The organism is Pseudomonas farsensis (genome assembly GCF_014268805.2).
In the GTDB taxonomy this organism is placed as follows: Bacteria; Pseudomonadota; Gammaproteobacteria; order Pseudomonadales; family Pseudomonadaceae; genus Aquipseudomonas; species Aquipseudomonas farsensis.
Genome location: NZ_JABWRF020000001.1, coordinates 803,896 through 1,247,500, shown reverse-complemented (window position 1 = coordinate 1,247,500; position 443,605 = coordinate 803,896). Strand labels below are relative to the sequence as shown.

The 443,605-nt window shown below is 62.8% G+C and carries 365 protein-coding genes, 17 tRNA genes, 1 other RNA gene and 5 pseudogenes (1 of these 388 cut by a window edge); 150 read left to right on the top strand and 238 right to left on the bottom strand.

Annotation, left to right across the window (positions count from 1 at the left end):
- Window positions 1–450: 450 nt before the first annotated feature.
- Together rhtA and HU719_RS05470 are read left to right on the top strand one after the other, a co-directional pair.
- Complete coding sequence (gene rhtA / locus HU719_RS05475; protein WP_186534814.1) at window positions 451–1,338, top strand: threonine/homoserine exporter RhtA; 888 nt, start codon at window positions 451–453, stop codon at window positions 1,336–1,338.
- A gap of 187 nt (window positions 1,339–1,525) precedes the next feature.
- Window positions 1,526–1,807: a hypothetical protein gene (locus HU719_RS05470; protein ID WP_186518263.1), complete on the top strand. Its 282-nt coding sequence runs from the start codon at window positions 1,526–1,528 to the stop codon at window positions 1,805–1,807.
- 48 nt (window positions 1,808–1,855) lie between these two features.
- On the opposite strand, the gene HU719_RS05465 is transcribed toward HU719_RS05470, so the two are convergent.
- Window positions 1,856–3,664, bottom strand: a complete 1,809-nt coding sequence (locus HU719_RS05465; RefSeq protein WP_186534813.1) for an aminopeptidase P family protein — start codon at window positions 3,662–3,664, stop codon at window positions 1,856–1,858.
- 192 nt (window positions 3,665–3,856) lie between these two features.
- Between HU719_RS05465 and HU719_RS05460 the strand changes: the two genes are divergently transcribed.
- Complete coding sequence (locus HU719_RS05460) at window positions 3,857–4,969, top strand: DUF3182 family protein (RefSeq protein WP_186534812.1); 1,113 nt, start codon at window positions 3,857–3,859, stop codon at window positions 4,967–4,969.
- Window positions 4,953–5,723, top strand: coding sequence for an alpha/beta hydrolase family protein (locus tag HU719_RS05455; RefSeq protein ID WP_186518257.1), 771 nt, complete (start codon window positions 4,953–4,955; stop codon window positions 5,721–5,723). The genes HU719_RS05460 and HU719_RS05455 overlap by 17 nt, the downstream gene beginning before the upstream one ends.
- On the opposite strand, the gene HU719_RS05450 is transcribed toward HU719_RS05455, so the two are convergent.
- Window positions 5,702–6,082, bottom strand: a complete 381-nt coding sequence (locus HU719_RS05450; RefSeq protein ID WP_186518255.1) for an antibiotic biosynthesis monooxygenase — start codon at window positions 6,080–6,082, stop codon at window positions 5,702–5,704. The genes HU719_RS05455 and HU719_RS05450 overlap by 22 nt on opposite strands.
- An 85-nt stretch (window positions 6,083–6,167) precedes the next feature.
- Here HU719_RS05450 and soxR point away from each other — a divergent pair, with 85 nt between their 5' ends.
- The gene (gene soxR / locus HU719_RS05445) at window positions 6,168–6,614 is read left to right on the top strand and encodes a redox-sensitive transcriptional activator SoxR (protein WP_186534811.1); all 447 of its coding nucleotides are present in this window, start codon (window positions 6,168–6,170) and stop codon (window positions 6,612–6,614) included.
- Window positions 6,615–6,625: 11 nt separating this feature from the next.
- Here the strand turns inward: soxR and HU719_RS05440 are convergent, their stop codons facing one another.
- Window positions 6,626–7,189, bottom strand: coding sequence for a helix-turn-helix domain-containing protein (locus tag HU719_RS05440; protein WP_186534810.1), 564 nt, complete (start codon window positions 7,187–7,189; stop codon window positions 6,626–6,628).
- Between the two features lie 85 nt (window positions 7,190–7,274).
- Between HU719_RS05440 and HU719_RS05435 the strand changes: the two genes are divergently transcribed.
- The 7 genes from HU719_RS05435 (at window position 7,275) to HU719_RS05405 (ending at window position 14,455) form a co-directional block, all read left to right on the top strand.
- A complete protein-coding gene (locus HU719_RS05435; protein WP_186534809.1) occupies window positions 7,275–8,216 on the top strand; it encodes a DMT family transporter in 942 nt (313 codons plus the stop codon).
- Window positions 8,217–8,397: 181 nt separating this feature from the next.
- On the top strand, window positions 8,398–11,313 hold the full coding sequence (locus tag HU719_RS05430) for a monovalent cation/H+ antiporter subunit A (protein WP_186518249.1): 2,916 nt from the start codon (window positions 8,398–8,400) through the stop codon (window positions 11,311–11,313).
- Window positions 11,313–11,657: a Na+/H+ antiporter subunit C gene (locus HU719_RS05425; RefSeq protein ID WP_186518248.1), complete on the top strand. Its 345-nt coding sequence runs from the start codon at window positions 11,313–11,315 to the stop codon at window positions 11,655–11,657. Before HU719_RS05430 ends, HU719_RS05425 begins: the two co-directional genes overlap by 1 nt.
- Entirely contained in the window at window positions 11,654–13,333 is a 1,680-nt protein-coding gene (locus tag HU719_RS05420; RefSeq protein ID WP_186534808.1) for a monovalent cation/H+ antiporter subunit D, read from the top strand. Before HU719_RS05425 ends, HU719_RS05420 begins: the two co-directional genes overlap by 4 nt.
- Entirely contained in the window at window positions 13,330–13,818 is a 489-nt protein-coding gene (locus HU719_RS05415) for a Na+/H+ antiporter subunit E (RefSeq protein ID WP_186518246.1), read from the top strand. The genes HU719_RS05420 and HU719_RS05415 overlap by 4 nt, the downstream gene beginning before the upstream one ends.
- Window positions 13,815–14,093, top strand: coding sequence for a K+/H+ antiporter subunit F (locus tag HU719_RS05410; protein ID WP_186518245.1), 279 nt, complete (start codon window positions 13,815–13,817; stop codon window positions 14,091–14,093). Before HU719_RS05415 ends, HU719_RS05410 begins: the two co-directional genes overlap by 4 nt.
- A complete protein-coding gene (locus tag HU719_RS05405; protein WP_186518244.1) occupies window positions 14,090–14,455 on the top strand; it encodes a Na+/H+ antiporter subunit G in 366 nt (121 codons plus the stop codon). Before HU719_RS05410 ends, HU719_RS05405 begins: the two co-directional genes overlap by 4 nt.
- A gap of 3 nt (window positions 14,456–14,458) precedes the next feature.
- Here the strand turns inward: HU719_RS05405 and HU719_RS05400 are convergent, their stop codons facing one another.
- The 4 genes from HU719_RS05400 to HU719_RS05385 form a co-directional block, all read right to left on the bottom strand.
- Window positions 14,459–14,668 carry a hypothetical protein gene (locus HU719_RS05400; RefSeq protein WP_186518242.1) on the bottom strand — a complete coding sequence of 70 codons (210 nt, stop codon included), beginning with the start codon at window positions 14,666–14,668 and terminating at the stop codon, window positions 14,459–14,461.
- Window positions 14,665–15,135 (bottom strand): hypothetical protein, encoded by a 471-nt coding sequence (locus HU719_RS05395; protein ID WP_186518240.1) that lies wholly within the window; start codon window positions 15,133–15,135, stop codon window positions 14,665–14,667. Before HU719_RS05395 ends, HU719_RS05400 begins: the two co-directional genes overlap by 4 nt.
- Window positions 15,136–15,630: 495 nt before the next feature.
- Complete coding sequence (locus HU719_RS05390; RefSeq protein WP_437179654.1) at window positions 15,631–16,857, bottom strand: methyl-accepting chemotaxis protein; 1,227 nt, start codon at window positions 16,855–16,857, stop codon at window positions 15,631–15,633.
- Between the two features lie 527 nt (window positions 16,858–17,384).
- The gene (locus HU719_RS05385; RefSeq protein WP_186518236.1) at window positions 17,385–17,789 is read right to left on the bottom strand and encodes a TraR/DksA family transcriptional regulator; all 405 of its coding nucleotides are present in this window, start codon (window positions 17,787–17,789) and stop codon (window positions 17,385–17,387) included.
- Between the two features lie 263 nt (window positions 17,790–18,052).
- Here HU719_RS05385 and HU719_RS05380 point away from each other — a divergent pair, with 263 nt between their 5' ends.
- A complete protein-coding gene (locus HU719_RS05380) occupies window positions 18,053–22,558 on the top strand; it encodes a DUF6543 domain-containing protein (protein WP_186534806.1) in 4,506 nt (1,501 codons plus the stop codon).
- 45 nt (window positions 22,559–22,603) lie between these two features.
- On the opposite strand, the gene HU719_RS05375 is transcribed toward HU719_RS05380, so the two are convergent.
- The 7 genes from HU719_RS05375 to HU719_RS05345 all read right to left on the bottom strand — a co-directional run bounded on the left by HU719_RS05375 (window position 22,604) and on the right by HU719_RS05345 (window position 33,081).
- Window positions 22,604–23,377 carry an enoyl-CoA hydratase gene (locus tag HU719_RS05375; protein WP_186518232.1) on the bottom strand — a complete coding sequence of 258 codons (774 nt, stop codon included), beginning with the start codon at window positions 23,375–23,377 and terminating at the stop codon, window positions 22,604–22,606.
- Between the two features lie 13 nt (window positions 23,378–23,390).
- Window positions 23,391–24,518: an acyl-CoA dehydrogenase gene (locus HU719_RS05370; protein WP_186518231.1), complete on the bottom strand. Its 1,128-nt coding sequence runs from the start codon at window positions 24,516–24,518 to the stop codon at window positions 23,391–23,393.
- Between the two features lie 8 nt (window positions 24,519–24,526).
- Window positions 24,527–25,720: an acetyl-CoA C-acyltransferase gene (locus HU719_RS05365; RefSeq protein ID WP_186518230.1), complete on the bottom strand. Its 1,194-nt coding sequence runs from the start codon at window positions 25,718–25,720 to the stop codon at window positions 24,527–24,529.
- A 12-nt stretch (window positions 25,721–25,732) separates the two neighbouring features.
- Window positions 25,733–26,500 (bottom strand): SDR family NAD(P)-dependent oxidoreductase, encoded by a 768-nt coding sequence (locus HU719_RS05360; RefSeq protein ID WP_186518229.1) that lies wholly within the window; start codon window positions 26,498–26,500, stop codon window positions 25,733–25,735.
- A gap of 292 nt (window positions 26,501–26,792) precedes the next feature.
- Window positions 26,793–31,304, bottom strand: a complete 4,512-nt coding sequence (locus tag HU719_RS05355; protein WP_186534805.1) for an NEL-type E3 ubiquitin ligase domain-containing protein — start codon at window positions 31,302–31,304, stop codon at window positions 26,793–26,795.
- A gap of 51 nt (window positions 31,305–31,355) precedes the next feature.
- Complete coding sequence (locus HU719_RS05350) at window positions 31,356–32,399, bottom strand: AraC family transcriptional regulator (protein ID WP_186518227.1); 1,044 nt, start codon at window positions 32,397–32,399, stop codon at window positions 31,356–31,358.
- Between the two features lie 121 nt (window positions 32,400–32,520).
- Window positions 32,521–33,081 carry an NADPH-dependent FMN reductase gene (locus HU719_RS05345; RefSeq protein ID WP_186518226.1) on the bottom strand — a complete coding sequence of 187 codons (561 nt, stop codon included), beginning with the start codon at window positions 33,079–33,081 and terminating at the stop codon, window positions 32,521–32,523.
- 158 nt (window positions 33,082–33,239) lie between these two features.
- Between HU719_RS05345 and HU719_RS05340 the strand changes: the two genes are divergently transcribed.
- Entirely contained in the window at window positions 33,240–33,458 is a 219-nt protein-coding gene (locus HU719_RS05340) for a hypothetical protein (protein ID WP_186518225.1), read from the top strand.
- Between the two features lie 36 nt (window positions 33,459–33,494).
- On the opposite strand, the gene dnaQ is transcribed toward HU719_RS05340, so the two are convergent.
- From dnaQ to HU719_RS05325, 3 genes are all read right to left on the bottom strand, one after another.
- On the bottom strand, window positions 33,495–34,250 hold the full coding sequence (gene dnaQ, locus HU719_RS05335; RefSeq protein ID WP_186518224.1) for a DNA polymerase III subunit epsilon: 756 nt from the start codon (window positions 34,248–34,250) through the stop codon (window positions 33,495–33,497).
- An 84-nt stretch (window positions 34,251–34,334) separates the two neighbouring features.
- On the bottom strand, window positions 34,335–34,781 hold the full coding sequence (gene rnhA / locus HU719_RS05330) for a ribonuclease HI (RefSeq protein ID WP_186534804.1): 447 nt from the start codon (window positions 34,779–34,781) through the stop codon (window positions 34,335–34,337).
- Between the two features lie 13 nt (window positions 34,782–34,794).
- Complete coding sequence (locus HU719_RS05325) at window positions 34,795–35,568, bottom strand: methyltransferase domain-containing protein (protein ID WP_186534803.1); 774 nt, start codon at window positions 35,566–35,568, stop codon at window positions 34,795–34,797.
- 80 nt (window positions 35,569–35,648) lie between these two features.
- On the opposite strand from HU719_RS05325, the gene gloB reads away from it, so the two are divergent.
- From gloB to HU719_RS05290, 7 genes are all read left to right on the top strand, one after another.
- Window positions 35,649–36,428, top strand: a complete 780-nt coding sequence (gene gloB, locus HU719_RS05320) for a hydroxyacylglutathione hydrolase (RefSeq protein WP_186518220.1) — start codon at window positions 35,649–35,651, stop codon at window positions 36,426–36,428.
- 100 nt (window positions 36,429–36,528) lie between these two features.
- The gene (locus HU719_RS05315; protein WP_186518219.1) at window positions 36,529–37,953 is read left to right on the top strand and encodes a lytic transglycosylase domain-containing protein; all 1,425 of its coding nucleotides are present in this window, start codon (window positions 36,529–36,531) and stop codon (window positions 37,951–37,953) included.
- A 275-nt stretch (window positions 37,954–38,228) separates the two neighbouring features.
- Window positions 38,229–40,058, top strand: a complete 1,830-nt coding sequence (locus HU719_RS05310) for an extracellular solute-binding protein (RefSeq protein ID WP_202883357.1) — start codon at window positions 38,229–38,231, stop codon at window positions 40,056–40,058.
- Window positions 40,055–41,884, top strand: coding sequence for an extracellular solute-binding protein (locus HU719_RS05305; protein WP_186534802.1), 1,830 nt, complete (start codon window positions 40,055–40,057; stop codon window positions 41,882–41,884). Before HU719_RS05310 ends, HU719_RS05305 begins: the two co-directional genes overlap by 4 nt.
- Before the next feature lies 1 nt (window position 41,885).
- Window positions 41,886–42,959, top strand: coding sequence for a microcin C ABC transporter permease YejB (locus HU719_RS05300; RefSeq protein ID WP_186518217.1), 1,074 nt, complete (start codon window positions 41,886–41,888; stop codon window positions 42,957–42,959).
- 1 nt (window position 42,960) lies between these two features.
- Window positions 42,961–43,980: an ABC transporter permease gene (locus HU719_RS05295; protein ID WP_186518216.1), complete on the top strand. Its 1,020-nt coding sequence runs from the start codon at window positions 42,961–42,963 to the stop codon at window positions 43,978–43,980.
- A gap of 1 nt (window position 43,981) precedes the next feature.
- Window positions 43,982–45,583, top strand: coding sequence for an ABC transporter ATP-binding protein (locus HU719_RS05290; RefSeq protein ID WP_186518215.1), 1,602 nt, complete (start codon window positions 43,982–43,984; stop codon window positions 45,581–45,583).
- Between the two features lie 135 nt (window positions 45,584–45,718).
- On the opposite strand, the gene HU719_RS05285 is transcribed toward HU719_RS05290, so the two are convergent.
- Window positions 45,719–46,180, bottom strand: a complete 462-nt coding sequence (locus HU719_RS05285; protein ID WP_186534801.1) for an MAPEG family protein — start codon at window positions 46,178–46,180, stop codon at window positions 45,719–45,721.
- Entirely contained in the window at window positions 46,177–46,530 is a 354-nt protein-coding gene (locus HU719_RS05280; RefSeq protein ID WP_186534800.1) for a DUF2834 domain-containing protein, read from the bottom strand. Before HU719_RS05280 ends, HU719_RS05285 begins: the two co-directional genes overlap by 4 nt.
- A gap of 106 nt (window positions 46,531–46,636) precedes the next feature.
- Between HU719_RS05280 and HU719_RS05275 the strand changes: the two genes are divergently transcribed.
- Window positions 46,637–47,485, top strand: a complete 849-nt coding sequence (locus HU719_RS05275) for a helix-turn-helix domain-containing protein (protein WP_225917107.1) — start codon at window positions 46,637–46,639, stop codon at window positions 47,483–47,485.
- Window positions 47,486–47,488: 3 nt separating this feature from the next.
- Window positions 47,489–47,596, top strand: a pseudogene (locus tag HU719_RS23550) (GFA family protein); the annotation flags it as partial.
- A 338-nt stretch (window positions 47,597–47,934) separates the two neighbouring features.
- Here HU719_RS23550 and HU719_RS23835 read toward each other — a convergent pair.
- The 4 genes and pseudogenes from HU719_RS23835 to HU719_RS05260 form a co-directional block, all read right to left on the bottom strand.
- Window positions 47,935–48,372: pseudogene (locus tag HU719_RS23835) on the bottom strand (methyl-accepting chemotaxis protein); the annotation flags it as partial.
- Window positions 48,373–48,471: 99 nt separating this feature from the next.
- A pseudogene (locus HU719_RS23830) lies at window positions 48,472–49,233 on the bottom strand (PAS domain-containing protein); the annotation flags it as partial.
- A gap of 44 nt (window positions 49,234–49,277) precedes the next feature.
- Window positions 49,278–51,059 carry a sensor domain-containing diguanylate cyclase gene (locus HU719_RS05265; RefSeq protein ID WP_186534797.1) on the bottom strand — a complete coding sequence of 594 codons (1,782 nt, stop codon included), beginning with the start codon at window positions 51,057–51,059 and terminating at the stop codon, window positions 49,278–49,280.
- A 279-nt stretch (window positions 51,060–51,338) separates the two neighbouring features.
- Complete coding sequence (locus HU719_RS05260) at window positions 51,339–52,256, bottom strand: LysR family transcriptional regulator (protein ID WP_186534796.1); 918 nt, start codon at window positions 52,254–52,256, stop codon at window positions 51,339–51,341.
- Window positions 52,257–52,529: 273 nt separating this feature from the next.
- Between HU719_RS05260 and lysA the strand changes: the two genes are divergently transcribed.
- Window positions 52,530–53,759, top strand: a complete 1,230-nt coding sequence (lysA, locus tag HU719_RS05255; protein ID WP_217843694.1) for a diaminopimelate decarboxylase — start codon at window positions 52,530–52,532, stop codon at window positions 53,757–53,759.
- A 176-nt stretch (window positions 53,760–53,935) separates the two neighbouring features.
- On the opposite strand, the gene HU719_RS05250 is transcribed toward lysA, so the two are convergent.
- From HU719_RS05250 to HU719_RS05185, 14 genes are all read right to left on the bottom strand, one after another.
- Window positions 53,936–54,631 (bottom strand): response regulator, encoded by a 696-nt coding sequence (locus tag HU719_RS05250; RefSeq protein ID WP_186518196.1) that lies wholly within the window; start codon window positions 54,629–54,631, stop codon window positions 53,936–53,938.
- Entirely contained in the window at window positions 54,628–57,282 is a 2,655-nt protein-coding gene (locus HU719_RS05245) for a DUF4118 domain-containing protein (protein ID WP_186534794.1), read from the bottom strand. The genes HU719_RS05250 and HU719_RS05245 overlap by 4 nt, the downstream gene beginning before the upstream one ends.
- Window positions 57,283–57,333: 51 nt before the next feature.
- Window positions 57,334–57,897, bottom strand: a complete 564-nt coding sequence (kdpC, locus tag HU719_RS05240; protein ID WP_186534793.1) for a potassium-transporting ATPase subunit KdpC — start codon at window positions 57,895–57,897, stop codon at window positions 57,334–57,336.
- 12 nt (window positions 57,898–57,909) lie between these two features.
- Window positions 57,910–59,964 carry a potassium-transporting ATPase subunit KdpB gene (kdpB, locus tag HU719_RS05235; RefSeq protein ID WP_186534792.1) on the bottom strand — a complete coding sequence of 685 codons (2,055 nt, stop codon included), beginning with the start codon at window positions 59,962–59,964 and terminating at the stop codon, window positions 57,910–57,912.
- A gap of 10 nt (window positions 59,965–59,974) precedes the next feature.
- Window positions 59,975–61,669 carry a potassium-transporting ATPase subunit KdpA gene (gene kdpA / locus HU719_RS05230; RefSeq protein ID WP_186534791.1) on the bottom strand — a complete coding sequence of 565 codons (1,695 nt, stop codon included), beginning with the start codon at window positions 61,667–61,669 and terminating at the stop codon, window positions 59,975–59,977.
- A 9-nt stretch (window positions 61,670–61,678) separates the two neighbouring features.
- Window positions 61,679–61,768, bottom strand: a complete 90-nt coding sequence (kdpF, locus tag HU719_RS05225) for a K(+)-transporting ATPase subunit F (protein WP_186518185.1) — start codon at window positions 61,766–61,768, stop codon at window positions 61,679–61,681.
- Between the two features lie 345 nt (window positions 61,769–62,113).
- Window positions 62,114–63,166, bottom strand: coding sequence for an AI-2E family transporter (locus HU719_RS05220; RefSeq protein WP_186534790.1), 1,053 nt, complete (start codon window positions 63,164–63,166; stop codon window positions 62,114–62,116).
- Window positions 63,167–63,178: 12 nt separating this feature from the next.
- Entirely contained in the window at window positions 63,179–63,973 is a 795-nt protein-coding gene (locus HU719_RS05215) for a DUF4892 domain-containing protein (protein ID WP_186534789.1), read from the bottom strand.
- 102 nt (window positions 63,974–64,075) lie between these two features.
- A complete protein-coding gene (locus tag HU719_RS05210) occupies window positions 64,076–64,930 on the bottom strand; it encodes an alpha/beta fold hydrolase (protein ID WP_186534788.1) in 855 nt (284 codons plus the stop codon).
- The gene (locus HU719_RS05205) at window positions 64,927–65,715 is read right to left on the bottom strand and encodes an alpha/beta fold hydrolase (protein WP_186518177.1); all 789 of its coding nucleotides are present in this window, start codon (window positions 65,713–65,715) and stop codon (window positions 64,927–64,929) included. Before HU719_RS05205 ends, HU719_RS05210 begins: the two co-directional genes overlap by 4 nt.
- A 90-nt stretch (window positions 65,716–65,805) precedes the next feature.
- Window positions 65,806–66,198 (bottom strand): hypothetical protein, encoded by a 393-nt coding sequence (locus HU719_RS05200; RefSeq protein WP_186518175.1) that lies wholly within the window; start codon window positions 66,196–66,198, stop codon window positions 65,806–65,808.
- A 95-nt stretch (window positions 66,199–66,293) separates the two neighbouring features.
- Window positions 66,294–66,752 (bottom strand): phosphohistidine phosphatase SixA, encoded by a 459-nt coding sequence (gene sixA, locus HU719_RS05195; RefSeq protein WP_186534787.1) that lies wholly within the window; start codon window positions 66,750–66,752, stop codon window positions 66,294–66,296.
- Window positions 66,749–67,096: a DUF4389 domain-containing protein gene (locus HU719_RS05190; protein WP_186518171.1), complete on the bottom strand. Its 348-nt coding sequence runs from the start codon at window positions 67,094–67,096 to the stop codon at window positions 66,749–66,751. Before HU719_RS05190 ends, sixA begins: the two co-directional genes overlap by 4 nt.
- Window positions 67,097–67,112: 16 nt before the next feature.
- Window positions 67,113–68,138 (bottom strand): NAD(P)H-dependent glycerol-3-phosphate dehydrogenase, encoded by a 1,026-nt coding sequence (locus HU719_RS05185; protein ID WP_186518169.1) that lies wholly within the window; start codon window positions 68,136–68,138, stop codon window positions 67,113–67,115.
- A gap of 175 nt (window positions 68,139–68,313) precedes the next feature.
- Here HU719_RS05185 and HU719_RS05180 point away from each other — a divergent pair, with 175 nt between their 5' ends.
- From HU719_RS05180 to fabB, 5 genes are all read left to right on the top strand, one after another.
- Window positions 68,314–70,428 carry a TonB-dependent receptor plug domain-containing protein gene (locus HU719_RS05180; RefSeq protein WP_186534815.1) on the top strand — a complete coding sequence of 705 codons (2,115 nt, stop codon included), beginning with the start codon at window positions 68,314–68,316 and terminating at the stop codon, window positions 70,426–70,428.
- The gene (locus tag HU719_RS05175) at window positions 70,428–71,318 is read left to right on the top strand and encodes an ABC transporter substrate-binding protein (RefSeq protein ID WP_186534786.1); all 891 of its coding nucleotides are present in this window, start codon (window positions 70,428–70,430) and stop codon (window positions 71,316–71,318) included. Before HU719_RS05180 ends, HU719_RS05175 begins: the two co-directional genes overlap by 1 nt.
- Window positions 71,315–73,243: a response regulator gene (locus HU719_RS05170; RefSeq protein WP_186534785.1), complete on the top strand. Its 1,929-nt coding sequence runs from the start codon at window positions 71,315–71,317 to the stop codon at window positions 73,241–73,243. Before HU719_RS05175 ends, HU719_RS05170 begins: the two co-directional genes overlap by 4 nt.
- Before the next feature lie 203 nt (window positions 73,244–73,446).
- The gene (gene fabA / locus HU719_RS05165) at window positions 73,447–73,962 is read left to right on the top strand and encodes a 3-hydroxyacyl-[acyl-carrier-protein] dehydratase FabA (RefSeq protein ID WP_186518163.1); all 516 of its coding nucleotides are present in this window, start codon (window positions 73,447–73,449) and stop codon (window positions 73,960–73,962) included.
- 11 nt (window positions 73,963–73,973) lie between these two features.
- The gene (gene fabB / locus HU719_RS05160) at window positions 73,974–75,194 is read left to right on the top strand and encodes a beta-ketoacyl-ACP synthase I (protein WP_186534784.1); all 1,221 of its coding nucleotides are present in this window, start codon (window positions 73,974–73,976) and stop codon (window positions 75,192–75,194) included.
- A gap of 392 nt (window positions 75,195–75,586) precedes the next feature.
- On the opposite strand, the gene HU719_RS23825 is transcribed toward fabB, so the two are convergent.
- The 7 genes and pseudogenes from HU719_RS23825 to HU719_RS05130 all read right to left on the bottom strand — a co-directional run bounded on the left by HU719_RS23825 (window position 75,587) and on the right by HU719_RS05130 (window position 82,096).
- Window positions 75,587–76,327 (bottom strand): methyl-accepting chemotaxis protein, encoded by a 741-nt coding sequence (locus HU719_RS23825; protein WP_422631685.1) that lies wholly within the window; start codon window positions 76,325–76,327, stop codon window positions 75,587–75,589.
- Between the two features lie 114 nt (window positions 76,328–76,441).
- Window positions 76,442–77,212: pseudogene (locus HU719_RS23820) on the bottom strand (MCP four helix bundle domain-containing protein); the annotation flags it as partial.
- 92 nt (window positions 77,213–77,304) lie between these two features.
- A complete protein-coding gene (locus HU719_RS05150) occupies window positions 77,305–78,321 on the bottom strand; it encodes an amidohydrolase family protein (RefSeq protein WP_186534782.1) in 1,017 nt (338 codons plus the stop codon).
- Between the two features lie 54 nt (window positions 78,322–78,375).
- On the bottom strand, window positions 78,376–79,101 hold the full coding sequence (locus HU719_RS05145) for a dienelactone hydrolase family protein (RefSeq protein WP_186534781.1): 726 nt from the start codon (window positions 79,099–79,101) through the stop codon (window positions 78,376–78,378).
- A gap of 62 nt (window positions 79,102–79,163) precedes the next feature.
- A complete protein-coding gene (gene htpG / locus HU719_RS05140) occupies window positions 79,164–81,071 on the bottom strand; it encodes a molecular chaperone HtpG (protein WP_186534780.1) in 1,908 nt (635 codons plus the stop codon).
- A 93-nt stretch (window positions 81,072–81,164) separates the two neighbouring features.
- Window positions 81,165–81,623, bottom strand: a complete 459-nt coding sequence (locus HU719_RS05135) for a PaaI family thioesterase (protein WP_186520226.1) — start codon at window positions 81,621–81,623, stop codon at window positions 81,165–81,167.
- On the bottom strand, window positions 81,620–82,096 hold the full coding sequence (locus HU719_RS05130) for a PaaI family thioesterase (RefSeq protein WP_186534779.1): 477 nt from the start codon (window positions 82,094–82,096) through the stop codon (window positions 81,620–81,622). The genes HU719_RS05135 and HU719_RS05130 overlap by 4 nt, the downstream gene beginning before the upstream one ends.
- Window positions 82,097–82,230: 134 nt before the next feature.
- Between HU719_RS05130 and HU719_RS05125 the strand changes: the two genes are divergently transcribed.
- On the top strand, window positions 82,231–82,518 hold the full coding sequence (locus tag HU719_RS05125; protein WP_186520228.1) for a hypothetical protein: 288 nt from the start codon (window positions 82,231–82,233) through the stop codon (window positions 82,516–82,518).
- Window positions 82,519–82,585: 67 nt separating this feature from the next.
- Here HU719_RS05125 and HU719_RS05120 read toward each other — a convergent pair whose 3' ends face one another.
- The 11 genes from HU719_RS05120 to sdhC form a co-directional block, all read right to left on the bottom strand.
- Window positions 82,586–83,335 carry a DUF599 domain-containing protein gene (locus tag HU719_RS05120; RefSeq protein WP_186534778.1) on the bottom strand — a complete coding sequence of 250 codons (750 nt, stop codon included), beginning with the start codon at window positions 83,333–83,335 and terminating at the stop codon, window positions 82,586–82,588.
- A gap of 220 nt (window positions 83,336–83,555) precedes the next feature.
- Window positions 83,556–84,869, bottom strand: coding sequence for a branched-chain amino acid transport system II carrier protein (gene brnQ, locus HU719_RS05115; protein WP_186534777.1), 1,314 nt, complete (start codon window positions 84,867–84,869; stop codon window positions 83,556–83,558).
- A 519-nt stretch (window positions 84,870–85,388) separates the two neighbouring features.
- Window positions 85,389–86,273 carry a succinate--CoA ligase subunit alpha gene (sucD, locus tag HU719_RS05110; protein WP_003254203.1) on the bottom strand — a complete coding sequence of 295 codons (885 nt, stop codon included), beginning with the start codon at window positions 86,271–86,273 and terminating at the stop codon, window positions 85,389–85,391.
- On the bottom strand, window positions 86,273–87,439 hold the full coding sequence (gene sucC / locus HU719_RS05105; protein WP_186520231.1) for an ADP-forming succinate--CoA ligase subunit beta: 1,167 nt from the start codon (window positions 87,437–87,439) through the stop codon (window positions 86,273–86,275). Before sucC ends, sucD begins: the two co-directional genes overlap by 1 nt.
- Before the next feature lie 172 nt (window positions 87,440–87,611).
- Entirely contained in the window at window positions 87,612–89,048 is a 1,437-nt protein-coding gene (gene lpdA / locus HU719_RS05100) for a dihydrolipoyl dehydrogenase (protein WP_186520232.1), read from the bottom strand.
- 95 nt (window positions 89,049–89,143) lie between these two features.
- Complete coding sequence (gene odhB / locus HU719_RS05095) at window positions 89,144–90,367, bottom strand: 2-oxoglutarate dehydrogenase complex dihydrolipoyllysine-residue succinyltransferase (RefSeq protein WP_186534776.1); 1,224 nt, start codon at window positions 90,365–90,367, stop codon at window positions 89,144–89,146.
- A 42-nt stretch (window positions 90,368–90,409) separates the two neighbouring features.
- Window positions 90,410–93,241, bottom strand: coding sequence for a 2-oxoglutarate dehydrogenase E1 component (locus HU719_RS05090; RefSeq protein ID WP_186520234.1), 2,832 nt, complete (start codon window positions 93,239–93,241; stop codon window positions 90,410–90,412).
- A gap of 245 nt (window positions 93,242–93,486) precedes the next feature.
- Complete coding sequence (locus tag HU719_RS05085) at window positions 93,487–94,191, bottom strand: succinate dehydrogenase iron-sulfur subunit (RefSeq protein ID WP_186520235.1); 705 nt, start codon at window positions 94,189–94,191, stop codon at window positions 93,487–93,489.
- An 11-nt stretch (window positions 94,192–94,202) separates the two neighbouring features.
- Window positions 94,203–95,975, bottom strand: a complete 1,773-nt coding sequence (sdhA, locus tag HU719_RS05080; RefSeq protein ID WP_186520236.1) for a succinate dehydrogenase flavoprotein subunit — start codon at window positions 95,973–95,975, stop codon at window positions 94,203–94,205.
- Between the two features lie 3 nt (window positions 95,976–95,978).
- On the bottom strand, window positions 95,979–96,347 hold the full coding sequence (gene sdhD, locus HU719_RS05075; RefSeq protein WP_186520237.1) for a succinate dehydrogenase, hydrophobic membrane anchor protein: 369 nt from the start codon (window positions 96,345–96,347) through the stop codon (window positions 95,979–95,981).
- Entirely contained in the window at window positions 96,341–96,727 is a 387-nt protein-coding gene (gene sdhC / locus HU719_RS05070; protein WP_186520238.1) for a succinate dehydrogenase, cytochrome b556 subunit, read from the bottom strand. Before sdhC ends, sdhD begins: the two co-directional genes overlap by 7 nt.
- Before the next feature lie 352 nt (window positions 96,728–97,079).
- Here sdhC and gltA point away from each other — a divergent pair, with 352 nt between their 5' ends.
- The 3 genes from gltA (at window position 97,080) to HU719_RS05055 (ending at window position 99,949) form a co-directional block, all read left to right on the top strand.
- Entirely contained in the window at window positions 97,080–98,369 is a 1,290-nt protein-coding gene (gene gltA, locus HU719_RS05065) for a citrate synthase (protein WP_186520239.1), read from the top strand.
- A 152-nt stretch (window positions 98,370–98,521) separates the two neighbouring features.
- Window positions 98,522–99,280, top strand: a complete 759-nt coding sequence (locus tag HU719_RS05060) for a hypothetical protein (protein ID WP_186534775.1) — start codon at window positions 98,522–98,524, stop codon at window positions 99,278–99,280.
- Window positions 99,281–99,313: 33 nt separating this feature from the next.
- Window positions 99,314–99,949 carry a hypothetical protein gene (locus tag HU719_RS05055; RefSeq protein WP_186534774.1) on the top strand — a complete coding sequence of 212 codons (636 nt, stop codon included), beginning with the start codon at window positions 99,314–99,316 and terminating at the stop codon, window positions 99,947–99,949.
- Between the two features lie 46 nt (window positions 99,950–99,995).
- Here HU719_RS05055 and HU719_RS05050 read toward each other — a convergent pair whose 3' ends face one another.
- From HU719_RS05050 to HU719_RS05010, 9 genes are all read right to left on the bottom strand, one after another.
- Window positions 99,996–100,601 carry an START domain-containing protein gene (locus HU719_RS05050; RefSeq protein WP_186520257.1) on the bottom strand — a complete coding sequence of 202 codons (606 nt, stop codon included), beginning with the start codon at window positions 100,599–100,601 and terminating at the stop codon, window positions 99,996–99,998.
- 33 nt (window positions 100,602–100,634) lie between these two features.
- Window positions 100,635–100,889, bottom strand: coding sequence for a YkgJ family cysteine cluster protein (locus tag HU719_RS05045; protein WP_186520259.1), 255 nt, complete (start codon window positions 100,887–100,889; stop codon window positions 100,635–100,637).
- Between the two features lie 107 nt (window positions 100,890–100,996).
- The gene (locus tag HU719_RS05040; RefSeq protein WP_186520242.1) at window positions 100,997–101,443 is read right to left on the bottom strand and encodes a hypothetical protein; all 447 of its coding nucleotides are present in this window, start codon (window positions 101,441–101,443) and stop codon (window positions 100,997–100,999) included.
- Window positions 101,444–101,509: 66 nt separating this feature from the next.
- Complete coding sequence (locus HU719_RS05035) at window positions 101,510–102,952, bottom strand: aminotransferase-like domain-containing protein (protein ID WP_186520243.1); 1,443 nt, start codon at window positions 102,950–102,952, stop codon at window positions 101,510–101,512.
- A 199-nt stretch (window positions 102,953–103,151) separates the two neighbouring features.
- Window positions 103,152–103,961 carry an OmpA family protein gene (locus HU719_RS05030; protein WP_186534773.1) on the bottom strand — a complete coding sequence of 270 codons (810 nt, stop codon included), beginning with the start codon at window positions 103,959–103,961 and terminating at the stop codon, window positions 103,152–103,154.
- Window positions 103,958–104,278 (bottom strand): DUF4398 domain-containing protein, encoded by a 321-nt coding sequence (locus tag HU719_RS05025; protein ID WP_186520258.1) that lies wholly within the window; start codon window positions 104,276–104,278, stop codon window positions 103,958–103,960. The genes HU719_RS05030 and HU719_RS05025 overlap by 4 nt, the downstream gene beginning before the upstream one ends.
- A 197-nt stretch (window positions 104,279–104,475) precedes the next feature.
- Window positions 104,476–105,285, bottom strand: a complete 810-nt coding sequence (locus HU719_RS05020; RefSeq protein ID WP_186534772.1) for a substrate-binding periplasmic protein — start codon at window positions 105,283–105,285, stop codon at window positions 104,476–104,478.
- An 80-nt stretch (window positions 105,286–105,365) separates the two neighbouring features.
- Window positions 105,366–106,295 (bottom strand): electron transfer flavoprotein subunit alpha/FixB family protein, encoded by a 930-nt coding sequence (locus HU719_RS05015; protein WP_186534771.1) that lies wholly within the window; start codon window positions 106,293–106,295, stop codon window positions 105,366–105,368.
- Complete coding sequence (locus HU719_RS05010; RefSeq protein ID WP_186520247.1) at window positions 106,296–107,045, bottom strand: electron transfer flavoprotein subunit beta/FixA family protein; 750 nt, start codon at window positions 107,043–107,045, stop codon at window positions 106,296–106,298.
- 540 nt (window positions 107,046–107,585) lie between these two features.
- Here HU719_RS05010 and HU719_RS05005 point away from each other — a divergent pair.
- Window positions 107,586–109,268, top strand: coding sequence for an electron transfer flavoprotein-ubiquinone oxidoreductase (locus tag HU719_RS05005; protein ID WP_186534770.1), 1,683 nt, complete (start codon window positions 107,586–107,588; stop codon window positions 109,266–109,268).
- Window positions 109,269–109,338: 70 nt separating this feature from the next.
- On the opposite strand, the gene HU719_RS05000 is transcribed toward HU719_RS05005, so the two are convergent.
- The 3 genes from HU719_RS05000 to HU719_RS04990 all read right to left on the bottom strand — a co-directional run bounded on the left by HU719_RS05000 (window position 109,339) and on the right by HU719_RS04990 (window position 111,848).
- The gene (locus HU719_RS05000) at window positions 109,339–110,664 is read right to left on the bottom strand and encodes an MFS transporter (protein WP_186534769.1); all 1,326 of its coding nucleotides are present in this window, start codon (window positions 110,662–110,664) and stop codon (window positions 109,339–109,341) included.
- Window positions 110,665–110,715: 51 nt separating this feature from the next.
- Complete coding sequence (locus HU719_RS04995; protein ID WP_186534768.1) at window positions 110,716–111,201, bottom strand: histidine kinase; 486 nt, start codon at window positions 111,199–111,201, stop codon at window positions 110,716–110,718.
- 170 nt (window positions 111,202–111,371) lie between these two features.
- A complete protein-coding gene (locus HU719_RS04990) occupies window positions 111,372–111,848 on the bottom strand; it encodes a sigma-70 family RNA polymerase sigma factor (RefSeq protein WP_186534767.1) in 477 nt (158 codons plus the stop codon).
- Window positions 111,849–112,065: 217 nt separating this feature from the next.
- Here HU719_RS04990 and HU719_RS04985 point away from each other — a divergent pair, with 217 nt between their 5' ends.
- From HU719_RS04985 to HU719_RS04975, 3 genes are read left to right on the top strand one after another with little or no spacing between them, the layout of a single operon-like run.
- Window positions 112,066–113,244 (top strand): efflux RND transporter periplasmic adaptor subunit, encoded by a 1,179-nt coding sequence (locus tag HU719_RS04985; protein ID WP_186534766.1) that lies wholly within the window; start codon window positions 112,066–112,068, stop codon window positions 113,242–113,244.
- Window position 113,245: 1 nt separating this feature from the next.
- Window positions 113,246–115,210, top strand: coding sequence for a MacB family efflux pump subunit (locus HU719_RS04980; protein WP_186520253.1), 1,965 nt, complete (start codon window positions 113,246–113,248; stop codon window positions 115,208–115,210).
- Between the two features lie 3 nt (window positions 115,211–115,213).
- Window positions 115,214–116,617 (top strand): efflux transporter outer membrane subunit, encoded by a 1,404-nt coding sequence (locus HU719_RS04975; protein ID WP_186520254.1) that lies wholly within the window; start codon window positions 115,214–115,216, stop codon window positions 116,615–116,617.
- 477 nt (window positions 116,618–117,094) lie between these two features.
- Here HU719_RS04975 and pvdP read toward each other — a convergent pair whose 3' ends face one another.
- The gene (gene pvdP / locus HU719_RS04970) at window positions 117,095–118,717 is read right to left on the bottom strand and encodes a pyoverdine maturation tyrosinase PvdP (RefSeq protein ID WP_186520255.1); all 1,623 of its coding nucleotides are present in this window, start codon (window positions 118,715–118,717) and stop codon (window positions 117,095–117,097) included.
- A gap of 148 nt (window positions 118,718–118,865) precedes the next feature.
- Between pvdP and HU719_RS04965 the strand changes: the two genes are divergently transcribed.
- Window positions 118,866–119,798 carry a siderophore-interacting protein gene (locus tag HU719_RS04965; protein WP_186536114.1) on the top strand — a complete coding sequence of 311 codons (933 nt, stop codon included), beginning with the start codon at window positions 118,866–118,868 and terminating at the stop codon, window positions 119,796–119,798.
- Window positions 119,799–119,825: 27 nt separating this feature from the next.
- Here the strand turns inward: HU719_RS04965 and HU719_RS04960 are convergent, their stop codons facing one another.
- The 12 genes from HU719_RS04960 to HU719_RS04905 form a co-directional block, all read right to left on the bottom strand.
- Window positions 119,826–121,220 (bottom strand): aspartate aminotransferase family protein, encoded by a 1,395-nt coding sequence (locus HU719_RS04960; RefSeq protein ID WP_186536115.1) that lies wholly within the window; start codon window positions 121,218–121,220, stop codon window positions 119,826–119,828.
- Window positions 121,221–121,707: 487 nt separating this feature from the next.
- A complete protein-coding gene (locus tag HU719_RS04955) occupies window positions 121,708–123,039 on the bottom strand; it encodes an ATP-binding protein (protein WP_186522082.1) in 1,332 nt (443 codons plus the stop codon).
- Window positions 123,036–123,719 carry a response regulator gene (locus HU719_RS04950; RefSeq protein ID WP_186522081.1) on the bottom strand — a complete coding sequence of 228 codons (684 nt, stop codon included), beginning with the start codon at window positions 123,717–123,719 and terminating at the stop codon, window positions 123,036–123,038. Before HU719_RS04950 ends, HU719_RS04955 begins: the two co-directional genes overlap by 4 nt.
- Before the next feature lie 89 nt (window positions 123,720–123,808).
- Window positions 123,809–125,752 (bottom strand): hypothetical protein, encoded by a 1,944-nt coding sequence (locus HU719_RS04945; protein WP_186536116.1) that lies wholly within the window; start codon window positions 125,750–125,752, stop codon window positions 123,809–123,811.
- 21 nt (window positions 125,753–125,773) lie between these two features.
- Window positions 125,774–126,166: a hypothetical protein gene (locus HU719_RS04940; RefSeq protein WP_186536117.1), complete on the bottom strand. Its 393-nt coding sequence runs from the start codon at window positions 126,164–126,166 to the stop codon at window positions 125,774–125,776.
- Window positions 126,167–126,450: 284 nt separating this feature from the next.
- A complete protein-coding gene (locus HU719_RS04935) occupies window positions 126,451–127,065 on the bottom strand; it encodes a hypothetical protein (protein WP_186536118.1) in 615 nt (204 codons plus the stop codon).
- Between the two features lies 1 nt (window position 127,066).
- Entirely contained in the window at window positions 127,067–128,113 is a 1,047-nt protein-coding gene (locus HU719_RS04930) for an N-acetylmuramidase family protein (RefSeq protein ID WP_186522074.1), read from the bottom strand.
- Window positions 128,114–128,354: 241 nt separating this feature from the next.
- An RNA gene (ffs, locus tag HU719_RS04925) (signal recognition particle sRNA small type) lies at window positions 128,355–128,451 on the bottom strand.
- A 276-nt stretch (window positions 128,452–128,727) separates the two neighbouring features.
- Entirely contained in the window at window positions 128,728–131,082 is a 2,355-nt protein-coding gene (ligA, locus tag HU719_RS04920; RefSeq protein WP_186536119.1) for an NAD-dependent DNA ligase LigA, read from the bottom strand.
- Between the two features lie 114 nt (window positions 131,083–131,196).
- Complete coding sequence (gene zipA / locus HU719_RS04915) at window positions 131,197–132,087, bottom strand: cell division protein ZipA (RefSeq protein WP_186522072.1); 891 nt, start codon at window positions 132,085–132,087, stop codon at window positions 131,197–131,199.
- A gap of 195 nt (window positions 132,088–132,282) precedes the next feature.
- Window positions 132,283–135,771 carry a chromosome segregation protein SMC gene (gene smc / locus HU719_RS04910; RefSeq protein WP_186536127.1) on the bottom strand — a complete coding sequence of 1,163 codons (3,489 nt, stop codon included), beginning with the start codon at window positions 135,769–135,771 and terminating at the stop codon, window positions 132,283–132,285.
- A gap of 3 nt (window positions 135,772–135,774) precedes the next feature.
- Window positions 135,775–136,434 carry a GntR family transcriptional regulator gene (locus HU719_RS04905; protein WP_186522068.1) on the bottom strand — a complete coding sequence of 220 codons (660 nt, stop codon included), beginning with the start codon at window positions 136,432–136,434 and terminating at the stop codon, window positions 135,775–135,777.
- 258 nt (window positions 136,435–136,692) lie between these two features.
- On the opposite strand from HU719_RS04905, the gene xdhA reads away from it, so the two are divergent.
- The 4 genes from xdhA (at window position 136,693) to guaD (ending at window position 142,796) form a co-directional block, all read left to right on the top strand.
- The gene (gene xdhA / locus HU719_RS04900) at window positions 136,693–138,147 is read left to right on the top strand and encodes a xanthine dehydrogenase small subunit (RefSeq protein ID WP_186536129.1); all 1,455 of its coding nucleotides are present in this window, start codon (window positions 136,693–136,695) and stop codon (window positions 138,145–138,147) included.
- Window positions 138,140–140,539 (top strand): xanthine dehydrogenase molybdopterin binding subunit, encoded by a 2,400-nt coding sequence (gene xdhB / locus HU719_RS04895; RefSeq protein WP_186536131.1) that lies wholly within the window; start codon window positions 138,140–138,142, stop codon window positions 140,537–140,539. The genes xdhA and xdhB overlap by 8 nt, the downstream gene beginning before the upstream one ends.
- A gap of 94 nt (window positions 140,540–140,633) precedes the next feature.
- Window positions 140,634–141,479: a xanthine dehydrogenase accessory protein XdhC gene (gene xdhC, locus HU719_RS04890; protein ID WP_186536133.1), complete on the top strand. Its 846-nt coding sequence runs from the start codon at window positions 140,634–140,636 to the stop codon at window positions 141,477–141,479.
- A gap of 12 nt (window positions 141,480–141,491) precedes the next feature.
- Window positions 141,492–142,796, top strand: coding sequence for a guanine deaminase (gene guaD / locus HU719_RS04885; RefSeq protein WP_186536134.1), 1,305 nt, complete (start codon window positions 141,492–141,494; stop codon window positions 142,794–142,796).
- 147 nt (window positions 142,797–142,943) lie between these two features.
- On the opposite strand, the gene HU719_RS04880 is transcribed toward guaD, so the two are convergent.
- Window positions 142,944–143,699, bottom strand: a complete 756-nt coding sequence (locus tag HU719_RS04880) for a GntR family transcriptional regulator (protein WP_186522784.1) — start codon at window positions 143,697–143,699, stop codon at window positions 142,944–142,946.
- A 354-nt stretch (window positions 143,700–144,053) separates the two neighbouring features.
- Here HU719_RS04880 and HU719_RS04875 point away from each other — a divergent pair, with 354 nt between their 5' ends.
- Entirely contained in the window at window positions 144,054–145,403 is a 1,350-nt protein-coding gene (locus HU719_RS04875; protein WP_186522786.1) for an NCS2 family permease, read from the top strand.
- 583 nt (window positions 145,404–145,986) lie between these two features.
- On the opposite strand, the gene uraH is transcribed toward HU719_RS04875, so the two are convergent.
- Complete coding sequence (gene uraH, locus HU719_RS04870) at window positions 145,987–146,340, bottom strand: hydroxyisourate hydrolase (protein WP_186536135.1); 354 nt, start codon at window positions 146,338–146,340, stop codon at window positions 145,987–145,989.
- A gap of 386 nt (window positions 146,341–146,726) precedes the next feature.
- Between uraH and puuE the strand changes: the two genes are divergently transcribed.
- The 7 genes from puuE (at window position 146,727) to HU719_RS04835 (ending at window position 153,875) form a co-directional block, all read left to right on the top strand.
- Window positions 146,727–147,653: an allantoinase PuuE gene (gene puuE / locus HU719_RS04865; protein WP_186536136.1), complete on the top strand. Its 927-nt coding sequence runs from the start codon at window positions 146,727–146,729 to the stop codon at window positions 147,651–147,653.
- On the top strand, window positions 147,653–148,168 hold the full coding sequence (gene uraD / locus HU719_RS04860) for a 2-oxo-4-hydroxy-4-carboxy-5-ureidoimidazoline decarboxylase (RefSeq protein ID WP_186536137.1): 516 nt from the start codon (window positions 147,653–147,655) through the stop codon (window positions 148,166–148,168). Before puuE ends, uraD begins: the two co-directional genes overlap by 1 nt.
- Before the next feature lie 62 nt (window positions 148,169–148,230).
- Window positions 148,231–148,734 carry an ureidoglycolate lyase gene (locus tag HU719_RS04855; RefSeq protein WP_186522801.1) on the top strand — a complete coding sequence of 168 codons (504 nt, stop codon included), beginning with the start codon at window positions 148,231–148,233 and terminating at the stop codon, window positions 148,732–148,734.
- Between the two features lie 131 nt (window positions 148,735–148,865).
- Complete coding sequence (locus HU719_RS04850; RefSeq protein ID WP_186536138.1) at window positions 148,866–150,182, top strand: urate hydroxylase PuuD; 1,317 nt, start codon at window positions 148,866–148,868, stop codon at window positions 150,180–150,182.
- 328 nt (window positions 150,183–150,510) lie between these two features.
- The gene (locus tag HU719_RS04845) at window positions 150,511–151,866 is read left to right on the top strand and encodes a nucleobase:cation symporter-2 family protein (protein WP_186522805.1); all 1,356 of its coding nucleotides are present in this window, start codon (window positions 150,511–150,513) and stop codon (window positions 151,864–151,866) included.
- Between the two features lie 101 nt (window positions 151,867–151,967).
- Window positions 151,968–152,753 (top strand): outer membrane protein OmpK, encoded by a 786-nt coding sequence (locus HU719_RS04840; RefSeq protein ID WP_186536139.1) that lies wholly within the window; start codon window positions 151,968–151,970, stop codon window positions 152,751–152,753.
- 339 nt (window positions 152,754–153,092) lie between these two features.
- Window positions 153,093–153,875: an outer membrane protein OmpK gene (locus HU719_RS04835; protein WP_186522809.1), complete on the top strand. Its 783-nt coding sequence runs from the start codon at window positions 153,093–153,095 to the stop codon at window positions 153,873–153,875.
- A gap of 148 nt (window positions 153,876–154,023) precedes the next feature.
- On the opposite strand, the gene HU719_RS04830 is transcribed toward HU719_RS04835, so the two are convergent.
- A complete protein-coding gene (locus tag HU719_RS04830; protein WP_186536140.1) occupies window positions 154,024–154,938 on the bottom strand; it encodes a DUF808 domain-containing protein in 915 nt (304 codons plus the stop codon).
- 134 nt (window positions 154,939–155,072) lie between these two features.
- Between HU719_RS04830 and HU719_RS04825 the strand changes: the two genes are divergently transcribed.
- Window positions 155,073–155,684 carry a TetR/AcrR family transcriptional regulator gene (locus HU719_RS04825; RefSeq protein WP_186522813.1) on the top strand — a complete coding sequence of 204 codons (612 nt, stop codon included), beginning with the start codon at window positions 155,073–155,075 and terminating at the stop codon, window positions 155,682–155,684.
- Between the two features lie 129 nt (window positions 155,685–155,813).
- Here the strand turns inward: HU719_RS04825 and HU719_RS04820 are convergent, their stop codons facing one another.
- Window positions 155,814–156,254 (bottom strand): GlcG/HbpS family heme-binding protein, encoded by a 441-nt coding sequence (locus HU719_RS04820; RefSeq protein WP_186536142.1) that lies wholly within the window; start codon window positions 156,252–156,254, stop codon window positions 155,814–155,816.
- A 256-nt stretch (window positions 156,255–156,510) separates the two neighbouring features.
- Here HU719_RS04820 and gcl point away from each other — a divergent pair, with 256 nt between their 5' ends.
- The 6 genes from gcl (at window position 156,511) to HU719_RS04790 (ending at window position 163,859) form a co-directional block, all read left to right on the top strand.
- Complete coding sequence (gene gcl, locus HU719_RS04815; RefSeq protein WP_186536144.1) at window positions 156,511–158,286, top strand: glyoxylate carboligase; 1,776 nt, start codon at window positions 156,511–156,513, stop codon at window positions 158,284–158,286.
- A gap of 57 nt (window positions 158,287–158,343) precedes the next feature.
- The gene (hyi, locus tag HU719_RS04810; RefSeq protein WP_186536146.1) at window positions 158,344–159,126 is read left to right on the top strand and encodes a hydroxypyruvate isomerase; all 783 of its coding nucleotides are present in this window, start codon (window positions 158,344–158,346) and stop codon (window positions 159,124–159,126) included.
- A gap of 161 nt (window positions 159,127–159,287) precedes the next feature.
- Window positions 159,288–160,181, top strand: a complete 894-nt coding sequence (locus HU719_RS04805) for a 2-hydroxy-3-oxopropionate reductase (protein WP_186523337.1) — start codon at window positions 159,288–159,290, stop codon at window positions 160,179–160,181.
- A 243-nt stretch (window positions 160,182–160,424) separates the two neighbouring features.
- Entirely contained in the window at window positions 160,425–161,840 is a 1,416-nt protein-coding gene (gene pyk / locus HU719_RS04800) for a pyruvate kinase (RefSeq protein WP_186523334.1), read from the top strand.
- 268 nt (window positions 161,841–162,108) lie between these two features.
- Window positions 162,109–162,984, top strand: a complete 876-nt coding sequence (locus HU719_RS04795) for an urea transporter (protein ID WP_186523332.1) — start codon at window positions 162,109–162,111, stop codon at window positions 162,982–162,984.
- Between the two features lie 44 nt (window positions 162,985–163,028).
- On the top strand, window positions 163,029–163,859 hold the full coding sequence (locus HU719_RS04790) for an ion transporter (RefSeq protein WP_186536148.1): 831 nt from the start codon (window positions 163,029–163,031) through the stop codon (window positions 163,857–163,859).
- On the opposite strand, the gene HU719_RS04785 is transcribed toward HU719_RS04790, so the two are convergent.
- Window positions 163,847–164,626: an RHS repeat-associated core domain-containing protein gene (locus HU719_RS04785; protein ID WP_186536150.1), complete on the bottom strand. Its 780-nt coding sequence runs from the start codon at window positions 164,624–164,626 to the stop codon at window positions 163,847–163,849. The two genes, HU719_RS04790 and HU719_RS04785, sit on opposite strands and share 13 nt — an antisense overlap.
- Before the next feature lie 180 nt (window positions 164,627–164,806).
- Here HU719_RS04785 and HU719_RS04780 point away from each other — a divergent pair, with 180 nt between their 5' ends.
- Both HU719_RS04780 and HU719_RS04775 read left to right on the top strand, forming a co-directional pair.
- Window positions 164,807–165,805 carry a sulfate ABC transporter substrate-binding protein gene (locus HU719_RS04780; protein WP_186523328.1) on the top strand — a complete coding sequence of 333 codons (999 nt, stop codon included), beginning with the start codon at window positions 164,807–164,809 and terminating at the stop codon, window positions 165,803–165,805.
- 348 nt (window positions 165,806–166,153) lie between these two features.
- The gene (locus HU719_RS04775; protein WP_186523609.1) at window positions 166,154–168,175 is read left to right on the top strand and encodes a mechanosensitive ion channel domain-containing protein; all 2,022 of its coding nucleotides are present in this window, start codon (window positions 166,154–166,156) and stop codon (window positions 168,173–168,175) included.
- A gap of 377 nt (window positions 168,176–168,552) precedes the next feature.
- Here the strand turns inward: HU719_RS04775 and HU719_RS04770 are convergent, their stop codons facing one another.
- Together HU719_RS04770 and HU719_RS04765 are read right to left on the bottom strand one after the other, a co-directional pair.
- Window positions 168,553–169,479: a class I SAM-dependent methyltransferase gene (locus HU719_RS04770; protein WP_186521988.1), complete on the bottom strand. Its 927-nt coding sequence runs from the start codon at window positions 169,477–169,479 to the stop codon at window positions 168,553–168,555.
- 89 nt (window positions 169,480–169,568) lie between these two features.
- Window positions 169,569–170,465, bottom strand: a complete 897-nt coding sequence (locus tag HU719_RS04765; protein WP_186521987.1) for a DMT family transporter — start codon at window positions 170,463–170,465, stop codon at window positions 169,569–169,571.
- 131 nt (window positions 170,466–170,596) lie between these two features.
- Here HU719_RS04765 and HU719_RS04760 point away from each other — a divergent pair, with 131 nt between their 5' ends.
- The 3 genes from HU719_RS04760 (at window position 170,597) to HU719_RS04750 (ending at window position 173,775) form a co-directional block, all read left to right on the top strand.
- Window positions 170,597–171,034, top strand: coding sequence for an Lrp/AsnC family transcriptional regulator (locus tag HU719_RS04760; protein WP_186521985.1), 438 nt, complete (start codon window positions 170,597–170,599; stop codon window positions 171,032–171,034).
- A 460-nt stretch (window positions 171,035–171,494) separates the two neighbouring features.
- Entirely contained in the window at window positions 171,495–173,030 is a 1,536-nt protein-coding gene (locus HU719_RS04755; protein ID WP_186521983.1) for an NCS1 family nucleobase:cation symporter-1, read from the top strand.
- Between the two features lie 16 nt (window positions 173,031–173,046).
- Window positions 173,047–173,775 carry an aspartate/glutamate racemase family protein gene (locus HU719_RS04750; RefSeq protein ID WP_186521982.1) on the top strand — a complete coding sequence of 243 codons (729 nt, stop codon included), beginning with the start codon at window positions 173,047–173,049 and terminating at the stop codon, window positions 173,773–173,775.
- Window positions 173,776–173,947: 172 nt separating this feature from the next.
- On the opposite strand, the gene HU719_RS04745 is transcribed toward HU719_RS04750, so the two are convergent.
- Window positions 173,948–174,607, bottom strand: coding sequence for a histidine phosphatase family protein (locus HU719_RS04745; RefSeq protein ID WP_186521981.1), 660 nt, complete (start codon window positions 174,605–174,607; stop codon window positions 173,948–173,950).
- 202 nt (window positions 174,608–174,809) lie between these two features.
- Between HU719_RS04745 and HU719_RS04740 the strand changes: the two genes are divergently transcribed.
- Complete coding sequence (locus tag HU719_RS04740; RefSeq protein WP_186537140.1) at window positions 174,810–175,691, top strand: hypothetical protein; 882 nt, start codon at window positions 174,810–174,812, stop codon at window positions 175,689–175,691.
- Entirely contained in the window at window positions 175,691–176,377 is a 687-nt protein-coding gene (locus HU719_RS04735; protein ID WP_186521979.1) for a hypothetical protein, read from the top strand. Before HU719_RS04740 ends, HU719_RS04735 begins: the two co-directional genes overlap by 1 nt.
- 13 nt (window positions 176,378–176,390) lie before the next feature.
- Here the strand turns inward: HU719_RS04735 and HU719_RS04730 are convergent, their stop codons facing one another.
- From HU719_RS04730 to ccmA, 12 genes are all read right to left on the bottom strand, one after another.
- Window positions 176,391–176,729 (bottom strand): FKBP-type peptidyl-prolyl cis-trans isomerase, encoded by a 339-nt coding sequence (locus HU719_RS04730; protein ID WP_186521978.1) that lies wholly within the window; start codon window positions 176,727–176,729, stop codon window positions 176,391–176,393.
- 77 nt (window positions 176,730–176,806) lie between these two features.
- Entirely contained in the window at window positions 176,807–177,745 is a 939-nt protein-coding gene (locus HU719_RS04725; RefSeq protein WP_186537139.1) for a 2-hydroxyacid dehydrogenase, read from the bottom strand.
- A gap of 75 nt (window positions 177,746–177,820) precedes the next feature.
- Entirely contained in the window at window positions 177,821–178,231 is a 411-nt protein-coding gene (locus HU719_RS04720; RefSeq protein ID WP_186537138.1) for a hypothetical protein, read from the bottom strand.
- Between the two features lie 12 nt (window positions 178,232–178,243).
- A complete protein-coding gene (gene ccmI, locus HU719_RS04715; protein WP_186537137.1) occupies window positions 178,244–179,428 on the bottom strand; it encodes a c-type cytochrome biogenesis protein CcmI in 1,185 nt (394 codons plus the stop codon).
- Entirely contained in the window at window positions 179,421–179,897 is a 477-nt protein-coding gene (locus tag HU719_RS04710; RefSeq protein ID WP_186521970.1) for a cytochrome c-type biogenesis protein, read from the bottom strand. Before HU719_RS04710 ends, ccmI begins: the two co-directional genes overlap by 8 nt.
- Complete coding sequence (locus HU719_RS04705; RefSeq protein ID WP_186521969.1) at window positions 179,894–180,430, bottom strand: DsbE family thiol:disulfide interchange protein; 537 nt, start codon at window positions 180,428–180,430, stop codon at window positions 179,894–179,896. The genes HU719_RS04710 and HU719_RS04705 overlap by 4 nt, the downstream gene beginning before the upstream one ends.
- Complete coding sequence (locus tag HU719_RS04700; RefSeq protein WP_186537136.1) at window positions 180,427–182,415, bottom strand: heme lyase CcmF/NrfE family subunit; 1,989 nt, start codon at window positions 182,413–182,415, stop codon at window positions 180,427–180,429. Before HU719_RS04700 ends, HU719_RS04705 begins: the two co-directional genes overlap by 4 nt.
- Entirely contained in the window at window positions 182,412–182,867 is a 456-nt protein-coding gene (gene ccmE / locus HU719_RS04695) for a cytochrome c maturation protein CcmE (protein ID WP_186521965.1), read from the bottom strand. The genes HU719_RS04700 and ccmE overlap by 4 nt, the downstream gene beginning before the upstream one ends.
- Window positions 182,864–183,040, bottom strand: a complete 177-nt coding sequence (gene ccmD, locus HU719_RS04690) for a heme exporter protein CcmD (RefSeq protein WP_186521963.1) — start codon at window positions 183,038–183,040, stop codon at window positions 182,864–182,866. Before ccmD ends, ccmE begins: the two co-directional genes overlap by 4 nt.
- Window positions 183,037–183,804, bottom strand: coding sequence for a heme ABC transporter permease (locus HU719_RS04685; RefSeq protein WP_186521961.1), 768 nt, complete (start codon window positions 183,802–183,804; stop codon window positions 183,037–183,039). The genes ccmD and HU719_RS04685 overlap by 4 nt, the downstream gene beginning before the upstream one ends.
- Before the next feature lie 46 nt (window positions 183,805–183,850).
- Window positions 183,851–184,519, bottom strand: coding sequence for a heme exporter protein CcmB (ccmB, locus tag HU719_RS04680; protein ID WP_186521959.1), 669 nt, complete (start codon window positions 184,517–184,519; stop codon window positions 183,851–183,853).
- The gene (gene ccmA / locus HU719_RS04675; RefSeq protein ID WP_186521957.1) at window positions 184,516–185,148 is read right to left on the bottom strand and encodes a cytochrome c biogenesis heme-transporting ATPase CcmA; all 633 of its coding nucleotides are present in this window, start codon (window positions 185,146–185,148) and stop codon (window positions 184,516–184,518) included. The genes ccmB and ccmA overlap by 4 nt, the downstream gene beginning before the upstream one ends.
- A gap of 186 nt (window positions 185,149–185,334) precedes the next feature.
- Here ccmA and fliK point away from each other — a divergent pair, with 186 nt between their 5' ends.
- The 6 genes from fliK (at window position 185,335) to dsbG (ending at window position 193,737) form a co-directional block, all read left to right on the top strand.
- The gene (fliK, locus tag HU719_RS04670; protein ID WP_186521955.1) at window positions 185,335–186,903 is read left to right on the top strand and encodes a flagellar hook-length control protein FliK; all 1,569 of its coding nucleotides are present in this window, start codon (window positions 185,335–185,337) and stop codon (window positions 186,901–186,903) included.
- Window positions 186,900–187,241, top strand: coding sequence for an EscU/YscU/HrcU family type III secretion system export apparatus switch protein (locus HU719_RS04665; protein WP_186537135.1), 342 nt, complete (start codon window positions 186,900–186,902; stop codon window positions 187,239–187,241). Before fliK ends, HU719_RS04665 begins: the two co-directional genes overlap by 4 nt.
- Window positions 187,242–187,302: 61 nt before the next feature.
- Window positions 187,303–190,023 carry a dermonecrotic toxin domain-containing protein gene (locus HU719_RS04660; protein WP_186521953.1) on the top strand — a complete coding sequence of 907 codons (2,721 nt, stop codon included), beginning with the start codon at window positions 187,303–187,305 and terminating at the stop codon, window positions 190,021–190,023.
- Between the two features lie 417 nt (window positions 190,024–190,440).
- Complete coding sequence (gene dsbD, locus HU719_RS04655) at window positions 190,441–192,153, top strand: protein-disulfide reductase DsbD (RefSeq protein ID WP_186536498.1); 1,713 nt, start codon at window positions 190,441–190,443, stop codon at window positions 192,151–192,153.
- Window positions 192,153–192,977, top strand: coding sequence for a TlpA disulfide reductase family protein (locus tag HU719_RS04650; RefSeq protein WP_186536497.1), 825 nt, complete (start codon window positions 192,153–192,155; stop codon window positions 192,975–192,977). The genes dsbD and HU719_RS04650 overlap by 1 nt, the downstream gene beginning before the upstream one ends.
- Window position 192,978: 1 nt before the next feature.
- Entirely contained in the window at window positions 192,979–193,737 is a 759-nt protein-coding gene (gene dsbG, locus HU719_RS04645; protein WP_186536496.1) for a thiol:disulfide interchange protein DsbG, read from the top strand.
- Window positions 193,738–193,771: 34 nt separating this feature from the next.
- On the opposite strand, the gene imm45 is transcribed toward dsbG, so the two are convergent.
- The 4 genes from imm45 to HU719_RS04625 all read right to left on the bottom strand — a co-directional run bounded on the left by imm45 (window position 193,772) and on the right by HU719_RS04625 (window position 212,244).
- On the bottom strand, window positions 193,772–194,095 hold the full coding sequence (gene imm45 / locus HU719_RS04640) for an Imm45 family immunity protein (RefSeq protein WP_186536495.1): 324 nt from the start codon (window positions 194,093–194,095) through the stop codon (window positions 193,772–193,774).
- Between the two features lie 28 nt (window positions 194,096–194,123).
- Window positions 194,124–194,447, bottom strand: coding sequence for a hypothetical protein (locus HU719_RS04635; RefSeq protein WP_186536493.1), 324 nt, complete (start codon window positions 194,445–194,447; stop codon window positions 194,124–194,126).
- Window positions 194,444–199,030, bottom strand: coding sequence for an RHS repeat-associated core domain-containing protein (locus HU719_RS04630; RefSeq protein WP_186521767.1), 4,587 nt, complete (start codon window positions 199,028–199,030; stop codon window positions 194,444–194,446). Before HU719_RS04630 ends, HU719_RS04635 begins: the two co-directional genes overlap by 4 nt.
- Before the next feature lie 266 nt (window positions 199,031–199,296).
- On the bottom strand, window positions 199,297–212,244 hold the full coding sequence (locus HU719_RS04625) for a non-ribosomal peptide synthetase (RefSeq protein ID WP_186536491.1): 12,948 nt from the start codon (window positions 212,242–212,244) through the stop codon (window positions 199,297–199,299).
- A gap of 319 nt (window positions 212,245–212,563) precedes the next feature.
- On the opposite strand from HU719_RS04625, the gene HU719_RS04620 reads away from it, so the two are divergent.
- The gene (locus HU719_RS04620; RefSeq protein ID WP_186521763.1) at window positions 212,564–213,091 is read left to right on the top strand and encodes an RNA polymerase factor sigma-70; all 528 of its coding nucleotides are present in this window, start codon (window positions 212,564–212,566) and stop codon (window positions 213,089–213,091) included.
- 208 nt (window positions 213,092–213,299) lie between these two features.
- On the opposite strand, the gene HU719_RS04615 is transcribed toward HU719_RS04620, so the two are convergent.
- The gene (locus tag HU719_RS04615; RefSeq protein ID WP_186536489.1) at window positions 213,300–214,313 is read right to left on the bottom strand and encodes a GNAT family N-acetyltransferase; all 1,014 of its coding nucleotides are present in this window, start codon (window positions 214,311–214,313) and stop codon (window positions 213,300–213,302) included.
- 65 nt (window positions 214,314–214,378) lie between these two features.
- On the bottom strand, window positions 214,379–215,179 hold the full coding sequence (locus tag HU719_RS04610; RefSeq protein ID WP_186522339.1) for a substrate-binding periplasmic protein: 801 nt from the start codon (window positions 215,177–215,179) through the stop codon (window positions 214,379–214,381).
- A 171-nt stretch (window positions 215,180–215,350) separates the two neighbouring features.
- Between HU719_RS04610 and HU719_RS04605 the strand changes: the two genes are divergently transcribed.
- A complete protein-coding gene (locus HU719_RS04605; RefSeq protein ID WP_186522341.1) occupies window positions 215,351–215,902 on the top strand; it encodes a 3'-5' exonuclease in 552 nt (183 codons plus the stop codon).
- A 73-nt stretch (window positions 215,903–215,975) separates the two neighbouring features.
- Entirely contained in the window at window positions 215,976–216,260 is a 285-nt protein-coding gene (gene ppnP, locus HU719_RS04600) for a pyrimidine/purine nucleoside phosphorylase (protein WP_186522343.1), read from the top strand.
- A 179-nt stretch (window positions 216,261–216,439) separates the two neighbouring features.
- On the opposite strand, the gene HU719_RS04595 is transcribed toward ppnP, so the two are convergent.
- The gene (locus HU719_RS04595) at window positions 216,440–217,132 is read right to left on the bottom strand and encodes an alpha/beta family hydrolase (RefSeq protein WP_225917106.1); all 693 of its coding nucleotides are present in this window, start codon (window positions 217,130–217,132) and stop codon (window positions 216,440–216,442) included.
- Window positions 217,133–217,181: 49 nt separating this feature from the next.
- Between HU719_RS04595 and ccoN (HU719_RS04590) the strand changes: the two genes are divergently transcribed.
- The 23 genes from ccoN (HU719_RS04590) (at window position 217,182) to HU719_RS04480 (ending at window position 245,421) form a co-directional block, all read left to right on the top strand.
- A complete protein-coding gene (gene ccoN / locus HU719_RS04590) occupies window positions 217,182–218,606 on the top strand; it encodes a cytochrome-c oxidase, cbb3-type subunit I (RefSeq protein ID WP_186536488.1) in 1,425 nt (474 codons plus the stop codon).
- 13 nt (window positions 218,607–218,619) lie between these two features.
- Complete coding sequence (gene ccoO, locus HU719_RS04585; RefSeq protein WP_186522348.1) at window positions 218,620–219,228, top strand: cytochrome-c oxidase, cbb3-type subunit II; 609 nt, start codon at window positions 218,620–218,622, stop codon at window positions 219,226–219,228.
- A 5-nt stretch (window positions 219,229–219,233) separates the two neighbouring features.
- Window positions 219,234–219,425: a cbb3-type cytochrome oxidase subunit 3 gene (locus HU719_RS04580; RefSeq protein WP_186522350.1), complete on the top strand. Its 192-nt coding sequence runs from the start codon at window positions 219,234–219,236 to the stop codon at window positions 219,423–219,425.
- Window positions 219,422–220,363, top strand: a complete 942-nt coding sequence (gene ccoP / locus HU719_RS04575) for a cytochrome-c oxidase, cbb3-type subunit III (RefSeq protein ID WP_186536487.1) — start codon at window positions 219,422–219,424, stop codon at window positions 220,361–220,363. Before HU719_RS04580 ends, ccoP (HU719_RS04575) begins: the two co-directional genes overlap by 4 nt.
- A 222-nt stretch (window positions 220,364–220,585) precedes the next feature.
- Window positions 220,586–222,763, top strand: a complete 2,178-nt coding sequence (locus HU719_RS04570) for a type VI secretion system Vgr family protein (protein ID WP_186536486.1) — start codon at window positions 220,586–220,588, stop codon at window positions 222,761–222,763.
- Complete coding sequence (locus tag HU719_RS04565; RefSeq protein WP_186536485.1) at window positions 222,763–223,650, top strand: DUF4123 domain-containing protein; 888 nt, start codon at window positions 222,763–222,765, stop codon at window positions 223,648–223,650. Before HU719_RS04570 ends, HU719_RS04565 begins: the two co-directional genes overlap by 1 nt.
- Window positions 223,647–226,304 carry a T6SS effector BTH_I2691 family protein gene (locus tag HU719_RS04560; RefSeq protein WP_186536484.1) on the top strand — a complete coding sequence of 886 codons (2,658 nt, stop codon included), beginning with the start codon at window positions 223,647–223,649 and terminating at the stop codon, window positions 226,302–226,304. Before HU719_RS04565 ends, HU719_RS04560 begins: the two co-directional genes overlap by 4 nt.
- Window positions 226,304–227,419 carry a DUF6708 domain-containing protein gene (locus tag HU719_RS04555; protein WP_186536483.1) on the top strand — a complete coding sequence of 372 codons (1,116 nt, stop codon included), beginning with the start codon at window positions 226,304–226,306 and terminating at the stop codon, window positions 227,417–227,419. Before HU719_RS04560 ends, HU719_RS04555 begins: the two co-directional genes overlap by 1 nt.
- 397 nt (window positions 227,420–227,816) lie before the next feature.
- The gene (gene ccoN, locus HU719_RS04550) at window positions 227,817–229,259 is read left to right on the top strand and encodes a cytochrome-c oxidase, cbb3-type subunit I (RefSeq protein ID WP_186522363.1); all 1,443 of its coding nucleotides are present in this window, start codon (window positions 227,817–227,819) and stop codon (window positions 229,257–229,259) included.
- Window positions 229,259–229,867: a cytochrome-c oxidase, cbb3-type subunit II gene (gene ccoO / locus HU719_RS04545; RefSeq protein WP_186522366.1), complete on the top strand. Its 609-nt coding sequence runs from the start codon at window positions 229,259–229,261 to the stop codon at window positions 229,865–229,867. Before ccoN (HU719_RS04550) ends, ccoO (HU719_RS04545) begins: the two co-directional genes overlap by 1 nt.
- A gap of 5 nt (window positions 229,868–229,872) precedes the next feature.
- Window positions 229,873–230,073 carry a cbb3-type cytochrome oxidase subunit 3 gene (locus HU719_RS04540; RefSeq protein WP_186536482.1) on the top strand — a complete coding sequence of 67 codons (201 nt, stop codon included), beginning with the start codon at window positions 229,873–229,875 and terminating at the stop codon, window positions 230,071–230,073.
- Complete coding sequence (gene ccoP, locus HU719_RS04535; protein WP_186536481.1) at window positions 230,070–231,059, top strand: cytochrome-c oxidase, cbb3-type subunit III; 990 nt, start codon at window positions 230,070–230,072, stop codon at window positions 231,057–231,059. The genes HU719_RS04540 and ccoP (HU719_RS04535) overlap by 4 nt, the downstream gene beginning before the upstream one ends.
- Before the next feature lie 777 nt (window positions 231,060–231,836).
- Window positions 231,837–233,252: a cytochrome c oxidase accessory protein CcoG gene (gene ccoG, locus HU719_RS04530; protein ID WP_186537465.1), complete on the top strand. Its 1,416-nt coding sequence runs from the start codon at window positions 231,837–231,839 to the stop codon at window positions 233,250–233,252.
- 15 nt (window positions 233,253–233,267) lie between these two features.
- Complete coding sequence (locus tag HU719_RS04525; protein WP_186537466.1) at window positions 233,268–233,795, top strand: FixH family protein; 528 nt, start codon at window positions 233,268–233,270, stop codon at window positions 233,793–233,795.
- 49 nt (window positions 233,796–233,844) lie between these two features.
- Window positions 233,845–236,310, top strand: coding sequence for a heavy metal translocating P-type ATPase (locus HU719_RS04520; RefSeq protein WP_186537467.1), 2,466 nt, complete (start codon window positions 233,845–233,847; stop codon window positions 236,308–236,310).
- The gene (ccoS, locus tag HU719_RS04515; protein WP_186537468.1) at window positions 236,292–236,504 is read left to right on the top strand and encodes a cbb3-type cytochrome oxidase assembly protein CcoS; all 213 of its coding nucleotides are present in this window, start codon (window positions 236,292–236,294) and stop codon (window positions 236,502–236,504) included. Before HU719_RS04520 ends, ccoS begins: the two co-directional genes overlap by 19 nt.
- Window positions 236,497–237,180 (top strand): sulfite exporter TauE/SafE family protein, encoded by a 684-nt coding sequence (locus HU719_RS04510; RefSeq protein ID WP_186537469.1) that lies wholly within the window; start codon window positions 236,497–236,499, stop codon window positions 237,178–237,180. The genes ccoS and HU719_RS04510 overlap by 8 nt, the downstream gene beginning before the upstream one ends.
- A gap of 130 nt (window positions 237,181–237,310) precedes the next feature.
- On the top strand, window positions 237,311–238,192 hold the full coding sequence (locus HU719_RS04505) for an IS5 family transposase (RefSeq protein ID WP_225917103.1): 882 nt from the start codon (window positions 237,311–237,313) through the stop codon (window positions 238,190–238,192).
- Window positions 238,193–238,570: 378 nt separating this feature from the next.
- The gene (locus HU719_RS04500) at window positions 238,571–241,096 is read left to right on the top strand and encodes a glycosyltransferase family 2 protein (protein WP_186537490.1); all 2,526 of its coding nucleotides are present in this window, start codon (window positions 238,571–238,573) and stop codon (window positions 241,094–241,096) included.
- Window positions 241,097–241,271: 175 nt separating this feature from the next.
- Window positions 241,272–242,252, top strand: coding sequence for an IS5 family transposase (locus HU719_RS04495; protein WP_217843713.1), 981 nt, complete (start codon window positions 241,272–241,274; stop codon window positions 242,250–242,252).
- A 286-nt stretch (window positions 242,253–242,538) separates the two neighbouring features.
- Window positions 242,539–243,921, top strand: a complete 1,383-nt coding sequence (gene hemN, locus HU719_RS04490; protein WP_186522885.1) for an oxygen-independent coproporphyrinogen III oxidase — start codon at window positions 242,539–242,541, stop codon at window positions 243,919–243,921.
- Window positions 243,922–244,087: 166 nt separating this feature from the next.
- Window positions 244,088–244,822 carry a Crp/Fnr family transcriptional regulator FnrA gene (gene fnrA, locus HU719_RS04485; protein ID WP_186522886.1) on the top strand — a complete coding sequence of 245 codons (735 nt, stop codon included), beginning with the start codon at window positions 244,088–244,090 and terminating at the stop codon, window positions 244,820–244,822.
- A 50-nt stretch (window positions 244,823–244,872) separates the two neighbouring features.
- A complete protein-coding gene (locus HU719_RS04480; RefSeq protein ID WP_186522887.1) occupies window positions 244,873–245,421 on the top strand; it encodes an adenine phosphoribosyltransferase in 549 nt (182 codons plus the stop codon).
- Window positions 245,422–245,833: 412 nt separating this feature from the next.
- On the opposite strand, the gene HU719_RS04475 is transcribed toward HU719_RS04480, so the two are convergent.
- Window positions 245,834–246,253 carry a DUF2628 domain-containing protein gene (locus HU719_RS04475; RefSeq protein WP_186520872.1) on the bottom strand — a complete coding sequence of 140 codons (420 nt, stop codon included), beginning with the start codon at window positions 246,251–246,253 and terminating at the stop codon, window positions 245,834–245,836.
- Window positions 246,254–246,573: 320 nt separating this feature from the next.
- Here HU719_RS04475 and HU719_RS04470 point away from each other — a divergent pair, with 320 nt between their 5' ends.
- Genes HU719_RS04470 through HU719_RS04460 form a run of 3 tightly spaced genes read left to right on the top strand, consistent with a single transcriptional unit; the run spans window position 246,574 to window position 252,043 of the window.
- Window positions 246,574–247,812 carry an exonuclease SbcCD subunit D C-terminal domain-containing protein gene (locus HU719_RS04470; protein WP_186520873.1) on the top strand — a complete coding sequence of 413 codons (1,239 nt, stop codon included), beginning with the start codon at window positions 246,574–246,576 and terminating at the stop codon, window positions 247,810–247,812.
- Window positions 247,809–251,453 carry an SbcC/MukB-like Walker B domain-containing protein gene (locus HU719_RS04465; RefSeq protein WP_186536615.1) on the top strand — a complete coding sequence of 1,215 codons (3,645 nt, stop codon included), beginning with the start codon at window positions 247,809–247,811 and terminating at the stop codon, window positions 251,451–251,453. The genes HU719_RS04470 and HU719_RS04465 overlap by 4 nt, the downstream gene beginning before the upstream one ends.
- Window positions 251,450–252,043 carry a glutathione S-transferase N-terminal domain-containing protein gene (locus tag HU719_RS04460; protein WP_186536626.1) on the top strand — a complete coding sequence of 198 codons (594 nt, stop codon included), beginning with the start codon at window positions 251,450–251,452 and terminating at the stop codon, window positions 252,041–252,043. The genes HU719_RS04465 and HU719_RS04460 overlap by 4 nt, the downstream gene beginning before the upstream one ends.
- A gap of 183 nt (window positions 252,044–252,226) precedes the next feature.
- On the opposite strand, the gene HU719_RS04455 is transcribed toward HU719_RS04460, so the two are convergent.
- The 10 genes from HU719_RS04455 to HU719_RS04410 form a co-directional block, all read right to left on the bottom strand.
- Window positions 252,227–253,357: a lactonase family protein gene (locus HU719_RS04455; RefSeq protein WP_186536616.1), complete on the bottom strand. Its 1,131-nt coding sequence runs from the start codon at window positions 253,355–253,357 to the stop codon at window positions 252,227–252,229.
- A complete protein-coding gene (locus HU719_RS04450; RefSeq protein WP_225917102.1) occupies window positions 253,323–253,610 on the bottom strand; it encodes a DUF5629 family protein in 288 nt (95 codons plus the stop codon). The genes HU719_RS04455 and HU719_RS04450 overlap by 35 nt, the downstream gene beginning before the upstream one ends.
- A gap of 67 nt (window positions 253,611–253,677) precedes the next feature.
- Window positions 253,678–256,071 carry an efflux RND transporter permease subunit gene (locus HU719_RS04445; RefSeq protein ID WP_186536617.1) on the bottom strand — a complete coding sequence of 798 codons (2,394 nt, stop codon included), beginning with the start codon at window positions 256,069–256,071 and terminating at the stop codon, window positions 253,678–253,680.
- On the bottom strand, window positions 256,068–257,084 hold the full coding sequence (locus HU719_RS04440; RefSeq protein ID WP_186536618.1) for a WD40/YVTN/BNR-like repeat-containing protein: 1,017 nt from the start codon (window positions 257,082–257,084) through the stop codon (window positions 256,068–256,070). Before HU719_RS04440 ends, HU719_RS04445 begins: the two co-directional genes overlap by 4 nt.
- A gap of 271 nt (window positions 257,085–257,355) precedes the next feature.
- The gene (gene pepN, locus HU719_RS04435; RefSeq protein WP_186536619.1) at window positions 257,356–260,013 is read right to left on the bottom strand and encodes an aminopeptidase N; all 2,658 of its coding nucleotides are present in this window, start codon (window positions 260,011–260,013) and stop codon (window positions 257,356–257,358) included.
- A gap of 12 nt (window positions 260,014–260,025) precedes the next feature.
- Complete coding sequence (locus tag HU719_RS04430) at window positions 260,026–260,856, bottom strand: DUF2797 domain-containing protein (RefSeq protein WP_186520879.1); 831 nt, start codon at window positions 260,854–260,856, stop codon at window positions 260,026–260,028.
- The gene (locus HU719_RS04425) at window positions 260,853–261,113 is read right to left on the bottom strand and encodes a YeaC family protein (protein WP_186520880.1); all 261 of its coding nucleotides are present in this window, start codon (window positions 261,111–261,113) and stop codon (window positions 260,853–260,855) included. The genes HU719_RS04430 and HU719_RS04425 overlap by 4 nt, the downstream gene beginning before the upstream one ends.
- Window positions 261,114–261,126: 13 nt before the next feature.
- Window positions 261,127–261,993, bottom strand: a complete 867-nt coding sequence (locus tag HU719_RS04420) for a rhomboid family intramembrane serine protease (RefSeq protein ID WP_186536620.1) — start codon at window positions 261,991–261,993, stop codon at window positions 261,127–261,129.
- Entirely contained in the window at window positions 261,990–262,961 is a 972-nt protein-coding gene (locus HU719_RS04415; RefSeq protein ID WP_186520882.1) for a metallophosphoesterase, read from the bottom strand. Before HU719_RS04415 ends, HU719_RS04420 begins: the two co-directional genes overlap by 4 nt.
- Window positions 262,961–263,851, bottom strand: coding sequence for an NAD(+) kinase (locus tag HU719_RS04410; protein ID WP_186520883.1), 891 nt, complete (start codon window positions 263,849–263,851; stop codon window positions 262,961–262,963). Before HU719_RS04410 ends, HU719_RS04415 begins: the two co-directional genes overlap by 1 nt.
- A gap of 44 nt (window positions 263,852–263,895) precedes the next feature.
- Between HU719_RS04410 and HU719_RS04405 the strand changes: the two genes are divergently transcribed.
- Window positions 263,896–264,873 (top strand): DUF1853 family protein, encoded by a 978-nt coding sequence (locus tag HU719_RS04405; protein ID WP_186520884.1) that lies wholly within the window; start codon window positions 263,896–263,898, stop codon window positions 264,871–264,873.
- 209 nt (window positions 264,874–265,082) lie between these two features.
- On the opposite strand, the gene HU719_RS04400 is transcribed toward HU719_RS04405, so the two are convergent.
- Window positions 265,083–266,702 (bottom strand): WG repeat-containing protein, encoded by a 1,620-nt coding sequence (locus tag HU719_RS04400; protein WP_186536621.1) that lies wholly within the window; start codon window positions 266,700–266,702, stop codon window positions 265,083–265,085.
- A gap of 175 nt (window positions 266,703–266,877) precedes the next feature.
- Between HU719_RS04400 and HU719_RS04395 the strand changes: the two genes are divergently transcribed.
- Window positions 266,878–267,423 carry a cytochrome b gene (locus HU719_RS04395; RefSeq protein WP_186536622.1) on the top strand — a complete coding sequence of 182 codons (546 nt, stop codon included), beginning with the start codon at window positions 266,878–266,880 and terminating at the stop codon, window positions 267,421–267,423.
- Here HU719_RS04395 and HU719_RS04390 read toward each other — a convergent pair.
- From HU719_RS04390 to HU719_RS04380, 3 genes are all read right to left on the bottom strand, one after another.
- Window positions 267,414–268,307, bottom strand: coding sequence for a 1-aminocyclopropane-1-carboxylate deaminase/D-cysteine desulfhydrase (locus tag HU719_RS04390; RefSeq protein ID WP_186536623.1), 894 nt, complete (start codon window positions 268,305–268,307; stop codon window positions 267,414–267,416). The two genes, HU719_RS04395 and HU719_RS04390, sit on opposite strands and share 10 nt — an antisense overlap.
- A 16-nt stretch (window positions 268,308–268,323) precedes the next feature.
- Window positions 268,324–272,241 carry a dermonecrotic toxin domain-containing protein gene (locus HU719_RS04385; protein ID WP_186536624.1) on the bottom strand — a complete coding sequence of 1,306 codons (3,918 nt, stop codon included), beginning with the start codon at window positions 272,239–272,241 and terminating at the stop codon, window positions 268,324–268,326.
- Window positions 272,242–272,313: 72 nt separating this feature from the next.
- Entirely contained in the window at window positions 272,314–274,350 is a 2,037-nt protein-coding gene (locus tag HU719_RS04380) for an NADPH-dependent 2,4-dienoyl-CoA reductase (RefSeq protein WP_186520889.1), read from the bottom strand.
- A gap of 201 nt (window positions 274,351–274,551) precedes the next feature.
- On the opposite strand from HU719_RS04380, the gene HU719_RS04375 reads away from it, so the two are divergent.
- Together HU719_RS04375 and HU719_RS04370 are read left to right on the top strand one after the other, a co-directional pair.
- On the top strand, window positions 274,552–275,670 hold the full coding sequence (locus HU719_RS04375; RefSeq protein WP_186536625.1) for a nitrilase-related carbon-nitrogen hydrolase: 1,119 nt from the start codon (window positions 274,552–274,554) through the stop codon (window positions 275,668–275,670).
- 4 nt (window positions 275,671–275,674) lie between these two features.
- Window positions 275,675–276,715: an AraC family transcriptional regulator gene (locus tag HU719_RS04370; RefSeq protein WP_186520891.1), complete on the top strand. Its 1,041-nt coding sequence runs from the start codon at window positions 275,675–275,677 to the stop codon at window positions 276,713–276,715.
- Between the two features lie 210 nt (window positions 276,716–276,925).
- Here the strand turns inward: HU719_RS04370 and HU719_RS04365 are convergent, their stop codons facing one another.
- The 21 genes from HU719_RS04365 to leuC form a co-directional block, all read right to left on the bottom strand.
- Complete coding sequence (locus HU719_RS04365; protein ID WP_186520892.1) at window positions 276,926–277,762, bottom strand: DUF2242 domain-containing protein; 837 nt, start codon at window positions 277,760–277,762, stop codon at window positions 276,926–276,928.
- Between the two features lie 189 nt (window positions 277,763–277,951).
- Window positions 277,952–278,028 (bottom strand) — tRNA-Asp (locus tag HU719_RS04360).
- A 141-nt stretch (window positions 278,029–278,169) separates the two neighbouring features.
- A tRNA-Asp gene (locus HU719_RS04355) sits at window positions 278,170–278,246 on the bottom strand.
- Window positions 278,247–278,329: 83 nt separating this feature from the next.
- Window positions 278,330–278,406, bottom strand: a tRNA-Asp gene (locus HU719_RS04350).
- Window positions 278,407–278,485: 79 nt separating this feature from the next.
- Window positions 278,486–278,561 (bottom strand) — tRNA-Val (locus HU719_RS04345).
- A gap of 209 nt (window positions 278,562–278,770) precedes the next feature.
- Window positions 278,771–279,541: an SDR family oxidoreductase gene (locus HU719_RS04340; RefSeq protein WP_186536939.1), complete on the bottom strand. Its 771-nt coding sequence runs from the start codon at window positions 279,539–279,541 to the stop codon at window positions 278,771–278,773.
- Window positions 279,541–280,752: an O-succinylhomoserine sulfhydrylase gene (locus tag HU719_RS04335; RefSeq protein WP_186536940.1), complete on the bottom strand. Its 1,212-nt coding sequence runs from the start codon at window positions 280,750–280,752 to the stop codon at window positions 279,541–279,543. The genes HU719_RS04340 and HU719_RS04335 overlap by 1 nt, the downstream gene beginning before the upstream one ends.
- Before the next feature lie 14 nt (window positions 280,753–280,766).
- Window positions 280,767–282,272 carry an amidophosphoribosyltransferase gene (gene purF / locus HU719_RS04330; protein WP_186521297.1) on the bottom strand — a complete coding sequence of 502 codons (1,506 nt, stop codon included), beginning with the start codon at window positions 282,270–282,272 and terminating at the stop codon, window positions 280,767–280,769.
- Between the two features lie 42 nt (window positions 282,273–282,314).
- On the bottom strand, window positions 282,315–282,869 hold the full coding sequence (locus HU719_RS04325) for a CvpA family protein (RefSeq protein ID WP_186521299.1): 555 nt from the start codon (window positions 282,867–282,869) through the stop codon (window positions 282,315–282,317).
- A 154-nt stretch (window positions 282,870–283,023) separates the two neighbouring features.
- Window positions 283,024–283,680, bottom strand: coding sequence for an SPOR domain-containing protein (locus tag HU719_RS04320; protein WP_186536941.1), 657 nt, complete (start codon window positions 283,678–283,680; stop codon window positions 283,024–283,026).
- Window positions 283,664–284,971, bottom strand: a complete 1,308-nt coding sequence (folC, locus tag HU719_RS04315; protein ID WP_186536942.1) for a bifunctional tetrahydrofolate synthase/dihydrofolate synthase — start codon at window positions 284,969–284,971, stop codon at window positions 283,664–283,666. The genes HU719_RS04320 and folC overlap by 17 nt, the downstream gene beginning before the upstream one ends.
- Window positions 284,971–285,864 carry an acetyl-CoA carboxylase, carboxyltransferase subunit beta gene (gene accD / locus HU719_RS04310; protein ID WP_186536943.1) on the bottom strand — a complete coding sequence of 298 codons (894 nt, stop codon included), beginning with the start codon at window positions 285,862–285,864 and terminating at the stop codon, window positions 284,971–284,973. The genes folC and accD overlap by 1 nt, the downstream gene beginning before the upstream one ends.
- A gap of 218 nt (window positions 285,865–286,082) precedes the next feature.
- Entirely contained in the window at window positions 286,083–286,703 is a 621-nt protein-coding gene (locus HU719_RS04305; protein WP_186536944.1) for a phosphoribosylanthranilate isomerase, read from the bottom strand.
- Between the two features lie 59 nt (window positions 286,704–286,762).
- On the bottom strand, window positions 286,763–287,617 hold the full coding sequence (gene truA, locus HU719_RS04300; RefSeq protein ID WP_186521309.1) for a tRNA pseudouridine(38-40) synthase TruA: 855 nt from the start codon (window positions 287,615–287,617) through the stop codon (window positions 286,763–286,765).
- A 128-nt stretch (window positions 287,618–287,745) separates the two neighbouring features.
- Complete coding sequence (locus HU719_RS04295; protein WP_186536945.1) at window positions 287,746–290,370, bottom strand: FimV/HubP family polar landmark protein; 2,625 nt, start codon at window positions 290,368–290,370, stop codon at window positions 287,746–287,748.
- A 72-nt stretch (window positions 290,371–290,442) separates the two neighbouring features.
- The gene (locus HU719_RS04290) at window positions 290,443–291,447 is read right to left on the bottom strand and encodes an aspartate-semialdehyde dehydrogenase (protein ID WP_186536946.1); all 1,005 of its coding nucleotides are present in this window, start codon (window positions 291,445–291,447) and stop codon (window positions 290,443–290,445) included.
- A 164-nt stretch (window positions 291,448–291,611) separates the two neighbouring features.
- Window positions 291,612–292,724, bottom strand: a complete 1,113-nt coding sequence (asd, locus tag HU719_RS04285; RefSeq protein ID WP_186521315.1) for an aspartate-semialdehyde dehydrogenase — start codon at window positions 292,722–292,724, stop codon at window positions 291,612–291,614.
- Between the two features lie 64 nt (window positions 292,725–292,788).
- The gene (gene leuB / locus HU719_RS04280; protein WP_186521317.1) at window positions 292,789–293,871 is read right to left on the bottom strand and encodes a 3-isopropylmalate dehydrogenase; all 1,083 of its coding nucleotides are present in this window, start codon (window positions 293,869–293,871) and stop codon (window positions 292,789–292,791) included.
- A gap of 53 nt (window positions 293,872–293,924) precedes the next feature.
- The gene (locus tag HU719_RS04275; protein ID WP_186521319.1) at window positions 293,925–294,689 is read right to left on the bottom strand and encodes a class I SAM-dependent methyltransferase; all 765 of its coding nucleotides are present in this window, start codon (window positions 294,687–294,689) and stop codon (window positions 293,925–293,927) included.
- 40 nt (window positions 294,690–294,729) lie between these two features.
- The gene (gene leuD / locus HU719_RS04270) at window positions 294,730–295,374 is read right to left on the bottom strand and encodes a 3-isopropylmalate dehydratase small subunit (protein WP_186521321.1); all 645 of its coding nucleotides are present in this window, start codon (window positions 295,372–295,374) and stop codon (window positions 294,730–294,732) included.
- Complete coding sequence (leuC, locus tag HU719_RS04265; protein ID WP_186536947.1) at window positions 295,371–296,804, bottom strand: 3-isopropylmalate dehydratase large subunit; 1,434 nt, start codon at window positions 296,802–296,804, stop codon at window positions 295,371–295,373. Before leuC ends, leuD begins: the two co-directional genes overlap by 4 nt.
- Window positions 296,805–296,935: 131 nt before the next feature.
- On the opposite strand from leuC, the gene HU719_RS04260 reads away from it, so the two are divergent.
- Together HU719_RS04260 and HU719_RS04255 are read left to right on the top strand one after the other, a co-directional pair.
- Window positions 296,936–297,814: a LysR family transcriptional regulator gene (locus HU719_RS04260; RefSeq protein WP_186521325.1), complete on the top strand. Its 879-nt coding sequence runs from the start codon at window positions 296,936–296,938 to the stop codon at window positions 297,812–297,814.
- A 60-nt stretch (window positions 297,815–297,874) separates the two neighbouring features.
- The gene (locus tag HU719_RS04255; RefSeq protein ID WP_186536948.1) at window positions 297,875–301,171 is read left to right on the top strand and encodes a PAS domain S-box protein; all 3,297 of its coding nucleotides are present in this window, start codon (window positions 297,875–297,877) and stop codon (window positions 301,169–301,171) included.
- Window positions 301,172–301,227: 56 nt separating this feature from the next.
- On the opposite strand, the gene HU719_RS04250 is transcribed toward HU719_RS04255, so the two are convergent.
- The 13 genes from HU719_RS04250 to uvrB all read right to left on the bottom strand — a co-directional run bounded on the left by HU719_RS04250 (window position 301,228) and on the right by uvrB (window position 309,498).
- A complete protein-coding gene (locus HU719_RS04250) occupies window positions 301,228–301,674 on the bottom strand; it encodes an Hsp20 family protein (RefSeq protein ID WP_186521328.1) in 447 nt (148 codons plus the stop codon).
- A 129-nt stretch (window positions 301,675–301,803) separates the two neighbouring features.
- The gene (locus HU719_RS04245; protein ID WP_186521330.1) at window positions 301,804–302,775 is read right to left on the bottom strand and encodes a tRNA dihydrouridine synthase; all 972 of its coding nucleotides are present in this window, start codon (window positions 302,773–302,775) and stop codon (window positions 301,804–301,806) included.
- A gap of 52 nt (window positions 302,776–302,827) precedes the next feature.
- Window positions 302,828–303,262 carry an acyl-CoA thioesterase gene (locus HU719_RS04240; protein WP_186521332.1) on the bottom strand — a complete coding sequence of 145 codons (435 nt, stop codon included), beginning with the start codon at window positions 303,260–303,262 and terminating at the stop codon, window positions 302,828–302,830.
- Window positions 303,263–303,305: 43 nt separating this feature from the next.
- Window positions 303,306–304,139 (bottom strand): alpha/beta fold hydrolase, encoded by an 834-nt coding sequence (locus tag HU719_RS04235; RefSeq protein WP_186521334.1) that lies wholly within the window; start codon window positions 304,137–304,139, stop codon window positions 303,306–303,308.
- A gap of 26 nt (window positions 304,140–304,165) precedes the next feature.
- Window positions 304,166–304,705: a TetR/AcrR family transcriptional regulator gene (locus tag HU719_RS04230; protein WP_186536949.1), complete on the bottom strand. Its 540-nt coding sequence runs from the start codon at window positions 304,703–304,705 to the stop codon at window positions 304,166–304,168.
- Between the two features lie 168 nt (window positions 304,706–304,873).
- Window positions 304,874–304,949: transfer RNA gene (locus HU719_RS04225), tRNA-Glu, on the bottom strand.
- A gap of 43 nt (window positions 304,950–304,992) precedes the next feature.
- Window positions 304,993–305,068: transfer RNA gene (locus tag HU719_RS04220), tRNA-Ala, on the bottom strand.
- Window positions 305,069–305,135: 67 nt separating this feature from the next.
- Window positions 305,136–305,211: transfer RNA gene (locus HU719_RS04215), tRNA-Glu, on the bottom strand.
- A gap of 43 nt (window positions 305,212–305,254) precedes the next feature.
- A tRNA-Ala gene (locus HU719_RS04210) sits at window positions 305,255–305,330 on the bottom strand.
- 53 nt (window positions 305,331–305,383) lie between these two features.
- Window positions 305,384–305,459: transfer RNA gene (locus tag HU719_RS04205), tRNA-Glu, on the bottom strand.
- 71 nt (window positions 305,460–305,530) lie between these two features.
- Window positions 305,531–305,606: transfer RNA gene (locus HU719_RS04200), tRNA-Ala, on the bottom strand.
- Window positions 305,607–305,819: 213 nt separating this feature from the next.
- Entirely contained in the window at window positions 305,820–307,301 is a 1,482-nt protein-coding gene (gene gltX / locus HU719_RS04195) for a glutamate--tRNA ligase (protein WP_186535354.1), read from the bottom strand.
- Between the two features lie 181 nt (window positions 307,302–307,482).
- Complete coding sequence (gene uvrB / locus HU719_RS04190) at window positions 307,483–309,498, bottom strand: excinuclease ABC subunit UvrB (RefSeq protein WP_186535352.1); 2,016 nt, start codon at window positions 309,496–309,498, stop codon at window positions 307,483–307,485.
- A gap of 288 nt (window positions 309,499–309,786) precedes the next feature.
- Here uvrB and HU719_RS04185 point away from each other — a divergent pair, with 288 nt between their 5' ends.
- Both HU719_RS04185 and HU719_RS04180 read left to right on the top strand, forming a co-directional pair.
- A complete protein-coding gene (locus HU719_RS04185) occupies window positions 309,787–310,983 on the top strand; it encodes an amino acid aminotransferase (RefSeq protein ID WP_186521105.1) in 1,197 nt (398 codons plus the stop codon).
- Between the two features lie 61 nt (window positions 310,984–311,044).
- Window positions 311,045–311,120, top strand: a tRNA-Asn gene (locus tag HU719_RS04180).
- Between the two features lie 43 nt (window positions 311,121–311,163).
- Here HU719_RS04180 and HU719_RS04175 read toward each other — a convergent pair.
- The gene (locus HU719_RS04175) at window positions 311,164–312,369 is read right to left on the bottom strand and encodes a benzoate/H(+) symporter BenE family transporter (RefSeq protein ID WP_186521106.1); all 1,206 of its coding nucleotides are present in this window, start codon (window positions 312,367–312,369) and stop codon (window positions 311,164–311,166) included.
- A gap of 101 nt (window positions 312,370–312,470) precedes the next feature.
- Here HU719_RS04175 and pdxR point away from each other — a divergent pair, with 101 nt between their 5' ends.
- Window positions 312,471–313,967, top strand: a complete 1,497-nt coding sequence (gene pdxR / locus HU719_RS04170; RefSeq protein ID WP_186521107.1) for a MocR-like pyridoxine biosynthesis transcription factor PdxR — start codon at window positions 312,471–312,473, stop codon at window positions 313,965–313,967.
- Between the two features lie 15 nt (window positions 313,968–313,982).
- Here the strand turns inward: pdxR and HU719_RS04165 are convergent, their stop codons facing one another.
- The 16 genes from HU719_RS04165 to HU719_RS04090 all read right to left on the bottom strand — a co-directional run bounded on the left by HU719_RS04165 (window position 313,983) and on the right by HU719_RS04090 (window position 327,129).
- Window positions 313,983–314,543: a DUF1285 domain-containing protein gene (locus HU719_RS04165; RefSeq protein WP_186535350.1), complete on the bottom strand. Its 561-nt coding sequence runs from the start codon at window positions 314,541–314,543 to the stop codon at window positions 313,983–313,985.
- Window positions 314,544–314,554: 11 nt separating this feature from the next.
- Complete coding sequence (locus tag HU719_RS04160) at window positions 314,555–315,160, bottom strand: DUF4823 domain-containing protein (RefSeq protein ID WP_186521109.1); 606 nt, start codon at window positions 315,158–315,160, stop codon at window positions 314,555–314,557.
- 66 nt (window positions 315,161–315,226) lie between these two features.
- Window positions 315,227–316,195, bottom strand: coding sequence for a GTP 3',8-cyclase MoaA (locus tag HU719_RS04155; protein WP_186521110.1), 969 nt, complete (start codon window positions 316,193–316,195; stop codon window positions 315,227–315,229).
- Window positions 316,196–316,277: 82 nt separating this feature from the next.
- Window positions 316,278–316,913 (bottom strand): TetR/AcrR family transcriptional regulator, encoded by a 636-nt coding sequence (locus HU719_RS04150; protein ID WP_019473685.1) that lies wholly within the window; start codon window positions 316,911–316,913, stop codon window positions 316,278–316,280.
- Window positions 316,914–317,291: 378 nt separating this feature from the next.
- On the bottom strand, window positions 317,292–318,074 hold the full coding sequence (locus tag HU719_RS04145; RefSeq protein WP_186521111.1) for a TatD family hydrolase: 783 nt from the start codon (window positions 318,072–318,074) through the stop codon (window positions 317,292–317,294).
- A 31-nt stretch (window positions 318,075–318,105) separates the two neighbouring features.
- Window positions 318,106–319,092 (bottom strand): DNA polymerase III subunit delta', encoded by a 987-nt coding sequence (locus tag HU719_RS04140; RefSeq protein ID WP_186535341.1) that lies wholly within the window; start codon window positions 319,090–319,092, stop codon window positions 318,106–318,108.
- Complete coding sequence (gene tmk, locus HU719_RS04135) at window positions 319,085–319,717, bottom strand: dTMP kinase (RefSeq protein WP_186521113.1); 633 nt, start codon at window positions 319,715–319,717, stop codon at window positions 319,085–319,087. The genes HU719_RS04140 and tmk overlap by 8 nt, the downstream gene beginning before the upstream one ends.
- A 9-nt stretch (window positions 319,718–319,726) precedes the next feature.
- On the bottom strand, window positions 319,727–320,872 hold the full coding sequence (mltG, locus tag HU719_RS04130) for an endolytic transglycosylase MltG (RefSeq protein WP_186535339.1): 1,146 nt from the start codon (window positions 320,870–320,872) through the stop codon (window positions 319,727–319,729).
- Window positions 320,873–320,875: 3 nt separating this feature from the next.
- Window positions 320,876–321,691 (bottom strand): aminodeoxychorismate lyase, encoded by an 816-nt coding sequence (gene pabC / locus HU719_RS04125; RefSeq protein WP_186535337.1) that lies wholly within the window; start codon window positions 321,689–321,691, stop codon window positions 320,876–320,878.
- Window positions 321,691–322,935: a beta-ketoacyl-ACP synthase II gene (gene fabF / locus HU719_RS04120; RefSeq protein ID WP_186535329.1), complete on the bottom strand. Its 1,245-nt coding sequence runs from the start codon at window positions 322,933–322,935 to the stop codon at window positions 321,691–321,693. The genes pabC and fabF overlap by 1 nt, the downstream gene beginning before the upstream one ends.
- A gap of 153 nt (window positions 322,936–323,088) precedes the next feature.
- Window positions 323,089–323,325, bottom strand: coding sequence for an acyl carrier protein (gene acpP / locus HU719_RS04115; protein WP_186521117.1), 237 nt, complete (start codon window positions 323,323–323,325; stop codon window positions 323,089–323,091).
- A gap of 204 nt (window positions 323,326–323,529) precedes the next feature.
- Window positions 323,530–324,270, bottom strand: a complete 741-nt coding sequence (gene fabG, locus HU719_RS04110; protein WP_186521118.1) for a 3-oxoacyl-ACP reductase FabG — start codon at window positions 324,268–324,270, stop codon at window positions 323,530–323,532.
- 16 nt (window positions 324,271–324,286) lie between these two features.
- Complete coding sequence (gene fabD, locus HU719_RS04105; protein ID WP_186521119.1) at window positions 324,287–325,225, bottom strand: ACP S-malonyltransferase; 939 nt, start codon at window positions 325,223–325,225, stop codon at window positions 324,287–324,289.
- A gap of 166 nt (window positions 325,226–325,391) precedes the next feature.
- On the bottom strand, window positions 325,392–326,402 hold the full coding sequence (gene plsX / locus HU719_RS04100) for a phosphate acyltransferase PlsX (protein WP_186521120.1): 1,011 nt from the start codon (window positions 326,400–326,402) through the stop codon (window positions 325,392–325,394).
- A 3-nt stretch (window positions 326,403–326,405) separates the two neighbouring features.
- Entirely contained in the window at window positions 326,406–326,588 is a 183-nt protein-coding gene (gene rpmF / locus HU719_RS04095; RefSeq protein ID WP_003247154.1) for a 50S ribosomal protein L32, read from the bottom strand.
- 13 nt (window positions 326,589–326,601) lie between these two features.
- Window positions 326,602–327,129, bottom strand: coding sequence for a YceD family protein (locus HU719_RS04090; protein WP_186521121.1), 528 nt, complete (start codon window positions 327,127–327,129; stop codon window positions 326,602–326,604).
- Between the two features lie 223 nt (window positions 327,130–327,352).
- Between HU719_RS04090 and HU719_RS04085 the strand changes: the two genes are divergently transcribed.
- Window positions 327,353–327,931: a Maf family protein gene (locus tag HU719_RS04085; protein WP_186521122.1), complete on the top strand. Its 579-nt coding sequence runs from the start codon at window positions 327,353–327,355 to the stop codon at window positions 327,929–327,931.
- A 46-nt stretch (window positions 327,932–327,977) separates the two neighbouring features.
- Here HU719_RS04085 and HU719_RS04080 read toward each other — a convergent pair whose 3' ends face one another.
- Genes HU719_RS04080 through rluC form a run of 3 tightly spaced genes read right to left on the bottom strand, consistent with a single transcriptional unit; the run spans window position 327,978 to window position 330,604 of the window.
- Window positions 327,978–328,967, bottom strand: coding sequence for a S49 family peptidase (locus tag HU719_RS04080; RefSeq protein ID WP_186535319.1), 990 nt, complete (start codon window positions 328,965–328,967; stop codon window positions 327,978–327,980).
- Window positions 328,968–328,969: 2 nt separating this feature from the next.
- A complete protein-coding gene (locus HU719_RS04075) occupies window positions 328,970–329,647 on the bottom strand; it encodes an HAD family hydrolase (RefSeq protein WP_186521124.1) in 678 nt (225 codons plus the stop codon).
- Window positions 329,648–329,650: 3 nt separating this feature from the next.
- Window positions 329,651–330,604, bottom strand: a complete 954-nt coding sequence (rluC, locus tag HU719_RS04070) for a 23S rRNA pseudouridine(955/2504/2580) synthase RluC (RefSeq protein ID WP_186521125.1) — start codon at window positions 330,602–330,604, stop codon at window positions 329,651–329,653.
- 782 nt (window positions 330,605–331,386) lie between these two features.
- Here rluC and rne point away from each other — a divergent pair.
- Window positions 331,387–334,614 carry a ribonuclease E gene (rne, locus tag HU719_RS04065; protein ID WP_186535317.1) on the top strand — a complete coding sequence of 1,076 codons (3,228 nt, stop codon included), beginning with the start codon at window positions 331,387–331,389 and terminating at the stop codon, window positions 334,612–334,614.
- Window positions 334,615–335,018: 404 nt separating this feature from the next.
- Here rne and murB read toward each other — a convergent pair whose 3' ends face one another.
- From murB to HU719_RS04025, 8 genes are all read right to left on the bottom strand, one after another.
- Window positions 335,019–336,038, bottom strand: a complete 1,020-nt coding sequence (murB, locus tag HU719_RS04060) for a UDP-N-acetylmuramate dehydrogenase (protein ID WP_186522644.1) — start codon at window positions 336,036–336,038, stop codon at window positions 335,019–335,021.
- A complete protein-coding gene (locus tag HU719_RS04055; protein ID WP_186535315.1) occupies window positions 336,035–336,499 on the bottom strand; it encodes a low molecular weight protein-tyrosine-phosphatase in 465 nt (154 codons plus the stop codon). Before HU719_RS04055 ends, murB begins: the two co-directional genes overlap by 4 nt.
- Window positions 336,499–337,263, bottom strand: a complete 765-nt coding sequence (gene kdsB, locus HU719_RS04050; RefSeq protein ID WP_186522640.1) for a 3-deoxy-manno-octulosonate cytidylyltransferase — start codon at window positions 337,261–337,263, stop codon at window positions 336,499–336,501. The genes HU719_RS04055 and kdsB overlap by 1 nt, the downstream gene beginning before the upstream one ends.
- Window positions 337,260–337,445, bottom strand: a complete 186-nt coding sequence (locus HU719_RS04045) for a Trm112 family protein (protein ID WP_049861532.1) — start codon at window positions 337,443–337,445, stop codon at window positions 337,260–337,262. Before HU719_RS04045 ends, kdsB begins: the two co-directional genes overlap by 4 nt.
- Before the next feature lie 43 nt (window positions 337,446–337,488).
- Window positions 337,489–338,493, bottom strand: coding sequence for a tetraacyldisaccharide 4'-kinase (gene lpxK, locus HU719_RS04040; protein ID WP_186535313.1), 1,005 nt, complete (start codon window positions 338,491–338,493; stop codon window positions 337,489–337,491).
- Window positions 338,493–338,927, bottom strand: coding sequence for a biopolymer transporter ExbD (locus tag HU719_RS04035; RefSeq protein ID WP_186522638.1), 435 nt, complete (start codon window positions 338,925–338,927; stop codon window positions 338,493–338,495). The genes lpxK and HU719_RS04035 overlap by 1 nt, the downstream gene beginning before the upstream one ends.
- Entirely contained in the window at window positions 338,924–339,559 is a 636-nt protein-coding gene (locus HU719_RS04030; RefSeq protein ID WP_186522637.1) for a MotA/TolQ/ExbB proton channel family protein, read from the bottom strand. The genes HU719_RS04035 and HU719_RS04030 overlap by 4 nt, the downstream gene beginning before the upstream one ends.
- 179 nt (window positions 339,560–339,738) lie before the next feature.
- Window positions 339,739–341,931 (bottom strand): DNA internalization-related competence protein ComEC/Rec2, encoded by a 2,193-nt coding sequence (locus HU719_RS04025; RefSeq protein WP_186535311.1) that lies wholly within the window; start codon window positions 341,929–341,931, stop codon window positions 339,739–339,741.
- Between the two features lie 143 nt (window positions 341,932–342,074).
- Here HU719_RS04025 and HU719_RS04020 point away from each other — a divergent pair, with 143 nt between their 5' ends.
- Entirely contained in the window at window positions 342,075–342,716 is a 642-nt protein-coding gene (locus tag HU719_RS04020; RefSeq protein WP_186535309.1) for a DUF2062 domain-containing protein, read from the top strand.
- Here HU719_RS04020 and HU719_RS04015 read toward each other — a convergent pair.
- The 3 genes from HU719_RS04015 to HU719_RS04005 all read right to left on the bottom strand — a co-directional run bounded on the left by HU719_RS04015 (window position 342,600) and on the right by HU719_RS04005 (window position 345,076).
- Window positions 342,600–343,379, bottom strand: coding sequence for an ABC transporter permease (locus HU719_RS04015; protein ID WP_186522632.1), 780 nt, complete (start codon window positions 343,377–343,379; stop codon window positions 342,600–342,602). The genes HU719_RS04020 and HU719_RS04015 overlap by 117 nt on opposite strands.
- Window positions 343,376–344,308 (bottom strand): ABC transporter ATP-binding protein, encoded by a 933-nt coding sequence (locus tag HU719_RS04010; RefSeq protein WP_186535307.1) that lies wholly within the window; start codon window positions 344,306–344,308, stop codon window positions 343,376–343,378. Before HU719_RS04010 ends, HU719_RS04015 begins: the two co-directional genes overlap by 4 nt.
- A 144-nt stretch (window positions 344,309–344,452) precedes the next feature.
- Entirely contained in the window at window positions 344,453–345,076 is a 624-nt protein-coding gene (locus tag HU719_RS04005; protein WP_186535305.1) for a glutathione S-transferase, read from the bottom strand.
- Between the two features lie 422 nt (window positions 345,077–345,498).
- On the opposite strand from HU719_RS04005, the gene HU719_RS04000 reads away from it, so the two are divergent.
- The 4 genes from HU719_RS04000 to HU719_RS03985 all read left to right on the top strand — a co-directional run bounded on the left by HU719_RS04000 (window position 345,499) and on the right by HU719_RS03985 (window position 350,017).
- Window positions 345,499–347,946, top strand: a complete 2,448-nt coding sequence (locus tag HU719_RS04000) for an acyl-CoA dehydrogenase (RefSeq protein WP_186535303.1) — start codon at window positions 345,499–345,501, stop codon at window positions 347,944–347,946.
- A 166-nt stretch (window positions 347,947–348,112) separates the two neighbouring features.
- Window positions 348,113–348,523: a PA2817 family protein gene (locus HU719_RS03995; protein ID WP_186522623.1), complete on the top strand. Its 411-nt coding sequence runs from the start codon at window positions 348,113–348,115 to the stop codon at window positions 348,521–348,523.
- 157 nt (window positions 348,524–348,680) lie between these two features.
- Window positions 348,681–349,226 (top strand): fimbrial protein, encoded by a 546-nt coding sequence (locus tag HU719_RS03990; protein ID WP_186522621.1) that lies wholly within the window; start codon window positions 348,681–348,683, stop codon window positions 349,224–349,226.
- Window positions 349,227–349,288: 62 nt separating this feature from the next.
- On the top strand, window positions 349,289–350,017 hold the full coding sequence (locus HU719_RS03985) for a fimbrial biogenesis chaperone (RefSeq protein WP_186522619.1): 729 nt from the start codon (window positions 349,289–349,291) through the stop codon (window positions 350,015–350,017).
- A gap of 9 nt (window positions 350,018–350,026) precedes the next feature.
- Here the strand turns inward: HU719_RS03985 and HU719_RS03980 are convergent, their stop codons facing one another.
- From HU719_RS03980 to HU719_RS03960, 5 genes are all read right to left on the bottom strand, one after another.
- Window positions 350,027–351,457, bottom strand: coding sequence for a hypothetical protein (locus HU719_RS03980; protein WP_186535301.1), 1,431 nt, complete (start codon window positions 351,455–351,457; stop codon window positions 350,027–350,029).
- 59 nt (window positions 351,458–351,516) lie between these two features.
- Entirely contained in the window at window positions 351,517–353,715 is a 2,199-nt protein-coding gene (locus HU719_RS03975; protein WP_186535299.1) for an autotransporter outer membrane beta-barrel domain-containing protein, read from the bottom strand.
- Between the two features lie 138 nt (window positions 353,716–353,853).
- Window positions 353,854–359,814, bottom strand: coding sequence for an RHS repeat domain-containing protein (locus HU719_RS03970; RefSeq protein ID WP_186535297.1), 5,961 nt, complete (start codon window positions 359,812–359,814; stop codon window positions 353,854–353,856).
- A 45-nt stretch (window positions 359,815–359,859) separates the two neighbouring features.
- Complete coding sequence (locus tag HU719_RS03965) at window positions 359,860–362,832, bottom strand: hypothetical protein (protein WP_186535295.1); 2,973 nt, start codon at window positions 362,830–362,832, stop codon at window positions 359,860–359,862.
- An 85-nt stretch (window positions 362,833–362,917) separates the two neighbouring features.
- Window positions 362,918–364,777, bottom strand: a complete 1,860-nt coding sequence (locus tag HU719_RS03960; protein WP_186535294.1) for a hypothetical protein — start codon at window positions 364,775–364,777, stop codon at window positions 362,918–362,920.
- 256 nt (window positions 364,778–365,033) lie between these two features.
- Between HU719_RS03960 and HU719_RS03955 the strand changes: the two genes are divergently transcribed.
- The 4 genes from HU719_RS03955 (at window position 365,034) to HU719_RS03940 (ending at window position 374,639) form a co-directional block, all read left to right on the top strand.
- A complete protein-coding gene (locus HU719_RS03955; protein WP_186535292.1) occupies window positions 365,034–365,492 on the top strand; it encodes a hypothetical protein in 459 nt (152 codons plus the stop codon).
- A gap of 38 nt (window positions 365,493–365,530) precedes the next feature.
- Window positions 365,531–370,714 carry an RHS repeat domain-containing protein gene (locus HU719_RS03950; protein WP_186535290.1) on the top strand — a complete coding sequence of 1,728 codons (5,184 nt, stop codon included), beginning with the start codon at window positions 365,531–365,533 and terminating at the stop codon, window positions 370,712–370,714.
- A gap of 282 nt (window positions 370,715–370,996) precedes the next feature.
- Entirely contained in the window at window positions 370,997–373,513 is a 2,517-nt protein-coding gene (locus HU719_RS03945; RefSeq protein ID WP_186535288.1) for a fimbria/pilus outer membrane usher protein, read from the top strand.
- Between the two features lie 43 nt (window positions 373,514–373,556).
- Window positions 373,557–374,639, top strand: coding sequence for a fimbrial protein (locus tag HU719_RS03940; RefSeq protein WP_186535286.1), 1,083 nt, complete (start codon window positions 373,557–373,559; stop codon window positions 374,637–374,639).
- A gap of 171 nt (window positions 374,640–374,810) precedes the next feature.
- Here the strand turns inward: HU719_RS03940 and HU719_RS03935 are convergent.
- From HU719_RS03935 to HU719_RS03915, 5 genes are all read right to left on the bottom strand, one after another.
- Window positions 374,811–374,886, bottom strand: a tRNA-Gly gene (locus HU719_RS03935).
- 81 nt (window positions 374,887–374,967) lie between these two features.
- Window positions 374,968–375,043 (bottom strand) — tRNA-Gly (locus HU719_RS03930).
- 4 nt (window positions 375,044–375,047) lie between these two features.
- Window positions 375,048–375,123, bottom strand: a tRNA-Glu gene (locus HU719_RS03925).
- A gap of 92 nt (window positions 375,124–375,215) precedes the next feature.
- Window positions 375,216–375,291: transfer RNA gene (locus HU719_RS03920), tRNA-Gly, on the bottom strand.
- 2 nt (window positions 375,292–375,293) lie between these two features.
- A tRNA-Glu gene (locus HU719_RS03915) sits at window positions 375,294–375,369 on the bottom strand.
- Between the two features lie 359 nt (window positions 375,370–375,728).
- On the opposite strand from HU719_RS03915, the gene HU719_RS03910 reads away from it, so the two are divergent.
- The gene (locus HU719_RS03910) at window positions 375,729–376,496 is read left to right on the top strand and encodes a hypothetical protein (RefSeq protein ID WP_186523620.1); all 768 of its coding nucleotides are present in this window, start codon (window positions 375,729–375,731) and stop codon (window positions 376,494–376,496) included.
- A 392-nt stretch (window positions 376,497–376,888) separates the two neighbouring features.
- Here the strand turns inward: HU719_RS03910 and HU719_RS03905 are convergent, their stop codons facing one another.
- The gene (locus tag HU719_RS03905; RefSeq protein WP_186523398.1) at window positions 376,889–377,371 is read right to left on the bottom strand and encodes a GAF domain-containing protein; all 483 of its coding nucleotides are present in this window, start codon (window positions 377,369–377,371) and stop codon (window positions 376,889–376,891) included.
- The gene (locus HU719_RS03900) at window positions 377,372–378,259 is read right to left on the bottom strand and encodes an ATP-binding protein (protein ID WP_186523399.1); all 888 of its coding nucleotides are present in this window, start codon (window positions 378,257–378,259) and stop codon (window positions 377,372–377,374) included.
- Between the two features lie 51 nt (window positions 378,260–378,310).
- Between HU719_RS03900 and HU719_RS03895 the strand changes: the two genes are divergently transcribed.
- Entirely contained in the window at window positions 378,311–380,665 is a 2,355-nt protein-coding gene (locus HU719_RS03895; protein WP_186523400.1) for a hybrid sensor histidine kinase/response regulator, read from the top strand.
- Here HU719_RS03895 and HU719_RS03890 read toward each other — a convergent pair.
- Together HU719_RS03890 and msrB are read right to left on the bottom strand one after the other, a co-directional pair.
- On the bottom strand, window positions 380,655–381,143 hold the full coding sequence (locus HU719_RS03890) for a glutathione peroxidase (RefSeq protein ID WP_186536656.1): 489 nt from the start codon (window positions 381,141–381,143) through the stop codon (window positions 380,655–380,657). The two genes, HU719_RS03895 and HU719_RS03890, sit on opposite strands and share 11 nt — an antisense overlap.
- Before the next feature lie 14 nt (window positions 381,144–381,157).
- Window positions 381,158–381,553, bottom strand: a complete 396-nt coding sequence (gene msrB, locus HU719_RS03885) for a peptide-methionine (R)-S-oxide reductase MsrB (RefSeq protein WP_186536655.1) — start codon at window positions 381,551–381,553, stop codon at window positions 381,158–381,160.
- Window positions 381,554–381,719: 166 nt separating this feature from the next.
- On the opposite strand from msrB, the gene HU719_RS03880 reads away from it, so the two are divergent.
- Together HU719_RS03880 and htpX are read left to right on the top strand one after the other, a co-directional pair.
- Window positions 381,720–382,931 carry a pyridoxal phosphate-dependent aminotransferase gene (locus HU719_RS03880; RefSeq protein WP_186523407.1) on the top strand — a complete coding sequence of 404 codons (1,212 nt, stop codon included), beginning with the start codon at window positions 381,720–381,722 and terminating at the stop codon, window positions 382,929–382,931.
- Between the two features lie 236 nt (window positions 382,932–383,167).
- Entirely contained in the window at window positions 383,168–384,055 is an 888-nt protein-coding gene (gene htpX, locus HU719_RS03875; protein ID WP_186523409.1) for a protease HtpX, read from the top strand.
- A 46-nt stretch (window positions 384,056–384,101) separates the two neighbouring features.
- Here the strand turns inward: htpX and HU719_RS03870 are convergent, their stop codons facing one another.
- The gene (locus tag HU719_RS03870; RefSeq protein ID WP_186536654.1) at window positions 384,102–384,749 is read right to left on the bottom strand and encodes a thiopurine S-methyltransferase; all 648 of its coding nucleotides are present in this window, start codon (window positions 384,747–384,749) and stop codon (window positions 384,102–384,104) included.
- A gap of 102 nt (window positions 384,750–384,851) precedes the next feature.
- Between HU719_RS03870 and HU719_RS03865 the strand changes: the two genes are divergently transcribed.
- Complete coding sequence (locus tag HU719_RS03865; protein WP_186536653.1) at window positions 384,852–385,604, top strand: DODA-type extradiol aromatic ring-opening family dioxygenase; 753 nt, start codon at window positions 384,852–384,854, stop codon at window positions 385,602–385,604.
- A 233-nt stretch (window positions 385,605–385,837) separates the two neighbouring features.
- Here the strand turns inward: HU719_RS03865 and HU719_RS03860 are convergent, their stop codons facing one another.
- Together HU719_RS03860 and HU719_RS03855 are read right to left on the bottom strand one after the other, a co-directional pair.
- The gene (locus HU719_RS03860) at window positions 385,838–387,529 is read right to left on the bottom strand and encodes a DEAD/DEAH box helicase (protein ID WP_186518016.1); all 1,692 of its coding nucleotides are present in this window, start codon (window positions 387,527–387,529) and stop codon (window positions 385,838–385,840) included.
- A gap of 444 nt (window positions 387,530–387,973) precedes the next feature.
- Window positions 387,974–388,729 (bottom strand): spermidine synthase, encoded by a 756-nt coding sequence (locus HU719_RS03855; RefSeq protein WP_186536652.1) that lies wholly within the window; start codon window positions 388,727–388,729, stop codon window positions 387,974–387,976.
- A 115-nt stretch (window positions 388,730–388,844) separates the two neighbouring features.
- Here HU719_RS03855 and HU719_RS03850 point away from each other — a divergent pair, with 115 nt between their 5' ends.
- Entirely contained in the window at window positions 388,845–390,191 is a 1,347-nt protein-coding gene (locus HU719_RS03850; RefSeq protein WP_186518020.1) for a class II 3-deoxy-7-phosphoheptulonate synthase, read from the top strand.
- Window positions 390,192–390,310: 119 nt separating this feature from the next.
- On the opposite strand, the gene HU719_RS03845 is transcribed toward HU719_RS03850, so the two are convergent.
- A complete protein-coding gene (locus HU719_RS03845) occupies window positions 390,311–391,060 on the bottom strand; it encodes a sulfite exporter TauE/SafE family protein (protein WP_186518159.1) in 750 nt (249 codons plus the stop codon).
- Window positions 391,061–391,175: 115 nt separating this feature from the next.
- Here HU719_RS03845 and HU719_RS03840 point away from each other — a divergent pair, with 115 nt between their 5' ends.
- The 3 genes from HU719_RS03840 to HU719_RS03830 all read left to right on the top strand — a co-directional run bounded on the left by HU719_RS03840 (window position 391,176) and on the right by HU719_RS03830 (window position 393,203).
- The gene (locus tag HU719_RS03840; protein ID WP_186536651.1) at window positions 391,176–392,132 is read left to right on the top strand and encodes a LysR family transcriptional regulator; all 957 of its coding nucleotides are present in this window, start codon (window positions 391,176–391,178) and stop codon (window positions 392,130–392,132) included.
- Between the two features lie 55 nt (window positions 392,133–392,187).
- Complete coding sequence (locus HU719_RS03835; protein WP_186518025.1) at window positions 392,188–392,643, top strand: MarR family winged helix-turn-helix transcriptional regulator; 456 nt, start codon at window positions 392,188–392,190, stop codon at window positions 392,641–392,643.
- A 131-nt stretch (window positions 392,644–392,774) separates the two neighbouring features.
- Window positions 392,775–393,203, top strand: coding sequence for an organic hydroperoxide resistance protein (locus HU719_RS03830; protein ID WP_186518027.1), 429 nt, complete (start codon window positions 392,775–392,777; stop codon window positions 393,201–393,203).
- A gap of 83 nt (window positions 393,204–393,286) precedes the next feature.
- On the opposite strand, the gene HU719_RS03825 is transcribed toward HU719_RS03830, so the two are convergent.
- A complete protein-coding gene (locus HU719_RS03825; RefSeq protein ID WP_186518029.1) occupies window positions 393,287–393,859 on the bottom strand; it encodes an elongation factor P in 573 nt (190 codons plus the stop codon).
- A 48-nt stretch (window positions 393,860–393,907) separates the two neighbouring features.
- Window positions 393,908–395,035, bottom strand: a complete 1,128-nt coding sequence (gene earP / locus HU719_RS03820) for an elongation factor P maturation arginine rhamnosyltransferase EarP (RefSeq protein ID WP_186536650.1) — start codon at window positions 395,033–395,035, stop codon at window positions 393,908–393,910.
- 127 nt (window positions 395,036–395,162) lie between these two features.
- Here earP and HU719_RS03815 point away from each other — a divergent pair, with 127 nt between their 5' ends.
- Both HU719_RS03815 and HU719_RS03810 read left to right on the top strand, forming a co-directional pair.
- Window positions 395,163–395,555, top strand: coding sequence for a hypothetical protein (locus tag HU719_RS03815; RefSeq protein WP_186536649.1), 393 nt, complete (start codon window positions 395,163–395,165; stop codon window positions 395,553–395,555).
- A 2-nt stretch (window positions 395,556–395,557) separates the two neighbouring features.
- Window positions 395,558–396,040, top strand: a complete 483-nt coding sequence (locus HU719_RS03810; RefSeq protein WP_186536648.1) for a GreA/GreB family elongation factor — start codon at window positions 395,558–395,560, stop codon at window positions 396,038–396,040.
- A gap of 184 nt (window positions 396,041–396,224) precedes the next feature.
- On the opposite strand, the gene HU719_RS03805 is transcribed toward HU719_RS03810, so the two are convergent.
- Window positions 396,225–397,103, bottom strand: a complete 879-nt coding sequence (locus HU719_RS03805; protein WP_186518036.1) for a LysR family transcriptional regulator — start codon at window positions 397,101–397,103, stop codon at window positions 396,225–396,227.
- Window positions 397,104–397,209: 106 nt separating this feature from the next.
- On the opposite strand from HU719_RS03805, the gene HU719_RS03800 reads away from it, so the two are divergent.
- The 3 genes from HU719_RS03800 to HU719_RS03790 all read left to right on the top strand — a co-directional run bounded on the left by HU719_RS03800 (window position 397,210) and on the right by HU719_RS03790 (window position 401,184).
- Window positions 397,210–398,400, top strand: a complete 1,191-nt coding sequence (locus HU719_RS03800; protein WP_186518037.1) for an MFS transporter — start codon at window positions 397,210–397,212, stop codon at window positions 398,398–398,400.
- 109 nt (window positions 398,401–398,509) lie between these two features.
- Window positions 398,510–398,887 carry a hypothetical protein gene (locus HU719_RS03795; protein WP_186518038.1) on the top strand — a complete coding sequence of 126 codons (378 nt, stop codon included), beginning with the start codon at window positions 398,510–398,512 and terminating at the stop codon, window positions 398,885–398,887.
- Window positions 398,888–399,048: 161 nt separating this feature from the next.
- The gene (locus tag HU719_RS03790; protein WP_186536647.1) at window positions 399,049–401,184 is read left to right on the top strand and encodes a TonB-dependent siderophore receptor; all 2,136 of its coding nucleotides are present in this window, start codon (window positions 399,049–399,051) and stop codon (window positions 401,182–401,184) included.
- A gap of 105 nt (window positions 401,185–401,289) precedes the next feature.
- Here the strand turns inward: HU719_RS03790 and HU719_RS03785 are convergent.
- Window positions 401,290–401,379 (bottom strand) — tRNA-Ser (locus tag HU719_RS03785).
- A 289-nt stretch (window positions 401,380–401,668) separates the two neighbouring features.
- Here HU719_RS03785 and HU719_RS03780 point away from each other — a divergent pair.
- The 3 genes from HU719_RS03780 (at window position 401,669) to HU719_RS03770 (ending at window position 404,329) form a co-directional block, all read left to right on the top strand.
- A complete protein-coding gene (locus HU719_RS03780) occupies window positions 401,669–402,355 on the top strand; it encodes a crotonase/enoyl-CoA hydratase family protein (protein WP_186536646.1) in 687 nt (228 codons plus the stop codon).
- A gap of 201 nt (window positions 402,356–402,556) precedes the next feature.
- Window positions 402,557–403,279 (top strand): lysophospholipid acyltransferase family protein, encoded by a 723-nt coding sequence (locus tag HU719_RS03775; protein WP_186536645.1) that lies wholly within the window; start codon window positions 402,557–402,559, stop codon window positions 403,277–403,279.
- Between the two features lie 78 nt (window positions 403,280–403,357).
- Window positions 403,358–404,329 (top strand): magnesium and cobalt transport protein CorA, encoded by a 972-nt coding sequence (locus HU719_RS03770; RefSeq protein ID WP_186518043.1) that lies wholly within the window; start codon window positions 403,358–403,360, stop codon window positions 404,327–404,329.
- Window positions 404,330–404,335: 6 nt separating this feature from the next.
- Here the strand turns inward: HU719_RS03770 and HU719_RS03765 are convergent, their stop codons facing one another.
- Window positions 404,336–405,070, bottom strand: a complete 735-nt coding sequence (locus tag HU719_RS03765) for an amidotransferase (protein ID WP_186518045.1) — start codon at window positions 405,068–405,070, stop codon at window positions 404,336–404,338.
- Between the two features lie 528 nt (window positions 405,071–405,598).
- On the opposite strand from HU719_RS03765, the gene HU719_RS03760 reads away from it, so the two are divergent.
- Window positions 405,599–406,402 (top strand): cytochrome c, encoded by an 804-nt coding sequence (locus HU719_RS03760; protein ID WP_186536644.1) that lies wholly within the window; start codon window positions 405,599–405,601, stop codon window positions 406,400–406,402.
- Window positions 406,403–406,489: 87 nt separating this feature from the next.
- On the opposite strand, the gene HU719_RS03755 is transcribed toward HU719_RS03760, so the two are convergent.
- The 4 genes from HU719_RS03755 to HU719_RS03740 form a co-directional block, all read right to left on the bottom strand.
- Complete coding sequence (locus HU719_RS03755; protein WP_186536643.1) at window positions 406,490–406,822, bottom strand: ribonuclease E inhibitor RraB; 333 nt, start codon at window positions 406,820–406,822, stop codon at window positions 406,490–406,492.
- A gap of 178 nt (window positions 406,823–407,000) precedes the next feature.
- A complete protein-coding gene (locus HU719_RS03750) occupies window positions 407,001–407,237 on the bottom strand; it encodes a hypothetical protein (RefSeq protein ID WP_186518053.1) in 237 nt (78 codons plus the stop codon).
- A gap of 139 nt (window positions 407,238–407,376) precedes the next feature.
- Window positions 407,377–409,434, bottom strand: a complete 2,058-nt coding sequence (locus HU719_RS03745) for an LTA synthase family protein (RefSeq protein ID WP_186518055.1) — start codon at window positions 409,432–409,434, stop codon at window positions 407,377–407,379.
- Between the two features lie 163 nt (window positions 409,435–409,597).
- A complete protein-coding gene (locus HU719_RS03740) occupies window positions 409,598–409,789 on the bottom strand; it encodes a PLDc N-terminal domain-containing protein (protein WP_186536642.1) in 192 nt (63 codons plus the stop codon).
- A 126-nt stretch (window positions 409,790–409,915) separates the two neighbouring features.
- Between HU719_RS03740 and HU719_RS03735 the strand changes: the two genes are divergently transcribed.
- Window positions 409,916–410,854: a ZIP family metal transporter gene (locus tag HU719_RS03735; protein ID WP_186518059.1), complete on the top strand. Its 939-nt coding sequence runs from the start codon at window positions 409,916–409,918 to the stop codon at window positions 410,852–410,854.
- Window positions 410,855–411,071: 217 nt separating this feature from the next.
- Here the strand turns inward: HU719_RS03735 and HU719_RS03730 are convergent, their stop codons facing one another.
- Both HU719_RS03730 and HU719_RS03725 read right to left on the bottom strand, forming a co-directional pair.
- Window positions 411,072–411,602 carry a hypothetical protein gene (locus tag HU719_RS03730; RefSeq protein WP_186535817.1) on the bottom strand — a complete coding sequence of 177 codons (531 nt, stop codon included), beginning with the start codon at window positions 411,600–411,602 and terminating at the stop codon, window positions 411,072–411,074.
- Window positions 411,603–411,662: 60 nt separating this feature from the next.
- Window positions 411,663–412,184, bottom strand: a complete 522-nt coding sequence (locus HU719_RS03725; RefSeq protein ID WP_186518063.1) for an ankyrin repeat domain-containing protein — start codon at window positions 412,182–412,184, stop codon at window positions 411,663–411,665.
- A gap of 269 nt (window positions 412,185–412,453) precedes the next feature.
- Between HU719_RS03725 and HU719_RS03720 the strand changes: the two genes are divergently transcribed.
- Complete coding sequence (locus tag HU719_RS03720) at window positions 412,454–412,726, top strand: DUF3509 domain-containing protein (RefSeq protein ID WP_186518160.1); 273 nt, start codon at window positions 412,454–412,456, stop codon at window positions 412,724–412,726.
- Window positions 412,727–412,776: 50 nt separating this feature from the next.
- Here the strand turns inward: HU719_RS03720 and HU719_RS03715 are convergent, their stop codons facing one another.
- The 3 genes from HU719_RS03715 to aroC all read right to left on the bottom strand — a co-directional run bounded on the left by HU719_RS03715 (window position 412,777) and on the right by aroC (window position 415,632).
- On the bottom strand, window positions 412,777–413,313 hold the full coding sequence (locus HU719_RS03715; RefSeq protein WP_186535816.1) for a cupin domain-containing protein: 537 nt from the start codon (window positions 413,311–413,313) through the stop codon (window positions 412,777–412,779).
- Complete coding sequence (locus HU719_RS03710; RefSeq protein WP_186535815.1) at window positions 413,313–414,458, bottom strand: MFS transporter; 1,146 nt, start codon at window positions 414,456–414,458, stop codon at window positions 413,313–413,315. The genes HU719_RS03715 and HU719_RS03710 overlap by 1 nt, the downstream gene beginning before the upstream one ends.
- Before the next feature lie 82 nt (window positions 414,459–414,540).
- Entirely contained in the window at window positions 414,541–415,632 is a 1,092-nt protein-coding gene (gene aroC / locus HU719_RS03705; protein WP_186535813.1) for a chorismate synthase, read from the bottom strand.
- A 153-nt stretch (window positions 415,633–415,785) separates the two neighbouring features.
- Between aroC and HU719_RS03700 the strand changes: the two genes are divergently transcribed.
- Together HU719_RS03700 and HU719_RS03695 are read left to right on the top strand one after the other, a co-directional pair.
- A complete protein-coding gene (locus HU719_RS03700) occupies window positions 415,786–416,748 on the top strand; it encodes an alpha/beta hydrolase (RefSeq protein WP_186535811.1) in 963 nt (320 codons plus the stop codon).
- A gap of 126 nt (window positions 416,749–416,874) precedes the next feature.
- Entirely contained in the window at window positions 416,875–417,657 is a 783-nt protein-coding gene (locus HU719_RS03695) for a hypothetical protein (protein WP_186518074.1), read from the top strand.
- Window positions 417,658–417,829: 172 nt separating this feature from the next.
- Here the strand turns inward: HU719_RS03695 and prmB are convergent, their stop codons facing one another.
- On the bottom strand, window positions 417,830–418,738 hold the full coding sequence (gene prmB / locus HU719_RS03690; protein ID WP_186518078.1) for a 50S ribosomal protein L3 N(5)-glutamine methyltransferase: 909 nt from the start codon (window positions 418,736–418,738) through the stop codon (window positions 417,830–417,832).
- A gap of 179 nt (window positions 418,739–418,917) precedes the next feature.
- Between prmB and HU719_RS03685 the strand changes: the two genes are divergently transcribed.
- The 5 genes from HU719_RS03685 (at window position 418,918) to HU719_RS03665 (ending at window position 421,755) form a co-directional block, all read left to right on the top strand.
- Complete coding sequence (locus HU719_RS03685) at window positions 418,918–419,508, top strand: cysteine hydrolase family protein (RefSeq protein ID WP_186535809.1); 591 nt, start codon at window positions 418,918–418,920, stop codon at window positions 419,506–419,508.
- Window positions 419,509–419,598: 90 nt separating this feature from the next.
- The gene (locus HU719_RS03680; protein WP_186535807.1) at window positions 419,599–419,913 is read left to right on the top strand and encodes a hypothetical protein; all 315 of its coding nucleotides are present in this window, start codon (window positions 419,599–419,601) and stop codon (window positions 419,911–419,913) included.
- Between the two features lie 242 nt (window positions 419,914–420,155).
- Window positions 420,156–420,716: a Smr/MutS family protein gene (locus HU719_RS03675; protein WP_186518084.1), complete on the top strand. Its 561-nt coding sequence runs from the start codon at window positions 420,156–420,158 to the stop codon at window positions 420,714–420,716.
- A gap of 69 nt (window positions 420,717–420,785) precedes the next feature.
- A complete protein-coding gene (gene folE / locus HU719_RS03670) occupies window positions 420,786–421,331 on the top strand; it encodes a GTP cyclohydrolase I FolE (RefSeq protein WP_186518086.1) in 546 nt (181 codons plus the stop codon).
- Window positions 421,332–421,389: 58 nt separating this feature from the next.
- Window positions 421,390–421,755 (top strand): glutaredoxin family protein, encoded by a 366-nt coding sequence (locus tag HU719_RS03665; protein WP_186518088.1) that lies wholly within the window; start codon window positions 421,390–421,392, stop codon window positions 421,753–421,755.
- Window positions 421,756–421,858: 103 nt separating this feature from the next.
- Here the strand turns inward: HU719_RS03665 and HU719_RS03660 are convergent, their stop codons facing one another.
- Window positions 421,859–422,461 carry a glutathione S-transferase family protein gene (locus HU719_RS03660; protein ID WP_186518090.1) on the bottom strand — a complete coding sequence of 201 codons (603 nt, stop codon included), beginning with the start codon at window positions 422,459–422,461 and terminating at the stop codon, window positions 421,859–421,861.
- 147 nt (window positions 422,462–422,608) lie between these two features.
- On the opposite strand from HU719_RS03660, the gene HU719_RS03655 reads away from it, so the two are divergent.
- Complete coding sequence (locus HU719_RS03655; protein ID WP_186518092.1) at window positions 422,609–423,799, top strand: benzoate/H(+) symporter BenE family transporter; 1,191 nt, start codon at window positions 422,609–422,611, stop codon at window positions 423,797–423,799.
- 185 nt (window positions 423,800–423,984) lie between these two features.
- On the opposite strand, the gene HU719_RS23815 is transcribed toward HU719_RS03655, so the two are convergent.
- A complete protein-coding gene (locus tag HU719_RS23815; protein WP_422631713.1) occupies window positions 423,985–424,848 on the bottom strand; it encodes a methyl-accepting chemotaxis protein in 864 nt (287 codons plus the stop codon).
- Window positions 424,846–425,070 (bottom strand): annotated as a pseudogene (locus HU719_RS23810) (HAMP domain-containing protein); the annotation flags it as partial. The pseudogene HU719_RS23810 and the gene HU719_RS23815, both read right to left, overlap by 3 nt.
- Window positions 425,071–426,308: 1,238 nt before the next feature.
- On the opposite strand from HU719_RS23810, the gene HU719_RS03645 reads away from it, so the two are divergent.
- Window positions 426,309–427,310: an NADP-dependent oxidoreductase gene (locus tag HU719_RS03645; protein WP_186535803.1), complete on the top strand. Its 1,002-nt coding sequence runs from the start codon at window positions 426,309–426,311 to the stop codon at window positions 427,308–427,310.
- A 171-nt stretch (window positions 427,311–427,481) separates the two neighbouring features.
- On the opposite strand, the gene pyrF is transcribed toward HU719_RS03645, so the two are convergent.
- Window positions 427,482–428,183, bottom strand: a complete 702-nt coding sequence (gene pyrF, locus HU719_RS03640) for an orotidine-5'-phosphate decarboxylase (protein WP_186535801.1) — start codon at window positions 428,181–428,183, stop codon at window positions 427,482–427,484.
- Between the two features lie 184 nt (window positions 428,184–428,367).
- Here pyrF and HU719_RS03635 point away from each other — a divergent pair, with 184 nt between their 5' ends.
- Window positions 428,368–428,535, top strand: a complete 168-nt coding sequence (locus HU719_RS03635) for a DUF2897 family protein (protein WP_186518104.1) — start codon at window positions 428,368–428,370, stop codon at window positions 428,533–428,535.
- 49 nt (window positions 428,536–428,584) lie between these two features.
- Here HU719_RS03635 and HU719_RS03630 read toward each other — a convergent pair whose 3' ends face one another.
- Window positions 428,585–428,923: a ComEA family DNA-binding protein gene (locus HU719_RS03630; protein WP_186535799.1), complete on the bottom strand. Its 339-nt coding sequence runs from the start codon at window positions 428,921–428,923 to the stop codon at window positions 428,585–428,587.
- Between the two features lie 295 nt (window positions 428,924–429,218).
- On the opposite strand from HU719_RS03630, the gene HU719_RS03625 reads away from it, so the two are divergent.
- A complete protein-coding gene (locus HU719_RS03625) occupies window positions 429,219–430,082 on the top strand; it encodes a phytanoyl-CoA dioxygenase family protein (protein ID WP_186535797.1) in 864 nt (287 codons plus the stop codon).
- 39 nt (window positions 430,083–430,121) lie between these two features.
- On the opposite strand, the gene HU719_RS03620 is transcribed toward HU719_RS03625, so the two are convergent.
- From HU719_RS03620 to HU719_RS03560, 13 genes are all read right to left on the bottom strand, one after another.
- Complete coding sequence (locus HU719_RS03620) at window positions 430,122–431,990, bottom strand: acyltransferase family protein (RefSeq protein ID WP_186535795.1); 1,869 nt, start codon at window positions 431,988–431,990, stop codon at window positions 430,122–430,124.
- A 108-nt stretch (window positions 431,991–432,098) separates the two neighbouring features.
- Window positions 432,099–433,124, bottom strand: coding sequence for an MraY family glycosyltransferase (locus HU719_RS03615; protein WP_186535793.1), 1,026 nt, complete (start codon window positions 433,122–433,124; stop codon window positions 432,099–432,101).
- A 2-nt stretch (window positions 433,125–433,126) separates the two neighbouring features.
- Complete coding sequence (locus HU719_RS03610) at window positions 433,127–434,083, bottom strand: UDP-glucose 4-epimerase family protein (RefSeq protein WP_186535791.1); 957 nt, start codon at window positions 434,081–434,083, stop codon at window positions 433,127–433,129.
- Window positions 434,080–434,850, bottom strand: a complete 771-nt coding sequence (locus tag HU719_RS03605) for a glycosyltransferase family 2 protein (RefSeq protein WP_186535789.1) — start codon at window positions 434,848–434,850, stop codon at window positions 434,080–434,082. Before HU719_RS03605 ends, HU719_RS03610 begins: the two co-directional genes overlap by 4 nt.
- Window positions 434,847–436,271, bottom strand: coding sequence for a mannose-1-phosphate guanylyltransferase/mannose-6-phosphate isomerase (locus tag HU719_RS03600; RefSeq protein ID WP_186535787.1), 1,425 nt, complete (start codon window positions 436,269–436,271; stop codon window positions 434,847–434,849). The genes HU719_RS03605 and HU719_RS03600 overlap by 4 nt, the downstream gene beginning before the upstream one ends.
- Window positions 436,272–436,301: 30 nt before the next feature.
- The gene (fcl, locus tag HU719_RS03595) at window positions 436,302–437,276 is read right to left on the bottom strand and encodes a GDP-L-fucose synthase (RefSeq protein ID WP_186535786.1); all 975 of its coding nucleotides are present in this window, start codon (window positions 437,274–437,276) and stop codon (window positions 436,302–436,304) included.
- 3 nt (window positions 437,277–437,279) lie between these two features.
- Entirely contained in the window at window positions 437,280–438,398 is a 1,119-nt protein-coding gene (gmd, locus tag HU719_RS03590; RefSeq protein WP_186518120.1) for a GDP-mannose 4,6-dehydratase, read from the bottom strand.
- 81 nt (window positions 438,399–438,479) lie between these two features.
- A complete protein-coding gene (locus HU719_RS03585) occupies window positions 438,480–439,847 on the bottom strand; it encodes a capsular polysaccharide export protein, LipB/KpsS family (protein ID WP_186535785.1) in 1,368 nt (455 codons plus the stop codon).
- Complete coding sequence (pseI, locus tag HU719_RS03580; protein ID WP_186535784.1) at window positions 439,844–440,920, bottom strand: pseudaminic acid synthase; 1,077 nt, start codon at window positions 440,918–440,920, stop codon at window positions 439,844–439,846. Before pseI ends, HU719_RS03585 begins: the two co-directional genes overlap by 4 nt.
- On the bottom strand, window positions 440,917–441,435 hold the full coding sequence (gene pseH, locus HU719_RS03575; RefSeq protein WP_225917101.1) for a UDP-4-amino-4,6-dideoxy-N-acetyl-beta-L-altrosamine N-acetyltransferase: 519 nt from the start codon (window positions 441,433–441,435) through the stop codon (window positions 440,917–440,919). Before pseH ends, pseI begins: the two co-directional genes overlap by 4 nt.
- On the bottom strand, window positions 441,432–442,511 hold the full coding sequence (gene pseG / locus HU719_RS03570; RefSeq protein ID WP_186535783.1) for a UDP-2,4-diacetamido-2,4,6-trideoxy-beta-L-altropyranose hydrolase: 1,080 nt from the start codon (window positions 442,509–442,511) through the stop codon (window positions 441,432–441,434). Before pseG ends, pseH begins: the two co-directional genes overlap by 4 nt.
- Window positions 442,511–443,308, bottom strand: a complete 798-nt coding sequence (locus HU719_RS03565) for an SDR family NAD(P)-dependent oxidoreductase (RefSeq protein WP_186535782.1) — start codon at window positions 443,306–443,308, stop codon at window positions 442,511–442,513. The genes pseG and HU719_RS03565 overlap by 1 nt, the downstream gene beginning before the upstream one ends.
- Window positions 443,305–443,605 carry the 3' portion of an aldo/keto reductase gene (locus HU719_RS03560; protein WP_186535780.1) on the bottom strand. 1,331 nt of this gene lie beyond the right edge of the window, so 301 of the gene's 1,632 nt are visible here — the last part of the coding sequence; the start codon falls outside the window, past its right edge; the stop codon is at window positions 443,305–443,307. The genes HU719_RS03565 and HU719_RS03560 overlap by 4 nt, the downstream gene beginning before the upstream one ends.

Sequence of the window (443,605 nt, the reverse complement as noted above, 5' to 3'; positions counted from 1 at the left end):
CACACGAATTGCTTGATTCAATTTGTTAAAGAGCGGTTGGTTAAGAGCTATTCGTCTCAACCGAGGCGCACATTCTACGCCTTCCTCATCTACTGTCAAGCGTTTATTTTGAAGTTTTTCGTTCAACTTCAACCGCTTAACTCGCTGCGATCTCTCGTAGCGGGAGGCGAATTCTACAGCGTTACAACCTGCTGTCAACCACCTTTTTCACCGCTGCCGATCAGAAGACCGAAGCACCACCAGGACCTTTCGTTTCGCTTAACTCGTTGATTTTCAAGGAGTTTCGCGTTCCGTTGTCGCTGGAAGTGGGGCGCATTATAAGGGAATCTGAAACGGCGTCAACCCTTTATTTCAAATACCTGCAGATCCCCATCATCCTTGCGCATGCGCAGGCAAACTGCGCACTATATTGCTCACACCGCACGCATAACCACGGATCACGCCCCTCTGATGAACACCCCGCACCGCAGCCTGGCCTCTACCCTGTTCCCCATCGCACTGCTGCTCATTGCCATGGCGTCCATTCAATCCGGTGCATCGCTGGCCAAAGGCATGTTCCCAATCGTGGGTGCCCAAGGTACTACCGCGCTGCGACTGATCTTTGCCAGCGTACTCATGCTGTTGATCCTGCGCCCTTGGCGCGCGCGGCTCGATGCCAGCACGCTGCGCAACGTGATCATCTATGGGATGGCGTTGGGCGGCATGAACTTCCTCTTCTATATGTCATTGCGCAGCGTGCCCCTTGGGGTGGCCGTGGCCCTTGAGTTCACCGGCCCCCTGACAGTCGCGCTGCTGGCCTCGCGCAGGGCACTGGACTTTGTCTGGATCGCACTGGCCGTTGCAGGCCTGTTGCTGCTTATCCCTGTTGGGCAGACAGATACCGGGCTTGACCTGGTGGGCGCCCTTTACGCGCTGGGCGCGGGCGTGTGCTGGGCGCTGTACATTCTATATGGGCAGCGCGCAGGCGCCGAAAATGGCATCCAGACGGCAGCGCTGGGCGTGGTGATCGCAGCGCTGTTCGTGGCTCCCATCGGGATCGTCCATGCAGGGGCGGCGCTACTGAGCCCCGCCCTGCTTCCCGTCGCGCTTGCAGTAGCGATTCTTTCAACCGCCCTTCCGTATAGCCTGGAGATGGTGGCACTGACGCGCATGCCCGCGCGCACCTTCGGCACGCTGATGAGCATCGAGCCGGCCTTCGGCGCGCTGTCAGGCTTGTTGTTCCTTGGCGAAAAGCTCACGCTGTGGCAATGGCTGGCGATCCTGGCCATCATTTGCGCATCGGTTGGGGCAACGCTCTCGATGAAGCGCGATGCTGTACCACCGGTTGCGGCCGACTGACTTGAGAAATGCTTGCATTTGAGTCACAGCCGCCTTGTACCTAGGGTCGTGGCTGACTTAAGCTGTCACATAATCATAATCAAGACGCTATCTACTTGGTGACAAAGGGATGCTGAGGAATCTCAAGGAAGACTCGAAGCGCTGACGACAGGCCCGCCTATACCGCCGGGCCTGCATAAGGACAGGAATGAAACGTATTTTGCTCATCCTGGCCATCTTGGCTATTGCTGGATGTGCCGCGACAGCCAAGACCGAGGTCAAACGAGGGAAAAAGGGCCTGCATATCAATTGCTCGGGCCTCTCTTCATCGTGGGACAAGTGCTACAGCAAGGCCGCCAGCTCCTGCACCGGCAAGGGCTATAAAGTCATTGCCCGCTCCGGCGACACCGACGAAGAACCCGGTGACTACATTTTTGGTATCAACCCAGCTGGGTATACCAGCCGCAGCATGATTGTCATCTGCAAATAACAGCAAAAAGGGCGACCCACGGGCCGCCCTTTTTTATGCGCTACGCAATCAGATTGCGCGGGTGCGCTGCTCCAACCATTGCAAGGCGTCACCTGCCAACAACGGGGCCAGCCGCTCGCGCACAGTGTTGTGATAAGCGTTGAGCCAGGCGATGTCTTCGCGCCCAAGCAGCTCCGGCAGCAGGCAGCGCGTGTCGATGGGGCACAGGGTCAAGGTTTCGAACTGTAGAAAATCACCGAACGCAGTGCTGCCCGCTTCGCGATTGACCACCAGGTTTTCGATGCGTACCCCCCACTGCCCGGGCCTGTAGGTGCCCGGTTCGATCGAACTGATCATACCCGGCTGCATCGCCGTCTGTGGCGTCGCCGCCGCTTGGTAGGCAATTACTTGCGGGCCCTCATGCACATTCATGAAGTAGCCCACGCCATGCCCTGTGCCATGACCATAGTCCACCTCATCGGCCCAGATGGGCGCACGTGCGATGGCATCCAGCAACGGTGAAAGAATGCCCCGTGGGAAGCGCGCCCGGGATAGCGCGATCATGCCCTTGAGCACGCGGGTGCAGTCAGCCTTCTGTGCATGGCTGGGCTCGCCAATCGGCACCATCCGCGTGATATCAGTGGTGCCGCCCACATATTGGCCTCCCGAGTCGATCAGCAACAGGCCGTCGCCCTCGATCACCGCATGGGACTGCTCGGTGGCCCGGTAATGAGGCATGGCGCCATTGGCGTTGAACGCCGCGATAGTGGAAAAGCTCAGCGACACGTACCCCGGGCGTCGAGCACGTGCGGCAGTCAATTGCTCGTCAACGCTAAGCTCGGTGATGCGCTGGGCACCCAAATTGGCTTCAAACCAGGCGAAGAACTCACATAACGCCGCGCCGTCCTGCTCCATAGCCTGACGAACATGTACCAAATCCGCTTCGTCCTTGCGCGACTTGCGCAACGTGGTGGGGTTGATCGTCTCAATCAGGCGCACGCGTGTATCGACAGCCTCCAACAGCCCACGAGTGACCCGCGCCGGGTCCAGCAGGAGCGCGGTATCAGGCTCGATTGCCGCCAGCGCGGCCGTTACCGTTGCATACCCACACACCTCAATGCCATCTGCCGCCAACACCTGGCGCAGATGCTCATCGACCTTGCCCTCGCCCACGAACAGCAAGGCACGCGTCTGACTGATCAATGCGAAAGCAACGAACACCGGATTGTACGAAACATCACTGCCCCGCAGATTGAACAGCCAGGCAATGTCGTCGAGCGTGGCGATGAAGTGCCAGTCGGCGCCTTTTTCGCGCAGCGTGGCGCGAAGCTCGGCGAGTTTTTGTGCCCGATTGACCGATGCATGCGGCGGCAGATGCTGATACACAGGGTTGCCTGGCAGCGCCGGGCGCTCAGGCCAGGCTTCGGCAAGCAGGTCGAGGTGTGTCAGCAACCGTACCCCGCGCGTGCTCAAGCGGCTCTCGAGCTGCCGCGCTGGCGCCAATGCCATTACCGCCCCATCGACTGCGACCACGCCGTTGGCCGGTGCGTGCTCGCCCAGCCACTCCAGGGCTCCTGGCTGCCCCGGGCGCAGCTTCATCAGCTCGATGCTGCTGCCCGCAAGCTCGTTCTCAGCCTGTTCCCAGTAACGGCTATCGACCCACAGCCCAGCAAACTGCGCGGTCACGACCAAGGTGCCCACCGAACCCTGAAAGCCCGACAGCCACTGCCGGCCTTGCCAATAGCCCGGCAGGTACTCCGACAAATGCGGATCGGCCGAAGGTACCAGCAGAGCATCGACGCCCTCACGGGCCATCAGCGCACGCACTCGGCTCAGGCGGGCCGGGACACTTTGCGAAACGGTGGACTGACTGTTCATGCGCTCTCCTGCGGCTAATCTCGACGGATCCAGACCGCCGATAATGAAACAGCCGCCCAGCGCCCGCAATCACGCAGGCGACATCAACGCCCGCTTTTGCCACACCCCGCCAGCGACCGCCGGTCAACCGTGCTGAACTTGGCTGCGCGCAGGCCTTCACAACTTTACCCAGGCCGCCCACGAGAGACCGTCATGCCCAGCCCCGACGAGCCAAAAACCGCCGTGGTGCTGCTCGACATCCGCGAGCACACTCCTGAACATGAACACGCCGTGCACCTGAAGCTGGCCGAGCGGCTGGCGGCGCTGCTGGGGATCGAGCACATCGAGCACCCGGCGACGCGGCAAGGCGCCCACTGCTTCTACTATATGCCTACCGACACACTGATCGATGCTCACCAGCAGCACGAACTGCCCATACGCAGCGACCAGGACCTGTTTGGCGGCAAGGTCAGCCAGCCCTACATGGCGACCAAAGCCATCTCCCACCCTCTGCCCGCCGGCGGCAATTCCCCTGCCGGCTGGACCGACAGTTTTGCCCGCCAGGCCAGTGACGCCCTGCTGCGCGGCTATAGCGTGTTTTCCAAGGCCGATGCCAGGCATGCCGCCAGCTTGCTGCTGCGCGATGGGCCGGTGCGGGTAAAGCCGGTGCTGGCCAAGGCCGGCCGCGGCCAAACGGTGATAGACCACATTGAGCAGCTCGAACCCCTGCTCCAGCAGATGGATGACCACCAACTTGGGGTTTGGGGCCTGGTTCTGGAGGAAAACCTCGTTGAAGTACAGACCCTCAGCGTTGGCCAGGTTCGCGTCGCGGGGATGACCCTGAGCTACCACGGCACGCAGCAGTTGACCCGCGACAACCAAGGTTGCGAAGTATACGGCGGCTCCGACCTGATCGTGGTGCGCGGGGGTTACGACGCCTTGCTGCAGTTGCCGCTGGAGGATCACCTGCGCTTGGCGGTCACCCAGGCGATGGCATATGAACAGGCCGCCGAGCAGCATTTCCCCGGTTTTATTGCCTCGCGCCGCAACTACGACATTGCCCGCGGGCGCAACCCGCAAGGCCACCTGCGCAGCGGCGTGCTCGAACAATCGTGGCGCATCGGCGGCGCCAGCAGCGCCGAGGTGCTGGCATTGCAGGCGTTCCGCGACGAGCCGAGCCTGCAGCGGCTGCGTGCCTCCACCCATGAAATATTTGGCGCTGCGCAACTGCCCGCCGACGCCACGCTCTTTTATCAAGGGGACGACAGTGAACTTGGACAGCTCAGCAAATTCGCGCGGATCCGCGAACATGACCATCGAGAGTGAAAACATCGACCTGCAAGTGCAAGGTGAGAGCATCGCCTGCACCCTGGTCAGCCCCGGCAGCCGCATGCCTGGGATCTTGTTCGTGCATGGCTGGGGCGGCAGCCAGCAGCGCGACCTGGCGCGGGCCCGACAGATCACCGGGCTAGGTTGTGTGTGCATGACCTTCGACCTGCGCGGCCACGAGAAAACCGCAAGCCAGCGGCTGACGGTCACGCGCGAACAGAACCTCGACGACCTGCTGGCCGCGTACGATCTGCTGGCCAACCACCCCTCCGTCGACCCTGCAGCGATTGCAGTTATCGGCAGCAGTTACGGCGGTTATCTGGCGACCTTGCTGACTGCTCGGCGTGCAGTGAAGTGGCTGGCGCTACGGGTGCCGGCATTGTACTGGGACGATGAATGGAACATGCCCAAGCAAAGCCTCGACCGCCAACGCCTGAACGACTACCGCCAACGTGCGCTGAGCCCAAGCGACAACCGGGCTCTGGCGGCCTGCGCCGAGTTCAGCGGCGACGTACTGCTGGTGGAATCGGAACAGGATGACTATGTGCCGCACAGCACGCTGATGAGCTATCGCTCGGCGTTCGGCAGTGCGCACTCGCTGACCCACCGCATCGTCGACGGCGCCGACCATGCGCTTTCCAGCGAACAGAGCCAGAAGGCCTACAGCGCGATGCTCACGGCCTGGATCAGCGAAATGGTCATCGGCGCCCGGCTCGACCGCTACCCGCATTATGCGCCTTGGTATGCCTGAGCCGTGCCGACCTGGCAATGTAGCCCGCCATCAGCGCCACGCACCAGGCTGCGCAGAGCCTGGTAGGCGGCGAAGTTCACCCCGCGCGCCTGATGCTGACGCAGCAATGCCATGAAAGGCTCCTCGACGAACGCATGCGAGGCTGCAGCCCACGCGGTGCGCGAACGCCACTGCAAATACTGTAAAACCCTGCAGCCGTCCTCGCTGGCCTGGACACTCACCCCTTCCAGCCCCTCGCAGCGCTGCGCCAACTGCTCGCTGCGCGACACCAATGCCTGGGCCAGCGCCGCCTGACGCTCCGGCGGCACGTCATATTCGATCATTTGGGTGAACCACAGGGAATGGGCGTAGTGCGACATGGTCCGTCTCCTCGCTTGGGGCAGTTGCAGCCAATTGGCGGGCAGGGTAAAACCTCTAGCTAACTCAAGGTCAAGGACAATCTGCATGAAGACGCCCCCAGGTGAAGAACGAATGCTCAGTGTTGGCCAATTGGCGGCACGCAGCGGTGTGGCGGTGACCGCCCTGCACTTCTACGAAACCAAGGGGCTGATCCACAGCACGCGCAACAGCGGCAATCAGCGCCGCTACCCCCGTGCAGTGCTGCGCAGGGTTGCGGTGATCAAGACCGCGCAGCGCCTAGGCATCCCGTTGGCCGAAATTGCCCAGGCGCTGGCCGCCTTGCCCCGCGACCACACGCCAAGCGCCGAGGACTGGCAACACCTGTCGCTGCACTGGCGTGCCGATCTTGACCGGCGAATAGAAGAAATGACCATGTTGCGCGACCAGCTCGATGGCTGCATCGGCTGCGGCTGCCTGTCACTCAAGGAATGCCCGCTGCGCAACTATCACGACCGTCTGGCCGAGCACGGCCCTGGGCCACATCCGGCCTGAGCAGCCCAGGCTCAGATCACCACGTTGCGTACAAACCGCACGGGCGTCTGGCCATCATTGCGATAGGCGTAGCGGCAGTCGCTGGCAAACACGTGAAACTGGCCGCTCTGCAGATGGTGTTCAGTGCCCTCGATCAGCAAGGTCAATTGCCCCTCGCTGACGTAGATCTGTTCGCTCCAACCTGCCGCATCGGCTTCGCTGAGGTAGTACTCGCCAGGGGCCAAGGTCCACTCCCACAGCTCGACTTCACGCCGCGCCGGACTGCGCCCAAGCAACATCGCGCGGCTGCCAGGCTGCTCTCCGGCCCAGGCCAGTTCGTCGATGCGGCTGAGGTCACGCTGATCAGGCGCCTGAATCAAGGTGCTGAAGGCCACATCGAGGGCGTCGGCGATCAGGTCCAAGGTGGTAAGGCTCACGTTGTTCTCGCCGGCCTCGATGGCCACCAGCATGCGCCGACTGACCCCGGAGCGCTCGGCCAGCGCCGTCTGGCTCAGCCCGGCATCACCACGCAGGCGGCGTACGTTCTGGCTGACGTGTTGCAGCACCGAGGCGCGGTGCGCGGAGTCTTTGTGCACTATATTGCTCACAGGCTGGAGTTTGCGCAGTATACTGCCCACTTTGCGGCGAATTGTGCGCCGCCCCAGCCGAGCACGCAAGCGCATGAGCCAGACCATCCCGGGCAAACCCACCGTCACCTTTCGCCTGAGCAAGGCCGAACTGGTGCTGGTGTTCATCACCATGCTCTGGGGCGGCACTTTCCTGATCGTGCACAATGTCATGACCGTGAGCGGGCCGATGTTTTTCGTCGGTTTGCGCTTTGCCGCGGCCGCCCTGTTTGTCGGCGCATTGTCCACTCGCGCCTTGCCAGGCCTGACGCTTACCGAACTCAAGGCCGGGATGCTCATCGGCGTCACTATCATGCTGGGCTATGGCCTGCAGACCATGGGCCTGCAAACCATCAACAGTAGCCAGTCGGCGTTCATTACCGCACTCTATGTGCCCTTCGTGCCACTGCTGCAATGGCTGGTGTTGGGGCGCCGACCAGGGCTGATGCCAAGCCTGGGTATCTGCCTGGCGTTCGTCGGCCTGATGCTACTGGCCGGCCCTGAAGGCGGCACCTTGCATTTCAGCGAAGGCGAAGTGGTCACGCTGGTCAGCGCCGTGGCAATTGCCGCCGAAATCATCCTGATCAGCCGCTATGCCGGCAAAGTGGATGTACGCCGGGTGACCGTGGTGCAACTGGCGACAGCGTCGGCGCTGGCGTTTCTGATGATCGTGCCGACCCAGGAGCGCTTGCCCGATTTCTCCTGGCTGCTGCTGGCCAGCGCTCTTGGCCTGGGGGCGATGAGCGCGGTGATCCAGGTAGCGATGAACTGGGCACAGCGATCCGTCTCCCCTACCCGCGCGACGTTGATCTACGCAGGCGAGCCTGTCTGGGCCGGGGTAGTCGGTCGTATCGCCGGCGAGCGCCTGCCCGGCGTCGCCTTGTTCGGCGCGTTGTTGATCGTGCTGGCGGTAGTGGTCAGTGAACTGAAGGTGCGCCGGCAGGGTAACCCGGGCACCGCAGAGGACGAGCAAGCGCGTCAGCGCGAGGCTGGGTAGTCCTGCGATCGATACGCCAAGCCTGGCGCCGGTCGTGCATTCCTTCACCGTGCTTTGTAAAAAACTGTTATAAAAAAACAGCTTGTCACAGCATATTTGTAGGATTTCGCAACCGCTTGCGTGTTGGTGATACCTCCCCCGGCACGTATGATCCTTGGCAAACCTTCCAGATCAAACCGCTATGTCATTGATTGTGCTATTGCTTCTGCCCTTCGTAGGCAGCTGCCTGGCGGCCGTCCTGCCGCACAACGCACGTAACGCCGAGTCCATTCTTGCCGGGCTCGTGGCCTTGGTCGGCACTGTCCAGGTCGCGTTGCTGTATCCGCAAATTGCCGATGGCGGCGTTATCCGCGAAGAAATCCTCTGGTTGCCGAGCCTGGGCATGAATCTGGTGCTGCGCATGGACGGCTTCGCGTGGCTGTTCAGTTTGCTGGTGCTGGGCATCGGCACCTTGGTGTCGCTGTACGCCCGCTACTACATGTCGCCGCAAGACCCAGTGCCGCGGTTCTTCGCGTTCTTCCTGGCGTTCATGGGCGCCATGTTGGGTGTGGTGATCTCTGGCAACCTCATTCAGTTGGTGTTCTTCTGGGAACTCACCAGCCTGTTCTCGTTTCTGCTGATCGGTTACTGGCACCACCGCGCCGATGCGCGCCGCGGCGCCTATATGGCGCTAATGGTCACCGGGGCGGGCGGTCTGTGCCTGCTGGTCGGCGCCCTGCTGCTTGGCCATGTGGTCGGCAGCTATGACCTGGACAAGGTGCTCGCAGCTGGCGACACCGTTCGCCAGCACGCGCTGTACCCGGTGCTGCTGCCACTGATCCTGATCGGCGCGCTGAGCAAGAGCGCGCAGTTTCCGTTCCACTTCTGGCTACCTCACGCCATGGCTGCGCCCACGCCGGTGTCGGCTTACCTGCACTCGGCGACGATGGTCAAAGCCGGCGTATTTCTGCTGGCGAGGCTGTGGCCGGTGCTCTCGGGTAGCGAGGAATGGTTCTGGATCGTTGGCGGTGCTGGCGCCGCCACGTTGCTGCTTGGCGCCTTCGCCGCCATGTTTCAGAACGACCTCAAAGGCTTGCTGGCGTATTCCACCATCAGCCATCTGGGCCTGATCACACTGCTGCTGGGCCTGAACAGCCCCCTGGCCGCCGTCGCCGCCGTGTTTCACATCCTCAACCACGCCACGTTCAAGGCCTCGCTGTTCATGGCCGCAGGCATCATCGACCACGAGAGCGGCACCCGCGACATACGCCGCCTGAGCGGGTTGTTCCGGTTGATTCCGTTCACTGCCACATTAGCCATGGTCGCCAGTGCCTCAATGGCAGGCGTGCCTTTGATGAACGGTTTCCTCTCCAAGGAAATGTTCTTTGCCGAGACCGTATTCATCAGTTCCACTGCCTGGGTCGAAGCAGCGCTGCCAGTAATCGCCACACTGGCGGGGACTTTCAGCGTTGCCTACGCGCTACGTTTCACCGTCGATGTGTTCTTCGGCCCCCCCGCGAAAGACTTGCCGCACATCCCCCACGAACCGCCACGCTGGATGCGCGCACCGGTCGAGCTGCTGGTGCTGACTTGCCTGGTGGTGGGTATTTTCCCGGCGCAATCAGTCGGGCCATTGCTGGCGGCGGCGGCATTGCCGGTAGTCGGCGGCACGCTCCCCGAGTACAGCCTGGCTATCTGGCACGGCTGGAATGCGCCGTTGATCATGAGCCTGGTGGCCATGTGCGGCGGCGTGGTGCTTTATCTGCTACTGCGCAAGCAACTGCGCCTGGGCCGCTTCCCCTACCCGCCATTGATCGAGCGCTTCAACGGCAAGCGCTTGTTCGAGCATGGCCTGGTGCGCCTGATGCTGCTGGCCCGGCACATCGAGGACCGGCTGACCTCACGGCGCCTGCAGATGCAGCTGTTCATGCTGGTGCTGGCGGCGTTCCTGGCAGGCCTCACCCCTCTGCTGTACAGCGGCCTGAGCTGGGGCGATCGCCCCAAGATTCCGGGGTCCGGCGTGTTCGTCGCGCTATGGCTGATCGCCATTGCCTGCGCCATCAGCGCCGCCTATCAAGCCAAGTATCACCGCCTGGCCGCGCTGATCATGGTCAGCGTGTGCGGCCTGATGACCTGCATCACTTTCGTCTGGTTCTCCGCCCCTGACCTTGCGCTGACCCAGTTGGCGGTCGAGGTGGTCACAACAGTGCTCATCCTGCTTGGCCTGCGGTGGCTGCCACGGCGGCTCGAGGGGGTTTCACCACTGCCAGGCAGCCAGGACCGCGCACGCCTGCGCCGGCTGCGCGACCTGGTGCTGGCGGTGCTGGTCGGCGGCGGCATGGCCCTGCTGTCTTACGCCATGCTGACGCGCCCGACGCCAAACGTCATTTCGTCGTTCTACCTCAGCCGCTCGCTGCCTGAAGGTGGCGGCACCAATGTCGTCAATGTGATGCTGGTCGACTTCCGCGGCTTCGACACCCTGGGTGAAATCACCGTACTGGTTGCCGTGGCGCTGACCGTCTTCGCCCTGTTGCGCCGCTTCCGCCCCCCGAAAGAAAGCATGCAGTTGCCCGCCCAGCAACGCCAGCTGGCGCCAGATGTGGTCACTGACCTGGTCAACCCACGCCATGCCACCGACACGGCGCTAGGCTTCATGATGGTGCCAGCAGCGCTGGTGCGCCTGCTGCTGCCGATTGCCCTGCTGGTGTCGATGTACCTGTTCATGCGCGGCCACAACCAGCCAGGCGGCGGCTTTGTCGCAGGCTTGGTGATGTCGGTGGCGTTCATCCTGCAATACATGGTCGCTGGCACCCAATGGGTCGAGGCGCAGATGAGCCTGCGCCCGCTACGCTGGATGGGTACCGGGCTGCTCTGCGCCACCCTCACCGGTGCCGGCGCCATCCTGCTTGGCTACCCGTTCCTGACCACCCACACCGCCCATTTGAACCTGCCGCTGCTGGGCGATCTGCACGTGGCCAGCGCGCTGTTCTTCGACATTGGCGTTTACACAGTGGTGGTCGGCTCGACGCTGCTTATCCTGACCGCACTGGCGCACCAGTCGGTGCGCGCTTATCGTCCTGGCAATCCTGCCAAGCCCAGCCAAGCAGGAGCCGCCTGATGGAAGAAGTCATCGCAGTCGCCATCGGCGTACTGGCCGCCTCCGGGGTGTGGTTGATCCTGCGCCCACGGACCTACCAGGTGATCATGGGCCTGTGCCTGCTGTCGTACGGGGTCAACCTGTTCATCTTCAGCATGGGTAGCCTGTTCATCGGCAAGGAGCCGATCATCAAGGACGGCGTAACCCAGGACCTGCTGCACTACACCGACCCGCTGCCACAGGCACTGGTGCTCACCGCAATCGTCATCAGCTTTGCCATGACCGCGTTGTTCCTGGTGGTGATGCTGGCCTCGCGCGGGCTGACCGGTACTGACCACGTTGACGGCCGGGAGCGTGATGAATGAACGGCATGAGCCAACTGATCATCGCCCCCATCCTGCTGCCCTTGATCACTGCGGCACTGATGCTGCTGATTGGCGAGAAACACCGCTGGCTGAAGGCACGGCTCAACCTGCTGTCCACCTTTGCCGGCCTTGGCATCGCTGTATCGTTGCTGTTATGGGTGCGTAGCCAGGGGCAAGCCGAGTCCATTGGCGTGTACCTGCCCGGCAACTGGCCAGCGCCGTTCGGCATCGTGCTGGTGGTCGACCACCTCAGCGCGCTGATGCTGGTGCTCACTGGCATCGTCGGCAGTTGCGCCATGCTGTTCGCCCGAGCCCGCTGGGACGGCGCTGGCGCCAGCTTCCACGCGCTGTTCCAGATCCAACTGATGGGCTTGTACGGCGCCTTCCTCACCGCCGACCTGTTCAATCTGTTCGTGTTTTTCGAAGTGTTGCTGGCGGCCTCCTACGGCCTGCTGTTACACGGCTCGGGGCGGGCGCGGGTAAGGGCAGGCCTGCATTACATCGCCGTCAACCTGTTTGCCTCCTCGCTGTTTCTGGTGGGCGCGGCCATGCTCTACGGGGTTACCGGCACCCTGAACATGGCCGACCTGGCCCTGAAAATACCGCTGGTACCTGAAGGCGACCGTGGCTTGCTGCATGCCGGCGCTGCGATTCTGGCCATGGCGTTTCTGGCCAAGGCCGGTATCTGGCCGCTGAACTTCTGGCTGGTTCCGGCCTATTCATCGGCCTGCGCACCGGTGGCCGCGTTGTTTGCGATCATGACCAAGGTTGGGCTATATGCCGTGCTGCGCCTGTGGAGCCTGCTGTTCTCCGGCCAGGCAGGGGCGTCTGCGCATTTTGGCGGCGACTGGCTGGTCTATGGCGGGCTGGCAACGCTTGCGGTGGCGGCGGTGTCGATCCTTGCCGCGCAGCGCCTGGAGCGCATGGCAGCGCTGAGCATCCTGGTATCGGCTGGCACGTTGCTAGCTGCCATCGGGTTCGGCCAGTCGGTTCTGACCGGGGCCGCGCTGTTCTACTTGGCAAGCTCCACCCTGGCACTGTGCGCACTGTTTTTGCTGGCCGAGTTGATCGAGCGCTCGCGCTCAGCCAATGAAGCGCCCCTTGAAGATGAAGAAGGCGCGATGCCGCCTCTTCTCGAATCACTGCACCCGCCGAAGGGCATCAACCTGGACGATGAGCAAAAGGCAGTAATTGGCCAGATCATCCCGTGGACCATGGCATTTCTCGGCCTGAGCTTTATCGCCTGCGCCCTGCTGATCATCGGCATGCCGCCGCTGTCGGGGTTCATCGGCAAGCTCAACCTGATCAGCGCACTGTTCAATCCATTGGGCCTGGGCGTACCGCGCGAGCAGCCTCTCGGGGCTGCCGGCTGGGCCCTGGTGAGCATGCTGGTGCTGTCGGGCATGGCGTCGCTGATTGCCTTTGGCCGCGTGGGCATCCAGCGCTTCTGGAAGCCCGAGGAGCGCCCGTCGCCGCTACTGCGTGCCTATGAATGCCTGCCGGTCGCGGTGTTGCTCGGCTTGTGTATCTTCCTCAGCCTCAAGGCCGAACCGCTGCTGCGCTACACCCAGGACACCGCCGCCGGCTTGCAGGCGCCTGAGGACTATATCAACGCGGTGATGGCCACACGGCCGCTGCCTGGGCCCACCACCGCCAAGAGCGAGGTGCAGCCATGAACCGCTTGTTCCCCGCGCCGCTGCTGTCGGTGGCTCTGTTTGTTCTGTGGCTGCTGCTCAACCTGTCCGTCAGCCCTGGCAACCTGCTGCTGGGCGCCGCACTGGGCGTGCTTGCGCCGATCCTGATGGCGCCGCTACGGCCGCAGCACGCCCATATACGGCGCCCGCTGGTTGTTACGCGGCTGATCGCCAGGGTTGGGCTGGATGTCATCGTGTCCAACCTACTGGTGGCCCGGGGCGTACTGCGCGCAGGCAGCCGCCCGCCCCGCTCGGCATTCGTCCATATTCCGCTGGCGATGCGCGACGCACACGGCCTGGCAGCGCTGTCGATGATCACCACGGTGGTGCCCGGTACGGTCTGGTCAGAGCTTGCCCTGGACCGTAGCGTGCTGTTGCTGCACGTGTTCGACCTGGAAGACGAAGCGGCCTTCATCGAGCATTTCAAGCACACCTACGAACGCCCGCTGATGGAGATCTTCGAATGAGCGGCCTGCTTGCCAACGCCATTCTTGCCAGCCTGTTCATCTTTGCCACGGCCATGGCCCTGGCACTGATCCGGCTGTTTCGCGGCCCGTCGGCCCAGGACCGAGTGCTGGCACTGGACTACCTGTACATCCTGGCCATGCTGATGATGCTGGTGCTAGGCATACGCTATGCCAGTGACACCTACTTCGAGGGGGCGCTGCTCATTGCACTGTTCGGCTTCGTCGGGTCGTTCGCCTTGGCCAAATTCCTGCTGCGCGGCGAGGTAATCGAATGAACGGAGCAGTTCAACTGCCGTTTTGGCTTGAGTTCTCGGTAGCAGCCCTGTTGCTGATTGGCAGCCTGTTCGCGCTGATCGGCGCGCTTGGCCTGGTACGGCTGAAAGATTACTTCCAGCGCATGCACCCGCCAGCCCTGGCTTCCACCATCGGTGCGTGGTGCGTGGCACTGGCGTCGATCCTGTATTTTTCGGCGCTCAAGCAAAGCCCTGTCTTGCACGCTTGGCTGATCCCGATCCTGCTGTCGATCACGGTGCCGGTGACCACCCTGCTGCTGGCACGGGCTGCGCTGTTTCGCAAGCGCACCTCCGGGGAAGCGGTGCCGGACGAAGTCAGTAGCGGCAATGACCGCGGTAACTGACGTTCACCCCTGGCTCAGGCGCTGCAGTTCACGGCGCACCATGGCCGCAAACGGCGGCGGGCTCAGCTGATAGATCTGCCCCGCTACCCACGCCAGCCAGTCGCCTTGCAGCTCATCGCGGCGCGCCAGCAGGCGCTCGGCCTGCTGCACAGCCTGGGCCTGGTACTGACGATGCAGGTCCGCCCGCGAACCCCGAGGTAGCGGCTCGCTCACTCGCTGGCCTTGAAGGTCGTCAGCTCGCCTTTGCGCCATTTGGCGACTTTGCCGGTTACGGCCTTGAGCAACTTGCCCAGGCCCTCTGGCACTTGCTGGTGCGCTGCGAACACCAACATCACACCGTGGCCCTCGCGGAACACGATGCCATCGCCCTCGGGCACCGAAACGAACGCGTAGTCGCCCTGCCCATACACATTGAACTTGATATCGCGATAACGCAGTTCCAGCTTGCCGCCTTCACGGCTGGGCAGCACCGCGGCTCGGAAGTGGTCGCCAACCTTCAGCTCAAGGCGTGGCTTGTCATCGACCACCAGCGCCTCTTCGGTGTCGATTTCGGCCATGTACAGCCCGTCAGGGCTTTGCTCGGTGACGTAGACGAAACGACCTTGAAACAGCTTTACCAGCTTGGCGCGCAAATCGCCCAGGGCGAACAACGCATGGGTATCAAGAGTACTGACTGCCAATGAAAACTCCTCACATCAATAGCATGCGGCCACTCCCCTGCGCCTGCTGCGCGGAGGTGACCATCACTTCAAGTCAAAGACCCGGGAACCACGCGACAAAGACTCCAACCAACGCAGTCGGCACGGCAACCGGAAATTGTTCTCCAGTCCATCGCCTTGTTGCGCGGGGTACTCTTGGGCGTGATTCGGTATCAGGGATACGTCATATCTGACGGAAAATCGGCCAGCAGAGATGCGGCAGACTGCGTCAGCGCTGTTGGCATGACGGGCCGCGATCTACATATACGTATTACAGGGGAGCAAATATGCACGAAAACAGTGAAATCCGTCGAGAGCCACGACACATTTCATGTGCTGCCAGGCCTCGATTCATCGTTATTCCGGCCGGCATCGCGTTTTTTCACGTCGCCGACAGCGACACCGGCAGGGTGCTCGGCTTTCGCAGGCGCCATCAGGACGCCTGCGAGCTGGCCCGTCATCTTGAGCGATGAGGGCTTAGCCAAGCCCGGACTCGGGCCGATAGCCCAGGCGCAAGCCACCCCAGTGGCGGCCCTTGACCATGATCGGCACCGACAGGTCGTGCATCAGCTCACCGGTGTCGCGGGTGTAGGTTTGCAGTAGCACCCGTTGTTGGTGGCTGCCGCAGCGAACCCCGGTACGGTCATCGAAGATGCGCTTGCTGCGGTTATGCGCCGTGTCATGCACCGTATCGCCCGTCAGCGGCTGATTGAACGCGCTGTTATGGGTGGGCACATAGCCCTGCTGGGTGCAAGCGATGGCGTAGACCAGGCCGTCATGCTGGCTCAGCAGCGGCTCCTGAATCGACGGCAGTACCGTGTCGGTGTAATGATCGAAGCAGGTGGTAAAGCGTGGCGGCTGCATACCCTGGATAGGCCGGTACTGGCGGTCGAACAGGTCTTCCAGCGTTACCCTGCCCTGTTCGACATCAGCCTCGAAACGCTCGGCAATCTGCCGCGCGCCCGCCTGGGCCAGCTCGAACACGCGCTGGTGATAGGCATCGAGCCCCACCTCGGCCAGGCGCTCGCTGAGGCTTTCGACCTGCCCTTCCATTTGCACCGCGGCCTTGGCCAGGCGCCGAGTCTGCTGATCGCTGACTTGCAGGTCGCTGCGCACCTGGGCCACCGCCTGGAACAGGGTATCGAGCTGGGTACGGTTATTCTCGGTGCCATCGGCAATTTCGCTCACCTGGCCCTCGACACTGGCCGCCAGCCCTGCGATCTGCGCCAGCTGCGCGCCGGTTTCTTCCACCTGCACAACGCCACTGCCCAAATCGTCAGCCAACTCGCGTATCTGCGCAACGACCTGCGCGGTGCGCGCCTGGATGTCTGCCACCATTTGCCCGACCTCCTCGGTGGCGCTGGCAGTGCGCCCGGCCAGCCCACGCACCTCATCGGCCACCACGGCGAAGCCGCGGCCATGGTCGCCGGCACGGGCCGCTTCGATGGCCGCGTTCAATGCCAGCAGGTTGGTCTGGCTGGCAATGGATTGAATGACCAAGGTCACTCGGGCAATGTCTTCACTGCGCTGATGCAGCGCTTCGATCAGTTCGCGGCTGGAGCTTGCGCGCACGCTGAGGTCGCGCATGCGCTGGATCGACTCAGCCAGCACCGCGCTGCCGGTCACGCTGCTGCCGTGGGCCGACCGCGCAGCTTCCAGCGCCTGCTGGCTGAGCCTGGCGCTGGCCTGCTCGGTAACGATCATGACTTCGGCACTGCCGACAATTTCTTGTGCGGCGCCCAACTGCGACTCAACCCGCGCCGCCAGTTGCTGCACGGCATGGGCCACCGAGGCTGCCGACAGGGCATTGTGGCTGGTGCCTCGGGCCAGCTGGCGGATCAGTTCATCGTGGGCCGATGGCGCCGGCTGGGCGACAGTGGGTGAGGCCTGGCGCACTCGCGGCAGCCACAGCACCAATAGTGCCACGGGTATGGCAAGGTAGAGCGCCCCTTCGACAAAGGCACTGGCGCACAACAGTGCGCACATCGCAACGCCCTGCAAAACGGCAAGGTTACGTGCAGACGCCGGGCGCGGCAGCTCGGCAGCCGGCAGAGTTCCTTCTCGCATCATCGGGTGATCCATCCGCATGTCGTTATTGTGACGCCATTAAACGCCACTACAACGCCACTATCCATACTTCCTTGGATGTAAGGCGGTCACGCTTGATGCAAGGCAAGAAAACACAAAGGCCCCAGGGATCGCTCCATGGGGCCTCGTGTACAGCGGACCGGTCAGATTTGGCGCTGATGGCGGTCGAGCTGTTCGTGGCGTTCCTGCGCTTCGATGCAGTACTTGGTGGTCGGGCTGATCAGCAGACGCTGCAGGCCGATAGGCTCACCGCTGTCATCACACCAGCCAAAGCTTTCGTCGCCGATACGGCCGAGGGCCATTTCCAGCTGCGGCAGCAGGCGTTGATCGCGCTCGATGGCGTTCACCAGCCAGTGCCGCTCCTCTTCGACCGAAGCCACGTCCGCCGGGTCGGACGGAGTGTCCAGGCTCTCGATGGTGCTGCGGCTCAGCTCGATGCGCTCATGGGTTTCGACTTTCATCGCCTGCAACAGCGCGGTGAAGAACGCCAACTGTTCGGCATTCATGTAGTCATCGGCCGACATGGCCAGCAACTGTTCCTTGGTCATCGATTTCTCTATGAAAAAATGTGCATTGGGCGTTTCGGGTGCCATCGGCGACGCATCACCGACCGCGGAATTTTTCAAGCGCCAATCGGCACTCTTTTACAGGGGGCGGCAGTCTAAGGTGCCGGGCGACATGGGGCAACATAAATGACAGCGCTTCTGACCGAATACCGCCTATTTCACCCCCCGGTCGGCGTTAACCGGCTAGCACCAAGGGCAGGCAGAACCGGCATCTGATGGCGCTTTACCCGCAATGGATAGAGCCCATGAACGATAACCTGCACCAACGCCTGGCCCAACTCAGCGCCCTCGATTGCCAGGTCGCCAAACGCTTCAACCAACGCCCTGTGCTGCTCGATACCGCCGCAAACCTGCTGATGGAGCAATGGCAGAGACGCCAACGCGGCAGCTCGCACAACCTGCGCACGCTTTACCTTGCCACCCCCACAGTGGACGGTGACCTGTGGGTTCGCCCGCTGGCCGAGGTGCTGGTCGAGCGGTATTGCCAAGGTGAAACCTTGAACCTTACCGCCCAAGCCGACTTCGTCACTGCCACCCCTCAGCCCGACCAGGCTGCGCAAGTGGACATCGACCTGCATGCATTGGAGGTGCTGATCAACGAAACCGCGCCGGTGCTGCTTGAGGCCTATCGCGAGAACTTGACCGCGTTCTGGAGTGAATTCAACGCAAGCGGCGAAACACCGTGGCAGTGGTACGCAACCTTTCTGCGCGGGCAACTGGACACCAGCATTCGCGCCAGCACGCACCTGCCGAGCGCAGCCCAGGCCGCAGCGAAAATGGTCCATGACTACCCCAGCGCCGCCGAACGCAGCACATGGCCTAACACCCAGGGCTTGAGCGTAGCGCGGCTGAGCATCGATTTTTCTGCCGACGGCGAACTGGACGTCGACCTCACAAGCGCCCTGCTGATCGAGCGTAGCGAAGAAGGCCCATCGCCCCAGGTAGTCTTGGTGTTCACCCTCACCGGCCGGCTGCTCAGCTTCACCTCGCGCGAGGCGATGCTCGCTGCGCTCAGCCGCAGCTGGCCTGAGGATGCCGTCGCCAGCCCGCGCCAGGTCAACATCGAGCCCCTGGCAGAGGACGTGTTCGAAACCATGGCCGGCGGCGTACTGGACCAGCAGCTGCACCTTATCGAACAGATCAGCGCTTCGTACCGCAGCCGCGCCCAGGCCGTTGCCCTGGGCCTGGACCTGGATCGCCTCAGCTCGATGATCGAGCAATGCGACAAAAATGAGGCAAGCCGCCGCGAACCACTGTCCCGGCAATTGCCAGAATGGCTACGCAATGCGTCGAGCCAGTCGCTGCTGCGCTACAGCAACCTGCTCATTGACGTCGCCCAGGGCTATCACGACAGCGACGGGCGCTTTTGGCTGGACGACGTCGACACCGCCGAGGCTTTCGTCAACCGGCAACTGGCCGCGCGTTTCAGCGTTGACCACCAGAGCAGCACACCTGCGCCGGAAACCGTTGAAGTGGTCAACTACGTGGTCACCGCTGCGGCGCTGCCAGGTGCCGAAGGGGCCGTGGTGTCTGGGGCGGTCGAGCCCGTTACCTATTCCCTCGCCCAGCTTGCAATCGCCAACATCGGGCTACTCAAACCTGGCCGGGTAGAACTGCGCTCGACCACCGACACACCGCTGCCTGATTGGCTGAACGAAACCTACATAAGGCGCCTGGTCAGCGAGCTCGATGCCGCCACCCGCTACCCAGCCATGCTGCGGGCGAAGCTGCTCGACGCTAAAGACGAACGCGCCGTCCGCGAGCGGTTGCTGGCCGAGCAACTGCAGTCGCAGTTGCCTGCCCTGGCCATGGAGTTGCATATGCGCGGCAAGCTCGACGATGGCGACGCCGCACGCCGCATCAGCGAGCTGTTCACCGCTGATGCCGGGCAACGCTGGGTGATGCGCGCGCTTGGCTTCATCAAGGCCCCTGGCGCTGACATCGACCACCCGCGCAATACCTGGTTGATCGAGGCGCAGCATCCGGGGGCCGGCCCGGTCCTGCTGTACAGACCACTGCATGAGGACTCGCTGCTGTCCTTCCGTGATCGCCTGGCGCTGTTCGTCGCCATCAGCACGCCAGGCGACTTGCAGGCGGACATTCTGGAACGTTTGCCAGCCGAAGACCGGCGTTTCTATAACCATGGGGGCTTCCAGGAACCGCACCTGTTCGTGCCGCTGGATGACACCAGCGCAATCCCCTTCGGCACACCTGCCCCGGCCCGCATAGCGGTCAACGATGCGTTACTGGCGCCGGCCAAAGGCCTGTATCTGGCCTGCGTAAATGAAGCCATCGCGCGGTTTTCCGAACACGCCACCAGCACTGCGCAAGCCCGCTGGGACAGCTGGAAAACCCTCGGCTGGCTGCTGTTTAACAGTTTGTTGCCACTGGCGGGCAGCACCCTTGGCAAAGTGGCCTGGCTTGCTCAGATGGAAGTGGCACTGGCCGAGTACGTCAACACAGATGCCGAAAGCGACCCGCTGCAACACCGGCTGACGATGATCAACCTGCTGCTGAACATCGCCATGCTGCTGTTTACTCACTCGATGTTCCGCCTGCAGCTGGAACACGGCGAGGTGATCGAGCCTGAAGTCGAACCCGCGCTCCCCGCTACCCCCAATGAGCCCGTGCCCGCGCTGACAGTGAGCACCACTGACAGCATGACCCACCTGGACTTCAGCTGGACCAGTGCCGGCCAACAACTTGGCGCCGTGCACCGCGCCGCACTGGATGCGCTTCAGGCCAGCGTCAAAGCCGAGGTGCTCAGCTCGCCTATTGAAGTGGGCAACCTGCGCGGCCTTTACCTGTATGGGGCCAGCGCGTACACACTGCTCGATGGCAAGGTATTCGAGGTCGCGCTGGACCGTACTCAGGACAAGGCGCGTATCATGGGCCCAGACAAGAGCCTGGGGCCTTGGCTGCGCATGGATGAGGCTGGCCGCTGGCAATTGGACCTGCATCTGCGCCTGCGCGGGGGGCAACCACTGTCCAGCAGACTGCGCAAGTTGGCGCTGGACAAAAACGCTGCCATGGAGACGGTCAACGGGCAACTAAAAGCCGAAAAAGAGCTCATGGATGCCAAACACAAGGAAATGCAGACCATAGATAATCTGGTCGGTGCCAGCAGCGATGATGCCACCTTGCAGCGCCTGCAAACCAAGATGCAGGCGATTTCGGTGTTCTGGAATACGCATCTGGAACACCTCAAGCAGCGCAACCAACTGCAGCCCGTCAAAGACTTCAAGCAGGTGCACGCGTACGCCCTGTACCAGGACGGCTATTGCCAACGCACGTTGCACAAGATCCTTCACGAGCGCTATCGCCCGCAACGCGAGCAACTGTTAGAGATTGGCCGCCAACAACAGCGCGGGGTAGAACTCACCGCAAGCGATGTCCGCATCGTCAAAGAGCGCCTGGACAACATCGCCCCCCTGCTCGACGACATGCTTGCCAACAACACCGTCTTGCAGCAGATCCGCGACGAGCTGGGCAAGCTGGCCAGTACCCAGCAAGCTGACATCAAGCGCTGGCATGAACTATCTGCGACCACGCCCGCCAGCCCGACCAAGGAGCTGGTGCTGCGCTTCCTGCGCCTTGAGGGCATGCTCAACCGCGTCACCCTGGTCCATGGCATAAGCGACGAGGCGGTGCCATGGCGCAAACGATTCTGGGGCAGCATAGAGATGGCCATCGCCCAGCGCGCCCGGCTGTACAAGCTCACCGATGCCGACGAGGAAGTCAGTGCGCGGCTGCTGCGCAGCATCAGGGAGCAATTCAAGGCCGGCGAGCGGCAATTGGCGGTACTTGCATCGCTGCTGCCGGCAGAGGCCGCCCAGGCGACCCTGTTGCAGATGAAAACGGAAGTCGAATGGCTGAGCGGCCAGACCGAACATGACTTGGCCGAGCTACCGGACTACCCACCAACTTGCACACTCACGCAACTGCGAAGCAAGGTACCGGGGCTGATCGAAACCAGTGACCACGGGCTGCTACTGGCCGAACCACGCGCAGACGATGCCAATACGGTTGACGTTCCAGGCCCCGATAACAAGAGCGCCTCACGCACCTACCACCTCAAGCACGGCAGTTGGGTCGAGGTGCAGACGGCAAAGCCAGCGCAGCCGGCTGCCCCGCAGGCATCCCTCAAGCATCTGCTCAAAGGCAGCACCACCCTGCTTGCCAATGCCAATGCCGAGCTTGGCAAACTGCGCAAGAACATTACCCGCTACCTGCCGGTGGAGCTTGAAGAGTCGCTGCAGCACCACCGCGATTTGCTTGGGGCCAGGGCAAATGCCATCGAGGCGCGCCTGACCGCCGATAATGAAACCGATGAAGCCGCCCAGGGGCTCGACGCGGAAGGGGTGGCGCGCAGCTTGCGCGAATTGTCCGCAACATTGCAGACCCAAGCCACTGAACTGCGCATAGAGGCTGCGCTCAAGCAAGCGCCGCGCATGGGTGAGGTGCAGTTTCTGCTCGAGCACAAACAAGTGCAGATCCAGCCAGATCGCATGCGGGTGCTCCTGACCAAGGTTGCCGGACGCCCGGCTGACTTCATCGACGAGTACAGCATCAGCCACAACGGCCAGGTGCTGTGGTATGCGCACTTCCACTACCCGGCGCAGAATACCGCGCGAGAAGGCTTCACCGAAGGGCACCTCAAAACGGCCGAACAACGGCTGATAAAGGGCCCAGAAGTGTATTACTACGGCATCACCCACGCTGCCGCACAGAAAGTGTTCTTCAACCTCTGAAGGCCATCACGCCGGGCGTGACCATGCCGCGCCCGGCCCTCCCCTTTAGCGGTCCTTGAACTGCGCCTCGCGTTTGGCAATGAACGCGGCCATGCCTTCTTTCTGGTCTTCGGTGGCGAAGGCTGCGTGGAACACACGGCGCTCGAAACGCACGCCCTCGCTGAGGGTGACTTCGAAGGCGCGGTTGACGCTCTCCTTGACCATCATGCTCACCGGCACCGACTTGGCAGCGATGCTGGCGGCGACTTTCAGCGCCTCTTCAAGCAGCTCTGCCTGCGGTACGACGCGGGCTACAAGGCCTGCGCGCTCGGCTTCTTCAGCGCCCATCAGGCGGCCACTCAAACACAGCTCCATGGCCTTGGCCTTGCCCACCGCGCGGGTCAGGCGCTGGGTGCCACCCATGCCCGGCAGCACGCCCAGGTTGATCTCAGGCTGGCCGAACTTGGCGTTGTCGGCGGCCAGGATGAAGTCGCACATCATGGCCAGTTCACAGCCACCGCCCAGGGCAAAGCCCGACACTGCGGCGATGATCGGCTTGCGCCGGTTGGCGATGCGGTCGGCGTCGCTGAACAGGTCGTCGACGTAGATTTGCGGGTATTGCAGCTCGGCCATTTCCTTGATGTCCGCGCCAGCGGCAAAGGCTTTGGCGGAACCGGTCAACACCACGCAACCAATATTGGCATCACGCTCGAGCTGGTCGAGCGCCTGGTTGATCTCGGCGACGATCTGCGCGTTCAGCGCGTTCAGCGCCTGCGGGCGGTTGAGGGTGATCAGGCCGACCTTGCCGTGGATGTCCAGCAGGATGGTTTCGAATGCCATGCGGGTTGCTCCTTCAAAGGTTGCGCGCAATGACCATGCGCTGAATGTCACTGGTGCCTTCGTAGATCTGGCACACCCGCACGTCGCGGTAGATGCGTTCGAGCGGGAAGTCGCTCAGATAGCCATATCCGCCGAGCGTCTGCAAGGCATCCGAACAGACCTTTTCGGCCATTTCCGAGGCAAACAGCTTGGCCATCGACGCCTCCACCAGCGCCGGGCGCCCGGCATCGCGCAAGGCCGCGGCGTGCAGCACCATCTGCCGGGCAACGGCAATGCGCGTAGCCATATCGGCCAGGCGGAAGGCCACTGCCTGGTGCTCCACCAGGGGTTTGCCGAAGCTCTGGCGCTCTTTGGCGTAGTCGCGCGCCACCTCGAACGCCGCGCGGGCCATGCCCACCGACTGGGCAGCGATGCCAATACGCCCGCCCTCAAGGTTGGCCAGGGCAATCTTGTAGCCTTGGCCTTCGTCACCCAGGCGATTGGCCAGCGGCACACGGACGTTGTCAAAGACGATCTGGCAGGTATCGGAAGCATGCTGGCCCAGTTTGTCTTCAACACGCGCCACTTGGTAACCAGGGCTATCGGTGGGCACGATGAAGGCGCTGATACCGCGCTTGCCAGCCTCGGGGTCAGTGACGGCAAACACGATCACCACCCCGGCGGTCTGCCCGGAGGTGATGAACTGCTTGCTGCCAGTGAGCACGTAATGGTCGCCATCGAGCCGGGCACGCGCTTTGAGGCCGCTGGCGTCGGAACCGGCCTGGGGTTCGGTCAGGGCGAAGGCACCGAGCATGCTGCCGGTGGCCAGCGGCGTTAGAAACTGCTGTTTCTGCGCGTCCGTGCCAAAGCGCAGGATCGGCACGCAACCCACCGAGTTGTGCACGCTCATGATGGTCGAGCAGGCGCCATCGCCGGCGGCGATTTCTTCAAGGGCCATGGCATAAGCCACGTAGCCGGTGTCGCTGCCGCCCCACTGCTCCGGCACCAACATGCCAAACAGGCCCATCTCGGCCATTTCTGCGATGGCCTCCTTGGGAAAGCGGTGCTCTTTGTCCCATTGCTCGGCAAAGGGCTTCAGGCGCTCCTGGGCAAACCCGCGCACAGCGTCGGCGATCTGTTGTTGTTCGTCAGTTACCAGCATGCTTCACCTCAGTACAGGCATTCAACGGCCATGGCCGTGGCCTCGCCGCCGCCAATGCAGATGGCCGCCACGCCACGGCGCAGGTTGTTCTGGCGCAAGGCCGACAGCAGCGTCACCAGAATCCGCGCGCCCGAGGCGCCAATCGGGTGGCCCAGAGCGCACGCACCGCCATGGATGTTGACCTTGTCGTGGGGCAGGTCGAGCTGCTGCATGGCCGCCAGGGTAACCACAGCAAACGCCTCGTTGATCTCGAACAGGTCGACATCGCCAAGCGCCCAGCCGGTGCGTTGCAGCAGTTTTTCGATGGCACCGATGGGGGCTGTGGGAAACAACGCAGGCGTGTCGGCAAATGCCGCATGGCCATGGATCAGCGCCAGCGGCTTCAAGCCCCGTTGTTCCGCCTGCGAGCGGCGCATCAGCACCAAGGCAGCGGCGCCGTCGGAAATGGAACTGGAGTTGGCTGCCGTGACCGTGCCGCCCTCGCGGAACGCCGGTCGCAACTGGGCGATCTTGTCCAGCCGCGCCTTGGGCGGCTGCTCGTCGTGCTCGATCAGGCGCTGCTGCTTGCCTTCGGTCACTTGCACCGGGGCGATCTCGGCCGCAAAACGGCCACTGCTGATGGCCTGCTGGGCACGGGTCAGCGAGGCGATGGCGAAGGCGTCCTGGGCTTCACGGCTAAAGCCGCCATTCTGCGCGCAGTCCTCGGCAAAGGTGCCCATCAGGCGGCCTTTGTCATAGGCATCTTCCAAGCCATCCATGAACATATGGTCAATGACCTTGCCATGGCCCATGCGGTAGCCGCCGCGGGCCTTGTCCAGCAGATACGGAGCGTTGCTCATGCTCTCCATGCCACCGGCGACGATCACCTCGGCGCTGCCGGCCAGCAACTGGTCATGGGCGATGATGGCCGCCTGCATGCCAGAGCCGCACATCTTGTTCAACGTGGTGCACGGGGTGTGCTTGCCAAGCCCTGCGCCCAGCGCCGCCTGGCGCGCCGGTGCCTGGCCCAGGCCTGCGGGCAGCACGCAACCAAACAACACTTGGTCGACGCTGGCGGCATCGATGCCGGCGCGCTCGACGGCGGCGCGGATCGCCGCGCTGCCCAGTTGCGGCGCAGTGAGGCTGCTGAGGTCGCCCTGCAGCCCGCCCATGGGCGTGCGCACGGCGCTGACGATTACGATGGGGTCATTGGCCAATGTCATGTGTTCGCTCCTTTACTTGGCTGCCATGCGCAGCGCGCCGTCAAGGCGGATCACCTCGCCGTTGAGCATGCTGTTCTCGATGATATGGCGGGCCAGGGCTGCGTATTCCTGCGGGCGGCCGAGGCGCGGCGGGAACGGCACACCGGCGCACAGTGAAGCGCGTACTTCTTCGGTCATGCCGGCCATCATCGGGGTTTCGAAAATACCTGGGGCGATGGTCATCACACGGATGCCGAAGCGCGCCAGCTCGCGGGCTGCGGGCAGCGTCAGGCTGGCGATGGCACCTTTGGAAGCGGCATAGGCGGCCTGGCCGATCTGGCCGTCGTAGGCGGCGACCGAGGCGGTGTTGATGATCACCCCGCGCTCGCCACCTTCATTGGCCGGGCCTTCGGCCATGGCCGCAGCGGCCAGGCGCAGCAAGTTGAAGCTGCCAATCAAGTTGACGTTGATGACCTTGGCAAAGCTGCCGAGTGCGTGCGGGCCATGCTTGCCCAGCACTTTCTCGGCGCCGACGATACCGGCGCAATTGACCAGCCCGTGCAGGCTGCCGAACGCTTCGAGGGTGGCATCCACCGCCGCTTGGGCAGCCTGTTCATCACTGATGTCGGCCACGGCAAAACGGGCGTTGCGGCCCAATTCTTCGGCCTTGGCCTGTACAGCCGCCGCATTGAGGTCAACCAGCATGACCCGGGCACCGGCCTCGATGAGCATCTGGGCAGTCGCAGCACCCAGCCCTGAGGCGGCGCCACTGACGATGAAATTGTGCTGAGCGATAAGCATGTCGAAGCTCCCATTGATGCCGCGCACACCAGGCTGCGCAGCTTACGGTCGGGCGATCTGGCTGGATGCCAGGCATGCTTCGATGTTCACGCGGCCAGGGCGGCCGGGCAATGGCCAAACCGATCAATTGCCATGATCGGTTTGGCCGGCCTGGCTCAAGACTGGTCAGGCTTGGCCTTGAGGGCAGAGGTAACTGCGCAACTTGCGCGCAACACTGGCAGATAGCGTGTTAGTGGCACAAAGCCCGCGCGCTACAAGAGGAATGCCTGGGTCAGAGAAACTGTGTAGATTTCTACGCCGTGAGTGCTTCGCGGGTCAGGCGCAGGATCAGGTCCTGACGGGCTTTGTTGCGGTCCGCCGCCAACTGGTTGGCGCGTGTGACGTACTGCTTGTCGTCCAGTTTTTCACGCTCGTCATCGAGCTTTTCCAGGCCGTCCCAAGACGCTTGCTCCGCCGCTGTGAAAGCCTCGGTATGCTGCGCCTCCAGGTACTGCACCCAGAAATCGCGCTGGCTGATGTACTCCGCCAGACCTTTACCGGCCTCCTCGCTGCGCACCGTTGCAGCTGCTGCATCCAGCTGCGCGCGGGTGACCCCGGCGATGGCGCCGAACTGCATGGTGCGGGGCTGCCCCGGCAGGTCCAGTTCGTCGGCAAGCCCGGTGCGGTAGGCCAGGCTGACCTCGATTTCATCTACCTCACGCCCTAGTGCACGAGCCGATGCCATGGCCTCCGTGGCGATGCGCTCGACACGGTCCAGGCGAAACAAACGCCGCGCCAAACTCAAACGCGCCGCCTGGGCCTGCTCGACCGACGCGTCGTGCAGCGCTTTGGCGACCAGCCCACGCACCTCCAGCACGCTATAGCACGACAGCACGCTGTCCACACACGTGCGCGGGTTGGCGGCCAGGCTGAACAACTCCTCGCGCAGTGCAGTGTCGCCGCGCGCTTGCGCCATAAGGCCCCAGACCCGTTCGGCCAGGGCCGTTTGAGCTTGCCGGTAGTCGCTGGTGCAGGTGAGCTCAGCCATCATCTGCATGAAGTGCTCGCTGCCAGGCTCAGCCTGCAAGGCGTCCCACAACGCCCCACGTATTTCGGTGTCGGCCTCGTCCAGACCACTGAGCCACAGGCTGCGCGCCTCTACTACCGTGGGAACGTCACTCGGTACTGCCAGTTCGTCCACGGCTGGCGCTCGCAGTTGAGCGGTGATGGCCGGTGGCAGAGGATTACCTGACAAACGCAAGCTCTGGCGTAACGACGGTGTGGCATTGAGCCAGATCTGTGGCATGGTCGAAATACTGTTGTTGCGCAGGTCGGCGGTTTCCAGGAAACCACACCACTCAAGCCCAGACGGCATGGTCAGCAAGCCGGTGCTACGCAGGTTCAACCTGCGCAGCCGCGACAGGCGCCCGAATTCCAGACTGATCGCGCCGAGCGGGTTGTAGCTCAGATCAAGCTCATGCACCCCGCTAAGTTCGCTCAATAACGCCGAACTGGTCGCCGTGATGCTTAGCTGGTTACGAGCCATGCGCAATATCCGCAAGCGCGGTGCACGCAAGAACATCGAAGGCCAGGTAGTCAGGGCGTTGTTGCTCAGGTCCAGCGCCCGAAGACGGCGAAAAGCCCGAGGAAAGCTTGCGGGTATGCGGTCGAGCCCGAGCCCCACCAGTGTTAGCGTGGTGATGTGGCTGAAGTCACAATCTGCGGGCAGTTCCGGCAAACTTCCAATATGCGAACCGATCAAGGTCAAACGCATCCCTAGTGCTGGGCCATGTGCGTTTGGGTCCAGCTCGCCAATCATCCGCCAGCAACGTCGAAATTCATTGGCGCAACGCCGGCGTGCAACGACGACACTCACCACTGCACTATCGCTGACCCAGGTTTGCAGTGCGACATCCAGGCGTCGATATTGTTGCTCCTGGATGAGTAGGTTGGCGAACGCCGAACGCGGCCGCGTCATCAGTGCGTTCACGTACCCCTCAACTTCCTGGTTAGTGAAGCCGGGATATAGAGCACGCACACGATCACGCAAACGCAGCAGGGTCCCGAACCCCGATCCGCGCCCGCTCATCTGATAGCCAACGCGCCCGTCAGGCAGGCGCTGCATGGGGCTGGGCTGCACGCCCGCCTCACGCAGCCCGGCATCGTTGAGCAGCCCCGCGCGGGTGGCTGGCAGCCAACGCTGCAAGTCGGCGTGCACCCGCGCAGCACCCTCGGCCCCGTCCCAGCCAAGCGCCTGCAGGCGGCTATCAGGGAGCACCGCCAGCAGCACCTCGGCCAGCCCGCAAGGCTCTGCGGGCTGCATCTCAAGCGCCTGTCCATTGCTGCCATAAAGCGCAAAGCGCCCTTCGCGGCGCACCATCACGTTGAGCGTGGCCTCTGCTTGCGGCGCCGGGTCATACCGCGACAACAGGCGACCGGCAATTGGGTCGTCACGCAATTCGAGATTGACTGAAGCGGGCCAGTTGGCGTGCCGCCGCAGGAGGCTGAACACCACTTCCACCGTCTCGTCGCGATAGCTGTGCTCAAGGAACAGGCTCTCGCGTATGCGCACCAGCTTGGCCTCCAGCAGCAATTGCCGCGCCTGCTGGCTCAACGCCAGGGGAATACGTGACTCGCTTGACATGCGCAGGCGCTGCGCCGCGTCTGCCCGGTCCAGCAGGTGCAGCGCATAGGCATCCGGCAGGCCTGGGAAATCACGTTTGACCAGCCACAGCAGGTCGTCTGCACCGGCCGCGCTGCTGGCAAAGTGTTCGAGCAGCGCCTCGCCCAGGGCTGGCGCGTTTTCCAGCAGGTGTTCAGCCTGCTCGGCCCAAGGCGTGCCTAGCAGTGCCTCACGTTCAATGCACCAGTCAAACAGTTCGCGGTCGATGCCCGCAGCGACGCCTGTGCCAAGCTGCTCGAACAGGGCGCTGATACGGGCATCGATGGCAAAACGCTGCAACGTATCACGCAGCGCCACCGGCAACGGTCGGCGTTCGACCAGCAAGCCACGCAGGGCATCTTCATCCACATCCGCCACCCGCAGGATCTGCTCCACTCGCGACGCCTCAAGTGCCGCCGACGCAGGCCATAGGCGCCCAAGCAACAGGCTGGCGCCCTGCCATTCCAGCGGCCGTTCATGGCTCAAGCACCAAGCCTGCTCGCCATTGGACTCAAGCTCGGGGGCAAAGGCATCGTCGCGCGTTGGGTGCACTAACTGCCAACTGCTGCGCTGCGCAACCGGGCGCACCTGATAGCGATGGCCCTCATGCTCCCACCAACGCCGGTCGCCATCTTCGAACAGACCGTCGTCACACAGCGGCGCATCGGCCACCTGAACACCTGATCGATAGGGAACCAAGGTGTTGGCATAAAACCGTTGCTGGCCCTGGGCGTTGAGCACCGGCTGCAATTCGTCGACAAATGCACTTCGGGCGAAACTACGCGCCGCCAGCGTCGCGCCGCCGGCTACCGCGGCCGTCACCACCACGGTTTCAGCTACCCCCAGGAAGTGCTCCAGCGCTTCGTGTTGATGCCCCAAGCCCCAGTCCTCGACGCCTTCACACACCTGCACCAGGGTTTGGCGGACCATATCAGCCAGCAGCAAAGCGCCCACCACCGGCACGAACAGACCTGCCAGGTTGAGCAATGTCAGGCCCACGGCCTCCAAAGCCTCCGTCCGTTCGGTAGTGGCGGTACGGTCTGCTTGCGCAGTCGGTACTGCTAACTCGGCAGCATTCTCCTTGATACGCTGTACATGGCCACGCGCCACACCGACAAATAGATCGCCGTCAATTGCCTGCACGTTCGCTTGCATGTCAGGCACCGAGTCCATCAGGCGCGTTGCTAGTGTGGTCATGAAGGCGGCGCGTTCCTTTATCGCAACCCGTCTCAGCACGGCGGCGCTGAACGCGGGCTGCGCCATCTTGACTGCCAGGTGTCGGTTAGCAGCCGAAAAGTCCCGAAATTGGCGCAGGGGCTGTTCGTGGTCATCAGGCATATACAGCACAACACCCATGAGCTGCGGCATTGAAGTAACCGGGCCACGAGTACCGCCCAACCAAGTGCCGCTGATGCTGAACGCCAGTGCACCATCCAGCGCACACCCCAGCAATCGCAAGGGGCCGCAGAGCACCTGCTGGCCGAGGCTGTGGGTTATGGCCTTGCCGTCGGCGGCAGTGCGCAACATGCTCAGGTCGAAAGCACTGTGCTGGCCCTTGATAGCAGCAACCTCAACGTCGAACCCCAGCTGCCGCCGCCTGTCATCGGCCAGGCTGGTTGTGAATGCGTCATCCAGGACGCTGTCCAGGTGGGCGCGATACCCGGCGCCGACGTCAACCTTGCGGCAGACTTCGGCGATTTTTTGGCTCGCACTGGACACTACCCGTTCCATCTCACCCGATACCGGGTCAGCCGGGTGCACCAAGGCGGTTTCCTCGAAGAAGGATTCGTTCTCCTTGAAATTCTGCATCAGGTGCTGCAACGCCGGGGTGCGTACGAAGTAAGCGCTGAATTCCTGCACCTGGCCTTGAAAAACCTTCAGCCGCCGCCGCTCATCGCGCCATTGGGCAGTGCGCAGATCGACAGCAATGCCAAGCTCGGATGCCAGCGCGGACTCAAGCGCAGCAGTTGCGTAGTCGTCGAGGGGTTTTAGCGGCTTGAGCGCTTCGTGCACTTGCTGCTGGGAGACGCGCAGCGCCGCTGCCTGTTCGCGCAAAAGCCGAACTTGCGCAGCGCTCGCGCGTTTGAGCCAGTCAGGCAGAATTTCAGCAATAAACTGATCAGTGGCATGGGTGATTTTTTCGGATTCCGCGGGGTTGGTCATGGCAGCAGTCTCGGGCTGAAAAGCCCGGCAGATTGCCCCTGCCCTCCCCATTCAACGAGCCGGAAGTACCTCCCGGTGCAATGCATCCGGTGCATGGATCAGCGCTCGATAAGCTCCGGGATTGCAACCGAACCATTTGCGAAACGCCTTGTAGAAAGAACTGCTGTCGGCAAAGCCGAGGCGCTCGGCGACTTCGCCAAGGCTAGGCTCGTTCTGCGCCAGCCAGGCGACGGCCAACTCTCGGCGCACGCTGTCCTTGAGCCCCTGGACGGTCTGCCCCTCGTCGGCCAAGCGCCGGCGCAGGGTAGCCGGCGACACACATAATTGACGCGCAACCGTGTCGACGTCCGGCCAGGTGCAGGGGTCGCCACGCAGTAAGTCGTTGCGGATGCGCCAGCCAAAGCTGGTTGGGTCGCGGTATTTGACCAGGATGTTGCCAGGTGCTTCGGCGAGAAAACGCTGCAGTTCTTCGGGCGCACGCCGCAGCGGCATGTCCAGGCAATCAGCGGCGATGATCATCCGCGTGCGCGACCGGCAGAAATGCAGGGTCTGCGAGAACATTACCCGGTAATCGTCGCAGAACTGTGGCTCGGCGCAGCGCAGTTCGACAGCCATGATCGGCAGGCGCCGCCCGGCGAGCCAGCAGCCCACGCCGTGCACGATCATCCACAAGGTGAAATAGGTGAAGGCGCGGCGTGGCGCCTGGCGGGGCTCGCTGATGACAATTTCGGCAAGACTTTGCTGGCGCACCAGGGCCGGCTGCAAATCTTCGAGCATCAACCCGAGAAAGGTCAGCGCGGTATCCAGGCCTTCGCCCAAGGTCGGCTGGGCCATCGCTGCCCGGCACAGGAACGCCAGGCTGCCGCGGCGGAGGCCGCGGGGGTCCATGGCGAAGAACTCGTCATTGCAATACCGGGCCAGCAGGCGCCAGAGCCTTGCATAAGCCTCGGCACTGACCCGCGCCTCGGGAAGCTCAAGCCGCTCGGCATCGATCCCGGCGCGTGCCAGCAACGCAGCGGCCGCCTGAGGCTCAGGACACGCCTGCAGCAACGCCTCACGTACCAGGTGCATGGAGATGGTGTCTTTTTCGCTCATCGGCCGTTCCTTGAAACATTCACCTCAAGCCTGCGCGGTTTTAGCTCGCCTCGCATGCTCAAGGGGATGCATCTTAGGCCGGTCGGGTACGCACAGCTAGCGGCGGAGCCGGGTACAGCCTTTATACCGAGCGGTTCAGCTTCACCCAAGAGGCGAATTTGTCGATGAACGCCTGCAGAAACGGCCGGGTCTTTTCGTTGAGCTTGTCGTGTTCGTCGAACAACGACGCGGCACCACCGATATAGGCCTCGGGCATTTGCATGCAGGGCATATCCAGAAACACCAGTGACTGGCGCACGGCATGGTTGGCGCCAAAGCCGCCAATCGCCCCAGGCGAGACACTCACCACGGCGGTCGGCTTGCCGCTCCAGGCACTTTTGCCGTAAGGCCGCGAGCCCACATCGATGGCGTTTTTAAGGCAACCAGGCACCGTGCGGTTGTACTCGGGCGTCACGAACAACACCGCGTCGCTTTTGCTGATCTCGTTGCGAAAGCGCTGCCAGGCCGCAGGCGGGGTGTCGGTTTCAATGTCCTCGTTGTACAACGGCAGGTCGCCGATCTCGATGATCTTCAGGGCCAGGCTGGACGAAGCCAGCTCGGACAAGGCGCGGGCCACCTTGCGGTTGTAGGAGTCTTTGCGCAAGCTGCCGACGACAACCGCTACCGAATAAACCTGACTCATGGGGAATGCATCCTCTGCGAAGTAAAGGGACGTCAGTAGTTATAGATGACCGTTCCTCGGTGCTTTGGTTTTTTTCCATACAGCAGAAAACTTCCCGCACCTATTGCTGGTCTATGGCTACAGACATTTCCTACACGTTTCAGAGGGTTCCACCCAAAATGGCAGCAGTAATGGTCGGCCAGTTCCACGCCCGCGACGCCGAAGGCCGTATCTACCCCGTGCATGAATTCCAGGAGTCCACGCTCCAGGCAGATGGCAGCACCCTCGGTGCGCCGATCACCACCTATCGCCTGGCCATTGGCGACCGGGTCAATTATCTGGGTGAAGACCGCTTCGAACTGGCCCAGACCGGAATCGAGATCGTCCGTATTCCCTGAGCCTGCTTCAAGGGCCTGCGCGGCAGGCCCGGTGCATCAACCGGCAGCAGGCTCGGTCAACGCCTGCCACATCGACGGCCCGCCGGCCGACTTGGCCACCGCCGCCAGACGCTCGGCATGGGCCTGCAGTTCTTCCTCGCTCGCCATGATCACCCGCCCCGGTGTGCGCCCGGTAATGCGGCGAATCTCGCTGCCGCGCGCGGCTTGGCCGTCCTCACCCACCGCGCCGTCAGCGGCCAGGGACAGGCTGGTCTGCCCACCGGTCATGGCTAGATAAACGTCAGCCAGCAGTTCGGAGTCGAGCAAGGCGCCGTGCAGCTCACGGCCGGAGTTGTCGATACCGTAGCGTTTGCACAGCGCATCCAGGCTGTTGCGCTGCCCCGGGTGGCGCGAGCGCGCCATCATCAGGGTGTCGAGGATCGGGCAGTGCTGGGAGATATCGGCGCGGTCGCGCTGGCCGATCAGGGCAAATTCGTTGTTGATGAACCCAACGTCGAACGCTGCGTTGTGGATGACCAGCGTGGAGCCCTGGATAAATTCGAAGAACTCGTCGGCCACCTCGGCAAAACGCGGCTTGCCAATGAGGAATGCGTCGGTGATGCCGTGCACGTTGATCGCGCCTTCATCACTCTCGCGGTCTGGCTGCAGGTAGACGTGAAAATGCCGCCCGGTCAGGCGCCGGCCCATGACTTCGACACAACCGATCTCGATGATGCGGTGGCCTTCGCCCACCGGCATACCGGTGGTTTCGGTATCGAGCACTACGAACCGTTTGTCTTGCTGCTGCTCCACGCGGTACTCCAACTGCTGCTGCCTGAATTCTAGGCCGGGAGTATAACTCAGCGGCCAGTAGCTTGGCGCCGCCTCGCGGCTGCCCTAGCGCTGTTTGCGCACTTCGTCGACGCCGCGGTTGGCCAACTGGTCGGCGCGTTCGTTGCCTGGGTGGCCGATATGGCCGCGGACCCACTTCCAGGTCACCTTGTGACGGTTGACCTGTTCATCGAGCATCACCCACAGGTCGGCGTTTTTCACAGGTTCTTTGGACGCGGTTTTCCAGCCGCGTTTCTTCCAGTTGACCATCCACTCGTTGATGCCTTTCATCACGTACTGCGAGTCGGTGGTCAGCACCACGTCGCATTCGCGCTTGAGCGCCATCAGCCCCTGGATGGCAGCCATCAGCTCCATACGGTTGTTGGTGGTTTCGCGCTCGCCGCCCCACAGCTCTTTTTCGACGCCCTTGCAGACCATCAACACGCCCCAGCCGCCGGGGCCAGGGTTGCCCTTGCAGGCACCATCGGTGTAAATCTCGACGCTATCGCTCATGTACCACTCGTGTTCAATGCTTGTCAGTGTCAGGGTGGGTAGCGCTGCGGTTGACCTTGGCCAGCGGCAGCGGCAGCAGCTTGCCCATGGGTTCGCGGCGCGCTGGGCGCAGCGGGCGCAGGCCCACGACCATCTTGCGCGCCACCAGCACGTAAACGCCGCCGCCGGCACTTTGCCAGCCACCAGCAACCCGCTCCCAGCCCGCCAGGCGCTGTTGCCAGGCAGGCGATGCAAGCGGCGGACGATAGCACCCGTACCTGCGTTTCTCCAGCGCAAAGCCCAGCAGGTTGAGCCAGTCGCCCACCCGCGACGCCGAGATGCAGCGCGCCTTGCGCAGCGCCCCGCGGCTGAACAGATGGCGCATGCCCCAGCTGCTCCAAGGGTTGATGCCGACAATCAGCAGATGCCCCCCAGGGCGCACCGAACTTGCCGCCTCGCGCAGCAAACCGTGGGGCGACAGGCTGAAGTCCAGGCCATGCTGCAGCACTACTACATCGGCGGCATGCTCGGACAATGGCCAGGCTTGTTCCTCACAGACGATCTCGACACCCGGCAACGGCGCGCCAAGGCGCACATTGCGCTGCACCTGTGGTGCGCTGGGCGGCGCCTCGCTGCCGGGGCCGTAATGCACCAGGTAGCCGCCAAAGAAGCGCCCGAGCTCTTCGGCCAGCAGCTTTTCTTCTTCTTTGAGCATCAGTTGGCCCAACGGCCCGTCGAACCAGTCACGGGCCAGACGAATCAGCTCGACCCACTCGGGGTCGGCCTGGGCGAAGGCTTGATCGGTCATTGCGTTCTCCCTCGGAAGGTTCTCCGGCCGCGCCATCGCGGCTAAGATGAAGCCATGTCCAGGCTTGGCGAATCCGCACCATGATACAGATCGTTGCCCTACCCGCTTTCTCCGACAACTACATCTGGTTGTTACAGGATACTGCCAATCGCCGCTGCGCGGTGGTCGACCCCGGTGATGCCACGCCGGTGCGCCAGTGGCTGGCCGACAACCCAGGCTGGGTGCTGGAAGATATCCTGATCACCCACCATCACCACGACCACGTCGGCGGCGTCGAGGCGCTCAAGGCACTGACCGGGGCACGGGTATGCGGCCCGGCCAATGAAACCATCCCGGCCCGGGACCTGGCCCTTGAAGACAACGCCTGCGTCCAGGTGCTGGGCATGCAGTTTGAAGTGATCGCCGTGCCCGGCCACACCCTTGGCCACATTGCCTTCTACACCGAGCAAACCCCTGCCCCATTGCTGTTCAGCGGCGACACGCTGTTCGCCGGGGGCTGTGGACGGCTGTTCGAGGGCACCCCTGAGCAGATGCACCATTCGCTGCAGCGCCTGGCTGCCCTGCCTGCTGCAACGGCCGTGTACTGCGCCCACGAATACACCTTGAGCAACCTGCGCTTTGCCTGCGCCGTAGAGCCTGAAAACCAGCGGCTGCAGCAGCGCTTTGCCGAGGTGACCCAGCTGCGTGCCGACAACCGCATCAGCCTGCCTTCAAGTATTGGCCTGGAGCTGCAAACCAACCCGTTTTTGCGCACCGCTGAAACATCCGTTAAAGAAAAAGCAGACGAATGGAAGGGGCATTGCAACCCAACCCAAGCCACTGTTTTTGCTGCCTTGAGGTCATGGAAAGACGGGTTCTGATAACCCCAAGATATATCGAGAGGTTGCAGCAAAGGTTGACCCGGAGGGGGCCGGTTCCTAGAATCGCCCAACTTTTTTGCCCGGATAACCCTTCCAGCCGATGTCTTCCCGTAGCCGCAGAACCTCTCATTCGGTCGCCCTGACGCGACTGGCACAGATCAGTGCACTGGCGCTGGCCGCCACACTGGTGGGCTGCCAGAGCACCCGTCAGCTCGACGAATCCGACAGTGTTCGCGCACACAGCTATCAGGCGCGGATCAAACACAAGCCGGCGCCGGTAGTGGTCAAGGCCAAGGAGCAACCGCAGGCGCCGCAAGACGTCTGGGAGCGTATGCGCCAAGGCTTCGCCCTGCAGGAAAACATGGACGTCAACCCGCGCATCGAGCAGCAGCGCCTGTGGTTCGCCAGCAACCCGTCGTTCCTCGAGAACGCCGGCGAGCGCGGCAGCCTCTACCTGCACTACATCGTCGAGCGCCTGGAAGAGCGCAACATGCCGCTTGAACTGGCCCTGCTGCCCGCCATCGAAAGCGCTTACAACCCGATGGCCTACTCGCGAGCAAGCGCTGCGGGCATGTGGCAGTTCATGCCGGCCACCGGGCGCCACTTCAACCTGCGGCAAACCAATTTCTACGATGGCCGGCGCGATGTCACCGCCTCGACCAACGCAGCGCTGGACTACCTCAACCGCCTGCACGACATGTTCAACGGTGACTGGCTGCTGGCGCTTGCGGCGTACAACTCAGGTGAGGGCACGGTCAGCCGCGCCATCGAACGCAACGAAAAACTCGGCCTGCCCACCGACTACTGGAACCTGCCACTGCCGCAGGAAACCCGCGACTACGTGCCCAAGCTGCTGGCCCTGTCGCAAGTGGTCAACACCCCGCAGGCCTACGGCGTGAACCTCAACCCGATCGCCAACGAACCGTATTTCGAAGCCATTGCCATCAACGAGCGCCTCGACCTGTCGCGGGTCGCAGCCTTCGCCGATATCGACGAAGACGAGCTGATCCAGCTCAACCCGGCCTTCAAAAAGCGCATGACCGTGGACGGCCCCAAGCAACTGCTGGTGCCCACCGCCAAGGCGCAACTGCTGTCTGCGCGCATGTCCAACCTCAAGCCTGAGGAACTGGTCAGCCTGCAACCGAACAAGGCCGTGTTCCAGGCAGCGCTTGCCGAAGCCAAGGCGCCGGCGGCGCGCAGCTACCGGGTCAAGCGTGGCGACAACCTGGGCAGCATCGCCAAGGCCAACCGAGTGTCGGTCAAGCAGTTGCAAAGCTGGAACAGCCTGCGCGGCAACAGCCTGCGCGTTGGCCAGGTGCTGGCCCTGCGTGGCGGCAGTGCAGCCGGCAACCGGGTAGCGGACGCAAAACAGCGTTCTACCCAGTACAAGGTGCGCAAGGGCGATTCTTATTACCTGGTGGCCAAGCGTTTCAACGTCGAGATGAAACACCTCAAGCGTTGGAACCCCCGCAGCGGCCACGCCCTCAAGCCTGGGCAAACCTTGACCGTCTATCTGGGTCACTGATCGGAACCGGCCCCAGCGCCACGATCTCCTGTAGGAGCGGCCTTGTGTCGCGAATGGGCTGCGTAGCAGCCCCACTATTTCGGCCTCATGCAAAATAGTCGGGGGAGCTACGCCCCCTTTCGCGACACAAGGCCGCTCCTACACGCTGACCGCGTGAGGTTAGAATCGACATCCAAGCCCTTGCAGCGAAACGCTTGCCGGCACTCTTTTTCCAACCCAGACAAGCTGTTACTGTACTCCGACCCAAGCCCAATGCCCCTGGATCGGATGCCGACTTGATACGTCCCCTCCTGCTGTCTCTCAGCCTGGCCTTGAGCTTCCCCGCCGTCGCGATGGTGAGCGAAAGCCACGGATACGCGCAATTCGGCACGCTCAAGTACCCGGCCACCTTCACCCATTTCGATTGGGTCAACCCGCAAGCGCCCAAGGGCGGTACCTTGCGGGCCATGGCGTTCGGCACCTTCGACACACTCAACCCTTACACGTTCAAGGGTTCAAGCCCGGTCACTACGCCCAATTTCCTGCAGTACGGCATCAATGAGCTGAACGAGCCACTGATGGTTGGTACCGGCATGTACGACCCCTCAGGTGATGAGCCAACCTCAAGCTACGGCCTGATCGCCCGTTCGGTCGAGTACAGCGAAGACCGCAGCTGGGTGGTGTTCAACCTGCGCCCCGAAGCACGCTTTCACGATGGCACGCCGATCACCTCGGCTGACGTCGCGTTCAGCTACCGTACCCTGCTCAAAGACGGCCACCCGCTGTATCGCACCAACCTGCAGGAAGTGCAGCGGGTCGATATTCTCGGCCCCCTGCGCATCCGCTTCGTGTTCAAACGCGCCGGCAACCCGCTGTTGATCCTGCGCCTGGGCGAAATGCCGGTGCTGCCCAAGCACTACTGGCAAAAGCGCGATTTCAAGGCCACTACCTTCGAACCACCGCTGGGCAGCGGCCCGTACCGCATCACCGAGGTGCAGCCCGGCCGGCGTGTGGTGTTCGAGCGGGTGAAGAACTACTGGGGCAAGGACCTGGCGGTCAACCGCGGCAAATACAACTTCAAGCGTGTCGAGTATGAGTTCTACCGTGACGCCACGGTGGCCTTCGAAGCGTTCAAGGCCGGCGAGTTCGACATCTACATCGAGCACCAGGCCAAGAACTGGGCCAATGGCTACAACTTCCCGGCCATTCGCCGTGGCGAAGTGATCAAAGCGCAGATCCCGCACCAGATCCCCACTCAGACCCAGGGCCTGTTCATGAACAGCCGCCGCGCGGCCTTCCATGACCCGCGCGTGCGCCAGGCGCTGGGCCTGATGCTCGACTTCGAGTGGGCCAACCGCGCGCTGTTCAACGGCGCCTACCGGCGGGCCACCAGCTACTACCCGAACAGCGAGTTCACCGCCAGCGGCCTGCCCACCGGCAAGGAGTGGCTGCTGCTCAAGCCGTTCCGTGACCAACTGCCCCCGGCGCTGTTCACCGAGCCCTACCAGGTCAGCCACACCGACGGCAGCGGCGTCAGCCGCGCGACCCTGCGCAAGGCCCTGGCGCTGCTGGCCGAGGCCGGCTGGAAACTCAACGGCCAGCGCCTTGTCGACAGCAACGGCAAGCCGTTCACCCTCGAGTTGCTGCTGGTGAACCCGAACCTCGAACGCATCCTGCAACCGTATGTCGAAAACCTCGGCAGCATCGGCATCGACGCGCGCCTGCGCACCGTCGACCGTGCCCAGTACAAACAACGCCTCGACCAGTTCGATTTCGACATGATTCTGATGACCCTCAACCAGACCCTGAGCCCGGGCCTTGAGCAGTGGCTGTATTTCCACTCAAGCCAGGCCGCCGTCAAAGGCAGCAAAAACTACGCAGGCATTGACGACCCCGTGGTCGACCACCTGCTCGACACCTTGCTGGCTGCGCGCACCCGTGACGACCAGGTGGCCGCCGCACGGGCCCTGGACCGGGTACTGTCGTGGCACAACTACATGATTCCCAACTGGTACCTGGACAACCACCGCCTGGCCTACCGCAACCGCTTCGGCTTCGTCGCCACCCCGCCCTACACCCTCGGGCTGAACAGCTGGTGGATCAAGCCTTCGGAGAAAGCCCAATGACCTCGACGCTGCGCACGCTAACCGCCAGCCTGCTGCTTGCCTGTATCAGCCTGCCCACCCTGGCGGCCCCGCAACACGCGCTGACCCTGTATGACGAGGCGCCGAAATACCCGGCCAACTTCAAGCATTTCGACTTCGTGAACCCCGACGCGCCCAAGGGCGGCACCTTCCGCCAGGCAAGCTTCGGTGGCTTCGACAGCCTTAACCCGTTCATCAACAAAGGCGTGGCCGCAGACAACCTCAGCATCATCTACGACACCCTGATGCGCCAGAGCCTGGACGAGCCGTTCACCGAGTACGGGCTGGTGGCCAGCAAGATCGAAAAGGCCCCCGACAACAGCTGGGTGCGCTTCTACCTGCGCCCCGAAGCCCGCTTTCACGACGGCCACGCGCTGCGCGCCGAAGACGTGGTGTTCACCTTCAACACCCTGATCAAGGACGGCGCGCCGCTGTACCGTCAGTATTACGCCGACGTGTCCGAAGTGCTGGCCGAAGACCCGCTCAAGGTGCTGTTCAAGTTCAAGCACAAGAACAACCGCGAGCTGCCGCTGATTCTCGGGCAACTGCCGGTGCTGCCCAAACACTGGTATGCAAACCGCGAGTTCACCCGTGGCAACCTGGAAATCCCGCTGGGCAGTGGCCCGTATAAAGTCGCCGAAGTGAAGGCTGGGCGCTCGATCCGCTACGAGCGGGTCAAGGACTACTGGGGCAAGGATCTGCCGATCAATCGCGGCTTCTACAACTTCGATGCCATGACGTTCGATGTCTATCGCGACAACAACGTGGCGCTTGAAGCGCTCAAGGCCGGCGCTTTCGACTATGAACTTGAGGTCAGCGCGAAGAACTGGGCGACGGCCTACAATACCCCCGCCGTGCGCGAGGGCCGGCTGATCAAGGAAGAGCTGCCCAACGGCAACCCGGTGGGCATGCAAGGCTTCATTTTCAACCTGCGCAAACCGGTGTTTCAGGACGTGCGGGTACGCCAGGCGCTGAGCCTTTTGTTCGACTTCGAATGGACCAACAAGCAACTGTTCAATGGTGCCTACATACGCACCGGCAGTTACTTCGAAAACTCCGAAATGGCCGCCCGCGGGCTGCCCTCGCCAGCCGAGCTGAAAATCCTCGAACCGCTGCGCGGCAAGGTCCCCGACCAGGTGTTCAGCGAAGCCTTCCACAACCCGGTCACTGACGCCAGTGGCATGATTCGCGAGCACCAGCGCCAGGCCTACAAGCTGCTGCAAGAGGCGGGCTGGAAGATCGTCGACGACAAGATGGTCGACAAGGACGGCAAGCCGGTGAACATCGAGTTCTTGCTCGCGCAAACCCAGTTCGAGCGCGTCCTGCTGCCGTTCAAGCGCAACCTGGCAGACCTGGGCATTGGCCTTGAAATCCGCCGCGTGGATGTCTCGCAGTACATCAACCGCCTGCGTTCGCGCGACTTCGACATGATCGTCAGCGGCTTCCCGCAATCCAACTCGCCGGGCAACGAGCAGCGCGAGTTCTGGTCCAGTTCTGCCGCCGACAACCCCGGGAGCCGCAACTTCATCGGCCTGCGCGACCCCGCCATCGACCAGCTGGTCGAACAGTTGATCAACGCCGATTCGCGCCAGAGCCTGATCGACCACTGCCGCGCCCTCGACCGGGTGCTGCAATGGGGCTACTACGTGGTGCCCAACTGGCACATCAAGACCAACCGCGTGGCCTACTGGAACCACATCGGCCACCCGCAGAAGTCGCCCAAGTACGACGTTGGCATCGACACCTGGTGGGTAAAGCCCGATGTCACCCCGGCGCCAAGCGCAGCCCCAGCCGGCGAGGCCAACTGACATGCTGGCCTACATCCTGCGCCGTCTGCTGCTGATCATTCCGACCTTGTTCGGCATCCTGGTGATCAACTTCATCATCGTCCAGGCCGCCCCCGGCGGGCCGGTGGAGCAGATGATCGCCAAGCTCGAAGGCTTCGACGGCGCCACCAGCCGCATTGCCGGTGGCGGCGCCGAAGTGTCGGTGGCCGGCTCCAACTACCGCGGCGCCCAAGGCCTGGACCCGGCGCTGGTGGCGGAAATCGAGCGCATGTACGGCTTCGACAAGTCCGCCCCCGAGCGCCTGTGGATCATGGTCAAGAACTACGCCCAGCTGGACTTTGGCGACAGCTTCTTTCGCGATGCCAAGGTCATCGACCTGATCGTCGAGAAAATGCCCGTGTCGATTTCCCTCGGGCTGTGGAGCACGCTGATCATGTACCTGGTGTCGATCCCGCTGGGGATCGCCAAGGCCGTGCGCCACGGCAGCCATTTCGATGTGTGGACCAGTTCCGCCATCGTCGTCGGCTATGCCATCCCGGCGTTCCTGTTCGCCATCCTGCTGATCGTGCTGTTTGCCGGCGGCAGCTATTTCGACTGGTTCCCGTTGCGCGGGCTCACCTCCAACAACTTCGACGAGCTGTCCACCACCGGCAAGGTGCTGGACTACTTCTGGCACCTGGTGCTGCCGATCACCGCGCTGGTGATCGGTAACTTCGCCACCATGACCCTGCTGACCAAAAACAGCTTCCTCGACGAGATCAACAAGCAGTACGTGGTCACCGCAAAGGCCAAGGGCCTGAGCCGCAACCGGGTGCTGTATGGCCATGTATTTCGCAACGCCATGCTGCTGGTGATCGCTGGGTTCCCGTCGGCGTTCATCGGCATCTTCTTTACCGGCTCGCTGCTGATCGAGGTGATTTTCTCACTCGACGGCCTGGGCCTGATGAGTTTCGAGGCGGCGATCAACCGCGATTACCCGGTGGTGTTCGGCACCTTGTTCATCTTCACCCTGCTGGGGTTGGTGGTGAAGCTGATCGGCGACCTTACCTACACCTTGGTCGATCCGCGTATCGACTTCTCCAGCCGGGAGCACTGACATGGCCCTCTCCCCCCTCAACCGCCGGCGCTTCGAGCGTTTCAAGGCCAACCGTCGCGGCTGGTGGTCGCTGTGGCTGTTCATCGTACTGTTCGGCCTGAGCCTGGGTGCCGAGCTTATCGCCAACGACAAACCCGTGGCGGTGCGCTATGACGGCGAATGGTATTTCCCGGCATTCAAGCGCTACCCCGAGACCACCTTCGGCGGCGAGTTCCCGCTGGAGGCCAACTACAAGAGCCCGTACATCCGCGAACTGCTGGCGAAAAAAGACGCCTTCGTGCTGTGGGCGCCGATCCCGTTCAGCTACCAGAGCATCAACTACGACCTGAAAGTCCCGGCACCCGCGCCGCCCTCGGCAGATAACCTGCTGGGTACCGACGACCAGGGCCGCGATGTGCTGGCACGGGTGATCTACGGCTTCCGCGTCTCGGTGTTGTTCGCCCTGACGCTGACGATCGCAAGCTCCATCATCGGCGTGATTGCCGGCGCCCTGCAGGGCTTCTATGGCGGCTGGGTAGACCTTGCCGGGCAGCGCTTTCTGGAGATCTGGTCGGGGCTGCCGGTGCTGTACCTGCTGATCATCCTGGCAAGCTTCGTACAGCCGAATTTCTGGTGGTTGCTGGGCATCATGCTGCTGTTCTCGTGGATGAGCCTGGTGGATGTCGTGCGCGCCGAGTTTTTGCGTGGGCGCAACCTTGAGTACGTGCGCGCGGCGCGGGCCCTTGGCATGCGCAATGGCGCAATCATGTACCGGCACATCCTGCCCAACGCGATGATTTCGACCATGACGTTCATGCCGTTCATCCTGACCGGCGCCATCGGCACCCTGACCGCCCTGGACTTCCTCGGCTTCGGCCTGCCGGCAGGTTCGCCGTCGCTGGGCGAGCTGGTTGCCCAAGGCAAGTCCAACCTGCAGGCCCCGTGGCTGGGCATCAGCGCCTTCGCCGTACTGGCAGTGATGCTGAGCCTGCTGGTATTCATCGGCGAGTCCGCCCGCGATGCCTTCGACCCGAGGAAATGACATGAGCCAAAGTACCCTGATCGAAGTGCGCGACCTGGCAGTGGAGTTCGTCACCGGCGACCAAGTCAACCGCGTGGTCGACGGCATCAGCTTCGACATCCGCAAAGGCGAAACCCTGGCATTGGTGGGCGAAAGTGGCTCGGGCAAGTCGGTGACGGCGCACTCGATCCTGCGCCTGCTGCCCTACCCGCTGGCGCGCCACCCGAGCGGCAGCATCCAGTACGAAGGCAAGGACCTGCTGCAACTGGGCGAGAAGCCCATGCAGCGTATCCGCGGCAACCGTATTGCGATGATCTTCCAGGAGCCGATGACCTCGCTGAACCCGCTGCACAGCATTGAAAAGCAGATCAACGAGATTCTGTTGCTGCACAAAGGCCTGACCGGCAAGCAAGCTACCGCGCGCACGCTCGAACTGCTCGACCTGGTGGGTATCCCTGAGCCGCATAAACGCCTCAAGGCCCTGCCCCATGAGCTGTCCGGCGGCCAGCGGCAGCGGGTGATGATCGCCATGGCGCTGGCCAACGAGCCTGAACTGCTGATTGCCGACGAGCCCACCACCGCGCTCGACGTGACCGTGCAGTTGAAGATTCTCGACCTGCTCAAGGAACTGCAGGCACGCCTGGGCATGGCCCTGTTGCTGATCAGCCACGACCTTAACTTGGTACGCCGCATCGCCCACCGTGTGTGCGTAATGCAAAGCGGCAAAATAGTCGAACAAGCCGATTGCGCCACGCTGTTCAGCGCGCCGCAGCACCCGTACACGCAAATGCTGATCAACGCCGAACCCAGCGGCGCCCCGGCTGCCAACCCGCAAGGCGCGCCGCTGCTGGAGGTCAAGGACCTGAAGGTGTGGTTCCCGATCAAGAAAGGCCTGCTGCGCCGTACCGTGGACCATGTGAAGGCGGTGGACGGCATCAACTTCAGCCTGCCCCAAGGCCAGACCTTGGGTATCGTCGGTGAAAGCGGCTCAGGCAAATCCACCTTGGGCCTGGCCATCCTGCGGCTGATTGCAAGCCAGGGCGGCATTCGCTTCCATGGCCAGGCGCTGGAGGGTTTGAACCAGAAAGAAGTGCGGCCCCTGCGCCGTGAAATGCAGGTGGTGTTCCAGGACCCCTTCGGCAGTTTGAGCCCGCGCATGTGCGTGGCGGATATCGTCGGCGAGGGCTTGCGGATTCACAAGATCGGCACGCCCGAAGAGCAGGAGGCGGCGATTATTGCCGCGCTGGAGGAAGTGGGGCTGGACCCGAAGAGCCGGCATCGTTACCCCCACGAATTCTCCGGCGGCCAGCGCCAGCGCATTGCCATTGCCCGGGCGTTGGTGTTGAAACCTGCGCTGATTCTGCTGGACGAACCCACCTCGGCGCTGGACCGCACGGTACAGCGGCAGGTGGTAGAGCTGCTGCGCAACTTGCAGGTGAAGTACAACCTGACCTATCTGTTCATCAGCCATGACCTGGCGGTGGTCAAAGCATTGAGCCATCAGTTGATGGTGATCAAGCAGGGGCAGGTTGTCGAGCAAGGGGATGCCGGGGAGATATTCAGGGCGCCTCAGGCGGGGTATACCCGACAGCTGCTGGAGGCGGCGTTCTTGTGCGCTTCCTGAGCTTGAGATACTAGTCAACCGGCCTGTAGGAGCGGCCTTGTGTCGCGAAAGGGGTGCGAAGCGCCCCCAGGTTTTGCGCTCCACCCTCATATCGCCGGGGCTGCTACGCAGCCCTTTCGCGGCACAAGGCCGCTCCTACAGGGGGAGGCGGGACATTCCATGGTGGTGCAAGCTTGTGGTGACCTCATCGCCCACCAGCCCACCCAACCCGATCAAGCACGCCACCCCAATCGCGTAACACAGCGTCCGCCAAGGTTGTAGCCCAGCGAGATAGGTCACGGTATGCAGCACCCGTGCAACCGTGAACACACCACAAAGCCAGGCCATGGTCACCCCAGGCACGTGCAACGCAACCGCCAGCCCGCCCAACGCCATGAACAACGGGATGTTCTCCAGATCATTGCGCCAAGCCTGCATCCCTCGAAGAACTTCAGGCCGCTCCGCAACCTGCGCAGGGCGGCCAAAAACCGCCGCATCCTCCACATTCACAAACGCCCGGAACCGCATGCGGAAATACCCCTGATAACAAGAAATCGCCAGCATCTTGATCATCAACAGCACCACACACCCCGCGTACATCGCCATGGCCAAACTCATGCTGCATCCCTGCGGGCAAAGCCCTTGACCACGATGTACAACAGCGGCCCCATCGAAACGAACGCCGCCGTCAGCAGCAGATATGGCAGCACGCCAACCCACGACCCGCCCCGGGCACGATGGTCGCTCACCATCCACATGCAGCCCAACCCGGCCATCACATACAGGTCGATCACAACCTGCGCCGTGTCGGGCCGGGCCATCAGTTGCAGGCCGAAGGCGATGAGCGACTGCTGGGCGATGAGCATCGTCCAGCCGGTATAAGCTGCGAACCCAAGCAGTACCAACAACGCCAGCCAGCGCCCTGCCGAATACCGCCTGAGGTTTTCTGTTGCCGTGCCATCGTTCATGCTCGCCTCCTTGGCCAACCTCCCTGCACACTAGTGGTAGAGTCTCCCCGCCTCAATGACCTCACAGGTCATGGACGCTTCCCCCAAGGACAGCCAGAGTCGAAGCATGAGCACTCTCCCCTTTCATCCTGCGCACCCGCCTGCCGCGACCGAAGCGGGCGAGCACCTGCGCCGACTGCGCCAGCAAGCCCGGCTCAGCCAAATGGACCTGGCGCTGCTTGCCGGCGTGTCACAGCGCCACCTGAGCTGCGTGGAAACCGGCCGCGCCAAGGCCAGCCCGAGCACCCTGCATGCGCTACTCAGCGCCCTGCAAGTGCCACTGGAGCAATGCAACGCAGTGTTCCTCGCCGCAGGCTACGCACCGCGCTATGGCGCCTGCGCGCCCGACGCCCCGGCACTGAAGATGGTCAACGACGCGGTGCGGCATATCCTCCAGGCCAACAACCCCGCGCCAGCCATCGTCATCGCCAGCAACTGGGACATCATCGCCGCCAATACCAGCGCTGGCCTGCTGTTCGCCATGGCCGGCGTACCGGCAAACGGCCATGCGGGGTTGAACTTGCTGGACACCCTGCTGCGCCCAGGCGGGCTGGGCGACCACTTGGTGAACGCCGATGAGATTCGCGCTATTGCTTGGCAGCGGGCAGCCAGGGAGGCGTTGGGCAACGCTGAACTGGCAGACCGACTCAAAGGTTTGCCGGTGCCGACTGCGGTAGCGGCGGATGGGCAGTTGGCACCGGTTGTGTTGACCAAGGTTCGCGTCGGTGGCTCTGAGTTGCGGTTTCTATCCACCTTTACAACCTTCGGCATGCCGCTGGACATCACCGTTGCCTCACTGCGCATCGAGCATCTGCTGCCAGCGGACGACGACACCTGGCACGCCATGCGCACAGCTTATGAAGGTTGGCAGTCAGGCCAGGATGAAGCCGCGCTTATCCCAACGCAGGGGAACTAGTAGATGAGCGAACGCTACCAAGGCAGTTGCCTATGTGCCGCCATCGGCTATGAGCTGCTGGCAACACCAAAGGCTGTTAGCCACTGCCATTGCAGCCAATGCCGCAAAGGAGAGGTATTCAACATGCCTGTCAGTCAGACCCCGGAGCCGCTCCTACCAAGGCCTGACCTTGATTCCAACGGGAGATTCCATGATTTTGCGCAAGCCTGTGCCTGCCTCATCGCAGGCTGGCGCCAGCTCCCACAGGATCTGGGCAAGGCCGTAGTATCGCGATTTTACGCGGTCTCTGTGGGAGCTGGCGCCAGCCTGCGATGAAGCCGGCACAGGTCTGCACCTGACTGTGCGGCAAAATTCAGCGTGGGAGCGGGCTTGCTCGGAATGCCGAACCACCGCGATGGCTCGCAAAGCGAGCCCAATGGTTTTTCACTGGCCCGGGCGGGCCACACCTGTCACGCGAGGTCCTGGCTCACCCGGCCCACCGCCTCGACCACGCGCCGCGCCCCAGACTGGATCGCGCCAATTGCACCGCCGGCCTGGGTGGCCAGTTGCAGGCCATGGGCCGCTTGCCCGCGGCTGCTTTCGATCTCGTTCACCGCCTGGTTGGCCAAGGTCTGGTTATGCGCAACCACCGCGACGATTTCCTCGGTCGCGCTGCTGGTGCGCGCGGCCAGTTGACGCACTTCGTCGGCAACAACCGCAAAACCTCGGCCCTGCTCGCCGGCACGCGCCGCTTCAATGGCGGCGTTGAGCGCCAGCAGGTTAGTCTGCGCGGCGATGCCGCCAATGGTCTGCACGATCGAACTGATCACCACCGATTGCTTGCCCAGCGCATCGATGGTGGTCCCCGCCGAATGCAGCTGGGCGCTGACCGCCTGCATGGTCTGCTCGACCTGCTGCACCACCGCGACGCCCTCGCTGGCACCGGTGTCGGTGGTCTGCGAAACCTCCAGCGCCATCTGCGCGGCCTGCTTGACCGCCTCCTCGCGCTGCACCTGATCGGTCACTACCGAGGCAAATTTCACCACCCGCAGCAGCCGGCCCTGGGCGTCGATCACCGGGTTGTAGCTGGCTTCAAGCCACACATCACGGCCCTGGCTGTCCAGGCGCAGGAAGCGGCCGGTCATGTACTGGCCGGCATTGAGCGTCCGCCACAGGTCGGCGTAAGCCGGGCTGTTGACGAAATCAGGGCTGCAGAAAATCCGGTGGTGCTTGCCCACGACCTGGTCCAGCCGATACCCCATGGCGGCGAGGAAGATCGGGTTGGCATCGAGCACCTTGCCGCTCAGGTCGAACTGGATCACCGCCGTGGAGCGCAGCAACGCCTGCAGCAGCGACTGGCTCTGCTGCCCGGCATCCAGCTCCTGGGTGACATCGCGGCCTTGGCCGACGACCTGCGCCAAACGCCCCTGGGCGTCCATTTGCGGGTACCAGCTCAGGCGCAGCCAGGCATCACGGCCATCGGCGTGGCGCAGCAGGTAATCACCCTGCTGCACCTCGCCGCGGCCCAGCGCTTGCGCCAGCGTGCCGTAGTGCGGCTGCGCCAGCCAATGCGTCAATGCCTTGCCGGCCATGGCTTCTTGCGCCAGCCCCAACGCCGCAGCAGTTGCGGCGTTGCCTTGAACCACGCGCATGCTGGCATCGAGCAACAGAAAAATCCCGGCTTGCTCCTGCTGGGCCAGACGTTGACGCAAAACGACGAGCTCGGCTTCACGCGCAGCGAGCGTGGCCTTCAATTGCCGGTTGAACATGACACACCTGCTTGAGGAGGGTAGATCGAAATGAAAACGGGAGTTCAGGCCACCGACCCTATGCGCCGGGTAGCACCAAACCAATGTTCGAAGGTTGCCACCGGCATCGGCCGGCCCAGATAAAAACCCTGTGCCTCATGGCAGCCCCAGGCGGCCACCTGTTCCAACTGCGCGGCACTTTCGATGCCCTCGGCAGCCACCCGGTAGCCCAGGCGCGAGGCCAGCTCTACCAATGAACGCACCAACTGGTTATCACGGGCATCGACGCAGCCCTTGTGCACCAGCGAGCGGTCCAGCTTGACCAGCGTGGCGGGGATGCGGCTGAGGTAGGCCCAGTTGCTGTAACCGGTGCCGAAGTCGTCAATGGCGATATCGATACCGGCCAGGCGCGCACGTTGCAGTTGCTGCTGCACTTCTTCGAGTTGCTCGATCAGTGCGCTTTCGGTGAATTCCAGCTGCAGCCGCGCCGGGTTGATGTCCAGGCGGTGCAGTTCGCCAAGCAGTGCATCCATGAAAGCCGGGCTTTCAAGGTCACGGGCCGTGATGTTCATGCCGATGCTTAAATCCAGCATCTCGGTCTGCTGCAACAAACGCAGCACCGCACGCATCACCCACAAGCTGATCTGGGTGATCAGCGCGGTCTTTTCGGCCAAAGGGATGAACTCCGCCGGGGAGATCTCGCCCAGCTCCGGGTGGTGCCAGCGCAATAGCGCCTCGGCCGAACGGCAATCGCCGCCGGGAAGGTGCAGGCGTGGCTGCAGATGCAGGCTGAGTTCGCCGTCATGCTGCAAGGCCACGGTCAGCGCCGCCAGCAAGGTAAAGGCGCGGCGCTGGGCGGCGTCAACCTCTGGCTGGTACAAGGCGCAGCGGCCGTGGCTACGGCGTGCGGCATCCGCTGCACTGACCACCCGGCGCAGCCACTCCAGGCCTTCTCGATCATCGCTGCGCGCACTCAGCGCGGTAATGCCGATGCCGGCATCGAGCAGCACAGGGATCTGGTGGCACTGCACCGGCGCCTGTAACGCTTCGATAATGCCCGCACACAGTGGCTGAACCTGTTCGGGGTCGTCGACGATGGTGGCAAAACGCGTCGGGCTGATCTTGTACAGCGACTGGCTAAAAGGCAGCTGCGCAACGATGCGCGCCTTGACCTGCAACGTGAGGTCGTGGGCAAAGTTGTAGCCCAGCGCCTGGGTGATGTCGTTCAAGGTTGCGGCGGGCAGGATATCGATGGCCAGCAGGGTCAGGGCCTGGCCGCGGTCGAAATGGGCCTCGACGTCGCACTCCAGCTTGAGCCGGTTGAACAGGCCGGTCGGTTGGTCGAAAAAGTTGCTGCGCCGCACACTGGCGAGGATTTTCATCACCATGTCGGCGAACGCGACCAGCATGGCCTTTTGCTCTGGCGCCATCGGTGGGCGTGGCACGGTATCGATGATGCACAGGCTGCCGATGGCTATACGCTGCTCGACCACCAGCGGCGCCCCGCAGTAGTAGCGGATACCCGGCTCGCCGGTTACCAGCGGATTGTCGGCAAAGCGCGGGTCCTCGCACGCATCGGTTACCTCCAGTGGCTGGGCCTGCAGGATGGTGTGGGCGCAGAACGACACATCGCGGGAGGTGCTGGCACTGTCCAGGCCAGTCCTGGCCATGAACCATTGCTGGCATTCGCTGACGATCGACACCAGGCAGATAGGCGCGGAAAAATAGCTGGAAGCAAGCTTTACCAGCGCCTGGAGTTCGTGGTTCTGGTCTTGCTGGGCGACACACCATTCGACGACCTGAGCCAGGCGGTCTTTCTCATTGATGGGCACGGGAGCGGTTTTCATGGTGTTTTGCCTGCCCTGAAGAGGGTGTTAAGCACGAAGATATAGCACTTTGCTATCAATGAGACTGGTGTACAGACAAACGGTTCCGCTATGGAGCAAGTAATGGCTGAACGGTAGCGCATATATTTGTACAAGGATAGGAATTTGTACAAGTATCGTGATTAGGATAACACGCTTTGAATTGCGGATCGGTGGCCGCCCCGCGGCCATTTCGCGGCGCAAGGCCGCTCCTACAGGGGGTTGTTGATCGCCGCCTGAGTTGTACAAGCTTCGCGCGCGTCAAAGTTCAGGGGGCGTCAGCGCGGCCATCATTGCCTGGGCCTGGGCGCGTAGCGCGGTACAAAATGGCGCTACTACCGCCGACGCCGGGCGGTGCTCTGGGCGAATCAGCATGACACGGTACGGCACCGAAATATTCAGCCTGCGCATCACCAGGCCAGCCTGCCCCGCTTCCAGCCCGCTGAGCGGGTTGATAATCGCCACCCCCAGACCCTGACGGACCATCGCACACACCGACGCTGCGCTGGTGGTTTCGATCACTGTGCGCCGGTTTACCCCGGCCGCCCGAAACTGCTGGTCGAGTTGCTGCCGATAGGTGTCCAGGCTTGCCAGGTTGATGAAGTCGACCTCGTGGAAGTCGCTCAACTGCAGCACCGCCTTGGCCCGTAATGGATGGCCTTGGGGCAGCACGCAGACCATGTCGGCGCTGAACAGCAACTCGCCCACGGCACCCCGCGGCACCTGTTCGACTTCGGTGAGGCCAAGGTCGTGCTGCTGGGCCACCAGCGATTCCTCAAGCAGCGGCGATTCCTGCGCGGTGATACACACGCTGACGCCCTTGTGCTGCTGATAGAAGCGCTGGCAGGCAAGCGGCAGGAGAGTTTGCGAGAACAGTGGCAGGCAGGTGACAGACAACCGGCCTTGCTCGAAGTTACGGATGGCCTGGGCGAAGCGGTCTATGCGCTCAAGGCCGATGAAGGCCCGTTCGACTTCATCCACCAGCAGCAAGGCCTGGGCCGTGGCCACCAGGCGCCCGCCTTCGCGCTCGAACAGGTTCAGGCCCGTGACCTGCTCCATGCGTGCCAGCTCACGGCTGACAGTGGGCTGCGAGGTGAACAGCAGGCGCGCGGCACCGGTGACGCTGCCGGCAGCCATGATGGCGCGGAAGACTTCTAGGTGGCGCAGGGTCAGTTTCATGGGGGGCTCACCGCAAGGGTCATGGAAGGCGCCATTCTGTGCTGGCCTCATCGCAGGCTGGCGCCAGCTCCTACAAAGACTTCGCCAGCCCGTAATAGAGATGCCTGACTGAGAACCTGTGGCGCCAGCCTGCGATAGGGCAGCTGCGGGTTTACACAAAGCGGTGCAGGGGCTCAGCCCATATCAAATATGAATTCCCTACACAAAAATAGCTATTTTTCTGAATTGTCCATTTCAATCAAGCTTGAAGCATTCCATCAAAGGACCACCCCGATGAACTTCCCTCTCCTGGCCACCGCTATTCGCCAGCACGGCTCGCCCCTCTGGGCCTACGACAGCCACATCATCAACCAGCGCATCGACCAGTTGCTGCAGCACTTCGACACGGTGCGTTTCGCGCAGAAAGCCAACCCGAACCTGCACGTGCTGCGCCTGATTCGCGAGCGCGGCCTGAAGCTCGATGCGGTGTCGCTGGGTGAAATGGAGCGGGCCTTCGCCGCCGGTGCCGAGGTTGGCGGCGAGCCGGCCGGCGTGGTGCTGACCTGCGACGTGCTCGATCAACCCACTTTGGCGCGTGCGGTAGAGACTGGCATCGAGGTTAACGCGGGTTCCATCGACATGCTCCGCCAGTTGGGCGAGCACTCACCGGGGCATCGGGTGTGGCTGCGCATCAACCCAGGCTTCGGCCATGGCCACAGCCGCAAGACCAACACCGGCGGTGAAAACAGCAAGCACGGCATCTGGCACCAACAGCTGCCCGAGGCGCTGGCCTGCATCGAACAGTACGGTCTGCATTTGGTGGGCGTGCACATGCACATAGGCTCCGGGGTCGATTACCAGCACCTGGAAGCGGTGGCCAGCGCCATGGTCGGGCTGATCGGCAAGCTGGGCATGGATATCGAGGCATTTTCCATCGGCGGCGGGCTGTCCACGCCATACCGCGAGGGCGACCAGCCGGTAGACCTGGCGCGCTATGCCCGCACCTGGGCGGTGGCAAGGGCCGAGGTCGAAGCGATGCTCGGCCATGCCGTACGCATGGAGATCGAGCCGGGCCGGTATGTGGTGGCCGAGTGCGGTTACCTGGTGGCCGAGGTCCGTGCGGTCAAGCAAATGGGCGAGCGCAATTACATTCTGGTCGATGCGGGTTTCAATGACCTGATGCGCCCGGCCATGTACGGCGCCTACCACCGCATGAGCCTGTGCGACGCCAACGGCCAGCCGCTGGACGGTGCGCTGCAAGCCACCGTGGTTGCAGGGCCGCTGTGCGAGTCGGGCGATGTGTTTACCCAGGACGATCAGGAACTGACCCCGCAGCAACTGCCCCAGGCCAAAGTCGGCGACCTGTTGGTAATTCATGACGCCGGGGCCTACGGCGCGTCGATGTCGTCGAACTACAACAGCCGGCCGCTGCTGCCGGAGTTTCTGATCGAGCAAGGCGCACTGCGCATGATTCGCCGTCGCCAGAGTGTGCAGGCGCTGTTGGCCTTGGAGTTGGGGCTCTGAAATAGCCTGCCATTGGCAGGTAGCCAGGCTGTGCTGAGCACGGCCTCTGTAGGAGCGGCCTTGTGTCGCGAAAGGGCTGCGCAGCAGCCCCGGGATCTCGGGCTCATGCAAAATTTTCGGGGCTGCTGCGCAGCCCGTTCGCGACACAAGGCCGCTCCTACTGCCCCAGGAGCTTCCTACCCGCCCGGCGCCACCAGCCGATACCCCACCCCCGCCTCGGTGATGATGAACCGAGGCGCAGTGGGGTCATCGCCAAGTTTCTGCCGCAAGTGCCCCACCACAATGCGCAGGTAATGGGTGTCATCGACATGGGTCGGGCCCCAGATGTCCTTGAGCAACTGCTGCTGGGTGATCACCCGCCCCGGGTGCGCGGCCAATTGCGCCAGCAGCGCATATTCCTTGCGTGTCAGCCCCACCTCCTCCCCGTCGAGCAGCACCCGGCGGTAGGCAAAGTCCACCCGCAGCGGGCCGAAGCTGGCCGCAGCCGGGGTATTGCCAGCCTGTGGCACCTGGCGCAGCAGGGCGCGAACGCGGGCGAGGAACTCCTGAATGCCGAACGGCTTGGTCACGTAATCGTTGGCACCGCCATCCAGCGCGTCGACCTTCTGCACCTCGCTGGCCCGCACCGACAGCACCATCACCGGCACCGCGCTCCACTCGCGCAGCTCGCGCAGTACCTGCTGGCCGTCCATGTCCGGCAGGCCAAGGTCGAGCACCACCAGGTCCGGCTTGCCCAGCGCGGCCTGGGCCAGGCCTTCGGCGCCAGTGGCGGCTTCGAGCACCTTGTAGCCTTGGGACACCAGGCTGATGCGCAGAAACTTGCGGATCTGCGGTTCGTCGTCGATCACCAACAGGGTCGCAGCTTGGCTCATGGCATTTCACTTTCGGCGTCTGGTTGAGTAGGCAGCGGCAAGCATAGTGTGATGCAAGTGCCCTGGCCATCGATGCCCTCGCCCACCAGAATGCGCCCGCCATGGGCGCCGATCATGCCCTGGCAGATCGCCAGGCCAAGGCCCGTGCCCTGCCCGCCCCTGTCGCCACGGGCCGCGGTGTAGAACATGTCGAAGATTCTCTCGCGGTCCTCGGCAGGGATGCCAGGGCCTTGGTCGCTGACGGCCAGATGCAACTGGTCGTTGTGCACTGACACCTGCATGAGCAAACGCCCGTTCACCGGCGAAAAGCGTGCGGCGTTCTCCAGCACGTTGACCAAGGCTTGCTCGATCAGCGCGGCATGCACATACAGCAGCGGCAACTCGGCGGGCACCTCGGTGTGCACCTGCAGCGGCGCCAGCACGGCGCGCAGGCGTTGCAGTGCGCTGCCCACGATATCGGCCGGTGCCACCCAGTCACGGGCAAGCTTGAGGCTGCCATGGCCAAGGCGGGTCATGTCCAGCAGGTTCTGGATATAGCGGTCCAGCCGCTCGGCTTCGTTACGGGTGCCCTCAAGCAGCTCGCGGCGGTCATCGGCCGCAATGGCGTCGCCCAATGCCAGCAGGCTGTCGATGCTGCCGCGCATGGCCGTCAATGGCGTGCGCAAGTCGTGGGATACCGAAGCCAGCAAGGCGCTGCGCAGCTGCTCGGTCTCGCCATGCAGGCGCGCCGCTTCAAGTTGCTCGGCCAAGCGTGCCCTGGCCAACGCCTGAGCCAAGGGTTGCGCCAGCGCCATCAGCAAGCGCCGCCGGGGGGCGGCCAACGGCGCGCCATCGCGTGGGCGCACGCCTAGCAACGCCAGCGGCTGCTCATCCACTGCCAACGGCCACCACCACCAGCGGCCATGGGGCAAGGTGTCACTGCCAAAGCCTGCGCCCTGACCATGCTGCCAGGCCCATTGTGCAGCAGCGCGTTCGTTGTCGGTAAACGCCGGGGCAGCGCCGCTGGCAACCTGCAGCGAGCCATCGGCGCTGCGTTCGAGCAGGCACACCTGGACATCCTGCCAGCCGTCCAGGTGCTGGCCGGCAGCGTTGAACACCGCCTGGCGATCAGCGGCCACGGTCAGGCGGCGCGACAGGTCGAGCAGTTGGCTGGTCTGTGCCTGGGTCTCGCGCAGCGCCTGTAACTGGCGGCGCTGGCGCGCAGCAAGGTTGCCGGTGAGCGCGGCCATCAACAGGAAGAACACCAGGGTCAGCACGTCTTCTTCGCGCTGGATACTCAGCGAGAAGTTGGGCGGGACGAACAGAAAGTCGTAGGCCAGAAACGACAGTGCTGCACACGCCAGCGCCGGGCCCAGGCTGCTGCGCACCGCCACCAGCAATACCGCTGCCAGGAACACCAGGGAGATGTTCGGCAGCGCCAGCACGCTGGCAACCGCCCAGGCCAGCCCTGCCGCCAGCAGCGTTGCCATCAGCGCCAACAGGTAATGCCGCCACACCCACACGCGCCTGACCGCAGTACGCGCAGGTTGCGGCAGGGCATCGCGGTCGAGCACGTTGATTTCCAGGCCATGGCTTTCGCGCAGCAAGCGCGCCGCCACCCCTGCCCCCAACAGGCGCCGACGCAGCAGGTCGCGGGACTGGCCAACCAGCACCAGGCTGGCGCGACGCTCGCCGGCATGCTGGATGAGCGTGCGTGCCACTTCACCGGCACGCAGCAACACCACCTCACCGCCCAGGCGCTCGGCCAACTGCTGAGCCGCTTGCAGGCGATGGCGGGCGCTTTCGTCACGCAGACGGCCGTTGTCCACATGCACCACACTCCATGGCAAGTGGCGGCGCTGGGCAACGCGGCTGGCATGGCGCACAAGACGCTCGGCCTGATCGTCGCCGTCGATCCCCACCAGCAGCCGGCCACGCAGGGCCGGGGCCTCCTCGCCGCGCTGGCGGTAGCCACTGGCAAGGTCGGCGTCCACCTGGGCGGCGGCGGTGTGCATGGCCAGCTCACGCAAGGCGGTGAGGTTGGTCTGGGAGAAATAGGCATCGATAGCCGCCCGGGCCTGCTCGGGCACATACACCTTGCCCTCGCGCAGGCGCTCAAGCAGCTCGCGTGGCGGCAGGTCGATCAATACCAGCTCGAAGGCCTCCTGCAGCACCCAGTCCGGCAGGGTTTCACGCACTTGCACACCGGTGATGTCGCGGACCTTGTCGTTGAGGCTCTCCAGGTGCTGCACGTTGACCGTGGTGTACACGTCGATGCCTGCGGCCAGCAACTCCTGCACATCCTGCCAACGCTTGGCGTGGCGGCTGCCGGGGGCGTTGCTGTGCGCCAGCTCATCGACCAGCACCAACGCAGGCGCGGCCTTGAGCAGGCCATCGAGGTCCATTTCTTCAAGTTGCACGCCACGGTATTGGCTGCGCAGCAACGGTTGCTGGGGCAGGCCGCCAAGCAGGGCTTCGGTTTCGGCGCGGCCATGGGTTTCGACAATGCCCACTAATATGTGCACGCCCTGACGCAGCTGCGCGTGGGCGGCCTGGAGCATGGCGAAGGTCTTGCCGACCCCAGGCGCTGCGCCGAGAAACACCTTCAACCTGCCACGGCCTGCACGCGGCAGGCCGGCCAGCAGGGCATCGGCGCGGGTGGGGTTACTCATGTCGGGTCCTTGTGTCGGGTATGGGCCATCGCGGGGCACGTGCTGGGGCGCTTAGTTGCCTGGCAGCGGCGCCAGGCGCTGCAACGCCTGGTTCAGCACCAGCACATTGACCACCGCTGGGCCGACCAATGGCTGCAGGGTGGCCTCATCCACCAGCGCTTGCAAGCGCGCTTCAGGCACCTGGCGCGCAGCCGCCACCCGCGGCAGCTGGTAGGCGATGGCCGCAGGTGGCAGATGCGGGTCCAGGCCGCTGGCGGAGGTGGTCAGCAGCGCCTGGGGCACTGGGCCAAGGCTGGCTTGGTACAGCGTTGCCGCATCGGCGCTGACCCGCTCGGCCAGCGCCGGGTTACCCGGCCCCAGGTTGCTCGCGCCGCTGGCGACCGTGGCGTACGCGCCGGCCGAGGGCCGCGGGTGGAACCAGCCATCGCCGCTGAAACCCTGTGCAATCAACGCCGAGCCACGCACCTGGCCTTGGCCGTCGCGCACCAGGCTGCCGTTGGCCTGCTCGGGGAAGGCCAGTTGGGCGATGCCCGTCACCGCCAGCGGGTACAGCGCGCCGGTGACCAGGGTCATCAGCATCACCAGGCTCAGGGCCGGGCGTAGGTAAGCAGTCATGATGGTTCTCCTTCAGACCAGGTGCAGGGCATTGAGCACGACGTCGATCAGCTTGATCCCGGCAAACGGCACCAGAATGCCGCCAAGGCCGTAGATCAGCAGGTTGCGCCGTAGCAGTTGGGCGGCGCTTGCGGCTTGCACGCGTACCCCGCGCAGGGCCAGCGGAATCAGCACGATGATGATCAGTGCGTTGAACACGATGGCCGACAGGATCGCGCTTTGCGGGCTGGCCAGGTGCATCAGGTTGAGCACGCCCAATTGCGGGTAGATGGCCGCGAACAGCGCCGGCAGAATGGCGAAGTACTTGGCCACGTCGTTGGCGATGGAAAAGGTGGTCAGCGCGCCGCGTGTCACCAGCAGTTCCTTGCCCACCTGCACCACGTCGAGCAACTTGGTCGGGTCGCTGTCCAGGTCGACCATGTTGGCGGCCTCGCGGGCGGCCTGGGTGCCATCGTTCATGGCCATGCCGACGTCAGCCTGGGCCAGGGCCGGGGCATCGTTGGCGCCGTCGCCGCACATCGCCACCAGCCGGCCGTCGTTCTGCTCCTGGCGGATGCGCGCCAGTTTTTTCTCAGGCGTGGCCTCGGCCAGCACGTCATCCACGCCAGCCTCGGCGGCAATGGCAGCCGCCGTCAGCGGGTTGTCGCCGGTGACCATCACAGTGCGAATGCCCAGCTTGCGCAGCTCGGCAAAACGCTCGCGAATACCCGGTTTGACCACATCCTTGAGGTGGATCACACCGAGCAGGCGCTTGTCGACACAGACCAGCAACGGCGTGCCGCCGCTTTGTGCGATGCGCTCCACTTCTCGGGCCAGCGGCAGGGGCATTTCCAGGCGCTGCAGGCCGACGAAAGCCAGCACCGCATCCACCGCACCTTTGCGATAGCGGCGCTGTTGCAGATCGATGCCCGACAGGCGCGTTTCGGCGCTGAAGGCAATGGCGTCGTACTGCCCGGCGGCCGGCTCGACAAAGTCGTGCAACTGGCGCAGAAACTCGACGATGGATTTACCCTCGGCAGTGTCATCGGCCAGCGAGGCGAGCAACGCGCCCTCCCCCAGCTCCTTGGCGGTGATACCGGGTGCGGCGTGCAGCGCGCTGCAACGGCGGTTGCCGAACGTGATGGTGCCGGTCTTGTCGAGCAGCAGCGTGTGTACGTCACCCGCCGCCTCCACCGCCCGGCCAGAACGGGCTATCACATTAAGCCGTACCAGGCGGTCCATGCCAGCAATGCCGATGGCCGAGAGCAGGCCGCCGATGGTGGTGGGGATCAACGTGACCAGCAACGCTGCCAGGAAGATCAGCGGCAGGCTGCCGCCGGCAAAGTGGGCGAACGGCTGCAGCGTCACCACCACGACCAGGAAGATCAGGGTCAGGCCGATCAGCAGGATATCCAGGGCAATTTCGTTGGGGGTCTTCTGCCGCTTGGCGCCTTCGACCAGCGCGATCATGCGGTCCAGGGTCGACTCACCGGGGTTGCTGGTGACGCGAATCAACAACTGGTCCGAGACCAGCCGGGTATTGCCGGTGACCGCCGAACGGTCGCCGCCGGATTCGCGGATAACCGGCGCGGATTCGCCGGTAATGGCGGCCTCGTTGACCGCTGCGATGCCTTCGAGCACCTCGCCGTCTGCCGGGATCATCTCGCCTGCCACCACCCGCACCACATCGTCCTTGCGCAACTGGCTGGCAGCCACCGTTTCGAAACTGCCATCGGCCTTGCGGCGCAGGGCCTGCAGGCCCTGGCTGCCGGCCTTGAGGCTGTCGGCCCGAGCCTTGCCACGGCCCTCCGCCAGCGCCTCTGCGAAGTTGGCAAACAGCACGGTGAACCACAACCACACGGCGATTTGCACAGCGACGCCAGTGCTTACGCCACTGTTCGGGTCCAGGCACAGCAGCGTGGTCAGCGCAGCGGTCAGGGCCACCACCAGCATCACCGGCGAGCGCCTGAGCTGGCGCGGGTCGAGCTTGAGCAGCGCCTGCAGCAGCGCCGGGCGCCACAGGTTGGCCAAGCGGGTCTGGTCCTTGGCGCCGGTTGCGGCTTGCACATCAGGAATGGGCATGTTCATGGTCAACTCCTCAGAAACCCAGGCTCAGGTGTTCGGCAATAGGCCCCAGGGCCAAGGTCGGCAGGAAGGTCAGGCCGCCCGCCAGCAAGATGGTCATCAGCAGCAGGCTGGTGAACAGCGGGCCGTGGGTGGGAAAGCTGTTCAGCCCTTGGGGCGCGCTGTTTTTTGCCGCAAGGCTGCCGGCCAGCGCCAGCACCGGCAGGATGTAGCCGAAGCGGCCGATCAACATGGCCAGGGCGATCATCAGGTTGTGGAACACTGTGTTGGCGCCAAAGCCTGCGAAGGCCGAGCCGTTGTTGGCGGTGCCTGAGGTATAGGCATACAGCAGCTGGCTGAAGCCATGCGGGCCGGGGTTGCTGACCGCAGCAGCGGGGCCTGGCAGGCTGGCAGCGATGGCGCCGAGCACCAGTACCCCGACCGGCATCACCAGCAGCGTCGCCACCAGCAACTGCACCTCGCGGGCCTGCAGCTTCTTGCCCAGGTATTCCGGGGTGCGCCCGATCATCAGCCCCGCCAGGAACACCGCAATCAGCACGAACAGCAGCATGCCGTAGAGGCCTGCGCCGACGCCGCCGAAGATCACTTCGCCGACCATCATGTTGACCATCGCGACCATGCCGGTCAGCGGATTGAGGCTGTCATGCATGGCGTTCACCGAACCATTGGAGGCGGCGGTGGTGGTCACCGTCCACAGCACCGAGCCGGTGGTGCCGAAGCGGCTTTCCTTGCCTTCCAGCGGTGCGCCGAGCTGTACCTGTGGGTTGTCCAGCGCAGGGTTGGGCTGCTGTTCGGTCCACAGCGCGGTAGCGCCGCCGATCAGGAACAACGCCAGCATGCAGGCCAGGATCGCGCGGCTCTGGCGCAGGTCCTTGACGTAGTGGCCGAAGGTGAACACCAGTGCCACCGGGATCAGAATGATCGACGCCACCTCGAACAGGTTGCTCCATGCCGTGGGGTTTTCGAACGGGTGCGCCGAGTTGACGCCGAAGAAACCGCCGCCATTGGTACCCAGTTGCTTGATGGCAATCTGGCTAGCCGCAGGGCCGAGCGGGATGGTTTGCTCGGCGCCTTGCAGGGTGATGGCGTTGGCGTAGTCGGCGAAGGTTTGCGGCACGCCTTGCCACACCAGTAGCAGCGCCAACACCAGGCACAGCGGTAGCAGCCCGTAGAGGGTGGCGCGGGTCAGGTCGACCCAGAAGTTACCCAGTTGCGTGGTGGAGCGGCGGGCAATACCGCGACACAGGGCGACCAGTACGGCAAGGCCGGTGGCGGCGCTGACGAAGTTCTGCACGGTAAGGCCGAGCATCTGGCTCAGGTAGCTGAGCGAAGCTTCGCCGCTATAGGCCTGCCAGTTGGTGTTGGTCATGAAGCTGACCGCAGTGTTGAGCGCTAACGACCATTCCTGGCCCGGCAGGTGTTGCGGGTTCAGCGGCAGGCTGCCTTGCAGCAGCAGGACGGCGAACAGCAGCGCACCGCCGGCCAAGTTGAAGGCCAACAGAGCAAAGGTGTACTGCTTCCAGTTGTGTTCCTGCGCCGGTTTGACGCCGGCCAGGCGGTAGCAACCCCGTTCGATGGGCCTAAGCAGCGGCGACAGCCAGGTGCTCTGGCCTTCCATGACGTTGTAGTAAAAGCGGCCGAGCCAGGGGGCTGGAAGCAGCACCAGGGCGAAGAATGCCAGCAGCAGGAGGTAGTCGTAGCTGTGCATGGTGGCTCCTTAGCTGCGGTCGGCGCGCAGTAGCGCCGTTAGCAGGTAAACCGCCAGGGCCACTGCCAGCAGCAGTGACAGGGTGTCGAGGATGTACATGGGGGATCTCCCTTGGCGCGCGGGTTGGAGGGCGCTGATGGGGAGATTGTCGGAGGGGTGGGCGTAAAGGGGCGAGATATGGGGCGGCGGTTGCCAATAAAGGAATCGTAAAGTTTTGCAGGGGGTGTTGTTAGGGGGGAGCTAGCGGCGCTTCGCGGATGAGCCCGCCCCACGGACCGCGCCATGCCGCTACCGGATCGCCCGCGGTCAATGTAGGAGCGGCCTCGTGTCGCGAAAGGGGCGCGCAGCGCCCCCCAGCATTTGCGCCCCCCTGATATCACAGGGCCAGCTTCGCGACACAAGGCCGCTCCTACACAATGACTGCGCCGCTTGGGGTTTATGTGGTTAGCGCTGCACCACATCCGCCCCGGAGTTGCGGCTCCAATCCAGCAGCAGGCTGTACCCCACCGCCAACAGGGTCGGCCCGATGAACAGCCCGATGAACCCAAACGCCAGCAACCCGCCAAACACCCCAAGCAGCACGATGACCAGCGGCAAGTTGCCGCCGCGGCTGATCAGGTAGGGTTTGAGCACGTTGTCCACGCCGCTGATGATGAAGGTGCCCCACACGCCCAGAAACACCGCCATGCCGTAGTCGCCCTTCCACACCAGCCACGCGGTGGCCGGGATCCAGGCCAGCGGCGGGCCCATGGGGATCAGGCTGAGCATGAACGTCACCAGCCCCAGCACGATGGCCCCCGGCACGCCGGCAATCAGAAAACCGATCAGCGCCAGCACGCCCTGCGCCGCCGCAGTGCCGATCACCCCGTTGACCACGCGCTGCACGGTGCCGGCCACCAGCTCGACGTAGTACTCGGCGCGCTCGCCCACCAGCCGTTGCAGCAAACGCCGCACGAAGGCAGCCAGCCGCGGGCCGTCACGGTAGAAGAAGAACACGAACACCAAGCTCAGAGTCAGTTCCAGCACACCGCTGCCAATCTGCGCGCTGCGCGCCAGCAGCCAGTTGCCGACCTGGCCGAAATACGGCTTGGCCGAGGCCAGCAACGCGGCGCCCTGCTGATCGAGCGACTGCCACCAACTGACCAGCCGCTCACCAATGAACGGAATGCCGCTGACCCAGGCCGGTGCATCCGGCAGGCCTTCGACCTGGATGTCGCGCACAAAGGCGGTGGCATCGCGCACATGGTCGGCCAGGTTGAACCCCAGCCACACCAGCGGCAGCGCCACGATCAGGATCCAGGCGCAGGTCAACAGGCTCGCCGCGAGGGTTTCGCGCCCGCGCAGCACGCGGGTCAGCAGGCGCATCAACGGCCAACTGGCAAACGCCAGGATTGCCCCCCACAGCAGCGCCGAGATGAACGGCGCCATCACCCATAACGCGGCGCCAAGCAGCACCAGCAGCAGGATCTGGACCAGCAGGCGATCATTGTTGACCATGGCGGCGCTCACTTAACGGATCAGTTCCAGGTGCAAGCCTTCGGTCGGCGCGTTGCCGACCTCCAGCCTGCTGCTGCGCACACCGGCCTTGACCAGTTGCTCACGCCAGGCCTCGGCGCCTTCGCCGCTGAGGCTGGCGCGCAAGGTACTGTCCAGGTTCAGGCTGCGCGCCAGCAACGTGGCCCAGGCGGGCTGCGGCCGTGCCAGGTCAGGGTAGTCGAGCTTGCCGGTATCGCGCAGCTCGCGCAGCACCGTGGCGGCGGTGGGCAGAATGTCGCCCAGCGGGCTTGCGGCGACGAACTCTTCGACGTGCAGGTAGGCGCGGCGGTTGCCACGGGTGACGCTGTACAAGGCCACCAGCGTGTCGGCCTGCTCGGCGGAACGGCGCAGCAGAATAAATGCCTGCTGTTCGTCGCCGCCATTGAGCCGGGCGTTGGCAAACACATCGTTGGCCCAGATGCTGGCCTCGCCGCAGTCGCGGCCCTGGCACCAGAACAGCGGATAGCCGCCGTCGTGCTGCAGGGCCTCACGGGCACTGGTGAACGCTTCGCGGGCGCTGCGCTCTACCGGCAGTTCGTAGGTGACCGAACTGACCTGGCCGCGGCTTTCGACTTTTTCTTCGACCCGCAGGCGGCCGCTGATCTTGCGCAGCGGGCCCATGGGGTAAATACGCTCCTGCTCGACCGCCGGGCGTTGGTCGACCACCTTGGCGTCGACCGGAACCGGCAAGGTGCCCGCCCACAGCAAGGGGCTTGCGAGAACTAGGCAGGCAGCGATGGCGCCACGTAACACTGGCGTTGTAGTCATCGGCAGCCCTCGTGGCTGCGCTGCGCGGATGCATGAATGTCTGGCATGTACATGGTTGTCTCCCTTTCAACCCGCCAAGCCTCGACACTTGCCCGGTGCAAGTCAAGGAAAGCCAAAGAAGCGATTGAAACAGTCTGCAACAAGGGCTGCACCGCCCTCATCATTCAGGTGCAGGTGATGACCACCTGGCAACACCACCTGCTCGAAGGGTAGCTGCTCCAGCAACTGCGTGTGGCGCGCCAGCATGCCGTCTGCCGCGACCACCAGGCAGGTCGGGCATTGCACCCGTTTTACGAAGGCCATGGCCTGGGCCTGGCTCAGGCGTTGTGGCGACGGCAGCGTCAGACGGCTGTCACTGCGCCAACTGTAACCGCCAGGCACCGGCATCAGCCCGCGCTGGGCCAACAACTGCGCGGCCTCGCGGCTGACGGCCACCATGCCTTTCATGCGTGCTTCAACCCCTTGTGCCTGGGTGGCGTAGACACTCTTGCGTTTGCCCTCCAGGCGCAACTGCGCGCGTAGCGCCATGCCCAGGCGCTCGGCCGGGTCTTGCTCGGCGGCAGTCGGCGGCAGCACGCCGTCGATCAATGCCAGGTGGCTGACCCGTTCGGGCAAGGCGCCTGCCAGCTGGACGCTGATAACCGCCCCGAGGGAATGGCCAAGCAGGGCAAAACGCTGCCAGCCGAGCTGTTCGGCAACCCGCAGCACATCATGGGCATAGTCCGCCAGGGCGTAGCTGGCGCCCGGCGGGCGATGTTCGGAATAGCCATGCCCGGCCAGGTCCAGGGCGACGATACGCAGGCCTTTTAACTGCGGTGCCAGGCGCGCGAAGCTGTTGGCGTTGTCCAGCCAGCCGTGCAAGGCAATCACCGGCAGGCCTTCGTGCGGGCCGAACAGGTGCGCGGCCAGCTCGATATGGCCCAGCGACAGACGCACTTCTTCAACCGGCTGGCTCATGCCTGGCTCCAACGTTCGAACAGGTTCATGAGCAGGCTGGCGGTGTCCAGCGGGCGCTCCAGCGGGAACATGTGCCCACCCGGCAGGCTGTGGTACTCGCCACGCGCCATGCCGCGCACGCCTAGGGCGTGGTGGCGGCGGATCACCCGGCTTTGGGCGCCACGCACCATCGCCAGTGGTACCTGCAACTGGCGCGGGGGCAGCGGGCTGGCGTGGGGGATATTGCGGTAGATGCTGATTTCGGTGGCCGGGTCAAAGCGCAGGCGCAGACCGCCGTCGGCCTGTTCCAGGCCATGCTGCAGATAGGCTTCGAGGCATTCTGGGTCGAAGTGGCGGAACAACGCTTTGCCGGCGAAATAGCGCCGGGCGCTGTCCAGGTCGGCAAATGCCTCGCGCCGGCCCAGGGTGCGCCCGGCAGGCGTGATGCGGTCGATAAAACCCCAGCGCTTGGCCGCCTGGATCAGCCACTGATCGGCGCGGGTCAGCACCGGCGAGTCGAGCATCACCACGCCGCGGTAATACTGCGGGCAGCGCAGCGCGGCGTGCAGGTGCAGCACGCCGCCCAAGGAGTGGCCAACCCCCCATACCGGGGCATCCTGCTGCTCCAGGTGGTGCAGCAGCTCGTCCACGAGGTTCTGCCAGTTGTCGTTCACCGGAAAGCGCGGGTCATGGCCGTGCTGACCCAGGTGCTGCACCGCATAGGTAGGCGCCAGCGCGGCGAACAGCTTGCCGTAGGTGGCAGACGGAAAGCCGTTGGCGTGGGCGAAGAATATCTGCTGCGACATGGCCGCCTGCTCTGCACGGGGAAAGGTTGCCCCATTGTCGACAAGCCAGGCACTGGCGGCAACGTCCGGAAAGGTCATCGCAGAGGGCGTTCAGGTCATCCCAGGGGACGTGAAACTGTCCAGTGAGCGGCGCAGGCAAGCCTGCACATAGGCCATCTGGTGCTCCAGCGCCTCGCGCGCCAGGCGTTGCTCCTGTTGCTGGAGCTTGAGCCGGCGCAGCGCCAGGCAGCTGGTCTGCAGCAGATGCGCCATACCCACACACGCGTCTTGCAGGCGCATCAGCTCGTCTTCGCCGTCGAACTGAACGCCCTGTTCGGTGCCTAGCTGCCTGCGCACCGAGGCCATCAACTGATACATCTTGGCATCCGCCGAATCGCGCAACAGGCTGTATTCGGCGAAACCCAGTACGCGGTCATCCTGCACTTTCTCAAGCGTGGGCTGCAGATCAACCGAACACACAAGGTCCATCCATCGGTTGCTCATGCCACTTCTCCAAGCATCGCGTTATTGCTTCCTGGCAATAACGCTAGCAAGGGCATGAACAGCGCCACAACTGGCAAAAGTATCAGTTGCCAAGCTCAACCGCAGTGGTGAAGGCCCTGAAGTGTCATCAACCCCGCCAACGGCCATTCACCGTCGAGTTGCGCAAGGCTTGCGGTGCTCATGGGTGCCGGCTGCTGGCGGTGGCCGTGCTCCAGCAGGCTGACCAGCACCCCCACCAGAGGCTGATGGCTGACCAGCAGCACCTGCTCCAGGCCCAGCCGCTCAAGCTCGGTAATGACCTGCTGCGGGTCGCTTTCCGGGGTCAGCCAAGGCGCCGTGCGCACCGGTTCGGTAAAGCCGAGGGCCTCACGCACCAAGGCTGCGGTCTGCTGGGCGCGAACATACGGGCTGGCGATGATTGCCTGTAACGGCTGGCCAAGCAGGCGTGCGGCGCTGAACAGCACCTGCTCACGGCCGTGCTCGGTCAACCGCCGTTCAGCGTCGGTGTTGGCACGTGGCTGCGCCTCGCCGTGGCGCAGCACCCACAGCTTCACAGCTTGGGCTCTTCGTCACGCACCGGGTGCGGCGCCGGGGCCACGGTGTGCGGGGCTTCGCCCTCGGCAGCACGCGGCGCCGGCCAGTCGGCGAACGGCCAGGGCTTCTGCTCGGTGTGGAAGGTGCCGAAGCGGCCGATCTGTGCCAGATACTGGCTCAGGCTGTCGCCAAAGTTCATCAGGCTGGCACTCGGCGCGCCGTAGATAATGCGGTAAACCAGTTGCACCAGCACCAGCCCGCCCAGCAGCAGCTCGGCCAGTTGCCAGATCACCAGGAACATGAGCATCCACAGTATCCGCAGGATGATCGACTCACGCTGGGCGTTTTCCGGCGTATCGTTCATGTGTCGCTCCTTCGTGTCAGTTGAAACCGCTGGTAGAAATGAAATCGACGTCGGTCTTGGGCTCGGCGCGCATCAGGTGTTCGATCACCTGGGTCAAGGTCCGGCCTTCGAAGAGAATGGCGTGCAGCCCGGCGACCAGCGGCATGTACACACCCACCTCCTGCGCCTTGGCCTTGAGCACCTTGAGGGTGTTGACCCCTTCGGCCACCTCGCCCAGGCGGTTGACCGCCTCTTCAAGGGTGAGACCCTGGCCCAGGGCGTGGCCCACCTGGTAGTTGCGGCTTTTGGGCGACGAACAGGTAACGATCAGGTCGCCCACACCGGCGAGGCCGAGGAAAGTCATCGGGTTGGCGCCAAGGCTTACCGCAAAGCGGGTCATTTCGGCCAAGGCGCGGGTGATCAGCATGCTCTTGGTGTTCTCGCCCATTTCCAGGGCGACGGCCATGCCGGAAATGATCGCGTAGACGTTCTTCAGCGCACCGCCAAGCTCAACCCCGAAGCGGTCGGCACTGGCATAGACGCGGAACGTGCGCCCATGCAGCACCGCCTGCACGCGCTGGCACAGTTGCTCGTCTTCGCTGGCGACCACGGTGGCGGTCAGGGCGTGCTCGGCGATCTCGCGGGCGAGGTTGGGGCCAGACAGCACGCCGATTCGCGCTTTGGGTGCGATTTCTTCGACGATCTGGCTCATCAGCTTGAAGCTCTGCGCCTCGATGCCCTTGGTCAGGCTCACCAGGCACTTGCCGCCCAGCAGCTCGGCATGCGGCGCCAGCACGCTGCGCAGCGCGCTCGATGGCAAGGCGACAAACACCAGGTCACTCCCCTGCAACGTGGCCAGCAGGTCGTTGACCGGCGTTACCCCATCATGCAGGCGAATACCTTTGAGATAGCGCGGGTTCTCGCGGTTGTTGCGCATTGCCTCGGCCTGGGCCGGGTCACGCATCCACTGCCGCACGGGGTGGCCGTTTTCGGCCAGCAGGTTCGCCACGGCGGTGCCGAAGCTACCTCCACCCAGAACTGCAACAGGTTGCTGTTCAGTCATATCCAGTCCGTTTACCCATAAAAAGTGGCGACCGGGGCATTATAGGGGCAAGCCGCGAGCCTCAAGCTACCAGAGACAAGAAAAGCAACAACACCGGCAACGCCTTGGCCGCTTATAGCCTGCAACTTGGCTGCTCGGGTAACATGCCGGCTCAATTTTGAAACAAGGTCGTACCGTGTTCCCAGGCACGCCCCCCTACCCTCGCCTGCTGCTGCTTACAGCCCTGCTCGGCGGGCCTGCCATGGCCGACGACCTGTTTATCGACAACCAGGACCTGCCGCAGGTTCTGACCGCCACACGCCTGAAACAATCCCCAGCCGCAGTACCGGGCAGCATGACCGTGCTCGACCGCGAGCTGATCCGCGCCAGCGGCGCGCGCGACATCCCCGAAGTGCTGCGCCTGGTGCCGGGCATGATGGTCGGCTACGGCGCCGGCAACCAGCCAACGGTCAATTACCATGGCAGCAACGTCAACGACGCCCGGCGCATGCAGGTATTGATCGACGGCCGCTCGGTGTATCGCGCAGGCCTTGCAACGGTTGACTGGAGCGATATTCCGGTGGCGCTCGAGGACATCGAGCGTATCGAGGTATTCCGCGGCCCCAACACCGTCAGCTATGGCGCCAACGCGCTGATGGCGGTGGTCAACATTCTCACCCGCAACCCCGCCGACAGCCACGGCACGCGGCTCAAGCTGACCCGCGGTGCAGACGGCATCAACGACTACTATGCCAGCCACGGCCTGGGCTGGGCTGACGGCGACCTGCGCCTGTCGGTGTCGGGCCAGCAGGACGACGGCTTTGACAAAGACGCCGTCGGCCATGACTACCGCGACAGCCGCCGCCTGAACCGCATCAACCTCAGCGCCAGCCATTACCTGAGCCACGACCAGACCCTGGACTGGCAACTGGCGGCCAAGGAAGGCAGCAACCAGCGCCCGTATACCTACCAGCCAATATTCGGCGCCTACAGCCTGGGCAACGATGCCGACGTCGATGCCAAGGACTACGCAGGCTCCATGCGCTGGAGCATCGATCTCAACCCGGATCACAGCCTGTACGTGCAAGGCTCGGCCCAGCACTTCGACCGCCAGCAGGTGTGGAGGGCGTGCGACGCGGCCATCGCCTTCAACCCAGACCTCACCCGGCTGTGGCAGCTCAGCCCCGCCTACGCCGAAACCGTTGCCCGCAACCTGTGGACCGGCAGCGTGCCGGCCAGCGCCGACCCGGTACTCAATGCCCTGGGCCAGCAGGTTCAGGCAAGCTGGGCGGCAGGCGGCAGCAGCCCGGTGTGCGGTGACGTCGACCAGAGCACCCGGGAAACCCGCTACGACCTTGAAATCCAGGACACCCTCAACCTGACCGACAGCTTGCGCATGGTCAGCGGCATGAACTACCGCTACGACAAGGCCGATTCGCAGACCTACTTCAATGGCAGCATCGACGACCAGACCTGGCGCCTGTTCGGCCAGCTTGAATGGCGCCTGGACGAACACTGGATCGTCCAGGGCGGCGCAATGCACGAGCGCTCGCAACTGTCGGGCAACTCGCTCACCCCTCGGGTTGCAGTGAACTACCTGATCACACCGCGCCACGGCCTGCGCGCGGTGTATTCCGAGGCGATCCGTTCGCCGGACATGTTCGAGAACAATGTGAACTGGAGCTACACGGTCAAAAACCTCACGCCGCGCCAGCCCGGTGTGCAAAACGGCCAGTTCTTCGTCAAGACCCGCGGCCCGGGCAACCTCGACCAGGAGCGCATGCGCTCGCGCGAGCTGGGCTACAACGGCTATTTCAGCGACCTCGACTTGAGCATGGATATCAAGTTGTTCTACGACGAGATCACCGGGATGATCAGCGAACCGTTGAAGAACAACCAGTTCATTGCCAGCAACGCCAACAAGGCTCGCTTCAGTGGCAGCGAGGCGCAGTTCGACTGGCAACTGAGCCGCCGCGACCGCCTGCGCCTGACCTACGCTTATGTCGATGCCTGGGCCAGTAACCCCGCCGACAGCCGCCTGACCGCGCGCAACAGCGGCTCGGCAGGCTGGATGCGTGAATGGGGCCAAGGCTGGTCGAGCGCGCTCTTCTATTACGGCGACGACGCGCTCAACGCTTACCGCTACGAGCGCATCGACCTGCGCCTGGCCAAACGCTTCAAGGTACAAGGCAGCAACCTTGAGCTGGCAGCGCTATGGCAGCAGCGCCTGGATGACGAGCCAACCACGGTGGCGCAGAACCGCTACGACAGCCGCCAACGCCTGAGCGTCAGCGCGGAGCTGGAATTCTGATGCTGATACTGCTGCGTTTATTGCTGCTGTGCCTGCTGCCCCTGGGCTCGTTGTCTGCCAGCGAAGTGCTGCTGGTGGGCGCCGACGACCAGCCTGGTATCCGCAGCTTCGTCAGCGCCCTGCAACAGCGCCGCGCCGACGACCAGGTGCAGTTTCGCGCGGTGGAGCAAATGCCTAAACCGGGGCAGTTGAAGGCCGGCACGCGCCTGGTGCTGCTGGACACCCCGGCCCTGGAATGGCGCCTGAGCGAGAGCGCCGGCCCACCTGCCCTGGCCCTGCGCGTCAGCCGGGTCCAGGCCGAGCGGCGTTTGGGCTCGTCGCGCCCGGCCTATCTCAGCTTGCTGTGGAGCGACCCGCCACTGGCCCGGCAATTGCGTTTGGCCCGCTACCTGCTGCCACAGGCGCGCCGCATCGGTGTGCTGTACGGCGAGCACAGCGCCTTCCTGCTCGATGAACTGCGCCAGGCCGCACGCCCGATGGGCCTGGAAATCGTCGCCCAGAGCTGGCACGACCTGCGCGACAGCCGCCCGTTGCAGCAACTGCTGGCCAACAGTGACGTGCTGCTGGGCCTCGACGACCCTGAACTGTACAACTCCAAATCCGCCAAGAACGTACTGCTGAGCAGCTACGGCCGGCAAATGGCGCTGATCGGTCCGAACGCAGGGTTTGTCCGCGCCGGCGCCCTGGCCAGCACCTATAGCGACCAGGACGACTGGCTGGCGGTGCTCGACGAGTTGCTCGACCAGCCGCCGGCACACTGGCCGCGCAGCCTCTACCCCGCACGCTTCGGTGTCAGCGGCAACCAGCAGGTTGCCCGCGCCCTGGGCCTTGAAGCCATCGCTGCCGAGGCCGCCGCTGCGGTCATTGCCGCAGGAGAACCCACCCCATGAGCAAACGCCTGAGCTGGGACATCCATACCCGCACGCAGATCATCAGCCTTGGCCCGGCGCTGCTGCTGACGCTGTTGCTGATCGGTTTCTTCACCTTCGTGCGCATCCAGGATTTGCGCCAGGAGCTGAACCATACCGGGCAACTGATTGCCAACCAGCTGGCGCCGGCCTCGGAGTACGGGGTGATCTCGGGCAACAACGAGGTGCTCGACAGCCTCATGCGCGCTACGTTGAGCATCCCCCACGTGCGCTTTCTGGAGGTGCAGGACAGCCGCAACCATATTCTGGTGTATGTCGAGCAAGCCGATGAAAGCGCCAACCGGGCGCAGCGCGTCGAGGTGTTCCAGGCGCCGATCCGCTTGCAGCAGATCCGCCTTGACGCCGATTTTCTGCAGGGTAAGCCGCAACTACCGAGCCTGGGCGATGACTACTTGGGGCGGGTAATCGTCGGCATGTCCGACGATGCCTTCAGCGAGCGTCAGCAGGAAATCGTGATCAAGGCCGGCATTCTCGCCCTCTTCGCCCTGGTGTTCACTTTCCTGCTGGCGCGGCGCCTGGCCATGAGCCTGTCGCGGCCCATCAGCGATATGGGCCATGCCGTAAAGGCCATCCAGCAAGGCGACTTCAACGCGCCGCTACCTGAGGTTGACGACACCGAGCTGGGCCATCTGGCGCGGCACATCAACAACCTGGCCAGCGCCCTGAACCTCGCAGCCCACGAGCAGCAGCAGGCCATGGGCCAGCTGATTCAGGCCCGCGAAGAGGCCGAGCAGGCCAACCGGGCCAAATCCGACTTCCTGGCGATGATGAGCCATGAGCTGCGCACCCCCATGAATGGCGTGCTGGGCATGCTGCAACTGCTGGAAACCACCCGATTGACCGGCGAGCAGGCCGAGTACACCGCCGTGGCCAGCGAATCCACCGGCCATTTGCTCAAGGTGATCAACGACATTCTCGATTTCTCGCGCATCGAGCGCACCACCCTTGAGCTTGAGCACATCGACTTCAACCTGGCCCAGCTGATCAGCAGTTGCGTGCAGTCGTTCCAGCACACCGCCCAGCAGCGCGGCCTGCAACTGCGCCTGCAACTGCCCGAGGATGCAGCGCCCACGCGGGTGGTCGGCGACCCGACGCGCATCCGGCAAATACTGCTCAACCTGGTGGGCAATGCGCTGAAGTTCACCGAACAAGGCGAAGTTACCGTGCAGGCGCGCTGGCAACTGCTCGAGCGCCAGGTGTTGTGGTTCAGTTGCGCAGTGCGCGATACCGGCATCGGCATTGACAGCGCTCGCCTGGAAACCATGTTCGTGGCCTTTCAGCAGGCCGACAGTTCGATTTCGCGGCGCTATGGTGGCACCGGCCTTGGCCTGTCGATCGCGCGCACCCTGGCCGAGCGCATGGGCGGCCAGCTAAAGGGCACGAGCCGCGTGGGCATTGGCTCGACCTTTACCTTGGAAATGCCGCTGGCGCTGTCCAGCAGCCCGGCGCCGCGCCTGTCAGGCGCAGCCAGCCCCATGACCACGGGCAAACACGGCGGGCGGATACTGCTGGTGGAGGATAACCTGGTCAATCAAAGCGTGATGGAGGCCATGCTGCGCAGCCTTGGCTTTGACGTGGGGCTGGCCACCGACGCCGCAGAGGCGGTCGAGCTGATCAGCCAGCAGCCGTTCGATGCGGTGCTGATGGACTGCCGCCTGCCACTGGTCGATGGCTATGAGGCCACCCGGCGTATCCGCCAGTTGCCACAGGGCGAAGGGCTGCCGATCATCGCCCTGACCGCCAATGTACTGGAGGGCGATCGCGAGCGTTGCCTGGCTGCAGGAATGAACGATTACCTGAGCAAACCGTTCAAACGCACTGACTTGCAGCTCACCCTGCGCCGCTGGTTGCCCGGTCAGGAAGCTGCGACTGGCGATAAATGCTAAAGTGCGGCAGTCTTAAAGACTGGACAGGACCGACGCAGGCCCTGAAAATGCATTTCAGTGCACACCTGTACTCATTTGCCAGGTGCGCTGTGACTTTCACCACAACGCAATAGTCTACCTGTAGGCTGCCGCCTCGGATGCCAAGCATTCGGGCCGGCCGGGAAGATTCGTCCCCTGCCACAGGGGGTTATTGAGGAGCTCGCATGACCAAACAACACGCCTTTACTCGGGAAGACCTGCTGCGCTGCAGTCGCGGTGAGCTGTTCGGCCCAGGTAATGCGCAACTGCCCGCGCCGAACATGCTGATGGTCGATCGCATCACCCATATCAGTGAAGAAGGCGGCAAGTACGGCAAAGGTGAATTGGTCGCCGAGCTGGATATCAACCCGGACCTGTGGTTCTTCGCCTGTCACTTCGAAGGTGACCCGGTGATGCCAGGCTGCCTGGGCCTCGATGCCATGTGGCAGCTGGTAGGCTTCTTCCTCGGCTGGCAGGGCTTGCCAGGCCGTGGTCGTGCCCTGGGTTCGGGCGAAGTGAAATTCTTTGGCCAGGTTCTCCCTACTGCCAAGAAAGTCACCTACAACATTCATATCAAGCGCGTCCTGAAGGGCAAGCTGAACATGGCCATCGCCGATGGTTCGGTCAGCGTCGACGGCCGCGAGATCTACACCGCCGAAGGCCTGCGGGTCGGCGTGTTCACCTCCACTGAAAACTTCTAAGGGTTATTCGCATGCGCCGCGTCGTTATCACTGGTCTGGGCATCGTGTCGTGCCTGGGCAATGACAAAGGTACTGTCACCGAAAACCTGCGCAACAGCCGTCCGGGTATCCGTTTCAACCCGGAATACAAGGAAATGGGGCTGCGCAGCCAGGTTTCCGGCTCCATCGACCTGAACCTCGAAGAACTGATCGACCGCAAGGTCTATCGCTTCGTTGGTCACGCCGCTGCCTACGCCTACCTGGCGATGCAGGACGCGATCAAGGACTCCGGGCTGACTGAAGAGCAAGTGTCGAACCCGCGTACCGGCCTGGTTGCCGGCTCCGGTGGCGCTTCCACGCTGAACCAGATGGAAGCCCTGGACACCCTGCGCGAAAAAGGCGTCAAGCGTGTCGGCCCATACCGCGTAACCCGCACCATGGGAAGCACCGTTTCGGCGTGCCTGGCCACACCGTTCAAGATCAAGGGCCTGAACTACTCGATCTCGTCGGCCTGCGCGACCTCGGCACACTGCATCGGCACCGCCATGGAGCAGATCCAGTGGGGCAAGCAGGACATCGTGTTCGCTGGCGGCGGTGAAGAAGAGCACTGGAGCCAGTCGTTCTTGTTCGATGCCATGGGCGCCCTGTCGACCAAGCGCAACGAAACCCCTGAGCTGGCCTCGCGCGCCTACGACGCTGACCGTGATGGCTTCGTCATCGCTGGCGGCGGCGGCATGGTGGTGGTCGAGGAGCTGGAGCACGCTCTGGCCCGTGGCGCCAAGATCTACGCCGAAATCGTCGGCTACGGCGCGACGTCCGACGGCTACGACATGGTCGCCCCGAGCGGCGAAGGCGCCATCCGCTGCATGCAGCAGGCGCTGGCCACCGTCGACACCCCGATCGACTACCTGAACACCCACGGCACCTCGACCCCAGTCGGCGATGTCGCCGAAATGAAAGGTGTGCGTGCAGTGTTCGGCGACAAGGCTCCGAAGATCAGCTCGACCAAGAGCCTGTCGGGCCACTCGCTGGGCGCTGCTGGCGTGCACGAGGCGATCTACTGCCTGCTGATGATGGAAAACAACTTCATCGCCGGCTCCGCCAACATCGACGAGCTGGACCCGGAAGTTGCCGACCTGCCGGTCCTGACCAAAACCGAAGAGAACGCCAAGCTCGATACCGTCATGAGCAACAGCTTCGGCTTCGGCGGCACCAACGCTACCTTGGTGCTCAAGCGCTGGGCCGGCAAGTGATCGCCTGACACGCTTGCCTGAAATGCCCCGGCTTTTGCCGGGGCGTTTTTGTTTGTGGTGCGGGGAATGCTTGGCTGTGGCCTTGAACGACTTCTTGGGAGGTTCTATGGTTTTGTGCAAGCCTGGGTTGGCCTCATCGCAGGCTATCGCCAGCTCCCACAGAGGCCATGTTCAACCGCAACCTTGCTGGTTGGACCCAATCCTGTGGGAAATGATAGACAGTTGTGGCGAGCGGGCTTGTACAAAACCATAGAATCTCCCACAGAAACCGCGCACAGTCGCAATATAGAGGCCTTGCCCAGCCCCTGTGGGAGCTGGCGATAGCCTGCGATGAGGCCGAAGCAGGCCTGCACGTAAAGGTGCCCCCAGAGGAATCCTCAAGCCCCGCCGCGCTATACCGAAAACCGTTGCACCAAGGTATTGAGGTCAACCGCCAGCCGCGACAGCGCCTGACTGGCCGCCGAGGTTTGCTCGGCACCGGCCGATGACTGCAGGGCGAGGTCGCGGATAGTGGTGATGTTACGGTCCACCTCCCGCGCCACCTGGGCCTGCTGCTCCGAAGCGCTGGCGATTACCAGGTTGCGTTCGTTGATCTGCCCGATGGCTGCGGCAATCGCCTCCAGCGCAGCGCCAGCGGCATGCGCCCCGTCCAGGGTCGAACGGGCCTGGGCATCGCTGTGCTGCATGCCCAGCACCGCGCGCTCGGCGCCACCCTGGATGGCGGTGATCATCTGCTCGATCTCGCGGGTAGACGTCTGCGTACGGTGGGCCAGCGCCCGCACCTCATCGGCCACCACCGCAAAACCGCGCCCGGCCTCCCCGGCTCGCGCTGCCTCGATGGCAGCGTTGAGAGCCAGCAGGTTGGTCTGCCCGGCAATCGCACCGATTACATCCAGCACCTTGCTGATATCACGCACCTGTTGCGCCAATTGACCGACTTCCTCGGCATTGCCGGCAACGCCACTGGCCAGGGCCTCAATGGCGCTGACAGTGGCCTGCACCTGCTCGCGGCCCTGGCGGGCGATGCGGTCCGACTCGCGCGACGCCTCGGAGGTCGCTACGGCGTTACGGGCCACCTCCTCCACCGCTGCGCTCATCTGGTTCACCGCGGTGGCCGCCTGGTCGATTTCCATGCTCTGCTGCTGCAAACCACGGGTCGCGTCATCGGTGACGGCACTGAGTTCCTCCGAGGCAGAGGCCAGTTGGCCGGCGGAGTCTGAAATCCGCGCGATGGTCTCGCGCAGGCTGGTTTGCATGCGTTTGAGCGCAGCCAGCAAGCGGGCAGGCTCGTCCTCGCCCTGCACGTTGATCTGCGGCGTCAGATCGCCCGTGGCGACCGTTTCGGCCACCTGCAGCGACTGCCCGAGCGGGCGCACGATGCTGCGCGTCAGGGCTAGCGCCAGCACCACGGTAAGGGTCAACGCGGCCACCAGCAGCCCCAACACCCATACCCGCGCACCACTGTAGACCGCCTCGGCCATGGCCGTGGCAAGCCCGGCATGCTGGTTGTTAAGTGCGATCAGTTCATTGAGGGTGGCGGTCACCTGGTCGGCGATGTGGTTCATTTCACCGTTGACCATGGTCGCAGCAGCGTCTATACGGCCCTGGGTGGCCAACTGCACGACTTGCGCCTGCAAGGCCATGTACTGCTTCTCCAGGGCCTGATAGCGGGCGAACAGCTCGCGCTCTTCAGGCAGCACGATCAATTCATCGTAATGGGCCTGAGCCCTGGTCAGCCGGCCTTTGATTTCATCGATACGGGCGCTGTTCTGCTGCTGGGCAGTGGCATCGGTGTTGACCAGCAGGCGCAGGGTCAGGGCGCGGATGCGCAGCATGTCCTGGGTCATACTGGCGACCGAGATGATACTGGGCAGCCAGTTGTCATCGACCTGCTCGGCCTGCTGGCGCATGTCGGTCATCTGCTTCAGGGCAAGGCTGCCCAGGGCCACCACCAACAGCGCCATGATGCCAAAACCAAGGCCTGCGCGCGGGGCAATGTTCAAGCGTCTCAGGTTCATTCGGGTTCCCTCCCAAAAACGATCATCCACCGCTAATAGAAGGTATCGGGCCATCCAGAATTTGCGTAAGACGAAAACGCGATATCAAAACCCTAGTTCCCAGGCTTCGCCGCTTTTGGCAACACCGCCAGGAAATTATCCCGCGCCACCTTGCGGGCCACCTCCTGCGGCAATGCATCGAGGAACGGCTTGAAACCGTGCATTTGCTCGCCAATGCTGTCAAAGCGACCAACCACGTCAGAGCCCAGCATGAAGCGCTCCGGGAAGCGCTCGACCAGTTCAACCCAGGCCTTGCGCGGCACACCGTGCTCATCCAGCAGATACGGCCTTAGCACGCTCCAGGACAGGTCTACATACAGGTTCGGGTAATCCGCCAGCAGCCTGCTCAACACCGGCAGGAGGAAATCCATCTGTGTCTGGTGGCGGTGGATTTCCATGCTGCTGCCCGCATGGGCCCAGATGAACCGGGTGTGCGGGTGGTTGCGCAACGGCTCTTCGATCTCCGCCAGGTACAGCGGGTTGCGCTCGCGCTTGGAGGTGATATTGGAGTGCAGCAACACCGGCAGGTCGTGCTCGGCGGCCAGGTGGTAGATGCGCGTCATGGCCTCGTTGTTGGCCCGCGGCGTATCGCCGCTGGTCAGGGCGGTCAGGTCATCATGGCGGGTGAACACCTCGCCGATGCCCTGCCACAAGCCTGGGTAGAGTTCGAGCATGCGCTCGATATGGCTGGCAGCGTTCTTGTCCACCGGGTTGAAACCGGTGAGAAACGGGTGAAAGCGGCTGCGCTGCGCTGGGGTGAGCTTTTGCAGGGCAGCAGCTACGTAAACGTCGGTGGCGCTGTACCAGTAGGCATCGGCATCGTCGCCTGCGTAGTAACGCGGGCGCTTGGGCTCATCCTCGTGCCACTTCTTGGCCACCGAAACGCCGGAGATCATCGACTGCTCAACGCCTGCGGCATCCATGGCCTTGAGCAGCGCCGGCATGCCTTCGGTTTCCTGGAAGAAATCCACATAGTGCAGATGGGCGTCGCTGTAACGGTAGTCTCGGGCCTGGGCGGCCGGGTGCAGGCAACTGCTCAACAACAGGCAAGCGAGCGCTCGGGCGATCATGGTCAGTTCCTTGGGGATCCAGAACTGAATAGACCCGCGAGCGCTCGCGGCGGTTCAGCGCTGGAACACTTCCTTGAGCAGGTTGTGCATGGCGCGGAACGCGCGCTCGGAGGTGCGGCGGTCATACTGCATCTTGCCCGGCACGTTGGCGTTCGGGTCGGTGAACGAGTGCACCGCGCCGCCGTAGCTCAGAAGCTGCCAATCAACCCTGGCGGCGTCCATTTCGGCTTCGAAGGCGGGCAACTGCTCTTTAGGCACCAGCGGATCGGACGCACCATGCAACACCAACACCGAGCCCTGGATACGCTTGGCGTCTTCGGCGTTCGGCGTATCCAGCGTGCCGTGGAACGACACCGTGGCGCGCAGATCAGCGCCGCTGCGGGCCAGCTCCAGCGCACAGCAACCACCAAAGCAGAAGCCAAACGCGCCCACCTTGCCGGGCTCCAGCAGCGCCCTGGACTGGCCCAGCAACTGCGCCAGGGCTTCCTGCATGCGCTTGCGCAGTTCACCGCGGTCATTTTTCAGCGGCATCATCGCAGCGCCAGCCTCGTCGGCATTGGACGGGCGCAGCGATTGCCCATACAGGTCGGCGATCAGCACCACATAGCCCTGCTCGGCTACTTCCTTGGCGATGCGCTCGGCACCTTCACTGATACCCATCCAGTTCGGCGCCATCACCAGGCCAGGCTTGCCCAGCGCTCCTGGCTCATAGACCAGACGGCTTTCGTAGGTTTTGCCGGACAGGTGATAGACCAGCGATTCGACGATTACCTTGCTCATGCAAACTCCTCAAGCTTCACCATGAAAAAAGCCCGCCGAAGCGGGCTTTGCTGTGCATCAACTCAAGCAGATAGCTCGACCAGCAGCTTGTTCAGGCGACGAACGTAGGCCGCCGGGTCCTTGAGGCTGTCACCGGCCGCCAGCGCCGCCTGATCGAACAGGATGTGCGACAGCTCGGCAAAGCGGTCTTCGCTCTGCTCGTTGTCCAGCTTGCCAATCAGCGGGTGAGACGGGTTGAACTCGAAGATCGGCTTGGACTCCGGCACTTTCTGCCCGCTGGCTTCGAGGATCTGGCGCATTTGCAGGCCAAGGTCCTGTTCGCCAATGGCGAGAATGGCTGGCGAATCGGTCAGGCGGTGCGAAACACGCACTTCGGCAACGCTGTCGCCCAAGGCGGTTTTCAGACGCTCGACCAAGCCTTCTTTTTCCTTGGCCACTTCTTCCTGGGCTTTCTTGTCCTCTTCGGAGTCCAGCTTGCCCAGGTCCAGGTCGCCACGGGCGACGTCGGCGAAGGTCTTGCCGTCGAACTCGCTGAGATAGCTCATCAGCCACTCGTCGATACGGTCGGTCAGCAGCAGCACTTCGATGCCTTTCTTGCGGAAGACTTCCAGGTGCGGGCTGTTCTTGACCTGCGCGTAGGTCTCGCCGGTGAGGAAGTAGATCTTGTCCTGGCCTTCTTTGGCACGGGCCAGGTAGTCGGCCAGCGAAACGCTCTGCTCGCCGCTTTCATCATGGGTGGAAGCAAAGCGCAGCAGGCCGGCGATTTTTTCCTTGTTGGCGAAATCTTCGGCCGGGCCTTCCTTCAGCACCTGGCCGAAGTTCTTCCAGAAGCCTTTGTACTGCTCAGGCTCGTTCTTGGCGAGTTTTTCCAGCATGTCCAGCACGCGCTTGGTCAGCGCGGTCTTCATCGAGTCGATGATCGGGTCTTTCTGCAGGATTTCGCGGGAAACGTTCAGCGACAGGTCGTTGGAATCGACCACGCCCTTGATAAAACGCAGGTACAGGGGCAGGAACGACTCAGCCTGGTCCATGATGAACACACGCTGCACGTAGAGCTTCAGGCCGCGTGGCGCTTCGCGCTGGTACAGGTCGAACGGGGCGCGGGCCGGCACATACAGCAGCGAGTTGTATTCGAGCTTGCCTTCGACCTTGTTGTGGCTCCAGGCAAGCGGATTCTCGAAGTCATGGCCGATGTGCTTGTAGAACTCCTGGTATTCCTCGTCCTTGACCTCGGAACGCGAACGGGTCCACAAGGCGCTGGCGCGGTTGACGGTTTCCCATTCCTGCGCAGGCGCTTCTTCGCCTTCGGCTGCCTCAGGCTGCTCTTTGGGCAGCTGGATAGGCAAGGCGATGTGGTCGGAGTACTTCTTGACGATGTTGCGCAGGCGCCAACCATCGGCGAACTCGTCCTCACCGCTTTTAAGGTGCAGGACAATACGGGTGCCGCGCTGCGGCTTTTCGACGGTGGCGACTTCAAAATCGCCCTCGCCTTTGGACGACCAGTGCACGCCTTCGGCTGCTGGCAGGCCTGCACGACGGCTGAACACGTCGACTTTGTCGGCAACGATGAAGGCCGAGTAGAAGCCGACACCGAATTGGCCGATCAGGTGCGAGTCTTTCTTCTGGTCGCCGGTGAGGTTTTTCATGAAGTCGGCGGTGCCGGACTTGGCGATGGTGCCCAAGTGCGCAATGACGTCCTCGCGGCTCATGCCGATACCGTTGTCTTCGAGGGTGACGGTATTGGCGGCCTTGTCGAAGCTCAGGCGGATCTTCAGGTCTGCGTCGCCCTCGAGCAGCTCGGGCTTGGCCAGCGCTTCGAAGCGCAGCTTGTCAGCAGCGTCGGAGGCGTTGGAGATCAGCTCGCGAAGGAAGATTTCCTTGTTCGAATAGAGCGAATGAATCATGAGGTGCAGCAGCTGCTTTACCTCGGTCTGGAAGCCCAGGGTTTCTTTTTGAGTCTCCACACTCATCGTCTTCACACTCCGATCTGTTGGTTGGTGACGCCGGGCGACCGTACGGCCTGCATTTAACGGCGGATGAGCAACAGATGGGGGCAGGCCAGGCTATTTCAAGGGCTTTTGCGGCTCGATCTTGAAATGCGCACGGGCGGTGGCCACTGGAGTGTCGCGCTCGGCTTGCCAGGCGGTGATGGCGACATTGGTCACCCGCCGGCCCTGGCGCCACAGCTGGCAGTGGGCGAAGGTATCGCGCAGGTGGGCCGCGCGCAGGTAGTCGATGGAAAAGTCGATGATCTTGGGAATGCTCACGCTATCGCTATGGATAAGCAGATAGAGCGCCGCCGACAGCTCCATGAAACCTGCCACTACCCCGCCATGGATAGCCGGCAACAAGGGGTTGCCGATGTTGTCCGGGTTCGCCGGCAAGCGGAACAGCAACTCGTCACCCTGGCGCTGGCACTCGATGCCGATCAACCCCGCATAAGGGATCAACCCAAGCAACGGGCCGTAGTCGCCACGGGCGTGGGCTTCGTTCAGTTGCTGGCGCACGGCTAACGGGATCATCGGCGCGGCTCACTGAGGTGCTTGCCAACATCCAGGCCACCCTTGATGTCGCCCCCCAGGCGCATGAACGTGCCCACTACCTGGCAGATGGGCTGCGTGGCGTCGTCCTGGTAGGCGCTGGCGCGGGTGAAGATGACATCATGGGTGACCCTGTAGCAGTGGGCATGGGCATAGATGGCCTTGTGCGGCTGCGCCGCGTGCATGTAGTCGATACGCAGGTCGAGCGTTGGGCACACCTCGAAGCGCGGCAGCACGCACAATGTGGCCATGCCGCAGGTGGTATCGAGCAACGTTGTCAGCGCCCCGCCGTGCACGGCGCCCGTTTGCGGGTTGCCGACAATGGCCTGGGACCACGGCAAGATCAACGTGATGCCTTGGTCATCGGCATCGACCACGCGCATCTGCAATAGCTGGCAATGCCTGAGCGCCGAGAGAAAGCGTTCGGCCATGGCAATCAAAGGCGTCTGGTTCATCTTCCTCGCCGCATAAAATCGCAAAAAAGTCTATATAGGCCCATGGGTTATATATCTGTAACTTCTGTGGAACTAATGCCACGGGGCTGTGTTCGAAGGTACAAGTCGATTATTCCACCCAGGAGAAACACCCCATGCGTAAACCTTTTGCTTTTGCTCTGATGCTGGCCGCTACCATGGGCCTGGCCGCTTGCGATAAAGCGAGCGAAGACAAGGCCCAAGACGCACAGCAACATGCTGAACAAGCCCAGGAAAAAATGGGCGAAGCTCAGGATAAGATGAACGACGCTGCCAAGGAAAACGCCGAAGCCGCCAAAGATCAGGCTGAAGCGCAGCAAAAAGCCGCTGAAGAAGCCGCTGACGAGGCAGCCCCTGCTACCCCGGCACCAGGCACTGCGCCGAGCGAGCCTGCCAAGCAGTAATTGCTTAAAACAAAAAAACCCGACGCTGTCGGGTTTTTTTGTGCCTGTTAGTTAAGGGTGAAACGCTTCAGTTAACTGCCGCCGTAGTGTCTTTGCCCGCCTCGGGCGGTAATTGCGGCGTGGGGGTAAACACCATCACTTCGAGCACATCGGAGTGGAACTCACGCTGGTACAGAATAAACACCACGCCCACGCTAACGCCCATGAACAACCACGGGTTGATGAACCAACTGAGCATGGCCATACCGAAGTAGTAAGCGCGCAAACCGAGGTTGAACTGGTTGGCCGCAAGCGACAACACCCGCGAGGCCCGCTGGGCAAATGCATTACGTTCGAGTTCGGTCACCTGGCGCTCGCCAATCATCGGCGCCGACCCCACCAGCACAGCAGCAAAGTTGTACTGACGCATGCACCAGCTAAAGGTGAAGAAGGCGTAGACAAAGACCGTTGCCAGGCACAGCAACTTGATCTCCGACATGCCCTGGGACGCCTGCTGCACCAACGGCAGGTCTGCAAGCAATGACAGCGCGCGGTCCGAAGCACCAAGCACCGTGAGGATACCGGCCAGAATAATCAGCGTGCTGGAGGCAAAGAACGATGCATTGCGCTCCAGGTTGCCGATCACGCTGGCATCGGCGATACGGTTGTCGCGCAACAGCATGCGCCGCATCCAGTCCTCGCGGTACAAGTGCAGCACACTGGCAAGGCAGGCGGTGTCGCGGCCCTTCCAGATGGCGTAGCGGGTATAGCCGCCCCAGCAGATGACGAACCAGCACGCTGCCAGCAGGTTAGGAAGATTACTTTGGATAACGTTCATGCAGGGTTCCCGAGGGCCAGATGCACAGATAATGGCGACCGGGATTCGACGCTGGCAAGCAGTAAAAGGCACAGAGCGATGGCGAAATCTACCACCCGCTCTGCCGCTGGCTGATGGCAATAAAAAACCCCACCCCCTGAACAGGAGTGGGGTTTCGGATTGGCCCCCGTCGCTGCGCCATTAGGCTTGTGGCCGGCGTCAGCGCACGGGGTTCAACCTGTCAGGCCAGCGCCTCGCGCGGCTTACCGACCAAGTGGTCGAAGGCAGCAGCGGCGACCAGCATGATGACCGAAGGCACCAGCCAGGCAAGGCCCTGCTCGCTCAACGGCAGGTGGGCGACCACCTCCGGCAGCTTATCGGCAAGGCTGGTGGTCTTGATTGCGTCAACCAGGCCGAACAGCAGCGAGACCAGCATCACCGGCGCCAGGATGCGCACCGGCGAGTTCCACAGCTCTTTGACGAAGCTCAGCGCCACGACCACGATGCACGGCGGATAGATGGCCGTGAGCACGGGGATCGAGAACATGATCAGCTTGGTCAAGCCCAGGTTGGACACCACCAGCGAGAAGCCGGCCAGAATGACCACCAGCGCACGATACGACAGCGGCAGAATCTGGCTGAAGTACTCGGCGCACGCGCAGGTCAGGCCCACTGCGGTCACCAGGCATGCCAGGGCGATCAGCACGGCCAGGAAACCACTGCCAAGCGAACCGAAGGTGTGCTGCACATAGGCATGCAGAACTGCAGCGCCGTTGCTGGCATTGGCGGCGATTTCATGGCTGCCGGCGCCCAGGCGGAACAGGCTGATGTACACCAGCGCCAGGCCCACACCGGCAATCAGCCCGGCAATGATGGCATAGCGGGTGATCAGTTGCGGCGATTCCACACCGCGCGAGCGGATCGCGTTGACGATGACAATACCGAAGACCAGCGCCCCCAGGGTGTCCATGGTCAGGTAGCCATTGATGAACCCCTGCGAGAACGGCGCGGCTACGTACTGTGGCTGAGCCTCGCCGATGGTCCCGGCAGGCAGCGCAAACGCAGCAATGCCGAGCACCGCCAGGGCGATGATCTTCAACGGCGCGAGGAAGCGGCCGACGGTGTCGAGCAGCTTGCCTGGGTACATCGAGACAGCCAGCACCACGAGGAAGTACACAAGGCTGTAGATGAACAGCGCAGTCGGGCTTTCACCGGTCAGCGGCGCCACACCTACCTCGAACGACACGGTGGCCGTGCGCGGGGTCGCGAACAGCGGGCCTACCGAGAGGTAGCACACCGCCGCCAGCAGGCCGCCGAAGAACTTGCCAATGGGGCTGCTCAGGGCGTCCATGCCGCCACCGACCTTGGCCAGTGCGACCACGGTGATGACGGGCAGGCCAACGGCCGTTACCAAAAAGCCCAGGGCTGCCATCCATACGTGCGGCCCGGACTGCAGGCCAACGATAGGCGGGAAGATGATGTTGCCCGCGCCGACGAAAAGCGCAAACGTCATAAAGCCAAGTGCCAGGATATCCTGGCCTTTCAAAACTTTCATTTGGGGTAGTACCACACTGCTGAAATCGGGATTCGAGAGGGAATTTCCCCATGAATGAGGGAAATGTTGCCCGGCTTGATGAGCCAGACCCGTTTAGCGTGTCGTTCCCTTTTGGGGCACGGGCACAAAGTGAGCGCGTAGATTAACCGTTTTGCCGGGCAAGCGCACTGTAACGGTGCTGTTTGTCCGATGTACGTAGCGGTTTGTCGTCTTGCTGACCGTGGACAGGTGGAATTATCGCAGGGTGCGGGAATTAGTCTGTGTGAAAAATCCTAGTGATGCCGCCGATAATTCTCGCTGTAGCAGATAGCCATCGCGGGGCAAGCCCGTTCCAACAGTGACTTTGACCAGGCTCTGGGGGAGATCCCATGGTTCTGTGCAAGCCTGCGATGAGGCCGCACGCAAGTGCCCCCTAAACTCTGCGTGGGAGCGGGCTTGCCCCGCGATGGGGTCCACAACCCAAAAACGACAAAGGCCACCCGAAGGTGGCCTCTGTGCGCGTGGGGGGGTGTCGCAGTATTACTTCTTGGCTTCCCAGCCAGTCAGCTCGGCCAGGGCCTTGCCGATGTCAGCCAGCGAACGCACGGTCTTCACGCCAGCGTCTTGCAGTGCGGCGAACTTCTCGTCCGCAGTGCCTTTGCCGCCGGAGATGATGGCGCCTGCGTGGCCCATACGCTTGCCCGCTGGTGCAGTCACACCGGCAATGTAGGAAACCACTGGCTTGGTGACGTGGGCCTTGATGTAGGCCGCGGCTTCTTCTTCAGCCGAACCGCCGATCTCACCGATCATGACGATCGCTTCGGTCTTCGGGTCTTCCTGGAACAGCTTCAGGATGTCGATGAAGTTGGAGCCCGGGATCGGGTCACCGCCGATGCCGACACAGGTCGACTGGCCGAAGCCGGCGTCGGTGGTCTGCTTGACAGCTTCGTAGGTCAGGGTGCCGGAACGCGAAACGATACCGACCTTGCCTGGCAAGTGGATGTGGCCTGGCATGATGCCGATCTTGCACTCGCCCGGGGTGATGACACCTGGGCAGTTAGGACCGATCAGGGTAACGCCCAGCTCGTCGCACTTGACCTTGGCGTCCAGCATGTCGAGGGTAGGAATACCTTCGGTGATGCAGACGATCAGCTTGATGCCACCGAAAGCGGCTTCAAGGATGGAGTCCTTGCAGAAAGGAGCTGGAACGTAGATGACCGAAGCGTCAGCGCCGGTAGCTTCTACAGCTTCTTTCACGGTGTTGAACACCGGCAGGCCCAGGTGAGTGGTGCCGCCTTTGCCTGGGGTCACGCCGCCAACCATCTTGGTGCCGTAGGCGATGGCTTGCTCGGAGTGGAAAGTACCTTGCGAGCCGGTGAAGCCCTGGCAGATGACTTTGGTGTCTTTATTGATCAGGACGCTCATTACTTGCCCTCCGCAGCTTTGACAACTTGTTGAGCAGCGTCGGTCAGGCTGGTTGCCGCAATGATGTTCAAACCGCTTTCTGCCAGTACTTTAGCGCCCAGTTCAGCGTTGTTGCCTTCAAGGCGAACAACAACCGGCACTTTAACGCCAACTTCTTTCACAGCGCCGATGATGCCTTCGGCAATCATGTCGCAGCGAACGATGCCGCCGAAGATGTTGACCAGTACGGCCGCGACATTGCTGTCGGACAGAATGATCTTGAACGCTTCGGTAACGCGTTCTTTGGTAGCGCCGCCGCCCACGTCGAGGAAGTTGGCTGGCTTGCCGCCATGCAGGTTGACGATGTCCATGGTACCCATGGCCAGGCCAGCACCGTTGACCATGCAGCCAATGTTGCCTTCCAGCGCCACGTAGTTCAGCTCGAAGCTGGCTGCGTGGGCTTCACGAGGATCGTCCTGGGACGGGTCGTGGAAGGTTTTCAGCTTAGGCTGACGGTACATTGCGTTGGCGTCGATGTTGATCTTGGCATCGAGGCAGTGCAGATCGCCGTCGGCCTTGATCACCAGCGGGTTGACTTCCAGCAGGGCCAGGTCGTGCTCTTTGAAGAGCTTGGCCAGGCCTACGAAAATCTTGGCGAACTGAGCAACTTGCTTGCCTTCCAGACCCAGCTGGAATGCCAGTTCACGACCCTGGAACGGCTGAGCGCCGACCAGCGGATCGATGGTTGCCTTGATGATCTTCTCGGGGGTGTCGTGCGCAACTTTCTCGATGTCCACGCCACCTTCGGTGGAGGCCATGAACACGATGCGGCGGCTCGAACGATCGACCACAGCGCCCAGGTACAGCTCTTTGGCGATGTCGGTGCAGGATTCGACCAGGATCTTGGTCACTGGCTGACCGTTGGCGTCGGTCTGGTAGGTTACCAGGCGCTTGCCCAGCCATTGTGCAGCGAACGCCTTGGCGTCTTCCTTGCTGCGAACCAGCTTGACGCCGCCCGCTTTACCGCGACCACCAGCGTGGACCTGGGCCTTGACGACCCACTCCGAACCACCAATCTTGTCGCAGGCTTCTGCTGCAGCTTCAGGGGTGTCGACTGCGAAACCCTTGGAAACTGGCAGGCCGTATTCAGCGAACAGCTGCTTGCCCTGATACTCGTGAAGATTCATGCTTTTTACCGTCTTCGTTAGGTACTGCGCTTCGGCGCTGCGCCATTACCGGCGCCGCACCACCTGTGACCGTTGACCCCGGGTTATCCCATGTGATCCGGTCCGGCGGACGTTCCGCGGTGAGTCATGCACGCAAGACTCACGACGGGCAGCCCGCCGTGGTTTCTTATAATTAACGCTTCTTACGGTTGGCAACGTGAATGGCACCGCCATTCACTGCCAGCGCTGCTTCGTGCAACGCTTCGGACAGGGTTGGATGGCTGAAGACCATCATGCCCAGATCCTCGGCACTGGTGCCGAATTCCATTGCGATCGCGCCCTGCTGTACCAGCTCGGCAGCGGATGGGCCGATGACGTGCACACCCAGTACGCGGTCGGTTTTCGCATCGGCGATAACCTTGACGAAACCACCGGTGTCGTTGGCTGCCATCGCACGGCCGCTGGCGGCGAACGGGAAGGTGCCCACGTTAACCTCAACGCCTTCAGCTTTCAACGCCTGTTCGGTCTTGCCGACCCATGCGATTTCCGGGTGGGTGTAGATAACCGAAGGAATCAGGTCGTAGTTCATCTGGGCCTTGTGGCCCTTGATGCGCTCGACAACCATGATGCCCTCTTCCGAGGCCTTGTGCGCCAGCATCATGCCGCGTACCACGTCGCCGATGGCGAACACGCCAGGAACGCTGGTAGCGCAGTGATCGTCGACGAAGATGTAGCCACGCTCATCGATGGTCACGCCACTGTCGGCGGCCAGCAGGTCGGTGGTCACCGGACGACGGCCGACCGCAACGATCAGCTTGTCGAAGGTGATCTTCTGCTCGCCTTCAGCGTTGGTGTAGGTGACTTCGACTTCATTGCCGTTGACTTTCGAGCCGGTGACGCGAGCGCCCAGCTTGATGTCCAGGCCTTGCTTGGTAAGGGTCTTCTGAGCTTCTTTCGACACCGCGGTGTCGGCAGCCATCAGGAAGGTGTCCAGCGCTTCGAGCACGGTGACTTCAGCGCCCAGGCGAGCCCAGACCGAACCCAGCTCCAGGCCGATGACACCGGCACCGATCACGCCCAGGCGCTTGGGTACCGATTGGAATTCCAGGGCGCCGGTGGAGTCGACGATGACGTTCTGGTCGACCGGAGCCGGCGGAATGTCGATTGGGCGCGAACCGGAAGCCAGGATCACGTTCTCGGCTTCGATGATTTCGGTGGTGCCGTCGGCCTTGGTGACTTCGACTTTCTTGCCGGCCAGCAGTTTGCCGTGGCCTTGGATCGAAGTAACGCCGTTGGCCTTGAACAGGGTGGCAACACCGCCGGTCAGGTTCTTGACGATGCCAGCCTTGCGGCCAACCATCGCAGCCACGTCCATCTTCACTTCACCCGTGGAGATGCCGTGGACGTTGAAGCTCTCTTTGGCTTCCTTGTACTTCCAGGAGCTGTCCAGCAGCGCCTTGGACGGGATGCAACCTACGTTCAGGCAGGTACCGCCAAGGGCCAGCTTGCCCTCGCCGTCAGTGTACTTCTCGATGCAGGCAGTCTTCAGACCGAGTTGGGCGGCCTTGATGGCAGCGACATAGCCGCCAGGACCTGCACCAATCACCACTACGTCGAATTTCTGGGTCATAAAAGATTCCTTTTTAGCTTCAAGCTGCAAGCTGTAAGCCGCAAGCCGGCAAGCCTCGACTCGAAGCTTGCCGCTCGCAGCTTACAGCCGCGCGATTAGATGTCCAGCAGCAGGCGGGACGGATCTTCCAGCAGGTTCTTGATAGTCACCAGGAAGGTCACGGCTTCCTTACCATCGATCAGGCGGTGATCGTACGACAGCGCCAGGTACATCATCGGGCGAATTACCACTTGGCCATTAATGGCCATCGGGCGCTGAATGATGTTGTGCATACCCAGAATCGCAGCCTGCGGCGGGTTGACGATCGGGGTAGACATCATCGAACCGAAGGTACCACCGTTGGTGATGGTGAAGGTACCACCGGTCATTTCTTCGATCGACAGCTTGCCGTCACGGGCCTTCTTGCCGAAGGTAGCGATGCCGTTTTCGATTTCGGCCAGCGACATCGATTCGGCGTTACGCAGTACCGGTACTACCAGACCACGGTCGCTGGAGACGGCAACGCCGACGTCGGCAAAGCCGTGGTAGACGATGTCATTGCCATCGATCGAAGCGTTGACTGCCGGGTAGCGCTTCAGCGCCTCGGTAGCGGCCTTGACGAAGAACGACATGAAGCCCAGGCGTACGCCGTTGTGGGTCTTCTCGAACAGGTCCTTGTACTTCGAACGCAGGGCCATGACTTCGGTCATGTCGACTTCGTTGAAGGTGGTCAGCATGGCCATGTTCGACTGGGCTTCGACCAGACGCTCGGCGATCTTGGCGCGCAGGCGGGTCATCGGCACGCGCTTCTCGGTGCGGTCGCCAGCGGCGACGACAACCTGGGCAGCAGCGGCAGCAGCCGGCTTGGCAGCGGCAGCAGGTGCCGACTTCTTGTTGGCGACGGCGGCGACGACGTCTTCCTTGGTCACGCGACCGCCTTTGCCGGTACCGGCAACAGAGGCCAGGTCGATACCGTTTTCTTCAGCCAGCTTGCGTGCAGCAGGTGCGGCGACTGGGTCGTCTTCGCCCGCATCGGCAGCGCCAGCGGCAGCGGCAGCCGGGGCTGCGGCCGGGGCGGCAGCGGCTGGCGCGGCGGCAGCACCGCCTTCCACGATCGAACCCAGGACTTCGTCGGACAGGACGGTTTCGCCCTCGCCCTTGACGATGTCACCCAGCACGCCATCAGCGGTGGCCAGGACTTCCAGGACGACCTTGTCGGTCTCGATGTCAACGATCAGCTCGTCACGCTTGACGGCTTCGCCCGGCTTTTTGTGCCAGGTGGCGACGGTGCCGTCGGCGACCGATTCCGGGAAGGTTGGGGCTTTGATCTCGATAGCCATTAGCAGTGTTTCCTTAAATTCGGTTTCAGGTGCACGAAGGCGTTAAACAGTGAAGGCGTCTTGCAGCAGTTTTTCCTGCTGTTCGGCGTGCTTCGATGCGTAACCACAGGCTGGCGCGGCGGAAGCGTCGCGGCCGGCGTATTCGAGGTTCAGTGCCTTGTTGTGGCGACCCAGAATACGGCGCATGTGGTGCTGGCTGCTGTACCAGGCACCCTGGTTCATCGGCTCTTCCTGACACCAGACTGCAGCTTTGAGGTTGGTGTACTGAGCCAGGATCTCGACCAGGTCATCCTCAGGGAACGGATACAGCTGTTCCAGACGCAGGATGGCGATGTCTTCACGGCCCTCGGCACGGCGTTTTTCCAGCAGGTCGTAGTAGACCTTGCCGCTGCACAGCACCAGGCGCTCGACCTTGGCCGGATCGATTGCATCGATTTCCGGGATCACGGTCTGGAACGAACCTTCGGCCAGGTCTTCGAGGGTCGAAATGGCCAGCTTGTGGCGCAGCAACGACTTCGGCGTGAGCACGACCAGCGGCTTGCGCAGCGGGCGGATCACCTGGCGACGCAGCAGGTGGTAGATCTGTGCCGGGGTGGTCGGTACGCACACCTGAATGTTGTGCTCGGCGCACAGCTGCAGGTAACGCTCCAGACGCGCGGAGGAGTGCTCCGGGCCCTGCCCTTCATAACCGTGCGGCAGCAGCATGGTCAGACCGCACAGGCGGCCCCACTTGTGCTCGCCGCTGGTGATGAACTGGTCGATCACCACTTGCGCACCGTTGGCGAAGTCGCCGAACTGGGCTTCCCAGATCACCAGCGCGTTTGGCGTGGTGGTGGAGTAGCCGTATTCGAAGGCCAGTACCGCTTCCTCCGAGAGGAAGGAATCGTACAGGTCGAAACGCGGCTGACCCGGGAACAGATTCTGCAGCGGAATATAGGTGCTGGCGTCCTTCTGGTTGTGCAGTACCGCGTGGCGGTGGGAGAAGGTGCCACGGCCGATGTCCTGGCCGGTCATGCGGATCGGGTGACCTTCGAACTGCAGGGTGGCGTAGGCCATGGTCTCTGCATAACCCCAGTTGATCGGCAAGCCACCGGCCTGCATCTTCTGGCGATCTTCGTAGATTTTGGCAACCTGGCGCTGGACGACGAAGCCTTCCGGCAGCTCGAGCAGCTTGGCGGACAAGTCCTGCAAGGTCTTGAGGTCGAAGCGGGTGTCGTGACGCGCAGTCCAGGCATGGCCCAGGTATGGACGCCAGTCGACGAACAGCTCGCGGTTCGGCTCCTTGACCAGGCTCTTGACCACATGCAGGCCGTTATCCAGCGCATTGCGGTAGTCGTCGATCTTGGCCTGGGCGCGTTCGGCGTCGATACGGCCAGCCTGGATCAATGCCTCGGCATACAGCTCGCGAGTAGTGCGCTGCTTGCTGATCTGCTGATACATCAATGGCTGGGTGCCGTTAGGCTCGTCAGCTTCGTTGTGGCCACGGCGGCGGTAGCAAACCAGGTCGACTACCACGTCACGCTTGAACTGCATGCGGTAATCGATGGCCAGCTGGGTAACGAACAGCACCGCTTCGGGGTCATCGCCGTTGACGTGCAGGATCGGCGCCTGAATCATCTTGGCAACGTCGGTCGCATACTCGGTGGAGCGCGCGTCCAGCGGGTTGCTGATGGTGAAACCAACCTGGTTGTTGATCACGATGTGCACGGTACCGCCGGTCTTGAAACCGCGGGTCTGCGACATCTGGAAGGTTTCGAGCACCACGCCTTGGCCGGCGAATGCCGCGTCACCGTGGATCGATATCGGCAGTACCTTGTCGCCAACAGCATCGTTGCGACGGTCCTGACGGGCGCGAACCGAGCCTTCCACAACTGGCGAGACGATTTCCAGGTGGGACGGGTTGAACGCCATGGCCAGGTGGACTTCGCCGCCTGGAGTCATCACGTTCGAGGAGAAGCCCTGGTGGTACTTGACGTCACCGGAGCCCAGCTCGTTCATCTTCTTGCCTTCGAACTCGTCGAACAGCTCGCGCGGGTTCTTGCCGAAGGTGTTGACCAGCACGTTCAGACGGCCACGGTGGGCCATGCCGATAACGACTTCCTTGACGCCATAGGAGCCAGAACGCTGGATCATTTCGTCCAGCATCGGAATCAGGCTCTCGCCGCCTTCAAGGCCGAAGCGCTTGGTGCCGGGGTACTTGGTGCCCAGGTACTTCTCAAGGCCTTCACCGGCGGTGACACGCTCGAGCAGGTGCGATTGCACATCGGCGGAAAAATCAGGGCGGCCACGGACGCTTTCCAGACGCTGCTGGAACCAGCTGCGCTGCTCGGAATCGACGATGTGGGTGAACTCGGCACCGATGGTGCGACAATATGTCTTCTCGAGCGCCTCGAAAATTTCGCGTAGGCTCGCTTCCTCTTTGCCGATGAACAGGTCGCCGGCACGGAAGGTCGTATCAAGATCGGCATTGGTCAAGCCGTAGTGATTGATCGACAGGTCTACGGGCGCAGGGCGCTGCCACAACCCCAACGGGTCGAGCTTGGCAGCCTGATGGCCGCGCATACGATAGGCCTGGATCAGTCGCAGAACTTCAACCTGCTTCTTCTCGTGTTCACTGCTCACGCTCCCGGCGGAAACCGGTTGGGCGCGGCGCTGGTTCTTTGCCAGCAGTACGAAATGGTCGCGGATTGTCGAGTGCGATACATCAGTAGCGGTGCTGCCGTCGGCGGGCAACTTCTGGAAGTAGGTGCGCCACTCTTCTGGCACAGCGTTAGGGTCGTGCAGGTAGAGTTCGTAGAGCTCTTCCACATATGCAGCGTTACCACCTGAAAGGTGGGCGCTTTCCCACATGCGCTGCATCACGCTTTCTTGCATGCTTGGTCACCCTCGGTTAGGGGACTAATCGGCGAGAACCTCAGAAAACATGGAAAAGTCCGAACACAGCGACTGAACCACGCCACTTGGATCTTGCTGATCTTCCGGGTACCAGCCCGGAAAGCCCCTGCTGGTCTCATATCTTCATAGGTAATGAGCGAGGGCCTTGTAAGCCCTGCTCGATTATTGCCTTGGTGCGGGCTCACCACCCGCACCTTGGCATACTGCAGTTACAACTTTTTGAATCAGGTGCCGCTTTGCAGCAGCATGTTACGCACGTGGCCGATAGCCTTGGTCGGGTTCAGACCCTTGGGGCAAACGTTCACGCAGTTCATGATCCCGCGGCAGCGGAATACGCTGAACGGGTCATCCAGGGACGCCAGGCGCTCCTGAGTTTTGGTGTCACGGCTGTCGGCCAGGAAACGGTAGGCCTGCAGCAGCGCAGCCGGGCCGAGGAACTTGTCAGGGTTCCACCAGAACGACGGGCAGGAAGTCGAGCAGCAAGCGCACAGGATGCACTCGTACAGACCGTCCAGCTTCTCGCGCTCTTCTGGCGACTGCAGACGCTCGATGGCCGGAGCCGGCGTGTCGTTCTGCAGGAATGGCTTCACCTTCTCGTACTGCTTGTAGAAGATGCTCATATCGACGACCAAGTCACGAATGACTGGCAGGCCCGGCAGCGGACGCAGAACCAGCTTGCCCTTCTTCACCACACCCGACAGCGGGGTGATGCAGGCCAGGCCGTTCTTGCCGTTCATGTTCATGCCGTCGGAACCGCACACGCCTTCACGGCACGAGCGACGGTACGAGAAGCCCTCGTCCTTTTCCTTGATCAGTGCCAGCACGTCCAGAACCATCAGGTCCTTGCCGCCGGTATCGACGTCGAACGACTCCATCTTGGGGGCCGCGTCGGTGTCGGGGTTGTAGCGATAAACTTCGACTTTCAACATAGCAGCCACCCTTAGTAAGTCCGGATTTTCGGCTCGAAGGCCGGAACGGTCTTCGGCGCAAAGTTGACGCCACGCTTGGCTACGCGCTTCTCACCCGGGTAGTACAGGGTGTGGCACAGCCAGTTCTCGTCGTCACGGTCTTCGAAGTCTTCACGGGCGTGAGCGCCGCGGGACTCTTTACGGGTTTCGGCCGCGATGGCGGTAGCTTCAGCGACTTCCAGCAGGTTCTGCAGCTCCAGCGCTTCGATACGCGCGGTGTTGAAGGCCTGGGACTTGTCGTTGATCTTGACGTTGGCGATACGGTCACGCAGGCCAGCCAACTGCTCGATGCCCTTCTGCATGTATTCGCCGGTACGGAACACACCGAAGTAGTTCTGCATGCAGCTCTGCAGTTCGCGGCGCAGGCTTGCAACGTCTTCGCCGGTGGTGCGCTCGTTGAGCTTGTTCAGGCGGTTCAGGGCAACGTCGATGTCGGTGTCGCTGGCATCGTTGTAGCTGACGCCGTCGCTCAGGGCCTTTTCCAGGTGCAGGCCAGCGGCGCGACCGAATACCACGAGGTCGAGCAGCGAGTTGCCGCCCAGGCGGTTGGCACCGTGAACCGATACGCACGCCACTTCACCTACGGCGAACAGGCCAGGGATGATCTGGTCCTTGCCTTCGGTGTCCATGGTGATGGCCTGGCCATGGATGTTGGTGGCAACGCCGCCCATCATGTAGTGGCAGGTTGGAACGACCGGTACCGGCGCGACCACTGGGTCGACGTGGGCAAAGGTCTTGGACAGCTCGCAGATACCTGGCAGGCGGCTGTGCAGCACTTCCTCGCCAAGGTGGTCGAGCTTGAGCAGCACGTGGTCCTTGTTCGGACCCACGCCGTTGCCGGCGATGATCTCTTTGACCATGGAACGGGCAACCACGTCGCGACCTGCAAGGTCTTTGGCGTTCGGCGCGTAACGCTCCATGAAACGCTCACCGTGGGCGTTGATCAGGTAACCACCTTCACCACGGCAACCTTCGGTGACCAGTACGCCAGCGCCGGCGATGCCGGTTGGGTGGAACTGCCACATTTCGATGTCCTGCACCGGCACGCCGGCACGCAGGGCCATGCCGATACCGTCGCCGGTATTGATCAGGGCGTTGGTGGTGGAGGCGTAGATACGGCCAGCACCGCCAGTGGCCAGAACGGTGGCCTTGGACTTGATGTACATGGTTTCGCCGGTTTCGATGCAGATTGCGATCACACCGACGAACGCGCCGTCCTGGTTCTTCACCAGGTCAACCGCGTAGTACTCGTTAAGGAAGGTGGTGCCTGCCTTCAGGTTGCCCTGGTACAGGGTGTGCAGCAGTGCGTGACCGGTACGGTCGGACGCGGCGCACGTACGGGCAGCCTGGCCACCCTTGCCGAAGTCCTTGGACTGGCCACCGAACGGACGCTGGTAGATACGGCCGGTTTCGGTACGCGAGAACGGCAGACCCATGTGATCCAGTTCGAAGACCGCAGCCGGGCCTTCCTGACACATGTATTCAATAGCGTCCTGGTCACCGATGTAGTCGGAGCCCTTGACGGTATCGTACATGTGCCAGCGCCAGTCATCGTTCGGGTCGGCCGAAGCGATGGCACAGGTGATGCCGCCCTGGGCGGAAACGGTGTGCGAACGGGTCGGGAACACCTTGGTGACTACTGCGGTCTTGTGGCCGCCTTGAGCCAGTTGCAGCGCTGCGCGCATGCCGGCGCCGCCACCACCAATGATGATGGCGTCGAAGGAAATCGTTGGAATGCTAGCCATGAATCAGATACCCCAGAGAATCTGCACACCCCAGACGAAGTAAGCGAACATCGCAACGCCGCATACCGCCTGGAACAGGAAACGTACCGCAGTGGCCGACTTGCCCAGCGCCATCGGCGTCAGGTAGTCGGTGGCAATGGTCCACATGCCGACCCAGGCGTGAGCGCCCAGGGCCACCAGGGCCAGCAGACTGAAGATACGCATCGCGTTGTTGGAGAACAGACCGTGCCACTGGGCATAGTCGATCCCTGGATGGGCGACGAGGTAGCCGATCAGGAAGATGAAGTAAGCCGCGAGAACGACCGCAGAAACACGCTGCGCCATCCAGTCATAGAGGCCCGAACGCGAAAGGTTCGTGACGTTAGTTACCATATCCAAACTCCTGCCAGAACGATCACCACTACAGACACAGCGATGATGATTTTCGAGCCCAGTCGTCCGCCTTCAAGCGTCTCGCCGACGCCCATGTCCATGATCAAGTGGCGCACTCCGGCAACCAGGTGATACAGCAAGGCAGACAGCAGACCCCATGCGATGAACTTGGCCAGCGGGCTGGTCAAGCACGCCTTCACTTCACCGAAACCTTCAGCCGATTCCAGGGACTTGCTCAATGCATAAAGCATGATGGCCAGGCCGAGGAAAAGAATGATGCCGGAGACACGGTGCAGGAATGACGTTACGCCGGTAATGGGGAGTTTGATGGTCCTTAAGTCTAGGTTTACAGGTCGTTGGCTTTTCACGGCTTTTTTCACACTGAAGAGCCCCTAGCAAGCAGGGCAAAGTTGTTGGTAAGTGTACTGGTCAGGTACCCACCATCGGAGAGAGCGACGACACCCAGCGGGTCAGGCAAGAAAGCCTCTGGGAGTCGGCTGCCGAGTATAGACAGTTAGGTTGCTCATGACAACGCAGGGGGCTAGCCCGAATAGCGCATTGCCTTTGGCGAACAAAAGGCGTAAACGGGCGATAATTTCTCGAAAAATCAGGCTTCAAGGGGTGTTTCAACCAGCCTTTAGGCAAATTGACATCTGAATTTATCCCTCTATAGTGGTGCGGGCCCTGCGTGGGGGGTCTGTCTGATGATTTCAAGCATTAATAGGAGGCCACATGGCTGACAAAAAAGCGCAGTTGATCATCGAGGGCAATGCCCCCGTCGAACTGCCCATTTTAACCGGCACCGTTGGTCCCGATGTCATCGACGTCCGCGGGTTGGGGGCATCCGGTCACTTCACCTTCGACCCCGGCTTCATGGCGACCGCCTCGTGCGAGTCGAAGATCACCTACATCGACGGTGATAAAGGCATCCTGCTGCATCGCGGCTACCCGATCGAGCAGCTCGCCGAACAGTCCGACTACCTCGAAACCTGCTACCTGCTGCTGAACGGCGAACTGCCGAACGCCGAGCAGAAAGCCCAGTTCGTCAGCACCGTGAAGAACCACACCATGGTCCACGAACAGCTGAAGACCTTCTTCAACGGTTTCCGTCGCGACGCCCACCCGATGGCCGTGATGTGCGGCGTAGTCGGCGCACTGTCGGCGTTCTACCACGACTCGCTGGACATCAATAACCCGCAACACCGCGAAATCTCCGCGGTGCGCCTGGTCGCTAAAATGCCGACCCTGGCAGCGATGGTCTACAAGTACTCCATGGGCCAGCCCATGATGTACCCGCGTAACGACCTGACGTACGCAGAAAACTTCCTGCACATGATGTTCAACACGCCGTGCGAGATCAAACCGATCAGCCCGACGCTGGCCAAGGCCATGGACCGGATCTTCATCCTCCATGCCGACCACGAGCAGAACGCCTCCACTTCCACCGTGCGCCTGGCAGGCTCTTCGGGTGCCAACCCGTTCGCCTGTATCGCTGCCGGTATCGCCGCACTCTGGGGCCCGGCCCACGGCGGCGCGAACGAAGCCGTACTGACCATGCTTGATGAAATCGGCGATGTTTCCAACATCGACACATTCATCGCCAAGGCCAAGGACAAGAACGACCCGTTCAAGCTGATGGGCTTCGGTCACCGCGTTTACAAAAACCGCGACCCGCGCGCCACCGTGATGAAGCAGACCTGCGACGAAGTCCTGGGCGAGCTGGGCATCAAGAACGATCCGCAGCTGGAACTGGCCATGCGCCTCGAAGAGATCGCACTGACCGATCCGTACTTCATCGAGCGCTCGCTGTACCCGAACGTGGACTTCTACTCGGGCATCATCCTCAAGGCTATCGGCATTCCGACCAGCATGTTCACCGTGATCTTCGCCCTGGCACGTACCGTGGGCTGGATCTCGCACTGGAAGGAAATGCTTTCCGGCCCGTACAAGATTGGCCGCCCGCGCCAGCTGTACACCGGCGAGCCGCAGCGCGACATCGTCGAGCTGAAAGACCGCAAGTAAGCCTTTCGCACTATCCGGACTGCCTCGGCACAACGCTGAGGCAGCCCCCTCCTCCCGCTACCGGGAACCAACTCCGCCTTACACCCCGCAGCGCATTTCAAGATGATCGGCACGGCCATCGTGCAACCCAATCATCACGTGAGATGCAAAACATGCCAATAGACCAAAGCTACGAATTCTTCGACAACCTCGAGCTGCTCGCCCCCGCCCCACAACCTGGCCTGGCGATGCCAGACTCGTTTGCCCCCTCCCTACCCGCTGACGCACCCTCACTCGCTGGCGTCATGGACAACAAAATCATCACCTTCACCGACAACCTCGAATCCAAGTTCAAGGAAGCCGCCAAATACAGCGTGCAGATCTCTCAAGCAGCCGCCAACAAATCGTTCAACCAAATAACGCAACGCCTGGAATGGCACGGGGCGTACTCAGAGGCGCTGAGGCATTGCGGCTGGATCGGCACATCCAACAACTTTGTCAAATATAAAGAAGCCGAAGCCGAAGTGAACATGGAGCTTGTAGCGATCGAACTCCTCAAGCTCGCCATGGGCCCTACTATCTCACGCGTCCTGGACGTTACCATCGCTGCGATCCAGGCCCTGAAGGCGAACACCGAACTGACGGCGAAACTGCAGAAATCAGCACCCCAAGGCGAGAGCGGGTCATTCAACATCTTGCCGTGCCTGCAGCAGGGTAAGGACGTAGTGATGTACGACCAAGCCATGACGTACCAAAGGAGAAGTAACAGCGGCGGTTTCTGGTTCTGGTCATGGAAATCGTCAGACATCAACCTGGAACAAGTCGCCAACAAGTGGGAGCTCAACTTTGACCACTACCAGGCACTGGAGGCACAAATAAAGGCCAAAATTGGCAAGCATTCATCCGATTTCTTCGATGAACTCGACCTCTGAGCGACATGGCCACCCCCAAAAAGGGCTCCCACTGTGGATACGTTTCCCAGCCTCTACCGCAACGCCGGAATAGTACTCATCGACCACACACCTGCAAGCGAACCGCAACAGGGGTACATGAGCTCGATTTTGCTCGCCCAACTAATTGCAAATCAGCAACACAAGGTCGACACCCCCAAGGAGTGGCAACACACCCTGCTGACAGCATTTGCAAAATTAGGCTGGCTCGTCACGACGTCCAGCAGTCGACACGTCACTCAAAAGACGCCCTTTACCCTGGGGGACTTGCTTGCCAGAGAGCCAAACCTAGGAAAACCGACCCTGCAACACTGCCTTCGAAGGCTCACAACAGCACAATCCAATGCATTATGCGCACACTGCATTTTGCCTCTAGAGAATGGAAACACAGCCATTCGCGTTGGTCTGGGGGTGATTGCTGACAACGGATTACTAGACCTGACAATAGTGTCATTCATTGCCAGTTCGCCCTCGGGCGCATGCCTGGCAGCGCGGTTTGAAAGTTGCAGCCGCGACCCCCTCACGGTGGCGATAGATCATCACGTCATCATGGCACCAGAGACATATGCCCCCCCGAAAGACCGCAAGGTGACCGACGCCTTAGGGAACCATTACAGCAAGGAGATTGAGAGAATCTACCCCCTTAATTAACCGCACCGACCAGAAGCGCCTCGGCGGCTTCTGGTCGGCAGCGCGATCAAGGCCGTTCGGCGCGTTCGCGCAAGGCCTTCAAGGTATTGAATGGCGCATCCACCACAAACTTGTTGGCCAGCCACGAAGGCACGCTGCCACCCGGCTCGGTATGCACCTGATACGTGACCTCGGTGCTATCACCCTTGGGCACCAGCTTCCAGAAGCCTTCGACCTGCACCACCCGCACATAACCGCTCTCTTCAGGCAGATACGTAGGCACCTCTTTGAGCGTGCGCGTGACGCTGCCGTCAGCCTCCTGCACGGTGGTCACCTGCAGCACCGAATCGCGCGGGGTGACTGGCCATGGGGTATTGAACTGGGTGTAGGTCCAGCTCTGCGCGCCTTCGTGCTTGAGCAGCTTCTGCGACTTGCACTCGTGCACCCAGGCACAGGCGCCGGCTACGTCCTCCTGCAACGCCTTGACCTTGGCCAGCGGCGCCTTGATCAGGGTAACGCCGCGATACGCCTTGTACTTGGAACCCGCCACTTCACTGAGCGACACCTTGATGCCGTCTTCATCCTTGGCCACCTGCCAGTTCTCGGCCCAGGCGCTCGGCGCCAGCACCGCACCCAGGCTACACAGCAGAGCAATACGCTTGATCGATCTCATCATCTTGTTCCTTGTTGTCGAAGATCCAACCTGTCACGCCGCCGTCACTTGCTCCAGCCAGCCAATGATGCGTATGGCTTCATCCCGATCATTGCCGCACACCGCCACCTCCGCCTTGAAACCACCACACACTTTGGGCCGCTCGGGCTTGCCGAACAGGGCGCAGAGGTTATCTAGGTTCAGGTGCAGGCAGCGCTCCCCCGCCGGCTTGCCCAGAGGCATGCCAGGAATGGCAGAGCTGATGGATGGGGCGATGCAGCAAGCACCACAACCCTCACGGCAATTCATGAAAACAGGACTCCCAGAAGCAAGACGGGACGAACGTCCCTGGATACTAACCGCTCAAACATACGTTTGAAATTACCAGGCAGATGAAATCGACAGTGACCCGGTAGTCAGTTACGGAATTCGAAATCGAGGGCAGCGCCGTCAACATCGCGGCGGCTGTCATTGCGCATCTGCAACTGCATTTCGTTGCTGATCAGCCGGCCGTTGAGCTGGAACGGGCTACCGTCTGACTCCGGCTTTGCGGGGAACATGGATGGCAATATCGGCTTGCGCACCACAGGCCCATCACCGACATCAGGCTCAAGCTGGTTGACCATGCTTTTGGGTAGCGAGAGGTCCAGCTTGGGCTTGGGCAATGGTTTGGCCACTGCCGTGTTACGGGCAGCGCGCCTGGCCTTTGGCTTGGCCTTGCTGGCCGCCTTGGGCTTGGCCTTGGTCACAGGCTTGGCCGAGGGCTTTACCTGGGCTTTGCTTACCGGCTCCGCAGCCGCCGCCATGCCTGCCGGCAGCCAAGGCAGCGCTAGACACAAGGCAAGGACAAGAGGACGAAACACGTTGAGGGCCACCGCAGGCAGAGTCAGAGGTGCGTATGCTCCCTTTTCCCTGCCGCTCTGACAAGCCTACAAAAGTGATGGGGTCGTGTCTCTGCACAATTGATGAGCCAGCAGACCGAGCGTAATCACGGCACGTTCGGCCTCTTTATTCCACGGAATGCCGCAATTTAGCCGGATACAGTGATTGAATTGCTCGGTGTTACTGAATATCAGCCCAGGGGCGATGCTGATGCCCTGCTCCAGCGCCCGCACGTGCAGGTCCTGGGTGTTGACCCTGCCCGGCAGGCTGACCCACAGGATGAAGCCACCGGTTGGGCGCGTCATCTGCGTGCCGTCAGGGAAGTGCTGCTGGACAGCCAACTGGTAGGCGGTCAGGTTCTTGCGGTATTCCTGGCGAATGAAACGCAGGTGGCGATCGTAGCCGCCGTTCTCCAGATAAGCCGCCACGGCCATTTGCGTCACGCTGCACGCCGAATGGGTGGTGAAAGTCTGCAAGCGCTGGATCTCATCCTGGTAACGCCCCGCGATCATCCAGCCCACCCGCACACCCGGCGACAGGGTCTTGGAAAAACTCGAGCAGTAGATCACCCGGTCCAGTCGATCGTAAGCCTTGAGCGCCTTGGTACGGCCCTGCTCGAACATCAATTCGCCATAGATATCATCTTCGACGATCTGGATATCGAAGTCCGAGGCCAAACGCAGCAACTGCTTCTGGCGGTCTTCCGGGATAGTGCCGCCCAGTGGGTTGCTCAGCCGCGCGGTCAGCACCAGGGCCTTGATCGACCATTGATTGGCCGCCAGTTGCAACGCCTCAAGGCTGACACCGGTGGACGGGTCGCTGGGAATCTCGATGACTTTCAGGCCCAGCAGGTCAGCAAGCTGCAACAGGCCGTAATAAGTCGGCGACTCAGCAGCAATCAGGTCCCCCGGCCGGGTCAGTACCCGCAGCGCCATTTGCAGCGCATCGACGCAGCCATGGGTGATCACTACCTCGCGCGGGTCTACCAGCACACCGGCGTCGCGCATGCGAATGGCCACTTGCCGGCGCAACGGCTCGAAACCTGGGCTGAACATGTAGCTGAAGGCGCGAGGGCTATGGAACCGAGTGACCTTGGCCAACTGCTGGTGCAAGGCGCGCACCGGCAAATAGTCCACGTGCGGGACCGCCGCGCCGAACGGGAACACCCCGTCACGGCGAGCCTCGGTCAGCACCTGCTGGATGATACTGGCGCGAGTCACCAGGCCCGGCCGCTCGACGCGGGCGATATCGGGGGTGAGCGCAGTCAGGGCGGGCGTCTGGTGCACGTAGTAGCCCGACTGCGGGCGCGCGCGAATCAGGCCCTGGTCCTCGAGATTGGCGTAAGCCTGCAGCACGGTGGCGTGGCTGACGTTGAGCTGCGCGCTCATCTTGCGTACCGAGGGCACTCGCTCGCCCGGCTGGTAGACACCGCGACGGATGTCTTCGGCCAGTTGCTGGGCGATGCGCTGGTACAGCAGCAGGTTGGTCATGGCGTGTTCTCGAAGCGCGGACAGGTCATTGTTCTTGTGTGGCCTACAGCCAAGTCAGAATACCGTAACAGTTGCAAAGTGTACTGGGACAGATCAGAGATTAGTCAACAATACAGTTGCGTGACAGCGAAACGGTGAACAGCCGCGCTTACAAAAAGCCCCGCTGATCGACTGCAGCCGATCGCGGGGCCCTTTACGCTTAGCGTGCGGGAGACAGCTTGCCTTTATCGTCCGAGAAGACGATCTCGACCCGACGGTTCTGCGCCCTGCCCCGCTCCGAGGCATTGGCCTCGACCGGATACTGGTCGCCATAACCGACCACCTCGATGCGTTCTTCCTTCACGCCTAGGTCGACCAGCATGTCGCCGACCGATTGCGCACGCTCGCGCGACAGCCGCAGGTTGTCTTCCGGGGTGCCGGTGCTGTCGGTGTAGCCCTCGATGCGCACCACGCGACGCGGGTTGAGCTGGAGGAACTGCACCAGCTTGAGCACGGTGCGGCTGGCAGTGTTTTTGAGGTCCGCCTGGCCGGTATCGAACAGCACATCACCCAGGGTCATTACCAGGCCCCGGTCGCTCTGCTGAGATGCCAGCGCAGAAATTTGCGCCTCGATGAATTTGCCCTGTTGCTGCACACTGGCAAGCTTGGCTTCACGCAGCGCCAATTGCAGCCGCTGGCGGTCGAGGTCAAGCTTGGTCACGCGCTCCTGGTTGAGCGCAAGCTTGGCGTGCTCGGCAGCGATTTCGCTGTAGCGCTGGCTCAGGTAGGCATAGTGGCGCACGTCGGGGCCCGTGCCGATATAACCGGCCAGGCGCTCGGCACGGCCCAGCGACTCGCCGGCCCGGATCACATCGCGCGGCGCACTGCGCAGCACATCGGAGTTGTCCTTGACCTTCTGGTAGGCCGCGGTGGCGTCATCGAGCGCCGACTCGCTGCGCTGGCTGGCGCAACCTTGCAAACCGACCAGGGCCACCAGGGCCAGTGCCGCCATTGGCTTGCTGCGCTTCATGGCTGCACCTCCAGCTGTTTACGCAGGCGCTTGACCCGTGATTGCAGCACCTGCAGTTGCTCTTCGCTTTTTTGCGTCAACACGCGGGCCTCGGCCAGGCGCGCATCAAGTTCAGCCTGCTCGGCGCGCATGCGCGCATCGCGATAGCTTTCGCTGGCCATGTTGGCCTTGGCGCGGGTGAGTTTGTCTTCGGCCAGTTTGTATTCCGGCACCTGCTCGGTTGCCCCGACCGCCTTGGCCTGTTCCAGCGCCTGCTCGGAAAGGCGCAGCTGCTCGACAGGCGCCGGGTCGCTGGCGCAACCGGCCAGGCCAAGCATGCCAAGGGCAATTATTGAGAAACGTATATTCAAGCCGAATGAGCCTCTTACGCCGAATGACTGGGTGAGAGCCACGAACGCTCAGGGCTGAGGCTCGCGCGCAAAGCGGCAATAGTAACGTGTTTGCGCTGCATTTGAGCACCTGACGGGGGGAAGTGTTTCCCTTGCCCGCCAATTCGCGGCGTAACGGCGAGAAACTACTGGGCAGCGGGCTGCATCTGGGCCTTCCAGCGCTCCACGTTGCGCTGCAACACCGCCTCGGAGGTACCGGAAAGCGGCAACTGTGCGAGCTTGCTGGCCAACTGGCCGCGCAACCAGCTGTCGTTGCAGGCCGAGTTGTGCGAAACCGCCAGGTACAACCCCGGGCGGTCCACGGGCAGGCCACGGGCGATCACATCGTTGCCAACCCCCAGGCTTTGCGTCAGGGCCATGCCTGAATAGCGCCCGGCCAGCACGTAATCGACCTGACCCAGCACCAGCTTCTGGAAGGCTTGGGTAAGGTTTTGCGCACGGTCCAGCTTGAGCTGAGCCTTGGCGAAGGCATCGAAGGCCGGGGTCAGGCGTGCCTTCTGCGAAACGCTGCCCTGGTAGCGGGCAAGGTCGGCTGGGCCGTTGAACTCCAGTACCGCGTCGTGACGGGTCCAGACCAGGTATTCGTTAAGCTGCAGCGGCGGGTGGATGTAGTCCAGCGCAGTCAGCTGAGCGACCTGCATCGGTGTATCGAGCAGCAGGTCCATGCGCCCGCTGCGCACCTCTTCGAGGGCCTGTTCGCGCCTGCCGGCGTGCAGAACTTCGACCTTGAGCCCCAGCTCGCCAGCCACTTGGCGCAGCAGGTCGACATTGGCGCCGATCAGGTGCTTGGGGTCTTGCGGGTCCTGCCAGGAATACGGCGGCGCATCGGGGCTACCGGTGACCACCAGGCGCTCGCACTTGCCTACCGCCCACACGGGCGTGGACAGTAACGCCAACACACAGGCCAGCACCTTCTTGCTCGAACCAAACGCCATGCACACCACTCCCTGCCTTGCATAAAAAAAGCCCGACCCCCATGACGGGGCCGGGCTTCTTTATAAGTGAAGCCGCTGGATCAGACCAGCTTTTCCAGCTCTGGAACGGCTTCGAACAGGTCGGCCACCAGGCCGTAATCGGCAACCTGGAAGATCGGCGCCTCTTCGTCCTTGTTGATCGCAACGATCACCCTGGAGTCTTTCATGCCGGCCAGGTGCTGGATCGCACCGGAGATACCGACGGCGATGTACAGCTGTGGCGCAACGATCTTGCCGGTCTGGCCGACCTGCATGTCGTTGGGCACGAAGCCTGCGTCGACGGCGGCGCGCGAGGCACCTACCGCAGCGCCAAGCTTGTCGGCCAGGGTGTACAGATGCTTGAAGTTGTCACCGTTACCCATGCCACGGCCGCCGGAAACGACGATCTTGGCAGCGGTCAGCTCAGGGCGGTCAGACTTGGCCAGCTCTTCGCCAACGAACGCGGAAATACCGGCGTCGTGGGCAGCAGCCACAGCTTCGACGGCAGCGGAGCCGCCTTCTGCGGCCACCGCATCGAAGCCGGTGGTACGCACGGTGATCACCTTGACCGCAGCGCTGGACTGCACGGTGGCAATGGCGTTACCGGCGTAGATCGGGCGCTTGAAGGTGTCGGCAGACTCGACCGTGATGATCTCGGAGATCTGGTCGACATCCAGCAGCGCCGCAACCCGCGGCAGGATGTTCTTGCCGTTGGTAGTAGCCGGGGCCAGCACGTGGCTGTAGCCCTTGGCCAGCTCGACGATCAGCGGCGCGACGTTTTCCGGCAGGGTATTGGCGTAGGCGGCGTTGTCCGCCACCAGCACCTTGGCTACACCGGCAATCTTGGCGGCGGACTCAGCCACGCCACCTACGTTCTGGCCGGCGACCAGTACGTGGATGTCACCGCCGACTTTGGCAGCAGCGGCGACAGTGTTCAGGGTGGCCGGGGCTACGGCACCGTTTTCGTGTTCAGCGACAACCAGGATAGTCATTTAGATTACCTTCGCTTCGTTCTTCAGCTTCTCGACCAGTTCGGCCACCGACTTGACCTTGATACCTGCGCTGCGTGCAGCCGGCGCTTCAACCTTGATGGTCTTGGTGGTAGAGGCGAGCGATACGCCCAGCGCGTCCGGAGTCACAGTCTCCAGCGGCTTTTTCTTGGCCTTCATGATGTTCGGCAGCGACGCATAGCGCGGCTCGTTCAGGCGCAGGTCGGTGGTGACGATGGCCGGCAGGTTCAGCGCAACGGTTTGCAGGCCGCCGTCGATTTCGCGGGTGACGTTGAGCTTGTCGCCAGCCACTTCTACCTTGGAGGCGAAGGTGCCCTGGGCGAAACCGGTCAACGCAGCCAGCATCTGGCCGGTCTGGTTGTTGTCGCTGTCGATGGCCTGCTTGCCCAGGATCACCAGCTGCGGCTGTTCCTTGTCGACAATGGCCTTGAGCGCCTTGGCCACGGCGAGCGAGTTAAGCTCATCGGCGGCTTCGACCAAGATGGCGCGGTCGGCACCCAGCGCCAAGGCAGTACGCAACTGCTCCTGAGCGGTGGTCGGGCCTACCGAGACAACGACGATTTCGGAAGCAACGCCTTTTTCCTTCAGGCGCACGGCCTCTTCCACGGCAATTTCGCAGAAGGGGTTCATGGACATCTTGACGTTAGCAAGGTCGACGCCGGAGTTGTCCGCCTTGACGCGAACCTTGACGTTGTAGTCGACCACTCGTTTGACAGCTACAAGAACCTTCATGGATTCCTCGTTACTCTCCGGTGAAAAGAAGATCGCCTGGGGACTGCCCGGCGAATGCGCGTGGGTACAAGGGCACCTCTAAAAACGTACCGGAGCGGGCCGGATTCAGCACAAACGGCAGATGACCGATCAGTCTTGCTGCGACCCGGCGGGCAAAACCCGCGGGTCATTTTCTGTCGTGGCGTGTAGACTCCACTACAAAACCTGATTCAGCCCGTAAACCCTGCTCCACGCCTGGTCTTTAGGGGTGCACCTGCGCCCGACGGACAGCCTACGGCGAACGCAAAAGCGCTCGTATCTTGACCGCATCACCCAATCGGGTCAATACGGCAAATTGGCCAGCCTCAAGCCGCGTTCCTTTGATTTTACTGGGCTGCGGCAAATTCAAACGAACGTTTGTATTGGACCGGCCAAGTGGTGTAGATATAATGCGCGGCCAAGACAAAACGGTGTAGTCCGTCATTTGCGCAGCTACAGCAAAGCCAGTTGCGCATGACCGCCATGCATCTAAAAAAAGACCAAGCAACAGCACGAGCCTTGATGAGTAGGAGAGAACCTGTGGAACGCGAATACATGGAATTCGACGTGGTCATCGTCGGCGCAGGCCCGGCGGGCCTGTCCGCCGCCTGCCGCCTGAAGCAGAAGGCCGCCGAAGCCGGTAACGAGATCAGCGTCTGCGTGGTCGAAAAAGGCTCCGAAGTCGGCGCCCACATCCTCTCTGGCGCGGTGTTCGAGCCGCGCGCCCTGAACGAGCTGTTCCCCGACTGGAAAGCCCTCGGCGCGCCGCTCAATACCGAAGTGAAGCGCGACGACATTTATGTGCTACGGGACGCCGGCAGTGCTACCAAAGTGCCTGACCTGTTCGTGCCCAAAACCATGCACAACGAAGGCAACTACATTATTTCGCTGGGCAACCTGTGCCGCTGGCTGGCGCAACAGGCCGAAAACCTTGGCGTAGAAATCTACCCAGGCTTCGCCGCCCAGGAAGCGCTGTTCGACGAAAACGGCGTAGTACGCGGCATCATCACTGGCGACCTGGGCGTAGACCGCGAAGGCAATCCAAAGGACGGCCTGTACACCCCGGGCATGGAACTGCGTGCCAAGTACACCCTGTTTGCCGAAGGTTGCCGCGGCCATATCGGCAAGCAGTTGATCAAGCGCTTCGACCTGGACAACGAAGCCGATGTGCAGCACTACGGCATCGGCCTCAAGGAAATCTGGGAAATCGACCCGGCCAAGCATGAGCAGGGCCTGGTGGTGCATACCGCGGGCTGGCCGCTGGATGTGGTCAGCAAGGACAACACCGGCGGCTCGTTCCTGTATCACCTGGAGAACAACCAGGTGGTGGTCGGCCTGATCGTCGACCTCTCCTACGCCAACCCGTATCTGTCGCCGTTCGACGAATTCCAGCGCCTCAAGCACCACCCGGTGATCAGCCAGTACCTCGAAGGCGGCAAGCGCATCAGCTATGGCGCCCGCGCCCTGGCCAAAGGCGGCATCAACTCGCTGCCGAAAATGATCTTCAACGGCGGCGCGCTGATCGGTTGCGACCTGGGCACCATGAACGTGGCCAAGATCAAGGGCAGCCACACCGCGATGAAGTCTGGCATGCTCGCCGCCGAAGCGGTGGCCGAGGCGTTGTTCGCCGGCAGCGAAGGCGGCGACCAACTCAACGGCTACGTGGCTGCATTCAAAGCCAGCTGGCTGTATGAAGAACTGTTCGCCAGCCGTAACTTCGGCCCGGCCATGCACAAGTTCGGCCCGCTGCTGGGCGCTGCGTTCAACTACGTGGACCAGAACTGGTTCGGCGGCAAGCTGCCGTTCACCCTGCGCGACACCAAGCCTGACTACGCCTGCCTCAAGCTAGCCGCCGACTCGAAAAAGATCGATTACCCCAAGCCCGACGGCAAGCTCAGCTTCGACAAGCTCAGCTCGGTGTTCCTCTCCAGCACCAACCATGAAGAGGAACAACCTTGCCACCTGAAGCTCGCCGACCCGAGCATCCCGATCGCCAGCAACCTGCCGCTGTACGATGAACCGGCGCAGCGCTACTGCCCGGCCGGTGTGTACGAGGTCGTCGCCCAGGAAGACGGCAGCAAACGCTTCCAGATCAACGCGCAGAACTGCGTGCACTGCAAGACCTGCGACATCAAGGACCCAGCCCAGAACATCACCTGGGTCACCCCTGAAGGTGCCGGCGGGCCGACTTACCCGAACATGTAAGTCTCAGCCCCAACAAAAAGCCCCCTGGCCGCAAGGCCCGGGGGCTTTTTGGTGTCAGGGGGCTAGCCCTTCATTTGTCACCGCACAGGACCGGCGTCGCCTGGGTAGCAAACATCAGGGGCTCGCGCCGCCCGAAATACACGGCGGTAAGCGCCCCGACCATGCCCATGATCAGACAAAACACGACACACACCCATGGGCTCCACGGCATCAGCGCGATCAGTGCCAGCGGCGTAATACTGGCCCACAGCGCGTAGGCAACGTTATAGGTAAAGGAAATACCCGACACGCGAATCTGCGCCGGGAACAAGCCAACCATCACCGACGGCACCACCCCCACAACGCCGCAGCACAAACCCGCCAAGGCATACGCCAGCCAGATAGCATCCCACTGCCCCACCAGGCTCGCATACAGCGCGCCGATGCCCAGCGGCAGCAGCAGGCTGTAGATCATCAGCGCACGCCACGCACCGATGCGGTCGACCAACAAGCCGGCCAGCACGCAACCAATATTGAGAAACACGATGCCGACGCTGCTCAAGGCGAAGGTGTGCCCCGCGCTCATGCCGAAGCGCTGCTGCATGACGGTCGGGGTGATCACTACCAGCACCACCACTGCCGAGGTAAGCACGCAGGTCAGCAGCGCGGCCGGCAGCAGTGCGCGGCGATGCTCGCGCAACACGCTGCGCAGTGGAAAGCTCACCGGCTGCTCCTTGCGCTCACGCAGGGCCAGAAACACCGGCGTTTCGCTGAGCCAGCGGCGCAGCCACACGCCAATCACACCGAACACCCCACCCAGCAGGAACGGGTAACGCCAGGCGTAATCGAGGATTTCCTGGGGGGTGAAGACCTGCGCCAGCAGCGTCGCGGTCAGCGCGCCGAGCAGATAGCCGAAGGTCAACCCCGCCTGAAGAAACCCCAGCGCATAGCCGCGCCGCCCTGCCGGAGCGTGTTCAGCAACAAAGGTCCAGGCGCTGGGCACCTCGCCCCCCACCGCAGCACCCTGCAGGATACGCAGCGCCAGCAAAATCAGCGGCGCCGCGTAGCCGATATCGGCGTAAGTCGGCATTACCCCGATCAGCAGGCACGGCAACGCCATCATCAGGATGCTCAGGCTGAACACCCGCTTGCGTCCCAGGTGGTCGGCAAAATGCGCCATCAGGATGCCGCCCAGCGGCCGCGCCAGGTAGCCGGTGACGAAAATCCCGAAACTCTGCAACAGGCGCAGCCACTCCGGCATTTCAGGCGGAAAGAACAGCTTGCTCAACGTCAAAGTGAAGAACACGAAAATGATGAAGTCGTAGATCTCCAAGGCACCGCCCAGCGCCGCCAGGCCCAGGGTGCGGTGGTCACCGCGGCACAAACGCGGCGCGCGGGCGGGATCGATGGCAGTCATGGCAGGTCCGCTAGCTCGACAAGGGGCCAAGAGGATAGCAAAAGCTGCGCCTCATGAACTGCGGCTGAACACCGTGTGGCCGAAGTTGCGCGGGCGCATAGCCGGCCCTCCCCGGCCCACGAGCGAGTCTGGCAGCGCCAACTGCCCCACCACTACCGGCAGGTCGATGATTGCCATGAAGGACTCGAGCGCTTCGTTGTCCGGTGCGCGCGGCAGGCTGACGCTCACCGCCTGGCGCTCGCCCGGCGGCACAACCGGAACCCTCAGTTGACGCGAGTGGTACAGCAAGGCGTGCTGAATCTGCGTGCTGACCTGGCAGAACCGCGCCAGGTCGACCCCGGCGTGGCTTGCCAGCTCGATATTGCCCAGCAACAGGTTGAACGGTTGCAAGGCGCTGTGCACCAGACGCTGCAACTCATCGAAGCTCTCTACCGGAGCAATTCGGAAGTACCCCAGGCCGTTGAGCAGCCGTTCCAGCTGCAGCCTTTGTTCGGGGTGCTCATCAGCGATAAGGATGCGCAGGGATTTGTTCGGCATCGTCCTGACCTTGGCAGCAAGCGGAAATTGACTCCATGACCATTACTGCGCCGGTACAGGCAAGCCGCAGGCAGGCAGCCCGGGCGGTCTTGTTTGATAGTTGTCGGTAAATGCCGGGAAATCAAGTTGCCATCAGTGGAAATTTTCACCGGCCGCGCAACACCCTGCAATCAGCCTTCCCACTGGCGCATGCGCTGGCGGCAATGCTTCATGGCATTGACGATGTGTTTCTCCACCAGGCTGCGCGATATGCCAAGGCGTTCGGCGATCTGCGGGTGCGACAAGCCATCAAGTTTGCGTAGCACAAAGCAGTCGCGGCAAGTCGCAGGCAGTTCGTTCAATGCCTGCTGGATCAAGGCCAGACGCTGATCATGCTGCACTGCCTGCGACAGCGCCGGTGTCTGCCAACGCTCGTCGTTCTCGATCGCCTCCAGAGGTTCAGCCTGACGCACCAGATGGCGCCGATGGCGGTCGACCACCAGATTGAGTGCAGTGCGGTAGAGAAACGCGCGCGGGTGCTCGATCTGCTCGCCAGCAGTGCGTTCGAGCACGCGCAAGTAAGCGTCATGGGCGACGTCTTCGGCGGCCTGGCGGTTGCCTAGGCGAGCGCAGAGAAAACTCACCAATTCGCGATAGTAATGTTCCACGACGGCACCTGGCGCCTACCTGCGCAAGCACTGCCCAAGGTCGGCAGCGTATCTGAATGATATCAACGTGCGATCTTACAAATTATAATGATTCTCAGCAACCTTAAGCCTTACCATCCAACCTGCTAAATCGTAACGCCGCCCTTTCGTTTATCTGGAGCCCCCGAGCGCATCGCCACTGGCTGCGCTCGGCCACTATTCCCGGCTGGAAGCCCGCATGACTCGCACATCCAACCCCCGTCGCCGCCTGCTGTTCGCCGCCCTGGGCGTGCTTGGCCTGGGCAGCCTGCTCGCCTGGAAAGCCCTGCCCCTTGGAGGGGCGCCGGTGAGCACAGTGCCGGTGACGCGCCACGACATCGAAAGCAGCGTTACCGCACTGGGCACGCTGCAACCGCGCCGCTATGTGGACGTCGGCGCACAGGCCTCGGGGCAGATCCGCAAACTGCACGTCGAGGCGGGCGATCAGGTACGCGAAGGCCAGTTGCTTGTGGAAATCGACCCCTCGACGCAACAGGCCAACCTCGACGCCGGGCGCTACTCCATCGAAAACCTCAAGGCCCAGCTTGCCGAGCAGCGCGCGCAGTACCAACTGGCCAGTCAGCAACACCAGCGCCAGCGCGACCTGGCAGCCTCCGGCGCGACCCGCCAGGAAGACCTGCAGGCCGCCCAGGCGCAGTTGAAAGTGACCAAGGCCCGCATCGACATGTACCAGGCGCAGATTCTCCAGGCCCAGGCCAGCCTGCGCAGCGCCGAGGCCGAGCTTGGCTACACACGCATTTATGCCCCCATGAGCGGCACCGTGGTCGCAGTCGATGCCCGCGAAGGCCAGACCCTCAACGCCCAGCAACAGACGCCGTTGATCCTGCGCATCGCCAAACTGTCGCCGATGACCGTCTGGGCACAGGTTTCAGAAGCCGACATCGGCAAGGTCAAGCCTGGCATGAACGCCTACTTCACCACCCTCGCGGGCGGCAAACGGCGCTGGGCCAGCAGTGTGCGGCAGATCCTGCCGATTCCGCCGCAACCCTTGGAACAATCCAGCCAGGGCGGCGGCAGCCCGGCCAGCGCGACGGCCGGTGCCACCGGCAGCAAGGTGGTGCAGTACACCGTGTTGCTGGACGTCGAAAACCCTGATGGCGCACTGATGGCGGAGATGACCACCCAGGTGTTCTTCGTTGCAGGCCAGGCCAGCCAGGTGCTCAGCGTGCCGCTAGCGGCGCTGGACGACACCGCCGAAGACGGCCTGCGCTTGGCCCAGGTGCTGGGCAGCGACGGCAAGATCGAACCGCGCCAGGTGCGCACGGGCCTGAGCGACCGCCTGCGCGTGCAGATTCTCGACGGCCTGCGTGAAGGCGAGCGGCTGGTCATCGGCACCCCCGCGGCCAGCGGGAGCTGAAATGAGCACTCCACTGATTGAGCTATGCGACATCCGCAAGGTCTACGGCGGGGTCGACTCCCCCACTGTTGAAGTGCTGCGCGGCATCAGCCTGAGCATCCAGCCCGGCGAGTTCGTGGCCATCGTCGGCGCCTCGGGCTCGGGCAAGTCGACCCTGATGAACATCCTCGGCTGCCTCGACCGCCCAAGTTCTGGCAGCTACCGCTTCGCCGGCCGTGACGTGGCCGAGCTTGGCAGCGACGAACTGGCCTGGCTGCGCCGCGAGGCGTTTGGCTTCGTGTTCCAGGGCTACCATCTGATCCCCTCGGGTTCAGCCCAGGAAAACGTCGAAATGCCGGCGATCTATGCCGGCATCCCACCCGCCGAACGCCACGCCCGCGCCCGCGCCCTGCTTGAACGCCTGGGCCTGGCCAGCCGCACCGGCAACCGCCCGCACCAGCTTTCCGGTGGCCAGCAGCAACGGGTGTCGATCGCCCGTGCATTGATGAACGGCGGCCACATCATCCTTGCCGACGAACCTACCGGCGCTTTGGACAGCCACAGCGGCACCGAGGTCATGGCGCTGCTCGACGAACTGGCCAGCCAAGGGCACGTGATCATCCTGATCACCCACGACCGCGAAGTCGCGGCCCGGGCGCAGCGCATCATCGAAATCCGCGATGGCCAGATCGTCAGCGACTCGGCTGGCGAACAGGCGCGAACCGCGCCCGGCGAACAACTGCAAGCCGACGACCTGCGCCAGCGCCTGGACAGCGGAGCCACACTCAAGGGCGCCTGGAAAGGCGAAGTGCTCGAAGCCCTGCAGGCGGCCTGGCGAGTGATGTGGATCAATCGCTTTCGCACTGCCCTGACCCTGCTCGGCATCGTCATCGGCGTTGCTTCGGTGGTGGTCATGCTGGCCGTGGGCGAAGGCAGCAAGCGCCAGGTGATGGCGCAGATGGCCGCGTTCGGCTCCAACATCCTCTACCTCAACGGCAAGCACGCCACCGACCGGGAACCGGCCGGAGTGGTCAGCCTCGACGATGTCGCCGCCATCGCCGAGCTGCCGCAAGTGTTGCACGCGATGCCTGTCATCGGCGACAAGCTGATGGTGCGCCAAGGCAACAACAGCCAGGAATTCTATGTCGGCGGCAACAACACCTGGTTCCCGCAGATCTTCAACTGGCCGGTGGTCGAAGGCAGCTTCTACACCGAAGCCGACGAAGCCAGCGGCGCGGCAGTGGCGGTCATCGGGCAGAAGGTGCGCAGCAAGATGTTCGGCGAGAACAGCAACCCGCTGGGGCAGTACCTGCTGATCGGCAACGTGCCGTTCCAGGTGATCGGCATCCTCGCCAGCAAAGGCGCAAGCTCTGGCAGCGAAGACAGCGACGAGCGCATCGCGGTGCCCTACTCCGCCGCGGCCATCCGCCTGTTCGGCAGCCGCGACCCTGAATACATCGCCGTCGCCGCCCAGGACTCCAGCCGCGTGGGCGAGACCGAACAGGCAATCGACCGCCTGCTGCGCCAGCGCCATCAAGGCCGCCACGACTTCGAACTGACCAACGACGCCGCCCTGATCCAGGCCGAGGCGCGCACGCAGAACAGCCTGTCGCTGATGCTGGGTGCGATTGCGGCGATATCGCTGCTGGTGGGCGGTATCGGGGTGATGAACATCATGCTGATGACCGTGCGCGAGCGCACCCGGGAGATCGGTATCCGCATGGCCACCGGCGCCCGCCAGCGCGACATCCTGCGCCAGTTCCTCACCGAGGCGGTGATGCTGTCGATGGTCGGCGGGGTCACCGGCATCGTGCTGGCCTTGGGTATCGGCGGCGCCTTGCTGCTGGCCGGTATCGCCGTGGCCTTTGCCCTGCCCGCCATCGCAGGCGCCTTCGCCTGCGCGGTGATTACCGGCGTGCTGTTCGGCTTCATGCCGGCGCGCAAAGCCGCCCGACTCGACCCGGTCAAAGCCCTTACCAGCGAATAATCCATGCCAATCCCAAGCCGTATCAGCCTGTTGACCTTGAGCCTGTGCCTGGCCGCGTGCAGCACCCCTGCGCCACCCGCCAGCGACATTACCCCGCCGCAGGCCTGGCAAGGCCCGGCACAGCCCACCCAGGCGCTGCCAGATACACAGTGGTGGCAGGCCTTCGCCAGCCCCGAACTTGACCGCCTGATCGAGCGTGCCCGGCTTAACAGCCACGACCTCGCAGCCGCTACGGCGCGGGTGCGCCAGGCCCAGGCCAACGCGGTGATCGCCGGCGCGCCGCTGCTGCCTGAACTGCAACTGGGCCTGGATGGCAGCCGCCAGCGCCTGCTACGTGGCGAGGGTAACGACCAGCTCGATGCAAGCAGCAGCGAGCGCACCAGCACCTCGTTCGATATGCAACTGGCTGCCAGCTACGAAATCGACTTCTGGGGCGGCCTGCGCGCCACCCGTGCCAGCGCGTTACGCAGCCTTGATGCCAGCCGCTTCGACCGCCAGACCGTGGAGCTGACCCTGCTTGGCGCCGTTGCCGAAAGTTACCTGCAGGGCCTGGCGCTGGACGAACAACTGCGCATCGCCCGGCTTAACCTTGAAAACGCCCAAGACGTGCTGGGCGTGGTCGAGGCGCGCGAGCGCGCAGGCTCTGCAACACGCCTTGAGCTTGCGCAGCAGCGCAGCCTGGTGGCCGCCCAGCAGCGCCAGTTGCCGCTGCTTGCGCAGCGCGTGCAGGACAACCGCGTTACCCTCGCGACCTTGCTCGGTGACCCGGTGCAACAGTTGCCTGCAACCCAGCAGTCGATCAACACCCTGCGCTGGCCCGGCATTGGCAGTGGCGTGCCCAGCGAGCTGCTCGGCCGGCGCCCGGACATCGCCGCAGCCGAGGCGCGGCTGGCGGCAGCCAGTGCCAACGTGCAGGTGGCCCGCGCAGCGATGCTGCCGCGCCTGGTGCTCGGCGCCAACCTGGGCAGCGGTGCGCGCACGCTAGCCAATGTGCTCGACAGCCCCTATTACACCCTGACCGCAGGCCTTACCGCGCCGATCTTCAACAACGGCCGCCTGCGCGCCGAGCGCGAGCTGGCAAGTGCCGAGCAGCAGGAACTGCTGGAGGATTACCGCGCCAGTATCGTCAATGGTTTTGCCGATGTAGAAAAAGCCCTGAACGCGATCAGCGGGGTGGAACGCCAGCGCCAATGGCAAGACGAAGAAGTCGCCCAGGCGCGCATCGCCTTCGACCTGGCCGAGCAACGCTATCGGGCCGGTGCCGAGACGCTGCTAAGCGTCCTGGAAACCCAGCGCACGCTGTACCTGGCCGAGGATGAGCAAGCGCAATTGCGCCTGGCGCGCCTGCAAGGCAGCGTGGCGTTGTACAAGGCGTTGGGCGGCGGGTGGCAGGCTGGGGCAATGTAGCCTGTCGCGGTGGTTGGGCATCCACGGTTCTGCGCAAACCTGTGCCGGCCTCATCGCAGGCTGTCGCCAGCTCCCACAGAGATCGCGGACAGTCGCAGAATTGAGACCTTGCCCAGATCCGGTGGGAGATTCTATGGTTTTTGTACAAGCCTGTTCTCGCCAGACATATCTGCTTGTGGCGAGCGGGCTTGTCCCGCGTTGGGCTGCGCAGCAGCCCTTGTTTTCAGGGCTGCTGCGCAGCCCAACGCGGGACAAGCCCGCTCGCCACAACTATCTATGATTCCCCACAGGATTGGGTCCAACCAGCAATGTTGCGGTTGAGCATGACCTCTATGAGAGCTGGCGACAGCCTGCGATGAGGCCGGATCAAGCTTGCACAAAGCTGAGCCCCAAGACTCGGCATTGGCGGGATTGCCCGGAATACCGACCGCCGTGATGGGCCGCAAAGCGGCCCCAATTCACCCAACCCACCGCCACTCAAGCACTGATATTCTTCATCGACAGATGCCGCGCATACCAGGGCCGCTGCGGGACCTTGCGCACAAGATCGCCGATCTTGTCGTCTTCGCCAAAGGTGATACGCAAGGCCAGCTTCATCACCTCGACATCCATCTCCACCGACTTGCCAGGCCGCGTCCCCGGCTGGGTGCTGCAACCATGGGTATCAGGCCCCAGCCACGGGTCATCGACTTCCACCCAACGCCCCGGTGCAAACCACGGCACACCGTTGGCCTCATGGCGCCGCACTTGGCCTGGGTGATAGCGCTCATGGGCGCGGAACCAGTCGTCGATGCGGTCATCGATCCAGCCATGGAAGCCCCAGAACACCGGGTGCACATGGGATGAAAACGGGTCGCCAAGGAAGTCGTTCTCACGCTCGAACCAGCGCGCGGCAAAGTCCGCAGGGTCTCGCGCAAAGGGCACTGGGGCACCACTGCTGGGGTCACGGGGCACCGAGGCCCAGCACATGTGCAGCCAGTCGTGCAGGTTCATCTCAAGCTCCGACCCCAACTCCCCCAGCGACAGCTTGGCCAGGTAGTGCGGGTCCTGGTACTGCGATTCCCACACCTGGAAATTACTGCAGAACGTCTCGCCGGCCTTGATCGCGCCTACCCACTGCCCATACGCCTCATCGCCCGGCGCCTGCCAGGCAGGCGGCACGCAGCAGCCGTCGTGGTTGTCGTAAAAGCGGGCAAAGCCTGCGCGGTCGACCTCGACGCTGGGCTGTGGCAATGGGAAGCGCTGCCAGGACGGCAGGTCCTGCAGGGTGCGGGCATGCATCAGCATGTGCCGGTGCATGAACAGGAAATCGATGCCCGAGCCATTGCGATGCTTGCGCGGCCCCCGGGCGTCACGCTCACGGTCACGCGGGCCAGGCTGCCAGCCCAGGCCACGCAGCGCGTCCTGCTTGGGTTTGGCCAGTTTGTGCCATTGGTCGCGGGTGGCATGCCAGAGCTGGTGGAACAACCGGTGCTCGGCGCCGATCACCCAGGCTTGCATCAGCGGCGTGTAGGGCAGGCGCTCGCGGGCCTCGGGGAACGGGCGCTTGACCGCGACCATGCGGTTGTCCTGCAGCGCAAGCGTAAGCGGCCGGTCCAGGCGGTACAGGCGCACGCTCAAGCTGCCGCTGCCGGCGTTGGAAAACTCGCCCCAGACCTCATCGAGGCTAGCCACACACTCGTAGCCAGGGCCGCCGTTGCGGCCGACCAGGCGCCAGCGCACCTCGGCAGTGCTGGCCCCCACCAGGTCGCCCAATACCCGATACGCAGGCTGGTCAGCGCCGCGCAGGCTGGCACCGCTATCGACAAAGCCGCGCAAGCCGCGGCCTTTGGTGGCGACGTCGAGGAACATCTCGATGCCCTGCTGCCCCAGCCCTTCAAGGCCTGCATCTGCGCCCTCGAAGCGGATGTCCCACACCCCGCGCAACAAGTCGGCCAGCACCTGGCCGTTGTAGTCGGCAAGGTCCACGCTGGCCTCCCCGGGCGTGACGATATCGTCCTCGGGGTCGTGGGTCAGTTGCTTGTGGGCGTAGTAGGCCGCCGTACCGGTGGCGCCAGCCACTGCCAGGCCTGCGATGAATCCTCGTCGAGAAATTGTCATTGCGCCTCAATCCGTCTCCGCGTGACGCGGCTTCTATCCAAGCTAGGACGTAGGCTGAGGCGGGAAATTTAGCGCCAGGCCGCGCTTGGGTAATTCAGCCGGTGCAGCACTCGTCTGTCAGGTATCCCCCTTCAACAGAGGTAGAACCATGACCTCCCTGCTTTCCCGGCTGATCCGCCCGAGCAAGGCCACCGCCTACCGCGTCTTCGATATTGACGTTAAAACCATCGAACGCCTGAGCACGTCGATGTGTCGCTTCGTTTTCACCGGCAGCGATGTGGCGCACATGAAAACCCTGGCCCCGGACCAGCGCGTCAAACTGTTCTTCCCAACCCCGGCAGGCGCGCCCCCGGCCCTGCCCAAGACCGGCGAATGGCAACACGCGCGCCGCGACCTTGCGCCGCAGCACACCCCGCCGATGCGCACCTACACCATCCGCGCCCTGCGCCGAGAGGCGCTGGAGGTGGAGGTGGACTTCGTGCTGCACGGCATCAACGGCCCTGCCTCGGCATGGGCCACGCGCGCGCAGGTGGGTGATCGCCTGCAGATGGTCGCGCCCAACCTGGCCTACAGCGCCGACCCCGGGGGCTATGAATGGAAACCGCCGCGCAGTGCCCGGCGCATCTTGCTGTTGGGCGACGAAACCGCGCTGCCGGCGATTGCCGGCATTCTTGAGCAACTGGCCGATGACGCCCCTGAGCTTGCGGTCGAGGCGTTTATCGAGGTGCCGTTTGAAAGCGACTGCCTGGCGCTGCGCCACAGCCCGGCGACGCGGCTGCACTGGCTGCCCCGCGACGTGCTGCGGTGCGAGCATGGCCAGGGCATGCACCATGCGGTGCACGAACTGGCCGGCCTTCCAGGCGTGCAGGTGGCAAGGCCAACGGAGCTTGAAGACATCGACATCGACCAGCGCATTGTGTGGGAACTGGCCAGCGATGCGCAGGGCGAGTTTTACGCCTGGGTTGCCGGGGAGTCCGGCACCGTGATGGACATTCGTCGGTATCTGATCAGGGAGCGTGGGCTGGCGCGGGAAAGCCTGACGTTGATGGGCTATTGGCGGGCGGGGCGCACGCTGGATTAGCGGGGGCCGCTCCTACAGGGTGGGGGCTTAGCCGATCGCCGCGCGCAGCGCCTCGGCAAAACGCCCGGCGACGTCGTCGATCTGCTCGGCGCTGATGATCAGCGGCGGCAGGAAGCGCACCACCGCGCCATGGCGCCCACCCAACTCCAGAATCAAGCCACGGCGCAGGCACTCACGCTGCACCTTTGGCGCCAGGGTGCGGCACGCCGGCGGGTGGCCCAGAGTATCGCGCTCGCCCGTCGGGTCCACCAGTTCCACACCCAGCATCAAGCCGCGTCCACGAATATCGCCCAACTGCGGGTAATCCTGCTGCAGACGCAGCAAATGCCCACGCAGCCGTTGACCCATGGCTTCGGCGTGCTCGCACAGACGGTGCTCTACCAGATAATTGATGACCGCCGAGCCCGCCGCCATGGCCATCTGGTTACCCCGGAACGTACCGGCATGGGCACCCGGCGACCATTGGTCCAGCCAATCGCGATAGACCATCACCGCCAGCGGCAGGCTACCGCCAATGGCCTTGGACAGTGTCACCACATCCGGCAGGATGCCGGCGTGCTCGAAGGCGAACATCTTGCCGGTGCGGGCAAAGCCGCTCTGGATTTCATCAACGATCAGTGCAACACCTGCCTGCTCGGTAATACGGCGCAGGCCACGCAGCCACTCGACGTCAGCCGGGATCACGCCGCCCTCACCCTGCACCACCTCTACGATCACTGCCGCAGGCAAGGCCACGCCGGCTTCGGGGTCGTTAAGCAGGTTCTCCAGGTAATGCAGGTTGGCGCGCACACCGACCTCGCCACCCAGGCCGAACGGGCATCGGTAGTCGTAGGGGTACGGCATGAACTGCACGCCGCTGCTCAGCAGCGCGCCCAGCGGTTTTTTCGGGCCCAGGCTGCCCATCAGGCTCAAGGCGCCCTGGGTCATGCCGTGGTAACCGCCCTGGAACGCCAGCACGGTGCTGCGCCCAGTTGCGGTGCGCACCAGTTTCAGCGCCGCTTCCACCGCATCGGTGCCGGTCGGCCCGCAGAACTGGATCTTTGCTTCGCGGCGCAGGGCCTCAGGCAGAATGCCGAACAAGTCCTGAACGAACTGGTCCTTCACCGGCGTGGTCAGGTCGAGGGTATGCAGCGGCAGTTCGTCAGCCAGCACGCGCTGGATGGCCTCGACCACAACCGGGTGGTTGTGCCCCAGGGCCAACGTGCCAGCACCTGCCAGGCAGTCGATGAACTGGCGGCCTTCGACGTCTTCCACGTAGATGCCACGGGCGCGTTTGAGGGCCAGCGGGATGCGCCGTGGGTAGCTGCGCGCGTTGGACTCTTGTTGCTGCTGGCGCAGCAGCAAGGGCGAGTTGGCAAACTCGTAAAGGGCCTGGGGCTCATTGGCCGGCAGGGCCCGGGCAAGGCTGGAAGCGGTCGACATCGTACGTACCCTCGCAAGCAAGCGAATGTACCCGTCACGCCTCCTGTAACTGGATGTGTGTCGGGTTGTTAGTGCTTGGAAAACGCTTGGGCGAGCTGCGGATTTAGCGCATGGGGAGGATTTGTTTGGTGTGAACCCGGTGCAAGCCCGCTGAGGCCTCATCGCAGGCTGTCGCCAGCTCCCACAGAGGCCATGTTCAACCGCAACCTTGCTGGTTGGACCCAACCCTGTGGGAAATGGTAGACAGTTGTGGCGAGCGGGCTTGTCCCGCGTTGGGCTGCGCAGCAGCCCTGAAAACCCAAGGGCCTGCTGCGCAGCCCAACGCGGGGCAAGCCCGCTCGCCACAAGGAGATATATCTGGCGGGAACAGGCTTGTACCAAACCATAGAATCTCCCACAAAGACCACGCATCGCCGCAATATCCGAGTCTGGCCCGGATCCCTGTGGGAGCTGGCGACAGCCTGCGATGTGGCCGGAACAGGCCTGCTCAGAGCCCTGAAGCGGCCACGCGCGCTGGCACCTGCAGGCTCACACGCAAGCCATCGGCCTGGCTGTCGAAACGCAAGCTCCCGGCGCAGCGCTGGACGATGGCCTGGACAATCGCCAGCCCCAGGCCGCAGCCACCGCTCTGGCTATTGCGCCAGAACCGCTCGGTCAGGTGCGCAAGGTCGGCCTGGGGAATGCCGGGCCCATGGTCACGCACGACAAAGTCCACCTGCCCGTCCGCCGCCTGCACATCCAGCTCGACCGCCGCATCGCCGCCATGGCGCAAGGCGTTGTCCAGCAGGTTGCGCAAGGCCGCCACCGCCAGCGGCGCGGGCATGCCGAGGTACACCTTGGCCGCCTCATCCGGCAGGTGCAGCAGAATGCGCCGGTTGTCGCCGCCACCAGCATCCTCGATGGCCTGCAACGCCACCTGCTCGGCACTGCATTGCACGCCGTCATCGAACGACAGGCTGCCTTCGACGCGGGCCAGCATCAGCAGTTGTTCCAGGGTGCGGTGCATACGATCAGTACCCTGCTCGGCATGCTCCAGGGCCTGCTCTCGCACGGCGCCATCGGTCATTCGCGCCACCTGCAGGTGGGTCTTGATCGCGGTCAGCGGGCTGCGCAGTTCGTGCGCCGCATCGTCGGTCAGCCGGCGCTCGCGCTCGATGGTCTGGGCAATCCGCAGAAACAGCTGGTTCTGGGTATCGAGCAACGGCTGCAGCTCGCTGGGCAGGCGCCCCACCTGCAACGGCTCGACACTGTCGGCGCGGCGCTTGCGCAGGGCATCGCGCATGCGGTTCAACGGCGCCAGGCCTTTGCCCAGGCCGATCCACAACAGCCCCAAACTACCGAGCAGCGCCATCAATACCGGCGCAGAGGCTGCCAGCAGAATCGACTGGTTCAGCGCCTCGCGTTCCATATGCCGGTCGGCGGTGGTAATACGTACATCGCCATGGCTGTAGGTGAAGGTGCGCCACGAGGCGCCGTCGATGGTCTGGTCGCGGAAACCGCTGCGCTGATCGTCCATGGCGCCGTCGTGCTTGTGGTTGCTGGCCAGGATTTCACCACGCAACGAGCTGACCTGACAGGCCATGCCGTCCGGCACGCTGAGCTGGTCGGCAGCAAAGTGTGCGTCCTCGCCCTTGGCCGCCAACGGTTGCGGCAATTGGTCGATCAACCCCGCCACCATGCGCGCCGACGCCACTAGCCGCTGGTCGAGGGAGAACATCATCTGCTGGCGCAGGTCGCGCAGCATCCACGCCGCCGCCAACGCCCAGATGACGATGAATGCGCTGCCCAGAATCAGCGAAAGACGTACCCGCAAGCTCATGACGTCGGCCCCTCTGGCGCCTGTGCCGGCCCCAGGCGGTAACCCAGCCCGCGCACCGTCTCGACGATGCCATTGCCGAGCTTGCGCCGCAGGTGGTGGATATGCACGTTCAGGGCGTTGCTTTCGACCTCATCGCTAAAGCCATAGACACAGTCCTTGAGCTGGTCGCTGGACAGCACCCGGCCAGGGTTCTGCAGCAATGCCTGCAACAGCGCCTGTTCGCGGCGCGACAGGTCGACCGGTTGTCCGGCCAGCGTTGCCGCGCAACTGCTGGGGTCGTACACCAGCGCGCCGTGCTCGACAAGGTTGACGGCCCGGCCAGCGGCCCGGCGCAGCAAGGTGTGCAGGCGTGCGGCCAGTTCACGCAGGTCGAAGGGCTTGAGCAGGTAGTCATCGGCGCCGGCTTGCAGGCCGTCGACACGGTCGGTGATCGCATCGCGGGCGGTGAGCACCAGCACCGGCAAGGTTTCGCCCTGCTGGCGCAGGCGGCGCAGCAGCTTCAGGCCGTCTTCATCCGGCAGGCCAAGGTCGAGGATCATCACGTCGAACTGCGCGGTCTGCAGCATCTGCCGGGCCTGCGAGGCGCTGGCCACGCGGTCGACGGTCAGGCCCTGGGCGCCAAGCCCTGCACAAATGCCGCTGGCGATCAGGTCGTCATCCTCGCAGAGCAGAACGTGCATGGGGTGGTCTCCTCGGGTGGGCAAGCCGGCATTGCACAACACAGCCATTAAGGGAGGATTATGCACCGTTGCCGCGCTGCGCAGGCCGATCAGTAGCCGTGCAGTTCGCGGAATTTCTGGCCCTTGTGATAATCGATCCATTCCTGCACATCGTACGGCAGATACAGCTGCCGGCGCGCCCGTGACAGCGCGATGTACACCGCGCAAATGCGCTCATCGAACGCGTAGGCATCGCGAAACGGCTGGGTACTCATCAGTTCGGGCGTGAGCAGCACCTGGTTGAATTCAAGGCCACCGGCGTCTTGCGCCATCATCAGCAGCAGGCTTGCGGGCTGCGCACTGACCCGCGCATCCAGGCCGGTGAGGTCGGCCATCTTGAAGCCGGTTTGCAGCCGCGCCTCGACCCACAGGAACGATTCATCGAAACGCTCGGCATCACGCACCTGCTGCCAGTCGGGCAGGTGGGCAAAGTACGGATGGATATCGGCGCCATCTTGCCCGCCACCATGGAAGGCTGCGCGGAACAGCCCCACAGCGCTGGCCATGAAACGCCGCATGTCGGGCCAGTCGGGGAACGTCAGCAAGCAGTTGCGCCCGGCCAGCTCCATCGCCCAGCGCATGGTGTCCCAGCGCGAGGCGCTGAGCACCACGCAGCCTTCGGGCGGCACAAAACCCTCGGGGTAATGCTCGATGCCCACATCCACGCTGCGCGCGGCCTCGAATGGCACCTTGGACTTACGCGAATGCATGCCGATCAGCGGGTTGATCAGGCGCTCGACCTGCGGCCCCGAGCGTACCGCGAAAGCCATGTCCTTGTGCCGCACCTGGCGCCCGCGCCGCACCACCTCGCCGGTGGCTTTCTGGTATTCGTCGCCCAGGGTGATCAGCACCTGGCGGCCGCGCTCGATGATCTGCAGCAGCGGCGCCGGGACGTCCTGGCTTTCATCGATGATCACATGGCTGTAACGGCCGGGTACGCTGCAACCGCCAAGGCTGGCGCGCTTGATCAGCAGCAGCGCCTCGAAACCGGTCTGCGAGGCCCACGCTGGGTTGCTTTCAAGGTAGCGCCACAGCCGGCTGGCATATTCGAGCAGCGCCTGTGCATCCACCGCGCTCAGGGCCTTGCGAAAGAATGGCAGGTGCTGGCTGGACAAACTGTAGTCGCGGCTCAGGCAGTAGCTTTGCAGCACTTCAAGGCAGATATCCAGCGCGTGCTCGGCGTCGTACTGCAGCACGCCATGGATGCCCAGTTCTTCGGCTACCCGGCGCTTACCGGGCTGCGGCGCCCGGGTATTGGCCGGGCGGGCATTTTTCAGCAAGGCCGCAGCGAACTGGCCGAAGGTCATGCCGACCTTGGCCTGCGGGTCCAGGCCCATGCGTTGGCGCAATGCGCCGAGCTTGGCCGGGGTGCGTGCCAGCGCCAGCACCCGCCCGCGCGGCAAGCAATCCATCAATGCGCCGAGCAGGTAGCTTTTGCCGATACCGGCATAGCCCTGCACATGGATGTCTTCATCCAGGTCGGCGCGGATCACCTTGAGCAGTTTGTCCTGCTCGACGGTGAGCCAGCGTTCCTTGTCAAAACCTGTGGTCACCTGCTGGCTGAAAGGGCTGCCGCCTTGCTGGCGGCGAATGCGGTAATCGAAGTCCCACTTGCCGTCGGGCAGCAGGTAATCGCCCGCCTCCAGCGCTTCGGCATCCAGCAGGCGCAGCTTGGAGCCCTTGATCACCTCAAGGCCAAAGTACAACTTGCGCGCATCGAACAGCCGCCGCGCTTCGGACAACAGCCCCACATCCGGCGAATGCGGCCCATCGATGGCCCAGGCCAGCAGCTTGCCGAGCACCTTCTCTGCACCCCGTGCGTCCACCGGGCCTTGGCTCTGGGCAAGGCTCTGGATCACCAGCAGCGCTGCCAACTGTGCCTGGCTCAGGGTTTCGAGCGGCGGCGCGCCTTCTGCCTGCAGCAACCCTTGGCACAGTTCGGGGGTGATGGGCAGGTACACCGGGCGGGCAAAGTCGAAGTGTTCAGGCTGCATGGGCGCTCGAAATACAGGGGGTTAATGAGCGTTGGCGGGCACATCGCCCACGGTCAGCTCGAAGCGATAGGCGCCGAGCGAGCCGGCCATGCCACCGGGGTGGCTGGCATGGGCCTGGGGTGCGTCCAGCGCCCCGTCGAGTTCGTGCAGGGCCAGTTCCAGCAGTTTGCGCAGGTCGCGCCGGCTGGCGGCCGACACGCTCAACTGCAACTCGAACGCCGCTGCAGCGGGCAGGGCCGCAGGCTGCGGCGTTGCCTGGGCAAGAATCCGTTCGTGTTCTTCTTCCATCTGGTCGAGCACGCGGGACAGGGCCAGCACCTGCTCGGGGTGGTTGGCCATCTGGTCCTTGATTTCCAGGCGGCGCATTTGCCACTCACGGATTTTTTGACGGGTAAGGTCGTCGACGTGTTCCACGATCGCTGTCTCCTGGCCGAACGCACGGAGGTGCATGATAAGGCGCCAGCGGCGATTGTGCTGGAAATAAAACCCCGGGAAGGTGCAGGCAGTGGCGGCGCGTGGTGTACGAATGCGGGTTGAAGGCCATCGCGGGGCAAGCCCGCTCCCACGGTGCCCAGTTCTCTGCGCGACAGCGCAGCCCGGAAGGGCTGGGTGATCTCCCACAAAGCCCGCACCTGGCATCACCATCGCGTCTGGGTGCGGTCGATGTAGGAGCGGACGCTCCTACACAACCAAAAGCGTCAGTGCTTGGGCGGGGTCAGGCGGCTGTACTGGTCCTGGCGAATCCAGCCGGTGAACGAGCGGTCATCAGCGTTGACGTACTCGACCCGCGCCCAGCCATCCTTGTAGGCCAGCACCCCGACCACGTCATTTTTGACGATGTACGGGCGCTTGGTCGCCTTGGCGCCTGCACTCTTCTGCAAGTAAGCCTTGTCGGCAGACACGCTGACCAGGCCAATCCACGGTTTGCTTTCAATCCGCCCAAGCTCAAGGCCGCTGGTGATCTGCGGCGCCATCACACTCATGCAGCCTGGGTGATCACGCCCCTGCGCCACCGTCAGCACTACGCCGTAGTCAGATGCCGCGAGGGTGCCGGCAAACGCCTGCTTGCGCCAGGTAGTGATCGGCGCAGGCTTGCCATCGGTGACCTGGCCTTGCAGATAAAAGGTGCAGCGCCGGCTGACGCCCTCGCCCAGTTCTTCGAGGTAGTAGCCTTCGACCTGGTGGTCCGGCGTGACCGCCAGCATCAGCGCATCGTAGCGCCCCGCCTCTAAATTGGCCGCAAACGACGGGGCCGCGAAGGCCTGCACCAACGCCGCAAACGCAAACCCTGCTGCACGAATGGTTGTTGCCATGTTATCGCTTCCTTTCCAGTGCTTCGTAGGCCTGCTTGATGAGCACGTCGTAGTTGCCGTAGTCATCGCCGTTGTAACTGCTGGCCATCCCGGCATAGTCCTTGTTCTTGGCCGCCGTGATAAAGCCTGGGTTCTTCTTGCAATAGTTGAGGAAGGCTTTCAACTGCTCGCTGGCATTGAGTTTCAGTGCTGCGACGAACTCGAAGACGTTCTTGTAACCGCAATTGGCATAGTTGAAACCCATAACCTGGAACATACCCCAGGACGCCGACTGCAACGCCGCTTGCTGGTCCAGGGCAAAGGCAGTGGCCATAGTTTCCCAGGCTTTGTCCTGGTCCTTGTTGTTGATCTGCCACTGTGGGCCGGCTTTCTTCTTGTACTTGTACGACAGCAACGGATGAGTCACGTCGTACTTGTGCTTGGTATAGCGCTGGAACCAGTGCCCTTCGAAGGCAATCATCGGCAGGCGCGCCGGCCCGAAGCCGGATTTACCGCCCGACTCAACCTGGGCGAAAGCCTTGATCAGGTTGGCCGAAATACCATTGCCCAGCTGGGTGGCGGCGTACTGGTAATCGGCGTCGGTCAGGGTCATGCCGCCGTCACAGGTAGACTGCAGCACCATCTGGCGGTTGCGCCGCTCGGCCTCGATGACCGCCCGCGCCCGCGCCAGGTAGTTGTTGACCGTGGCCTGAACCATGTCCGGGCCTTTGTTGTTGAAGGCGTTGAAGAAGGTCGGCAGGCGCAGCGTCGGGTGCTGCTTGACCGGCACGCGAATGGCCTCTTCGATCAGGCTGTTGAACGTGCGCCCACCGGGGTCGACCACGCCGTCGGGGTGCGCATATTTGAGCTGCCGGAACTGGTATTGGCTGATGCACTTCACCAACTGCGGGTCGCAGCGGCCATCTTCAGGCAAAGGCAGGCCGGGCCGTGGAATGATCAAGTTGAACAGGTACTGAATGCATTGAACATCGGCGGGCAAGTTGCGCGCCTTGCCTGGAGACCCTACCGAAGCCGTGATAAGACTGGGCAAACCTTGCAGGCTTTTCATTGCAGTACATCCTTGTCAGTGAGCGAAGTGATATCACATTAATATCATCTAACTGCCACAGTCATATTCTGAAACATGTGGCGGAGGGCAAACTAGCAAGGCGCTTTTGAGTTGTCCAGAGGCGGATTGGCGAGGTGCGATGGAGCTGGCATTTGCTGTGCTGGGTGCGGTATGGGTGAAGCGAGGGAGGTGGTGCGGGAAGGGTATTGCGGGGATTTTGCTGGGCCTGAAATGGAGGCGGCCCCACCAGCCACACCCCGGCACTCAATGTCCCCGCCTTGGCTGCTCCCTTCCGGGCCTGACCAGGTAAACGGGTAATCAATGCGGGGGGACCGATGGGGCCACCATAACGCAGCTCGTCAGGTAACGAGCCGCGCCATTGTACCGCTCCACAGCGAAGTTACAACCTCTGATCAAGAAAAAAGCATCATTTCTCAATGACTTGTGGTGAGGGATTGAGGTGTCGGGGGTTGTGTGGGGGCTGAGAGGGGTTCGCCGGGAGGGGTTCAGCGCCTGTGAGATCGAGCGCCGCCCGCGCGGCGCTCGATCTCATAGGCATTGAAGGACTGTCGGCGAACATATGGCAGCCATCGCCCACCTCGAAAGACCACCCCTCAGAGGCTAATACCCTGCCCCGCCATAAACTCGACAAACTGTTCCTCATCCAGCACCTTCACCCCAAGCTCATTGGCCTTAGCCAACTTGGAGCCCGCACCAGGGCCTGCGACCACGTAGTGGGTTTTACTGGATACAGAGCCCGCTACCTTCGCCCCCAGGCCCTCAAGCTTCTCCTTGGCCACATCGCGGCTCATGCGCTCCAGGCTACCGGTCAACACCCAGGTCTGGCCAGCCAGTGGCAGCCCTTCAGCAGCCTTCTTCTCGCACGACCAGTGCATGCCGAACTCAAGCAACTGCGCCTCGATCGCACGCGCCAGTTGCTGGTTAGCCTCAACCTTGAAGAACTCGCGCACACCTTCTGCCTGCTTGGTATTCAGGGCCTGGCGCAGGTCGATGCCGTCAGCGGCGATGATCTTGTCCAGGGTGCCGAGCTTATCCACCAGCTTCTGTGCGCCGGTCGGGCCCACCGAGGGGATATCGAGCTTGGCCAGCATATCGGCCAGCGTGGTGCTGGCCGCAAACTCTGCGGCCAACTCGCCTTCGTCCTGCAACTGCATGCCGCTATCGAGCAACGCCCGGATAACCTCGCGGTTGTGTGCATCTTCAAAGAAGTTGTGAATCTCGAAGGCAACTTCCAGGCCGATGTCCGGCAGGTAAGTCAGCACCTGCGGCAGCGCCACCTGCACCCGCGCCAGGCTGCCCAGCGAGCGCGCCAGCACCTTGGCGGTCTCCTCGCCCACGTCGGGAATGCCCAGGGCATAGATGAAACGTGCAAGGCTTGGGCGCTTGCTGGCTTCGATGGCGGCCAGCAGCTTGTTACTGGAGACTTCGGCAAAACCTTCAAGGTCGACGATTTGCTCGAACTGCAGCTTGTACAGGTCGGCAGGCGAGCGGATCAGCCCTTCATCGACCAACTGCTCGACGCTTTTCTCGCCCAGCCCGTCGATATCCATGGCGCGGCGCGACACGTAATGAATGATCGCCTGCTTGAGCTGCGCAGCGCAGCTCAAGCGGCCAACGCAGCGGTACACCGCGCCTTCGCTGGTAGTGGCCTTGCCTTTGCTGCGTTTGACCAACTGGGTGCGCTCAACCTGCGAGCCACACACCGGGCACGCGCTTGGCACCTCGACCGGGCGCGCATGTTCGGGGCGGCGCTCGGTAACCACTTGCATCACCTGCGGGATCACGTCACCGGCGCGGCGGATGATCACCGTGTCACCAATGCGCAGGCCCAGGCGGGCGATTTCGTCCATGTTGTGCAGGGTCGCGTTGGACACCGTCACGCCGGCAACCTTGACCGGCTGCAAGCGCGCCACCGGGGTTACCGCACCGGTACGGCCGACCTGGAATTCCACGTCGAGCACCTCGGTGAGCTCTTCCATGGCCGGGAACTTGTGCGCAATGGCCCAGCGTGGCTCGCGGGCGCGAAAGCCCAGCTCGCGCTGTGAGGCCAGGCTATTGACCTTGAATACCACGCCGTCGATCTCGTACGGCAGCTCGTTACGCCGGGCGCCGATGTCGCGGTAGTACTCCAGGCACTGTTCGATGCCGGCTGCGTGGCGCAGCTCGCGGCTGATCGGCAGGCCCCAGGCCTTGAGCTTTTCGAGAATGCCAATGTGGCTGTCGCCGAAGGCCTCGGAAACCTGCCCCACGCCATAGCAGCAGAACTCCAGCGGGCGGCTGGCGGTGATTTTCGAATCGAGCTGGCGCAGGCTGCCGGCGGCAGCATTGCGCGGGTTGGCGAACGTCTTGCCACCGGCTTCGGCTTGCGCGGCGTTGAGCCGGTCGAAGCCGGCCTTGCTCATGTACACCTCACCGCGCACCTCAAGCACGGCCGGCCAGCCCTCGCCCTGCAGCTTCAGCGGGATGTTGCGCACGGTGCGCACGTTGCTGCTGATGTCCTCGCCGGTGGTGCCGTCGCCACGGGTCGCGCCTTGCACCAGTAGGCCGTCGCGGTACAGCAGACTGACAGCCAGGCCGTCGAGCTTGGGCTCACAGCTGTAATCCACCGCCCCGCCAGCGCCGAACAAATCACCGGTTGGCAAATCCAGGCCTTCCAGCACACGGCGGTCGAAATCGCGCAGGTCGTCTTCTTCGAAGGCGTTGCCGAGGCTGAGCATCGGCACTTCATGGCGCACCTGACTGAACGCCGACAGCGCCGCCCCCCCGACGCGCTGGGTCGGCGAGTCGGGGGTGACCAGGTGCGGGTTTTCGGCTTCGAGGGCCTTCAGCTCGTTGAACAGCCGGTCGTATTCGGCGTCAGGCACACTAGGCTCGTCGAGCACATAGTAGCGGTAGTTGTGCTGGTCGAGCTCGGCGCGCAGCTGGTGAATTCGGGTTTCGGCGGTCATTTGTCATCTCTTGCAAAGCAGATAGAGCAGCCTGAAGGCCAGCATCCGGGTCACACAAACGACTAGGGCCGCTAAGCGGCCCCAGTCTTCAACAGCACTTGCCCCGATGGGCCTTTAGCGCTTCTGGGTCAAGGCACGGCGTTCGAATTCGACGATGCGCTGGCGGTAGTGCTCGATGGTTTGCGCGGTCAGCACGCTGCGCTGGTCGTCCTTGAGCTCACCGTTGAGCTCGTGGGCGAGCTTGCGGGCGGCGGCGACCATCACGTCGAAGGCCTGCTTGGGGTGACGCGGGCCTGGCAAACCGAGGAAGAAGCTCACGGCGCGGGTGCTGAAATGGTCGATATCGTCCAGGTCGAACACCCCGGGCTTGACCGCATTGGCCATCGAGAACAGCACTTCACCGTGGCCAGCCATGCTTTCGTGGCGGTGGAAGATATCCATGTCGCCGAAGCGCAGGCCGCTTTCGAGGATGTTCTGCAGCAGCGCCGGGCCTTTGAAGCCGCTTTCGTCGCGGGAAATAACGCTGATCACCAGCACTTCTTCGGCAGGCGGCAGCTCTTTTTGCGTGTTGCTGTTGCCCGAGGTGTTGAAATCGCTGTTACGGCCGGTGTCGGCAGCCAGCTCTTCATCACTTTCGGCGAACAGGTCAGCTTCACGCGGCTCGGCAGACAGCTTCAGGTCACCCTGGTGCTGGTCGCTGTTACCGCGTTTGCTGCGCTTGGGCGGTTTGACTGGCTTGGCTTCGCGCTCGCGTTCGCGCGCAGGGGCGCTCATCGACGGCAAGTCGGTTTCGTCGAGCTCAGGCTCTTTATGCGTATCCAGCACACGGGGCGGCCCGAGCACCTCGGCGCCACCCTCGTCGTCGGAAACGTTGGCATAGCTGCGATCCAGACGGAATTTCAACTTGCCCTTGCCGCCGCGCATGCGACGCCAGCCGTCGAAAAGAATACCGGCGATGACAATGATGCCGATGACGATCAGCCACTCGCGCAGACCGATTTCCATGTAATCCCGTGCCTCTATAAAAAATTATGCTTGAAAACAAAGGCTTCAAAGGCCTTTAACACGTGGCGCCAACTCTATGTTCTGACAGGCGTTTTACCCACGCAAAAACAAGTGACGTAAAGCTAGCACGACCAAAGGCAACTTTACACCGTCTGTCGCTCCTGCCAGGGGTAAATAGCGGCAGGTTCGCGTGTTTTAACCGTCGACCATGGCCATGGCGGCCTCAACATCAACTGCAACGAGGCGCGAACACCCCGGCTCGTGCATGGTCACCCCCATCAACTGGTCGGCCATTTCCATGGCGATCTTGTTGTGGGTGATGTAGATGAACTGCACGGTCTCGCTCATTTCCTTTACCAGGCGCGCATAGCGCCCGACGTTGGCGTCGTCCAGCGGTGCATCGACTTCGTCGAGCATGCAGAACGGCGCCGGGTTCAATTTGAAGATGGCAAACACCAGTGCCAAGGCAGTCAGTGCTTTTTCGCCGCCGGACAGCAAATGGATCGTGCTGTTCTTCTTGCCCGGCGGGCGCGCCATAATCGTCACCCCTGTATCGAGTAGATCTTCGCCCGTCAGTTCCAGATACGCGCTGCCACCACCGAAAACTTTTGGGAAAAGTGCCTGTAATCCGGCATTTATCTGATCAAAGGTATCTTTGAAGCGGTTGCGGGTTTCTTTGTCGATCTTGCGAATCACATTCTCGAGGGTATCGAGCGCCTCAACCAGATCGGCGTTCTGCGCATCCAGGTAACGCTTGCGTTCGGACTGCTGCTCATACTCTTCGATGGCCGCCAGGTTGATTGCGCCCAGGCGCTGAATACGCGCCTCGACCTGCTCCAGTTCCTGTTCGGTGCCCTGCTCGCTGGCCTCGGCCTCAAGCGTTGCCAGCACCCCCTGAAGATCGTAGCCGTCTGCCAGCAATTGTTCCTGCAAAGTGTTACGGCGTACGTCCAGGCCTTGGGACTCCAGACGCTGCTGCTCCAGCTGGCCGCGCAGCATTTGCGCCTGTTGCTCAGCCTGGGTGCGACGGCGCTCAGCGTCACGCAGTTCGCGGTCGGCTTCATCCATGTGCAAGCGCGCCTGGCGCATTTCTTCATCGACGCCCATGCGCCGCTCAAGTAATTCTTCAAGTTTCAGGCGCAGCTCTTCAAGCGGCGCCTCGCCCTCTTCGAGGTTCAGGTGCAGTTGTTCCTGGCGCTCGTTGAGGCGCGCCGCCTGCTGTTCAAGGCGCTCCAGCGCCTGGCGCGTGGAGTCGTGCTGGGCGCGCAGCGAGCCCAGGCGCACGGCCAACTGATGAGCGTGATCCTTGTGCTGGCGGCTCTCCTGGCGGATGCGGTCGAGGCCTTCGCGCAGGGTGTCGCGGCGCGCCATCAATTGCTCGCGCTGCTCTGTGTCCTGGGCCATCAGGTCCAGGGCATCCTGCAGCAGCAGGCGCGACTCACCGAGCTGTTCGTGCTCGATGGCGCGTTGCTCTTCGAGTTCGTGCAGCTCTTCCTGCAATCGGCGGCGGCGCAGATCGAGCTGTTCGGCGCGGGCACTGGCGGCCGACAAGCGCGCCTTCAGTTCGCCGTGCTGGCGGTTCTCGTCCTGGCTGCGGCGGCGCAGCTGTTCGCGCTGTTGCTCCAGGCCCAACTGCTGCTCGCGCAAACCCTGCAACTGCTCATCAAGCTGGTCGAGTTGGGCTTGCTGCTCACCCTGCTGGGCGGCCAGGCGCTCGATTTCCTGGCCACGGGCGAGCACGCCGCCTTCGGCCTCGGCGCCGCGGCTGACCCGCAGAAAGTGCCGACCGACCCAGTAGCCGTCACGGCTGATCAGGCTCTCGCCCGCGCCCAGCGTCGCGCGCAAGGCCAGCGCCTGCTCCAGGCTTTCGACCGGTTTTACCAATCCCAGCCACGGCGACAGGTCGCTCGGGCCTTCAACCTTGTCGAGCAGGCTGCCGGCGATGCGCGGCCCTTCACCAGAGCCCAGCAACAGGCGCAGTTCGCCTTGCTCCAGCGCGGCAAAGTCCAACGGCTCCAGCGCATCGACCAGCACGGCTTGCAGGTCGGCGCCCAGCACGGTTTCGACCGCCAGCTCCCAACCCGCCTGTACCCGCAGCCCTTCGGCCAGCCTTGGGCGCTGAGCGAGGCCTTGCCCGCGCAGCCAGTCGGCAGCCCCGGCGCCAGGCTCAAGCGCCGCCTGCTGCAAGGCTTCGAGCGAGGCAAGGCGCCCACCCATCCGTTGCAGCTCGCCCTGCTGTTGTTGTTGCGCCTGGGAGGCCTGCTGCAACTGCTCACGCGCCGTTTCGAGCTGCTCGACCACCTGCTGCTCCTGCACCTGCAGGTCATCCAGCGACAGCTCGGTGGCGGCCAATTGCTCGGCCAGCTCCTCCATCTGCGCATCGTGCGGGTCGGCGCCCAGTTGCTCACGCTCCTCGGCCAACTTGCGCTGGCGCTCGGCCAGGCGCTCAAGGCCGGATTCGAGCTGCGCCAGGCGCGCCTGCTGGACTTCGGCCTGGCGGCGCGGCTCGGCGGAGCGGGTGTTGAACGCGTCCCACTGCTCCTGCCAGCCGTGCATGCCCTGCTCGGCTTCTTCAAGGGTGGCGGCGGCTTCTTCGGCGGCGGCCAGGGACATTTCCTGCTCGGGTTCGAGCATGGCCAGCTCTTCGCCGAGGGTTGCCAGCAAGGTGCGGTCGTGGCCCAGGTGCGACTCGGTTTCAAGGCGCGTGCGTTCGGCTTCCTTGAGGTCGTCCTGCAACTGGCGCAGGCGCTGCTGGCCGTGCTGAATGCTCTGCTCGACCCGGGCGATGTCACCGGCTACCGAATAGAAGCGGCCCTGCACCTGGTTAAAGCGCTCGGACAGTTCATGGTGGCCGTCACGCAAGCGCTCGATGCTGGCGTCGGCGTTGCGCTGCTCGGCCACCAGCGCCTCGAAGGCAACCTCCTGGTCGCCAATGACCGTTTCGCGCTGGCGCACGCGGGCGTCCAGGTCGCGCCAGCGCAAGGCAGACAGGCGCGCCTTGAGTTGGCGCTCATGGGCTTTGTATTCGCGGTACTTCTCGGCCGCCTGGGCCTGGCGATGCAGGCGCTCGAGCTGGCGTTCAAGCTCTTCGCGCAGGTCGGTCAGGCGCGCGAGGTTTTCCTGGGTGCGGCGGATGCGGCTTTCGGTTTCGCGGCGGCGCTCCTTGTACTTGGAGATGCCAGCCGCCTCTTCGATGAAGTTGCGCAGTTCTTCGGGCTTGGCCTCGATCAGCTTGCTGATCATGCCCTGCTCGATGATCGAGTAGCTGCGCGGGCCAAGGCCGGTGCCGAGGAAGATGTCGGTAATGTCGCGGCGCCGACACTTGGTGCCGTTCAGGTAGTAGGTGTTCTGCGCATCGCGGGTGACCTTGCGGCGGATCGAAATCTCGGCGTAGGCGGCGTATTCACCGACCAAGGTTGCATCGCTGTTGTCGAACACCAGCTCGATGCTGGCCTGGCTCACCGGCTTACGGCTGGTAGAGCCATTGAAGATGACGTCGGTCATCGACTCGCCGCGCAAGTTCTTTGCCGAGCTCTCGCCCATCACCCAGCGCACCGCGTCGATGATGTTGGATTTGCCACAGCCGTTGGGGCCCACCACGGCGGCCATGTTGCTGGGGAAATTGACCGTGGTGGGGTCGACGAACGACTTGAACCCGGCCAGGCGAATGCACTTGAGACGCATCGGTCAGCTTCGCGCCATGGCGGCCAGCACCAGCTCGCAACTGCGCTGGCAATAGGCGGAGAGGACTTCGCGGATGCCCGCCAAATCGCGCGACACGACGACTTCGAGCAGGCGCGCGAACAGACTGAGGTAATCGGTCATGTTCGCCTGGCGCTGGTCCAGCGCCAGGTAATAGGCGCGGCTCATGGCCGGGTGCAGGTTTTCAACGGTTTCCTGCAGGTACGGGTTGTTGGCGAACGGGTAAGCAGCGCGCATCACCGCAAAACTGTCGGCGACGAAGGCTTTTATATCCTGGCGGGCGTGGGCGCCGTGCAGGCGCTGCTGGATCTCCAGAAACGGGCGCAGGTCGGCCTCGGTGCGCCAATGTTGGGCAACGGCATTGCCCAGCAGGATGTACAGCTCGCCCATCATGGTGCACAGGCTGCGGATGTTGTGCTCATCGAGTTCGGTCACATGCGCGCCGCGGCGCGGCAGAATCGCCACCAGGTGGCGGCGCTCGAGGATCAGCAGCGCTTCACGCACCGAACCCCGGCTGACATTGAGGGCCTGGGTGACTTTCTGCTCCTGGATACGTTCGCCGGGCGCAAGTTCGCCGCGGATGATCCGCTCGGCCAGGTGGTCGGCTATCTGCTCGCAGAGACTGTCCGGCGCCTTGAACGTCATGGTTTTCCTTCAAAATCGGGGGGCTATGCACAAGCGCGCGATTGTAGCGCACTTGCCGTAGTGGCGATGCGCTTTGTGTGACCGCCAGGTCAACATAAGCAAGCGGCCCGAACTATGCTTGGTATAACGCGCACGACTTCGGTTGGGGCGACCCTTGAGCGGAATCTTGACCTCAGAGTCAGAAAATTATTGACCATGGGGCCGAGCGTTGCTTAGAGTCCGCCCGAACAACAATAAAATCATTGCGAGGCCTTCCCCGTGATCCAGTTTCTCGTCAACCAGGCGCTGCACAGCGAGCACGCCCTGGACCCGAACATGACGGTGCTGCAATACCTGCGCGAGCACCTGGGCAAACCCGGCACCAAGGAAGGCTGCGCCAGCGGCGACTGCGGCGCCTGCACCGTGGTGGTGGGCGAACTGGTCGCCGACGAGTCGGGCACTGACAGCATCCGCTACCGCAGCCTCAACTCCTGCCTGACGTTCGTGTCATCGCTGCACGGCAAGCAACTGATCAGCGTCGAAGGCCTCAAGCACCAGGGCGAGCTGCATAGCGTGCAGCAGGCAATGGCTGACTGCCACGGTTCGCAATGCGGGTTCTGCACGCCAGGTTTTGTCATGTCGCTGTTCGCCTTGCAGAAAAACAGCCAAGGCCCTGACTTGCATAAGGCCCAGGAAGCCCTGGCCGGCAACCTGTGCCGCTGCACCGGCTACCGGCCGATCCTCGACGCCGCCGCACAAAGCTGCGCACGCCCCTGTCGCGACCAGTTCGATGCGCAGCAAGCCCAGACCATCGCCCGCCTGAAGGCCATAGCCCCACAACAGACCGGCGAGCTCAACAGCGGCGACAAGCGCTGCCTGGTGCCGCTGACCGTGGCCGACCTTGCCGAGCTGTACAGCTCGCACCCCGAAGCGCGCCTGCTGGCCGGCGGCACCGACCTGGCCCTGGAAGTGATGCAGTTCCACCGCACCTTGCCGGTGATGATCTACGTCGGCCACGTGGCCGAGCTCAAGCGCATCGACAAGACCACAACCCACCTTGAGATCGGCGCTGCCACCCCGCTCACCGACTGCTACGGCGCGCTGAACGACGAGTACCCGGATTTCGGCGAACTGCTGCACCGCTTCGCCTCGCTACAGATCCGCAACCAGGGCACGCTGGGCGGCAACATCGGCAACGCCTCGCCGATTGGCGACTCCCCGCCCCTGCTGATCGCCTTGGATGCGCAGATTGTCCTGCGCCAGGGCCAACGCCAGCGCACCTTGGCGCTGGAGGACTACTTCATCGATTACCGCATCACCGCGCGCCAGGACAGCGAGTTCATCGAGAAGATCATCGTGCCCCGCGCCAGCAACGACTGGACGTTCCGCGCCTACAAAGTCTCCAAGCGCCTGGACGATGATATTTCGGCGGTGTGTGCCGCGTTCAACCTGAGCCTGGAAGACGGCGTGGTCAGTGGCGTGCGCATCGCCTTTGGCGGCATGGCGGCAATCCCCAAGCGCGCCCGCGCCTGCGAGGCCGCGCTGCGCGGCAAGCCGTGGAACCAGGCTAGCGTCGAGCGCGCCTGCCAGGCGCTGGCCGAAGACTTCAGCCCGTTGAGCGATTTCCGCGCCAGCCGCGAGTACCGCCTGCTGACCGCACAGAACCTGCTGCGCAAGTACTTCATCGAACTGCAATCGCCGCACATCGAGACCCGGGTGACCGACTATGTCTAACCATCACGCCGTCAAAACCCAGGCTGAAATGGCCGAACTGTTCAGCCAGGACCTGGCCACCGGGGTCGGCCGCAGCCTCAAGCACGACAGCGCCGACAAGCATGTGGCCGGCGAAGCGGTGTACATCGACGACCGCCTCGAATTCCCTAACCAATTGCACGTCTACGCCCGCACCGCAGACCGCGCCCATGCGCGCATCCTGCGCATCGACACCACGCCCTGTTACCAGATCGCGGGCGTGCGCATCGTCATCACCCACGAGGATATTCCAGGCCTCAAGGACATCGGCCCGGTGGTAGCCGGCGACCCACTGCTGGCTATCGACAAGGTCGAATTCTTCGGCCAGCCGGTGCTTGCCGTCGCTGCCTGCGACCTGGACACGGCGCGCCGTGCGGCCATGGCCGCCATCATCGAGTACGAAGACCTGGAGCCGGTGCTCGATGTGGTCGAGGCGCTACGCAAGAAGCACTTCGTGCTCGACAGCCACACCCATCAGCGCGGTGACGCCGCCGCAGCCCTGGCCACTGCCCCGCACCGCATTCAAGGCACGCTGCACATTGGCGGGCAGGAACACTTCTACCTGGAAACCCAGATCAGCTCGGTAATGCCCGGCGAAGATGGCGGCATGATCGTCTACTGCTCCACGCAAAACCCGACCGAGGTGCAGAAGCTGGTGGCCGAGGTGCTGAATGTGCCGATGCACAAGGTCGTGGTCGACATGCGCCGCATGGGCGGCGGCTTCGGTGGCAAAGAGACCCAGGCGGCCAGCCCCGCATGCCTGTGCGCAGTCATCGCCCACCTGACCGGCCAGCCGACCAAGATGCGCCTGCCGCGCGTCGAAGACATGGCCATGACCGGCAAGCGCCACCCGTTCTACGTCGAATATGACGTGGGCTTCGATGACAGCGGCCGCCTGCACGGGGTCAACCTGGACCTGGCCGGCAACTGCGGTTATTCGCCCGACCTGTCCGGCTCGATCGTCGACCGCGCCATGTTCCACTCCGACAACGCCTACTACCTGGGCGATGCCACCGTGCACGGCCACCGCTGCAAGACCAACACCGCCTCCAATACTGCCTATCGCGGCTTTGGCGGGCCGCAGGGCATGGTTGCCATCGAGCAGGTTATGGACCACATCGCCCGCTACCTGGCACTGGACCCGCTGGCGGTGCGCAAGGCCAACTACTACGGCAAGACCGAGCGCAACATCACCCACTACTACCAGACCGTCGAGCACAACATGCTCGAGGAGATGACAGCCGAGCTTGAGGCCAGCAGCGACTACCATGAGCGCCGCGAATCCATCCGCCGCTTCAACGCCAACAGCCCGGTGCTGAAAAAAGGCCTGGCGCTGACCCCGGTGAAGTTCGGTATCTCGTTTACCGCCACCTTCCTCAACCAGGCCGGTGCGCTGATCCACATCTACACCGACGGCAGTATCCACCTCAACCACGGCGGCACCGAGATGGGCCAGGGCCTGAACACCAAGGTCGCGCAGGTCGTGGCGCAGGTGTTCCAGGTGGATATCAAGCGCATCCAGATCACCGCCACCAATACCGACAAGGTGCCCAACACCTCGCCGACTGCAGCATCCAGCGGCGCCGACCTGAACGGCAAGGCCGCGCAGAACGCTGCTGAAATTCTTAAAAAACGCCTGACCGAGTTTGCTGCGCGGCACTTCAACGTGACCGAAGAAGATGTGGAGTGGCGCAACGGCCATGTGCGCGCCCGCGACCAGATCGCAAGCTTCGAGTACCTGGTGCAACAGGCCTACTTTGCCCAGGTGTCGCTGTCGACCACAGGCTTCTACCGCACGCCGAAGATCTTCTACGACCGCAGCCAGGCGCGTGGCCGGCCGTTCTATTACTACGCCTTCGGCGCTGCGTGCGTGGAAGTGATCGTCGACACCCTGACCGGCGAGTACAAGATGCTGCGCGCCGACATCCTGCATGACGTGGGCGACTCGCTGAACCCGGCCATCGACATTGGCCAGGTGGAAGGCGGTTTCGTCCAGGGCATGGGCTGGCTGACCACCGAAGAGCTGGTGTGGAACGCCAAGGGCAAGCTGATGACCAACGGCCCGGCCAGCTACAAGATTCCGGCGGTGGCCGACATGCCCATCGACATGCGGGTAAAACTGGTGGAAAACCGCAAGAACCCCGAGGACACGGTGTTCCATTCCAAGGCCGTGGGTGAGCCGCCGTTCATGCTGGGCATTGCCGCCTGGTGTGCGATCAAGGACGCCGTGGCCAGCATCGCCGACTACCGGGTGCAGCCGAACATCGACGCGCCGTCGACCCCGGAGCGGGTGTTGTGGGGCTGCGAGCAGATGCGCAAGGCGGTGGCCACAGCGCAGTTGATCGAACCAGAAACAGAAACCGTTCCCCAATAACGGCACCGTGGAAGCGGGCTTGCCGCGCGATGCCGGCCTCGGTAATCGCGGGGCAAGCCCCCTCCCACGCCAGATCACGCCGAGGACTCATAACATGCACCAATGGATCAACGCCCTCGCCGACCACCAAGCCCGTGGCGAAGCTTGCGTATTGGTGACCATCATCGAAGAGCGCGGCTCCACCCCGCGCAATGCAGGCTCCAAGATGGTGGTCAGCGCAAGCGCCTTGTTCGACACCATCGGCGGCGGTCACCTGGAATTCAAGGCGCTGCACATCGCCCGGCAGATGCTCGCAGAACGGCGCAGCACGCCACACCTGGAGCGCTTCAGCCTGGGCGCAAGCCTGGGACAGTGCTGCGGTGGCTTGACCGTGCTGCTGTTCGAGCCGATGACCGGCATACAGGCCGAGATCGCCGTGTTCGGTGCGGGCCATGTCGGCCGGGCTCTGGTACCCTTGCTCGCCGCGCTGCCCTGCCGGGTGCGCTGGATCGATTCGCGCGAGCAGGAGTTCCCCGAGCACATCCCCGCCGGGGTCAGCAAGGTCATCAGCGAAGAGCCGGTCGACGAAGTCGCCACGCTGCCAGCCGGCAGCTACTGCATCGTCATGACCCACAACCATGCGCTCGACCTGGAACTCACCGCCGCCATTCTCAAGCGCAACGCCTTCACCTGGTTCGGCCTGATCGGCTCGAAGACCAAGCGCGCCAAGTTCGAGCACCGCCTGCGCGAACGCGGCTTCGAAGATGCGCTGCTGGCACGCATGCGCTGCCCCATGGGCCTGGCCGAGGTCAAAGGCAAGCTGCCCATCGAGATCGCCGTGTCCATCGCCGGCGAAATCATCGCCACCTACAACGCCTGCTTCGGCCAGCATGACGCTGGCGCCAACGCAGGCCCCATTGCCCAACTGCTGCCGCCGTCCCGGCGCAGCCAAGCACTCTGACGAGCGTATTCAATGACCGCTACACGCAAAGCCTACCGCGCCGCCATCCTGCACAGCATTGCCGACCCTGCCGAAGTGGGCCTTGAGGCCTCGCAGCAATACTTCGAGGACGGCCTGCTGGTGATTGACGATGGCCGCATCAAGGCCCTGGGCCATGCCGCCGACCTGCTGCCAACGCTGGATGCCGACATCGACGTGGTGCACTACCAGGACGCCTTGATCACCCCAGGCTTCATCGACACGCATATCCACTTTCCGCAGACCGGCATGATCGGCTCCTATGGCGAGCAACTGCTGGATTGGCTCAATACCTACACCTTCCCCTGCGAAAAGCAGTTCGCCGACAAGGCCCACGCCGACAAAGTCGCGAAGATCTTCCTCCAGGAGCTGCTGCGCAACGGCACCACCACTGCCCTGGTATTTGGCAGCGTGCACCCGGAGTCGGTGAATGCGTTGTTCGAAGAAGCCGAGCGCCTGGACCTGCGCCTGATCGCCGGCAAGGTGATGATGGACCGCAACGCCCCCGACTACCTGACCGACACCGCCGAAAGCAGCTACGTCGACAGCAAGGCGCTGATCCAGCGCTGGCACGGCAAGGGCCGCATGCACTATGCCGTGACGCCGCGCTTTGCCCCCACCAGCACCGCAGAGCAATTGCGCATGGCGGGCCGGTTGCTCAAGGAGCATCCGGGCGTGTACCTGCACACGCACCTGTCCGAAAACCTCAAGGAAATCGACTGGGTAAAAGAACTGTTCCCCGAGCAGCGCGGCTACCTGGATGTGTACGACCACTTCGAATTGCTCGGCGAGCGCTCGGTGTTCGCCCACGGCGTGCACCTGTGCGACGAGGAGTGCCAGCGCCTGGCCGAGACCGGCTCAGCGGTCGCGTTCTGCCCCACCTCCAACTTGTTCCTGGGCAGCGGGCTATTCAACCTGCCGCAGGCTGAGCGGTTCAAGGTCAATGTGGGCCTGGGCACTGACGTCGGCGCCGGCACCAGCTTCTCGTTGCTCAATACGTTGAACGAGGCCTACAAGGTGATGCAGCTGCAGGGCGCGCGCCTGCACCCGTTCAAGTCGCTGTACCTGGCCACCTTGGGTGGCGCGCGTGCGCTGCGCCTGGACGACCGTATCGGCAGCCTGCGCCCTGGCAACGATGCCGATTTCGTGGTGTTGGATTACAAGGCTACGCCGCTACTGGACTACCGCATCCAGCAGTCCACCAGCATTGAAGAGACGTTGTTCGTGCTCACCACGCTGGGCGATGACCGCACCGTACGCGAAACCTACGCTGCTGGGCGCTGCGTGCACCAGCGCTGACATAGGGCAGGCTGGCACCGGCTCTGCCGGTGTTCGCGGCGCAAGGCCGCTCCTACACCGGAATGGGTTTGTGCCGTGCCACCTGCGCCCTGCTGTAGGAGCGGCCTTGTGCCGCGACCACCGGCAAAGCCGGGGCCAGGCAAACGATCAACCCTTGGCAGAAGCCTTGGGCTTTTTCAGCAGGTGCGAGAACACCGCGTGCAGGTCATCGGAGGCGCTTTCTTCGTCAAGGTTGAGCTTGCTGTCGATGTGGTCCATGTGGTGCATCATCAGGCTAACCGCCTGCTGCGCATCCCGGGCCTCGATGGCGTCGATCAGCTGCATGTGCTCGTCATACGAGCAGTGCGAGCGGTTGCCGCTTTCGTATTGGGCAATGATCAGCGAAGTCTGCGACACCAGGCTGCGCTGGAAGCTCACCAGCGGCGCATTGCCGGCGGCCTCGGCCAGCTTCAGGTGGAACTCGCCGGACAGGCGGATACCCGCACCGCGGTCACCCCGCGAGAAGCTGTCGCGCTCCTCTTGAACCATCTGGCGCAGTTCGTTGAGCTGCTCATGGGTGGCGTGCTGCACGGCAAGCTCGGTAATGGCGCGCTCGACCATGCGCCGGGAGAAGAACACCTGGCGCGCCTCCTCCACCGTAGGGCTGGCCACCACAGCACCGCGATTGGGCCGCAGCAGCACCACGCTTTCATGGGCCAGGCGCGACAGCGCACGGCGAATGATGGTGCGGCTTACGCCAAAGATTTCACCCAGCGCTTCCTCGCTCAACTTGGTGCCCGGCGCAAGGCGCTGTTCGAGAATCGCCTCGAAGATGTGCGCGTAGACGATGTCGTCCTGGGTACCGCTGCGGCCGGCCTTGCCAGGGCGCGCAGGTTTTTTCAGAGGTTGCAGCTGTTCGTTCATGGGCTCTCGAGCACGAAGGATCTGCCAATCGGACCGTGACTGTAACGCCAGTCAACGGGTGGCTGGCAAGTCCGGGGATGGATTACTGGCCAAGGTATGGCGCCATTGTACACAGGCTGACCCGTTTCTGCAGGGGGCCTTTTAGCTATATAGCCGTTGTACGGGCAATTGTGCGCAGGAAAGATAAAACATTATTTGCATTCTTTGTACACAAAAGCATAATCCATCGAGCGACTTCCTGACCCATAAGTCAACAAAGTGGTCGGTCGTTTGCCACACCTCTCCCACGAAGCCCCCAAGTGCCCCGCTCAGGACCAGGCTTCGCACAACAAGAAAGATTGAGGAGTACTCGCTGTGGAAAGCCGCAAATCCGAAGCCCCCGCACTGGATCTCGCCCCGCCGCTCAAAACCAGCTGGCTGGAGCGGATCTTCAAAATCAAGCAACACGGCAGCACTGTAAGGACCGAATTGATCGCCGGGGTGACCACTTTCATCACCATGGCGTACATCATCTTCGTCAACCCCAACATCATGGCCGACGCCGGCATCGACCATGGCGCAGCGTTCGTCGCCACCTGCATCGCCGCCGCCCTGGGCTGCCTGCTGATGGGGCTGTACGCCAATTGGCCGGTGGGCCTGGCGCCGGGCATGGGGCTCAACGCCTTCTTTACCTATACCGTGGTTGGCACCATGGGCTACACCTGGCAAGCGGCGCTTGGCGCGGTGTTCATCTCGGGCGTATTGTTCATGTTCCTGACCCTCTCGCGGGTGCGTGAATGGCTGCTCAACAGCATCCCGGTCAGCTTGCGCCATGCCATGGGTGCCGGGGTTGGCCTGTTTCTCGGGCTGATCGGGCTGAAGACCGCCGGCATCATCGTTGCCAGCGAGGCCACGCTGATCAAGCTGGGCTCCTTGCACGAGCCGGCGCCGCTGCTGGCGGCGGCGTGCTTCCTGTTGATCGCGATCCTCAGCTACAAACGGGTGTTTGGCGCCATTCTCATCAGCATCATCGGCGTGACCGTGGCCGGCTGGGGCCTGGGCCTGGTGCAGTTCAACGGCGTGATGTCGATGCCGCCGAGCCTTGCGCCCACCTGGATGGCCATGGATGTAGCCGGTGTGTTCAACGTCAGCATGATCAGCGTGGTGCTGGCGTTTCTGTTCGTGCACATGTTCGACACCGCAGGCACGTTGATGGGGGTTGCCCAGCGCGCAGGGTTGGTGAGCGCTGACGGGCGTATCGAGAACCTGTCGCGCGCGCTCAAGGCCGACAGCGCATCGAGCGTGTTCGGCGCCGCAGTGGGCGTGCCGCCGGTCACCAGTTATGTAGAGAGCGCAGCTGGTGTGGCAGCCGGCGGGCGTACCGGCCTCACTGCAGTGGTGGTGGGCGTGCTGTTCGTTGCGGCGATGTTCTTCGCGCCGCTGGCGGGGATGATCCCGGCGTATGCCACGGCAGGTGCCCTGATCTACGTTGCAATGTTGATGATGGGCAGCATGGCGCACATTCATTGGGATGAGGCCACCGACAGCATTCCGGCCATCGTCACGTTGATCATGATGCCGCTGACCTTCTCGGTGGCCGATGGTATTGCCCTGGGCTTTATCAGCTATGTGGTGTTGAAGGCGGGAACCGGCAAGTACAAGGAAATCTCGGCGAGCCTTTGGGTGCTGTGTGGGATCTTCATTGCCAAGTTTGTGTTTCTTTGACGCAGGCCTGCTGTGAAAGCCGGTCATAGACGGTTTGAGTCCGGCATGGATACCGCCCGGACGCGGTCTTTGTGGGAGATTCTATGGTTTTGCGCAAGCTGGTGCTGGCCTCATCGCAGGCTGTCGCCAGCTCCCACAGGAATTGAGCCAGGCATCTATGTCGCGGCTCTGCACGGTCCCTGTAGGAGCTGGCGACAGCCTGCGATGAGGCCGGTGCAGGCTTGCTGAAGTCTGTGTTTTTTTGCTGTGCTTTTGAGGTTTTGATGCGCATTCATTTGTGATGCCGACGCTTAGTCATCTTTGCGCCCTTACGGCGGCCTCCTTTGGTCTTGGCTAGGCGCCCCCGGCCAAAGTAGGCAAAACCGCCTGCTCCCATCATCAGTCCCGCCCGTGGCGCGATTCATTCACTCCGGCCTCCTGAAGTCGCACTCTGCGTTGCCTGAGCTACCGCGCGCTTAGAAGCAAGATCAAGATCAAGATCAAGATCAAGAGCGAGTGGTTAGCTCTACAAAACCCCAGACGAAAAAAAGCCCGCCAGTGTGGGGGCGGGCTAAAGACCTACGAAGATTCTTCTAGCGACCAACTAGCTTCCCCGATAGGTCGAGTAACTGTACGGCGAGATCAGCAGCGGCACGTGGTAGTGCTCCTGCTCGGCATCGATGCCAAAACGCAGCACGACCACGTCCAGAAACGCCGTGCCCGGCAGCGCAACGCCACGGGCGCGGTAGTAGTCGCCGGCACTGAACTGCAATTGATAGACACCGGTGCGGTAGTCGTCACCCTGCAACAGCGGCGCGTCGACACGGCCGTCACTGTTGGTCAGCGCACTATTTACCAGCTCCAGTTGCTGGCCTTCGACACGGTACAGCTCAACCTTGATCGAGCTGCCCGGGCAGCCATGCGCGGCATCCAGTACGTGTGTGGTCAAACGTCCCATTTGCTTGTCGCCTCTAGTCGTATGCGTGGGCAAAAAATACACGCCAGCCAACGGGCACGGGGCCTGTGGTGTGCGGGAATGGCATCATTAAGACAGTTTCGATTTAGATTGTACACAATTTTCTGAACCCTGCACCGCCCTGCAGCAGCCTCGCCCTATAAAGGTGCCGAACATCGCCAATGCAGGCGCCATGGCACAGTCAGCCCCTTTATCTGACCAACCGGGCAGGTTTCTTGCAAGGCTTTTCTGCGCGACAGATGGGAAGAAATGCTGAAAAACAGGATTACAAATGATTTCAGAAGTTGTATACAATCAACCCATCCGGTGGTGCGACATCCCGACGCGGCACGCCCACCCCGCCCCAACGCACAAGAAGGAAGACTGCAGTGAGCGCTGACTATCCTCGCGACCTGATCGGTTACGGCAACAACCCTCCTCACCCGCAATGGCCGGGGAATGCCCGCATTGCGCTGTCTTTCGTGCTCAATTACGAAGAAGGCGGCGAGCGCAACGTGCTGCACGGCGACAAAGAGTCCGAAGCCTTCCTCTCTGAAATGGTCGCGGCCCAGCCCCTGCAGGGTGTGCGCAACATGAGCATGGAATCGCTCTACGAATACGGCAGCCGCGCAGGCGTGTGGCGCCTGCTCAAGCTGTTCAAGGACAGCGGCGTGCCGCTGACCGTGTTTGCCGTGGCCATGGCCGCCCAGCGCCACCCGGATGTCATCCGCGCCATGGCCGAGGCTGGCCACGAAATCTGCAGCCACGGCTATCGCTGGATCGACTACCAGTACATGGACGAGGCCCAGGAGCGCGAGCACATGCTCGAAGCCATCCGCATCCTCACCGAAATCACCGGCGAGCGCCCGGTCGGCTGGTACACCGGCCGCACCGGCCCGAATACCCGCCGGCTGGTCATGGAAGAAGGCGGTTTTCTGTACGACAGCGACACCTACGACGACGACCTGCCCTACTGGGAACCGAACAACCCCACCGGCAAGCCGCACCTGGTGATCCCCTACACCCTGGACACCAACGACATGCGCTTCACCCAGGTGCAGGGCTTCAACTGCGGCGAGCAGTTCTTCCAGTATCTAAAGGATGCCTTCGACGTGCTCTACGAAGAAGGCGCCGAGGCGCCGAAGATGCTCTCCATCGGCCTGCACTGCCGCCTGGTCGGCCGCCCGGCACGCCTGGCCGCGCTCAAGCGCTTCGTCGACTACGCAAAAAGCCACGAGCAGGTGTGGTTCGCCCGTCGCGCCGACATCGCCCGCCACTGGCACGCAACCCAACCGTACAAGAAAGAGAACGCCTGATGACCGCCTTCAAGACCCTCAAGCCTTCCACCCTCGACCGCGCCGCCTTCGTCGAGGCCTTTGCCGACATCTACGAGCATTCGCCGTGGGTTGCCGAAAAAGCCTATGACCTGGGGCAACTGGCCGAACTGGACGAAATCGAGGTACTGCACCAGCGCATGAGCGACATCCTGCTCAGCGCAAGCCAAGCCGAGCAATTGGCGTTGATCAACGCCCACCCGGACCTCGCCGGCAAAGCGGCGGTACAGGGCGAGCTGACCGAATCGAGCACCAACGAGCAGGCCGGCGCCGGCATCCATCAGTGCACCGCCGAAGAATTCGCCCGCTTCACCGAGCTCAACGACAGCTACAAGGCCAAGTTCCGCTTCCCGTTCATCATGGCGGTCAAGGGCAGCAACCGGCATCAGATCCTTGCCGCCTTCGAAAAGCGCATCCATAACGACCAGGATGCCGAATTCAAGGAAGCCCTGGCGCAGATCAACCTGATCGCGCTGTTCCGCCTGCTGCAGCTGTAAGGTCCAGGCCACCTCGCCCCGACCCAAACCAGAAAAACAACGAACATAGAAGAGATAACCCCATGCGCACCCTGATGATCGAGCCCCTGACCAAAGAAGCTTTCGCCCCGTTCGGTGACGTGATCGAAACCGATGGCAGCGACCACTTCATGATCAACAACGGCTCGACCATGCGCTTTCACAAGCTCGCCACGGTCGAAACCGCCGAGCCTGAAGACAAGGCGATCATCAGCATCTTCCGCGCCGACGCGTTGGACATGCCGCTGACAGTACGCATGCTTGAACGCCATCCGCTGGGCAGCCAGGCTTTCATTCCGCTGCTCGGCAACCCCTTTCTGATCGTGGTCGCGCCACTTGGCGATGCACCTGTATCAGGTTTGGTCCGAGCCTTCCGCAGTAACGGCAGGCAGGGCATCAATTACCATCGCGGCGTCTGGCACCACCCGGTGCTGACGATCGAAAAGCGGGATGACTTCCTGGTGGTTGATCGCAGTGGTTCTGGCAACAACTGCGATGAGCATTACTTCCCCGAGGAACAGATGTTGATCCTCAATCCCCACCAATAAGAGAAGGTCGGTCATCCAGAGGCGGCAAGCACGGTTTGCAGCAGCGGCCAGGTCAGACTGTTCGCTGCCCTGTAGTTGCGCGCACGCCTGCCTGCAATGCCTGAACGGGTGCCCGGCAAGAGGTACATACTGTGGAAGCACACCTTCACGAATGGCTGAACCTGAGCATTCGCTGGGTTCACATGATCACTGGTGTCGCCTGGATCGGCGCATCGTTCTACTTCGTCTGGCTGGAGAACCACCTGAACCGCAGCAACCCGCGCGATGGGTTGTCGGGTGATCTCTGGGCCATCCACGGCGGTGGTATCTACCACCTGGAGAAATACAAGCTCGCTCCACCGAAAATGCCCGAGAACCTGCACTGGTTCAAATGGGAAGCCTACTTCACCTGGATGTCCGGGATCGCCCTGCTGTGCGTGGTGTTCTACTGGAATCCGACCCTGTACCTGCTCGCCCCCGGCAGCACCCTGAGCGGTGCCGAAGGCGTGGCCATTGGTATTGGCTCGTTGATCGCCGGCTGGTTCATCTACGACCTGCTCTGCGACTCGCCCCTGGGCAAGCGCCCGGCACTGCTCGGCGCCGTGCTGTTCGTGCTGATCATCGCCGCATGCTGGGGTTTCAGCCTGGTGTTCAGCGGCCGTGGCGCCTACCTGCATACCGGCGCGATCATCGGCACCATCATGGTCGGCAACGTGTTCCGCATCATCATGCCGGCGCAGCGCCAACTGGTGGCGGCAATCGAGAACAACCAGACCCCGGACCCGCTGCTGCCGGCCAAAGGGCTGCTGCGCTCGCGCCACAACAACTACTTCACCCTGCCGGTGCTGTTCATCATGATCAGCAACCATTTCCCGAGCACCTACGGTAGCCAGTACAACTGGCTGATCCTGGCTGGCATTGCGGTAGCGGCGGTATTGATCCGCCACTACTTCAACACCCGCCACGACAGCAACAAGTACGCCTGGACCCTGCCAGTCGGTGCCCTGGCGATGATCTGCCTGGCCTATGTCACCGGCCCCAAGCCGCTGCCAACCGCCCCCGAACAGGCCGCCGCCAAGGTCGAGTACCAGCCCCTGCCGGCCACCGCCGTCGGCGGCAAGACCGCCGCCGAACTGCGCGCCGAGGAAGCGGCCAAACCTGCCACGCAGCCCGAGCCGCCAGCCCAGGCCAGCGCTCCGGTAGCCAGCGCAGGCTTTGACAAGATCCACAATGTGATCCAGGAACGCTGCACGGTGTGCCACTCGTCAAAACCCACCAGCCCACTGTTCAGCGCAGCGCCGGGCGGCGTGATGTTCGACACCCCGCAGCAGATCCAGGCCCAGGCCGCACGCATCCAGGCCCAGGCCGTGGCCAGCCAGATCATGCCGCTGGGCAACATCACCCAGATGACTGTCGAGGAACGCAAGCTGGTCGGCGACTGGATCGCCAAAGGCGCCCAGGTCAACTGACCACGCCCGTCGGCCAAGCCCGCTTTCTGTAGGAGCGGGCTTGCCCCGCGAAATGCCCGCAAGCTCTAGGGTCTGTCTGAAATGTGTCTGCGCGAAGGCCAGACAAGGCGAAACGGGGCGAGGAAGCGGAGTGTACTGGAGTACATGAGCATTCCGAGCCCCGTTTCAACGCAGTATGGGCGAGTGCAGATACATTTCAGACAGAGCCTAAGCAACAAGCAAGCATCGAGCCCAGGCTTCAGGCGCGCACCACAGGCTTCCCATCGAAGCCTGGCGCCTGAAGCTTGCCGCTTGGATCCGAGAATAAAAACAAAACTCGAGGTGCTGCATGTCCGAGTCACCCAAGGCGTACATTCCGGTTGCGCCGCCGCGACAGCCCCTGCCCCTGTTCCAACTGTTTCTGGTAGGCCTGCAACATGTTCTGCTGATGTACGGCGGCGCCATTGCCGTGCCGCTGATCATCGGCCAGGCCGCGGGCCTTTCCCGCGAAGAAGTCGCCTTTCTGATCAACGCCGACCTGCTGGTCGCGGGCGTCGCCACCTTGGTGCAATCCTTCGGCATCGGTGCGGTCGGCATCCGCATGCCGGTGATGATGGGCGCCAGCTTCGCGGCCGTTGGCAGCATGGTAGCCATGGCCGGCATGCCCGGCGTTGGCCTGCAGGGCATCTTTGGCGCGACCATTGCGGCCGGCTTCTTCGGCATGCTGATCGCACCGTTCATGTCCAAAGTGGTGCGTTTCTTCCCGCCACTGGTCACCGGCACCGTGATTACCTCGATTGGCCTTTCGCTGTTCCCGGTTGCCGTCAACTGGGCCGGTGGCGGGCACGAGGCACAAACCTTCGGCTCGCCGATATACCTGATGGTCGCAGGCCTGGTACTGGCGGTGATTCTGCTGATCAACCGCTTCATGCGCGGCTTCTGGGTCAATGTCTCGGTGTTGCTGGGCATGGGCCTGGGCTACGTGCTGGCAGGCTCGATCGGCATGGTCGACCTGTCGGGCCTTGCGCAGGCGCCCTGGCTGCAGGTGGTGACCCCGCTGCACTTCGGTATGCCGACCTTCAGCCTGGCGCCGATCCTGTCGATGTGCCTGGTGGTGGTGATCATCTTCGTCGAGTCCACCGGCATGTTCCTGGCCCTGGGCAAGGTCACCGACCGTGAAGTCACCCCTGGCATGCTGCGCCGTGGCCTGCTGTGCGATGCCGGTGCCTCGTTCGTGGCCGGCTTCTTCAACACCTTCACCCACTCCTCCTTCGCCCAGAACATCGGGCTGGTGCAGATGACCGGGGTGCGCTGCCGCTACGTCACTGTGGTTGCCGGCGCCCTGCTGATTCTGCTCAGCCTGCTGCCCAAGGCCGCCTACCTGATTGCCTCCATCCCACCGGCCGTGCTGGGCGGGGCTTCCATCGCCATGTTCGGCATGGTCACCGCCACCGGCATCAAGATCCTCCAGGAGGCCGACATCAGCGACCGGCGCAACCAGCTGCTGGTGGCGGTGAGCGTGGGCTTTGGCTTGATTCCGGTGGTGCGCCCGGACTTCTTCGCGCAGATGCCGCAGTGGATGGAGCCGATCACCCACAGCGGCATCGCCATGGCGACCCTCAGCGCCTTGGTGTTGAACGTGCTGTTCAACATTCTTGGCGGCGCCGGCCGCGCGGCCCACAACGACGCCTGTCACCAGCACTGACGCCCTTTGCCGCGTAAACCGCCCGCACGCCTGACCGCGTGGGGGTGGCTGCGCCCCGCAAAAGGCCCAACGCACAAAAACAATAAGCAGGGACTCATCACATGAAGCGTATGACAACGTCTTTCGTTCTGGGCAGCAGCCTGCTGGCCACCCTCCCCTCGCATGCCGGTGAATGGCTGCAGTGGCACGGCGAAAGCCTGACGTACCTGTACGGCAAGGACTTCAAGGTCAACCCCGACATCCAGCAAACCATCACCTTCGAACACGCCAACAAGTGGAAGTACGGTGACACGTTCCTGTTCATCGACAAGATTTTCTACAACGGCAAGGCCGACCCAGGCAAAGGCGTGACCACCTATTACGGCGAGTTCAGCCCGCGCCTGTCGCTGGGCAAGATCTTCGACCGTAAGTTCGCTTTCGGCCCGGTCAAGGATGTGCTGCTGGCGATGACCTACGAGCGCGGCGAAGGCGACAACGAGGCCTACCTGATCGGCCCGGGTTTCGACCTGAGCGTGCCCGGCTTCAACTATTTCACCCTGAACTTCTACCTGCGCAACACCGAAGGCGCGCGCCCTGGCGACAATGTCTGGCAAATCACCCCGGCCTGGTCGTATACGGTGCCGGTGGGCAAGTCGGACATTCTCATCGACGGCTACATGGACTGGGTGACCGACAACGACCAGAACCGCCGGGGCACCTATCACGCCAACCTGCACTTCAACCCGCAGGTCAAATACGACCTGGGCAAGGCGCTGAACATCGGCGCCAAGCAGCTGTATGTGGGCTTTGAGTACAGCTACTGGAAGGACAAGTACGGCATCGACAGCCGTGGCAGCCTGCAAAGCAACCAGAGCGTCGCCAGTGCCTTGGTGAAAGTGCATTTTTGAAGCATCGCAAGCCCGAAATACCCCGCTCCAGGACGGAGCACTTGAGGCCCGGCGCGCAAGTGAGTAATCTGCGCGCCCCCTCGATCGGGGCAGGACGGAACCTGCCCGCGTTTACTGACTGCCCGGTCAATAAAAACAGGCAGTCGGCCAACGTGTTGCCAGCCTGAAATAGCCATTTTCATCCGTTCAGAAAGCCGTCGAGCAGGACCGTTGCAGCAGGCCCGGAAAGAGGCCCGCGCAACGCTTGCCAAACAGCTGTGGCCAATCGAAAAAAGCTGACTCAAAAGACAAAAACAGCGCTCGAGCGCTGACAACAGATCCAACTCAAGGGAGCGAAACATGCGTATCACCAACAGCCTTATCCTCGCCGGCGGCCTGCTGGCCTGTGGCGCTGCCCAGGCCGATGACCTGCTGCAGTGGCAGAACAACAGCCTGACCTACCTGTGGGGCAAGAACTTCAAGGTCAACCCGGCCATCCAGCAGACCGTGACCTTCGAGCACGCCGACGCTTGGAAATACGGCGACAACTTCCTGTTCGTCGACAAGATCTTCTACCAGGGCAAGAAAGACGCCGGCAACGGCCCGAACACCTACTACGGCGAATTCAGCCCACGCCTGTCGTTCGGCAAGATCTTCGACCAGAAGATCGAATTCGGCCCGGTCAAGGACGTGCTGTTGGCAATGACCTACGAGTTTGGCGAGGGTGATACCGAGTCTTACCTGATTGGCCCAGGTTTCGACCTGGCGATCCCTGGTTTCGACTATTTCCAGTTGAACTTCTACCAGCGCACCACCGACGGCAGCCGCGCCGGCGACAACGTCTGGCAGATCACCCCGGTGTGGTCGTACACCGTGCCGGTCGGTTCGTCCGACATCCTCATCGACGGTTTCATGGACTGGGTGGTGGACAACGACGAGAACCGCCGTGGCACTTACCAGGCCAACCTGCACTTCAACCCGCAGATCAAATATGACCTGGGCAAGGCATTGCACCTGGGCGAGAAGCAGTTGTACGTGGGTGTGGAATACGACTACTGGAAGAACAAGTACGGCATCAAAGACAGCGACGCGTTCACCACCGACCAGAACACCATGAGTTTCCTGGTGAAAGTGCACTTCTAAGCACAACCGCCGCCCTTGTGTAGGAGCGGCCTTGTGTCGCGAAAGGGCCGCAGAGCGGCCCCAGCGATATCAGCTTGAAGCGCAAATCTTGGCGGCGCTTACGCCCCCCCTTCGCGGCCCAAGGCCGCGCCTACATACCGCGAGGGCGTCAGGCGCCAGGTCGCAGCGCCTTCCATAGCTTGCCAGCCACTGTAACCACCGCCAGCACCACAGCCCCCGCAATCACCCCGGCCACGCCATTGAGCAGCGCCCCGGTCATCGCCCCACCCCGGCCATCGGCGAACGCTTCAATGGCGTGATGCAGCGGCGCGATGCCGTGCACCAGAATGCCGCCACCGACCAGGAACATCGCCGCAGTGCCCACTACCGACAGCGTCTTCATCATGTACGGCGCCGCATGCAGGATGCCGTTGCCGATGCTGCGGCTCAGCTTCGAGGCCTTCTGCGTCATCCACAGGCCAAGGTCGTCGAGCTTGACGATACCGGCTACCAGCCCATACACGCCGATGGTCATCACCACCGCAATGCCCGACAGCACGATGATCTGCTGGGTCAGCGGGGCATCGGCGACCGTGCCCAGGGTAATGGCGATGATTTCTGCCGAAAGAATGAAGTCGGTACGCACCGCGCCCTTGATCTTGTCCTTCTCGAGCGCCACCAGGTCGACCTTGGCGTCGGCCAACGCCTGTTTGCGCGCCTCATGCTGGGCGGCGTCATCGTCCTTTTTGTGCAGAAACTTGTGCGCAAGCTTTTCGAAACCTTCAAAGCACAGGTAGGCACCGCCGACCATCAGCAATGGCGTTACCGCCCAAGGGATGAACGCGCTGATCAACAGCGCTGCGGGCACCAGGATCGCCTTGTTCAGCAGCGAGCCCTTGGCCACCGCCCACACCACCGGGATTTCCCGCTCTGCGCGCACCCCGGTAACCTGTTGGGCATTGAGCGCCAGGTCGTCGCCAAGCACCCCTGCGGTCTTCTTCGCGGCCACCTTGGTCATCAACGAAACATCGTCGAGCACCGTGGCGATATCGTCGATCAGTACCAGTAAGCTGCTTGCTGCCATGTTCGTTTGCATCCAGAGAGAGTCGAATGGGCGCAATTCTAGCCCAAAGACGCTGCCTTGAGCGCCCGTCCGGGCGGGTGCTACCATGCCGGACCCCGTATGCAGGGGGCCAGACACGAGGAAGACCCCTGACAATGAGCACCATTCGCGAGCGCAACAAGGAACTGATCCTGCGCGCGGCCAGTGAAGAATTCGCCGACAAGGGCTTCGCCGCCACCAAAACCAGTGATATTGCGGCCAAGGCGGGTTTGCCCAAGCCGAACGTGTATTACTACTTCAAGTCCAAGGACAACCTGTATCGCGAGGTGCTTGAGAGCATCATTGCGCCGATCATGCAGGCTTCCACGCCGTTCAACGCCGATGGCGACCCCAAGGAAGTGCTGAGCGCCTACATCCGCTCCAAAATCCGCATCTCCCGCGACCTGCCGCATGCCTCCAAGGTGTTCGCCAGCGAGATCATGCACGGCGCGCCGCACCTGTCGTCCAGCCAGGTCGAGCAGCTCAACGAGCAGGCCCGGCATAACATCGAGTGCATCCAGCGCTGGATCGAGCGCGGGCAGATCGCCCATGTCGACCCGCACCACCTGATGTTCAGCATCTGGGCGGCGACCCAGACCTACGCCGATTTCGACTGGCAGATTGCAGTGATTACCGGCAAGGCCAAGCTTGCCGACAGTGATTACGAAGCGGCGGCCGAGACCATCATCCGCCTGGTATTGAAGGGCTGCGAGCCAGAGGCAGCCTGACCTGGCCAATGGGGCTGCTCCGCAGCCCTTTCGCGACACAAGGCCGCTCCTACAGGCGATCGAGGCCTCCTTGCAGGAGCGGCCTTGTGTCGCGAAAGGGCCGCAAAGCGGCCCCAAAAACGCTAAAGCTTACGCCGCCACCCCCGCATCCGCCGTCAACCCCACCTCCTCGATGGCACTGATCGCACACTGCTCGTCGATATCCGACGTATCCCCGCTGATCCCGACCGCTCCCAGCACCTTGCCGTCCTGATCACGAATCAGCACCCCGCCAGGCGCCGGCACCACCGGCCGCTCGCCCAAGCCATTGAGCGCAGCAAAAAACGCCGGGCGCTGCTGCGAATCCAGCGCCAGCAAGCGTGAGCCCTTGCCCAACGCCACCGCCCCCCACGCTTTGCCAATGGCCACCTGCGGCCGCAACAGGCTGGCGCCATCCTCACGCTGCAAGGCCAGCAGGTGCCCGCCGGTATCCAGCACCGCCACGGTCAAGGGCGCCGCATTGATGGTACGGCCTGCGGCAAGCGCGGCGTTGACCACGGCCACAGCCACTTTCAGGTTCAAAGCGTTCATCTAAAGGTCCTCTTTTTGTTGTGAGAAGCCCGAGGGCAGTTGAAAACCGATAGAGCAGATAGAACACAACAACCAATCGCTTTGTATACAATTTTCTGATTCATTTACTGCTGATGCGACGAAATGCCGCTTTTAACTGCCCAAAAATCCCCTCCGGCCCTGCCGACGAAAAGGAATTGACCTCAGGGGCAAAGCATGAATACACTCCACCCCAACACAAGTTGTATACAATTACAAAATAGATGAGGCACAAGTCATGAGCAAAATGAGAGCAATCGATGCAGCCGTTCTGGTCATGCGCCGTGAAGGTGTACAGACCGCATTCGGCATTCCGGGGGCCGCCATCAACCCGCTGTACTCGGCGCTGAAAAAAGTCGGTGGCATCGATCACGTCCTCGCTCGCCATGTCGAAGGTGCCTCGCACATGGCAGAGGGCTACACCCGCGCCAACCCAGGCAATATCGGGGTGTGCATCGGCACCTCCGGCCCTGCCGGCACCGACATGGTCACCGGGCTCTACAGCGCATCGGCCGACTCCATCCCGATTCTGTGCATCACCGGCCAAGCCCCCCGTGCGCGCCTGCATAAAGAAGACTTCCAGGCGGTGGACATCACCAGCATCGTCAAGCCGGTGACCAAGTGGGCAACCACGGTGCTTGAGCCAGGCCAGGTGCCGTATGCCTTCCAGAAGGCCTTCTTCGAAATGCGCAGCGGCCGCCCAGGCCCGGTACTGATCGACCTGCCGTTCGATGTGCAGATGGCCGAGATCGAATTCGACATCGACGCCTACGAGCCGCTGCAGGTCAACAAGCCGTCGGCCACCCGTACCCAGGCCGAAAAAGCCCTGGCCATGCTCAATGACGCCGAGCGCCCGCTGCTGGTAGCCGGCGGCGGCATCATTAATGCCGATGCCAGCGACAAACTGGTCGAATTCGCCGAACTGACCGGCGTGCCGGTGATCCCGACCCTGATGGGCTGGGGCACCCTGCCTGACGACCACCCATTGATGGTCGGCATGGTCGGCCTGCAGACCTCGCACCGCTACGGCAACGCGACGCTGCTCAAGTCCGACCTGGTGTTCGGCATCGGCAACCGCTGGGCCAACCGCCACACCGGCTCCGTGGATGTGTACACCGAAGACCGCAAGTTCGTGCACGTCGACATCGAGCCAACCCAGATCGGCCGGGTATTCACCCCGGACCTGGGCATCGTGTCCGATGCTGGCCACGCCCTGGACGTGTTCCTGGAAGTTGCCCGCGAGTGGCAGGCCGCCGGCAAGCTCAAGTGCCGCAAGGCCTGGCTTGAAGACTGCCAGCAGCGCAAGGCCAGCCTGCAGCGCAAGACCCACTTCGACAACGTGCCGGTCAAACCGCAACGCGTGTACCAGGAAATGAACCAGGTCTTCGGCAAGGACACCTGCTACGTCAGCACCATCGGCCTTTCGCAAATCGCCGGGGCGCAGTTCCTGCACGTCTACAAGCCGCGCCACTGGATCAACTGCGGCCAGGCAGGCCCGCTCGGCTGGACCATCCCGGCGGCCCTGGGCGTGGTCAAGGCCGACCCGAAACGCAAGGTAGTGGCGCTGTCCGGTGACTACGACTTCCAGTTCATGATCGAAGAGCTGGCCGTGGGCGCGCAGTTCAACCTGCCCTATGTCCATGTGCTGGTGAACAACGCCTACCTTGGCCTGATCCGCCAGGCGCAGCGTGGCTTCGACATGGATTACTGTGTACAACTGGCGTTCGAGAACATCAACGCCACCGACGCTGCCAGCTATGGCGTGGACCACGTCGCGGTGGTCGAAGGCCTTGGGTGCAAGGCTATCCGCGTGTTCGAACCGGCCGAAATCGCCCCTGCCCTGCTCAAGGCGCAGAAGATGGCCGAAGAGTTCCGTGTGCCGGTGGTGGTCGAGGTGATTCTCGAACGTGTCACCAATATTTCCATGGGCACCGAGATCAACGCGGTCAACGAATTCGAAGACCTCGCCCTGGTCGGCAACGACGCCCCAACCGCCATCTCGCTGCTCGACTGATCGCCTGACGCCCCCGCGCCGCGTGTGTCGGGGGCTTTAATCTGCAAGGAGACAACCATGCCTCGCTTCGCTGCCAACCTGTCCATGCTGTTCACCGAACAGGACTTCCTGGCCCGCTTCAAGGCCGCTGCCGATGCCGGCTTCACCGGTGTCGAATACCTGTTCCCGTATGACTTCGATGCAGCCGTGATCAAGCAGCACCTGCAAGCCAATGGCCTGACCCAGGTGCTGTTCAACTTGCCTGCCGGTGATTGGGGCAAGGGTGAGCGCGGCATCGCCTGCCACCCGGACCGCATCGAGGAGTTTCGCGCCGGCGTCGACAAGGCCATCGAGTACGCCAAGGTGCTGGGCAATACCCAGGTCAACGCCCTGGCCGGCATCCGCCCGCAAGGCCTGCAGTGCGCCGATGTGCGCAAGACCTTCGTCGACAACCTCAGGTTTGCCGCCGACAAGCTCAAGGCCGCCGGGATTCGCCTGGTCATGGAAATGATCAACACCCGCGACATCCCAGGCTTCTACCTGAACACCACCCAGCAGGCCCTGGACATCCAGGCCGAAGTGGGCAGTGACAACCTGTTCCTGCAGTACGACATCTACCACATGCAGATCATGGAAGGTGACCTGGCGCGCACAATGCAAACCAACCTTGCATTGATCAACCATATCCAGCTGGCCGACAACCCTGGGCGCAACGAGCCGGGCACCGGCGAGATCAACTACCGCTTCCTGTTCGAGCACCTGGACCGCATTGGCTACCAGGGTTGGGTGGGCGCCGAGTACAAGCCGCTGACCACCACCGAAGCAGGCCTGGGCTGGCTGAAGACGCACAACGCTATATAAGGCCGCACACGCACCTTGCAGGAGCGGCCTTGCGCCGCGAAGGGGTGCGTAGCAGCCCCGGCGATCTTTGCCTTGGCACAAATACTGGGGCCGCTACGCAGCCCTTCGCGGCGCAAGGCCGCTCCTACAGAGATCCAACAATTACAACGAGGTAATCTCTCATGGCTAAAATCGGTTTCATCGGCACCGGCATCATGGGCAAGCCCATGGCGCAGAACCTGCAAAAGGCAGGTCACACCCTGTTCGTTTCGACCCACCACGACGCAGCCCCGGCCGACCTGATCGCCGCCGGCGCCGTGGCCCTGGCCAACCCGAAAGAGGTAGCCCAGGAAGCCGAATTCATCATTGTCATGGTCCCCGACACCCCGCAGGTCGACGCGGTGCTGTTCGGTGAAAACGGCGTGGCCGAAGGCGTCGGCCCGAACAAGGTGGTGATCGACATGAGCTCGATCTCGCCCACCGCCACCAAGGCGTTTGCCGAGAAAATCAACGCCACCGGCGCCGCTTACCTGGACGCCCCGGTGTCCGGCGGTGAAGTGGGCGCCAAAGCCGGCACCCTGAGCATCATGATCGGCGGTTGCCCGAAAGCCTTCGAGCGCGCCCTGCCGCTGTTCCAAGCCATGGGCAAGAACATCACCCGCGTCGGTGGCAATGGCGACGGCCAGACCGCCAAGGTGGCCAACCAGATCATCGTGGCGCTGAATATCCAGGCCGTTGCCGAGGCGCTGCTGTTCGCCGCCAAGAATGGCGCAGACCCGGCCAAGGTACGTGAAGCGCTGATGGGCGGCTTTGCTTCGTCGAAAATCCTCGAAGTGCATGCCGAACGCATGATCAAAGGCACCTTTGACCCGGGTTTCCGCATCAACCTGCATCAAAAAGACCTGAACCTCGCCCTGCAAGGCGCCAAGGAGCTGGGCATCAACCTGCCCAACACCTCCAACGCCCAGCAAGTTTTCAGCACCTGCGTGGCCCTGGGCGGCGGTAACTGGGACCACTCGGCGCTGATCAAAGGCCTGGAACACATGGCCAACTTCTCGATCCGCGACGACCAATGACCTGAGCCCCTGGGCTGCTACGCAGCCCATCGCGACACAAGGCCGCTCCTACAGAGGATCGCGGTCTGCCGTAGGAGCGGCCTTGTGTCGCGAAAGGGGTGCGCAGCACCCCTGGCGCTTCAAACACATGAACCTCTGACCCTGTAAAAGGCGCCAGAGGCAACCCCGAGCAACACCCGCCCCTGGTTCGGCCTGCACGGAGGCCGTTCCGGGGGCGTTTTCGATTCTTGAGACTGCCCAATCATGACGCCTGACAAAAAAGTGAAGATCCTCGCCACCCTCGGCCCTGCGATCGAAGGCATCGACGACATCCGCCAACTGGTCGAAGCCGGAGTGAACATCTTTCGCCTGAACTTCAGCCATGGCGAACACGCCGACCACGCCTTGCGCTACCAGTGGATTCGCGATGTCGAGCAACAGCTGAACCGGCCACTGGGCATCCTCATGGACCTGCAAGGCCCCAAGCTGCGCGTTGGCCGCTTTGCCGAAGGCAAGGTGCAGTTGCAACGCGGCCAGGCCCTGCGCCTGGACCTGGACAGCACCCCTGGCGATAGCCAGCGGGTCAACCTGCCGCACCCGGAAATCATCGCCGCCCTGGAGCCTGGCATGGACCTGCTGCTGGACGATGGCAAGCTGCGCCTGCGCGTCACCGCCAAGCATGCCGAGGCCATCGACACCGAAGTGCTGGCCGGCGGCGAGTTGTCCGACCGTAAAGGCGTCAATGTGCCCCAGGCCGTGCTCGAACTGTCGCCGCTGACCGAGAAGGACCGCCGCGACCTGAGCTTCGGCCTGGCGCTGGGCGTAGACTGGGTCGCGCTGTCCTTCGTGCAGCGCCCCGAGGACATTGTCGAAGCCCGCGCCCTGATCGGTGACCGCGCCTACCTGATGGCCAAGATCGAAAAGCCTTCGGCAGTGGAGCAGCTGCAGGCGATTGCCGAGCTTTGCGATGCGATCATGGTCGCCCGTGGCGACTTGGGTGTGGAAGTGCCGGCAGAAAGCGTGCCGCAGATCCAGAAACGCATCATCGGCACCTGCCGTCAGCTCGGCAAACCCGTCGTGGTGGCCACGCAGATGCTGGAGTCGATGCGTTTCTCGCCGGCACCGACCCGCGCCGAAGTCACGGATGTGGCCAACGCCGTGGCCGAAGGCGCCGACGCCGTCATGCTGTCGGCTGAAACCGCCTCAGGCGACTACCCGCTGGAAGCGGTGCAGATGATGAGCAAGATCATCCGCCAGGTGGAAAACGGCCCGGACTACCAGGCGCAGCTCGATGTCAGCCGGCCCAAGGCCGAAGCCACGGTGTCGGACGCCATCAGCTGTGCGATCCGCCGCATCAGTGGCATCTTGCCGGTGGCGGTGCTGGTCAACTACAGCGAATCGGGGGCCTCGACCCTGCGCGCTGCCCGCGAGCGGCCGCGCGCGCCAATCCTGAACCTGACCCCGAACCTGCACACCGCACGGCGCTTGAGCGTGGCCTGGGGCGTGCATTCGGTGGTCAACGACCGCCTGCGCCAGGTCGATGAAATCTGCTCGACGGCGCTTGAGATCGCCCAGGCCCAAGGCATGGCCAGCCGCGGCGATACCCTGCTGATAACCGCCGGGGTGCCGTTCGGCAAACCGGGCTCGACCAATACCTTGCGTATCGAAACGTTGGTTTGAACGGCAGCTACAGCGGGCGCGGTCTCTGTAGGAGCGGCCTCGTGTCGCGAAAGGGCTGCGTAGCAGCCCCAGCAATTGTCCATGATGCATAGATTCTGGGGCCGCTACGCAGCCCTTTCGCGACGCAAGGCCGCTCCTACACATTTCTGTGTGTGGCGACAGCCTGCGATTGGAGGGCGAAGCCCTCCCCGTACATCGCACTACAAACCCTGCGCAAAACCGAGGCCCGAAGAGGCCCAGCGCTTACCACTCACCTTACAGACTGCCCATGTACACCAAAAACTTCGTCAACCCGTGCCCCGACTGGGCCACGGCTTTGCTCAACGGCTTCAGCCAGGTGCTGCTGCTGCGCAACCCCTTGTGCGGCCTGTGCTGCCTGCTGGCCATCTTGCTGACAGCCCCGGCGCTGGTCGGCGGCGCCCTGCTGGGTGCGCTGGCCGGGCTGCTCACCGCCCAGCGGCGCGGCTATGACCGCGCCGACCGCCAGGCCGGCCTGTACTGCTACAACGGCGTGCTGGTCGGCATCCTGATCAGCGCGGTGCTGCCCTGGTCAGCCATCCTGCCGCCCCTGATCATCGCAGCCGGGGGGCTTTCGAGCATGCTCACCCACCAGTGGCGCAAGCGCGGCGGCAAACTGCTGGTGGCCTATACCGCACCGTTCGTGCTGCTAGGCTGGGCCACACTGCTGCTGGCTGAGCCTTCGGCTGTGGTGCATGTCGAGGCTGCCCCCCTGGATGCCGTGCTGCGTGGCGTGGGGCAGATCTTCTTGCTCGACAAGCCGATGGCGGGCTTGTTGATCATTGTCGGCATGTACTTCGCCAACCCCTATGCCGCCACTTGGGCGGTGATCGGCTCGATGCTCGGGGGCGGCGCGGCGCTGCTGGCCGGTGAAGGCCAAGCGGTATGGATGGGCCTGTACGGGTTCAATGCAGCGCTGGCGGCTTTGGCGTTCAGCCGGCAAGGGGAACGGCCTTGGGTGACGTTGTTGGCTGTTGGCCTGGCATTGCTGCTGCAACCCTTGTTCAACCTGATGCCGGTGGCAGGCTTGACGGCACCCTTTGTGGTGGCGTGCTGGTTGATGCATGTTCGCGACCACCTGACCCAAGCCCAGCAAAAGCGTAATGCAACCGGCTTGCACAGCTGAAACCCAAGCCCTAGGCTCTGCCCATCGCAAAACGGACAAAGCCTATGAACACCCCCGAGAGCCTGCGCCAGCGGCTCTATGTCATCGTATTCCAAACCGACACCATCGCCGGCCGGCGTTTCGACAAAGCCCTGCTGCTGATCATCCTGGCCAGCCTGGTCACGGTGATCCTCGATAGCATCGATGACGTGCACCAGAGCTACGCACGGCTGCTGGCGATGATCGAGTGGGGTTTCACCGCGATCTTTCTGGCTGAATACCTGACCCGCCTGTACTGCTCGCCCAAGCCGCTGCGCTATGCGTTCAGTTTCTACGGGCTGGTGGATTTACTGGCCATTGTGCCGGGCATCATCGCGCTGTATTACAGCGACGCCCAATACCTGCTGATCATCCGCGTGATCCGCATGCTGCGGATTTTCCGTGTGCTCAAACTCAGCCCTTACCTCAAACAGGCCCACTACCTGCTGGCGGCATTGCAGGGCAGCAAGCAGAAGATCATCGTGTTTCTGGTCAGCGTCTCGACCCTGGTGACGGTGTTCGGCACCTTGATGTATGTCGTCGAAGGGCCGGAGCATGGATTTACCAGCATCCCCAAGGGCATCTACTGGGCCATCGTCACCCTCACCACAGTGGGCTTTGGCGACATCGTGCCGAAGACGCCGCTGGGGCAGGTGCTGTCCTCACTGGTGATGATTACCGGTTATTCGATCATTGCCGTGCCTACCGGCATTTTCACCGCCGAACTTGCCAATGCCATGCGCGGCGAGCAGTTGCAGCATGATTGCCCGGTGTGCGCCAAGAAGAGCCATGAGCATGGGGCGGCGTTTTGTTCGCGGTGTGGCAATGCTTTGTTTGAGAGACGTCAGCGGGTTTGAGCACGCGTGCCCCGACCTCTGCGGATGACGTTGCGTCCAAGACGTGCGAGGTCGGTATGTATGATTGTTTTGACGCTCTGCGCAGAGTAACCCAGTGCCGTCAACATGGTTGAATTGACCCCTTGAAGCTCACCCAAGGCAACGCGCAACACAGACACCTGGGCACCACTAACCTCTAGCTCGTCCTGGAGGCGGGCAATTACCTGCCCGTTCGCATTTAGCTGATCATCTTGTTTAGCAATCACGTTACGCTGATCAGCTATTTGCTGGTCTTTGTAGTTATTATCAGCGGCCAGTTGTCTGCTCAAGCGCAACGATTCATCGGCTTCAGCGTCCCGATGCATCCGCTTACCAATTTCAGCTTTTCGTTGGTGTTGGCCGGTCCGCTTCATGACACCTATACGTTTAAGCATCCCAGTCCAGCTAAAACCGTGACCGGTTGGGTCGGCCCTGTTTACCGGGTCGCCCTCGCAGTATCCGTACGCATTGAATCCGCCTTCAGCGAAAGGGCTCGAGCCATCAGCACTGAGGAAGCGCATCAGCACTGGGCTATACAGCCGATAGCCGTTGCCCAGCAGGTATCCTGAAGCCAAACCGGCGAGCCATTCGCCGTTGAAGCCGGCAGAAGGACCCGCATCTGCCTGGTGGTAACCATATGCACAGTGGGCGCGCTCGTGCAGTAAAGTCGCAGCCTGCGCGGCCAAAACCGACCCCGCCCTGTCAGTAGACAGCAGCCAAAATGATTGTCCTGATTGCGGCATACCCATCACCCAGCCCTCTTAACTCATTCTCATTGCACGCCCCCAAAGCTCGCCGCGCAACTGGCAAAAATGTCAGGCCTACCGCGCCGCGCATAAGCAAAGACCCATTTGATCTTTAATTGCCCAACCGCCACCCGCTATAGTCGCAGGCACTCTGCCACCTCCTTTCAATAACAAGGACGCCACGTGAAAAAACTCTTCAGCGCCTCGCTGCTCGCCGCAGGCCTGGCCTTGGGCAACCTGGCCCAGGCCGCCCCGACCCTGCTTAACGTTTCCTACGACGTGATGCGCGACTTCTACAAGGACTACAACCCGGCCTTCCAGAAGCACTGGGAGGCCGAGCACAAGGAAAAGGTCAACGTGCAGATGTCGTTCGGCGGTTCGAGCAAGCAGGCCCGGGCGGTCATCGACGGGCTGCCGGCGGATGTCATCACCATGAACATGGCCACCGACATCAATGCCCTGGCCGACAACGGCAAGCTGGTGCCAGACAATTGGGTAACCCGCCTGTCGAACAACAGCGCGCCGTTCACCTCGGCCACGGTGTTCATCGTGCGCAAGGGCAACCCCAAGGCGCTGAAGGACTGGCCAGACCTGCTCAAGGACGGCGTGCAGGTGATCGTACCCAACCCCAAGACTTCGGGTAATGGCCGCTACACCTACCTCTCGGCGTGGGGCTATGTGCTCAAGCAGGGCGGTGACGAGAGCAAGGCGCGCGATTTCGTCGGCAAGCTGTTCAAGCAGGCGCCGGTGCTCGATACCGGTGGCCGCGCCGCCACGACCACCTTCATGACCAACCAGATTGGCGATGTGCTGGTGACCTTCGAGAACGAAGCAGAAATGATCGCCCGCGAGTTTGGCCGTGATCAGTTCGAAGTGGTGTACCCGAGCGTGTCGGCCGAAGCTGAACCGCCTGTGAGCGTCGTCGACAAGGTAGTGGCGAAAAAAGGTACCCAGGCGGTGGCCGAGGAATACCTGAAGTACCTGTGGTCGCCGGCGGCTCAGGAGATCGCTGCGCAGAACTACCTGCGCCCCCGTGACGCCACAGTGCTTGCCAAGTACACCGACCGTTTCCCCAAGGTGGACTTCCTGTCGGTAGAAAAAACCTTCGGTGACTGGCGTACCGTGCAGAAGACCCACTTCAACGATGGTGGCGTGTTCGACCAGATCTACAGCGGGCAGTAACCGCTTCAGGCAGTTCGCGGCAAGCCTGCACTGGCCAGACATATCTCCTTGTGGCGAGCGGGCTTGTCCCGCGTTGGGCTGCGCAGCAGCCCTGAGGATTACCCTTGGGTTTTCAGGGCTGCTGCGCAGCCCAACGCGGGACAAGCCCGCTCGCCACAACTAACTATCGTTTCCCGCAGGATTGGGGCCAACCAGCAATGTTGCGGTTGGGCACCACCTCTGTGGGAGCAGGCGCAAGCCTGCGATGAGGTCGGTGCAGATGGCCCACACCCCATCGAACTTTCCCCCACCTGCACCAATCAGTTCCTTGAGTAACCCCTGCCCCTCACCGGCTTAAGGAGTACTCCAGTGCTGCGCGTTCTCTTCACCCTGCTGCTCGGCTGCCTGCTGAGCACCCACTTGCTTGCCGCCGACCCAGCCCCCGCCGAAGAGCAACCGGCAGAACCCGCCCCGGTGCTGCAAGGCGGCCTGCTCGGTGCACTGGCCGATGGCCTGGACAGCGCCGCCACGGACCTGGACCTGGACGCCCACCTGATGGACGCCTGGCGCCTGCGCGCCGACCGCGCCGCCAACGAGATGGAGCGCCTGGTCGATCGCCATTCCGGACACGATACCTGGTACCTGGCAGGTGATTTTCTGTTGCTGACGGTGACCTGGGCCGCCAGCTTCGCCCTGCTCACCTGCCTGGGCCGCGTGCTTTGGCGGCGCAGTATCGGCACCGCGATGTTGCGCCAGCGCCAGCGCGCCCAAGGCCTGCTCGGCTACCTGCTGCCCTATACGCTGCCGGCCCTCGCAAGCCTGCCGCTGACTCTCTACGCCAGCCGTTTTCTCGACCCCTCGATTGCCCGCGCCCTCGGCTTGAGCCTGGCGTATGCCACCAGCAGCGGCCTGTTCTCGACCTCGATCATCCTGTGCCTGATCACCCTGTTCGATGCGGGCCACAAACGCCGCGCAGTGGCCGCGATCCGCCGCCTGGCACCCCGCCCGCTCTTCATGATCGGCTTTCTGGCAGCCTGGAGCGATGCCCTGACCAGCCCACAGATCGCCAGGCAGCTGGGCGGCAATATCACCGCCAGCGTGGCGGTGTTCACCGGCCTTGCGGCTACCGCGATTTTCGCAACCTTGGTGCTGCGCCTGCGCCGGCCCGTGGCGCACCTGATCCGCAACCGCTCGCTCAAGGACCGCCTGCAACACCGCGCCGTACAGGAAACCCTGCGGATTTTCTCGGCGCTGTGGTACCTGCCGATCCTGCTGATGATTCTGGTCTCGGCGGTGCACCTGATCGGCGCGGGTGAAGAAAGCCAGAAGGCCCTGCAAAATGCCCTTTTGACCACTGTGCTGCTGGTGGCGGGGGTATTTGCCAGCACCGTGTTGCAGCACCTGCTGGCGCCACGCCAAACCGACGCCAATACGCGCGTGCGCCCCTACAAGGAACTGCTGCGCTCACTGGCCCATGCGCTGCTGCGCATCAGCATGGCCGTGGCGTTTATCGAACTGCTCGGGCGCATCTGGGGCTTTTCGGTGTTCGATTTTGCCCTGCGCAATGCGCTGGGTCGGGCGATCAGCGACTCGCTGTCGAGCATCGGCCTGATCCTGCTGGTCACCTGGCTACTGTGGGTGGTGCTCGACACCGCCATCCAGGAAGCGCTCAAACCAGCGGTCGGGCGCAGCAAAGCCCGCCAGCCGAGCACCCGGGTGCGTACCATCCTGCCCATGCTGCGCAACGCCGTTAAGGTGATTCTGGTGGTGATCTGCACCATCACCACCATGGCCAACCTCGGCATCAACGTCGCACCGTTGCTGGCCGGCGCCGGGGTGATCGGCCTGGCCATCGGCTTCGGTTCGCAGCAACTGGTGCAGGATGTGATCACCGGGTTGTTCATCCTGATCGAAGACACCATCTCCATCGGCGACTGGGTGGTGCTCGACTCAGGCCACGCCGGCACTGTCGAGAGCCTGACCATCCGTACCCTGCGCCTGCGCGACGGCAAGGGCTTCGTGCATTCGGTGCCGTTCGGGCAGATCAAGGCGGTCACCAACCAGTCGCGGCAGTTCGCCTATGCGTTCTTCTCGGTGCAGTTCACCTATGACAGTGACGTCGATACCTCGCTTGGGCTGATCCACGAGGTGGGCCAATCGATCAGCGAAGACCCGCTGCTGCGCATCAACCTGCAAGGGCCGTTGCAAGTGTTCGGGGTGGACCGCATGGACCTCAACGGGTTTGTCCTGACCGCGCAGTTCCGCACCATATCGGGTGGGCAGTATGCGGTCAGCCGTGCCTTCAACGAGCGCCTGAAAAAACGCGTGGACCAGACCGCCAATGTCAGCTTTGCCCAGGTGTACCCGCTACCGCTGCAAGTGCCAGCCTGATGACCCGAGGGGGATTTGTGCAACCTGTACCGGCCTCATCGCAGGCTCGCGCCAGCTCCCACGCAGGCCGTGCTCAACCGCAACATGGCTGGTTGGACCCAATCCTGTGGGAAATGATAGAGCGTCGTGGCGAGCGGGCTTGTCCCGCGTTGGGCTGCGCAGCAGCCCCTGGGGTTTTCAGGGCTGCTGCGCAGCCCAACGCGGGACAAGCCCGCTCGCCACAAAGGAGCTTGCCACAAGGAGATATGTCTGCCGGGAACAGGTTTGTACAAAACCATAGAATCTCCCACAGGATCTGGGCAAGGCCTCAATATTGCGACTTTGCGCGATCTCTGTGGGAGCTGGCGACAGCCTGCGATACGGCCGCCCAGGCGGGCTCAAACCGCCCGAAACACCAGGGCCTTCAGCCCACCCTGCGGGTCCGCATCAGGAAACTCCGGCGGGTTTGCCAAACGCTCGACAAACCCCAACCCTGGCGCATGTTCAGCCATGCCATCGATGAGGAACTGCGGCCCGATACCCGGATCATTGACACACGCCAGCACCGTGCCACCTTCGCTCAACAGCTCCGGCAGGCGACGCAAGATCTTGCCGTAATCCTGGGTCAGCACGAAGCTCCCCCGCTGGAAGGTCGGCGGGTCGATGATGATCAGGTCGTAGGGCCCGTACTTGCGCACCTTGCCCCAGGACTTGAACAGCTCATGGCCCAGGTACGCCACCCGCGACGCATCGTGGCCGTTCAGCCGATGATTGTCGCGCCCACGCGATAACGCCGACTTGGCCATATCCAGGTTGACCACCTGCTCGGCACCGCCGGCAATGGCCGCCACGGAAAACCCGCAGGTGTAGGCGAACAAGTTGAGCACACGCTTGCCCGCCGCCTGTTCACGCACCCAGCGACGGCCGTAGCGCATGTCGAGGAACAAGCCGGTGTTCTGCCGCACGCCCAGGTCGAGCAGGTAAGTCAGGCCGTCTTCGATCACTTCGCGCTGCTGACACGGCTCGCCGACCAACCACTGCCCAGGGCTGTCAGGCAGGTAACGGTGCTGGATGATGATCGCCTGGCCGCACCATTGCGGGCGCCCGGCCAGGGTGCGCAGCATGCTTTCAAGCTCGGCCTGCTGCGGCGGTGCCAGTTCGCGGAACAGCGCCACCGACAGCACGCCCTGCAGCCAGTCGACGGTGATCTGCTCAAGCCCGGGCCAGCAACGGCCGCGGCCGTGGAACAGGCGGCGGGTCTCTTCAGGGGCGGGGTCGAGGGCTGCGAGCAGGTGCTGCTCGAGGGTCTGAATCGGCGAAGTCATGGCAGGTCGCAAGCTGGGAAAACCGCCATTCTACCTGTGTAGGAGCGGCCTTGCGCCGCGAAGGGCCGCAAAGCGGCCCCATCATCCCCTCAATGCCCGGCCACCACCCGCCGCGACCTGAACCACCAGCCCTGCTGCATCCCTGCCGCCGCCAACAAAATCAGCCCAACCCCCAGCCATTGCAGCGGCGCCAGCCGATGCCCAAAGGCAACCCAATCAACCAGAATGGCCGCAATCGGGTAGATAAATGACAGCGCCCCGGTCAACGCCGTGGGTAAACGCTGAATCGCGCCATACAACAGCACGTACATCAAGCCCGTATGCACAATGCCCAAGGTCAGCAGGCTGCCGAGCGCCCCCGGCTCGCTCGGCAACCCGCTCGGGCGCACCCACAGCGCCAGCAACAGCACCCCGGTGCTCACCTGGATCAGCGCAATCAAATGCGGTGGCGTGCCGCTCAAGCGCTTGATGATCAGCGCGGCGATGGCGTACAGCAGCGCCGCCCCCAACGCCATGGCAATGCCGACCAGGTACTCACCCCCGCTACCCTGCGCGGTGCCATGGGCGCTGACAATCGCCAGCATGCCGGCGAAGGCCACGCTAAGCCACGTCAGCTTGGCCACGGTCAGCTTCTCACCCAGAAACAACGCCGCCAGCCCCACCAGCATGAACGGCTGCACGTTGTACACCGCCGTGCCGATAGCGATGGAGGCGCGCGAATACGAGGCGAACAGCAGCAACCAGTTACCGACAATGGCCACACCGCTGGCGATGGCCAGTAACAACGCGGTACGGCTTATTACCCCCGGTTTCAAATAACCCAATAGCGCGCAGACCACCAGCAAGGTGGCCGCGCCGAACACGCAGCGCCAGAACACCACCTCGGTTACTGCAAGCCCCGATGCCAGCACGAACCAGCCAATGGTCCCGGAAATCAGCATGGCGGCAATCATTTCCAGCGAACCGCGGCGTAGCGAATTGTCCATCTCACACCTCCGTAGACGATGGGCACAGTATGCGCAGCCGCTAACGGCACTCTCCAGCGGATAACCAAGGCGTATTACAGGTTCTGCCTTTACTATCAAGGCAAACCCCTGCCATCACCTTCGAGGCAACCATGACCGACGATATCGACCAATTGCTGATCAACGCCCTGATGGAAGACTCGCGTCGCTCGCTCAAAGCGTTGGCGCAAATCAGCGGATTGTCTGCACCCAGTGTCAGCGAGCGCCTGCGCCGCCTTGAAGAGCGCGGCGTACTGCGCGGGTACACCGTGGACATCGATCCGCGCTGCTTTGGTTACCAGTTGCAGGCCATCGTGCGTATCCGTCCTTTGCCTGGGCAGTTGCAAGAGGTGGAGCGGCAGATCATTGCCATCCCCGAGTTCACCGAATGCGACAAGGTTACCGGTGAGGACTGTTTTATCGCCCGCCTGCACGTGCGCTCGATGGAGCAGTTGGACACCTTGCTGGACCGGCTCAATACGTTGGCCGAAACCAATACCGCAATCATCAAGAAAAGCCCGGTCAAGCGCAGGCTGCCGCCAATGGCCTGAGCCTGTGCCGAGCGCAAACTTGCGCCGGCCAAATCTTGTACACAGAAATGTCACCTTAGGTGCCATTTTTGTGTGCACTCACAAAAGGTAACGCCCCATTAAGTTACACGGGATTTATGGCCAAATCTGACCGACCACTCAGTTAACTGAACTAGACAAAAATAAAACCTGTTTTATCGGTCAGATAATAAACATTGATATTCATAGACTTATATTAATAAAAACGGATAACCAACTCAGCAACCCTAACAACTTGCACTCACGCTGGCACGGAACTGGCTTTTGTGTGTTCATGTTTTGTATACACGTTGAGCAAAACATAAATACACAATAACTCGCAGCGTCGCCCTGAAACGACCGCTGCGCCCAGAACCCAGTGATGCCAACGCCTGCACCGACGAGATGGCGAGCCCGTGCGCCAGCGCCCGCTCATCGCAGTCACGCATCAGGAGCCGCCGGAATGAGTAGCAGCGTCGACCTTGCCCCTGAACTTTCCGTTGCCAGCACCCACCCCGCCAGTACTACGCTGGAGGGCCAACCCGCGCCGCTCGAACTGAGCCCGCGCCTGCACAACCGCGACCTGGCACCGACCAAGAGCGAAGGCCGCCGTTGGGGCGGCTACAGCATCTTCGCGTTGTGGACCAACGATGTGCACAACATCGCCAACTACTCCTTCGCCATGGGCCTGTTCGCCTTGGGCCTGGGCGGCTGGCAGATCCTGCTGTCGCTGGCCATCGGCGCGGCGCTGGTGTACTTCTTCATGAACCTGTCCGGCTACATGGGGCACAAAACCGGCGTACCCTTCCCGGTTATCAGCCGCATCGCCTTCGGTATCCACGGCGCGCAGATTCCGGCACTGATCCGCGCGATCATCGCCATCGCCTGGTTCGGCATCCAGACCTACCTGGCGTCGGTGGTGTTGCGCGTGCTGCTGACCGCCATGTGGCCGCAGGTCGCAGCCTATGACCACGACAGCATCCTTGGGCTCTCAAGCCTGGGCTGGGTGTGCTTCGTGTCGATCTGGCTGGTGCAACTGGTGATTCTTGCCTATGGCATGGAAATGGTGCGCCGCTACGAAGGCTTCGCGGGGCCGGTGATTCTGCTCACCGTCGCAAGCCTTGCGGTGTTCATGTACTTCAAGGCCGATGCACGCATCGCCTGGTCGGTGGCCGAGCCGCTGACGGGCTACGAGATGTGGCGCAACATCTTTGCCGGCGGCGCACTGTGGCTGGCCATCTACGGCACCCTGGTGCTGAACTTCTGCGACTTCGCACGCAGCTCGCCCTGCCGCAAGACCATCCGCGTCGGCAATTTCTGGGGCCTGCCGGTAAACATCCTGGTATTCGCGGCCATTACCGTGGTGCTGTGCGGCGCGCAGTTCCAGATCAACGGCCAGATCATCGACAGCCCGACGCAGATCGTCGCCAGCATCCCTAATACCGCGTTCCTGGTACTCGGCTGCCTGGCCTTCCTGATCGTCACCGTGGCGGTGAACATCATGGCCAACTTCGTCGCCCCTGCGTTCGTGCTCAGCAACCTGGCGCCACGCCACCTCAACTTCCGCCGCGCCGGCTTGATCAGCGCCACCCTGGCGGTACTGATCCTGCCATGGAACCTCTACAACAGCCCGCTGGTGATCGTGTACTTCCTGTCCGGCCTGGGTGCCCTGCTTGGCCCTCTGTACGGCGTGATCATGGCTGACTACTGGCTGCTGCGTAAGGGCTGCATCAACGTGCCGGAGCTGTACAGCGAGAACCCGGCCGGCGCCTACCACTACAGCCGCGGCATCAACCTGCGCGCCGTCGCCGCCTTCTTGCCGGCCGCACTGCTGGCCATCGTGCTGGCGCTGGTGCCGCACTTCCACAGCGTCGCGCCGTTCTCGTGGCTGATCGGTGCCGGCATTGCCGCCGCCGTCTACCTGCTGATTGCCCCGCGCAACCGCCATTACCTCGATGTGAGCGGCGAATGCATCGCCGTCGACCACAGCAGCCATTGATTTGCGGAGCTTTGCCATGCGTATTCTGATCGTCAACGTCAACACTACCGAAGCCATTACCGAGGCCATCGCCGAGCAGGCACGCCGTGTCGCAGCGCCGGGCACCGAGATCGTCGGCCTGACGCCGTGGTTCGGTGCCGAATCGGTGGAGGGTAATTTCGAGAGTTATCTTGCAGCCATCGCGGTCATGGACCGCGTGCTGTCCTACGACCAGCCGTACGACGCGGTGATCCAGGCCGGCTACGGCGAGCACGGGCGTGAGGGCTTGCAAGAGCTGCTCGATGTACCGGTGGTGGACATCACCGATGCCGCTGCCAGCACCGCGATGTACCTGGGCCACGCCTATTCGGTGGTGACTACCCTGGACCGCACCGTGCCGCTGATCGAGGACCGCCTCAAGCTTTCCGGCCTGTACGATCGCTGTGCTTCGGTGCGCGCCAGTGGCCTTGCGGTGCTGGAGCTTGAGGCTGACCCGCAGCGTGCGGTACAGGCCATCGTCGAGCAGGCCGAGCGCGCCGTGCGCGATGACAAGGCGGAGGTGATCTGCCTGGGCTGCGGCGGCATGGCCGGGCTTGACGAGGAGATCCGCCAGCGCACCGGCGTGCCGGTGGTCGACGGCGTGAGCGCGGCGGTGACCATTGCCGAGTCGCTGGTGCGGCTGGGGTTGAGCACCTCGAAGGTGCGCACCTACGCAACGCCCAGAGCCAAGAAAGTCGTGGGTTGGCCGATGCGCCTGGGGCGCTGAGGCCTCCAGCCAAACCCAAAACGACGCGGTCACCTGTAGGAGCGGCCTTGTGCCGCGAAAGGGCTGCGCAGCGGCCCCGGCGATTTGGCTTGCGGCCAGGATTCGGGGCTGCTGCGCAGCCCTTTCGCGACACAAGGCCGCTCCTACCAGGTAACCGCGTGAAGCCTGAGCCTCACGTCGGGCAGGCTTTCGATCCGCCATCGAGCTGCTGGCGCACATTGCGGCTGAGCAGCGTGGCCTTGCCGTCGTGCCAGGTCAAGGTGAGCACATACAAGGTATCGAAGTCATCGCCGCTCCAGTCTTCGGTGATCACCCGCTCCTCCCCCAGCGCCTTGCCCGCCACCGTATTGATCAGCTCTGGCAGGTAACCGTGGGACCAGGCGGTGTAAACCGTTGCATTACGATACTTGTTGCTGAGCAGCTCATCGGCCAGTGCGTCAGTGTCGTTGGCGCTGTAGTCGATGTTCACCGGCAGGCCCAGGCGAATTGCGCTGGGGGTGATGGTCATCAGCGGGCGAATGTAGCTGTAGCGCAGGTCCTGGCTACCTTCTTCGACATGCCGCGACGGGTTGGCGGCGAACACATAGTCGGCATCGCCGAAGCGCTCGGGCAGTACGGTCGCCAGGTCCAGCGCACGGTTCAGGCCCTGGCAGTTGAGCTGGCCCAGGCCTTCACCGGGTTTTTCGGCGTGGCGCAGAAACACCAGGGTCTGCGTGCCATCGACTGGTTGCGCCCGGCTCTCGACCACGACCAGTGCCGGTGGTATGGCGGCGCAGGCGAGGGCCAGACCAAGCAGCAGGTGGCGGCGGCGCAGGAAAGTCGGCAACTTCATGGGGCAGGCTCTTGTGGCAAACGGTTCTGAGTCCCCGCCACCACGCCCTGCCGCCAACGGCAAAGCCCTCCTTGAGTGAATCGCCGTCCCTGGCAGCGAGTGAGGGTCAGAGTCCTCCCGGCGCATTTGGTTCATCCCTGACCTTGCAGCCCAGGCTGGCGGCGCCTAATCTGCCCACTTTTTGCCAGCACGGACGCCCATCATGCCCAACCCGTTTCATCTGCTCGCAGGCCTTGGCCTGTTTGCGCTAGCCCTCCCCGCCTCAGCTGGCGACCTGCCGCTGCGGGTATTCCAGGGCACCCTCGATGGCCGCCCGCTGGAAGTCGCGCTTTACCATGGCAAGGACACCCTGAGCGGCTACCTGCTGGAGCGCGACAGCCAGCGCGTCACCCTGTTCGAGGAGACGCCGTGGCACCCCGACGAGGGCGTGCTGCTCAACCTCATGGACGACCCGAAAATGCCCAGCGCAACCCTGCAGCTGGCGCCGTTTCGGCTGGACGCGCCCTATCGCATCCAAGGCGCGCGCATCGACCTGCGTGACCGAACCCGGCAGGCGGTGAAGCTGCAGGACTCGATCCTCTTTCGCAGCGACCGCGACCGGGCCTGGGACGGTGAACTGCAGCAGCCCGATGCCGGGCCGCGCATGAGCGTGCGCGTGCACGCCAGCAAGCCCGTCGACACCGCCGTCGGCACCATCGACCGCATCACCGTGCATGACCTGCAAAGCGGCCAGGACCTGGCGCCACTGGACAACCTGCAACTGCAATTCGACGGCAGCCGCAGCCTGACCTTCGATGACTACAACAACGATGGCGTCATCGATTTCAGCGCCTGGGTACGCGAGGCTGAAGGCGCACCGAAGGTTCGCCAGTACTTCCTGTACCAGGCCGATACCCAGCGCTATGAGCGCTGCGAACCGCTCGAACAACTGGCCCAACGCGGCGACCTGCGTCATTCGCAAAACGGCCCGATTCAGGTGCTCACCGGGCGGCGCTTCGACACCAGTACCGAGCAGTGGGAAACCTGGCAGTTCGAAGGCCCTCGGCAACTGACCCAGACCAACAGCTTCGAGACGAGGTTCTGATGCGTACCCTGATGCTTGGCCTGGCATTGCTGCTAGGCGCTACACCCTGCGTTCAAGCCAGTGTGATGATCTACGAAGGCACCTTGGGCAAGGCGCCGATCACCTTGGTGCTGAAAAACCAGAACGGGCAGATGGAGGGGGTGTATGCCTACACTCGCTACCGCACGCCGATCCGCCTGAAACCCACCACTGCCTACCACTACGACCGCATCGCCATGGATGAACTGGACAGCGCCGGGCTGCCGAGCGCAAGGCTGCACTTTGCCTCGAACCAGTTTTCCCGGAGCACCCCGGTGCTTGAAGGCACCTGGACGGCCTACGCCACCAGCAAGCAGTTGAAGCTGTCATTGCACCTGACCGGCGAGCTGCGCAGCGACGATGCGTTCCCCAAGGGCGCAACCCTTGCCGTGCTGCAGGCGCAGTCCAGCGAGCGGTTGTACTTCATGTTGCCGATGGAAAAGTCATGGATGCCCATGCGCGAGATTCTGGTCATGGACAAAACCAGCGGCAAGCAGGTGCAGGCGCTGGATGTCGCAGCCACCGGGTGTATCGCCGATGGCCTGGACGCGGTGCAGGTGCAGCTCAGTGGCGGGCGCTTGCAACTGGTGGTGCCGCCCACCCGAGGCTGCCTGGGCAAAACGTTCGAATGGAACGCCAGCAGCCGCCAGTTCGACGCCGCCAACTGAGGGCTCGCAGCGCTTAGTCGTCGCGGGTGAGCACTTCGAGCAGTTCGATTTCGAATTCAAGGTCCGAGTTCGGTGGGATGGAGCCCACGCTGCGCTCACCGTAGCCCAGATGCGCAGGCACTTTCAGCCTGCGCTTGCCGCCAACGCGCATGCCCATCAGGCCGAGGTCCCAGCCTTTGATCACGCGGCCGCTGCCGATCACGCACTGGAACGGCTTGCCGCGCGACCAGGACGAGTCGAACTCGCTGCCATCGGCGAGCCAGCCGGTGTACTGGGTGGTGATCAGGGCGCCCTTGACCACGGCTTTGCCGTCGCCTTCGTGCAGGTCAGTGATGTGCAGCTCGTTGTCCATGCGCAGTTTCCAGGTGGGTTGCGGGGGCGTCGTTTTCTCAGGAATAGCCAACATTGGCAAGTGCGCAGCAGCGCGGCCTAGCCATGAACCTGCGTCAGCACCCCTTCACCGGCAAAAAAGCGCTGCAAGTTAAGCAACACCAGGCCCACCGTATCCCGCGCAGCCTCCGGCGACTGGCCGGCTACGTGCGGGGTAAGCACAGTATTGTGCAGTGCCCGCAGCGCCTCGGGCACTTGGGGTTCGTCATCGAACACATCCAGCGCGGCACCGGCAATCACGCCCTGCTGCAACGCGACCACCAGCGCATCGGTATCCACCACGCTGGCCCGGGCAATATTGACCAGGTAACCCTCAGCGCCCAGCGCCTCAAGAACCCGAGCATCCACCAGGTGCCGCGTACCAGGCCCCCCGGGGGTTGCCACCACCAGGATGTCCACCGCATCGGCCAGGTGCAGCGGCGTGTCGTACCAGGTGTAGGCCACATCTGCGCGCGGGGTGCGGCTGTGGTAGCTCACATTCATGTCAAAGCCTTGCGCGGCCCGCCGGGCAATGGCCTGGCCGACTGCGCCAAGGCCAATGATGCCCAGGCGCTTGCCGCTGACCGAAGGGCTGATCACCCGGTTCCACTCACCGCGCCGGGTGCTGGCATCGGCACGCGGGATGTCCCGTAGCAGGGCCAGCAGCAACGCCATGGCATGGTCGGCAACAGGGCCTGCGTTGGCGCCAGCGCCATTGGTCACGATGATGCCCCGGGCGGCGGCGGCAGCCAGGTCGACCTGCTCGTAACCGGCGCCGATCACGCAGATGATCTGCAGCGCAGGCAACGCGTCGATTTCGGCAGCGGTCAGGCCCAGCGGGCCACGGGTGAGCACGGCGTCGATCTCGCCGGCATGCCGGGCGATGGCGGCGGCGCGCATTTGCGGCGACGGTGCGCGTATCAGCCGGTAGCCGGCCTGTTCCAGCAAGGGCAGGTAATCGTCGACGGTTTCGACCAACACCAGGACTGTCTTGTGCATGCCACCTCCGGCTCCATGTGAACCGGCATTATGCAGAGGCTACCCGGCGGATGCCATCGCGGCCCAGGCTTGGGGCTACTGGGCGAAGGCGCGGCCCAGGCCGCCCGGCACACCGCTGCTGTCGGTGTCCTGCCATGGGCCATTGGGGCTCAGCGACCAGCTCCAGCCGCTGTTCCAGCGGTAGTAGGTGCGCTGGCGATAAAACGTGTTGGGCTGCTTATCAAGCACGTACACACCCAGCTTCGGGTCCCAATGGCTGGCGCCGCCCGGTGGCGGCGCAAAGCTTGCCGAGGTGCGCGGCATGGGCTTGGGGATCGCCGCCGGGGTGCTGGGCTTGTTGCTCGGCAGCGGCTTGACCACCGGCCCCTGCGGGGTTGGCGTGGTTTCAAGCGGCGGCAGCGGTTCGCGCTGCGCCGGCTGGTGCACCGTACACGCGCTCAGACCCAATGCCAGGGTAATCAGGGTCAGGCGGACGGTGCTGTTCATGGCGGCGCTCTCTTATGAGTCTGGGCTGTCGATGGTCAGGTGCTGGGTGGCCTGGGTCGCGGTGGCCAGCGGCGCGCTTTGCGCTTTCCATTCACCTTTGGTGGGCTGCCCGGCACGGGAAACGCGGGCAACAAGTTGGACTTCGCTGAAGTCTGACAGTTTCATCTGCGGCATCATCGCGTCGGCATCCGACAGCTCCACCTCGATGGGCAACTGCGCCACTGTCACCCGCTTGGCCGCCAACGGCATCGGCGGGCCATTGCTGGCGCGGGCAAAGATGAACACGGTGTCGTCAGGGCGCACCTTGCCCTTGAGTTCGGCCGCCAGCTCAACCCGCACTTTCAGCCGCGCCGTGGCAACCACCTTGCCGCCGCCAGCCTTGAGTTTGTCGGCGGCGCGGTCGATACCGCCCTGCAGCGCGGCGCGCGAGGCGTCGCCCTCGGGCAGTTGCGCCAGCAGGCGCTGCCAGTAGCCGATGGCTTCGTCGAAACGCTCACCCTCGAACGCGGCGATACCGCGCAAGCCCAGGCTGGTGACCTCGTTGGGGTCGGCCTTGAGGGCTTCATCGGTCAACGCCTGCAACTGCGCCGACCACTGCTTGTCAGCGGCAAAGTACTGCGCCTGAGCCCATTGTCCAAGCAGCTCGGGCTGACGCCCCGCCAGCGCCACGGCGCGCGCGAACGCCTTGGCCGCATCCGCCGGGCGCTGCTCGGCCATATAGGCGCGGCCCAGAAAATACACGCCCTCGGCCGAATCCGGCTGGGCTTGCACGGCGCGCTCAAGGCGGGCGGTCATGTCCTGCATGTTCTTCGGCGCGCTGGCAAATTCCTGGGTCAGGGCGACTTTGTCTGCCGCACCATAGTGCAGGTACAAGCCCAACGCCAATGCCGGTACCAGCACTGCCGCCAACAGCGGCACGGCCTTGCCGAGCTGGCCCTGGCGCGCGGCATCGTCGCGCTCGGTGTCGGCCAACAGCTCACGGGCAGCCTCATCACGGCCCTTGGCCAGTTGCTCGGCATCGAGCACGCCGGCCGCCTGTTGGCCGGCAAGCTCGGCTACACGCTCTTCATACAGGGCAACGTTCAGTGCGGTACGGTCTTGCTCGGCCTGCTGGCGGCGCCCGCGCAGGATCGGAACGAGCAGAAACGCCAGGGCTGCGAGCAGCAGCAGGCCTGCGCTAAGCCAGAAATCAGTCATGGGAAGCTTCTTTGTTGAGCAATTTGGCAAGCCGCTCGCGTTCAGCGGCGGACAGTTCGGTGCCATCGTCACCCGCAGGCCCACGGCGGCGGCGCACAATCAGCGCCAGCACCACGAAACCACCGGCCAACAGCAACCCCGGCCCGAACCAGAGCAGCCAGGTGCGCCCACTCAAGGCCGGTTTGTAGCGTACGAAGTCGCCATAGCGGTCGACCATGAAATCGACAATTTGCTGGTTGCTCTGGTTTTCGCCGAGCATGCGGAAGATTTCGCGGCGCAGGTCAGCGGCAATCGGGGCATTGGAGTCGGCGATGTCCTGGTTCTGGCACTTGGGGCAACGCAGCTCTTTGGTAAGTTGCTGATAGCGCTCGCGCTCGGCTTCATCGCGGAACTGATAGGTGTCGATGGCCGCATGGGCCATGCCGGCCAGGCCAAGCCCCAGCACGGCGGCGGCAAGCCAACGCTTCATGGCCGCGCCTCATCGACCAGGCCCTGGTACAAAGGCGCCAACTGCTCGCGCCACACAGTGGCATCGACCACGCCGACGTGTTTGTAGCGGATGATGCCCTTGGCATCGACCAGGAAGGTTTCCGGCGCGCCATATACACCAAGGTCCAGGCCCAGGGTGCCCTGCGGGTCGGCGATGTTGAGCTGGTACGGGTTGTGGAACTCGGCCAGCCATTTCAGCGCCGCGGCGCTGTCGTCCTTGTAGTTGACGCCGTGGATCACCACGCCCTGCCCGGCCAACTGGTTCAGGTAGGGGTGCTCGACTTTGCACGACGGGCACCAGGTGCCCCACACGTTGACCAGCGACGGGCGGCCAAGCAGGTCGGCCTGGGTCAGGCTGCGGTCACCCTGCACCGTCTGCAGGGCAAAGGCGGGGAACGGCTTGCCAATCATCGCCGAGGGCAGCTCATCGGGCTTGAGGAACAACCCTTTGTACAGAAACACGGCCATCAGCAGGAACACTGCCAGTGGCACGACCATGATCCAACGCTTCATGCCGTTGCTCCAGACACGCCCAGGGCCTCACGCACCCGGGTCTTGACCTTGACGCGGTAGCGCCGGTCGCACGCCGCCAGCAGGCCACCCAGGCCAGTCAGCAGACCGCCCAGCCAGATCCAGCGCACGTAAGGTTTGATATGCAAGCGCACAGCCCAGGCGCCGTTTGCAAGCGGCTCGCCCAGTGCCACATACAGGTCGCGGGTAAAGCCTGCATCGATACCGGCTTCGGTCATCATCGACTGCTGCACGGTGTACAGGCGTTTTTCCGGGTGCAGCACCGACACTTCGCGGCCATTGCGCGAGACCCGAATGGTGCCCCGATCAGAAATGAAGTTCGGCCCCTCGAAGTGCTTGGCACCCTCGAACAGGAAGTGGTAACCGCCAAGCTCGACGGTTTCCCCTGGCGCCATGCGCAGGTCGCGCTCGGCACTGTTGTTGCTCGACAGCACCACACCCAAGGCGCACACCACCAGCCCCAGGTGCGCCAACTGCATACCCCAGTAGCTGCGGGTCAGGCTGCCGATACCCTTGGCCAGGCCTTTGTGGCGGGTTTTGTCGAGAAGGTCGCGCACACCACTGAGCACCACCCACGCAGCCAGGGCAAACACACTCAGCGCCGGCCAGTCGAAGTCATCCAGCAGCAGGCCGGCCAGTGGTGCCAGCACGGCGCTGCCGATCAGCACCGGGGTCAGCATGCCCGCCAGCCACTTGGTCGGCGTGTCCTTCCAGCGCACCAGCACGCCCACGCCAAGCACCAGCATCAGCAATGCCATCAGCGGCAGGAACAACGCGTCGAAGTACGGCGGGCCGACCGACAGCTTGGCCCCGGTCAGGGCATCGAGCACCAGTGGGTACAGCGTGCCGAGCAGGATCATCGACGCGGCCACCACCAGCACCAGGTTGTTGGCCAGCAGCAGCGTCTCGCGCGACCACAGGGCAAACCCCACCTGGCTCTTGACCACCGGCGCGCGCAGGGCAAACAGGGTCAGCGAGCCGCCGACCACGAACAACAGGAAAATCAGGATGAACACACCACGCTCAGGGTCCGCGGCAAACGCGTGCACCGAGGTCAGCACGCCGGAGCGCACCAGGAAGGTGCCCAGCAGGCTCAGCGAGAACGCGGCAATGGCCAACAGTACGGTCCAGCTTTTGAACACGCCGCGTTTTTCCGTCACAGCCAGCGAGTGGATCAGCGCCGTGCCCACCAGCCAAGGCATGAACGAGGCGTTTTCCACCGGGTCCCAGAACCACCAGCCGCCCCAGCCCAATTCGTAATAGGCCCACCACGAGCCAAGGGTGATACCCACCCCCAGAAACGCCCAGGCGATGATGGTCCACGGCCGCGACCAGCGCGCCCAGGCCGCATCCAGGCGCCCGCCAAGCAGCGCCGCAATGGCAAAGGCAAAGGCCACCGAAAAGCCCACATAGCCCATGTACAGCATCGGCGGGTGGACGATCAGGCCGAAGTCCTGCAACAGCGGGTTAAGGTCACGGCCATCGGTGGGCACCTGCGGCAGCAGGCGCGCGAACGGGTTGGAGGTGATGATCAGGAAGCTCAGAAAACCGACGCTGATCATGCCCATCACCGCCAGCACGCGGGCCAGCATCACTTGTGGCAATTGCCGCGAGAATACCGACACGGCGAAGGTCCAACCGCCAAGAATCAACGCCCAGAGCAGCAGCGAGCCTTCGTGGGCGCCCCACACCGCGCTGAACTTGTAGTACCAGGGCAAGGCGCTGTTGGAATTGCTGGCGACATACGCCACCGAGAAGTTGTCGGTCATGAAGGCGTGGGTCAGGCAGGCGAAGGCGAACGCCAGAAACGCGAACTGGCCCCACGCCGCCGGGCGTGCCAGCCCCATCCACAGGCTGTCGCCCCGCCAGGCGCCAAGCATCGGCACCGTGGCCTGCACGGCGGCAAAGCAGATGGCCAGGATCATCGCCAACTGGCCGAGTTCGGGGATTACCAACGCAGCGTTCATGGCTTGGCCTGCGCGTCGCTGGCGGCCTGGGCGCTGTCGTTGAGCGCCTTGGTCACTTCAGGTGGCATGTACTTTTCGTCGTGCTTGGCCAATACCTCATCGGCCACCACCACACCTTCGGCGTTGAGCTTGCCCAAAGCGACGATGCCCTGCCCTTCGCGGAACAGGTCGGGGAGAATGCCGCGGTAGGTAATGGGCACCGACTTGCTGTAGTCGGTCACCACAAAACGCACATCCAGCGAATCGCCCGAGCGCTGCACAGAGCCTTTCTCGACCATGCCGCCTGCGCGGATGCGGGTGTCCAGCGGCGCTTCGCCGTTGGCGATCTGGGTCGGGGTATAGAACAGGTTGATGTTCTGTTGCAGGGCGCTCAGGGCAAAGCCAACGGCCACGCCGACACCGGCCAGCAGGCCGAGGATGATGAACAGGCGTTTCTTGCGCTGCGGATTCACGGTTTGCTCTCCCGGCGCAGACGTCGCGCCTCATGTTGCAGATAGCGACGACGAGCGCGCAGAGGCAGGTCGACATTCAGCGCCAGCACCAACAGGCAGAAGCCATAGGCCGACCAGACGTACAGGCCATGGTGGCCCATGGCGAGGAAATCACTGAAGGAGGTGAAGCTCATTTGGTTTTCTCCCGCCCAAGGCTGTTCAGCACTTCTTCCTTGACCCAACTGGCGCGTGCTTCGCGCTTGAGCACCTCAAGGCGCATGCGCATCAGCAGCACCGCGCCGAAGAAGCAGTAGAAGCCCAATGCAGTGCACAGCAGCGGCAGCCACATTTCGGCGGGCATGGCCGGTTTTTCGGTCAGGGTGAAGGTGGAGCCTTGATGCAGGGTGTTCCACCACTCCACCGAGTACTTGATGATCGGTACGTTGATCACCCCGACGATGGACAGCACCGCACAGGCCTTGGCGGCGCTGTCGCGGTTGCTGATGGCAAGCCCCAGCACGATGATGCCGAAGTACAGGAACAGCAGGATCAGCATCGAGGTGAGCCGGGCATCCCACACCCACCAACTGCCCCAGGTCGGCTTGCCCCAGACGGCGCCAGTGACCAGCGCGATGGCGGTCATCCAGGCGCCGATGGGCGCAGCGCAGCGCAGGGCGACGTCGGCCAGTTTCATTTTCCACACCAGGCCCACCACGCCGGCCACCGCCAGCATCACGTAGCAGGACTGCGCCAACATCGCCGCTGGCACATGGATATAAATGATGCGGAAGCTATTGCCCTGCTGGTAGTCCTGCGGCGCGAAGGCCAGGCCCCAGACCATGCCGACCAGCAACAGCACCGCGGCGGCAACGGCAAGCCACGGCAGCATGCGGCCGCTGATGGCATAGAACCATTTGGGCGAACCCAGTTTGTGGAACCACGTCCAGCTTATTTTCATCAGGGTGTATCCAGGGTATTGGCCGGGCTGCGGTGCCCGAAACTCGTTATTCGCCGACGCTGATCTTCAGGCCGGCGGCGATCGCAAAGGGTGCAAGTGTCACGGTCAGGGCAGTCAGGCTGGCGAGCCAGAGCAGTTGGCCGGTGGCGGGCATATTCTGCAACGCCGCCTGCAACGCTCCACTGCCCAGGATCAATACAGGGATATACAAAGGCAGAATCAGTAGCGCCAACAGCAACCCGCCTCGCTTGAGCCCAACGGTCAAGGCAGCACCCACCGCGCCCAGCAGGCTCAGCACCGGGGTACCTAACAATAAAGAGGCTAGCAGCACGGGCAGGCAACTGGCCGGCAGGCCCAGCATCAACGCCAGCAACGGCGCCAACAATACCAGCGCAAGGCCGGAAAAGATCCAGTGGGCAAGCACCTTGGCCAGCACCAGCATGGCCAGCGGATGCGGCGACAACACCCATTGCTCAAGGGACCCGTCCTCGAAATCGCTGCGAAACAGCCCATCCAGCGAGAGCAGAACGGCCAATAGTGCTGCCACCCACACCAGCCCCGGCGACAAGGTTTGCAACAATTGGCTTTCCGGGCCGACCGCCAGCGGGAACAGCGCCACGACGATGGCAAAGAACACCAGCGGGTTGGCAAGCTCGGCCGGGCGGCGAAACAACAAGCGCGCTTCACGGCGCAACAACAGAACAAATACGCTCATGCCGCCCATTGCCCCAGGTTCAGTTCACGGTAACCCGAAGGCTTGAGCTCCAGGCTGTGGTGGGTGGTCAGCACGACCGTACCGCCCTGCTCGCAATGCGCAGCCAGGTGCGCTTCAAGCTGCGCCACGCCTTGTTTGTCCAGGGCGGTGAACGGTTCGTCGAGAATCCACAGCGGCGGGCTGTGCAGGTACAAGCGGGCCAGCGCCACGCGGCGCTGCTGGCCGGCAGACAAGGTGTGGCAAGGGACGTCTTCGAAGCCGCGCAGGCCTACCGCTTCCAGCGCCTGGTAAATGACTTCGGTGCTGGCGGGCTGATGCAGCGCGCATAGCCAGGTGAGGTTTTCTTCGGCGCTGAGCAGCTCTTTGATGCCGGCCGCGTGGCCGATCCACAACAGGGTACTGGCCAAGGCATGGCGTTGCTCGGCCAGTGGGCTGCCATTGAATAGAATGTGCCCCTCGGTCGGCTGCATCAGCCCGGCCAGCAGGCGCAACAGGCTGGTCTTGCCGCTACCATTGGGGCCGGCGATCTGCAGCATATCGCCAGGGCGCAGTTCAAGGTCGAGGTGCTCGAACAGCAGCCGCCAGTCGCGCTCGCAGGCAAGGTCCACGGCTTGAAGATGAAGGGTCACGGTATCGCCTTATGCTGTGTCGGGTCACCGTCGCTGGCGTCTTCATCGCGGTTGCACGCCAGCGCCAATGAGCCCAGTGTCTCAAGTCGCTCCACGCACTGCCGTTATACTGGCAGGCGGGCGGGCGGCATTATTGCACGGGTGCCCCGCTGCCACGAGAGCTGGTTCGACAGGTTGTATACAATCATGACTGAAATCAATAGTCTCGGCGCACAAACTGCGCTAAGCGCACCAGCAGCCAAAGCTGCCATGACCGGCGAGCTGCTGCGCCTGCTGCAACCGCAACCGGTGGTCGCCAACGGCGAGACGGCGCGCGCCGAGGTGATGTCGTTGCGCCAGGTCGGCCAGGACTTCCAGATGATGCTGCGCCTGACCCAGGGCAACGGTGCCCAGTTGCAGGTGCAGGCCAGCTCCAGCAGCCCTTTTCCGCTGGGCAGCCAGATCAGCGTCACGCAAACCCAAAGCAACGAACTGGCGGTGCTGGTGCAGACCACCAGGGCCAACAACGTAGCCACGCTCACCCGCCTCGATACCAGCCAGACCCCGGTGGGTACCCTGCTGCAAGGCAAGGTCGTCACCACCCAGGCGCTTGCGCAGACCCCAGGTGAGCCGGCCAGCTACCGCTCGCTGGTGACGTTGCTCAACAGCAGCCAGGCCGGCGCTACGCTGACCGTCGACAGCCCGCGGCCGTTGGCGGTAGGCAGCCTGCTCAGCGCCTCGGTACAGGGCGACCAGTCATTACGCTTTGTACCGCTCAGTGGCCGCCAGGACCAGTTGGCGGTCGCTCAGCATTTGCTCAACCAACAAAGCCAGCAGGCTTCCCTGCCGGGCCTGCTGGCAGCACTGCAACAGACGGCGCGCTCGCCCGACACTGGGGCCGAACTGCGCGCCAGCGCCGAGCGCCTGCTGGCGGGCCTGCCGGACGCCCGCCAGTTGAGTGACCCAAAAACCTTGGCGCAGGCGGTGAACAACAGCGGTGCGTTTCTGGAAGCCAAGCTGCTCGGTGGTTTGGGCAGCTCGCTTGCGCCGGACCTCAAGGCACAACTGCTGCGCCTGATAACACAACTGCCAACCCCCCCGGGCGGCATCGCGGCGAACCCGGCGCTGCTCGCCAGTGCCCTGCCACAGGCGTTGCCCGGCTTTGCCCGCAGCGCCCTGGGCATGCTTGGCCAGGTGACCCCACGGCAACAACCCGGCGCTTTCCCGCTGCCCTCGCGCCTGCTGCAAAGCCTGGAAGACGAAGCAGACCTGCAGCAGTTGCTGCGCCTGGCGGCCAGCGCGGTTTCACGTCTGCAGAGCCACGCCCTGTCGAGCCTGCAACAGACCGGCACCCTGGAAAACGGCAACCTGCAAACCAGCTGGCAAACCGAGGTGCCCATCCGCCACGGCCAGGAGTTCGTGCCGTTGCAGCTCAAGCTGCAACGTGAGGAAACCCCCGAGCAGCAAGCTGGCCGCGAACGTGCCCGGGATGACCACGATGCGCTGGCAGCGCTGTGGCGCATCGAGCTTGCCTTCGACCTGGCCCCGCTCGGCCCGCTACAGGTGCAGGCGCAGTTGGCACAGGGGCGCCTGTCGGGGCAGCTGTGGGCCGAGCAGGAACGCACGGCGCGGCTCATCGACAGCCAACTGAGCGCCCTGCGTGAGCGCCTGCTGGCCCGTGGCCTGGATGTTGGCGACCTGGAATGTCACCCCGGCACCCCGCCACAAGGCCCCCGGACGCGCCTGGAACAACGTTGGGTGGATGAAAACGCATGAAATACACGCAACCACGCCAGGCCATCGCCCTGAGCTACGACGGGCAACAGGCCCCGACACTCAGCGCCAAGGGCGACGATGAACTCGCCGAAGCGATCCTGGCCCTGGCCCGCGAGCACGAAGTGCCCATCTACGAAAACGCCGAGCTGGTGCGCCTGCTGGCGCGCCTTGAGCTGGGCGAGCAGATCCCCGAAGCGCTGTACCTGACCATCGCCGAAATCATCGCCTTCGCGTGGCAACTGCGCGGCAAGGTGCCAGCAGGCTTTGACGACAGTGCCCCGTCAGCGCGCGACGTTACTCCCGGCAAGCTGCTGCTGCCACCCCCGAGCGATATGTAGCCCCCGCCGCCTGCCGATTGGTTGACCCTCTGGCCTTTCCCCTTCTGAAAGGCCCTGCCCCATGCAATCGATCCCGGAAAACAACCTGCACCTGGTGCGTGCAGCCCTGGCTGACTTCCCGCGCCCGGACAGCCTCGCCGAAAGCGTGCTGACCGAATGGCTATCGGCCAAAGGTGTGAACATTTCGGCCAACGACATCGACATTGTCACCTTGCGCTACCAATCCGACCCTTCAGCGCAAAAGCCCGCTGGGCATCCCAACCAGGCGCTGATCCGCCAGAAGATGACCCTGGTCGAAGCGATGCTGGGCAACTGGCAAGGCGAAACAGCCGCAGGCTATGAAGGGTTTCACTATGGCGACTGGGCAGGCATCGAGCCTGACGGTATCCTCACCATCGTCAGCCAGCTTGAGCCACCTGCGGCGCTTTCGAACACCTCCGGCTACCTGGTGTTCAACGGCCTGTATCGACGCACACAGCCGCAGGTCTACAGCGCGCAGACGCGCGTGGACATTCGCGCCGAAGACTTCCAGGCGTTCATCTGGAAGCAGCACTTTCACCACCTCTACAAACATAGCTTGGACACCTACTGGAAAAAGAGCCAGGCGCTGTATCAACGTGCGATCAAGATCAACTTCATCGCGGCGGCCAACCGCCAGGCGTTTGCCGGCACCCTGAGCCTGGCCGGGCGCATGATGGTGTGGCAAGCCGCAGGCCTGGTTTCCATCGATATGCAGCCGCTCAAAGCGTCGATGCTCAATGTCTATGGCTACCACTCGACTTCGATGGTGCTGCTGGAGCGCGAGTCAGGGCACTGCGTACTTTATGTACCGGGTAACGCCTCGCCGCTCCACGAGTTCAGCAGCCTTGCCGTGATGAAGACCTGGTTTGCCGAACAGTGCCGCGACAGCCGTCGGCGCGAGGTGCTGTTGCACATGTTTTCGCCCGCCGACTGGCCCGACGGCCTGGACTTCAGCGGCCTGCGTACAGCACTCGCCGGTCTGGGCCTTTTCCCCGAGCCGCACCGTTTCTCCCCAAACCACCCCGGCTTTGCCACGAGTGGCGTGTGGGACCCGCAACACATGATCGACTACAAGTCGGACAAATACCTCGAACCGATCACCAGCGACCTTTTCGAGTACCTCACCCTGCGTCACCTGCAACGCTCCTATGAGGACGCCGACGCGCTGATCACCAGCAACCACGAAATCGATAAATCGCGCTGGAGCAGCTATCTCAATGCGGCGGTAACCCTGCTGCTGCCGGTGTGCATGGTGCTACCGGAACTGACCCCGCTGCTGGCCGTCGGCGGATTGATCCAGTTCAGCCTGGGCATGGACAAGACGGTAAACGGCAAGACGCTGGACATACGCACCGCAGGCGTCAACGAGCAGGTTTTCGGGCTGTTCAACGCCTCGCAGTTGCTCGGCAGCGTCGCCGCGCGCCCCGACATGCTGTTCCGCTACTGCCGCCCAGGCTTTGTCGCCAGCACCCGTATCACCGAGCTGGTCGGCAGCGCAGTGCAACCTCCCGAAGTCAACCTGTTGCCAGCTGAAACGGCCTTTCGCGAGGACGTAGTGGTGTCCTCCACCTTGGTGTCGGCACTGGTAGCGCGCATCGACGAAAACCTCGGGCACCGCTTTGCCGCTTGGATCAGCGAGAATGGCCAGGTTACCAGCGAATGGGTGGAGTATGACTACGTCAATGACTGCTTCATTCGCATCAGCGACCAGGACCTTAGCGAGCCACCACGCTGGATAGTCAGCGAGCACAGCACCAGCGCCCTGGCGCGGCTGGCTCAAACCGACCGCACCGTTACCGATGAACAACGCATGGCTACCCTGCGCGCGCTGGGCATTGACCTGCGCTTGCCAGTGGACTTCGGCCAGTACGAGCGGTTGGTGCGCACCCCCATCGAGCGCCTGATTTCAAGCGTCTGGGTTGGCGATCGGGTGATCCAGCCGGAGTATCTCGCCGCCCTTGAGCACAACAGCACGGTGCTCAAGGGCAGCGGTTTTCGCTACCAGCTGTTGTTGTCGGGGCAGTCGTCAGGCATTTACCAGCAGAACATCAACCTGCTGCGGGCTCGTGCCCATGGGTTGAAGGTGCTGAACCTTGAAGAACAGGGCTTTTTCACCGAGTTCAAGGCATCGCCCTATTACCCTCAATATCAGGCAGCCATCATCGGCAACGGCGGCGGCGCGAGCAACTTCAGTTCGGCCACCGACATTCTGCGCTACCGGCTGCTCAAACATTATGGCGGTATCTATATGGACGCGGACGACCGCCTGCTGGCAGCCAGTGCACCCAGCCAGCCGCCACTGGCCAGTGCACCACTGAGCACCACCACCGATGGCTTGCTGCTGGCAGCGCCGGTGTCCAACGATCAACTGGGCATGTACATCAAGTACAACATCAGCCTGATCGGCAGCCATGCGGGCAACCCGACACTGGATGCCATTTCCGACGAAATTCTCAAACGCTATGGCAGTGCCGGAGATTTCTACCTGCAGCGGCCGGACTACCTCGACGACCCGGTGGGTTTTGACGCCTATGCCCGCAAGCTGAGCCAACTGACCGGGCCTGGCGTGTTCAACGATGTGATCGACCAGCACCTGCCATGGCTCAAGCAACTGCGCGAACTGTGTGTACTGCTGGTTTCACCGGTACATGACATTCATTCGGCGATGAACCTTTCGGCGTTCAGCCGCGCCATCCGTAACAACGTCCCTTTGGACCAGGTTGCCGAAATGGGCCATGCCAACAGCTGGAAATTCACCTGACCCGGCAGTTTTGGGGGACACAGTCATGTGCAGGCCTGCTCCGGCCTGATCGCAGGCTATCTCCTTGTGGCGAGCGGGCTTGCCCGCGTTGGGCTGCGCAGCAGCCCCTTGGGTTTTCAGGGCTGCTGCGCAGCCCAACGCGGGGCAAGCCCGCTCGCCACAACTCTCTATCATTTCCCACAGGATTGGGTCCAACCAGCAAGGTTGCGGTTGAACATGGCCTCTGTGGGAGCTGGCGATTGCCTGCGATGAGGCCTGCACAAGCTTGCACAAAACCATAGAGTCGCCCCAGCGATAGTTGTGGCGAGCAGGCTTGTCCCGCGTATAAACGCCACACCCGCCGCGAGCACAGGTTAACCTTCAGTTAATAAGCCCCGGCCAGCATGGCCTCACTCCAAGCGTGACAAAGGCGTCGACATGCGTGTTTTTCTGATCTTGCTGACACTTCTGCTATCCGGCCCCCTGCAGGCCAACCCGTTTGCGGTCAAACCGGACTTTCTGCCGGTCGAGCAAGCCTTCGTGCTGACCCACGACCGCCTTCCTGACGGCCAGATGCGTCTGTTCTTCCAGATTCAGCAGGGTTATTACCTGTATCAGAAACGCCTCAAGTTCGACGGTATCGAACCCAGCCAGCAGCCGCAGTTGCCCGAGGCCGATAACCATCACGACGAGTTCTTCGGCGACAGCGGTGTCTACCGCCAGCAGCTTGAACTGCTGATCCCCGCCAGCGCCACAGGCGAGCTGCGCCTGGGCTGGCAAGGCTGTGCTGACGCAGGTTTGTGCTACCCACCACAAACCACGGTCATCGACCTCGGCGGCAAGCCGCCGGCCACTGCCGAGCAGGCCAGCGATCAAGCCCTGGCCAGCGGCCTGCAACAAGCCAGCCTGGCCTGGAGCCTGTTGGCATTCTTTGGCCTGGGCCTGCTGCTGGCGTTTACCCCTTGTTCACTGCCGATGCTGCCGATTCTGGCCGGGCTGGTACTGGGCAACGGCGCCAGTGCTCGCCGCGGCTGGCTTCTGGCCGGCGTCTATGTGCTGAGCATGGCGCTGGTGTACGCCGCACTGGGGGTGGTCGCCGCGCTGCTCGGCGCCAGCCTGCAGGCCTGGCTGCAGCAACCCTGGCTGCTCGGCAGCCTGGCTGCGCTGTTCGTCGCCCTCGCCCTGCCGATGTTCGGCGCCTTCGAGCTGCAATTGCCCGCTGCCCTGCGCGACCGCCTTGACCGCGCCGGCCAGGGCACCCGTGGCGGCAACCTGTATGGTGCGGCGCTGCTTGGAGCCTTGTCCGGGCTGCTGCTGGGCCCCTGCATGACGGCGCCGCTGGCGGGCGCCTTGCTGTATATCGCGCAGAGCGGGGATGTGTTGCAAGGCGCGCTGGTGCTGTTCAGCCTTGGCCTGGGCATGGGCCTGCCGCTGCTGTTGCTGGTTACCCTGGGCAACCGCTACCTGCCGCGCCCTGGGGCCTGGATGAACGCGGTCAAGGGTGTATTCGGCTTCGTGTTCCTGGCCATGGCGCTGTATACCGTGCGCAGCCTGCTGCCAGCGCCCCTGCTGTTGGCCCTGGCCGGCGCCTGGCTGATCGCCCTGGCATGGGCCGCCTGGCTTACCCTGCACACCCGCCCCGTACTACGCGTGCTGCCAATGCTCGGGGCGTTGTGGGGCGGCCTGTTGCTGATCGGCGCCGCTGCCGGGGGCAACGACCTGTGGCAGCCACTGCAACCTTTCGCAGGCAACGGCCCCCCTGCAACATCTGCTGCAAAACATGACGCTTTCACCACCGTCAGCACTCCCGCCGCCTTGCAGCGTGAGCTGGACGCCGCCAAGGCCCGTGGCCAGTGGGTGCTGGTGGACTACTACGCCGACTGGTGCGTGGCCTGCAAGGTCATGGAGAACGAAGTCTTCGCCCGCGCGGACGTGCAAGCGGCGCTCGATGGCGTGCACCTGCTGCGCCTGGATGTCACCCTGGATGCCCCCGACAGCAAGGCCTTGCTGCAGCGTTACCAGGTGCCCGGCCCGCCAAGCCTGGTCTGGGTCGGCCCGGAAGGCGACGAGCGCCGCGCCCGGCGCATTACGGGTGAAGTGGACGCTGCCACCTTCCTGCAACACTGGGCCCAGACCAGGAGCCAAGGCTGATGCTCACCGTCACCCTGGGGCCACTGACCATGGCCTTGAACCACTTGCTGCTGCTGGCAGCCCTGGGTATCGCCAGCCTGGTGGGCTGGCGCGTGGCCAAGCGTGGCGGCGAAAACCCGGAGTCGGCGCTGTTCAACCTGTTCCTGCTCGGGGTGCTGTTCGCCCGCGCAGGCTTCGTGCTGGCCTACTGGCCGATGTACCGCGATGCCCCGCTTGAAATCATCGACATCCGCGACGGCGGCTTCTCGCTGTGGAGCGGCCTGCTGGGCATGGCGTTGGCCACCGCCTGGCAAGGCTGGCGCCGCCCTGGCCTGCGCCGCCCGCTGGGCTGGGCGCTGTTCAGCGGCGGGTTGTTCTGGGTGCTGGCAAGTTTTGCCAGCCACCTGTACAGCAAGGGTACCGAACTGCCGGCCTTGAGCCTGCGCGACAAAAGCGGCCAGGCGGTTGCCTTGCACGCCTACAAAGGCCGCCCGCTGGTCATCAATATCTGGGCCACCTGGTGCCCGCCATGCCGACGCGAAATGCCGGTGCTGCAACAAGCCCAGCACGACTACCCAAATGTGACGTTCCTGTTCGTCAACCAGGGCGAAACGCCCGAGAACGTCAGCACCTTCATGGCCACCACCGGCCTGATGCTGTCCCACGTGCTGTTCGACGGCACCGGCGAGCTAGCCCGCACGGTTGGCTCCATGGCCCTGCCCACCACGCTTTTCTACAACGCCGACGGCCGCCTGATCGGCAGTCATCTGGGCGAGCTGTCCCGGGCCAGCCTGCACCGCGCCCTGGAGCCGTTCGAAAGCTCGCCCGCCCCACAAGGACCCTGACATGCGCTTCAAAGCCCTGCTGCCCCTCACCGTTGCCCTGCTCGCCGCGCCCCTGCTGCACGCCGAAGAACTGCCCAAGCCAATCCAGCAACTGCAAGCCAAGGGCGCGGTGATCAAAGGCAGTTTCGATGCCCCCGACGGCCTGCGCGGCTATGCCGCCGAGTACCAGAACAACGGCATCGCGCTGTACCTGACCGCCGACGGCAAGCACGTGCTGGTGGGCAGCCTGTTCGACGCGAACGGCCAGGACCTGAGCGCCGAGCCTTTGCAAAAGCTGGTCTACGCGCCGATGAGCAAGGCCATCTGGGCAAAAATGCACAACAGCGCCTGGATCGCCGACGGCAAGCCTGATGCCGCACGCATCGTCTATGTATTCAGCGACCCGAACTGCCCGTACTGCAACATGTTCTGGCAACAGGCGCGGCCTTGGGTCGAGTCGGGCAAGGTGCAGTTGCGCCATATCATGGTCGGCATCATCCGCCCCTACAGCCCTGGCAAATCAGCCGCCTTGCTGGCTGCCAAAGACCCGGCGGCTGCGTTGCAGGCCCACGAAAAGGCCGGCAAGGGCAGCACGCTCAAGGCGCTCACCGCGGTGCCGCAAGCTGTGCAGGAAAAGCTTGAGCGCAATGCGGCGCTGATGGAAGAACTGGGCCTGGCAGCGACGCCTGCGATCTTCTACCAGGACGAGCAAGGCAACGTGCAAAGCCAGCAAGGGGCCCCGCGCCCGGAAATGCTCGGGGAGATTCTCGGCAAGCGCTAGCAGCCGTGAGGCCTGGCCGATGGCCAGGCCGCTATCAAGGCAGGTCGGGAACCGCGTATCGGCGAAGCAGCCACACATCGGCGACATCGCACTCCGGGTAAACCCATTTGCTCCAGTTGTTCACCAACCAGTCGTGTCGTACCCCCCGCGAACGCGTTGATTCGCACTCTTCGGGCAAACGCACCAGCACAAGCCCTGCCTTGTGGCCGGTGGTGACCACAAGTCCGAATTCAGAGAAGTCATCGGGCATGCTGACCAGCATCAGGTCCACGCAAGCCTCATGTGGCCACTGACCGGCAAATCTGAAAACACAACCAGACGCCAAGTCGTCCGTGGGCCCTTGAACAAACTTTTCCATGCTCAGCGCCATTAACTGGCCCGCCCTCTCAAAGCGTGTAGGGGTAAACGGAATACTCCGTTACCAGTTGCCGAACTTCATCGTCATATTCGCTGCCGTTATCTTGCTCAGAAGCGTCAATTTTGCGCTTTACCAATTCGGTGTAGGCTGGCGGTAGTGCCGCAAACACCTTGGCCCAATCCTCCCCATAGCCGTGCATCGCCACGAGCTTATCCAGCGAGCTGTTGATCAACGGGCTTGCCGCATACGTCAGTGACTGTGCATCGGCGCAGTCGAACTTCAAATACAGAATCGCCTTGATCAAGGCATTCGCCTCTTCCCTCGACAACATCGGCACATCCTCGGCATTCATAAATCACACCCTCTTGAAGCCACCTGCACATCGGTCAGGCGCAGGCGCGTTTCGTAGTCCAGTCCGGACAGGGTCGAGTAGGGGTTCTTGCCCGCAAACAAGACATCCTTCAACCTCAGGTTCCCGGCATGTATATATTCCAGCCTGCTCGACAGGCTGATATTGGTTTTCTGTACCGAATCGACCTTGAAGATAACCGCGTAGTCGCCACGCCCCTTGTGAATGGGGTTGTTGATGAGAATATCCCGATAGACATCATCCGGCGTCATCAGCAGATCGGTGACATAGACTTTACCGCTGGCGTTGGCCTTGAGCACCCCGCTGTTCATGACACCCTCAAACCCCGCCTTGTTGGTGTAATGGATGAAGATATCTTCGGCGGTAAGCCCAAGCGGGTCGACCCAGGCAAGCGCGTTAGGCCCATAGAGGTATGGGTTGCTGCCACCCGCCAAGCCAATCGGATCCTGCTGGGTAAAGCGCCCGATATCGGGGTCATAAAAGCGGAACGTGTTGTAATGCAGCCCCGTCTCGCGGTCCAGATACTGGCCCTGGAACCTCAGGTTCTGCTGGCGGTTCTGCCCCGGTGCGTGCCATTCCTCACGGCTGTTACCCCAGGCCTGGTAGTCACTGTGCCAGACGCTCTGCCCTTGCTCATCGGTCAGCTGTTCAGGCAGCCCAGCCAGGTTGGTGTGGAAGTAATACAGCGCCTCGTGCCCGGGTGCGCCGTCGATACGGGCCAACGGCTCGTGGCTGACGGCGTCGCGATAAAGGTAGAGGCTCGGCTTGCCGTCCTGCACCTCTTGCAGCAACCGCAGCCCTTGCCAGCAGAACGTGGTCTGGCTCAGCGGCTGCCCATGGCCTTCGCGGTACAGCCGCTTGTGGGTGCGACGGCCCAGGGGGTCGTAGCTGAACTCGACCCGTTCGCTGATCTGCCCACGCTGCTGATGGACGCAGATCAGCCGGTGTTCGGCGTCGTATTCGAAGCGCTGAACCAAGCGGCTGGCGCTGCGTTTTTCACTCAGGCGGCCGAAGGCGTCATACCGGTAACGCTTGTCCTGATACACGGTGACCCGGTTATGTCTGGCCGCACCACCCTGGCCAAAGCCATCAAGCAGGTTCCCGGCCTTGTCATAGCTGTAGTGCTCGGTGAGGGTGCTGCCAGGCAACTGGCGGATCAAACCATGGATGCGCTCGGTGGGCCCGTGGTCGTAGCGCACCGTGGCTTGCAGGCTGCCATCCCCCCGCGCGGTGGCCTGCAAGCGGCCAATTACCTCGCAGGGTTCGACACTGCCGCCCACGCCAGGCCGCTGGGTCTGGGTCAGGACTTCGCCGATCAGGTTATCGGCATCGTCGTAGCGGTAGTCCTTCTGCAATAGCGGCAGCGTTGCAAGCGTGGCGTCGTCAGGGTGCAGGGCCTTTTGCAGCAGACGCCCGCAACTGTCGTAGCGGGTGCGGGTATGCAGGCGCCCCTGGGTACGCAGCACCTCGGCGTGCAGCTCGTCGCGCTCGAAGTCGCAGATCAGCCGCCCATCGAGGTTGATCTGGTGCAGATGGCCGCTGCCGTAATGCAGGTAATTGATGCGCCGCTGATCCGGCAAGGTCAGGGTTTGCAGGTTGCCCAGTTCGTCGTGCTGGTAATGTAGCTCGCCATCGGCGCAGGTTTCGCCGACCATCTGACCGAGCAGGTCGTAGCTGAATGCCAGACGCTGCGGCTCGCCCTGCACGCCGGTGAACGTGACCGACAGCAGGTTGTCTGCCTGGTCGTAAACATAGGCGGTAGTGCCATCAGCGGTCTGCTTGCGCAGCACGCGACCGGCGCGGTCGTAGTGGTAATGGCGGCTCTGCACCGCAGCGTGCGGCTCAGGCGCGCTGCCAGCAAGCGGCGGTTCCACCGTGCTGGCTGGATGCAGGTCACGCTGGATCAGGTTGCCGACAGCATCGTAGTGGTAGCGCTGCCCGCCGCCATCCAGGTTGCGCTGGGCGCTCAGACGGTCGCGGGCATCCCATTGAAAGCGGTATTGCTCACCGTTTTCGTTCTGCAGTTGCAGCAAACGGCCGTAGGCGTCCCAGGCAAAGCCGAGGTTCAAGCCCATGGCATCGACTCGCCGGGCCAGGCGCCCGCGAGCGTCGTATTGCCACTGGGTGACGTGTTGCGCAGGGTCGGTATGGCGCAGCAGCCGCCCGCCAGCATCGACCAGGTAGCTGTCGACCCGCCCGTCCGGGCGCACGCATTCAAGCAGGTGCCCACGCGCATCGAAGCGATATCGGGTGCGCGCCCCCTTGGCATCGTAGACATCGCTCAAGTGGCCGCGCTCGTCATACACGTAGCGCGTGCTGCGCTCGGAGCAATCCTGATAGCCGCACAACTGGCCCCGGTCATTCCACTGCAGGCGGCGGACCTTGCCCTGCGGGTCTGTGCTGTGTTGCAGGCGACCGCGCTCGTCGTAGGCCAGTTGCGTGCTGCGCCCCAGCGGGTCGGTATCGCGCACCAGGTTGCCGCTGCGGTCGTAATTGAAGCGCCGGGTGCGCCCGGCGAAGTCGGTAACCTGCAACGGCAAGGCCCAGTGCTCGGTGTAACGGATCAGCTCGCTACGCCCCAGCGGGTCCTCAACGCTGACCAGCCGCCCCAGATCATCGTAGCCATAACGCCATTGGGCACCTTGCGGGTCGATGCTGGCCAGCAGTTGGCCGTTGACCACCTCTTCTTGCCAGCGATGCCCGAGCGGGTCGACATAGGCCAACACCTCGTGCAGCGGCCCCCACTGGTAATGCTCGCGCCGGCCCAGGCTATCGACCACCTCGGTGTGGCCGGCGGCGAGGTCATAGCTGAAGCGATAGTCTTCACCGTCATCACTCCAGTGCCGCACCACCCGCCATTCATGGTCGGGCTGCGGTTCGAGCAACGGCGGCAAACCCGGCATTGGCCGGGGCTGGGTGGCGTAGCGTTGCCATTGGTAGTGCAGTTGTGCGCCACTGCTCAGCGTCTGGCTGGCCATCAAACCATCGCTTGTGTAGGCAAACTGCCGCAACACCTCGCCAGCGGGCCCGCGCACCTCGCAGAGTTGCCCGCCAGGCGTGTGTGCGTAGCTCACCAGCACTTCATGGCGCAGCACTTCAAAGTCGCTGCCGGGGGCCAGGTACAGCCTGCGTATCTCGCTGACCCGGCGCCGCTGCGCGCCCCCATAGCAAAGCTCGACCGCCGTGCGCCCGAAGGTGTCCGCCAGATACTGCAGCCGGCCCTCGGCGTCGTACAGCACTTCTATACGGTTACGGTTGCGGTCGCCCACTTGCACCAGGCGCGAGCGGCGCGCATCGTGCGGGTCGGTCTTGAACACCTGGTACTGGCCGCTGTAGATGTCCTCGACCACCGTAATGCCGTGGTCTTGATGGAAAAAGGCCAAGCCGTCCAGGCTGCTGACGAACGCGCTGCCCAATTGCAGGCGGCCCAGTTCGATGCGAATGCCTTCTTCGTCGATATACACCCACAACTCGCCACCCTCGGGGTGGGCGACCCGCTCGATACGCACCTCGAACGGCACGCTCCAGCCCTTGCCGAACACGCCGTCATCACGCAGGTCGTTGCTGTCGTAGCGCCGCGCCCAGTCGATGGGCAGCAGGCCCGGCAGGCTGAAGTCCAGATCATTGCCACCGTCGAGCAGCTTGGCACCACTGGAAACGACCACCGGGTGGCCCTTGCAGCGGGGGATTTTCGAGGGCGGCCGGGGCGCTTTCTTGGGTTTGGGCCGGGCCTTGCCGCCGCGACGAGTCAAGAGCATGCCGGCCACCAGGCCGATGATTTTCGCCGCTGCGCTTTTGCCGTCGCGAATGTCGCGCACCGTGAGTGTTGCGCCACCAATACGCACATCAGGCGAAAACGTCATGCCGATGGGGCCATCGCAGGTGCTCTTGTCGCCTACCCGCGCAGCCGGCTGGCCGTTGATGAAGACCTTGTCCGAGCCTTGGGCGACGAACTGATCCGGCGCCGGCGGGTGCTTGCTGCACTTGACTGTATCCTGCATCGCCTCTATTGCACCGGGCGCCGCGGGGGTGGTCACCGGGGGGTTGAAGATGCTGCGGATTTCCTCGGCAAGGCCCACGAAGGGCACCAGCATGCCGGCCGCGACCATGGCGTAACTGCCGATGTTTTCCAGAATGGACGGCTCTTCTGCGGGGGCGGGTTGCGCGCCGGCCGGGCCGGGCATGCCCGCGGCGCGCGCGGCAGGCTTGCCGTTGATGCGGGTATCGGCGGAGCCGCTGCTGACCGTGCCGTAGGGCTCTGGCGGGAACATCGAGTTGCCGACCCAGTCGCTGAAGCCGCTGATATGCTCGCCAATGCTTTTGTCTTCGCCAGCCGGCAGCATGGCGGCGGCGCTGACCATGGCACCGGCGATCAAAGGGGTGAGCAGGGTTGCTGCGCCGCCGGTACCCACCACGGCGACGACTGCGCCGCCGATGGCAGCACCGACTGCCGCGACGGCCACGCCATAGACGACAGCCTCGACCAGGCCACTGACCAGTTCGGCGGCCAGCGGCGGGTGCAGAATGAGATCGCCCTCACGGGCGGCGTGCAGGCTGTCGTCCATGAAAGCTCAAGTCCTTGCGCGGTGGGGCTGTGAAGCGGCGCAGATTAGCATCGTGGGCATCAGCGGCACATGGTGGCGAAGTGCCAATAAGCGCTATCGCGGCCGGGCTCGGTCTTTGTAGGAGCGGCCTTGTGTCGCGAAAGGGCTGCGCAGCAGCCCCGGCGATTTTGCTGGCATCCGAAATACTGGGGCCGCTGCGCGCCCCTTTCGCGACACAAGGCCGCTCCTACAGGGACCGCGGCGCATTCAGTGTTGCTCTGCCCCGCCTACAGCGCCTCCAACTCCGCCATCAAATCGCTCAACCGGTCCACCTTGTCTTCATCCAGCGCGCTGTCCTGCAACCCGGTCACATACACCGCCAACTCCTCCACCGTGCTGCACTCGAACATCGCACGCAGCGGCACATTCAACGCCAGGGCCTTCTGCACCCGAGAGGCAATCTGCGTGGCCAGCAGCGAATGCCCGCCAAGCTCGAAGAAGTTGTCGCGCACACCCACGCGCTCGGCCTTGAGCACATCGGCCCAGATGCCGGACAACGTCTGCTCAAGCTCGTTGCGCGGCGCCAGGTAGGCCTGGCTGTGCTGGCCGCCGATGTCGATGGCTGGCAGGGCCTTGCGGTCCAGCTTGCCGTTGGCGTTGTGCGGCAGGCGTTCGAACCAGCCCCAGTGCAACGGCACCATGTATTCGGGCAAGTCCGCACGCAACCGTTGCTTGAGCTGATCGAGCAGCGCCGAATCGGCGTTGATGCCCTGATGCGCTACCAGGTAGCCCACCAGGTGCTTGCCATTGACACCCTCCTGCACGCCCACCGCTGCATCGAGCAGCTCGGGTTGCTCGTGCAGGCGCGCTTCGATTTCGCCAAGCTCGATGCGATAGCCGCGAATTTTTACCTGGTGATCGATCCGCCCGACGTATTCCAGCACCCCGTCAACGCGGCGCCGAGCCAGGTCGCCGGTGCGGTACAGGCGCTCGCCTGGTGCGCCGAACGGGTGCGGAATGAATGCCTGGGCCGTACGCAGCGGGTCACCGACGTAACCCCGGCCAACGCCCGTGCCGGCGACGCACAGCTCACCGACCGCGCCCAGCGGCACCAGCGCCTGGTCCTCACCCAACAGGTACAGGCGGTTGTTGTCGGTCGGGGTGCCGATCGGCAAGTAGCTGCCTTCGGTGGAGGCAGCATCGACGCGGAAGAACGCCACATCGTCCGAGCATTCAGCCGGGCCGTAGGCATTGACCAGGCCGATATCGGGGTAGCGCTGCAACCACTGTGCAGCCAGCTCAGGCGGCATCGCCTCGCCGGTCGGCAGCATCCAGCGCAGGCCGTCCAGCGCCTGATGGTCGCTTGCCAGCATGCCCTGGATCAGCGACGGCACGCTTTCCAGCACGGTAATGCCGGTGGCCTGCACATGGGCCAGCAGGCCTTGCGGGTCGTGGGCAATGGCGTTAGGCACGATCTGCACCGTGGCGCCGAACAGCGGCGCGGCAAGGAACTGCCAAACCGAAATATCGAAGCTCTGCGAGGCGGTCTGGGCGATGACGTCTCGCTCGCTCAAGGCCAGGTAGGGCTGCTTGCTCAACTGGTTGTTGAGCATGCCGCGCTGCTCGACCATCACCCCTTTGGGCAGGCCGGTGGAGCCGGACGTATAGATAACGTAGGCAAGATTATCCGCGCCGCTGTAGATGCCGGGGTTGGCGCTGGCCACATTGCTCGCCTGCACCTCTTCCCACACCAGCAGCCTCGGCCGTACCGCGCCAGCCACTTCATCCAGCAACTGGCGCGCCTGCTCGGCGCAGGCCGCTGTGCACACCAGCACCTGCGTGCGGCTGAGCTCGACGATGCGTTGCAGGCGCGCCGCTGGCAGTGCCGGGTCTAGCGGCAGGTAACCGGCGCCGGCCTTGAACGTACCGACGATCATGCCCAGCAAGGCCAGCCCGCGCTCGGCCAGCAATGCCACCGGCTGGTCGAGCCCGACGCCGGCTGCAATCAAGGCGTGGCCGAGGCGGTTGGCGGCAAGGTTCAGGCCTGCGTAATCGAACGATGCCTGCTCGCAACGGGCGACAGTGCGCTCGGGGTGCGCCGCCACCTGTGCTTCGAACAGCTCGACATAGCTGCGTTCGAGCGGATAGGCATGCTCGGTGCGGTTGCAGTCTTCGAGCAGGAAACGCTGCTCGTCCGCGCCCAGCAGCGGCAAGTCGTTGACCTGGCCGTCGAAGCCTTGCACCAGCGCCAGCAACAGGCGCTTGAATTCGCCCAGCAGGCGCTCGACCGTGGAATAGTCGAAATAACGCTGGTCGAACGACAGGTGCAGGCCAAGGTCATCGCCTGGGTAGCACACCGCCGTCAGCGGGAAGTTGGTGTGGGTGCGGCCGGAATCGGAGCTGGCGTTAAGGTGCTGGGCATGGTCGAGCACAGCGCTTTCAACCGGTGCGTTCTCAAACACGAACAGGCTGTCGAACAACGGCTGGCCCTTGGGCAGCTCGCTGCATTCCTGGATCGCCACCAGCGGCAGGTACTCGTATTCGCGCAGTTGCATGTTGCGCTCGAGCAAGCCTTGCAGCCACTGGCGCACGCTGCGTCGTTCGCCCGGCTGCGGCAGCTCGACACGCAAGGCGACACTGTTGATGAACAGCCCGACCGTGCGTTGCATCTGCGGCAGGCTCACTGGCCGCCCGGCCACCGTTACCCCGAACACCACGTCGCGCTCACCGCTGCAACGTGCCAGGGTCAAGGCCCAGGCCGCCTGGGCGAAGGTGTTGACGGTCAACTGATGGGCCTGGGCCAACTCGCGCAGGCGCGCCCCTTCAGTGGCGTCGAGGCGGGTGTAGCAATCGCCGACCAGCATGCCATCGCCAGTGTGGTCATGGCGCAGCGGGCGGTCGCTTGGGATTGCCGTGGCGCGTTCGAAACCGGCCAGGTTGTCCTGCCACCACTGGCGCGCCTCGCCCAGGTCCTGGCGTTGCAGCCAGCCAATATAGTCACGGTAGCGCGGCGGCACCGGCAACTGGGCCTGACGGCCCTCGCCGAGGGCCTGGTACAGCTCGAAGAAGTCGTTCATCAGCAGCGAACGGCACCAGGCATCGATGAGGATGTGGTGGTTGCTCATCATGAACCAGTAGCGCTCATCGGCAACACGCACCAGGCGCAGATGGAACGGCGCTTCGCGCAGCAGCTCGAAACCGGCCTCGCGTTCCTGCTTGTGCAGGCTTTGCAGGCGCAGCTCTTGCGCGGCTTCGTCCAGGCCACGCCAGTCCTGGTAGTCAACCTGGGTCTTGCCGGGTTTATGGATGATCTGCAGCATCGCTTCGCCTGCGTTCCAACTGAACGATGCGCGCAACGCCTCGTGGCGCGCCACCACCGCCTGCCACGCCTGGGCGAAGCGCTCCGGGTCCAGGGCGCTGTTGATGCGGTAGCGGTCCTGCATGTAGTAAATGCCGGTGCCGGGTTCAAGCAGGGTGTGCAGCAGCAGGCCTTCCTGCATGGGCGTCAGCGGGTAGACGTCCTCGATCTCGGCAGCCGGGATCGGCAGCGTGTCGATCTGCTCCTGAGTCAGTTGCGCCAGCGGGAAGTCCGACGGCGTGAAGCTGCCGTTGCCTTCGGCCAGGCAGTGGCCGACCAGCGCAACCAGCTCCTGGCGGTAGGCCTCGGCCAGCTCGGCAATGGTTGCCTGCTGATAACGCTCGGCGCTGAAGCTGAACCGCAGTTGCAGCGCGCCGCCGTACACCTGGCCATCGACGCTGAGCCAGTTCGGCAGCGGCGCATCCGGGTCGTGGGCCAGGCCTGCCGGTGCATCCAGTGGCTGGAACAACGCAGCGGCATCGAACTGCTGGTCGAACTGGCCAAGGTAGTTGAAGGTGATACGCGCCTGCGGCAGCGCCGCCATGCGCTCGCGCCCGGCTTCGTCGGCCAGATAACGCAGCACACCATAACCCTGGCCCTTGTGCGGCACCTGGCGCAGTTGCTCCTTGATGCACTTTATCGATGCTGCGCGGGCGGCATCGTCATCGCCCAGCTGGGGCGTCAGGCTCAGCGGGTAGGCATTGGTGAACCAGCCGACGCTGCGGGTCAGGTCCATGTCTTCGAACAACCCGTCGCGGCCATGGCCTTCCAGTTGCACCAGCACCTGCTGATCGCCGCTCCAGCGGCACAGGGTACGCGCCAGCGCCGTCAGCAGCAGGTCGTTGACCTGGGTGTGATAGGCGGCCGGGGCCTGTTGCAGCAACTGCTGGGTGTGCTGCGCGTCAAGCTCGATGGCCAGCGTGCGAGCATGCCGGTGCAGATTGCCGCCCTGCGGGTGATCGCAAGGCAGTTCGTGGCGCACGTTACCCAGCTGGGTTTCCCACCAGCCCAGCTCGTCGCGCAGCGAGTCACTGCCGGCGTAGGTGGCCAAGCGCGCAGCCCAATCGCCCATGCTGTGGGTCTTGGCTGCGAGTGTTTCGCCGCGGTACAGCGCTTGCAAGTCTTCGAGCAGCACGCGCCAGGACACGCCATCCACCACCAAGTGGTGGATGGCCAGCAGCAGGCGCTGGGCGCCCTCCCCGTCACTGACCAGTAACGCGCGCAGCAGCGGGCCTTCACTGAGGTCGAGGCTGCGCTGGACATCGGTGTACAGCGCCTGGCAGTCGGCAAAGCTGGCAACGGTTGCCGTCCACAGCAGCGGCTGAACGCCCGGCTGGGCGTACTCGCCCTGCCAACGGCCGTGCACCTGGCCAAAGCGCAGGCCCAGGCTGTCATGGTGCTGCACCAATGCGCCCAGCGCCTGTTCCAAGGCCTCGGCCTGCAGCGGCTTGCGCATCTCAAGCAGCACGGCCTGGTTCCAGTGTTGCGGCTGCGGCACATCGTTTTCGAAGAACCAGTGCTGGATCGGCGTCAGGCGGGTACTGCCATGGCGCGGCCCCTGCTCGATATCGCCCGGCGCATCGCTGTGGGTGACCACGCCTGCGAGGGTCTGGATAGTCTGGTGCTGGAACAGGTCACGCGGGGTGAACTGCAGCCCCAGCTGGCGCGCGCGGCTGACCACCTGGATGGACAGGATCGAGTCGCCGCCCAGCTCGAAGAAGTTGTCCTGCACACCAATGCGCGAAACATTCAGCACCTCGCGCCAGATCTGCGCCAGTTGCTCTTCCAGCGCGTTGGCCGGGGCATGGTAATGCTGGCGCGCCTGCGCAAGGTCCGGTGCTGGCAGCGCGCGGCGGTCGAGCTTGCCATTGCCCATCAGCGGCAGGCTGCTCAACAGCACCAGGTGCGCCGGCACCATGTAATCAGGCAGGTGCTGGCGGGCATCGGCCTTGACCGCTTCACGCAGCGCGGCCTGCGCCTGGCTGCCTTCGGCGGCCTGTTGGCACACCAGGTAACCCACCAGTTGCTTGCCGCCGGGCAGGTCCAGCGCCAGCACCACGGCCTCATCGACACTGGGGTGCTCTTGCAGGCGGCTTTCGATTTCGCCCAGCTCGATACGGAAGCCGCGAATCTTCACCTGCTGGTCGGCGCGGCCAACGTATTCCACCAGCCCGTCGGCGCGCAGGCGCACCAGGTCGCCGGTGCGGTACAACCGCCCGCCGTCGCGGCTGAACGGGTCGGCGACAAAGCGCTCGGCACTGAGCCCCGGGCGGTCGTGGTAGCCCTGGGCAAGGCCGGCCCCGCCCACATACAACTCACCGATGCCGCCCTGGGGCAACAGCGCCAGGTCCTCATCGAGAATGTAGCCGCTGCGGTTACCGATCACCCGGCCAATTGGCACGCTGCCGGCATCAGCAGGCAGCGTGTCGGGCGCCAGGCACGCCAGCGGCATGACCACGGTTTCGGTGGGGCCGTAGGCATTGAAGAACTGCTGCGGCGCAAAGGCCTGGCGGATGCGTTGCAGGTGTTCGCCAGTCAGCGCCTCGCCACCGGTGATCACCAGCCGCACAGGCAACTGCTCGCCACGGCCTGCAAGGTACTGGGCCAACTGGCTGCCGTAGCTTGGGGTAAAGCCAACAACCGTCACCTGCTGCTCGCGCACCAGTTGGCAGATGTCCTCGGCACCCCACTGGCCCTGGGCGCGCAGCACCACGCGGGCGCCGCACAGCAGCGGCACCAGCAGGCGCTCGCTGGCAGCGTCGAAGTTGATGGAATAGAAGTGCAGCTCGCAGTCGTCGCTGCGCATGCCGAACTCGGCGATCACCGCCTGGCAATGCATGGCGATCTCACCGTGGCTGACCACCACGCCTTTGGGCTTGCCGGTGGAGCCAGAGGTGTAGATCAGGTACGCCTGGTGCTGCGGCAGGTTGAGGTTGTCCAACGGCGCATCGCTGTAGCCACTCAAACTTGCGCCATCAGCTTCAAGGCGCCAGGTGGCGACACCGCTGGGCAGCTCGCCAAGGGTGTCGAGCAGCGCACCGTGGCCAATCAGCAGGCCCAGGCGGCTGTCTTCGATCATGTAGCGCAGGCGGTCCAGCGGGTATTCCGGGTCCAGCGGCACGTAGGCGCCGCCGGCCTTGAGAATCGCCAGCAGGCCGACCACCATGTCCAGCGAACGCTCAAGCGCAAGGCCTACCCGCACTTGCGGGCCGACGCCGCGCTCGCGCAGGGCGCGGGCCAGGCGGTTGGCTTGTTGGTCGAGTTCGGCGTAGCTCAGGTGGCGCCCGGCGAAGGTCAGCGCCAACGCCTCGGGGGTACGCAGGGCCTGGGCGGCGAACAGCCCATGCAGGGTGTTGTTCAGTTCGTAGTCCTGCTGGCCCTGCAACTGGCCGGCCAGCACCTGCTGTTCGGCCTCGGCCAGCATCGGCAGTTCGCACAGACGTTGCTGCGGGTTGTCCAGCAGCGCCACCAGCAACTGCTGCCAATGCTCGGCCATGCGCGCGATGCGCGGCTCGTCGAACAGGTCACGGCTGTAGGTAAAGCAGCAGCCCAGGCGGCCATCGAGGTCGGTGACTTCAAGGTACAAGTCGAACTTGGTAGCGCTGGCATCGTTGACCAGGTAGTCCACCTGCATGCCGACCAGTTCGCGACTTTGCTGGAAGGCCCAGCGCTGAACGTTGCACATCACCTGGAACAGCGGGTTGTAGGCGCTCGACCGCGGTGGTTGCAGCGCTTCGACCAGTTGGTCGAACGGCAGGTCCTGGTGCGACTGGGCATCGACCAGCGTGCCGCGCACCTGGTCGAGCAAGGCGGCGGCGCTCATCTGTCCGTCCAGCTCGCAGCGCAGCACCTGGGTGTTGAGGAAGGCGCCAATCAGGCCTTCGCTTTCCGGGCGCACGCGCCCTGCCACCGGCGCACCGATACGCAGGTCGCGCTGGCCGCTGTAGCGGTGCAGCAAGGCTGCCAGGGTCGCAGTCATGGTCATGAACAGGGTCAGGCCGCGCTGGCTGTTGAAGGCATGCACCCGTGCGACCAGCGCAGGGTCCAGGTCAAAGCGGTATAGCCCGCCACGGTGGCTTTGCACCAGCGGGCGTGGGCGGTCGGTCGGTAGCGCCAGCACCGGGTGCTCATCGCCCAGCCGCGTTTTCCAGTAGGCCAGCTGGCGTGCGCCTTCGCCGCCTTCGAGCCACTGACGCTGCCACACGCTGTAATCGAGGTACTGCACCGGCAGCGGCGCCAAGGGCGATTCGCGCTCATCGACGAAGGCTTCGTACAGCTCGCCCAGCTCGCGGGCAAAGATGTCCATGGCCCAGCCTTCGGTGACGATATGGTGCAGGGTCAGCACAAAGTAGTGCTCGCGCTCAGCGGCCTTGACCAGACAGGCGCGCAGCAGCGGCCCACGTTCCAGGTCGAACGGCTGGTGTGCCTGATCATCGGCCAGTTGCTGCAGGCTCAGCCCCCGAGCCTCGGCGCCCAGGCTGCTGAAGTCGTGCCATTGCAGCTGCAGGTTGGCGTCATCGGCCACGCATTGGTAAGGCTTGCCGCCGATGCTGGGGAAGGTGGTGCGCAGGGTTTCATGGCGCACCAGCAGGGCCTGCAAGGCACGCTCGAAGGCCTCGACATGCAGCACCCCGGTAAAGCGCGCCATGCCGCCGACGTTATAGGCGGGGCTGTCTGGTTCCATCTGCCAGAGGAACCACATGCGCTGTTGCGAATACGAAAGCGCTACCGCCTGGCGGCGGTCGACACGGGCGATCTCACCTTGCTGGTTGCGCGCACCGCTGTCGCGCAGGCGCGCCACTTCGGCGCAGAACGCACCCAGCTCGCTGGCGTCGAACAAGGCCTTGAGCGGCAGGTCGACATCCACCGCCTGGCGGGTACGCGAGACGATCTGCGTGGCCAGCAGCGAGTGGCCGCCCAAGGCAAAGAAGTCGTCGTTCAGGCCGACCTGAGCCAGGTTGAGTACCTCGCACCAGATCGCCGCCACCTGCTGCTGCAGCTCGGTTTGCGGCGCCACATGCTCGCGTTGTTGCCATACCGGCGCGGGCAGTGCATTGCGCTCGACCTTGCCGCTTGGGCCCAGCGGCATCTGCGCCAGGTGGATCAACTGCGCCGGCACCATATAAGCCGGCAGGCGCTGGCCAAGGGCGGCAAGCAAGTGGGTGCTCTGCTCGACCCCGCTGTAATAGCCGACCAACTGCGCCCCTACGGCATCGTGGTGGATCATCACCAGCGCTTGTTCGACGCCGGGCTGGGCCAACAGCACCGCCTGCACTTCTTCAGGCTCGACACGGAAGCCGCGTACCTTGACCTGCTGGTCGAGGCGCCCGAGGTAATCCAGCGATTGGCTGGGTACATGCCAGCGCGCACGGTCGCCACTGCGATACAAGCGCGCGCCATTGCCATCGGGTTGCGGCACGAAGCGCTCGGCGGTCAGCCCTGGGCGGCCCAGGTAGCCTCGGGCCAGGCCCGCGCCGCCCAGGCACAGCTCACCCGGCACACCCGGTGCAGACAGCTGAAACTCCTCATCAAGCACCCGGCACAGCACGTTGCCCAGGGGGTTGCCGATGGGTGAACGCACGCCGTCGGTGGCCTGGCAGTGCCAGTGGGTGACGTTGATGGCAGTTTCGGTCGGGCCGTAACGGTTGTGCAGCTGCACCTGCGGCAGCAGTTGCAGCACGCGGTCACGCAGCGCCGCGCTGAGCGCCTCACCGCCCGAGAACAGCCGGCGCAGGCTGCTGCAGTGGCCTGCCAACGGCTCCTGCACAAAGACCTGCAACAGCGGCGGCACGAAGTGCAGCGTGGTCACCTGGTGCTGCTGCACCAGTTGCGCGATGCGCTGTGGGTCGCGGTGCTCGCCAGGGCCGGCCAGCACCAGCTTGCAGCCGTTGAGCAACGGCCAGAAGCATTCCCACACCGAGACATCGAAGCTGATCGGCGCCTTCTGCATCAGCACATCGCTGTCATCCAGCGCGTATTGCTGCTGCATCCAGTGCAGCCGCTCGGCAACGGCTGCGTGGGTGTTGCCCACGCCTTTGGGCTGGCCGGTCGAGCCTGAGGTGTAGATCACATAGGCGAGGTTGTCGCCGTGCAAGTGCAGCCCCGGTGGCTGGCTCGGCCAGCTCTCCAGGTGCAACTGATCAAGCGCCAGGGCCGTGACGCCCGCCACCTGCGGCAGGCTGTGCAGCAGGTCGCTGTGGCTGAGCAGCAGCGCGGCCTTGCAGTCGCCGAGCATGTAGGCCAGGCGCTCGGGCGGGTAGTCGACGTCCAGCGGCACGTAGGCGCCGCCGGCCTTGAGAATGGCCAGCAGGCCGACCAACAGTTGCGGCGATCGCTCCAGGGCGATAGCAACGCAGGTGTCGGGGCCTACGCCTTTGTCACGCAGGTAGTGCGCCAGGCGGTTGGCTTGCTGGTGCAACGTTGCGTAGTCGAGTTGACCGCCTTGCCACACCAGTGCAGTGCGCTCGGGGGTCAGGCGCGCCTGCTCATTGAGCTGCTCGACCAGCAGCCGCTGGGGGGTCGGCTGCGGGGCTTGGCCCCAGGCGAGCAATTGTGCCTGGGCCTGGGCATCGAGCAGTTGCACCTCGCCCACCGCCAGTTGCGGCTGGGCGCTGACCTGTTCAAGCAAGGCCAGCAAGTGGCCGGCCAGGCGCTTGACCGTATTGGCCTCGAACAAACCGGCTGCGTAGTCGAAGGCCAGCGTAATGCGGCCTTGGTGGTCTTCTTCGCTGTGCAGTTGCAGGTCGAACTTGGCTTCACGGCTGTGCCAAGGCAGTTCCTCGGCAAGCAGCCCAGGCAGGCGGCGCAGCGCCGAAAGGTCGCGTTGCTGGTGGTTGAACATGACCTGGAACAGGCCTTGTTCACGGGCCTGCGGCAGCGCCTCGACTAGTTGCTCGAACGGCAGGTCCTGATGGGCCTGGGCCTCGAGCGTGGCTTGGCGAACCTGGCTGAGCAGTTGCGCGAACGGCAGGCGGCCATGCAACGCAGCGCGCAGCACCTGGGTGTTGATGAAGAAGCCCACCATGCCTTGGGTTTCAAGGCGCGGGCGATTGGCGTTGGGCACACCGACACGGATATCGCCCTGGCCGCTGTAGCGGTGCAGCAGCGCCTGCAGGCCTGCCAGCAACACCATGAACAAGCTGGCCTGCTGGTCGCGGGCCAGGCCCTTGAGGGCACTTGCCAGCGCAGCCGGCACCTTGACGCTGTGCCGTGCCGCAAGGTTGTGTTGCTGCGCGGCACGCGGCTGGTCGGTGCACAGGTCGAGCACCGGCAGGTCATCGCCAAGGCGCGCCATCCAGTAATCGAGCTGGCGGGCGCCCTCGCCTGCGGCCAGCCACTCGCGCTGCCAGTTGCCGTAGTCGGCGTAGCCTAGGGCCAGCTCGGGCAATTGCGCCGCCTGGCCACCTGCGACGTACAGGCGAGCAAACTCATCTAGCAAAATGTTCAGCGACCAACCGTCGGCGACGATATGGTGCAGGGTCACCCACAACTGGTGCTCTTCATCGCCAAGGCGGGCCAGGGTGACGCGCAGCAGCGGCCCCTGACGCAGGTCGAACGGCTGGCGGGCCTCGTGCTCACGGCGCGCGGCCACCTCAGCCGGCTCCAGGCCTTCGAGGTCCTGGTGCTGCAGGGTGAACGGCAGGCTCGGCAGAATGCGTTGCAGCGCCTGGCCATCGACTTCATCGAACAGCGTGCGCAGCGATTCGTGGCGCGTAATCAAGGCCTGGAAGCTGGCAGCCACGGCGGCTTCATCCAGCTCGCCGCGCAGGTGCAGGCCGGCGGGAATGTTGTAGGCAGCCGACTGCGGCTCCAGTTGCCACATCAGCCACAGACGGTTTTGCGCCAGCGACTGCGCCAGTGCCTGGTCACGGCCCTGGCTGGCAATGCTGCCGACCGCACTGGCCCCTTCGGCGATAACGGCCGCTACGGCAGTGCTGTACTCGGCCAGGGTCGGGGCCTCGAACAAGGTGCGCAGGCTGAGCGGGATGCCCAGCTCGTCAGCCAGCCGCGCAGTCACCTGGGTAGCGGCGATGGAGTTGCCGCCCAGCAACAGGAAGTGGTCGTCGGCGGCCAGCGCTTGAACCTTGAGTACTTCGCGCCACACAGCGGCGATGCGGGTTTGCAGCGCATCGCCTGCCAGCTCGCGGCTTTGGGCCGGGGCAGTGGCCGGGAAACGCGCATAGCAGTCCAGGCTTGGGTCGTGCATGCGCAGGCGGCAGGCCGAGCGCTGCAACTTGCCGCTGGATGTCTTGGGCAGCGCACCGGGGTTGAGCAGCAGCACCACCGCCGGGGCCTGGCGGCAGGCGTCGGCAATCACCCGGCGCAGGGTGTTGATCAGCGCTTCGGCGCTGTGCGCCTTCTGCACGTTGCGGCTGATTTCCACCGCAACGCCAATGCCCTCCTCGCCTTGGTCATCGACTGCGAATACTGCCACGCGGCCTTTGCGCAGCAGCTCGATTTCGCGCTCGAGGGTTTTTTCCAGGTCCTGCGGGTAGAGGTTCTGGCCGCGCACAATCAGCATGTCTTTCAGGCGCCCGGTCACGAACACCTCGCCATCGCGCATGAAACCCAGGTCGCCGGTGCGCAGCCAGGTCTGGCCGTCCATCTGCACGAAAGTGCGCGCGCTGGCTTCGGGGTTGCGCCAGTAGCCATGGGCGATGCTGGGGCCGGCAGCCCAGACTTCACCGACCTGGTTGTCGTCGAGGGCCTGTAATTGCTGCGGCTCGACAATGCGCAACGCATGCCCTGGCTGCGGGTAGCCGCAGCTCATCAACACGCTGCCGGAGCCCGGCTCGGCGCGGTTGGCGGCAAACGCCTCGGCGTCCACTTCGAGCGCACCGATGCCTTGGCCACGGCGGCTACCGCTGACGAACAAGGTGGCTTCGGCCAGGCCGTAGCTTGCAAAGAAGCTGCTGGCGGCGAAACCGCAGGGGGCGAACTTTTCGGCGAAGGTGTCCAGGCTGTCCTGGCGGATCGGCTCGGAGCCTGAATAGGCGACGCGCCAGCGGCTCAGGTCGAGCCCGGCCATGGCCGCCGCGCTGACCCGCTCGCTGCACAGGCGGTAGGCAAAGTCGGGGCCGCCACTGATGGTGCCGCCGTACTCGCTGATCGCTTGCAGCCAGCGTTGCGGGCGGGCGAGGAAGTAGCCCGGCGACATCAGCACACACGGCACACCGCTGAAAATGGGTTGCAGCAGGCCGCCGATCAGGCCCATGTCGTGGTACAGCGGCAGCCAGCTGACGATCACATCGTCAGGGTTCAGGTCGATGCCAAAGCCGTGGCGGATCAGCTGTTCGTTGGCTACCAGGTTGCCGTGGCTGACCTGCACGCCCTTGGGCAGCGCGGTGGAGCCAGAGGTGTACTGCAAAAAGGCAATGTCATCGCTTGCCAGTTGCGGCTGTTGCCAGCGCTCGGCCAACGCCGCATCGAGGCCGTCCACCACCAGCAGGCCGGGTGCGTGGTCACCGGCCAAGGCATCAAGCCCCTGCAAACTGTCATGCAGCGCCTGAACCGTCAGCAGCAGGCGCGGCTCGGCGTCGTCGATGATCGACAGCAGGCGTTCCTGGTGGTGCTGGCGCGCAGACTCTGGCGGATACGCCGGCACCGCGATCACCCCTGCGTACAGGCAGCCGAAGAACGCCGCCACATAGTCCGGGCCGCTGGGGAACAGCAGTACGGCGCGGTCGCCGAAGCTGCAACGGGCCTGCAACGCAGCGGCGATGGTGCGCGCGCGTTGGTCGAGATCCCGGTAGCTGAGCACGGCCTGATCGCTGGGCGCATCGGCCAGAAAGCGCAAGGCAATGCGCTCCGGGGTGCGAGCGGCGCGCTGCGCCAGGGCCTGGACCAGCGAGTGCGGGAGTTCGAAGGCGTCCGTCATGGAATGTTCCTGCCAGTGTCTGGGTGAGTCGTGCCCGTGCGGGCCGCGCCACTGGGGCGGGCAGCGATGGGCAGCCGGATGTACACAAGGGAACGGATGGGCAGGAGCAGAAATTAGAAGGTCAGGACGCCCTCGCCGAAGCGTGGGCAGGCGCACACGGTTGCAACCGTCATGGCATTTCGCTTAGAACCAAACAAATGAAGAATCATTAACTTCTGCATTTGACAATCATTATCATCTTGAATAGTTTGTCGCACGTCGTAGGAAGCCTCCGAATCGGATGTGCTCCCTTTCCATTCTGAGACAAGGTGAAAATTCCATGGCGGAACAACTGTCCACAAGTAAGTGCGATTCACCACTGCTCCAGGCCTTCGTCGACAATCGCAGCATTTTGGTGAAGATCGCCGCGCGCATCACCGGCTGCCGCTCCCGTGCCGAGGATGTGGTGCAGGACGCTTTCTTCCGGCTGGGTGCTGCGCCGCAGATCACTTCATCGTTCAAGGCGCAGTTGAGCTACCTGTTCCAGATCGTGCGTAACCTGGCCATCGACCATTACCGCAAGCAGGCCATGGAGCTCAAGTACTCGGGCACCGAGGAAGAAGGCTTGAACGTGGTGTTGCAGAATGCGTCCCCGGAAGCCACGCATATCAACCTGGCGGCCCTGGAAGACATCGCCGCAGCGCTCAACGAGCTGCCCCAGCGCACCCGCTATGCGTTCGAGATGTACCGCCTGCATGGGGTGCCGCAGAAAGACATCGCCAAGGAGCTGGGGGTGTCGCCGACGCTGGTCAACTTCATGATTCGCGATGCCATGATTCACTGCCGCAAACGCGGCCAACAGGGTTGAGCTTCTAAACGGGCAGTGCTGGGCCCATCGCAGGCTGTGAGCAGCATCAAAATCGCGGCCGGGTCAGCCTCTGTAGGAGCGGCCTTGTGTCGCGAAAGGGCTGCGTAGCAGCCCCGCCGATATCAGGGTGGTGCACAAATCCAGGGGCCGCTACGCAGCCCTTTCGCGACACAAGGCCGCTCCTACACGGGACCGCGTAGCTTGCCCATCACGCCAGTTCGCAACGCTCGAAGAACCGCTCCCGGCCAATGATCATCAGCGCCGCCCGCTTGTGCGGGAAATCGAACTCTTTCTCGCAGTGGAAGCACTGGTCCTGCATGTAGCCGATCATCTTGGCATTGTCGGCACGCGGCTCGGCCACCACGCGCTGGGTGCGCGGGTCATCCAGGAACAGGTAATGCACCAGCGCCGATAGCCAACTGGCCACTTTATGCGGGCCGCGATGGGCCTCTTCACCCACCAGCATATGGATGCCGCGGTCGTAGTCGCCTGCCGGATAGAACGGCGCAATGCGGTCCTCCTTGGCCCAGTAAGCCTCGAAGTAGGCGAACGGCTGGTCATCGAAGCAGCCGATCAAGGTGAGGGTGTGCGGGTCGGCGGCAAGTTTGTCGAGGTACTCACGGTGCTGCGCCAGCGAGCCGCCTTCCTGCCAGAAGTGCACCACACGCGGGTTGTTCTGCCAGCGATTGAAGCGTTCCAGGTCCTGTTCCACCTCAAGGGTGCGCAGCGAGACCCACGCGCCCAGCCGTGCATCGAAACGCCGGTACACCTCGCCGCGAGGTTTAGGGGCGCGGCGCGGGTGGCGCTTGCCGTCGGTCAGCAGCATCTGCTGCGGGTAAACGCCACTGGGCGATTCGCCCAGCCAGGGCTGCGGCAACTGCCAGAACAAGGTGCGCTCGCAGACATACCGCCCCGGCGCGGCCCCCGGCAGCAGCAGGCCACTGGCAACCGCTTGCAGCACCGGCTGCGGCAGGTGCCAGGCCAGGCGCTGGCAGGCAGGGTCGCGTGACAGCAGCCAGTAACAGGCCGCCCACAGCGCCTGCTGCGGGCGCTCGGGGCAGAGCTGCTCAAGGTGCACCTCAACAGAGTCCCCCCGCGCCAGGCGGACGGTGATCAGCGGGCGGCCTTCCAGGGTCAGGCTCAGGCGCTGGTCGACTTCGTCGGCCTGCAGGTTGTGCCAGCGGGGAACGTTCAGGGGCGGCGAAGCGGCATCGAACGGCATGGTCAGGGCTCACGAAAAATGAAAGAAAAGCTCACTTTTCAAAAACGTGGCCGCCCTTGCGCAATTTAGTCGCGCGGTGCCTGAACGGTGATGCGGTAAGGCTGGAAAATGCGTGCCAGTTCGCCGTTGTCACGCAGTTGGCGCATCAGGCTGGCGAATGCCTCGGCGCTGATCGGCGCGTCCGGGCGCAGCAGCGCGTAATGGTGGTAGACCTGATCAACCCGCTCCGAAGCCATCAGCTCCGGGCGGCTGTCGGGGTTGCGCCGGAGAAAATCACTCAGGTACGACCGGGTAACCAAGGCAACGTCGGCCCGCCCGCGTTCGACCATCGACAGGTTGCTGTCGTGGGAATAGGTGAGCGTCGCGTGGTAGCGCTGTTTCAGGAAGCCTGGGTCTGCATTGAAATTGGCGAATGCATAGTGGTAGCCGTTGAACAGCGCCAGGCGCTTGCCCTCGATGGCATCGAAGTAGCGCTGGTCGCGCCCTGACTGGGCGTGGGCTACAAATACTTCGGCGTCTTCCAGGCCCATGTCCACTGCCCGGTAGGCAATACCCTGCCAACCCCATTTCGGGTTCTCGAAGATGGCCATGTCAGTGCGGCCCTGCTGGAAATCACCAAAACGCCGGGGAATGGAAGTGGGCACCAGAATGAATCGATAACGCGGCTGCAAACGGTTGAGGGCCTCGGCCAGTTGCGGCAGCAGGCCAGTGTCGGCGCCTTGCTCGGGGCGCACGGTGTAGGGCGGGAAATGCGCCGCGCCGATTCTGACCTCAAGCGCCTCGCCTGCCTGGGTGAATACCGTGACCAGCGATGCGCCCAGCAGCAACAGCAGGGATGACAGTTTTGGGCTGGGCAGTGAAGTCAAGATGGGACACTCGTCACAAATATGCGCTTAAGCTAGGCGTTTTCCAAAACCGGCACAACCGTTGGATATGCCAAAGTGCCACAGGATGCCATGGCGCGCGACTTTGGCTACGCTCTACGGGCCTGCGCGGTCCGTGCGGCGCAAACCACTGCTACAGAGAGGGAGCCTGGCATGGGCCACTGGTTGGTGATCGACCTGGAAGCCACCACCGATGACGGTGGCTGGCCGGTCACGGAGATGGAAATCATTGAAATCGGCGCTAGCCTGGTGACCCGCGAAGGCCGCGAGGTCGACCACTTCCAGCGCTTCGTGCGGCCGCGCCGGCGGCCGCAACTGACGCCGTTCTGCCGTGAATTGACGCACATCGACCAGGCCAGCGTCGATAGCGCCGAACCGTTCGCCGAGGTATGGGCGCAGTTCGAGCACTGGCTGGGCACGCATCAGGCGCAGTTGCAGGCGTGGGTCAGTTGGGGCGACTACGACCGCAAGCAGTTGCTTCAGGAATGGCAGTTGCATCAGGTAGGCAGCGTGCTGGCGCAGGTGCCGCACATCAACCTCAAGCAGCGTTTCGCCAAGGCGCGCCACCTGCAACGCCCGGCGGGCCTCAACAGCGCCTTGCAACTGGCCGGCATGCACTTCAACGGGCAGCAGCATCGGGCGCTTGAGGATGCACGCAACACCGCGCGGCTGCTGCCTTTGAGCCTGCCGCCGGGTGGCGCCTGAAACAGATGACGCACGGGTTGGCCTTGGGCATACTGGCCAGCCCTTTTTTCCATGCTTTTTTCAGGAGTCGCCCATGTTCAAGGTCAACGAGTACTTCGATGGCACCGTCAAGTCGATCGCCTTCGAGGGCAAAGAAGGTCCGGCCACCGTCGGCGTCATGGCCCCGGGCGAATACGAATTCGGCACCGCCAAGCGTGAAGTCATGCATGTGGTGTCGGGTGCTCTGACGGTCAAGCTGCCGGGTAGCGATGCCTGGGAAACCTTCGAAGCCGGTGCCAGGTTCAATGTGGCGGCCGACAGCAAGTTCCAGCTGAAAGTAGCCGTTGATACCGCTTACCTGTGCGAGTACCTCGACTAAGCGGCAGCTTTGGCGAGCTGCTTTCTGCGCCGGCATTTTGTGTAGGAGCGGCCTTGCGTCGCGAAAGGGCTGCGTAGCAGCCCCAAGATCTCTGCCTCATGCCAAATCGCCGGGGCTGCTGTGCAGCCCTTTCGCGACACGAGGCCGCTCCTACACGAGACCGCGTGGCTTTTGATTGTTTACCCCCGCAAAAAACCCGCCACCTTCTGCGCCGCAGCCTGCATATGCTGCTCATGGCTGAACCCCGACGCCTTCAATGGCTTCAGGTCATGATCCCCCGCCACCAGCCAGCTGACCTCAACCCCGGGCGCCAGCTCATAGCCCTGCACCGTCTCGCGATTGCCTAGCGCATCGCGCTCGCCCTGCACGATCAAGGTACGCGTACGCAAATCCGCCAGGTGCGCCACCCGCGGTTTTTCCGGCTTGCCCGCTGCATAGAACGGGTAGCCCAGGCACACCAGCGCATCTGCCCCAAGCTCATCTGCCACAAGGCTGGCCATGCGCCCGCCCATCGACTTGCCGCCAATCGCCAGCGGCCCTGCGACTAATGGTCGCACCTGGGCAAACACCGCACGCCAGGTATCGAGCAAAACCGGCTGCGGATTGGGTGGCCGACGGCCGCCGTCAAGCCTGCGCTGGGCCATGTAAGGGAACTCGAAGCGCAGCACCGCAACGCCAAGCCCTGCGAGCCTTTGCGCCATATCCTGCATGAACCCGCTGTCCATCGGCGCGCCGGCCCCATGGGCCAGGATCAGGCACCCCGCATAGCTGCAATCGGCGCTGACTTGCGCAGCATCGCACTGCAAGCCTGGGACATTTGCGATCTTCGCCCATTGATCCCAATCAATACCGGCATTTAGCCCATCTTTCATGCTTGCCTCGTTTTATAGCCTGCCAATAACCGTGGATGGGAACCCATACATGAACACAACCAGCAGTACCGCCTATAACTACAAGGTGGTCCGCCAATTCGCCATCATGACGGTGGTGTGGGGTATCGTCGGGATGGGGCTCGGCGTATTCATCGCCGCCCAGCTCGCCTGGCCTTCACTCAACCTGGACCTGCCGTGGACCAGTTTCGGCCGCCTGCGGCCCCTGCACACCAACGCCGTGATCTTCGCGTTCGGTGGCTGTGCACTGTTCGCCACCTCCTATTATTCGGTGCAACGCACCTGCCAGACCACCCTGTTCTCGCCGCGACTGGCGGCGTTCACGTTCTGGGGCTGGCAACTGGTGATTCTGCTTGCAGCCATCAGCCTGCCGATGGGTTACACCAGCTCCAAGGAATACGCCGAGCTGGAATGGCCGATCGACATTCTGATCACCATCGTCTGGGTGGCTTACGCCATCGTGTTCTTCGGCACACTGATGAAGCGCACCACCAAGCATATCTACGTGGGCAACTGGTTCTTCGGTGCGTTCATCCTCACCGTGGCGCTGCTGCATATCGTCAACAACCTTGAAGTGCCAGTCAGCCTGACCAAGTCGTACTCGGTCTATGCCGGCGCTACCGATGCCATGGTGCAATGGTGGTACGGCCACAACGCGGTAGGTTTCTTCCTCACCGCAGGCTTCCTCGGCATGATGTACTACTACGTGCCCAAGCAGGCAGAGCGCCCGGTGTATTCGTATCGCCTGTCGATCGTGCACTTCTGGGCACTGATCACCCTGTACATCTGGGCCGGCCCGCACCACCTGCACTACACCGCGCTGCCGGATTGGGCGCAGTCGCTGGGCATGGTGATGTCGCTGGTGCTGCTGGCACCGAGCTGGGGCGGCATGATCAACGGCATGATGACGCTGTCGGGGGCCTGGCATAAGCTGCGCAGCGACCCGATCCTGCGTTTCCTGGTGGTGTCGCTGGCGTTCTACGGCATGTCCACCTTCGAAGGCCCGATGATGGCCATCAAGACGGTCAACGCCCTCTCCCACTACACCGACTGGACCATCGGCCACGTGCACGCTGGCGCCCTCGGCTGGGTTGCGATGATCTCCATCGGTGCGCTGTACCACACCATCCCCAAAGTGTTCGGCAAAGAGCGCATGTACAGCATCGGGCTGATCAACGCGCACTTCTGGCTGGCCACCATCGGCACCGTGCTCTACATCGCCTCGATGTGGGTCAACGGCATCGCCCAGGGCCTGATGTGGCGCGCAGTCAACAGCGACGGCACGCTCACCTACTCGTTCGTGGAAACCCTGGTGGCCAGCCACCCAGGCTTCGTAGTGCGCTTCGTGGGCGGTGCGATCTTCCTTACCGGCATGTTCCTGATGGCCTGGAACACCTGGCGCACCGTGCGTTCGCCAGCCCTTGACGTCGCCCCTGCGAACGCCCAGCTGGCTTGAGGAGACCTGCCTGATGAAACATGAAGCCATTGAGAAAAACGTCGGTCTGCTGGCCTTGCTGATGGTCTTTGCCGTCAGCATCGGCGGCCTGACTCAGATCGTCCCGCTGTTCTTCCAGGACGTCACCAACAAGCCGGTCGAAGGCATGAAGCCCTACACCGCACTGCAGCTGGAAGGCCGCGATATCTACATCCGCGAAGGCTGCGTAGGCTGCCACTCGCAGATGATCCGGCCGTTCCGTGCCGAAACCGAACGCTATGGCCACTACTCTGTAGCCGGCGAAAGCGTCTGGGACCACCCGTTCCTGTGGGGCTCCAAGCGCACCGGGCCGGACCTGGCCCGTGTCGGTGGCCGCTACTCCGATGACTGGCACCGTGCGCACCTGTACAACCCGCGCAACGTGGTGCCTGAGTCGAAAATGCCGTCCTACCCGTGGCTGGTCTCGGCGCAAGTCGACAACAGCCACACCGACACCAAGCTGCGCGCCCTGCGCACCCTCGGCGTGCCCTACACCGACGAGGACATCGCCGGTGCCCGCGACGCGGTCAAGGGCAAGACCGAGATGGACGCGCTGGTCGCCTACCTGCAGGTGCTCGGCACCGCGATCAAGAACAAGAGGTAAGTGCGATGGAAATGGACATCGGCATGATCCGTGGCCTGGGCACCTTGGTGGTGATGATCGCCTTCATCGGCTTGTCGCTCTGGGTGTTCAACCGTCGCCGCGACCGTGATTTCGACGAGGCGCGCCTGCTGCCCTTCGTCGACGACCACCTGCCCCCAAGCGGGCAGGAACCTGCCATGAGGAGTAATGGGCAATGACCACCTTCTGGAGTACGTACATCAGCGTACTGACCATCGGCAGCCTGATCGGCCTGACCTGGCTGCTGCTCGGCACCCGCAAGGGCCAGAGCAACAACACCACCGACCAGACCATGGGCCACAGCTTCGATGGCATCGAGGAGTACGACAACCCGCTGCCCAAGTGGTGGTTCTGGTTGTTCGTCGGCACCCTGGTGTTTTCGGTCGGCTACCTGATCCTCTACCCGGGCCTTGGCAACTGGAAAGGCATTCTGCCCGGCTACGAAGACGGCTGGACCGGAGTCAACGAGTGGCAGAAGGAAATGGACAAGGCTGACGCCAGGTTCGGGCCGATCTTCGCCAAGTACGCAGCCATGCCGGTTGAAGAAGTGGCCAAGGACCCGCAGGCCCTGAAAATGGGCAGCCGCCTGTTCGCCTCCAACTGCTCGGTCTGCCACGGCTCCGACGCCAAAGGCGCCTACGGTTTCCCCAACCTCACCGACAAGGACTGGCGTTGGGGCGGTGAGCCTGAAACCATCAAGGCCTCGATCATGAACGGCCGCCATGGCGTAATGCCAGGCTGGTCGACTGTGATTGGCGAGCAAGGCGTGGCCGATGTGGCAGCGTTCGTGCTCACCGGCCTGGACGGCCGCAGCCTGCCCGAAGGCAGCAAGGCAGACCCGGCCAAGGGCAAGGAAATCTTTGCCACCAACTGCGTCGCCTGCCACGGGCCGGAAGGCAAAGGTACCCCAGCCATGGGTGCACCTGACCTGACCCACCCACAGGCGTTCATCTACGGCTCAAGCTTTGCCCAGCTGCAGCAGACCATCCGCTACGGCCGTCAGGGCCAGATGCCGGCCCAGGCCGACATCCAGGGCAACGACAAGGTGCACCTGCTGGCGGCGTACGTGTACAGCCTGTCGCAAGACCAGGCACCGGAAACCGTTTCTGCCAAATAAGTAGCGCCCCAGTCGGAGCGGCGATCAGCCGCTCCGACCTCCCTCCCCCGTATCCCCTGCTTCCCTCCCAGGCACTCAGGTCTTAGACCCGAACTTTCCTGCACCACTGTCGGAACCTGCTGACAATATCTCTCGGCCTCATCCCTTACGGTCACTCCCGTGTTTCACGTGCCTCGCACGCTCCGCCCCTGGAGCGTTGAACAGGTACGGACAGGGAGCTCCATGCCGCGCCACGCCGATCTGCGTTACACCTTCACGCCACTGGTTGGCGATGCCGAATTCGAAGTGGTGTCGTTCACCCTCGACGAAGCCCTCAGTACCCCATTCCAGCTCAAGCTGGACCTGGTGAGCCACCAGCGTGACGTCGACTTCGGCAACCTGCTCGACCAGCCGGTGCTGTTCACGATCAGCCGGGGCGGGCGGCCCGTGCGTTACGTGCATGGTTTGGTGAGCACATTCAGCCAAAGCGAAAGTGGCTTTCGCCGCACCGGTTACCACGCGCTGGTCGAACCGCAACTCGCCCGGGCCGGGCTGCGCTCGAACTGGCGCATCTTCCAGAACAAGACCGCCCCCGAAATTCTCGCAATCATGCTCAAGCGCCAGGGCATTGCCCAGTTCAATCTGGTGGCAAGGCGTGATCACCAGGTGCGCGAATTTTGCGTACAGGCCGGTGAAACCGACCTCGACTTCATCACCCGCCTGGCCGCCGAAGAGGGGTTCATCTACCGCTTCGAGCACGCCGCCCGCCGGCACACATTGCTGATCAGCGACTGCCTGCTGGCGATGGGCACACTTAGTCGAGGTGCCATCCCATGCGCCGAGCCGGACGATGTCGGCCCCGATAGCGCAGCTGATACCGTGCTGTACCGCCATGCCAGCGGTGGCACCCCGGCGCGGCCATGCCTGCGCAGGCTGCGCTACAGCGAGCAAGTGCGCAGCGCCCGGCTGGTGCAGCGCGACTACACGTTCACCCACCCAGGCTACCGCCAGCAACACAGCGCCAGCGGCTCGGCCGCAAGCCTGAAACACCATGCGCAAGACTACGAGCGCTTCGAGTACCCAGGGCGTTACAAGCGCGACGTGGTCGGCAAACCCTTTACCGAAACGCGCATCGCCGCCCTGCGCCATGACACCCACCTGGCCGAGGTGGAAGGTGACGACGTACGCCTGCAACCGGGCTTGGGGTTCACCCTCGTCGAACACCCGCGTGACGATTTCAACGTGCACTGGCGGGTCGTCAGCCTGTGCCACTGCGGCACCCAGTTCAGCAGCCTGGAAGAAGAAGCCGCAGGCGATGAACAGGGCACCACCTATCAGCAAACCGCGCTTCTGGTGCCCGGCATGGCCCAATGGCGCCCTGCCCCGCCAGACAAGCCGCACGTCGACGGCCCGCACATGGCCACCGTGGTCGGGCCGCCTGGCGAAGAGATCCATTGCGACCGCTGGGGCCGGGTGAAAGTCAGCTTTCCCTGGGACCGCGAGAGCCGCGACGATGCGTTCAGTTCGTGCTGGGTGCGGGTGGCGCAAGGCTGGGCCGGTGGCAGCTGGGGCTCGATGGCCATCCCGCGCATCGGCAATGACGTGGTCATCCAGTACGTCAATGGCGACCCCGATCAACCCATGATCACCGGCCGCACTTATTGCGGTAACCAGTTGCCCCCGTATGACCTGCCCGAGCACAAGACACGCATGACCATTAAAAGCCAAACCCACAAGGGCGATGGCTTCAATGAGCTGCGCTTCGAGGACGAACTAGGCCGCGAAGAAGTGTTCATGCATGCCCAGCGCGATCACAACACCGTGGTCAAGCACGACCAGACCACGCAAGTGGGCAACGACCGCAGCGAACAGGTTGGGCGTGACGAGAAACTCGCGATCGGCCAGGACCGCTCGGATGAAATCGGCCGCAATGAATGCTCAAGCATCGGGCACAACCGCACCCATACCGTGGGTAACGACGATCAGTTGGCCATCGAAGGCTCGCAGACCATCACCACCGGCAAGGACCGCATCGAAACCGTAGGCAACCACAGGCACGACAGCACCAAAGCCAATCACTGCATGGACATCGGTGGCGACCTGCAGCAAACGGTTGCTGGCCACAGCACCTTGCGCAGCGCACAAACCATCAGCCACAGCACCAGAACCTACACCATCGACGTCAGCGAAAGCCTGACCATCCGCAGCCCTGCGGGGCTGCTGCGAATAGATGGCGCAGGCATCACCCTTGACGGCATTGCCCTGCTCTTCAAAGGGCCGATCAGCCAGCAACTGACCGGCAGTGAGCATTCGATCTCGGTTTCGGGTGTGGCCGAACCCGGTGAAGCGGTCTGCGTGAGCTGCATGCGCAAGGCGATTGCCGATGGGCGCAGCTTGGTTCGTATGGAGGGCACTGACTGATGCTCAGCCCGTTCGTCAATGCGCTGGTCACCGAACTGGAAAAAGCCCCCAGCTACCGGCTCAGCGCCATCATTGAAATGGCCACGCTGTCGCCCTCGGCCCAACGCATGCTCAACAAACACTACGCAACCTATCGCTGGCCCCTGCAGCAACACCCGGAGCTTGGCAACCTGCAAGCCGTCAGCCCATGGCTGTTCGCCACTCGGCCCGATGCCGGTGTGAACGCGCAATACGAATTCCAAGGCCTGCTTGAGCGCTATAGCGAAGGCGCGGTCTGTGGCTGGATCATCAGCGCGCTGGCGCCTGACCTGCTGGCGCGGCACCTCAGCCAGGCCGGCGTGGTGGTCGGGCCAGACGGCCACTCATACCTGCTGCGTTATCACACCGCAGCCTCGCTCCAGGTGCTGGACCAGCGCCGCGACTTGCCTGGGGTCAAGCAATGGCTCGCGCCGGTACACCAATGGTGGGTGCAGCAGCCATCGGCAAAACCCAAGCAGCGCCTTTGGGCCCCGATACTCGGCGACGACAGGCCCGAAATGACCCCGCTACCGCGCTTCAGGCTCGATCACGCGTGCTGGACTGCGCTGGCGGGTGACCCGTTGAGTTATCGCCTGGCCGAGCTGCTACGCGATGAACCGCACCTGCCGCTGTTCGAGCAAGCCTGCCATGGCACGCGGGTCGGCCTTATCGACCTGTACCTGGCCCAGGCCCGCGAGCATGGCCTGCTGCGCGAACAGGACCAGATTACCTATGTGCTGGTGATGGCGCGCAATGGCGAAACGTTCGCCAGCACACCTGGCTGGCAGCAAGCCTTGAAGGCCACGTGCGAGCAACGAACGCCTCTGATCGAAAACCTGCAAACCTACGTCGCCGAGGCACACCGATGAGCACCCTGCTCGACCTATGCAAACGCATCAACGCCGACTACAAACCGGCCCTGAGCAATAGCCCGGTGGCTGCCTGCACGCGCCGCTTCGAACTGCTGCCCCTGCGTTTCGCAGCCGTTGGCGGCGACGCGGCCCAGCGCGCGCAGTTGCCAGCGCTGCCGAGCGGGTTTGCGCCCTACCCCGATGTGGCGCGGCTCAGCCATTCTTCCTACGCCATCCGCCCACTGCGTGAAGGGTTCTTTTACCTGTTGCTCAAGCGGCGCGGGGAGTCGGCCTATCACTGGCACAGCCAATACCGAGTGGCCGCCAATGGTTCGCTACGGGCGGTCAGCGCTGAGGACCCATGGCAGAGTTTGCCCAGTGCAACCCTGGATGAGCTGATCAAAAGCTTCGGCTGGACCATCACCCTGCACGACCTCGACGACATCGAGGAACTGCGCCCGCTGTACAGCCCGACGCCCCTGACCCCGCGCATGCTCGACACCTACCGGCTGGTCGACGACGAATACCGCAATAGTTTGCCGAGCATCGACGTCCAACAACTCATCCGGCCCGACGCGCCGCCCCAACCGGCGGTGCTTCCTTACAAGCAGTTGAATTGCGTAGCCGACTTCGCAGCCCAGCACGACCCACAGCTGCAAGCATTGCTTGAGCAACAGCCGTTCAATCACGGCCAGGTGCTGTCGCTGCAAGCCACGCAACAGGCCTTCGCGCCGCTGCCTGCGCAGGACAAACCCCGAGGTGTCGGCATCCTCATTGACGATGCCATTGGCATTACCCAGGAACTCAATGCCTGGCGCAATGCGGCAGTTGAAGAGGTGCGCAGCCGCTGGCTGCAACGCAGCGTGGAGCCGGGCGTGGACAATGAGCGGCGGTTGCTGGTGGCGCAGTCGTTTCTGGAGATTGAAAAGCTTTATCCCGAAATGCGTGCCGAACAGATCGTCAACAACAAGGTCATGGCCGAGAAGATGCGCCATAACCCGCACATGCATCTGGAGTACTACGCCTTTCACAAACAGGCCAGGGAAGATGCCGACGCACGTGACGCCCAGCTCAAACCACACTTTGATCAGTACGAGCGGGAAACACGGGCCAGAGTCAGGGCGCGTGTAGAGTCGGGCGAGTTCAGCAAGCACTTCGATGAAAAGTACGGGCATCTGGTAGACCGCGCAGCGATGCGCCTGCAGTTGGATACGTTCGAGCAGGTGATGCAGTCGGCACAGGAAAACGCCGAAGCGCGGGCCAGGGACCACTTGGTGTGGGTTACCAGCGAGCGCTTATTGCGGGCACTCGACCGCTACGACGATGCCGACTCCGAGGACGGCCTGGCATTCGCCGAACACACCGGCCAGTGCGTAATCGGCATGGAGCTCAGCGAGTTGGGCATGCAAGTGCTGGATGACTGGTGGCGCAGCGACCCATCGCAACGGGACAACCTGGCCATGCGCGGCGTCGCATTCAACCAGCAGGCGCTGCGTGAAGAACTGGCGCAACTGCGCGAAGCCGCCAAGGCCATGCCGCCATCCTCCACATCCTTTGACCTGCCCGAAGCGCTCGCCCGCCAGGCACACGCTGCGGCCAATGCGTTTGCGCGCATCAACACCCTTTATGAGCAACTGCCAGAGCAGAACCGCAACGGCAGTATCGGTTTGTATGCCTGGTATGTGTTGCTGGGGCGGCAGGTGCTACGTACCGCGGCGCCCAACAGCGTGGACCGGGCTTTGCACCACGGGCTGCGGTTGACGCTGTTTGCCTCGGTGCATGAGTCGGCGGTGAATGTGCGCCTGGCCCAGGCGGCAAATCTAGGCGAGTCGATAAATCCGAACCGCAGTGGCGCGCAAGTTACCCGTTACCTGGATCAGGCCTGGGCAGAGGGGCTGATGCAGTCGAGCCAGAACGAGTTTTTCAAGGTTCGGATAGCTGGGGTCATTTGCCTGATTGAAGGCATGTTGATGACGTTCAAGGCGCGCCAACTGCCGGATAGCGACACAAGGTTGAAAACCGAGTTGCTGGCAGCGGCGATGACCACGGCTGCGGCAGGGTTCGAGCTTGGGGCGAGTTATGTGGATTTGGTGGTGTCGCGGTATGGCGCCAGGAGTGTGACGGGGGGTGGGGCTGCGGTTGTTTTAGGGAGGTTGAAGTTGTGGGGGGCGACGTTGGCGGGAACAGCAGGCTCCGTGTGGGCTTGGTGGGATTTTGCTGACGCCAGGGAGTGGTCCGCTCAGAGCAGTGCAGCGTCGGTGCAACCAGCGCGTATCAGAGCGCAGGGTTTGGCATATGCGTATCGAACCCGTGCAGTTGCGACCATCGCCCTATCAACCGCTGAAGTAGGCGCTGCACTGGCTGCGGCTAGACCGTTGTTTAATTATCTAGCGCGCTCAAGTAGTTCAAGGTTATTGTCGATCCTAGGCAGAATTATGCTGACTGGGACAGGGTGGCTACTAGCGCCGGGCCTGGGCGCCCTACTATCCCGAATAATAGTGGTCGCGTTTTTAATCACCCTTATCTCAACGGTGATAGTTATAATTTTTGACGATGACTCATTCGAAAAATGGTGCAGACGAAGTAGCTTCAGAATCAACAAAGGCACTAAACCTTACGAACCCTCCGATGAACTTCCCGAACTATACTCAGCTTTAAGTGAGGTAATTTAATGCACCTCATAGAATGGATGCTGTGGCGAACACATACGCAAAAAATAACAGCGTCAAACACACACAACTTGTGCATGGATTTATTTGAAGACGAGGTATCGCCCTCAATTAATTTCGACTCCGCTAGCGACCATCCAAAGACGCAGAGCCCGATATTCGAATTCAACGAAACTCAATTGGAAATACGCTGCGGCGGGGCGGTAGAAAAACGTGGCGCCATAACTTTGATGACTCTTGGCGGCCTCACACCGTTTATCTATACCAGCGCGACAATCACGTTGGCAGATGTTTTTACAGGCATCACCAACTTCACGCACACACCTCTACTTTCCTTACTTCTGACCTTCCTGATGCTGTTGTTCGACATTGCAGTAGCGACCTTTTATATTAAGTATGTTTTTAAATTCACCCGAATGGAGATACTCACAAGCCGTCACCTGCTGATTCGTTTCAACCGTAAAACCCAGCAAGTTCACCTGCACCGACCTCGATCTTGCGGTGGCGTCGCCACCTTTTCATGGCGAATGACTGCCAGCTCCGCCATCAGTCCTAAAGAAGATAGTGCCACTAATGGCATGAGGCTTGTATTAGCGTGGCACCCATTACATACGGGCTTGCCCTATCCTGAAATGGTTTTTGTGGGCAAACAAGGCCAAGGCGGCAGCGAACTGCGCGATGAATGGGAGTTCATTCGCCGCTTCATGGAAGAAGGCCCCGAGGGCCTGCCCCGCCCTCGCCTGAGCACTCGCTTCCCCTCCCCAATCCAGGCCTTCAGCGCCCAATTCGAAGGCATTGGCCGCTTCTTCCGTAAAAGCAGCTGGCTATTCAAAGTCGCCATGCTGATGGTCTGGCCAGCTTTCGTCGTGCTCGGCACCTGCCACTGGGTCAGCCTGATGCTGTGCTGGCGCCCACGCTGGCCAAAAATCATCCGCGAGGCCGGCCAGCCGGGCAAACCGATCCCGCCGCTGACCACGCTCAGCGACTACCCGCCAGAGATTCAAAAACGCCTGCTCGCCAACGCTGACCGCTGGGCACTGAAACCAGGCAAGCGCCCGGAGAAAAAACCGCGCAAACCGCGAATCAAAAAAGCGCCCGAACCAGATACAGGCAGATAAAACCCCTGGGGCGCCTGTTCAAAAACGTCTCAGAAACAGGCCCCTGATGACCCGCACAACTCAAGCCCCGCAACCGCCCATCTTGCACACCCCTTGAACACAACTAAGCTTGTTGCCAAAGCCGCTGCGCCAGGCCTTGAGCGCAGCGCAGGTGGCGCGTAGCCTGGCGCCGCCTGACAAAAAAAGCTTGACCGAACGATCAGAAAAAGGCGAAAAACGGTACACATTACAAAGATTTATTTGTGTACAATCGTTCAGCCCAATCACCCCGGGACGGGGTAAAAGAGGGCCTGGACACGGGTCGGCACAGGTCGCCTTGCGTTGCCACAGCCATGTGGCTATCGACACTGGCGCCGATTTCAACCAACAAGAAAGACCAAAACCGTGGAACCTTAGAATGAGCACTGTAATCAGCCCGACTGCTTATAACTATAAGGTCGTCCGCCAGTTCGCCATCATGACGGTGGTCTGGGGGATCCTTGGCATGGGCCTCGGCGTCTTCATCGCCTCGCAACTGGTTTGGCCCCAGCTCAACCTGGACCTGCCATGGACGAGCTTCGGCCGCCTGCGCCCGCTGCATACCAACCTGGTGATCTTCGCCTTCGGCGGCTGTGCCCTGTTCGGCACCAGCTACTACGTGGTGCAGCGCACCTGCCAGGCCCGCCTGATCTCCGACAGCATGGCCGCCTTTACCTTCTGGGGTTGGCAAGCGGTGATCGTCGGCGCGCTAATTACCCTGCCGATGGGCTACACCACCACCAAGGAATACGCCGAGCTCGAATGGCCGCTGGCGATTCTGCTGGCCATCGTCTGGGTCACCTACGGGCTGGTGTTCTTCGGCACCATCGTCAAGCGCAAGACCAAGCACATCTATGTCGGCAACTGGTTCTACGGCGCCTTCATCGTGGTCACCGCGATGCTGCACATCGTCAACCACATCTCGCTGCCGGTGAGCCTGTTCAAGTCGTACTCGGCCTACGCCGGTGCCACCGACGCAATGATCCAGTGGTGGTACGGGCATAACGCGGTGGGCTTTTTCCTGACCACCGGTTTCCTCGGCATGATGTATTACTTCGTGCCCAAGCAGGCCGAACGGCCGATCTACTCCTATCGCCTGTCAATCGTGCACTTCTGGGCGCTGATCACCCTGTATATCTGGGCCGGCCCGCACCATCTGCACTACACAGCCTTGCCCGACTGGGCGCAATCACTGGGCATGGTGATGTCGATCATCCTGCTGGCGCCAAGCTGGGGCGGCATGATCAACGGCATGATGACCCTGTCGGGGGCCTGGCATAAGCTGCGCACCGACCCGATCCTGCGCTTCCTCGTGGTATCGCTGGCGTTCTACGGCATGTCCACCTTCGAAGGCCCGATGATGGCCATCAAGACGGTCAACTCGCTGTCGCACTACACCGACTGGACCATCGGCCACGTGCACGCCGGCGCCCTCGGCTGGGTGGCGATGATCTCGATCGGCGCGGTGTACCACATGATCCCGAAACTGTACGGGCGCGTGCAGATGCACAGCGTCGGGCTGATCAACGCGCACTTCTGGCTGGCGACCATCGGCACCGTGCTCTACATCGCCTCGATGTGGGTCAACGGCATCACCCAAGGCCTGATGTGGCGCGCCATCAACGACGACGGCACGCTCACCTACTCGTTCGTCGAAGCGCTGCAGGCCAGCCACCCCGGCTACATCGTGCGCGCCGTCGGCGGTGCATTCTTCGCCTCAGGCATGCTGCTGATGGCCTACAACGTGCTGCGTACCGTGCGCGCCGCCAACCCGGCAGAGGCTGACGAAGCCGCCAAGATCGTTGTCGTGGGAGCGCACTGATGAAGCATGAAGCCGTCGAGAAGAACATTGGCCTGCTGGCCTTCTTCATGGTCATCGCCGTCAGCGTTGGTGGCCTTACCCAGATCGTCCCGCTGTTTTTCCAGGACGTGACCAACAAGCCGGTCGAAGGCATGAAGCCGCGCACCGCGCTGGAGGTAGAAGGCCGCGATATCTACATCCGCGAAGGCTGCGTGGGTTGCCACTCGCAGATGATCCGGCCGTTCCGCGCCGAAACCGAACGTTACGGCCACTACTCGGTAGCCGGCGAAAGCGTCTGGGACCACCCGTTCCTGTGGGGCTCCAAGCGCACTGGGCCGGACCTGGCCCGCGTCGGTGGCCGCTACTCCGATGACTGGCACCGTGCGCACCTGTACAACCCGCGCAACGTGGTGCCTGAGTCGAAAATGCCGGCCTACCCGTGGCTGGTGGAAAACCAGCTCGATGGCAAGGACACCGCCAAGAAGCTCGAAGTGCTGCGCACCCTCGGTACGCCCTACACCGACGAAGACATCGCCGGGGCCCGCGACGCGGTCAAGGGCAAGACCGAGATGGACGCCTTGGTGGCGTACCTGCAAGGCCTTGGCACCCTCATCAAGAGCAAACGGTGACGCTGATGGATATCGGGATGATTCGCGGCCTCGGCACCGTGGTGGTGCTGGTGGCATTCATTGGCCTGGCGCTGTGGGTGTTCAGCCCGCGGCGCAAGCAGGACTTCGATGAGGCAACGCAACTGCCGTTCGCCGATGACCCCGACGCCACCCGGCACGTCGAGCAAGCGAAAGCGCAAAACGCTTCAGGGAGCAAACAACAATGACAACCTTCTGGAGTTTGTACGTCACCGTACTGACACTAGGCACCATCTTCGCCTTGACCTGGCTGCTGCTGTCGACCCGCAAGGGCCAGCGCGAGGAAATCACCGACGAGACCGTGGGCCATGCCTTCGACGGCATCGAGGAATACGACAACCCGCTGCCACAATGGTGGTTCTGGCTGTTCGTCGGCACCATCGTCTTCGCCCTCGGCTACCTGGTGCTGTACCCGGGCCTGGGCAACTGGAAAGGCGTGCTGCCGGGCTATTCGTACCTGGACAACGACAAACAGACGGAATTTTCCAACGGCCAGGCCGGCTGGACCGGTGTGCATGAGTGGGAAAAGGAAATGGCCAAGGCCGATGCCCGCTTCGGGCCGATCTTCGCCAAGTTCGCCGCCATGCCGCTGGAAGAAGTGGCCAAGGACCCGCAGGCCTTGAAGATGGGCGCGCGCCTGTTCGCCTCCAACTGCTCGGTGTGCCACGGCTCGGACGCCAAGGGCGCCTACGGTTTCCCCAACCTTACCGACAGCGACTGGCGCTGGGGCGGCGAGCCGGAAACCATCAAGACCACCATCATGGGTGGGCGCCACGGCGTGATGCCGGGCTGGGGCACGGTGATCGGCGAGCAGGGTGTGGCTGATGTGGCGGCATTCGTGCTGACCAATCTGGACGGCCGCAAACTGCCAGAAGGCGCCAAGGCCGACCCGGTCAAAGGCCAGCAGATTTTCGCGACCAACTGCGTGGCCTGCCACGGCCCCGAAGGCAAAGGCACCCCGGCGATGGGCGCCCCTAACCTGACCCACCCGCAGGCGTTCATCTACGGCTCTAGCTTCGCCCAGCTGCAACAAACCATCCGCTACGGCCGCCAGGGCCAGATGCCCGCGCAGGAACAACTGCAAGGCAACGACAAAGTGCACCTGCTGGCAGCGTATGTGTACAGCCTGTCGCAGCAGAAGGAGCAGCAGCCAGAGGAACAAGCGCAGAAGTAAGCCACTCGCTTTTGACGTTGATCTTGATCTTGCTTCTAAGCGCGCGATAGATCAGGCGACGCAGAGTGCGACTTCAGGAGGCCGAACGCAGGGCTTGCGTAGGGAGGTGACGGCCATGGATGGCCGTCAAGCGCCGATCGGGCCAGGGACGGCCCGTCGGCGCGCCCTCCCGGAGCAAGCCCGGAGTGAGGGAACCCCGAAGCGAAGCGTAGGGGCCGGATGATGGGAGCGAGCGGCTTTGGTTACTTTGGCCATGACCAAAGTAACCCGCCGTAAGGGCGGAAAGGTGACTAAGCGTCGACATCACCAATGAATGCGCATACACCTGTAAGAACCATCGCTAGCCTGTACCGGCCTCATCGCAGACTATCGCCAGCTCTCATAGAACAAACGCTAACTATCTGATTTACATAGATAACGTGGGAGCGGGCTTGCCCCGCGATGGATGGCACCGGCGACGCCGGTATCGCGGGGCAAGCCCGCTCCCACGGTGCCCAGTTCTCTGCGCGACAGCGCAGCCCGGAAGGGCTGGGTGATCTCCCATAGTGACAGCCACCAAAGAATCGAAGCCAGAGAAAAACAGCCCCACCTGACCTGGATCAATTGACACCCGCCATATCACGTTTATTCAAAGCCCCCAACGCGACTAAGTGTCGCAGCAAGGCCCCGAGCTGCCATCAGCGGCGTATCATGGGCCGCATAGCGCTAGCACAACGCGCATGACCGCGGCCAGCACGCACAGGCCGCGGCGTTTCTCCACTGCCGTGGGACTAGATGATGAGCAAGCAAATACCGGTACATGATGTAACCCCGCCTGCCAGCAAAGGGAAGGATTCCGTCGACCTCTACGCCTCGCGCGAAAAAATCTACACCCGCGCCTTCACCGGCCTTTTCCGCCGCCTGCGCATGGTCGGCGGCGCCGGCCTGTTCCTGCTCTACTTCGGCACCGTATGGCTGAACTGGGGCGGCCACCAGGCCGTATGGTGGAACCTGCCCGAGCGCAAGTTCTACATCTTCGGCGCCACCATCTGGCCGCAAGACTTCATCCTGCTGTCCGGCATCCTCATCGTCGCAGCCTTTGGCTTGTTCTTCATCACCGTCTACGCCGGGCGCGTCTGGTGCGGCTACACCTGCCCGCAGAGCGTCTGGACCTGGGTGTTCATGTGGTGCGAAAAAGTCACCGAAGGCGACCGCAACCAGCGCATGAAACTCGACAAGGCGCCCATGAGCGCCAACAAGTTCGTGCGCAAGCTGGCCAAGCACAGCCTATGGCTGCTGATCGGCTTCGTCACTGGCATGACCTTCGTCGGCTACTTCGCCCCGATTCGCGAACTGGTGTACGAATTCTTCACCGGCCAAGCCGACGGCTGGGCCTACTTCTGGGTTGGCTTCTTCACCCTGGCCACCTACGGCAACGCCGGCTGGCTGCGCGAGCAGGTGTGCATCTACATGTGCCCCTACGCCCGCTTCCAGAGCGTAATGTTCGACAAAGACACACTGATCGTCTCCTACGACCCGCGCCGCGGCGAAACCCGCGGCCCGCGCAAAAAAGATGCCGACTACAAGGCCCAGGGCTTGGGCGACTGCATCGACTGCACCATGTGCGTGCAGGTCTGCCCCACCGGCATCGACATCCGCGACGGCCTGCAGGTCGAGTGCATTGGCTGCGCCGCGTGCATCGATGCCTGCGACACCATCATGGACAAGATGAACTACCCCAAAGGCCTGATCAGCTATACCACCGAGCACAACCTGTCCGGTCAGAAAACCAACATGCTGCGACCACGCCTGATCGGCTACGCCTTGGTGCTGCTGGTGATGATCGGCGCCCTGGCCACCGCCTTCGCCATCCGCCCGCTGGTCGGCTTCGACGTCGCCAAGGACCGCGTGCTGTACCGCGAAAACGCCCAAGGGCGGATCGAGAACGTGTACAGCCTCAAAGTGATGAACAAGGACCAGCGCGACCACGTCTACCTGCTCGACGCCACCGGCGTGCCAGACCTGCAACTGACCGGCCAGCGCGAGATCCGCGTGGCAGCAGGCGACATCGTCAGCCTGCCGGTGCAGCTGTCGGTCGCCCCGCAAAGCCTGCCGTCGACCACCAACGAAATCACCTTCACCCTGAAAGACGCCGACGACAGCGCCAGCCAGGTCGAAGCCAAGAGCCGCTTCATCGGCCCACAGATCCGTTAAGAGAGAACCTGCACAATGCCTGCCGCCACCGCCGTCAGCCCTTGGTACAAACACCTCTGGCCCTGGATCATCATCGGTATCCTCACCACCTCCGTGTGCCTGAGCCTGACCATGGTCAGCATCGCCGTGCGCAACCCCGACAACCTGGTCAACGACAACTATTATGAGGCTGGTAAAGGCATCAACCGCTCGCTCGACCGCGAGCTGCTGGCGCAGACCCTGAACCTCAAGGCCAGCATCTACCTGGACGAGTTGACCGGTGAGGTCCAGGTGCGCCTGAGCGGCAACAGCAGCCCGCAAACCCTGGAGCTGAACCTGATTTCGCCAACCCAGCCGGACCGCGACCGCAAGGTGCAACTGGCGCGCAGCGAGCCGGGCCGTTACGTTGGCCAGCTCGACGACAAAGTCGAAGGGCGGCGTTTCGTCGAGCTGCTCGGCAGCCAGGACGGCCACGTATGGCGCTTGTTCGAGGAAGAAAAGGTCGAGCACGGCGTGGCCTTGCAACTGGGTGATGAAGCCATCCAAGGCGCCGAACGCCTGTAGCAGCGGCCTTGTGCCGCCAAAGGGCCCGCGTCAGCCAGAAGAGATGTAGATGAACCACCCAACCCCCTGCTATCACTGCGCCCTGCCCGTACCTGCCGGCAGCCGCTTCACCGCCGTGGTGCTTGGCGAGCCGCGGGCGTTCTGCTGCCCAGGCTGCCAGGCGGTGGCCGAGTCCATTGTCGCGGGGGGCCTTGAGCACTATTACCAGCACCGCAGCGACAGCAGCGCCAACCCCGAGGCCCTGCCCCGGCAGCTACAGGACGAACTGGCGCTGTATGACCGTGACGATGTGCAACGCAACTTCGTGCGCCACGCAGGTGAACTGGCCGAAGCCACCTTGTTGGTCGAAGGCATCAGTTGCGCCGCATGTGGCTGGCTGATCGAAAAACACCTGCGCAACCTGCCAGGGGTCAGCGAAGCACGCCTGAACCTGTCCAACCACCGCCTGCTGCTCAGTTGGGCCGACGCCGAGCTGCCGCTGTCAACGCTGCTGGCCGAGCTGCGCCACATCGGCTACGCCGCACACCCCTATCAGCCGGACAAAGCCGCCGAGCAACTGGCCCAGGAAAACCGCAGCGCCTTGCGCCGGCTGGGTGTGGCCGGGCTGTTGTGGTTCCAGGCAATGATGGCAACCATGGCCACCTGGCCGGAATTCAACATCGACCTGTCACCCGAACTGCACACCATCCTGCGCTGGGTGGCGCTGTTCCTGACCATCCCTATCGTGTTCTACAGCTGCGCGCCGTTTTTCAAAGGCGCCGCCCGCGACCTGCGTACGCGCCACCTGACCATGGATGTCTCGGTATCGCTGGCCATCGGCCTGGCCTTCGGTGCCGGTATCTGGACAGCGATCACCGGCAGCGGCGAGCTGTATTTCGACACCGTGGGCATGTTCGCGCTGTTCCTGCTCACCGGCCGCTACCTCGAACGGCGCGCCCGCGAGCGCACGGCGGCGGCCACCGCGCAACTGGTCAACCTGCTGCCAGCCTCGTGCCTGCGGGTGGGTAGCGATGGCCAGGCCGAACGCATTCTGCTGGGCGAATTGCAGTGTGGCGACCATGTGCAGGTGCTGCCTGGGGCGGTCATTCCTGCGGATGGTTGCATTGTCGAGGGGCGCTCCAGCGTCGATGAGTCGCTGTTGACCGGCGAATACCTGCCACAGCCCCGGCGCGCTGGCGACCGGGTTACCGGCGGCACGCTCAATGTCGAAAGCGCACTGACCGTGCAAGTGCAGGCGCTCGGCCAGGACTCGCGCCTGTCAGCCATCGTCCGCCTGCTGGAGCGGGCGCAATCAGAAAAACCGCGCCTGGCCGAAATCGCCGACCGCGCCTCGCAGTGGTTCCTGCTGTTCACCCTGGTTGCGGCAGCAGTGATCGGCATTGTGTGGTGGCAACTGGATGCCGGGCGCGCGTTCTGGATCGTGCTGGCGATGCTGGTTGCCACCTGCCCTTGCGCGCTGTCACTGGCCACCCCCACGGCGCTCACGGCCGCCACCGGCACCTTGCACAAGCTTGGCTTGCTGGTGACCCGGGGCCATGTGCTGGAAGGCCTGAACCAGGTCGATACGGTCATTTTCGACAAGACCGGCACCCTCACCGAAGGCCGCCTGGCACTGCGCAGCATCCGCCCCCTGGGGCGCCTCGATAGCGACCAGTGCCTGGCCCTGGCCGCCGCCCTGGAAAACCGCTCCGAGCACCCCATCGCCCGCGCCTTCGGCCGCGCCGCCCGCCCCGCCGACGCGGTCAATGCCGTGCCCGGGCTCGGGCTTGAGGGGGTGGTCGACGACTTGCGCCTGCGCATCGGCCAGGCCACCTTCGTCTGCGCCCTGAGCGGCGCCGAAATACCAGCGGTGCCCGAACAACGCGGGCAATGGCTGCTGCTGGGCGACCGCCAAGGCCCGCTGGCCTGGTTCGGCATGGATGACCGCCTGCGCGAAGATGCCGCAGGCCTGGTCGCAGCCTGCAAGGCGCGCGGCTGGCAGACCCTGCTGTTGTCCGGCGACAGCTCGCCGATGGTCGCCGAGGTGGCCCAGCAACTGGGCATCGACCAGGCTGTAGGCGGCATGCGCCCGGACGACAAACTGGCCCGCCTGAAACAACTACAGGCCGCAGGGCGCAAGGTACTGATGCTCGGCGATGGGGTCAACGACGTGCCGGTACTGGCTGCCGCCGACATCAGTATCGCCATGGGCAGCGCCACGGACCTGGCCAAGACCAGCGCCGATGCGGTGCTGCTGTCGAACAACCTCAATGCGTTGGTGCAGGCCTTCACGCTTGCCCGGCGCACGCGGCGCAACATTGTCGAAAACCTGCTCTGGGCGAGCCTGTACAATGGCCTCATGTTGCCGTTCGCAGCGCTTGGCTGGGTCACCCCGGCATGGGCGGCGGTCGGCATGTCGCTCAGCTCGCTGATCGTCGTGCTCAATGCGCTGCGCCTGACCCGTCAAGCCAAGGCCCAGCCCGAACCGGCAGCAGCGCCACTTGCAAGGAACACCCTATGCCCGCCCTCTACGTGATGATCCCCGCAGCCCTGCTGCTGGTGGGCGTTGCCGTGTACATTTTCTTCTGGGCGGTGGACAGCGGCCAGTACGAAGACCTTGAAAGCCCGGCGCACAGCATTCTGTTCGATGACCAGGACCCACGCCACCAGGCCGCGGTCAAGGCCGGGGACGCCAAGCACGACGACCAGGCGCCGCCGCCAAATGCCTGACCTGCTGCCACTGCTGGGCTCTGCCCTGGTGCTTGGCCTGCTAGGCGGTGGCCACTGCCTGGGCATGTGCGGCGGTTTGATGGGCGCACTGACCATGGCCATCCCCGCCGAGCAACGCGCCCGCCGCTTGCGCTTGTTGCTCGCCTACAACCTCGGCAGGGTGCTCAGTTATGCCTGCGCCGGCCTGTTGCTCGGCCTGGCCGGCGTGGCCTTGGCCAGCAGCCCGCTGGCCGCTGTGCTGCGGGTGGTGGCCGCACTGCTGCTGATCACCATGGGCCTGTACCTGGCCGGCTGGTGGAGTGGTCTGACCCGCATCGAAGCGCTGGGCCGCGGGCTGTGGCGCCGGGTGCAGCCAGTGGCGAGCCGATTGTTGCCGGTGTCCAGCGTGCCCCGTGCGCTGCTGCTGGGTGCGTTGTGGGGCTGGCTGCCGTGCGGGCTGGTCTACAGCACGCTGCTGTGGGCGGCCAGCCAAGGCAATGCGCTGCACAGCGCAGCGTTGATGCTGGCGTTCGGCGCCGGCACCTGGCCGGTACTGCTGGCGACGGGGCTGGCGGCTGAGCGCGTTGGTGCAGTGATCCGCAGGCGCGGGGTACGCATGGCCGGAGGCGTGCTGGTGATACTGTTCGGGCTATGGACCCTGCCGGGGCCGCATCAGCACTGGCTGATGGGGCACTAGGGAAATTCTGAAAAAGGCTTCCTGATTTGGCAAAATCTCCGGATACCAGTCGCCGAGCTTTTCGATGATGAAACAGATGTCCTTCGCCGACGCCGAGTAAGCCGGCAAGCGCAAGCAGACCCGTAAGGAGTTGTTCCTGATCGAGATGGATCAGGTGGTGCCCTGGAAGGGTTTGATTGCGCTGATCGAGCCGCATTATCCAAAGGGTGAAGGTGGTCGTCCGGCCTACCCATTGATGGCGATGCTGCGTGTACATCTGATGCAGAACTGGTTCGGCTACAGCGATCCGGCGATGGAAGAGGCTTTGTATGAGACGACCATTCTGCGTCAGTTTTCTGGTCTGAGCCTTGAGCGAATCCCGGACGAAACTACCATTCTCAATTTCCGCCGATTGCTGGAAAAGCACGACTTGGCGACCGGAATTCTCGGCGTCATCAATGGTTATCTGGGCGACCGTGGCCTGTCGTTGCGTCAGGGCACCATCGTCGATGCCACCCTGATTCATGCCCCCAGTTCGACCAAGAACAAGGACGGCAAGCGCGATCCCGAGATGCACCAGACAAAGAAGGGAAACCAGTATTACTTCGGGGCCAAAGCACATATCGGTGTCGATGATGAGTCGGGCCTGGCGCACAGCGTGGTGGTCACGGCGGCCAATGTTGAGGAAGACGTGGTGTGCGCCGATGCGGGTTACACCGGGGCCGAGAAGCGCGAAGAGCACGCGGGGCGCGAGGTAATCTGGCAAATTTCAGCCCGACGCAGCACTTACAAAAAGCATGGAAAACGCAGTGCCCTGTACAAGGCGATACGCAAGATCGAGAAGGCCAAGGCTCAGGTTCGCGCCAAGGTCGAGCACCCGCTTCGGGTGATCAAGCGCCAGTTCGGTTATACGAAGGTGCGCTTGCGAGGCTTGGTGAAGAACACTGCACAGATGGTGACGCTGTTCGCTCTGTCGAACCTGTGGATGGCACGCCGACACTTGTTGGCGAACGCAGGAGAAGTGCGCGTGTAATACAGGAAATGGCTGCGGCGCAGTGGCTTGCACTGGCCGATGAGCCTGAAAAGTCGAAGAGGATTGGTCAAATTTCGACGTGCGTCGTTTTTTGAAGTGCTGATCGTTCGATAGCCGGAAAATATCCGGCCATTTCAGACCATCCCTAGCCCACCGACTGCCTACCTGTCATCGTTCTCAACGCGGTCCTGCACCGTACGATTATTTTAGGCAAGCGCCAAACGCTACTTTCAATTGTCAACTGGCAAAAATGCCAGCTGTGTGAGTAGTGCTACGGGGTCATGATCAATATCAGTGATGCCTTAGCGTGGGATCACTTGAACATGCCACGACAGCGAGCGCTGTTCTGCTTATCCGCCTGAATAATGAGGTGCGACGATGAGTGTGATGCACTGGGGGTTGGTTATCAATGGAATAGCGTTGTTTTTAGTGGTCATGTTTAAAGCGTTGCTGCAGGCGCGTAAATCAAAAGTCATCCAGTCGATGTATTCCATCAGAAGTGCATCCTATGCGCCGTATTCAAATAGTTCGTCTTTCGAAAAGCGCAGTCGTGTAACAGTCAAGCAAATGACTCGAGAGCTGACGGTGCTCAGTCGCTACCTACCACACATTCGGACTTACTCCGTTTCTGGTGTTCAGGCATGGATACCACGTATTGCTGGTTCGTTGGGCATGAAGGTCAGTTTGGGTATTTGGATTTGTGATGACGAAAGAAAGAATGCAATGGAGATTGCCCGGGCAGTAGTGATCTTGCGTAAGTGTAATAACATTGTGCGGGTTGTGGTAGGTAATGAGGTTTTGTTTAGGCATGATTTGCCATTGGGGCGACTCAAGGAATATATGCGCGAAGTGAAGTTGATAACAGAGCTTCCGGTGACAACTGCGGAGCTTTGGCACATATGGTTGAGCCATCCCTCCTTGTCCGATTACGTAGATGAAATAACCATACATACGCTTCCGTTCTGGGAAGGCGTGTGCCTTGCTGATGCGGTGAACCACACGGTGAGCGCGGTGGGCAAGGTGATTTCAGCATTTCCGGGCCGAAAGATCTATGTCGGCGAAGTAGGGTGGCCCTCTGGTGGGCATGCACTGAATACAATGCCTGCAGATGAGTATCAACAAGCGGAATATATTAGAGGCGTGATCAGTGAGTTCAACAGCATGGGGGTGGATTACAATGTGATCGAAGCATTCGATCAGCGTTGGAAACGCTCGGAAGGCACGGTGGGCCGGCATTGGGGGATGTTCAGGAGTGACGGGAGGGTAAAGTTTGTACTCGGCGGAAAAACCTCAGTCCCTGTTAAAGGGATTCAAGTATTCTTGTACGAATTCTTTAGAGGCGCGCTAGGTCGAGCATTACTACTTTGCAGCGGGTTCGCCATGTTGCTTGCGCTCGCCGAAAGGGTATGGTACGGGCTTTCGACTTTGTCTCCGGTCGATCAATTGGTTGCGATCAATGTATGGTGCGCGTGGTGTATCTGCGTGCTCTTGATCTCGCTACACGAAACAGTCGACGGGTACTTGATGCCACGGAACAACACTTTTTTTTCAGCGCCTGACAGCGAGGGCCAGGTTTCCTACAAAGTCGCTATCCACATCGCGTGCAGAAATGAGCCGCCCACTATGGTGAAAGATACATTGTCCCGGATAAGCGAGCTGTTCCATGGGGATTATGAGGTTCATGTTATTGACAATAATACGGATCAGGAAAGTTTCTGGATGCCGGTCCAGGCACACTGCCTCGCCTTAGGGAGTAAATTCAAGTTCTGGCGGGTTGAGAGGATTGCCGGTAATAAGGGTGGGGCATTAAATTTCTTGCTGGATAAGACGTCTGATGACGTTGATATAATTGCTGTGGTTGATTCGGATTATCAGGTCGAGCAGGACTGGCTAGGGCTTACTTCTCTATTTTATGATCCTGAAGTCGCTGTTCTGCAGTCGCCGCAGGATTATCGTGACCAAGTTTCGCTGTTCAAGAGGTTGTGCTATTACGAATATAAGAGTTTCTTCAATGTCGGCATGCTGATTCGAAACAATTTCAATGCCATCATCCTTCATGGCACCATGACGTTGATCCGCGCGCGGGTACTGAGGACGCTCCGATGGTCGGAGCAATGTGTCTGTGAGGATGCCGAGCTTGGATTGAGGATTCTTCAACAGGGGCACAAGATGAGATATATTCCGGTTTCTTACGGGAAAGGCCTGATGCCGGATAATTTCTATGACTACAAGCGCCAACGTTTCCGCTGGGTGAGGGGGGCAGTACAGATCCTGAGAGGCCATGCGAAAATAATTTTCCTAAAAAATGAACAGCTCTCATGGACACAACGCTATCAATTCGTCATCGGGTGGATGCACTGGCTGTCCCAAGCGGGAGGACTATTGATGACAAGTGCGCTTATTGGATGGTCGGCACTTTCCTTGGTGGCACCTTCGGCCGCGTCCTCCTACCCTCTGCTTATATCGGGCTCACTGGTCGGAGCCTTTCTGGTTACGCTGTTCGCTCAAACAGTCCTTTATGTGCGTTACAGCCCGGATGGAACTTCCAATGCGTGGCTGTCGATTCTTGCAAGTCATGCATTGAATCATGTCGTCGCACAGGCGGTGTTTTATTCGATTTGGTCGAAGTCGACGAGGTTTATCGTGACGCCCAAGCAGACGGCTAGCAGCTCTCTAGGCAGAGTTCTGAGTAGCTGTGCTGGAGAGGCGTTATTATTTGCCATGTTGATGGCTTGTGCATTACTGGTCATGTGCTTGCCAGCACTGACATTGTCCTCTGTGGTGTGGAGCGTGATGTTGATTACCCGCAGTTTTCCTTATGCAGCTGCATTGGTCATGGCGTGTTTGTCCGCGGCAGCGAAGCGCCCTGAAACGAGCATGGGCAGTCACAAAAAAACATTGTGAATGATCGCGATGCCAAGGCCAGCTTGCCGTAGCGCCCTTGGAGTATCCTGGGCTTGCTGATGTGCACGAAATCTCATAATGATCAGGCATTGCTCAGAGGCCTGTTAGGGAAATTCTGAAAAAGGCTTCCTGATTTGGCAAAATCTCCGGATACCAGTCGCCGAGCTTTTCGATGATGAAACAGATGTCCTTCGCCGACGCCGAGTACGCCGGCAAGCGCAAGCAGACCCGTAAGGAGTTGTTCCTGATCGAGATGGATCAGGTGGTGCCCTGGAAGGGTTTGATTGCGCTGATCGAGCCGCATTATCCAAAGGGTGAAGGTGGTCGTCCGGCCTACCCATTGATGGCGATGCTGCGTGTACATCTGATGCAGAACTGGTTCGGCTACAGCGATCCGGCGATGGAAGAGGCTTTGTATGAGACGACCATTCTGCGTCAGTTTTCTGGTCTGAGCCTTGAGCGAATCCCGGACGAAACTACCATTCTCAATTTCCGCCGATTGCTGGAAAAGCACGACTTGGCGACCGGGATTCTCGGCGTCATCAATGGTTATCTGGGCGACCGTGGCCTGTCGTTGCGTCAGGGCACCATCGTCGATGCCACCCTGATTCATGCCCCCAGCTCGACCAAGAACAAGGACGGCAAGCGCGATCCCGAGATGCACCAGACGAAGAAGGGAAACCAGTATTACTTCGTGGCCAAAGCACATATTGGTGTCGATGATGAGTCGGGCCTGGTGCACAGCGTGGTGGTCACGGCGGCCAATGTTGCGGACGTCACGCAGGTCGGCAAACTGCTGCACGGTGAGGAAAACGTGGTGTGCGCCGATGCGGGTTACACCGAGGCCGAGAAGCGCGAAGAGCACGCGGGGCGCGAGGTCATCTGGCAAATTGCAGCCCGACGCAGCACTTACAAAAAGCATGGAAAACGCAGTGCCCTGTACAAGGCGATACGCAAGATCGAGAAGGCCAAGGCTCAGGTTCGCGCCAAGGTCGAGCACCCGTTTCGGGTAAGCAAGCGCCAGTTCGGTTATACGAAGGTGCGCTTGCGAGGCTTGGTGAAGAACACTGCACAGATGGTGACGCTGTTCGCTCTGTCGAACCTGTGGATGGCACGCCGACATTTGTTGGCGAACGCAGGAGAAGTGCGCGTGTAATACGGGAAATGGCTGCGGCGCAGTGGCTTGCAGTGGCTTGCAGTGGCTTGCAGTGGCCGATGAGCCTGAAAAGTCGAAGAGGATTGGTCAAATTTCGACGTGCGTCGTTTTTTGAAGTGCTGATCGTTCGATAGCCGGAAAATATCCGGCTATTTCAGACCATCCCTAGGGGCAGCTAAAAGCTTGCAGCTCGCTGCAGGCGCTTGCAGCTTGATACAAATCAACATAGAAACTTACATCCATCCCTAGACTCCGGGTACTGCTGCTCTATCCGGGGACTGCCCACATGCTCGAAGAACTTCACTGGGACCCCGACCTGATCCGCCGCTACGATCTGGCCGGGCCACGCTACACCTCTTACCCGACCGCCGTGCAACTGCACAGCGAGGTGGGCTCGTTCGACCTGCTCCACGCGCTGCGCGAAAGCCGCCGGGCGGCACGTCCGCTGTCGCTGTACGTGCATGTGCCGTTCTGCGCCAACATCTGCTACTACTGCGCCTGCAACAAAGTCATCACCAAGGACCGCGGCCGCGCCGCACCTTACCTGCAACGCCTGGAGCAGGAAATCCAGCTGATCGCCTGCCACCTCGACCCCAAACAGCGCGTCGAGCAGTTGCACTTTGGCGGCGGCACGCCGACTTTTCTCAGCCATGCCGAATTGCGCCAGTTGATGGCCACGCTGCGCCAGCATTTCAACCTGCTGGACGACGACTCTGGCGACTATGGCATCGAACTGGACCCGCGTGAGGCCGACTGGTCGACCATGGGCCTGCTGCGCGAACTGGGCTTCAACCGCGTCAGCCTCGGTGTGCAGGACCTCGACCCGGCCGTACAGCGCGCGGTCAACCGCCTGCAAAGCCTGGAGCAGACCCGCGCCCTGATTGAAGCGGCGCGCACGCTGCAGTTCCGCTCGGTCAACCTTGACCTGATCTACGGCCTGCCCAAGCAGACGCCAGAAGGCTTTGCACGCACCGTCGAGGAGGTGATCCGCCTGCAACCGGACCGCCTTTCAGTGTTCAACTATGCCCACCTGCCCGAGCGTTTCATGCCGCAGCGGCGCATCGACAGCAACGACCTGCCGGGCCCGGCAGCCAAGCTTGAAATGCTCCACGCCACCATCGAACAGCTCACCGCTGCAGGCTATCGCTACATCGGTATGGACCACTTCGCCCTGCCCGACGACGAGCTGGCCATCGCCCAGGAAGAAGGCACCCTGCAGCGTAATTTCCAGGGTTACACCACCCATGGCCACTGCGACCTGATCGGCCTCGGGGTGTCGTCGATCAGCCAGATCGGCGACCTGTACTGCCAGAACAGCAGCGACCTCAACACCTACCAGGACGCCCTCTCCCACGCCCAACTGGCCACCCAGCGCGGCCTGCTTTGCAATGAGGACGATCGCCTGCGCCGCGCGGTGATCCAGCAGTTGATCTGCCATTTCGAACTGGACTTCGAGCAGATCGAACGCGCCTTCCTGATCGATTTCCGCGGCTACTTCAACGAGCAATGGCCGCAGCTTCAAGCCATGCAACGCGACGGCCTGATCAGCCTGGACGCCAAGGGCATCCGCGTCCTGCCGGCCGGGCGCCTGCTGGTGCGCTCGGTGTGCATGGTGTTCGATGCGTACCTGGCTCAACAAAATCGTCAGCGCTTTTCGAGGGTAATCTGAACAGATAGAGACGTTTGACCACATGGACAGCTTGCCTTGGCAGGCACACTATGGACAGTAGAGGCTAACGCCGTCAGCACGCACCAGAACAGCGCACGCTGGCTTACCGACCTTGTCGTGGGTTACCCTTACGACTTATGTGTGCTTTCTCACAAGGATCGAAGAAATGTCTGAGCCAGTAAAACTGCGCCCACACAACCAGGCCCATTGCAAGGATTGCAGCCTGGCCCCCCTGTGCCTGCCGCTGTCGCTCAACCTTGAGGATATGGACGCACTGGATGACATCGTCAAACGCGGCCGCCCACTGAAAAAAGGCGAGTTCCTGTTCCGCCAAGGTGACGATTTCGGCTCGGTTTACGCAGTCCGCTCTGGCGCGCTGAAAACCTTCAGCCTGAGCGACAGTGGTGAAGAACAAATCACCGGTTTCCACCTGCCCAGCGAGCTGGTCGGCCTGTCCGGCATGGACACCGAAGCCTACCCGGTGTCGGCCCAGGCCCAGGAAACCACCTCGGTGTGCGAAATCCCCTTCGAACGGCTTGATGAGTTGTCGGTGCAGTTGCCGCAACTGCGCCGCCAGTTGATGCGGGTGATGAGCCGCGAAATCCGCGATGACCAGCAAATGATGCTGCTGCTGTCGAAAAAGACCGCCGATGAGCGCATCGCCACCTTCCTGGTCAACCTGTCGGCGCGCTTCCGCGCACGCGGCTATTCGGCCAACCAGTTCCGCCTGAGCATGTCGCGCAACGAAATCGGCAACTACCTGGGCCTGGCGGTCGAGACCGTATCGCGGGTGTTTACCCGCTTCCAGCAGAATGGCCTGCTCAAGGCCGAGGGCAAGGAAGTGCACATCCTCGACCCGATCCAGCTGTGCGCGCTGGCAGGCGGCGCCATAGAAGCCTGACCGCCGGAACAGGTATACTGGCGCCTTGGTTTTTCCAGGATACCTGCCCCATGCACAGCGACACGTTCGACCTCAAAGCCCTGATCCGCCCGGTAGTGGACTTCCCGAAACCGGGCGTCATCTTCCGCGACATCACCCCGCTGTTCCAGTCACCACGCGGGCTGCGCTATGTGGCCGACCAGTTCATCGAGCGCTATGTCGAAGCTGAATTCAGCCACATCGGTGCAATGGACGCGCGGGGCTTTCTGATTGGCTCGATCATCGCCCACCAACTGAACAAGCCGCTGATCCTGTTCCGTAAACAGGGCAAGCTGCCGGCTGACGTGCTGTCTGAGGGTTACCAGACCGAATACGGCGAGGCCTTCCTGGAAGTGCATGCCGACAGTCTGTGCGATGGCGATTCGGTGTTGCTGTTCGATGACCTGATTGCCACGGGTGGCACGCTGCTGGCGGCGGCCAACCTGATCCGCCGCACCGGCGCGCAGGTGTTTGAAGCAGCGGCAATCATCGACCTGCCTGAGCTTGAGGGTTCGCAGCGCTTGCAGGCGGCGGGCGTGCCGACCTTCTGCCTGACCGAGTTTTCGCTTAGCGAGTATTGATCGGCGTCTTATTGCGTGAAGCGGGTGGTGGCCTCATCGCAGGCTAGCGCCAGCTACCCCGCAGGCCGCGCTCAACCGCACCAAGGCTGGTTGGACCCAATCCTGTGGGAAATGATAGACAGTCGTGGCGAGCGGGCTTGTCCCGCGTTGGGCTGCGCAGCAGCCCTGAAAACCTCAAGGGCTGCGGCGCAGCCCAACGCGGGACAAGCCCGCTCGCCACAAAGGAGCTCGCCACAAGGAGATATGTCTGGCGGGAACAGGTTCGTACAAAACCATAGAATCTCCCACAGGATCTGTGTCAGACCTCTATATCACAGGCTGGCGTAGTATTTGTGGGAGCTGGCGCTAGCCTGCGATGAGGCCAGCAAACACAGCGGCGTTGCCTGGCCTTTAGCCATCGCAGGCCAACCCCTTATTTCTCGAACGGGTTCCAGCCCTGCTGGCCTTTCACTTCTTTCAGGTAGTAGGCGTAGTTGGTGGTCATCGCCCACAGCACCGCCAGGCCACAATTGATGCCGGTATCCAGTGCACGCGGCAGCAGCGTGCCGGTCACTGTTTCATAAATGGCCAATACCACGCCCACGCCCACGGAAATCCCCAGCAGCGCCAGGTTCTTCTTCCACAGCCCCAGCACGAACAGGTAGATCGGCCCAAAGAAGAAGGCCAGGAAGTTCATGTTGATCAGCATGCGCTTGCCCGTTGGCAATGCCTTGAACGCCTCCTTGAACGTCTCGCTGAACGGGCCGCCGTTCTTCTCGAAGAACGCGAAGCGCTCCTGCCATTTCGGCTTGTAACCGCTCAAATCAACTTTGCTCAGCGAAATATTGTCCATTTTCGTTCCTTCGGGGCTTTCGAGTAGGCAAGCGGTGCGCGCATCCATGCCGCCGCAAGCAGGGTCAAAAAACGCGCCCGGCCTGCGCCCACGCGCAATCCCCGGGCCAAGGCAACGGCAATGGCATCCACGGGCAGGCAGGTGGGGGCAGGCAAGAGGCGGGGTTCATTCAACATCCTTGTTTCCAAATATTTAATCACCCCCACGCAGAGCGGACAAGCTGCCATCGCTCAGGCGCTGCAACCGGCCCAGTTGGGTTACCATAGCCGCCCTCTGCGAGTGCCCCTTAAAAGCAACGACTCGACACCTACAGGTCACCCATGCGTCTGTTTCACACCTCCGACTGGCACCTGGGCCAGAGCCTGCACGGCCAGGAACGCGACTTCGAACACAATTGCTTCCTGGACTGGCTGCTCGGCCAACTGCGCCTGCGCAACCCCGATGCCCTGCTGATCGCCGGCGATATCTTCGACACCGTCAACCCGCCGGTCAAAGCCCAGGAACGGCTATACGACTTTATCGTCCAGGCCCACGAGCAACAGCCCAAACTCGACATCGTGATGATTGCCGGCAACCACGACTCCGGTTCGCGCATCGAGCTGCCTGCGCCTTTGATGCGTCGCCTGCGCACCCATGCGCTGGGCCGCGTGCACTGGCTCGACGAGGGCCAGCTCGATGCCGAGCGCCTGTTGATCCCACTCACCAACGCCCGTGGCAAAGTCAGCGCCTGGTGCCTGGCCCTGCCCTTCCTGCGCCCCGCCGAAGTCACCGGCCCCACTCTTGGCGATGACTACCTGCAAGGCATCACCCAGGTGCACGAGCAACTTATCCAGGCGGCGCTGAAAAAACGCAAGAAAGACCAGGCGTTGGTTGCCATCAGCCATGCGCACATGGCCGGCGGCAGCATCAGCGAAGACTCCGAGCGCAGCCTGATCATCGGCAACGCCGAGGCTCTGCCGGCGCGCTTGTTCGACAAGGCCATCGCTTACGTCGCCCTGGGCCATCTGCACAAACCGCAGAAGGTCAACCGCGAGGCGCGCATCCGCTACAGCGGCGCGCCGATCCCGCTGTCGTTCGCCGAAATCAACTACCCGCACCAGGTGCTGGAGGTCGAGCTCGACGGCAGCGAACTGGTCAGCGTTGAGCCGCGCCTGGTGCCGCGCGCCGTAGCCCTGCAACGGCTGGGCCCGGCACCGCTGAGCGAGCTGCTCGAACAGCTCGCCGAACTGCCGGTGATCGACCTGCTCGATGACCCCAACCGCCAGCCGTGGCTTGAGGTCCGGGTACGCCTGGACGAACCGCAGCCAGACCTGCGCCTGCAACTGGAAAACGCCCTGCAAGGCAAAGCCGTGCGGCTGGTGCGCATCAGCGCCGAATACGCAGGCGCAGGCCGTGATACAGACGACGCACAAGCCTTTGTCGAGCTTTCCCAGATGACCCCGCACGACCTGTTTGGCCGCGCCTGGGAGCAGGCCTACGGCAGCCCCGCCGATGAGCAGGCCCTGGCCGACTTCGCCGAGCTGCTGCAGGACGTGCTGCAAGAAGAGGAACAGCCATGAAGATTCTCGCCATCCGCCTGAAGAACCTGGCCTCCCTTGCCGGCCCCGTCGATATCGACTTCACTGCCGAGCCCCTGGCCAGCGCCGGGCTGTTCGCCATCACCGGCCCCACCGGCGCCGGCAAGAGCACCTTGCTCGACGCCCTGTGCCTGGCGCTGTTCGGCACCGTGCCGAGGCTCAACGACATTGGCCGCGAAGCCAAGGTGCCCGACGCCGATGGCGACATCCCCACCTCCGACCCGCGCAACCTGTTGCGGCGCGGTACCGGCAGCGGGTTCGCCGAGGTGGATTTCATCGGTATCGACGGGCGCCGTTACCGCGCCCGCTGGGAAGCCAACCGCGCCCGCGAGAAAGCCAACGGCAAGTTGCAGCACAGCCGCCAGAGCCTGTACGACCTGGACGCCGAGCAACTGCTGGGCAGCGGCAAAAACGAATACAAGCAACTGGTCGAAGCGCGCCTGGGCCTGAACTTCGAGCAGTTCACCCGTGCGGTGATGTTGGCCCAGAGCGAATTCGGCGCCTTCCTCAAGGCCGATGACCGTGAGCGCAGCGAACTGCTGGAAAAGCTTACCAATACCGCGATCTACACCCGCCTGGGCCAACGCGCATTCAGCAAGGCACGCGAAACCGCTGAAGCGCACAGCGACCTGAAAAAACAGGCCGAGCACCTGCTGCCGATGGATGCCGAAGCACGCGCCGCGCTCGACCTGGAGCTGGAGCAGGCGCAGCAGCAGTTCAAGGCCGGCCAGGCGCGCCAGCGCCAGCTTGAACAGCAACGCGCCTGGCTGAATGAACAACAGCAATTGCAGGCCCAGCACAGCGAGGCCCACCAGGCGCTGGAAAGCGCCGAACAGCAATGGCAGCAAATGGCCGGGCAACGCCTGGACCTGCAGCGCCTCGAACGCCTGGCGCCGCAACGCCACCAGTTCCATCGCCTGCAAAGCCTGGCGGCGCAATTGCTGCCGTTGCTGGCCGAGATCGACCAGCAACAGCAGCAGCAGTCTGCCCTGCAACTGCGCACCGAAGAACAGGAGCAGGCCCTGGCCGGCGCTCGCCAGGCGCTTGAGCAACACCAGACCAAACACGCCGAGGACGCCCCGAAGCTACGCCTGGCCTTTGCCGGCCAAGCCGATCTGGCCCGCCTCGACAACGACCTTGCCGAGCAAAACGTGGCCTGCCAGCAAGCCGCCACCGCTGTCGAAGAAGCCCAGCAACAGGTTCAGCAACTGGACGAAAACCAACAGCGCAGCCTGCAACAATTGGCGCAGATCGACGCAGCCCTCGCCCAGAGCACGCACTTGGCAAGCCTGGCCGACGCCTGGCAGGCCTACCTGCCGCAGCTCAAGCAAGTGATGCTGATTGGCGGGCGCCTGAGCAAAGGCCATGAAGAACTGCCGGGCCTGCAAGCCCAGGTCAGCCAGGCCAATGCGCAGTTGCAAGCGCAACGCGACAGCTTCGAGCTGCTCTTTCGCGAAGCAGGCGCCGAACCCCATGCCCTGGCCGAGCAGATCGACCTGCTCGGCGGCATGCTGCAAGACAACCGCAAGCAGCAACGCGCCGTCGAAGAGCTGTCGCGCCTGCACGCCCGCGACCTGGAACTGCGCCAAACCCTCGATAGCCTGCGTGAGCGCCAACAGCAGGCCATGCAGCAGCGCCAGCAACTGATCGGCGAAGGCACCGCAGCCAAAACCGAACTGCAAGCCGCCGAGCAAGCCCTGGCCCTGACCCGGCAGTTGCTCGAGCGCCAGCGCCTGGCGCGCACCAGCAGCGTCGAGGACCTGCGCGCACAGCTGCGTGACGGCGAAGCCTGCCCGGTGTGCGGCAGTGCCGAGCACCCATTCCATCAGCCCGAGGCCTTGCTGCAGAGCCTGGGCCGGCACGATCAGGCCGAAGAAGACGCCGCGCAAAAGCAGGTTGAGCAGCTCAACGGCAAGCTGGTCGAACTGCGCACCCAACTGGGCGTGATCAATGCCCAGCTCAAGGAATACCAGCAGCAACAACTGCAACTGGGTGAACAGTTGCAACCGCTTGCAGGCCAACTCCAGGCCCACGCCCTGTGGCCCGCCCTCGCGCCGCAGGACGACAAGGCCCGTAGCAGCTGGCTCGATGGCCAGCTACGGCGCCTGGGCGAAGAAATCGACCGCGATGAGAAACGCCAGAGCGCGCTGCTGGCACTGCAACGCGAAGCCGCCAGCCTCAGCCAGCGCCTGCAAGCGGCCAACGAGGCGCAGCAGCAGGCCCAACGCCATCTGGACCAGCAGCACCAGGCGCTGGCTGCCGATCAGCAGCAGCTCGAACAAGGCCTGAACGACTTGGCCAGCGTGCTGCCAGCCGAGATCCTCCAGGCGCTGCGCGACGACCCGGCCAACGCCTTCCTCAGCCTCGACCAGCAGATTGTCCTGCGCCGCCAGCAACTGGACCAGCGCAAGGACGAGCAGCAGGAACAACAGGCCCGTCAGCAGCAACTGGACAAGCTGCGCGACCAACAGCAAAGCCGCCAGCTCAGCCTGCAACAAGCGCAGCAAAAACTCGCCACCACCGAGGCGCAGCGCCAGCAAGCGCAGGCCGCGCTGGCCGAATTGCTCGGTGAACACCCCAGTGCCGAAGCCTGGCAGCAGCACGTCGACACACAACTGGAACAAGCGCGCAGCGCCCAGGCCGAGAGCGCCCAACACGTGCAGGACCTGCGCACCCAGGGTGTGCAACTGGCCGGTGAGCTCAAAGCCAATCATCAGCGCCAGCAAGCACTGGAGCAGGAGCACCAGCAACTGCAAGCGCAGATCGCGCAGTGGCGAGCAGAACACCCCGAGCTTGACGATGCCGGCCTTGACCGCCTGCTGGCCATAGACGACACGCAACTGGCCGAGCTGCGCCAGCAGTTGCACAACGCCGACAAGGCCATCGAGCAGGGCCGCGTGTTGTTGCAAGAGCGTGAACAACGCCTGCAACAGCACAGCGCCCAGGCCCACGCCGAACTGCCGGTCGAAACCCTCGAACAGAGCCTTGCCGACCTGCAGCAGCAACTGGCCGGCCAGGAGCAGCAATGCGCCGAACTGCGTGCCCGCCAGGCCGACGACCAACGTCGTCAGCAGGCCTGTGCCGCACTCAACGAACAGATCGACCAAGCCTACCAGCAATGGCAGCGCTGGGCGCGGCTGAACAGCCTGATCGGCTCGGCCTCAGGCGATGTGTTCCGCAAGATCGCCCAAGGCTACAACCTCGACCTGCTGCTGCACCATGCCAACAGCCAACTGCGCCAGCTGGCCAGGCGCTACCGCCTCAAGCGCGGCGGCAGTGCCCTTGGCCTGCTGGTGCTGGACACCGAGATGGGGGACGAGATGCGCTCGGTGCACTCGCTGTCGGGCGGTGAAACCTTCCTGGTATCGCTGGCCCTGGCCCTAGGCCTGGCGTCGATGGCCTCCAGCACCTTGCGCATCGAGTCGCTGTTCATCGACGAGGGCTTCGGCAGCCTCGACCCCGAGTCGCTGCAACTGGCGATGGACGCGCTGGACGGCCTGCAGGCCCAAGGCCGCAAGGTGGCGGTCATTTCCCACGTGCAAGAAATGCACGAGCGGATCCCGGTGCAGATCCAGGTTCGGCGCCAAGGTAACGGCCTGAGTGATGTCGAGGTGTGCGGTTGATCCTGTACTCGTTCCGCCGCTGCCCCTGGGCGATGCGCGCACGCCTGGCACTGCGCTACGCCGAGTGTGACGTGCAGGTGTGTGAAGTGGCGATGAAGAACAAGCCGGCCGAGCTGCTGGCACTGTCGCCCAAGGGCACAGTGCCGGTGCTCGATACCGGTGCTCAAGTGCTGGAAGAGAGCCTTGAGATCATGCGCTGGGCCTTGGCCCGGCATGACCCCGACGATTGGCGCCTGATGGCAGACGCGGCTGGCGCCGAGCAAGCCGAAGCGTTGATTGCCTGCAACGACAGCACCTTCAAGGCGCAGGTGAACCTGTACAAATACGCCGAGCGATACCCGCAGCATTCTCGCGACTATTATCGGCAGGACGCCGAAACCTGGCTGGCGAGGCTGGAAAGCCTGCTCGAAGGGAGCCCGTACCTGCTAGCCAACCACCCCAGCCTGGCCGATGCGGCGCTGCTGCCTCTGCTGCGCCAGTTTGCCGGGGTAGAACCTGCGTGGTTCGCCCAAGCGCCCTACCCGCGCTTGCGCACCTGGCTGGAGCACTGGCTGGAATCAGCGTTGTTCAAGGCGGTGATGGCGAAGTGATCAAGCCTGCGCCACCACCGGTTGAGCTCTCAGATCGCCAGGATCGGCGCAGACATCACCAATAGCACTACTGCTGTAATACGCCACATCATGCTCAGCCCCTCGATGAGTCAAAAATACAGCGTCAATTAAAACATATGGCGCAGTGCCACTACTAACGCATTTCACCGAAGCAAAGCGCCATCAGTCGAGAAACTTCAAATCCGAAGGCGCTGGCTGATCGAACTTCTGCACCGTATCGCCCAGTTTGCCGCTGCGCGGGTCACGCTGCATGACTACGACCTGGTCGCTTTTCTGGTTGGCCACCAGCAAGAACTTCCCGCCTGGGGCCAGGGCAAATTCGCGGGGGTGGTCACCGTCCACGGAGCGCCGTTGCACCAGGCTCAACTGGCCGTCAGCCTTGTCCACCGCGAACACCACGATCTGGTTGGCCGTACCCCGGTTACTGACGTACAAAAAACGCCCGTCCGCTGACAGATGCAGGCCGCCGGCGGCCTTGGCTGCAGCTTGCGTGTGCTCGGTCAGTGGCAGCCGCTGACGCTCGACAAGGGCACCGTCCTTGACCTCGAACACCACCACTTCGGCAGACATCTCCAAGGTCAGGTAGGCATGCTGCCCCTTGGCATCAAACAGCAGATGGCGCGGCCCACTGCCGGGCGGCAAGCTGACCGAGGCGGGCAACGCGGGGCTCAAGGGGTGCTCGGGGCTGGCGCCGTCGTAGCGGTAAATGAACACCTTGTCAGCGCCCAGATCGCTGGCATACAGGTGGCTGCCATCGGGCGACAGCACCACCGAGTGCACATGGGCACCGGCCTGGCGCTCGGGGTTGACCTTGCTCGGCGCATGGCGCAGCTGTTGCACCGCTGGCTGCAGCTTGCCGTCCTTGTCCACCGGCAGCACCACCAGGCTACCCCCCGGGTCTGGGGCAACGGCGTAGTTGGCCACGAACAGGTAACGCTGATCGCGGCTCAAGCTGGCATGGGTCGGCTCGTCGCCGTCGCTGGGCACCTGGCTGAGGGGGCTTAGCTGGCCCTTGGCGTCGATGGCAAAACTGCTGGCATGGCCCCGGGCGGTTTCATTGACTGCGAACAGCAGGCGCTGGTCGGCAGACAGCACCAGCCACGAGGGGCTGACGGCCTCGACCACCTGCTGCGGCTTGGCACCGATATGGCCGCTGCGCGGGTCGAAGGTATAGCGGTAGATCCCTTGGCTGGCGCCATCGGTGTAGCTGCCCACCAGCAAGGTTGCGGCGTTGGCGCCCAGCGAAAGGCTCATCAGGCTAGCGGTCAACAGGTTCGTCCAGCGGTTCTTCATCGTCGTCTTCATCCGGGGCACGAAAGGCACTCATACAGACTAGACGATGCTCGCCGTCGGCAGAGTCCAGGGTCCAGGTATCACCTGCAACGCTGGCGGCCCCCACCTGCTCGGCGCTGAACACCCAGCGGCGCAGTTGGCGGCCGTCCATGCATTCGATGGTCAGGCCGGCATCGTCGAAGGTGAAATCGAAGGCGTGCAGGCCGTCGATCAGAAGCATGTCGCAGGTTGCGAGGGCGTTGGCGAGGGTCATGGTGGCCTCCAGAACAATAGGCCGGGCATTATACCCAGCGGGGCCGCATTGCGGCCCCGACCTTTGCTCAATGGGCGAAGATCGAACCGCCCTGCTTGCCCGCAAGCTTCTGCGGCTTGATCAGGAACCGTGCCAACGCCGGCAACAACCACAGCGCGCCAAACATGTTCCACAGCAGCATGAAGGTCAGCATCAGGCCCATGTCGGCCTGGAACTTGATCGCCGAGAATATCCAGGTGCACACCCCGATGGCCAGGCACAGCCCGGTGAACAGCACCGCCTTGCCGGTAGAGCGCAGGGTTTCGTAATAGGCCTGCTGCAATGGCAGGCCGGCGCGCAGGAAGCTTTCCAGGCGGCTGTAGATGTAGATGCCGTAGTCCACGCCGATACCCACCCCCAAGGCCACCACCGGCAGCGTCGCCACCTTCACGCCGATGCCCATGTACGCCATCAGCGCGTTGCCCAGCACCGACGTCAGCACCAGCGGCAGCACGATGCACAAGGTTGCGGCAAACGAGCGGAAGGTGATCATGCACATCACCCCGACACACAGGTACACAAGGATCAGGATGGTCAGCTCGGCTGACTTGATGACCTCGTTGGTGGCGGCCTCGATACCGGCGTTGCCTGCGGCCAGCAGGAACTGCAGGCCATCCTTGCTGTGGCTGTCGGCGAAGGCCTTGGCCGCTGCGGTGACCCGTTCAAGGGTTTCGGCCTTGTGGTCGTTGAGGAACACCAGCACCGGTGCCAGCGAGCAATCGGCGTTGTACAGGCCGTCGGCGCGGGCGATGGAGTTGTTGAGCACGTCCGGGTTGCGCGACAGCGTCTCCCACTTCAGGCTGCCCTCGTTCATGCCCTTGATGACCTGCTTGGACACCGTTACCAGCGAGATGGTCGACTGCACCCCTGGGGTGTTGTTCATGGTCCACATCAGCTCATCGATGGGCGCCAGGGTGGAATGCACCGAACACTGCTCGGCAGGCGTCTTGACCATGATCACCAGCACATCGGAACTGGTCGAGTAGTTGTTGATGATGAAGGCGTTGTCCTGGTTGTAACGCGAGTCCGGGCGCAGCTCCGGGGCGCCCTGGTCGAGGTCGCCGATCTTGAGGTTCTGGCTGTACCAGAGCCCGCCGCCGAAGGCCAGCAGCGCCAGCACGATGGAAACCGGCGCCACCTTGGGGCTGGCAAAGTTGGACAGCAAGCGCCAAAACGGGTGCTCGCAGGTCGCGTCCTTCTTGCTGCGGGCGATGGCCTTCTGGCTGATGCCGACATAGCTGATAGCTACCGGCAGCAGGATCAGGTTGGTGAACACGATCACTGCAACGCCAATGGACGCGCCGATGGCCAGCTCGCGAATAACGCCGATATCGATGATCAGCAGGGTGATGAAGCCCACCGCATCGGCCAGGATGGCGATCATGCCGGGCAGGAACAGCTGGCGGAAGGTGCGCCGGGCAGCGGTAAGGGCGTTGTCGGCGTCGCTGGACTGCAAGGCGATGCCGTTGATTTTCTGCACCCCGTGGGAAATACCGATGGCGAAGATCAGAAACGGCACCAGCATCGAATACGGGTCCAGGCCAAAGCCGACCGCGTGCATCAGCCCCAACTGCCAGACCACCGCCACCAGCGTGGTAACCAGCACGGCGATGGTGCTGCGGATGCACCAGGTGAACCAGTACAGCAGTGCCCAGGTGATCAGCAACGCCACGCCAAAGAACATCACCACCATCACCAGGCCGTCGATCAGGTCGCCGACCTTTTTTGCAAAACCGACGATGTGGATCTTCACGTTGGGGTTCTGCGCCTGGAACTTGTCGCGGATCTTTTCTTCGAGCTGGTGAGAGAACTGCTGGTAGTCGAGTTTGACCTGACGCCCTGGGTCCTGCGGGTCGGGGTAGCTTTCCAGCAGCGGGATATCAACGATGCTGGACTTGAAGTTGTTGGCCACCAGGCGCCCCACCTGGCCGGACTTGAGCACGTTGTCACGCAGGGTATCGAGGCTGTCCTGGGAGCCGTCGTAGGTGTTGGGGATCACCTCGCCGCCAGAAAAGCCCTCTTCGGTGACTTCGCTCCAGCGCACGCTGGGGCTCCACAGCGACTTGAGCCCGGCGCGGTCGATGCCGGGAATGTAGAACACCTCGTCATGGATCTGGCGCAGGGTCTCCATGTAGTCCTTGTCGAAGATGTCACCGTTCACCGCTTCCACCGAAATGCGCACGGTGTTGCCCAGGTTGGCCAGGTCGTTGCGGTGCTCCATCATCTGTTCGATGAACGGGTGTTGCAGCGGGATCATCTTCTCGAAGCTGGTAGAGGGGCGAATCTGCGTAGCCTGCCAGAACAGGAAAATGCTCACGAAGATGCAGATGGCGATGACTGCCGGGCGGTTGTTGAAGATCAGCCGTTCGAGCAGGGTAGGCTTGTCCTTGTGCTGCATGTCGAAACTCTCCCGGCTGCTCATGGGCGTGCCTCCTGCAGGCCATCGGCGCTGGCCAGGTGCACACCGCCCTGCCCTACCAGCAGCAGGCCACCATTGGCCAGGCCGCTGACACCGGCCAGAGCGATGCGGTCGGCGCGGTTGCGCACGCTGAAGGTCTGGCCACCATCGTTGCTGCGCAGCACGCTGCCGCCGTTGCCGACCAGCACCAGGCTGGCGTCCTGCAACAGCGTAGCGCTTGCCAGGCCGAATTCGAGCGGGCCACGCTCGGCATTGAGCGCGATGGGCTGCCAGGTGTCGCCAAAGTCAGTCGAGCGCAGCAGGTTGCCGCGCAGCCCGTAGGCCAGCAGGGTGTTGGGCTGGGCGGTGCCGATGACGCCGAACAGCGAGCCCTGGTAAGGGCTTTGCACCGTGCTCCAGGCCTGGCCTGCGTCGCTTGAACGGAACATGCTGCCCTGCTCGCCAACGATGAACAGGCCTGCACCCTTGACCTCGGTGATGGCGTTCAGGTGCAGTTGGTCGGGGTTGTCCAGGCGCTCGGCGACGTCCTGCCAGTGCTGGCCGCCGTCCGTGGTTTCGAGCAATGCGCCATAGGCGCCCACGGCAAAGCCGTGCTGGGCATCGAGAAAACGCACATCGAGCAGCGGGGCTTCACGGGACAGGTCTTCGAACTGCTTGCTCCAGGTGGCGCCGCCATCGCTGCTGGCAAGAATCTGCGCATCGTGGCCAACGGCCCAGCCGCGCTTGTCGTCGAGGAAGAACACTGCAGTGAGCAGTTGCCGGGTGGGCACCCGGGCCTGAGTCCAGGTCTTGCCTTGGTCGTCGGAGAACAGGATGTGGCCGCGGTCGCCGACCACCACCAGGCGCTTGCCGGCGTGGGTGGCTGCGATCAGCAGGCTTTGTGCGGCTTTGGCCGACTCGACCGAGTATTGCTCGGCGGCCACCGCCGCTTGCACGTCGCTGGCACCGATGCCCAGTACCAGCGCCAGCATGGCGCTGGTGGCAAACCGGCCGCGTGGCCTGATTCGCTGTGTCATGACTGCCCCCTGTTATGTTCTTGTCGCGGGTCAATCTATTGCCAGGTGCTGCGAAAACCCTGTTCCAGAGCCCTGGAATAGCTTTTCGTCATGCTAGCGGGATTGTCCGACAGAAAACAACGAGCGGGACGTTATGTTTTGTTAACCGGCAAAAATGGCTGGGGCCGCTTTGCGGCCCGTTCGCGGCACAAGGCCGCTCCTACAGAGGATCGCATTCCGTTGTAGGAGCGGCCTTGTGTCGCGAACGGGCTGCGCAGCAGCCCCATCAAGCTCAAGCCAGGCTCTTGCTCACCACTTCATACACATCGCTGGACAGCTCACCAGAAGCACGAATGCGCTCCAGCTCGCCCTTCATCAACGCCTGACGAGCATCGTCATACTTGCGCCAGCGGGTCAGCGGCGCCAGCTGGCGCGAGGCGATCTGCGGGTTCAGCGCGTTAAGCTCGATCACAAGGTCGGCCAGGAAGCGATAGCCCGAACCGTCGGCGGCATGGAAGTTGACCAGGTTCTGCCCGGCAAACGCACCGACCACCGCCCGCACCTTGTTCGGGTTCTTCAAGGTAAAGGCCGGGTGCTGCATCAGCGCCTTGACCCGCGCCAGCCCGCCCGGCTGGCTGCTGGCCGCCTGCACGCTGAACCACTGGTCCATGACCAGCGGGTTGTCCTTGAAGTGCTCGGCAAAGGCTTGCAGCGCCTTGGCGCGTTCAGCCTCGAACGGCGAGTTGACCAACACCGCCAGCGCGGTAAGGCGCTCGGTCATGTTGTCGCTGTGCTCGAACTGCTCAAGCGCCGCTTCCAGCGCCTGCGGCTTGCCGGTGAGCATCAGGTACGACAGCGCGATGTTCTGCAGGCTGCGCCGGGCAAAGTGTTCGGCTGCGGCCACATAAGGCGTTGCCCGCGACACTTCGCGGTTGGCCTGGTAGCGCGCCCACAGGCCGTCGAACAGGTGTTCGGCGATCTGCTGACGGGCGAAATCGCGCGCCGCATGAATGGCGTCGACGTCGGCTACCTGGCTGATTTCGGTGAGATACGCCTCACCCGGCAGCGACAGCATCTCGGCGACCATGGCCGGGTCGAGCGATGCGTTGCCCAGCACGGCGCCCAGGGCTGCGAGCAGGCGCTGGTCGAGTGCAAGCGCTTCGCCACGCTGGTACTGGCCAATCAGCTCTTGCAGCACCTGCACCGACAACTGCTGCCCCGCTTCCCAGCGGTTGAAGCCGTCGCTGTCGTTCTGCATGAGGAACATCAACTGATCGCGGTCGTAGGGGAAGCTCAGTTTTACCGGCGCGCTGAAGCCACGCAGCAGCGATGGCAGCGGCTTGGCGTCGATGCCTTGGAACACGAACGTCTGCTCGGCTTCGGTCACCGACAGCACGCGGCTGGTGCCCAAGGCTGCGCTTTCGCCGGCCAGTTGCAACGGCAGGTCCTGGCCTGCGCCGTCGAGCAAGCCCAGCGCCACCGGGATGACGAAGGGCAGTTTCTCGGCCTGGCCAGGCGTCGCCGGGCAGCTCTGGCGGAACGTCAGGCTGTAGGTGCGGGCTGCCGGGTCATAGGCCTCGCTGACCGCCAGGCGCGGCGTGCCAGCCTGGCTGTACCAGCGCTTGAACTGGGTCAGGTCAACGCCATTGGCGTCTTCCATGGCCTTGATGAAGTCGTCGGTGGTCACCGCCTGGCCATCGTGGCGCTCGAAGTACAGGTCGCTGCCCTTGCGGAAACCTTCGTGGCCCAGCAGGGTACGGACCATGCCGACCACTTCTGCGCCCTTCTCGTACACTGTGAGGGTGTAGAAGTTGGAAATTTCGATGAAGCTGTCCGGGCGCACCGGGTGCGCCATGGGGCCTGCGTCTTCGGCGAACTGGTGAGTGCGCAGGTAGGCCACATCCTCGATGCGCTTGACCGTGCGCGAGTTCATGTCCGCGCTGAACTCGGCATCGCGGAACACCGTGAAGCCTTCCTTGAGCGACAGCTGGAACCAGTCGCGGCAGGTGACGCGGTTGCCCGACCAGTTGTGGAAGTACTCATGGGCGACCACGCCTTCGACGCGCTGGTGGGCGGCATCGGTGGCGGTTTCGGCGCGGGCCAGCACACAACTGGAGTTGAAGATGTTCAGGCCCTTGTTTTCCATGGCGCCCATGTTGAAGTCGTTGACCGCGACGATCATGAAGATGTCCAGGTCGTACTCACGGCCATAGACTTCCTCGTCCCAGCGCATCGACTTCTTCAGGCTGACCATGGCGTGGTCGCACTTGTCGAGGTTTTCTTCCTCGACGTAGATGCGCAGCACCACGTCGCGGCCAGACTGGCGGGTAAAGCTGCTTTCGACGCACCACAAGTCACCGGCCACCAGCGCGAACAGGTACGCAGGTTTTACGAACGGGTCTTCCCAAGTGGCCCAGTGCCGACCGTCTTCGGCCGGGCCGCTGCCGACCTCGTTGCCGTTGGACAGCAACACCGGGTAGCGATGTTGCTCGGCGATCACCGTGGTGGTGAAGCGGCTCATCACATCCGGGCGGTCGAGGTAATAGGTAATCTTGCGAAAGCCCTCGGCCTCGCACTGGGTGCAGAACATCTTGCCGGACTTGTACAGGCCTTCGAGTGCGGTGTTGCTCTCGGGGTGAATCTTCACGCTGGTGTCGAGGGTAAAGTGCTCGGCGGTGGGTTGCACGGTCAGCGTGCTGTCGTCGAGCGTGTACTCGCCTGCGGCCAGTTCCTTATCGTCCAGGGCCGCGCGCAGCAGTTGCAGTTGCTGGCCGTCGAGCACCAGCGGCGGCAGGCCGGCACCGCGCTCGGGGTTGCGGCGCATGACCAGTTGCGCATGGACCAGGCTATGGTCCTCGAACAGCTCGAAGGTCAGGTGCGTCTCGTCGATCAGGTACTCGGGCGCCTGATAATCCTTCAGGTAGATCACTTGCGGTTGTTCGGTGCGCATGGTGACGATCCTTTACTGGAGCACGGCCAGTTGATAGGCCGTGTACTTGCGAATATTGATCACGCCGGTATCGAAGATCAGGTACTGGCCCTTGATGCCCAGCAGTGTGCCTTCCACTACCGGGTTTTTGTCGAGGTTGAAGCTGACGATCTTTTGCGGGTAGGCCTGCACCGGGTAGTCGATCTGCACAACCTCGGCATCGGCCAGCGGCTGGATAGCCTGCAGGCCAAAGCGACCTTGCAATTCACGCAGGCCATCGGCGCAAGCGTCGAAAATCTGCTCACGCACGGCTACCAGGTCGAGCACTTCGGCACTGCCCTTGAGCAGCGTGCGCCAGTTGGTGCGGTCTGGCACCTGGCTGCGCAGCAGGTCTTCGACCAGGCCCGATTGCTGACGGGTAGCCACGCGCATGATCGGCAGCGCCTGGCTGGCGCCCTGGTCAAGCCAGCGGGTCGGCAACTGAGTGGCGCGGGTGATGCCCACCTTGATACCCGAAGAATTGGCCAGGTACACCACATGGTCGGTCATGCAGAACTGCTCGCCCCACGACGGCTCGCGGCAGGTGCCGGCGTCATAGTGGCAGCGTTCCGGGGCCATGATGCAGATATCGCACTGCGCCAGCTTGGTCATGCACGGGTAGCAGTAACCCTGGCTGAAGCTGGTCTTGGTGCGCTTGCCGCAGTGGCTGCAATGGATGGCGCCGAGGTATTCCAGGCGCAGCGACTGGCCAATCAGCGGGTTGACCGGCACCTGCGTGTCATCCAGGCGAAAGCTGTACTGGGCAACCTGGCCATCAAGGCGCACCGACATCTTGCTCAACGAGCCACGAGCGAGTTCGATCAATGTACCGAGTCCGACTTGAACAGGATGTTGGCAATCGGCGCGGACTTCGAGGCGCATTCCTGCGGGCCCATGTAGCCGGTGCGCTGGTCTTCGGGAAGGTTCTGCATTTCCCAGGCGATCACGGCCTGCAGCGACAGCTCTTTCTGCTCGGCGGTGAGCTTGCGGCCATCGGACCATTTGCCGATTTCTACGGCCGTTTTCAGGCTTTGGTAGATTTCCGGGGTGATGTTTTCGATCATTTGGGCGAACGTGGACATGAATCCTCCTCAGTCAGGCGGACAGTTTACGCTTGCCGATCATTCCACCCAAGAGCCCGGTGACGCATCCGATGAGCAGGCCGCCCACATGGGCGGCATTGGCGATTTCGCCGAAGCCGAGCTTGCCGACCACCCCGCTCAGGCACACCAGCAGCCAGATCAGCATCATTGCCAATACGCCACGGGGCAGCTTGAACAGCGGATTGGGCGCCAGCCACTGGTACAGCCAGACATGCCCGAGCAAACCATAGAGCACACCTGACAGGCCACCGAACAAACCAGGCCCGCTGCTCAAGTGCTGGGCCAGGTTGGACACCAGGCTGAACAGCAGCGTCAGCCCAAGCAGCACCCACGGGCCTTGGCGCAGTTCGATGCGCCGCCCAAGTTCCCAGTACCACATGCCGTTCATGGCCAGGTGCAGCACGCCAAAATGCAGCAGCATCGGCGACACCAGGCGCCACCACTGGCCCTCGGCCAGGCTCTGGGCGAAGCCGGTGAAGTACAGGTACTCGCCCTGCACCTGAAACGGCAGGAAGCTGAACCAGGCGATGGTGGCGAGGTTATCGCCAAGGCTGGTGATGCCGGCCACCAGCAGGCTCAGCAACAGCACCGCAGCCGTTACCTTGCAGGCCCGGGCCTGGTCCTTGAGCGATGGCCGTGCGGTTTCGGGCAGAGGTTCGGCGAGCTGGATCTGCTCGTTGCCCTCGGGGTAGCGGCGGTACAGTTCAAGCACGTCTTCGGCCATTGCCGGTGGCGCCCACAGCACCTGTTCCTCGCCCTCCTCCACCACCCGGTGCGGCACTTGCAAGCGGCGCAGCAGCGCAACAAAACCGCCAAGGTCGACGGTCACCGGCAAGCGCATCACTTCGATCACGTTCATTGGCTGTCCTGGGGGCGTTCGACGTCGACCCAAACGAACTTGTGCGGGTCGATCGCGGTTTCATCATCCAGCCGGTAGGCGACCAGCTTGCCGTACAGCACGGCGCTGTAGTCGAGGCAGGCCAGGTTGCCGCGGATCGGCGCGGGCCGGCCACTGCGCCAGTAGTGGCCGACGAACAGCAAGGGCTCGTCAGGGCCATAGCGCAGCAGCGCGTTCTTCTGGCTGTGGCTGAGCGGCGCGCGGGCCACGTCGTCGGGCAGTGCATCGGGCTGGAACACCACATCGCCGTAGGTCTGCGGGTCTTCTTCCCAGAACTTGGTGCGGAAGAACGCGCGGGTCAGGCCGTCGCCGCCGGTCAGCGTCAGGCCGTCTGGCAGGCGCATGTCGGTGCCACGCAACAGGCGGTTGCAGACGTTGCCGGCAAAGCTTCCGGGCACCGCCGAAGCCTGGATGAAGTGCTCATCGACACAGCCGTTGGGGAACTGCTTGCGCAGCGGCTCGATCAGTTGCCGGTCCCAGCAGGCGTGCACCAGACGGAACCGCCCGGCATCGACGAACAGCGGCATTTCGTAGAACCAGCGCAAAAAGTCGTGCCAGTCGCCCGGGTGGTGGGCGAACTGGGTAAGGGTTTCGTCGATCAGCCGGGCATGGCGCGGAGTGTGCTCGCGCACGAAGGTCTGGCCGCTGCCTGGCAGCGCCGGGGTCACCCAGCCGAGCGCGTTGTACTCGTGGTTGCCCATGATGCAGAAGGCCTGGCCAGCCTCGACCATGTCATGGACGATGTGCAAAGCCTCGCGAATGCGCGGGCCGCGGTCGACGATGTCGCCCAGAAACAACGCCTGACGCCGTGGGTGGCGCCAGACACCGGCGACCCGCTTGTAACCGAGGGCATCGAGCAGGCGCTCCAAGGTGTGCGCGCAGCCGTGCACATCGCCGATGATGTCGAAACTTCGGGCCGGATCGAGCATCAGTCGTCCCTGCCTCCCAGGCGGCTGCCCCAGCCGAGCTTGGTGCGGCAGACTTCGTAGTAGTTGTGCCCCAGCGGGTGGATCAGGCGCAGCTTCTGCGGTTTCTTGCTGACCGTGATGGTGTCACCGGGGGCGCAGGTGAAGTGGTTCTGGCCGTCGCACGAAACCTGGGGGTAGATCTGCAGGTCGTTGGCCACGACGATTTTCAGCTCGCTGTTGCCGTCGACCACGATGGGCCGGCCCGACAAGGTATGCGGGTACATCGGCACGATGACGATGGCGTCGAGCTTGGGGTGCATGATCGGGCCACCGGCCGAAAGCGCGTAGGCGGTGGAGCCGGTCGGGGTGGCGACGATCAGGCCGTCGGCCTTCTGGCTGCAGACGAACTGGCCATCGATATAGATCTCGAACTCGATCATCCGCGTCGATTTGCCAGGGTGCAGCACCACATCGTTGAGGGCATCGCCTTGGCCAATGGCCTCGTGATGGCGGCGCACCTCGGCCTGCAGCAGGAAGCGGTTCTCGACCAGGTAATGGCCGTCGAGCACCTCGGCGACTTTTTCTTCCAGCTCGTCGGGGCGAATGTCGGTCAGAAAACCGAGGTTGCCGCGGTTGATACCCAGCACCGGGATGTTGTGCCGGGCCAAGGCGCGGGCGGCGCCCAGCAGGCTGCCGTCGCCACCGACCACGATTACCAGGTCGCACACTTCACCGAGCAGTTTGCGGGTGGAGGTTTGCAAGCCGTGGCCGGGCAGCACTTCGGCGATGGTGTCCTCGAGGATCACGTGCAGATGGCGCTCGAGGAGGAATTTTTTCAGTCGGCGGATGGTGTCGAGCACCTGGGAGCTGCCAAGGCGTCCGATGATACCGATATTGCGAAATTGCTCCATGGTGCTCCTGCAAGGCTCTGCGGCGGGGTGACGATAGCGCGATTATGGGCGAAACCACCGGCCAGCGGCAAACCGGCTATGCTCGCGGGATGATGCCCTTCGCCGACCTTGCGCCCTTGCTCCCCCGCCTGCGCCACCCCGCCGTACGCGATCTGGCCTGGGTGATGCTGTCTGCGCCGCTGCTCGGCGCAGCCCCCTGCCCGCAGCGCCACCCGCTTGCCGCCAGCGCCTGGGCCGACGATCCGGCGCGCCTGGCCGACTGGCTGCTGGCCCTGGACCATGACCCAGCGCCACTGCTCAACTGGCTGGTGCGCCTGAGCAGCCGCCGCCTCGGGCTGTATTACGAACGGTTATGGCAGTTTGCGTTACAGCAAGCGCCAGGGGTCGAGTTGCTGGCCGCCAACCTTGCTATCCGCAATGGTGGGCATACCTTGGGCGAGCTGGATATCGTGCTGCGTGACCGTGAGGGCGACCATCATCTGGAGCTTGCGATAAAGCTCTACCTCGGGCCGCCCCGTTGCCCCGGCAGCGATCCGGACAATTGGTTGGGGCCAGGCTGCCATGATCGGCTGGGGCACAAGCTTGCCCACCTGCTTGGCCATCAGTTGCCGATGTCGGACGCAGCGCAAGGCCGCGAGGTACTGGCTAGCGTGGGGGTGACGCAGGTGCAGGCCCACCTGTGGCTGGGTGGCTACCTGTTTTATCCGCAAGGTTGCGCCGAGGCGCCGCTCGGCAGCCATCCCCAACACCTGCGCGGGGGCTGGCTGCACCAGCGGCAATGGGCAGCGGACGCAAGCCAGCATTGGCAGCCACAACCGCGTCAGGCCTGGCTGGCGCCAGCGCGGGTGACAGTCGATCAATTGTGGAGCCCGGCGCGCCTGGAGGCTTGGCGTAAAGGGCTGGAGGCGCATGCGCCCGCGCAGCTGCTGACACGCATGCAGGAACGCGAAGACGGCGACTGGGAAGAGGTAGAGCGGGTGTTTCTGGTGGCAGACAGCTGGCCGTATCTGCCGGAGCGGTAAGCTTTTATGCAAAGGCACAAGCCACGCGATCCCGTGTAGGAGCGGCCTTGTGCCGCGAAGGGGGCGAAGCGCCCCCACCGATATCAGCTTGAAGCACAAATCCAGGGGGCGCTTCGCCCCCCTTCGCGGCACAAGGCCGCTCCTACACGGATTGCGTGAGGCCCGAGCAGGCTTGCACAAAAGCGGGCTGCAAAGCAGCCCCGCTCAATTCAGGATGCTGCAGCGACCGGCTCTGGCGCCGGGCAATGGGCCTGGGCATCCTTGGGCCAGAGTACCTGGCCCTTGCCGTCGACCACTTGCTCGGCACCACACGGCAAGGTGTTGGTGTCGAACACTACGCTGCCGTCCAGGCGATACAAGGCCCGCAGCGTGCGCACAGCGTCATCGCCATTGCCTTCGACGCGGTAGCCGAAGATCGCGCCGCGCGCGGTGTCCACCTGCACGTCCTGCCATTTGGCCGGCACCAGCAGCTTGCCATCGAGGTTGTACAGCGCGCGCGGGGCGTCCGAGGTGCTGCCTTCGCTGGCCAGCAGGTGCTCGCCGTCTGGCAGCAAGGTCAGGCCGATGAACTGCTCGGGCTTGATCAGCACCTTGCCCTGCTCGTCCATCAGGCCAACGGTGGCCGTCTCGGTCGGCATGCCCATCATGCTGACAGTCTTGCGCGGCGACTTCAGCTCGGTGAAGGCAAAGCGCTTGGCGGTGAGCACGCCGACCTGCTGATAGGTCGGGGCCAGCACGACTTTGCCTTGGTCCAGGTCAACCACGCCGTAGGTGGCCAGGAAGGCGTTCTGCAGCTTGCCGATGTGGTTGAAGCCGTCGCGGTGGCCGCTCATGCCCATCAGGCCCAGGCCTGCATCACCGACAGAATCGTACTCAGGTTCGATCAGCCACTTGCCGCTGCGGTCGATCATGCCGGCCTTGCCACGGTCCTGCTCGGTACGTGGCAACTGCACCATGCCACCGGCCTTGCCGAAGCTTTCGCAGCTCTGGTACTGCGCGGCGATAACCACCTTGCCCTGATAGTCGAGGTAGCCACAAGGTTGGTCGTAACCGTCACGGAACGCCACCAGGCCTCCGCCTGGGGTACCCAGCCAGTCCTTGCCAAGGGCAATGACCACATCGCCTGCGGCATTGGCCAGGCCCTTGCCGGCGGTGCCTTCGCGGGACACCACCAGTTGGCCGTCGGCAGCACTGACAATGGTGTCGAAGTCGAGCTTGCGCAGCACCTTGGTCTGCAGGTTGTAGCCCCAGCTCTGGCCATCGCGCTCAGCCAGCACCCAGTTGCCGCGCTTGGCAAAGTCGTCGCGCACATACATCGAGTCGAATACCGGCTCGCTGATCTTCTCGCCAGTGGGCGTCAGGAAGCCGCGCAACTCGCCGACCTCGGCAACGATGAACTGGTCATTGCCGCCCACAAAGACGTTGTCGTAGATGGCTGGCTGGACTTCCTTGCCCTGCTCGTCCATCACCCCGACCTTGCCGTCACGAACAAAGCCGAACAGGCCTGGGGTCAGGGTGAACACCTCATCCGTGAGGTCGGCGCGCAGCACCTGCTTGCCATCGCCACTGGCCAGGTTCCAGTAATCGCCACGGGCAAAGATGAAGGCATTGGTGAACGGCTGGGTGTAGATCTGCGCGTAATCGTTGTCGGGGCCGACACGCAGGGCGCCGGTCTGGTCGAGCACCGCGCACTGTTCGTTGACGCACAGCGGGATGGTCATCTGGGCGATGGCAGGGGTCTTGACCGCCGAGGTCTGGCCGCAGCCAGCCAGGACAGCCGTCAAGGCAGAGAACAGCGCCACACGCGGCGCGCTAGAAAGCAGTTTCATTGACACAGAATCCTTGTGCGATTGAAGATCGATAGAGGCTTTGCGCCACCACCTGATCAGCTGTGTCGGCAAATGTGAATTGATCTTAAGCGCACTGTTTCGCTACAGAGCGATTAAAGTGCAAGCAGAGGTGCCGGATAGAGCGCCCTTCCCTACCTGATGAAGAGGATCCGCCATGGTTTCATCCACCCCCGCAACCCGCTACGCGCGCCCCTCGATCGTGCTGCACTGGTTGATGCTGGTACTGCTGGCGGCCGTCTACGCCTGCATCGAGCTGCGTGGCCAGTTCCCCAAGGGCAGCGCCGAGCGCGACCTGATGAAAGACCTGCACTTCATGCTCGGGCTGAGTGTGTTCGTGCTGGTGTGGCTACGCCTGGCGATGCGCCTGCTGCGCCCGGCGCCGCCGATCGTGCCCAAGGCGCCGGCCTGGCAGACTGGCCTTGCGCACCTTGTGCACCTGTTGCTGTACCTGATGATGATCGGCCTGCCGCTGGCGGGCTGGGCGATCCTCAGCGCCGCCGACAAGCCGGTGCCGTTCTATGGGCTGGAGCTGCCGCACATCGTCGGCGCGGACGCAGACCTGGCCAAGTTCATCAAGGGCTGGCACGAACGCATCGGCACCTGGGGCTATTGGCTGATCGGCGTGCATGCACTGGCCGGGCTCTATCACCACTATGTACGCCGCGACAACACGCTGCTGCGCATGCTGCCCTACAAGTAACCGCGCCGCCCTTGCAGGCCGCCTGTATGCACGAACACCAGGCGGCTGCCACGGGCAAAACGCCCCGCCTGAACCTGATCGCGCAGGGCCAGCAACGCCTTGCCGGTATACAACGCCTCCAGCGGCACGGCGCACTGGCGTTCGGTCTGTTCGATGAACGCCAGCAACTCACTGTCAATGCGGGCAAAGCCACCACGGGCAGCGTCATGCAAGTGGTAGCCGTGGGCGCCAACCAGCGCCGTGACGTTTTGCTCGACGCCGTGGTCAGCCGGCACCGCAACGGCACCATGCACAGGGTGCTCACCGGCCTCGGCAAGCACCAGCCCGGCCAGTGTGGTGCCAGTACCGGCAGCCAACCACCAGGCGTGGTAATCCTCCCAGCCCAGCGCCGCAAGTTGCGCCCGGCACTGCTCGATGATCGCCGCACAGCCGCGGGCGCCTTCGAGACCGCCACCCCCCTCGGCGATGCAGTACCAACCCGGGTAACGCGCCTGCCAGGGCGCCCAGAAATCCACCGCGTGGCGCGCCCGATACCCGGCAAAGCCAAGCCAGTGCAGTTGCATGCCCATGGCCTTGAGATCGCGTACGGTGGGGGTGTCCTGTTCATGGCCGCGCAACAGCCCGGCGGTGGCGAAGCCAAAGCGCTTGCCGGCGGCGGCCAGGGCATGCAGGTGGTTGGAATGATTGCCGCCCAGGCTGATCAAGCCGGCCGCGCCCTGCTGCCGGGCAGCCAGCAGGTGATGCTGCAACTTGAACCATTTGTTGCCGCTTAACAGCGGGTCGATCAGGTCCAGGCGCAACACTGCGCATGCCACCCCGGCTGTTTCCAGCCAGGGCAGTTGCAAGGGTTGCAGGGGAGCTTTAGGAAGGTTGTCGAAAATCATCCGCTACCGTAGCAACCTAACGCCGCGTCGTCATCCAGCTCGACGTACTACCGCCCTCGAAATAATTAGCCAGCAGTGTCACTTCCTCTTGAACCTGCGCCACCCATTCGCGGATCTGCGGTTCGGGTATTACCGAGGAGCGTCGCAGCTCATGGACATATGGCCCTGCATAGCGCATGGCATCGGCACGCGGGTTGGCCTTGGAGTAGACGTCAGTGAACAGGCGCGGCCCGGTCACCCGCGAAATATCGCGCATATAGGGCCAGAAACCCTCGTCGTCCTTTTTCGGCCGCTGCGCCGCCCAGCGCGTGGTCTTGAACCGCGTCACCATTTCCCGCTCTACCGCATCGAGCAGCGCGTTGCCCTTGAGGCTTGCGAAGTGGCTGTTGTTGTAGCCGGTAAAGTTCAACGCAATGCTTTCCACCACAGCGCCCACCGCCAACTGCCCGGGGCTCAGGGTCAGGCTGGGCAGAGGTTTGCTTAGTTGGTCATCGACATCCATGTAGATGCCGCCCAGCTCCCTGACCAAGCGGTAGCGTATCGAATCACAGGCCGCAGCGTAGTTACGGGTTTTCTTCTTCAGGTAATGGGTGAAAGCTTCACCGGCAGCATCGGCGATGAACGTCTTGAAGAATGGCTCGCCGCTGAGGGCGGTGAACGTCACGTCAGGAAACATCTTGCGAAGGGTCAGCAATTGCAACGATTCGGGCAGCAAGCCGGCGTCCTTGTAAAAATGCAGCTCCAAGCGGTAGCCACTTTGCTTGGCCAATTTCGCATTATGGGCAAGGGTGAGCTCGTGATGCTCGATCAATGATGCGTGGGAACCGATCCACACCTGATGCAGCTGCTTGGGTAACGCCTCGGCACTGTCTGGGCGACGCGGGGCTGGAAGCGGCGGATAGAACGGCAAGCCAAACTGTTCACGATACTGCTGTCGCCGCTGCGGGCCGGCCGGCTCCGTAGGGATCGGCTGCTCGACGTGATACCCAAGCGCCGGGTCGTAGCGCAGGTACACATCGCGCTCGGGAGCGAACCAACTGCATGTCCATAGCTCGAACTCGACGCGTCGCCGCTGCGCGCCTTCGAATACGAAGAACTCCTCGCCGCCCCGCCCACGCTTTATGGTGACTCCGTCCATGCCCAGGGTCTGGCCCGCACCGGCGCGGGCCGGCTCGTCGGCACCGCCCAGCAGGCGCAACCGTGGCGCCACCCGCCATTGCTCAGTATCAGGCTCACGAACCACACGCAGGCCGAGCATCTCTACGGTCGCTGGTGCGGCAACTGGCTCACCGTCATCAAGGTAGCGGGCAATGCTGCCATCCAGCAGGTCGATCACTTCACGCAGCGGATAGCGCTGGCCGTCTGCCAGTTCGACATATAGCCGCTGCTCGGCTACATACAAGCCTGCGCGCTCGCCAGTGGTGAAGCGGAACATTTCGCCAGACGGCTCAGCAGCTTTTGCTACGGGTGTGATGTTCAAGCGCCCGGCGTCAAGCTGCACGTGCATTGGCGCGCTGGCCTTGCCCACCGCCCGCAGCCTGGGCGCGCGAGCGTTGGCCAGGCCACTGAGGCTGCTGAGCATTTCCAACAGGTGTTCGCCGGCGGCGTGCCGCTGCCCTGCCGAATAGCTGGCATAGCCGTTGAACAGGTGAATCGCGACTTCGGTGAGGTCGAGCATGGTCATGACCCGCCCGGGCACCAGAAGGCTTAACACACGAAATGCCAGCAATGCGTAATCAAGCCCCTGTTCGAGCAGCAGCTCGGTATCGGACACCGCCGAGGCATCGCCTTCGGCCAGCAGAAACCTCACACGCTGGTCGAACATCGCCTTGCCCAAGGGTTCAGGTACTCGCAAAGTGGCCAGCAAACTGCCGCCCCGCCCCTTCGCCAGCGACCTCAGCCCGGCGCCTGCAGCATCGAGCTGGTGCTTGCCAAAGCGCGCCAGCCAATACCTCGGAGAATCGCTCAACGTACCGGGTGGCCCGTCGACACCTGCCAATTGTGCAGTCATGGCAGACCGCAAGGCCCCGGCAGAGGCAAACCGCTCGAATGCCCGGCCACTGGGATGGCCCGGCGTGTAAAAGATCAGCGACGCGTCATCATCGAGGGTGAACAACAGCAGATCGCGCAACGTATTGCCGCTGAGTACCAGCGCTTCGACATGCCCGGCGGGGCTGCCGCTTGCCTGCGCCTGCGCCGTTTCAAGCACGCTCAACACGTGATCGCAATCATCCTGTTGCAGCTCGCCCTTGGCCACTGCCAGCAGCGCATCGATACGCAACCGAGTAATGAATACCTCCTGCGCGGCTTGCCGGCCCTCGTCATGCAGCGCTGCGGCCTCTTCATCCTCAGGGCGACGCAGGCGCGCGCGCAGCGCCTGTTCATAGCTTTCCTGCAGATTGAGCTGTTCGGCCAGCGTGGCCAAGGCTTTCAGCCCTGGCGAACGCGCGTCGTCCTCGGCCAGCTCGACCGTCCAATTGGCATCGCTGGCCTTGTCCAGGCGCATGGCGATGTACTCGAGCAACGAGCAGGTATGGGTCGTGACTTGTGGTTCCGGGTCTACCGCGACCGCGCCCGGTGCAAGCTCCGACTCGACAACGTCCGGCCGGTAACTGGCGATGCTGATCGTGAGGTCGACAGTAGCAGGGTCCACATCCCAGTCTTGCGTCCTGAGGCTGGCCTGGATCTGCTCGCGCGCGAACGAGTCGAAGGCCGGTAATTCGGCAAAATAGCGGCCTGCAACAATCTGTTGGTTATGCAGCAGTTCTAACCACTGGTCCTGCTGAACCTGCTGCTGCGCGTCAAGGCCTACCTTGTCTTGCCACAGCGCCTGCCGGGCTGCCTGGTGTTGCTGGGCAAAAGCATGCAACTGGCGCACGGCCTTGCACAGCGAGGCATCCAGGCCGATGGGGTTGCTCCAGAAGGACTCGGCGCCGGCCAGGGCATTTTCGCGCCAAGCGTCGAGCTGTTGCTGCACCTGCGCCTCGAACGGGTTGCCCTCGATCGGCGTGGCGCGGACCTCATACCCGTACTCCGGCCGCTGCTCTTCTTCCAGCAGTGCTGCCTGGGCAACGGGGCCAAGGCGGCGCAGCCACGTTGGCGCATAGCCACCGGTCAAGTCTGCACGCACGGCGTACAGCACCTCTTCGAGCGAATCGTAGCGGCGCACGAATCCCAGATAACCGGGGCAGTAGAGCACGCACTCGCCCGTAGTGTCTTTGCGTTCAGTCACGTAGCCAAGCGCTGGGGAGTAGCCGCCAGGCGCGGTACTCAGCACCAGCAGGCCTGGCAAGCCGACGACCGCACCGGAGCCCGCCAGGTAGACATCCAGGCGGTAGACACCTCGGGCAAGCAACCGGTTCGACCAGCTCGGGTGGGCGACGATATCAGCGATGAGGGCTGTCGCGGCCGGGGTCAGCGCCCCAACCTGCTGAAGCAGGCCCGCATGGTCAGCCAGGCTGGCGCGCATCTGCAGTTCCTGCCCAAGCCGCCTGTTTGGCAGCGATAGCTGCTCGGGGACCTCCCAGAAGGTCGTCTGGTCGACCTCGAACTGCGCCGCAACCGTCTGCGGGGTAATGCCGGCCAGTGCGTCACGGATATCCGTCAACGGGACAGCTGTGTATTGATCGGCAGCGTCGAGCGAGGTGCTGGACGCAGATAACACACTGCGCTGCGCGTCGAGCAACTCGTTTGAGCCAGGCTCACCGCGCATGTTTTGCATGAGCAGCGTGTCGAGCGGGTGGCTGGCGAGCAGCTCCTGGGTTCCCTCTTGCTCGGCATACTCAAGCACATACCACGGGCCTTCTGGCAAGTCGGGGCAGGCTTGTGCGAACAGGGTACGGGCAGCCCCGGCCAGCGTGGGCAGGCCGGTCAGGTCCAGCATGCCCTCGGGCAGGCTTGCCGTAAACGGCGGGGTTGGAGTGGATTCTTGCATGGCGGACGTCCTCCAGGGAAAACCGGAAGATGCCCACTCAGGTTCACAGACAGGCGCTATTGGAGCACTACCTTACAACTGCGCAGCCAGCCTCGAGCCTTGGTCGATGGCGCGTTTGGCATCCAGTTCCGCCGCCACATCAGCGCCGCCGATCAGGTGTACGGACTGACCGGCGTCCAGTAACCCCTGTTGCAGGTCGCGCAGTGGGTCCTGGCCTGCACAGATGACGATATTGTCCACGGCCAGCAGTTGCGGCTCGCCGTCAGCGATGCGCACATGCAGGCCGGCATCGTCCACGCTCAGGTACTCGACGCTGTTGAGCATCTGCACCTGCTTGTTTTTCAGGCCCGTGCGGTGGATCCAGCCGGTGGTCTTGCCCAGGCCGTCGCCCACCTTGGTTTTCTTGCGCTGCAACAGGTACACCTGGCGCGCCGGAGCATGCGGTTCGGGCTTGATGCCGGCAACGCCGCCACGGGCCTCAAGCTGCGTGTCGATCCCCCACTCTTTCCAGAACGCCTCGCGGTCCTGGCTGGTGGCAACGCCTTGGTGCACCAGGAACTCCGATACATCGAAACCGATCCCGCCAGCGCCAATCACCGCCACCCGCAGCCCGACCGGCTTGCGCTCGAGCAGCACGTCCAGGTAGCTGAGCACCTTGGGGTTGTCGATGCCGGGAATAGCCGGGGTACGCGGGGCGATACCGGTGGCCAGGATGATCTCGTCGTACTTGCCGGCCACCAGCGCCTGGGCATCAACGCGAGTGTTCAGGCGCACATCCACGCCCGTGCTGCGCAGCTTGTTGGCGAAATAGCGCAGGGTTTCGAAGAATTCTTCCTTGCCCGGTACCCGCTTGGCCACGTTGAACTGGCCACCGATCTGTGCGGCACCATCGAACAGCGTTACCTGGTGGCCGCGCTCAGCCGCCACCGTGGCGGCAGCCAGGCCGGCAGGGCCTGCGCCGACCACGGCAATACGCTTGACGATGCGCACCGGCAGGTAATTGAGCTCGGTTTCGTGGCAGGCACGCGGGTTGACCAGGCAACTGGTGAGTTTGCCACCGAAGGTATGGTCGAGGCAGGCCTGGTTGCAGCCGATGCAGGTGTTGATCTCGTCACCTCGGCCTTGGGCGGCCTTGTTGACGAACTCAGGGTCGGCGAGGAACGGCCGGGCCATCGACACCATATCGGCGTCACCCTCGACCAGCACCGCCTCGGCCACCTCCGGGGTATTGATGCGGTTGGTGGTAATCAACGGGATACTGACCGCCCCGCGCAGTTTGGCGGTGACCTTGGTGAACGCGGCGCGCGGGACCTTGGTCGCGATGGTCGGAATACGCGCCTCGTGCCAGCCGATACCGGTGTTGATCAGCGTGGCGCCGGCGCGCTCGATCGCCTTGGCCAGCATCACGATCTCGTCCCAGGTGCTGCCGCCTTCGACCAGGTCGAGCATCGACAGGCGGAAAATGATGATGAAGTTTGGTCCCACCGCTTCACGCACCCGGCGCACGATCTCCACCGCCAGGCGCATGCGGTTCTGGTAGCTGCCACCCCAGCGGTCAGTGCGCTGGTTGGTATGGGCGACCAGGAACTGATTGATGAAGTAGCCTTCCGAGCCCATCACCTCGACGCCATCGTAGCCGGCACGCTGGGCCAGGCTTGCGCAGGTGACGAAATCGCGGATCTGCTTCTCGATGCCCTCTTCGTCCAGTTCACGGGGCTTGAACGGGTTGATCGGTGCCTGGATGGCGCTGGGCGCGACTTGCTTGGGGCTGTAGGCGTAGCGCCCGGCGTGCAGAATCTGCAGGCAGATCTTGCCGCCTGCAGCATGCACCGCCTCAGTCACGGTGCGGTGCTGCTCAGCTTCGGCCTCGGTGCTGAGCTTGGCCGCACCGGAATACACCCCGCCCTCCTCGTTCGGCGCAATGCCACCGGTTACCATCAGCCCGACGCCGCCGCGGGCGCGCTCGGCAAAATACACGGCCATGCGCTCGAACCCGCCTGGGCGTTCCTCGAGGCCTGTGTGCATCGAGCCCATCAGGGTGCGGTTGCGCAAGGTAGTGAAGCCCAGGTCCAGCGGGGCCAGGAGATGCGGGTAAGGGTTGCTAGCCATGCAGGCGCTCCACATGTGGCGTGATCACGGATGAATGCAGGCACCTGCACCGCTACGGCGGGGGCCTGTCGCTTATAGGTACTGGACATTAAACAAGCGTTTGAACCTGCTCAATGATCGAAACTGACAACTTATTGATCCGGCTGCACAGCAGGCTTACCCTAGACCACATTCATCCTTCCCACATTGATTGCCCCTTCCATGCGAAAACTGCTTGCCGGCGCCGTGGCGCTGGTCATTCTTGCCGGCCTCTGCGGTTACGGCTTCTGGACCTTGCAACGGCCGCAGGGCCACTATCTTTCCGACCTGCGCATAGAAGTCGCGCTGAACCAAGGCACACCGGGCGAGCAAGGCAACCTGCTGGGTATCGAGCCGCTGTTGTATCCAGGCGACTACCAGAACCTCAACCGCCTGCACCGCAAGCTGTCGGCCTACCTCGAACAGGCCAAGGCCCAGGGCCTGGTCAACCCGCGCACAGTGGTGGTGCTGCCTGAGCATGTCGGCACCTGGCTGTGGGCCCGTGGCGAGAAGAAAGAGCTGTACCAGGTCACCCAGCGCCGCGAGGCCTGGCAGTGGCTTGAGCTGAGCAACCCGGTGCGCTACGGCCTGGCAATGCTTGCCGCCACCGGCGATGACCGGCGCAGCGACGCCCACCTGCGCATGAAGGCTGCGCAAATGGCGGCGGACTATCAACAGGTGTTCGGGGGCCTGGCGCGCGAGTTTGACGTAACCCTGGTGGCCGGCTCGATTATCTTGCCCGCCCCGCATGTCGACAATGGCGTGCTCCTGCCCGGCAACGGCCCGCTGTTTAATACAAGCCTGGTGTTCAATGGCCAAGGGTTGATCATTGGCCAGCCGCAGTTCCAGCAATACCCCGACAGCGAGTTCCGCCGCTACGTGCAGGGTGGTCAGCAACATAAATTGCAGGTGCTGCAGACCCCCGCCGGGCGCTTGGGCGTGCTGGTGGGCAGCGACAGCTGGTACCCGGCCAATGTCGAGCAACTGGCCGAGCAATCGGTGCAACTGATCGCCAACCCGGTGTTCCTCAGCGGCAAACAGGCATGGCACACCCCATGGCGCGGCAACCGCCACCAGCCTGTGGCCGATGGCCTGCCATTGCAACGCGGCGAAGCCAGCGAGCAGGACGCCTGGCACCACCTTACCCGCAGCGCAGGTGGCGGCCTGAGCAGCATGAGCGTGTTCATGCGCGGCCAGTTCTGGGAACAGGCCGGTGATGGCCAAGGCTTTGCCCATCAGGGCGATGCACTGTGGGCCGGCAGCGCCAGCAATGGCGCGCGCCTGCTCAACCTGTGGTTGTAACCGCATGAACCGCGCACGGGTGCGCCTGGGCGACCTGTCGGTGGGCCTGGTCCAGCCGTTGGCGCAAGCCCTGCGCGAGCGCGGCCACAACCCGCAACCCCTGCTGCTGCGCTACGGCCTTGATGATCGGCGCCTGGCCGAACCCAGCGCGCGGCTGTCGATTCCGCGCTACATGCACCTGGGGCATGCCGCCATCGAGCTGTGCGCCGACCCGGCGCTGGGGCTGCACATGGGCCGCCTGGGCCGCCTGCCGCAGGCGGGGCTTGCCGGCGTAACAGCGGCGCAAGCGCCGACGCTGGGCGAAGCCGCCCGCACGCTGCTGCGCTTCGAGCCCTTGTATGCGGCCAACTACCGGGGCCAGTCGAGCTTCGAAGAAGATGCCCAAGGCGCCTGGCTGCGCTTCTACTCCATTAGCCCGTATAACCGCTACAACCGGTTCGTGGTCGATTCGCTGCTCGGCGGCTGGCTTGCGCAGCTGGGCGCATTGGCAGGCCAGCCGATAAAGGCCGAACGCCTGGAAATCGAATTCACCGCCCCGTGCTATGCCGACCATTACCAAGCCTTGAGCAGCAGCCCTGTGCAGTTCGCGGCCGGCGCCAACCAGTTGCGCCTGGGCCCGGCAACACTGGCTCTGGCCAACCCGCAGCACTGCCCCAGCACCTGGCAGCACCTGCTGCAGCTGTGCGAAGCCGAGCTTGCCCAGCGCACTCGGGTACGCAGCCTGGGCGAACGTATCATTCATCTGCTAGGGCCGTTGCTCAACGGCGGGCGTGAACCGGATCTCGAGGAGGTGGCGCGGCACCTGCACATGCCGACCTGGACGCTACGGCGCAAACTGGCCGAAGAAGGCACGCGCTTTCGCGACCTGCTCAATGACACACGGCGCGACCTCGCCGAAGCGTATATCCGCGATACCGAGCTGGCGTTTGGCGAAATCGCCTATTTGCTGGGGTTTGCGTCGGCCGAGGCCTTCCAGCGCGCATTCAAGCGCTGGACAGGCGTCACGCCGGGGGAGTACCGCCGGCAACAGCGGCTGGCGGTTTAAAGCTCGGTGGCATCATCGGCAGGTTCTGGCGGGTCCAGCTCGAAGGCCTGAAAATCGAGCAACTCTTCCTGATAGTCATCCATGGCCTGCATCCTCTTTCTGCGTTTATCGTCTCAAGGGTCTGGGGCCAACCTAAGCCGTAGGCGTTACGGCTTGATTACAGCCCCATGAACGATAAACGTAGCAGGCCTTGCATAAGTTATCGAGGCCTCAAGAGCCCGCTGGGGCAGGTTCGGCTGGCGCTTCTGGCTGCTGCACCTGAATGGGCGCCGCCTCCACCGGTGGCGCCACAGGCTGCGAGCTATGGCTATCGTCGACCACAGGCGCAGCAGGCGCCTCTGTGGCAGGGGCAAATGCCGCTGGCTGGCTGGCAGCAGGGCTCTGGGCCGCGCTCGCCGGCGCGGGTGCCGCCTCTGCCGAGGCTTGTGGCGCTGGCACAGGCTCGGGCAGGCCCAAGTCTTGTGCAGGTGGCTCGGCCTTGGCCGGCTCTACCGGCGCTTCAGGCTTTTTCACCTTTTTTGGCTTCGGCAGATAGCTTTCGACCAGGGCGAAATAACGGTCGTAGAACTGCGGCGCGGTGACCGTCTCGCTGGCGACCTTGACCATGGAATCGTCGCTCGAGCCAATGGGCATCGACACCGAACCGAGCACGCCCACACCCAGGCTTGCCGAAGTGTTGGACTTTTTCAGGGTGTAGCGGTCCTGCAAGGCGTTGGCAAACATGGTGGAGCGCTGTTTATCGCTCATGTCCGGCACGCAGGTGATGTTGAAGCTGATCTGCATGTGGTTTTCGGCGCTTTGCTGAAAACTCTTGTTGCCGGCGACCTGGTTGGCATCACTGCTGGTGATGATGTAGCCCTGGCTGAGCAGCGCACGGCGCGCCGCCTCGCAGGAGCCGGCTTCGCTCACCGAGAAGCTGCGCGAGAAGGTGCCTGAGTCGTCGAAGTTCTCGTGCTCGTACATGGCAGGCTTCTTCGAGGAACAACCGGACACGCCTGCCAGCACAAGGGCCAGCCCGAGCGCACCATAGACGGATGATCTGGACATCGTGAATTCCGGGGAAAATCGAACGGTGGGTATTGTGCAACAGATCCGCGATCGATCGAAACCTTGAGCGTGCAAGGTTCATGTAAAGTCCGGCAAACCTTACGCTTATCAAACGCTGAAACGCAAAAAGCGACCCTGAGGTCGCTTTTTGCGTTGTACCAAGCTGTTCAAGGGGCTTGGTACCAGAGATGGCGCAGCGGACGGGACTCGAACCCGCGACCCCCGGCGTGACAGGCCGGTATTCTAACCGACTGAACTACCGCTGCGTATCGTTCGGGCTTGCACCCGATTGAAACTGGGATCTGAGCTTTCAAGCGTCTAAACGCGAAAGCCAGGCACAAAAAAGGCGACTTGTGATCGCCTTTTCTGGTTTGCTTCAAGCTGTTCAAGGGGCTTGATGCAGAAGATGGCGCAGCGGACGGGACTCGAACCCGCGACCCCCGGCGTGACAGGCCGGTATTCTAACCGACTGAACTACCGCTGCGTATCGTTCAGGCTTGCGCCTGATTGAAACTGGGATCTGGCCTTTCGGCCTCAGACCGGTGCAAGCACCCATCTGGAGAAAAATGGCGCGGCGGACGGGACTCGAACCCGCGACCCCCGGCGTGACAGGCCGGTATTCTAACCGACTGAACTACCGCCGCGCATAGCTGGACTTGCGTCCTGTTCCTCTCTGCCAACCGGCGTCTTGCGAAGTGGTTGAGCCAGGAACGTCTCAGGAAGTGGTGGGTGATGACGGGATCGAACCGCCGACCCTCTGCTTGTAAGGCAGATGCTCTCCCGGCTGAGCTAATCACCCCCGCGATGTTGCTTGTTGCGTTTGCTTCGCTGAGGCCGCGAAATTTACGCAGGTACCGATGCTAAGTCAATAGCCCCATTGAAGTTTTTTTAAAAATAGCTGCAAGGGGCTAGCTTCGACCTGCAAGAAAAAGCGTGTGTCCCACCCGGAAGATACGACAAAGGGACCTCACGGCCCCTTCTTGCTGCTTGTAGCTGAAAGCTAGCGGTTCAGGCGTAGATCATCTTGCGGGTCATGCCGCCGTCGACCACAAACTCCTGGCCAGTGACGAAGCCTGCCTGGCGCGACAGCAGCCAGGCCACCAACGCGGCTACATCTTCGACCGTCCCTACCCTGCCCGTCGGATGCTGCGCGTGGTCAGCATCGGTCAGGGGCTCGGCGCGGCGCTGGGAGGGGTCACGGGCATCGATCCAGCCCGGGCTCACGGCATTGACCCGGATCTCCGGGCCGAGGCTCATGGCCAAGGCGTGGGTCAGCGCCATCAACCCGCCCTTGCTCGCGGCATAGGCCTCGGTATCAGGCTCTGATTGCCGTGCGCGGGTCGAGGTGAGGTTGACGATCGCGCCGCCATGGGCACGCAGATACGGGGCGCAGTGCTTGGCCAGCAGCATTGGGCCATTGAGGTTGACCGCAAGCACCCGGTTCCATTGCGCCAGCGACAAGCTCTCCAGCGTCTGATTGTGCGGGTTGGCCACGGCTGCGTTGCACACCAGTGCATCCAGCCGGCCAAATTGGCCAAGCACCTCTGACACCCCGGCGCTGACCTGCGCCTCATCAGCGACATCCATGGTGATGAACCAGGCGTTGTCCCCCAACGCCTTGGCCACCTTGGCGCCGCGCTGGCGATCAAGATCGCTCAGCACCACCTGCCAACCTTCACAAATCAACCAGGCGGCGATGCCCAGGCCGATACCGCGGGCGGCACCGGTAACCAGAGCTACCCGGCCGTTATGGCCTGGCGCAGCGCCGCGGATTTCCATCACAGCGCCGCCAGCCCACGGGCGAGGTCCGCCTGCAGGTCGGCGACGTCTTCCAAGCCCACGGCAACGCGGATCAGGCTGTCGCGGATACCCGCCGCTTCACGTTCCTGTGGCGTCAAACGGCCATGGGAGGTGGTCGCCGGGTGGGCGATGGTGGTCTTGCTGTCACCCAGGTTGGTGGTAATCGAAATCACCCGGGTGGCATCGATGAAGCGCCAGGCGCCCTCTTTGCCGCCCTTGACCTCGAAGCTGACCACTGCACCGAAGCCGCTCATCTGGCGCTTGGCCAGTTCGTGCTGCGGGTGGCTTGGCAGGCCGGCGTAGTGCACCTTCTCGATGCCCTCTTGCTGCTCAAGCCACTGGGCCAAGGCCTGGGCGCTCTCGCAGTGCGCACGCATGCGCAGCTTGAGCGTTTCCAGGCCCTTGGTGAAGATCCAGGCGTTGAACGGGCTAAGCGTCGGGCCGGCGGTGCGCAGGAAACCCACCACTTCTTTCATCTGTTCGGCACGCCCAGCCACCACGCCGCCCATGCAACGGCCTTGGCCGTCGATGAACTTGGTCGCCGAGTGGAACACGATATCAGCACCCAGTTTGAGCGGCTGCTGCAAGGCCGGGGTACTGAAGCAGTTGTCCACCACCAGCATCGCGCCACGGGCATGGGCGATTTCGGCCAAGGCGGCGATATCGACAAGCTCGGCCAGCGGGTTGGACGGCGACTCGAGAATCAGCAGCTTGGTATTGGCCTTGATGGCCGCTTCCCAGCCTGCGAGCTCGACCAGTGGCACGTAGTCCACCTGCAGGCCGAAGCGCTTGAGGTACTTTTCGAACAGGCTGATGGTCGAGCCAAACACGCTCTGCGACACCAGCACGTGGTCGCCCGCGCTGCACAGCGACATGACTATGGCGAGAATAGCCGCCATGCCGGTGGAGGTGGCGACGGCCTGCTCGGCGCCTTCCATGGCCGCCAGGCGCTCTTCGAAGGCGCGTACGGTGGGGTTGGTGTAACGCGAGTAGACGTTACCCGGCGTTTCGCCAGCAAAACGCGCGGCGGCATCGGCAGCCGTGCGGAAGACATAGCTGGAGGTCAGGAACAGCGCTTCGCTGTGCTCGGCCTCCGGTGTACGGTTCTGACCGGCGCGTACCGCCAGGGTGTCGAAGCCGACACCCTCGAGGTCACTGTCCAGTCGCCCGGCATCCCATTGATCCGTCATGCCGTCGCTCCCAATCAGTTGTTATAGAGGTCGATGATCGCGCTGACAGCCTGAGTCTTGACCTTGGCGAGGTCGTTACGGGCTTGTTCGATGCGGTCCAGGTAGGCCTCATCGATGTCGCCGGTGACGTACTCACCGTTGAACACTGCGCAATCGAAATGCTCGATCTTGATCTTGCCGCCACCGACCGATTCGATCAGGTCCGGGAGGTCCTGATAGATCAGCCAGTCGGCGCCTATCAACTCGGCCACTTGATCAGTGGTACGGTTGTGGGCGATCAGCTCGTGAGCGCTCGGCATGTCGATGCCGTAGACGTTGGGGTAACGCACCGCGGGGGCCGCGGAGCAGAAGTAGACATTCTTGGCGCCGGCTTCGCGGGCCATCTGGATGATCTGCTTGCAGGTGGTGCCGCGCACGATGGAGTCGTCCACCAGCATCACGTTCTTGCCGCGGAACTCAAGCTCGATGGCGTTGAGCTTCTGGCGCACGGATTTTTTGCGTGCAGCCTGGCCAGGCATGATGAAGGTACGGCCGATGTAGCGGTTCTTGACGAAGCCTTCGCGGAACTTCACACCCAGGTGGTTAGCCAGCTCCAGCGCTGCGGTGCGGCTGGTGTCCGGGATCGGGATGACCACGTCGATATCGTGCTCAGGGCGCTCGCGCATGATCTTGTCGGCGAGTTTCTCACCCATGCGCAAACGCGCCTTGTAGACCGAGACGCCATCGATGATCGAGTCTGGGCGGGCCAGGTAGACGTGTTCGAAAATGCACGGCTGCAGCTTAGGCGCATCGGCGCACTGTTTGGTTTTAAGCTGGCCTTCTTCAGTGATGTACACCGCTTCGCCTGGCGCCAGGTCGCGGATCAGGGTGAACCCGAGCACATCCAATGCTACGCTTTCCGAGGCAATCATGTATTCGACGCCTTCGTCGGTGTGACGCTGGCCGAACACCACCGGGCGGATGCCGTTAGGGTCGCGGAAACCGACGATACCGTAGCCGGTGATCATCGCCACCACCGCGTAGCCACCGACGCAACGGCTGTGCACGTGGGAAACGGCGGCAAACACGTCTTCTTCGGTCGGCTGCAGCTTGCCGCGCACGGCCAGCTCATGGGCGAACACGTTCAGCAGCACTTCGGAGTCCGAGTTGGTGTTGACGTGACGCAGATCCGACTCGTAGATCTCCTTGGCCAGCTGCTCGACGTTGGTCAGATTGCCGTTGTGCGCCAGGGTAATGCCATACGGCGAGTTGACGTAGAACGGCTGGGCCTCGGCCGAGGTCGAGCTGCCCGCGGTTGGATAACGCACATGGCCAATGCCCATGCTGCCGACCAGGCGCTGCATGTGGCGCTGCTGGAAGACGTCGCGCACCAGGCCATTATCCTTGCGCAGGAACAACCGGCCGTCATGGCTGGTCACGATACCGGCAGCGTCCTGGCCGCGGTGCTGGAGGACCGTAAGCGCGTCATACAGCGCCTGATTGACGTTCGACTTACCGACGATACCGACGATGCCACACATGCGACGCAACCCCTACTTTGATGAAACTTGATTGAAAAGCACTCAGGGCTTGGTTGGCCCGAGCAGCTGTTCCTTGAACGGAAGGTCAACGGGTGCGCTGACCCCACTGGACATCCACTGGCCGGTGAACCCCAGAATCAGGTTTTTTGACCAGTCTGCGACCAATAGAAATTGTGGTATCAGGCGAGATTCCTGCCACCACGGATCCTGTTGTACCGGGCCCAGGCTAAGCAGCCCGACGGCCACTACCACCAGCAGCCCGCCCCTGGCGGCGCCGAAGGCCATGCCGAGGAAACGGTCGGTGCCGGACAGCCCGGTCACTCGAATCAGCTCGCCGATAAGGAAATTGAGCATAGCCCCCACCAGCAAGGTGGCGACGAAAAGAATGGCGCAGCCGGCGATGACGCGGGCCGATGGCGTTTGGATGTAGCTTTCCAGGTATTGCGCCAGAGAGCCGCCAAACATCCAGGCAACTGCGCCTGCGACTATCCAGATGAGCAGTGACAAGGCTTCCTTGACGAAGCCGCGCTTGAGACTGATCAATGAGGAAATGGCGATGATCGCGATGATCGCCCAATCAACCCAGGTAAATGCCACGGTGTGCCTGCCGACGTTTGAGGCGGCGCATTTTAGCAGAGCGGCGGGCCGGGGGTAAGCGGAATGTCACGTCGTTGAAGGGCTGCAGGCTGACTCCGGGGACAGCTTTACCCTTGGAATCAGACCCACCCAGGCCACTAACGGCCGGCTGCAGCTAGCCGCGCTCAGGCTGGAAACGCACCACGAAACCTTTGAGGTTCTGCTGGCGGTTGATCACATCACGCAGACGCTCGGCCTCGGCACGCTCGATCAGTGGCCCGACGAACACCCGGTTCATGCCATCGGCCGAGCGAATGTAGGCGTTGTAGCCTTGGCTGCGCAGGGTTTTCTGCAGGTTGTCGGCACCTGCACGATTGGACAGGCTGGCCAACTGGATTGACCAGCTGACCGGCAGGCCATTGACGTCTATCTTGGCAGGCGCGGCAGGCGCGGCAGGCTTGGCAGCCGGTGCCGGGCGAGCTTCGACCTTGGGCGCAGGCACTGGTGTCTGCGGTTTGGGCTGCGCCTGGGCCTGAACCTGCGGCGAGGGGGTAATGGGCTGGCTTGGCGTGCTGGCCGGTGCGGTCGACTCATCAACCACCACGGGCGGCTGGTCTTCCTGCACCACCACAGGCGCAGGCTCGGGCACCTGCACCGGCTCGACCTGCACTTGCGGCAGGCTCGGCATGGCCGGTGCCTGCGGCGCCTCGACACGCACCTGGCGCATCTCGTCCTCGCGGGTAAAGAGCATCGGCAGGAAAATCACCGCCAGTGCCACCAGCACCAGCGCACCGACCATGCGCTGTTTCATCCCTTTATCCAGCACTGCCATCTACTCCATCCTCGAGGGCCTGCCGTTCGAGCCAGGCCAGAGCCTCGCCGACGCAGAAAAACGAACCGAACAGCAGGATCTGATCATCCGCCGTCGCCTTGGCACACTGCCCTTCAAGGGCAGCATCGACGCTTGGGTGAGACTTCACTGTCGCACCAAGGTTCGTCAATGCCTGTGCAAGCTCCTCTGCCGGGCGGCTGCGTGGCGTATCCAGGGGCGCCACTGCCCAGTCGTCGACAAGACCCGCAAGCGGGGCCAGCACGCCGTCGAGGTCCTTGTCGACCAGCAGCCCGAACACCGCCAGGCGCCGCCCCTTGACCGGGCGAGTTGCCAGGCGCTGGGCCAGGTACTGGGCCGCGTGCGGGTTGTGCCCGACGTCCAGCAGCAACTGCACCGACTTGCCGGCGAACTGCACCACACGGCGGTCGAGGCGACCGGTAATACGCGTCTCCAGCAGCGCCTGGCGAACCTGCCCGGCATCCCATGGCAAGCCGGTCAGCAGGTATGCCTGCAATGCCAGGGCCGCGTTTTCCATTGGCAAGTCGAGCAACGGCAGATCATGCAGCTCGACCACCGCACCATCACCTGTGCTACCGCGCCAGAGCCAGTGCGTATCCGTGCTCGACAGGTCGAAATCGCGCCCGCGCAGGAACAACGGGCAAGCCAGCTCGCGCGCTTTGTCGAGCAGCGGCTGTGGCGGATCGAGGTCGCCGCACAAGGCAGGCTTGCCCTGGCGGAAAATACCGGCTTTTTCGAAGGCGACTGACTCGCGGGTATCACCCAGGTAATCGATGTGGTCCACGCCAATGCTGGTCACCAGCGAGATATCGGCATCTACCAGGTTGACGGTATCCAGGCGACCGCCCAGGCCGACTTCAAGCACCACGGCATCGAGTGCCGACTGTTTGAACAGCCAGAACGCCGCCAGGGTGCCCATTTCAAAATAGGTAAGGGAAACTTCGCCTCGCGCAGCCTCTACGGCTGCAAAGGCTTCGCACAGTTGCTCATCACTGGCTTCAACGCCGTCAATGAGCACCCGTTCGTTGTAGCGCAGCAAATGCGGCGAGCTGTACACCCCAACCTTGAGCCCCTGCGCCTGCAGCAACGCAGCCACAAAAGCGCAGGTCGAGCCCTTGCCATTGGTGCCGGTCACCGTGACCACCCGGGGTGCCAGCGCGCCCAGCGCCAGGCGCGACAGCACCTGTTGCGAGCGAGCCAGGCCCATGTCGATGGCCGAGGGGTGCAGTTGTTCGAGGTAGGCGAGCCACTCGCCCAGGCTGCGCGGGTTCATCACGCGACCGCAGCGACTTCTTTGGCTTCTGCCGGGGTTGCCTGGCCAGTCATCTGTGCCAGCAGGCGCGCCAGGCGCGGACGCAGCTCGTCACGGGAGATGATCAGGTCGATCGCGCCGTGCTCCAGCAGGAACTCGCTGCGCTGGAAACCTTCTGGCAGTTTTTCACGCACGGTCTGCTCGATAACGCGCGGGCCAGCAAAGCCGATCAGTGCCTTGGGCTCGCCGACGATGACATCGCCGAGCATTGCCAGGCTTGCCGATACGCCGCCGTAGACCGGGTCGGTCAGCACCGAGATGAACGGAATGCCTTCTTCGCGCAGACGTGCCAGCACCGCCGAGGTCTTGGCCATCTGCATCAGCGAGATCAGGGCTTCCTGCATGCGCGCACCGCCCGAGGCCGAGAAGCAGATCATCGGGCAACGGTGCTCGAGCGCATAGTTGGCGGCACGTACGAAACGCTCACCAACGATAGCGCCCATCGAGCCGCCCATGAACGAGAACTCGAAGGCACTGACCACAACCGGCAGGCCCATGAGGGTGCCGCTCATGGAAATCAGCGCGTCTTTTTCGCCGGTCTGCTTCTGCGCGCCGGTCAGGCGGTCCTTGTACTTCTTGCCGTCACGGAATTTCAGACGGTCGACTGGCTCAAGGTCGGCACCCAACTCGGCGCGGCCGTCCTGGTCGAGGAAAATATCGATACGCGCACGGGCGCCAATGCGCATGTGGTGGTTGCACTTAGGGCAGACATCGAGGGTCTTTTCCAGCTCCGGACGGTACAGCACGGCCTCGCAGGACGGGCATTTGTGCCACAGACCTTCGGGAACCGAGCTTTTCTTCACCTCGGAACGCATGATCGAAGGGATCAGTTTGTCTACCAACCAGTTGCTCATGCTTTCTTTCTCCAGTATTGGCCGGGAACAGGCGTTATGCGCCTGGCCCAGCCCTTGAGCTCAAATTCTGCTTTGAAACGACGATGGCCCGGCAGTGGTTTTACCACCTGCCGCGCCACCTCCAATATTTACGCCGATGCGCGCCTCAGGCGCTGCCTGGCCGCATCGGGCTGCGAAAGCTATGGACGATGGCGCGCGGCCAGCCGTCACATCCGCCCTCAAGCCTGCCTCACAGCCTGCATGAAGGCGGCAATTTTGGCGGCATCCTTGATGCCCTTGGCTTGCTCTACCCCACCGCTGACATCGACCGCGTAAGGCCGCACCTGGGCGATGGCCTGGGCCACGTTGCTGGCAGAAAGGCCGCCTGCAAGGATGATCGGCTTGCTCAGCGTTGCCGGTACCAGCGACCAGTCGAAGGCTTCACCAGTACCGCCCGGAACGCCGGCAACGAAGGTATCGAGCAGAATGCCCCGAGCGCCTGCATAGTAGCGGCATGCGGCTTCCAGGTCATCGCCTGGGCGAACCCGCAGGGCTTTGATCCAGGGCCGATGATAGCCTTCGCAGTCAGCCGGGGTTTCATCGCCGTGGAACTGTAGCAGGTCCAGCGGGACCACTTCGAGGATCTCGTTGAGCTCGCAGCGCGAGGCATTGACGAACAACCCGACCGTAGTCACGAACGGCGGCAGCTCGGCGATGATCGCCCGCGCCTGGCGCACATCTACGGCGCGCGGGCTCTTGGCGTAGAACACAAAGCCCAGCGCATCAGCGCCAGCCTCGACTGCCGCCAGGGCGTCTTCGATGCGGGTGATGCCGCAGATCTTGCTGCGAACGTTGCTCATGGGTGGCGAACCTTGAGTGATCGGTAAGGGGCGGATGTTAGCAAATGACCTTTGCTGCGTCAGTCCGCCAAGCCCTCGTATCCGCCAAGAAAGTGTGGGCCAATGTAACGCTCAGGCAGTGGGTACTCCGGTGGATACTCCACCTGCACCAGATACAACCCGTATGGATGCGCAGTCACCCCGCCCTCGCGGCGATTGCGCCCCTCCAGCACCTGACGCGCCCATTCCACCGGGCGCTCGCCGGCACCAATGGTCATCAGCACACCGGCAATGTTGCGCACCATGTGGTGCAGGAAGGCGGTGGCGCGCACGTCCAGTACGATCATCTGGCCATGACGGGTCACGCGCAGGTGATAGATATGCTTGATCGGCGATTTGGCCTGGCACTGGCTGGCGCGAAATGCGCTGAAGTCGTGGGTGCCCAGCAGATACTGCGCAGCCAGGGCCATGCGCTCGACATCCAGCGGGCGGTGGTTCCAGGTCACTTCCTCGGCCATGTGCGCCGGGCGGATAGGGTCGTTGTAGATGACGTAGCGGTAGCGCCGGGCGGTGGCCTTGAAGCGCGCATGGAAGTGCGCAGGCATGGGCCGCGACCAGACCACGCTGATATCGTGGGGCAGGTTGTAGTTGCTGCCCAAGGTCCAGGCGCGCTCGTCACGCACAGCGCGGGTGTCAAAGTGCACGACCTGCCCGCAACCATGCACGCCGGCATCGGTGCGCCCGGCGCACAGCACGCTGATGGGCTCGTTGGCCACCTTCGACAAGGCTTTCTCCAGCGCTTCCTGGACGCTGGGCACACCACTGCTCTGGCGCTGCCAGCCGCGGTAGCGGGCACCTTTGTATTCCACGCCCAGGGCGATGCGGGAGAAGCCTTCGGCAGCCGATTCGGCGGCGGCGGTGTCGATGATATCCAAAAGGGGAAAACCTGATGCAGTCACGAAAGGCGGGAAGTATACCGGCAAACCCTGCTACCGCCGAAACGATCAGGGCCTGCCGACTGCTCCAGGTTCTACCTGAAGCCGCCGACAGGCCCCGCGAGGGCTTAGACCAGGCGCGAGAGCATGTCGCTGGCTTCCAGGCGCTGGGTGTCGTCGCCGTCCTTGACCACTTCGTCGAGGATGTCGCGGGCGCCATCGTGGTCGCCCATGTCGATGTAGGCGCGGGCCAGGTCCAGCTTGGTCGCCACTTCGTCGGTGCCGGAGAAGAAGTCGAAGTCCAGGTCGTCCAGCGGCTCTGGGTCGAGCGCTGCATCTTCGGCAGTGAACTGCGGCTCAAGCGACGGGGTTTCGAGGTTCTGCGACAGCTTGTCGAGCTCTGCGTTGACGTCGTCGAGTTCCGAGGCGAAGTTCTGCGCCGCCGGCGAATCGTCGTCCAGCGACAGCGACAGGTCGAAGTCTTGCGGCAGCTCAAGCTCGGACATAGGGTCGAACTCAGGCATTGCCTCGAACGCTGCCAGTTCAGCGGCGACATCCACCGGCGCATCGCTGCCGCCAGCAGCGGGTTCAGCGATATCCAGGTCGAAATCCGCCAGATCGTCAACTTCGGCGGGCGCGGATTGGGCTTGCGCCTGGGCCAGCAGCGCTTCGAAGTCGTCGTCGGCGTCGGTTTCGGCAATTGCCGGGGCCGCTTGCACGGGCTCAGCGGCTGCGACCGGCGCAGGCTCGTCCAGCACAGGCAGATCGAAGGCATCGTCTACCGGCAGATCGTCATCCAGGCTCAGGTCAAAGTCGCTGTTCAGATCGGTGTCTTCCAGGGACGGCTCAGGCTCAAGCTCTACAACCGGCTCAGGCTCAGGCGCCAGTTGCGGCTCGGGCTCCGGCGCAGCTTGCGGCTCGGGTTCTTGCAGCAGCTCTTGGACATACTGTTCATCAAGGCCCGAAGCCAGCGCAGCACTGCCAGCGGCCACGGCCACTGCCGCCACACCCAGCATGGCCGGGAAGCGTTCTTTAAGCGAGGCGACTTCAGCTTCGGTCTGCGGGCTCGGCGCCAACTTGCGCTCCTGCACAACGAAGGCATCCTGATCACCTTGGCGTGCGTACACTTCCATCAGTTTCAGGCGCAGGTCGCTACGCTGGGGCTCCGAAGCCACCGCCGCCTCAAGCAGGTCGGCAGCGTGGTTCAGGCGGCCACGGGCCAGGCTCTCGTCAACTTCAGCAAACAGCGCGGCGCGCGGGTCGACTGCCGGAGCAGGCGCGGCCTGGGGCTTTTCAGCGGCAGTAGCGGCAGCCGCAGACGCTGCGACCACGGCAGGCGACAGGCTGACGGTCGGCGCGGCGATTTCCAGGTCACCGAAACTGTCGGCGGGCAGCTCCAGATCAGGGCCGCGATCGCCCTCCTCGGAAAGCGCGCGTGCCATGCGCAGGTGCTTTTCAGCCTCCTGGTCGGCCTTGCGTTTGCGCGCCAACAGCAGCAACAGCAGCAACAGCACCAGGAACGCGGAACCTGCGATCAGCGCCAGCAGCAGCGGGTTGCCAAGCAATTGATCGAGCATGCTCGGCGCTTGCGCAGCGGGCTCCTCGGTAACCACTGGCGCGGTGTCGGCCGCGGCCGGCGCAGGCGCCACCACAGGCTCGGCAGGGGTCAATTGGGCATTGACCGCAGGTTGCGCGGGCACAGGTTCCCCCGGCAATGCTGCCGGCGGCGTTTGTGCGGCAGGCGCAGCAGCACCCTGCGCCTCCAGGCGCGCCAACTGGTCGTTTTTCAGGTCGATCAAGCGCTGCAGCTTGTCCAACTGGCTCTGCAGGTCGGTCATGCGGCTTTTCAGTTCGTCGTTGTCACGACGACTGGTATCGAGGCTTTCCTGAGCCACCGCCAGCTTGTCGTTCAACGCCTTGGCTTCGCCGGCAGCGCCTTTGCCACCTGGCGAAACCAGCTTCAAATTGTCGCCCTGGGCGATGCGCGAGGGCGTAGCGCCCGCCTCGCCGCGACGCGTGGCGTCGAGCTGACGGGCACGCGGGCCGAGACGCCGGCCTTCACGCCAGGCGGCGTATTGCTCGGCCACTTCGCGGTTGGCTTCAGGGCGCGCAATGCTCTGCACCTGCTGCTGGTCAGGCAGGCGCAGCACCTGGCCGACCTTCAGTTGGTTGATGTTGTTGCCAATGAAGGCGTCGGGGTTCAGCGCCTGGATTGCCAGCATGGTCTGCTGGACGGTACCACCCTGGGTATTGCGCGCGGCGATCTGCCAGAGCGTATCGCGACGCTTGGTGGTGTAGCTGCCCGCGCTGACCGCCGGGGCGATGTTGGCCTGGGCGGCCTTGCTGTCCTGGGCCTGAGCCTGGTCGAGCAGCACATTGTAGTCACGCAACAGGCGGCCCTGGGGCCACATCACCTGCACCAGGAACTTGATCACAGGTTCCGGCAGCGGCTTGCTGGAGGTTACCCGCAGCACACTGCGGCCGTTGGGGTTGATCACTGGGGTGAAGGTCAGGTCCTCAAGGTAGGCAGGCAATGCCACGCCGGCCTTGGCGAAATCTTCTGGCGAAGCGAGGCTTGGGGCCATTTCGGTGGCGGCGAGGTCGCGCACGTCGAGCAGTTCGATCTCGGCATCCAGCGGCTGGTTCTGCGCCGACTTCAAGGTCAGCTCCCCCAACCCCAGCGCGTTCGCGACGCCCGACGACAGTGCCGAGGCGGCCGCGATAGCCAAAACCAGTTTGCGAATTCGAAGCATGAACTCTTCCCTTGTATGAACCGTCCCAAAAAACCTGTTGCGGTGTAGGACAAAATTACTGGCCAGTATCTTTTACGCCATGTGTTTAATCAACAATTGCGCCACTTGCACAGCGTTGAGCGCCCCACCTTTGCGCACATTGTCGGTGGTCAGCCAGAGATTGAGCTGTTCATCCTCATCGATTCCACGGCGTACACGTCCAACATAGACCACGTCCTGCCCCACTGCGTCACCGACCGGGGTCGGATAATCGCCGGGTTCGACCAACTCCACGCTGGCGGCGCTGTCCAGAGCGCGGCTGACGGCTGCCAGATCCACCGGGCAACGGCTCTGCACCGCCACACTGAAGCTATCGCCGAAAAACACCGGGACTTGAATGCAGGTGACCGAAATCTTCAGGTCTGGCAGGCCCAGCAGTTGGCGCAGTTCGCTGACCAGGCGCCGTTCAACACCAGTATGGCCCTGCTCGTCTGGCGTGCCGACCTGCGCCAGCAGGTTGAACGCCACCTGGCGGTCAAAGATGCGCGGCTCCAATGGGCGAGCGTTGAGCAGCTCGGCGGTCTGCCGGGCCAACTCACCAACGGCTTCTTTACCCTGAGCCGATACCGCCAGGCAGGCATTGACCTGGATGCGCTCGATATCAAGTAGCCCTTTGAGCGGCGCCAGCGCAACGGCCAGGGCCACGGCACCTGCGGTGGGGCTCGTGATCACTGCCGGCTGCGGCAACTGGCCCGCGCGCTCTGCATTGGCCTCTGGCACCACGGCGTACGCGCCATCGAGCGCACCGGACAAGTCGATAACGGCACAGCCGGCAGCCTGGGCCTTGGGCGCGAAGCTACGGCTAACGGCGGGGCTTGCAGCGAAAAACACCAGTTTTGCCTGGGCAAAGTCAAAACTGTCGACCTCGCGAACCTTGATCTTCTTGCCGGCGAACATCACGCTGCTGCCCGCTGATTCCATGCTGGCCAGCAGATGCAGGGTGGCAACCGGAAAGCTCAGCTCTTCGAGGATCTGCACGAGTGCTTCGCCTACGTTGCCGGTGGCGCCAACTACGGCGATATCTAGCGGTACGGTCATGGCTTGGGTCCTTCTGCTTCGGGGGGACGGCGCGGGAGCGGCACTTTACTTGGATTACCGGGCGGGAGATAGGGCAGCGCGCAGCGTTGCTGCCCCGCCCAATAAAAAGCCCGCGCCACTTTCGCGGCGCGGGCTCGGCAGAGCTAAGGATCAACCCTGGGCAATCAGCGCTCCAGCAGAATCCGCAGCATGCGGCGCAGCGGTTCGGCAGCACCCCACAGCAGTTGGTCGCCGACCGTGAATGCGCCCAGGTACTGCGAGCCCATGTTCAGCTTGCGCAGACGACCGACCGGCACGTTCAGGGTGCCGGTAACACGCGCCGGGCTCAGCTCCTGCATGGTGGCCTCGCGCTGGTTCGGCACCAGCTTCACCCATGGGTTGTGCTGGCTGATCATGCCTTCGATATCGGCCAGCGGCACGTCCTTGTTCAGCTTGATGGTCAATGCCTGGCTGTGGCAACGCATGGCGCCGATGCGCACGCAGATACCGTCGACCGGGATCGGGCTTTTGAAGCGACCGAGGATCTTGTTGGTCTCGGCCTGGGCTTTCCATTCTTCACGGCTTTGACCGTTCGGCAGCTCTTTGTCGATCCACGGGATCAGGCTGCCAGCCAGCGGCACGCCGAAGTTTTCGGTAGGGAACGCCTCGCCGCGCATGGCTTCGGCAACCTTGCGGTCGATATCGAGGATGGCGCTGGCCGGGTTGGCCAGGTCGTCGGCGACAGCGGCGTGGGTTGCGCCCATCTGACGGATCAGCTCGCGCATGTTCTGCGCACCGGCGCCGGAGGCTGCCTGATAGGTCATGGCGCTCATCCATTCCACCAGACCTGCTTCGAACAAGCCACCCAGGCCCATCAGCATCAGGCTGACGGTGCAGTTGCCGCCGATGTAGTTCTTGGTACCGGCGTCCAGCTGCTGGTCGATCACCTTGCGGTTGACCGGGTCTAGTACGATCACCGCATCATCCTGCATGCGCAGTGACGAGGCCGCGTCGATCCAGTAGCCCTGCCAGCCGGCTTCGCGCAGCTTGGGGAAGACTTCGTTGGTGTAGTCGCCGCCCTGGCAAGTCAGGATGACATCGAGGGTCTTGAGCTCGTCGATGTTGTAGGCATCCTTGAGCGGGGCAATGTCCTTGCCCACGTTCGGCCCCTGGCCGCCCACATTGGAAGTGGTAAAGAACACCGGCTCGATCAGATCGAAGTCCTGCTCTTCGAGCATCCGCTGCATGAGCACGGAACCGACCATTCCACGCCAACCGATCAGACCTACACGTTTCATCGCAACTACACCTTTGCTAAAAAGTGGGCCGCCACCGGGAGTTAGTGGTGGCGGGCCAGAGAGATTACAGATTCCGCAGCGCTGCGACTACTGCATCGCCCATTTCCTGCGTACCAACCTTGCGGCAACCCGACGAGAAGATATCACCCGTGCGCAGGCCCTGGTCCAGGACCAGGCTTACCGCCCGTTCGATCGCTTCGGCAGCGGCCACCTGGTTGAAGCTGTAACGCAGCATCATCGACACCGACAGAATGGTCGCCAGCGGGTTGGCAATGCCCTGCCCGGCAATGTCCGGTGCCGAGCCGTGGCAAGGCTCGTACATACCCTTGTTGTCGGCATCCAGCGACGCCGACGGCAGCATGCCAATGGAGCCGGTGAGCATGGAGGCTTCATCGGACAGGATGTCGCCGAACATGTTGTCAGTCACTACAACGTCGAACTGCTTCGGTGCGCGGACCAACTGCATGGCGGCGTTGTCCACGTACATGTGGCTCAGCTCGACATCCGGGTAGTCCTTGGCCACTTCTTCGACCACTTCACGCCACAGTTGGCTGGAGGCCAGTACGTTGGCCTTGTCGACCGAGCACAGCTTCTTGCCGCGCACACGGGCCATGTCGAAGCCGACGCGGGCGATGCGGCGCACTTCGCTTTCGCTGTACGGCAGGGTGTCGTAAGCCTGGCGCTCGCCGCCTTCGAGCTCGCGCTGACCGCGCGGAGCACCAAAGTAGATGCCGCCGGTGAGTTCACGGACGATGAGGATGTCCAGGCCAGAAACGATTTCTGGCTTGAGCGAGGATGCGTCCGCCAGTTGCGGATAGAGAATGGCTGGACGCAGGTTGGCGAACAGGCCCAGTTGCGAACGGATTTTCAGCAGGCCGCGCTCCGGGCGGATATCGCGCTCGATCTTGTCCCACTTCGGGCCACCCACGGCGCCCAGCAGCACGGCGTCGGCCTTGCGCGCGCGCTCGAGGGTTTCGTCAGCCAGCGGTACGCCGTGTTTGTCGATGGCTGCGCCGCCGATCACATCATGGGCCAGGCTGAAACCAAGCTGGAACTTGTCGTTGGCCAGCTCCAGTACCTTGACCGCTTCGGCCATGATTTCCGGGCCAATACCATCGCCTGGGAGAATCAGAATCTGCTTGCTCATGCTTTCCTCTATTCATTCAAGCGGTGCGGCCGGTTCGGCCACACCGTAGATAATCAACGTTCAGCCCAAAGCACCAGCACGTCAGTGCTGAACGAGCCATCGGCTTCAATCTGGTAATACTGCCGTACTTCCTCGCCCATGGCTTGCTGCAACTGGCGTATGGCTACGCGCAGCGCTTCAGGGGTGCGCATGCGCTCGACCCACGACTGCCATTCAAGACGCAGGCGCTGGCGGCTGTGGCCAGTGACGTGCAACCCGGCTTCGCTGACCAGACGCTGCCATTGGGCGACGCTGTAGTCGCGCACATGGCTGGTGTCGCGCAGCAACTCGACGCTTTGCAAGTAAGTGTCGAGCAACGGGCTGCCCGGCGACATCACGTCGATGAACGCTGCCACCCCACCCGGCTTGAGCACCCGGCGCACCTCGCGCAGGGCCAGGCCCAGGTCGCTCCAGTGGTGCGCCGAATAACGGCTGAAGACAAAGTCGAACGACTGATCGGCAAACGGCAGATGCTCGGCAGCGCCACACTCGGTGCGGATGTTGGCAAGACCGCGCGCATCGGCCGCAGCTGCGACCACATCGAGCATCGACTGCGACAGGTCATAAGCCACCACTTCGCCAGCCTGTGGCGCCACATGGAAACTGACATGCCCGGCACCGCAACCCAGGTCCAGCACACGCGCATCGCCCCGCCCTGCCAATGCTTCCTGCAGCAGCGCAAACTCGCGGCCTTGGGCATGCACGGCGCTGCTCAGGTAGGCATTGGCCTGCTCGCCGAACTGGCGTTGGACCACGTCGTTGTGGGTGCTGCTGGTCATGGCTTCAATCCTTGTATGGGGCCGGGTCAGTGCGTTCAGCTCAGGCGTCGCGGAACAGCCATGGCTGGCTTGCGCGATGCTTGCCTTCGAAAGCCTTGATGGCTTCCTGGTCCTGCAGGGTCAGGCCGATATCGTCCAGGCCATTGAGCAGGCAGTGCTTGCGGAATGCGTCGATCTCGAACTTCAGCACTTTGCCGTCCGGGCGGGTCACCGCCTGGGCTTCAAGGTCGATGGTCAACTGGTAACCCGGGTTGGCCTCGACCTGCTTGAACAGCTCGTCTACTTCAGCGGCGTCAAGGATGATGGGCAACAGGCCGTTCTTGAAGCTGTTGTTGAAGAAGATGTCGGCAAAGCTTGGCGCGATCACACTGCGGAAACCGTACTCATCCAAGGCCCACGGCGCATGCTCACGGCTGGAACCGCAACCGAAGTTTTCCCGCGCCAGCAACACGCTGGCACCTTGGTAACGGTCGTGGTTGAGCACGAAGTCATGGTTGAGCGGGCGCTTGCTGTTGTCCTGGTACGGCTGGCCAACATCCAGGTAACGCCACTCGTCGAACAAATTGGGGCCAAAGCCTGTGCGTTTGATCGACTTGAGAAACTGCTTGGGGATGATCTGGTCGGTATCGACGTTGGCACGATCCAACGGCGCGACGAGACCAATGTGCTGGGTAAAGGCTTTCATGCTGCGCTCCCTTGGATCAACTCGCGAACATCGATGAAGTGGCCGGTTACGGCGGCGGCGGCGGCCATGGCCGGGCTCACCAGGTGGGTACGGCCACCGGCGCCCTGGCGGCCTTCGAAGTTACGGTTGGAAGTAGATGCGCAGTGCTCGCCGCTTTCGAGGCGGTCCGGGTTCATGGCCAGGCACATCGAGCAGCCAGGCTCACGCCATTCAAAACCGGCTTCGAGGAAGATTTTGTCCAGCCCTTCACGCTCGGCTTGAGCCTTGACCAGGCCCGAGCCCGGCACAACGATGGCCTGCTTGACGCTGGCGGCAACCTTGCGGCCCTTGGCGATTTCGGCGGCGGCGCGCAGGTCTTCAATGCGCGAGTTGGTGCACGAGCCGATGAACACGCGATCAAGGCGGATGTCGATGATCGCCTGGTTGGCACTCAAACCCATGTACTTCAGGGCACGTTCGATGGAGCCGCGCTTGATCAGGTCGGCTTCGGCAGCCGGGTCCGGCACGCGCTGATCGACCGCCAGGACCATTTCAGGCGAAGTGCCCCAGCTCACCTGCGGCTTGATTTGCGAAGCGTCCAACTCGACAACGGTGTCGAACACGGCGTCGTCGTCAGACACCAGGTCTTTCCAGGCTTCTACTGCAAGCTTCCACTGCTCGCCTTTAGGCGCGTACGGGCGGCCTTCTACATAGGCGATGGTGGTGGCATCGGTGGCGACCAGGCCCACCCGGGCACCGGCCTCGATGGACATGTTGCAGATGGTCATGCGGCCTTCCATCGACAGCTCGCGAATGGCGCTGCCGGCGAACTCCATGGCATGGCCGTTGCCACCGGCGGTGCCGATCTTGCCGATTACGGCCAGGACGATGTCCTTGGCGGTAACGCCTGCAGGCAACTGGCCTTCGACGCGCACCAGCATGTTCTTCATTTTTTTGGCGACCAGGCACTGGGTGGCGAGCACGTGCTCAACCTCGGAGGTGCCGATGCCGTGGGCCAGTGCGCCGAATGCGCCGTGGGTGGAGGTGTGCGAGTCGCCGCAGACCACGGTCATGCCCGGCAAGGTTGCGCCCTGCTCGGGGCTGATCACGTGCACGATGCCCTGACGTTCGTCGTTCATCTTGAATTCGACGATGCCGTATTCGTCGCAGTTTTCGTCGAGGGTCTGCACCTGAAGGCGCGAAACTTCATCGGCGATGGCTTCGATACCGCCCTTGCGTTCCGGGGTGGTCGGCACGTTGTGGTCGGGGGTGGCGATGTTGGTGTCGATGCGCCACGGTTTGCGGCTGGCCAGGCGCAGGCCCTCGAAAGCCTGGGGCGAGGTCACTTCGTGGATGATGTGACGGTCGATGTAGATCAGCGAAGAGCCGTCATCACGGCGCTTGACTTCATGAGCGTCCCAGAGTTTGTCGTAGAGCGTTTTGCCAGCCATCAGACTGTTTCCTCATCAGCGTCTTTCTATGCCAAAGACCCCTTGGCTTGTACGGACGATGCTATGGCGATAGATTGAATAACTCAAATTCATAATTTTCATGCTTTGCATAACCACTAGGAATCTGAACCTTGGATCTTGCCAACCTTAGTGCGTTTATCGCGATTGCCGAGACGGGAAGCTTTTCAGGGGCAGGCGAACGGTTACACCTGACCCAGCCTGCCATCAGCAAGCGCATCGCCGGCCTTGAGCAACAACTGGACGTGCGCCTGTTCGACCGCCTGGGCCGGGAAGTGACCCTGACCGAAGCCGGCCGGGCCCTGCTGCCACGGGCCTATCAGATCCTCAACGTGCTTGATGATACCCGACGCGCACTGACCAATTTGACTGGCCAGGTGAGTGGTCGGCTGACCCTGGCAACAAGCCACCACATCGGCCTGCACCGCCTGCCCCCGCTGCTTCGGGCTTTTACCCGGCAGTATCCGGCCGTGGCGCTGGATATTCAGTTCATGGATTCGGAAGCGGCCTACGATGAAATTCTCCATGGCCGCGCAGAAATTGCCGTAATCACCCTTGCCCCAGAGCCTCACCACCTGGTCCGCGCCACCCCGGTATGGGACGACGCGCTGGATTTCGTCGCCGCCCCCGAGCATCCGCTGGCGCGCACTGGCGGTGTCAGCCTGGCAGATGTGGCGCGCCATCCGGCGGTCTTTCCCGGCGGCAATACCTTTACCCACCATATTGTGCAGCGGCTGTTCGAAAGCCAGGGGCTGACGCCGAACATCGCCATGAGCACCAATTACCTCGAAACCATCAAGATGATGGTTTCCATTGGCCTGGCGTGGAGTGTGCTGCCACGGACTATGCTCGATGAGCAGGTGGCACCCATCGCCCTGCCGGGCATACAGCTGTCGCGCCAGCTAGGCTACATTCTGCACACCGAACGCACGTTATCGAACGCGGCCAGGGCCTTCATGGCCCTGCTCGACAGCCACGCCGGGGCTACCTGACAAGGAGCCTGGGCGGCCTTACCCCACAAGGACGCGATATCCGCCAAAGGTCTGGTACCGATGCCCAAATCAGCGAACCGTTTTCCGCGCCTGCCGCGCATACCCGCTGCCGACCCACAAGCCTCCGAGCAGGCCTGGCAGAACGCACCGCAGTTGCTGGCCGCACTCAATGGCGCACGCCTGGGCGCCTGGCTATGGGACATCGAAACCGGCAGGGTCAGCTGGTCGCGCGGCACCCAGGCGCTATTCGGTTTCGATCCACAGCGTGCATTGCCCAACGATGTCGACTATCTCGACCTGCTGCCTGACGAGGACCGCGCCCGCACCCGCCAGGCTTTCCAGGCGGTGGTCAACGGTGAACCCGTCGAACAGGCCATGCGCCACCGCATCCGCTGGCCTGATGGCAGCCTGCACTGGCTGGAGATAAACGGCAGCCTCACCCACGACGCCCAAGGGCGGCGGCAGATGATCGGCGTGATCCGCGAGATAACCCGGCAGCGGGAACGGGAAACCGCGTTGATCAACTCGGAAAAGCGCTTTGCCACCCTGTTTCACCTGAGCCCCAACGCGGTCTTGCTGACCCGCCGCCACGACGGGTTGATCATTGAAGTCAACCAGCACTTCGAACACCTGTTCGGCTGGGCCGGGCCGCTGGTGATCGGCAAGACCAGCATCGAGCTGGGCTTGTGGGTCAACCCCGAGCAGCGCCACCAAGTGCTTGAAGCCACACGCGGGGGCAGCGGGCCGCTGACCATGGAGGTGCAGTTCCGCGCCACCAGCGGCAAGGTCCACGATGGCATTCTGTGCACGCAGGGGGTGGAAATTGAGGGCGTCACGTACCTGATCAGCACTTTCGTCGACACCAGCGAGCGCAAGCGCGCCGAGCTTGCCCTGAAAGACAGCCAGGAGCGCCTGGACCTGGCGCTGGACTCCGCCCAGCTGGGCACCTGGGACTGGCACATTCCAAGTGGCATGCTTTACGGCTCGGCCCGCGCGGCGCAGTTGCACGGCCTGGACCCGGCGCCGTTCCACGAGTCGTTCGAAGCGTTTTTCGAGGGCATGCCTGAGAACGAGCGCGAGGTCATGCGCCACGCCTACCGCAGCCTGCGCGAAGGGCCAGCGGGCAATTACCAGATTACCTACCGGGTAGAGCTGGAAAACGGCGGCTCGCGCTACATCGAAAGCCGAGCCCGGCTTTACCGCGACGAACAAGGCAACCCCCTGCGCATGGCCGGGACTCTGCTCGACATCACCGACCAGGTAGAGCGCGAGCAGCGCCTGAGCGCCTCGGAAGAAAAGTTCGCCAGCCTGTTCCAGGTCAGTACCGACCCGATATTCGTCACTCGCCAGGACACCGGCCAGTTCATCGAGATCAACCCGGCGTTCAGCCTGACTTTTGGCTGGACCGCCGAGCAGGTGCTGGGCAATACCGCCCAGCAGCTGGGCCTGTGGGCTGAGTCTGTCGAACGCGCCCAACGCATCGAACGGGTGATCCGCGAACAGGCGTTGAGCAACGTCGCGGTGGGCGTCAATCATCGTAACGGCACACCGCTGACGTGTGTCATTTCCAGTCGCCTGATCAGTGTCGACAATCAGCCATGCAGCGTCACCACCCTGCGTGACATCACCCAGCAGCAGCGCGCCGAAGCTGCGTTGAAGGCTAGCGAGGAAAAATTCGCCAAGGCGTTTCATTCAAGCCCTGATGCCATCACCATAACCGAGTGCGAGAGCGGTCGGTATCTGGAAATCAATGACGGTTTTACCCGCCTGACCGGCTATAGCGCCGATGAAGTGATCGGGCAATCGGTTCACGATATCGGCATCTGGGCCGACGACAAGCAGCGCACGGCGTTGCTGACCGAGCTGCGTGAGCACGGGCGGGTGCACCATCGGGAAATGCTCGGGCGCAACAAGCAGGGCGATATTCTTACCGTCGAGGTATCGGTCGAGCCGATCAGCCTCAACGAAACCGACTGCCTGCTGCTGACCGCACGCGATGTGAGCCTGCTGAAGAACGCCCAGGCGCAGATCCGCCACCTCGCCTACCACGACCCGCTGACCAACCTGCCCAACCGCGCGTTGCTGATGGACCGCCTGAGCCAGCAGATCGCCCTGCTCAAGCGCCACAACCTGCGCGGCGCCCTGCTGTTTCTCGACCTGGACCACTTCAAGCACATCAACGACTCGCTTGGCCACCCGGTGGGCGACACGGTGCTGAAAATCATCACCGCCCGCCTTGAGGCCAGCGTACGTCTTGAAGACACCGTGGCGCGCCTGGGTGGCGATGAGTTCGTGGTGTTGCTCAGTGGCCTGGAGGGTAGCCGCGAACTGGTGGAGAGCAAGGTGCGCGAGCTGGCAGACACCCTGCGCGAGTTGCTGGCAGAGCCAATGTCGCTGGACGGCCAGCGCCTGCAGGTAACACCCAGTATTGGCGTGGCGCTGATCCCGGACCACGGCGTGACCCCAGCTGACCTGCTCAAGCGCGCCGACATCGCGCTGTACCGCGCCAAGGATTCGGGGCGCAACACCACGCAACTGTTCCACACAACCATGCAAAAGGCCGCCAGCGAGCGCCTGCGCATGGAAAACGACCTGCGCATGGCCCTGGCCCGGGGGGAACTTGCGCTGCACTTCCAGCCCCAGGTCGATGCGCGGGAAAACCGCATCATCGGGGCCGAAGTGCTGCTGCGCTGGCACCACCCGCAACTGGGCCAGCAAGCGCCGTCCCAGTTCATTCAGGTACTGGAAGAAAGCGGTCTGATTCTTGAAGTTGGCAGCTGGATCCTCGACGAAGCCTGCGATGCCTGCGCGCGCATGCTGGCCGACGGGCTGATCGATGCCGAAGATTTCAGCCTGTGCGTAAACATAAGCCCGCGCCAGTTTCGCCAAAACGATTTCGTCGCGCGGGTGCTGCGCAGCCTGGACGACTTTCACCTGCCCCGGCACATGCTCAAGCTTGAGATCACCGAAGGCATCGTCATCCAGAACCTTGAGGACACCATCAGCAAGATGCGCGAACTCAAGCGTTATGGGGTGAGCTTTGCCATGGACGACTTTGGCACTGGCTATTCGTCATTGACCTACCTCAAGCGGCTGCCGGTGGATGCCCTGAAGATCGATCAGACCTTCGTGCGCGATGCCCCCATCGACCCTAACGACGCCGAAATCGTCCGCGCCATCGTGGCCATGGCGCGCAGCCTTGACCTGGCAGTGATAGCCGAAGGGGTCGAGCTGACCGAGCAACTGGCGTTTCTGGAACAGCTGGGCTGCCACCTTTACCAAGGCTACCTGCACAGCAGGCCCCTGCCACTGCTGGAGTTCAGGCAGATGTTGCTGGAAGCTCCAGCAGACTACTGAAACACGTGCATGAAAAAGGGCACCCGAAGGTGCCCTCTTTGTGCATCCTACCGAACTTAGTTCAGCGCAGGCTTTTCGCCGTTGATCGGGATGCGTTTGGCCTTGGCCTCTTCCGGCACGATGCGCAGCAGTTCGATGCTGAGCAGGCCGTTGGCAAGACCTGCGCCTTGTACCTCGATGTGGTCCGCCAGGCGGAACGACAGCTTGAAGGCGCGCTGGGCAATGCCCTGGTGCAGATAAGTGACGCTATTGGCCGTATCGTTTTCGCGCTTGCCACCGGTAACCGTCAGAACACCCTTCTCGACCTGCAAGTCGAGGTCCTGATCCTGGAAGCCGGCCGCGGCAACCACGATGCGATACTTGTCTTCGCCGTGTTTCTCCACGTTGTAGGGCGGGTAGCTGCTACCTGCCTCATTGCGGGCGGCCGATTCGAACAAGTCGTTGAAACGGTCGAAGCCCACGGAATTACGGAACAGTGGAGCGAGGGAGAAAGCAGTAGTCATAGTCATAAACTCCTGAGAATCAGCAAGTAAGTCACTGCGCGACCCGACTTCGGCATCGCGTACTCAAAGAGATAGGGGCCGCCAAAACGCTTTCAAGGCCCACCTGCAAAATTTTTTCGGGGTGCAATTTCAGGCAACCGAAGCCTGCAACGGCAGCGCGGACACGCCCAGCAATGCGCTGATGCGTTGGCAGTCATCTTCGCGGCGCAGTTCGGCGAACAAGGTGACCGCCTCGGGATAACCGCGGGTCAGCATCGCTACCCACTGTTTCATGCGCCCCGGCGCATAGCGCGGCGACAACTTGGCTTGGGCCTGCCGCCAGAACTCGCGCAGCAACGGCAGCATTTCGCCCCAGCTCATGGGCGTGTAGTCACGGCCATCGCGGGCAGCGGCAATCTGCAGGGCAAGGTCTGGGCGCGATACCAGCCCGCGGCCCAGCATGATGTGCTCGGCGCCGCTGACTTCGCGGCAACGCCGCCAGTCGTCAACGGTCCAGATTTCACCATTGGCGAACACCGGCACCTTGACCACATCCTGCACCCGCGCCACCCACTCCCAGTGGGCTGGCGGCTTGTAGCCTTCGACCTTGGTGCGGGCATGCACCACCAGGTGCTCGGCGCCACCTTCGGCCAAGGCGATGCCGCAGTCCAGCGCGCCATCGGGGCTATCAAAGCCCAGGCGCATTTTTGCGGTGACCGGGATATGCGCAGGGACCTGGCGACGCACTTCACGCACGATGGCATGCAGCAGCTCGGGCTCTTTGAGCAACACGGCCCCGCCACGGGATTTGTTCACGGTCTTGGCCGGGCAACCGAAATTAAGGTCGATCACCGGTGCGCCCAACTCGCAGGCAAGGGCTGCGTTTTCTGCCAGGCATACCGGGTCCGAACCAAGCAACTGCACGCGCATCGGCACGCCTGCCGCCGTGCGTGCGCCATGGCGCAGCTCGGGTGCAAGTTTGTCGAAGGAGGACTCAGGCAGCAGGCGGTCGCAGACGCGGATGAACTCGGTCACGCACCAGTCGATGCCACCCACGCGAGTGAGGACATCACGCAGGATGTTGTCGACCAGCCCCTCCATCGGGGCCAGAGCAATTTGCATTTGAGGGTCTCGGGGCGCAAAAGGCGGCAGTCTAGCAAAGTTTCGCCAGCGCTCAGTTGCCGATCAGCGCCGGTGCATAACCTTCGATGAACTCGGCCGGCATCCGGCGGGGCTTGCCCGTGGACAGTTCAATACAGGCAAAGGTGGTTTGCGCGCGCAACAGGGTCACGCCATCGCTTGGGCGCTTGAGCTGGAAACGCCGGGTCATGCGCAGGCGCATGTCCCAATCGACGATCCAGGTGGCCAATTGCAATTCATCATCCTGGTACGCCGCTGCAAGGTAATCGATTTCGTGACGTACTACCGCCATCGCTCGGTCCAGGCGGCGATATTCGGCAAGGTCCAGGCCCAGACGCTGCGAGTGGCGCCAGGCGCAGCGCTCAAGCCAGGTCACGTACACGGCATTGTTGGCATGGCCAAGGCCATCGATGTCTTCGCCGCCGACGCGCAGGTCGATAACGAATGGTGCTTCCAGATCCCAGTTCATGCCCGCTCCCGGCGTCAGTCAACGGGCAGAGTGTAACGGATGCTCAGGCGCTTTGCCGGACACGCTGCACGGCGCGCGCCAGCAACTCAAGCACCGCCTGGCCAAGGCGCGGGTCGGCCAGCACGCGCTGGTGGCCGCCCTCTTCGAGCAGCATCAGTTGGCTGTCGAACCAGGCCTTGTGAATGAGCTGCGACTCACCGGCTGACACCAGTGAATCATCAGCGGCGTGTACCACCAACCCCGGAAGGTCGAGCTGGTAGCGGCTCACATCAAGGCGCGCCACCTGCACCCCGACATCGCGCTCCACTTGACGAATGAATGCGGCGCGCGCTCGCGCCGGCATGCCCAGGTGCCGGGCAAAGCCGCGCAATACCCCGAGCAGTTGCGCAGGCGCGGCAATACTCACCGCAGCCTCTGCGCGCAGCCCCCACTGCAATGCCAGCAACACACTGGCGCCGCCCATCGAATGGCCGATCACAGCGCGCAATGGCGGCAGCTCCGCCGCTGCCTCCAGCAGGGCTCGGGCAAACAACACCACATGCGCCTGTTGCCCAGGAGAGCGGCCATGGGCTGGACCTTCCAGTGCCACCACGGTGTGCCCGGCCACGACCAAAGTGTCGATCAGCGCAGCAAACTGGGTCGGCCGCCCTTCCCAACCATGCATCAGCAATACCGTAGGGCCCTGGCCCCAGCGCAGCGCCGACAAGCCAAAGCGCAGGGTAATACGCTCGGCCGTGGCTAACAGAGGTAGCTCCCACTGCCTCGGCGGCAGGTTACGCGGCGTCATGAAGGCGCGCCGCATACGCCCGGCAATATGTTCGGGGGCAAAGTGGCCAAGGGTGCCGTTGACGCCGCGAATCCAGGTCAGGGTAGCCATCGTCATGCTCCAAAAGGTGCTTCAGTTCAGATAACTGCCGTTTTGGCGGCGCGCAGAACACGGTCGGACAACTCGCCGTCGCCCAGCGCACGGGCGACGGCCAGGCCGCCAACCATGAGAGCGAAATCGGCAAGCGCCTTGTCGATGTCCTCCGGGGAGTCGACCATTTGCGCGGTCATCAGCTCGATGTGCTCGACCAATACGTCGCGGAAAGCTTGGGGCAGACGCGCGAGTTCGCTGAGGGCATTGGGGATCGGGCAGGCTTGCACCTGAGCATCGCGGTGTTTGCGCGACAGGTAGAACGCCGCCACCAACGCGCGTCGCGCTGCGCCGTCGAGGTTTGCGTCAGCACTGGCGAGCAGCGCGCGGCGCTCGGCAAGCAGTTGGCTGAAGGCCTCGAGCATCAGCTCGTCCTTGCTGTCGAAATGCGCGTAGAACCCACCTACGGTAAGCCCGGCAGCCCCCATTACCTGGCTGACGCTCGGCTCGGCGGGGCCGTGCTGGATGAGCGCGCTGCGAGCAGCATCAAGGATACGTTCGCGGGTTTTGGCTTTTTTATCGTTCATGCGCGCCTCGAAATATTATGAACAACATATTATGCGCATAATATTTTCTGGCAAGCAGAAACTGCAGCCGCTGATCGGCTGGGCTATTTTTTGGAGGGCAGAAAAAACAAAAGGCTCATTCAATAAGCGAATGAGCCTTATAAGTCCCGCAAAACGCGGGTAAAAAATTGGCGTCCCCTAGGGGACTCGAACCCCTGTTACCGCCGTGAAAGGGCGGTGTCCTAGGCCACTAGACGAAGGGGACTTTAACCTTCGTGCCGGTACGTTCAAAACGAACCGTGGCGGATTGGTGGAGCTAAGCGGGATCGAACCGCTGACCTCCTGCATGCCATGCAGGCGCTCTCCCAGCTGAGCTATAGCCCCGAGGTAAAACAAAAGGCTCATCTAACTAATGATGAGCCTTTCAACTCCCGCAAGACGCGGGTAAAAATGGCGTCCCCTAGGGGACTCGAACCCCTGTTACCGCCGTGAAAGGGCGGTGTCCTAGGCCACTAGACGAAGGGGACGTAACCTTCGTGCCGATTCGTTTAAAACGAACCGCGGCAAAATTGGTGGAGCTAAGCGGGATCGAACCGCTGACCTCCTGCATGCCATGCAGGCGCTCTCCCAGCTGAGCTATAGCCCCGGATTTTTAGCCTCGCGGCCCAGCGACATACTTAAACATCGCTTGTGTAAAACTGGCGTCCCCTAGGGGACTCGAACCCCTGTTACCGCCGTGAAAGGGCGGTGTCCTAGGCCACTAGACGAAGGGGACGAACCTTCTTACCTTCAAGACCCGGTGCTGTACCCGATCTTGCTTACCAGCCTTGGCTGTTAAGCGGAATTTGGTGGAGCTAAGCGGGATCGAACCGCTGACCTCCTGCATGCCATGCAGGCGCTCTCCCAGCTGAGCTATAGCCCCACAATGTCGCTTTGAACAGAATTACTGGCTGGGTGCCTGGCAACTCGTTTTTGTTCATCGCTGTGGACGGGGCGCATATTAAGATCCGATTGCGGGGCTGTCAAACGAATTCTTGAAAAAAACCAAAAACTTTTTCACAGATAACAATCACTTACCGCCCTGCCCTGTTGGCTCGGAGCGTCGCAGCCTCGCTGCGGCGCTCCGACAGCTGGCTCAAGCAATGTTGGCCAGCAGTTTTTCCCATTCCTTGTTTTCTTTCTTCGACACACCGCCGAGCAAGTCGAGGGCCTGGCGCAGACGGAAACGGGTCAGGTCGGGGCCAAGAATTTCCATGGCATCAAGCACAGAAACCGAGCTCGCCTGGCCGGAAATGGCAGCGAACATCAGCGGCATGGCGTCACGCAGCTTGAGCTCCAGCGACTCGACTACCGCCTGAATGCAACCGGTGATGCGGTCCTTTTCCCACTGGCGCAGGCTTTCGAGCTTCCACAAAATCAACTGCATGACCTGACGCACCTGGTCAGCAGACAGTTTTTTGCTTTCGAACAGCTTCGCATCGAGCTTCAGCGCGCCTTCGAAGAAGAAGCCGCCCAGGGGTGCGATCTGGCTGAAGGTCTCGACCCGGCCTTGAACATGGGGGGCGATTTTCATCATGTAGTCGCTGTTGAACGCCCACTTCTGCACGCGTTCGGCAAATTCGTGCACCGGCAATTCGCGCAGCCATTGGCCGTTGAGCCAGCTGAGTTTTTCGATGTCGAAAATCGGCCCGCCGAGCGAGACACGCGACAGGTCGAAGTGCTCGACCATTTCGGCCAGGGAGAACTTCTCGCGTTCATCGGGCATCGACCAGCCCATGCGGCCCAGGTAGTTGAGCATCGCCTCAGGCATGAACCCCATGCGCTCGTAGAAGGTCACCGAGGTCGGGTTCTTGCGCTTGGACAGCTTACTCTTGTCGGGGTTGCGCAGCAGTGGCATGTAGCACAGCTTGGGCTGCTCCCAACCGAAGTACTCGTACAGCTTGATCAGCTTGGGCGCCGACGGCAGCCACTCTTCGCCACGCAGCACGTGGGTGATGCCCATCAGATGGTCATCGACCACGTTGGCCAGGAAGTAGGTCGGCAGGCCGTCATTTTTCATCAGCACCTGCATGTCCATGCGGTCCCATGGAATTTCGACATCACCGCGCAGCATGTCCGGCACCACGCATACGCCTTCGCTTGGCACCTTCATGCGGATCACATGCGGCTCGCCTGCTGCCAGGCGGCGCTGCACTTCCTCGTCGCTCAGCAGCAGCGCACGGCCGTCGTAACGAGGGGTTTCACCGCGGGCCATCTGCTCGGCGCGCATCTGCTCCAGCTCTTCGGCGGTGCAGAAGCAATAGAAGGCATGGCCGGCATCGACCAGTTGCTTGGCGTATTTTGCGTAGATTTCGCCACGCTCGCTCTGCCGGTAGGGGCCGTGTGGGCCGCCGACGTCCGGGCCTTCGTTCCACTCGATACCGAGCCAGCGCAGGGCGTCGAAGATCTGCTGCTCCGACTCGCGCGTGGAGCGCAGTTGGTCCGTGTCTTCGATACGCAGGATGAACTCACCGCCATGCTGCTTGGCGAAGCAGTAGTTGAACAAGGCGATGTAGGCGGTGCCGACATGGGGGTCGCCAGTGGGCGATGGCGCGATACGCGTGCGAACGGTGGTCATTGAGGGTCTCGGACGAAGATTGAAACAAAGGCCGGATGTTAGCAGGGAGCGGGCACTTGGCTCCAGTGATGCAGGTTTTGCGCTGGAACGGCGGGGCCGCTTTGCGCCCCATCGCGGTGGTTCTGCACTCCGAGCAAGCCTGCTCCGACGAAAGCAGCTTTCAGCACTCTGCTGTGAGCGGTCAGAGGGTCAGCAGGCGCTCGCGCAGCTTGCCGATGTCGTCCCGCAGCTGTGCGGCGGCCTCGAACTCGAGGTCGCGGGCAAACTGGAACATTTTCTCTTCCAGTTGCTTGATGCGCTTGGTGACATCGGCAGGCGTCTGCAGCTCGGCCTCAAGACGCTCGGCTTCCTGGGCAGCTTTGGCCTGGCCCTTGCGCTTCTTGCTGCGCGCCCCCGGCACCGTGGCGCCTTCGAGAATGTCGGTGATGTCCTTGACCACGCCCTTGGGCACAATGCCGTGGGCTTCGTTATGGGCCACCTGCTTGGTGCGGCGCCGGTCGGTTTCGTCGATGGCGCGCTGCATCGAGCCGGTGATGCTGTCGCCGTACAGGATCGCCTTGCCATTGAGGTTACGCGCCGCACGGCCGATGGTCTGGATAAGCGAACGCTCCGAGCGCAGGAAGCCTTCCTTGTCGGCGTCAAGAATCGCCACCAAGGAAACTTCTGGCATGTCCAGGCCCTCGCGCAGCAGGTTGATGCCCACCAACACATCGAAGGTCCCCAGGCGCAGGTCGCGGATGATTTCCACCCGCTCGACCGTGTCGATGTCCGAGTGCAGGTAACGCACCCGCACGTCGTGGTCGGCCAGGTAATCAGTAAGGTCCTCGGCCATGCGTTTGGTCAGTGTGGTGGCCAACACCCGCTCCCCCACCGCCACACGCTTGCCGATTTCCGAAAGCAGGTCGTCGACCTGGGTAAGCGCGGGGCGAACCTCGACCTCGGGGTCGATCAGCCCGGTGGGGCGCACCACCTGCTCGATGATGCGGCCGGCGTGTTCGGCCTCGTACGGGCCAGGCGTGGCCGAGACGAAAATGGTCTGCGGGCTGACCGCCTCCCACTCATCGAAACGCATTGGCCGGTTGTCCAGCGCCGAGGGCATGCGGAAGCCGTACTCGACCAGGGTTTCCTTGCGTGAGCGGTCGCCCTTGTACATGGCGCCCACCTGGGGAACGCTGACGTGGGATTCGTCGATGACCAGCAGCGCATCTGGCGGCAGGTAGTCATACAACGTGGGCGGCGGAGCGCCGGCCGGGCGCCCGGACAGGTAGCGGGAGTAGTTCTCGATGCCGTTGCAGTAACCCAGCTCGAGGATCATCTCAAGGTCAAACCGGGTACGCTGTTCGAGACGCTGGGCCTCGACCAGTTTGTTGTGCTTGTGCAGGTACTCAAGGCGGTCCTTGAGTTCTTCCTTGATGCCCTCCACTGCCCCCAACAATGTCTCGCGCGGGGTGACGTAGTGCGACTTGGGGTAGAAAGTGAAGCGCGGCAGTTTGCGGATGACCTCGCCCGTCAGCGGGTCGAAGGCGGCAATGTTCTCGACCTCGTCATCGAACAGCTCGATACGGATGGCCTCAAGGTCCGACTCGGCGGGGAACACGTCGATCACATCGCCACGCACGCGGAACGTGGCACGGGCGAAGTCCATCTCGTTGCGGGTGTACTGCAGGTCGGCAAGGCGGCGTAGCAGTTCGCGCTGGTCGAGTTTGTCGCCACGGTCGACGTGCAGCACCATTTTCAGGTATGTCTCGGGGCTACCCAGACCATAGATGCACGAAACCGTGGTGACGATGATCGCATCGCGCCGCTCCAGCAGGGCCTTGGTGGCCGACAGGCGCATCTGCTCGATATGGTCGTTGATCGAGGCGTCCTTCTCGATGAAGGTGTCCGATGACGGCACGTAGGCTTCTGGCTGGTAGTAGTCGTAGTAGGAGACGAAGTACTCGACCGCGTTGTTGGGGAAGAACGCCTTGAACTCGCCATACAACTGCGCTGCCAGGGTTTTGTTGGGCGCCAGCACCATGGTCGGGCGCTGCACCTGCTGGATGACGTTGGCGATGCTGAACGTCTTGCCCGAGCCGGTTACCCCCAGCAGCGTCTGGTGCGAAAGGCCGGCATTGATGCCCTCGACCATTTGACGGATGGCCTCAGGCTGGTCGCCGGCCGGCTGAAAGCGGGTGACGAGCTGGAACTCGGACATGACGGACCTCTCGGGCGCTGCAGTAACTGTAAATTTAGCCAGTAGTCTATACCTAAAAGCGCTGCCCGGGCGACGCATCCGACCCCGAGCTGTGAACGCCTGTTTCAATGGACCGGGCAATTCGACCAATGGTTGAAAAATATTTGCGCAAACGGCAGCAAAAGGCGCGCCCAACTGTCGCAGTGACCGGTCGGTATCACTATACTGACTCCCCGTTTGTGCACCGCTTCAGTGCATTCGGCTGGAGCGTGCAACCCCTATCACTCTCCTATCAGAGCCAATGTAACAATGAGCCTGTTTTCCGCTGTCGAGCTGGCACCCCGCGACCCTATCCTGGGCCTGAACGAAGCCTTCAACGCCGATCCGCGCACCGACAAGGTGAACCTCGGTGTGGGCGTGTACTGCAACGAGGAAGGCCGCATTCCACTGCTGCGCGCAGTGATCGAAGCCGAAACCGCTCGTGCTGCACAGCACGCATCGCGCGGCTACCTGCCGATCGACGGTATCGCGCAGTACGACCAGGCCGTGCAAAAGCTGCTGTTCGGCGCTGATTCGCCGCTGCTGGCCGCTGGCCGCGTGGTCACCGTGCAGGCCGTGGGCGGCACTGGCGCACTGAAGATCGGCGCCGACTTCCTCAAGCGCGTGGCACCTGGCGCGGTCGTCGCGATCAGCGACCCAAGCTGGGAAAACCACCGTGCACTGTTTGAAGCGGCTGGTTTCCCGGTGCACAACTACCGCTATTACGATGCCGCCAGCCACGACGTCAACCGTGCCGGCATGCTCGAAGACCTCAACAACCTGCCATCGGGTTCGGTCATCGTCCTGCACGCCTGCTGCCACAACCCGACCGGCGTCGACCTGTCGCTGGACGACTGGAAAAACGTGCTTGAAGTGGTCAAGGCCAAGGGCCACGTGCCGTTCCTCGACATGGCCTACCAGGGCTTTGGCGACGGCATCGCCGAAGACGCCTTTGCCGTGCGCCTGTTTGCCGAGTCGGGCCTGGAGTTCTTCGTTTCGAGTTCGTTCTCCAAGTCGTTCTCGCTGTACGGCGAGCGCGTAGGCGCACTGTCGATCGTGACCGCTTCGAAAGACGAGAGCACCCGCGTGCTGTCGCAGGTCAAGCGCGTGATCCGCACTACCTATTCCAACCCGCCCACCCACGGTGCCAGCATCGTTGCCGCAGTCCTGAACAGCGATGAGCTGCGCCAGATGTGGGAAACCGAGCTTGGCGAGATGCGTACCCGCATCCACGGCATGCGCAAGCAAATGGTGCAATTGCTGGCCGAGTACGGCGCCAACCGCGACTTCAGCTTCGTTGGCCGCCAGGTCGGCATGTTCTCCTACTCGGGCTTGACCTGCGAGCAGGTCGCACGCCTGAAGAACGAGTTCGGTATCTATGCCCTGGACACCGGCCGTATTGCGGTCGCTGCCCTGAACCAGAGCAACATCCATGTGGTCTGCAAGGCCATCGTAGCGGTACTGTAACTCGTTGATTACCTTGAGGAAGCTTGACTTTCTCAAGGCCGCGAATAAGATAGCGGCAGATTCCGCGATAGCTCAGTCGGTAGAGCAAATGACTGTTAATCATTGGGTCCCTGGTTCGAGTCCAGGTCGCGGAGCCAAATCTTCGAAAACCGCCTTCCTGGCGGTTTTTTTATTTCAGCGCTACCGCCTTGGCAGCCGAATTGGCAAACGCCCGTTGAGCACCCCATAGGCCAGCAGGCCGATCACCAGGCCCCAGAACGCCCCGCCAACGCCGAGCAAGTTGATGTTGGCAGCAGCTGCCAGAAAAGTAATCAACGCCGCGTCCCGGGTTTTGCCCTCGGCCATGGCGCTCGCCAGGCTACCGCCAATGGTACCCAGCAAGGCAAGGCCCGCCAATGTAGTGATGAAAGTGGCCGGAAACGCCATGAACACGGCGGCAAGGGTTACCCCGAACACCCCGACCAGGATATAGAACACACCCGCGGCAATGCCTGCGATCCAGCGTTTGGATGGCACCTCATGGGCCTCTTTGCCGGTGCAGATGGCGGCGGTGATCGCGGCGATGTTGAAGGCATGGGAACCGAACGGCGCCATCAGCAGCGACCCCAGCCCAGTCAGGGTCACGATGGGGTTGGCACTGGTGTTGAAGCCATCATTGCGCAACACCAGCATGCCCGGCATGTACTGGCCCGTAAGGGTGATCAGAAACAGCGGCAACGCCACGCTGAGCAGGGCATTGACGGAAAACTCCGGGCGCGTGAATACCGGCGCCGCAAATTGCAGGGCCAGCCCAGACATGTCGACACGCCCCTGAACCAGCAGAAAGGCCAGCCCCAACCCGAGAATCCCCACCACGGCGTAGCGCGCACTGAACCGCTTGAACAGCATGTAGGCCGCGATCAGCAAACCGACCAGCAGCGGGTCGAGGCTCATGCCGCCAAAAGCACCAATGCCAAATTGCAGCAGGATGCCGGCCAACAGCCCTGCGGCCACGCCCTGCGGGATCAGCCGGATGAGTTTTTCGAAGCACCCGGACAACCCCAGCAGCACGAAGGCTGCTGCCGAGATCATGTAGGCGCCCACTGCCTCGGCATACGGCGTGCTGCCCAGGGCTACCACCAGAAACGCAGCCGCAGGGGTCGACCAGGCGGTGATGATCGGCACACGCGTCACCCAGCTCAACAGCAGCCCGGTAACCCCTACGCCAATCGACACAGACCACACCCAGGAGGCGGTCAGCTCAGGGCTGAGCCCTGCGACCTTGGCGGCCTGGAATACCAGGATGAAGGTGCCGCCATAGTTGACAATGACCGAGATCAGCCCGGCGACAATCGGGTGAATCAGGTCGTTTGGGCGGATACGTGAACGAACGGCTGTAGAAGACATTGCGCGGGTTGCTCCCTGCATTCAGGTGTTGGCGAGGGAACGAGTCTACGAATAAAATGGCCTGCCGCTTCAGGCCAATTCAAGGAATGTGAGCAGACCACATGGCGAAAACCTTCGAGTTCGATACGCTGAAGATGCGCGTTCACGACGGCGAATTGCAGGTGCTCGACCTGCACCAGCGCATTCAGCGTGCCCTGCGCGGCATGATTCTGGACGGCAACCTGGCCCCGGCACTGAAGCTGCCGGCCACTCGCGCCTTGGCCAAGTCACTCGGCGTTGCCCGCGACACGGTCGAGAACGCCTACGTGCAACTGCACCGCGATGGCTTTATCGTGCGCCGCGCAGGCTCTGGCAGCTATGTCGCCGAAACATTGGGCGCCGTGTTACGCGGCGCAGAGCCGCAACGGGTGAAGCTGCAACAGGCAACGCGCCGCGAGACGGCGCCCGAAGCAGGCCTGAGCCGACGCGGGCAGATGCTTCTGGATAGCGGCGGCATCAGCGACCAACAAGTGGTCAAGGCTTTTGCCACAGGCCTGCCAGAAACCCGGACGTTTCCGGCAGATGTTTGGGAGCGTTTGCAGCGCCAAGTCATGAAGGACTACCGCGCCAGCGTACTGCTGCATGGCGACCCGCAAGGCGCCGCGCCCCTGCGCAAGGCTATCGCCACCTACCTGAACCTCGAACGGGGCGCCAAGTGTTGCCCCGAGCAGGTTCTGGTGTTGAGCAGCACACGCCAGGCCCTGTTCCTGTGCGCCCAGTTGCTGGTGGACGCCGGCAAGCCGATCCTGCTGGAGAACCCGGGCTACTTCGGCGCAAAAAAAGCGTTCGAAGCCGCTGAGGCCAAGGTCGTACCCATAGAAGTGGATGCGCAGGGCATCCGCACCGACCTGCTACAGGCTGACCGCAGCGGGGCCAATTGTGTGTACGTCACGCCGTCCCATCAATACCCGACCGGCGCAACACTGCCCCTGGAGCGCAGGCTGGAGCTGATCCGCTGGGCCCATCAACATGGCAAGTGGATCATCGAGGATGACTACGACAGCGAATTCCACTATGACGGCCTGCCGACCGCGTGCGTGCAAGGCCTGGACAAGCACCAACGCACGATCTACATCGGCACCTTCAGCAAGACGCTCTCTCCGGGGTTGCGCATAGGCTACATGGTGTTGCCCGCAGAGTTGGTGAAGGCCTTCACCTACGCGCGCAGCATCATGGATGGCCATACGCCGCAGATTCTTCAGCTGACCCTTGCGCGCTTCATGGACGACGGCCATTACAACGCCCACGTGCGCGCCATGCGCAAGCTCTACGCCGGCCGGCGCGTGGCAATGCTCGATGCCATCGGCGAGCATCTGAGCGGTATTGTCACCGCCCTGCGGCCCCAGGGCGGGCTACAGATTCCATGCCTGTTGGCCGAAGGCTGGGCGGAGGAAAAGACCATTCGCCAGGCTGCCAGCGCAGGCGTGCAACTGCCTGGCCTCAGCCGCCTGTACGCAGGCGAGGAGAAGAAACAAGGCTGGCTGTTGGGTTATTCGTCGCTGGCCGCCCATGAAATACAAGCAGCCATGCAGCGCTTGGCCAAAGCGCTACACAGGTAACTGGCCGCTGGTACCTCAGGCGCTAGGCCCGATCGGGTAGAACTCGCCCGCGCTCCATACACCAAGCCACTCCTGGCCATCGATCAGGCGCGGGACTGCCAGCTCGACCAACTGGTAGAACACGTTGCGGTGCACCAACGCTTCAAGGTTGCTGCGAACCCGCACATAGGGCGAGGGCTCGCCCGTGACGGGGTCGGTGACGACCCGCAGTGGGTGGTCGGGGCCAGCCAGCACCTGCTCGTCGACATTGGTGGTAAAGCTCAGCACCTGCTGCTCGCCCTGCCCTTGCACATCGACCAGCACCGCCACAAAGGGGGCGTCATCCACCTGGATACCGACTTTTTCAACCGGGGTTACCAGGAAATAGGCATCGCCGTCGCGGCGAATGATGGTGGAAAACAACCGTACCATCGGCTTGCGCCCAATGGGCGTGCCCAGGTAGTACCAGGTACCGTCCCGGGCGATGCGCATGTCGATATCACCGCAGAAATCCGGGTTCCACAGGTGCACCGGCGGTAGCCCTTTGGCACTTGGGATTTGTGCCAACAGATCGTTGGCCTTGCCGGATTCAGTCATCGGTTGCTCGCTCAGCGGCTCATGCCCAGAAGGCTACGAGCGTACTCGCGCATGGGCGCACCAAGCAAATCCTGCGGCGTGTTGTCGTGGAACGTCAACAAACCGCCACGGCTTTTGATGCGTGCAGTGTCGATCAGGTAGCGGGTGCTGGTCTCGATCAGCATCATCTGCACCACACCGGTATCCCAACCCAGGCGGTCGACGGCCTGGTCGTCGTACCACTCATCGCCGTTGCTTATACGGTCGTCGGTCCGCGCGAAGCGGGTGTACAGCACATAGTCGGCGCCCACCGAGCGCGCCTCGGCGATGGCCTGTTCCAGGCCCAACGGGCCTTGTGCACGGCGCACCAGCGGGAAGTACTCGACGAAACTCTTGAAGGCTTCTTCGGCTACGGCATTCTGCTTGGGCAGCGGGCCTTTGCCGGGCGGCATGAACGCACCCTGGCCGATGAAGATGAACGAGTCCGGCTGCAGGCGCACCGACAGGGTCCGGGTGGTGTCGCTGTGATCCAGCAAGCCCGCATCGCTCATGTGGTAACGGACGCCTTCGCCCATATCGCTGACATTCATGCAGCCGCCCAGCGCCATCAGCGCCAGCAGCAAGACCAGGCTACGCATCTTTCCTCCAGAGGCCGGTGACGAAAAACCGGCGAATAGCCGCCAGATGCAGCTTTTGCGCCAGAGTCAGCCGCCGATCACCTTCATCACCATGACATCCCCGGAAAACGCCACTTCCTGCTTGTCGGCCAAGGCTTTGACCAACAACCGCTGCAACCCGGGAAGAGCTTGATGACGCGGCTTGTCGAGCAGGTCGGCGACATAATGGCGGCTGCCCGACGACAAGCAGCCATGCAGCCAGCCGGTGGAGGACAGGCGCAGGCGCGAGCAGGTACGGCAAAACGGCACGCTTTCGTTGGCAATGACCCCGAAGTGGCCCTTGCCGGGAATGCTGTAGCGCAGCGCGGTAGCATCCAGCGGGCGGGGCGCCTGTTCGAAGACATGACGTTGGCCAATCAACCCCAGCAACTGCTCAAGGCTGACAAACTGTTGCAGGAAGGCGGCCCCGTCACGGGCCAAATGGCCCATGCGCATCAGCTCGATAAAGCGCAGCTCGTAGCCGCGCTCAAGGCAGTAGCCGAGCAGCGGCAGCACCTGGTCGAGATTTTGCCCGCGCATCGGCACCATATTGACCTTGATTGCCATGCCCGCCGCCCTCGCCTGCTCCATGCCGGCCAACACAGTGGCCAGGTCACCGCCGCGAGCAATGCGGCGAAAGGCCGTTGGGTCGAGGGTGTCGAGCGACACATTCAAGCGGCGGATGCCGGCATCGCGCAGCAACGGCAGTTTGCGCTCTAGCAACTGGCCGTTGGTGGTCAGGCTGATATCGCTCAGGCCAAGGCCTGCAACGCCTTGCACAAATGCGTCGAGGCGTGGGCTGAGCAAGGGTTCGCCGCCGGTAATACGCAAGCGCTCGACGCCCGCCGCCTCCACCAGATACGCCACCCCGCGCACTAGCGCTTGCGCAGACAACTCGTCCTGCGCAGCCACCAGGCGTTTGCCATCGGGTACGCAATACGTGCAGGCGTAATTGCAGGCAGCAGTCAGGCTGACGCGCAGGTTGCGAAAGCGCCTGCCTTGACGGTCGACGATCATGGGGACTCCGGCATGGAAGAATCGGGCCGGCAAAACCTGACTTATAAATCAGGTTTTGGCAAGCCCTGCCGGCAAAGTTGCGTCAGTTGGCGGGTTCTGGGTCGCGCTTGCGCTTGTTACCCATGCGCACGCCGATGTCCATGAGGAACTGGAAGAAGCCTTCCTGATCTTCCAGCACGTTGCTCCAGAACGGCGAGTGGTACAGGGCCACCGCACCGTGCACCAGCGCCCAGGCGGCGCAGTAATGGAAGTACGGCGGCACATCTTCGAGCTTGCCTTCGCTGATGCGGCCCTTGATGAGCTGGGTCAGTCGGTCGAAGTTGGAGGCACGAATGCTGTGCAGTTGCTCGACCATCTCTGGCACCTGGTTGCCCTTGACTACCTTTTCTTCAAGGCGGTCGAACAGCCGGTAGCGCTGCGGGTCGCGCATGCGGAATTCGAAATAGGCACGCGACAGGGCTTCTTTGTCACGGTCGACATCAGCCGAGTGCAACAGCTCGTTCAGGTCGCGCTCGTAGTCGAGCATCAGGCGCAGGTAAATCTCGGCCTTGGACTTGAAGTGCTTGTAGATCGTGCCTTTGCCAATGCCTACGGCGTCGGCGATCATCTCAACGGTAACGCTGTCCTCACCCTGTTCAAGGAACAGTTTGAGCGCGGTATCGAGGATTTCCTGCTCGCGGCGGCGAAATTCACGGACCTTACGAGGTTCTTTCTGCATGGGAAGGACTGGGATGACATTCGAAGCGGATGATTATGCCTAAGTGTTGGCAAATTGCACGGATCTTCCACTCTCAGGTGTGTTTCACGATACGTTCGGGCGGACTTGGCCTTGCACATGGCGCATCCGCCACCCTGCCATGCTGGCAATCGCAAACAGATGGCTGACGTATTCCAAATCTGTTTAAAAAACGACCAATTCAGACTGGCAGCCCGGTAAAGCTGACCAATACTAGAAGTGTTGGCATAGCGCATCCCCCCTAGCGGCGTGCCAATAAAGGTGCCAGGGACCGCGTACCTTTGTTTTACTCCTAATGGTCTTAACCCGGATTCCCCCCCAGAACCCGGGTTTTTTTTGTCACCGCGTTGCCAACTGCCCTCAGGCGACCCGCGCCAGGGGGAACAGGCGCTTGAAGTTGGCAGTGGTCTGCGCGGCCAGTTGCTCGTAGCTGGCGCCACGCAGCGAGGCGACGTACTCAGCCACCTCACGCACGTACTGCGGCAAGTTGGGCTTGCCGCGATAGGGAATCGGCGCAAGGTACGGCGAGTCGGTTTCGACCAGCAGACGGTCGACCGGCACCTGCCGGGCCACGTCACGCAATGCGTCGGCATTGCGGAACGTGACGATGCCCGACAGCGAAATGTAGTAGCCAAGGTCCAGTGCGGCCTTGGCCATTTCCCAGTCTTCGGTGAAGCAGTGCAGCACGCCGGCCTGGGGCAGGTTGGCCTCGCGCAGCAACGCCAGGGTATCGGCGCGGGCGGCGCGGGTGTGCACGATCACCGGCTTGCCGGTCTGCCGAGAAGCCTCCAGATGCAAGCGGAACGAGGCCTGCTGCAGCTCGGCAGCCTCCGGCTCGTAGTGGTAATCGAGGCCGGTTTCGCCAATGGCCACCACATGCGGATGGGCCAGTTCACGCAGCAGCCATTCCAGCGCCGGGGTTTCACCCGGCGCCAGGTCAAGTGGGTGTACGCCCACCGAGCAATCGACATCGGCATAGCGTTCACTCAGCGCCTTTACCGCGCCTGCGTTCTCGGCGCTGACGCCAATGCACAGAAAGTGCCCGACGCCACGCGCACGGGCGGCCTGCAGGGCAGCATCGAGGGAGCCGTGGTGGGCGCTGAGGTCAAGACGGTCGAGGTGGCAATGGGAATCTACGAGCATGGGGACGCGGCACACATGAATAAAATGAAAGTCAGCGGCTGCCCGGCAGTTGCACCCAGTGGGCGAGCAATGCCTCGAGCAGCAACACACGGTTGAGATTGGCCTTGCCGAGCACTTTCTGGCGTTGTTCGAGGATCCACGCCTGGACCTCGAGCACTTTGCCTTGGCGGCTCTTCTGCGCCAGGTACTGCACCACCTTGCGCATATCGGCCAAGCCTAACCCGTCCTCGTCCTGGGTCAACTGATAGCGCAGGATCAACTGCGACCAGTTGAAGAACCAGTCGAACAGCAGCAGCAGCGGCACAGTGTTCCAGGCTTCGGCCAACTGGGTAGGCGACTGTTGCTGCTTGAGCAGCTTTTTCACGCCCTCGGTAACCAGCGCGCGCTGCTCGCGCACACCTTGGGCCTGCAGCTTCACCGCCAGCAGCGGCGAGCCGGCTGCCAGGGTCAGCAGCTCTTCGCGGTCCTGCTCGCTGGTTTCGGCCAAGGCCTCGGCCAGCCAGGCAGTGCTTTGCCCCAGGCTCGGCTGCGGGCAGGCCACCTGTTGGCAGCGGCTCTTGATGGTCGGCAGCAAACGGCTTGGCTGATGGCTGACCAGCAGCAGGACGGTATCGCCCGACGGCTCTTCGAGGCTTTTGAGCAAGGCGTTGGCGGCGTTGATGTTCATCGCCTCGACGGGCTCGATCAGCACGACCTTGCGCCCGCCCTGCTGGGCCGTCTGCACCACGAACGAGACCAGCTCGCGCACCTGGTCGACCTTGATGGGCTTGTCGGCTTCTTCGGGTTCGAGGATGAAGTTGTCCGGGTGGCTACCGGCCTTGAGCAGCAGGCATGCCTTGCACTGCCCGCACGCCTCAAGCGCCTGGGGCCGCTGGCACAGCAGCAGTGCCATCAGCCGCTCGGCGATGGCGCGCTTGCCGATACCCTGCGGCCCGTGCAGCAAGTAAGCGTGGGCATGCTGGCTGCGCCCGGCCAGTTGCTGCCAAAGCGCCTGCTGCCAGGGGTAGGCTTCAGCCACGGCAACGCTCCACGATGCCCGGCACCAGCCCATCGATGGCGCGCTGTACGGCCTCTAGCGGCTGGCCGGCATCAAGCAGGCTGTAGCGCTGCGGATGCTGGGCTGCACGCTGCAGGTAGGCCTGGCGGACGGCTTCGAAGAACGCATGCCCTTCTTGCTCGAAACGGTCCAGCCGGCCACGGGCCGCAGCGCGGGCCAGGCCAATTTCAATGGGTAAATCGAAGACCAGGGTCAGGTCGGGGCGCAGCGTACCCTGGACGAAAGTCTCAAGGGTCGCGATGCGCTCGACGCACAGCCCGCGGCCACCGCCCTGGTACGCGTAGGTAGCGTCGGTAAAACGATCGCAAAGCACCACAGTGCCACGTGCCAGGGCCGGGCGAATCACCTGGGCCAAGTGCTGGGCACGGGCGGCGAACATCAGCAGCAGTTCGGTGTCGGCGGCCATGGTTTCGTCGCTCGGCGCCAGCAGCAGTTCGCGGATGCGCTCGGCCAGCGGCGTGCCACCTGGCTCGCGGGTCATGAGCACATCGATACCGTGTTCACGCAGGCGTGCGGCCAGGTACTCGCGGTTGGTGCTCTTGCCGGCGCCTTCGGGGCCTTCCAGGGTGATAAACAAGCCGCTCACAGGCGTTCCTTACTGTTGTTCAGGTGCCGGCGTTTCGGCCGGTACAGTTTGATCATCTGCCGGTGCCGGGCCTGCTGCGTCTGGCGCGGCCGCCGGCGCCTCGCCTGCCCCGGGCTGCGCTTGCGGCGCGGGGCTTGAGCGGTAGTCGGCACGGCGTTTGAGCTGGAATTCACGCACCGCACTGTTGTGGTCGTCCAGGTCATCGGAAAACACATGGCTGCCATCGCCGCGGGCGACGAAGTACAGGCTGGTACCGTCGCTTGGGTTGAGCGCTGCATGGATGGCCTCGCGCCCGACCATGGCAATCGGCGTCGGCGGCAGGCCGCTCATGGTGTAGGTGTTGTACGGGGTGGGTGCGCGCAGGTCGGCACGGGTGATGCGGCCGTTGTAGCGCTCACCCATGCCGTAGATGACCGTAGGGTCGGTCTGCAGCATCATGCCCAGACGCAGCCGGCGTACGAACACGCCGGCAATCTGACCGCGCTCCTGGGGTACGCCGGTCTCTTTCTCGACCAGCGAGGCCATGATCAGCGCCTGGTAAGGGTCGCGATACGGCAGGCCTTCGCTGCGCGCAGCCCACTCCTTGGCCAGCACTTCGTCCAGGCGCATGTACGCTTGCTGCAACAACTCCACATCGCTCATGCCGCGCACGAAGCGATAGGTGTCCGGGAAGAACCGCCCTTCAGGATGCACCCCGGTATGACCAAGCTTGTCCATGACCTCGGCGTCGCTGAGCCCATCGATGGTGTGGCCGAGCTTTTCATGCCTGGCCACGGCCGCGCGCACCTGGCGGAACGTCCAGCCCTCGACCAAGGTGATGTTGTATTGCACGACGTCACCACGGCGCCAGGCATCGAACAACTGGCCAACGGTCATGCCCGGGGTGATGCGGTATTCGCCGGTGTGCAGCGGTGTGCCGGCCATGTTGAAGCGCCAGTACAGGCGCAACCAGACAGCATCGTCCAGCAGGCCGTCGGTCTGCATGCGATAGAACATGCGGTTTGGGGTAGCGCCGGCGGGCACATCGAGCATGCGCTCTTGCGCCACTTGCAGAGGCTGCTCAAGCACCGAGTAGACCTTCCAGGCCGACCAACCCAGGGCCAGGCCGGCAAGGATCAAGCCCATTTCCAGCAGCAGCAGGAATTTGCGTCTCACGAATCAGGTATCCAGTAACGTACGGGCAACGGCCTGCAGTTTACGGGTGACTGGGCCTGCCGGCCAGTTCGACGCTGCGAATTCACGCACGGGCCAGACGCCGTAGACACTGTTGCAGACAAATACCTCGTCGGCCTGCTGCAGGTCATCAAGGCCAAGGTCACGCACTTGGGCGTCCAGGCCAAGCGCTGGGGCCTGAGCGAGCAAGGCATCACGCATGACCCCCGCCACACCGCAACGGCTCAGGTCAGCAGTCAGCAACGTGCCCCCCTTCAGCAAGAACAGATTGCTGTAGACCCCTTCGATTACACGCCCGTCTGTATCGCGCATCAAACCCTCGGCATAGCTGCTGTCCTGCCACTCGGCGCGGGCCAGTACTTGTTCGAGACGATTAAGGTGCTTGAGGCCGGCCAGCAGCGGCTGCTGGGCAAGGCGGGTCTGACAGGGGAACAGCCGCACGCCATCGGTAGCGTTGGCTTGCGGGTATGCGGGCAGCGGACTGCCTTGCAGAATGCGCCGTGCCGGGGCACCTGAGGCAGGCGCGTAGCCGCGTTGGCTATCACCACGGGTGACGATGAGTTTGGTCACGCCATCGCGTAAACGCGCGGCATAGCGCAACAGTTCATCGTGAATCAGTGCCTGATCGGCGTCGATTGCCAGGCGCCGGCAACCCAGCGCCAGGCGGTCGAGGTGCAGCGACAGCAGGCTGGGCCTGCCGTCGCGCACGGCGATGGTTTCGAACACGCCATCGCCGTAAGCCAGGCCGCGATTCTGCAGGTTCAGTGCAGACGCCTCCTGGCCGTCGACCCAGCTATGCATCAGCCAGGGAACCTGCGGAACACCAGCGAGCCGTTGGTGCCACCAAAGCCGAACGAGTTGGACAGCACCACATCGATAGGCATGCTGCGCGCCTGATGCGGTACGAAGTCCAGGTCGCAGCCTTCGTCGGGCTCGTCGAGGTTGATGGTCGGTGGCGCCATCTGGCTGTTGATCGCCAGCACGCTGAAGATAGCCTCTACTGCGCCTGCAGCCCCCAACAGGTGGCCAGTCATCGACTTTGTCGAGCTGACAGCCAGCTTGTAGGCATGCTCGCCAAACACCCGCTTGATGGCCGCCACTTCCGCGATGTCGCCTGCGGGTGTGGAAGTGCCGTGGGCGTTGATATAGCTGACCTCGGAAGGCTCGATGCCCGCATCGCGCAGGGCGTTGACCATGCAACGTGCCGCGCCCTCACCGGTGTCGGGTGGCGACGTCATGTGATACGCATCACCGCTCATGCCAAAGCCAACCAGCTCGGCATAAATGGTCGCACCGCGCGCCTTGGCGTGCTCCAGCTCTTCGAGCACCAGGGCACCTGCGCCATCGGACAGCACAAAGCCATCACGGCCCTTGTCCCATGGACGGCTGGCGCGGGCTGGCTCGTCGTTGCGGGTGGACAGCGCACGGGAAGCCCCGAAGCCGCCCATGCCCAGGCCGCAAGCAGCCATTTCGGCGCCACCGGCAATCATCACGTCGGCTTCGCCGTAGGCAATGTTGCGCGCGGCCATGCCGATGCAGTGGGTGCCAGTGGTGCAGGCAGTGGCGATCGCATAGTTCGGGCCTTGCATACCGAGATGGATCGACAGGAAGCCCGAGATCATGTTGATGATCGAGCCTGGCACGAAGAACGGCGAAATGCGCCGTGGCCCCTGCTCATGGAGCGTGCGGCTGGTTTCTTCGATATTGGTCAGCCCACCGATACCCGAACCCATGGCCACGCCAATGCGTTCACGGTTGGCGTCGGTAACTTCCAGGCCGGCGTTGCGCACCGCCTGAAAACCGGCCGCCAGGCCGTACTGAATGAACAGATCGAGCTTGCGAGCCTCTTTGGCCGACAGGTATTGCTCGACCTCAAAGCCTTTCACCGAGCCGCCGAAACGGGTGGAGTAGGCAGACAAGTCCGTATGTTCGATAGGACCGATGCCACTGCGGCCAGCCAGAATGCCCTGCCAGGTGCTCGGTACATCGGTACCAAGCGGCGACAGCATGCCCATACCGGTGACCACGACGCGTCTACGCGACACAGTACTCTCCTCTTTCCTGATAACAGAGTTTCTTGCCAGTGCACTTGCCATGGCGAATGGAATGGCAGCAAACCCCGGTCCTTGCAAAGAAAAAACCGCACTCCGGCAACGGTAGTGCGGTTTTCCCCGACAAGAAGCGTCGACTAAAGCGTCTTAGGCCTTGTGGCTGTTGACGTAGTCGATGGCTGCTTGAACGGTAGTGATCTTCTCGGCTTCTTCGTCAGGGATTTCGGTCTCGAATTCCTCTTCCAGGGCCATCACCAGCTCAACGGTGTCAAGCGAATCGGCACCCAGGTCTTCGACGAAGGAAGAGGCATTGTTCACTTCTTCTACTTTGACGCCCAGTTGCTCGGCGACGATTTTCTTGACGCGTTCTTCGATGGTGCTCATACCTAGTTTTCACTCCTAATGGATATATGTCAGGCAACTGACCGGCGCCCAATTTTATAGAAAGACGTCTGCTTTTCAAGCGAAACGAACCTTCCGACTGGCCAACGTGTCCGCCGCCTGGAATCTGATTGCAGCTTTATAACGGATTTTAGGCTCGCAGTATGACTATTTTTTGAAGCAATCCGTCACATTGCACTGCATTTTTTACATGTACATCCCGCCGTTGACCGGCACGGTGGCACCGGTAACGTAGGCTGCACCGTCCGATGCCAGGAACGAAACCACCTTGGCGATTTCGTCGGCCTGGCCCAGGCGGCCCAGTGGAATCTGGGTTTGCAGGGCTTCGCGCTGCGCTTCTGGCAGCTCGCGAGTCATGTCGGTGTCAATGAAGCCTGGGGTCACCGAGTTGACGGTGATACCACGCGAACCGACTTCACGCGCCAGTGCACGGCTGAAACCTTCGAGGCCGGCCTTGGCGGCGGCGTAGTTGGCCTGGCCGGCGTTGCCCATGGCACCCACCACCGAGCCGATACTGATGATACGACCCCAACGCGCCTTGGTCATGCCACGCAGCACGCCCTTGGACAAACGGTAGAGGCTGTTCAGGTTGGTATCGATCACATCGAACCACTCGTCGTCCTTCATGCGCAGCATGAGGTTGTCGCGGGTGATGCCGGCGTTGTTGACCAGAATGGTCGGCGCACCGAACTGGGCGCCAATTGCACCCAGTACTGTTTCAACGGACTCGGCGCTGGTGACGTTCAGCTCCATGCCAGTACCGTCGATGCCGTGCTCCTTGAGCGTGGCAGCAATGCGCTCGGCGCCGGATGCCGAGGTGGCGGTACCGATCACGATAGCGCCCTGGCGGCCCAGTTCGAGGGCGATGGCTTGGCCGATGCCGCGGCTGGCGCCGGTCACCAGTGCAACTTTACCTTGCAGACTCATGCAAGCGTCTCCAGATTCAGGCCAGCGCCGCACGGGTGGCGGCGACGGCGTCAGGGGTATTGAGGTTGTAGGTGGTCACGCCGTCGGCGCAACGCTTGTTCAGGCCAGCAAGCACTTTGCCCGGGCCGCACTCGACCAGGTTGACCGCACCATTGGCAGCCAGCGCCTGTACGCATTCAACCCAGAGCACTGGCTGGTGCAACTGGGCCAGCAGGTCTTGCTTGAGTGAATCCAGGCTACCGGCGACGGCGGCGCTGACGTTCTGCACCACCGGAATTTGCGGGGCCTTCCAGTCGATGGCGTTGACCGACTCGGCAAAACGCTCGGCGGCCGGCTTCATCAGGGCACAATGCGACGGCACACTGACCGCCAGCGGCAGGGCGCGCTTGGCGCCCTTGGCTTTGCACAACTCGACGGCACGATCGACAGCCGCCTTGTTGCCGGCGATAACCACCTGGCCTGGGGAGTTGAAGTTGACCGCACTGACCACTTGGTCTTCGGCAGCTTCAGCGCAGATTTCAACGACTACCGCGTCGTCCAGGCCGAGAATGGCGGCCATGGCGCCATGACCTGCCGGCACCGCTTCCTGCATCAGCTGGCCACGACGCTCGACCAGACGCACGGCGTCCTTGAGCGACAGGCTGCCTGCGGCTACCAAAGCACTGTACTCGCCAAGGCTGTGGCCGGCGACGAAGGCCGGCTGTGCGCCGCCCTCTTCGAGCCAAAGGCGCCACAGAGCGATGGAGGCGGTCAGAATGGCCGGCTGGGTCTTGTCGGTTTGGTTGAGTTGTTCTTCCGGGCCTTCCTGGACCAGTTTCCACAGGTCGTAGCCCAGGGCCTCGGAGGCTTCCTTGAAGGTTTCGACGATCACCGGCTTTTCGGCGCCGAGCTCGGCGAGCATGCCCAGCGACTGGGAGCCTTGGCCGGGAAACACGAATGCGAGGGATGCAGACATTGAACAAGCCCTTATGATCTTGTCGTCGGATGGGTACGCCAGGCTGCATGCCGGGCGCGCAATCTGAACACTTGGATGAGTACGGGGGCCAAGCGGTCACATTTAAGCATTTAGCGGGCGCTATGCCCAAAGCGTTTGTTTTACGCAGCTTTACCGCAACAGCCGGTTACGGCAGCAGATCTTCCAGCCGCCCATGCAAGCGCTGCGGGAGGTTTTCCTGAATCTCGATCAGCGCGCGCTGAATGGCGCTCTGCAAACCTTGCACGCCTGCCGAGCCATGGCTCTTGACCACAATCCCCTGCAGGCCCAGAAAACTCGCACCGTTGTGCCGCGCCGGCGCAAGGTCTGCCTGCAAGCGCTTGAGCAGGGGCATCGCCACCGCCCCGGCAAGCCGCGACATGACGCCGCCCTTGAACAGCTTCTCGATACGTGCAGCAATCATCAACGCCAGGCCTTCGCTGGATTTGAGCAGGATGTTGCCGACAAACCCGTCGCACACCACCACATCGGCCTCGCCACGGTACAGCCCGTCACCCTCGACGAAACCGACATAGTTGAGGCCGCGGGCGTTCTGCAGCAGCGTGGCCGCCAGCTTGACCTGCTGGTTGCCCTTGATGTCTTCGGTACCGATATTGAGCAACGCCACCCGCGGGCGATTGACGCCCAGTGCTTGCGCAGCCACCGACCCCATTACAGCGAACTCGACGAGGTTCTGCGCGGTGCAATCGACATTGGCCCCCAGGTCGAGCAACTGGCAATAACCCGCCTGGGTTGGAATGGCTGCCACCATGGCCGGGCGATCGATGCCAGGCAGGGTTTTAAGCACGAACCGCGACAGCGCCATCAGCGCGCCGGTATTACCAGCACTCACGCAGGCATGCGCCTTGCCATCACGCACCAGTTCAAGGGCGACGCGCATCGACGAATCGGGCTTGCCTCGCAGCGCCTGCGAAGGCTTCTCGTCCATGCCCACCACCTCGCTGGCCGCAACAATTTGCAGGCGCGCGCGATCCGCAGCCGAAAGGCCACTGAGCAGATCTTCTAGGAGGGAGGGTTGACCGACGAGGGTCAGGTGGAGCGAGGGTGTAGCCGAAAGGCAGGCAATGCTAGCCTGGACAATGTTGCGGGGACCGAAGTCCCCGCCCATTGCGTCGATCGCGATGATCTGAGCGGACAAGGATTACTCGTCAGCGCCCTTGTCGACGACTTTGCGACCACGGTATACGCCTTCTGGCGAAACGTGGTGACGCAGGTGTACTTCACCGGTGGTCTTTTCGACCGACAGCGCGTTTTCCGACAGAGCGTCGTGCGAACGGCGCATGTCACGGGCAGAGCGGGATTTTTTGTTCTGCTGAACAGCCATAATTGATTAACTCCTAAACGTTTGGGTCACGCTTTAACTGCGCCAATACACTGAACGGGTTGGACCGTGATACCTCGTCCTTGCTCGGTTCGGGCTCATTTGCTCCCGCCGGCTGCTGGCATTCTTCCGGATGATGAGCAGGTACGATCGGCAGGGCGAGCAGCAGCTCTTCCTCGATCAGCGCCTGCAGATCCAAAGGATCTTCGCCCAGTTCCAGCACGTCATAGCCTTTCGGCAACGACTGGGTATTCGCACCCTCCTTTACCACCGCGTACGAACACTCGCTGTGGATTGGAAGGGTGACCAGCTCAAGACAACGCTGGCAAACCATTTTGACCTCGACGTCGAGCTCGCTGTGGATAACCACAGTGTGCTGTTCGTCTCGCTCAAAATCGAACTTCGCCTGCACCATACCGACATTGTCGGAAAGCGGGTCGCAGAGTCTTTCCAAATCGGCGAGTGACAGCGAACCGTTTAGGGTTACGCCGCGATCGGCCAATTTGCGCGGGTCAACGTGAGGTGGAATCGGGTCATTCAACATAGGCGCAGCATTCTAGGGATGGACCCCCGCCCTGTCAAAGGAAATTCAGCACTTGGTACACAAGGGGCTGACCAGAGGATATCTGCACCCACTCGCAAGGCTCTGAAACAGGGCCGGGAACACCCGTTTACTGCAGTACAATCGGCCTTGCACCTGGCCTCGTCGTAGCAAAAACAGCGTTGCGACAGGCCACAGAATTGCCGCATCCGACCAGGAGTCAACCATGCTTCCTTTATTACTGGCCTCCAGCTCCCCTTACCGGCGTGAACTGCTCACCCGCCTGCGCCTGCCCTTCACCTGGGCCAGCCCAGACCTTGACGAGCGCCGCCTGGGCGAGGAGCCCGCCGCCGAACTGGTCAGGCGCCTGGCCAGACAAAAGGCCGAAGCACTGGCAGGCAGCCACCCCAGCCACCTGATCATTGGCTCCGACCAGGTGGCGGTACTGGGCGAACAGATACTCGGCAAGCCGCATACCTTCGAGCGTGCCTGCGAGCAACTGCTTGAAGCCAGCGGGCAGCAGGTCTCCTTTCTGACCGGTATTGCGCTATTGAACAGTGCTACCGGGGCTTGCCAGGTCGACTGCGTGCCATTCACGGTGACCATGCGCGAACTGGACCGCGAGCGCGTCGAGCGCTATGTAGCCGCCGAGCAGCCGCTTGATTGCGCCGGAAGCTTCAAGGCAGAGGGGCTTGGCGTGAGCCTGTTCCAGAGCACACATGGCCCGGACGCAACCAGCCTGATCGGGCTACCCCTGATCAGGCTGGTCGACATGCTACACAAAGAAGGCGTGCAGATACCCTGAGCGCGACGGGAGGCCAAACCCCGCATGGCGCAGCGCAACCACCAGATCAGCGCAGCGCGGGCGCCTGCAGACCCATGTACAGGGCCAGGCGCTCGGCTACGCTTGCACCAATGCGCTTGGAGAAGCGATCGAACGGCGACTCCTGCACAGTGAAGTCAACCAGATCCTTCTCACCGACGATCTCGCGAGCCACATAGCTGGCACTGCCAAGGCCATCGATCAAACCGAGCTCCTTGGCCTGCTCGCCCGACCAGATCAGGCCACTGAACAGCTCAGGGTGCTCTTTGTCCCTCAGGCGCTCTCCCCGCCCCTGCTTGACCATCGCGATGAACTGCTTGTGGGTAGTGTCCAGTACACCCTGCCAGAACGCCGTCTCTTCAGGCTTTTGCGGCGAGAACGGGTCGAGGAACGCCTTGTGCTCGCCTGCGGTGTAGGTACGCCGCTCCACGCCGAGCTTTTCCATGGCGCCGACAAAGCCGTAACCGGCCGCGGTGACGCCAATGGAACCGACCAGGCTGGCCTTGTCGGCATAGATTTCATCGGCGGCACTGGCGATGTAGTAAGCACCCGAGGCACCCAGGTCGGCGATCACCGCATACAGTTTGATAGCCGGGTATTCGCCACGCAGGCGGCGGATTTCATCATAGACATAGCCGGACTGCACCGGGCTGCCGCCAGGGCTGTTGATGCGCAGCACCACGGCCTTGGTTTTCGGGTCCTTGAACGCCTCACGCAAGCTCTTGACCAGATTGTCGGCGCCTGCCGGCTCCTGATCGGCGATCACCCCGCGCAATTCGACCAGCGCCGTATGGTTGGTGCTGCGCGATGCGGCCTTGTCTACATCCAGCAAGGGCGTAAACAACGCAATCATGCCGAACAGGTAGATAAAGGTCAGCAACTTGAAGAAAATCCCCCAGCGCCGCGCCCGGCGCTGCTCCTGAACACCGGCAAGCAGCGTCTTCTCCAGCAGCTTCCAGCTTTTGCGGTCTTCGTTATCCACAACTTCGGACTCGGGTGCTTTCCACTCGTCAGCCATGCTCACCTACCCTGGAATGTAAACTGCGCAGGGCCCAGCCACTGGCGCAATTGAGAAAAATGCTCGATGCACAGCTGCGGGCCGAACTCGGCCAACGCCTGCAGCGACATGGCACCATAGCCGACCGCCACCGAGTGCATGCCAGCATTGCTGGCCATTAACAGATCGAATGCAGAATCTCCGACCATCAATGCCCGCCCCGGTTCTACCTGGCAATGCGCGAGAATTTCCTCAAGCATCAGTGGGTGAGGCTTGCCGCGGGTTTCGTCGGCAGCGCGGGTAATGTCGAAAAACGCCTGCAAGCCATTGGCCTTGAGCACACGGTCCAGCCCGCGGCGCGCCTTGCCGGTTGCCACCGCCATGCGATAGCCCTCCTGGCGAAACGCTTCGAGCGATTCCACAACACCTTCGAACAGCGGCGATGGCTGCTGATCCAGTGCCGTGTACACGTCCGCGTAATGCTGGCGGAACACCTCGAGCCGGGCGGGAGACAAATGCGGATACAGCGTCGCGATCGCCTCCACCAGCGCCAGGCCGATGATGCCCTTGATCGCCTGGTCACTGCTGGGGGCCTCACCCGCGAGCTCGGCAGCCATATTCATGGCTTCGACAATGCGGCCAATGGAGTCAGCCAGGGTGCCGTCCCAGTCGAAAATCAGCAGGTCGTATTTTTTACTCATCACTCAGGACGCCAGCCGCTCGACGGCCTTGGCCCACATTTCGTCTACCGGCGCCTCAAGCTTGAGCTCACCACCATCAGGCAGCGGCACGGTCAACTGGTAGGCATGCAGGAACAGGCGCTTGCCGCCCAGCTCGCGAATCTCGCGGGAGAAATCTTCGTCGCCGTATTTATTGTCACCGGCGATCATGTGCCCGGCATGCAAGGTGTGCACGCGGATCTGATGGGTACGACCGGTGATCGGGCGCGCCTCGACCAAGGTGGCAAACTCGCCGAAGCGGCGCAGGACGCGGAACAGGGTCAGCGCCTCCTTGCCCTCGTCATTGACTTCGACCATGCGCTCGCCGGAGCGCAGGTTGCTCTTTTGCAACGGCGCATTGACCTGCTTTTTGGCAGTCGGCCAATGCCCACGCACCAGCGCCATATAACGCTTGTCGACACCATCACCGCGCAGCGCGGCATGCAGATGGCGCAGCATGCTGCGTTTCTTGGCGATCATCAGCAGGCCGGAAGTATCGCGGTCAAGGCGGTGCACCAGCTCCAGCTCCTTGGCATCCGGGCGCAACTGGCGCAGCGCCTCGATGACACCGAAGCTCAGGCCACTGCCGCCATGCACAGCGATGCCAGCCGGCTTGTTCATCACGATAAGGGCTTTGTCTTCGTAGACAATCGCCGCCTCCAGACGCTGCAACAGGCCCTGGGCGACTGGTGCCGGCTCGTCGCGCTCCGGCAGCCGCACGGGCGGCACGCGCACCACGTCGCCGGCCTGAAGCTTGTACTCGGGCTTTACCCGCCCCTTGTTCACCCGCACTTCACCCTTGCGCAGGATGCGGTAAACCAGGGTTTTAGGTACGCCCTTGAGCGCCGTGATAAGGAAATTGTCGATGCGCTGGCCGGCAAGCTCAGGCGCGACTTCGATCAGCTTTACGCCGGAAGTCGGGGGGGTATTGGTCGTCATGGCCGCGATGATAACAATTTTTTATGGAATTGAAGCACTTAATCATTACTGCTATAGTCGCGAACGCCGCCAAAAGCGGCAGGCCAGCGGCAACAGGCTCTACGCCGGCCCTGACCTTCGCAATTCCCAAGGACGCGAGGCCGTCCTACGGGGTGCTAGCCAGTTTAGTGAATGCCTGAAATCGCCACCAGCGCTGTGTAGAGAAGACCGAAAAAAAACGACAAGTCCGGTGTTTTAGCCTGCTTACCCGCTTCTTTTCGCTGCACCTCTGCCCGCCATCGACGTTTGCGCGCATTCGGGCCAGTGTTCCGGAAATACCTGCCTTGAATATGTTATGGCGCCAGCTCGTGACGGGGCTGGCGAAAAATGCAACCCGTTGCGGATTCAGCGCGCGGCAGCACCGAATTATCAGGGATACGTGCAGGGTGGAGATGCACAGCCTTCGGAACGTGTGGCACAGCGTCCGGCAACCAGCCCACTGTTTGGCTGGCAAGCGGACAATGTCCTGAACAGACGCTCACAGAGCATCCACGGCCGACGGTTGATTCCTCCTCCTGACTGAGTGCACCAAGCCTGGCGGTTGCCACACATGCCCCAGGCCCGGTTTGCACCGCAGCACACAGGACGCGTCGTCGCGACAACGGCAGGCTGGGCAACCGGCTGGTGCCGAACGTTGCTCGACACGGGGGTGGCCCGCCACCCTTTGCGCACCTTGGCACCTATCATGGCAAGTCGTGTGTGCCAAACGCCGTTTCCGGCAGCCCGGAAACCGACGGTACAACATGAAAAGAATGCTGATTAACGCAACTCAACCCGAAGAGTTGCGTGTAGCACTGGTTGATGGCCAGCGCCTCTATGACCTGGATATCGAATCCGGCGCCCGCGAGCAGAAGAAGGCCAACATCTACAAAGGCAAGATCACCCGTATCGAGCCCAGCCTTGAAGCCGCCTTCGTCGACTTCGGCTCCGACCGTCACGGCTTCCTGCCGCTGAAGGAAATCTCCCGCGAGTACTTCAAGAAGGCCCCCGAAGGCCGCGTCAACATTAAAGAAGTGCTGACCGAAGGCCAGGAAGTCATTGTCCAGGTCGAGAAGGAAGAGCGCGGCAACAAAGGCGCCGCCCTGACCACCTTCATCAGCCTGGCAGGCCGTTACCTGGTTCTGATGCCAAACAACCCGCGCGCCGGTGGCATCTCCCGCCGCATCGAAGGCGAAGAGCGCAACGAGCTGCGTGAAGCCCTGAACGGCCTGACCGTTCCAGGCGACATGGGCCTGATCGTGCGCACCGCAGGCCTTGGCCGCAGCAGCGAAGAAATGCAGTGGGACCTCGACTACCTGCTGCAGCTGTGGACCGCCATCAAGGAAGCCTCGCTGGACCGCACCGCGCCGTTCCTGATCTACCAGGAAAGCAACGTCATCATCCGCGCCATCCGCGATTACCTGCGCCAGGACATCGGCGAAGTGCTGATCGACAGCATCGACGCACAGGAAGAAGCCCTGACCTTCATCCGCCAGGTGATGCCGCAGTACGCCAGCAAGGTCAAGCTGTACGAAGACAGCGTACCGCTGTTCAACCGTTTCCAGATCGAAAGCCAGATCGAGACCGCCTTCCAGCGCGTCGTCGACCTGCCATCGGGCGGCTCGATCGTGATCGACCCTACCGAAGCACTGGTTTCTATCGACATCAACTCGGCGCGCGCCACCAAAGGCAGCGACATCGAGGAAACCGCCCTGCAGACCAACCTGGAAGCGGCCGAAGAGATCGCTCGACAGCTGCGTCTGCGTGATATCGGCGGTCTGATCGTCATCGACTTCATCGACATGACGCCTGCGAAAAACCAGCGCGCCGTCGAAGAGCGCGTGCGCGAGTGCCTCGAGGCTGACCGTGCCCGCGTTCAGGTGGGTCGCATCTCGCGCTTCGGCCTGCTGGAAATGTCCCGTCAGCGCCTGCGCCCATCGCTGGGCGAGAGCAGCGGCATCGTCTGCCCACGCTGCTCGGGTACCGGCATCATCCGCGACGTCGAGTCGCTGTCGCTGGCCATCCTGCGCCTGATCGAAGAAGAAGCCCTGAAAGACCGTACCGCCGAGGTACGTGCCCAGGTGCCAATCCCGGTAGCGGCCTTCCTGCTCAACGAGAAGCGCAACTCGATCACCAAGATCGAACTGCGTACCCGTGCGCGGATCATCATCCTGCCGAACGATCACCTCGAAACCCCGCACTTCGAAGTCCAGCGCCTGCGTGACGACAACCCGGAAGTGCTGAACAACCTGTCCAGCTACGAGATCGCCACCAGCGAGACCGAAGAAGCGCCACAGCCAACCGCCACCCGCACCCTGGTTCGCCAGGAAGCCGCTGTGAAAACCGCACCGGCCCGCGCCAACGCACCGGTACCGGCATCCGCCGAAGAGCAGCAGCCTACTGCCCCGGTAGCGGCAGCGCCGAGCGTACCGGAGCCAAGCCTGTTCAAAGGCCTGGTGAAGTCGCTGGTCAGCCTGTTTGCCGGCAAGGACGAGCCTGTTGCCGCGCCTGCCGTGAGCACCGAGAAGCCTGCCGCCGAGCGCACCCCGCGCAACGAGGAACGCCGTAACGGCCGCCAGCAGAGCCGCAACCGCGGTGGCCGTCGCGATGAAGAGCGCAAACCACGTGAAGAGCGCAGCGAGCGTGCCCCACGCGAAGAACGTGCTCCACGTGAAGAACGTGCTCCACGCGAAGAACGCGCACCTCGCGAAGAACGTGCTCCACGTGAAGAACGCGCACCGCGTGAAGAACGCGCACCGCGTGAAGAACGTGCTCCACGTGAAGAACGCGCACCGCGTGAAGAACGTGCACCGCGTCAGCCACGCGAAGACCGCCGCGGCAACCGCGAAGAGCGCGTACGTGAACTGCGCGAGCCTCTCGACGCTACCCCGGTAGAACGTGAAGAGCGCGCCCCGCGTGAAGAACGCGCTCCACGCGAAGAACGCGCACCTCGTGAAGAACGTGCGCCACGTGAAGAGCGTGCACCTCGCGAGGAACGCGCCCCACGCGAAGAGCGTGCACCGCGTGAAGAACGTGCCCCACGCCCACCACGCGAAGAGCGTCAGCCGCGCCCGGACGAGCAGGTAGCCGAACACGCTGCCGAGCAGGCCGAAGAGCAACTGCCGAACGAAGAACTGCTGCAGGATGAGCAGGAAGGCGCAGATGGCGAGCGCCCTCGCCGCCGCTCCCGTGGTCAGCGCCGTCGCAGCAACCGTCGTGAACGTCAGCGCAATGCCAATGGCGAGCTGATCGATGGCGATGAAGAAGGCAATGACGAGCAGCAGCCACAACAACACCAGGCCACCGAGCTGGGTGCTGAACTGGCGGCAGGCGTTACCGTGACCGCAGCTGTCGCTACCAGCAACATCAGCAGCGAAGCCGAGGCCCAGGCCAACCAGCAGGCTGAACGCGCCAACGCCGCAGCGGCAGAGGCCCCGGCCGAAAGCCAGGTAGTTGCCGAGGTTACCGAAGCAGCCGAGCAGGCTCAGCCAGTGGCTATCGAGCCTGTGGTAGAGCAGCCGTTCAACGCCCCGGCCGCGGTCGAGCCGAGCGTGGAGCCCGTTGTTGAAGTCGCGCCGGTGCAAGCCGCAGTGGCCGAGCAACCTGCCGCCGAAGTGCAACCTGCCATCGAAGCGCCTGCTGTTGAAGCGGGTGAAATCGAACAGGCACCTGTTGTCCACGCCGAAGTTGTCGAGGCCCCTGCTGTCGAACAGCCTGCGCCAGTGGCCGAGCCACAGTTGGTCGACGCCACGCCCGAAGCGGTAGAAGCGCCGGTTGTCGAGCAGCCAGCGGAAGTGGTTGCCGAGCCTGTCCCGGTCGCGGAGCAACCAGCCGCCCAGCCGTCGAACGGCCGCGCCCCGAACGACCCGCGTGAAGTACGCCGCCGCAAGCGTGAAGCCGAAGCTGCAGCCGCCGCTGCAGCTCAGGCCGCCGCTGAAGCAGCCCCAGCACTGGAAACTGCCGAAGACGAGCACAAGCCTCATCACGGTTGATTCCACCCGCTGAATGAAAAAGCCCCGCCAGTGCGAACTGGCGGGGCTTTTTCTTTGCCTTCAGGAATGGGGCGTGAAGGGCATGGAAGAGTCTATGGTTTGTACAAGCCTGTTCTGGCCAGACATATCTGCTCGTGGCGAGCGGGCTTGTCCCGCGTTGGGCTGCGCAGCAGCCCTGAAAACCCAGGGGCTGCTGCGCAGCCCAACGCGGGACAAGCCCGCTCGCCACAACTATCTATCATTTCCCACAGGATTGGGACCAACCAGCAATGTTGCGGTTGAGCAGGGCCTGCGATAGGGCCAGAACAAGCCTGCACAGAACCGTGTGCGAGCAAGCCAGCCCTCACGTGCTCCCACAGGCTCGCAGGCAGCCATCATTATCGCTGCCAAGGCCGATAACAGCCTCAGTACAGGTTAGGCTCCATTTCAAGCGACACCCCAAAGCGTGCCAGCACATCCGCCTGGATGCGCTGGGCCAGCGTGTGCAACTGCACCCCGCTCGCCTGGCCGTAGTTCACCAACACCAGGGACTGCAGGCGATGCACGCCGGCATCGCCCTCGCGAAAGCCTTTCCAGCCGGCCTGCTCGATCAGCCAGCCAGCGGCCAGCTTGACCAGCCCATCAGCCTGCGGATAGGCGACCACTTGCGGAAAACCTGCGCGGATCTGCTCGACCAGTGCCGCTGGCACCACCGGGTTCTTGAAGAAACTCCCGGCATTGCCCAGCTCTGCAGGGTCCGGCAGCTTCTCACGGCGAATGCTGCAAATGGCCGCACTGATGGCCTTGGCCGTGACCTGCTCGACACCTTGCTCCACCAGGCGCTGACGCACCGGGCCGTAGTCCAGGTGGGGCAGCAGCGAACGGCTGAGGGCAAAGCGTACGCGCAGGATCAACCAGCGGCCGGGCTCACGCTTGAACAGGCTGTCGCGGTAGCCAAAGGCGCACTCAACCAGCGAAAAATCGCGCAGCTCGCCGCTCTGGCGGTCCAGCGCGGTCAAGCCGGCAAAGACGTCCTTGATCTCCACACCATAAGCGCCGACGTTCTGCATGGGGGCGGCGCCGACGGTGCCAGGGATCAAGCTAAGGTTTTCCAGGCCGCACAGGCCCTGCTCCAGGCTCCACTGCACGAAAGGGTGCCAGGGTTCACCGGCTTCAGCCTCGACCACAACCTGCGCACCATCGTCGCTCAGCACGCGCCGGCCGTGGCTGGCCATGTGCAGCACCAGTGCGTCGATATCACGGGTCAGCAGCAGGTTGCTGCCGCCGCCGATCACAAACACCGGCACCTGCCGTGCAGCGGCCTGAGCCAAGGCTTCACGCACCTGATCGTCGTTACTGGCCTGGGTGAAATAACGCGCCCGCACGTCGATGGCGAACGTGTTGTAAGGCTTGAGCGAGACCTGCTCTTGCCAGTTGCCGGTCATAAGCGCCCCTTGATTTCGATTACCAGCTCGCGACAGGCCGCCTCGATCAGGTCGAGCACCTGCTCAAAGCCCTCCGCCCCGCCGTAATAAGGGTCGGGCACTTCATCCAGGGCCGCGCCGTAGCGGCGCAGAAACAGGTCAAGCTCACCACGGGCGGTGTGTGGGCGCAATGCCTGCAAGTTGCCCAGGTTGCTCTTGTCCATGGCCAGAATCAGGTCGTACTCGCCAAAGTGGGCGGCCTTGACCTGCTGTGCGCGCTGGCGAGACAGGTCATAGCCGCGGGCCCGTGCGGCCTTGCAGGTGCGGCTGTCGGGCGCCTTGCCGACGTGCCAGTCACCGGTCCCGGCAGAGGCGACCTGCACGCGCTCGCCCAGGCCTTCGGCTTCAAGCTGGTGGCGCAGCACCGCTTCAGCGGTGGGTGAACGGCAAATATTGCCCAGGCAGACGAACAGAACGCGCATCAGGCCTCCAGCAAGCGCCGCACGCGCTCCAGGTCTTCGGGGGTATCGACACCCACAGCCGGGGCCTCGATGGCATCGGCAACGTGAATGCGTACGCCGTGCCACAGCGCGCGCAGTTGCTCCAGGGCTTCGGTTTGCTCAAGCCAGCATGGGCCCCAGCCGACGAAGTCCTGCAAGAACCCTACGCGGTAGGCGTACATGCCGATATGGCGACGGTATGGCACGCCAGCCGGGATCTGCTCGCGGCTGGCTGCGAAGGCATCACGCGCCCACGGCAGCGGCGCACGGCTGAAGGTCAGGGCAAGGCCATTTTTGTCGCTGGTGACCTTGACCGCATTGGGGTTGAACACCGTGTGCGGCTCGTCGATAGGCTCCGCCAGGGTGGCGATACCGGCCTCGGGGTGCTCGGCAAGGTTGGCCGCCACCTGGTCGATGATCACCGGTGGAATCAGCGGCTCGTCACCCTGCACGTTGACCACGATGGCATCGGCGGCAAGGCCGAGCTGCTCGGCAACTTCGGCCAGGCGATCAGTGCCCGATTCGTGGTCGGCACGGGTCAGCAGCACCTCGGCGCCGAATGCTCTGCAGGCTGCGACGATGCTGGCATCGTCGGTGGCGATGACCACCCGGCTGGCGCCACTTTTACGCGCCTGCTCCCACACATGCTGGACCATCGGCTTACCGGCAATCGGCAGCAGCGGCTTGCCCGGCAGGCGCGTGGAGCGCAGCCGGGCCGGAATCACCACAGTGAAGTCCAGGCTCATTTGTCCAGACGCTCGTCGTCGGTCAAGGTGCGGGCTTCGGTTTCCAGCATGACCGGAATGCCATCACGGATCGGATAGGCCAGGCCTGCACCCTTGCTGATCAGCTCGGTCTTGTCGGCGCTGAGCTTGAGCGGGCCCTTGGTGATCGGGCAGGCCAGGATGTCGAGCAGTTTGGTGTCCATGGGGGTTCCTTGGGGCCAGAGGCCGAGAAAATGGGAAAAAGGCTCAGCCCCGCCCTGGCAACAGGCGGGCAAGCTGGGCGTCGAACCAGGTAACGAAGGCCGGCGACGGCGCCGCATCGACCGCCAGGTACCACCAGTCATCGGCGGCGAACGGCCGGCACTTCACCGCATCCTTCTCGGTCATGACCAGCGGCAGCGGCGGGCTGAACGCCAGCACTTCGCGGCTGTAGGGCGCATGGTCGGCGAAGGGGTGCGGCACAGGCTGCCAGTTTAGCCCCAGCAGGGTGTTGAAGAAACGTTGCGGGTTACCAATGCCGGCCACCGCATGCAACGCCTGGCCGGCGGGAAACAGGTCGAGTGCGCGGCGCTCGCCGCTGCGCAGGTTGATCAGCGCAGATGGCTGCAACTGGAAAGCAAAACCGTCGTTGCGGTCACCATTGGCGCCGTTGAACAGCACCGCATCCGCTTCCAGCAGGCGCTCGGCGGGTTCGCGCAGCGGGCCTGCCGGCAGGCAGCGGCGGTTGCCCAGGCCGCGCGCGGCATCGATCAGAACCAGCTCCAGATCCCGGGCCAGGCGGTAATGCTGCATGCCGTCATCACACAGAATGACGTCAGGGGCATCGCTGGCTAACAAAGCCTGCACGGCGCGGGAACGGTCGGGGTCGATCACCAGCGGCACGCCGGTGCGCTGGACGATCAGCAAGGGTTCATCACCGGCCTGCTCGGCCGACTGCGCGGGCGTCACATGCCAAGGAAATTGCGGCGGCTTGGCGCCATAGCCGCGGCTGACCACGCCGACCTTGAGCCCCTGGCGGCGGCAATGCTCGATCAGCCAGAGAATCATGGGGGTCTTGCCGGTGCCGCCCACAGTGATATTGCCTACCACGATAACCGGCACCGGCGCGCGGTAGCTGGCGCTTTCGCCGCTTAAAAAACGGGCGCGCTTGCGCGTGACCACACGTCGGTACAAGGCCTCCAGCGGGCGCAGCAGCACAAGGGCCGGGTGCCCGTTGTACCAAGCGGCGAGCAAACGCTCAGCGAAGGCCATCAGGGAGTGCCCTGCGCAGCCTCGACGGTGGTCATGCGCAACTTGCTGAAGCCGAGCTTGCCGGCCGCATCCATCGCGGTGATCACAGCCTGATGCGGGGTCTTGCCGTCGGCGCTGATTGCCAGTGGCAGCGTAGTATCACCGCCGGACTCTTTTTCGATGGCTTCGGTCAGGGTGTCCAGGTCGCTTTTGGGCAGCAAGTGATTGTTCACCGAGTACACGCCATCAGCACTGATGGTGACCTCGATCAGCTTGGCCTCATCGGGCTGCCCGGGCGCGGCACTGGCGGCCTCTGGCAGCTCGACGCGCAACTGCGTCTCGCGGGTGAAGGTGGTGGTGACGACAAAGAACAGCAGCAACACGAACACCACGTCGATCAACGACGCCAGGTTGATATCGACGTTTTCACGCTGACGATTGCGCCGAAACTTCACGCCTTGCCTCCGGCCACTTCCACTTCACGGTCACCTTGCAGCACTTCGACCAGCTTGATGGCCTCTTGCTCCATGCCGACCACCAGTTCGTCGATGCGGCGCAGCAGGAAGCGATGGAAGAACACGGCCGGGATGCCCACCATCAGGCCTGCGGCCGTGGTGACCAGCGCCTTGGAGATACCACCGGCCAGCACCGAGGCGTTGGCGGTCATCTGCGAGCCCATGAAGGCGCTGAAAATGTCGATCATGCCCAGCACTGTACCCAGCAAGCCCAGCAGCGGGGCCATGGCGGCAATGGTGCCGAGGGTGCTGATGTAGCGTTCGAGTTCGTGGATGACCCGGGAGGCGGCCTCCTCGATGCACTCTTTCATGATTTCGCGGCCATGACGCGAGTTGGCCAGGCCCGCTGCAAGGATTTCTCCCAGCGGCGAATCGGCGCGCAGGGCCTTGAGCTTGTCGCTGGTGAGCTGCTTGTCCTTGATCCACATCCACACCTGCCCAAGCAGGTGTGGCGGGGTGACACGGCTGGCACGCAGGGTCCACAGCCGTTCGACGACGATCGCCATGGCGACGATGGAGCTCAGAATGATCGGCAGCATCATCCAGCCACCCGATTTGACCAATTCCCACACAGTTAACATCCCCCTGGAAAAAGGCCGCCACTCTACCATAGGCACGCTGAGGGCTCATCTGCCGAAGGTCAGGGAATCAGGTGCCGGAGGGGGAGGCTGGCAAATGTTCGATCTCATAGGCGCCAGACACCTTTCGGCGAACACCTGTCAGCCCTCACGCCCCCTGGGATAGAACAACCCTAACGCCAAAACCTGCGCCCTGCACGCTCCCCCTCCACGCCTGCGTGACTCCCCAAGCGCAGCCCCAGCGCCCCTTCCAGCGCGGTGTCATGCACCAGCAGCGCATGCCGCCGGTAGCGCTCGAGCACCTGCGGGTGCGGGTGGCCAAAACCATTATGTCGCCCCCGCGAAATCAGCACCCCACGCGGCGCAAGCGCCTTTATGAACGCTTCGCTCGAAGACGAGCGACTGCCATGGTGCGGCGACTGCAGCCAGTCGATACGCGGGTCTTCGGTACTCGCCAGCCAGGCCCGTTCGGCACCGGCCTCCATATCGCCGGCCAACAGTAGGCGCTCACCGTTGGCCTGCACCCATAACACACAGGAGCGCTCGTTGCTCGACGGCCCTCCTGGCCAGTGCCACAGCTCGAAATCCACCCCATCCCACTGCCAGCGCTCGCCACTGGCGCACAGCGCGGGGCCGGTGTCCTCGCCGCCCAGTTCCCGCAGCACCGGCAAGCCGCTGCGCACCGCGCCAGCTCCACCAGCGTGATCGGCATGGGCATGGCTGATCAACAGCAGGTCCAACTGCTGGACGCCTAACTTGCGCAGGGTCGGCAGCACTACGCTTTGGCCCAGATCACTGGCGCCCTGCGCGGGGCCTGCGTCGTACAAAAGGCTGTGGTGGCGGGTGCGCAACAGTACCGCCAACCCTTGGCCGACATCCAGTTGCCAAACCTGCACCTGCCCATGCGGGATGGGCTCGCGCGGTGCCCACAAGGCCAATAACAGCAACGCCCCGGGCAGGCGCAGCGGCAGACCGGCCGGCAGCAGCAACAGCAGCGCACCAACACAAACCAGCAACCACGCCCATACAGGCAGCGGCTCGGGCAGCCAGGCAGGTTGCAGCGCGGCAACCCAGGCCAGCACCGCGAACAGCCCGTGCAGCGACACACCGGCAAGCCACAACAGCGCCTCGCCGAGCACCGGCACGCCAAGCAACGCGGTACCAAGCAGCGCCAACGGCAACACCGCAAGGCTTAGCCAGGGCACCGCCAGCAGGTTGGCCAACGGTGCACTGAGGCTGACCGGCAAGCCCAGCGCCAGCAGCAGCGGCAGCAAGCCGATGGCGATTACCCACTGCGCGCGCGTCCAGGCTTGCCAAGGCCGCCAGGCGCCGAGGCGCGCGGTGAAGCACAGCACCAGCACTGCAACGGCGCCAAACGACAGCCACAAACCGGGTAACAGGCTGGCCAGTGGCTCGACCAGCAACACCGCCGACAGCGCCAGCAGCAACGGCGTGGCAGCGCCCATATGGCGAAAGCGCAGGCGCCACACCAGCACCACAGCAAGCATCAGGCAGGCTCGCTGCACCGGCACGCCGAACCCCGCCAGCCAGCCGTAGGTCAAGGCAGCCGCCATCGACAATACGCAGGCCGAGTACAACCACGGCAGTTGCCGGGGCCAGAGGCCACGCCGCGCCAGCCCCGCCACCAAGGCGTAGACCAAACCGGCCAGCAAACCGATGTGCTGCCCGGAAATCACCATCAGGTGCACCGTGCCGGTGGCCTGCAGGGTGGTCCAATCCTGGCGCGAAAGACCGCCGCCATCGCCGAGCACCAGCGCTGCGATGACCGCTTCACGACCATAGGCGTCGCTGGCCAGCAGCCGCTGGCGAATGCCGTCTCGCCAGCTTATAGCCGCCTCGCCCAGGCGTTCACCGTGCTTGACGGTGCCGGTGGCGCCAATGCGCCGCGCCAGCAAGGCCGCCTCGCGATCCGGGCCGTGGGGGTTGAGCAGGCCGCTCGGGCGGCGCAGGCTGACAGCCAGCCGCCAGCGCTCGCCAGCACGTAGCTCTGGGCCTTCGAACCAGCTCAGCTGCAGGCGCTGCGGCAGCTCGGCGCGCCGCGACTGGGGCTGCGCCAGCTCAAAACGCACGCCGCGCTCGCCCCGCGTCGGCAGGCCAACTACCTGCCCCTCCAGCCACAGGGTACGGCCATCTAGCGCCGCGTACAGACGATCATCCAGCGCCAACTGCGCTGACCAGCAAGCCCAACACGCCCCAAGCATGAACCAACCCAGCAGCCGCAGGCGGGTCCCCAGCGCCGCCAGGCCCAGCAGCGCCAGCGCCACCAGCCATCCGACCGATGGCAGCGCAGGCAACAGCCGCAGGCACAACAGGCCGAGCACCAGCGCAAGCATCCCTTTGCGCATGAGATAGAGCTCCAGAAACCAATATCGTCTCTAGGCATAGCGGATGCTGGGGAAAACCTTGCTCAACAATTGTCACAAACTCTGAACAAGGCCGCGTTTCAATGAAGGCATACTGAGCCCCTTCAACCCCGCCGGGAGCCCACATGCCGCGCCGTATGTTCAAACGCTACATGCCGGACCCGAGCAGCATCCGGGAACACAAGTCGTTACGCTTCTTTGGCAAGCTGCTGCACGACCCCAACCTCTGGCACCTCAACCGGCACTCGGTAGCGCGGGCCATGGGCGTGGGCCTGTTCGCGGCGTTGATCCCCATCCCCATGCAGATGCTGCTGGCTGCCGCGCTGGCGATTCCGGTGCGCGGCAACCTGCCGATTGCCGTCAGCCTGGTATGGCTGACCAACCCGCTGACCATGCCGCCGGTGTTCTTCGTCACCTACATGACCGGTGCGTGGCTGATGCAGGTGCCGCCGCGCACCTTGCCCGACGAAATCACCGTCGACTGGGTGACCGGCCAGCTGGCAACGATCTGGCAGCCGTTTCTGCTGGGTTCGGTGGTTTGTGGCGTACTGCTGGGGTTGCTGGCCTACTGCACCACCCTGCTCTACTGGCGCTGGTGGGTGGGCCGGCAGTGGCGCCGGCGCCAATGTCGCTGCGCCCTGGCCAAAGCCTCAGGCGCGCATGCCGCGGCCGCTGACCAGCAGGCGCACACACAGCACGTAGAGCACGGCAGTGGCCACCAGCATGAAGGTGATCGCCGTACCGATGCTGATATCCGACACCCCTAGAATGCCGTAGCGGAACGAGTTGACCATGTGCAACACGGGGTTGGCCATCGACACGGTCTGCCAGAACGGCGGCAACAGCGTGATCGAGTAGAACACTCCGCCCAGGTAGGTCAGCGGGGTCAGAACGAAGGTCGGGATAATCGAAATATCGTCAAAATTGCGCGCAAACACCGCGTTTACGAAGCCCAGCAGCGAGAAAATGGTCGCAGTGAGCAACACCACGATCACTGTCACGCCCATGTGATGCACCTGCAGGTGGGTGAAGAACAGCGACAGGCAGGTGACGATCGCCCCGACCGCCAGCCCGCGCAGCACGCCGCCGAGCACATAGCCGATGAGAATGGTGTGCGGCGACACCGGCGACACCATCAGCTCCTCGATGGAGCGCTGGAACTTACTGCCGAAGAAGCTCGACACCACGTTACCGTACGAGTTGGTGATCACCGACATCATGATCAGCCCCGGCACGATGTACTCCATATAGGTGAACCCGCCCATGTCGCCGATCTGCCGGCCGATCAGGTTCCCGAAGATCACGAAGTACAGCACCATGGTGATCGCCGGCGGCAGCAGGGTTTGCGGCCAGATCCGCAAAAACCGCCGCACTTCGCGGTAGACGATGGTGTTCAGGGCTACCCAGTTGGTGCGCAGCTCTACGCTCATACGGCCACCTTCGACAGGTTCTTTTCCACCAGGGCCACAAACAACTCCTCAAGCCGGTTGGTCTTGTTGCGCAAGCTCTGCACTTCGATGTTGCTCAAGGCCAATTGGCCGAACAGCGCGGTAATGCCGATGTCTTTGTCCACCTGCACCTCCAGCGTGTGCGGGGTGATCAAGCGGCACGGATAACCCTGCAACTGCGGGGCAGCCAGCAAGTCATGCTTGAGGTCCAGTACGAAGGTCTCGACATGCAGTTTGCCCAGCAACTGACGCATGCTGGTGTTCTCGACGATGGTGCCGTGGTCGATGATGCCGATGTTGCGGCACAGCTGCTCGGCCTCTTCGAGGTAGTGGGTGGTGAGGATGATGGTGATGCCTTTCTGGTTAAGCTCGGTCAGAAAGCTCCACATCGAACGGCGCAGTTCAATGTCCACGCCTGCGGTCGGTTCGTCGAGGATCAGCAGGCGCGGTTCATGGATCAGCGCCCGGGCGATCATCAGCCGGCGCTTCATGCCACCTGACAACGCTCGTGACGGTACATCACGTTTGTCCCACAGGCCCAGCTGGGTCAGGTACTGCTCGGCGCGTTCCTTGGCCACTTTGGGCGGGATGCCGTAGTAGCCGGCCTGGGTGACGACGATGTCGAACACCTTCTCGAACTGGTTGAAGTTGAACTCCTGCGGCACCACGCCCAGGCAACGCTTGAGCGCGGCAGGCTCGCGGTCCAGGTCGTGGCCAAACACGTTGACCGTGCCGCCGCTCTTGTTCACCAGGGTGGAGAGAATGCCGATGGTGGTGGATTTGCCGGCACCGTTGGGGCCGAGCAAGGCGAAGAAGTCCCCTTCGGCGACGTCCAGGTCGATGCCCTTGAGGGCCTGGAAGCCGTTGCCGTAGGTCTTGGTCAGCTGTCGGATGGACAGGGCAGAACTCATAGCGGGTCAGGTACCGAAATAAAAGGGTCGAGGCACGCCAGGCACAGTCACTGGCGCAGTGGATGCGGCCATGGTGCAAGGCCAGGCCGCACAAGTACAGTCACGCGTAGTGATAGTGACTATCGAAGCACCCGTGGTGTTCGATCAGGTCAGGGCGGTCATTACCGCCGCCTGATAGGCCGGGCGCTGCTTGAGGCGCTCGTACCAGGCCCGCAGGTGGGGCATGTCGGGGCGTTCGATGGGCATTTCGAACCAGGCATAGATAAAACTGCCCAGGGGGATGTCGCCCATGCCGATGTGCTCACCGCTCAGGTAGGGCTGTGTGCTCAACGTCTGGTCGGCAATGCTCAGCAACTGCGCGCACTGCTTGTGCGCGGCATTGATGGCCACCCAGTCGCGCTGGTCTTCGGGGGTGCGCAGCAGGCCCCAGAACAGCGGGCGAAACGGCGTGGCGAATGACGAGGTGGTCCAGTCCATCCACTTGTCGGCCTTGGCCCGCTGGCGAGGGTCGCTCAGGTACCAGCCCTGTTCTGCGCCGTACTCGGCGCACAGGTAGCGCACGATGGTGTTGGACTCCCACAGGGTCAGGTCGCCGTCTTCGAGCATCGGTACCAGGCCGTTGGGGTTGCGGGCGCGGTAGTCCGGCTCGTTGACCCGGCCAAAGGCGCCGCCAGCATCGATGGACTCGAATTCCAGCCCAAGCTCGTGGGCGATCCACAGTGCCTTGCGTACGTTGCTTGAATTCTTGCGACCCCAGATTTTCAGCATGACAGCGTCCCTTGTGAATGCAGAGGGTGGACAGTCTACTCCAGCGTCGGCCTGCGTGCAGGCCCTTCCACGAGCACACCACCGTAGGTGATTCCAGGGTTTTGCGCACGCTTGTGCCGGCCTCATCGCAGGCTGTCGCCAGCTCCCACAGGGATCCGGGCAGGCCTCGAGATTGTGGCCGTGCGCAGGTCTTTGTGGGAGCTGGCGACAGCCTGCGACTAGGCCAGCACAAGCCTGCGCAGAACTGTGCGGCATGGGGGCGTGCTTGCTCGGAATGCCGAACCATCGCAATGGCCACGTGCAGCAACCATCGAACTTGCGCGCTGTTCCATAGGTCACTGTCAGACCGGGCCGTCCACCGCAGTGCGTCTAAGCTCTATGGTTTCGGCTGTATGCCTTTAAGGTTCCATGGAGGAAGACTTATGTTGCTGTTGTGGTTGCTGGTCCTGTTATTCGGCGCCCTCTACCTGACCCACCGGCGCCTGCCGCCCATGCAGATTCTGGGTGCGGTCGCCGCCTTCACCTTGCTGATGGGCATCTTCAGCAGCGCACCGGGCTGGCTGCTGGTGCTGATCTGGGCGCTGGTCGCGGTCAAGGCAGGATTCATCGCCCTGCCCGACTGGCGCCGCCAAGTATTCACAGCGCCAGTGTTCAAGTGGTTCCAGCGCACCCTGCCGCCCATGTCGCAGACCGAACGCGAAGCGATCGATGCCGGCACCGTCTGGTGGGATGGGCAGCTGTTCAGCGGCCGCCCACACTGGGACACGCTGCTCGACTACCCGGCGCCGAAACTTACCGAGCAAGAGCAAGCGTTCATCGACGGCCCCACCGAAGAACTGTGCGCCATGGTCAGCGACTGGCGGATCGGCCAGGACCTCGACCTGCCACCTGAAGCCTGGGCGCATATCAAGCAGCACGGCTTCTTCGCCCTGATCATCCCCAAGCAATACGGTGGCAAAGGCTTCAGCGCCTATGCCCACTCGCAGGTGGCGATGAAACTGGCCACCCGTAGCGGCGACCTGGCCTCGACGGTAATGGTGCCCAACTCCCTTGGCCCGGCTGAACTGTTGCTGCACTACGGCACCGACGAACAGCGCGATCATTACCTGCCGCGCCTGGCCCGTGGCGACGACATCCCCTGCTTCGCGCTCACAGGCCCCCTGGCAGGTTCCGATGCTGGCGCCATGCCCGACACCGGCATCGTCTGCAAAGGCCAGTGGAACGGCGAAGAAGTGCTCGGCCTGCGCCTGAACTGGGAAAAACGCTATATCACCCTGGGCCCTGTGGCGACCTTGCTGGGCCTGGCCTTCAAGGCCTACGACCCGGACCACCTGCTGGGCGAGCAGACCGAGCTGGGTATCAGCCTGGCGTTGATTCCCACCGATACGCCGGGCGTTGAGATTGGCAAGCGCCACCTGCCGCTGGGTGCGGCGTTCATGAACGGGCCCAACAGCGGCAAGGACGTGTTCGTCCCTCTGGACTACCTGATTGGCGGCCGGGACCGCCTCGGCCAGGGCTGGATGATGCTGATGAACTGCCTGTCGGTGGGACGCTCCATTTCGCTGCCGGCGGTGGGCACGGGTGCGGCCAAGTACACGAGCCTTGTGACCGGTCAGTACGCGCGGGTGCGCGAGCAATTCAACGTACCACTGAACGCCTTCGAGGGTATTCAAGAGTCGCTGGCGCGTATCGGCGGCAACGCCTGGCTGATGGACAGCGCGCGCTTGCTCACCGCCAAGGCGGTGGACTTGGGCGAAAAACCCTCGGTGCTGTCGGCGATCCTCAAGTACCACCTCACCGAGCGCGGGCGCGAGTGCATCCAGCACGCCATGGACGTGCACGGCGGCAAGGGCATCATCATGGGCCCCAACAACTACCTGGGCCGTAACTGGCAAGGAGCACCGATCTTCATTACCGTGGAGGGCGCCAATATCCTGTCGCGCAACCTGATGATCTTCGGCCAGGGCGCGATCCGTTGCCACCCGTTCGTGCTGAAGGAAATGGCCTTGGCCGGGCGCCAGGACCACGACCAGGCGCTGAAGGAGTTCGATGAGCTGTTGATGCAGCACATCATGTTCGCGACGGGTAACGCTGCGAGCACGCTGGTGCTCGGGCTGGGCCTCGGGCGTTTCGAGAAAGTGCCGGGCGACTCCTTGAGCCAGGGTTACTTCCGTGCACTGAACCGCCAGGCGGCCGCCTTTGCCTTGCTGGCAGACCTTTCGATGATGCTGCTCGGCGGTGCGCTGAAACGCCGCGAGCGCCTGAGTGCGCGGCTGGGCGATGTGCTGAGCTACCTGTACCTGGCATCGGCTGCGCTCAAGCGTTACCACGACCAAGGGTCGCCTGCGCACCTGCAACCGCTGTTGCGCTGGGCGCTGGAAGAGAGCCTGGGCAAGGCCGAGCAGGCGCTGGACGCGCTACTGGACAACTTCCCCAACCGCTTTATCGGCTGCGCCCTGCGGGTGCTGGTGTTCCCCCTTGGCCGTCGCCACGCCGGGCCAAGCGATGAGCTGGACGCTGAGGTTGCCGAGCTGATCGGGCGCAAGCAGGGCGATGCAGCGCTGGAAGAGCTGCTGGACGGCTGCTTCCGCCCGCAAGCCGAGGGCGACCCGGTAGCGGCGCTGCAACGGGCTTGCGACCTGCTCGATGAAGTGGCTCCGCTGCAGGCACGCCTGCACCAGGCGCTCAAGGACGGCACCGTCACGCCGCAGCCTGGCCAGCCAGTGCTCGATGCGGCGCTGCAGGCTGGCGTATTACAGCCGGCTGAAGCCCAGCAATTGCAGGGCGCCGAGCATGCCCGACGGGTGGTGATCGATGTCGATGCGTTCGACAAGGAGCAACTGCTGGCTGAGCCGGGCAAGGTTCGGTGATCGCGCTCAGCCGCATTGTTGATTGGGCCCAACCCTGTGGGTGATGAGCATGGGTATCCAGGCAACTACGGCTGAACGGTGAAAACCGCACAGGGGTGGCGAGCGGGCTTGCCCCGCGATTGGCGTATACTGCGCCCCCCTGTTTCAACCACCGAGGAGCCTCTCCATGGCCAACCCCCACCTGCAATACCACCTGCAACTGCTGCAACACCTGCGCACCATCCTGGTCGCACTGGGCGAAGCAGAGCAGGTACCGGAGGAGAGCCACAGCCTGTTCCTCGACCGCTTCGATGAACTGCTGACCCTGCTGCCACAGGACCCGCTCGAAAGCCAGTACCTTGGCCAGGACCTGATCTGCCAGGTGATCCAGCGCTACCCGCAGATCGCCCACCTGGTTCCCCGCGACCTGCTGTGGTTCTTCGCCGGTGACTGCCTGCACTTCATGCCGGACGATGAACTGGCTGTGTACCAGCAGCTCGAAGAACTGCGCTACGAGGCTGAGCAGAACGGCCAGCCATTCGATTGGCACCAGCACAAACAGATGCTCAGCCAGCCGGCCCCAGGCAGCGCTCACTGACCCTGCCGAATGAAGTGCCGACATTGCCGACAGCGCCGAGGAACTTAGCCTACATACCCTACCGGGGCCTCCCTCTAATCTGCCGGCCTCTGCTGTCAGGCTCAAACACCGAGCCTGAGGGCAGTCAAACCTCGACCACTTCATTCGGAATTACATCGTGATCAAGAAGACTATCGCTGCACTGGCCCTCAGCCTCAGCGCCGGCGCCGCCATGGCTGAAACCGGCATCATCAATTTCCAAGGTACCGTTAGTACTGGCGGCACCTGCCCCATTGATGTCGTCACCCCGGGCGGCCCTGCCCTGCCACGTGTCCACCTGGGCGACTTCCGCACCAAAGACTTCACCGCCGTCGGCCAGAAGACGCCAGCCGTGCATTTCGGCCTGCGTGTCACTCCAGATGCCACCTGCTTGATTGACCCGGCCAAAAAAGCCTACGTCACCTTCTCGCCACGTTTTGGCGCCGACCCGAGCGGCAAGCTGTATTCGCTGCAAAGCGGCCTCGGCTACACCACCGGCATGGTCATGGAAATCAAGGACCGTAAAAACGCCCTGGTCGAACCAGGCAAGGAATCTGCTCCGTTCGACCTGAGCGCCACCGCCCCCACCGACATGAGCTTCATTGCCGCGCTGCAGACCACTGCCGCCACAGTCACTGAAGGGCAGATCGAGACCAGCGTCGACTTCCTGGTCGATATTCGCTGATCTTCCGCGCCAGGCACCTTCGGGTGCCTGGACACCGTTTTCCTTCTGCCAGGTCCAGCGCAATGCCCACTCCGATTCGCCGCCACTCCATGCGTGCGGCAGTGCTCGCCACGTGCCTGCCGCTGTTCGCGCAGTCCGCGCACGCGGCACTGACCATCGACAGTACACGCGTGGTACACCCAAGCAACAAGCGCAGCTCTTCGCTGGTGGTCGCCAACCCCAGCAAGAGCGTCTTTGCCGCGCAGGTCTGGGTCAACACAGCCGCCGACGACACCACCACCGCAGTCCCCATGCTCACCGCACCCAACCTGTTCCGCCTGGAGCCGGGTGGCGAACAAGTGGTGCAGATCAACGTGCTGCCCAATGAGCTGCCCGATGATCGCGAGTCGCTGTTCTACTTCAACGTCCAGGAACTGCCCGAGCGCGCCCCTGAGGCCCGCAATGTGCTGAACATCGCCTTGCGCACCCGGATCAAAGTGTTTTATCGCCCCACCCAGCTCAAGGAGCTGCCGCAAAGCCGGCTCGGCGACCTGGAATGGTCCGTGCAGCGCCTTGATGGCAAGCCCCTGCTAGTGGTCGACAACCCGTCGCCCTTCCACTTCACCTTCGGCCGCCTGGAGGTCAACGGCATAGCCCTGGACCCGAAGGAAATGGCCATTCCCCTGGGGCGCCAGCACTATCCGTTGCCGGCACCGCTTACCGATAGCAAAAAGATCGACGTCACCTTCAACATCATCAATGACCACGGCGGGGTAACGCCTGCTCTCACGCGTACAGCCCCTGTTCGCTGAACAGGGCCGTCAGGCGATCAGCACCATGCTGAGTGTCCGCTGATGAGACCAGCTCTCGCCGCCATCGAAGCTCAACCTCGCTGTGATGGTAAACGAGCTGTTCACCTGAAGGCGCTGCAGGAAAGCCTTGGTCAGGCTGGTTACGACGTGCTCGTTGCCAGAACGCACCGGGTAGCTATCCAGCAAGGTTTCCTGCACCGCCGCTCCCTGCGGCGACACCCCGGAGACCATTACAGTCACCTTTTGCCCCGCCGCCATCAGGAACCAAGGGTCCAGCCGCACGTCGGTACGGGCACCTACCCTACCCAGACTGATCTGCGTGCCAGCGACGCCCGCCCCTTCCAGGTAGGGCCGCGGTAGGCTCGTGGTAGCCAACTTTTGCACCGCGATGTGCAGCAACTGAGACGACAAGCGCCCTTCCGGTGCCTGCACCAGATAGCGCACCTGAACGGTCTTGCCGGCCTGGGCCACCACCTTGGCCAACGGCGTCTCGTAACGGCCGATCTGGCCCTGATACGGCTGCTCGGCCAGGTGGTAGCCGAAAGTACCCGGCACGCCCCACTCCACGCTGACCGCCTCACCGGGGTTGATCACCGCACCGGCTGGCAGCGTCACCAGCAACGGCGCGCCTATGCCCTCAAGCGCCAGCCGGACGTTCTGTGCCGTTCCTTCAGCCTTGGGCACATGGGGCCAAGGCAAGAGCCTGGGTATCGGCGTTACGTCGGTCTCGATCACCGCTGGCCGCGCCCGCATGCTGCCATTGCCGGCGCGGTCGTAAACACGGTAGTACGCGTAGCGCCTGCCATCGCCACGTGCGCGGATTATGTCGCCCGCAAACTCGATGGTCAGCGGCTTGCCGATATCCTCAAGGGCCAACGTGCGCTGGCTGACCAAATTGTCGTCGAACGGCACCTCGTCCCAGTACCAGACAACCCGATCCCCAGGCGCCATCACCAGATACTCGGGAAGCGTGGCGACCAACACGTCATCATTGAGCTCCAGGTACCGCGCCGTGACCCCGTTCAGCTCCACCTCATCAGCAAACTGCAACTTGCCCTCGTTCGCGCCCAGGTAAGGGGGGGTCCTGTCGATTGACACGATCATCGAGGGGGACACGCCATATTCGCCGTTAAAAATCCTCACCTCGTAGTGCAGTTGGTGACGCCCCTCTGTCAACAGGTGCAGCGGCACATGGCGGATCAAGTCTGAGGGCGGAACGGGGCCATTCCAGAAAGCCTCATCGACCTTCGTACCGTCCCAGAACAAACCCAACCATTCCGGCAGGCCGGGCAGCGGGAAGGACTCACGCCACATGGGCACTTCGACCTGCAGGTTCCACACTAGAGCAGTCAGGGGCAAGAGGTTGGGCAAGCCGCCCTCGATATCTTCCAGGGCCGCTTCGACCTTCGGAATTTCAAGCGCAGACTTCAGGATGGCCATGGGCATTTCCTCTGTATCGGTGGCAAAAAAAAGGAAGGCTTGCGCCTTCCTTCGAGTCATTACCAGCTGTAGCGCAGCCCCACATTGGCTCCCCAGGGCTGTTCAAGTTTCGAGCCTTTGCCGTAATCCAGGTCGACATGCAACTGCAGACGGTCGCTCAGCGTGGCGGCAATACCCGCCCCTGCCTCCATGCGCCCCCCGGAAAGGTCGTTGTCAAAACGGTGGCCATTGACCTTCACCTGATTGCCCTCTGCGAACTCGTGGACATAGGCCAAGCGCAGGTAGGGTTGAAGCATGCCACCGCCATCGGTTTGAATGGTGCGCCCGACGGTTGCCCCGGCCTTGCCGAGCAATGAGCCGACGTCGCGGCCTTCGGCTTTGAGGCCATTGTCCAGCTTGTGGTCCTTGTCCTTGACATGAACCGTCGACCACTGTGTGAACGGCTCGATAAAGTAACCATCCTGCAGGGCAATATGGCGCCCGAACTTGGCCGACAGGCCGATACCGGTGGCGCGGTAGTCGCCCTTGGTGCGCGTACCGTCGCTCAGCGTCACATCGGCGCTGTTGTCAAAACGATTGAGCTTGGCCACGCCATCGAAATAGTAGCCACTGTCCACATCCAGCCAAGTGGCGTACGCCCCCAGGTAGTAGCTGTCCACCTCACCGGAGGCATTACGCTCGAAGTTCAGCCCGGAACGGCTGTAACCGGCCAACACACCACCCAACCATTGGCCATCACCGAACGGCAAGGGCGCATCGGCACCCAGCGAAAACCCGCTTTGCACCTGCTGGTAAGCGGCGCCGGCCGCCGCCGCGACGTTGTACTTGTTGCCATAGGCGCGCATCCAGCCTCCGGCATTGCCTTCGCTCAGGCGCAGTTCGCCCATGCGGCTGCGCAAGCTGCTCAGCTCGCCATACCAGACGGTCGGCATGGCGCTGTGAAGTCCCATGAGCGCCACTGTCCCGGTGCTTGCCTGGCTGCCTGAGGCATCCAGGAACCAGTCCTGGCCACGCTGTACCAGCTCATAGGAGAACGCGCCGATATCCACCGGCCCGCCGAGCAAGGAAAAACTGGCACTACCTGCTGCGGCATGGATCAGGTGCAAGGCGTTGGCGGTAACAGGTTCACTGCCACTGCTGCCGACCAGCACCGAATGATCGCCCTCAGCCACGCCGGTGATGTCCAGAAAATCGGTCTGGCCGGTGACGAAGTCGGCATCCATGAAGAACGTGCCGTTACCAGACAAACCGCCCAGAGTCAGGCGCTGGTAGTCGGTGGCAGCGCCAAAGTGTACCGAGCCGTCACTCAACGACAGGCTGCCTACCGTCGAGTCGCCGGTCATGTGCCACTGCGACGCACCGGCCAGTGCCAGGCTGGTCACGTTGTCCAGCTTGCCCGTCAGGCTGGCGTTGTTGTCCAGGTCAAGGTTCGCGCTGCTGCCGGCCTCGACCCGCACATCCCCCACAAGATGGCTTGCATCGACCCGCATGTTCGCTGTGGAAAGCCCCTGAACGTCCAGCAGCACGCCATCGCCTCCCTTCAACGTTGAGCCATTAACGAGGCTGATATCGACCAGCGTGGGAGGCAACGCGGCATTGCCCACCAGGATGGCGGAGCCGGTAACACCTTCGACATGACTGCCATCCAGGTCGATGCGCGCAACCCCCGCAAGCGTAGGGTCGGCGTACACCTGGATACCGTGGCGGTCACCTACCATTCGACTGCCGCTGGCATCGAGTTGACCGGAGCCAACCATGCGGATGGCGGTGCTGCCCGCTCCGCTACCGACCACCTCACTGTTGTCCAGCCGCAACTGCGACTCGGCAGAGATCCCTACACCCACGCGCACCCCTTCGATACGGCTGTCACTGACCTGAGCACTGGAGCCATTGGTGCCAGAGCGCTGCAATGACAAGCCCTGGTTGATACCGAAGACCGTCGAATTGTTCCCGACGATCACCTGTCCACCGTTGGCCACTGCAACACCGTCGGAGGTGGTGCTCGAGACGGCGCTGTGGTCCAGCACCAGCGTGGAATCGGGGTTCATATCGACACCCAAGAGTTGGGCCCCGGTGGCAGTCAACTTTGCCCCCGAGTTGAGCCGGTAACTATCGGGCAAGTCAGTGCTGCCAATTGCCTCGTCACCGACGACGATGGTCAAGGCATGCGCCTTGCCGGTACCGAGCAGTACCGGCAAGGTCGCCAAGGCAACCGCCAGGGCCGTAAGGTGAGCTCGCATACCCAGGCGGGTTCTCATGCTGATGGTCCTCTGTAGATTCAAATACCAAGTTCCAAATGACATGAAACTTTGAGTTACGAACAAACTACAGAGATACCTCCCACTAAAATGTAGGAATACTCCTACATCAGTCGGCGCATATTCCTACGCGGAACTTCACGTCTCGCTTTCTCCCAGCGCAGAAGTGTCAGGTGGGATTGGGCAGATACCACCGGGGTTTCGCGGGGAGACCATGATGCTGGCGGCCTGCGATGTAACCAGCTTGCCGGACATGTACGAGTACTGCACCGTCGCGAAACCATCCTGGGAAATCCCATAGATGGGCTGGATATATCGATCCCATGGCACGTACCAAGTGAAACCTTCCCGGATCTGAGCATCGGTCAAGGTTATCGCCTCGTCGAAGTCCACTTCCGGAATTGCTCCCCCCGACCCGTCGAGCCTCTGCAACACACGCCAGGTCAACGTCAGGGAGGTACCGATAGCCAGGGCCGGGTTGAGTGGCGGAACCTTGATACGAAATGCCGGCTCCTTGGCGTGTGGCACGGCAGGGTTTTCGTAGAGTGACAAGCAGGCCAGCACCAGTCCGCCTGCCATCGCCCCCAGGAAGATGACAGGGGCAGCCGTTTCGACGATGGCGTCGACGTTGACATCCTGCGCAATCGAGCCTGACGGGTTCGGTACCCCCGGCCGATTGACCCGGTAGTGCACCTTGATAGTGCCGTTGCCTCCACGGGCAATGGCATCCCATGGCACGTCCACAGTGACCGTCTTCCCCTCGACATCACCGGGACCTGCGGTGTAGTCGGTGCCAGCGATCAATTCCGTGCCCCAGTAAAACGTGAAGGCATCGCCTTCGCGAACGTTTTCAAACAACGTGAAGGTCAAGCTGGCCGGCTCGTCGCGATCGTCCTCGGTCAGCTCATTGGGTATTTGCGATACGCGCCCAAGGACTGTCGGCGCCAGCAATGCAGCATTGATAGGTGACGGCCAGTCGGGGTCGAGGGGGCCGACAGTTTCGAAGTTCACAGTGATGTCGCGCGCCCCCCCGCCCAGCGGCACCGACCCACGCATCAGCTCGTAAGCTACCAGGGTATCCTTGTCGCCAGTGGTTCTGCCCACTGCCCCCACCGGATCATCGAAATACTGGCTTCTGAGCATACTGAGCGGAACGGAAAAGCTGCGCAGCCTGGGCCCAGGCCCCACCGGCATCCAGCCCAGGTCGGCCTGGCCCCAATGCACATTGATCCAATCGGTGTACTTGACCTGCGGGGCCAGGGTTACCTCCACCTCCACCCCCAGGGCGGCATCGGCCGTATCAATCAGGTACCCATCCTGCGCTGTTGCCAGGTTAACTTCAGGCGGCGGCAGAACCGTAGGCAGCACTCCTAGCGCCACGCCAATTGCGATGTGGTGAGACATCTTGCTGACATACCCGGCCTTGTCCTCCAGCTCATACCAAGCGTAGCTGCCGCCGTCGCCGATCTTGCGCACATGGCTGCCTGGCACCTCCAGTGCCAAGCCATCCTTCGGCACAGGCAATTCACCCAGAGGCTGCATTGCCACGCCGCCTTCGGGCAGGGCGTTGAACCAGTACCAGCGCACCTTGTCACCCGCTTCCCAGTCGAAATAGGGGGGCAAGTCCAGCACCACCTTGTCGCCAGCAGCCGCCAGGGTGGCATCGGTAACATTGGCCAGCGTTGCAAAGGCAGCGGGTTTTTCCGTGCGATAGGGCGGGAGCAGGTCGAAGCGCAAGGACAACTCAGCTGAGGTGGCTGAATCCCCGGTCCAGTCGGTAACCTTGTATCTGAAACGATGGACCCCCTCGCCCAGCAGGTCGACGTCTTGGCGCGGGAGTTCAAAGACGTACGGGAAGGTGGCGGGATCTTGCGGCGCCGGCAGTACCACGGTTTTCTCGGTAAAGAATTCTCCTCCCCCACGGGAGAGCTGAATTTCAAGCTTGTCTTCGCCAATGAAGGCAAAATCCCAAGCGGGAATTTCAAACCGTAATGGTTGGCCAACTGTCTGGAAATACCGGGCGCTCAGGGTATTGTCAGTGGGGTCGGCAATAAGGGTGGTATCGATCTGAATGGGCCCTAGCGGGGCCGATCTGTTGCGACCCGACCGTTGTGCAATAACGTCCTTGCGCACTTGTTCGGACCTTGATACCCGATCTTGGTCTGTGTTCATTTCCAAACCTCCTTCCCCGGTCTGCACCGCCAGGCGGTCAAGCGGGTCGTAGCCATAGGTGCCATGCTCTGCCGCCCCCGGTACCTTGACGCTGGCCAACCGGCCCAGCGCGTCGTAGACCAGGGTGCGCCCAGCTTCGTCTTGGGTCATGTTGCCGTCTTCGTCGTAGTAGAGAGGCATCATTCGCCGCGATACCTCCTCCAACTGCGGCTCCTCACCAGGTGCTGCTGGCGTCTGTGGCGTGATCGTGCGCAGCGTCAACAACTCCACCCCGGTCAGTTGGGCTGGGTCATCCGGGTTGTCAAAGCTATACCGCGCATCGATACGTCCCTCGGCGTGCCAGGTTCGCACCTCTTCGATGTTGTCCAGGTCGTCGAGGTAGAACGCCTGGGCCTCCATGGTCACCCCGCTCGGGTCCTGTGGCGACAACGGGCCCTCGCTTTCGTAGTACTCAAGCCTGGCGCGCCTGTCGTATTCGAAATGTTCCAGGCGCAGCAACTCGCTGTTCACCGAATTTGCCGACAGTTCAATCAACTCCTTGCGCACGATGCCATCTATCACGTTGTAGTCCTGGCGCAACTCCTGGCTGGAATCATCGGCAAAAATGAAGCGCCGCAGTACTTCACGATCAAACTCGTCGTACTCCAGTTCGGTAACCAGGCTATTGGCTGGGCGAGTTGCCTTGTCGACCGTCTCGATCTTGGACATACGCCCCAGGGCGTCGTAGCTGAAGGCGCTTGAGACCGTTCCTAGTGCTGTGAACGTCAGGCGCCCGGCACCGTCATATTCGTAGCTCTGCAACTGCCCCTGCACATCGGTATATGCCAGCAAACGGCCTCGCAGGCTGTGCACATAGCTCATCTCGAACTCTTCCCGACCCACGCCCAGCGTGCGCTTTTCAGAGCGCAACTCACCCGTGGAGAAATACTCACGGCTAAGCCCCTGGAACTCGTCGGCACGACCGTCGCCCCTCTGCTGCTCGGTGCAAGAAGTCAGCCGTGCATTGCTCCGGTCATAGTCATAAGTGGCCATCACATCGGCATCAAGCAAACTACGCCTCATGGGTTCCTCGCCGAGCGCCGGCACATACTCATAAGCAATGTGTTGATTGCGCGGTGTTATCACCTCATGCGGCTGACGCTGCCCTGGCTGGTAGACCATCACCCGCCTGCGCCCACCCGTGATGGATTCGACCATTCGGTCCAGGCCATCGAAGCGCTGTTCGCCCAACAGGCTTACGGTGCTTGCCTTTTGATGCACGACCTCAATCCGAGTCGGCAAGTCCTCGCTGCTGTGTTTCGCGTAGTCACGGTGCACCACCGCCCCGTCGGCAAGGGTGTGGTCTACCAGGCGGTCGAAGGCGTCATGGGAGAACTTGGTCTGCTCGCCGCGTGCCTCGATTTCGCGCGCGGTCCGGCCCAAGCCATCGAGAAAATAATGGTGGGTGCTGTACTCGCGGCCCTGGATGTCGAAGCGGGTTACCTTGCTCGGCTCCTCGAAACGGTTCAGCAAACTGACGGTGCTGCCGGTGCGCGCCTTGCCATCTGCGCTCTCACGCCATTGAGTGACTACCGGCCCGCGGCGCCAAGCCCTGCTACCGTTCAGAGCGCTCTGCTCGTAGTTACGCACACCGTCCGGGCCGGTTACACAGCATTGCTGGCCCCAGTCGTCATAGTCGAATGTGGTGGTCAGCGTCTGGTCCACGCGTTCGAGCCAGTCATATTCGGTTTCTTCGACCCGATTGCCCAAGGCGTCATACTTGGCCGTATAGCTGGGGCGAAGCGCCCGGCGAGCGGACTTGGTCAGCCCGAAGTCACTGTCCTGGCGTTCTTCACGTACATCGCGTCCAAGGCCGTCGAGGTAGGTCATGGTGAGCACCCCCTTCACGTCGGTACGCGTCTGCACCACCGCTGCCCCAGCCGCCGTCGCCAGCTGGTAGGTGTACTTGCGGCTCGCCGTGTAATCAGGCTGGTTGGGCGCCACGGTCTCTTGGGTAACCCGCAGCAGCCGATCGTACTCGTAGGCGATTTCTACATCATTATCGTCACGGTTGAGCAACGGCTCACCGATCAGCGCCGAGTGCACCAGCGTGATGGTCTTCATGGTATCGCGCGGTCGCCCCAACTCATCGGGCTGACCATGGTCAAAACCGGTAATGATCTCAACGGTAACCACCGGCAGATGGTCGGCTATTTTCGCCAGGTGCTTGGCTATCTGGGTCAGCTCCTTGGCTATTTCCGCCGGGTATTTGTCCGTGGCAAGAGCGTACGAATACTGGACCTGGGTGGTACGCCCCCCAAGCTCCACTTGCTCGAGCTTGCGCCGCCCGTAAGTCAACCGCTGCGTAGCTGACTGGTGGTAGGTTACGGTGGTCTTGCGCAGAACGGCGCCATCGGCCTCCTGAGTCAACGTCTCGGTCTCGGCCAGCAGCTCACCCCGTGTCAGCGGGCTCAACGGAGCCAGCAGTACATAGGTGTAGTCCGTGCGCAACACCCGTGCACCAGGCTCGGTATCGACCTCGCTGGCGGGATCCACCCGCCGCATTCGCGGTTGGCTCCTGAACCCTTCGGGGTCGGCCAGGTATTCGTACCTGGTGCGAACCCCATTGGCCTGTGTCTCGTCGGTCAGGTTGCCGAAATCGTCGAAGTCAGTGAGTACTTTCTCCTCTCGGACCTCATTCGGGTCGCTGATCAGGCGCCACTGGCGGGTGACCTCCCTGGGCAACTGAAAGTTGTTTGGCTGGTACACGAAGTCATACCTTGGATTTTCGTGGTACAGGGTGCTGACCGTGGCCACACAATCGCCCTGGGTGGTGGCTTCTTCGGTGACCAGGTGGAAGCGGTTGAACCAGCGCTTGATGCTGCGTACTTCAACTTCCGCTGCCTCACCCGCCTGACCAGGGCGCATGTAGTGGGCAGTTGAGGTGTAGCGGTAGCTGAAGTCGGTCAGCTTGTAGAGATTGTCCTGCCCATCATCGCTCCAGATGACGCCGGCGCCGTTGTAACCGAGGAAATTTTCCGGGCTATAGGAGTAGAGGGTAACCATCTCGGGTTGGCCGGCGCGGGGCTCCACAACATGCCGTACGACACGGGGCAGGTAACGCGTATTGTTCTGCGCGTCGCGAGGCAACTGATGCCCCTGGGCTTGGTAATGAATCCGCTCAACGCCGCCCAGCGGGGTTTCGACGCCGGTCACGCAGCGTACCCCCTCATAGGTTTGGTAAGTGAAACGCCAACTGGCCTGCTCGTCCGAAGGCAGCACTACCTTGGTCAGGTCATCGCCGCTGCGCTCAAGGGTGTAGCGCGCCATGGCCGGTTGACCGGGGTGCAGGTCGATGAGCACTTGACTGTTGCTGGCATAGCTGATGGCTAGCAGATAGCGACCAGTGTCGTCGCTCACCGATACCAGGCAGGTCTTCTGCCTGATGCGCTCGTAGGTCAGAGTGAGGCTGTGCCCCGAAGGGGCAAGCACGCGCACTGGCAGGGCCACCTTGAGGTCGCCGGGATGCGGCTCGAGCACCTCCACCAAGCCCGACTTGTGTACCACGCGGTAACGCACCAGCTTCGTGCCTGGGTCGCTTTCGTTGTGCAGGTGAAAACTTTCGAGCTTGCGCTCGGCAATGATCGGCGTCTGGCCGGGGCCATTGTCGGCCACCTTGAAACTTTCGCCAGTGGCCAGGCTGAGCATTTGCGTCTGGATGGCATACTGGCTCAGGTTCAGGCTCCAGCCGATGCCAAAGCCAGCATCCTCACCATTCATGGGGCTGAAACTCAGGTTCAGCGGCAGCCGCGGGCCGTTGAGGTTGTTGCCGATCAGCTCGGGGAGTTCGATGCCCAGCGTATACTGACCGGTACGCGGGTCGACGCTGTTCTGCATGAAACTGACGAAGTTAAACGCGTTGGAATGCACCACAGATTGAATAGCCATAATCAAGAGTCCTTCAGAAAATGGAAACGTGGTTATCGTATTGGGCTAGCTGTCCTGCACTGTCAGCCGGTTGCGGCTGTCCAGATCGCCTGACCCAAACCCGACCCTGACGCGATGCGTGTTTCCGTACTGGTCGGTCAGCGTCAATGTCATGGGCATATCCAGGGTTTGGCGATAATCACTTCCCGGCCCCCCTTTTCCGTCGAACCAGAACGGGATGTCTGAAACGCGGTCAAGGCTGAATTTGACCTGGCCCGGAGCGAGGCTTTGGGTTCGGGAGAACAGATATTCGAGGTTGTGGTGGTAGTTGATCAGGGGCTCGAGTGTCAGTAGCTGCAGCGCCGCGTCATATTCGATGGAGATCTCGTCGTCGGCCTTACCCAGGCGTGAACCTGGCTTCATCGCCAGCCCCGTGTAGCTGCAGAACGTTTCGTCGAGCTGTTCGCTTTCGTACCAGATCATCGAGCAATGGCTAGGTTTGACCCCGTAGAAAGAGAGCCGGCCATACGCCTCGGTTTTTCCGGTTAACTCCCAGTAATCGGTGGTGTACCGGTAATAGTTGAAGCTGTCTGAACCGACAGTCTTGCCTCCGGTGTTAGCCACTCGAGTTTGGTTCGTCACCTCGAAGCTTTTCGTGTTGGCCCCCGGCGGGGCCAGGCCGGTGAGCTCAACCTGCCCTTGATCCTCCCCGGAAACGTCTATAGAGACGTACGCCGTGTTGTTGGGCCCGGTAAATGCGGCGTGGAACTTACGGGTTTCTGCCTCGGTGGTGTGGAGCCACAGCCTTAGGTTGACCGTGCGCTCGTCATCGGCACGCCGCACCTGCTCCGCGCCCTTCCCACTCCAAAGGTAGTCGTAGCGGTTACGGCTCCTGCTCCAGCCCCAGCGATAGACCGGCCGCACGGACAGGTCGGGGGCCAGCCCCTCAGCCCCGTCCAGGATGTACTCGATCGGCTGGCCGTTACTCCCAAGAATCTTCAGTGTTGACAGTTCCAGATCACTGACCCGGTCAGAGACAGTGTCACCGTCACTGTTCTTGAAATCATTGGTCTCGATCATGATATCCACGGCAAACTGCTGCAGCCCATTGGCGTAAAGGTTGCCGGCGTTGGCAGGCACCTTGGTCAAGGTGAAGTGTTTCAAGCTCTGGTAACGCTCGGAGTACATAGCCGCCCGTGCGTTTTCACGCATGAGTTCGATGATGCCGTAGCCTGCATAACGGTTATTGATGACAGCCATTACCACGGCAACAGGTAAGGCAGGCGATGGCGGCACCTCATAGACCCCTGTCTTCGGGTCGAGAGTGCCTTCGCCGAACAGCTGCCACGTAGCGTCCTTATATCCTTCCACTTCAAACTGCACGCGCGAGCGAGGGACCCTACCTGAATGGAAAGGCAACACGTTCAGCGTCGCCCCGTAGGCCAGTATGACCACCGTGGCTTCCCCGTGCTGCCCGGTGAAATCATCGGTAGCACGAATACGCTGCACCAATACTTGCGGTAAAGGCCCCGGTGCATGGGGGGTGAAGCGCGCACGCCCCCCACCCAGGTCCTCCAACTGCCCATGGTTCATGGGCTCGCCCTGCGCGCTCGCGCCGTCAGCTACGGGGACCAATGACCACTTGCAGTTGCCTTGCCCCGAGGCCAAAAGCTCGACTGCCGGCTCTGCCGGCCGCCACACGTGAACCCGCGGCGAGATCGCCATGCCGCTTGTGGATTCGACCACCAGCGCCGAAGGTGCTACGCCCGAGTCGGCATCCGGCAATTGGGCACTCACCAGTACGACCTGGGTCTCGCGGGCAAAGTGCGTCAACGACGAACCCTGGTAAAGGCCCTTTCCATCGATGCTGCCGGCTGACCTTGGGTGACGGATATTTCGGGCAACCCAGCCAGATACCGGCTGGCCAGCCAGTTTGAAGTCCAGGGCCTGCCCAGCGACCAGGCGCGCCATGCCCGGCTCGACGTGCCCCGTTGCCCCAGAGGCGACAACGGCCCCGAACATGACCTTGTCCAAAGGGTCATGCTGTTCGGGCATGTAAAAGCTCAACGAGCCCGGCATGCTCAGACGTGCAAGCAGTCTGCGGTTCGACTTATCGAGCAGCGGCACCCGTAGCTTTTCAACCAGCAACGTCACACCGGCGCTGCCATCGGGCAGCAGATAGGGAAACTGCCCAGGTGACGGCGATACGCCACCGTAACGCCGCCCCCTGAGGTCCAGCATTATGACGGCAGCGCCATCCTCATCAGCGCCCGTGGGCGCTGACATGGTGCGCACTGCCAGTCCACGCAGCGAAATCGCATCCATCCCGCCAAGCTCGGCCCTCAGTAGCACGAACCGATGGGTGAATACCTCGCTGTTTTTGATGTGTGTTGCGATGAAGTTTCCCATCGCCTGCTGGGCGGTCTCATTCTCGCCCAAGTTGCTAGTGAACTTGTCGGCTTTGCTCAGATCAAGCAGCAACTGACTCTGGTTCAGCAAGTCGTCCTGGACCACCTCCAGATCCACTGACATGCGTAGGTGGTAACCCAGTTCCTCGCGCAGGCCATGGCTGCTTTTCAGGCAGGGCGATTGCCCTACGAGCTGCGAGTAGACGTAATACTCGCCAGCGATGAACGGTAGGATCACCGTCACCCTGGCCGACCCTCCTGAAACGCCGGCAAAGGACAACCTGGGGGCGCCAAATTCGAGCCCGTCGAACACGACTTCGTTGTTGCGCTGCCCGTCGCTGAAGTAACGGCCACTAATGGGCGCAAAGAACTCCGATCGTGCAAAACGCTCCAGAAAATGCGCCATCAACAACTCGTCCAGAGGCTTGCGCCCCAGGGCCATAATCGCCCCCCAACCGTTCATCACAGTGCCTTCGCGCAGGCGCTGCAACAGTGCCTCTTTGCTGTTGTCGACGCGAAAATGGTCCAGGGCCCCGCAGGAGCCAAAATCGGTGTCGCTGGCCCCATACCCGAGGGTACGAGGCGGCTCACCGATGTAAGTCAGAGTTTCGCCATCATTCTTTCTGCTCATTGCCGTGTCTCCACGCGTAAACAGCGATTGCTGGGTGCAAGAAGCCCTGCAGCAACACGCCACAAAAACTTCGGGTTCAAGGGAATTAACGCAATGTCAGGCTCAACGCACGCAGCGCAAAGTAGTTATGCCCGCCGTCGAAACTCACCCGCGCACTCACGGTAAAGCTCTGGTTGATGACCTGCTGCTCCAGCGTGGCCCTGGGCAACAACACCTCGATGCCTCGGCTGGTCTGCAGCTCACTGATGCGCCCCTCCCACAGCCCCTCGTCCACTTCGCCTTTCCATACCCCCTGAACCGATACCGACACCCATTGCTGGTTGGCGATGAAAGGCCAGGGCGGAAGGTAGAATGTGGCCCCACGCGAGGGGACCTTGCGCAGCAACAGGTCCAGGCCATCGGCCTCCTGGCAGGTCAGCCGCGGGTAACTGGTAACAGCCAGAGGCAGTATCCGTAGCATGAAGGGTTCGGAATCGACGAAACTGCTGGCGTCATCCTTGCGCACCAGGCGATAGAACACCTTGAACCGTTTCGCGACGGCGTCGTCATTGCGCTCCATGTTCGCGGCGACATAATCGGCACTCACCCGAAAGCGACGTGGCCGATCCGGCCTGATAGGCTCCAGGACCACTTGCCGCCCTTGTTCGGGATGGCCCCACCAATGCATCTCGATACGCTCATCAGCCTTCACATCCGCGTCGTCAGGCACATCCACCAGTACACCGTTAAGGGCCCCCATGGCAGGCAACCTGCCGCCCCCCGTCTCGCCTATTGCATTGATTACCAGCGGCGGGGACAACTCCCGCGACTTCACAACAGAAACGGTCAAATCATGCGACGACAGATTTCGGCCAGCCCGGGCAAACTGGTAACCGAGCTTCACATCGCGCCCTTCGCTGCTGGTGAGCCAGCGCACAGGCAAGTTGAACAGCAGGCTGCCACTGGCCAATGTGCTGGGGTCTACGCGCAACACCTCATAGACACGGTCGTTCGACATCCAGTGCATCAACACTCGGTCGGAAAGCGCCATGCCTTCGTTGATATAGGGTGGAACCCGCACAGTGATACCGTCGCGATACCTGGCCGGATCCAGCTGTTCGCCGGGCCGCAGGCCGTCGATGGTGGGCTCGGGCAGATAGTTGGGCAAAGCTGCGTTGCTATCGACACGATATCGCTGTACCGGTGATGGGGCAGTGCCGCCATTGAGAAAGCGGATGGTGTAATGGGCATCCAGATACCCACGATCCAGGCGGCGCAGCCAGCTCCTCTCGACAGCGGTCTGCAGCAACTCACCCGGGTTGGCGACCGTCAAGAGCCGCTCCCAGAGATAGGTAGAACCCCGGTCGTCCACGCCATTGAGCGTCACCATGACAGTGTCGCCGGCCTGCATGGCCTGGTAGGGCGGCACCAGCAGCGCCATCGTGCTGCCCAGCGCACTCGGCTTGATGGTCATGTCATGGGCACTGGCAGCCAGCAATATTGACAAGGTCTCATTCGCTGCAGGTGGGCGTACGCCGATGAAGCAGAACTGACGCAGGGACTCCAATAACTGTAACTTTGCCTTTTTGGCAGCCCTCGCTTTCTTCGATTTCTTGGCCTTCTTACCTGCCCTTACCAAGGTTACCGAGTAGGAGTAGAACGCCCAGCCGCCACTGGCGTTCTGCACCAGTTGGTTGTCGATGTCGAGCCTGACCCCCTTCGCAGGATCGACCCCTCCTGGGACGAAAAAACTCGACAGCACGTCGTCGAAGGCCGAGCCGTCAGGAGCTGCACCCACCCAGCGCGGGAATACTTCGTCCCCCGCCGCCATGCCTGGATAGCGAATGTAAGTGACCAGCGCAGCGCTACCCAGCTCGTCGAGGTCGATCTCATCATTTGCCGTGAGGCCATCGATGACGGGCTTTTCCAGAGCGAAGGGTGAGGGTGCGGATCTTGATCGGCTCATGCGGGGCTCCTCGGGGCTCAGAATGGTCAGCGCCTGCCTGCTCGGCGTGGGCAACACTGTTGCCATGCCATTGGAACTGCGTTGAGCAAAGTTTCAGCCCGGGGCCCGCCAGCCGCAACTGACAGAATTACTAGGTACACCATGGGGCAAAAGCGCTACCTGTCACTTCTGTCAGGTGCGCAGCAGGCTCGCTTGACTTAGCGTGAAGGCACAGCCCATGGCGTGCCCGTGCCGTGGTCAGACAAGGAGCATCCCTATGAACGAAAGCCAAGAGTTGCCGCCCCCCGTATTGGCCAACCCCGTAATAAACATCCGAGATCGAGTCGACTCAGGTGGCGGGGGAGGTGGAGCGAGCTGTTCCATGCATATGCCGGGAGAAGGTACTGGCACCACCGCTTTGATGGTAATGAGAACCGGCGATTGCGCTGGACTGGCGCCTCGTTTCTGGGAAATCAACTCTTTCGCATCGGCAACCACCATTCTGCTGACCCAGAACAAAGACGGCACCAAGACCAATGCCTCCTTCTGGATCGAACTCAAGACCACCAGGCAGATGGCGGCCTTGAGTGGCGAGGAAGTCGTAGCCCTGAATGCATACGCCAAAAACGACTTTATCGAGTATGGCATCGGCGTGATGGTGGTCGACAAGCACGGCACCATCGCCAGGGACCAGTTGGGCAGCATCCGCGTGACTACCTCGGCAGCCCCCGCATGACCGAGCCCCCCCCCTCAAGTAACCCGGAGGCGAAGATAATGTCTGTGAATTCCAACGCACTCAACTTCATGAGCTTCGTGCAGAACAGCGTCGATCCGCGTACTGGCCAGTACACAATGGCCATAGAGCTGCCCCAGTTGATCGGCAACAACCTGAGCGGCCCGCACCTGCCGCTGCGTCTGAGTTTCAGCCCGATGAACGACAAGGATGCTGGCTTTGGGACCGGCTGGAGCCTGAACCTGACCCAGTTAGCCATAAACACTGGCATGCTCAGCCTGGCCACCGGCGAGAGCTTCAAGGTAGCCGACAACGGCCCCGGCCAGACGCCGGTCATTGCCGAACGCAAGCTCGAAAGCTTTCACCTGCACAATGAAGGCGACCCAAACAAGAAGCTGGTGCGCTACCGCGTGGTACACAAGTCGGGCTTGGTGGAGGTGCTCGAGCCGCATCCAGGCGACCCCGACGTAGCCCTGCCAGTACGCATGCTGGCCCCTTCGGGGCACGGCCTCACCCTGACCTACGACCGCATCAGGCAGAAGACCTGCCTGGTATCGGTGAGCGACGACACCCACCGCCAGTTACTGAGTATCAACCACGACAGCAATAACATGGTGCTGATCACCGTGCACCCCCAGCAGCCGGAAAAGGCAGGCTACATCCTCAAGCGCTCGGGCAACCAGCTGCGAGAGGTCGTGCTACCCACCGACGACCAAGCCTCCTGGAGCTTCCAGTACGCGACATTTGAACGGGCGCTCTGCGTGAGCGAGGTCAAAAACCCCCTTGGTGGCGTCGAACGTATCGTTTACGACGCCAACCCGCACCTGTTACCGCCCGACAGCAACAATATCGTGGGTTCCCTGCCCCGTGTCGCGCGCCACATCGTGGAGCCCCTCGTCGGCCAACCCCAGATGGTTACCCGCTACACCTATACCTCAGGAAACTTCCTCGGTTACGGCGGCAAAGGCGTCACTTGGAGCGAGGATGGCCTGGACAACCTGTACAAGCTGACCGACTACACGTACACCTATGGTTCCACCGCCGAATACGTGCGCCCGGGCCAGGCGGGCGAGTCAGCGGAAGTTCTAGTGCGCAGCGTCGTCCGTTCGTTCAACCGCTTCCACCTGCTGACCAAGCAGGTCACCCTGCAGGACGGCTGCGAAGAAACAGTCAAAACCGTGTATCACGAAATTGAAGGCGTTGCATTCAAGCATCAGCCATCCACACTCCAGTTACCCAAGGCCGTTACCAAGCAGTGGCGCCTCACGTCAGACCCCAGAAAGTTCCGCGAAGAACAGGTCAGCATGCGCTACGACTCATTCGGCAACCTGCTGCAAGAGTCCTTGGCCAACGGAACGCTCAGGGTCTACACCTACTACCCTGCCAAACCCGAAGCCGGCAGTGACTGCCCGGAGGACCCGGAAGGTTTCGTGCGCCAGCTTGAAAGCCTGACCGTATACCCAGCCGTCGTGCCGCTCAAGCCTGACGAGGAGCCTGCACAGCCCGTCCGCCTGCGCTACGGCTACCGCTTCCTACCGGCCCTGCCCCCCAAAAGAGAGGGCGAAAAGCCTCAACCCGGATGGCTGGAACGAAGCGTGGAGCGCATGCTCAAGGTGCAGGAGGAGCCCGCTGGCGGAGAACTTGAAATCCCGCTGCAACTCACCGAACGCGAGCACTACATTACCCCCCAAAATGCGTTGCTGCATGGGCGCATGAATTATCAGACAACCGAATACGGGCCAGGCAAGAGCAGGGACGTCTGGCATTACAAGCTGGAGCAGGACGACGCAGGCACGCCGAACCGGCTGTCGATTACCCAGACCCACACCGTACAGGGTGGCACCCTGCAACGGCGTGTCGAACAGGTCCACAACATCCACACCGCCGGTCTGTTGCAGGAGCAGGACCTTAATGGCGTCATTAGCGGCTACCGATACGACGTGCTCAACCGCCTTGTGGAAGAAACGGTGGCCCCTGACGACCCCAGCAGCAAGGCCTCACGCCGCTACGACTACAAGATGTTGTATGGGGATCAACGTGGCGCGGCCTTGGAAGATGTCATCGACGCCCAGGGCGTGAGGACCCGCACTTACCTTGACGGCGCCAGCCGCCCCCTGCGCCAGCTGCGCATCAGCAGTGATGGCCAAGAATTGCCGGTCCACTACGAGGCCCGCTACGACAGCCTGGGCAACCTGAGCGGCGAAACCTACCTGGACCAGTACCTGGAAAATGCCGCCGAGCGCAGCCTGAAGCTGGACTACAGCTATACCTATGACGGATGGGGCCAGCGTTGCACCGTGCTGCACCCGGATGGCACCCGCGAACACCGGCTGTTCTCGCCATTCGGCGCGAACGGCAACCAGGTCACGACCTGGGTCAGCACCCCCAATGCACCGGATCAAAGACGTGAAGAGCAATTTAGCGAGTACAACCTCTTCGACAAGCCAGTGCACGAATACCGCCTGGACGGGCAGCGTGAGGTAGGTCGGCAGGATTACCGTTACGATGGCCTGGGCCAATGCATCGAACAGACCCTGACCATGGCCGAGTCGGCCCTTGCCCGCATGCCACACCATCACCGGCCGCAGCGGCAGCCGCGTGCAACCCCCACAGCCGTCAAACGCACCACGCGTATGCGCTACGACGTCATGGGCCGCATGTATGAAACGCGCCGGCCCGACGGCAGCGTGTTGCTGCGCCAGTTCGCCGAGAGCAGCATCAATCAGCTGACCACCCTGTTTCAAGTGAGCAACGCCCAAGGACGAGCCACCAAGACTGTTTGCAAGCGCGAGTTCGATGAAATGGAGCGCCTGGCGCGGCTCGACATCGGGCCACGGGTCCAGACCTACCGCTATCAACCCGATACGGAGCTGCTGCTCCAGCACACCACGTACCGCACGGAAGGCAGCGGGCCCGGCCCGGACCGACGGACCCTTACGTATACCTACGACCCCAATCGTACCGTACAGGCACAAAGCATCAAATCGCAGCGCATGCACAAGGGCGGGACGTCGGCAGATAGCATGGCCAACTTCGATTACGACCCAAAGACCGCGAACATCACCAGCGCCACCAATACCGAAGGTTTGCGCAAATATCTGTACACCGACCAGGGCCAACTGGAGGAGGAGCACTGGCAAGATGCCAACGGCAGCAACTACACCTGCAACTATCGATATTCAACGCAGGGGCTCCTGCTGCAACGCGAAACCAGCGATGCCCGTCCCATCGAGCACAGCTACGATGAACACGGCCGCTTGGCCAAAACCCGCCAGGGCCCACTGCAGGCCAACCTTGCCTACAACAGCGCCGGGTTGTTGCACACCACCGACACTGTGGATGACGCCAGCGGTCGGCACCTGCGCTGCGAGCTGTTCTACGATGCCTTGGGGCGGGAGGTAAAACGCACCCTGAGCGTCGATGCTGGCATACCCCACGAGCTGCACCTGGTATGGCGGGACGATGACATGCTGCTGCAGCGCCGGCTTGTACGAAATGGCGAAGAGCTACTCGCAGAGTACTTCGAGTATGACGCGCTCGACCGCCTGGCATTCCACGATAGCTTCGGGCCGAACCTGCCCTGCAATACCAAGGGCCGCGCGATCATCAGCCAGCAGTTCGACTTTGACGAGCTGGACAACCTGACCCGCTGCCGTACATGGTTCGACGATGACAAAGAGGATGATGCCAACTTCCAGTACAAGGACGATGGTAGCTTCCAACTGGCCTCGGTAAACCACACCCTGATTACCGACTACCCTGCCCTACAGCGATTCAGCTATGACGAACTGGGCAACGCGCTGAACGATGAAATGGGCCGACGCCTGGTGTACGACGAGGCCGGGCGCCTACTGGAGGTGCGCGCCGCCGAGGACGATAACAAGGTAGTGGCCAGCTACCGCTACGATGGCCATGACCAGCTGTGCGCAGTACGCAGCGACAGCGGCAGCGAAGTGCAGCGCCGCTACCAGGGTTTGCAGGTAGATAGCACCCTGCAGGACGGCCTGCTGACCCAGTACCTCTACAACGGTGATACAGCCCTGGGCTTGAACCAGTGGAGGGATGGAGCCCTGGTGAGTAGCCGCCTGCTACTCAACGATGGCCAAGGCAGCGTTATCGGAGAGTACGACGGCACCGGCCTGCGCCCGAACCAAGACAAAGAGCTGCGCCCGGCCAGCTACTGCGCCTATGGCGAGCGGCCCGACAACAATGGCCTGGAAACCCTGCTGGCATTCAACGGCGAGTTACGCGAGAAAGCGTTTGGCTGGTACCTGCTGGGCCGCGGCTACCGGGCCTTCAACCCTAGCCTGATGCGCTTCCACAGCCCCGATTCGATGGACCAGGAGATCTCGGGAATCAACCCGTACCTGTACTGCCTGGGCAACCCGATCAACTGGAGCGACCCCACCGGGCACCGTTCGTCCTACGGTTATGGCAAAGAGAACCCGACCGACCGCAGCCCTCACGCGCAGTATGTGGACCCTATCGAACAACCTGAGGCCCCCAAGAGGAATTGGACCAGCTGGATTGGTGTGGCCCTCGGCGTGCTGATCCTGGTCGTTTCGGTGGTAACGACACCCTGGACCGGCGGCAGCAGCCTCGGCGTAGGCATCGGAGTAGCGGGGGCTCTCTTACAGTCGGCGGGCGTCGGGTTTGGCGTGATGGCCGTGCTCGAGGACGATCCCGAGAGAAGTAATATGTTCAGCATGCTGTCATTCGGAGCGGGGACGGTGGGCGGGATGATGAGCTTTGCCGGTGCGGCAATGTTGACGAAGGCCGCGGCGGCCACACAGGCAGCGGCGGCCACAAAGGCAGCGGCGAGTCTTGCGCAGGCGACCAAGCGCATGTTCACTTCGTTCCGGGACACCGCTGCCGGGATCGCCTCGCTCGGTAAGCGAGCGCCAGTAAGCTCAACCGCAGGCTCGTTAGCCTCCTCCAGCACGCCAGCATTGATCCGAAGGGCCAGCGCAACCCCGAGCCTAGGATCCCTTGGCGCAAACGTTTCCAAGAGCGCAACCCCCAGGCCATCGCAATCTGTAGTTACTGAAGGAATAAGTAATGTAGCGGAAGCTGCGGTAACCAATGGCGTCAGTGTTGCTCCCCCCTCATCTCCCGGGAGCGTTTCATCTGTAGACTTGGGCTTCACAGGAGTACAAAAATGGCCCACAGTGCGCCCTGCCCAGGGACTCATTCGCCCCCAACTTTGGTGGATAACACGCCTCTAGCCACTCAACTAAACCTACCGAAGCTTGGCACGACGCCCTCCTTGGGCGTTGTGCCAGCCCTCTAGCCTGCCCGCTTAACCTCGCTGCTCGCACCGATGATTTCTTCCGACCACGGGAAAGAATCCTCCTACATCCAGCCCTACCCCCTTCTCCTACGCTAGCGCCTCGATTCGTGCCCTCATTTCAACCTTTCTGAAGTGCCCGGCAACGTCCACTCCTCGCAACTACTCCGTCCGCCGGTCGCCTTCTGTTGGCAGCGGACAACACCCACCAGGATGTCCAATGCCACAGTTTGAACGACGCAGGCCGCTGCAGCTGTGCCCGCGTTTTAACGCGCTGATGCCAATGGTCGGCAGCACACTGCTGCTCGCAGCAACCAGCGCCGTACAGGCCGCCCCCCAATCCCCCCTGTTCGATGCAGCATTCATGCGTCAGTCCGCCGGCCAGCCCATTGATGCCGGGCATCAGGCACTGCAAGGCCTGGCTGCCAACGCGCCACTGGCGCCAGGGCGCTACCAGGTGGAAGTGGTGGTCAACCTCGTTACCGCCGGTTCCTATGAGCTGGCGCTGCTCCGTGCCCCCCAGGGCAGCGGCCTGCAAGCCTGCCTGACCGCCGACCTTCTACGCGTGCTGGGCCTGCGCGAACAGGCCCTGCGCGAACCGCTGCCGGACGACACCCGCTGCGTAGACCTGCCAAACCTGGTACCCCAGGCACAAGCGCAACTCGACCCCGCGCAACTGCGGCTGAGCCTGTCGATTCCGCAAATCGCCCTGCGCCGCGACCTCGCAGGCAGCGTGCCGATCGAGCAGTGGGACCCGGGCATCAACGCAGCCTTCATCAACTATCAGGCCAACGCCCAGCACAGCAGCCGGCAGAACAGCAGCCGTAGCAGCCAGGACCTGTACCTGAACAGCGGCATCAACCTCGGCGCCTGGCAACTGCGTAGCTCCCAGGCCCTGCGCCAGGGCCTGCAAGGCGAGCGCCGTTGGACCCGCAGCAACACGTACGCTCGGCGCGACCTGCCCGGGTTGCGCGCAAGCCTGACCCTTGGCGAAACCTTCAGCGATGGCGAAGTGTTCCGCAGCCTGCCGTTCACCGGCGCCCTGCTGGCTTCCGAGCACGACATGCTGCCCGACACCTTGCAAAGTTACGCCCCGGTGGTGCGCGGCGTGGCGCAGACCCGGGCGAAGCTTGAGGTACTGCACAACGGCTACCCCATCTACGCCACCTATGTTGCCCCCGGCCCTTACGAAATCGACGACCTGAACCTAGGTGCCGGCCACGGCGAGCTTGAAATCGTCCTGACCGAAGCCGACGGTCAGGTACGGCGCTTCATCCAACCCTACGCCTCGCTCGGCAACCTGCTGCGCGAAGGGGTGTGGCGCTACAACGCAAGCTATGGTCGCTACAAGGGCGCCGAACAACTCGCCAGCCCCGACTTCTGGCAGGCCACCCTGGCCCGTGGCGGGGGCTGGAGTACCACCCTGTACGGCGGCCTGATGGGCAGCGACCATTACCAGGCCGGCGCCATCGGTATCGGCCGCGACCTTGGTAGCCTTGGTGGCGTGTCGTTCGACATCACCCATGCTCGCAGTGACCTGGGCGAGCGCCATGGCAAGGTGACAGGCAACAGCTTCGCCGCCCGCTATGGCAAGAGTTTCAGCAGCAACACCAGCCTGCGCTTTGCCGGCTACCGCTATTCCACCGAGGGCTACCGCGACTTCGACGAGGTGATCCAGCAACGCCACGATGCCAGCGGTTTCATGGGCAACCGCCGCAGCCGCCTGGAGGCCTCGGTGTACCAGAACTTCACTGGCAGCGGTTCGCTGAGCCTGACCCTGACCCAAGACGACTACTGGAACAGCAGCTACCAGCGACGCCAGTACCAGGCTCAGTACAACACCCGTTTCGGCCAGTTGGGTGTCAACCTGTTCGCCTCTCAGGCGCTGAGTAGCCAGCAAGGGCCAAGCCGGGTTTTCGGGGTGAGCCTGTCGCTGCCCCTGGACTCGCCACGCTACCGCACTGCCACCTTCGATATGCAGCATTCCAACGGCGCCTCCAGCCAGCGTGCGAGCCTGGGCGGCGATTTGCTGGACAACCGTTTGAACTACCGTGTTTCGGCCAACCGCGACCAGCAGCGGCGCACCAGCGGCGCCGTGTCGTTAGGCTATCAGGGCGAACTGGCCAGCCTGGGCGCCGGCTACACACAGGGCGCCGATTTTCGCAGCGTCTCGCTCAACGCCAGCGGCACGCTGCTGGCCCACAGCCAGGGCCTGACGCTGGGCAACTACCTTGGTGAAACCGCGGCGCTGGTGCATGTGCCCGGGGTCGAGGGTGTGGGCGTACAGAACGCTGGCAAAGCTCGCACCAACGCTCAGGGTTACCTGCTAGTGCCTTACCTGCGCCCCTACCGCAACAACACCCTGATCCTCGACACCGACGACCTTGGCCCCGATGCCCTGATCGAAACCGGCACGTTGCAGCTAGTGCCGCTGCGCGGCGCCATCGTCAAGGCCACCTTCGCGGCACGCAAGGTCACGCGCCTGGTGCTGACCCTGATGCAGGCTGATGGCCGGCCCCTGCCGTTCGGCGCCACGGTCAAGGATGAACAGGGCCAGACCCTTGCCGTGGTCGGCCAGGCGGGCCAGGCACTGGTCGCCATCGACGCCTCAGAGCAAGCCCTGCGGGTGGACTGGCACGACCAACGGCCCCAGCAATGTGCGTTCGACATTGATGTTGCCCACATGCGCCAGGACGGCGGTTACCACCTGCAGACCCTGCATTGCCAACCCCGATGACCATCACGCCCGCCATGCGGGCCTTTGCCTGGATATTTCTGCGATGCCCTGTTATTTCCACCCCAGTATGTGCCGTGCGGCACTGGCTGCCGGGGCCCTGCTGCTTGCCCTCACACCCCACGCTCAAGCCCATTGCGAGTTTCAGTCAGGGCACTCAGGGCAGATCAGTTTCGCCATGGACATGGGCACCCTGTGGATGCCCCGCGACCTGCCCGACGGCCAGGAAATCGCATCGGTCGAGAAAGCGGTCTCCAGCCCCAACAAGGCGAACTGTTTCTACGAGGCAATACGTGAAGTCCGGGCAGAACTGATCAACACAGCGCCTATGGTGCTGCATTCACTCCCCGCGACGCGCAACCGCAGCATGCAATACCCAATTCTGCAGACCCGCGTACCCGGTATCGGGGTCACCATCGCGCTAGGTACCCCCTACGACGGGGCATTGGTGGCTAACAGCAACCGCTTCATTGCCGACCCTGGCACCCTGACGGCAATCCCGTATCGCGGCGGTTTGCGCAGGCAGACCGTGTTCGCCACGCAAATGGGGGACATGCGTGTCAAGCTCACCTTGGTCAAGACCGGCCCGATCGCTCCGGGCCCACAAACCATCGACGAAGAACTCTTCCATGGCATCCTTGACCAGATGGGCAAGGTACTGGACTTCCGGCTCAAGACCACGGTCAATCATGCCCAGTGCAGTCTGCGTGCCGATGCGGTGAGTGCCGACCCGGTGCAACTGGGCGACTACAGCCTGACCGACTTCCCCGCGCCACCCGGCAACGCCCGCACGGTGCCATTCCACATCCGCCTGAATGACTGCCAGGACGACAGCAACGCCAGCGCCGCCACGGCCTACATCCGCCTCGACGGCATCCGCGGTTCGGCACCCGTGGACCGAGCCCTCGGGGTGTTCAGCCTGACCAGCAACTCCACGGCCACCGGTATTGGTATACAGATGCAGCGGGCCGACGGCACGCCCATGCCTCTGGAACAAGAGGTGCCGGTCAAGCGGCTGAACATCGGCATCACCCAGCTGGACTTCCAGGCGCGCTTCTACCAGACGGCGGCCAAGGTAACCCCTGGCCTTGCCGAAGGTGCGCTGAATTTCACTGTCAGCTACCAGTAAGCTGGGCGCCCTGGCATCTGAAAAACCTTCCAGATGCCAGGGCGCAAGTGCTCTATTACCGCAGCGTCGAATAAGCCCGGCGCCAACCGGCGCAAATCCGCTAACAGTGCAGGCAGGCACTTTTCGAACGGCAAAAAAAAACGCCACTCGAAGAGTGGCGTTTTCTATGTTTGGAGCGGGAAACGAGACTCGAACTCGCGACCCCGACCTTGGCAAGGTCGTGCTCTACCAACTGAGCTATTCCCGCAAGATGAAGCGTTGCTGCATTGGGCGTGAAGCGCCGTAAGGCCTTCACCACCTGTACCGCCAAAGGCGATAACCGTGTAACTGGAGCGGGAAACGAGACTCGAACTCGCGACCCCGACCTTGGCAAGGTCGTGCTCTACCAACTGAGCTATTCCCGCAATATGGCGTCCCCTAGGGGACTCGAACCCCTGTTACCGCCGTGAAAGGGCGGTGTCCTAGGCCACTAGACGAAGGGGACATACCCGACGCTTGGTAGCGTACCAAGTTATGAACCTCACGATTCAGCCTGGATTTTCTTTTCCTGCCCTGCCGAAGCAGTGCCGGAGAAACTGGAGCGGGAAACGAGACTCGAACTCGCGACCCCGACCTTGGCAAGGTCGTGCTCTACCAACTGAGCTATTCCCGCAATGGCGTCCCCTAGGGGACTCGAACCCCTGTTACCGCCGTGAAAGGGCGGTGTCCTAGGCCACTAGACGAAGGGGACACGCTACAACATTCACTACCTGAAGCGTTCGGCTGTGTGCTTTACGCTGCAAGTGGCGCGCATTCTATGGATGGCTCGACAAAGCGTCAAGCCCTTTATCAAAATTTATTTAAATCAATGACTTCCCGTTCGACAGATGGCGGGTAGAGCATGCGTCCGGGGTTTGACGTTGCTTTTCTGGCGCCGCCTCGGCAAGCTCACGGCAATGTGCCAGCACCGAATCATAGTTGCAGATCGGCCAGCCATTGCCGATACGTATAAAAGGCAAGGCACGATCCGCTGGGCAGCACTGTTCGCCCCCCGGCGAACTCACTACACTCTTGCCAGGTGCAAAACTTTTTCATGATGAGGCGTTAACGGTGACACCACTACTGATCACCCTGCTTGTCGTTGCGGGTATCGCATTGCTGATCGTGATCGGCTACCTCAACAACATGGTCGAAAACGGCAAGCTCGAACGGGCACGCCTGAAGGTCGAGCTGGCAGACCGGCTGCGCCGCTGCGGCGAGATCAGCGAGACCTTCCCCGGCCAGTTCATGACCCCCGCCCTCAAGCTGCTGCTGACGCGCCTGGAGCTGAACCTCAATCAGCGCCAGCTGGCAATCGACAAGCACAGTGCAGCCCTGAAAACGCGCATCGCCGAACTCGACGGCCTGATCGCCAAGGGCGACAAGTTGCCGGTCAACAACCCACCGGCGCCGATCACCACCGAGGTCAAGGCCAAGGATGTGCGCTTTTTGCTCGAACTGCTGCATAACCAGATCGTGCGCGCCACCCAGGAGGGCTTCCTGAACACCAACGAGGGCAAGTACTGGGTCAAGGAAATCCGCCACATCCTGGTGTTGCTGCATATCGAGTTCTTCAACAACCTCGGCCAGCAAGCCCTGCAGCAGAACCAGCCGGGCCAGGCGCGCCTTGCCTTCGAACGCGGCGTGCAATACCTGCGCAAGCAACCCGAGCCCAAGCAGTATGAAGAGCAGTTGACCTACATGGAAAAACTGCTGGCACGCTCCAACGCCCAGGTGCTGGACCAAATGGAGCCTGCCGAGAACGACCAGAACGCGCTGACCGAAGGGCTGAAGACCGACGAAGAAGAAACCTGGAAAAAGCGGGTTATCTACGACTGAGTCAAGCCCGCCACATCGGCTAAGCGCAATTCTGCACCGGCCTCATCGCAGGCTGTCGCCAGCTCCCACAGTGACTGCGTCAGCAGCGATAGTGGTGCTTGGCCCGACGCCTGTGGGAGATCACCCAGCCCTTCCGGGCTGCGCTGTCGCGCAGAGAACTGGGCACCGTGGGAGCGGGCTTGCCCCGCGATGCGATGCTGGCAGTGCTATCGCTATCGCGGGGCAAGCCCGCTCCCACGTTTCGATGTAAATCAGTCAGTTAGCGTTTGTTCTATGAGAGCTGGCGACAGCCTGCGATGAGGCCATAACAGGTTTGCACAAAACCATAGAGCCTCCCACAGAGCAGGCAACGCAATACAAGTAAGGGGCCGTTATCCGGCCCCTTCTTCATTTCAGCAGTCGGTCAATTCCAGAAAGACCGCCGCCAAACGCTCCAGCCCTGTCTGGTCCGCTTCACTGAAGCGGCCGACCTTGGGGCTGTCCAAGTCAAGTACGCCGATCAAGCGGCCGTCCTTCAGCAGCGGGATCACCAGCTCGCTGTTCGACGCACTGTCACAGGCGATATGCCCCGGGAAAGCATGCACATCTTCAACCCGCTGGGTCACCCGCGTGGCCGCCGCCGCCCCGCATACGCCCCTGCCGAACGGAATACGCACACAAGCCACCTGCCCCTGGAATGGGCCCAGCACTAACTGTTCGTTGCGGTTCAGGTAGAAACCCGCCCAATTCAGGTCGTCGACCTGGTTATACAAAAAAGCTGAAAACTGCGCGGCATTGGCAATGAAGTCGCGCTCATCGGCGAACAATGCCTGCACTTGCGCAGCCAGCAGGTCGTAGCCATCGAGGCCTTTACCACTGGCGTTGAGGTCGATCATTTATTTCTGCTCCAGCAATTGCAGCCCGACCCAGTAGCGGGCGAACTGATAGGCACAGCGGCCATTACGGTTGCCGCGCCCGGTAGCCCAGCGCACGGCGAGTATTTCGAGTGCTTCGGTACGTTCCCAGGCAAGCCCGGCCGGGCGCGCCAACTGGCCTATCCAGTGCTCGACAACATTCAGGAAGTGTTCTTGGCTGAACGGGTAGAACGACAGCCACAGGCCAAACCGGTCGGACAAGGCAATCTTGTCTTCTACCGCTTCATTGGGGTGCAGCTCGCCGTCGACCATCTTCCAGTTTTCGTTGTCGCTCTGTTTTTCTGGCACCAGGTGGCGGCGGTTGGAGGTGGCGTACAGCAGCACGTTATCAGGCGCCTGTTCAAGCGAGCCATCGAGCACGCTCTTGAGCACGCGGTAGTCGCCCTCCCCGGCTTCGAACGACAAGTCGTCGCAAAACAGAATGAAGCGCTGCGGCAGTTTTTGCAGTTGCTCGACCACCCGCGGCAGGTCGGCCAGGTGATCGCGCTCGATTTCGATCAGGCGCAAGCCGGCGCCGGCGTGCTCGGCCAGCAAGGCACGCACCAACGACGATTTGCCGGTACCACGCGAGCCCCACAGCAGCGCGTGGTTGGCCGGCAGGCCGTTGATGAACTGGTGGGTATTGCGGCCGAGCTGTTCGCACTGTTTGTCGACGCCGATCAGGTCGGACAAGCGCATGTCCAGGCTGACCTCAAGGGGCAGCAGGTAACCGCTGCGGCCATCACGCTGCCAACGGGCGGCAAGGGTTTGCGACCAGTCGATGTGCGGGCGTGGCGCAGGCAGCAAAGGCTCCAGGCGCGCCAGTACCGATTCGGCGCGGTCGAGAAAAGCGATGAGGCGGGGTTCCATTGAGGCTCCTGAAGTGAACAGCTTTACGCCAGTAGCGGGGGCTGATCGGCTATGCTTGCGCAGCGCACGGAGCAAACCACTGGCTTGGGGCCCATGGATATAAAGTTCACCAATCGTCTGTCATACAAGCAAGCCCGATTGACAGTCCTGGTCGGCTTCATCCTGGGAACATTGCTCAGCCTTATCCAGATCGGCATCGATTATGCCAGCGAAGACGCGTCCATCAACCGTGAAATTCGCACGCTGCTGAAGATCAGCCACGACACCGCCTCGCGCATTGCCTACAACATCGACACCGAACTTGCCCAAGAGCTCACCGGCGGCCTGCTCAAGTCACCGGCGCTGATCCGCGCCCGGCTGATCGACAACAACGACACCGTGCTGGCCGATGTCCAGCGCCCGCGCCTGGAAAGCCGCTACCGGCCGCTGTCTGACTTTCTGTTCGGTGAGCAGCGCCAGTTCCAGGACCGCCTGTACCTGGCGCACCTGCCTGGCGAGTACCTCGGCACGCTGTACCTGGACGTCGACACCTATGCCTTCGGCGGGCGTTTTCTCGACCGCGCCGGCATCACCCTGTTCAACGGTTTTGCCCGCAGCCTGGTGCTCACCGGCATCCTGCTTGGGCTGTTCTACCTGATGCTGACCAAGCCCTTGGTGACGGTCATCGGCGCCCTCAGTGGTGGCGATGCACGCGTACCTAGGCAAACCCGCGTCGAGTGCCCGAGCGGCCACGAGAACGACGAGATCGGCGTGCTGGTCAAAGTCGCCAACCAGCAATTTGTCAGCATGGCCACCGAGATCCAGCAGCGGCGCAATGCAGAAAACCGGCTGACCCAGTACCTGAATGAACTCGAAGACATCGTCTCGGCGCGCACCGACGAGCTCAAAGCCATCAACCACCGCCTGAGCCAGTCCAACCAGGAACTCGAAGATGCCCGCCAGCGCGCCCTGGACATGGCCCATGCGCGCGCAGCGTTTCTGGCCAACATGAGCCACGAGATCCGCACCCCACTCAATGGCATGCTGGGCATGATCGCCCTGGCCGTGGACGGCCCGCTGGCCGCCGAGCAGCGCCAGCAGCTGGCGATTGCCCACGATTCGGGCAAGGTGCTGGTCGAGTTGCTCAACGATATTCTCGACCTGTCCAAGTTCGACGCCGGCCAGCTTGAACTCGAACGCATCCCCTTTGACCTCGGGGCGATGGTGGAGGACACCGCCAACCTGCTGTCGCAGAACGCTGCCGCCAGCGTGGAGCTGACCTGCCTGATTGATGCCGACTTCCCCAGCAGCGTGCTCGGCGACCCCACGCGGGTGCGCCAAATTGTCAGCAACCTGCTGTCCAATGCGCTCAAGTTCACCCGCTTCGGCCGGGTGGACATCCGCCTGCACAGCATCGTCGGCGGGGTACGCATCGAAGTCAGCGACACTGGCATCGGCATCCCCGAGGACGCGCAAGCGCGGATCTTCCAGCCTTTCACCCAGGCTGGGGCCGGCATCACCCGCCAGTTCGGCGGCACCGGGCTGGGCCTGGCGCTGACGCGCAACCTGTGCAAGGCCATGCAGGGTCACCTGCACATCCAGTCGCGAAGCGGCTTCGGCAGCTGCTTCAGCGCCGACCTGCCGCTGCCGCCACACACCGAGGCAATTGCACCTGCGCCATTGGTCGGGCGCGTGATTTCGCTGGGCAACAGCACAAGCGGCCTGACCGAACTGCTGCAGACGCTGCTGCCCCGCTGGGGGCTTGAGCATGCACATTTCGACAGCGCCGCCGACATCATCGGCGCAGCCCCTGACCTGCTGATAACCGATGACCTGGAGCAGGTGCTGCAACTGCGCCCAGCCATCGCCGCGCCGATCCTGCTGGCCACCGCCTATGGCAGTTTTCTGCCAAGCGAGCAGACAGCGCAACTGGCGCCGCTGTATCAACTGGCCCGGCCATTGGCCCGCAACGCCCTGTACCAGACCCTGCGCCGCACGCTGCTGGGCGAGCCGAGCTTGGCCTTGCCGAGCCCAGCCCCCGGCGAGCAGCCACTGCGCGCGCGCATTTTGCTGGTCGAGGACAACCCAGTGAACCAGATGGTCGCCAAAGGCATGCTGATCAAACTGGGCTGCCAGGTGCAGATCGCCGCCCAAGGCGCAGAAGCCTTGGAGTGCCTGGAGCGCGAGTGCTTCGACATGGTGCTGATGGACTGCAACATGCCAGTGATGGATGGCTATGAGGCCAGCCGGCGCATCCGCCAGGGCGGGCGCTGGCCCGACCTGCCCATCGTCGCCCTGACCGCCAACGCCATGCCCGAAGAGCGTGAGCGTTGCCGCGCCGCCGGCATGAACGACTACCTGGCCAAGCCGTTTCGGCGCGAAGAGCTACTGGCGCTGATCGAGCACTGGGTGCCGATCAGCGGCTGAGCAGGCGTTCGATATCGGCCTTGAGTGCCTGCGGCTTGGTCGCTGGCGCATAGCGGGTGACCTTGCCGGTGGCCGGGTCGAAGAGGAACTTGGTGAAGTTCCACTTGATCTTCTGCGTGCCCAGCACGCCTGGGGCGCGGCGCTTGAGCTCGGCAAACAGCGGATGAGCCGCAGGGCCATTGACCTCGACCTTGCGAAACAGTGGAAACGTCACGCCGAAGTTGAGCTCGCAGAACTGCGCGATTTCCCGCGCATCCCCTGGTTCCTGCTTGCCGAACTGGTTGCAGGGGAAACCCAACACCACCAGGCCCTGGCCCTGATACTGCTGCCACAGCCCTTCCAGGCCTTGGTACTGCGGGGTAAAACCGCACTGGCTGGCGGTATTGACCACAAGCAGCGCCTTGCCAGCAAAGTCGGCGAGGGTCTTGTGCTCCCCGCCAAGGGTAATGCAGGGGGTGTCCAGCAGTGCATCGGCCATGGGCGCTCTCCAGATTAGTCGCGGGGTTTGAAATCCAGGCACACCGAGTTGATGCAGTAGCGCAAGCCAGTCGGCGGCGGGCCATCGGGGAACACATGGCCCAGGTGCGCGTCGCACTGCGCGCAGGTGACTTCGGTGCGGATCATGCCGTGGGAGGTATCGCGGATCTCGATCATCGCGCTTTGATCAAGCGGCGCGTAGAAGCTTGGCCAGCCGCAGCCGGAGTCGAACTTGGTGTGGGCGTCGAACAACGCAAGGTCGCAGCAGATGCAGTGATACACGCCGTCGCGGCGCTCGCTGTTGTACTTGCCACTGAACGGCCGTTCCGTGCCCTTCAGGCGGCACACCTGGTATTGCTCGGGGTCGAGCATGGCGCGCCACTCGTCCAGTGTCTTGTCGATCTTTTGCATAAGCACCTCGGCAGGCTGAATTTCACCTCGCGCCGGCTTTTCCCTGGCGCGGGTGGCACGTATATTAGTTGGCTTCGTGCGCAAGGGGCCAAGTCTGGCATCCGCGCCCCGCCCTTTCAAACCTTTAGACGGCGGCGCGCCGCGTATTCTCAATCGGGATCTCATCATGCAGTTCAGCAAATCGAACAAGCTCGCCAATGTCTGCTACGACATTCGCGGCCCAGTGCTCAAGCACGCCAAACGCCTGGAAGAGGAAGGCCATCGCATCCTCAAGCTGAACATCGGCAACCCGGCACCGTTTGGTTTCGAGGCGCCGGACGAAATCCTCCAGGACGTCATCCGCAACCTGCCCACCGCCCAGGGCTACAGCGACTCCAAAGGCCTGTTCAGTGCGCGCAAGGCGGTCATGCAGTACTGCCAGCAGAAGCAGATCGAAGGCGTCGGCATCGAGGACATCTACCTGGGCAACGGCGTCTCCGAGCTGATCGTGATGTCGATGCAGGCGCTGCTCAACAACGGTGACGAGGTGCTGATCCCGGCGCCTGACTACCCGCTGTGGACCGCCGCGGTGAGCCTGGCTGGCGGCAAGCCGGTGCACTACCTGTGCGACGAGCAGGCCGACTGGTTCCCCGACCTCGACGACATCAAGGCCAAGATCACCCCGAACACCAAGGCCCTGGTGATCATCAACCCGAACAACCCGACGGGCGCTGTGTACTCCACCGAGCTGCTGCTGGGCATGCTCGAGCTGGCCCGCCAGCACAACCTGGTAGTGTTCTCCGACGAGATCTACGACAAGATTCTCTACGACGAAGCCGTGCACATCAGCACCGCCTCCCTGGCCCCCGACCTGCTGTGCCTGACCTTCAACGGGCTGTCCAAGTCTTACCGGGTGGCGGGCTTCCGTTCCGGCTGGCTGATCATCTCCGGGCCCAAGCACAACGCGCAAAGCTATATCGAAGGCATCGACATGCTGGCCAACATGCGCCTGTGCGCCAACGTGCCGGCCCAGCACGCCATCCAGACCGCACTGGGCGGTTACCAGAGCATCAACGACCTGGTGCTGCCGCCAGGGCGCCTGCTGGAGCAGCGCAACCGCACCTACGAGCTGCTCAACGACATCCCGGGCGTCAGTTGCGTCAAGCCGATGGGCGCGCTGTATGCGTTCCCGCGGATCGACCCCAAGGTCTGCCCAATCTTCAACGACGAGAAGTTCGCCCTTGACCTGTTACTGTCCGAGAAGCTGCTGATTGTTCAGGGCACCGCGTTCAACTGGCCGTGGCCAGACCACTTCCGCGTGGTCACCCTGCCGCGTGTAGACGACCTCGAGCAGGCCATCGGCCGCATCGGCAACTTCCTGCGCACATACTCGCAGTAACGGTTGCCGTTATCGCAAGCTGCCGCTGCCGATGTTGTGCAAACGGGCGGCAGCCTGCGATAGCCGGGGTTATTCTTACATCCTGCAACGCTCTATCCCACAGCCGCTTCAGCATCCTCTGCCATACTCCTCGCGTACACAGTTTGAAATAGTCCCCCGATTGAATCGGCGGCACCTCCCCCTTATATACCCCCGCAGCAAGCAACAATTTCATCCGTCAGGAGATCGTCAAAACCATGATGCGCATTCTGCTGTTTCTAGCCACCAACCTTGCGGTGGTGCTGGTTGCAAGCATTACCCTGAGCCTGTTCGGTTTCAACGGGTTCATGGCTGCCAACGGGGTCAACCTCGACCTTGGCAAGCTGCTGGTGTTCTGCGCCGTGTTCGGTTTCGCCGGTTCCCTGGTCTCGCTGTTCATCTCCAAGTGGATGGCGAAGATGAGCACCGGTACGCAGATCATTACCCAGCCACGCACCCGCCATGAGCAATGGCTGCTGCAGACCGTCGAGCAGCTATCCCGCGAAGCCGGCATCAAGATGCCCGAGGTGGGTATTTTCCCGGCCTACGAGGCCAACGCCTTCGCCACCGGCTGGAACCGCAACGATGCCTTGGTAGCGGTATCGCAAGGTTTGCTCGAGCGGTTTTCGCCCGATGAAGTGCGGGCGGTGCTGGCCCACGAGATCGGCCACGTGGCCAACGGCGACATGGTCACCATGGCGCTGGTGCAGGGTGTGGTGAACACATTCGTGATGTTCTTTGCCCGCATCATCGGCAACTTCGTCGACCGGGTTATCTTCAAGAACGAAAACGGCCACGGCATCGCCTACTTCGTCGCCACCATCGTCGCGGAACTTGTGCTTGGCATTCTGGCCAGCATCATCGTCATGTGGTTCTCGCGCCGCCGCGAGTTCCGCGCCGACGAAGCCGGTGCACAGCTGGCCGGCACGGGCGCGATGATCGGCGCCTTGCAGCGCCTGCGCTCGGAACAGGGCTTGCCGGTCCATATGCCAGACACCCTGAAGGCCTTCGGTATCAATGGCGGCCTGAAGCAGGGCCTGGCCGGTCTGCTGATGAGCCACCCGCCGCTGGAAGAGCGCATCGACGCACTGCGTCGTCGCGGTTGATTGCAACGCCCCTGTAGGAGCGGCCTCGTGCCGCTCCTGCACAGGCTCAGCGTTGTAGCAGGTAGGCTCGCTCGATCAAGCTGCCAACGCCTGCCTTCTGGTACTTCGGGCTTGTGTCGATAATCTGCTGCGCTTCAACCTCCTGCACCTGCCACTGTGCAAAGCCGCTGCGCACTTCATCATCTGCCACGGCAAATGGCGGGCCGTCGAGCAGCGCCTGGTCGTAGTCAAGCGTCACCAGCAAGCCTTTGCAGGCAGGCAGCAGCTCGTCAAGCAACGCCATATAGCGCTGGCGCATTGCCAATGGCAGCGCGATCAGCGCAGCGCGGTCGTAAAGTGCAGTGCAGCCGGCCACATCCTTCGCACGCAGCGCAAAAATATCCCCGCACCACACCTCAAGCCCACCACTGCGCCACACCTCGAATGCACCTTGGCGGGTCACTTCAGGCGCAAGCCCATTTTCGCTGAACAAACTCTTCACCGCCTGGGCCGATAGCTCCACACCCAGCACCCGATGGCCCTGGCCCGCCAGCCAGAGCAGATCCAGGCTCTTGCCACACAGCGGCACCAGAACACGGGCAGCGGGTTCCAGGCCCAAAGTGGGCCAATGGGTTTGCAGATAAGGGTTGACCTGGGGCTGGTGAAAGCCGATCTGATTGTCCGCCCATCGCTTGTGCCAGAACGTCGACTCCATGATTTCTCCAGTTTTTTCGATAAATAGCCGTAAAAACTTATATTGGAACTCGATCATCGCCTGATCGAAGATGACTGCATCTTAACCTTCGGGACCCCTGCCATGCTGCCAAGCCTGTTCATTTCCCACGGATCGCCCATGCTCGCCTTGCAGCCCGGCGCCAGCGGGCCGGCACTGGCCGGGCTGGCCAACGCCCTGCCCCGGCCCAAGGCGGTCGTGCTGGTGTCGGCGCATTGGGAAAGCCGCGACCTGCTAGTGATGAGCAACCCACAACCGGCTACCTGGCACGATTTCGGCGGTTTCCCACAGGCGCTTTACGCGGTGCAATACCCAGCGCCAGGAGCGCCTGCGCTGGCGCAACGCGTCGCCGACCTGCTCGGGGCCAAGCTCGACGCCCAGCGCCCGTTCGACCACGGTAGCTGGGTGCCGCTGTCGCTGATGTACCCGCAGGCTGAAATCCCGGTCATTCAGGTGTCGCTGCCCAGCCAAGCGGGCCCCGCACTGCAGTTAAAGGTGGGTGCTGCGCTGGCCGCCTTGCGCGGCGAAGGCATTCTGTTGATCGGCTCGGGCAGTATCACCCACAACCTGGGCGAACTGGACTGGCACGCAGGGCCCGACACCATCGAGCCGTGGGCACTGGCGTTTCGCGATTGGGTGGTGGAAAAGCTGCAAGCCGATGACCGCCAGGCGCTGCTGGAATACCGCCAGCAGGCGCCGTTTGCGGTGCGCAGTCACCCGAGCGATGAGCACTTGCTGCCGCTGTTTTTTGCCCTGGGGGCGGGAGAGCGGTTCAGCATCGTCCACCAGGGGTTCACCCTGGGGGCGTTGGGGATGGACATCTACCGGTTCGACTGAAGGACGCCATCGCGGCATGGCGCGGTCTTTGTAGGAGCGGCCTTGTGTCGCGAAAGGGCCGCAGAGCGGCCCCGGCGAGCCAAGCCTTGATGCAGGAACCTTGGGGCCGCTCTGCGCCCCTTTCGCGACACAAGGCCGCTCCTACACACTCAAAAGCGACTTGCCTGAAACTGAGGCTCGCCGCGCAAAAAAAACCCAGACCGAAGTCTGGGTTTTTTATTGCCGCGCCAGGATCAATCCTCGCGGTAGCGACGCAGCTTCAGCTGCTTGCCGGCTACGCGGGTGTCCTTGAGCTTGGTCAGCAGACGCTCGAGGCCATCTTCTGGCAGCTCGACCAGGCTGAAGCTGTCACGGACCTGGATCCGGCCGATAGCATCACGCGCCAGGCCACCTTCGTTGAGGATTGCACCCAACAGGTTCTTGGCAGCGATGCCATCACGGGCACCCAGGGCAGTACGGCAACGCACACGGCCTTCGGCCAGTGGCATTGGCGCGCGACGCTCACGGTCACCGCTACGCTCGGTACGCTCACCACGGTCGCTACGCTCGGTGCGCTCGCCAGTACGCTCACGCGGACCGGTGGTTGGCACCAGCGGCTGCTCACGCTCGACCGAAGCCAAGTCCAGAGCCTGGCCGTTGGTGGCCTTGCGCAGCAGGGCCGAAGCCAGGGCGCGGGCACTGCAGCCCAGGTCGGCGGTCAGACGGTCGAACAGCTCGCCGTGGCTGGCTTCGGACTCGGCAACCAGCGGTGCCAGGCTCTTGGTCAGCTTCTTGATGCGCGCGTCCAGCACGGCTTGTGGGCCAGGCAGGCGGGCTTCGGCAACTTTCTGGCCGGTAACACGCTCGATGACCTGCAGCATGCGGCGCTCACGCGGGGTAACCAGCAGCAGTGCGCGGCCTTCGCGACCGGCACGGCCGGTACGGCCGATACGGTGCACGTAGGACTCTGGGTCGTACGGCATGTCGACGTTGAACACGTGGGTGATACGCGGCACGTCCAGACCACGGGCAGCGACGTCGGTGGCGACGACGATGTCCAGGCGGCCATCCTTGAGCGATTCGATCACGCGCTCACGCTGGTTCTGGGCGATGTCACCGTTCAGCGCAGCCGCTTTGTAGCCCTTGGCTTCCAGCGCGGCGGCCAGGTCCAGGGTGGCTTGCTTGGTACGCACGAAGGCGATCAGCGCGTCGAACTCTTCGACTTCCAGCAGACGCAGCACAGCCGGGATCTTCTGGTCGGCGTGGACCATCAGGTGGGCCTGCTCGATCGCGGTAACGGTCTGGGTCTTGGTCTGGATCTTGACGTGCTTCGGTTCACGCAGGTGACGCTCGGCGATCGAACGGATCGACGACGGCAGGGTTGCGGAGAACAGCACGGTCTGACGGGTGGCCGGGATGGCGTCGAAGATGACTTCGAGGTCGTCCATGAAGCCGAGCTTGAGCATCTCGTCCGCTTCGTCCAGTACCAGGTACTGCACGGTAGACAGGACTTTTTCGTCGCGGCGCAGGTGGTCGCACAGGCGGCCCGGAGTGGCCACGACGATTTGTGCGCCGTTACGAATGGCGCGCAGTTGTGGGCCCATCGGGGCACCACCGTAGACAGCCACCACGTTAACGCCCGGCATCTGCTTGGCGTAGGTTTCGAAAGCGGTAGCAACTTGCAGCGCCAACTCACGGGTTGGCGCAAGGATCAGGGCTTGCGGTTCGCGCTTGCTCACATCGATCTTGTTGAGGATCGGCAGGGCGAAGGCAGCGGTCTTGCCGGTGCCAGTCTGCGCCTGGCCGATCATGTCGTGACCGGCGAGGATGATCGGGATCGATTGATGCTGAATGGCCGAAGGTTCTTCGTAGCCTGTGGCCAGCACAGCAGCAACGATATTCGGATTAAGATCGAGAGCGGCGAATCCGCCGGTTTCCTGGGTCATGGGTCTGCCTCTAGAGTGCATCCGCAAAGACCCATGCTCCAAAACTGCACATGCCTTGAAAGACCAGAAGGTCACCCAGGCAGTTTTGGCGGCGGGGATTTGCGAAAACGATTGAAATAATGAACGTGTGAGAGGGTCCGCCTAGCGGACATGCAGCCGAAGCTGGATTCGGAGGATTTGCACCACCTGATTTGCGGCCCGCTAAAAGACCGGCGCGTACTATATACGAATTTGCTGATTACCGTGAGAAATATTTCAGCGAGAAGGGGCAGTATGTTGCCATCCGCCCACATAGGCTGAAACGTTTCCTTCAAAGGCCTCATCGCAGGCTATCGCCAGCTCCCACACGAATTGAGCCAGCCCCCACTATCGCAGCTGACGCAGCCCTTGCAGGAGCTGGCGATAGCCTGCGATGGGGCCAGAACAGGCTGCTCCCTCTGCGTCTCAACTGGCCGGCCTGACGTCCTTGATCAAATATTCCAGCGAATACCCCAGCCGCGAGGCAAGCGCCTCGGCCCGTGCCCGCAGCCCGTCAATGTCGAGGTGCTGATCCAGATCGGACGGCACCAGCAGGATCACGTTGCCCTCCTTGACCGGCAGTTCCCAGTAATGGCGATGGTACAACCCGCGCAACAGCGCGGCCCCCAGCGGCCGGCCATCATCGCCAGCCCACTGGTTGATCACCAGCCAGCCGCCGGGGTTGAGCTTCTTCTGGCAATCGCCGAGGAATGTCCAGGCCAGGTGCCCGACACCGGGGCCATGGTCGGTATAGAGGTCGACGAACACCAGGTCGGCCTGTTCGGCAGTGGGCAGCAACTCGAGGGCATCGCCAATGCGCACATACAAACGCGGGTCGTCATCCAGGCCCATGTACTGCATGGCCAGGCGCGGCACATCGGCACGCAGCTCGATGGCCTCGACGTCATCCAGCGGCAGGTACTTCAGGCACGCCTGGGTCAGGGTACCGGCTCCAAGGCCCAGAAACAGAGCGGTTTCCGGCGCAGAATGGCACAGCGCGCCGACCAGCATGGCACGGGTGTAGTCGTATTCGAGCCAGCTGGGGTCGGCAGTGAAGGTGCAGCTCTGCTCGATGGCATCGCCGAACTCGAGAAAGCGGTAGTCCTCGACCTCATACACGCTGATTACCCCGAATGCATCCTCGACCCGCGCCAGCAGCCGCTCGCCCCGCTCCGTTGCCATCTGCTCCACCCTGCGCAAAAACGCGCATTGTCCGCCAATGCCAGTGGTGCAACAAGCGCCCCAGCGGCTGTACCATGGCTGCACGCCTGAACGACAACCGATAATAGAGCCTGTGATGACCCGACCCTGGAGCCCTGATAGCTGGCGCGCGCTGCCCATCCAGCAGCAACCCGCCTACCCCGACGCCGCGCACCTGCTCAAAGTCGAGCAGACCCTGGCCAGCTACCCACCTCTGGTGTTCGCCGGCGAAGCCCGCGAGCTGCGCCGCCAGTTTGCCGAGGTCACCGAGGGCCGAGCATTTCTTTTGCAGGGCGGCGATTGCGCCGAAAGCTTTGCCGAATTTTCCGCAGCGAAGATCCGCGACACCTTCAAGGTGCTGCTGCAGATGGCCATTGTCATGACCTTTGCTGCCGGCTGCCCGGTGGTCAAGGTGGGGCGCATGGCCGGCCAGTTCGCCAAGCCCCGCTCAGCCAACGACGAAACCATAGGCACCGTGACGCTGCCGGCCTACCGCGGCGACATCGTCAACGGCATCGGTTTCGATAGCGCCAGCCGCATCCCAGACCCCGAGCGCCTGCTGCAGGCCTACCATCAGTCAACTGCCAGCCTCAACCTGCTGCGCGCCTTCGCCCAAGGCGGCTTCGCCGACCTGCATCAGGTGCACAAGTGGAACCTGGACTTCATCGCCAACTCAGCGCTGGCCGACAAGTACCACCAACTGGCCAACCGCATCGATGAAACCTTGGCATTCATGCGCGCCTGCGGCCTGGACAGCGCGCCGCAGCTACGCGAAACCAGTTTCTTCACCGCCCACGAGGCGCTGTTGCTCAACTATGAAGAAGCCTTTGTGCGCAGTGACAGCCTGACCGGCGACTACTACGACTGCTCGGCGCATATGTTGTGGATTGGCGACCGCACCCGCCAGCTCGACGGCGCTCACGTGGAGTTTTTACGTGGCGTGCACAACCCGATCGGGGTCAAGGTGGGGCCTAGCATGGACCCCGAGGAGCTGATCCGGCTGATCGATGTACTCAACCCAGCCAACGACCCTGGCAGGCTCAACCTGATCGTGCGCATGGGCGCCGGCAAGGTCGGCGACCATCTGCCGACGCTGATCCGCAGTGTCGAGCGCGAGGGGCGCAAGGTGCTGTGGAGTTCCGACCCGATGCATGGCAACACCATCAAGGCCAGCAGCGGTTACAAGACGCGGGATTTTGCGCAGATTCTCGATGAAGTGAAGCAGTTCTTCCAGGTGCACCAGGCCGAAGGCAGCCATGCGGGGGGCATTCACATCGAGATGACCGGGCAGAACGTGACCGAGTGCATTGGCGGGGCGCGGCCGATTACCGAGGACGCGTTGTCCGACCGCTACCACACGCACTGTGATCCGCGGATGAACGCTGACCAGTCGCTGGAGCTGGCGTTCATGATTGCCGAAACCCTCAAGCACGCTCGGGGTTAGCAGGCCTTGGTGGGCGAGGCAGCATGCAACATTGCAATGCGCACCTCTGCAGGCGCGGCCTTGTGCCGCGAAAGGGCTGCAAAGCAGCCCCACAGAGTCCACGCGCCATTGCATCTCGCCTACAGCTCGAACCCCAACATCACCGCGCACACCACCAGAAACACGCAGAACATGCCGCGCAGCACCTTTTCCGGCAGCGCATGGGCGAGCTTGACCCCCCAACTGATGCTGAGCAACCCGCCCACCGCCAGCGCAATGCCGATGGACCAGTCAACGCTGTGGTGCAAGCCATAGGTCAACAGCGTCACCGCAGTACTGGGCGCAGCCAGCGACAGTGACAAGCCCTGGGCAACCACCTGAGTGGTGCCGAACACGCTGGTCAGAATCGGCGTGGCCACCACCGCGCCACCCACCCCGAACAAACCGCCCATGGTGCCGGAGAACGACCCCAGCACCCCAAGCCAAGGCCACGAATAACGCAGCTCATTGCTCGGCGGCGCCAGGCGCATGAACATCCGCGCCACGTTCCAGACAGCCAGCGCCACCAGAAAACCGACGAACCCCAGGCGCATCGAATGGGCATCGATGCCCACCGCCCACATCGACCCCAGCCAGGCAAACAGCAGGCTGCACAGCGACAACGGCAGCGCATGACGCAACTCGATGCGGTTGCGCTGGTGATAGCGCCACAGCGCCAGCAGCACGTTCGGCACCACCATTACCAGGGCGGTGCCCTGCGCCATCTGCTGGTCAAGGCCAAACAGAATACCCAGCGCAGGGATGGCGATCAGCCCCCCACCAATGCCGAACAGCCCGCCCAGGGTGCCCAGCGCTGCGCCCAGCGCGATATACATCAACCACTCAATCATTACCGTCTCGTCTGCCAGTTCGAACAATGCGCCCATGCTACCCAGTCGTGGCTGGCGGGGAAACGCACAGCAGCGCACAATGGCTATGCGCATTACGCACAAGCAGAGCCCGAGCATGAGCCCCGACCTTCTTACCGAACAACTGAGCCTGTTTCTCGACGTGCTCGACACCGGCAGTTTTTCTGCCGCCGCACGCCGCCACCCGCTCACGCCCTCCGCAGTGGCCCGGCGCATAGACAGCCTGGAGGCCGCCGTGGGCAGCCGCCTGTTCTCGCGCAGTACCCACGCTGTCCGCGCCACCCCGGCGGGCTTCGCCTTCGCCGAACGCGCGCGGCGCATCATCGAAGAACTGCGCCTGGCCCGGGCTGAGGCAGTGTCCTTGAGCAACGCACCGGAGGGGCTGATCCGCATCGACGCCCCCGCAGCCTTCGGCCGCCGGCACCTGGCGCCGGCGATTGCCGACTTTCTTGTGGTATACCCCGGGCTCGACGTGCAACTGCGCCTGATCGACAGCTTTGTCGACATGCACGGCAGCCACCTGGGCGAAGTCGACCTGGTGCTGCGCGCAGGGCCGCTGGCCGACACCCGCCTGGTAGCCACCTCATTGGCCAACATGGTGCGCATCGCCTGCGCCAGCCCCACCTACCTTGCAGAGCACGGCATGCCAAGCTGCCCCAGCGAGCTGCCGGCACACGCCGGCCTCGACTGGGACGGCCTGGCCCCGCCCTTCGCCTGGCGCTTTGAAGTGCAAGGCCAGTCGCGCCTGTATCGCCCGGCGCGCATGCGCATGAGCGCCAACAACGCCGAAACCCTGCTATGCGGTGCGCTGGCGGGGCTTGGTATCGCCCACCTGCCGACCTGGCTGATCAGCGAGTACCTGCTGCGCGGCGAACTGGTGCCGCTTTTCTGCGATGCCGGGCTGCCTGCGGCCGAGACCAGCGGCATCTATGCCCTGCGCCTTGAACATGAAACGAACTCTCGCAGCCGTTTGCTGCTCGAATTCCTCAAGAGCCGCTTTTGCCCGATGCCGCCTTGGGACTTGGCGCTGCGCAGCGAGCTACGCTGGCAATGAGCGCACAATTAATTAGCGTGATAGATTTCCCACTTGATCGAATTCAAGGACCTGCATGAACGCCGACACTAAAGCCCCCTGCGATGCACTGCTGCTGGATAACCAGGTCTGCTTTGCCCTGCACTCCACGTCACTGCTGATGACCAAGGTCTACAAGCCCCTGCTGCAAGCCTTGGGCCTGACCTACCCGCAGTACCTGGCCATGCTGGTGCTGTGGGAGCAGGACGGCCTGACCGTCGGCGAAATCAGCCAGCGGCTGCTGACCGACCCAGGTTCACTCACCCCGCTGCTCAAGCGCTTGGAGAGCGAGGGGCTATTAAGCCGCAGCCGCAGCCGCGAAGACGAGCGCGTGGTGCTGGTGCAACTGACCGACAAAGGCCGTGAACTGCAAGCTCAGGCCCAGCGCGTACCGCCTTGCATCCTGCAAGCGAGCGGGCACAGCGCCGAGCAGTTGCGCAAACTGCAAGCCGACCTGCTGCAACTGCGCACACATCTGCAAGAAAGCCTCTGACGTCTATGCTGTGATGTGGCCGTTTCGACCAATGGTCAAACATTTATCTTGCGCGCTAAATAATTGCACGCTAAGTTAAGCCCATACCCACCCAGCGCCCAGCGCGCTCAGCACAAACGCGAGGCATCAAGATGCAAAAGGTCACTCCGCTGTACATCGCAGAAGCCACCTCTACCGGCGGTCGCGACGGCAAGTCCCGCTCCAGTGACGGCAAGCTGGAAGTGAAGTTGAGCACCCCGAAAGAACTCGGCGGCGCAGGCGGTGAAGGCACCAACCCCGAGCAGATGTTCGCCGCCGGCTACTCGGCCTGCTTCATCGGCGCGCTGAAATTCGTTGCCGGCCAGGAGAAAAAAGCCCTGCCCGCCGACGCCTCGATTACCGCCAAGGTCGGTATCGGCCAGATCCCCGGCGGCTTCGGCCTGGACATCGACCTGAACATCAACCTGCCAGGCCTGGCCCAGGCCGATGCTGAAGCACTGGTCGAAAAAGCCCACCTGGTCTGCCCTTACTCCAACGCCACCCGCGGCAACGTAGACGTGCGCCTGCACGTTACGGTCTAGGCTCTGCCTGAAGCCGCCGCAGTTGGCCCATAAACGAAAAAACCCGGCCTAGGCCGGGTTTTTGAGGTGCGTCAGAAGCAGAATTACTTCTTGGCGCGACCTTTGTACGAACCGCCGTCGCGGGTATCGATTTCGATCAGGTCGTCGATTTCGATGAAGTCAGCAACGCTCAGCTCGGTACCGTTGGCCAGCTTGGCAGGTTTCATGACCTTGCCCGAAGTGTCGCCACGTGCCGAACCTTCGGTGTAGGCAACTTTACGCACGATGGTGGTCGGCAGCTCTACCGACACCAGACGGTCTTCGAAGAACACGGCTTCGCAGATGTCTTCCATGCCTTCTTCGATGAACGGCAGAACGGCTTCGATATCCTCGGCGTTCAGCTCGTACATGGTGTAGTCGGTGGTGTCCATGAAGGTGTAGGTGTCACCGCTGATGAACGACAGGGTCGCTTCTTTGCGATCGAGGATCACGTCGTCCAGCTTGTCGTCCGCACCGTAGACGGTTTCGGTCTTGTAGCCGGTCAGCAGGTTCTTCAGCTTGGTCTTCATGATCGCGCTGTTACGGCCCGACTTGGTGAACTCAGCTTTCTGTACCAGCCACGGGTCGTTGTCGATACGCAGTACAGTACCGGGTTTCAGCTCTTTACCAGTTTTCATTACGAAGTATCCGAATCTGGATGGATTTATAAAAATCGAGGCCGCATATCATAGCGAATTTCGATAAAACTGTACCAGCTTCGTCGCAAGGTCCGGCTGAGCGGCCTGTGCCGCGCACCAGTGGCGGGCATGCGCGCTGATTTCTTGCCAGTGCGGTTGCAGGGCCTGCCAGGCCTCAGCCATCGGCCGGTCCATGTTCCACGCCCGCCACAGCCCAGTCAGTGCATGGCCGGCAGCTTCCGACAAACCCTGTCGATAAAGCGCCAGAAAAGCTTCCAGTTTTTCCCAGTGGGCGTTTTCTTCCTGGATATAGATATGCCACAGCAACGGCGCCCCTGCCCACTGGGCGCGCACGAATGAGTCTTCGCCGCGCACGGCGTTGAAATCGCAGCACCACAACAGGCGGTCGTAGTCATCCTGGCTGACGAAGGGCAGCACCTGCACCGTCAACGCGCCACGCCGGTGTACTGCGCCCACGGCAAGCTGCGCCTCACCCAGCCAGTGACCGAGGTCGCCAAGAATGCGCCCGTGCGGCACCAGCAGCTGCGTGGGGCACGGGTCTACCGCCAAGGCATCCAGCCAACTGCCCAACTGCGGGTTTTCGTAGGCGAACAGCGAGATCAGCCTGGCACCTGCCTCAACCTCAACGCCCAGTGCCAGCAGAAACCCATTGCGTGCCTCGGCATCAAAGGCTTCACGGCGGGCCAGCAACGACGCTTCGCGCAACAGCCCGCCGGTACGCTCGGTAAAGCCTGGAAAGAAGAACATCTTGCGCAGCCCGTTGGCTTGGGGCGATGGCAGGCCGTGGCAGCCTTCGACCCAAGGTTCAGCGCTGAGGTAGTCAAGGTTGAGCCACAGTGGCGGCGCGGGCTGCGCGGCCATGGCTTGCTCAAGCCCATGGGGCAACTGGCAGGCGAATGCACCGATTACTACCTGCCCCACCGCCTCGGCCGGCCATTGCGCAGGCCATTGGCGAACTTCGACGCCCTGCTGCCACTGCACGGGGGCCGCGGCTGCGGCGCTTGGGCACAAGCGTACGAAGGCCCCCAGATCATCCACCCACAGACGCACCGCGAGGTTGTGCTCGGCGGCCAACTGACGGGCCAGGCGCCAGGTCACGCCGATGTCGCCGTAGTTGTCGACGACCGTGCAGAAGATGTCCCAGGTGACTTTCATCGGTGTACCTGCAAGCAAAGAGCGCGAATTCTGCGCACAAATGCTGCGCAAAAAAAGCACCCCACTGAAAAACCTTGCCACGCCATGCGACAATACCGCCATCCTACCGCCCTGCCAGGAGGCTGCCATGCCCCGCCGCCGCGAACTGAAAATTGCCCTCAAGCCTGTGCAACTGACCCTGTGCATCGCTTTGGGCCTATGGCTGGGTGCCGTAGCCATCGCCCTGAGCCTGTGGCTGGCCCTGCAATTATGGCCCGAACAGGTGCAACCACTGGCCCAGGCGGTCGCACCAGCCAGCGTGCAGCCAGCCCAGCCTGCGGCCCCCGCTGGGGACGCCCAGGCGCAGATGTTCGAACGCTACAAGGACATCCTGCACAAACAGGAGTTGAACCAGGCTGCCGACGCCGCCCAAGGCAGCCCGCGCAACCTGAACAACCCCAAGTGCCAGTTCTGGCTGCAGCAGAACCGCACCGCGCCGACCGACAAGAGCCAGGCCAACGTGCTGGAGTTCTGTTACTGATCATGGACAAAGCCACCCTGTTGCAACGCATCATCACCACCCTCGAACATGACGCCGAGGTGCTGCGCCGCGCCGCCCAGACTGCCTACGAAACCGCCACCGCCGAAGAAAACATCGCCGAGAACAAGTACGACACGCTGGGGCTGGAGGCATCCTACCTGGCGACCGGGCAAGCCCGACGCACGACGGAGATTCGCCAGGCGCTGCTGACCTATCAACAGCTCGCACTGCGCGATTACGACCCGGCGCGCGGGGTGCAGGTCGGCTGCCTGGTCAGGCTGGAAGATGAGGACGGGCAGCAGCGGCAGGTGTTTCTGGGGCCTGAGGGTGCGGGGCTGAAGATCGGTGATGACGATGACCGGGTCACCGTCATCACCCCGCGCGCGCCGCTGGGCCAGCAGTTGCTGGGCAAGCGGGTGGATGATGAGGTCAGCCTGATGGTCAATGGGGTGGTGCAGGTGCAGTTCATCATTGCTGCGAGCTGAGACATAAACCACAAGCAACGCGGTCTCTTGTGGGAGCGGCCTTGTGTCGCGAAAGGGCTGCGTAGCGGCCCCAAGATCTACGCCTCATGCAACATCGCAGGGGCCGCTGCGCAGCCCTTTCGCGACACAAGGCCGCTCCTACAGGGACTGTGCACAGCCCGCCCGGACGGTGGGGCGATGGCCTTCACGCGCTCGCCAGCCATTGCTCCATCACCTCCAGAAACGCCCGCGCCGCAGGGGTTGGGCTGGGCGACCACACGGCATACAGGTGCCGCACAGGCGCATCGAGCAAGGGCACCCGGCTCACCCCGGTAAATTCGCGGGCAACCCGCTCGGGCACAAGGCCAACAGCCATGCCACGCTGGACGAATTTTTCCACCAGGCCGATATGCCCAATCTCGAACTGCACCTTGCGCGCAAACCCGGCAGCCTGAAAGGCCTCATCAGTCTGCCGCCGTGCGCCAGTCCCTTCAGGGAAGTCCACCAGCACCTCACCGGCAAGGTCCCCCAGCGCCAGTTGCGTACTGCCGGCCAGCGCATGGCTGGGTGGCAGCACCGCCACCAGCTCCTCACGGGCCAGCAGCCGATGCTGCACACCCTTTAGCACCTCGCCTTGCCACAGGCCGACAAAGCCCACATCCAAGCGCCGCTCGGTAACATCGGCCATCAACATTTCGCTTTTGGCAGTCAGCCAGCGCACATCCACATGCGGATAGCGGCTGTGGAACACTTGCAGCACATCGACCAGGTCCAGCGCGGTCAGCGAACTGATCTCGCCAATCGCCAAGCGCCCGCGCACCTGCCCGCAGGCTGCCGCCACATCATCGGCAATGCGCCGCGCCGCCTCCACCGCAGGCCGCGCGCTTAGCACGAAGGCCTCGCCGGCACTGGTCAGGCGCACGCGCCGCGACGTGCGCTCGAACAGGCTCACCCCCAACTGCGCTTCAAGCCTTGCCACCTGGTGGCTGAGGGCCGACTGCACCACATGGCAGCGCTCGGCGGCACGGGTAAAACTGCCGGTGTCCGCCACCGCCAGTGCGTACTCCAATTGTTTGAGATTCATCGATCTATCTGTTTTCAAGATGATTAGAGTGAAAACTATACATTGGCGTCATGCATGACACTTCCTGATACTTGTGGCCAGCCCCTTGCCTGCCACGAGATCTGCCATGAATTCCCCCACTCTCGGTCGCGCCCTGATCCTGCTGATGGCAACCGCCACCGGCCTGGCTGTGGCCAGCAACTATTACGCCCAGCCATTGCTGCACAGCATCGCCGAAAACTTCGGCCTGAGCACCACCGCTGCCGGCACCATCGTGATCGCCGCCCAACTGAGCTACGGTGCCGGCCTGCTGTTGCTGGCACCGCTCGGCGACCTGTTCGAGCAACGCCGACTGATCGTGACCATGGTGCTGATCGCCACCGCCGGGCTGGTCATCAGCGCCTGCGCGCCAAACCTGCCATGGCTGATTTTCGGCACGGCACTGACCGGCCTGTTTTCGGTGGTGGCGCAGATTCTGGTGCCGATGGCTGCGGCCCTCAGCGCGCCCGAGCAACGCGGCCGCGCGGTGGGTACGCTGATGAGTGGGCTGCTATTGGGCATTCTGCTGGCCCGCACCGCTGCGGGGCTGATGGCAGAGCTTGGCGGCTGGCGCAGCATCTATGTGCTGGCGGCAGTGCTGATGGCGATCACCGCGCTGGCGCTGTACCGCGCACTGCCCCAGCACCACAGCCATGCCGGGCTGAAATACCCGGCGCTGATCGGCTCGGTGTTCCGCCTGTTCGTCGAAGAACCGGTGCTGCGCCTGCGTTCGCTGCTGGGGCTGCTGTCGTTCAGCCTGTTCGCGCTGTTCTGGACCCCGCTGGCGTTTCTGCTCAGCAGCGAGCCTTACCACTATTCGGACGCGGTGATCGGCCTGTTCGGCCTGGCCGGTGCTGCCGGCGCACTGGCCGCCAACTGGGCCGGGCGCCTGGCCGACCGTGGCCGCGGCGCGTTGGGCACCACCGTGGGACTGGCGGCATTGATGCTGTCGTGGGTACCGCTGGCCTTTGCCCAGAGTTCGCTGGCCGCATTGCTGCTGGGCGTGCTGCTGCTCGACCTTGCCGTGCAACTGGTGCACGTGAGCAACCAGAACGCAGTCATCGTGCTCAGGCCCGAGGCGCGTACACGGCTCAACGCCGGCTACATCACCTGCTACTTCATTGGCGGCGCCTTGGGCTCGCTGCTGGGTACCCAATTGTTCGAGGGATATGGCTGGAACGGGATTGTGGTAGCCGGCCTTGCCATCGGCGCACTGGCCCTGCTGGTGTGGATGCTGGCCGAGCGCAAGCGGCTGAAGCTGCACAGCCAGCCTGCCTGAGCGCGCGACAACCCGCCACATGACCCTCCGTCGCACGGGCGTTGACTTGATAACGCCCGGAGCGCTCAGTAAGCGCTGATCGCATAGCCCTTTCTGACAGGACGACACAATGACAAGGCTCACGGTGCAATCCGGCGATTTCTTGCAAGGTGAAGGCGAGTATCGCAATGGAGCGCTCACACTCAAGACCCCACGCAGCCCCTCGCCTGGGGAGCGTATTTCACTGGCGCGCATCAGCGACCTGAAGCTTGCCAACCTCGAATCCACCCGCAGCCTGGGCAGCGCCATCGGCTGGGGCATGGCCGGGGCGCTGGTGGCCGGGCCAGTTGGCTTGCTGGCGGGGCTGCTGCTGGGCGGCAAAGAACAGGAAGTTACCTTCCTGGCGACGTTCAAGGACGGCCGCAAACTCATGGCCATCACCGATGGCAAGACCTGGTCGAAAATCGACGACAGCTGGCGCCGCCGCCAACGCCCGATCGCCGCCTGAAGTTACCCGCCGCCTATCCGTCCTGTGCTTGAGTGCCCGCGTTTTTAGCGGGCATCGCCCTGCGCGCGCCTGCTACTATGGCGCCCCTTTTTGCCCGCCTGACTGGCGCAATGCCGGTGGCCATCGACCGTTACAGGCGCACCCCGCTCAAGGAGCCCTGCATGACCCCGCTTCGCCCTCGCCTACCGCTTGGCCTGCTCAGCCTGGGCCTGGCCCTGCACAGCGGCCATGGCCTTGCCGATGACAGCGTAACCCTGGCGCCACTGCGCGTTACCGAGGTGTATGGCAACGCCGGCTACCAGGCGCGCGAAGCCCAGGTCGCCGGGCTGCATAGCGCACCACTGCTCGATACCCCGGCAGCGGTGAGCGTGTTCAGCCGCCAGTTGCTCGATGATCGCCAGGTGCGCACGCTGCGCGAGGTGCTGCAAAGCGATGCCTCGGTTGGCGAAAGCTATGCGCCGGTCGGCTATTACGAAAACTTCAACGTGCGCGGCTTCGAGCTCAATGCCGCCAGCAGCTACAAGATCAACGGCCAGACCCTCGCCGGCGAGCAGAATGTGGCGCTGGAGAACAAGCAGCAGGTCGAGTTGCTCAAGGGCCTTTCAGGCTTGCAGAGCGGGGTTTCCGAGCCCGGCGGGCTGGTCAACTACGTGACCAAACGCGCCGAAGACGTGCGCAGCGTCAGCGTCTCGACCAATGCCCAGGGCGAGCGCTATATCGCCACCGACCTGGGCGGCTGGTTCGGTGCCGAGCGCCAGTTCGGCGTGCGGGTCAACCTGGCCCATGAAGATATCCGCTCCTATGTCGACCACGCCGACGGCAAGCGTGACTTCGCATCGCTGGCCTTCGACTGGCAGCTCAGCCCCGACGCGGTGCTTGAACTGGACGCCGACTATCAGCACCGCGAGCAGTATTCGGTGCCGGGTTACCAGTTGCTCGGCGGCAGCGCCCTGCCCCATGGCGTCGACCCTACCGACCACCTGGCCTGGCAGCGCTGGGCCAAGCCTGTGCAGAATGACGCGTTGAACCTGGGCGGGCGCTTCAAATACCAGTTCAGTGACGACTGGAACGGCACCCTGAGCGCTTCACGCAGCCAGGTGGTAATTGACGATTACAGCGCGTTTGCGTGGGGTAGCGATGACGGCAACGCCTCGCACTTCAGCCCCTCCGGCGACTACGACATCTACGATTTCCGCAGCCCCGACGACACCCGGCGTACCGACGAACTGCAAGCGGCGCTTGAAGGCCGCTTCAAGGCATTGGGCGTGGACCATCAACTGACGCTCGGCAGCAGCGCGCAGCGGCGCACCGTGGACCAGCGGCCTTACTACAACGAGCGGGTTGGCAGCGGCAACATCAATACCGATGCGCCTGCCGTAGAACCCTCCAGCGACCCGATCGGCGGCAGCGAGCGCCGCCTGGACAGCCGCCAGTACGGCGTGTTCGTCAGCGACCGCATCACCTTCAATGACAACTGGCAGACCGTGACGGGCGCACGCCTGGTGCGCCTGGACGAAAAAACCTGGAATGAACGCGGTGAAGCCGGCCGTCACACCCAGCAATACGAACTGCTGCCCAACGCTGCGCTGATCTACAAACCACAGCCAGATACCACGCTGTACGCAAGCTATGCCAAAGGGTTGTCTGCCGGCGGCACCGCGCCGTGGTACGCAAACAATGCGTCGGAGATCCTTGCGCCCACTGCCTCGCACCAACTGGAACTGGGCATCAAGCGCGACTGGCAAGGCATGAGTTTCAGCGCTGCGCTGTTCCAGATCCGCCAGGCTTACGAATACGCCCGCCCCGAGGGCACCAGCTTCACCTATGTGCAGCAAGGCCAGCAGAAGAACACCGGCCTTGAGCTCGGCGCCAGCGGCCATGTCACCTCGAACCTGCAGGTCCATGCCAGCGCCGCCGCCATCCGCGCCCAGGTCGAAAACAGCGGTACCGAAGCCTATGAGGGCCATCAGGCAATCAACGTGCCGCGCCTGCGCGCTGCGTTGCAAGCCGATTACGCCCTGCCCGTCCCAGGCCTGGCGCTGCTTGGCGGCGCACGCTACAGCGCCAGCAAATACGCAAGCCAGGCCGGCAATGTCGAGGTTGGCGGCTACACCGTGTTCGACCTCGGCAGCCGCTACAGCACCCGCATCAGCGGCTATGACACCGTGCTGCGGCTGACCGTGGACAACGTCTTCGACAAGCGCTACTGGCGCGATGTGGGCGATTACCTGGGCGACAATTACCTGTTCCAAGGCGCACCGCGCACCGCTCGGTTATCGGCTTCGGTAAGTTTCTGACCGGCTGGGCCTGCCGGGGCGCAAGCCCGGCAGGCTCGCCAGCGCTGAACACGCCAAAAACAAAAAGCCCCCGAACCTTTCGATTCGGGGGCTTCTCGTAGAATGTGGCGGTGAAGAAGGGATTTGAACCCTTGATACGATTTCTCGTATACACACTTTCCAGGCGTGCTCCTTCGACCACTCGGACACTTCACCGTTTCTCTTCAAGCTATTCAGCCTGTCGAGGCGCGCTAATTTAGTCGAAGGTCCTTTCTTTGGCAAGAAGTTTTTTCAGAATTTTCATGCGCTTAAGCCTTTGCGTGTCTGTGCGAGGTGCTCAAGGGCAATGCTGCCATTCTCGCCTGCGCTTTTACCCACGCGCCATCCGCCGCCCCGCTGCCACGCACGCTGGCGGGCGATCGCTGACCGAGTAGTCAGCCTTGCTGCTTTACCTGGGTTCGCGCGCTGGGTAAGTTCATCGCCACGCCATTTAAAGGACACTGCCATGAGCGAGCTGATCACCTACCATGCCGAAGACGGCATCGCCACACTGACCCTGAACAACGGCAAGGTCAACGCCATCTCGCCCGATGTCATCACCGCCTTCAATGCGGCGCTGGACCGCGCCGTGCAAGACCGCGCGGTGGTAATCATCACCGGCCAGCCGGGCATTCTGTCCGGCGGCTATGACCTCAAAGTGATGACCGCTGGGCCCAAGGAGGCCATCGCGCTGGTAACAGCAGGCTCGACCTTGGCCCATCGCATGCTCTCGCACCCGTTCCCGATCATCGTTGCCTGCCCAGGCAATGCGGTGGCCAAGGGCGCCTTCCTGCTGCTCTCGGCCGACTACCGCATCGGCGTTGAAGGCCCCTACAAGATCTGCCTGAACGAGGTGCAGATCGGCATGACCATGCACCACGCCGGCATTGAACTGGCCCGCGACCGCCTGCGCCGCTCGGCCTTCCACCGCTCGGTGATCAACGCTGAAGTGTTCGACCCGCATGCGGCGGTCGATGCGGGGTTCCTGGACAAGGTGGTACCGGTGGAGCAATTGCAGGAAGCGGCCTTGCACGCAGCCCGCGAGCTCAAGAAGATCAACATGCTGGCGCACAAGAACACCAAGCTTAAAGTGCGTAAAGGCCTGCTGTCGGCCTTGGCGACGGCCATCGAGATGGATCAGACAGCCCACTGATGCAACGTGCTCTGTGTAGGAGCGGCCTTGTGTCGCGAAAGGGTCGCGTAGCGGCCCCAGAATTTTTGAATAGGGCCGAGATCCTGGGGCTGCTACACAGCCCGTTCGCGACACAAGGCCGCTCCTACACGGCTCACCGTTTGCCCACCTAAGTGAACACTTGTACACTCAAACCTCTTTCATAGCGGTGAGAGTCGTACCATGCTTGCTGTGCTGCGCTTTATCCTGCTGTCGGTGCATGTCGTGCTCGCCAGCCTCATTGGCCTGATCATTGGCGTGTGCCGCCCTTTCAATCCGGACAACAGCCCGCTGTTCGCCCGCCTCTACAGCGTGCCCGCCGCGTGGATTCTGGGTATCCGGGTCAAGGCCGAAATGACTGTTCTGGACAACCTGCCACCAGGCAGCGTGATCATTGGCAACCACCAGTCCAACTTCGACCTGTTCATCATCGGCCAGGTGATACCCCGGCGCACGGTGGCGGTGGGCAAGAAAAGCCTCGGCTGGATTCCGCTGTTCGGCCAGCTGTTCTGGCTGGGCGGCAACGTGCTGATCGACCGTGGCAACGCCTATAAGGCACGCCGGGCAATGCTTGCCACCACCAAGACCTTGCAGCAAGGCACCTCGATCTGGATCTTCCCCGAGGGCACGCGCAACCAGGATGAGCAACTGCGGGCATTCAAGAAAGGCGCCTTCCACATGGCCGTGGCCGCCGGCGCGCCGATCGTTCCGGTGTGCGTCAGCCGCTACCGTCGCCGCATGGGCCTGAACAGCTGGGCGCGGCGCACAGTGACCATTCGCGCGCTGGCACCTATCGCGACCGACGGACTGACCGCGCAGGACCTGCCGGCACTGGTGGAGCAGTGCCGCGAGCAAATGCAGCGCTGTATCGACCAGATGGACACCGAGGCTGCGCCGGGCAAATGAATCTTCACCGGCCAAGGTTGCCCCGCGCCGCGACACGGCCCAAGCTGTGCGAGTGTTCAACTGGATAAGCGCACAGACATGGGTCGAGTCGTCGCAGCGGCGGTGTACAGCGCCGGCCGCAAGGTCACCAACATCAGCATTGATCAAGGCGCCGAATGGGCGCGCAAACCGGGGCATTTTGTCTGGATCGGGCTGGAAGAGCCTGACGCCGAGGCACTGGCCAACCTGCAGTGCCAATTCGGCCTGCACGAACTGGCCATCGAAGATGCCCTGGAAAAACACAGCCGCCCAAAGCTTGAAACCTTCGGCGACGCGCTGTTCATCGTCACCTACTCGCCGGTGCGCCACCAGGGCCGGCTTGAGTTCATCGAAACCCACATCTTTGCCGGCAGCGGCTACATCATCACCTGCCGCAATGGCCACTCCAAATCCTATGCCCTGGTGCGCCAGCGCTGCGAAGCCCGGCCCTTGCTGCTGGAGCACGGCGAGGACTTCGTGCTGTACGCCCTGCTGGATTTCGTTACCGAGAACTACCAGCCCGTCAGCGAGGCGATCCACGGCGAAATCGAGGCGCTGGAGCAGAGCGTGCTGGGCAATTCGCTGCGTGAACAAGACATCCGCCGCCTGCACAGCCTGCGCCGCGACATCCTGCGCCTGCGCCGCTACGTGGCACCGATGGTTGAGATCAGCGAAGAACTGCAGCGCCTGAGCTTTCCGTTCATCGACAAGAACATGCGCCCGTACTTTCGCGATGTGCAGATCCACGTCACGCGGCAGATGGAAGACCTCGCCGGCATCCGCGACATCGCCAGCCAGACCATCGAGATCGGCATGCTGCTGGAGTCGTCGCGCCAGAGCATTACCCAGCGCAAGTTCGCCGCCTGGGCAGCGATTCTGGCATTCCCGACGGCAATTGCCGGGATCTACGGCATGAACTTCCAGAACATGCCGGAGCTGGGCTGGCACTACGGCTACTTCGCGGTGCTTGGGGTGATCGGGCTGGGCTGTATCGGCCTGTACGCGAGCTTCAAGCGCTCCGGGTGGCTGTAGCGCGCCTTACGCGGCGCTGCTATCGGTTTTGCCCGGCTGGGCAATGAAACGCAGCATCCATTCGCCTACCAGATCGCCCTGATGGTCGGTGGCAAGGCTGGCGACGGCTTTTTCGTACACTTCATCGCCCAAATGCTGCTGGCGGGCATCGAGCAGCGCGCGGGAGTAATCGTGCACAAACTCAGGGTGGCCCTGGAAGCACAGCACCTGGTCGCCGATGTGATAGGCCGCGTTCGGGCAGAAATCGCTGGATGCGATAACCGTTGCACCTTCAGGTAGCGCGGTCACCTGGTCCTGATGGCTGATCAACAGGGTCAGTTCGCAAACCTCCGGGTCCATCCACGGCGCATGGGCGGCGAGCCTGTAGCGGTGAATGCCGACGCCCCAGCCCTTGTCAGCGCGCTCGGCTTTGCCGCCCAAGGTCAGGGCCAGCAATTGGTGGCCGAAACACACGCCAAGCAGCTTCTCGCCACGGCCGTACAGTTTCAGCAGATAGGCCTTGAGGGTGTGGATCCACGGGTCGCTACCGAATGAATCGGCCTTGCTGCCCGTCACCAGGTAGGCATCGAAGCGCTCGTTTTCAGGTGGGTAGTCGCCGTTCATCACGTTGTACACGCAAAACTCGGCGGCGATCGGCTGACGCGAAAACAGCTGTTCGAACATCCTTCCGTAGCCCTCATAGCGAGCGACCAGCTCAGGTCGCAGGACATCGGTTTCAAGGATGCAGACGCGTAACGACATGGGAATAGTCCTGAACGACGTAGGTAAAGGTTCGCTATAGAGCGTGACGCGAAAGCCACGTACAAGCAAGTAGCAAGTCCAGACGAACGGTAAGGGCTGTAACCCTCGGTAACCACTGCCGCGCACTTGTCTAGGCAGAGCGTGCCAGCGCGATGGCCAGTGGCCTTAAAACGCCCTGATGGTATTTTTTAGTGGCTTAGAACAAACAGTTCTGAAACATCGTTGCCGGGCGCCCTACTGTTGGTTGTATACCCGTTGTTATCAGGTATGCAGGGACGGCACTGCACAACGCCGCTGCGATCGACCCGACGCCATGCAGGGAAGCTCAGGGGTTTTCAGGAATAACAACAATGAAGGCGGTCCGCCATGTTCAGACAATCCAAGGTACGCCAAGCGGGGCTCATCCTTTTCGCCACCACGTTGCTGCTGATCTTGCCGAACTTGTCTCGGCTGTTTGGTTGATGCAGGAAGTGGCGTTTACGTAGACTGTGCAGGTACCCTGCCGGTCTTGATGGCAGGAGGCTATCTATGCGCATTCTCATCGCACTGCTGTGCCTGTTCTCGACGCTGTCTGCGACGGGCGCCACGTTAACCCTGAAAATCGGCGAGCACTCGCGCACCTGGCAAAGCGAGCAGCTGCTCGAGCACCCTGACGCCCGCGATATCACCATCGACCAGGACGTTGCCTACAAGCGCAGCATGCATTACCGCGCCGTCCCATTGGCGGTACTGCTCGAAGGTGTCGGGCCGACTGACCACCTGCAGGCCGTATCCTTTGACGGCTTTGCCGCTGAGATGCCGGCAGGCCCACTGCTGCAGCCAGGCCCCGCTCAGGCTTGGCTGGCTGTCGAGGACCCCAAGCAGCCGTGGGCTGGGCTTGCCCCAGGCAAACCCAGCGCCGGGCCGTTCTATCTGGTCTGGACCAACCCGCAAGCAGGCGGCATACGCCCGGAACAGTGGCCCTATCAAGTAAGCACGGTGAGCCGCCTTGCGCCGGTCGAAGAACGTTTTCCGGCGCTGCTGCCAGACCCTGCGCTGAAAAAAGACGACCCGGTCCGAGAAGGCTTTGCCCTGTTCCAGCAGAACTGCCTGGCCTGCCACCGCCTGAACGGCGCCGGGGATGCCCAGTTCGGCCCGGACCTGAATGTGCCGCACAACCCGACCGAGTATTTCCAACCGGCGTTCCTGCGCCAGTACATCCGCGACCCACAGAGCCTGCGCCGCTGGCCACAGGCACGGATGCCGGGCTTCCCGGTGCAGGTGTTGAATGACAAAGAACTGGATGCGTTGCTGGCGTATCTGCGGCACATGGCCCCGCGCAAGACGCCGTGAGGCCACCGGGTGCTGTTCACTGGTAAAGGGCTTTTGCGCATGAGGGCGCCAGCCAGGGAGAAGGCCCTGACGGGCGCCGGCACAACCTCAGGCTACCGCTCGCTCCTGGCGCACGCCCCACCCTTCTACCTCGCCACCATGGGGTGCGACCACCCGCTCGAAATCTTCCTCGAACGCGCCGATACCGCCGTAACTGGCATACATCACTTTGCTTAACTCAAGGTGCCAGGCGCCATCGTCGCGCTCGCTCACCTGAGCATTGGTCGACTCGCCACGAAACTCCCGCGCCGCGTGACGAGCGCCGGCTTCATCGGGGAACACTGCGTAAAACTCGATGGGGTGAATGCGGGTGAAATCAAAACCGCCAGCTTTCATCTGGCGAAGGACACTGCTGCTGATGTCGTCGTTCTGGCTGCTCATGAATCGTCCTCCTGAATTGCAATGGATAGACTTTCCGTGCATGACGCACCCGCCGGCGAATTAGCGCTGCCGGCGGTTCGAGCTTGATACAAGACGCGAAGTGAAGATGATGCAGGCCCGCAGAGTAGAACCGTGCCTGGCTCCAGCGTAGTGCTTGCGCCGGCACTTTACCAGAGGCTCAAGGCACCTCGTGGATATCGTTGATGGTCACGCCGTTCTGCTCCTTGAGCCAGCGCGCCGTGGGGGAAGGGCTACGGCCCTGAAAATCGTTGAGGTCCAACTGATCCATGATCGGGAACAACCGCGAGCGTATGGCCCGCGCCGCGTCTTCCTCGCTGGGGCAATGCTCGGCATCGAGCAGCAGTGACTCGGGTTCGCCCGTCTGTTTGGCAAAGATGACTTCCCACTTCTTCATCGAATCTACCCTCGGTGGCAAAACGGTGAGTGACATCCGTAATAGCTGACCGCCCGGCAGGCATGTTGTTCAGCGCAGTTACTTCGCAGGCACAAAAAAGCCCGCCGGCAAGCGGCGGGCTGGGCAACAGTGCTACGGCTTACTTCGGTATGCCATGCACCACGCCTGCGGTGTTGTCCAGCAGGCTCTTGGTCGCCGTCTGGATGTACGCCTCAAGCTGCTTGAGCATCTGCGCCTGGTCCGGGCTTTCGATCAATTGCGCCTTGAACTCGCGGCCCAGCTGGTAGCGGTACAGACGCGGGGTCATGTCCTTGGACTCGATCAGCAGCCGGTCACCCTGCACCAGGCCAACAATCTGCTCACTGCCCGAGGGCTTGATCATGCCAACGCCAGGGTCACCCTCAGGCAGGTTGAGCAAATCACGCCCCCAGCACTGATGACGGGTTTGCCCGCCAAGACGGCCCATGATGGTCGGCACGATGTCGACCTGAGTGCCGACGGTGTGGCTGACCGCACCAAACTTGTCCTGGATGCCAGGCGCTATCAGCAGCAGCGGCACGTTGAAGCGGCCCAGGTCCAGTTCGGTGACCTGCTGATGGTTGCCAAAACCATGGTCGCCGACGATCACGAACAAGGTGTCCTTGAAGTACGGCTCCTTGCGCGCCTTCTCGAAGAACTGGCCCAACGCCCAGTCCGAATAACGCATTGCAGTCAGGTGCTCGTCCAGACGGCCCTGGCCCGTCACCTTCTCCACCGGCAAATTGCTCGGCAGTGCATACGGGGTGTGGTTGGAAAGGGTCTGCAGCAAGGCATAGATAGGCTTGCTTGGGTCGTGCTTGGCCAGTTCTTCGTTACCGCGGTCGAACATGTCCTGGTCGGAAACACCCCAGGTCGGGTCGGAGAACACCGGGTTGACGAAGTCGTTGCGGCCGATAAACGTGGTCATGCCCTGGTTGCCGAAGAACCCGGACTGGTTATCCCAGGCAAAATCACCGTTGTAGACATACACATCGTCATACTTGCGAGCACTGAGCAGCGCTGGCAAGCCCGACAGTTTATGGCCACCTTCCGGGGTCTGCATCAGGTATTCGAAGCCTGGCAGGTTGGGGAAGCAGCCCATGGTCGCGAACATGCCCTGATGGGTATGGGTGCCATTGGAGAAGAAGCGGTCGAACAGCAGACCCTCCTTGGCCAGCTTGTCGAAATACGGCGTGATGTTGTTCGGGCTACCCAAGGCTCCGACCGAATGGCCGGCGAAGCTTTCCATCAGGATTACCACGACGTTCTTGATCGGCAGCGTGCGCTCGGCAGGCGGCAGGAAGTCGCGACGCACCGCCGCTTCGTCGGCATCGACCAAGGTGTCGTGTGGGGTCAGCAGTTGCTGGCGCACGGTCTCGGTGGCAACGCCTTGGTCAAGCACCGGCTTCCACAGGTTGGCGCGGTCTTCGCCATAGCGGCTCTTGGCAGCGTCGATCAGGGTAAGGGTGCCATTGAGGCCCAACTGGTTGACGAAGTTCGAGTCCGTGGTGAAAGCGTCGCCCCAGCGCATCGGCGGGCCTTGGCGCAGAGTGCCACGGGCGGCAATCACCGCCAGCAACAGAATCACCATGAACACCGCCAGGCGGTTGTACCACGGTGCCACGCGGTGCACGCCTTCAGTACGGGTCAGACGGTCGATACCCTTGAACAGCAGGCTCAGCAGCCAGGTGCCGAACAGCCAGGCCAGCAGGTAACGCACCACCGGGAAACCGTACCAGAGCATGCTCATGACGGTTTTCGGGTCTTCGTTGATGTACTGGAACACCAAGCCGTTGAGGCGCTGGTGGAACTCGCGATAGAAGTCCATCTCCATCAGGCCAAGGAACATCACCACGCTGGAAGCGAGGGTCAGCCAGCAGCGCAATACGCCGCGCCGCGCCATCGCCCAGGGGCTGAGCAGGGCCAGCAGCAGCGGAATGCTGATGTACACCACTACGCGCAGGTCAAAGCGCAGGCCGTTGAACATGCCTTCGGCGACCGTCGAGTACGGCGTGGTGCCGATCATGTCGCTGTTGTAGACCAGTAGCGCCAGGCGCACCAGGCTGAGCATCAGCATGATCACCAGGCCACTGAGCAGCGTGTAGGCAAGGTGGGATTTCAGGGTTGGCGAGAACGAGCCTCGCACGCCCTGTTGCTTCAGGGCATCCGTGTTAGCCATGAATGGAGGGGTCCTAGGATGACGGGGTTGCGATTAAAGGCGGGGCGCCGTGTGCATGGACGGCCCTGCCCGCTGTGATGGGCTTGGACCAACGCAGCATTGTGCGGCGCGGATTCTCGAAAATCGAGTGTGAAAATTTTGTCACGTAGCCAGGCAATGGTGCTCAGAGGCTGATATTGCCCCGTGGCCCGGCAATCGCCCAGATGATCAACCCGAGCACCGGCAGCAGCACGATCAGCAGAATCCACAGTACCTTGACGCCAACCTCGGCACCGCTCTTGACCACATTGAGGATCGCCCAGATATCCAGGGCAAGGATGATCAGGCCAACCAGGCCATTGAAGGTCGAGCCCATGTCGGTGCTCCTGCGTGGTGAGTGATGCGCACAGCATAGCTGGCTATGACCGCGATAGAAGGGAATCCTTGGCCAGCCACGCGGGTCACTGGATAGACTGCCGTCATTCATTGCTTCGAGGTCCGCATGCCCCCTGCCCACTCTCCCACTGCCGCCCCCGCCTCGCTGTTCGGCGCCTGGCGGCGCCAAGTGCTGCATACGCCATGGCTCAGCGCCGGGCTTGGCCTGAGCCTGCTTGCCATTATCGCCCTGCTGGCCGCCAGCGTGTGGAACGCTGTCAATGGCGAGCACGCCGACAACCTGCACCTGGCGGCGATTGGCGGCCTCGCAGGCTTTGCCGCCACCGCTTTGGGCGCGGTGCTGGCGGTGGTGCTGCGTGATGTCAGCTCGCGTAGCCAGGATGTGATGCTGGGTTTCGCCGCCGGCATGATGCTCGCGGCCAGCTCGTTTTCGCTGATTCTGCCAGGCCTGGATGCCGCCCGCGAAATAACCGGCAACGGCCCGGCGGCAGCGTTTACCGTGGTGCTGGGCATGGCTCTGGGCGTGGTGCTGATGCTGGGCCTGGACCGCTTCACCCCGCACGAGCATGAAAGCACCGGCCCCTGCGGCCCGGATGCCGAGCGCATCAACCGGGTGTGGCTGTTCGTACTGGCAATCACCCTGCACAACTTGCCGGAAGGCATGGCCATTGGGGTGAGCTTTGCCAACGGCGACATGAACATCGGCCTGCCGCTGACCAGTGCCATCGCGATCCAGGACATCCCCGAAGGCCTGGCGGTGGCGCTGGCATTGCGCGCGACCGGGCTGAGCAACTTCAAGGCGGCGCTGGTGGCGGTGGGGTCAGGGCTCATGGAGCCGCTGGGGGCGGTGATCGGGCTGGGGATTTCCACCGGTTTTGCGCTGGCCTACCCGATCAGCATGGGGCTGGCGGCGGGGGCGATGATTTTCGTGGTGTCCCACGAGGTAATCCCGGAAACCCACCGCAACGGGCACCAGACATCGGCCACGCTGGGGTTGATGGGTGGTTTTGCGGTGATGATGTTTCTGGATACAGCGTTGGGGTGACAAAGCGCAGGGCGAAACAGGTGCAATGCACTGCTCAACCGCAACATTGCTGGTTGGACCCAATGCTGTGGGAAATGATGAGCGTTGTGGCGAGCGGGCTTGCCCCGCGTTGGGCTGCGCAGCAGCCCTGAAAACCCAAGGGGCTGCTGCGCAGCCCAACGCGGGACAAGCCCGCTCGCCACAAGGAGATATGCTTGGCCAGAACAGGCTGACTGCCTTAAACGTGCACCGCCACCTTCAATGCTTCCAGCGCCGGTTCGACCTTGATGCCAACAGCCGCACCAAGCTCCAGCACCCGCACCAGGTGGTGCTGGCCGACCATGACCATCTGTAGCTCATCGTCGAGCAACTGGCTGAAATTGAGCAGCACATAGCCGCCAGCCTCTTTGTTCAGCGCGCCCATCTGCACCTGGATACGGTTCAACGCCGTCAGCGCCTCGGTGCGTGCCAGCTGCTTGGCCTTGAGGGTGAACGGCACGCTCTTGTCGAACGAATCGCTGATCTGCTGGAACAGATCCTGATAGCTGTCCGCCTGGAACAGCACAGTGTCGGGCAGGCTGCCGACCACCACCCATTCGCCCAGCGGAATCGGGAAGCTGTCGTCGTAGTTGATGTCAGGGTTCGCCGCCAGGAAGGCGGCGGGGTCAGCGTAGGCCTGGGCGGCCTCGTCAGCGATGCGCTCGATGTCCTCATCAAGTATGCAACCGGCGCCAATGAGGCGGATGAGTTCGAGCAATTGGTCTTTCATTAGGGGCCCTGCGCATTGGCGTAAAAGGCGCAAAGGATAGCCGCAAACGCCCCCGGACGGTTAGCGCGCGAGTGCTTCCAGGCGTGCTGCGGCATCCACCGCGCCCATGGTGCGGGCTGCGGCCACGGCATTGGCGCCGGCTGCGTCGCGGTGCGCTGGGTCGGCGCCTTGGGCCAACAGGTAATCGATGATCTCCAGGCGGTTGAACATTGCCGCCAGCATCAACGCTGTGCGCCCGTCGGCTGCCGAGGCGTCCACCGGTACGCCGTGCTCGAGCAGCAGGCGGATCATCGGCAGGTCGCCTTTGAACGCAGCGCCAGCAATCGGCAGTTGGCCATTGTCGTTGGCAATCAGAGGGTCGGCGCCATGGGCCAGCAATACCTTCACGGCATCAGCGTGGCCGTGGTAGCTGGCCAGCATCAGCAGGGTGTCGCCCTTGTGGTTGCGCAGGTCCGCAGGCAGGCCGCTGGCAAGCAGGCGTTCGAGCATTGGCGCATCGCCGCGGCGGGCACGGTCAAAGACTTCGTCGGCAAAGGCTGCGCTTTCTTCGGCGGTCATGGTGGCTGGCTGGGTGTCGGTCATCGGGAACCTCCTGGCAAATGAATGGGCCCAAGTGTTGGTCAGGCACCGCCAGCGGGTCAAAGGTTCAGATTCTATGGGCCACAGAGAGCCAGGCTATGACCGTGCAAATTGCACTATGCAAAATGCACGACCTTGCAGAATGCAACAGCCCAACGCCCAACAAATATCGCAAACCATTGTTTTTAAAGGATTTTTGTAGAAACAGAAGACTGGCACGGTCGCTGCAACTATCAACTCACGTTTGCCAACATATTCAGTCAGGAGTTGATATGGACCTTATCCAGGAAAAATTCGCCTCGGTCTTCAGTGCCTATCAGGTTGCTACCCAGCCCCGCCCAGACGGCGGTGTCCTGCTTACCCTGCGCGCAGCCGACGGCAAAGTGACTCGCCGAGTGCTGACCTACAGCCAACTGCACAGCGCCGAGCAGCTGTCCTGGGCGATCAGCGCCATCCGCCGTGACATCGCAGAACAAGCCAGCGAATTGCCAGTGATCTCGATGTTGCAGAGCCAGCAGCGCTTCGCCCTGCCGACCTACCGTTGATTGCTGCACTTGCTCGCGGGGCCAGCGAATACACTGACCCCGCGACGCGCTCAGAGTTCGTCCATCCCCGCAAAACGCCCCGCAATACCTTCGCCGCGCAGCTTCGCCTGAGCCTTTTGAGCGTCTGCAAACAGCCGTAGCGCCAGGCAAAACGGTGTGTCGCCAAAGCTCAGCCAACGTGGCGTGCCTGCCGGTATCTGCAATACATCGTCCTTCTCGCAAAGCACCGCATAAACATAATCGCCAATATGCAGGCTTACCTGCACCCGGCCGCTGACCATCGCCAGCACTTCTTCGGTATCGAGGCTGTGCTCTTCACCGAGCGCGGCCAGTGCGGGGGCGACACCGTCATGGCTCAGCACACTGAAGCCCTTGCTGCCGCGTTCGGTCATCAGGTTGTCCAGGGGCACGCGGCAGGCGTCGAGCACCTCCTGCTCAGCGCAGCCAGGGCGCAGGCGGGCGCCGGATGCCCAGCGGGCAAAATGCACGCCCTGCTCGGCCAGCGTCGCAACGATGTCTTCGTGGTGGGTCAGCACCTTGTGCGCAAGCTCGGGGCTGGCGGTGTGGAATACGCTGAGAATGCTCATCAGGGGTCGTTCCTGCTGTGTTTCAAACGGAGGGCAATGATAACGGCTGCCGCCAGTGCAGCAACGCTGGCCATACCAAAGGTGAACTGTGGGCCCAGCAACTTCCAGCTGTGGCCTGAATACAAGGCGCCCAGCGCCCCGCCCGTGCCGGACAACGCCGCATACAGCGCCTGCCCCTGGCCTTGCTGACGGGGGCCGAAGCTTGATTGCACGAAGGCGATACTGGCCGCATGGAAGCAACCGAACGTGGCGGCATGCAGCACCTGCGCCAGCACCAGCACACCGGGGATGTCAGCCAGGCTACCCAACAGCAACCAGCGCAGCGCCGCAACCAGGAAACTTGCCAGCAGCACCAGGCGCACCGGAAAACGCGCAAAGATGCGACTCATGGCCATGAACACCAGCACCTCGGCCACCACACCCAGCGCCCACAGCAAGCCAATGGCGCCACGGCTGTAGCCCAAGTGCTCCAGGTGCAGGGTGAGGAAGGTGTAATACGGGCCATGGCTCAGTTGCATCAACGCCACGCACAGGTAAAACGCCATTACCCCCGGTGCCGCAACCTGCTTGAGAAAGCCCCCTGCCCCGCGCCGCTCGGCATGTTCCACCGGCTGGGCATTGGGCACCCACAGGCTTGCAGCAACGATACCGGCCATGATTACCATCAGCGCCACGGGGTAGATGTCCAGGCTCAGCCATTCGAACAGTCGCCCAAGGCCGACCACGGCGAGGATGAAACCAATCGAGCCCCACAGCCGCACCTGGCTGTAGCGCGAGGTCTGGCCGTGCAGGTGGGCCAGGGTGATCACCTCGAACTGTGGCAGCACTGCGTGCCAGAAGAAGGCATGCAGGGCCATGACCAACGCCAGCCAGGCGTAGCTCTTGCCAAGGAAGATCAGTGAAAAGGTCGCCAGCGTCGACAGCGCCCCCAGCCTCACGATCAGCAGCCGCCGGCCGCTGCGGTCGCCCAGCCAGCCCCACAGGTTAGGCGCCACGCAGCGCATCAGCATGGGGATCGCCACCAGCTCGCCGATACGCGCCGGGGAAAAGCCCAGGTGGTCGAGGTACAGCGCCAGAAACGGCGCGGTCGAACCGAGCAGGGCGAAATAGAACAGGTAGAAGCTGGACAGCCGCCAGTAAGGCATGGAGTGAGTCCGCTGGGTCGTATGCCGGTGTGCAGGCCTCAGCGCGGGCAACAACGCCCGCGAAAAGACCTGCGCTGAAGCCTCAGCGCTGGCCGAGCACCGGCGTGCTGACCTTCACATCGGCGTTCTGGCCGCGGTGGCGCAGCAGGTGGTCCATCAGCACGATGGCCATCATCGCCTCGGCGATAGGCGTGGCGCGGATGCCCACGCACGGGTCATGGCGGCCCTTGGTGATCACCTCCACCGGGTTGCCATGCACATCGATCGAACGGCCCGGCACGGTGATGCTGGAGGTCGGCTTGAGGGCCAGATGGGCGACGATCGGCTGACCCGAGGAAATGCCGCCCAGAATGCCGCCAGCATTGTTGCTGAGGAAGCCTTCCGGGGTGAGTTCGTCGCGGTGCTCGGTACCGCGCTGGGCGACACTAGCAAACCCTGCGCCGATCTCGACACCCTTGACCGCGTTGATGCTCATCAGCGCATGGGCAAGCTCGGCATCGAGACGGTCGAAGATTGGCTCGCCAAGGCCCGGCATCACCCCTTCGGCAACCACGGTGATTTTTGCCCCGACCGAATCCTGGTCACGGCGCAGCTGGTCCATGTAGGCCTCAAGCTCCGGCACCTTGGCCGGGTCTGGGCTGAAGAAGGCATTCTGCTCGACCGAGTCCCAGCTTTTGAACGGGATTTCGATCGGCCCCAACTGGCTCATGTAACCGCGCACCTGAATGCCCTGGGTGGCCAGGTACTTCTTGGCGATGGCGCCCGCGGCCACGCGCATGGCCGTCTCGCGCGCGGAGCTGCGGCCACCGCCGCGGTAGTCGCGGGTGCCGTACTTGTGGTGGTAGGTGTAGTCGGCGTGGGCCGGGCGGAACAGCTCCTGGATGGAGGAGTAGTCCTTGGACTTCTGGTCGGTGTTGCGGATCAGCAGGCCAATCGAGCACCCAGTGGTACGGCCTTCGAACACGCCGGAGAGGATTTCGACCTCATCGGCTTCCTGGCGCTGGGTGGTGTGGCGGCTGGTACCGGGCTTGCGCCGGTCGAGGTCATGCTGCAGGTCCGCCAGGGAGATTTCCAGGCCGGGCGGGCAGCCGTCGACAATGGCGACCAACGCCGGGCCATGGCTTTCGCCTGCGGTGGTGACAGTGAACAGCTTGCCGTAGGTATTGCCGGACATGGACGCTCCGCGAATCAGCCTGAAGTGAACGAAAACGGCAGTATACGGAAAACGCGCAGGGATGGGTTGCCCGCACCGGCAAACACTAGGCGCGCGAACCTTTACCCCGCAGGCCCGGTCTTAGTTTCACCTCCCCCACGCAGTATCCCGTCCATGAAGTCCCGCCTCGCTGCCCTGCTTCTGCTGCTGTGCACCAGCCTTGCCCAGGCCGCCGCCCCCACTGTGCTGCAACGCCCCATCGACCTGGACACAGGCCAAGGTGTGCTGCATGGCAGCCTGCTGTTGCCGCAGCAGGACAGCCCGCCACCGGTGGTGCTGATCATTGCCGGCTCCGGCCCCACTGACCGCGATGGCAACAACCCAGCCTCCGGGCGCATCGACAACCTCAAGCGCCTGGCGCTGCTGCTGGCAGGCGAACACATCGCCAGCGTGCGCTTCGACAAGCGCGGTGTGGCCGCCAGCCAACCGGCCACCCCGGATGAGCGCGACCTCAGCGTCGAGCGCTATGTCGCCGATGTGGTGGCCTGGGGGCAGAAGCTACGCCAGGACCCGCGCTTCGGGCCGCTGATTCTGGTCGGCCACAGTGAAGGCGCGCTGATCGCAACGCTGGCAGCCGAGGACGCCGGCGCCAGCGCGGTCATCACCCTGGCGGGCAGTGGCCGGCCGATTGGCGATGTACTGCGCGAGCAACTGGCCCAGCGCCTGCCGCCCGCCCAGTTGGCCAGCGGCGAGGCTCTGATTGCACGGCTGCAGGCCGGGCAAACCAGCCTGGACGTGCCGCCAATGTTGCGTCAGGTATTTCGCCCCAGCGTGCAGCCGTACCTGATCACCCTGCTGCGCCAGGACCCGGCCGCGGCGTTCGCCCGGCTACGGGTGCCGGCGCTGATCGTGCAGGGCCGCAACGACGTGCAGGTCGAGGTGGCTGATGCCGAACAGCTCAAGGCCGCCAAGCCGGATGCCGAGCTTGTGCTTATCGACGGCATGAACCATGTGCTGCGCATCAGCCCGCGCGACATGAGCCAGCAGCGCGACAGTTACCGCAACCCCGAGCTGCCCCTGGCCCGTGAGCTGGGCGAACACATCGTCGCATTCATCCAGGCGCTGCCTGCGGCATGAGGTTTTGCCGGGCGCCGTACTCAGGTCTTGGGCCGCGCTGCCGATAACGCGGCTAATAGCCAACACGTCGGTGACCGTGGGTATGCCCTGCGATCACCCGGCCGCCGTGCACTTGAGGATTGCCTGATGACCGATGCCCCCGCCGCCGAGGCGCCCGAAGAACAAGCCCCGCAGAGCGCTCCGCAGCCGTGGGCGGACCTGGCCCCGGAGCATTTCCAGCTGCTGCGCCTGAACGCCCTGCACACCGACCGCAACAGCGGTGCACGGCCGCTGCGCTTCGTCGAATTTGGCTACGCCGAGCGCCACGACAAGGAGCACAGCCTGCTGCGCATGCAGATTCAGTTGCCGGGGCAAAAGGTGCGCAAAGAGCAAAACCTGCTGGATGTGCGCGTCGACCACCAGAACCGTACGGTGCGCATTGGCAATGACGCTGGCCTGCAACTGGAGCCGCTCAACCGCGGCGTTGGCAGGTACATGCTGGCGCAGGCGGTGCAGTGGCTACAGCACCGTTGCTCGCATTACCGCATCGAGGGCATGAGCCTGCCGAACAAGGATGCGCTGAACGAAGACACGCGCCTGCGCCGTGACCATGTGCTGCGCAGCATCGGGCTTGAAGTGGAATACCTCGACGGGCAGTTGCTCAAAGGCCGTATCAAAGAAACCCCGGTGGGCCAGCTCAAGGGCGGCTGGAATACCGACAAGGCCCAGCGCGTCGATATCCTCGAAGCAGCCGGCATGCTGCAGCAGGCCGAGCAGAACCTGATGGAGAAAGAGGCGCAACTGCGCGAGCGCGATGAGCGCGTGGCCAAATATCGACGCGAAGACAACGGGCTGCGCTCCACCATCGCCTGCCTGGTGGCCTTTTCCGTGTTCCAGGCCGGGCTGCTATTCTGGATCGCGCTGCGTTAAAGCCACCCCGGCGCGGCAGGCCACTGCCTGTGTAGGAGCGGCCTTGTGTCGCGAGAGGGCTGCGTAGCAGCCCCAGGATATCGGCCTCACGCGCAATCGCCGGGGCTGCTACGCAGCCCATTCGCGACACAAGGCCGCTCCTACACAAGACTGTGATGGCGCCAAACCCTGATCAAACCCGCGAAGCAAACAGCTCCTGGTGCTTGCGGCACTGTTCGGCCGAGAGCATGAACACCCCATGCCCACCGCGCTCGAACTCAAGCCAGGTGAAGTCCACCTCGGGGTACAACGCCTCGACATGCACCTGGCTGTTGCCCACCTCGACGATCAACAGGCCCTTTTCGGTCAGGTGATCTGCCGCCTCGGCCAGCATGCGCCGCACCAGGTCCAGGCCATCGTTGCCACAGGCAAGGCCCAGCTCCGGCTCGTGGTGATACTCAGCGGGCATATCGCCAAAGTCTTCGGCGTCGACATACGGCGGGTTGGACAGGATCAGGTCGAAACGCTGGCCCGGGAGCCCGGCGAAACCATCGCCCTGCACGGTGTAGACGCGCTGGTCCAGGCCGTGGCGCTCGATGTTCTGGTTGGCCACCTCAAGGGCGTCGAAGGACAGATCGGCCAGCACCACCTCGGCCTCCTGGAACACGTCGGCGGCAACCAAACCGATGCAACCTGAGCCGGTGCACAGGTCCAGAATGCGCGCAGGCTCCGCGGCAAGCCACGGCTCGAAGCGTTTTTCGATCAGTTGGCCGATTGGCGAACGTGGCACCAGCACGCGCTCATCGACAATGAACGACATGCCGCAGTACCAGGCCTCGCCCAGCAGGTAGGCGGTAGGCACGCGGTCTTCGATACGGCGCTTGAGCAGGTGCATCAGGCGTACCCGCTCGTCATCTTCGAGCGCGCAGTCCAGGTAGCTGTCGGCCACTTCCCACGGCAGGTGCACCGCACCCAGTACCAGCAGGCGTGCCTCGTCCCAGGCATTGTCGGCACCGTGACCGAAAAACAGCTCATGCTCATGGAAGCGGCTGACCGCCCAGCGGATATGGTCGCGCAAAGTGCGCAGACGGGATGTGATCACGGAAGACTCCTTTTAAGACAGAACAAAAGTCTAACAGCCCACACCCAACAAATGCTTATTCCTATAGCCAAACACCTGGCCCAAGGCCACGCACCATGTCGCCTGCAATGTCAACCATTCCCATTGACGCCAAGGCAGAGGACAATAGGTATACAAAAGCCCTATCCGAGGAGCCCTAGATGTCCGTTCCAACCACGATGTTCCGCCTCACTGGCCGCGACTATCCGCCAGCCAGGCTGAGCCAGGCCAGCCTCATCGTCATCGACGCGCAAAAGGAATACCTGAGCGGCCCGTTGATGTTGTCGGGCATGGACGAGGCCGTGGCCAACATCGCCCGGTTGCTCGACGCCGCGCGCAAGGCTGGCCGGCCGATCATGCATGTTCGCCACCTCGGCACTGTCGGCGGGCGCTTCGACCCGCAGGGCGCAGGCGGCGAGTTTATTCCGGGGCTCGAGCCGCAAGGTGATGAAATCGTCATCGAAAAACGCATGCCCAACGCATTCAAAAACACCTCGCTGCACGAAACCCTGCAGCAGCTCGGCCACCTCGACCTGATCGTCTGCGGCTTCATGAGCCACTCCAGCGTCAGCACCACCGTGCGCCGCGCCAAGGACTACGGCTACCGCTGCACCTTGGTCGAAGACGCCTCGGCGACCCGCGACCTGGCCTTCAAGGACACGGTCATCCCGGCAGCACAGATCCACCAATGCGAAATGGCGGTCATGGCCGACAACTTCGCCTGCGTCGCCCCTACCGCAAGCCTGGTGTAAGCCTGCTACCGCCCGGCGGACGGGCGGAACCCGAAGGCCGCACAAAGGTCGAACGGCGGATTCAGCGACAGCAGATTCCGAGGTAAGACCATGAAGCTCAAAGGCAGTTTCGATGCAAGGCGCCTGCGCCCGCGTGAACCCGGCAACTGGGGTGCACGCCTGGCGGGGGCCTGTGCCTTTGTGCTGTGCGCCTTGGGCCTGGGGCTTGCCTTCGTCGGCCTCGCCGGCCTGCTGGGGCACTACCCGGCATTCACCGAACTCAATGCCAATCGGCCACTGGCCGCCACCTTGGCGGTGGGCGGGCTGCTGGTGCTTTACCTCGGTGTGCGCCTGTGGCGGCGCAGCCGCGTGCGCCGAGCCCAAGGCCTGAACATGTCGCCGCATCTGATGAAGAAACACGACTGAGCAGTCACAGATTCCATGTTTGTGTATAAGCCTGTACTGGCCTCATCGCAGGCTAGCGCCAGCTCCCACAGTGATCTGAGCCAGGCATAAATATCGCGGCTGTGCACGGCCCCTGTGGGAGCTGGCGACAGCCTGCGATGAGGCCGGGAAAGCCAGCATAGAGCTGCGCCCCAGCCTGCCCGAAGTTCTCTGGGCGAGAGCGGCCCCACTCGCGTAAACTACGCGGCACATGTGGAGGCTCCATGCAAGACGACGACTTTTCCCTGTTCAGCGCCGAGGTGCGCGGCGTCAAGCCGATCAAGCACGACCGCGCCGAGGTCGGCAAACCCAAGGTCGACCGCAAGAAGCTGGCCAGCCTGCGCCAGGCCGCGACCATCCGCAGCGACCAGCCGCTGGTGATCGACGGGCTGTCCGACCAGTTCGTCATCGACGTTGCCGCCGAAGACGAGCTGATGTGGCGCCGCGACGGTGTGCAGGAAAGCCAGGTCCGCAAGCTCAAGCTCGGCCAGATCGCCTTCGAAGGCAGCCTGGACCTGCACGGCATGAGCGTCGAAAAAGCCCGCGAAACCCTGTGGGCCTTCTTCGATGAGGCCACCCGCCTGGAAGTGCGCTGCGTGCGCGTCACCCACGGCAAGGCCGCGCGCATCGACGGCAAGCGCCCGATGATCAAGAGCCACGTCAATACCTGGCTGCGCCAACACCCCCAGGTGCTCGGCTTTGCCTCGTGCCAAGCTCGCCACGGCGGCACCGGTGCCGTGTATGTGATGCTCAAACGAACCATGCTCGAAGGCCGCGACGAGTGATATCGCGCTTGCAGCGCAGTCGCCGCCGCCGTACCCTTCGCCTTTGCAACAATTTCCACAGGTAGATCCATGTCCCTGGAACAGAATTACACCGAGATCCTCAGCCAGCTGGGCGAGGACGTCTCCCGCGAGGGCCTGCTCGACACGCCCAAGCGGGCTGCGAAGGCCATGAAGTACCTTTGCCGCGGTTATGAACAGACGCTCGAAGAAGTCACCAACAACGCGCTGTTCAGCTCCGACAACAGCGAAATGGTGCTGGTCCGGGATATCGAGCTGTATTCGATGTGCGAACACCACATGCTGCCGTTCATCGGCAAGGCTCACGTCGCCTACCTGCCCAAGGGCAAGGTGCTCGGCCTGTCCAAGGTGGCGCGCATCGTCGACATGTTCGCCCGCCGCCTGCAAATCCAGGAAAACCTCAGCCGCCAGATCGCCGAAGCGGTCCAGCAGGTCACCGGCGCCGCAGGCGTTGCCGTGGTCATCGAGGCCAAGCACATGTGCATGATGATGCGCGGTGTCGAAAAGCAGAATTCCACCATGCTCACCTCGGTGATGCTCGGCGAATTCCGCGACAACCCTGCCACGCGCAGCGAGTTCCTCAGCCTGATCAAGTGATCGGCGCAGGTTCCGAGCCGGCCCCTTGGGGTCGGCTTTTTCATTTCAGGAGTTGCCCATGATCGTCAAAGCTCTGCGGGTCGGCCTCGGCCAGATCATCGTGTTCGGCGACTGGATCAGCCGCCCGGCCAAAAAGAAGCGTGATGCTGCGGCTCAGGCTGCGGTCGAGCAACAGGCCAAGGGCCTTGCGCTGTACCAGTTCCATGCCTGCCCGTTCTGCGTGAAAACCCGCCGCACCCTGCACCGCCTGAATGTGCCAGTGGCTCTGCGCGATGCCAAGAACGACCCGCAACACCGCCAGGCGCTGCTTGAGGGCGGCGGCCGGGTGAAGGTGCCGTGCTTGCGTATCGAAGAAGATGGCAAGGTGAACTGGATGTATGAATCCAAGGCGATCATTGCCTACCTGGACCAGCGCTTCGCGTAAAGCCGGGTAGGCATTTGTCGCCTGCATCGCGGGGCAAGCCCGCTCCTACAAAAGCAGCTTTCATGCCTCTTGTGGGAGCGGGCTTGCCCCGCGATGGCGCTAGTCAACCCACCATCGGCACATGCCGCGGGTGGCTGGCCACTCGCTCCAGCCACGCCCGCACCGCCGGGTAATCGGCCAAATCGAAACCGCCCTGTTGGGCCACGTGGGTGTAGGCATACAGTGCCACGTCGGCAATCGAATATTGCTCGCCGACCAGGTACGGCGTCATCTGCAACTGCCGCTCCATCACCCTCAGCGCCTTGTAGCCGCCCTTGTGCAGCTTGCGGTATTCCTCCAGGCGATCATCCGGCAGCCCCAGATAAAACTGGATGAACCGCGCCACGGCGATGTACGGCTCGTGGCTGTACTGCTCGAAAAACTGCCACTGCAACACCTGGGTACGCAAGCGCGGCTCGGTAGGCAGGAACTCACTGCCATCGGCAAGGAAGTTCAGAATCGCGTTGGACTCCCAGAGGCAGGTGCCATCCTCAAGCTTGAGCACCGGTACCTTTCCGTTGGGGTTCATCGCCAGAAACTCGGGGGTCTCGGTCTCGCCCTTGAGAATGTCCACCGCATGCCACTCGTACGGGCGGTCGAGCAGGCTGAGCATCAGCTTGACCTTGTAGCAGTTACCGGACTGGTAATCCCCATACACCTTGTACATCGGCCCTCCCCCTGCAGACGCAGTTGCGCGTTAATAGCCAATAGTTGGCGACTGTACGGCCAAATGCAATGGCTGCTGTATGACAAGGCTCGGGGAATGACGCGGTAGCCTGCAAAAATTGCTTACATCTGTACAAGGAACGACCTGATGACCGACCTCACTACCGCCCCGCTGCGGCCCCTGGCAGACAGTTCACCCACCGCCGTGGTGGCAGGTTTTATCGCCATGTTGACCGGCTACACCAGCACCCTGGTGCTGATGTTCCAGGCCGGCCAGGCTGCCGGTTTGACCCAGGGGCAGATTTCTTCGTGGATCTGGGCGCTATCGATTGGCATGGCGGTGTGCACCATCGGCCTGTCACTGCGCTACCGCACCCCCATCACCGTGGCCTGGTCGACGCCGGGCGCGGCGTTGCTGATCACAAGCCTGGGCGGGGTGCCTTACAGTGAGGCGATTGGCGGCTACATCATCTGCGCGCTGCTGGTACTGGTGTGCGGGGTGACCGGCAGCTTCGAGCGGCTGGTCAGGCGCATCCCTGCATCGCTGGCCTCGGCCCTGTTGGCCGGTATCCTGTTCCGTATCTGCAGCGAAATCTTCGTCGCCGTGCAGCACCAGACCTTGTTGGTGCTGGCCATGTTCATCAGCTACCTGGTGGTCAAGCGCCTGTCGCCGCGTTACTGCGTGCTGGCGGCGTTGGTGGTGGGCACGGCGCTGTCCGGCGCTTTGGGCCTGCTCGACTTCAGCGGCTTCCACCTGGAACTGGCAACACCGGAGTGGACCACGCCGAGCTTCTCGCTGGCGGCGGCCATCAGCATCGGTATCCCGCTTTTTGTGGTAGCGATGACCTCGCAGAACATGCCCGGCGTCGCCGTGCTGCGCGCCGACGGTTATCAGGTGCCGGCATCACCGCTGATCTCGACCACAGGCCTGGCCTCGCTGCTGCTGGCGCCGTTTGGCTCGCACGGCATCAACCTGGCGGCTATCAGCGCTGCGATCTGCACCGGGCCGCACGCCCACGAAGACCCGCGCAAACGCTACACGGCAGCGGTGTGGTGCGGGATTTTCTACGGCATTGCCGGTATTTTCGGGGCGACGCTGGCTGCGTTGTTTGGCGCCCTGCCCAAAGAGCTGGTGCTGTCGATTGCGGCGCTGGCGTTGTTCGGTTCGATCATGAATGGGCTGAGCGTGGCCATGGGTGAAGCCCGCGAGCGCGAGGCGGCGTTGATCACGTTTATGGTGACGGCTTCGGGGCTGACGTTGTTCTCGATTGGTTCAGCGTTCTGGGGGATTGTGGCGGGGGTGATTACCTTGCTGATTCTTAGCCCGCGCAAGGGTTGATGGGTTGATCGCAGAGGATGGCACCGGCTTCGCCGGTGTTCGCGGCGCAAGGCCGCTCCTACAACGATCGCGCCAGGCCGGCGATTCGGGGCTGTAGGAGATTCTATGGTTTTGTACAACCCTGCTCTCGCCAGACATATCCCCTTGTGGCCTTGTGCCGCGCAAGGGCGCAAGGCCTCGGTCACTCACAGCCTGAAATGGCCCACCATGCCCTTCAAGTCATCACCCAAGCGTGCAAGCTCAATGCTCGAGCGGGCATTACCCTCCATCGCCAGCGCCGCCTGATCGGCGCTGCCGCGGATCTGCGTGACGCTGCGGGTAATTTCCTCGGCCACCGAACTCTGCTGCTCGGCGGCGGCGGCAATCTGCTGGTTCATCTGCTGAATCAACGACACCGCAGCAGCAATGCTGCCCAGCGCGCTTTCGGTCTGCAGCGCATCGGCCACCGCCAGGCGCACCAGCTCAGTGCTGCCACGGATCTGCGCCACCGATTGCTGGGCATTGCCGCGCAGGCTGGCCACCAGCCGCTCGATCTCCTCGGTGGACTGCCGGGTGCGCCGGGCCAGCGCCCGCACCTCATCAGCCACCACGGCAAAGCCACGGCCTTGCTCGCCAGCACGGGCGGCTTCGATGGCGGCGTTGAGCGCCAGCAGGTTGGTCTGCTCAGACACGCTCTTGATCACCTCCAGCACCCCGCCGATGGTCTGGATTTCGGCACTGAGGCTGTCGATGCCACTGCTGGCGGCTTCAGCCGCCGTGGCCAGTTGCTCGATGCGCTGCATGCTCTGGCGCACCACTTCCTGCCCGGAGCCGACCTTGTCGTCAGCCGCCTGCGCGGCTTGCGCGGCCTGCTCTGCGTTGCGCGCCACATCGTGCACGGTGGCGGTCATCTGCTGCATGGCAGTGGCCACTTGCTCGGTCTCTTCTTTCTGGCTGCCGACCTCGCGGTTGGTCTGCTCGGTCACCGCCGACAACGACTGGGCACTGCCGGCCAATTGCTCGATACCTTGCTGCAAACCGCTGACGATGCCGGTCAGGCCTTCGGCCATCTGTTGCATGGCGTGCAGCAGTTGGCCGACTTCATCCTTGCGCGGCGCCTCGGCCTCGATGCCCAGCTCGCCTGCGGCAATGCGCCGGGCGCGCTCGATGACCCGGCGCAGCGGCGCGACCACCGCGCGAGTGATCAGCCAGGCCGCCAGCACACCTGCCAGCAAGGCAAGGCCAGTGGCCACGATAATGGCCAGGACATTGCGCGCAAGCTCGCCCTGCATGGCCTGCTGCTGGGCCGCATAGGCCTGGTCGACCCGCGCAGTCGCTTGTTCGGCGCGGCTTTGCAACTGCGTCTTGATGCCCTGCTCCTGGCTGAGCAAGTCGGTGTATTCGTTGAGTTTGTCGGAGAAGCTGGCAATGTGCCCGGCCACCTCACCCAGCACGCTCAGGTAACCCGGGTCGACCAGGCTGCCTTTGAGCTGCTCGACCAGGCCTGCTGCATCGACAGTTTGGGCGATTCGCCCCTGGCCCGCGTCTTCGCTGCCCTTGCGGCTCTGGTCAAGGCGCACGCGGGCCTCATCCATGGCCTGCAGCATCAAGCGCGATACCTGGGCGACCTGGGTGGACTGCTCGAGGAATTCGCTGCCCTGCTGGCCTTGCGACTGCTTGAGGGTATAGGCGCCATCATCGGCGAGGCCCGCCTGCATCATGTCGAGGTTGTTGGCAACGCTGGACACCGACCAACTGGCGGTGTCCAACGCCAGCTCCTTCGCTTGCACCGCCTGGACGAACTGCTCGAATGCCTGGCCGTACGCGCCCAGGTCGGCTTCGGCGCCCGCCAGCGCCGGCAAGCCGCGGGCGCGCTCGGTCAACGCCTGCAAGCCGCTGCGCAGTGCATCGGCTTCCTTGATGTCCGAGCGCAGTGCAAACGCCTGCTCGTGCTGGCGCAGGCGCAGCAGGTCGGTATTGAACTGGGCAAGCTGGCGTAGGCCGGCAAAGCTCTGGCCGACATGATTCAACGAATAAACGCCCAAGGCCGCCACCACCAACGTCAGCAGCAACACCAGCATGAAGCCCAGGCCAAGCTTGCGGGCCATGCCCAGGTTTGCCAGAACACCGTGCCTGGTCGTCGCCATCACCGAATCCCCCTTGCCGTGTCGAGCTGCTGCGATAGGCAAGAGTGACAACCCCTGCGCCGGTCTCACAAGGGTTGAATGGCAAAGTGGTGTCATTTAGCTATGAGCGTGTCGCTTTCAGGCTGCTCAAGGTCGCCCTGCAAGCTGGAAGAACGCCTGTGCGCGGGTGTCCTGCCCAAAGGCGACATTGATGCGAAGTGTTCGGCGCCGCCTTGCTGCTGGGCTGCCTGGCGGTCTGCGCCAGCCTGCTTATCAGCGTTAAAGCGAGGAAGCATCATCAGGGGCACGGTTGTACTACTATCGTTCGCGGTGATCATGCGTGACGCGGCCCATCATCGGGGTCGATCATGCATCTTTCAAAGCCTCGTCCAGGAGAATTCGTCATGCCCCATACCAACCGCCGCTTCCTGCTCGCCAAACGCCCAGTGGGTGCCGTGCGGCGCGATGACTTTAGTTACGAGCAGGTTCACGCCACCGAGCCGGGCGAGGGCCAGGTGCTGGTGAAGAACCTTTACCTATCGCTGGACCCGGCCATGCGCGGCTGGATGAACGAAGGCAAATCGTACATTCCGCCAGTCGGGCTCGGCCAGGTGATGCGTGCGCTGGGTGTCGGCGAGGTGGTTGCCTCCAACCACCCCGACTTCAAGCCAGGCGACCACGTGGGCGGCGCCTTGGGCGTGCAGGACTACTACACCGGTGACGCGCAAGGCCTGCACAAGATCGACCCGAGCCTTGCGCCGCTGCCGCGCTACCTGTCGGCACTGGGCATGACCGGCATGACCGCCTACTTCGCGCTGCTGGACGTCGGCCAGCCCAAAGCTGGTGACACCGTGGTAATTTCCGGCGCAGCCGGCGCCGTGGGCAGCATTGCCGGGCAGATTGCCAAAATCAAAGGCTGCCGCGTAGTCGGTATTGCCGGTGGCGCGCAGAAGTGCCAATACCTGGTCGATGAGCTTGGCTTTGACGGCGTCATCGACTACAAGGCCGAAGACGTGCTGGCCGGGCTCAAGCGCGAATGCCCCAAAGGTGTGGACGTGTACTTCGACAACGTGGGCGGCGACATCCTCGATGCCGTGCTGTCACGCCTGAATTTCAAGGCCCGCGTAGTGATTTGCGGCGCCATCAGCCAGTACAACAACAAGGAAGCAGTAAAAGGCCCGGCCAATTACCTGTCGCTGCTGGTCAACCGTGCGCGCATGGAAGGCTTCGTGGTTATGGACCACGCCAAGGAGTACGGCAAGGCCGCGCAAGAAATCGCCGGCTGGCTGGCCAGCGGCAAGGTCAAGAGCAAGGAAGATGTGGTGGAAGGGTTGGAGACGTTCCCGGAAACGCTGCTCAAACTGTTCAGCGGGGAAAACTTCGGCAAGCTGGTGCTGAAGGTCTGAGACGGGGTTAGGCCAGAGCAATGTAGGAGCGGCCTTGTGCCGCGAACGGGCTGCGCAGCAGCCCCGGCGTTTCCTGGGGGCTGCTGCGCAGCCCGTTCGCGGCACAAGGCCGCTCCTACATTAATTGCGTGACGTGCGCATGCTGCTGCGCAGGCTATCGCGGCCTTGAGCTTAACCGCGAATTTCGGCAACCACGGCGGCCAGCGCCTGGCCCGGGTTTGCGGCCTGGCTGATCGGGCGGCCGATCACCAGGTAATCAGAGCCTGCATCCAGCGCCTGGCGCGGGGTGAGGATACGGCGCTGGTCATCCTGAGCACTGCCCGCAGGGCGAATACCCGGCGTCACCAGTTGCAGCGACGGGTGGGCAGCCTTGAGCGCCGGCGCTTCGAGCGCCGAGCACACCAGGCCATCCATACCCGCCTTCTGCGCCAGCGCTGCCAGGCGCAGCACCTGCTCCTGCGGCTCGATATCCAGGCCGATACCGGCCAGGTCTTCACGCTCCATGCTGGTCAGCACCGTCACGCCGATCAGCAGCGGCTGCGGGCCGCTGCGCTTGGCCAGCTCTTCACGGCATGCCGACATCATGCGCAGGCCACCGGAGCAGTGCACATTGACCATCCACACCCCCATCTCGGCAGCGGCCTTGACCGCCATCGCTGTGGTGTTGGGGATGTCATGGAATTTCAGGTCGAGAAACACCTCGAAACCCTTGCTGCAGAGGGTTTCGACAATACCCGATGCACTGCTGGTGAACAGTTCCTTGCCAACCTTGACCCGGCACAGGGCGGGGTCGAGCTGGTCAGCCAGCTTCAGGGCAGCGTCACGGGTGGGGAAATCCAGGGCGACGATCAGGGGCGTCTGGCAGACGGACATGGGCAGCGGTCTCTTGGCAAGTCTTGAACGGCGCGCATTGTAAACGAAGTGGCGCACGCTTTGGGGCCCGCGGGTCAGCAGAATTGGCCCGACCGCACACGGCTCCTATAATGGAACCATCGCAGGCGGACATGGCTCGAATGCCATGAAAGCGTTGCCCTATACGCTTTGCAGGAGAACGACGATGCCTTGGTATGCCTGGTTGATACTGTTAGTTGCGCTCGGCTCGATTGTCGGCGGGTTGATGATGTTGCGCGATACCGCAAAAAAACTGCCGCTGACCGAGGAGCAGTTGAAGAAAGTCCATGAGCGCAATGCCGAAATGGACGCCAAGGAAGCGCGGGATCGCTGAACCTTGGTTGCCGGGAGCCGGCCTGAGCCCGGCTCCCGCCAGCGCGGGCTTACTCCACGGTAAGTCTGTCGCGATTGCGATCAAGCAATGCCTTACCGATTCCTTTGACCTCAAGCAACTCATCTACCGATGTGAATGGACCATTGACCTCACGATAAGCGACTATAGCCTGCGCCTTGGCATGGCCAATACCATTGAGCCCGCCCTGCAAGGTTTGCGCATCGGCCTGGTTGAGAGGGATCAATTCGGCTTGGGCGGCCATAGCCGTTATGGCTGGCTGCTGCATGCTGGCAACAGGTAACGCAGTAGCAGCTTGTGCAGCAGTGGCGGACAGCGAGAAGCTGGCGATCAGCGGAAAAAGGAAGCTGGCGATCAGGGTGTTACGCATGGTGAAACTCCTTGTAGATGACATTCCATTACGCAGCATGGGTGTTGCTGCGAGCTGAAGACTAGCCAGCACTAGCTCAATGTGAAAGCACGAGAAGTGGGGCAAATCATTTCTAAATGGAACAGCTGACAGCAATGCCCCAAGCTATTGTAAGAAAGAGTATTTTCCGTAGCGCGAATACAACTCTAACGCCAGCCTACGCACCGCCCACGAAGTTAACCGACTTATCTGCAGCTGGCACCCTCGCCCTGCTCGACTTATCATGTAGCTCACTGAAAACGGACCATTTCCTGAAATGACAAGCAACCTAGCAGGCAAATTGATATTCCACGCACAGCGCAGCATCAGGAGCCTGAAAGTCAGAGAGTGCCTTGCGAACTTGAGCACCAGGCGCCTTCCTGCTCCTGCGCGGCCGTTAACCGACCCTGCTTCGGAAGTCATTGACCGGCTGCGTCACGAAGGTATTGCGTTTCTGCCGAACCTGCCGAGCCAGCTTCAGATCGACGACATCCTCAGTTACATCGAGGACAAACAGGTTCGTAATCCTTACAAGCCGGCCCAGGCGTTCCCGCACCAAACACCGCCAAACGATTGCCATACTGCTCACTTTTCGGCACAAGACATCCTTTCCGCCCCCCACTTGCTGGCATTCGCCAACGACCCGCAGGTACTAGAAATTGTTTCACACTTTTTAGGCGCGAAACCGACGATTTCCAATATCGGGCTGTGGTGGTCATACCCGGGCCACGACACCCCAGAACAGGCGCAGTTTTTCCACCGTGACGTAGACGACTTGCGCTTTATTAAACTGTTCGTCTACTTGACCGACGTAGATGAGTCCGCAGGGCCCCATGCATTCGTACCGGGCAGCCAGAACTCTTCGGCCTTCAGCAAAATGAAACGGTATTCAGACGATGAAGTGGCGCAGCATTTCGGCAGCGACAGTATTCACTACATAACCGGCGCCAAAGGAAGTTCATTCTTAGAGAATACCTTTGGCTTGCACAAGGGCCGAATGCCAACGCAAAAGCCGAGACTGGCGTTTCAAGTTCAGTACTCCTTGCATCCAATCACGGCCTACCGGTACACACCCCAACAACGTGCAGCCTCACATGCGCAACACGATCGCTATATCAACAGGTTGTACCTGCAACCTTGAATGACTGCGCCAGGAGGGGGCCCTGGCGCCTTTTACAGGTTACCGGAAAGCTTCGGGGAACCTGGCAATCAGATACTCAGACCCTGCAACTGTCAGGTGCGAATAGTCCATAGCAGTAAGTGAATACTTACCACTCAGTGCATCCACAAATGCCAAGCAGCCTGCGTTGTCACAAAAAATCGACGTCGGGGAGATGTAAGTGACCTTTTGCTGTTCCGCGAACGCTCGCATATCAGCGTCCAGACGGAAGATTTCTGGACGCGTGCCAGTCGGCACCCGCGCGGGAAACTCGGTCTTTTTGAATACCAAGTAGTGCTTTTCCAGATAGGAAGGCAAGCTTCCGCGCCACTGCGGCACCGGCCCTACCAAAGCAACGCTTTCAACTCCCGCATCTTTCAGCGCTTGAAGTGTTGCAGCCACTTCCTTCCAGTCATGATTCACCCAATTAGCCGCCAACAACACCGCTTGTGGACGATGCTCGATGATTGAAGCCATTACGGCGTCATTTGTGGCTTTGCAATGGGGCCGCTCAGGGAATTTTTTGCCAAGTATCGGTGGGCAGCTATTGGCCGTTCGCTGAATGATTTGCTCACCGGCCGGCTTTGCCGCGAGCAGCCCTGCATACAGGTGGGCTGCGTGGGAGTCCCCCCATAACAACAACTGTTTTTCTCCGCTACCATCCTCACAGGTCGAGAATGCGTCGGCCTTTTGCTCTGGCCGCAGGAAGCATGTCCCATCACGATACAAGGAGCGATCGAAATCCACTTGAGTGAGGTTTTTGACGATGGGCGGCAAGCGCCAACCCGCGCCCCCCTCAACCCTTAAGAGAAGGCCAAGGGCTGAGACCGCCAGGACGCTCGCCAACACAGATACAGTCACAGGCCATCGCACGTTGGACAGCATACTGCGGGAAGGTTGCTCCACCCATCGATAAGATATCTCTCCGAGTACCAGGGTAAGGAGAATACCTACTGTCGTCGAAAGACCTCCCGGCTCGATTTCAAGAAAGACCGTACCGACGACGATCGGCCAATGCCATAGATATACCGAGTAGGACCTCAGCCCCAACCATTGAAGCGCCCGGTTGCCTGTGAGCCAAGACCCCTGACGAGCAGCTGCAAGCACGGCCGCTGCGCCCAGCACCGGAAACAGAGCCATCTTGTCTGGCCAACCTTGCCCATCAGCAATCAGCAACAGGCTGGCACCCATCAGAAGAAAACCGAGCCCTTCCAAGAAACGAGCGCCGACCTTGCTTATAGTCCTATGGCGGAACGCCACAAATACCATGCCCCCCAGCGTCAGCTCCCAGACACGGCTAGGCAACGAGTAAAATGCCGCAACACCCTGATTACTGCTAAGCCAAAGGCACCAGGCAAACGAAACTAACGTACATAGTGCCAAGAGGCGCAGTAGCCAACGAGGCGAAAGCAGCTTGAGAACAGACAGGATCAACAGCGGATAAAGCAGATAGAACTGCCATTCAACTGAGAGCGACCATGTGTGGAGCAGCCACTTTTCATGAGAGGCAGCGTCAAAGTAACCCGCCTCCCGCCAATAGATGAGGTTGGAGATAAACAAGAGACTGGCGAATACATGTTTCCCGAGCAAAGAAAAGTCGGCGCTCGGCATGTAAAACCAGCTCAGAGCCAATAATACCAAGCACAATGTAAATAGGGCGGGCACGATACGCTTGAAGCGCGACCAATAAAATGACAACACGCTGAAGCGTGTTTCGGTGCCCTTCACAATGATCGCGGTCATCAAGAAACCGGAAATCACGAAAAATATATCAACGCCAACAAAGCCCGCGTGCACCCCAGGTACACCGAAGTGGAACAACACCACGGCCAACACTGCCCACCCACGTAGTCCATTGATATCGTTGCGAAAACCTTGCTGATCAGCCATACCATTATCTTCCCGGTGAAAATCGCAGCGGTGCCAAATTGAGGCGACTGCTCAGCTGAGCGGTCAAGCATCTCTATGGCAATTGTAAAAAAGCTCCCGCAGCCAGGCTCAGACTACCTCAGCCTTCCCCGCCTGATACCGCAACGCCAACAGCAACAAAGGCGCCCAAGCCAGCAGCACACCAACGCCGCCGTCCAACCTGCCGGTGCCGATCAGATAAGCCACAGGCCACAGCCAACAAAGGTTGATCAGTAACACAGCCAGGGTCACCGGCAAGTGCCGGCCATAACGGCGCGATGCATATTGATAGGCGTGGCTGCGGTGTGCCTCGTAGACCTTGTCGCCGCGCAGCAAGCGACGCAGCAAGGTTACCGTGGCATCGACGATGAACACGCCCAGCAGCACCAGCCAAGCACAGAACAGGTCCGACGAGACCCACGCCGCCTGCAGCGACAGCACGCCCAAGGCAATGCCGAGGAAACCACTGCCCGCGTCGCCCATGAAAATGCGCGCAGGCGGGAAATTCCAGAACAGAAAACCCGCCACTGCCGCAGCCAGAATCAGCGGCGCAGGGATCAGCGCCCCGGCGCCGGTCAGCGCATACAGCGCGCACGCGCCCAGGCAGGTGGTGATTGCTTCGACACTGGCAATGCCATCAATGCCATCCATGAAGTTGTACAGGTTCAGCAGCCAAACCAGGTAGAACAACGCCAGCCCGTGGCCCCACCAGCCCATGTGCAGCTCTGTACCGAATACGCTCAGCGGCGCCAGGCCGCCGAGCCAGAACAACGCCCAGCCCGCAGCAGCGAAGTGCCCCAGCAACCGCCAGCGGGCGGCTATGTGGCCGTGGTCATCGAGAAAGCCCAGTACTGCGGTCAGCGCGCCGGCGCCAAACAGGCCCCAGGTGGCGTCAGCGCCAATGGCACCGGTGCCGTGCAACCACATCAAGGCGGCCAGAAATGCCACAACGATAGCGACGCCGCCACCGCGGGGCGTCGGCACGCTGTGCGAGCTGCGGGCATTGGGGATGTCGATAATACTGCGAGCCAGTGCATAGCGGCGCAGCACCCAGGTCAAGGCCAAAGCCAGCAGGCCCACGGCCAGGGAAATTTGCACAATCCAAGGGGAATTCATGTTCAGCGTTCGTCCAGGTAATGCCGGGCGGTATGGTGGAAGGCCTGGTCGACCGAAACCACCGGTGTCCAGTTCAGCAGCCGATGATTCTTGGCAATGTCCACCTGCAGCGAGCCGCACAGACGCTGAGCCATGGCACGCCGGCCGAGGCAGCTTGCAACCAGTTGCAGGCAGGCCGACGGCACCGGTAGCAGCCGTGCCGGGCGGCCTAGTGCTGCGCCCAGGCGGCGCAACAATTGTGCAGTGGAAAGGTCTTCCCCGTCGCTGGCCAAAAAGGTCTGGTTGGCCGCGCCAGGGTGTTCGACACAGGTAAGAATCAGGTCGGCAAGGTTGTCCAGGGCGACCAGGCTGCGGCGATTGTCGATGGCGCCGAACGGCAGCGGGACGCCGGCACACAGCCAGCGCATCATGCGCTGGAAATTGGCCTTGACCCCCGGCCCGTATACCAGCACCGGGCGCACGACCACCACCTCCATGCCAGTGGCCTGCGCCAACTCACGCAGAGCCTGTTCGGCTTCCTGCTTGGAGACCCCGTACGGATCGACCGGGCACGCCGGGTCATCAGCAGTGATAGGCTGGCCTGGCGCACTGGCCTCGCCGTTGACCTTGATCGAGCTAATGAACACAAAGCGCCGTACACCAGCCTCGGCGGCCTGGCGGGCCAGGGCCAGGGTGCCGTCGACATTGGCCTTGCGAAACTCGGCCAAAGGGTCGCCTGCGGTTTCGTGCATGACGTGCACCCTGGCCGCCGCATGTACCACCACATCAACCCCGGCCAGCGCCTCGCGCCAGTCGGCAGTGGCATCAAGAGCCGGCACCACGTGTACCCGCTCGCACTGCGCCAGGGGCATCGGGCGGCGCACTGCAGCTACCCACTGCAAGTCGTCTCGACCATGGGCGTAGCGAAGCAGCCCGGTGCCAACGAAACCGCTGGCACCGGTCAGTAGCAGGCGGGTCAACGCACCGCCCTCCGTGGCCGACGGATGTACTCAAGCAGCTTGAACGGCAGCTTGCTCAAGACCATCAGCAGGTTGGTATAGACGCCGTTGCGTCGGCAAGCCTGAACGATCTCGGCATTCAACCGAATGCTGCTGCGCAACCCGGAGGTGCTGACACCGCCGGCGCGCATGCGCACAAGCACCTGGTCGATGCGAGCCCAGGGCAATTTCTTTACCAGCAACAGGCGTACGAACATTTCATAGTCGGCGGAGATGCGGTACTGGGTGGAATACTCGCCGACCTGGGCGTAAGCCTCACGGCGCACGTAGGTACCTGGGTGCGGCGGCATCCAGCCGAAACGCAGCTTCCACGGCCGAAAGTTTGCCGCATCGTAATAGCGGGTCACGGTGGCCAGGTCGTCCGGCTCGACGAAGACGATGTCACCGTACGCCAACTGCGCCTGCGGGTTGGCCGCGAAGGCCCGGGCGACAGCGGCCAGGGCGTCGTCGGTTTCGAGGAAGTCGTCGGAGTTGAGAATGCCGATGACATCACCGGTCGCCAACGCGATGCCTTTGTTCATCGCATCGTACAAGCCCTTGTCCGGCTCGCTGACAACTGTGGCAATCCGGTCGCGGTAGCCGTTGACGATGGCCATGGTGTCATCCTTCGAGGCACCGTCGATGATGATGTACTCGATGTCGTCGTGGGTCTGGCGCAGTACCGACTCGATGGTGTCGCGAATGGTCGCCGCGCTGTTGTAGGCGACCGTAACCAGGGAAATCTTCACTCTGCGCTTACCTCGGCACGGCCATAGCGGTCTTCGAAACGAACGATGTCGTCCTCGCCCAGATAGCTGCCTGACTGTACTTCGATCAACTCAAGGTCAATGACGCCCGGGTTTTCCAAGGCGTGGACCTGGCCGATCGGAATGTAGGTGGACTCGTTTTCAGTCACCAGGTAGGTCTTGTCGCCGCGGGTGACTTTGGCCGCGCCGCTGACCACAATCCAGTGTTCGGCGCGGTGGTGATGCATCTGCACGGACAGCTTGGCCCCCGGAGCGACCGTAATGCGCTTGACCTGGTAACGCGGCCCGCTGTCGATAGAGTCGTAGCGGCCCCAAGGCCGATAAACTTCGCGGTGCACCGAAAACTCCGGGCGCTGGCCTTGCTTGAGCTGTTCGACAATGCCTTTTACCTGCTGGACATTGTCCTTGTGCGCCACCAGTACGGCGTCCTTGGTCTCGACAATCACCAAATGTTCGACGCCGACCGCCGCCACCAACCGATGTGACGACTGTACAAAGCTGTCGCGCACGCCACTGCACAGCACATCGCCCCGCTGTACGTTGCCTTCGGTGTCTTTGCTGCTCGCATCCCACAAGGCAGCCCAGGAGCCGATGTCGCTCCAGCCAGCGTCCAGAGGCACCAGCACAGCACCATCGGTCCGCTCCATCACCGCGTAATCGATGGAGTCGTCCGGGCAGCGCCCGAACAACTGCGCGTCCACCCGGGTGAAATGCATGTCGTGGGCGGCGCTGGCAAAAGCTGCCTGGCAGGCTTGGGCAATGGCCGGGGCGTGGCGCCCCAGCTCATCCAGGTAGCGGCTGGCGCGGAACATGAACATACCGCTGTTCCACAGGAAGCACCCGCTGTCGAGGTACTCCTGGGCCTTCTCGGCATCCGGTTTTTCAACGAAACGCTGCACCTTGAAGCCACCCGCGGCGAGCACTTCACCTTGCTCCAGGTAGCCGTAGCCGGTCTCCGCGTGGGTCGGCACAATGCCGAAGGTGACCAAGTGGCCGGCCTCGGCAAGGCGCTGAGCCTGACGAATGCTGGCATGGAACGCTTCAACGTCGGGAATCAGGTGGTCGGCAGCGAGCACCAGTAATATCGGGTCATCGCCACCGGCCATGGCCTGCAACGCGGCCAGGGCGATAGCGGGTGCTGTGTTGCGCCCTACCGGCTCCAGCAGGATGCTCGCCTGTTCGTGGCCACTGACCCGCAATTGTTCGGCGGCGAGGAAGCGATGTTCTTCGTTGCAGATGACAATGGCCTCGCCGCTGTCCAGGCCCCGCAGCCGCGCGAGGGTAGCCTGCAACATCGTGGCCTGAGCATCGACCAAGGGCAGGAACTGCTTGGGGCTCAGCTGCCGGGAGAGAGGCCAGAGGCGAGTGCCGGAGCCCCCCGCCATGATGACGGGTACGAACATCTGTAATTCCTTAATGAGTGCCCAGGCGCATCAGACACGCGCCTGCAGACGATGCTCGACAAACCAGCGGTAGGCATCGGCCAGCCCGGCATCCAGTTCGATACTGGCCTGCCAGCCAAGCGCTTTGAGCCGCGATACATCCATCAGCTTGCGTGGCGCGCCGTCCGGCTTGCTGGCATCGAAGCTCAGTCGCCCCTGGAAGCCGGTGACCCGTGCCACCGCCTCGGCCAGTTCGCGAATGGTGCAGTCGACGCCGGTGCCGACGTTGATGTGGGAAAGCATCGGCTGGGTATTGGCCTGGTAAACCTGATCATCCAGCTCCATCACGTGCACGCTGGCCGCAGCCATATCGTCAACGTGCAGGAACTCGCGCATGGGCTTGCCGCTGCCCCAGATCACCACTTCCTCGGTACCCTGCTGGACCGCTTCGTGGAAGCGTCGCAGCAAAGCCGGAATAACGTGGCTGTTCTCGGGGTGATAATTGTCACCAGGGCCATAGAGGTTGGTGGGCATGACACTGCGGTAGTCGCGACCGTACTGGCGATTATAGCTTTCGCACAGTTTGATGCCGGCGATCTTGGCAATCGCGTAGGGCTCGTTGGTAGGTTCCAGCGTGCCGGTCAGCAGGGTTTCCTCGCGCATTGGCTGGGCCGCAAGCTTCGGATAGATGCACGACGAGCCGAGGAACAGCAGGCGTTGCACGCCGTTACGATGGGCGGCGTCGATGATATTGGCCTGAATCAGCAGGTTCTCGTGGATGAACTCGGCCGGCAGCGTGTTGTTGGCATGGATACCGCCAACTTTGGCTGCGGCCAGATACACCTGGTCGATACCTTGTTCGGCAAAGAACGTCCGCACCGCCTGCTGGTCCAGCAGGTCGAGCTGTTCGCGGCCGGCGCTGACGATGTTGCTGTAGCCCAAAGCAACCAGGCGGCGAACGATCGCCGACCCGACCATACCCCGGTGCCCGGCAACGAAAATACGCTGGTCGAGGTTACGCGCCATGGCTCAGTTCTCCAGCGAAACGGGAATATCGTGCCCGTGCTGCTTGAGCAGCGCGTGGCGCTGAGCAACCTTGAGGTCTTCACGGACCATCTCGGCACACATCTGCTGCACGGTGATTTCCGGGACCCAGCCAAGTTGTTCCTTGGCTTTGGTCGGGTCGCCCAACAGGGTTTCCACTTCGGCAGGACGGAAGTAGCGCGAGTCGACGCGCACGATCACGTCACCCACCTTGAGCGCCGGGGCGGCATCGCCGCGAATCGACTCGACGATACCCCGCTCCTCAACGCCGGTGCCCTCGAAACGCAGGGTGATACCCAGCTCCTCGGCCGACCAGCGCACAAACTCGCGCACCGAATACTGCACACCGGTGGCAATCACGTAGTCTTCCGGAGTGTCCTGCTGCAGCATCATCCACTGCATGCGCACGTAGTCTTTGGCGTGGCCCCAGTCGCGCAGGGCGTCCATGTTGCCGAGGAACAGGCAAGGCTCCAGGCCTTGGGCGATGTTGGCCAGACCGCGGGTGATCTTGCGCGTCACGAAGGTTTCGCCACGGCGCGGCGACTCGTGGTTGAACAGGATGCCGTTGCAGGCGTACATACCGTACGCCTCGCGGTAGTTGACGGTGATCCAGTAGGCGTAAAGCTTGGCCACGGCGTAGGGCGAGCGCGGGTAGAACGGCGTGGTTTCCTTTTGCGGGGTTTCCTGCACCAGCCCGTACAACTCGGAGGTGGAGGCCTGATAGAAGCGGCATTTCTTCTCCAGCCCGAGCAAGCGGATGGCCTCGAGGATACGCAAGGTACCCATGGCGTCTACGTCGGCAGTGTATTCCGGCGACTCGAAGCTCACGGCAACGTGGGACTGCGCACCCAGGTTGTAGACCTCGTCGGGCTGCACTTCCTGGATGATACGCGTGAGGTTGGAGGAATCGCTGAGGTCACCGTAGTGCAGGACAAAGTTGCGGTTGTCGACGTGCGGGTCCTGGTAAATGTGGTCCACACGCTGGGTATTGAAGGACGACGCCCGGCGCTTGATGCCATGTACCTCGTAGCCCTTGCCCAACAGGAACTCGGCGAGATAGGAGCCGTCCTGGCCAGTTACCCCGGTAATCAATGCCTTTTTCATATGCTCTGTCCTACGTACCTTGTTTAGACCGCACCCGCAGCCTGTGGCCCGTGCGCAGCTTAAGAAATTGAAAAGCCTGGGTCAGCCGGCGCTGATCGGGCGAACGCTTAAATAGGAAGCCACAACGCCCTCGATCTGGGCTCGATGCTCTGGGTTATCAGCCGTCCACGCACCAAAATTGATAAAGTCGCCGCGAAGCAACTGACTGGCCAGGTGGCCTAGTATGGCGTTCTGCTCATCGACGCTGATGGGGTTGGCCTGGCAATGGGCGATATGCTCGGCCATCGCGTCCAGGTCGGGTTCCATGTCGATGGTCATGAAGCGCTCGCCAGAGGCGTAAAACGGCTTGGCCAGGCCGAATACCGGTTTGCCCCGCAGGATCGATTCAAACCCCACCGAACCTGTCCAGACCAGTACTGCATCTGCCTCTTTCAACACTAGGTTGGAGGGCGTGTAGGTCGGCACTACCGTCACCCTTGGATCTTTGGCCAAACGCGAATAGAAGCCGGTGGGACGGTTGCCCATCACCGAGGGGTGCTCTTTGATAACCACGTTGAAGCGCTTCGACAACGTGTCCAGAAGCCGATCCAGAACCGCGTAGTAGTCGATGACGCGCAGGTCCTGGCACCAGTAGTCCACCGTACACTCGGGGAACATCTGCAATGGAATGAACACCTTGGGGCGCGATGACGCCTTGAGTTTGTCCATCCAGCCGGGATCACCTGGGTCGGTGGGTGGCAGCCAGTGCAGTAGCTCGAGCGACTGCTGCTGGGACACCCAGTAGTGATAGTTGTGATAGTCGCCGCCCAGCACACGTTTCAGCCAGAACCACGGAACCCGAGCGATGTTGGCAGCCCAACGCCGATATACCGACTTTCGCGGGCTGGATATCGATTGGCTGTTGAACACCGGTGCATAGCTATCGGCAAGGAGCTTGTGGCGCAGTTCCTCAACCAGTGCAGGGTCGGCATCACCGAAGAAATTCGCCTCGCCACGTGCGCTGATGCGATAGCAGCCGTTGACGAAGGTGCCAATAAAGGCCACAAACCGAATACTGCGGGCACGCACCAGTATGTGCAGCAAATCCATGACGTAAGAGTCGATGATCAATGAAACGACCAACGTGGGCGCCAGCTCCTCGAGCACGTCTTCGATCGCTCTGGCCATGGCACACAGGTGCCGCCGTGCCTGCTGATCTGACAGCGTGCGCAGTAACCGGCATCGGGCTATGACATCGCGCGCTTCGGGCTCGCTGACCGCTGCAGGTAGATTTAGCGCATGCCGAGGCCCGTGTAGATAGGCATGGTAGCGTCTGACGATCCCTGCCTCATCGATGCTGGCATGCTCGCTGGCACGCACCACGCGGGCACCAGGCAGCAACTGCTCGGCCAAAAAGGTGAACTGCTCACGGTTCCAGGGGCGTACATAGCTAAGTACGGTCGCGCTCATTGAAACTCCATGTCCAGCCCACCGAGAAACACTTCCCGCGCCACCGCTGTGTTGGCTTTGACTGCCACCGCCAAGTGTTGACCGATTACCACAGGCAGGTACTTGGGCGGTAAGCCGTACCCGGGGCGTACGCTGCGGACTGCATCGGCAGTGACGACCTCACCCGCCTGCAGGTCCTTGGTGAAATACAAAGACCGACGGAACTTGGCATTGCCCTGTTCGCTGGACTTGCGCCCGTAGTCAACCGTGCCCAACGCCGCCCAGGCCGTCTTGGAGTCACGGCACAGCGCCTGCAACTCGGCGGGTTCAAGTGAGAAGCTGTCATCAGGGCCGCCCCCACTGCGATCAAGGGTGAAGTGCTTTTCGATGATCGACGCACCCAACGCGACACTGGTGATCGCTGTAGTGTTGTCCAGGGTGTGGTCCGAAAGGCCTGTGACCAGGCCATGGCGGGCGATCATGTCGGGGATGGTGCGCAGATTGTAATCAGCCGCTGGCGCCGGGTAGCCGCTCACACAGTGAAGCACCGCCAGCTCCTGGCATCCGGCGTCTCTTGCCGCCTGTACCGCTTCGGCAATTTCCTCGGCATCTGCCATGCCGGTGGAGATGATCATCGGCTTGCCGGTAGCCGCCACATAGCGAATCAGCGGCAGGTCGATGGCCTCGAACGAGGCAATCTTGTAGGCCGGCGCATTGAGCGACTCAAGCAGGTCGACCGCGGTGGTATCGAATGGGGAGCTGAACAGGGTGATGCCCAGCTCGCGTGCGCGCTGAAACAGCGGCGCGTGCCAGGCCCACGGCATATGCGCCTGCTGATACAGCTCGTAGAGGGTACGACCATCCCACAGCCCACCATGAATCTGGAATTCCTCGGCATCGCTGTCCAGGGTAATGGTATCGGCGGTGTAGGTTTGCAGCTTGATGGCATCGGCACCAGCGCGCTTGGCCTCTTCAACGATACGCAGCGCAGTTTCCAGCTTGCCGTTATGGTTGGCAGAGAGCTCGGCGATAATATACGGCGGCTCGCTGGCGCCAATGGCGCGGCCGGCAATGCTGATACGTGGAGAACTCATGATTGTGCATCCCGCTGCAAGGCTTGCCATTCATCGAACAACAAGCCGAATTGAACTATGCCATGGTACGCGTGGCCGTCGAAGTGCTGGTCCCGCAAGACGCCCTCCTGCTCGAAGCCCAAGGCAAGGTGAAAACGAATCGAACGCTCATTGTACGCCAGTGCCTGGCCACAGAGCTTGTGCAGGCCGAGATTGGCGAATGCGAACGCCAGGATGGCGTGACCCAGTTCACGACCGCTCCCGCGCGGCACGTCCGGTGCCAGGTAGAAACCCCAGTCAGCGATACGTCCGGGCACCCGCTCGGTAACATTGGCAAAACCCAACGGTGCCTGCGCCTTCTCGAAAACCATCAAGTGCTTGCACGGGTCGCTCTGGCAGCTCTCAAACCATTTGCGGTGTTCCTGGGGAGCAATTTCGTGCTGGGTATACATGAAGCGGCGAACATCCGCGTGATTGCGCCACGCTCGCACCAGCTCCAGGTCGGTACTGGCCATCGGCCGCAGGACGCCTTTCATGTGAGCGCCTCCATAGCAGACACCATGCGATCCACCCCTTGCCCGTCGGTAAGCGCCCTGGCGGCCAGCGACAGGTCGGCCAACGCAGTCGGCTCCTGCAAACCACTGATAGCAAGCTGCAACTGCGGTGCCAGCGGGGTAGACAGTTCAAGCAACTGCGCGGCCCCGCTGCGCTCCAGCGCCAGCGCAGCAGGAAGCTGATTCTCCGCCAACACCATTAGCAAGGTGGGTAGCCCTAGGCAGCATCGCTCCCAGGAGGTCCCCCCGCCCGCACCGATGGCGAGGTCGGCACGGACCATCAACGCGGCCATGTCGCGCGTGGCGCTGAGCACCTGCACCGGCCAGGGGTACGCTGCAGCCTGCTCGCGCAGCACCTCCACGTGCGGGGCACTGGCACCGAGCACTACCGTGAAACGGATGTCAGCCGGCAGCTCACAACCACGCAAGGCCTCGAGCACTGCACCACTGTGGTTATGCTGGTCGACACCTCCGAGCGCTATCAGCACTTCCTGCAGGCCAGCCGTGGCACGCCGCGCGAGGGCGGCCTCGCGCAAGCGGGCGAACTCAGGGCGGAGCAGAGCGTTATGCGGCCCCGTCAGCAGTTGGCAGTGCGCCGGCACCTTGTCGCGATAATCCTCAGCCAGTCGGCCGAGGTTCTGATCAAGCAACAGGTCGCAGACATGCTCGCGGTCGGCCAGATCGTCGATCACCAGCAATCGGCAATCGGCGGGCATTACAGCGCTTTCCCAACGCTGATCGAGGGCGTAGTGGTCAACAACAAGCCAGTCCGGTTCGAAGGCTTCGATCAGCGGCCGGCAGGCCTGCACGTCTTCATCCTGGGAAGCGCCCAGCCAGTGGCCATGGAACAGCACCTCGTCGTGGGCACAGCCCATGGGCAGACTGTGCAGTTCGAAGCCCTGCTCGCGTATGTGCTCGTGCAAGTGACCGGGGTGTGCCCGGCTGATGAAACGGCACTGGTGGCCCTCTGCGGCCAGTGCCCGGGCCAGGGTCAGGCAACGCATCACGTGGCCCGACCCCATACCCAGCGAAGCATCGACGCGAAACAACACGCGCATCACCATGCCGTCCACCCGCCGTCGACGCAAATATTCGCGCCATTGACGAACGAAGCCGCTGCCGAGGCCAGGAACAGCACCGGGCCGGCGACCTCGCCAGCCTGGCCAATACGGCCCATGGGCACCTTCGCCGCCAGCTTGGCTACGAACGCCGGGGCATCCTGTTGAACGCTATCCGACGGGAATGGCCCAGGCGAAATCGAATTGACCCGAATGCCCTCGGCGCCGAACTCACAGGCGGCATACCGCGACCACTGGATCAGCGCCGCTTTGGTGGCACCGTAAAACGGTGGGTTGGTACCGGCCGGCGTGTCGTACACCCGCGGGTCCGGGCTGACCACCCCGTACATGGAGCCAACATTGATCACCGAGGCATCGCCGCTTTCACGCACAGCGCGGCGCAATGCCGGCAGCGCACCCTTGAGCATGTTGTGCGCAGCCAGCACGGCAACCTGATAGCTGTCGATATAGTCGCCGGCGTCACTGCTTTCGATGGTGCCGCCTTTGCCCTTGTAGGCGTTGTTCACCAGGACATGCAGGGTTTCGGGGCCGCCATGGGCAAAGTACTCCTGAACCGCCTGCTGGTCACTCACATCCAGCACAAGCAACTCGGCCGAGCCGCCCTGGGCGTGAATCTCACGCAACAGAGGCTCACCGCGGGCACTGCTGCGAACGTTGATGATGACATGGGCACCGGCTTCGGCCAGTGCCTTGGCCATGGCGCTGCCCAGGTAACCCGCCGCGCCGGTGATCAACGCGGTCTTGCCGGAAAGAGAGAATCTGTCGATGCAGCTCATGGGCGCTCTCGTTGCCAGGATGCAGGGTTGAGGGTCTGCTCGTCGAGCAGCGGGCGCTCCAGGGCAATGGCCTGGATCTGCTCGGGCTGCAGCGCAGCGTGCTGGAACAGGCGGGCATTGTCGTGCAACTGGGCCAGAGTTTCCATGCCCAGGCAGACCCCGTCCACCCAGGCCAGGCCACGCACATACGCAAGGCACAGGTCAGCCACGCCGTCACGGCCAAAACGGCCAGACCACTCCAGCAACTGCCCGCGCACCTGCGCAGGAACAGCCACATGGGCGCGCTGCCACTGGCTG

Excerpts from the sequence above, each read along its gene's own strand:
- rhtA (WP_186534814.1), top strand. The coding sequence starts at position 451 with ATGAACACCCCGCACCGCAGCCTGGCCTCTACCCTGTTCCCCATCGCA.
- HU719_RS05470 (WP_186518263.1), top strand. The coding sequence starts at position 1,526 with ATGAAACGTATTTTGCTCATCCTGGCCATCTTGGCTATTGCTGGATGT.
- HU719_RS05465 (WP_186534813.1), bottom strand. The coding sequence starts at position 3,664 with ATGAACAGTCAGTCCACCGTTTCGCAAAGTGTCCCGGCCCGCCTGAGC.
- HU719_RS05460 (WP_186534812.1), top strand. The coding sequence starts at position 3,857 with ATGCCCAGCCCCGACGAGCCAAAAACCGCCGTGGTGCTGCTCGACATC.
- HU719_RS05455 (WP_186518257.1), top strand. The coding sequence starts at position 4,953 with ATGACCATCGAGAGTGAAAACATCGACCTGCAAGTGCAAGGTGAGAGC.
- HU719_RS05450 (WP_186518255.1), bottom strand. The coding sequence starts at position 6,082 with ATGTCGCACTACGCCCATTCCCTGTGGTTCACCCAAATGATCGAATAT.
- soxR (WP_186534811.1), top strand. The coding sequence starts at position 6,168 with ATGAAGACGCCCCCAGGTGAAGAACGAATGCTCAGTGTTGGCCAATTG.
- HU719_RS05435 (WP_186534809.1), top strand. The coding sequence starts at position 7,275 with ATGAGCCAGACCATCCCGGGCAAACCCACCGTCACCTTTCGCCTGAGC.
- HU719_RS05430 (WP_186518249.1), top strand. The coding sequence starts at position 8,398 with ATGTCATTGATTGTGCTATTGCTTCTGCCCTTCGTAGGCAGCTGCCTG.
- HU719_RS05425 (WP_186518248.1), top strand. The coding sequence starts at position 11,313 with ATGGAAGAAGTCATCGCAGTCGCCATCGGCGTACTGGCCGCCTCCGGG.
- HU719_RS05420 (WP_186534808.1), top strand. The coding sequence starts at position 11,654 with ATGAACGGCATGAGCCAACTGATCATCGCCCCCATCCTGCTGCCCTTG.
- HU719_RS05415 (WP_186518246.1), top strand. The coding sequence starts at position 13,330 with ATGAACCGCTTGTTCCCCGCGCCGCTGCTGTCGGTGGCTCTGTTTGTT.
- HU719_RS05410 (WP_186518245.1), top strand. The coding sequence starts at position 13,815 with ATGAGCGGCCTGCTTGCCAACGCCATTCTTGCCAGCCTGTTCATCTTT.
- HU719_RS05405 (WP_186518244.1), top strand. The coding sequence starts at position 14,090 with ATGAACGGAGCAGTTCAACTGCCGTTTTGGCTTGAGTTCTCGGTAGCA.
- HU719_RS05390 (WP_437179654.1), bottom strand. The coding sequence starts at position 16,857 with ATGATCGTTACCGAGCAGGCCAGCGCCAGGCTCAGCCAGCAGGCGCTG.
- HU719_RS05385 (WP_186518236.1), bottom strand. The coding sequence starts at position 17,789 with ATGACCAAGGAACAGTTGCTGGCCATGTCGGCCGATGACTACATGAAT.
- HU719_RS05380 (WP_186534806.1), top strand. The coding sequence starts at position 18,053 with ATGAACGATAACCTGCACCAACGCCTGGCCCAACTCAGCGCCCTCGAT.
- HU719_RS05375 (WP_186518232.1), bottom strand. The coding sequence starts at position 23,377 with ATGGCATTCGAAACCATCCTGCTGGACATCCACGGCAAGGTCGGCCTG.
- HU719_RS05370 (WP_186518231.1), bottom strand. The coding sequence starts at position 24,518 with ATGCTGGTAACTGACGAACAACAACAGATCGCCGACGCTGTGCGCGGG.
- HU719_RS05365 (WP_186518230.1), bottom strand. The coding sequence starts at position 25,720 with ATGACATTGGCCAATGACCCCATCGTAATCGTCAGCGCCGTGCGCACG.
- HU719_RS05360 (WP_186518229.1), bottom strand. The coding sequence starts at position 26,500 with ATGCTTATCGCTCAGCACAATTTCATCGTCAGTGGCGCCGCCTCAGGG.
- HU719_RS05355 (WP_186534805.1), bottom strand. The coding sequence starts at position 31,304 with ATGACCAACCCCGCGGAATCCGAAAAAATCACCCATGCCACTGATCAG.
- HU719_RS05350 (WP_186518227.1), bottom strand. The coding sequence starts at position 32,399 with ATGAGCGAAAAAGACACCATCTCCATGCACCTGGTACGTGAGGCGTTG.
- HU719_RS05345 (WP_186518226.1), bottom strand. The coding sequence starts at position 33,081 with ATGAGTCAGGTTTATTCGGTAGCGGTTGTCGTCGGCAGCTTGCGCAAA.
- HU719_RS05340 (WP_186518225.1), top strand. The coding sequence starts at position 33,240 with ATGGCAGCAGTAATGGTCGGCCAGTTCCACGCCCGCGACGCCGAAGGC.
- rnhA (WP_186534804.1), bottom strand. The coding sequence starts at position 34,781 with ATGAGCGATAGCGTCGAGATTTACACCGATGGTGCCTGCAAGGGCAAC.
- HU719_RS05325 (WP_186534803.1), bottom strand. The coding sequence starts at position 35,568 with ATGACCGATCAAGCCTTCGCCCAGGCCGACCCCGAGTGGGTCGAGCTG.
- gloB (WP_186518220.1), top strand. The coding sequence starts at position 35,649 with ATGATACAGATCGTTGCCCTACCCGCTTTCTCCGACAACTACATCTGG.
- HU719_RS05315 (WP_186518219.1), top strand. The coding sequence starts at position 36,529 with ATGTCTTCCCGTAGCCGCAGAACCTCTCATTCGGTCGCCCTGACGCGA.
- HU719_RS05305 (WP_186534802.1), top strand. The coding sequence starts at position 40,055 with ATGACCTCGACGCTGCGCACGCTAACCGCCAGCCTGCTGCTTGCCTGT.
- HU719_RS05300 (WP_186518217.1), top strand. The coding sequence starts at position 41,886 with ATGCTGGCCTACATCCTGCGCCGTCTGCTGCTGATCATTCCGACCTTG.
- HU719_RS05295 (WP_186518216.1), top strand. The coding sequence starts at position 42,961 with ATGGCCCTCTCCCCCCTCAACCGCCGGCGCTTCGAGCGTTTCAAGGCC.
- HU719_RS05290 (WP_186518215.1), top strand. The coding sequence starts at position 43,982 with ATGAGCCAAAGTACCCTGATCGAAGTGCGCGACCTGGCAGTGGAGTTC.
- HU719_RS05285 (WP_186534801.1), bottom strand. The coding sequence starts at position 46,180 with ATGAGTTTGGCCATGGCGATGTACGCGGGGTGTGTGGTGCTGTTGATG.
- HU719_RS05280 (WP_186534800.1), bottom strand. The coding sequence starts at position 46,530 with ATGAACGATGGCACGGCAACAGAAAACCTCAGGCGGTATTCGGCAGGG.
- HU719_RS05275 (WP_225917107.1), top strand. The coding sequence starts at position 46,637 with ATGAGCACTCTCCCCTTTCATCCTGCGCACCCGCCTGCCGCGACCGAA.
- HU719_RS05265 (WP_186534797.1), bottom strand. The coding sequence starts at position 51,059 with ATGAAAACCGCTCCCGTGCCCATCAATGAGAAAGACCGCCTGGCTCAG.
- HU719_RS05260 (WP_186534796.1), bottom strand. The coding sequence starts at position 52,256 with ATGAAACTGACCCTGCGCCACCTAGAAGTCTTCCGCGCCATCATGGCT.
- lysA (WP_217843694.1), top strand. The coding sequence starts at position 52,530 with ATGAACTTCCCTCTCCTGGCCACCGCTATTCGCCAGCACGGCTCGCCC.
- HU719_RS05250 (WP_186518196.1), bottom strand. The coding sequence starts at position 54,631 with ATGAGCCAAGCTGCGACCCTGTTGGTGATCGACGACGAACCGCAGATC.
- HU719_RS05245 (WP_186534794.1), bottom strand. The coding sequence starts at position 57,282 with ATGAGTAACCCCACCCGCGCCGATGCCCTGCTGGCCGGCCTGCCGCGT.
- kdpC (WP_186534793.1), bottom strand. The coding sequence starts at position 57,897 with ATGACTGCTTACCTACGCCCGGCCCTGAGCCTGGTGATGCTGATGACC.
- kdpB (WP_186534792.1), bottom strand. The coding sequence starts at position 59,964 with ATGAACATGCCCATTCCTGATGTGCAAGCCGCAACCGGCGCCAAGGAC.
- kdpA (WP_186534791.1), bottom strand. The coding sequence starts at position 61,669 with ATGCACAGCTACGACTACCTCCTGCTGCTGGCATTCTTCGCCCTGGTG.
- kdpF (WP_186518185.1), bottom strand. The coding sequence starts at position 61,768 with ATGTACATCCTCGACACCCTGTCACTGCTGCTGGCAGTGGCCCTGGCG.
- HU719_RS05220 (WP_186534790.1), bottom strand. The coding sequence starts at position 63,166 with ATGGTCAACAATGATCGCCTGCTGGTCCAGATCCTGCTGCTGGTGCTG.
- HU719_RS05215 (WP_186534789.1), bottom strand. The coding sequence starts at position 63,973 with ATGACTACAACGCCAGTGTTACGTGGCGCCATCGCTGCCTGCCTAGTT.
- HU719_RS05210 (WP_186534788.1), bottom strand. The coding sequence starts at position 64,930 with ATGAGCCAGCCGGTTGAAGAAGTGCGTCTGTCGCTGGGCCATATCGAG.
- HU719_RS05205 (WP_186518177.1), bottom strand. The coding sequence starts at position 65,715 with ATGTCGCAGCAGATATTCTTCGCCCACGCCAACGGCTTTCCGTCTGCC.
- HU719_RS05200 (WP_186518175.1), bottom strand. The coding sequence starts at position 66,198 with ATGAGCAACCGATGGATGGACCTTGTGTGTTCGGTTGATCTGCAGCCC.
- HU719_RS05190 (WP_186518171.1), bottom strand. The coding sequence starts at position 67,096 with ATGAACGATACGCCGGAAAACGCCCAGCGTGAGTCGATCATCCTGCGG.
- HU719_RS05185 (WP_186518169.1), bottom strand. The coding sequence starts at position 68,138 with ATGACTGAACAGCAACCTGTTGCAGTTCTGGGTGGAGGTAGCTTCGGC.
- HU719_RS05175 (WP_186534786.1), top strand. The coding sequence starts at position 70,428 with ATGCTGATACTGCTGCGTTTATTGCTGCTGTGCCTGCTGCCCCTGGGC.
- HU719_RS05170 (WP_186534785.1), top strand. The coding sequence starts at position 71,315 with ATGAGCAAACGCCTGAGCTGGGACATCCATACCCGCACGCAGATCATC.
- fabA (WP_186518163.1), top strand. The coding sequence starts at position 73,447 with ATGACCAAACAACACGCCTTTACTCGGGAAGACCTGCTGCGCTGCAGT.
- fabB (WP_186534784.1), top strand. The coding sequence starts at position 73,974 with ATGCGCCGCGTCGTTATCACTGGTCTGGGCATCGTGTCGTGCCTGGGC.
- HU719_RS23825 (WP_422631685.1), bottom strand. The coding sequence starts at position 76,327 with ATGGAAATCGACCAGGCGGCCACCGCGGTGAACCAGATGAGCGCAGCG.
- HU719_RS05150 (WP_186534782.1), bottom strand. The coding sequence starts at position 78,321 with ATGATCGCCCGAGCGCTCGCTTGCCTGTTGTTGAGCAGTTGCCTGCAC.
- HU719_RS05145 (WP_186534781.1), bottom strand. The coding sequence starts at position 79,101 with ATGAGCAAGGTAATCGTCGAATCGCTGGTCTATCACCTGTCCGGCAAA.
- htpG (WP_186534780.1), bottom strand. The coding sequence starts at position 81,071 with ATGAGTGTGGAGACTCAAAAAGAAACCCTGGGCTTCCAGACCGAGGTA.
- HU719_RS05135 (WP_186520226.1), bottom strand. The coding sequence starts at position 81,623 with ATGATCCCGTTAGCCGTGCGCCAGCAACTGAACGAAGCCCACGCCCGT.
- HU719_RS05130 (WP_186534779.1), bottom strand. The coding sequence starts at position 82,096 with ATGAACCAGACGCCTTTGATTGCCATGGCCGAACGCTTTCTCTCGGCG.
- HU719_RS05125 (WP_186520228.1), top strand. The coding sequence starts at position 82,231 with ATGCGTAAACCTTTTGCTTTTGCTCTGATGCTGGCCGCTACCATGGGC.
- HU719_RS05120 (WP_186534778.1), bottom strand. The coding sequence starts at position 83,335 with ATGAACGTTATCCAAAGTAATCTTCCTAACCTGCTGGCAGCGTGCTGG.
- brnQ (WP_186534777.1), bottom strand. The coding sequence starts at position 84,869 with ATGAAAGTTTTGAAAGGCCAGGATATCCTGGCACTTGGCTTTATGACG.
- sucD (WP_003254203.1), bottom strand. The coding sequence starts at position 86,273 with ATGAGCGTCCTGATCAATAAAGACACCAAAGTCATCTGCCAGGGCTTC.
- sucC (WP_186520231.1), bottom strand. The coding sequence starts at position 87,439 with ATGAATCTTCACGAGTATCAGGGCAAGCAGCTGTTCGCTGAATACGGC.
- lpdA (WP_186520232.1), bottom strand. The coding sequence starts at position 89,048 with ATGACCCAGAAATTCGACGTAGTGGTGATTGGTGCAGGTCCTGGCGGC.
- odhB (WP_186534776.1), bottom strand. The coding sequence starts at position 90,367 with ATGGCTATCGAGATCAAAGCCCCAACCTTCCCGGAATCGGTCGCCGAC.
- HU719_RS05090 (WP_186520234.1), bottom strand. The coding sequence starts at position 93,241 with ATGCAAGAAAGCGTGATGCAGCGCATGTGGGAAAGCGCCCACCTTTCA.
- HU719_RS05085 (WP_186520235.1), bottom strand. The coding sequence starts at position 94,191 with ATGTTGAAAGTCGAAGTTTATCGCTACAACCCCGACACCGACGCGGCC.
- sdhA (WP_186520236.1), bottom strand. The coding sequence starts at position 95,975 with ATGGCTAGCATTCCAACGATTTCCTTCGACGCCATCATCATTGGTGGT.
- sdhD (WP_186520237.1), bottom strand. The coding sequence starts at position 96,347 with ATGGTAACTAACGTCACGAACCTTTCGCGTTCGGGCCTCTATGACTGG.
- gltA (WP_186520239.1), top strand. The coding sequence starts at position 97,080 with ATGGCTGACAAAAAAGCGCAGTTGATCATCGAGGGCAATGCCCCCGTC.
- HU719_RS05060 (WP_186534775.1), top strand. The coding sequence starts at position 98,522 with ATGCCAATAGACCAAAGCTACGAATTCTTCGACAACCTCGAGCTGCTC.
- HU719_RS05050 (WP_186520257.1), bottom strand. The coding sequence starts at position 100,601 with ATGAGATCGATCAAGCGTATTGCTCTGCTGTGTAGCCTGGGTGCGGTG.
- HU719_RS05045 (WP_186520259.1), bottom strand. The coding sequence starts at position 100,889 with ATGAATTGCCGTGAGGGTTGTGGTGCTTGCTGCATCGCCCCATCCATC.
- HU719_RS05035 (WP_186520243.1), bottom strand. The coding sequence starts at position 102,952 with ATGACCAACCTGCTGCTGTACCAGCGCATCGCCCAGCAACTGGCCGAA.
- HU719_RS05030 (WP_186534773.1), bottom strand. The coding sequence starts at position 103,961 with ATGAAGCGCAGCAAGCCAATGGCGGCACTGGCCCTGGTGGCCCTGGTC.
- HU719_RS05025 (WP_186520258.1), bottom strand. The coding sequence starts at position 104,278 with ATGCTTGGCCTGGCCGGTTGCGCCAGCGACCCGGCGCCTGTCGAGCAG.
- HU719_RS05020 (WP_186534772.1), bottom strand. The coding sequence starts at position 105,285 with ATGGCGTTTGGTTCGAGCAAGAAGGTGCTGGCCTGTGTGTTGGCGTTA.
- HU719_RS05015 (WP_186534771.1), bottom strand. The coding sequence starts at position 106,295 with ATGACTATCCTGGTTGTCGCTGAACACGAAAACGGTGCCGTAGCCCCG.
- HU719_RS05010 (WP_186520247.1), bottom strand. The coding sequence starts at position 107,045 with ATGAAGGTTCTTGTAGCTGTCAAACGAGTGGTCGACTACAACGTCAAG.
- HU719_RS05005 (WP_186534770.1), top strand. The coding sequence starts at position 107,586 with ATGAGTAGGAGAGAACCTGTGGAACGCGAATACATGGAATTCGACGTG.
- HU719_RS05000 (WP_186534769.1), bottom strand. The coding sequence starts at position 110,664 with ATGACTGCCATCGATCCCGCCCGCGCGCCGCGTTTGTGCCGCGGTGAC.
- HU719_RS04995 (WP_186534768.1), bottom strand. The coding sequence starts at position 111,201 with ATGCCGAACAAATCCCTGCGCATCCTTATCGCTGATGAGCACCCCGAA.
- HU719_RS04985 (WP_186534766.1), top strand. The coding sequence starts at position 112,066 with ATGACTCGCACATCCAACCCCCGTCGCCGCCTGCTGTTCGCCGCCCTG.
- HU719_RS04980 (WP_186520253.1), top strand. The coding sequence starts at position 113,246 with ATGAGCACTCCACTGATTGAGCTATGCGACATCCGCAAGGTCTACGGC.
- HU719_RS04975 (WP_186520254.1), top strand. The coding sequence starts at position 115,214 with ATGCCAATCCCAAGCCGTATCAGCCTGTTGACCTTGAGCCTGTGCCTG.
- pvdP (WP_186520255.1), bottom strand. The coding sequence starts at position 118,717 with ATGACAATTTCTCGACGAGGATTCATCGCAGGCCTGGCAGTGGCTGGC.
- HU719_RS04965 (WP_186536114.1), top strand. The coding sequence starts at position 118,866 with ATGACCTCCCTGCTTTCCCGGCTGATCCGCCCGAGCAAGGCCACCGCC.
- HU719_RS04960 (WP_186536115.1), bottom strand. The coding sequence starts at position 121,220 with ATGTCGACCGCTTCCAGCCTTGCCCGGGCCCTGCCGGCCAATGAGCCC.
- HU719_RS04955 (WP_186522082.1), bottom strand. The coding sequence starts at position 123,039 with ATGAGCTTGCGGGTACGTCTTTCGCTGATTCTGGGCAGCGCATTCATC.
- HU719_RS04950 (WP_186522081.1), bottom strand. The coding sequence starts at position 123,719 with ATGCACGTTCTGCTCTGCGAGGATGACGACCTGATCGCCAGCGGCATT.
- HU719_RS04945 (WP_186536116.1), bottom strand. The coding sequence starts at position 125,752 with ATGCAGCCTGAACACTTCGACTTTGCCCGCCCGGTGTACCTGCCCATC.
- HU719_RS04935 (WP_186536118.1), bottom strand. The coding sequence starts at position 127,065 with ATGGCAACAACCATTCGTGCAGCAGGGTTTGCGTTTGCGGCGTTGGTG.
- HU719_RS04930 (WP_186522074.1), bottom strand. The coding sequence starts at position 128,113 with ATGAAAAGCCTGCAAGGTTTGCCCAGTCTTATCACGGCTTCGGTAGGG.
- ligA (WP_186536119.1), bottom strand. The coding sequence starts at position 131,082 with ATGACCGCCGAAACCCGAATTCACCAGCTGCGCGCCGAGCTCGACCAG.
- zipA (WP_186522072.1), bottom strand. The coding sequence starts at position 132,087 with ATGGAAATCGGTCTGCGCGAGTGGCTGATCGTCATCGGCATCATTGTC.
- smc (WP_186536127.1), bottom strand. The coding sequence starts at position 135,771 with ATGCGTCTCAAGTGCATTCGCCTGGCCGGGTTCAAGTCGTTCGTCGAC.
- HU719_RS04905 (WP_186522068.1), bottom strand. The coding sequence starts at position 136,434 with ATGACGTTCAAGGCGCCGGACAGTCTCTGCGAGCAGATAGCCGACCAC.
- xdhB (WP_186536131.1), top strand. The coding sequence starts at position 138,140 with ATGTCTAACCATCACGCCGTCAAAACCCAGGCTGAAATGGCCGAACTG.
- xdhC (WP_186536133.1), top strand. The coding sequence starts at position 140,634 with ATGCACCAATGGATCAACGCCCTCGCCGACCACCAAGCCCGTGGCGAA.
- guaD (WP_186536134.1), top strand. The coding sequence starts at position 141,492 with ATGACCGCTACACGCAAAGCCTACCGCGCCGCCATCCTGCACAGCATT.
- HU719_RS04880 (WP_186522784.1), bottom strand. The coding sequence starts at position 143,699 with ATGAACGAACAGCTGCAACCTCTGAAAAAACCTGCGCGCCCTGGCAAG.
- uraH (WP_186536135.1), bottom strand. The coding sequence starts at position 146,340 with ATGGGACGTTTGACCACACACGTACTGGATGCCGCGCATGGCTGCCCG.
- uraD (WP_186536137.1), top strand. The coding sequence starts at position 147,653 with ATGACCGCCTTCAAGACCCTCAAGCCTTCCACCCTCGACCGCGCCGCC.
- HU719_RS04855 (WP_186522801.1), top strand. The coding sequence starts at position 148,231 with ATGCGCACCCTGATGATCGAGCCCCTGACCAAAGAAGCTTTCGCCCCG.
- HU719_RS04845 (WP_186522805.1), top strand. The coding sequence starts at position 150,511 with ATGTCCGAGTCACCCAAGGCGTACATTCCGGTTGCGCCGCCGCGACAG.
- HU719_RS04840 (WP_186536139.1), top strand. The coding sequence starts at position 151,968 with ATGAAGCGTATGACAACGTCTTTCGTTCTGGGCAGCAGCCTGCTGGCC.
- HU719_RS04835 (WP_186522809.1), top strand. The coding sequence starts at position 153,093 with ATGCGTATCACCAACAGCCTTATCCTCGCCGGCGGCCTGCTGGCCTGT.
- HU719_RS04830 (WP_186536140.1), bottom strand. The coding sequence starts at position 154,938 with ATGGCAGCAAGCAGCTTACTGGTACTGATCGACGATATCGCCACGGTG.
- HU719_RS04825 (WP_186522813.1), top strand. The coding sequence starts at position 155,073 with ATGAGCACCATTCGCGAGCGCAACAAGGAACTGATCCTGCGCGCGGCC.
- HU719_RS04820 (WP_186536142.1), bottom strand. The coding sequence starts at position 156,254 with ATGAACGCTTTGAACCTGAAAGTGGCTGTGGCCGTGGTCAACGCCGCG.
- gcl (WP_186536144.1), top strand. The coding sequence starts at position 156,511 with ATGAGCAAAATGAGAGCAATCGATGCAGCCGTTCTGGTCATGCGCCGT.
- hyi (WP_186536146.1), top strand. The coding sequence starts at position 158,344 with ATGCCTCGCTTCGCTGCCAACCTGTCCATGCTGTTCACCGAACAGGAC.
- HU719_RS04805 (WP_186523337.1), top strand. The coding sequence starts at position 159,288 with ATGGCTAAAATCGGTTTCATCGGCACCGGCATCATGGGCAAGCCCATG.
- pyk (WP_186523334.1), top strand. The coding sequence starts at position 160,425 with ATGACGCCTGACAAAAAAGTGAAGATCCTCGCCACCCTCGGCCCTGCG.
- HU719_RS04795 (WP_186523332.1), top strand. The coding sequence starts at position 162,109 with ATGTACACCAAAAACTTCGTCAACCCGTGCCCCGACTGGGCCACGGCT.
- HU719_RS04790 (WP_186536148.1), top strand. The coding sequence starts at position 163,029 with ATGAACACCCCCGAGAGCCTGCGCCAGCGGCTCTATGTCATCGTATTC.
- HU719_RS04785 (WP_186536150.1), bottom strand. The coding sequence starts at position 164,626 with ATGGGTATGCCGCAATCAGGACAATCATTTTGGCTGCTGTCTACTGAC.
- HU719_RS04770 (WP_186521988.1), bottom strand. The coding sequence starts at position 169,479 with ATGACTTCGCCGATTCAGACCCTCGAGCAGCACCTGCTCGCAGCCCTC.
- HU719_RS04765 (WP_186521987.1), bottom strand. The coding sequence starts at position 170,465 with ATGGACAATTCGCTACGCCGCGGTTCGCTGGAAATGATTGCCGCCATG.
- HU719_RS04760 (WP_186521985.1), top strand. The coding sequence starts at position 170,597 with ATGACCGACGATATCGACCAATTGCTGATCAACGCCCTGATGGAAGAC.
- HU719_RS04755 (WP_186521983.1), top strand. The coding sequence starts at position 171,495 with ATGAGTAGCAGCGTCGACCTTGCCCCTGAACTTTCCGTTGCCAGCACC.
- HU719_RS04750 (WP_186521982.1), top strand. The coding sequence starts at position 173,047 with ATGCGTATTCTGATCGTCAACGTCAACACTACCGAAGCCATTACCGAG.
- HU719_RS04745 (WP_186521981.1), bottom strand. The coding sequence starts at position 174,607 with ATGAAGTTGCCGACTTTCCTGCGCCGCCGCCACCTGCTGCTTGGTCTG.
- HU719_RS04740 (WP_186537140.1), top strand. The coding sequence starts at position 174,810 with ATGCCCAACCCGTTTCATCTGCTCGCAGGCCTTGGCCTGTTTGCGCTA.
- HU719_RS04735 (WP_186521979.1), top strand. The coding sequence starts at position 175,691 with ATGCGTACCCTGATGCTTGGCCTGGCATTGCTGCTAGGCGCTACACCC.
- HU719_RS04730 (WP_186521978.1), bottom strand. The coding sequence starts at position 176,729 with ATGGACAACGAGCTGCACATCACTGACCTGCACGAAGGCGACGGCAAA.
- HU719_RS04725 (WP_186537139.1), bottom strand. The coding sequence starts at position 177,745 with ATGCACAAGACAGTCCTGGTGTTGGTCGAAACCGTCGACGATTACCTG.
- HU719_RS04720 (WP_186537138.1), bottom strand. The coding sequence starts at position 178,231 with ATGAACAGCACCGTCCGCCTGACCCTGATTACCCTGGCATTGGGTCTG.
- ccmI (WP_186537137.1), bottom strand. The coding sequence starts at position 179,428 with ATGACTGATTTCTGGCTTAGCGCAGGCCTGCTGCTGCTCGCAGCCCTG.
- HU719_RS04710 (WP_186521970.1), bottom strand. The coding sequence starts at position 179,897 with ATGAAGCGTTGGCTTGCCGCCGCCGTGCTGGGGCTTGGCCTGGCCGGC.
- HU719_RS04705 (WP_186521969.1), bottom strand. The coding sequence starts at position 180,430 with ATGAAGCGTTGGATCATGGTCGTGCCACTGGCAGTGTTCCTGCTGATG.
- HU719_RS04700 (WP_186537136.1), bottom strand. The coding sequence starts at position 182,415 with ATGAACGCTGCGTTGGTAATCCCCGAACTCGGCCAGTTGGCGATGATC.
- ccmD (WP_186521963.1), bottom strand. The coding sequence starts at position 183,040 with ATGAGCTTCACCTCCTTCAGTGATTTCCTCGCCATGGGCCACCATGGC.
- HU719_RS04685 (WP_186521961.1), bottom strand. The coding sequence starts at position 183,804 with ATGAAAATAAGCTGGACGTGGTTCCACAAACTGGGTTCGCCCAAATGG.
- ccmB (WP_186521959.1), bottom strand. The coding sequence starts at position 184,519 with ATGAGCGTATTTGTTCTGTTGTTGCGCCGTGAAGCGCGCTTGTTGTTT.
- fliK (WP_186521955.1), top strand. The coding sequence starts at position 185,335 with ATGACTGAAATCAATAGTCTCGGCGCACAAACTGCGCTAAGCGCACCA.
- HU719_RS04665 (WP_186537135.1), top strand. The coding sequence starts at position 186,900 with ATGAAATACACGCAACCACGCCAGGCCATCGCCCTGAGCTACGACGGG.
- HU719_RS04660 (WP_186521953.1), top strand. The coding sequence starts at position 187,303 with ATGCAATCGATCCCGGAAAACAACCTGCACCTGGTGCGTGCAGCCCTG.
- dsbD (WP_186536498.1), top strand. The coding sequence starts at position 190,441 with ATGCGTGTTTTTCTGATCTTGCTGACACTTCTGCTATCCGGCCCCCTG.
- HU719_RS04650 (WP_186536497.1), top strand. The coding sequence starts at position 192,153 with ATGCTCACCGTCACCCTGGGGCCACTGACCATGGCCTTGAACCACTTG.
- dsbG (WP_186536496.1), top strand. The coding sequence starts at position 192,979 with ATGCGCTTCAAAGCCCTGCTGCCCCTCACCGTTGCCCTGCTCGCCGCG.
- imm45 (WP_186536495.1), bottom strand. The coding sequence starts at position 194,095 with ATGGAAAAGTTTGTTCAAGGGCCCACGGACGACTTGGCGTCTGGTTGT.
- HU719_RS04635 (WP_186536493.1), bottom strand. The coding sequence starts at position 194,447 with ATGAATGCCGAGGATGTGCCGATGTTGTCGAGGGAAGAGGCGAATGCC.
- HU719_RS04630 (WP_186521767.1), bottom strand. The coding sequence starts at position 199,030 with ATGGACGACAGCCTGCACGCCGCCCGTGAGGGCGATCTCATTCTGCAC.
- HU719_RS04625 (WP_186536491.1), bottom strand. The coding sequence starts at position 212,244 with ATGACGGACGCCTTCGAACTCCCGCACTCGCTGGTCCAGGCCCTGGCG.
- HU719_RS04620 (WP_186521763.1), top strand. The coding sequence starts at position 212,564 with ATGGCGGAACAACTGTCCACAAGTAAGTGCGATTCACCACTGCTCCAG.
- HU719_RS04615 (WP_186536489.1), bottom strand. The coding sequence starts at position 214,313 with ATGCCGTTCGATGCCGCTTCGCCGCCCCTGAACGTTCCCCGCTGGCAC.
- HU719_RS04605 (WP_186522341.1), top strand. The coding sequence starts at position 215,351 with ATGGGCCACTGGTTGGTGATCGACCTGGAAGCCACCACCGATGACGGT.
- ppnP (WP_186522343.1), top strand. The coding sequence starts at position 215,976 with ATGTTCAAGGTCAACGAGTACTTCGATGGCACCGTCAAGTCGATCGCC.
- HU719_RS04595 (WP_225917106.1), bottom strand. The coding sequence starts at position 217,132 with ATGAAAGATGGGCTAAATGCCGGTATTGATTGGGATCAATGGGCGAAG.
- ccoN (WP_186536488.1), top strand. The coding sequence starts at position 217,182 with ATGAACACAACCAGCAGTACCGCCTATAACTACAAGGTGGTCCGCCAA.
- ccoO (WP_186522348.1), top strand. The coding sequence starts at position 218,620 with ATGAAACATGAAGCCATTGAGAAAAACGTCGGTCTGCTGGCCTTGCTG.
- HU719_RS04580 (WP_186522350.1), top strand. The coding sequence starts at position 219,234 with ATGGAAATGGACATCGGCATGATCCGTGGCCTGGGCACCTTGGTGGTG.
- ccoP (WP_186536487.1), top strand. The coding sequence starts at position 219,422 with ATGACCACCTTCTGGAGTACGTACATCAGCGTACTGACCATCGGCAGC.
- HU719_RS04570 (WP_186536486.1), top strand. The coding sequence starts at position 220,586 with ATGCCGCGCCACGCCGATCTGCGTTACACCTTCACGCCACTGGTTGGC.
- HU719_RS04565 (WP_186536485.1), top strand. The coding sequence starts at position 222,763 with ATGCTCAGCCCGTTCGTCAATGCGCTGGTCACCGAACTGGAAAAAGCC.
- HU719_RS04560 (WP_186536484.1), top strand. The coding sequence starts at position 223,647 with ATGAGCACCCTGCTCGACCTATGCAAACGCATCAACGCCGACTACAAA.
- HU719_RS04555 (WP_186536483.1), top strand. The coding sequence starts at position 226,304 with ATGCACCTCATAGAATGGATGCTGTGGCGAACACATACGCAAAAAATA.
- ccoN (WP_186522363.1), top strand. The coding sequence starts at position 227,817 with ATGAGCACTGTAATCAGCCCGACTGCTTATAACTATAAGGTCGTCCGC.
- ccoO (WP_186522366.1), top strand. The coding sequence starts at position 229,259 with ATGAAGCATGAAGCCGTCGAGAAGAACATTGGCCTGCTGGCCTTCTTC.
- HU719_RS04540 (WP_186536482.1), top strand. The coding sequence starts at position 229,873 with ATGGATATCGGGATGATTCGCGGCCTCGGCACCGTGGTGGTGCTGGTG.
- ccoP (WP_186536481.1), top strand. The coding sequence starts at position 230,070 with ATGACAACCTTCTGGAGTTTGTACGTCACCGTACTGACACTAGGCACC.
- ccoG (WP_186537465.1), top strand. The coding sequence starts at position 231,837 with ATGAGCAAGCAAATACCGGTACATGATGTAACCCCGCCTGCCAGCAAA.
- HU719_RS04525 (WP_186537466.1), top strand. The coding sequence starts at position 233,268 with ATGCCTGCCGCCACCGCCGTCAGCCCTTGGTACAAACACCTCTGGCCC.
- HU719_RS04520 (WP_186537467.1), top strand. The coding sequence starts at position 233,845 with ATGAACCACCCAACCCCCTGCTATCACTGCGCCCTGCCCGTACCTGCC.
- ccoS (WP_186537468.1), top strand. The coding sequence starts at position 236,292 with ATGCCCGCCCTCTACGTGATGATCCCCGCAGCCCTGCTGCTGGTGGGC.
- HU719_RS04510 (WP_186537469.1), top strand. The coding sequence starts at position 236,497 with ATGCCTGACCTGCTGCCACTGCTGGGCTCTGCCCTGGTGCTTGGCCTG.
- HU719_RS04500 (WP_186537490.1), top strand. The coding sequence starts at position 238,571 with ATGAGTGTGATGCACTGGGGGTTGGTTATCAATGGAATAGCGTTGTTT.
- HU719_RS04495 (WP_217843713.1), top strand. The coding sequence starts at position 241,272 with ATGAAACAGATGTCCTTCGCCGACGCCGAGTACGCCGGCAAGCGCAAG.
- hemN (WP_186522885.1), top strand. The coding sequence starts at position 242,539 with ATGCTCGAAGAACTTCACTGGGACCCCGACCTGATCCGCCGCTACGAT.
- fnrA (WP_186522886.1), top strand. The coding sequence starts at position 244,088 with ATGTCTGAGCCAGTAAAACTGCGCCCACACAACCAGGCCCATTGCAAG.
- HU719_RS04480 (WP_186522887.1), top strand. The coding sequence starts at position 244,873 with ATGCACAGCGACACGTTCGACCTCAAAGCCCTGATCCGCCCGGTAGTG.
- HU719_RS04475 (WP_186520872.1), bottom strand. The coding sequence starts at position 246,253 with ATGGACAATATTTCGCTGAGCAAAGTTGATTTGAGCGGTTACAAGCCG.
- HU719_RS04470 (WP_186520873.1), top strand. The coding sequence starts at position 246,574 with ATGCGTCTGTTTCACACCTCCGACTGGCACCTGGGCCAGAGCCTGCAC.
- HU719_RS04465 (WP_186536615.1), top strand. The coding sequence starts at position 247,809 with ATGAAGATTCTCGCCATCCGCCTGAAGAACCTGGCCTCCCTTGCCGGC.
- HU719_RS04455 (WP_186536616.1), bottom strand. The coding sequence starts at position 253,357 with ATGAAGAACCGCTGGACGAACCTGTTGACCGCTAGCCTGATGAGCCTT.
- HU719_RS04450 (WP_225917102.1), bottom strand. The coding sequence starts at position 253,610 with ATGACCCTCGCCAACGCCCTCGCAACCTGCGACATGCTTCTGATCGAC.
- HU719_RS04445 (WP_186536617.1), bottom strand. The coding sequence starts at position 256,071 with ATGAGCAGCCGGGAGAGTTTCGACATGCAGCACAAGGACAAGCCTACC.
- HU719_RS04440 (WP_186536618.1), bottom strand. The coding sequence starts at position 257,084 with ATGACACAGCGAATCAGGCCACGCGGCCGGTTTGCCACCAGCGCCATG.
- pepN (WP_186536619.1), bottom strand. The coding sequence starts at position 260,013 with ATGCGCACCGAACAACCGCAAGTGATCTACCTGAAGGATTATCAGGCG.
- HU719_RS04425 (WP_186520880.1), bottom strand. The coding sequence starts at position 261,113 with ATGTCCACGTTCGCCCAAATGATCGAAAACATCACCCCGGAAATCTAC.
- HU719_RS04420 (WP_186536620.1), bottom strand. The coding sequence starts at position 261,993 with ATGAACGTGATCGAAGTGATGCGCTTGCCGGTGACCGTCGACCTTGGC.
- HU719_RS04415 (WP_186520882.1), bottom strand. The coding sequence starts at position 262,961 with ATGCTCGATCCGGCCCGAAGTTTCGACATCATCGGCGATGTGCACGGC.
- HU719_RS04410 (WP_186520883.1), bottom strand. The coding sequence starts at position 263,851 with ATGGAGCAATTTCGCAATATCGGTATCATCGGACGCCTTGGCAGCTCC.
- HU719_RS04405 (WP_186520884.1), top strand. The coding sequence starts at position 263,896 with ATGGGCGAAACCACCGGCCAGCGGCAAACCGGCTATGCTCGCGGGATG.
- HU719_RS04400 (WP_186536621.1), bottom strand. The coding sequence starts at position 266,702 with ATGAAACTGCTTTCTAGCGCGCCGCGTGTGGCGCTGTTCTCTGCCTTG.
- HU719_RS04395 (WP_186536622.1), top strand. The coding sequence starts at position 266,878 with ATGGTTTCATCCACCCCCGCAACCCGCTACGCGCGCCCCTCGATCGTG.
- HU719_RS04390 (WP_186536623.1), bottom strand. The coding sequence starts at position 268,307 with ATGATTTTCGACAACCTTCCTAAAGCTCCCCTGCAACCCTTGCAACTG.
- HU719_RS04385 (WP_186536624.1), bottom strand. The coding sequence starts at position 272,241 with ATGCAAGAATCCACTCCAACCCCGCCGTTTACGGCAAGCCTGCCCGAG.
- HU719_RS04380 (WP_186520889.1), bottom strand. The coding sequence starts at position 274,350 with ATGGCTAGCAACCCTTACCCGCATCTCCTGGCCCCGCTGGACCTGGGC.
- HU719_RS04375 (WP_186536625.1), top strand. The coding sequence starts at position 274,552 with ATGCGAAAACTGCTTGCCGGCGCCGTGGCGCTGGTCATTCTTGCCGGC.
- HU719_RS04370 (WP_186520891.1), top strand. The coding sequence starts at position 275,675 with ATGAACCGCGCACGGGTGCGCCTGGGCGACCTGTCGGTGGGCCTGGTC.
- HU719_RS04365 (WP_186520892.1), bottom strand. The coding sequence starts at position 277,762 with ATGTCCAGATCATCCGTCTATGGTGCGCTCGGGCTGGCCCTTGTGCTG.
- HU719_RS04340 (WP_186536939.1), bottom strand. The coding sequence starts at position 279,541 with ATGGAAATCCGCGGCGCTGCGCCAGGCCATAACGGCCGGGTAGCTCTG.
- HU719_RS04335 (WP_186536940.1), bottom strand. The coding sequence starts at position 280,752 with ATGACGGATCAATGGGATGCCGGGCGACTGGACAGTGACCTCGAGGGT.
- purF (WP_186521297.1), bottom strand. The coding sequence starts at position 282,272 with ATGTGTGGCATCGTCGGTATCGTCGGTAAGTCGAACGTCAATCAGGCG.
- HU719_RS04320 (WP_186536941.1), bottom strand. The coding sequence starts at position 283,680 with ATGGCAGTGCTGGATAAAGGGATGAAACAGCGCATGGTCGGTGCGCTG.
- folC (WP_186536942.1), bottom strand. The coding sequence starts at position 284,971 with ATGAACCCGCGCAGCCTGGGCGAGTGGCTCGCCTACCTCGAACAACTG.
- accD (WP_186536943.1), bottom strand. The coding sequence starts at position 285,864 with ATGAGCAACTGGTTGGTAGACAAACTGATCCCTTCGATCATGCGTTCC.
- HU719_RS04305 (WP_186536944.1), bottom strand. The coding sequence starts at position 286,703 with ATGAGCAACGTTCGCAGCAAGATCTGCGGCATCACCCGCATCGAAGAC.
- HU719_RS04295 (WP_186536945.1), bottom strand. The coding sequence starts at position 290,370 with ATGCTTCGAATTCGCAAACTGGTTTTGGCTATCGCGGCCGCCTCGGCA.
- HU719_RS04290 (WP_186536946.1), bottom strand. The coding sequence starts at position 291,447 with ATGACCGTACCGCTAGATATCGCCGTAGTTGGCGCCACCGGCAACGTA.
- asd (WP_186521315.1), bottom strand. The coding sequence starts at position 292,724 with ATGAAACGTGTAGGTCTGATCGGTTGGCGTGGAATGGTCGGTTCCGTG.
- leuB (WP_186521317.1), bottom strand. The coding sequence starts at position 293,871 with ATGAGCAAGCAGATTCTGATTCTCCCAGGCGATGGTATTGGCCCGGAA.
- HU719_RS04275 (WP_186521319.1), bottom strand. The coding sequence starts at position 294,689 with ATGACCAGCAGCACCCACAACGACGTGGTCCAACGCCAGTTCGGCGAG.
- leuD (WP_186521321.1), bottom strand. The coding sequence starts at position 295,374 with ATGAAAGCCTTTACCCAGCACATTGGTCTCGTCGCGCCGTTGGATCGT.
- leuC (WP_186536947.1), bottom strand. The coding sequence starts at position 296,804 with ATGGCTGGCAAAACGCTCTACGACAAACTCTGGGACGCTCATGAAGTC.
- HU719_RS04255 (WP_186536948.1), top strand. The coding sequence starts at position 297,875 with ATGCCCAAATCAGCGAACCGTTTTCCGCGCCTGCCGCGCATACCCGCT.
- HU719_RS04250 (WP_186521328.1), bottom strand. The coding sequence starts at position 301,674 with ATGACTACTGCTTTCTCCCTCGCTCCACTGTTCCGTAATTCCGTGGGC.
- HU719_RS04245 (WP_186521330.1), bottom strand. The coding sequence starts at position 302,775 with ATGCAAATTGCTCTGGCCCCGATGGAGGGGCTGGTCGACAACATCCTG.
- HU719_RS04240 (WP_186521332.1), bottom strand. The coding sequence starts at position 303,262 with ATGAACTGGGATCTGGAAGCACCATTCGTTATCGACCTGCGCGTCGGC.
- HU719_RS04235 (WP_186521334.1), bottom strand. The coding sequence starts at position 304,139 with ATGGCTACCCTGACCTGGATTCGCGGCGTCAACGGCACCCTTGGCCAC.
- HU719_RS04230 (WP_186536949.1), bottom strand. The coding sequence starts at position 304,705 with ATGAACGATAAAAAAGCCAAAACCCGCGAACGTATCCTTGATGCTGCT.
- gltX (WP_186535354.1), bottom strand. The coding sequence starts at position 307,301 with ATGACCACCGTTCGCACGCGTATCGCGCCATCGCCCACTGGCGACCCC.
- uvrB (WP_186535352.1), bottom strand. The coding sequence starts at position 309,498 with ATGTCCGAGTTCCAGCTCGTCACCCGCTTTCAGCCGGCCGGCGACCAG.
- HU719_RS04185 (WP_186521105.1), top strand. The coding sequence starts at position 309,787 with ATGAGCCTGTTTTCCGCTGTCGAGCTGGCACCCCGCGACCCTATCCTG.
- HU719_RS04175 (WP_186521106.1), bottom strand. The coding sequence starts at position 312,369 with ATGTCTTCTACAGCCGTTCGTTCACGTATCCGCCCAAACGACCTGATT.
- pdxR (WP_186521107.1), top strand. The coding sequence starts at position 312,471 with ATGGCGAAAACCTTCGAGTTCGATACGCTGAAGATGCGCGTTCACGAC.
- HU719_RS04165 (WP_186535350.1), bottom strand. The coding sequence starts at position 314,543 with ATGACTGAATCCGGCAAGGCCAACGATCTGTTGGCACAAATCCCAAGT.
- HU719_RS04160 (WP_186521109.1), bottom strand. The coding sequence starts at position 315,160 with ATGCGTAGCCTGGTCTTGCTGCTGGCGCTGATGGCGCTGGGCGGCTGC.
- HU719_RS04155 (WP_186521110.1), bottom strand. The coding sequence starts at position 316,195 with ATGATCGTCGACCGTCAAGGCAGGCGCTTTCGCAACCTGCGCGTCAGC.
- HU719_RS04150 (WP_019473685.1), bottom strand. The coding sequence starts at position 316,913 with ATGCAGAAAGAACCTCGTAAGGTCCGTGAATTTCGCCGCCGCGAGCAG.
- HU719_RS04145 (WP_186521111.1), bottom strand. The coding sequence starts at position 318,074 with ATGCTCGTAGATTCCCATTGCCACCTCGACCGTCTTGACCTCAGCGCC.
- pabC (WP_186535337.1), bottom strand. The coding sequence starts at position 321,691 with ATGCATAGCTGGGTCGACGGCCAGGAGGCGTCTGCACTGAACCTGCAG.
- acpP (WP_186521117.1), bottom strand. The coding sequence starts at position 323,325 with ATGAGCACCATCGAAGAACGCGTCAAGAAAATCGTCGCCGAGCAACTG.
- fabG (WP_186521118.1), bottom strand. The coding sequence starts at position 324,270 with ATGAGTCTGCAAGGTAAAGTTGCACTGGTGACCGGCGCCAGCCGCGGC.
- fabD (WP_186521119.1), bottom strand. The coding sequence starts at position 325,225 with ATGTCTGCATCCCTCGCATTCGTGTTTCCCGGCCAAGGCTCCCAGTCG.
- rpmF (WP_003247154.1), bottom strand. The coding sequence starts at position 326,588 with ATGGCTGTTCAGCAGAACAAAAAATCCCGCTCTGCCCGTGACATGCGC.
- HU719_RS04090 (WP_186521121.1), bottom strand. The coding sequence starts at position 327,129 with ATGTTGAATGACCCGATTCCACCTCACGTTGACCCGCGCAAATTGGCC.
- HU719_RS04085 (WP_186521122.1), top strand. The coding sequence starts at position 327,353 with ATGCTTCCTTTATTACTGGCCTCCAGCTCCCCTTACCGGCGTGAACTG.
- HU719_RS04080 (WP_186535319.1), bottom strand. The coding sequence starts at position 328,967 with ATGGCTGACGAGTGGAAAGCACCCGAGTCCGAAGTTGTGGATAACGAA.
- HU719_RS04075 (WP_186521124.1), bottom strand. The coding sequence starts at position 329,647 with ATGAGTAAAAAATACGACCTGCTGATTTTCGACTGGGACGGCACCCTG.
- rluC (WP_186521125.1), bottom strand. The coding sequence starts at position 330,604 with ATGACGACCAATACCCCCCCGACTTCCGGCGTAAAGCTGATCGAAGTC.
- rne (WP_186535317.1), top strand. The coding sequence starts at position 331,387 with ATGAAAAGAATGCTGATTAACGCAACTCAACCCGAAGAGTTGCGTGTA.
- murB (WP_186522644.1), bottom strand. The coding sequence starts at position 336,038 with ATGACCGGCAACTGGCAAGAGCAGGTCTCGCTCAAGCCTTACAACACG.
- HU719_RS04055 (WP_186535315.1), bottom strand. The coding sequence starts at position 336,499 with ATGCGCGTTCTGTTCGTCTGCCTGGGCAATATTTGCCGTTCACCCACC.
- kdsB (WP_186522640.1), bottom strand. The coding sequence starts at position 337,263 with ATGAGCCTGGACTTCACTGTGGTGATTCCGGCCCGGCTGCGCTCCACG.
- HU719_RS04045 (WP_049861532.1), bottom strand. The coding sequence starts at position 337,445 with ATGGACACCAAACTGCTCGACATCCTGGCCTGCCCGATCACCAAGGGC.
- lpxK (WP_186535313.1), bottom strand. The coding sequence starts at position 338,493 with ATGGCCTTCGCTGAGCGTTTGCTCGCCGCTTGGTACAACGGGCACCCG.
- HU719_RS04025 (WP_186535311.1), bottom strand. The coding sequence starts at position 341,931 with ATGCGCAAAGGGATGCTTGCGCTGGTGCTCGGCCTGTTGTGCCTGCGG.
- HU719_RS04020 (WP_186535309.1), top strand. The coding sequence starts at position 342,075 with ATGCCGCGCCGTATGTTCAAACGCTACATGCCGGACCCGAGCAGCATC.
- HU719_RS04015 (WP_186522632.1), bottom strand. The coding sequence starts at position 343,379 with ATGAGCGTAGAGCTGCGCACCAACTGGGTAGCCCTGAACACCATCGTC.
- HU719_RS04010 (WP_186535307.1), bottom strand. The coding sequence starts at position 344,308 with ATGAGTTCTGCCCTGTCCATCCGACAGCTGACCAAGACCTACGGCAAC.
- HU719_RS04005 (WP_186535305.1), bottom strand. The coding sequence starts at position 345,076 with ATGCTGAAAATCTGGGGTCGCAAGAATTCAAGCAACGTACGCAAGGCA.
- HU719_RS04000 (WP_186535303.1), top strand. The coding sequence starts at position 345,499 with ATGTTGCTGTTGTGGTTGCTGGTCCTGTTATTCGGCGCCCTCTACCTG.
- HU719_RS03995 (WP_186522623.1), top strand. The coding sequence starts at position 348,113 with ATGGCCAACCCCCACCTGCAATACCACCTGCAACTGCTGCAACACCTG.
- HU719_RS03985 (WP_186522619.1), top strand. The coding sequence starts at position 349,289 with ATGCCCACTCCGATTCGCCGCCACTCCATGCGTGCGGCAGTGCTCGCC.
- HU719_RS03980 (WP_186535301.1), bottom strand. The coding sequence starts at position 351,457 with ATGGCCATCCTGAAGTCTGCGCTTGAAATTCCGAAGGTCGAAGCGGCC.
- HU719_RS03975 (WP_186535299.1), bottom strand. The coding sequence starts at position 353,715 with ATGAGAACCCGCCTGGGTATGCGAGCTCACCTTACGGCCCTGGCGGTT.
- HU719_RS03970 (WP_186535297.1), bottom strand. The coding sequence starts at position 359,814 with ATGGCTATTCAATCTGTGGTGCATTCCAACGCGTTTAACTTCGTCAGT.
- HU719_RS03965 (WP_186535295.1), bottom strand. The coding sequence starts at position 362,832 with ATGAGCAGAAAGAATGATGGCGAAACTCTGACTTACATCGGTGAGCCG.
- HU719_RS03960 (WP_186535294.1), bottom strand. The coding sequence starts at position 364,777 with ATGAGCCGATCAAGATCCGCACCCTCACCCTTCGCTCTGGAAAAGCCC.
- HU719_RS03955 (WP_186535292.1), top strand. The coding sequence starts at position 365,034 with ATGAACGAAAGCCAAGAGTTGCCGCCCCCCGTATTGGCCAACCCCGTA.
- HU719_RS03950 (WP_186535290.1), top strand. The coding sequence starts at position 365,531 with ATGTCTGTGAATTCCAACGCACTCAACTTCATGAGCTTCGTGCAGAAC.
- HU719_RS03945 (WP_186535288.1), top strand. The coding sequence starts at position 370,997 with ATGCCACAGTTTGAACGACGCAGGCCGCTGCAGCTGTGCCCGCGTTTT.
- HU719_RS03940 (WP_186535286.1), top strand. The coding sequence starts at position 373,557 with ATGCCCTGTTATTTCCACCCCAGTATGTGCCGTGCGGCACTGGCTGCC.
- HU719_RS03905 (WP_186523398.1), bottom strand. The coding sequence starts at position 377,371 with ATGATCGACCTCAACGCCAGTGGTAAAGGCCTCGATGGCTACGACCTG.
- HU719_RS03900 (WP_186523399.1), bottom strand. The coding sequence starts at position 378,259 with ATGGAACCCCGCCTCATCGCTTTTCTCGACCGCGCCGAATCGGTACTG.
- HU719_RS03895 (WP_186523400.1), top strand. The coding sequence starts at position 378,311 with ATGCTTGCGCAGCGCACGGAGCAAACCACTGGCTTGGGGCCCATGGAT.
- HU719_RS03890 (WP_186536656.1), bottom strand. The coding sequence starts at position 381,143 with ATGGCCGATGCACTGCTGGACACCCCCTGCATTACCCTTGGCGGGGAG.
- msrB (WP_186536655.1), bottom strand. The coding sequence starts at position 381,553 with ATGCAAAAGATCGACAAGACACTGGACGAGTGGCGCGCCATGCTCGAC.
- HU719_RS03880 (WP_186523407.1), top strand. The coding sequence starts at position 381,720 with ATGCAGTTCAGCAAATCGAACAAGCTCGCCAATGTCTGCTACGACATT.
- htpX (WP_186523409.1), top strand. The coding sequence starts at position 383,168 with ATGATGCGCATTCTGCTGTTTCTAGCCACCAACCTTGCGGTGGTGCTG.
- HU719_RS03870 (WP_186536654.1), bottom strand. The coding sequence starts at position 384,749 with ATGGAGTCGACGTTCTGGCACAAGCGATGGGCGGACAATCAGATCGGC.
- HU719_RS03865 (WP_186536653.1), top strand. The coding sequence starts at position 384,852 with ATGCTGCCAAGCCTGTTCATTTCCCACGGATCGCCCATGCTCGCCTTG.
- HU719_RS03860 (WP_186518016.1), bottom strand. The coding sequence starts at position 387,529 with ATGACCCAGGAAACCGGCGGATTCGCCGCTCTCGATCTTAATCCGAAT.
- HU719_RS03855 (WP_186536652.1), bottom strand. The coding sequence starts at position 388,729 with ATGGCAACGGAGCGGGGCGAGCGGCTGCTGGCGCGGGTCGAGGATGCA.
- HU719_RS03850 (WP_186518020.1), top strand. The coding sequence starts at position 388,845 with ATGACCCGACCCTGGAGCCCTGATAGCTGGCGCGCGCTGCCCATCCAG.
- HU719_RS03845 (WP_186518159.1), bottom strand. The coding sequence starts at position 391,060 with ATGATTGAGTGGTTGATGTATATCGCGCTGGGCGCAGCGCTGGGCACC.
- HU719_RS03840 (WP_186536651.1), top strand. The coding sequence starts at position 391,176 with ATGAGCCCCGACCTTCTTACCGAACAACTGAGCCTGTTTCTCGACGTG.
- HU719_RS03835 (WP_186518025.1), top strand. The coding sequence starts at position 392,188 with ATGAACGCCGACACTAAAGCCCCCTGCGATGCACTGCTGCTGGATAAC.
- HU719_RS03830 (WP_186518027.1), top strand. The coding sequence starts at position 392,775 with ATGCAAAAGGTCACTCCGCTGTACATCGCAGAAGCCACCTCTACCGGC.
- HU719_RS03825 (WP_186518029.1), bottom strand. The coding sequence starts at position 393,859 with ATGAAAACTGGTAAAGAGCTGAAACCCGGTACTGTACTGCGTATCGAC.
- earP (WP_186536650.1), bottom strand. The coding sequence starts at position 395,035 with ATGAAAGTCACCTGGGACATCTTCTGCACGGTCGTCGACAACTACGGC.
- HU719_RS03815 (WP_186536649.1), top strand. The coding sequence starts at position 395,163 with ATGCCCCGCCGCCGCGAACTGAAAATTGCCCTCAAGCCTGTGCAACTG.
- HU719_RS03810 (WP_186536648.1), top strand. The coding sequence starts at position 395,558 with ATGGACAAAGCCACCCTGTTGCAACGCATCATCACCACCCTCGAACAT.
- HU719_RS03805 (WP_186518036.1), bottom strand. The coding sequence starts at position 397,103 with ATGAATCTCAAACAATTGGAGTACGCACTGGCGGTGGCGGACACCGGC.
- HU719_RS03800 (WP_186518037.1), top strand. The coding sequence starts at position 397,210 with ATGAATTCCCCCACTCTCGGTCGCGCCCTGATCCTGCTGATGGCAACC.
- HU719_RS03795 (WP_186518038.1), top strand. The coding sequence starts at position 398,510 with ATGACAAGGCTCACGGTGCAATCCGGCGATTTCTTGCAAGGTGAAGGC.
- HU719_RS03790 (WP_186536647.1), top strand. The coding sequence starts at position 399,049 with ATGACCCCGCTTCGCCCTCGCCTACCGCTTGGCCTGCTCAGCCTGGGC.
- HU719_RS03780 (WP_186536646.1), top strand. The coding sequence starts at position 401,669 with ATGAGCGAGCTGATCACCTACCATGCCGAAGACGGCATCGCCACACTG.
- HU719_RS03775 (WP_186536645.1), top strand. The coding sequence starts at position 402,557 with ATGCTTGCTGTGCTGCGCTTTATCCTGCTGTCGGTGCATGTCGTGCTC.
- HU719_RS03770 (WP_186518043.1), top strand. The coding sequence starts at position 403,358 with ATGGGTCGAGTCGTCGCAGCGGCGGTGTACAGCGCCGGCCGCAAGGTC.
- HU719_RS03765 (WP_186518045.1), bottom strand. The coding sequence starts at position 405,070 with ATGTCGTTACGCGTCTGCATCCTTGAAACCGATGTCCTGCGACCTGAG.
- HU719_RS03760 (WP_186536644.1), top strand. The coding sequence starts at position 405,599 with ATGCGCATTCTCATCGCACTGCTGTGCCTGTTCTCGACGCTGTCTGCG.
- HU719_RS03755 (WP_186536643.1), bottom strand. The coding sequence starts at position 406,822 with ATGAGCAGCCAGAACGACGACATCAGCAGCAGTGTCCTTCGCCAGATG.
- HU719_RS03750 (WP_186518053.1), bottom strand. The coding sequence starts at position 407,237 with ATGAAGAAGTGGGAAGTCATCTTTGCCAAACAGACGGGCGAACCCGAG.
- HU719_RS03745 (WP_186518055.1), bottom strand. The coding sequence starts at position 409,434 with ATGGCTAACACGGATGCCCTGAAGCAACAGGGCGTGCGAGGCTCGTTC.
- HU719_RS03740 (WP_186536642.1), bottom strand. The coding sequence starts at position 409,789 with ATGGGCTCGACCTTCAATGGCCTGGTTGGCCTGATCATCCTTGCCCTG.
- HU719_RS03735 (WP_186518059.1), top strand. The coding sequence starts at position 409,916 with ATGCCCCCTGCCCACTCTCCCACTGCCGCCCCCGCCTCGCTGTTCGGC.
- HU719_RS03730 (WP_186535817.1), bottom strand. The coding sequence starts at position 411,602 with ATGAAAGACCAATTGCTCGAACTCATCCGCCTCATTGGCGCCGGTTGC.
- HU719_RS03725 (WP_186518063.1), bottom strand. The coding sequence starts at position 412,184 with ATGACCGACACCCAGCCAGCCACCATGACCGCCGAAGAAAGCGCAGCC.
- HU719_RS03720 (WP_186518160.1), top strand. The coding sequence starts at position 412,454 with ATGGACCTTATCCAGGAAAAATTCGCCTCGGTCTTCAGTGCCTATCAG.
- HU719_RS03715 (WP_186535816.1), bottom strand. The coding sequence starts at position 413,313 with ATGAGCATTCTCAGCGTATTCCACACCGCCAGCCCCGAGCTTGCGCAC.
- HU719_RS03710 (WP_186535815.1), bottom strand. The coding sequence starts at position 414,458 with ATGCCTTACTGGCGGCTGTCCAGCTTCTACCTGTTCTATTTCGCCCTG.
- aroC (WP_186535813.1), bottom strand. The coding sequence starts at position 415,632 with ATGTCCGGCAATACCTACGGCAAGCTGTTCACTGTCACCACCGCAGGC.
- HU719_RS03700 (WP_186535811.1), top strand. The coding sequence starts at position 415,786 with ATGAAGTCCCGCCTCGCTGCCCTGCTTCTGCTGCTGTGCACCAGCCTT.
- HU719_RS03695 (WP_186518074.1), top strand. The coding sequence starts at position 416,875 with ATGACCGATGCCCCCGCCGCCGAGGCGCCCGAAGAACAAGCCCCGCAG.
- HU719_RS03685 (WP_186535809.1), top strand. The coding sequence starts at position 418,918 with ATGTCCGTTCCAACCACGATGTTCCGCCTCACTGGCCGCGACTATCCG.
- HU719_RS03680 (WP_186535807.1), top strand. The coding sequence starts at position 419,599 with ATGAAGCTCAAAGGCAGTTTCGATGCAAGGCGCCTGCGCCCGCGTGAA.
- HU719_RS03675 (WP_186518084.1), top strand. The coding sequence starts at position 420,156 with ATGCAAGACGACGACTTTTCCCTGTTCAGCGCCGAGGTGCGCGGCGTC.
- folE (WP_186518086.1), top strand. The coding sequence starts at position 420,786 with ATGTCCCTGGAACAGAATTACACCGAGATCCTCAGCCAGCTGGGCGAG.
- HU719_RS03665 (WP_186518088.1), top strand. The coding sequence starts at position 421,390 with ATGATCGTCAAAGCTCTGCGGGTCGGCCTCGGCCAGATCATCGTGTTC.
- HU719_RS03660 (WP_186518090.1), bottom strand. The coding sequence starts at position 422,461 with ATGTACAAGGTGTATGGGGATTACCAGTCCGGTAACTGCTACAAGGTC.
- HU719_RS03655 (WP_186518092.1), top strand. The coding sequence starts at position 422,609 with ATGACCGACCTCACTACCGCCCCGCTGCGGCCCCTGGCAGACAGTTCA.
- HU719_RS23815 (WP_422631713.1), bottom strand. The coding sequence starts at position 424,848 with ATGGCCGAAGGCCTGACCGGCATCGTCAGCGGTTTGCAGCAAGGTATC.
- HU719_RS03645 (WP_186535803.1), top strand. The coding sequence starts at position 426,309 with ATGCCCCATACCAACCGCCGCTTCCTGCTCGCCAAACGCCCAGTGGGT.
- pyrF (WP_186535801.1), bottom strand. The coding sequence starts at position 428,183 with ATGTCCGTCTGCCAGACGCCCCTGATCGTCGCCCTGGATTTCCCCACC.
- HU719_RS03635 (WP_186518104.1), top strand. The coding sequence starts at position 428,368 with ATGCCTTGGTATGCCTGGTTGATACTGTTAGTTGCGCTCGGCTCGATT.
- HU719_RS03630 (WP_186535799.1), bottom strand. The coding sequence starts at position 428,923 with ATGCGTAACACCCTGATCGCCAGCTTCCTTTTTCCGCTGATCGCCAGC.
- HU719_RS03625 (WP_186535797.1), top strand. The coding sequence starts at position 429,219 with ATGACAAGCAACCTAGCAGGCAAATTGATATTCCACGCACAGCGCAGC.
- HU719_RS03620 (WP_186535795.1), bottom strand. The coding sequence starts at position 431,990 with ATGGCTGATCAGCAAGGTTTTCGCAACGATATCAATGGACTACGTGGG.
- HU719_RS03615 (WP_186535793.1), bottom strand. The coding sequence starts at position 433,124 with ATGAATTCCCCTTGGATTGTGCAAATTTCCCTGGCCGTGGGCCTGCTG.
- HU719_RS03600 (WP_186535787.1), bottom strand. The coding sequence starts at position 436,271 with ATGTTCGTACCCGTCATCATGGCGGGGGGCTCCGGCACTCGCCTCTGG.
- fcl (WP_186535786.1), bottom strand. The coding sequence starts at position 437,276 with ATGGCGCGTAACCTCGACCAGCGTATTTTCGTTGCCGGGCACCGGGGT.
- gmd (WP_186518120.1), bottom strand. The coding sequence starts at position 438,398 with ATGAAAAAGGCATTGATTACCGGGGTAACTGGCCAGGACGGCTCCTAT.
- HU719_RS03585 (WP_186535785.1), bottom strand. The coding sequence starts at position 439,847 with ATGAGCGCGACCGTACTTAGCTATGTACGCCCCTGGAACCGTGAGCAG.
- pseI (WP_186535784.1), bottom strand. The coding sequence starts at position 440,920 with ATGAGTTCTCCACGTATCAGCATTGCCGGCCGCGCCATTGGCGCCAGC.
- pseH (WP_225917101.1), bottom strand. The coding sequence starts at position 441,435 with ATGAAAGGCGTCCTGCGGCCGATGGCCAGTACCGACCTGGAGCTGGTG.
- pseG (WP_186535783.1), bottom strand. The coding sequence starts at position 442,511 with ATGCGCGTGTTGTTTCGCGTCGATGCTTCGCTGGGTATGGGGTCGGGC.
- HU719_RS03565 (WP_186535782.1), bottom strand. The coding sequence starts at position 443,308 with ATGAGCTGCATCGACAGATTCTCTCTTTCCGGCAAGACCGCGTTGATC.